The sequence below is a fragment of the Arthrobacter sp. SD76 genome (assembly GCF_049726125.1).
In the GTDB taxonomy this organism is placed as follows: Bacteria; Actinomycetota; Actinomycetes; order Actinomycetales; family Micrococcaceae; genus Arthrobacter; species Arthrobacter nitrophenolicus.
In genome coordinates this window covers 3095579-3556951 of the sequence record NZ_JBNBLR010000001.1, presented here as the reverse complement: position 1 = coordinate 3556951, position 461373 = coordinate 3095579, and the positions used below count along the sequence as shown (strand labels likewise).

The following is a 461373-nucleotide window of genomic DNA, read 5'->3' as shown; positions in this document are numbered from 1 at the left end:
TTCGCCTTGTCCTCGATGGACTTCCGGGACTTTTACGTGAACCTCAAATGCGAGCCGTCCCTGGCCGTTCAACTGCGTGCTGCCCACCCGGAGATCACCGGGGCGTGGCATATGAACAAGACGCACTGGAACGGCGTGCGCCTGGACGGGGCGCTGCCCGACGACATGGTCCGGGACATGGTGGAAGACTCCTACGACCTGGTGGTGGCGGGCCTCAACCGGAAGCAGCAGGAACAGCTCGGGTGGGCGCGGCTGTCGGGCGCCGGCGGGGCACAGCCGTGACCGGGAATCCCCTGGTGAAGGGCACCCTGAACTATCCGGGCGTGGGGAGCACGGAACGGGGTGCGGCTCCTGCGGGATTCACCGGCGTCGTGGAAGAAGCCCGGCTGGGCACCGGCATGGACGCCTACCGGCGGGTGGCGCAAGGCATCCTGGCGTGGGAGCTGCACAGGCGGGCAGGGCTGCGGGTCCGGGCTGATTCGCCCACAGCTGCGCCCGGAGCCCGGGTAGTAAGCGGGTTCGGTGCGGGACCTTTCCGCCTCAATGCGCCGTGCGAGGTGGTCTGGGTCCATCAGCCCGCCCCGGACGGCGTGCCGCAGTCGGCCGGTTTCGGCTACGGGACGCTGCCGGGGCACCCGGCCCGCGGCGAGGAGTCCTTTGAGGTGGAGATCAACGAGGCCGGCGAGGTGCTCCTTCGGATCCGGGCCTTCAGCAAGCCGGGGAACTGGTTCTACGCCGCGGGCGGACTGGTGACCAGGGCCGCGCAGCGCTACGTGACTTCCCGGTACATTGAAGGGGCACGAACACTCGCCGCGGAAGGAACGCACCCGTGATCTTTATCGTCGTCAAATTCAAGGTGAAGCCGGAATGGTCGGAGCGCTGGCTGGGCCTGGTGGATGGCTTCACCAAGGCCACCAGGGAGGAACCGGGGAACCTCTGGTTTGACTGGTCCCGCAGCGTGGACGATCCGAACGAGTTCGTCCTGGTGGAAGCCTTCAAGGACGATGCCGCAGGCGACCACGTCAACAGCGTCCATTTCAAGCAGGCCATGGCTGACATGCCCCAGGCGCTCGCCGAGACCCCCAGGATCATCAGCCGCCAGCTCGACGGCGATGGCTGGGACCGGATGGGCGAGCTCACCATCGAGTAGGAAGGTCCGGGCCCGTGTGGATCGGCTGGATTGAGTTCGACATCCTCCTGGGCGACGTCCACAGCCTGAAGGGGAAGCGGTCCGTCGTCAGGCCCCTGCTCGCCGAACTCAAGCGCCGCTTCGATGTCTCGGTGGCAGAAGTGGGCGACCACGACCAGTACCGGCGCTCAAGGGTGGGCGTTGGCCTCGTGGCCGCGGACCGGGCGCACCTCGTGGAAGTGCTCGACGCCGTCGACCGCTTCGTTGCCGGGCGCCCGGAAATCGAACTGCTCAGCGCCCGGCAGCGGGAGATCCACAGCGAGGACTGACCAATCGTTACCAAGCAGCCTTCCAGGTGACCTCCGCCAGGTTCGCCTGGCCCTGGAGGCTCGGGTGGAAGTAGTCGAGACGGCTCACGTCATTTGCATTGAAGGCGTAGCCGAACACCGCCCCACCGTCGGTGCGGCAGGACTTGTACTGAACGCAGGTCTGCTCGAGCACGGCGTTGAAGGCAATCTCCCGGTCCAGTACCTGCTGCCGCATTTCAGGAGTATTGGTGGAGGCAAGCATGGACTGGCAGATTTGGGCAGCGGACCAGACCAACCGTGCCACCTCGTTGTCCTTCAGCACACTCCACAGCTGATAGATGTTCGGGATGCTGCTGACAAACACCTGCGGCCGCGGGCGCATCCGGTCCAGCGTTTGCAGTGCGTTATTGACGTGCTCTCTAAAGGTTTCCACCTCGGTCATCCCGCTAATCGATGAGGTGCACACATCATTCGCGCCGATCAGGATGGTGACGTACTCCGCTCCCTGGCTGACGGCTGCCTGAGCCTGCCTGGGAAGGTCCGATGCCTTTGCACCGCTGCGGGAGTTGTTGAAGTTTTTACCGGCTATGTCGGGCTGCAGCTGGAGCAGCCGCTCGTAGTGGCTGGTGATGCCGTCGAACCGTCCGTTGCCCGTGGACCACGACTGGGCCGGATGGTTGCCGTACCAGCAGCAGACGTCGGTAGCCTGGGTGATCGAATCTCCAAGTGCAGCCATGCTCGTGGGGTATCGGGCCGCTGTTGCAGGCTGGACGCCGGCAACGATAAAGAAGAACAACAGTGGGAGCAGCAGGAACCTCGCGACTTTGCGCATAACAGCCTCCTCGGGCCGGCCGTCGCATCCTTGCCGCGGCAGCCGCTGACATGTGGATAGAAAACGCTACGCCAGCTGTCCCTGGCTGTCGACGGGCCGGACGCTGGTTCCAGGACTTAAAAAAGGTAGAGCCTGGTGGGAACGGATTCATCCGTTCCCACCAGGCTCTACCCAGGCGGCTGGACCCACGCCCTCAGGGTGTGATCCTAGCCGAAGTACTTCGGCAGGGTCCCTTCGTGGGCCTCGCGGAGGGCGTCCAAGGACAGGCTCTCCACGCCGTTGATGTCCAGGGTTCCGCTGGCTGCGTCCACCACGCCGATGCGGGTGTGGGCAAAGCCGCGGGCCTTGCACATGTCGGTGAAGCGGACTTCCTCCGAACGGGGAACGCCAACGATCGCGCGGCCCTGGGACTCGGAGAACAGCGCCGTGAACAGGTCCACGCCGTCCCGGTCCAGGACGTCCTGCAGTGCGATCCGGGCACCCACGCCGTAGCGCAGCGAGGATTCCACCAGGGCGGCCGCGAGGCCGCCCTCGGAGAGGTCGTGCGCCGAGTCGATCATGCCGTCACGGGACGCGTTGATCAGGATCTCGCCCAGGGCACGCTCGGCGTCGAGGTCCACCTTCGGCGGCTGCCCGCCCAGGTGCCCGCGCATGTTGGCCCATTCGGAACCGTCCAGCTCTGCAGCGGTGGTGCCGAGCAGGTAGATCGCCTGGCCATCCTCGCGCCAGCCCGACGGCGTGCGGCGGGCGACGTCGTCAAGCTTGCCCAGGACTGCCACCACGGGGGAGGGATGGATGGGCGTGGTGCCCGTCTGGTTGTACAGCGAGACGTTGCCGCCGGTGACCGGGATGCCCAGCACCATGCAGGCGTCCGACAGGCCGCGGATGGCCTCGGCCAGCTGCCACATGACGTCCGGGTCCTCGGGGGAGCCGAAGTTCAGGCAGTCACTGACGGCCATGGGCACGGCGCCGGAAGTGGCGACGTTGCGGTAGGCCTCGGCCAGCGCCAGTTGTGCGCCGTGGTACGGGTCCAGGTAGGTGTAGCGGCCGTTGGCGTCGGTGGCCAGGGCAACGCCCAGGCCCGTTTCCTCGTCCACGCGCACCACGCCGGCGTCGTCCGGGAACGCCATGGCGGTGTTGCCGCCCACGTATCGGTCGTACTGGTTGGTGATCCAGGATTTGGAGCACATGTTCGGCGATGCCACGAGTTCGGTCACGGCGGCAGCCAGGGAAACCGGGGAAGACGGGCGGCCGGCGTCCTGCACGGAACCGGTGAAGGTGTCAGCCTGCACGCGGTCCTGCCATTCGGGGCGGGCGTACGGGCGGTCGTAGACCGGTCCGTCGTGTGCCACGGTGCGGGGGTCGACGTCGACGATCACCTCGCCTTCCCAGGTGATGATGAGGCGGCCGGTGTCGGTCACTTCGCCCAGCCAGGAGTACTCCACGGCCCACTTGTCCATGACGGCCTCGAACGCTTCCACGTTCTCCGGGGTCACCACGGCCATCATGCGTTCCTGCGACTCGGACATCAGGATCTCGCCCGGGGTCAGGGTGGGGTCGCGCAGCAGGACGGAGGTCAGCTCAACCTGCATGCCGCCGTCGCCGTTGGAGGCAAGCTCCGACGTCGCGCAGGAGATGCCTGCGGCGCCGAGGTCCTGGATGCCCTCCACGAGGGAGCCCTTGAACAGTTCAAGGCAGCACTCGATCAGGACCTTCTCGGCGAAGGGGTCGCCCACCTGGACGGCGGGACGCTTGGACGGCTTGGTGTCGTCGAAGGACTCGGAGGCCAGCACTGAAGCGCCGCCGATGCCGTCACCGCCGGTGCGTGCACCGAACAGGACCACCTTGTTGCCCTTGCCGGAGGCGTTGGCGAGGCGGATGTCCTCGTGGCGCATGACGCCCACCGCGAGGGCGTTGACCAGCGGGTTGCCCTGGTAGACGGAGTCGAACACCATCTCGCCGCCGATGTTCGGCAGGCCCAGGGAGTTGCCGTACCCGCCGATGCCGGCAACGGCACCGTGCATCACGCGTGCGGTGTCCGGGTGGTCGATGGCGCCGAAGCGCAGCGGGTCCATCACGGCAACGGGGCGGGCGCCCATGGAGATGATGTCGCGGACGATGCCGCCGATGCCGGTCGCGGCACCCTGGTAGGGCTCAACGAACGACGGCGAGTTGTGCGATTCGATCTTGAAGGTCACGGCCCAGCCGTCCCCAAGGTTGGTGACGCCGGCGTTCTCGCCGATGCCCACCAGCATGTCCTTCTTCATTTCCTCGGTGACCTTCTGGCCGAACTGGCGCAGGTGGTTCTTGGAGGACTTGTAGGAGCAGTGCTCGCTCCACATGACGGAGTACATGGCCAGTTCCGCGCCGGTGGGGCGGCGGCCCAGGACCTTGACGATTTCGTCGAATTCGTTCCGCTTGAGGCCAAGCTCAGCCCAGGGCAGTTCGGTGTCCGGGGTCTTGGCGGCGTTCTCGACCGTGTCGATGTTGAACTTCTTGGTGGTGTCGATGCTCACTTGTCGCCTCCCACAATCTTGGTCAGTACGGAGGTGAAGAAGCCCAGTCCGTCGGTGTCGGAACCGCCGATGCCGTCCAGGGACTCCGGACCGAAGCCCTGTTCGGTGGCGTGCTCCGGGTGCGGCATGAGGCCCACCACGTTGCCGGCGGCGTTGGAGATGCCGGCGATGTCGCGGCGGGAACCGTTGGGGTTGAAGCCCACGTAGCGGAACACCACGCGGCCCTCCGCCTCCAGCGCGTCGAGGGTTTTCTCGTCCGCGATGTACTGGCCGTCCTGGTTCTTCAGCGGGATGGTGATTTCCTGGCCCGCCTGGTAGTCCAGGGTCCAGGCGGTGGTGTTGTTCTCCACGCGCAGGACCTGGTCCCGGCACAGGAATTTCAGGTGGTCGTTCTTGATCATCGAGCCGGGCAGCAGGTGCGATTCGGTGAGGATCTGGAAGCCGTTGCAGATTCCGAGGACGGGAAGCCGTGCGTCGCTGTTGGCGGCGTCGATGATCCGGGACATCAGCGGGGCGAATCGGGCGATGGCGCCGGCGCGCAGGTAGTCGCCGTAGGAGAAGCCGCCGGGGATGACGACGGCGTCCACGTCACCAAGTTCGGTATCGCCGTGCCAGAGTTCGACGGCGGTGCCGCCGGCGAGGCGCACGGCGCGGGCGGCGTCACGGTCATCAAGGGTTCCGGGGAAGGTGACAACGCCGATCTTCGCGCCCGCAAGCCGCGGGTTGGCGGCGACGGCCACAGCCTCGCCGATCAGGGGGAGTTCAGTCATCTCAGGCCTCGACGACCTCGACGTTGACGACGTCCTCGATCACGGGGTTGGAAAGGAGGGTCTCGGCAGCGTCGCGTGCCTGGGCCAGGATGGCCTCGGTCACCTCTCCGTCGACCGTCAGTTCAAAACGCTTGCCCTGGCGGACAGAGCTGAAGCTGGTGAAGCCCAGCCGGGGGAGAGCACCAACGATCGCCTTCCCCTGCGGGTCCAGAATCTCGGGCTTGGGCATGACGTCAACAACGATCCGGGGCATCCGGTAACTCCTGTGCGTGAGCTTGGGTAATGGCGCAGCGGAGTGGTGCCGTCTCACGCCGTGCCGGGGTGTTGAGGGGCATGGTGGTCCTGCCTTGGACAACGTTGAGGACGGGCGCTCCGCGAGCTTGCCCTATCATTCTACCGGCCGGAACCGGCCTGCCTGTATTCGGTGGTTTCGGAGCCCGGAAGCGGCCCTCAACCAGGTATCGCCGGGCTGTCCGCAGGAGGTTCTGGAGTTGCCGAACCGGCTTCACTAGGATTGCTGGATGGCAGAGAATTCGAAGTCCGTCCTGTTGCCGGTAGTCGCCGCGGCCGTGTTCGCCGGACTTGGCCGGATGGTCCTGCAGAAACTGAAAGCGGACCGCCTTGCCAGGGAAAACCGCGTGGCCGGGCCCGTTGACGAGAAGACCCGGCAGTGGATCAGCGAGGTGGTCAGGACGCCGCGGCAGTAGCCGGTCCCTTCCTGCCGCGGTGTATTGGGCGTCCTTCGGGATGCCCTTTTTTATGCCCCGGCGTACGCCGGGACGGCTTTGTGACAACCGCAAAATTTCCCTCTGTGGCCTATGTCATATTGGGCTCTCACTCTGTACTGTTTGAACCGGCTGGTCTCATCCATTACAAGATCTGTAAATCGATGTGCCATGCCAGTCGTTTCTGGCCCGCACCCATGGCTGGGCCGGTACATCGTGAAAGGGTTGCACGTGAGATCAACTGGAAGAAGCCCCATGCGGGGCGGGGGGCTCCGGAAGGCGGCGGCCCTGGCTGCCGGGTTGCCGCTTCTCCTGGCGTCGCTGGCCATACCTCCTGCCACCGCGGCGCCGGCCGGCATGGACAACGGGACTGCCACCAGCCCCGGAACCACGCAGTTCAAGGACGGTCCCTACATCGTGGTTCTGGCCGGTGCCGCAGCAGCAGCCTATGAGGGGGAAACTGCCGGCCTGGGCGCCACCCGGCCCGAGACGGGCAGGAAGCTGGATGCCGGTAGTCCAAACTACAAGGCTTATGACGCGTACCTGCGCCAACAACAGCGTGATGTGGCGGCGAGCCAGGGCGTCACTCCCGCAAAGCAGTACACGGCAGCCCTGAACGGCTTCAGCGCCCGGCTCACCGCTGCGCAAGCCACGGCACTCGCCAAGGACAGCCGGGTCCTGGCTGTGGCGCCGGATGTGGAGAACGCTCCTGACTACACCACCACGGATTTCCTCAAGCTCACCGGCCCGGACGGCGTGTGGGCCAAGCAGTTCGGCGGTGAAGCCAATGCGGGCAAGGGCGTGGTGGTGGGAGTCATCGATTCCGGTTATGCGCCGGACAACCCTTTCCTGCAGGGCGAGCCGGTGCAGCCGCTGCAGGGCCCCGCCCAGGCGGGCGTCCCCTACCGCACCGCCGACGGCAAGATCGCGATGCTTAAGCAGACGGCACCACCTTCGAAGGCGAATGCCAGAAGGGCCAGAAATCCGGAGCAACCTTCGACGGATCGCAATGCAACTCGAAGGTGATCGGCGCGAGGTACTTTGCGGATTCGTTCCTGCAATATGTCGCTCCGCAGGACCGTGCGCGCGAAGAGCTTATCTCACCGGTGGACGTCGGCAGCCATGGAACACACACGGCCACCACGGCAGCGGGAAATGCCGGCGTCCTGCAGGTCATCGACGGTGCTGACTTCGGCAGGAGTTCCGGCGTGGCGCCCGCAGCGAAAGTTTCCGTCTACAAGGTGTGCTGGGAGGACAACAACCCGGATACGGGCGGCTGCTATTCATCCGCGTCAGTGGAGGCAGTGGAAGCGGCGATCAAGGATGGGGTGGACGTCCTGAACTACTCCATCTCAGGAAACAACAACAGCACCGTCGATCCGGTGGCGCTTGCATTCCTGAACGCTGCTGCCGCCGGTGTCTTCGTCTCGGCCTCGGCCGGCAACTCCGGGCCTGCATCCTCCACGGTCAACCATGCCTCACCCTGGCTCACCACCGTCGCCGCCTCCACGTTCCCCAGCGACCTGGTGGGCACGGTCAAGGTCTCTGACGGCTCGCTCTACCGCGGCGCGTCCATCATGAAGACAGAAGTGGCGGACAAGCCAGTGATCATTGCGGCGGCAGCAGCCGCGGCCGGAGCAACGAACGCCAACCTCTGCGCTCCCGGGTCGCTTGATGCGGCGAAGGTGGCCGGGAAGGTGGTGGTTTGCGACCGGGGTGTTGTGGACCGGACAGCCAAGAGCCAGGAAGTCCAGGACAAGGGCGGAGTCGGCATGATCCTGGTCAACCTGACCAGCAGCTCCGAGGATGCGGACAACCACGTGCTCCCCACCGTGCATGTCAACGCCCCCAGGAGCCTGGAGCTGAAGTCCAAGCTGGAGGCAAACCCTTCCCTGACGGTCAGCCTGGTGAAGGGTGACCTCACCGGCCAGCCACCGGCCCCGGCGCCGCAGATTGCCGGGTTCTCCTCCCGCGGGCCTTCCCTTGCGTCCGGCGGGGACCTGCTCAAGCCGGACGTCGCAGCCCCCGGGGTTAACGTCCTGGCCGGCGTTTCCACCATCGGCAACGACGGCGACCAGTTCGGCTTCATGTCCGGCACCTCCATGGCTGCCCCGCATATTGCCGGCTTCGGCGCCCTGGTGCTCAGCAAGCAGCCCACTTGGAGCCCTGCCATGGTCAAATCCGCGATGATGACCACCGCCTACCCGCTGGTCACTCCGGACGGCTCCGCGAACACCGACCCCTTCCAGGGCGGCGCAGGCCACATCGACTCCACCCGCGTCCTGGACCCGGGACTCGTCTACAACTCCGGCGTCAGGGACTGGCTGGGCTTCCTCAACGGGCAGGGGGTGGACACCGGCGCGCCGCAGGCCGGAAGCATAGCTGCCCGCGACCTGAACCTGCCGTCCATCGCGCTGGGAAGCCTGGTGGGGGAAGTCCAGGTGAAACGCCAGCTGACGGCACTGGTGCCGGGAACGTACCGGTCCGAGGTCAGCATGCCGGGCTTCAATGTACAGGTGGAGCCGAAGGCCTTGAACTTCACCAAGGCAGGCCAGACCCGCGAAGTGACGCTCACTATCAGTAACGCCGGCGCGCCCACGGGCAAGTTCAGCACCGGAACCCTCACCTGGAAGGGGCCGCGCACCGTCAGTTCCCCCCTCGCGGTCCGCCCTGTCGATGCGCAGATTGCACCGTCGTTCTCCTTCAGTTCCACGGCCGGAAACGGCAGCGGAACCATGGAGCTGGTCTCGGGTTCGGACAATCCCATCACGGTGGGTGTGGAGGGGCTTGCCCCGCTGAGCCAGACCGCCATCACCAAGACACCCGGCGGGTTTGAACCCGTCAACAACGAGCACAATGCGCTGTTGCAGGTGGCTGTTCCTGAGGGGGCCTCCTTTGCCCGGATGGGAATCCAGGCCCAGTCCGAGGACGTCGACTGGGACATGGTGGTGTACGCACCGAACGGTTCCGGAGGACTCGACGGCCACCCAGGTGGCCACGGCCGCCGCCAGCGAGTTCCTGGACCTTGAGTCCCCGCGGGCAGGAACGTACTACATCGTGGCAAACCTTTACTCCACGCCGGACAACGGGCCCGCCAGCGCCTCCGTGCAGTCGGCGGCCTTCACCGGCGACGCCGGCAACCTGACGGTGGAGCCCAACCCGATCGTGGCGCGGAACGGCACTGCCACGTCCGCCACGCTGTCCTGGACCGGGTTGACCGCGGGCGCGCACGTGGCGCGCCTGAGCTTGGGGAAAACGGGATCCGTACGTGGGTGAATGTCCAGGTGGGTGCGCCGGGCGCTGCGGCACCGGCCGCAGGTCCCTCCATATCCCTGGCCCAGGCCGTTCCCGCAGCCTGACGGACATAGCCTGAGAAGACGTATGGCCCTGGCGGTTACCAGCCGCCAGGGCCATTTCGTCCTGGAGGGAGGTCAGGTGGCGCGGCCGCCGCCCAAGGGACCCCCGCCCAGGAGGGGTGCCATGGCATTCCACCGGGAAATTTCGCAGCCGTCCGTCCGGGTGAACACCGATTCCACCTGGCGGCCATGGAAGGTTCCGGTGACCACGGCGACCTGTGGTCCGCCGTACTGCTGGGTACACAGCCGCGGCGGTCCCGGCTGCGGAAGGAACACCTGCTCACCGAACTGCTCCACTGCGGCAAGGGCCGCCGTCGGGTCGGGCAGGGTGGAGTCACCGGACAAAACCCCGTCCCGGGCCCTCAGCTGGAACACGTACTCGACGCCGGCAGGGTCCTCCTTGAGCCTGATGGTCAGGTCAATCATTGTGGGACCTGAGCCGAGGCCGCGGCCAGTTCCAAGGCCAACCTGTCCCGCAGCACAGCTGCCTCGGCGGCGAAGGAGCGCTGGTGCTCCACATAGGCGGCCTTGCCGTGTGGCGTCTCGATGGGGATCGCGGGATAACCCCATGCCGCAAGGTCATACGGGGATGCCTGCATGTCCATGGCCCGGATCCGCCAGGACAGTTCAAAGCAGTCCATCACCAGTTCACTGGGAAGCAGCGGGAGCAGCTTGTAGGCCCACTTGTACAGGTCCATGTTGGCGTGCAGGCAGCCAGGCTGTTCCATGAGCCGCTGGGTCTCGCGGCTCGGCGAGACTTCGTTCAGGGGCACGGCATCGGGAGTGTAAAAGCGGAAGGCGTCGAAATGCGTGCAGCGGATCCGGTTGTCTTCCACCACCTTGTCCGTGCCCTCCGGACCAAGGCGGAGCCGGAGGTACTCGTGGCGCAGGTCGAACCTGTCCTGGTGGTAGACCATGGCCCATTCGTGCAGGCCGAAGCAGCCAAACTGCGCCGGCCGTGCCGCGGTGCCGCGCAAAATGATGCCGGCAAAATCCACTGCGTCCCGCCGGTCGTCAAGGAAGGCGGCCACATCGACGGTCACCGCGGTGCTGTCCGGCGGCAGCCCCAGGGAGGCGAGTTCGCCGTCGTCGAGCGTCCGGTAATGTTTCCAGTCGCTGCGGGCGGCCGCGTCCGCCCCCGTCAGGACCATCCCGGCGCCGGGATGCCAGCGCCGTAACTGTCCGGGTTTCTGGGTGTAGTACGTGAAGAGGAAGTCCTCAACGGGGTGCTTTTGGCCGGCGGAACGTCGTGCCAGGTAGGGGTCGGCGTAGCGGCTGACGCGCTGTTGGTGGGCTTCCTCCAGTGCCCGCCATTCGTCGGCCGCCAGCAGCCTAAGCTGCTCCACCGGCAGCACCCAGGACATCCTTCGCAGCGTCCCAGGCGCTGATTTTGCAGCCGTTGGTGCGGGAAAATTCGGCCTCCACGGGCACGCCGTCCACCACCCCGGTAACAATGGCTGTCTGCGGTCCGCCGTACTGCTCGGTGCACGCCTGGTCCGTCGCGCGGGGTTCGGGGCTCAGCAGCGCGGCGTTCTCCTTCAAGGCGGTGCAGGCAGCCTCGGCGGTCGGGTGGCTGCTCTCGGCGGCAGGGACGCCGGCCTGGCACACCAGGGTGTAGTTTACGGCGGGTTCGCCTTCAGCTGGAGTCACGGTGATGGCCAACTCCGCATTGCCCTCGCCTGGCCCGCCAGCCGGGCGGGAAGTTCCAGGCGACGGCGCGGGAACGGAAGTTTCAGTGTCCGGGGACGGCTCGACCGCCGCGCTGGTGGTCGGGGACTGGGACGTAGGCTCAACCGACGGCGTGGCCGGGCTGCCGCCGTCCGGCGTGGGGGAGCAGGAGGACATCAGCAGCGCAGCAATTGCCAGCCCTGCCATCTGCAGCCGTGTCCTGCGCACCGCCCTAGTCACCCTTCGATTCTAGCTCCACTATCGCGCCTTCCCGGTGGTTCCGTCCTTACAGTACCTGCCACCTCCGTCGGCTGCGGCGTCCCGCCGGAGGTGGCAGCAATGAGCCCCATCATGGAGGCATGCAGATCCATGACCTGGCTTCGGGTCAAGCCAAGCCGTTCCATCATGGTCCCGGGAACTTCCAAAGCCTGTTGCCTGAGCGCCGCCCCTGCAGGCGTAAGTTCGACGGCGAGTGCCCGCTCATTGCCGTCCGCCCGGCGGCGGGTGATGTATCCGGCGGCCTCGAGCCGGCGGAGCAGCGGCGAAATGGTGGCAGGCTCCTGGGCCAGGGCATCGCTGATGTTGCGGACGGTCCTGGGACTGGTTTCCCACAGGCTCAGCATCACCAGGTACTGGGGGTGGGTCAGGTTCAGCTTCTCCAGGACTGGCTTGTACGCGCCAACGACGCTGCGGGCGGCAACCGTCAGTGCGAAACAGAGCTGGTGTTCCAGGAGCAGGTCGTCATCCTGGCTGATATCTGCCGGAGCTGGGGCGTCCATAAGTCCTCCAATTATTAGTGCACTAACTATTAGCGTACACTTGCTGACAGAAGACCAGGGGAAAGGAAGGAGCCGGGCGTGGCCAAGGGCAAGCCGGACAACAAGGACAACGCGTCGCAGCGCTTCATGCGCGCCACCGGCAAGCTGAGGGCCATCTTCGGTCCCGCGAACCGCTCCTCCCTGGTCCACGACATGACGGAGGAGAACCGGAAGCTGCTGGCGCAGCGCCAGGCTGAAAGCCAGCAGTGGGAAACCATCACGCGGCCGGACGGCAGCACCTATGTGGTGCCCAGGAACCCGGAAGATAAGTCCCTGCGCTGACATGTCCCAACCCGCGTAGCGCCCTTGCCTCTGGCTCCACGGACTGCCTTTCGGCCCGCTCCTTTCCCGGCTTCGGGCGTAAAATGGGGGCACTGGCTCCCGCAGGAGGCAGCAGCTCTTTGCCCCGATCAGCGGGAAGGGGGTGGGAAACAATGGCACGCATTGTCAGCGGATTCATGGGCGCGACAGACAGGCTCCGCTTCTTCTTTGGACCTGCCACCCGGCTGGACCCTGATGCGCCGGTGGTGCACAAGCACGATGCATTTGAACAGGCTTCCGAGGAAGACCTCTCGCACTTTGTAGTGGAATCCGATTCGTCCGGCCATCACTACGCTGTCCGCCGCGAAGACCTTGAGCGGGAGAGGCCATGATGTAAGACCTGTCTGCCCGCGGGACAAGCGAAAAGCCGGGCCGGCCTCCGAATGAACGGAGGCCGGCCCGGCTTTGCTGCGGCGCGTTTCTGCGGGGGTCCGGTTTAGCGGCCGGTTCCGCCGTACACGGTGGCTTCGTTGTCCGCATCCAGGTCGAAGGCCTTGTGGATCACGCGCACGGCCTCGTCCAGCAGGTCGGCATGGGTGACCACGGAGATGCGGATTTCCGAGGTGGAGATCATGTTGATGTTGATGCCGGCGTCGGACAGCGCCTTGAAGAAGGTGGCGGAAACGCCGGGGTGGGAGCGCATGCCCGCACCGATGAGGGAGAGCTTGCCGATCTGCTCGTTGTATTCGATGCTCTCGAAGCCGATCTGGTCCTGCGCCGAGTGCAGTGCCGCCAAGGCGTCTGCCCCTTCCACGATGGGCAAGGTGAACGAGATGTCCGTCCGGCCCGTGCCATGCGTGGACACGTTCTGCACGATCATGTCGATGTTCGAGTGCGCGTCGGCGATGACTTGGAAAATGGCGGCGGCCTTGCCGGGGATGTCCGGGACGCCAACAACGGTGACCTTGGCTTCGGAACGGTCGTGCGCAACGCCGGAGATGATTGGCTGCTCCAAGGCAACTCCCTCTTGAGTGGTGATCTTGTCTTCGGCGCTGGGGATGACCCAGGTGCCTTCATGCTGGCTGAATGAGGAGCGGACGTGCAGCGGGACGCCGAACCGGCGGGCGTACTCCACGCAACGCAGGTGCAGGATCTTGGCGCCGGACGCGGCAAGTTCGAGCATCTCCTCGCTGGAAATGGTGTCGATCTTCTGGGCCGAGGGCACCACCCGGGGGTCTGCGGTGTACACGCCGTCCACGTCGGTGTAGATCTCGCAGACGTCGGCCTCGAGTGCCGCAGCCAGTGCCACGGCGGTGGTGTCGGAGCCGCCGCGTCCGAGCGTGGTGATCTCGTTGGTGGCGCGGCTCATGCCCTGGAAGCCTGCCACGATGGCGATGTTGCCTTTGTCGAGGGCAGTCCGGATGCGGTGCGGATCGACGTCGATGATCCGGGCCTTGCCGTGGATGCCATCGGTGATCATGCCGGCCTGGGAACCTGTGAAGGATTGGGCGGAGGCACCGAGCTTGTTGATCGCCATGGCCAGCAATGCCATGGAGATGCGCTCTCCGGCGGACAGCAGCATGTCCATCTCACGGGCGGAGCGGAATCGGTCACCTGCGCGGCGAGGTCCAGGAGCTCATCGGTGGTGTCACCCATGGCAGACACCACAACCACCACTTCATTGCCGGCTTCCTGCGCGTCAACCACGCGCTTGGCAACGCGTTTAATGCCGTCGGCGTCAGCCACGGAGGAGCCACCGAACTTCTGCACGATGAGCTGTTTGGTCACCGCCCTGCCGGCGGACAGCCCTTGCTGCTGTGTTGCGTTGTGCACTTCGGTAGTGGGCGTACTCATGCGCGTACCTTCGTTGGATTGGTTCTTGAGGCCAGGCAGCCTGACGCCGGAACGGCGCGACTTTCCCGGGACAGTTTATCGCCGCCTGATGCGAGGCGTTGAATTGTGACCGAATCTCAGCCCGCAGCAGGGCTTTCCCGCGGCGGGGCTGGGATCTGGACAGCCCTCCGTCGCTGGACCACCATTGAGGCAGTTGCAAATTCAGGTGGCCGGGTACCTCCCGGCCACAGCCGGGGCTGGGGCTGTCCTTGGAAAGGTGGCTCCCGTGGCCGATGAGCAGCAGTACGGCGCCAAATCCATACCGGAGCCCTACTTCGAGCCGATAGGGCCGAGGTCTGCCGAGTGGTTCCAGCCCGCAGATGATGACGACGGCGGAGCCCGGCGCGGGGGGCCCGGCCTCCGGGCAGAGGTACGTGCGGGTGCAGCCGACTGGGCCGCCAGCCTGGGGACCCTGCGCTTCTGGGCAGTCGCAGTGGGGTCCTATGCGCCACCTGGGTGGTAGTCGCGGGACTGGTCCTCCTGCCCGGACCTGGCGGGGACTCAGCTGAATGGATGCCCGTCCCGATGCTCACCTACGTGCTGGCGTCGTCGTTGCTTCCGGCCGCGGCGGCCCTGACGGCAGTTCATTGGGGCATGTCCGCCCAGGGAGGGGCGGCCGGCCACGAACGTGGCGGCAGGCTCCCCGCGGCAGTGCTCGCCCCGGCGCTGCGGAGCCTGGTGTTCGCCCTGCTTATCCTGCTGACGCTGCTGATGCAGGCGGCTGCCGCCGGCTTGCCCGGCGCCCTGGCGGCAACCTCGGCGGGCCTGGCAGCGGTGGAAGGTGCCATCTTCGCTGGCATGGGAGTCGCAGTTGCAGCGCTGGTGCGCCGCCGGTTCCTGCGCCTGCTCTTGGGGTGGTCGCTGGCTGTATTCATAGTTGCCGGGACGGTCGCGGCCGCGTCCTTCCTGGTCCCGGCCGTGCGGGCGGAGGAGCCGGTGACCGTGGCCCTCAACGTGGTGCGGGCAGCGGACGGAACCCCCGTGGCCTATGACTGCAGCAGTATTGCCCTCGGAACCGTCGAGCTGTACCGGACGGAACGGGTCACGTGGCTGGCTACCGCCAGCCCCACCGTGGTGTTCGTCGCGCTGGCCGGCGAGTCGGGCGCCGGCGCCGACCTGCTGGGCTGGCTTTCAGCGGCTCTGCAGCAAGCCGCGGACGGTACCGCGGTTCCCTGTATCAATGGTGAACCGCGTAGCCTGGATTCCCCGCGGTTGCCGTTGCCGGCGCTGGGCCTTCTCCTGCAGACAGGCGTTGCTGCCGCGCTTTTGGCCACCGCCGCGGCTGCAGCGCGCCGTCGGAACCCTATTCAAGGGGCATAACGGCCCTGGCCGGCCGGAACGGATCAGGTCAGTGCGTTGCGGCGGCCTTCGAAGGCACGTCCCAGGGTGACTTCATCCGCATACTCGAGATCCCCGCCCACGGGGAGGCCGGACGCCAGCCGCGTGACCGTGATGCCGATGGTCTTGAGCATGCGCGCCAGGTAGGTGGCGGTCGCCTCTCCCTCAAGGTTGGGGTCCGTGGCGATGATGACTTCCTGGATGGCGCCGTCGTTCAGCCGGGTCAGCAGTTCACGGATCCGGAGTTGCTCGGGTCCGATGCCGGCGATCGGGTTGATGGCCCCGCCCAGCACATGATACCGGCCGCGGAACGAACGCGTGCGTTCCACCGCCAGCACGTCCTTGGACTCCTCCACCACGCAAATGACGGCGGGATCCCGGCGGGGGTCGCGGCAGATATTGCAAAGTTCCTGCTCGGTGACGTTGCCGCAGACGGTGCAGAACTTGACCCGGTCCTTGACGGTGGTGATCGCGTCCACCAGCCGCTTCATGTCCTGGGGATCCGCTTCAAGGATGTGGAACGCCAGCCGCTGTGCGGACTTGGGCCCCACGCCTGGAAGGCGTCCAAGCTCATCGATCAGCTCCTGGACAGCACCTTCGTACACAGTTTCCTCTTTAGCTTGGAATGGACAGCGGGTCATGCAACAGCGGTTCAGGCCGGATGGCGGGGTCAGTACCGGGGCGGGAGGGGGCTTCCGTCCGCGGACCGCTCCTCGATCAGCTTTCCGCCCAGAATACGCTCCACCGCTGCACGGCCGAACACTCCGGATTCCTCGATGGTCTCATCGTCGGCGCTAGGAATGTCCTGCACGTAGGTGGACGCCGCCACGGACGCGCGTGCCGGGGCCTTGGCGCGGCCGGCCTCAGCCTCCGGGCTGTTGGACAGCCGCTGGTAGAGGCTTTGCCGGGTACCGGTTCCCGGTGACGGGGCGGCGGTTGGAGAGGCTGCGCCGGCCTTGGAAGGAACGGCGGCGGGAGCAGCCGCGGGAGCCTGTCGCACCGGGGCAAGCGTGGCCGGGCCGGCGCCGGGCGCAGCAGCCGCCATTGCGTACTCCGGGGCGCGGACGCCTTCCGGATCCGCTGCAGACGGCGCGGCAAATTCGCGCCCCTGCCGGATAGACGGTTCCTGGCCCGCATCCGGGTGGGCAGGAACCGTGGCCAGGCCCCAGTCGGGCTCCGTGGCTGCACCCGCCGAGGAGACCGGTATGGACGGGGAACCTGGGCCGTGGCCGGTTCGTAGCGGGGAGCGGGTGCGGGCGATGGGGTGTCCGCAGCGGTTGAGGCGGAGAAACGTCCTACGTTGCTTTCGTTTCCGACCACCCATACACCCGGTGCCTGCTCGACTGCCCGGGCCCAGGGGTCCTGGACGGCGGTATCCGCTGCCGGCTTTTGTGCGGCTGCCTGTGCAGCGGCGGCAGGGGCTGCGGCCGGTGCCGGTTCATATGCCGGTTCCGGCGTAACTGCAGAGGTGCGGCTGACCGTACGTGTAGCCGAAGGCTCCCAGTCTGCCGGAGGTTCTTCATCCAGCGGGGGAGCGTCCTCATCCCGGGGCGGGCCCCAGTCGTCATCCGAGTAGGAGTAGTCGCCCTCCAAGGCCGGGTAGGAATTCTGGCCGCCTGCGGCGCGGGCAGGGGTCTCCTGGGACGGCGCCGCCGTTTGGCGTCCTCCTGCCTGGTGCGCCGGGCTGCCCGGTCCGGGTCCGGGTGCGGGTGTGACAGGGGTCGGTGCCGTATTGCCGGCGCCCGTCACCGGCGTGGAAGGTGCGGGAGCCGGTGTCCGGGTGGACGCGGCTGAGGGCGCTCCCTGTTCGGCGGACGCCGGAGCAGAAGCGGGTGCAGGCGCGGAAGGGCCAGGCGATGCCGACGCCGGGGCCGATGCCGGGGCAGGCGCTGCCGGTGCTGGCGCAGGGCCAGGCCCCACGCCACATCAGCTGAAGTGGGGGCGGCCGCCGGACGGGCTGGTGCTTTTGGGTTTGGTTCAGAGCTCGCCTGGCTGGAGCCACCGGCAACTGCGTTGATCTGGCAGTCGATCCCCACCGTCTTGTGGATGGCCTGGCGCAGGTTGTCGGAATGGTCGGCCCGCCCGAAAGCGCCGGCGAGACCGGAAGTGGTGAATGACAGGGTCAGGACGGCGCCGTCAAAAGCGCTGACCTGGGCGTTGGGCTCCACAAGTGCCCAGGTGCTGCGTTTGATCCTGGACAGCGTCTGCAGCACGTCAGGCCAGGCGCGGCGGAGAACCTCCACGTCGCCCATGGCCGGGGGAGCGGCAGGCGGAGCTTTTTGGGGAGCAGTATCTGCTCCCGGAGCCGCCGTGGCAACTGCCGGAACCCGCCCCGGGGCGGGGCTTTCCGGTCCGCGCTGTTCCGGTCCCGGGCGTGCAGCAGCAGGTCGCTCGGGTGCAGCGCGTTCAGGCATGGGGCTGTGGGACGGCGGGCGTTCCGCGACCTGGCGTCCAGTCGACTGCTGGCCTGGTCCTTCAACCGGCCAGTCGTTGGTGCTCACGCGTGGAGGGGTCAGGGGAGACCTGGCACCTGGTTCGGGGGAACCGTGGCCGCCGGGTGATGGGACGGCGGGACGCGGTTCAACTGCAGTGGAATCCGGTCCGGCCGGCTGGACCGCGACGACCGGCTGGGGCTGCCCGCCCGGCGGCGCGGGTGTCCCGCTCCGCTCAGGGGCAGGGGCAGGGGCAGGGGCAGCAGGTGCGGCGGTGGATGCGGCCGTGGCCGCCGGCGCGGCTGCGGGGGCGGCAGTTGCGGCAGCGGCGGCGGGAGCATCGACGTCGTTCCCGGCATAGCTGAAGCGGCGCTCCACCCGGTCTATCCGGGCCGCCAGGCCGCGCTCGTTCTGGTCGGACGTGGGCAGCAGGATCCGGGCGCAGAGCAGCTCAAGGTGCAGCCGCGGGGACGTGGCCCCGGTCATCTCCGTGAGTGCCGTGTTGGTGACGTCCGCGGCCCGCGACAGCTCGGCCGAACCAAGGTTGTGCGCCTGGTTCTGCAGCCTGGCAATCTGGTCCGCCGGCATCCCCCGCAGGATGGTGTGGGCGCTCTCCGGCATGGCCTTGACGATGATCAGGTCGCGGAAGCGCTCCAGCAGGTCCTCAACAAAGCGGCGGGGATCGTGGCCGGTCTGGATGACCCGGTCCACCGCGCGGAAAACGGTGGCGGCATCGGAGGCGGCTACCGCCTCCACCACGTCATCCAGGAGTGATGCGTGGGTGTAGCCAAGCAACGCGACCGCGAGTTCGTAATCCAGCCCGTTGGGACCGGCCCCAGCCATCAGCTGGTCAAGGACGGACAGCGAGTCACGGACCGACCCGCCTCCGGCGCGGATCACCAGCGACAGGACGCCCGGGGCCACGGGGACGTTCTCCTGGTTGCACAGTAGTTCCAGGTACGCCATCAGGGGTTCGGGCGGTACCAGGCGGAAGGGATAGTGGTGCGTCCGGGAGCGGATGGTTCCGATAACCTTGTCCGGCTCGGTGGTGGCAAAGATGAATTTGATGTGTTCCGGCGGTTCTTCAACGATTTTCAGCAGCGCGTTGAACCCCGCGGACGTGACCATGTGGGCCTCGTCAATGATGAAGATCTTGTAGCGGTCCCGGACGGGGGCGAAGGTGGCCCGCTCGCGGAGGTCACGGGCATCGTCAACACCGCCGTGGCTGGCGGCGTCGATCTCGATGACATCCAGCGAGCCGGAGCCGCCGCGGGCCAGTTCGATGCAGCTGGGGCACTGGCCGCAAGGGGTGTCCGTGGGGCCCTGCGCGCAGTTAAGGCAACGGGCAAGGATGCGGGCGGAGGTGGTCTTGCCGCAGCCCCTGGGCCGGAAAAAAGGTAGGCGTGGTTGACGCGGTTTTTCCGCAAAGCCGTCATGAGCGGCTCGGTGACATGCTCCTGACCGATGACGTCGGCGAACGAGTCGGGACGGTATCTGCGGTAGAGGGCGGTAGTAACTGTCACAGAGAAAACCCTACCAATCCGGGCCGACATCCTGCCGCCCTGTGGGGGAATAGTAAAGACCCCCCATGCACCCGCCAGAGCCCGCCTACCCTTGCTACCTTCCGGTCCTGGGGAGTTCAACAGGATGACGCCACATGAGGGGCCGTCAGATACTTTACCCGATCATCCGGTACGGTTCGAATCGGGCCCCGGCCGCCAGCCCTCCACGCGCCAGCTCATGAAAGCCGGCTCTTCGTAGGGATGCGCGGCGCGCAAAGCGGCCACGACCCGTGGCAGGAGCGGCTCGTCGACCACGCACTCAATCCGGTCCTCCGCCACCTCTTCCGGCGTCCCCGTTGAGCCGAGGAAAGGGCGGGCGCCAGCTTCCGGCGTGAACCGGCCGGTTCCGGGAGTCGTGAAGGAACAGTGGGAGTAGTTCCCGATCCTTCCTGCACCGGCGTCACCGATGGCAGCCAGGACCTGTTCCGTGTGGGTTCGGGGTGAGTAGATCACGAGGGCATGCAGCTCGGTCATGATTCCACTGTGCGCCGAAGTTCCGCTGATTGCCCGCATTTCCATTGCTTATCCCTCCGGCACCCACGATCATGGGTATGTACACCGATTGGGGCAATCTCCAGATTGTGAGCTGTGTGGCCTGGCAGAACGGGGCCGGACCCGGCAGCTCAACGGCGTACCAGTGGAATGGGCGCGTTGGGGGCGTCCATTTCCGGTTAAGGCGGATTGCGGGAAACGGTGCGGGCAGTCCCGGGTGTATGCCGGGCGCCGAAGCCTTACGAACCCCAATTTGGGTGATGCGCGAAACGTCAGGTAGTCTAGTACCTGCTTTTGATTCAGAAGCAATTGGAGAATTCGCCTAGCGGCCTATGGCGCACGCCTGGAACGCGTGTTGGGTTAACGCCCTCGGGGGTTCAAATCCCCCATTCTCCGCCGGTCGAGAACCCGGTCCCGCAGCTGCGGGGCCGGGTTCTTGCGATTAATACATTTTGCCGGGCCTGACCACGTTGTTAGAGATCGGCTTCGGGACACCCCAGCCGCCGCAGCCTGGCACGTGCGGCCATTTCGCTGGGACCGCGCGGCCCCAAGGCAAGGCGGACGACGCCGAGCACGGCCTTGGTGGCAAGCTTCACCGGAAGCGGAAACGGGCCCAGCCGGGGTACCTCGAGCCCGAGCATCGCCCGGTACCGTGGCTCCAGGCTGTAGACCGCCCCCGCAAACAGGATGCGGTAGCCGGGGCGGAGCATCGGATGCAGCGGCGCATTGCGGATGAAGTCCACAGTCTCAGCCACCCGGGCGTCGACGCGCAGCTCGTTGCCCGAGTACCAGCGGTCCAGCTGCTGCCGCATCTCCGCTTCGGTCAGCGGCGGATTGTCCACGCCCATCAACCTGCCGGCCTGCGCCCACTCCCTGACATAGGCGTCAGGTCCGCCGGGGATGCTGCCGCCCCAGATTTTGTGGGCAGTCAGGAAGGCGTCGGTGAATGCGATATGGATCCATGCGGCCAACTCAGGATCGTTGGCACTGTAGCTGCGCAGGGTTCCCTGGTTGTCGCTGTAGCTGCCCTGCACAGGTTCATGCAGACGGCGGACCATGCGTGAGGCCTCCTCGGCAGCGGCCCTGGAACCGTACGTCACTGTGAAGATCCAGCGGATGGTGTGCGCCAGCCGGCCCAGCGGATCTTCCCGGAAGTTCGAGTGCTCGTGGACCCCTGCCAGCGCGCCGGGGTGCAGGGATTGCATCAGCAATGTGCGTATTCCAGCCACGATGGGGGACATGGAACCGTGCACCGCCCACACCGCAGAACCCGGCAGGTGGTAGCCGGGGTCGTCTCCCTCCGACAGCCGCACTGCCCAGTCCGGCGGCGCGTCCGACTTTCCCGTGAACGTCTTCTTGAGTTCGTCCTGCCATTTCCGGAGGAAATTCCGCATATCCCATTGTTGCCCCCGCGGGCCGCCGCGCGCCGACCTGGATGAGACTCCGAAGATATCGGCCAAAACCCCCTATTTCGTGATTCAGGGGTTCACAGGGCATCAGCCGTATGGTCCCATGGGTCTACCGTCAAGACAGCGTGCGGGTGGGACATCTCCGGGAGTCAATCCATGGGCAAGAATCGGGGATCCGGTGCGGGCACAAAACCCCCGGGTACACGCCGGCCCACTGTCCGCGTCCTGACGGCTGCCGGTGCTTTGGCCGTGTCCTTCTCCACCTTGAACCTGTCGGATGGCCGCGAGGCGCAGCTGTTGCCGGCGGTCTCCGGGACGCCCGCGGAAAGCCCTGCGGCTCCGGCAGGGAAACCTGCCCCCCCCGGTCCTGGAAGCCAGGCCGCCGAGCCAGCGGGAGTGGTGCTCCGGGGAGCGGAAGGCCCGGACCTGGACTCCCTCCCGCATTCCATACCCGCCAACCCGCAAGCCGTGGTGTCGTTCCCGCGGCCGGTGGTCACCGGTTCAGGTCCCGAGCGGCCTTTGCCAGTGGAAGTTGGCTACAAAGGGGTTGGAAGGCCCGCTGCCGGATACCTTATGGCGCCCTTGGAAGTCTTGAATCCCAGCTCACCCTTCGGGTTCCGGATAAGCCCACTGACCGGAACGGCCGGCGACTTCCATCTGGGACAGGACTATGCAGCCCCCTGCGGAACCGGGGTTTACGCTGCAGACTCCGGTGTGGTCCGGGCCGCGGGCTGGCATCCTTGGGGCGGTGGCAACCGGGTGGAGATCGACCACGGCAACGGCCTGGTGACCACGTACAACCACCTCGAATCGCTGGCGGTCCGCAGGGGCGATAGCGTGCAGGCAGGCCAAGTCGTTGGGCGGGTGGGCAGCACAGGCTGGTCAACCGGCTGCCATCTGCACTTCGAAACCATCTTGAACGGCTGGCATGTAAGCCCCTTGAAGTGGCAGTTCGTGGGCCTCACGGCGCTCGCTGGTGGTGGCCTCGAAGAGTCCTTGTCCTATGTCCCGGGCTCTGGTTCACCGGCTGATTGGCTTGACTGGACCCTGCCTGGAATCAAGGACACGGAGCCGACGGTGCAGCCAGCCGAGCCGGAGCTGCCGACGCACTCCGAGGCGGAAACCCCTTCAACTTCGCCTACCGAGCCTGCGCCGTCACCTACTGAACCGACGCCGGCCCCCACCGAGCCGACCCCGGCGCCCACTGAGCCGTCTGCCTCGCCGACCGAGCCGTCAGCGTCTCCCACCGAGCCGACCCCGGCGCCCACTGAGCCGTCTGCCTCACCGACCGAGCCGTCAGCGTCTCCCATCGAGCCGACGCCGGCCCCCACTGAGCCGACGCCGGCGCCCCCGGAGCCGTCTGCCTCGCCGATCGAGGCAGCACCGACCGAGCCAGTGCCGACGGAGCCAGTGCCGACGGAGCCTGTGCCGACTGAGCCGGTGCCGACGGAGCCTGTGCCGGCTCCGGTTGAGCCGGCACCGACCGAGCCTGTGCCGGCTCCGGTTGAGCCAGTGCCGACTGAGCCGGTGCCCACCGAACCCGCGCCGGCCCCCGTCGAACCGGCACCCACCGAACCGGCACCCACCGAACCGGAACCCACCGAACCGGCACCCACCGAACCGGCACCCACCGAGCCCGTAACGCTGGAACCAGCGACGCCGGAACAAACCGCGGCACCAGTCTCCTAGAAGAGGGCAGGTCCCGCGGAAAAGTCGGCAGGCCAACCCGTACAGGGGCTGACCTGCTCCGAATTACAGGTGTGAACAACTTTGTGCGGACCACATCCCCGGTGTCCCTGTACCCCATCCCGCTGACCCTGAATGACGGAACCGAGACGGAGTTCGGACGGTTCAAGGGGAAGGTGGTGTTGGTGGTCAACGTCGCCTCCAACTGCGGTTTCACTCCCCAGTACGCCGGGCTGGAAGCCCTTTATGGGAAGTTCCGCGACCGCGGCTTCGAGATCCTCGGCGTCCCGTGCAACCAGTTTGCCGGCCAGGAGCCGGGCAGCGACACCGAGATCGCCGAATTCTGCCAGCGGAACTTTGGCGTGACCTTTCCCCTGACGGAGAAGGCCAGGGTGCGCGGCAAGGGGCAGCACCCGCTGTACGCGGAGCTCACCAAGTTCAAGTCCGGGCTGCTGCCCGGGCTGGTGAAGTGGAACTTCGAGAAGTTCCTGGTGAACCGCGACGGCGAGGTGGTGGACCGCTTTGCCCCCACTACGGAGCCGGACTCGGCTGAAATTATCGACGCCATCGAGAAGGCCCTTGGCGATTGACCGGCCCTGAGGCGAATAAAATGCGCAGAAGCGCAGTTCTTTTATCTTTTTCCACATCGGCTACGGCGATTTGCCCAAAGTTTGCCAAATGTCTGATTGGATAAATATTACTGAAAGGTACCAGGGAAGAGCGGCTTCCCACCGACCACAGAGGTAGCAATGGAGCACATCGAGGCCGAACATCCCCGGCCACGCCACTTCCTACTCCACTTGAGTGATCCCCACCTGTTGGGGGGTCCGGACCCCCTGTACGGCGTTGTTGACAGCGAAGCCCGCCTCATCCAGCTCTTTGACGAGGTCAAAGCATCCGGGGCGCGCCCTGAGGCTGTCATCTTCACCGGCGATCTCGCAGACAAAGGCCATCCCGAGGCGTACCGGAAGCTGCGCGCCATCGTGGAGCCCGCGTGCGACGAGATGGGCTCGCAGGTTATCTGGGCCATGGGCAACCACGACAACCGGGCGAACTTCCGGAAGGGCCTGCTGGACCAGCCAGGGAATGACGCGCCCGTGGACCAGAGCTACTTCATCAACGGCCTGCGCGTCATCACCCTGGACACGTCGGTTCCCGGGTTCCACCACGGCGAGCTGAGCCAGTCCCAGCTGGAATGGCTGGCCCGCGAACTGGAGACCCCGGCTCCCGACGGCACCATCCTGGCACTGCACCATCCACCTGTCCCGTCGGTCCTGGACCTGTCGGTGCTGGTGGAACTGCGGGACCAGGCCTCGCTGGCCGCCGTGGTGCGCAACTCGGATGTCAGGACCATCCTGGCCGGCCACCTGCATTACTCCACCACCGGCACCTTCGCCGGAATCCCTGTCTCCGTGGCTTCGGCGAGCTGCTACACCCAGGACCTGAATGTCCCGGTGGGTGGCACCCGCGGGCAGGACGGCGGGCAGGCCTTCAACCTGGTGCACGTCTACGAGCACACCATCGTCCATTCGGTGGTTCCGCTGGGCAGTTCGACGACGGTGGGCGAGTACGTGACCCCCGAAGAGACCGCGCGGCGGCTGGAGGCCGCAGGGGTCCGGATTCCCGAGACCACCAAGCAACGCAGCGGAGCCCGGCTGGGCGCGTCCTCCAGCAGGTAAAACTCGGGCAGGTCGAAGAAGCAAAAAGATGGCCGGTCCCGTTGACGTCGGGACCGGCCATCTGTTTGTGCCGTGCAGGGAGTGCGCGTGCTACTTCTCCCAGGGCGCCTTAACGGGGAAGTACTTCTCCAGGAAGTCGGTGACTACTTCGGCCCGCTCGTCAGCGTCCACCTCGGGGAAGCTGCCGTCGTTGAGGCAGAAGAAGTCCATGTTCCGCTTGGCCAGCAGCTTGGGAAGGTAGTTCAGGCCGGCGCGCATGGTGGTATCCACGTAGCGGACCTTCGCGGCCGTCTGGGTGACCGCGCGGCCGGTCAGCAGCGCGTAGTAGTGGTAGAAGGAGTTCGTGACGGAGATGTTGTCCGCGGCGCGGAACCGGCTGGCCGCAGTCTTCCGGAACTCCTCGGGGAACTCGTGCTCCATGGTGGCCACGACGCTCCGGCGGAGCGGTGCGGCGCAGTGCTCGAGGTGCCGCGTGGTGATCCGGCCGAACCGGTTCCACAACAGCTTGCGGTTTACCCGGGCGGCGTTCTCGAAGCCGCTGCGCTCTGCCGCGTTCTCGCCCAGGCCGATCCGGGTTTCCGCCTCAATGAACTTGGTGATCCCGCCGGGGGTGAAGAACAAATCCGGGCTGACGGGCCGGCCAAAGAACATGTCGTCATTGGAGTAGAGGAAGTGCTCCGAGAGCCCCTCGATGTGGTGCAGCTGGCATTCCACAGCCTGCGAGTTGTGCGTGGGCAACACTGTCGGGTCGCTGAAGAACTCTTCGCTCCGGACGATCGTCACGGAGGGGTGGTCCGCCAGCCATGCAGGGGCAGGGGAGTCCGTGGCGATGAAGATGCGGCGGATCCAGGGCGCAACATGTAGACGGACCGCAGCGCGTACTTCAGTTCGTTGATCTGCCGGAAGCGTGCCTCGTGGTCGTCGCCCTCGCCGAGGACATGGCCTTTTTGCTGGGCGCGGCGGGCAGCAATGTACTCCGGGGAACTGCCGTCCACCCAGGAGAACACCAAATCGATGTCGAAGCTGATGTCGCTGGCGTGGTCCGCGAACATGTTCTCGATGGTGGGCCAGGTGTGGCCGTAGCGCTCCACCGTCCCGCGGACCGCGTCCTGCCGCAGCAGGGTCCGGCGCGTCAGGGAGTTCTCGATGGGAAGGATGATCTCCTCGCCCTCGAAGGACCAGAGCTCGATCTGCACGCCGGCAGAAGCGCCGAACTCGAAGCCGCCCCCGGGTTCCACCCGCGGCCGGTACAACCGGAAGATGCGTGCCTGGCGGCTGGTGGAAAGCTCGCCGTCGGCTACAAGGACGGCGGTCTTCTTCTTGGCATCCACCGTCATGGAGTAGAAGGGCTCGTCCCGGCAGGCCTCAACCAGGGCAGCGCGCAGCTTCTTCCTGTCCTTCCAGTCCAGGGCGATGACCGGGCGGTCATTGTTGCCGCGGACCAGCAGGTAGGCCAGGCCGGACTCCGCGAGGACGTTCCGCAGAAACAGCAGGTCCTCCACCATGGCCTGGTAGTGGGTCCTGTTGTAGTTGAGCAGGGCATAGCGGCCCTTGTGCCTGATGACGTCGGGGCGGTGCTTCAGGCGCCGTTCCGCAGCAGCGGAGGTCGCCTCCTCGTGGAATTGTTCCTCTACGGACGCCTGGCCACCGAAGTAGATTTCGTCCTGAACCGGTGCTTCTGTAATGGTTATCTCCGTGCTGGTGAAGTATGCGTTCCTACCTGCATGATAGCCCCGCCCGGGAAACGGCATGTTTCGGCCGGCCGGCGGCCACGGCCCTAGACGCCCAGCGCCTCCCGCCAGCTGCGCAGGAAAGCGCCGCCGGCGTCGTCGTGGATGACCGTGGCTTCGAGCCCCAGGTCTGCCGCGGTGAGGACTTCGTACGGTTTCGCCGGAACACCGTCCGCGGGACGGACATCCACGTGCTTCACGGCATGGTCGTTGTGGTGCAGCCAGTCCGCCATGGCGTAGTCCGTGCGGGAATCGCCCACCGTCCGCCAGGCCTCGGGGGTGATGCCCTGCGCTGCCAGCAGTTCCACGGCCCGGCTGGCACCGAGGTCCTTGCCGAGGCGGATGGACTCGATGTCGGTGGAGATGATGGTGGGGTCCACGCGGTAGTCCACCTCGTCGTCGGAATTCGGTGCATGGTGGTCCAGCCGGACCACGCCCAGCCCGTGCCGTGCCATCAGGTCCATGGCATCGGCGTCGAACAGCTTCTGCTCCGCGAGGTACTCGGCGCTGGGGACCTCGATGTGCTGCTCCACGGACACCATGGCCCGCTTGGTCTCGTCGAAGAACATGTGCGCGGCGTAGTCCTCGGCGACCAGCCGGCGGACGTCGTCCCCGTAGGCCGCAGGTACGGCGAGCTCACGGTCCACATGGATGGGGCCGGGGCCGGCGGAGGTGTAGCTGAACCAGACCGCGCCCTTTTCGCAGACGGCGTGGATGATGGTGCCACCGGGAATTCCGGCCTCGATCATCGGGGCCATGACCTGTTCCCGGATGAAGGCGTCCGAGCGGCCCGTGTTGAAGACGACGGGGATCCCGGCCGTGGCAAGGGCCACCAGGTCGCTGATGATCTCCGGTTTGACGTCCCGCGTGACCGGGCTCGCCACCGGACCGTCAACGTCCAGCAGGAGCGCCAGCGGCGGGGTGGAGGGCGTGCGGACGCCGGGCACGGGCATGGCAGGGGACTCGGATGCTGTCATGGGGCCTATTCTTTCAGCAGCGCCCGGCAGTTCCTGAACGGGCGACCGAAGATCACCGGTTGTGACATGGTCACTGTTTGGCCACAACCTGCCGGGGGCGCGGCCGGGCACTTTCGCTCCGGTTGGCGGGATGCCTAGGGTTGCAGGGTGATATTCAAAGCTGTGGGCGAGGGCCGCCCTTACCCCGACCATGGTTACAGCACGCCAAAGGAGTGGGCGTCGCTGCCGCCGCGGCCGGTGCGGCTGGACGAGCTGGTGACCACCAAGCGCACCCTTGACCTGGAGGCCCTGCTGGCAGAGGACTCCACCTTCTTCGGCGACCTCTTTCCGCATGTGGTTCAGTACCAGGGACCCTGTACCTGGAGGACGGCCTGCACCGGGCCGTCCGGACGGCACTGCACCAGCGCACCGCGATCCACGCCCGGGTCCTGGTGCTCGATGGCTAGGAAGAGGAAGGTGCAGGATGCCAGCATCCTGCACGGCCACCACGTGGTGAGCGGTCCGGAACTGCGGGCCACATTCGACGCGGCGGCCCTGGACGCCGACGATACCGCCAGGGTGCGCCGCAGGGTGCTCCACGGCATTGTGCTGGTGCTTCTCATCGGCGTGATCGCCGCGGGCATCATCACGGCCCTGGCGATCATCAACGGCCGGTTCTCCATTCCAACAGCCGAACCGGCCGAGGAAAAAGTCTCCACCTGCCCCGCGGCCACGTTTGACTACACGCCACCTGAGCAGATCAACCTCAATGTCTACAACTCCACCAGCAGGCCGGGCCTTGCCCGGTCCGTGGCGGACGAGTTCCTGGCGCGCAAGTTCGTGGTGGCGGACGTGGGCAACATCGATGCAGGCTACCGGGGCGTGGCGGCCGTGATCTCGGGTGCAGCCGGACGATCGGCCGCCTTCAGCGTGCAGCGGAACCTGCCGGGTTCGGACTACTTCCAGGACGGCAGGACAGACGGCAGCGTGGATGTGATCCTTTCCCAGGATTACCGGGCCCTGGCACCGCCCGACCTCGTGGACCAGACACCCGGCACGCTCAGCTGTCCGCGGGAAAGCCGCCGTGTTGCGGATGACGACAGGTGGCCGGTCATGCCGTCCGCGGCGCCGGTGTCCTGAAGTGCCGGCGTCCTGAAGCGCCGCTCCTGAAAGTTAGCCCGCCACGGCGGGAAGCTGGGCGATCCGCACGGGGTGGCCCTCGTCGTCGAACCTTGCCCCGGCGCCCAGCTGGATGAACCGCACAGTCCTGGCCACGCGCGCTTCCAGCTCAGCCGGCTCGTCGCTGCCCCTGGCGGCACTGGAGGAGAGCGTCCCCAGGATCAGCTGCGCCTGCTGCCCGATGTCCGCCACCGGGAGGTAGCCCTGGTCCATTCCGTCGCGCAGGATGCCCTGCAGCAGCACGCTCAGCTCGCCCACATGGTCGGCAAGTTTTGCAAAGGACGACGGCGACAACACGGCGCCCATGGCGGGTCCCGGAGGCAGGTGGCGGCGGCTGAGGTCCACCACCTGGGCGCGCACGTACAGCGCGAGCCGCTCCACCGGGTTGTCCAGCCGGTCCAGGGCCTCGCGCAGCTCCGTGAGGAACTTCTCCGTCTCGTCCAGGGCGTACGAGATCAGCAGTTCCTCGATGTCCGCGTAGTAGTTGTAGACGGCGGTCCGGCCCACACCGGCGTGCCGGGCCACGTCCGTCATGGTCAGGCCGGGAAGGCCGTGCGAGAAGAGGAGTTCACCGAAGGCCGTGAGGATGCGCCGCTGGGTGTCCGCCCGCTGCTCGGCGTTGCTGGCCGCTGAAATCCTTGGCATACAGACACTTTACCGCTGTGTGTCAGTAAACCAGTTGCGGGACGTGCCCGAATTCAGACCGTGCAGCCGTCGGGGCCGCAGGCGTCGCCCTCGCCCGAGTTCACCAGTACCAGCGGATTGGCATCCTGCCAGGCCTGGTCCAGCGCAGCAGTGAACGTCGCTGCGGGCTGGGCCCCGGAAAGTCCGAACTTCCGGTCGATGACGAAGAACGGGACGCCGCTGATGCCCAGGGACCGCGCCTCTTCAACATCGGAGCGGACATCGTCGGCGTATTTGTCCGTGGTGAACAGTTCCTCGAGCTCGCCGGAGGGAATGCCCAGGTCCTTGCCCAGCGAGGCCAGGTACTCCCGGCTGCCGATGTCCTTGCCGTGCTCGAAATGGTCGCTGAGCAGGCGCTCCTTGGCAGCGTCCTGCCGGCCGTGGGCGGCGGCGAGGTGGATCAGGCGGTGCGCCATGAAACTGTTCGCCACCACCACCTTGTCGAAGTGGTAGTCCAGGCCCTCGCCGCTGGCCTGCTGCGCGACATGGTCGAACATCTGCGAAACCTGCTGTAGCGGCATCCCCTTGCGCGTGCTCAAGTACTCCAGCTCCGTGCCGTCATAGTGGTCCGGAAGGGTGGGGTCCAGCTGGTAGCTCCGCCACGTGACCTCCACCGCGTCGCGATGGGGGAACTCGGCCAGCGCGGCCTCGAAACGGCGCTTGCCAATGAAACACCACGGGCAGGCCACATCTGACCAGATCTCAATCTTCATGGTGTGAACAACCGCCCGGCTGGAGCAGCCATTCCGGAAGGTGCGTGTTAGATACCCCACACTGGGTCTTGTGGCCGGGCCGATCCTGGGCAATAGTCTGATATAGGTCAAGCAGAGGCCATTGTTCTTCCAAACACCGCCGGATGGATTGCAATGCCCCCTGCGGTGTCACGTGTCTGGTTAGCTGGGGAGCCCGGCCACATCACCTGGAGGCCAGGAATGCGGATTGGACTTATTGCAGGACCGTGGATTCCCATTCCACCGGTCACCTACGGCGGAATTGAAAGGGTTGTGGACAGCCTTGCCCGGGGCTTCACGGCAGCCGGGCATGAGGTGCTGCTGGCGGCACCCGCGGAAAGCACCTGCCCCGTCCCGCTGGTCCCGGGAATGAGGCCGGCGCTCCGCGACGCGCTCGGTTCCACCATGTCAGAACTCAGCCATGTGATCCGGGCCTATGAGGGGCTGGGCGGCGTGGACATCATCCACGACCACACGCTGGCGGGGCCGCTCTACGCCCGCCGGGCCAAGGACATTCCCGTGGTGACCACCATCCACGGCCCGCTCAATGCCCTGGCTGTCGACCTTTACCGCGCCATGGCCAGGGACACCGCCATCATCGCCATCTCGCGTGACCAGTCATCCCATGCCCCGGACGTCCCGGTCACCCAGGTCATCCACCACGGCATGGACGTCTCCGCCGTTCCGGTCGGAAGCGGCAGCGGCGGCTACCTGTGCTTTGTGGGCAGGGCATGCCCGGACAAGGGCCTGCTGGAAGCCATCATGATCGCCCGGCAGGCAGGGCTGCCCCTGCGGATTGCCCTCAAGATGCATGAGCCTGACGAAATCCGCTACTTCCGCCAGGAAATCGAACCGCTCCTGGGACCCAACGAAGAGTTCGTGGGGGAAGTGGACGACGCAACCAAGTACCGGCTGATGGGCGAAGCCGTGGCCTTCCTCAACCCGATCCAGTGGTCGGAGCCGTTTGGCCTGGTGATGATCGAGGCGCTCGCCACCGGAACCCCCGTCATCGGCACTTCGATAGGATCGGCGCCCGAGATTGTGGAACACGGCAGGACCGGTTTCCTGGGCAGCACGGAAACCTTGGCCGGGTTCGTCGAGGCTGCCGCAGGGCTGGACAGGGGCCGCTGCAGGGCCTCGGTGGAACAGCGGTTCAGTGCCGGCCGGATGGTGGCGCAGCATTTGCGGCTCTTCGGTGAACTCCTTGGCGGCAGATCGCCGTCGGGGGTTCCGGATGCGGCGGGCCTGCACCAGAATCGTTAAGGGCGGGCGGGCAACCGGTCCCGGCAGCACCCGCCGCTGGAGATAGGGAGTCCGTCCATGACCGCCTGGAACGAAGACAACGAGGCATCCGTCTCCGACTCCGGTTCCGTGACCATCCTTGAAGGCTCGTCGTTCTGCATCTCGTCCGGAAGCGGTGACATCAGTCCCGACGGCAGCGCGAACGGCGTGTTCTTCCAGGACACCCGCATTATTTCCGGCTGGGTCCTGCGCATCAACGGCGCCCTGCGGGAACCCCTGGTGGCTCAGCGGCCGCATCCTTTCGAGGCAACGTTCGTGGGCAGGGCAACCTGGCCTGGGGGACGGTTTGACAGCCCCTTGGTGGTCCGGCAGGTCCGGCATATCGGGCCGGGACTCCAGGACGACATCACGCTGGAGAACTTTGCCGCCGAACCGGTGGAATGCGATATCGAGCTCCTCGTGGATGCGGACCAGGCCGACCTCTTCGACGTGAAGGGCGCCCGGACCAGCGGTGTTGACGACGCGACCCGTGAGGTGGTGGACGGCAGGCTCGTCATCGAAGCCAGCCGGCACGGCCAGCAGCGCGGAACGGTGGTCAGTGCCAAAGGCGCGGCCGTCAGCACGGACGGGCTCCGTTTCCGTGCCACCGTCCCGGCCCGGGGCAAGTGGGCCGTCAGCATCATCGTCGTGCCGCTGGTGAACGGGCAGCCGCCCGAGAAACCGTTCCGTGACGGGCAGTTGCCCCACCACCGTGAGGGCGTCCGCCGGCACCTGGACTGGGAAGAAGGCGTACCGCGGCTCAGCATCGAGGACGTCAAGCTGCAGGAACTGCTGAACCGGAGCCAGCGGGACCTGGGTGCGCTGCGCATCTTTGACGCCCACCATCCGGAACGCGCGGCAGTTGCCGCCGGCGCCCCGTGGTTCATGGCCTTGTTCGGCCGGGACTCCCTGCTCTCGTCCTACATGAGCCTGCTGGTCAACCCCACCTGGCCGCAGGTACGCTCCAGACCCTGGCGGGGATCCAGGGGAAGAAGGTTGACCCGGACTCCGAGGAGGAACCCGGCCGCATCCCGCACGAGGTCAGGCTGGGCGTCACCGCCGGACTGTCCCTGGGCGGTACCGCCTACTACGGAACGGCTGATGCCACGCCGCTCTTCGTTGCCCTTTTGGGCGAACTGAGCCGCTGGGGGCTTTCCCGCGACGTGATCCGGCCGCTGCTGCCGCACGCGGACCGGGCACTGGACTGGATTGAACAGTACGGCGACCGGGACGGCGACGGGTTTGTGGAGTACTGCCGGCCCAACGCCCACGGCCTGGTCAACCAGGGCTGGAAGGACTCCTGGGACGGCATCAACTTTGCCGACGGCACCATGGCCGAAGCCCCCATCGCCCTGTGCGAAGTCCAGGCCTACGTCTACGCCGCCTACATCGGCAGGTCACTGCTGGCCCGCTGGGACGGCGACGTGGCGCTGGAGAACCACTGGGCGGACCGTGCAGCCGAACTGAAATCTGCCTTCAACGAGAAGTTCTGGCTGCCTGACAAGGGGTACTTCGCCGTCGCGCTGGACAAGGACAAGCGCCAGGTGGATGCCTGCACCTCCAACATGGGCCACTGCCTCTGGACCGGGATCGTGGACGAGGACAAGGCGGCGTCCGTTGCCGAACACCTGATGTCACCGCAAATGTTCACCGGCTGGGGGATCCGGACGCTGGCCTCCGACATGGGGGCCTACAACCCCGTTAGCTACCACAACGGCTCCGTCTGGCCCCACGACACCGCCCTGGCGGCCACCGGCCTGATGCGCTACGGCTTTGTGGACGAAGCCAAGCGGGTGGCCAAGGGGATCTTCGACGCCGCCGAGCATTTCGACGGCCGGCTGCCCGAGCTCTTCTGCGGCTTCGACCGGGGCGAGTTCCCCGGGCCGGTGCCCTATCCCACTGCCTGCTCGCCGCAGGCCTGGGCGGCGGCCGCGCCGGTCCAGCTGGCCCGCGTGCTGCTCCGCTTCGATCCCGTCTACACCCGTGGTGTGGTGCACTTGTCACCGATCCTGCCGGAATCCGTGGGCGAGTTCCGGGCCGAGAACGTGCTGCTGGACACGTCCCGGATCACCATCAAAGCCCGCGGGGCTGAGGGCAGCATCGACGGGCTGCCGCCGGGCGTAAAGCTGCTGCCGGTTCCGCGCCCGCCCTTGGCTTACCCGCCCGAAGGCTACTGAGGAACTACGGGACTTCACGCTCCAGCACGAAGTCGTGTTCCACGGTCCTGCCCAGCTGGAAGGACTTGGTGCCCACCTTGCGGAACCCTGACTTCTCATAGAAGCGGATGGCCCGGGCGTTCTGGCTGTTGACGCCAAGCCACGCCCCGGCGCCGCCGGCGTCGGCGGCTGCCTGGAGGCTGGCGTGCATCAGCTCGGCCGCCGCACCCAGGCCGTGGTGCTCGGGGTGCACGTAGCACTTGCTGACCTCTACGGACGGCAGCAGGGTGAGCGCGGAGGCCACGTCCGGGTCAGCAGCCGGGCGGTTGACCAGCAGGCTGTACCCGTTGAGCCGGTGGCCGGAGTCCAGCACCAGGATGGTGACGTCCGGGTCGGCGAGGTAGCCGCTGAAATGCCGCTCGGTGAGCGTGTTGGCCAGGTGGGCGGAGATGTCTTCGGGTGACGACGACGGCGGGCAGGCCAGCGGGAAGGTGACGGCCGCCAGCGCGGCCAGCGCCCCGGCGTCGTCCGGTGTTGCCTTGCGGATGGTGTGGCTCATGGTGCCCTCCATCCTAAGGGTGCCCTCCATCCTAAGGCTGCCTGTCGGCGTCGTAGGTGAGCCCGATCTGGCGCCGGACCTCGTCCAGGGCGGCCATGATGGCCACGCTCTCGCCGGGCGGCAGCATGGTGCCCGCGGTCAGCCCTTCGCGGACCAGCCGTTCGAGTTCCGCGGCCTGGTACTGCATGCCCCGGCCCTGCACGGGCTCGTTGAACTGCTCCAGGATGTTTCCCGATACGTCATACCGGGTGAACGGGGTGGGGGTGTACCAAACGGATTCGATCTCCACCCAGCCGCCGGTGCCGATGATGGCTGCCCGGTTGTTCCCCGCAGTATCCAGCGCGCAGTCCACGAGGGCCTGCTGCCCGTCCGCATACTCAAAGATGGCCGCCGTCTGCCGGTCCACCCCGGTTGCGGTCATCGCAGCGCTCGCAAGTATCCGGTGCGGGGCACCGAAGACGTCGAAGGAAAACGACACCGGATAGACGCCCAGGTCCAGGAGGGCGCCGCCGCCCAGTGCAGGATCATTGAGCCGGTGCGCGGGGTCTTTGGGAAGGTCCTGGTTGTGGCTTGCCACCACCTTGCGGACCTCGCCAAGGACCCCGCCGGCCACGATCTCGCGCAGCCGTGCCATATGCGGCAGGAAACGGGTCCACATCGCCTCCAGCGCAACCAGGCCCTTCCCGGCGGCAAGGTCCACGATCTCCTGCGCCTGCCGGGCGTTGATGGTGAAGGCCTTCTCCACCAGCACATGCTTTCCCGCGTTCAGCGCCAGCAGGGCGTTTTCGTGGTGGAACACGTGGGGAGTGGCAACGTACACGACGTCGACATCCGGGTCGGCCGCCAGGTCCTCGTAGCTGCCGTGGGCTGTGGGAATGCCGAACCGTGACGCGAATGCCTGGCTCGTTTCCAGGGAACGGGAGCCCACCGCCTGGACCGCGAACCCGTTGTCCACGAGGTCCCGTACCTGCAGGTCGGCGATGAAGCCGGTGCCGAGGATTCCCCAGCGGAGCCGGCCGTCGGAGGTGCCGCCGCTGTGGTTCGGCACGGCCTAGTCCTTGCTGCTGAAGGCGGCGTCGAAGGATGCGGTGGAGGCGGGGAAGTCGTATTTTTTGAGGTTGGCGAGGGCTTCGGGGGCGCCGTGGAGGCGGTCCATTCCGGCGTCTTCCCATTCGACGCTGATGGGGCCGTTGTAGCCGATTGCGGCGAGGGCGCGGAAGGATGCTTCCCATGGGACGTCGCCGCGGCCGGCGGAGACGAAGTCCCAGCCGCGCCGGGGGTCGCCCCAGGCGAGGTGGGAGCCCATGACGGTGTTCCGGCCGGTCTGTCGGACCTTGGTGTCCTTGCAGTCCACGTGGTAGATCCGGTCCTTGAAGTCCCAGATGAAGGAGACGGGGTCGATGCCCTGCCACGTCATGTGGGAGGGGTCCCAGTTCAGGCCGAATGCTTCGCGGTGGTTGATCGCTTCGAGGGTGCGGACGGTGGTCCAGTAGTCGTAGGCGATCTCGGACGGGTGGACTTCGTGGGCGAAGCGGACGCCGCATTCGTCGAAGACGTCCAGGATGGGGTTCCAGCGGTCGGCGAAGTCCTGGTAGCCGGCGTCGATGACTTTTTGCGGGACGGGCGGGAACATGGCCACGTACTGCCAGATGGCGGAGCCGGTGAAGCCGACGACGGTGTCCACGCCGAGGGCTTTGGCGAGCCGGGCGGTGTGTTTCATTTCCTCGGCGGCGCGGGTGCGGACGCCTTCGGGTTCGCCGTCGCCCCATACTTTGGAGCGGACGATGCCCTGGTGCCGGAAGTCGATGGGGTCATCGCAGACGGCCTGTCCGGTGAGGTGGTTGGAGATGGCCCAGACCTTGAGGTTGTATTTGTCCAGGACCTCAAGCTTGGATTCGACGTAGCCGGGTTCGTCCCAGCGCCAGGCGTCCAGGTGGTCGCCGGAGACGGCGATCTCGAGGCCGTCGTAGCCCCAGCCGGAGGCGAGTTTTGCGACTTCCTCGAAGGGCAGGTCGGCCCACTGGCCGGTGAACAGGGTGAACGGGCGGGGCATGTCAGGCTCCTTTGGAGGTTCTGTCGGCAACAGGGACGAGGGCACTCTTCGTGGCGGCGGATTCCTCCACGGCGTTGAGGATGTACTGGACGTTCAGTCCCTCCTCGAACGACGGCGAGGGCTGGCTTCCAGCCTGGATGGCGGTGAGGAAATCGCGGATCTGGTGGGTGAAGGTGTGTTCCCAGCCGATGATGTGGCCCTGCGGCCACCACGCGTCCAGGTAGGGATGGTCCGGTTCGGTGACCAGGATCCGCCGGAGGCCCTGTTCGCGGGCCGGGGCGGTGGCGTCCTGGAAGCCGAGTTCGTTCAGGTTTTCCAGGTCGAAGTGGATGCTGCCCTTGTCCCCGTAGATCTCGAGTCTCAGGCTGTTCTTCTGTCCCGTGGCCACCCGGGAGGCCTCCACCGAGGCGATGGCTCCGGAGGCGAGGGTCAACGTGGCCCAGGCGGCGTCGTCGACCGTCACGTCCTCGGGGCCGTCCGGGCCGGGGCGGCGGTTCACGAAGGTCTGAAGCCGGCCGGTGACCTCGGTGACTTGGCCGCCGAGCAGGAACAGGACCTGGTCCACCGCGTGGGAGGCGATGTCCCCGAGGGCCCCGGACCCTGCGGTCTCTTTGCGGAGCCGCCAGGTCATGGGTGCCTGCTCGTCGGCGAGCCAGTCCTGCAGGTAGGCGGCGCGGACGTGCCGGACCGTTCCCACCCGGCCTTCGGTGATGAGTTCCCTGGCCAGGGCCAGGGCGGGCACGCGGCGGTAGTTGAAGCCGACCATCGACTGGACACCCCGGGTGCGGGCGGCTGCCGCGGCGGCGGTCATGGCCTCGGCCTCGGCGAGGGTGTTGGCCAAGGGCTTTTCCACCAGGACGTGCTTGCCCGCCTCGAGCGCGGCGATGGCGATCTCGGCGTGCATCCAGCCGGGGGCGCAGATGTCAACGATGTGGATGTCGTCCCGGGCAATCACCTCGCGCCAGTCCGTGGCGGACTCTGCCCAGCCGTACTTCGCTGCGGCCTCCGCCACCTGCCCTGCATCCCGGCCAACCAGGACCTTCTGCTCGATCGCCGGGACGTCGAAGAAGCTGGCAACGTTCCGCCATGCGTTCGAATGGGCCTTCCCCATGAACGCATAACCGATGGCGGCGACGCCCAGCGGACCGTTGGTGCCCGGACCGTTGGTGCCTGTTCCCTTGGCGCCTGGTTTCATGGTCCCTGATGCCTGGCTCATGCGGTGCCGCCCAGGGTCGAGGTCTCCGGTGCCCAGTCTTCGGGCAGGGGAGCGGAGGCCGGGGCGGAGCTTTCGACGTCGACGAAGGTCCCGGATTCGATGGACTCGGAGATGGAGACCATGCTGTCCAGCACGTGGTAGGCCAGGTGGCCGGTGGCGCGGTGGGGGACACCGGCGCGGAGGGAGCGGGCCAAGTCCAGGACCCCCATGCCGCGGCCGTTGGCCGGGCCGGTGGCCGGAATGGTGGTCCAGTCCTCGTCACCGGCGCGCCAGAGCCTGATGTCGCCGTCGAAGTTGTTGGGGTCCGGCAGGGAGATGGTGGCCTCTGTGCCGGTGATTTCAACGAAGCCCATCCGGACCCGGGGGGACTCGAAGGAGAAGACGCTGTGCGAGGAGGCGCCGGACTCGAACTGGGCCATGGCCGAGACGTGGGTAGGAACTTCCACGGTGAACTCCTCGCCGGCCTTGGGGCCGGAGCCGATGACGCGGACCTCCTTGGCCTTGGAGCCGACGGCGGCAACCTTGCGGATGGAGCCGAAGGCCTGGACCAGCGTGGTGAGGTAGTGGGGCCCATGTCGAACAGCGGGCCTGCCCCGGACTGGAAGAGGAAGGCCGGGTTGGGTGCCATGATTCCGGGCCCGGGTCTGGAACGTGGTCATCGCGGTCAGCGGCGTGCCGATGTCGCCGCGCTGGATGAGCCGGAGGGCGGTCTGCAGGCCGGCGCCCAGGAACGTGTCCGGTGCGCAGCCGAGCCGGATCCCGGCAGCGTCGGCGGCCTTGAGCAGGCCCAGCCCGGATTCCCGGTCCAGGCTGATGGGCTTTTCGGTCCAGACGTGCTTGCCCGCGTTCACGGCTGCCGTTGCCACCTCGACGTGGGCCGCCGGGATGGTGAGGTTGACGATGATTTCGACGTCGGGGTGGTTCAGCGCCTTCTCCACGCCGCCCCACTCGGGGATCCCGTATTCGGCGGCCCGGGCTTCCGCGGCCTCCTCGAACAGGTCCGCGATGACGTGGACTTTCAGGTCGGGGAAAACCGTGAGGTTGTCCAGGTACTGCTTGCTGATGTTGCCGGCGCCGATGACGCCGACACCCACCGGACCCCGGCGGGAAGAGGCTGCGGGGCTGCTCATGCCTTGATCCCTTCGCCGGAAGCGGTCAGGAAGGACAGGCTTTCGGTGATGCCCTCGAAGATATCGCCGGCGTAGTCGTCGAACTCCACCACGCCCACCTCCAGGGATTTTGCCGCGGCGATCACGTCCATGACCGGGACTTTCCCCTGCCCGGCGGGCTGCTGGGCCTTGGTGTCGGCGGTGAGGGGGCCGTCCTTGATGTGGATGAACTTCACCCGGTCGCCGAGCCTGGCAAGGATGTCCACCGGGTCCTGGCCGCCGACCGCCACCCAGTAGGTGTCCACCTCCAGGACGAGTTCCGGATCGAGCAGTTCCGTGAAGTATTCCAGTGCGGTCCTGCCGTCGATGATGGACTCCAGCTCCCAGGCGTGGTTGTGGTAGCCCACCCGGACACCGTATTCCGCGCCTTTCCGGGCCGCTGCGTTGAGCGCGGCGGCCGTGGCCTTGATGGATTCGGCATCCTGCCACCGCTCCGCCGGAATGTAGGGTTCGATGACCGTCCGGATGCCCAGTTCCCTGGCCGCGGCGAAGATCCCGTCCTGGTCCTGGCTCAGCAACGGGGCGTGGCCGGAAGGCGCGGTGAGCCCGTTTTCCCTCAGCGCGGCGCCCAGTTCCTTGGCGGTGGCAACGAAGTTGTAGGGCTCCACCTGGGAGAAACCGATCCCGGCGACCCTCCTGATGGTGCCCGGCAGGTCCCTCGAGATTGCGTCGCGGACGGTGTACAGCTGAAGTGCGTAGGACATGGTGCTCCTGGCTTCGGTGGCGGGCATCGGCATAAAAAGTGGCCTGGCGGTCTAGTGCAAAGCTAGAAGGACTTTTGACGGACGTCAAGCAAAAGTTGTTGAAGTGACAGGAAGAAGTCCCCGTGTTATCTATGGTTGATGACCAAAAGCCACGGAGAAGGAGCTTCCCTCCTCGAGTACCCGGCGTCCCAGGGGCGGGCCGGAGACCTTTTCCAGCTTTTGCGGGACGGGAAGGCGCGCACGAGGGCCGAGCTGGCCGGAAGCACCGGCCTCGCGCGTTCCACCGTGGCCTCGCGGATCGAAGCGCTGATGCTGTCCGGCCTGGTGGGGCCCGCCGGTGAGGCCACCTCCAGTGGCGGCAGGCCGCCGTCGCGCTTTGCCTTCAACCCCTCGTCGCGGGTGGTCCTGGCCGTCGACGTCGGGGCAAGCCACGTGATCGTGGCCGTCACCGACCTGGGCGGGAAGATCCTGGCCGAACAACGGCTGGCCCGGCAGGTGTCGGACGGCCCGGAAGCGGTACTGGACCAGGTGGTGGCACAGGGCAGGAAACTGCTCGCCACGGCGGGGCGGAAGGCCGGCGAGCTGGCAGGCGTGGGCATCGGCCTGCCCGGCCCGGTGGAGCACGACTCCGGAAAGCCGGTGAAGCCTCCCATCATGCCCGGCTGGGACGGCTTCGACGTGGTTGGCTACGTGCAGCAGTCCCTCCGCGTCCCCGTGCTGGTGGACAACGATGTGAACATCATGGCCCTGGGGGAGCGGACCGCCCATTGGCCGGAGCACGGCAACTTCTTTTTCGTGAAGGTGGCCACCGGCATCGGTTCCGGCATCATCAGCAGCGGCGAACTGCAGCGCGGCGCCAACGGCACAGCCGGAGACCTGGGGCATGTCCAGCTGGCGAGGGGCGCGGACGTGCAGTGCGCGTGCGGGAATTACGGCTGCCTCGAAGCCCTGGCGTCAGGTCCCGCCATCGCCCGCGCTTTGCGGGAACAGGGGCTGGACGCGGCAAAGGGCTCTGATGTCCTTCGGCTCGCCTCGGACGGAAACCTCCAGGCCATCCAGGCCCTGCGCCAGGCAGGCCGGGATATCGGCGAGGTGCTGGCCACCGTGGTGAACCTCCTCAATCCGTCCGTGATTGTGGTGGGCGGCAGCATCGGTGTGTCCGGCGAACACCTGGTGGCCGGCATCCGGGAAGTGGTGTACCGGCGGTCGCAGCCACTGGCCACCTCGCATTTGCGGATCGCCGTCTCCATTGCCGGGACCAGGCGGCGATATTGGGTGCCAGCCGGATGGTCACGCAGTACGTTCTCTCGCCGGCGGTCATCGAGGCAACACTGGCGGGAACAACCGCGGCAGGATGAGCAGCGGCTAGGGCGCCATCAGCACGTCGATGAACTGTGACAGGCCGTCTGCCACGTCCACTTCCTTGTCGTAGAGCCACTGCAGCTGCAGGCCGTCCGAGATGGCGACGACCAGCCGGGCAAGGTCCTTTGCCGGCAGGTCCGTGCGGGCCTGGCCGGCGGCCTGGCGCCGCTCAATGTCCACTGTCAGGACGTCCACCACTTCCGCGAAGCGGTCCTTGAAGTAGCCATGGGAGTCATGTCCGGGTCGTTCGCGGTGGCGGAGGCAACCGCATACAGCGTGGTCAAGCCCGGTTCCGCCCGGTTGCGCTCTGCGGAGCGCACCATCAGCGGCAGCCCGGCGTCTGTATCCATGGCCGCCATGCTCCGCCGGTCGCGCTCGGCCAGGACGGCGGTGAGCAGCTCCTGCTTGCCGCGGAAGTAGTGGAACAGCGTGGCTTCCTTCACGCCCACCAGTTCAGCCACGCGCTTCAGGGCCGTGCGTTCGAAGCCTTCTGTTGCAAAAACGTCGGTTGCTGTCTGGATGATCTGCTCGCGGCGTTCGGCTCCCTTGGCGTACTGTCCGCGCGGCTTTGATGAAGGCACCAAGACAGTGTATTTCACGCTTCGGCGCGAAAGCCTAGTCAGACTCGGTTTTTGTGGGTACCATTTTCTGCAGGACCCAACGGAGGGTCAATTTCTGTCAGGAGGCACCGTGGCCGTCACGACCAACACCGGGGATTCCGCAGGGCTGACAGTGCCCGCAACCCCGTCCAGCACTACAACTTCATCCGTTCCCGCTCCGGGAAGCCCCGTCAAAACACCCCGCGCCTACGTCATCGGCATGCCCATCGCCAGCGCAGGCCTGTGGATGGCCGTCCTGGCGCCGGCCCTGGTGGTGCTGGCCATCAAGGTTTCGGAAATCACCACGCCGGAAACCCGGGCCGGAGCCCTCAGCCTCGTTGCCGGCGTCGGCGCCCTGATCGCGCTGCTGGCCAACCCCTTCTTCGGACGGTTGAGCGACCGGACCACCTCCCGCTTTGGCATGCGCAAGCCGTGGATTGTCGGCGGCTCCATCGTGGGCATGGGTCGCTGGTCCTGCTCGGGTCCGCCACCGACGTCGCCGGCGTGCTGGTGGCCTGGGTCCTCGCCCAGCTGAGCTTCAACGCTGCGCTGGCCGCGCTGGTGGCCACCCTTCCGGACCAGGCGGCGCCGGCCGAGCGCGGTCGCCTGTCCGGCCTCATTGGGATGACCCTGCCCATCGGCCTGGTGGCAGCTGCGTACTTCGCCCAGCTCTTCGACAACGCCTTCCAGATGGCGGTGGTCCCGGGAGCTGTGGGAACAGTCATTGCCCTTGCCTTCGCCTTTACCTTCAAGGACCGTGTCCTCACCGAAAAGCCGGCACCGCTGAATCTCAAGGAGATCGCGGGATCCTTCTACTTCAACCCGCGCACCTATCCCGGCCTGGGCTGGGCCTGGTTCACCAAGTTCCTGGTCTACATCGGCTACTGCGCCGGGCTGCTCTACCTGCCGTACTTCTTCGCCGACCACCTCCGCGTTGCCGAAACCGAAGTGGCGTCGCTGGTCTTCCAGGCCACCCTCGTCAGCTCCCTGGGAACGGTCGTCACCAGCCTCGCCGGCGGCTGGATCAGCGACAAGATCGGCAAGCGCAAAGGCATGGTCATCGCCTCCGCCATCATCATGATGGCCGGCCTGGTGGTCATCGCCACCAGCACCACCACGGACCAGGTCCTGGTGGGACAGGCCATCGCCGGCCTGGGCCTGGGCTGCTTCGGCGCTGTTGACGTCGCCCTCATTACCGACCTGCTGCCCGGCAGCCAGACCGAAAACGCCAAGACGTTCGGTGTCTTCAACATTGCCCAGGCTCTGCCCCAGTCGCTCGTCCCCGCCCTGGCATTCCCGGTTATCACCCTCGGCGGCTACCCCGCCCTCTTCATCGGCGGGGCCGTCGTCGGCATCATCGGCGCCGTCCTCGTTACCCGCATCAAAGGAGTCAAGTAAATGAATCCCACCCTTTCCCAGGCCGTGACGGCACCCGCCGCCGGGTCCCCGGACGCAGAAGCCCGTATCCGGGAGCTGGCCGAAGGCCTTTCCCTGGAACAGCAGATCCAGCTCCTCACGGGCGCGGACGTGTGGGCCACCCACGCGCTGCCCTCGATCGGGCTCTCCCGGGTGGTCCTCTCGGATGGTCCGTCGGGCGTCCGCGGCGAAGACTTCGATGAACGCCACGACTCGGTTTCGCTGCCGTCGTCGTCCGCCCTGTCCGCAACCTGGAGCGTGGAAACGGCACACCGCTACGGCCAGGTCCTCGGCCAGGAGGCCCGCCGCAAGGGTGTCCACGCGGTCCTCGGCCCCACCATCAACCTGCACCGCTCCCCGCTGGGCGGCCGGCACTTCGAATGCATGAGCGAGGACCCGCGCCTTACCGCCACGCTGGCGGCGGGCTACGTGGCCGGTGTCCAGTCGATGGGCGTCGGTGCGACCCCCAAGCACTACCTCGCCAACGAGTCCGAAACCGAGCGTTTCACGTCCGACTCCGTGGTGGATGAGCGCCCCCTCCGCGAGCTGTACCTGGCCGCCTTCGAGGACGCCATCACCGAGGCGCGTGCCTGGCTGGTGATGAGCTCCTACAACTCCATCAACGGCACCACGGCCAGCGAAAACGAGCTGCTCAAGACCCCCCTGTCCACCGAATGGGGCTTCGACGGCGTGGTTGTTTCGGACTGGACCGGTGTCCGCTCGGTGGAGTCGGCCAGCGCCTCCCAGGACCTGGAGATGCCCGGGCCCGTCGGCCACTGGGGCCCCAAGCTGCTGGCAGCCGTTGAGGACGGCCGGGTCAGCCGGGCCGCCATCCTCGAAAAGGTCATCCGCATCCTCCGGCTGGCTGCCCGCGTCGGTTCGCTGGACTCCGTCGCCCCGGCCGTGACCGAGCTTCCGGAACAACTCAATGCCGCCGCCGTCGCACGCGAAGTGGCAGTCCGCGGCGCCGTGCTGGTCCGCAACAAGGACGGCCTGCTGCCCCTCGACCCGTCGGCATTGCAGAGCATCGCGGTCAGCGGCCACAACGCCGAGGAGGCCCGGACCCAGGGTGGTGGCAGTGCCACCGTCATGCCCAAGTACACCGTCTCGCCGCTGGACGGACTCCGGGACGCGCTGCCGTCCGGCGTCAGCGTCAGCTACACCCGCGGCGCCAAGGTGGCCGAGGGCCTGCAGGCCTTCCCGCGCACCTCGCTGCACAACCCGGTCTCCAATGTCCCCGGCATGCGGGTGACCTTCCTGGACGCGGACGGCGCGGACATCTCGGGTGAGGACCGGCTGGCATCGCACCTGATCTGGTTCGGCGTCGGGATCCCGGAAGGGTCTGCGGCCATCCGGATGGAAGCGGACTGGACGGCCCCGACGGCGGGCATCCACCACCTCGGCGTCGGAACCGTGGGACGGATCCGGCTCTCGCTCAAGGGAGACGAAGTGTTCAACGGCGAGATCGAGGACGACACCGACGTCCTCGGCGCCGCCCTCTTCGACCCGCCCAAGACGGTTCACGCCGTCGAAACCGCAGCAGGCGAGCGGGTCCGGATCGAGGCTGTCTACGAGCTGCCCAAGCAGCAGGTCATCCCCTTCACCGCCATCCTGCTGGGCGAGGAGACCGTGGTGGAGGACCCGCAGGCCGAGATCGAGGCAGCGGTGGAAGCCGCGAAGGCTGCGGACGTGGCCGTGGTGGTGGTGGGCACCAGCGCCGCTATCGAGTCCGAAGGCTTCGACCGCAAGGACCTGGACCTGCCCGGCTACCAGGACCAGCTGGTGGAGGCCGTGGCCGCCGTCAACCCCCGCACCGTCGTGGTGGTGAACTCCGGCTCGCCCGTCCTGATGCCCTGGCTCGATAAGGTGGGAGCGGTCCTGCTCGGCTGGTTCGGCGGCCAGGAGTTCGGCCGGGCCATCGCGGACATCCTGCTGGGTGCGGAGGAGCCGGGCGGCCGCCTGCCCACCACCTGGCCGGCCGCGCTCGGGGACGTTCCGGTGCTCAACACCGCGCCCGTGGACGGCAAGGTGGTCTACTCAGAGGGCATCCACGTGGGCTACCGGGCCTGGCTGAAGCAGCAGGCTGAAGGCGGCGCGGCCCCGGCCCTGCCCTTCGGCTATGGCCTGGGCTACACCACGTTCGAGCTGTCCGCCCCGCATGCACCGCAGTCCGTCCCCGCCGGCAACGACGTGGTGGTCCACGTCCCCGTCCGCAACACCGGCAGCCGCTCCGGCCGCGAAGTGGTCCAGGTGTACCTGGAGCGTGCGGAGTCCGCCGTTGAGCGGCCCGTCCGCTGGCTGGCAGGGTACGCCGGAACCCACCTGGCCCCCGGAGGGACCGGCAGCGTCGAGGTGCGGATCCCCGCCCGTTCCTTCGCACATTACGACGGCGGCTGGCAGTTTGAGCGCGGAACGTTCCGGATCCTGGTGGGCCGGCACGCGGCCGACGACTTCCAGGCACTGGACATCGAGGTGCGCTAAAGCGCTAAAGACGACGGCGGCCGGGCGGTTCCCTTTCCGGGGAGCCGCCCGGCCGCCGTCGTCCCCTGTACTTCGGCGTCAGCCGCTGATGGTGCGGATGGGGGAACCGGCCAGCCAGGCCGTCACGTCCTCGAACGCCCCGCCGTAAAACTCCCGGTAGCTCTCCTGCGTCACGTAGCCAAGATGCGGCGAGAGGACGGTGTTGGGGGCGGCCAGGAGCGGATGCCCGGCGGGCAGCGGTTCCTCGTCGAACACATCCAGGGCGGCGCCGCGGATCCACCCCTGGCTGAGCGCCCGGATCAATGCGTCCTGGTCCACCAGCGGACTCCGGGCGGTGTTCACCAGGATCCCCTCGGGGCCCAGCAGCCGCAGTTCCGCTTCCCCCACCGTTTTCTCGGAGCGCGGGGACAACCTGAGGTGGAGCGTCACCACGTCCGAGGCCCGGAACAGCTCTTCCTTGGACACCAGCCGCGCCCCGGCCTCTTCCGCCGCCGCGGCAGTGAGGTTCTGGCTCCACGCGAGCACCTCCATCCCGAAGGCCCGCCCGTACCCGGCAACCCGCCGCCCGATCTTCCCCAGGCCCACGATGCCCAGGGTCTTGCCGGCCAACTCAAAGCCCACCGTTGACTGCCAGGTGCCGGCCCGCAGCGAGTTCTCCTCCGCCGGCAGGTGCCGCGCGGCGGCGAGCAGCAGGGCCCAGGTCAGTTCGGGGGCGGCGGTGGGCGAGCCGGGCGTGCCGCAAACCGTGACCCCGTGGTCCGTGGCGGCGGCAACGTCAATGGATGCGTTGGCCATCCCCGTGGTCACCAGGAGCTGGAGTGCCGGAAGCTTCTCGAACACCTCGCGCGGGAAGGCCGTCCGCTCACGCATGGCTATCACAATGCTGACGTCGGCCAGCGCCGAGACCAGGGCGTCCCGCGAGGCAAAGGGTTCCCGGAACGTGGTGACCTTGACTCCCTCGGCTTCGAGCGCTGCCCAGTCCGCGAAGCCGTGCGCCACGTCCTGGTAGTCGTCAAGAATGGCAAGGCGGTGCTGCATGGAGGTGTCCTTAATCCCGGAGTTCCTGGCGTGATGTTCATCGTATGGCAGGGCGCCCTCCGGAACGGCGGAAACGGCGCGCGGGTGGGGCGTGATAGCAATGGGAGTGATGAAACCCCCCCGTTACCCAGCACGCCGCCGCATGAGCGGCCGGTCCCTCGCCCGTCTCCCCGCCAGCTGGATTCTGCTCGCCTGTATCGGCCTGCTGGCCCTGAATCTGCGGGGCCCGTTCGTGGCGGTCGCCCCGGTGGTCGGGCTGATGCAGGCGGAGCTTTCGTTTTCACCGGTCATGCTGGGGCTCCTGACCAGCATCCCCGTCCTCTGTTTCTCGCTGGCCGCGCCGCTGGCTTCCCTCGCGGCGAGGAAGTTCGGTGCCGAGTTCGCGGTGACCCTGACCATCCTCGGGGTCCTGGCAGGCGTCCTGGTCCGCTCGTCCGGCGGCCCGGCGCTGGTGGTGGCTGGAACGGTGCTGATCGGCGCCGCCATCACCGTGGGCAACATTGCGGCGCCCCTCATCATCCGGCGGGACTTTGCTCCCGCCCGGCAGGGAACGGCGATGGGGATCTACACCGCGGCGCTGAACATCGGCTCGTTCCTGACGTCCGTGGTGACGGCGCCGCTCGCGGACCTGGCCGGGTGGCGGTTCGCCCTGGGCTCGGTGGCCGTCCTGGCCGTGGCGGCGATCGTCGTCTGGACCCTGGCGGTGGGGCCCCGCAACGCCTTCCTGGTTTCCGGCGGGGACGGCGCGGACACCAAGCGGCCGCCCGTTACCGGCCTGGGCTGGATAACTGCCGGACTGACGGCCGGGTTCGGCGGCCAGGCCTTCTCGTACTACGGCGTCACCGCATGGCTGCCCAGCTACCTGCACGACGAGCTTGGCATGTCCGTGGCCGAGGCCGGCGCAGCTTCCTCCATCTTCCAGATCCTCGCCATCGTGGGCGGGCTGGGCGTCCCGTTTGCCGCCAAGTATTGGGGCCCGACGGCGGTTGCGGTCGCCGTGGGTGCGCTGTGGCTGACCGTTCCGGTGGGGCTGCTGCTGGCGCCGCAGCTCTGGTGGCTCTGGTCCGTCTTAGGAGGCGTCGCCCAGGGCGGCGGCATCACGGTCATCTTCATCGCCATCATCCGGCTGGCACGCGACCAGGCTTCCGCGGGCAAGATGTCCGCCACGGTCCAGGGCCTGGGCTACGCCCTCGCCGCCGTGGCGCCGCCCCTGGTGGGCCTCGTCCACGATGCCTCGGGTTCCTGGACGCCCGCGCTGCTGGTCATCCTGGCCTCCGTGCTGACGTTCTTCGCCGGTACTACCCTCTCAGTGCGGAAGGTGCCCAAGGGACGCTGACGTGCCAAGGCATGTCCCGCCGTCGTTAGTTCCCTGTCCCCTGTGGACGCTCTCTCACTCAATGCGGTTAACGACCGACGCTCTCTGACTTTCTTGAGCAAAGTGAGAGAGCGTCTTTGGTTTTTCCGTATCAAGTGAGAGAGCGTCACAAGGGTGTTCCGCCGCCGGGTCCGGCCCTCCGGATTTCGGAGGTGCCTGTTGCGATAGAGCGTGCCGGCCCGGCGGACGGAAACTTGTCAGGCGGCGGCGAGTTCCTCGACCGTGGCTTTCTCGCGGGCCTCGGTCAGGTACCGCGCATAGGCGGGCAGGGTGAGGAAGGACGGGAAGTCCTGGGCGAGGGTGACTTCCTCGAAGATGTCGCGGGCGTCTTCGAAGCGGTCGCCGTCGAAGCGCTCCAGCCGGGCGAACTCCTCGTCCAGGAGCTCTTCGACCCAGTGGTGGGTGATGATCTCGCCATGGTCGGTGATGGCCCGGGCGTAGATCCACTGCCAGAGCTGGGAACGGGAGATTTCGGCGGTGGCGGCGTCTTCCATGAGGTTGTGGATGGCCACTGCGCCGTTGCCGCGGAGCCAGGATTCGATGTAGCGGATCCCGACTTCGATGTTGTTCCGGATGCCCTGTTCGGTGATGGTGCCGTGGAGTGAGGCGATGTTGATCAGGGCGCGGTCGTCCGGGGTGACGTCCTCGCGGAGCTTGCCGAGCTGGTTGGGCTTCTCGCCGAGGATGCTGTCGAACACCTCTCGGGCGACGGGCACAAGGTCGGGGTGGGCCACCCAGGAGCCGTCGAAGCCGTCGTTGGCCTCGCGGGTCTTGTCCGCGCGGACCTTGTCGAAGGCGTTGGCGTTCGCTTCCGGATCCTTGCGGTTGGGCACGGCTGCGGCCATGCCGCCGATGGCCATGGCGCCGCGCTTGTGGCAGGCCCGGACGAGCTGTTCGGTGTAGGCGCGCATGAAGGGGGCGGTCATGGTCACCTGGCCGCGGTCCGGGAGGACAAACCGGGGGCCGCGGGTGCGGAAGTTCTTGATGATGGAGAAGATGTAGTCCCAGCGGCCGGCGTTCAGGCCTGCGGCGTGGTCACGCAGTTCGTAGAGGATTTCCTCCATTTCGAACGCGGCGGTGATGGTCTCGATCAGCACCGTGGCGCGGATGGTGCCCTGGTTGATGCCGAGCAGGTCCTGGGCGAGGATGAAGATGTCGTTCCAGAGCCGGGCCTCGAGGTGGTTTTCGATTTTCGGCAGGTAGAAGTACGGGCCCTTGCCCTGGGCCAGGAGGCGGCGGGCGTTGTGGAAGAAGAACAGGCCGAAGTCAACAATGCCGCCGGCGACGGGTTCGCCGTCGATGAGCATGTGCTTTTCGGGCAGGTGCCAGCCGCGGGGGCGGACCACGATGGTGGGCAGGTCGCCGGCGGGGCGGAGCTTGTATTCCTTGCCTTCTTCCGTGGTGAAGTCGATCCGGCGTTCCAGGGCGTCGGTGAGGTTCAGCTGGCCCTTGATGACGTTGCGCCAGGTGGGGGTGGAGGAGTCCTCCATGTCCGCGAGCCAGACCTTGGCGCCGGAGTTCAGGGCGTTGATGGTCATCTTCTTGTCCACCGGACCGGTGATTTCCACCCGGCGGTCCTCCAGGCCGGGGGCCGGGGGAGCGACCCGCCAGGACGGGTCGTTGCGGATGTGCTCGGTCTCCCGCAGAAAGCGGGGATCCGCGCCGGCCGCGATCTCCGCCCGCCGGGCCCGCCGTGCCTGCAGCAGTTCCTTGCGCCGGTCAGCCGTGGCCCGGTGCAGCTTGGCAATGAACTCCAAAGCGTCGGGAGTGAGAACCTCGCTTTGCCGGCAAATCGGCTGCGCAGTGAGTGTGATTCCGTTGATCGTAAAGCTGTCAGTAAAGCTGTTCATTTCAGTCTCCTTAAAGACGAAAGGGAATTTCGACGGCGGGTGGCGGCACGTCGGGCGAGGAACGCCCAAAGCCGAAGGATCGGTGATGCGGCAGCCTGCGTAAAGGGGCCCTACTGCCCGCCCCCGACCGAGTTCTACGAGGTCTTGGGGCGGGCATGGGGATAGCAGGCAGAGCATTGCCGCTCCGAAGGCGGGGGTGACCGGTCCGAAGTCCGGGGTTTCGACAAGCTCAACCACCGCCGCCGTCGAGGGTTGGAAGTTAGTGGAACTGGCCCTCTTCGGTGGATCCCACGAGGGCGAGGGTGGACGCGTTCGGGTTGAGCGCGGTGGAGATGGTGTCGAAGTAGCCGGTGCCGACTTCGCGCTGGTGCTTGGTTGCGGTGTAGCCGCGGGATTCGGAGGCGAATTCCTTTTCCTGGAGTTCGACGTAGGCGCTCATGCCTTCGCGGGCGTAGCCGTGGGCGAGGTCGAACATCGAGTAGTTCAGGGCGTGGAAGCCGGCCAGGGTGATGAACTGGAACGTGAAGCCCATGGCGCCGAGTTCGCGCTGGAACTTGGCGATGGTGGCGTCGTCCAGGTGCTTGCGCCAGTTGAACGACGGCGAGCAGTTGTAGGAGAGCATCTGGTCCGGGAACTCGGCCTTGACGGCTTCGGCGAACTTGCGGGCCAGCTCCAGGTCCGGGTGCCGGTCTCCATCCAGATCAGGTCCGAGTAGGGGCGTAGGCCTTGGCGCGGGCGATGCAGGGTTCGATGCCGTTGCGGACCTTGTAGAAGCCCTCTGCAGTGCGCTCACCGGTAATGAACTCGCGGTCGCGTTCGTCGACGTCGGAGGTGATGAGGGTTGCTGCTTCGGCGTCGGTGCGGGCGATGACGACGGTGGGGGTGCCGGCGACGTCAGCTGCCAGGCGGGCTGCGTTCAGGGTCCGCACGTGCTGCTGGGTGGGGATCAGGACCTTGCCGCCGAGGTGGCCGCACTTCTTTTCCGAGGCAAGCTGGTCCTCCCAGTGCACCCCTGAGGCGCCGGCCTGGATCATGGATTTCATGAGTTCGTAGGCGTTGAGCGGGCCGCCGAAGCCGGCCTCGGCGTCGGCGACGATCGGGACCAGCCAGTCCTCAACAGTCTGGACGCCTTCGGCGAATTCGATCTGGTCGGCGCGGAGCAGGGCGTTGTTGATGCGGCGGACCACGGTCGGGACCGAGTTGGCCGGGTAGAGGGACTGGTCCGGGTAGGTGTGGCCCGAGTTGTTGGCGTCAGCGGCGACCTGCCAGCCGGAAAGGTAGATGGCGCGCAGGCCGGCCTTGACCTGCTGCACAGCCTGTTGCCGGTCAGGGCGCCCAGGGCGTTGGTGTAGCCGCCGGTCTTGTGCTCTTCGGTGAGCTGGCTCCACAGCTTCTCGGCGCCGCGGCGGGCCAGGGTGTGCTCTTCGGAGACGCGGCCGCGGAGGCGGACGACGTCGGAACCTGAGTAGTCACGGGTCACACCTTCCCAGCGCGGGTTGGCGGCCCACTCGAGCTCCAGTGCGGCGGCCTGCTCTTCGGGCGTCTGCGAGGTGGGCTCAAATGCTGCAGTCATCGTTGATCTCCTTGATTGAGCTCCGGAGTTGGTGGGTGGGAACCGCGTCGTTGAGGTTCCCACCGGCTTTCCGGTGCGGTGTTCTTTCCGTGTGAACTACTTTTCAGCACTTTCAACCCCCTTTCTAGAGAAAAAGGGTGGAAAGAAATGCAGTTCTTCGCGTATTCTGCAGAAATGTCGCCTTCAAGCTGGAACAGGGATGTTTCCCAGCCATCCTCCGCCGCCACGACTGACCTTGACGTCATCTCGCTGGGCCGCCGCGTCCGCCATCTGCGCAAACAGGCCGGGCTGACGCTCGATGACCTGAGCGCCGCCGTCGGGACCGCGCCCAGCCAGCTGAGCCTGATCGAGAACGGCAAGCGCGAACCCAAACTCAGCCTGCTCCAGCACCTTGCCGGCGCCCTTGGCGTGAGCATCGACCAGCTGCTCGGAGCGGAGCCCCCGAGCCGCCGCGCGGCGCTGGAAATCGAGCTGGAACGGTACCAGCGCGGTCCCCTTTATGAATCCCTGAACCTGCCCAAAATCCGCATCAGTTCGCGGCTGCCGCTGGATGTCCTGGAAGCCCAGGTGGGCCTGTTGCAGGAGCTCGAGCGCAAGATGAATGAGCAGGTGGCAACCCCGGAGGAAGCGCGCCGTGCGAACGGGGAGCTGAGGGCGATGATGCGGGAGCGCGGCAACTACTTTCCGGAGTATGAAGCTGAAGCGCAGAAGGTCCTCAAGGAGGTGGGCTACACCACCGGTCCGCTCAGCCAGCACGTCATTGCCGACATCGCCGCGCACCTTGGTTTTACCCTGCACCACGTCAGCGACCTGCCCCATTCCACGCGCTCCGTGACCGATTTGAAGAACCGCAAAATTTACCTGACGCAGAGCCAGCGGCAGGACCACGATCCGCGCTCGGTCCTGCTCCAGGCCCTGGGCCACTACGTTCTCGGCCATGAAACGCCCCGCAACTACGGGGATTTCCTGGCCCAGCGGGTGGCGACCAACTATTTCGCCGCCGCCCTGCTCCTGCCCGAGCAGGCAACGGTGGAATTTTTGCAAAAAGCCAAGGCCGCCAAGGAAATCGCCGTGGAGGACATCCGTGACGCCTTCGCCGTCTCTTATGAGACAGCTGCCCACCGCTTCACCAACCTCGCCACAAAACACTTGGGCATCACCACGCATTTCCAGAAGACGCACCAGAGCGGCATCATCTACAAGGCCTACGAGAACGACGGCGTGAACTTTCCGCAGGACCACACCGGCGCCATCGAGGGTCAGCCGTCCTGCAAGGCCTGGACCTCGCGCGCCGTGTTCGACGTGCCGGACAAGTTCAGCGCCTACAGCCAGTACACCGACACTCCCTCCGGCACGTACTGGTGCACCGCCCGCACCGAGCGCTCAGCCTCCGGTGAGTTCTCGCTCAGCATCGGGGTGCCCTACCAGCACGTGAAGTGGTTCCGCGGGCGCGAAACCACGGCCCGCGCCACCTCCAACTGCCCCGACCCCACCTGCTGCAAGCGTCCGCCGGAGGCCCTGACCGCCGAGTGGGCCGGAAACGCCTGGCCCTCGGCCCGCGCGCATTCGCACCTCCTGGCCGCCATGCCTCCCGGAGCTTTCCCCGGCGTGGACGAGACAGAGGTCTACAGCTTCCTGCAGGCCCACTCGGGCAACTGACCTAGTTGGCAGGGGCAGCCGTGACCATGGCAGCCGTCTCTGTGCCGCCGCTGACTCGCGCGCGCATGTCCAGGCAGATGATGTCGGTTAGGACGCCGGTCACTGCCCGGTACGACTCCGGGTTGCCGGACCACAGGCCGGAATCCTCAAGGAAGCGCATAAATTGCATAAGCGAGTAGGTGGCCAGGACGCCTTCGTGGACGGTATGGATGATGAGGGACGCCAGTCCTGCTGCCACCTCGGCCGGGTCGAGGGCAGCGATGGAACGGTTTTCACCAATCTCCGGGTAGAAGCGGAAGAAGAGCTTCAGGCCCGCCAGCACCTCGTCCGCATCGGTGCTGAATGGGTGCTGGACATACCAGCTCATGAAGGCCGGAGTTAGCGCCTCCAACTCGCGAACGTTTGCGGATGAGGGGATAGCCACTCTTGGGATGGCGGCTATGGAAGAGCCTCCATGCCGGTTCCGCATGGACTCCGTTCGTGCCGCCCGTCGGCGTTGGTTCCTTCCCACCTTGCTCCTCGCTTTGCTCGCTGTTCGGGATAACCAAACAGTAGGGAGAAGTGTCCCGGCCTGCGAGGCCGGAAGCACGTATGTGGATAAGACCCCTGACTCTGAGCCGAACGCCTGCGCAAATCTGGCGGAAAGCCCGGGAACGCCCGCTCGCTATCCTGAAGAAAGTGAGCGGGCGTCCGCGCCGGAGCCGCCGTAGGTGAGAGGGGCGTTCGGGTCAGAGCGAGCATACGTGAGCGGGCGTTTGAGGGAGACCAGCCATAGGTGATGGGGCGTTTGGTTCAGCCGTGCAGCTTCCGGTAGGCGTCGGCCGCGGCCGGATGGAGCGGGATGCCGGCCGTGTTGATCAGGGTTTCCGGGCTGAGGAACTGGACGCCCAGGCTGGATTGCGGAATCAGTTCACCGGCGTGGTGCACCAGCAGCTGGACGGTCCGTTCCACCGTGCCGGCGTCCAGGTCCGCCCGGCACAGCAGCAGGTTCGCGGCGCCGACCGTCCAGACCGCGGGCACGCCGGGATAGCTGCTCTCAGGAATGAGGACGCGGTCATATTGCGCTCCGTGCCGCTTGCGCAGCTCCGGCAGCAGCGCCGACAGGTCCAGCAGTGCCAGCGGCACCTCCTGCTGGGCGGCGGCGACGGCGGCGGTGGGCACGCCGCCGGACCAGAACAGGGCATCCACCGTGCCAGCCTTCAGGGCGGCAAGGCCGTCGTTCAGGCCAAGGCTTACGACGGCGACCGTCCCGTCCGCGGTTGCGCCACCCGCGGTCCGGGCATTCAGGCCTGCTGCCGCAAGGATCCGCGGGGTGGTCAGGGACGTTCCGGATCCCGGCTGGCCGACAGCCACGGTCCGGCCGGCCAACTGGGACAGATCCACGATTCCGCTGTCCCGGCGCACCACACAGTGGACGTAGTTCTCGTAGACCTTGCCCAGGGCCGCCAGCGGTACCGCCTCCGTGCCGGGTTCCGGGGCTGCGGCTGCCGCATCGGCAAGGGCGACCGCGAACGTGGCCCTGCCGCCACGGAGCTCGGCCAGGTTGTCCAGGCTGCCACCGGTGGACACCGCCTCGGCCCTGTCCGCGACCCCGTGGCGCTCCAGGGACGCCGCCAGGAGGGTGGAGAACTCAAGGTAGAACCCGCCCGGCTCGCCGCCGGCCACGGTCAGCTGCCCGGGACGCTGCCCGGTGCAGGCGGTCAGGGCTGCCGGCAGTCCGGCGGCCGCCGCCGCTGCCAGGGCGATCCTAAAGAGCGCCCGCCGGGTAGGAACCAGCGCGTGAGAGCGGTCATCCATCGGCCAGCCCTCTTTCCGCGCCGGAAGCCGGTCGGGCACCGGAAAGAGCAGCAGGGAATTCCAGCCGGGCGGACAGGCCGTGGGGCGCAGCCTCGGCCAGCACCAGCCGGCCGCCGTTGGCTGCGGCGAGTTCGCCCACAATGGTCATCCCCAATCCCGTCCCGGGCACCGGGGCATGGCGTGGCGCGCGCCAGAACCTCGTCGCGGCATTGGTTCGTTCCTGCTCCGAAAGGCCCGGCCCGTCGTCGGAAATTTCGACCAGGACCCTGTCCTGATGCCGGCGGACAGCTGCGGTAACAGTGGCCCCGGGGGCGTATTTGATGGCGTTGGCAAGGAGTTCCCCACCATCTGGCCCAGTTCCGCAGGGTTGCAGGCAACCTCCGCCGGCGGCGCGGGCGCCTCGGCCAGGACCAGCCGGCAGCCGGCACGCCCTGCCGCAGGAGCGGCACGCTCCACTTCCCCCTGCAGGACCGGGAACGGGTCGGCCGGCTGTGCGGCGGGCCGGGAACCACCGCTGAAGGGCCGCGCCGAATCCTCGGAAGCCCGGTGTTCCGCGGCCGCCAGCTTCAGCACCCCGTCCAGGATGTCCTCCACCCGCTCCAGCTCCGCCATCACATTCTCCGCGGCTTCGCGCTCGCGGGTGGTCTGGAGCTCGAGCTGCAGCACATCCAGCCGCAGCCGCAGCGCCCCGATGGGATTCCGCAACTGATGCGAAGTGTCCGCAATCAGCTGGCGTTGCGACTCGATGCTGGCGCCCACCGTGCGCGCCATGGCGCCGAAGGACCGGCTCAGTTCCCGCAGTTCGGGCGGACCATCCTCCGGCAGGCGGCCCGCACGTCCCGTCCGTGCCAGCTCGGTCACGGCCGAGTTCAACCGGAGGACAGGCCGCAGCACCCAGGTGGTGACCCGGGCGGCGGCCAGCAGGAGGACCGCAGCCAGCGCGACGGCGGCAGCCCCCACGAGGAGCCAGCGCTCGCGAAGCTTCTGGCGCGCCGTCTCCAGGTGGACGTCCAGGACCACCCCGCCGAGGACCTGGCTGGCGCTGCCGAACGGCCGGAAGATCAGTTCAGAGCCGGACCCGAAGGGCTGCAGCGGGGCAAGGGCAGTGTCCGTGACGTTGAGTCCGGCCCGGGACAGCGCGTCCCGCACATCGGGCCGGTCGCCCTCCAGGCCGCCCGACGCCAGGATTCCCTGCTGCAGCCGCACCACAACCCCCTCCCCGTAAAGGCCGGAGTAGGTGTCCATCTCGCGCTGCAGCCGCACCGTGTCCCCGTCGGCTGCAGCATCGAAAGCCACCTGGGCCAGCCGGTTCAGGGATGCGGCCCTGTTGATCTGGACTTCCTGCGTGAGTTCGCGGGCGGCGGATCCCAGGATGGTGCCGGAGACCAGGAAGACCACCAGCAGGCACAGCACGCTGAGGACGCCGAGGACCCGCAGCCTCACCGGCCCTCCGCTTCCACCCGGTAACCGACGCCGCGGACGTTGATGATGAATCCGGGTTTCTGCAGCTTGGCGCGGAGCCCGGTGAGGTGGACATCGAGAGACCGCGAGGAAGCCAGGAACGCGTCACCCCACAGGGCATCCAGGATCTGCTCCCGGGTGACCACCGATCCAGCATTTCGGGCGAGGAGGGCCAGCAGGCCGAATTCGGTGGCGGTCAGCGGCAGCAGGGACCCGTCCTTGGCCGCGGTCCGCCGGTCCAGGTCGATCTCCAGGTCATCCAGGACGATGGTGTGCGGGGTGCTTCCGCTGCCGCGCCGCATGCGCCTGGTCACCGCTTCGATCCGTGCCAGCAGTTCCACGAGTTTGACCGGTTTGACCAGGTAGTCGTCAGCGCCTGAGCGAAGGCCCAGCACCACGCTGCGTTCGTCGTCGCGCGCTGTCAGGATCAGGATGGGGCAGTCGGTGACCTGGCGGAGCTTCCGCAGCACCTCCAGCCCGTCCATGTCCGGAAGGCCCAGGTCCAGGAGGATCACGTGGAAGTCCCGGTGGGCCAGCAGGGCGTCCGCGCCACGCGACACCCTGGTCGCCTTCAGGCCCGCCGTCGCCACACCGGCCGTGAGGGCGCCGGCCATGGCGTCGTCGTCCTCGACGATCAGCACGTCCATTGCCATCTTCCTTTTCCTTTGCCGGGGTTGAGCCGTCCCCCGCCTTTGGAGACTACCTTCTGGCGGACATTTTTTCCCCGGCGGGCCTGAATCCTAAGGAAGTGTTAGGAAAGCGCCCGCGGCGTTGGTTGTGCCGTGCGTCACCCATAGTTTGGTGGGGGTCCTCCGCGCTTTCGGATGACTGTTCACGCAAGGAAGGTTCACTGATGAGCACCGAACAAGCAGCGCCGCCGGACAGTGCGGCCCACCCCGGGGCACCCCTCACCGAAGCAGCCCAGACCCGCCGGGCCGTTGGCAACATCCTCAAAGGCTCCGCCGGCAACCTGGTGGAGTGGTACGACCTCTACGTCTACACCGTCTTCGCAGCCTACTTCCAGGCCCACTTCTTCAACTCCAAGGACGATCTGCAGGCAGGGCTGGAGGCAATGGCTGTCTTCTCGACGTCGTTCCTCATGCGGCCCATCGGCGCCTGGTTCTTCGGCCGGTACGCCGACCGCAACGGCCGCAAGGCAGCCCTGACCCTCAGCGTGACACTGATGTCCGCGGGCTCGTTCGCCATCGCCGTGCTGCCCACCCAGGACGTGATCGGCATCTGGGCCATGGTGCTGCTGGTGCTGGTCCGCCTGCTGCAGGGCTTCTCCGTGGGCGGCGAGTACGGCACCAGTGCCACCTACATGTCCGAGGCCGCCACATCGCGCCGCCGCGGCTTCTTCTCCAGCTTCCAGTACGTGACCCTGGTGGGCGGCCAGATGCTGGCCCTGCTGGTCCTGGTGATCCTGCAAAACACCCTGGGCGGCGACGCGCTCAACGAGTGGGCCTGGCGCATCCCGTTCGCACTCGGGGGCGTGGCGGCCCTGGTGGTTCTCTGGCTCCGCCGGTCCATGGAGGAAACCGTCTCCGCGGACCAGATCCGTGCGGCCCACGTCCAGGCTGCGGGCGAAGCCCAGCCGGGAACCCTGAAGCTGCTGTTCATCAGCCACTGGCGGCCGCTGCTGGTCTGCATCGGGGTCACCCTGGGCGGCACCGTGGCGTTCTACACGTACACCAACTTCATCCTGAAGTTCATGAACGATACGTCCGGCATCGCCAAGACCGACACCTCGGTGATCAACTTCTGGGCACTGTTCATCTTCATGCTGCTGCAGCCCGTCTACGGCCTGATCTCGGACAAGATCGGACGCAAGCCGCTGCTCGTCTGGTTCGGCGTCACCGGCGTCCTGTTCACCTGGCCGCTGCTCTCCACACTGTCCGGCACCAAGGACCCCTTCACGGCGTTCCTGCTGATGATGGGTGGACTGCTGATCGTGGGAGGCTACACCTCCATCAACGCCCTGGTGAAGGCAGAACTGTTCCCGGCCTCCATCCGTGCGTTGGGCGTGGGCCTGGGCTACGCGATCGCCAACTCGCTCTTTGGCGGCACCGTCCCGCTGATTGGCGCGGCGTTGCAGAAGGCGGGCCAGGTGGAGCTCTTCTTCACCTATGTCACCGCCGCCATCGCCATTTCGCTGGTCGTCTACATCTTCGCGCTCAAGAACAAGAAGGCCACGCACCTGGACAGGGAACAGGGCGACGCCTGGGGAGCCACCAGGACGGACGACGCCGGCACCCTGGCAGGTGCCAACCGCTAGGCCAGGTGCCAACCGCTAGGCAAGGTGCCAAGCGCCAGGCAGGGCGGCGGCGCCGGTGGGGTTCGACGCCGGCGCCGCGTGCCGCCGTCGGCGGTGTGACCGAAAGGACCGCAAACCGTAACCCTTCCGGCATCGCCCGGCGGCCGGCCCTCTGCTTCACTGGAACCATCCGGTCCTTGGATGGCGGTACGGCGGCGGCCCTGCCTGCCGGGGAATCACAGGGGAAGAGATGAACGTTCCACGGCGCGCGGTGCTGGCAATGCTCGGCCTTGTGGCAGTGCTTCCCGCCTGTGCGGCCGCGCCCCCGGAGCTGGTGACGGCGCCGGGGGTGGAGCGGGTCTCGCTGGATGCGGACGCCTATCCGGCTGAAATCGATGCCCTGCGCAGCTCCGCATACACGCTGGGTGCGGCCCTCCTCGCCGACGGCGGGGACGGCGCCGCCGGCAACGTCGTCGCATCACCCGGAAGCCTGCTGACAGCGCTGCTGATGCTGCGGTCCGGAGCGGGCGGCGGGGCGGCCGCGGAACTTGACCGCGTCCTCGCCCTTCCTGGAACCGCCCGCGATGAGGCGGCGAACGCACTGCTCGCCGCCGTCGAAAAGTACGACGGCGACCCCGGCGCCGTCGACGAGGACAACCCGCCACGGAAGCCCGTGATTCACCTGGCCAACGGACTCTTCCTGGACAGGAACACCCCGGTGGGCGAGGGCTACCTGGCCGGCCTGGCACGGCACTACGGCACAGGCGTCCACCTGGTGGATTTCCGTGACCGGGCCGCGGCGGAACCCGCCATCGACGCGTGGGTGGACCGGAACACGGGCGGGCGCATCACGAAAGCCCCGGCCAAGTTCGATACCAGGAACACCTTCAGCCTCCTCAATGCCCTCTATTTCGCCGCCGCCTGGAACACCCCCTTCGACCCTGCCGACACCACGGACCGGCCGTTCACCACCGGAAACGGTGATGTGGCGAGTGTCCCGACCATGAGCCAGGCAGGGGGAGCGAAGTACGCCGAGGGGGAGGGGTGGCGGGCGGTGGACCTTCCCTATGCGGAAGGAGCCGTGATGCGCCTGGTACTGCCGGCGCCCGGCGCCCCCGCCACACTGTCCGCGGATCAGCTGGCCCGGATCGGCGCGGCGCTGGAGTCCGCCCCGGTCCAGCCGGTCCGCATCACGCTGCCCCGCTGGGACCACAAGAGCAGCTTCGACCTTCGGAAGGTCATGGAGGCTATGGGCCTGTCCCGCACGCTCACGACTGAGACGGACTTCGACGCGATCCAGCCGGGGCTGAAGCTTACCCAGGCCGCCCAGGCCGCAAACATCACCGTGGCGGAGAAGGGGACCGTGGCGGCGGCCGTCACGCAGCTGAACGGGCGGGCGGTCAGTGCGCCGCCCGAGCCCGCCATCTCCATCGCCTTCGACCGGCCGTTCCAGTACCAGATCGTCCACAGCGGGACAGGGCTGCCGCTCTTCATGGGCAAGGTGGCGGACCCGCGTTCGTGACCGGGCGTGCCCCGGGCCCGGTGTGCGGTGGTTAGCGCGGGCCGCCCTGCCAGAGGGCGTCAAACGGCGCCCCGGACGCCACGCGGTTCCGGATTCCGGCGGTCACGAATTCCTTCGCGGCGCGGGCGGCTTCCAGCGGGGTTGAGCCCTTGGCCAGTTCTGCGGTGACAGCGGCGGCAAGCGAGCAGCCGGCACCGGATACGGCCACATCGCCTACCTTCGGTGCGCTCAGGACCTCCAGCGTGTGGCCGTCATAGAAGACGTCGACGGCGTCAGGACCGTCCAGCCGCACCCCGCCCTTGGCCAGCACTGCCGCGCCGCTGAGCTCGTGGATGCGGACGGCGGCTGCCTTGAGGGATTCGACGTCGGTGATCTCCAGCCCGGACAGCGACTCCGCCTCGAAGTGGTTCGGCGTCACGAACGTGGCGAGCGGCAGGATCTGCGCCTTCAGGGCCTGGTCCGTGTCCAGGGCGTGGCCTGGCTCCTGGCCCTTGCAGATCAGGACGGGTCCAGGACCACATTCCCGAAGTTGTTGTCCTGCAGGGCACCGGCAACGGTGGAGATGGTGGCGGGGCTGCCGAGCATCCCGATCTTCACCGTGTCCAGGACGGACGGCGCGCCCGAGGCCGGTCCGTAGGCTGCGGTGGTTGCCTCCAGCTGGTCGGCGATCACCTGCTGTTCCACCGGCACAAAGCGGTGGTTCCAGCTGTCGTTCGGGTTGAACGAGACGATGCAGGTCAGGTTGGCGATGCCGAAGACGCCCAGTTCCTGGAAGGTCTTCAGGTCGGCCTGGGCCCCGGCACCGCCGGTTGCTTCGGAGCCGGCGATGGTGAGCACCACGGCCGGGCTGGTGACGTGCGGCATTGCATCAGCGGAAACGGAAGTCATGCACCCATCCTGCCATCCGGCGTCGGGCATTTTCCTTGTGTGGAAGTACAGCGGAGGCTGACAGGGGGTGTTCAGGGCCACAAGGCGTGCCCGCTGGGCAAGCCGAGGTGGGAGAATGGGGCGACAGTGCTAATACAGCCGGTGTCCCCTGCAGTTCCGGACCCGAGCGAACCACTATGAAACGGACTTCCCCATGCCATCTGCTTCCGGCCAGAATGCCCTGCCCGAAACCTCCGCCGCTTCAGGCGCCGCACGCTTCGCCTCCATCGGGTCCCCGTACTTTGGCGTCATGCTGGCCGTCATGGCGGTGGTGCTGATCCTTTCCAACATCGGCGCCTCCAAAGGGGTGGTCCTGGGCCGATCATCACCGACGGCGGCTTCTTCCTCTTCCCGCTGGCGTACATCCTGGGCGATGTCATCAGCGAGGTCTACGGCTTCCGGGTGGCACGGAAAGCCATCCTCACCACATTTGCGCTCTCGGTGTTCGCCTCGCTCTGCTACTGGGTGATCATCGCCCTTCCCGGATTCGACGACGAGTTCGGCGCCTCCAAGCAGGCCGCCCTTGAGGGTGCCCTGGGCCCGGTGCCGCAGATCGTGTTGGCCTCGCTGCTGGCGTTCCTTGCCGGCCAGACCATCAACTCCTGGATCCTGGTGCGGATGAAGGCCCGTACGGGGGAGAAGTCCCTGTGGGCCCGGATCATGGGCTCCTCGGTGGCGGGCGAGTTCGTGGACACCCTGATCTTCTGCAGCATCGCAGCGTCCGTCATCGGGATCACCGACTTCGGGATGTTCGTGAACTACGTGGTGGCGGGCTTCGTGTACAAGACCCTGGTGGAGTTCATCCTGGTCCCGGTCACATCGCTGGTGATCGGCTGGATCAAGAAGCGCGAACCCAGCTACGGGGCTGGCACGCTGGCCGCCTGATTCGGCGGGGGCTTCCCCATTCGACGGTTCCCAGCACACTCGACGTTCGCACGGTATACATCAAGCTGTTTGTGACAGCTGGGTGGGTTTTTTGTGGTTGATCCCTGCGACGGGAGGGATTCCCGGTGCGGTGGGCTTACGACGGTATCGGTGTGGGTTGCGGGCGTAGCAGGCATCGAGAGTTTGTTGTCGTTGCCTGCGCGCCTGCTCGACAAGTTCGTGATGGACGGTATCGGGCGTGTAGTAGTTCAGGCCACTATGCCGATGATGGCTGTTATAGCCTGCGAAAAACTCGCCCATGTATTCCCTGGCATGATGCAGGTCTTGGAACCGTCGCGGGAAATCCAGGTCATATTTCACGGTCTTGAACAGTGACTCTGAGTACGGATTGTCATCAGAAACCCTCGGGCGCGAGTAGGACAGTGTGATGCCCAGAGCCCGGGCGAGGTCCAGCGTTGTGCCGGCCCGCATTGGTGCGCCGTTATCGGCATGCAGCACCGCTGGGCACTGTTTGTTCCTGGCCACGGCCTCGCGGATCAGGGCCGAGGCAAAGGCCGCGGTTTCGGTGGCTTCGACGCGATGCCCGACGACCTTGCGGGAGAAGACATCGAGGATGGTGTAGAGCCGGTAGGTGTGTTTGCCGGGCCCGTGGAGCATCGTGATGTCCCAGCTCCAGAGCTGGTTAGGGGCTGTGGCTTCCAGGACGGGTTTGATCCTTTTAGGGCCGGAGCTGCTGCGTTGCGCGCGGCGGTCTCCGTTCTGTCCCTGGCTGGCCACGATACGGTGGGCGGCGGCGATCGAGAACGAGCAGAGACCCGCGTCCAGCATCCGGTAATAGGCCTGGGTGACGGACAGATTCCCGTACTCCTCGGAGTTCAGTATCGCCATGAACTCCCCGGCTTCGGCCTGGGTGATCCGGTTCGGGTAGGCCCGCTGGGCGTGGGGCACGGTGATCCCTGCCGCGGTGGGCGGGCTCAGATGCCGGTACCAGGCGGTGCGGTGAATACCTACCAATGCGCAGGCTTTCACCGCTGACCAGCCGGCCGTAACCATCTTCCCGACGAAGGTCAGGGCGATGTCTTTCCAGACTTTGGGGTCAACCACTCCGGCCGCTGCGGCTCCGGTTCCTTCAGTTCGGGGTCTGTCGCCGCCGCGCTCTTGGCCATGGCATCCAAGAGCGCGGAAGCTTTTCCCAGAATGTCCACCGCAGCCTCGGACCTGGCCAGCTTGGCCTTGAGGATCTCGTTCTCCTTCAAGACCTGTTTGAGCAGCCTCTTATCGCTCTCCCGCAATCGATGGTCCTCGTTTCCTTGTCTGATGCTGGATCTCAGCTCGCCCGATTCGCGCTGCTGGACCCAAAGGCGCATCGTGCCTTCGGCGATGCCCACAGCCCTGCAGAACGCGATCTTGGAACCACGCTCGAGGCACTTGTCGTACTCATCAAGAATCTCGTGCTTCTGCGCGAGAGTGAAGTGGCTCCGCTTCGATCGGCGGGAAGGGAGAACAAAATCCATGACGGACCTTTCCCCACTCCACGCGTCAGGCCACGACGGACAACAAACTGTCACACAACAGCCTGACACACAGGGCGTGGTCATCGAGTGCGAAGGGAACCGTCGAAACGGCGCGGCAGGCGAGGGTCAGGAGTAGTAGCGGGCCAGGGTTTCGGCCTTGAAGTCGAAGAATGTGCCGGCCTCGATCGCGAGCCGGGCGTCGTCCACCATCTTCACCACGAACCGTTCGTTGTGGATGGAGATCAGGGTGGCGGACAGCATTTCCTTGGCCTTGAACAGGTGGTGGATGTACGCCCGGGAGTAGTGGGTGCACGCGTAGCAGTCGCAGCCCTCCTGCAGCGGCCCGAAGTCGCGCTTGTACTTCGCTCCGGACAGGTTGAACCGCCCGTGCGGCGTGTAGAAAGCGGAGTTCCGGGCCACCCGGGTGGGGGAGACGCAGTCGAAGGTGTCGGCACCGTTCTCGATGGCGGTGAAGATGTCGTCCGGCTCGGAAATGCCCAGCAGGTGGCGCGGCTTGTCCTCCGGCAGTTCCTCGTTGCACCACCGGACGATGGTGCCCAGGTTCTCCTTCTCCAGGGCGCCGCCGATCCCGTACCCGTCAAACGGCATGGCGCCCAGGTCCCGGCAGGCCTTGCGGCGGAGGTCCTCGTACTGGGCGCCCTGGATGACGCCGAACAGGGCCTGGTACGGCTTCCCAACCCGTTCGGTGGTGAGCCGGAAGTGCTCGTCGAGGCACCGCAGCGCCCACAGCCGGGTCCGTTCCAGGGACTCCTCCTGGTAGCCGCGGGAGTTCTGCAGCGTTGTCAGCTCGTCGAACGCGAACATGATGTCCGCGCCGATCTGGTGCTGGACCTGCATGGAGATTTCGGGGGAGAACCGGTGCCGGTCCCCGTTCAGGTGTGACTTGAACCAGACGCCGTCGTCGTCAATATGGGCCAGCCGCTCCTTGCCGGGCGCCACCGCGTCGTCGGGGCCGGGCGCGCCCGCGGCGGCAACAGTCTTCATGTCGATGACCTTCTTGAACCCCGAGCCGAGGCTCATCACCTGGAACCCGCCGGAGTCCGTGAAGGTGGGTCCGGGCCAGTTCATGAAGGCGCCCAGCCCCCCGGCCTCGTCCAGGATGTCAGCGCCGGGCTGCAGGTAGAGGTGGTAGGCGTTGGCAAGCACAGCCTGCGCCCCGAGGTCCGCCACCGCTTCGGGCAGCACCGCCTTGACCGTGGCTTTGGTTCCGACGGCGATGAAGGCCGGCGTCTGGATCTCACCGTGGGGGGTGGTGATGGTGCCGGTGCGGCCCAGGAATTCGCCGCCGTTCTCCGCCATCTGCGCGGCAGTGGGCGGGCAGGAGTCAGCCAGCCGGCTGCCCACGGTGAAGGAAAACCCGGACTGGTCCGGCAGGTCAACAACGGGCTCCGCGGAGGCAGGAGACGGAACGGAAGCGGGTTTGGCTGGCACCGTACCAGTGTGCCAGCAATCGTTACAGTGCCAGCAATCGGTACGGGGCCAGAAAACCAGGCAGCCCCGGTCAGCTCACCGGCTCGGACGTGGAGTAGTTCTCGGCCCGCCAGGAGTCCCAGGACGAACGGATGGAGTCAAGCTTCGCAGCCCCAAGGTCGTAGGTGGAGGCTATGACCAGCGACCCGTCCCCCTCCTCGCGAACGTCCTTGATGGCGGGATGGTCGGCCACCACCAGGAGCCCCTCGCCGTGTTCGGCGTAGTCGTGGACCGTGAGGCCCACCTGGTGGCTGGTCCGGTACCAGACCTTGCCGCTGATTTCCTCACCGGTGCCCAGGCGCAGCTGGTAGGGCTCGCCGGGCGCCGGCAGGTCCGCCAGGCCGAGCTTTTCGATTGCCGACCCCTGGCCCTCGGTCAGGTGCAGGAAGAGGGTGTGGCGCTTGCCGTGCGGGTGGCGTTCCAGGGCGAACCGGAGCTGCTGGAGGAACGTCAGCCAGCCCTGGGTGATGTCCTCGTCCCAGGCCGCCCATTCCGAGTCGTGGTCCAGCGCCCCGCGCGTCACGCTGACCCGCGTGCCGCCCGGAACGGGGTGCAGTTCGAAGGTGTCGCCGCCGTGCACGGTCAGGCTGGTGTGGTCCGGGGCTTCCTCGACGTCGCCGGAAAAGTAGATCTCCTTGATCTCGGCATCCAGGTCCTCGGCCTGCCAGCCGTGCCATTGGGCCACCTTGGACGGTTCACGCAGCATGGTCCAGACCTGCGGTGCGTCGGCGTTAATCACTACGCTGAGATTGTTCGTCATAGCCCCGAATGTACAACTCCGGCCCGGCCCCGGGTAGGGGCAATTTGCTCAGGAGCGGACGGCCTCAAGCTCGTTGCTGATCCGTCGCTCCAGCTCGCCCATCCCGATGGTCTCGGACCCGCCATGCGCCCGCAGGAACAGCAGGGATTCGAGCCGCAGCAGCCGCCATTCCCGTTCGGCGTCGTGGTTCGAGTTGTCGATGGAGCGGAAGATTTCCTTGTCGTACAGGTTGGGCTCGTTGAGCGAGCGCTGCCGGACCTTGGCGGCCATCCGTGCCTTAACGGGTCGGTCTCATGGCTTTCGGGCGTCCTGATCAGCTTTTCGTAGACCGCAGCCCGTTCGTGCTGGCCGTCCTGCCGGCAGATATAGCTGGCCAGGGCCAGGGAGGCCTCCACCGATGCCCAGCGCCCGGGGTTTCCGTCGTAGGGGAGGACGGTGAGGAGGTCGGCAACCGCCAGGGCGCCCTCGGCATCCTTGAGCGTGACGAACAGTTCGTGCGCCAGGTCGCTGAGGTCCTTCAGGCAGCTGCCGGACTTGAAATTGACGCCTTTGGACAGCCTGTCGGTCAGCAGCTGGACACCGGTGGCGTCGGGATGCGCCTGCGCAGCAGCTTCCACCACGGACTCCGGTGTGCCGTCCGGGGCCGGGATCAGTGCGAGTTCCTCCTCGCTGGGAACGTTGGCGGCAGGCGGAACCGGCGGCAAGGGAGGTACGACGACGGCGGGCGCCGCAGCGGCCGATGCCGCCTCGCCGCCGGGCTGCTGCTGCCCGTGCCCCTGCCCGGCTGCTTCAGCCGGCGCGGTTTCAACCGACGCGTCCTCCGCCGGCACGGAAGCCAGCGAAAGGTGCGTGACGGCGTCGGACGCTGCTGCGGAACCTGGCTCGATGGTGGTGACGGTGGCGCCCACGGCGATCCGCAGCGTGCCGCCGCCGGCCAGGCTGGCGAGCACCAGCGCGGGAGACCCGAAATCGTCCCGTTCCAGCTCAACCGCCTGGATTTCCGCCGTCCGTTCACCGTCCGGGAGGAGGATGAGGCTGCCCGTGGTCAGGGATCCAGCCTGCAGCTCACTATGGTTCCGGGCGGCTGGTGTTTCGGTCATGGGAGTCCTTAAGTTCTCTTGCGGTCCGCCGTCCAGTCTACAAAGACGGGCAGCTTATTCCGGGGACCCCAGGTTCCGGCGGGGTGGTCAGGAGCCGACGCCGGCGAATGCCAGGGCCTGGCGGATCAGCCCGCCGCGGCCGCCGGAGAACTCCATCTGGACGCCCGGACTGAGGACTTCCGCCGGGGTCATCCAGGTCAGTTCCAGGGCGTCCTGGCGCGGTTCGCATTCGCCGGTAACGGGGATGACGTAGGCCAGGGAAACGGCGTGTTGCCGGTCATCGGTGAAGCCGGTCTGGGACGGGGCCGGGAAGTATTCGGCCACCGTGAAGGGGACCGGGCTGATGGGCAGCTGCGGGAACGCCAGCGGTCCCAGGTCCTTTTCCATGTGCCGGAGGAGGGCGGCGCGGATGGTTTCGCGGTAGATGACGCGGCCGGACACCAGGGAGCGGACCATGGTCCCGTCCTCGTCGGCCTGCAGCAGGGTGCCCACTTCATTCACGTAGCCAAGCGGATCCAGCCTGACCGGTACGGCCTCCACGTACACCATGGGCAGCCGCCCGCGCGCCTCAAAGAGGTCTTCTTCGGAAAGCCAGCCGGGATTCGGGTCAGGTGTGCGCACGTTCATGGTCTATTTCTACCCCATGGGACGGTGCTGCGAGATCCAGACCGTGGCGGGCACGGAGGGCGCGCCGGGCCCGGCCGCGTCCGGGTTGGCCACGTGGAGGGTGCTTCCGAAAGCCTCTTCGGTCAGGGTTGCCTCGAGTCCTGCGGCGGTGAGCCGGTCCCGGAGCGGTGCCAGGCCGCCGTCGTACTCGAATCCCAGGCCGGACCGCGGAGGACCGGACGCCGGGCGCACCAGGAGGACGCCGCCGTTCTTGGCGGTGAAGTCCGCGGTTTCGTCGTTGTCCGGCACCGGACGCGGCCGGGCGCCAATGTGCCGCAGGGTGCGGGCGGCGGCGTCGGCGTCCTCCGTGAACCAGACCCCGACGACGGCGAGCGCCGGGTCCGCGCCGGTGTCACCATCGACGGTGGCGGCTTTGTCCGCAAGAAAGGTGAATCCGTCAGGTCCTGTAATCCGGCAGGCTTCGCCGTGGGATTCGGTGACCAGCTCCGCGGGCGTTGTGCCCTCGTCCTGGGCTGCGAGGTTGGTGCGGCGGCCGAACTCGGCCAGGTCGCCCACCTCGACTGCCAGTGCCGTTGTCCCGTCCTCCGCAGCCCCTGCCGGTACCTCGTGCAGGGCCAGCCTGCCGGCCCCGGCGTCGTAGACGCGGAAGCCGCCGTCGCCCTCGGCGAGGACCAGGCCCAAGGCGGTCAGCAGCCGCTCCCAGGACCCGATGTTGGACGTGTAATGCAGGGGACGGACGCGGAGCATCGGTTTGTCCTTCATCTCGGCAACTGGAGCTTTAGGCCATGATGCCACGGGGCGGGCCGGAGGGGGATAGCGCTTGTGCACCCGGGTTGCAGGGGCAGAATAGGCGCATGGCCGTCGAACTCGAGGAACTGCTGGTGCCCGATGCCGCCGCCTGGCGCAGGTGGCTGGAGGCCAACCACGGCACGGCCCGGGGTGTGTGGCTGGTCCTGCATAAAAAGGGCGGGCAGGTCACCGGCCTGGATTATGCGGCGGCCCTGGACGAGGCGCTCTGTTTCGGCTGGATCGACGGACAGGCCCGGCGCCGGGACGGCGGGAGCACTTTCGTCCGCATGACGCCCCGAGGGCCGCGGAGCGCCTGGTCGGCCCGGAACGTGGCCCATGTTGCCCGCCTGGAAGCTGCCGGAAAGATGACCGGCGCGGGCCGGGCCGCCGTCGACGCCGCGAAGGCCGACGGCCGCTGGGAGGCAGCCTACGGCGGGCAGGCGACGGCGGAAGTTCCCGAGGATCTGGCGGCCGCCATCGCTGCCGTTCCTGCGGCCCAGGCCATGTTTGACGTCCTGACCAAAACCAACCGGTTCGCCCTGATTTACCGGACCATTACGGCCAAGCAGCCCGCCACCAGACAGCGTCGGATCGAGGGCTTCGTGGACATGCTGGCACGCGGCGAAGCCCTGTACCCGCAGAAGAAGCGCCCGGTTGAGGGGCCGTAAGGACACCTTGGCCGCAGAAGTGTCCGGCGCAACATAATTGGGGTTCCTGATAACGAACCGGTAACATTGATGGCTCACTTGCACTGGTGCCGTTCCCCGATCCGGGGGACGGCACTTGCGCGTTCAGCGACGGATTGAATTCAATGCCCCGACATACCCCCGGAACTGTACTTCCCGCCCTCAGACGCTTCGCCGCCGGCCGCCGCCTCCTCGTGTGGACGGTGGCCGGCGCGGCTGTCCTCGTCCTGGCAGTCTCACTGGTGCTCGCCGGTAACGCCCGGTCCGGCCCTGCCGCCACCGCCGGGGCGGTGCTGGACGATGTGGCAGCCGCGCAGGCCGCGGCCATGGACCGCACCGGCGGCTACGCCTCGCTGTGGCTCAAGGGCAACGATTCGACTCTGGCTGAACGCGGCACGGCCGTTCCGGCAGACGGCGCGGAGGACGTCCGCAGCATCGAATGCGGCACGGGGTGGCTGGCGGGCGTCCGGGTGGAGGGCAAGGTCTTCCTCCGGAGCAGCACCGCCCCTGACGCGGTGGAAGAGGACGCTGATGCAGTCCGGCTTCCGGAATGCATCAGCCCGGAAGCCCGCGATGCCCTGCTCACGGACCTGGGCGCCGGCAAGTCCTGGCCGAACAGGACTCTGCGGCCCTGGCGGCGCCGGCGGAGGACCCCGGCTTCCGTCCCGCCTACCACCTGACCCCGGACCAGCGCTGGATGAACGACCCCCAGCGGCCGTTCTTCCTGGACGGGCTTTGGCACTACTACTACCTCTACAACGTGGACTACCCCGAAGGGAACGGCACCGAGTGGTTCCATGCCACCAGCACCGACCTGGTGCACTGGAACAACGAGGGCGTGGCCATCGAGAAGTTCCGCAACGGCCTGGGCGACATTGAGACCGGGTCCGCCGTGGTGGACACGGAGGGCACCGCCGGCTTCGGCAAAGGGGCCGTGATCGCGGTCCTCACCCAGCAGCACGACGGCGTCCAACGCCAGTCGCTGTTCTACTCCACGGACAACGGCTACAGCTTCCAGAACTACGAGCAGAACCCGGTCATGGAGAACCCCGGCGCCGAGCACTGGCGGGACCCGCGGATCGTGCGGGATGAGGCAAACAACCAGTGGCTGATGCTGCTCGCCGAGGGCCACAAGGTCGGCTTCTACACGTCCAAGGACCTCAAGGACTGGATCTACGTTTCAGCTTTTGAGCGGGACGGCCTCGGCATCCTTGAATGCCCGGACTTCTTCCAGATGGACGTGGATGGCGACCCCGCCAAGCGCACCTGGGTGCTGGCTGCCAGCGCCAACGGTGCGGACGAGGGCCGCACCACCGGCCTGGCGTACTGGACCGGCAGCTTTGACGGAAAGGGCTTCACTCCGGACGGCGGGCACCAGTGGCTCGACGGCGGATCGGACTTCTACGCGGCCGTCACCTGGGACGACCCACGCCTGACGGACGGGCAGCGCAAGTCCTCACGGCATGCCATTGGCTGGATGAACAACTGGGCCTACGCCCGTAACCTCCCCACGGACAACTGGTTCGGGGCGGCCTCCGTGGTGCGGGACCTCCGGCTGGAGTCCGACGGCGGACGCCCGGCCCTGGTGTCCACGCCCACCCCCGCGCTGCAGTCGCTGGAGGGCGACACGGCGCAGGTGCCGGCCGGGCCGCTGGGGGAGGAATCCGTGCTGGCCGTCCCGGAGAGCGGCGTCTACAAGGCCGAGCTCGAGTTCGAGCGGCCCGACCCCAACACGGGAGAGGCGCGGATGCTCCTGCAAAGCGGAGGCCGGACCTACGCCACCGTGGGCTACGACTTTGCCGGCGGCAAGGCCTTCGTGGTCCGGGACGACGCCGTGTCCGAAACCGTCAAAGACCGCGGCGCCGCATCGAAGGGCGCGGTGGATCCCGTGTACCGGGACGTGCAGGCGGTTGAGGGTCCTTCCAGCGGCGACACTGTCCGCCTCACGGTCTACGTTGACCGGTCCTCCGTGGAAGTGTTCGTGGACGGCGGCCGGCAGACCCTGACCTCGCTGGTGTTCCCGCCCGACGGCGCGAAGGAAGCGCGGCTGGCAGCCGGAGGCGGGCAGGTATCACTGAAGAACGGCGCCGTGACGCCGCTGGCGGGGATCCGCGAGGAACCGGTGATGGCCGCGGCCGCCTCCAGGGTCATCCAGGCCTGCAGCTGGGTGGAAAGCTCGACGGCGGCGCCCGGCGGATACGTGTGGTCCGCCGGCTGTGCGGCGTGGATGGAGAAGACGCTGCGGCCCGGGTGGCTGCCGGCAGGTGTTCCGGCGTCCAGCGTGCGCCGTCCGTCCCAGAACGCCTGGGCGGTATCCGTCACCAGGCGCGCCGCTGTTGTGCGGGCCGGCTCCGGAAGCCGGCCGTCGGTGGCGGCCAGGGCCAGGTAGCGGCAGAGGATCCCGGTGAAGAGGCCGCCGTCGCCCGTCCCGTCGCAGCGGAGCACCGTGGGTCCGGTGTCGCCCGCACCCACGGCAGGCACGGTCAGGTGCCGGTCCACGGCGTCCACCAGTTCCGCCGCCCGGGCAAGGTTGGCCTCGCCGCCCAGTTCCAGGAGGGCGCCCAGCACGGGCCCCTGGTTGTAGGTGTAGACAGCCCGGTCCACCGTCACGTTCCCGGCGGCATCAAGCCGGGCCCCGTCCAGGTACAGGCGCTGCTCCAGGTCGAAGAGCGTGCGGTCCAGCCAGTCCAGCAGCAACTGCGCCTTCGCGCGCTGCCCGGTGCGGGCGTAGAAAAGCGCCACCGGAGCCGTGGCGGGCGTGTTCTTGAAGTCCCGTTTCTTGCTCCAGAACACCCCGCCGCCCAGGTCATCGGTGCTGGCGGCATCGAACTGCAGCACCAGGGTTTCGCGGACCCGTGCATTGCGGCGGCGGCCCGGCTTCCGTGTCTCCTCTGCCAGAGCATCCAGGCGGAGCGTGGCCAGGGCCAGCCAGGCCATGTCGTCGTAGTAGTTGTTGACGAAGGTGAACGCGTTGCGCAGCCGGATTCCGGTCACCAGCCTGGACGCGAGCTGCCCTGCACTGGGGTTGCCCGGGCCGTTGAACCGCGCCGCCGGTGTGGCCCCGCTGCCCAGTTCCCGCCGGCCGGTGTCCACCAGGCAGTCCACGTAGTGGGCCTGCCACCAGTAATGCCACGGGTGGGCCAGGGCAGAACCGGAGGCCAGCCGCCGCAGCGCATGCAGCCAGGCGGGACCGGGCTGGACCGGCTCTTCGGGATTCCACGCCACCGCGGCCAGGTGCGTGCCCGGCAGGAACAGCAGCTTCCGGCCGAAGAGCGCGGTGACGGACCGGGCGGCGTGGGAGGCACGGCCGTGCCAGACGGAACCGGCGGCGGGGCGGGAGGTCATGGCTTCCACCCTAGCGCGGCGTACATGAACCGGGCGGAAGCGGCACGTGGTGCACACCGCCCGCTCTTCAGTTAACATTCACTAACTGATACGCTGCGGCTGCACCCGCGGTTGACGGGCCACATCAAGGAGGATGGATGGACATTGCAGGCAGCGTCGCGCTCGTCACCGGAGGTGCGTCCGGCCTTGGTGCCGCCACCGTCCGTACCCTGTTCGACGCCGGCGCCTCCGTCGTGATCCTTGACCTTCCGTCCTCCTCCGGGTCCGCCCTTGCGGATGAACTGAACGAGACTGCGGCCACGGCGGACTCGAGCCAGGCCGGACCAGCCTCCGGCGGTACGGGCGGCACCCGGAAGTCCGCCGTCTTCGCCCCCGCGGACGTGACCAATGAGGCTGAGGTGCAGGACGCCGTCGACGCCGCCGTCCGGCTCGGGCCGCTGCGGATCGTGGTGAACTGCGCAGGAATCGCCACCCCCGGCAAGGTGCTGGGGCGGGAGGGAATCCTGCCGCTGGAGGCGTTCAACCGCGTTGTCCAGGTCAACCTGCTGGGCACCTTCAACGTCCTGCGCCTGGCCGCCGCCGCCATGGTGGCCACCGAGCCCGCCATCACCGAACTGGGCGGTCCCGAGCGCGGCGTCATCATCAACACCGCCTCGGTGGCGGCATTCGAAGGCCAGATCGGCCAGCCGGCCTACGCTGCCTCCAAGGGCGCGGTGGCCGCGATGACCCTGCCCATCGCCCGGGAACTGGCGCGCTCGCTGGTGCGGGTGGTCACCATCGCACCCGGAATCTTCGAAACCCCGATGATGGCCGGCCTGCCGCAGGAGGCGCAGGACTCGCTGGGGGCGCAGGTACCGCATCCTTCCCGGCTTGGCCGTCCGCAGGAGTACGCCCGGCTGGTGGCGCACATCGTGGACAACGCCATGCTCAACGGCGAGACCATCCGCCTGGACGGTGCCATCCGGATGGGGCCAAAATGACCGCCCCCGCAGGACGCAAGGTGGAGCTCCCCGCAGCCGACTTCTTCGACGTCGAATCCCTGCTCAGCCGGCCGGAACGGAACAAGCTGGCTGAATTGCGGGCGTTCCTGGCCGCCGAAGTCGCTCCCTACGCGGTGGACTGGTGGAACAGGGCGGAATTCCCGCCCACATCCTGCCCAAGCTGGCCGCCCTTGAACTGAGCACCCCGGCCCAGCGCGGCTACAGCAACCTCTTCGCCGGGCTGGTCATCGCCGAGATCACCCGCGTGGACACGTCCATCGCCACGTTCTTCCTGGTCCACCACGACCTCTTCGTCGAGTCCCTCTATGCGTTCGGCAGCCCGCAACAGCAGCAGCGCCTGCTCGCCGACGCATCAAACCTGCGGATCACCGGGGCCTTCGCCCTCACCGAACCGGACCACGGCTCGGACGTCGCGGGCGGGATGGAGACCCGGGCCCGGCGGATCTCGTCGGCAACCGGCAAACCCGACGGCGGCGGGGACACCTGGGTGCTGAACGGCGCCAAACGCTGGATCGGCAACGGGACGTTCTGCGACTACATGCTCGTGTGGGCGCGGGACGAAGCGGACGGGGCCGTCCGCGGCTTCATCGTGGACGCCACCCTGCCCGGAATCAGCCGGACCAGGATCGAGAACAAGATTGCCCTGCGGACGGTGCAGAACGCGGACATCGTGTTTAAGGACGTCAGGGTGGCCGAGGCGGACCGGTTCGCCGCCATCAGCAGCTTCGACGACACCAAGGAGCTCCTCCGCAGCTCCCGGATCATGGTGGCGTGGCAGACCGTGGGGCAGCAGCTGGCCGCGTTCGACGTCGCCCGGCAGTACGCCGTCGAACGCCACCAGTTCGGCCGCCCGCTGGCGCGGTTCCAGCTCATCCAGCAGCAGCTGGTCACCATGCTCGGCAACACCGTCGCCAGCATGGGGATGATGGCGGGGCTCGCCCGGCTGCAGGACCAAGGTGCCGCGGACATGCCCCAGGTTGCCCTGGCGAAGTCCTACCTCAGCGCCCGGATGCGCGAAACCGTGGCGCTGGGCCGGTCCATCCTGGGCGGCAACGGCATCGTCACGGACTACCGGATGGCGAAGATCTTCTCCGACGCCGAGGCCATCTACACGTATGAGGGCTCGTTCGAAATCAACACCCTGATCGCCGGCCGCGCGGTCACCGGGGTGTCCGCCATCGCCTAGGACCCCGGCGGATACGGCAGCTGCTCGCCTGCCTCCACCCGGATGTCCAGGCTGTTGTTCCTCACCGGCATGGGGCAGGTGCCGTAGGGGGTGAAGGCACTGGGGTAGTTGATGGCCCGGTTGAAGTCGAGCACCACGGAACCGTCGGGCCGCGGCCGGGGTGTGGAGAGCTTGCGCCAGTCGTCGGTGGTATCCCCGTTGGTCTCGTCATGGAACGTGACCGTCAGCGCGCCGAGCTTTTCCTCCTCAGCGTGCAGCCGGAACTCGTGCGGGCTCCCGGGGAGCCGGAACACCACCTCACCCACACTCCGGTGGACGCCGTCCACCAGGGGATTGGCGGTGGCGATGGGCACGTCCACCGGCTCCGGATAGGGCTCAAACTGGCCCGTCACTTCCCAGTCCGGGTTGTAGGCATAGGTGGGCACGCCGTCGAATCCGGTGAGCGCGGGGGAGCCCGAGTCCCTGGTCCGGATAGCGTACCGCCCGGCCCGCATGGCCAGCTCCACCACCACCTGGTCACCGTCCGGTCCGCCGAACTGGACCCACATCAGCGATTCCTCGTCGGCGAGCGCCGCCGTGACGGTGCCGTCCACCGGCTCTCCGGTCTCCACGAGCGTCAGGCCGTCGTCCGGCACCGCGGTAAGTGACGCCGTCGTACCGTTTGTTGACCACAGGCCGGGGGCACGTTCGACGGCGGCCGGCACGTCCTCCAGCCACTGGAAGGAGGTGAGCGTCAGCCAGCCGTGGCGGGCTGCCAGGGCTTTGTTGCGGTTGGCGCGGAAGCGCTGCCAGCGCTCGATGGAGGCGGTGGGGATGTCCATGGTTCCTTCCGGTTGTCCTGCCCCGGCTACAACTGCGGCACGTGCGCGTTCATTCCGGGCAGGGGCACATTCCTGCTTGCCGCGGGCAGCGGGCGGAGTAGCCTCGGAACCAGCAGGCTCCGGCAGCATATGCCGGGCCGCCTGGTCGGCTGAACCAACGGAGGGGATTGACATGCGGATTGCTGTCTTTGGCACCGGAACGGTGGGGCGCGCCCTGGCTGGCGCCCTGGCTGAACGGGGGCATGAGGTAACGGTGGGAACCCGGGACCCGGGCGCAACTGCCGCCCGCACCGGGCCGGACGGGATGGGCAGGCCCCCTTTCAGCGAGTGGCAGGCCCGGCACGCAGATGTTGGCCTGGCGGATTTTGCCGGTGCCGCAGCGGCCGCCGAACTGGTGGTGAATGCCACCAGCGGGGCCGGGTCCCTCCCGGCGCTGGGTGCGGCCGGAGCCGCGCGGCTGGCCGGCAAGGTCCTGGTGGACGTGTCCAATCCGCTCGATTCCTCCCAGGGGATGCCCCCGGTCCTGAACCCGGTCAACACGGACAGCCTTGCCGAGCGGATCCAGCGGGGTTTTCCGGAAGCGCGGGTGGTGAAAACGCTCAACACCATGAATGCTGCCCTGATGGTGGACCCCGGCCACCTTGCCGGCGGCGACCACTCGGTCTTCCTGTCCGGCGATGATGCCGCGGCCAAAGACACCGTCCGGGAGTTGCTGGAGTCCTTTGGACACCGGGACATCATCGACCTCGGCGACATCACCAGCGCCCGGGGAGCGGAAATGTGGCTCCCGCTGTGGCTGCGGCTGTATGGCGTCCTGGGCACGGCGGACTTCAACATCAAGGTGGTCCGCGGGGTTGAATAGGCTGCGTGGACATTCTTGCCGGAATTAACAGTGAGTGGCTCAAAGCGCTGACCTGGATCGCCGCGCTGGCGTGCGGTGTGGCGGTGCTGCTGTGGCGGCCGCGCCGGCCGGACCTGGCCGCGCTCGCCGCCGTCGTCGCGTTCCTGGCCGCCAGCACGGGCGCCGGCATCTATGTGCTGAACCATCTGGGTGACGGCCGCTGGGGCGGCGACCAGGAAGCCCGGCTTGACCCGCCGGCACTCTCCGGGGCCCCGCTGGTGGGGACTTCCTGGGCCCGCTGGACGGAACCTTGAACGCAATGGCCGATGGCGTGAATGACTTCGTGGACTTCCGGGCCGCGCTTCCCGTGGCGCTGGAGTATTTCGCCGCGGCCGGCTGGGCGCTGGCCCTCCTGGTCCCGGTGGGCGGGGCCGTGCTCGCCGTCAACGCGGCGGTGTCCCGCCGTCGTAATGCGCAGGCCGCTGCTGCCGGCTCGGAATTGGCGGATCTGCGCGCCGAACTGGAGCGCGTCAAACGCCACGTAGGTTACCCGGCGGATGACATTATCTGAGACGGATTCCCCGGTGGGCGCACCCTGCGGGTACCATCTTTAGCTAGTAACGTGGCTCACAGTATCCAGCGCAGTGTACGAGCCAAGTCCGAAACCCTCGAGAGATTGCTTCCATGGCTCACACTGCAACAAATCCCGAAACCGACCTTGCCGCCGAACTGAGGGCGGACGTCCGGCGTGTGTCAACGCTGCTGGGTGAATCCCTGGTCCGCCAGCACGGGCCCGAACTCCTGGACCTCGTGGAGCAGGTCCGGCTCCTCACCAAGGAGTCCAAGGAGGCCGCCCGCGGCGGTGCCGACGCCACCGGGCCCTGGAGCGCGCACGACGTCGTTGCCCAGGTCCGCGAGCTCCTCGGCTCCCTGCCCATCGAGCAGGCCACCGACCTGGTCCGCGCCTTCGCGTTCTACTTCCACCTCGCCAATGCCGCCGAGCAGGTCCACCGCGTCCGCGGCCTCCGGACCCGCGCGGAGAAGGACGGCTGGCTGGCCAAGACCGTTGCCGAGATCGCCAGCCAGGCCGGGCCCGCCGTGCTGCAGGAAGTGGTCAACGGCCTGGACGTCCGGCCCATCTTCACCGCCCACCCCACCGAAGCGTCCCGCCGCTCCGTGCTGGACAAGATCCGCAAGCTCTCCGACGTCCTGGCCCAGCCCACCGCCGAAGGCACCACCGCGCGCCGCCGCCAGGACCGCCAGCTGGCCGAAATCATCGACCAGATGTGGCAGACCGACGAGCTGCGCCAGGTGCGGCCCACCCCCGTGGACGAAGCCCGCAACGCCATCTACTACCTGGGCGGCATCCTCACCGACGCCATGCCGGAGATGCTCACCGAACTGTCCGAGCTGCTGGGGGACCACGGCGTCACCCTCGCGTCCAAGGACGCGCCCATCCGCTTCGGTTCCTGGATCGGCGGTGACCGCGACGGCAATCCCAACGTCACCGCGGCCGTCACCCGGGAGATCCTGCAGATCCAGAACCAGCACGCCATCCGCATCAGCATCGGCATGATCGACGAGCTGATCTCCATCCTGTCCAACTCGACGGCCCTTGCCGGGCGGACCGGGAACTGCTGGAGTCCATCGACGCGGACCTGAAGAAGCTGCCCGGCCTGGACAAACGGGTCCTGGAGCTGAACGCGCAGGAGCCGTACCGGCTGAAGCTGACCTGCATCAAGGCCAAGCTCATCAACACCGGCAAGCGGGTGGCCGCCAACTCCAACCACGAGCACGGCCGCGACTACAGCGGCACCGGTGAACTGCTGGCCGACCTTGAGCTGGTGGAACTCTCGCTCCGCAACCACTCGGCCTCCCTGGCCGCGGACGGCGCGCTGGCCCGGGTCCGCCGTGCCATCGCCTCCTTCGGCCTGCACCTGGCAACCCTGGACATCCGCGAGCACGCCGACCACCACCACGACGCCGTCGGCCAGCTGATGGACCGGATCGGCGGGCCCGGGCTCCGCTACGCCGAGCTCAGCCGCAAGGAACGCTTCGAGGTGCTGGGCTCCGAGCTCGCCTCCCGCCGGCCGCTGTCCGGCCACCCCATCAAGCTCGACGGCGCTGCGGACGGCACGTACGACGTCTTCCGTGAGATCCGGCGTGCCCTGCGCATGTACGGCCCGGACGTCATCGAGACCTACATCATCTCCATGACCCGCGGCGCGGACGATGTCCTGGCCGCCGCTGTCATCGCCCGCGAAGCCGGCCTGGTCAACCTTTTCGGCGACAAGCCCTACGCAAAGATCGGGTTTGCGCCGCTGCTCGAGACCGTGGAGGAGCTGCGCGCCTCGGCAGAAATCATCGACCAGCTGCTCTCGGACCCTTCCTACCGCGAACTGGTGCGGCTGCGCGGCGACATCCAGGAAGTGATGCTGGGCTACTCGGACTCCAATAAGGAATCGGGCGTGCTGACCAGCCAGTGGGAGATCCACAAGACCCAGCGCAAGCTCCGCGACGTTGCTGCCAAGCACGGTGTCCGGGTGCGCCTGTTCCACGGCCGCGGCGGCTCCGTGGGCCGCGGTGGCGGGCCCACCTATGATGCCATCCTGGCCCAGCCCAACGGCGTCCTGGAGGGTGAGATCAAGTTCACCGAGCAGGGCGAGGTCATCTCGGACAAGTACTCCCTGCCCGAGCTTGCCCGGGAAAACCTGGAGCTCTCCCTGGCCGCGGTGCTGCAGGGCTCGGCCCTGCACCGGGACCCGCGCACGTCCGAGGACCAGCGGGAACGGTACGCGCATGTCATGGAGACCATCTCCGACGCCGCGTTCGACCGGTACCGGAGCCTCATTGACCACCCGGACCTGCCTGCCTACTTCATGGCCTCCACCCCGGTGGAGCAGCTCGGTTCCCTGAACATCGGCTCCCGCCCGTCCAAGCGCCCCGACTCCGGTGCCGGCCTGGGTGGCCTGCGTGCCATCCCGTGGGTCTTCGGCTGGACCCAGTCCCGCCAGATCGTTCCGGGCTGGTTCGGCGTCGGTTCAGGCCTGAAGGCCGCCCGGGAAGCCGGCAACGCGGCGCAGCTCGCGGAGATGATGGAGCACTGGCACTTCTTCCGCTCCGTGCTGTCCAACGTGGAGATGACCCTCGCCAAGACGGACCTGGACATCGCCGGCTACTACGTGGACACCCTGGTTCCCAAGGAGCTGCACCACATCTTCCGCACCATCCGGGAGGAGTACGAGCTGACGGTGGTCGAGGTCCAGCACCTGACCGGCGAGCACGTCCTGCTGGATGCCCAGCCCACGCTCAAGCGTTCCCTTGAGGTCCGCGACCAGTACCTGGACCCCATCAGCTACCTGCAGGTGGAGCTGCTGCGCCGCGTCCGGGCCGAGAGCGGAAGCATCAGCGGGGCGGAGATCGACGAACGGCTCCAGCGCGCCATGCTCATCACGGTCAACGGGGTGGCCGCCGGCCTGCGCAACACCGGCTAAACCCAGTTGCTCTATCACTTATGGTCCCTAAACAGCAGGAATAGGGACCATAAGTGATAGAGCAACAGGTTGGATAGGCTGGAGGGCATGCCTTCGTTCCAGACCCGCCTCAAGATCACCGGGCTCCGGCCCGGCAACCCGCCGGAATCGGTCATGGAAGCCGCGGTTGAGGCGCTGGGCACGCGCCACCATGTCGAGTCCCACCAGCTGCAGATCTCCGGCGGGGTGCCGCAGCTGAACCTGCGGTTCCTCGTGGAGGCCACCGAGGACAGGGGCGAGAACCAGCAGGCGCGGGAATCGGCAGCGATGATGCGCGACGCCGTCGAACGCGTCGCCCTCACCGGCGCGCTCAGCGTGCTTCGCCGCAACCGCGGGAAGTGGCTGCCGGTCTAGGCTCTGCCGGCGGGCACCAGCGTCAGGCCAGCGGTCCGGGTTCCTCCACGGGGGACCGGTTGCCGCGGCGGCGGGTCACGATTATTCCGACGACGGCGCCGATCACCAGGCCCAGCACCACGCCGATCAGCGAGCTCGCCCAGAACGGCAGCCTGTTGCGGACCCCGTGAAGTACCCAGGCCCACCAGCCAGCACGCCCACAGCAGGGCGCCGAGTCCCGCGCAGAGGCTGAAGCCCCGGACCGAAACGTCAGCGATCCCGGCTGCCGCCGAGGTGGCCAGGCGCCCGCCGGGAATGAACCTGGCGCCGATGATGGTGCCGTAGGTCGACGACCGCCCCGCCTTGGCCAGGGCGTCGTGGATGCCCTTATGCACGCGCCGGCCCCACCGCCAGCGGTCAAGGACATGGCTGAGCCTGCGCCGGAAAAGCTGGAACACCACCATGTCGCCGATCCAGGAGGCCAGAGCGGAGAGCCCGCCAACCAGGAACACGTTGGCCCGGCCGTCGGCGGACAGCGCGCCGCCGGTGATGACCACCATTTCGGAGGGGACCGGCGGAAAGATTGCATCGCCAAGGACTACGGGGATGATCCAGAAATAGATCGCAGCCCCCCAGCTGTCAGCGCTGCCGAAGTCCATGGCCACAACGTACCGCACTCCGGGCCGCTGCCGAAGGGGAGCTTCCGAAGAGGGTGCAGCGAACGGGAGGTGCCGACGAGGGCGCAGCTTATAGGACCCGGCCGGTGGGGCCTCAACTCAGCCCGTGGGCCGCAGGGGACGGAACCGCCGCGTCCGCTTTCCGGCCGGGACGTGGCTCAAATGCCTGCCCGCCAGGAAGTACCAGTACGGCCAGGCGGTCCAGGCAACAGCCACCACAGTCACACCGGCACCGCCAACCCCGCGGCGGAGCCAGGCCGGAAGCTGCTCCGCGAAGGCAAGGCCTGCCACGGGCAGTGCCCCCAGAGGCCGGCCCCGATGGCGGTTCCCAGCCTGGCGAGGTCCTCGGGGTAGCCTTTCGACGAAAGCAGGGCACGGTTCGCGAGCAGGAGCCAGCCGCCCTGCACCGTCATCGCCGCCAGCGATATTGCTGTGGAGGGCTTGTACTCCAGTTTCCTGGCGATGAGGAGGAATGAGCTCGCGGAGCCGGCGGCGCAGGCTGCCGGCACCAGCCACTTGCCCGCGTCCGCGGCGCGGCCGGGCGGTATCCTGCGGTGGATCTGGAGGATGACGGGGATCACCGCCAGGCTGAAGACTCCGCCCACGGCGTCGTTGATGGTTCCGAAGACGAAGGGGCCGCCCTTGGGCACCTCCACGGCGTACATCGCCCCAAGGCTGGCGACGCCCATCACGCCGAGGCCGGCGGCGGCATACGCGAATTTGGCGGCCGTGCGGTCGCCCGGAATCTCGGTCATTCTGTCCATGATCGCCACGCTCCTTCACGGACTGGTCTACCCCTCATGGGACGCGGACGCCAGCTCCCGGACTGCCGTTCCCGCCCGGGGCAGCAAGTGGCGTGCCAGCAGTCAGGAGCGTGCCCGGACGGCCTCGCTGAGTTCCAGCCCGCTGCGGTACTCCACGGGCTTCCCGGAGACGGGGTCCACGAATTGGATGACACGGGCCAGGAGCTGGAGGGGCCTGGCGTAGTCGTCCGGGGCCTTGTCCAGCAGGTCCGGGTAGAAGGCGTCGTTGACGATTCCCAGTCCCAGGGACGCCATGTGCACCCGCAGCTGGTGCGTCTTGCCGGTGTGCGGTTCCAGCCGGTACCTGGCGAGCCGGCCGCCGCCCGTGGTGCCCGGAGCACCCGCCGCAGGGCCGCCGTCGAACGTTTCCAACCGCTCAATCCGCGTCTCGGCGTTGGGTTCGCCCTCAATAACCTCCGCGAGGAGGTAGCTGCGGGACTTGGTCATGCGGTTGCGGACCACCACTGGAAAGTCGACGGCGGGATGCCCGGGAGCAGGCTCGGCGGCGGACACGCACTCGTATTCCTTCTGGACCTGCCGCTTCTCGAAGAGCACCTGGTACCTGCCGCGGGTCTGCGGATTGGTGGAGAACAGCAGCACCCCGGCGGTCATCCGGTCCAGCCGGTGCATGGGAATGAGGTCCGGCAGGCCAAGCTGGTTGCGCAGCCGCACCAGGGCCGACTCCTGGATGTAGGTGCCGCCGGGGGTGGTGGGCAGGAAGTGGGGCTTGTCCACCACCAGCAGGTGCTCGTCCTGGTACAGGATGCCGATGTCCACGGGAATCCGGGTCTCCGGCGGGAGCGTGCGGTAGTACCAGATGAAGGTGTGGTCCTGCAAGGGGGTGCCGCGGTGCAGCGGAACACCTCCCTCGCCGACAATCTCGCCGGCGTCGAACCGGTTCTCGATGCCCTGCGGGTCGATGTGGCCCCACCGGTGCATCATGTAGTCCATTGCGGTCTCCCAGGGACCCTCCTCGGGGAGACGCAGGCGGGTGGCGTTGACGCCGTCGCGCACGGGGAGGGGGGATTGCATCACCGGTCCATTCTACTTTGCGGGGCCAGGCCCTGGCGCTTCCGACGACAAAAAAAATTCTTGACAATAAAATTTGTCGGTTGCAGGATGGAACCATGTTGGACATCGAAGTGATTGAGGACCCCGCGGCGGCCGAGGCGTCACTCGATCCCATCCGGACCCGGATCCTCCGGGAGCTGGGTACGCCCGGATCCGCCACGCAGCTGGCCGTGAAGGTGGGGCTGCCCCGGCAGAAGGTCAACTACCACCTCAAGGCCCTCGAGCGGCACGGACTCGTGGAGCTGGTGGAGGAGCGGCGCAAGGGCAACGTGACCGAGCGCGTCCTCCAGGCCACGGCCGCGTCCTACCTCATTTCACCCTCGGCGCTCGCCTCCGTTTCCCCGGACCCCCGCCGCTTCGCGGACCGGTTCTCGGCCTTCTGGCTGCTCGCCCTCGCCGGGCGGATGGTCCAGGAAGTGGGAAAGCTCATCGCCGGGGCCGCGGCCGCCCGCCAAAAGCTGGCAACGTTCGCCATCGACGGCGAGATCACCTTCCGCAGCGCGGCTGACCGTGCCGCCTTTGCCGAGGAGCTCGGCGTGGCGGTCACGCAGCTGGTGGACAAGTACCACGACGGCGGCGCCTCCTCCCGCGGCCGGCGGCACCGGCTGGTGGTGGCCCTGCACCCGGCACTCAAGACAACCAACCAGACCCCCTCAGGCAAGGAGCAGGACAATGACTGACAACCGCAACTTCGAGATCGTCTACGACACCGAACTGCCCGGCACACCGGAGCGGGTGTGGGAGGCCGTCACCACGGGAACCCCGGCATGGATGTTTCCCACGGACCAGTGGCCGGACGTCAAGACGGTGAACGAATACCCCGCCCATCTCGTGTCCCGGATGGACGGCCCCGACGGCTGGTTCAACCAGCTGGAGCACGTCCTGGAACCGCTCGAGGGCGGGCGCGCCCGGCTGCACTATGTCCACAGCGGCATCTTCGCGGACAACTGGGACGAGCAGTACGACGGCGCCAGCCGCCACACGGAGTTCTATCTGCACACCCTGGGCCAGTACCTGCAGCACTTCGACGGCAAGCCGGTGGTCTTCACCGATATCCAGGGGCCGGCCGCGTCCCAGGTCCCGGACGGGTTCGAGCGGCTCCGGAAGGCGCTGGGTGTGGAATCCGCACGGCAGGGTTCCGCCGTGGATGTGGAGCTCGACGGCGTGGGGCGGCTCACGGGCGAAGTGGACTTCGAGAACGAGCACTTCCTGGGCCTCCGCACCGCCGACGCGATGTACCGGTTCTTCGGCCGCAATGCCTGGGGCGCCCCCGTGGGGATGACCGTCCACGACTTCAGCGGAGCGGGGGACCCGGAGACCACCGCCAAGGCATGGAGCGGCTTCCTGGAGCGCGTGTACGCCTGAGTTGTCCTCGCTGGCCGACGCGCTAAACCGTGTTCGACGCGCACATTACCTGACGCGCCAATATTTGGCCTGCATCAGGTAATGTGCGCAGCGCGGGCGGATTTCCGGGTCGAAAAGTGGGTCGGTCAGGCGGCCCAGCCGCGGCCAATGGCGTCGAGGGCCAGGCGGTAGACGTCCTCCACGGAGCGTCCGGCGGGCCCATCTGGTCCAGTTCCAGGCTCATCAGCCCGTGGACCTGTGCCCAGATGGCCACGGCCACCAGCTCCGCCGGCGCCGCACGCAACGCGCCCGCGGCCTGCGCTGCGGAGACTGCCCCGATCAGCGGGTCCATCGCCCCGGCCGCGGCTTCCGGACTGGGCTTGCAGTCGGCGTAGGCAGCCATGGCTCCGCCGAACATCAGCCGGTACAGCGCGGGATGTTCCAGTGCCCAGGTCCGGTAGGCGATGCCAAGCCCCTGGAGGCCTCCGTGCGCCGCCTGCTCCTGGGACTCGCGGAAGGACCGGAATCCGTAGTCCATGACAGCGGTCAGCAGCTGGGACTTCCCGCCGAACAGCGCGTACACCGCGGTGGTGGACGTGCCCGCGGCGGCCGCCACGTCGCGGAGGGTTATCCGTGCCGGGCCCTCACGGTCCACGAGGCCGGCAGTCACTTCCAGCAGTTGCTGTTTGAGGGAATCGTCATGCATCACGGGCCTTGCCATGGAACCGATTGTCTCATAACGTTGTTACATAACAGTGTTATGAAACGTGGCCGGGCGTGAAATGCCCTGCGTTTCCCCACGAAGGAGCCCCCATGGCACAGGAAGTCTTCCCGGGCCGGTATACCGCCGACCCCGCCCGTGATTCCGTCACCGTGTTCCTGATCGGCATGCGGGCCAACCGCTGGTGGAAGATCCGGGCCGTGGCAAAGGTCGCCTCGGCGATGCCGCCGATGCTCCGGCACCTGGCGTCGGACCCGGGGTCCGGGATGCTTGGTTTTGAGCAGTGGCTGGGGCGGACCACGGTACTGCTCAGCTACTGGGAGAGCCCGGAGCATCTACGGAAGTTCGCGGCTGACCGGGAGGCCCCGCACCTGGAACCCTGGCGGCGTTTTATGAAGGAGATGGCTGGACGCGGCGACGTGGGCGTCTGGCACGAAACCTACCAGGTGCCCGCCGACGGGATCGAAGCGGTCTACAGCGGCATGCCGCTGTTGGGGCTGGCCAAAGCCACCAGCCATGTTCCCATCGGGCCCGGAACCAATACCGCAAAGCAGCGGATGGGCCGGGCTGCCGTGCGGGATGGCAAGGCGTTTGACCGGGCGGCAGCAGGAGCCTAACCGCTGCGTGCCCCCCGGATGGCACCAACTGTCGCTATGGGCGCCCACAACGGCGGTTGACGCTGCCTGGTTGTGTGGCGCTCAGGCAATCGCCGCCGCGGGGGCAGTGGTGAGGGTGCGCCGGAGCTGGGGAGCGGCGTTGAGCTTGTCCTGGGCGGCGCGCAATGCCAGCACCGCGGTTTCCAGCTGCTCAGGCGGCAGGGTGAAGGGCACCCGCAGGAACCGCTCGAACGCTCCGCCGATCCCGAACCGCGGCCCGGCGGCCAGCCGGATGCCGAACTCCGGCGCCAGGACCGTCAGCGCGGTGCTGGACGGTGCCGGCAGCCGACACCAGACGGACAGCCCGCCGGCGGGCGCGGGGGTCTCCCAGTCGGGCAGATGCCCGCGCAGCAGTTCAAGCAGGGCCGCCCTGTTGGTCCGCAGCGCCGCCAGCCGGGCGGGGAGCGGTTCGTCCAGGGCGCGGACCAGGTGCGCGGCCGCGAGCTGCTCCATGATCGGTCCGCCCAGGTCAATGGTGGTGCGCGCAGCCGCCAGCCGCCCGATCATCGGTTCCGAAGCACGGATCCAGCCGGTCCGCAGGCCGCCCCAGTGCGACTTGCTGAGTGAACCGATGCTGACCACGTGGGGGCTGAAGCCTGCCAGCGGGGTGGTGCTCACGCCGTCGAGGTTCAATTCGCGCAGCGTCTCATCCGCCACCAGGACCGTTCCGGCGGCAGCAGCTGCGCGGACCAGCCTCCGGCGCTGGGAATCGGGCATGGCCATGCCGGTGGGGTTGTGGAAGTCCGGCACCAGGTACGCGAGCTTGGGACGCTGCTGGGCGAGGGCAGTTTCCAGTGCCGGCAGGTCCCAGCCGCCGTGCGCAAAGGCAACGGGAACAGGCCGGCACCGGGCGGCCCGGATTGCATCCAGGGCGTTGGGGTAACTGGGGTGTTCCACCAGGACCCGGTCCTGGCGGTCCGCCAGGGTGCGGAGCACTATGGTCAGTGCGTGCTGGGCGCCCGACGTCACCATCACCTGCCCCGCATGCGTGGGCACGCCGGCGGCCGTGTACCTGTCAGCGATCGCCTGGCGGAGCGGAAGCAGGCCGATGGCGTCGTAGCCGAAGCCCGGCAGTAGGGCCGGAAGTTCGGTGAGTGCGGCGGCGAAGGCGCGGTGCACGAGTTCGCCGCTGGCCGGAAGGGCCGAGTACGCCAAATCCAGGACTCCCTCGGGCGCTGCCAGGCCCGGGGCGGACATGACCCCGGCCCCTGTCCCGCCCTGCCTTGTCCTGACTTGCCCTGTCCCGCCAGCTGCTGGTCCACCGACACCTGCTCCGCCGGCGCCTGCCCCGCTGGCTGCCTTGAGGTTGGCGGGGCCGAAATCGCCGGCCCGAACGGGTTCAGGTCGGGGATACGGGTCCTGCCGCGGCTGCCCTGCCCGCTGCTCAGGAACCCTTGTTCCCGGAGGCTCGTATAGGCGGCCGTGACGGTGGTGCGGCTGACGCCCAGCGCCGCGGACAGGGCGCGCTCGCTGGGCAGGGCAGTGTCCAGGGGCACCCGGCCGTCCAGGATGAGCAGCCGGAGCACATCTGCAAGTTCCCGGTACGCCGGCCCGGCCCCGCGGTTCCAAGGGCCCAAAAGGCGGGAGAGCGCTGCAGCATTCAGGGAAGGGGCCATAAAGCCAGTGTCTCAAACTGGCTATGTAATCAAAAGCCAGTTGCGTGGGAGGGTTGTTCCCATGATGACCCGCAGACTGATCCAGCTCTTCACCGGCCTCGCCATGTACGGCATTTCCCTCGCCATGTTCATCCGGGCCGGGCTTGGCCTGGACCCGTGGGACGTCTTCCACCAGGGCCTGGCGAACCGGACCGGGATGAGCATCGGCCTGGTGGTCATCATCGTGAGTTTCCTGGTGCTCCTGCTGTGGATCCCCCTGCGGCAGTGGCCCGGCTTCGGAACCCTGTGCAACGCCGTCCTGGTGGGCGTCTTCGCTGATATCGGACTGGCACTGATTCCCGCCGTGTCCCAGCTCCTCGGCCAGGTGGCGATGCTTGCCGGCGCTGTCCTGCTCAACGGCATCGCCTCCGCCTGCTACATCGGTGCCCGCTTTGGCCCCGGGGCCCGGGACGGGCTGATGACCGGACTTGCCAGGCGCACCGGCTGGTCCGTCCGCCTGTCCCGCACACTGATCGAGGTGACTGTCCTGGCCATCGGTTGGCTGCTGGGCGGTTCGGTGGGCGTGGGAACCGTTGTTTACGCGCTGGCCATCGGACCCCCTGGTGCAGCTGCTGCTGCCGCGGTTCATGGTTCCGGCTGCGCTGCCGCAGACTGCCGGTGCTGCTCCTGCCACCGTTTCCTGACCTCTTCCCGGGCGTGGATTACACCGGTTCCGGCTGGCACCGCGGGCAGAAGTAGATATCGCGTTCCTCGTCCCCGTTCGGCTTGCCCAGCAGTCCGCGCCGGACTGGGTCCCGCATTTCAGGCACGCCTGGTGCTCGCGGCGGTACACCCAGTAGCCCGGCCGGCCGGCCATCCGCCCCACGGGCATGCCGCGGGCGTTGAGGATGGTGACGCGGCGGCCGGGCCCGAGGTTTACCTCCAGCAGCTGCTTGGCGTCCGTCATCATGGTCCGTACGTCTGCCACCTCTGCTACGAGGGTGGCGGGGTGGACACCGGAGAGGAAGCAGGCCTCGCAGCGGTAGATGTTGCCGATGCCGGCGAGGTTCCGCTGGTCCAGGAGAGCAACCCCCACCGGAACATCAGGCGCCGAGCGGATCCGCCGCTCTGCCTCGTCCAGGTCCCAGTCCGGACCCAGGAGGTCCGGGCCGAGGAACCCCACAATGGAGTCCTCGTTGTCGGTGGCCACCACTTCCACGATGCCCAGGGAAAAGCCGACGGCGTCCGCGGCCGCCGTGCGCAGGACACACCGGGCCGTGTAGCCGGGTTTCCGCCACTTGCCGCCCGGAGGATAGATCTGCCAGGTGCCCTCCATCTTCAGGTGCGAATGGATGGTGAGCCGCTTGCCGTCGGGCCCCGCCACCCGCATCAGGAGGTGCTTGCCCCGGGGTACCACTTCGGCCACCGTCCACCCGGCAAGGTTGAGGGTGGCGAACCGGGGGACACGGAAGTCGGAGGCCAGAAGGGTCTGCCCGGCCAGGGCCTTGTGCAGCTGGTTCGGCTGCCCGCCAGACGGAATCACCCTCAGGCACGGATCCTCAGCCCCTTCGGGGTGGAGTAGGCTCCGGCGGAACTGAGGGCGGCCGCCACCGGGGTGTCCAGGATGCCGTGCCCGTTGACCTTTTCCATGATCAGCTTGTCCACCGCGCCACGGGTCACGACGCCCACCAAGGCGGCGCCGGCGGCGGACAGGACGGCGTCGTCGTCGCTGAAGGCCAGCAGGGTCTTGCCACCCCGTTCCACGTAGAGGACAAGTGCTCCGTCCACCAGGACCACCAGCGCCCCTGCCTTGCGGCCCGGGCGGTGGCCGGTTCCGGCGTCGTCCTGCAGGGCGGGCCAGGGAAGGGCCGCGCCGTAAGGGTTGGCGGGGTCCGTGGCGGCGAGTGCCAGGGCAACCGGATCCGGTGTGGCGAGCTGGGTGTCCTCGGCGTAGGAGCGCAGGCGGTCCACAGTGGCCGGCACGGCGAACTGGGCCGCCCCCAGATGCTCGATGAAGTAGCCCCGCCGGCAGCGCCCCGCTTCCTCCAGCCGTGCCAGCACCTTGTACATCAGGCCGAAACCCCCAGGATCTGCTCGGCCATAACCGAGCCCCTGGTGACAACGCCGTAGCGGTCCAGCAGGAGCTCGGCGGTGGCGCGGGCGTGGATGGTGGGATCGAGCTCCGGCTCCGGCAGCGCGGACCAGCGCCCGGCTGCCAGGGGTGGAGTTGCTGCGGCACCTGAGCCGCCGTAGCGCCCGCCGGCAAGGCCCGGCGACCCCATCAGCCCGGTGCCGTGTGAACGCCCCAGCCTGCTGAGCCGTGGCGCCCTTGCCCGCGGTGCGCGTGCCACCTGCCGGTGCGCCGTATGGCCGCCGGCGATCAGCGCACGGACGGGGGCGAAGGTGTCCCCGGTGATGCGGCCGGCCCACGCCAGCTCCCAGAGGGCTGTCACCACCTCCTGGTCACTGAGCACCGAATCCATGCCGCCCGCGATGTCCGTCAGCTGGCGGAAGAAATAGCCGCCGCCGTTGGCCCGGAGGTGGTCCAGCAGGCGTTGCCCGGCGTCACCCGGCTGGTACTCCGGAGCGGGGCTCAGGGTGAGCTCCGCCGAGTCCGCAAGGTGCAGGCTGATCCAGCCGTCATTTCCCGGCAGGGCTCCGGCCCCGGACCACAGGACCTCCCCGGTGGCCATCAGCTCGTCCAGCATCGCCGGCTGGTAGTTGGACACCCGGCTGGCAAGGATGAGCGGCTCCCACGCGGACGCGGGGACAGGCACCCCCGAAAGCTGGTCAATGGCGGTAACGATGCCGTCCAGGCCGCGGAGCGACGGCTGGCCACGACCGCCGCCCGGAACGCGGACGTGCTGCCAGGCAGGAAGGAACCGACCGTAGGCGGCGGCGTCCACCGGTTCCACTTCGGCCCGCAGCGCCGCCAGCGAACGGCGGCGGAGCTTGCGCAGCACCTCGGCGTCGCACCATTCGCTGACGGCGGCATGCGGGAGTTCCGGTGCTGCCTGCCCAACCGGCGGCAGGTGCGCTGCCTCGGCCGGCGACAGCTCCTCTTCCTCATCTTCGCCCGCAACATCAAGGTCGTCATCGCCTGCAAGAACATCAACGGCAAGCTCGTCGTCTGCAGCCTCGTCGGTGCCGGACCCAAGCGGTCCGCCGTCGAATTCTTCGGCGCCGGCACCCTCGATGCCCGCAGGCATGACGGCACTGCCCGGCTGGGCTGCACTGCCGGGCGGGGCCGCGTTCGGCCGGAACTCGCCCTCCACTACCCGTCCGTCCGCGGCGAGCCGCTTGAGGGCGGTTCCCACCACCGCCACGCCGAGTCCCAGCCGCGCTGCCGCTTCACCGGCCGTGAACGGGCCGTGGGTCCGGGCATAACGCGAGACGAGATCCCCGAGGGGATCGGCTACCGGCTCGATGAAGGCCAGGGGAACGCCCATGGGCAGCGGTACCCCGAGGGCATCCCGCAACCGGGCGGCGTCCTCGACGGCGGCGAACCGCTCCACCCCGCCGATGTTCACCTTGATGGCCCGGTTGGCGCGCTGCAGCGCTGCCAGGTGGGCTGTCGCGGATTCAATGCTGCCATGGGCTGCCTCGGGCGCAGGCCCGCCGCCGTCCAGTCCGGCCGCGAGCTCGGCGTCCGTCGGTTCAGCGTCACTATCCGCGGCAGCCGCGCCGGCGGCAACGTCCCCGGGTGCGTTGTCCTCGCCCTGAAGCCTGACCGCCACCTCGTCAGGCGTCAGCGGCCCGAGCAGCCGCAGCAGGTCCGCCACACCCTCGAGCCCCCGTGCCCTCCGGTCCGGGGCCAGCCGCTGAAGCTCCCGCTCCGTGGCTTCAATGACCCTTGCATCCAGCAGTTCCCGCAGTTCCACGCGGCCCAGCAGCTCGTTGAGGAGCGTGGAGTCCAGTGCCAGGGCCGCGGCCCGACGTTCCGCGAGGGGTGAATCGCCCTCATACAGGAACTGGGCCACATAACCGAACAGCAGGGACTTGGCGAACGGCGACGGCTGGGAGGTGGTGGTCTGCACGATCCGCAGTTCGCGCCGTTCCACGGAGGCGGCGATGTCTTTCAGGGCCGGGAGGTCGTAGACGTCCTGCAGGCACTCGCGCACCGTTTCCAGCACGATGGGGAACGTGGGGTATTTCCGGGCGACGTCCAGCAGCTGCGCCGAACGCTGCCTTTGCTGCCACAGCGGCTGCCGTTTCCCGGGCGTCTGGCGGGGGAGCAGGAGCGCCCGCGCAGCGCATTCCCGGAACCGCGACGCGAACAGTGCGCTGCCGCCCACCTCGGCCGTGACGATCTGTTCCAGCTCTTCGGGGTCGAAGAGGAACAGCTCGGCGCCCGGTGGCTCGTCCTCCATCATGGGCACGCGCAGCACAATGCCGTCGTCGGCCGCCATGGCGGAGCCGTCCAGCCCATACCGCTGGTGGAGCCGCTGCCCCACGGCGAGGGCCCAGGGTGCGTGCACGGGCATGCCGAACGGGCTGTGCAGGATGACCCGCCAGTCGCCCAGCTCGTCATGGAAGCGCTCCACCACCAGTGTGGTGTCGCTCGGCACCACCTCGGTGGCCTGCTTCTGCTCCGTGAGGTACTGGATCAGGTTGTTGGCGGCGAACTCGTCCAGCCCGCTTGCCTTGCAGCGCTCGGCGGCGGGCCCGGCGTCGGACGCTGACAACTCGCGGACGAACGCGCCCAGCGCACGGCCCAGGTCCACCGGCCGGCCCAGCGAATCACCCTTCCAGAACGGCAGCTTGCCCGGCTGGCCGAAAGCCGGCGATACCAGCACACGGTCGTGGGTGATGTCCTCGATCTTCCAGCTGGTGGCGCCCAGCGCGAAGACGTCTCCCACCCGGGACTCGTACACCATTTCCTCGTCCAGCTCGCCCACGCGCCGGCCGCCCTTGGGCGCCGGAGCGGGTTTGCCGTCACCGGCGGGGGAGGCGGAGCCTTCCACCTCGGTGCCGATGATGTACACGCCGAACAGGCCGCGGTCCGGGATGGTGCCGCCGGAAGTCACGGCCAGGCGCTGGGCGCCGGGCCTGCCCTCGATGGTCCCGGCGTTGCGGTCCCAGACAATCCGGGGCCTGAGCTCGGCGAATTCATCCGACGGGTAGCGCCCGGCCAGCAGGTCGAGGGTGGCCTCGAATGCCGAACGGGGGAGCGAAGCGAAGGGGGCGGAGCGTCGGACGGTGGCGAACCACTCCTCGACGTCGATGCTGCCCAGCGCGGCGGCCGCCACCGTCTGTTGGGCCAGGATGTCCAGGGGGTTGGCAGGGATGCTGAGGCGCTCGATCTTTCCGCCAAGCATCCGTTCCACGGTAATGGCTGTGTGGACGAGGTCTGCCCGGTGCTTGGGGAACAGGACAGCCCTGGGACACCTCGCCCACCTGGTGGCCGGCCCGCCCCACGCGCTGCAGGCCGCTGGCCACCGACGGCGGCGACTCCACCTGCACCACGAGGTCCACGGCTCCCATGTCGATGCCGAGTTCCAGGGACGAGGTGGCCACCACGCAGCGCAGCCGGCCGGACTTCAGGTCGTCCTCAATGAGGGCCCGCTGGTCCTTGGAAACCGAACCATGGTGCGCCCGCGCGAGCACGGGATCCGCACCAGCCGAGCTGCCCGCCTGCGCCATCATGTGCGCGGGCGTCGCAGTGGACGCGGGAACGCCCGACGCCGGAACGCCCGACGCCGGAACGCCCGACGGCGGGACCGCCGCCCCGGAGCCGGCAGCTTCCAGCCCTTCCGCCCCGGGATCGTCCCACCCGCCGCCGGCCGCCACCAGTTGCCGTTCGGCGTAGATCTCGTTGAGGCGGGCCGTCAGCCGCTCGGACAGGCGGCGGGAGTTGGCGAACACGATGGTTGATTGGTTGGCCAGCACCAGGTCAACAATCTTCTCCTCCACGTGCGGCCAGATGGAAGCCTGCGGCTGGAGCCCGGAAGCCGGGCCTGAATCGAAAGCCCCGGCGGCGCCCTGCAGATCGGACATGTCCTCTACCGGCACGGACACCGTGAGGTCCCAGTTCTTCTTCGCGGGCGGGGCAACGATTTCCACCGGCGCCGAACCCGCCAGGAACTGGGCCACCAGTTCCCGAGGCTCAACCGTGGCCGAGAGCCCGATCCGCTGGGCCGGCTTGGGCAGCAGGGCATCGAGCCGTTCGAGCGATACGGCAAGGTGCGCGCCGCGTTTGGTTCCGGCCACGGCATGGACCTCGTCAATGATGATGGTGTCCACCTCGGTGAGCGTCTCGCGGGCCCTGGAGGTAAGCATCAGGAACAGCGATTCCGGGGTGGTGATAAGGATGTCCGGCGGGTTGCTCAGCAGCGCACGGCGGTCCGCCGCGGTGGTGTCCCCGGACCTGACGCCCACCGTGATAAGGGGCGCCGGAAGGTCCAGGCGCTTGGCGGTCTGGGTGATGCCGATCAGCGGGGAACGCAGGTTGCGCTCGACGTCGACACCCAGGGCTTTCAGCGGCGAGATGTAGAGGACGCGGGTCTTGCGCTTCGGGGCCCGCGGCTTCCTGCCCTTCGCCGGGCGTGTGGACGCAGCCGCATCCTCGAAGCCCGGCAGCTCCGGGGCCGCCGCGGCGGAGCCCAGCAGCCTGTCCAGGGCCCACAGGAAAGCGGCGAGCGTCTTGCCGGAACCGGTGGGCGCCACCACCAGTGCGTGCGAACCGGAGGAGATGGCGTTCCAGGCCCCGGCCTGGGCAGGGGTGGGTTCGGAAAAAGCGCCCAGGAACCAGTCGCGGGTCGGCCTGCTGAACTGGGCCATGGGCGCAGCATCCGCCGGACGCCTGCCGCCCGGGGAGGGCTTTTCCTGGGTCATGCCTCCATCATGCCCAGGCCACCGACAGGACCGCCGGCGTCCCCGGAACCCGGGCTCAAGCCTTCCGGTCCTGCGGCAGGTCCCTGGTGGCCGGACCTTCCAGCAGCGTGCCGTCACTGCTGAAGCGGGAGCCGTGCAGGGGGCAGTCCCAGGTCCTTTCGTTGTCGTTCCAGTGCACGATGCCGCCCAGATGGGTGCAGACGGCCGACAGCTTGCAGGTGGTCCCGTCAACGGTGGAGACGGCCACGGGGCGGGTCCCTTCGCGGTACACCTTGCCCTCGCCCTCGGCGGGAACAACGGGCGCGGCCGCAGGAACATCCTTGCCCCGTTTCAGCGCCCTGGTGCCTTCCGTTTTCAGGCCTTTCGCCGCCAGTTGCCCCCATCCGGAGGCAAGCTTGGCTGCCACACCCGCGTTCAGGGCGACGGCGGAGAACGCTCCGGTGGGTGAGGTGACCCGGTGGTGGATGGTGTCCGCCCAGGGCACATTGCCGCCCAGGATGTCGGCGGAGATCGCCAGTGCTGCAGCGACGGCATTGGTCATGCCCCACTTGTTGTATCCGGTGCCGAAGTAGACATGCCCCCGGCCGCGGGGAAGCTTGCCGAAGAACGGCATCAGGTTGGTGGCCATATAGTCCTGCGCGGACCAGGCGTGCGTGGTCCTTGCCCCCGGATAGTGCTGGCGCGTCCAGTCGAGCAGCCCTTGCAGATGCGCCTTCTCGGACTCCGACCGGCCCACATGGTGGCCATGGCCGCCCACCAGCAGGAGCCTGCGGCCGTCGTGCTCGTAATCGCGCAGCGAGTGCGTGGGCTGTTCCACCGAGATGTACATCCCGGCCGGCGGCTCCTGCCCCTCCTGCAGCTCAAGGGCCGCGGCGTAGGACCGGCTGGGCTTCAGCTTGGCGAAGTACAGGCCGCGGTCCAGGACCGGGATGCCGGTGGCAAGCACCACCCGGTCCGCGCGCACGCTGCCCCGGCTGGTCCGCACCACCGACGGCTGGTCACCGGCGACGTCCCGCAGCCGCACGCCGCCCACTACCGTGCCGCCCCGGCCGCGGATGTCCGCCACCAGTGTGTCCACCACCTCCATGGGATGGATCTGCGCCTGGTCGGGGAGGCGGACGGCGCCGTGCACCGCGAACGGCAGGCCGGCGTCGCGCACGTATTCCATGGCCAGCCCCGCGGTGGTTCCGGCGCTCACCTCCTCGCGCAGCTTTTCCGTGCCCTGGGCCGTCGCCGCATAGGTGTAGGCGTCGCGGCGCTGGTACGCGACGCCGTGGTCGTCGAGGTAGCGCAGCAGCCAGGACTGGCCTTCGCGGTTGCCGTCAACGTAGGCCTGGACCTGCTTCGGGGAGTACTGGCGGGCGAGCTGGGACAGGAAGGTGCCCTGCAGCAGGGTCACCTTGGCCGTGGTGTTGCCGGTAGTGACGGCGCCCGGATGCCGCGCCTCAAGAACAGGACCTTCTGGCCGGAGCGGGCCAGCAGCAGCGCGGTGACCAGGCCGGTCAGCCCTGCGCCGGCCACCACAGTGTCGTACGTGGTGTCGGGTTCAAACGGATCGGAAGTGAAGGCCGCGCTGCGGTCCAACCAAATCGACGTCATGCCAACTCAACCTGCCTCCGGTCTCAGTGGCCTGGTGGGGCCAGTTTGTAATGGGTCCGTTATAGACCTGACCTATCAGTTCCGCAGTTGCTAAGTATACTTACTTTGTCGGGGTAGTCTATGGTCAGGCGCAGCCCGGCAGCCATGGAAACGAAAACGACAAACAGCAGGAGAAATCATGACAAGCATGAGTTCCGACGGTCGTACCGTAGGCCGGACCAACATTCAAAAAGCAGCCCTCGCCGTGGGAGCGGTCTTCCTCCTGGTGGGTGTGCTGGGCTTCATTCCTGGCATCACCACCAACTACGAGACCATGGGCTTCGCCGGACATGAATCCGGAGCCCTGCTGCTGGGCATCTTCCAGGTGTCTGTGCTGCACAACATCGTCCACCTGCTGTTCGGCGTGGCCGGCGTCGCCATGGCCCGCACCGCCGCGCAGTCAAAGAACTACCTGGTGATTGGCGGTGCCATCTACCTGGTCCTGTGGCTTTACGGTCTGCTGATCGGCCTGGACACCCCAGCCAACTTCGTCCCCGTCAACATGGCGGACAATTCGGCTGCACTTCATCCTGGGCGTTGCAATGCTTGGCCTGGGATTCGCGCTGTCCCGCGGCACTGCCCGCGCCGGCCGCCCCACAACGGCCCACTAACAGGTACCGAAACACCAGCCGCGCAGCCATAGGTTCGCGGCACAGATAAGAAACTGCAGGCGGTCCGGCACAAACCGGACCGCCTGCAGTCGTCAGTAGGGAAGCCCCAGGGGAGCCTACGCGGGCTGGAAGGCCCCGATGCTGAGCAGCGTGATGCCGGCGTTGCTGCATGCCTTGGTGGGCTGCGGCAGGAACAGCGAGGCAGTGTCCTCCGGCGGGTAGATACGGTAGCCGGCTGCGTCCACCATGGCGCAGTCCATGTAGTTTCCAGCCTGGGTGTAGCGCAGGACGGCGGTGCCGGTTTGGCCGGGTGCCAGGAGGACGTCCGTGACGGGCGTGGATTCGTCACGGGAGGCGGGCGCTCCGATGGGGGCGCCGGCGTTGTCTGCCGCCAGCGAGACCCCGGCGAAGCCCTTGAGCAGGCAGGGCTCCGTGCCGCTGTTGGTGAGGCTGAGCTTCATGTAAACACTGCCTGCAGCGCCGCCGCCGGATGCGTCGGTGGCCGCGGTCAGTCCTGCGGCCTTGCACAAGCCGAGGGCTGCAGGAGTGGACGTTGCCGGCGCGGTGGACGACGGCGGAGCGGACGACGGCGGCGCAGACGTTGCGCTCGGGCTGGGCGTGCCGGTACCCGGCGCCGTCGTGGTCGCCTGGGTCTGCGGCTGGCTTGGACCGCAGGCGGTGAGCAGAAGGGCAGCCGCTGCGGCCGCCGTCGACATGGCTATCCCCTGGAAGATTCTCTGAGACCTCATGGCACAACCTTCGCGGCAGCGCCTGCCGGCGTCAACGATGCCGCCGGTCTGGCGACTGTTTTGATGCCCGGATCGTGATGATCCGGGCATCAAACCCTGGCTACCTGCTGGCCGCGCCGTCCGTGGCCTTGCGCCGCGCGCCGCTCCGCAGCAGGGCTGCACCGCCCAGGACCAGCCCGCCCACGCCGGCAGCGAGGCCTGCCCAGCTGCGGGCTTCGGCTCCGCTGTCCGTGACCGCTGCGGCCTGCTCGGTTTCTCCGGCCCCCTCCTGCGTTGAGTGCGCCGCGACTTCCGTCCCGTGGCCGCCACCCTCAGCCGCCGTCACGGTGATGGACGGGGCCGGTGCCTCCAGGGAATGCGGATCCTCGCCGTCCTTCGCGATCTGGGACCAGTCGGTCTGGCCCGTCTCGCAGGTCTGGAGCGTGGGGAAGTGCAGCGTGCTGCCGGCCGCATCCGGGAGCTTCACGGACAGGACCAGTGCGTCACGGAGGTCGTGCGGCAGGGGTTCCTTGGCCGTGTAGACGATCCGGCTGGTCCGCTTGGTGATGGACGATCCGTCCGCGAGCTTTTTGGGCTCGGGGAGCGTCTCGGTCACCTTTTCCACCGTCCAGTTGGGGTTGACGGTGGGCTGGGCGTCGTTGAGTTCGGCGGGCAGCGTGATGGCCACTTTGGTGGTGCCCGATTCGTCACAGCCGTGGGGAATCCCGAAGGTCAGGAGGGCGTAGGAGTTGGCGTCGGTTTTGTCGGGCGTGACGCCGACATGTGCCGCGGCGCCGCCCGCCGCTGCGAGCATCAAGGCTGCCGCGCCGCCCGTGGCGGCGGCGGTGGTCAGGGTACGGCGAAAAATGGACGTGGTCATGGGGTTGCCTTTCTGGCGCACGCCCGGTCAGGGCGTGCAGAAGTTTGAAATGCCCCGCCGGCAGTGGATGCGGCGGCGTGGGTTTAGGAATAAAGCGCGACGGCGGAAGGCGGGCCGCGTCGGCTGTCCTGCCGCAGGTTCCGCCAGGGACGGCGGGGACGGCGGCAGGCGGGAAGACTGCGAAAACCGGGGAACGGCGTCGGGCGCCTCTGCACGGGGAAGCCCCGCGAGCGGACGAAGCCAGGCAGCCAGGGCCCACCACGCATCCTCGCCCTTGGCCAGCAACAGCGCGCAGCCCAGGGTGGCCAGAGCGTGTGCGGCCAGCATCAGCGGTGCCGAACCGGGATCGCCGGCGGGTGCGTGCCCGGCGACGGTGACCAGTTCGGGCAGCACCGGAGTGCCTCCGCCGTGCTGATGGCCGCAATGCAGGCTGGCCGGACCCAGTGCGAGGGCCGGGGCGCTGAATGCAGTGAACGCTTCATGCAGAGCCAGCTGCCCAGCACCAAGGAGCGCCCCCACAGCGGGAAAGGTGAGCCGCAGCCGGGTGGCGGCCGTGCTGGCGAGTCCGGTCAGGGCCAGGACCGCCAGCAGGATGCCGGGGGCCGGGAGGTGGCCGCCGCCCACCACGTGGGCTCCCGCCGCCAGGGTGAGGATCGCAGCGGCGAGGGCCGAGGAGCGGAGGAAGTGGAAGGGCGCGCGCGGCTTGTGTGACGGCACGGCTCCTCCTCTCCCCGTAGCGGTTGCCGGCGGTATCCCGGGCATGGTTCCGCCGGTCCAGATTCTATCGGTGATTGGCGCGCCGGCAGGTGCCGCTGCCTGCCGCCCGTCCTGCTATCCGACGCCTGCCAGCAGTTCAGCGAGGACATCCGCGGCGGTGTCGTGCCGGATCAGGGGAGCGGCCTGGCCGGCCCAGAGGGACATGAGTCCAATGTTCCCGCGGGAGGCGGCCTCCGGCCGGAAACGCCCTGTCAGCCAGTTCTGGATGGGGAACGGCGCGATGGACCGGGCATCGGCCAGGTCGGTGGTAACGCGGTTGGGGATGCCGCGGGCCAGCCTGCCGCTGAGGGCCCTGGTGAGGACCGTCCGGCCGGCCGACGGGCTGAAAAGCAGCGAACGGTAGGCGGGGACCGCCGCCGACTCGCGGGTGGCCAGGAACGCTGTCCCCACCTGCACGGCTTCCGCACCGAGGGCAAACGCAGCAGCAACCCCGCGCCGGTCGGCGATTCCGCCGGCAGCTATCACCGGGATCCGCACGGCGTCGGCAACCTGCGGGACCAGGGCAAAGGTCCCCACGAGCGATTCGTCTGCCGGCCGCAGGAAGGACACGCGGTGCCCGCCGGACTCCATGCCGCTGGCCACCACGGCGTCCACGCCGCCGGCCTCCAGCGCCACGGCCTCCTCCACGGTAGTGGCGGTGCCGAGCACCTTGATACCGCGCCGGTGGGCGTCCTCCACTACCTGGGGTGCGGGGACACCGAACACAAAGCTGACGACGGCGGGAGACGCTTCCAGCGTGGCCTCCACCTGTTCGCCGTAGTCAGGCAGGTACCGCGAGGGCATCTCCGGCAGCGGGATCCCGAGTTCCTCGAAGTACGGCTTCAGCAGACCTGTGAAACGGTCAAAATCGGCCTGGTCCACCGCCTCGGCTTCATCGCCCGTGGGGATCCACAGGTTGAGGGCGAACGGCCTGTCCGTTGCCTCGCGAAGGTCCGCCGCTGTCCTGCGGATGGCACCGCCGTCGTAGCCGTAGAAGCCGTAGGAACCCAGGCCGCCGCCGTCGCTCACTGCTGCCGTGAGCTGCACGGAGGAGACGCCGCCGAAGGGTCCAAGGACCACGGGCGCGTCGATGCCGAGAAGTTCGGTGATGGGGGTGCTGCGGAAAGCGGTGAAGTCCGGCGGGGTCATGGCTGTCTCCTGGCTGGTTGCCGTTGGCGGGTCCGTCCCTAGTCTTGCAAAACCTGGGTCTTGCAAAGCTGGGTCTTGCAAAACCAAGCTGCCGTTCCGGCCTTTTTATCGCGGCCCTACTGCGGTGCCGGTGACTCCACCAGGTCGTAGCCGTCCGAAATGTGGAACAGGCGGCGGCCACCGGCGGGGGCGATCACCCACACCACGTCGCCGTCTGCGGTGCGGGCATCCACGAGTCCCGCATGGATGCGGGCGCCGTTGCGCCGGAGTTCCACGGTGTCGCCAATTTCAACTTCGTCCCAGCGGGTGGGGCTCTTGACGCGGTTCGCCATTGAAGTCACGGGATTTTCCTTAGGTGGTTGGGCGGCTGTCCAGCCGTTCCTGCTATCAAACAGGCGCGGACCCGGTGGCTTCAATGGAGGACTGACCACGCCGGCCGCCGGCCGCTTGTGCAGCCCTCCAGCACAAGCGCTGGCCCTGGCCACGGTTCCGCCTTCCGGCCCGGGGCCTAAGCCGGGCACTGGGGGCGCAGCTGCGCGCGGCGTTAGACTGCGTTCGTAAGTGCCAGACGATCCAAGGAGATGTTCATGGACTACACCGGAAGCCAGTCGGAAAAGGTTGTTCCCGCTGGTGAGCTTGGCCGCAACCACATCGGCCAGACCATCAGCTTCCAGCCCAACGAATTCACAGTCGTCTTTGGGAAACTCGCCGGCGTCGCCCGGACGGAAGCGATGGTCTACCTTTCCCTGCAGGGGGTTGGAAACGGCACGCACCTGAAGGATGAATACGACCTGCCGCTCACCCATGACGTCTACGTGCCGGTGGACGTCATCACCAACGCCGAATCCACCATCAAGGACCTGTTCGGCAAGGTCCAGGAAAACCTCCGGGGCGCAGGCCACAAGGGCGAGGACCGCACAGACAAGCTGTAGCGACCCCCCCGAGCGTTGCGGACGGCGGCGGGATCTTCCCGCCGCCGTCCAGCCTGCCCGGCACTAGTTTCCTCAGTACGCCTTGACCCGCTGCTCCACCACCAGGTGGATCAGGGCGAAGGCGTTGTCCTGGTCGATGGCCTCCAGCGCAGCGTCCAGCGCCGCCGGAATATCCCCGTCCTCCGTAACCGTGATGCCAAAACCCCCGAATGCCCTGGCCATCAGCCCAAAGTCGGGGTTCTGCAGCTGGGTGCCGGAAATTCGGGCGGGGTAGTGGCGTTCCTGGTGCGTACGGATGGTGCCGTATTCCTGGTTGTCCATCACGATCACCAGCGGTGTTGCACCGTACTGCGCTGCGGTGGCTAGTTCCTGCCCGTTCATGAGGAACTCGCCGTCGCCCGCGATGGTGACAACCCGCCGTCGCGGATCAGCCAGGGAAGCCGCGATGGCTGACGGCACGGAGTAGCCCATGGAGCCGTTGCGGGCGCTGATCATGGACGCGTACCGGCGGGTGGGGAAGTAGCGGTGCGCCCAGTTGGTGTGCTCGCCCGCCCCGAAGGTGACCATGGCATCGGCCGGCAGCCTGGGGACGAGGTTCGCCATCAGTGTGTCCATCCGGGCCTGGCCGGCTGCCGGAGCAGCCTGGGGCAGCGCAGCGAACCGTTCCTGCTCCCCCCGCATCCTGCCTGTCCAGGCCTTCCACTCATCCTTCACCGGCAGGTGGATGTCCTGAAGATCGCGCACAAAGGCTTCCGGCTTGGCCAAAACTTGGCGGGACACCGGGCCGGAACGGCCGCGCAGTGACGGATCTGCAGTCACCAGGAAGTTCTTCTTGTTCCAGTCCTGCCGGCAGACAAAGCCGTCCGTGATCACGTCCCCCGGCACGGTTCCAACGAACACCAGCAGGTCGGTTTCCTCGAGCAGGTCGTACGTGGGACGCGGCCGGCCGTACCCGATGGGCCCCGCGTACGAGGGGGAATCGAACGGCACTGTTCCCTGCGTCCGCCATTCCGCCGCTGCTGGAATCCGGTGCTCCTCCAGCCAGGCGGTGAGCTGGTCTGCCGCCTCCTGGGTCCAGTCATTGCCGCCCGTCACGAAGAGCGGCTTGCTCGATTCCGCCAGGGCTGCCTCGAGGGCCTCCGCGTCCGTCCTGGCCATGCCGCCGCCAGCAACCGGGATGGCAGGGTGCAGCACCGGGCTGATCTCCTGCCGGATGATGTCCTCCGGCAGCCCCACTACCACCGGCCCCGGCCGTCCGCTCATGGCGGCGAACATTGCCTCCGCCACGATTTCGGATGCCCGCTCAGGATGGTCCAGGGTCATGACCCGCTTGGCGCCGGTATCGAACAGGCTTTGATGTCGAACTCCTGGAACGCCTCCCGGTCCCGGTGCGCGAAGGGGATCAGGCCCACGAAGAGCAGCATGGGGGTGGAGTCCTGCCACGCCGTGTGCAGCCCCACGTGCGCGTTCGCCGCGCCGGGGCCCCGGGTCACCATGGCAACACCCGGGCGCTGGTGCATCTTCCCGTCCGCCTCGGCCATGTAGGCGGCCCCGCCCTCGTGCCGGCAGACGATGGTCTGGATGTCGGAACTGTGCAGGCCGTCCAGCACGTCCAGGAAGCTCTCGCCGGGAACCGACATATGTGCGTTCCACGCCGTGGGCGACGAGGGAATCAACAATCACGTGCCCGGCGGATTTCAGGGCCGGGGCGGGCGCGTCCGGACGCGGTTGCTCCTCCGTCCGGGCGTTGACGACGGCGGCAGGCGCTTCTGCGGCGGGCGTAGTGGGAGAGGTGGCCAGGGTGGATTGTGGCTCTGGTGTCATGTTCTTTTTCAGCTAGGTGTTCTGGCGGTGGATTTGCGGCTGCGGCCCGTGTGGCGTGGGGCTACCGGATCGGGGTCCGGTTGGCGATGACGGGGGATAGTCCGGTGTGGCCGTCGCGGGTTGCGGCGATTTCGTGGATGCGGGTGCGGCAGGCGTACCAGCCGATGACCATGAGGATGGATGCGATGGCGGTGACGAGCATGGTGAGGGGGGATTCGATGAAGACCATGACCAGGACGCCCACCAGGAAGAGCAGGGACAGGTAGCCGGTGTAGGGGGCGCCGAACATGCGGAAGGAGGGGCGTTGCAGCCAGCCTTTGTCCGCCCAGCGTTTGAGCTGGATCTGGCACAGGACGATGGTGGCCCAGGTCATGATGATGCCCACGGAAGCGACGTTGAGGACGATTTCGAAGGCTTGGGCGGGGACGAGGTAGTTCAGGGGGACGCCGAGGAGGGAGACGGCGGCGGTGATGGCGATGCCGCCGTAGGGGACGCCTGCTTTGTTCATGCGGGAGGCGAATTGGGGGGCGGAGCCGTTGACGGACATGGAGCGCAGGATCCGGCCGGTGGAGTAGAGGCCGGCGTTGAGGGAGGACAGGGCGGCGGTGAGGACGACGAGGTTCATGATGACGTCCACGCCCTGGATGCCGATGGAGCCCAAGAAAGTGACGAAGGGGCTGACGCCTTTTTCGTAGGAGGTGTAGGGCAGCAGCAGGGCCAGGAGGATGACGGAGCCGACGTAGAACACGGCGATGCGGAAGACGACGGAGTTGATGGCCTTGGGCATGATTTTTTTCGGGGTTTTCGGTTTCGCCGGCGGCGGTGCCGACGAGTTCGATGGAGGCGTAGGCGAACAGGACGCCTTGCATGAGGATGATCATGGGGAGCAGGCCGTTGGGGAAGATGCCGCCGTTGTCGGTGATGAGGCTGATGCCGACTTGTTGGCCGTCGACGGGGGTGCCGAAGATGACGAAGTAGGTGCCGACGATGAGGAAGATGACCAGGGCTGCGACTTTGATCAGGGCGAACCAGAATTCCATTTCGCCGAAGACCTTGACGGAGACGAGGTTCAGGGCGAGGACGACGATGAGGGCGATCAGGGCCCAGGCCCATTGCGGGACGGCTGCCATCCAGGGGATGTAGTTGCCGAAGAAGTTCATGTAGAGGGCCGCGGCGGTGATGTCCACGATGGTGGTGGTGGCCCAGTTGATCCAGTAGAACCAGCCGGAGACGAAGGCCGCTTTTTCGCCGAAGAATTCGCGGGCGTAGGAGACGAAGGAGCCCGAGGAGGGCCGGTGCAGGACCAGTTCGCCCAGGGCGCGCAGGATCAGGAACGCGAAGAACCCGCACACGGCGTAGGCGATGACCAGGGACGGGCCGGCCGCGTTGAGCCGGCCGCCGGCGCCCAGGAACAGGCCGGTCCCGATCGCACCGCCGATCGCGATCATCTGGATCTGCCGCGGCTTCAAATTCTTGTGGTAACCCTTATCCTCCGCATGCAGCGCCTGCTCCGATGCATGGGCGTGCCCGCCGTCGGCCTGGGAAATGCCAACCTCGTCATTGGGGTTTTTGGGCATGGTTGATCCTTTCGATCCGGGGAAGATCTGGCTGGGTGGGGATTAAGTTGGGAGGCTGGGCCTAGAAGACGGACCAGCCGGTGAGGTCGGAGAGTTCGGCGAGGGCTGCAGTGCCGGCCAGCGAGTTGCCTTTGGCGTCCAGGCGTGGGCTCCAGACGCAGATGGTGCATTTGCCTGGAACGATCACCAGGATTCCGCCGCCCACCCCGCTTTTGCCCGGAAGGCCCACGCGGTAGGCGAATTCGCCGGCGGCGTCGTACATCCCGCAGGTCAGCATGATGGAACCGATCCGCTTGGCTTCGCTGGGGGACAGGACCGGTCCCCGGGCGCGCTGGCCGTCCCGGGCCAGGAAAAGCCCGGCCGTGGCGAGTTCAACGCACGACATCATGATCGAACACTGGCGGACATAGCTTTCCACCACCGCTTCGGCGGGCCGCCGGAGGTTGCCGAAGTCCTTCAGGAAATGGGCTAGTGCCAGGTTGCGGCTGCTGCGGGCCAGCTCGCTGGCGGCCGCGGCCTCGTCGATGAAGGGCCCGGGCCCGGTGTTCTCCGGCCTGTTCCCCGCCTGTTCGGTGACGAACCGCAGAAGCTGCGTGGCGGCGTCGGGCGTTTCCTCCATCAGGTGGTCCGTGACCACCAGGGCGCCGGCGTTGATGAACGGGTTGCGTGGAATGCCGTGTTCCACCTCCAGCTGCACCAGCGAATTGAAGGACGTTCCGGACGGTTCGCGCAGCACCCGCTGCCAGAGCGCACCGGCCTTGCCGCCCTGCAGTGCCATGGCCAGCGTGAAGACCTTGGAAATGCTCTGGATGGAAAACGGGACGTGTGCGTCCCCGGAGCTGAAGACTTCCCCGGAGGTGGTGGCCACCGCGATCCCGAACCTGTCGAAAGGGACCTCCGCGAGGAACGGAATGTTGCCGGGGACGGATCCCGCTTCCCGGCGGGGACGGTGCTTGCCGACGATGTCGTCGAGGAGGCCACCCAAAGGTGGTGCCTGGAGTGTTGCGGTCATTTCCTGCCTGGCAGATCGTGGTGGTTGGCCGCCCACTCCTGGATGTGGAGCAGGGCGACAAGGGAATCGCGGGGGTTGCCGAAGTCCAGGCGGGTTACCCGCGCGGCCTTGCTGACCCGGTAGTAGACGGTGTTCTTGTGGAGGTTCATGCGCTTGGCGCACTCGGCGACGTCGAAAGACGCGTCGAAATACGCGCGCAGGGTTCCGGCGAGCTCGGCATCCTGCTGGAGCAGCGCCGCCAGGCTGCGGTGACGGAAGGGGGACGACGTGAAATTGCGGACCGCCTCGCGGAAGAGGATCTCCTCCTCGAAGTCGTCCACCGTGGCAACGGCACCCGCGTCCGCACTCCCCACGCAGGCCAGCAGGGCTTCCGTGATGCGGGTGGCCGTATGGATGGACAACAGGTCCGGGACCACGGGACCGACGGCGGCAAAGGGGGCAAGGCCAAGGTGCTTGCGGGCATCCCGGACAATGGCCTCCGCCAGGGTGCGCAGCCCCGGCTCGGAGGCGGTGGACTGCAGCCCGGGGATGATGATGGCGGTATCGCCGTTGAACTGCCCGACGACGGCGGAGGCCTTGTACGCGGCGGCATGGATGGATGCGAGGTTGGCCAGTTCGCCGTGCTTGAGTGCCGCGTCGTCGGCCTGGGAGTTCGCGGCGGACATGCCGAGCAGGACCAGGGCGGCTGGCCGGTCCGCCGGGATCTTCTCGCTGTGGGCGCTGGCCGCGGCTTCAGCCGGACCGGACAGGAGCCGCACGATGCGGTCCTCCCGCATGTGCACGGACTGCTGGTTGCGGTAGCGGATCAGCTCGGCGGAAACCCGCGCGGCGGATCCTGTCAGGATGTTATCGACGTCCGGGCCAAAGCCTTCCCCGGTTTCCTGGAGCCAGATGTAGCCCATGATCCTGTCGCCGGCGAACAGGGTGATGGCTACCCGTTCACGCAGCCCGTCCTGCGGCCTGGCCGGGACGCGCACCGGCAGCCGGGTGCGGTGGAGTTCACGGTAGGCGCCCAGGTCCTTGAGCAGCAGTTCGTATTTCCGCGGACCGCGCCGGGCCAGGATGGAGGCTTTCCGCAGTTCGTCGATGTCGTTGGTGACCGTGGAGTAGGCGAGGACCTTGTTGGCGGCGTCCTCGATGACCACGTGGCTGGAGGTCAGCCGGGCCGTGGTCTGGGCGATGGCAAACAGGTCCTCCTCGAGGAGGGTCAGCACCTCGCTCTGGTAGCTGCGCGGCTGGATCCTGTCCTTCGCAATGGACAGCAGGCGGTCCCAGTCAGCTCCGGGATCCATCAGGAGCAGCCCTGCCCCGGCAGTGTGCAGGAGTTCCTCCGCCTCGGCAACGTCTTCCCGGTTGCCCTTGATCGCCACCACCGGCGGGGGATTCTGCAGGAGCCGGCGCAGGGCAGGCAGGGCAGAACGGCCGCGCACGCCGATCAGCAGGACAAATGCCCCTGCTGCATCCGCCGTCCCGTCATCGGCGTCCAGGATGAGGAGCCGCTCGATGGCCGACCGGTCGGGGCGGGCCGGAGGATGAGGCTGGCGGAACCCAGGGGGAGATCCGAGAGGATGTCGTCCACCGTAACCGCGGCCATGGGTTTCCTTTTGCGTTGATTCCGCCGGACGGCTCTGTCCGGTCACCTCATCGTAACCAGCGCAGCGGGCCCCAATTATGGAATGCGAACCAAGCCTGCAGTCCCCTTTTTGGATTCCGGCCCATGGAAGGGGCAGTACCGAAAGTCCCCGCCACGGCGTGCTGTTTCGAAAAAGTTGTTCAACAATACCTTGCCAAGATTGTTGAACAACCTGTATTGTCACTGGGGACGATAATTGTGACTCCAGTCACCTTAGGCAATGGATGGAAACCATGGCAGAACCCGGCATCAAACTGAACCTGAGCACTTCCGCCCGGCGCACCGCGCTCCTTGGCGCCATGTTCCTCATGGCCACCAGCGCCATCGGACCGGGCTTCATCACCCAGACCACGGTGTTCACAGCCCAGATCGGGGCCGCATTCGCCTTCGCGATCCTGGCCTCGATCCTGATCGACATCGCAGTCCAAATGAACGTCTGGCGGGTCATCGGCGTCACCGGGCTCCGGGCGCAGGAACTTGGCAACAAGGTCCTTCCCGGCGTCGGCTGGTTCCTCTCCGGCCTGGTGTTCCTTGGCGGCGTGGTCTTCAACATCGGCAACATCGCCGGTACCGGCCTCGGCGCCAACGCCATGATGGGTGTGGACCCCAAGATCGGCGGTGCGGTCTCGGCCGCCGTCGCCATCCTGATCTTCATCAGCAAGAAGGCCGGCATGGCGCTGGACCGGATCGTGGTGCTGCTGGGTGCCGTCATGATCCTGCTGATGATCTACGTGGCCATCGTTGCCGCCCCGCCGCTGGGAGAGGCCCTGAAGAACACGTTCCTCCCCGAAACCGTGGACTTCCTCATCATCACCACCCTGGTGGGCGGCACCGTGGGCGGCTACATCACCTACGCCGGTGCCCACCGCATGCTCGACTCCGGCGCCACCGGCATCCGGCACGTCAAGGAGATCACCCGCAGCTCCGTCCTGGGTATCCTGGTGACCGGTCTGATGCGCGTGCTGCTCTTCCTGGCCATCCTCGGCGTCGTTGCCGGCGGGACGGTCCTCAGCAGCAACAACATGGCGGCCGAGGCCTTCGGCGCGGCCGCCGGTGAAATCGGCATGCGGATGTTTGGCGTGGTTCTTTGGGCCGCTGCCATCACCTCGGTCATCGGCGCAGCCTTCACCTCTGTCTCCTTCATCACCTCCTCCCGCACTCCCGAGCGCAAGCGGAACCTCATCACCGTCGCGTTCATCGCCGGCTGCGCCATCGTGTACATCTTCCTCGGCCAGGCGCCCCAGCAGCTGCTGATTTTTGCCGGCGCCTTCAACGGCCTGATCCTGCCGGTGGGCTTTGCGGTCCTGCTCTGGGTGGCATGGCGCCGCCGCGACCTGATGCACGGCTACGCCTACCCGAAGTGGCTGCTGCTGGTTGGTGCCGCAGCCTGGATCCTCACCGTGTTCCTCGGCTGGAATTCGGTCATGGGGCTGGCGAAGCTGTGGGCATGATGGACCGCTCCAGCATTACCCCTGCCGCGGCGCGCGAAGCGTTCCGCGGCGGGCTGGTGGAACCGACGTCGGGCTGGTCCCGCGGGTACGCGCAGGCGAATGTGCTTGCCATCCCCCGGGAGCACGCTTTCGATTTCCTGCTGTTCGCCCAGCGCAATCCCAAGCCGTGCCCCATCCTGGGCATCCTCGAACCGGGCGAAACCAGCGGTCCGCTGCTGGCCGGCGGTGACATTCGAACCGATGTGCCCAAGTACACGGTGTACCGCGACGGGGAGAAGGTGGACGAGCCCACGGACATCACCGGCCACTGGCGTGATGACCTGGTGACGTTCCTGATCGGCTGTTCCTTCACGTTCGAGGCCGCCCTGCAGGACGGCGGCATCGGCATAGCCCACATCGAGCAGGGCGCGAATGTGCCGATGTACCGTACCAGCCGCCAGTGCGCCCCCGCCGGCACCATGTCCGGTCCAATGGTGGTCTCGATGCGCCCCGTCCCCGCCTCGCAGGTGGCCGACGCGGTCCGCATCACCTCCCGCTACCCGGCCGTGCACGGTGCACCAGTCCACGTGGGCAATCCCCACGAACTGGGCATCAGCGATCTTGCCCGGCCGGACTTCGGCGACGCCGTGACCATTCCCGTTGGCCATATTCCGGTGTTCTGGGCGTGTGGCGTCACGCCGCAGGCCGCCGTGATGCAGTCCCGGCCCCCGCTTGCCATCGGCCACGCGCCCGGCCACATGCTCATCACCGACGCGAGAGACAGCGACTATCTGGTTCCCTGAACCTGGCGCCTTTGAAACGGAGAGGGCCTGCACCGGTTGGTGCAGGCCCTCTCCGTTTAACAGTTGCCGGTCAGTGTCCCGTGCCGGTCAGTGCCCTTTGGTGATCAGCGTCCCGTGCCGGCCAGGTGGCCCAGCAGCTCGGCTTCGGCGGCATCGAGGTAGGCGCGCAGCCCGGCCGCCGCCTCCTCCCGTTCACCCGCGCGGAGCCGTTTCACAAGCTCCACGTTGCGCTCCACGTAGTGGCTGTGGAAGTCGGGGGCGGAGGCCATGGCATGGAAGACCAGCCGCATTTCGGCGAGCACGCGGTCCATCAGCTCCTGCAGAGTGGCGCTCCCTGTCAGGCCCACCACCGCACGGTGCAGGGCCTGGTTGGCATCCGCCATGTCCGTGACGGAGCCGGCGTTCCGGGCAGCCTGGGCGCGCTGGACAATGGCTTCCATCTCGTCCAGCGTCTGCGGAGTGAGCTCACCCCAGAGCACGGCGGCAGGTTCGATGGTCCTGCGGATGCGGTAGATCTCGCGCACCTCCTCCTCGCCCGGCGACGCCACGAAGACGCCCCGGTTGGGGATGTGCGTGACGATCGACTCGCCGGCAAGGATGGTGAACGCCTGCCGCAGGGTATTGCGGGAAACGCCCAGCGAGGCGGACAGTGATTGTTCGGACAGCTTTGACCCGGGGGTCAGTTCGCCGGCCGCGATGCGGTTCCGCAGCACGGAAGCGATCCATGCCGTCGTGTGTGCGTGTTCTGCTGCGCCGTGTGTCCCGGTATCCATGTCCGCGCCCCCAATCTCCAAGTCAACATCCGATGTTAGCCGACCGTGCCCAGCACTTCGCCGCGCACGACGACGGCCCCCGGCTCCTGCGCACCGCGGCGGAAGGTGCCGGCACCGGACGCGGCCACCACGGTTTCCATCTTCATCGCTTCCACGACGGCGAGGGGCTGGTCGGCGGCCACCTCGGCGCCGTCCTCGGCCAGCCATTTGACCAGGTTGCCGCCCATCGGCGCGGTGACCCGGCCGTCGTCGGCGGCGTCTCCGCTGTGGGTGCCGGCACCGGCAGAACCTGCACCGGCCGAAACACCGCCACCGCCGTTCATCAGGGCCGCATAAACCTGTGCCGGGAGTCCCAGCTGGACGGCCTTCCCGTCGATTTCCACGGTGAGGGTTTCGCGCCGCGCCACGGGCCCGGCAATTCCGCTCTTTAGCGAGGCCGCGAGCCGGCCGGAGAACTCGGACTCAATCCACGTGGTGTAGACGCCCAGTCGGTCCGTCGCCGTGAAGTCCGGGTCTCGCACCACGGCCCGGTGGAACGGGACCACCGTGGGCACGCCTTCGATCCGCAGTTCGTCCAGCGCGGCACGCGCGCGGCGCAGCGCCTGCGCGCGGTCCTCGCCGCGGACGATCAGCTTGGCCATCAGGGAGTCGTATTCGGCCGGGATGACGGAGCCGGAACGGACCCCGGAGTCCACGCGGATGCCGGGGCCGGTGGGTGCCTCAAAGACGTCCACGGGGCCGGGGGAGGGCAGGAAGCCGCGGCCGGCGTCTTCGGCGTTCAGCCGGAACTCGATGGCGTGGCCGGTGGGCTGGGGGTCCTCGGTGATGGAGAGCGGCAGGCCTGCGGCGATCCGGAACTGTTCGCGCACCAGGTCGATGCCGGAGGTTTCCTCGGTGACCGGGTGCTCCACCTGCAGCCGGGTGTTGACTTCGAGGAAGGAGATGACGCCGTCGGGTGCCACCAGGTACTCCACGGTGCCCGCCCCGGTGTAACCGGCTTCCCGGCAGATGGCGCGGGCGGACTCGTGGATGCGGCTGCGCTGCTCCGGCGTGAGGAACGGCGCCGGTGCTTCCTCCACGAGCTTCTGGTTGCGGCGCTGGAGGGAGCAGTCACGGGTGCCCACCACCACCACGTTTCCGTGCGTATCGGCGATGACCTGGGCCTCGACGTGGCGGGGCCGGTCCAGGAAGCGTTCCACGAAGCATTCGCCACGGCCGAAGGCTACGGTTGCCTCACGCACCGCGGAGTCGAAGGCGTCGTCGATGTCCTCCATCCGGTAGGCGATCTTCAGCCCGCGGCCGCCGCCGCCGAAGGCCGCCTTGATGGCCACTGGAACGCCGTACTGCGCGGCGAACGCCCGCACCTCGTCGGCGTTTGCGGCGGGTCCGTCCGACCCGGGGACCAGCGGGGCGCCGGCGCGGACGGCGATTTCCCGGGCGGTGACCTTGTTGCCCAGGCTGCGGATGGCTTCCGGTGACGGGCCCACCCACGCGAGTCCGGCGTCGAGCACCGCCTGCGCAAAGTCGGCGTTCTCGGACAGGAAGCCGTAGCCGGGATGCACGGCGTCGGCACCGGCGCGGGCTGCCACGGCCAGGAGCTTCCCGATGTTCAGGTAGGTTTCCGCGCTGGCGGACCCCTCCAAGGCGTAGGCCTCGTCGCTGAGGCGCACGTGCAGGGCGTCGGCATCGGGATCCGAGTAGACGGCGACGGACGCCAGGCCTGCATCGGCGCAGGCGCGGACGATCCGGACGGCGATTTCGCCACGGTTGGCGATCAGGACTTTTTTCATGGCTGCTTCTTTCACAGGCTGTTCGTGGCAGGCGTGGGGGCGGTGGGTTCCGGCTGCTGCAGGGCGCCGGGCCGGAGCGGCTCCATGGTCCCTGGGTCCACGGCCTGGAACCGGACGGTGGTTCCGGGCGGGAGCTGCGCCGCCACCGGCAGGTCTTCGGGAACGACGACGGCGATCACGGGGTAACCGCCGGTCACTGGGTGGTCGGCGAGGAAGAGGACGGGAAGGCCCGACGGCGGCACCTGCAGTGAGCCGGCAACCACTCCTTCGCTGGGCAGTTCCTCAGTCCGCGAGCGTTCCAGCGGTGTCCCGCCGGCTGAAGTATCCAGCCGCACGCCGATCCGGTTGGACTCGGCAGTGACCGCCCAGTCCTGCCCGGTCAACGCGGCGAGGGATTGCGGTGTGAACCAGTCGTCGCGGGGACCGGGGGTCACCCGAAGCACCACCGGGGCGCCGTCGGTCCCGCCCTGGCTGAGGGCCGGATGCAGGGTTGGCGGTTCCGGCTGGCCCACCACACGGCCGCGGTCTGCCGCGCCTACGGGCAGCACCGTTCCGGCGTCCAGCGGAGACGGTCCAATCCCGGACATCAGGTCCGTGGACCGGCTGCCCAGCACCGGGGGAACGTCGATGCCGCCCCGGACGGCAAGGTAAGTGCGCAGGCCGGCCTCCGGCGTGCCAAGGTGGAGGCTCTCGCCGTCGTGCAGCGGGAAGGGGGCGTACAGCGGGGCCGGGCGGCTGGCGCTGCCTGACCGGATCTCCGCGTCCGCGGGAGCGCCGGTGAGCGCGGCGGTCAGTTCGCCGCGGGCGCGGACGGACAGTCCGCCCAGGACGGTTTCAAGTACGGCATCACCCGGTGGGTTTCCCACCAGGCGGTTCGCCTGGCGGGCACCGGCGGCGTCGGCAGCGCCCGCGGGGGAGACGCCCAGGTCTCCGAAGCCGGGACGGCCAAGGTCCTGGATGAGGGACTGCGGGCCGGGGGTGATGATCTCCAGGGCGGGAACCCCGGCAGCCTGGACCCGGCAGGGGTGTCCGGCTGTGCGGCGGGTCCACCCTGTCCGGCGGATTCACGCTGTCCGGCGGGTTCCGCGACCGTCACGACTTCCACGACTTCCCGCACTGCGACATACCGGACGGTGCTGCCGGGCCGGAGCAAGGCAGGCTGTTCGCGGTCCAGGTCCCACATCCGCGCAGCGGTGCGTCCGATCAGCTGCCAGCCGCCGGGGGAGCGCCGCGGGTACACGGCGGAGAAATTGCCGGCCAGGGCCACGGAACCTGCGGGAACGGCGGTGCGCGGTGAGCTGCGCCGTGGAACATTCAGTGCGTCATGCTCGCCTACCAGGTAGGCGAAGCCGGGGGCGAACCCGCCGAACGCGGCCGTCCACAGCTGCCCGGTGTGCGCGGCGATTACGCCGTCGGCACCCAGCCCGGTCAGCCGGCCCACTTCGGCGAGGTCGTCGCCGTCGTACACCACCTCGATCCGGACCGGTTCGGCGCTGCCGGCGTTCACCGCGGCCGCGTCCCTGTCCAGCGTGGCGACGGCGGCACGGGCCGCCTGCGCCGAGGCGCGGGAATCGAAGACCGCCAGGACGGTCCGTGCGGCGGCCAGGACATCAACCTGCCCCGGCAAGGGCGTCTCCTGCAGCCGGGCGTGGACGGCCAGGACGGTTTCCAGGGAGTCGAGTTCGAGAAGGAGGGCGCGGGGCCCGGCCCAGCGGATGTGGGGGAGCTCACACGAAGCTCCGGATTTCCACGCCGGCGGCTTCAAGTTCACGACGCACCGCCGCGGCCATGGAAACGGCGCCGGCGGTGTCGCCGTGCAGGCAGATGCTCTCCGCTTCCGCCTTGATGGCGGACCCGTCGCGGGCAATGATGGTTCCCTCGGTGGCCAGCCGGACCATGTTGGCGGCCACGGCGTCCTCGTCGTGGAGGACAGCCCCGGCTTCGCGCCGGGAGACCAGGGTTCCGTCAGGGTTGTAGGCACGGTCCGCGAAGGCTTCGGCCACGCCCCGGAGGCCGGCGGCCTCGGCACGGGCCAGGGCTACGGAGCCGGGGAGCAGGAGCAGCGGCAGGTCGCCGCCGAAGGCCTTGACCGCGTCCACGACGGCCTGGGCATGCGTTTCGTGCGTGACGATGGTGTTGTAGAGGGCACCGTGCGGCTTGACGTACTGGATGCGGCCGCCCGCGGCCGTGGCCAGCGCGCTGAGGGCACCCATCTGGTAGAGGACGTCATCCGCGAGTTCCGTGGCGGAGCAGTCCAGGAAGCGCCGGCCGAAGCCGGCGAGGTCGCGGTAGCCCACGTGCGCGCCGATGACGACGCCGGCCGCAACGGCGTCGCGGCAGGTACGGGCGATGGTGGACGGGTCTCCGGCATGGAAGCCACAGGCGACGTTGGCGCTGGACACCGAGCGGAAGATTGCTGCGTCATCGCCCATGGTCCAGTTGCCGAAGGATTCCCCGACGTCGCTGTTGAGGTCAATGAAGGCCATAGTGATTCTCGTCTCGTTGAAGTGGTCTCTCTAGGATGCACGAGAATCTAAGATTGTTCAACAATCCTGGGGTATTTTTTACCGCGCCCGAGTGCTGCGGAACATGCAACGAGCCCGGCGTCCCGGCTGAAACGGCGCGGGAGTCCCCGCCAGGGCCTAACGGACCTCTGCACTGAGGAAGGGCGGACGACGGCGGGTGCTTCCCGCCGTCGCCCGCCCTTCCTGTGTTCGGGTCGGAACCTCACGGGCTCAATCAGGTGCAGGCCCGGTGGATTGGCGGATTGTGAGATGAGTGGGCATAACAGCAAGCTTCCGGCTTGCTCCGCCGGGTACCGGATTGAGCTGGGACAGCAACATGGCCACTGCAACGCGTCCAGCCTGCTCGATGGGACTTGAAATTGTTGTTAGAGGGGGGTTGCAGAAGTCCGCCCCGAAAATGTCGTCTGATCCGACAATGCTCATGTCTTCCGGTACGCGAATGCCCCGCGCCTGGAGTCGCTGCAGCATTCCAATAGCCAGCAGGTCATTGAAGACAACGCACGCTGTTGCCCCTGTTCTCAGCGCTGCATCGGCCGCTGCTGCCCCTGACGTTGTCTTGGGGATGAAAGGACCAATGCGGTGGGTCTCCATGCCACGCCTCCTGGAGTCCTCCTCAAAGACTTTCCAGCGCATTTCGTTCGACCACGATGTGGGCGGACCTCCCACGTAGCAAACTCTGTTATGGCCCAGTGAAGCCAAGTGGTCCAAGGCCTGGATGATGGCGGACGGGGTGTCGATTACTACTGACGGTGCATCAGCGGATGCCCGGTTGATGGTCACCAAGGGCTGGGACCCGGCCACCTCCGCAAGTTGCGCATCGGTGAGGCGTGAGGCTGCAAGGACGAAGCCGTCGGCCGAGCGCCGCATCTTGTGGAGTGCATCCAATTCCATCTCACTGGACTCTTCTGTATCCACCAGCAGTTGGGTAAGGCCGGCGGCTTTGAGCTGGTGCTGTGTTCCTCTGATGATGTCGAAGTAGAAGGGATTGGTGATATCCGGCACCAGGACCGCAACCGTGCCCGTCCGGCCCGAACTGAGGCCCTTTGCTTGTGAGCTGGGAACATAGTTCAACTGGGCGGCAGCTTCCTGGATGCGTTGCCGGGTGTGCTGGTTCACCCGGTCAGGCTTGGAGAGGGCCCGTGACACGGTGGACGTTGCCACCCCCGCGAGTTCTGCAACGTCTTTGATTGTTGGCATCCGGTCCGCAGGCGCGGGACCTTTGCGGGCTTCTTCATGTGCCGGGCCAGTAGCAGGAGTGGTCATGGGGCGTTCCTTTCGCGCTGACGCGTCGGATCCCGTTACCACTGCGGAAAACGCCAACAGAAATATTTCATCAGTTTTGGCAACTTATGGCAATCGCTTGCCGCAACATTGCTGCGCTCCTAAGCTGGTCGATGAATCGCCTGCAGTGACGTGCGCCACTTGTCCTTGTGGCCGTGTGGGCGTCCCAGAGGAGAGAACAATGAGGTTTAGATCGTCTACAGGGGTCGCAGCAATCGTTACGGCGGCAGCCTTGGCACTGACTGGCTGCGCCGCTGGTTCAGAATCATCCGGCACTTCAACGAACGCGGACGGGAAGGTGGACGGCACCGGCAAGACCCTGAATGTCCTGGTCGGGTCCTTCCCCAGTACCCGGAACAGCAGAAACAGTGGCAGAGCGAGATCGCCGAGAAGTTCAAGGCTGAGACCGGGGCTGAAGTGAAGTTTGAGACCTTCGCCTCGGCGAATGATGAACTCACCCGCATCCAGACATCAGTGGTGTCCGGCCAGGGCCCGGACGTGTACGGCCTCGGGACGACGTTCACACCTACCGCTTATGCCACAAATGCGTTCGTCAAGCTGTCAGATGAGGACTGGGACAAGGTGGGTGGCAAGGACCGTTTCAATCAGGCCACCCTCGGCATTTCAGGCCCTGATGAGGAGAACCAGGTAGGCATCCCCTTCGTGAGCCGCCCCTTCGTGATGGCCTACAACAAGGACCTGCTGGCTGCGGCCGGCATCGAAAAGCCCGCCACCAGCTGGGACGAACTCGCGGAGCAGGCAAAGAAGATGACCAAGGACGGCACCTACGGGATCGCCACCGGATACAAGGACAACTTCGACCCCTGGAAGTTCATCTGGGCCATGTCGGTGCAGGCCGGAAACCCGCTGGTGGACGGCGACACATTCAAAATGGATGATCCCGCCGTCAAGAAGGCCTACGAGACGTACTTCGGCTGGCTGACGGAGGACAAGGTTGTGGACCCCGCATCAGTCGGGTGGAGCAACAGCAACGCTGTGGCCGCTTTTGCCAGCGGAAAGGCCGGTTACCTGATGATGACCACGTCCAGCTCGATCCCGACTCTCGAGAAATCGGAAGTCGCCGGAAAGTACGAGTATGCCCTGATGCCCACCGTCGCCCCGGGGAGACGGAGTCCAAGTCCGAGGATGACGCCGCGAGTATCCTCTCCGGCGACAACCTGGTGGTGGCTGACTACTCCAAGCAGAAGGATCTCGCCTTCGCCTATATCAAGCTGGTCACCTCCAAGGAAGAGCAACTGAACTACCAGAAGATCTTCGGTGACCTCCCGGCCAACGCCGAGGCTCTTGCCAGCCTTAGCGACCCTAAGCTCAAGCCTCTCGCCGAGGCAGCCGAGAAGTCACAGGCAACGCCTTTCACCGGCGCATGGGGTGACATGCAGCTCGGCCTCCTCAACGTTACTGTCCAGTCGATTCCCGACCTTGCCGCCGGCAAGGTGGACAGCTCCGCCCTCGAAGCAAGGATCAAGGAGGCCCAGGAGAAGGGCCAGGCATCCCTGGACCGGGCCTCCAAGGGATAAGTTCTGATGTCAACCGACGCCTCCAACGAAATCCGGCTTGCGGCGGAGTCCGCCGCAAGCCGGGCGGCAGAGACTGCCGCTGATGTCCCCGGCCAGGAGCCGGGCAACCAGAGCAGCCCGCGCCGCAAAGGCCTGAGCGAACGGGACCGGCCGCTGTGGATGCTTATCCCGGGCGGGTTCCTGATGATCATCATCATCGTGGTACCGCTCGTCCTGGGCATCTACATGTCCGCCCTCGACCTGGACCAGTACACCCTGCGGAAGTGGATCAGTTCCCCGTTCATCGGCGTGGAGAACTTTGTCGAAGCCGTGACTGCTTCGCCGCTGCTGAACGCAGTCTGGCTCAGCGTGAGCTACTCGCTGATAGCAATGGTCGTGACACTGCCGCTGGGCATAGCCGCTGCAGTTGCAACCCAGAACGCGTTCAAGGGCCGTGCAGTCATCCGCTCGGTTTTCCTGATTCCGTACGTCCTGCCCTCCTTCGTTGTGGCAACAGTCTGGCGGACGATGTTCCAGCCCGAGGGAATTATCGACAGGGCGTTGGGCACTTTCGGAATCGACGCGGGACTGTGGCTGAACGGTCCCGAATCGTTCTGGACCCTGGTACTCGTCCAGATCTGGGCGTCCTGGCCATTCATCTACCTGCTGGCGCTCTCCGGGCTGCAGGCCGTGGACCACGAAGTGCACGAGGCCTCAGCCCTTGACGGGGCGCTCTGGTGGAACAAGCTCCGGTATGTCGTGTTTCCCTACCTAAAGGGCCCGCTGGCGCTGGCGTTCCTGATCGGAATGCTGCACCACATCAACAACTTCACGCTTCCCTTCGTGCTCTTCGGTGTACCGGCGCCCGCTGATGTGGAGGTTCTCCCCATCCTTACCTACGTCACGAGTTTCCAGAGCTTCCGCTTCGGCCTGAGCGCGGCCATGGCTTTCATCTCCCTGGTCCTCATTGCCATTCCGCTGTTCATTTACCTCCGCGCCGTTAAGCTTGACGACGCCGAATCACCAGGAGCCAAGAAGTGAGCACCTCGACCGCCAGCCGGCATTCGGCAGTACACCACGACATCCCCCGACCGGGTTCGAAACGACAGCACGAAGTGCTGCGACTCCTGCCGGCGCCCCTGCTGATCATCATCCTGGTATTCCTGGGCGCAGTGGTCCTGATTCCTGTGCTGTACATCTTCCTTGCGTCAGTGAACTCCGATATCGGCGTGGCCAACGGGGAGTTCTGGCCTTCATCGGTCACTTTTGAGAACTACGCCAAAATCTGGACCAGCGTGGGCCTCGCCACCGGCCTCACCAACAGCGTGCTGGTAGCGGGGGCCACGGCGGTAGTCTCTGCCGCCTTGTCCGTCTCCACCGCGTTTGTCCTGGTCCGTTACAGCTTCCGTGGCAGGCTGACCATCCTCCGGGGCCTGTTGGCGCTGCAGTCCGTCCCCGGAACGCTCATGGTGCTGCCGGTCTTCGTGCTGTTTTCCTCGGCTGCAACCTATCTTGGCATCCAGGTCATCGGAACGCAGTGGGGTCTTTTTGTCACCTACCTGACCTTCGCGATGCCGTTCTCCACCTGGGTGATGGTCACCTACCTCCGCGGGCTTCCCAAGGAACTGGAAGAAGCCGCACGGATCGACGGCGCATCCAACCTGGGAGTTCTTTTCCGGATCATCCTGCCCCTCAGCTGGCCCGGCATCGTTGTTTCCGGCATCTTCGCTTTCCTGCTCGGATGGAACGACGTGCTGTTCGCATCGGTCATGACCCGGCCGGAGAGCCAGACAGCTGCCGTGGCACTCCAAATTTTCGGGGCATCGCAGGAGGGCGGTGCCATCCCGTCCTACGGCCAGATGATGGCCGCAGCCCTGGTGTGTGCCGCGCCAGTGGTCATTCTTTACCTGATTTTCCAGCGCTACCTAGTAGGCGGGCTGACCGCCGGAGGAGTTAAATAACCATGGTTTCCAGCACTCAGGTCACCTGGCAGCTGTCAGGCTTCGGAGACGAAATCGACGACGACCCCGCAGTCCAGATTGCGGTGTTGCAGGCCCTCGGCGCCAACCACATCGAAGTCCGCAGCGCGTGGGGCACCAACATCGTGGACCTGAGCGATAAACAGCTCCAGTCCCTTGCGACGCTGCTGGCGGAGAAAGGCATGAAGGTCTCGGCTATCGCTTCCCCCATCGGCAAGGTGGACGTCACCCTCCCGGTGCAGCACGAAGTGGAGCGGCTGCGGCGGGCAGTGAATGCCGCCACGGTCCTGGGCGCCAAATACATCCGCATCTTCTCCTTCTACTACGGCGGTTCGGTGCAGGTGGAAAGCATCCGAGACGCCGTGATGGAGCGGATGCGGGTACTGGCCGATGTGGCGGAGGAAGCCGGCGTCGTACTACTGCACGAGAACGAAAAGGACATCTTCGGCGACGTCCCCGACAGGGTCCTTGACATCATCCAAACCGTCAATTCGCCGGCCCTGAAGGTGGCCTGGGATGCCGCGAACTTCGTCCAGGTGGGGGTCAAGCCCTTCGACGAGGGGTATGCGAAACTGCGCCCGCACCTTGAGTACCTGCAGGTCAAGGATGCTTTGTTCGAGAACGGGCATGTGGTTCCGGCCGGGGAAGGGGACGGGGATGTGCTCCGCACCGTAGAGGCACTCAAAGACGACGGGTACGAGGGCTTCGCCTCCCTGGAGCCGCATCTTGCCGGCGCCCACGGGCTCGGCGGATTCTCGGGTCCCACAGCCTTCGGTATCGCAGCACGCGCGTTTGCAAAAATCACCGCAGAAGCAGGAGTCCAGACGGCATGAGCACCCTGAACGTAGCCATCACCGGATGCGGAGTCATCGGGCGGACCCACGCCGTAGCCCTCAGGGAGTTCCCAGAGGTGCGCATTGCCGCGCTCGTTGACGCCATCCCGGCGGCGGCAGAATCCCTCGCGGACTTCATTGAAAAGAACGGCGGCGAGCGGCCGCCGCAATACCCCACGCTGGCGGAGGCATTTGCCGCCGAAGACATCGACCTCGTGGCCCTGGCAACCCCCAGCGGCCTCCACATCCAGCAGGGCCTGGAGGTCCTGGCTGCCGGCAAGCACGTGGTGATCGAAAAGCCCCTTGACGTTGACCTTACCCGGGCCCAGGAGATAGAAGCCGCGGCCAAGGAGGCCGCGGCTCAAGGGATCGTCGCTTCAGTCATCAGCCAGCACCGGTTCGACCAGTCAAGCGTCGCGGTCGCCGACGCCGTCACCAAAGGACGCTTCGGCCGGCTCACGTCCGCCATCGCCTCCGTTGCCTGGTGGCGCAGCCAGGGCTATCACGATTCCGGCGACTGGCGCGGCACGTGGTCCATGGACGGCGGAGGTGCGCTGATGAACCAGGGCGTCCACACCGTGGACCTGCTCCTGTGGTTCATGGGACGTCCCGTGGAGATCCACGCACACACCGCCCGGCTTGCCCACGAACGGATCGAGGTGGAAGACACAGCGGTTGCCACCGTCACCTTTGAAAACGGCGGACTGGCAGTCCTGCACGCCACCACGGCGGCCTACCCGGGCCTGACAGTCCGCGTCCAGCTGATGGGATCCGAAGGATCCGCCGTGGTGGACAACGACCGGCTGGAGTACTTCCACAGCAAAGACGCCGGCGGTGAATCGGCGGACATGGGCCTCCAAGGTGGTGGCAACAGGCGGAACAGGAACTGGCCAGGTATCCGGAGGAAGACTACAAAGCGGCGGACCCCACCGTCTACCCTGCCGGGCATGTCCGGCAGTACCGCGATATCCTGTCCGCCATTGCCGACGGAAGGCAGGCCGGCATCACCGTTAGTGACGCCGTCAATGCCCTCGCGGCGGTGCGCTCAGTCTACGTTTCAGCAACCCTCGGCCAGCCCGTCCTCTTCGACGACGTCCTGGCCGGCAAGTACAACGACCTTGAAGTCCGCACCGGCAGCTCCGCGGCAGAAAGCGCCTAAAGCCATGAAGTTTTCCGTGTTTACCGCATCCACCCCGCAATGGACCCCCGAAGAAGCAGTGCAGCACCTGGCCGACCAGGGCTGGGACGGCATTGAGTGGCGCATCACGGACCAGGCAGACGCCGCAGAGCCAGGCTTCTGGGCCGGCAACAAAGCCACCGTCCCGCTTACCGGAATGGAAGAACAGCTGGAAAGGATCGCCGCACTCACCTCCGGTGCCGGGCTGGAATTCTCCGGAATAGGGGGGTACGCACGCTGTGACAACCACGCGGACGTAGACCGTATGCTGGCCGCTACCGCCACGCTGGGCGCCGAAAAAGTCCGGGTGACCACACCTGCGCTGGGAACCGCGGCATGGGGCGGCGAACCGGCCAGTGGCACGCCCTACCCCGAGCTCTTTGATGGAGCCCGCCGCGATTTCGAATGGATCGCCCAACGGGCAGCGCACCATGGCGTCAAGGCTCTCGTGGAACTGCACCACCGGACCATCACCGCCTCGGCGTCGTCAGCACTCCGGCTGCTGGACGGCCTGGATCCGCGGCACGTGGGAGTCATCCACGACCTGGGCAACCTGCTCATCGAAGGCCAGGAGGACTACCTCCCGGCCTTCGAGCTCCTGGGCGACTATCTGGCCCACGTGCACGTGAAGAACGCGGTATGGGTCAACACCGGTGAAACCGACGAGTCCGGCGCAGCTGTCTACCGGAACGAGTGGGCGCCCCTGCGTTCGGGCCAAGGCAGCGTGTTGCAGTACTTCAAGGCGCTCGCCGCCCATGGCTATGACGGGTGGGTGACCGTAGAGGACTTTTCCACCGAACGACCGTTGGCCGAGCGGACGGCGGACAACCTTGACTACCTCCGTTCCGTAGCGGAACTGGCAGGGCTTTCCGTCCCGGCAGGGAGGCGCTGAACCATGGGCCAATTCATAGCGGACCATCCGGATCGGCTGCTGCCGGCCGATCCCGGTGTCCGGGACATCGCACGGTCACTGTACAAAGAGGTGGAGGGGCTGCCGATCATCTCCCCCCACGGTCACGTGGACGCGGCCGTCATCGAACAGAACAGCCCATTCCCGGACCCCGCCGCCCTCTTGGTCACTCCGGATCACTACGTCACCCGGCTGATCCATGCCGCCGGGGTGCCGATGGACCAGTTGGGCCTCGGCAGCCAACCGGCCGGCTCCCGGCAGGTTTGGCGGCACTTCTGCGAAGCCTGGCCAGCCTTTGAGGGGACCGCGTCCGGGTACTGGATCCGGCAGGAGTTCGCCCACGTGTTCGGGTTGCAGGAGGAGCCGACCGCGGACAACGCGGACCGTCTATACGACGCCCTGCAGGCCAAGCTTTCCGAGCCCGGTTTCCGCCCGCGTGAGCTGTTCAAGGAGTTCAACATCGAGGTGCTGGCTACCACGGATGACCCACTGGACTCCCTGGACAGCCATGCAGCCCTGCAGGCGGACCCTGCCTTTGCGGGCCGGGTGCTGCCCACCTTCCGGCCGGACCAGTACCTGAACATGGCGCACCCGGCGTGGCAGGACAACGTGGAGCGCCTCATCAGCGCCGCGGGGGAGGGCGCCACCGGTTACGCCGGGTATATCAAGGCGCTGGAGGCGCGGCGGCGGCACTTCGTGGAGCGCGGGGCGGTGTCCGCTGACCATGGCGTGTTCACGCCTGCCACGCTGAAGCTGGACGACGGCGAGGCGGAGCGGCTTTTCGAGCTCGGCCGCTCCGGCAAGGCAGGGCCCCGGGAACGGGATGCCTTCGAGGCGCACATGCTGTACCAGATGGCCAGGATGTCGGTGGAGGACGGCCTGGTGATGACCATCCATCCAGGCTCGTTCCGCAACCACCACACGCCCACGTTTGAGGCCTTCGGGGCCGATACCGGGCATGACATTCCGGTTGCGGTCAATTACACGGAGGCCATCCGGCCGCTGCTGCAGGACTTCGGGACGGCCAAGGACTTCCACCTGGTGCTGTTCACCCTGGACGAGACGGTGTTCTCCCGGGAGTTGGCGCCGCTGGCCGGGTTCTACCCGGCGGTGTACCTGGGGGCACCATGGTGGTTCCTGGATGCGCCCGACGCAATGCTGCGCTTCCGGTCGGCGGTAACGGAGACGGCGGGTTTCTCGCGCTCCTCGGGCTTCATCGACGACACCCGGGCGTTCTGCTCCATTCCTGCCCGGCATGATACGTCCCGGCGGATCGAGGCATCATTCCTGGCGCGCCTGGTGGCCGAGCACCGGATCAGCGAAGAACGGGCCCAGGAACTGATCATGGACATCGTGGATGCTTCTCCCCGGCGGGTGTTCAAGCTGTGAGTGCCGCGCCGCCTGTATTGAATCGCAGCTTAAAGCCGCTGCCTAAGGCGCCGGTGCGGATCGTGCACCTTGGGTTGGGTGCGTTCCACCGCTCGCACCAGGCCTGGTATACCCAGCATGCATCGGACGCGGCGGATTGGGGAATCGCAGCGTTCACCGGTCGCCGCCCTGATGCGGCGACGGCGCTTTCCACGCAGGACTGCCTCTATACCCTGGTTGAGCGGTCAGCAGGTGGTGACAGCTTCGAAGTCATCGGAAGCATCGTCGAAGCCGTGGACGGCGCCAATGTGGACAGGCTTTGCGAGCTGATTGCGGCCAGTGAGACGGCAGTCGTCATGTTGACCATCACCGAGGCGGCCTACGGGCTGGCAGCGGATGGGACGTTCGACGCCGACTCGCCGGCTGCCGCGGATGATCTCCGTGCGCTGTCGGCAATCGCAGCCGGGGGGACAGGAGTGCCTGGGTCGCCGTTGGGACGATTGGTGCTGGCCCTTGCAGGCCGGAGGGACAGCGGCGGGGGACCACTCGCCGTCGTCAGCTGCGACAACCTATCGGCCAATGGCGACGTTGCCCGCCGCGCCGTCCTGGGACTGGCAGCCGCCTTGGGCACGGGCCTCGGGGAGTGGATCGGGGCGAACGTCAGCTTCGTCAGCACCTCCGTGGACAGGATCACCCCACGAACCACGGCTGAGGATATTGAAGAAGTGGCAGAGCAATGCGGCTACAGCGACAGCTCGCCGGTGGTGGCCGAACCCTTCCGGAACTGGGTCCTCAGCGGCGATTTTCCTGCCGGACGCCCGCGCTGGGAGGAGGCTGGCGCCATCGTCGTTGACGATATAGAGCCGTATGAAAACCGCAAACTGTGGCTCCTGTAACGGTTCGCACTCGATCCTGGCGTACGCCGGGCAGCTCCGCGGTCACAGCACAGTTGCCCAGGCCTTGGCCGACCCGGTGTGCCGCAAACGCGTTGAGGATTTCTGGGACGAGGCGGCAAACCATTTGAACGCTGATGGCCTGGCCATCCCGCAGTACCGGCAGGCCCTGCTGGAGCGGTTCGGCAACGCCCGTATCGCCCATCGGCTGGCCCAGATCGCGGCAGATGCCACCAACAAGCTGCGGATGCGTGCCGTGCCAGTCCTGATGGCCGAACGGGCTGCGGGCCGCACCGGCGCGGCGAGCGCCCTGATGCTAGCCGCCTGGATGGACTATGTAGCCGGAACCCAGGACTTCCAGGATCCGCTGGCTTCAGAAATCCAGGCGGCCAACACGCTGGAGGGCGGCGAAAGGGTCCGGGCCCTGCTCCGCCTGGTCAGCGCCAGCATCGGCAATGATGCCGCGATAGTTGATCTGGTGCAGGGGCTCTGCGGATCCCTTACAGGCAACAAGGCGGCTGCCGCCGTTCCCACACGTCCCTAGACCCCCGCTTTCACTTCCGGAAGGAACAGTTGATTCCCATGAAAATCGTTGCCGCCGATGTCTTCGTGACCAGTCCGTCCCGTAACTTCGTTACCCTGCGGATCACCACTGAGGATGGTGTGACCGGTATTGGTGACGCCACCCTTAATGGTCGGGAGCTCGCCGTCGCCGCATACCTGAAGGAGCACGTTGCGCAGCTGCTGATCGGCAAGGACCCGCACCGGATCGAGGACACCTGGCAGTTCCTGTACCGGTCCTCGTACTGGCGCCGCGGCCCGGTGACCATGGCGGCGATCGCGGCGGTGGACATGGCGTTGTGGGACATCAAGGGCAAGCTCGCCGGGATGCCCGTCTACCAGCTGCTGGGCGGTGCGTCGCGCACCGGGCTGCGCGCCTATGGGCACGCCTCGGGCGCGGACATCCCGTCGCTGTTCGATTCGGTGCGGGAGCACCTGGAACTGGGCTACAAGTCCATCCGGATCCAGACCGCCGTGCCGGGCATCAAGGCCCTCTACGGTGTTGCGGCGCAGGCCCAGGCCTCGGGGGAGCGGTACGACTATGAGCCTGCCGGCCGGGGCGCGTTCCCGGTGGAGGAGGACTGGGACACCCGCGCGTACCTGCGGCACCTGCCCACCGTATTCGAAGCGGTCAGGAACGAGTTCGGGCCGGAAATCCCTTTGCTGCACGACGGGCACCACCGGATGACCCCGATCCAGGCCGCAAAGCTGGGCAAAGCACTGGAACCGTACGACCTGTTCTGGCTCGAGGACTGCACCCCGGCCGAGAATCAGGAGGGCCTGCGCCTGGTCCGCCAGCACACCACCACCCCGCTGGCCATCGGCGAGATCTTCAACACCGTGTGGGACTACCAGACCCTGATCAAGGAACAGCTGATCGACTACGTCCGGGCAGCGTCCACCCACTTCGGCGGGATCTCCCCGTTGAAGAAGGTCATGGACTTCGCCGCGCAGTACCAGATCAAGTCCGGCTTCCACGGCCCCACCGATATTTCCCCGGTCGGCTTCGCCGCACAGCTGCACGTGGGCTTGGCCATCCACAACTACGGCATCCAGGAATACATGCAGCACTCCGACAAGACCAACGAGGTCTTCGAGCAGTCCATGACCTTCAAGGACGGCTACCTGCACCCCGGCGACAACCCCGGCATCGGCGTCGAATTCAACGAAGAAGCCGCAGCAGCGTACCCGTACCAGCAGGCCTACCTGCCCTACAACCGCCTCATCGACGGAACGGTCCACGACTGGTGAACACGATCAAACCTGCCACACCCGGCAAGCTCCGTGTGGTGGTGATGGGCGTGTCCGGCTGCGGCAAGACCACCATCGGCGACCTCGTCGCCCGCGAACTCGGCGTCCCGTTCCTGGACGGCGATTCGCTGCATCCGGTGGAGAACGTGGCCAAAATGGCTGCCGGCACTCCGCTGACCGATGATGACCGCTGGCCCTGGCTCGCCACCGTCGGCGCGGAACTCGCCAAAGCCGGTGACGGCGGGTTGGTGCTCGCCTGCTCGGCGCTGCGCCGCAGCTACCGCGACGCAATCCGCGAACAGGCCCCGGACACCGTCTTCCTGCACCTGCACGGAACCAAGGAAGTCCTGAAAGCCCGCACCGAAGGGCGGACGGGGCACTTCATGCCGCCCGCACTCCTGGACTCCCAGCTCGCCACGCTGGAACCGCTCGAAGCCGACGAAGCCGGATTCGTCGTCGACATCGCTGCCCCCGTCGCGGACGTTGTGGCCGCGGCACTGACAAACCTCGCCGCCGTCGTACGCCCTGCCCCTGATCGGGCAGGCACCAAGCCGCGGCAGCCCGGCGTCCACCTGGCTGCTCCGCCGTTCAATCTCGACGGCGACGCCATCGCCTGGGTGGAAGGCACCATCGGTGCCATGACGCTTGAGGAGAAGATCGGGCAGCTTTTCATCAACCACAACAACAGCTACGCGCCGGAGTACCTCGACGGCGTGCTGGACACCTACCACGTGGGCGGCATGCGCTACCGGCCGGGTCCGTCCGCGGCCGTGCAGGAACACATCCGGTACGCCCAGTCGAGGTCGCGCATTCCGCTGCTGGTGGCTTCCAACCCGGAGATGGGCGGGGCCGGAAGCTGCGACGACGGCACGTTCGTGTCCACGCACCTGCAGGCGGGGTCGCACCCGGACAAGGGTATTGCCCGGCAGATGGGCCAGGTGGCCGGCGTCGAAACCGCGGCTTTGGGCTGCAACTGGGCGTTCTCGCCCATCGTGGACATCCACTACAACTGGCGGAATACGGTCATCTCCACGCGATCCTTCGGCAATACGCCGGAGATCGTGGTGGAGCGGGCAAAGAGTACTTCGACGGCATCAGCGAGTCGCCCACCGTCTGCGCCATGAAGCACTTTCCCGGCGACGGTGTTGATGAGCGTGACCAGCATGTGGTGACGTCCTACAACACGTTCAGTTATGAGGAGTGGAACCGGACCTACGGCCACGTGTACCGCGAGATGATCGCGCACGGGGTGCAGTCCATCATGGTGGGGCACATCGGGGCGCCGGAGCTGTCCCGGCACTTCCGGCCGGGGCTGCCGGATTCCGAAATCCTGCCCGCCACGCTCGCACCCGAGCTGCTGCAGGACCTGCTCCGCGGCGAGCTGGGTTTCAACGGGTTGGTCCTTACCGACGCGTCGCTGATGGTAGGCCTGACGCAGGCGATGAAGCGCAAGGACCTGGTGCCTGCCACCATTGCCGCGGGCTGCGACATGTTCCTGTTCTTCCGCAACCCTGCGGAGGACTTTGGCTCCATGACGGACGGGTACAAGTCCGGCGTTATCAGCGAGGAACGGCTGCACGATGCCCTGCGGCGGATCCTTGGGCTGAAGGCTTCGCTGGGGCTGCACCGGAAGCCTTTGGACGAGCTGGTGCCGCCTGTTGAGGCGCTGTCCGTCATTGGTTCCGAGGCGCACCGGGCCATTGCGGCCGACGTCGCGGACAAGACGGTCACCCTGGTCAAGGACACTGCGGGAAACCTGCCCATCACCGCCGAAACCCATCCGCGGATCCGGCTGTACGGCATCTCCGGCGGTGCTGACTTCACCCGGGCCGATCCGCTGGCCTACCTGGACACCGTCAAGGAGGAACTCGAGGCGGCCGGTTTCGAAGTCCATGTCTTCCGGACCGCCGAGCAGCGTGAAGCTGCGGGGGAGGCGGACGTGAACTTCATGACCGTCCTGGCAGAGGAAGCCACGGGGGACTACCCGGAAAAGTACGACGCCGCTTTCGTGTTTGCCAATGTCAAAGGCTTCGCGCAGGAGGCGGCCATCCGGATCAAGTGGTCCTCACCGATGGCGGCCGAGATCCCGTGGTATGCCACGGAGGTCCCCACGGTGTTCGTGTCGCTGAACCAGCCAAACCATTTGATCGACGTGCCCATGGTCCGTACGGCGATCCACGCGCACGCCGGTTCACGGGAGGCCATCCGGGCAGCCATCGAAAAGATCCAGGGCAAGTCTGCGTTCCAGGGGACGTTCAACGACAACGTGTTCTGCGGGTCCTTCGACACCCGGCTCTAGATATCGCGCTGGCGGCCGGGACGCCGGGCGCGGGGATGAATCCCTGTGTCCGGCGTTCTTGCGTTGTGTCACAGGGGACGTTCGTCAGGCGCGGCCGGAGGCGTCACGGGCGGCCTTCTCGCTGGCGGCCAGCATGTCGGTGAAGGTGGCTTTCAGCATCCTGTCGATCAGTGGCCCGGTGAATCGGCCGATGGGGCCGCCGCGGGGGACGTAGCGGTAATCGAAGGTCGCCAAGGTCCCGTCGTCCACGGCTGCAAGTGAGAGTGAGGACTTGGCACTTTTGAACGGAACCAGCGCGTTCGGATGATTCTCTGTGTCCATCCTGCGGCCTTTATCCCAGACAGTGACGGTTTCATCCATGGTGCCCATGGGCTTGAGCTCGACGCGCCGGCGGGCACCCACTCCGCTGGACTGGTCGCCAATGGCACAGGTTGCCCTGAGGCCGTGCCAGTGCTCGGCGAGATGCGGGAAATCGGAGTCAGACTCCCACACTGAATCGGCGGGAACGGGCATTCGACGCTGCACGGTGATATGGCGTTCCGGCATGTGAACCACTTCGAATCTGCGCCTGGCGGGAGGGTGTGCAGTTCCATGATCCCGCTGGCAGAAGCAGCCCGCAATCCTTGTCGAAGCCTCTCTTCGGTAGCCAGAATCGCGACACCTGCGGCCTGGAACCCAGGAAAGCAAGAAGGTCCCGGTTCCTTTGTCTCAAAGGAACCGGGACCTTCTCATCTGGCGGTGACGGTGGGATTTGAACCCACGTTGGCTTTTACACCAAACAACATTTCGAGTGTTGCACCTTCGGCCGCTCGGACACGTCACCAACCTCAATAGGGTACCGGAGCGGGCGCACATCCCCAAAACGGGCGACCATCCCCGGTGGTAGGACTCGCTGCCACCGCGACCTTTGGGGGCGGCTGGCGGGGGTGAGCAACCGTGCAGAGGTGCCTGCCAAAATGTCATACCCCCATTAGAGGATGTCTTTATGGGAACCGGCACACGCACGGCGTCAGCGATGGAGGGCATTCGTTCCACCATGGCTGCCCTCGAGGCGCTGTTCCTCGAAGAGGAGGAACTGGAGGCTGCGACCGCAGACGGGAATGCCGACGGATCCGTAGTGGATGTCATGGGGCGGTTGTATCGGCTTCGGTTGACGCGACTGGAGCTGGAGTCGACACTGGAGGCCCAGAACGCTGCACTCAAAGCCCGGGACTCGGCCGAGGCCTTCGACCTGCAGCAGGCCATGACAGCACCCGATGCCTCCGCCCACGACCGCACGTATGCGGAAATATCGGCAGTGGAAGAAATTGCCGGGATCCTGACCGTCAGCGCCGGGGCAGCCTCCGCGTTCCTGTCCCAGGCCCGGCGGGTCTGTTCCCTCCCCTCGGTCTACGGGGCTCTGTCTTCAGGGGCATTGTCGTGGCAGGGCGCCAGGATCATCGCTGATGAAACAGAGGCCCTGGACCATCCCGCCGCCGTCGCTTTGGCGGACCACTTCCTGGACCCGGACGCACCGAACCCGGCCAGGGGATGCCCCGCCACAAACCTTGTACCGTCCCGGCTGCGGGCCAAGGTCCGCGCCTGGCGCGAACGCCACCACCCCGAATCCATCGAAAAACGCCACACCAAATCCGCAGCCGATCGGCGGGTCGAATTCACCCCCGACCGCGACGGCATGGCCTGGTTCGCGATCTATATGCGGGCAGACTGCGCGTTGGCGGCCTGGAACAAAACTACAGCCATCGCCCGCGGCCTCCAGGGCCCCAACGAAACCCGAACCCTCACCCAGATCAGGGCCGATGAAGTCGCCCGCCGCCTCCTCGCCCCCGCCCAAGCCACAACTACCACCACAGACGCCAGCACCGGCACCAGCACCGGGCCGAGCATGGCTACCTCGGCCGGCGGCGGGGAAGGAGCAAGTCCTTCTGAGCCTGGTAGGACCGGTGAGCTGATCCCGAACAATTTCATTGGGCTCGCCACCCTCGTCGGGTCCGACGAACCAGTAGCGGACCTCGGCATCCCCGACAACACTCACCTCGGAACGAACGATCACATCGACGCAACCAACAGCCCCGGCACCAAAGACAACAGCACCGGCGACACCTGCAGCCAAGCGGGAACCAGCATCACCACCGCGTTCCCTGACGCAACCAGCCCCGGAGCCGGGAAAGTCCCCACACCCCGCACCGACGTCCTCGTCACCGTCCCCGTGTTCGCCCTGCTCGGCCTAACTGATGAACCGGCCATCCTCGACGGCTACGGCCCGATCCCCGCGTCGATGGCCCGCAAACTCCTCGCCGACGGAGCAGAGTCCTTCACCCGCGTCCTCATCGACCCGCGCGACGGAGCACCCCTGGAAATCGGCCGCACCAGCTACCGGCTCACCAAAGCCATGAAACAAGCCCTGACCCTCCGCGACGGCAAATGCACCTTCCCCGGCTGCAACAACAACGCCTTGGACAACGAAGCAGACCACCTCCAGGCCTGGCAACACGGCGGAACAACCGGACTCAGCAACCTGGCACAACTCTGCCCAAAACACCACCGGCTCAAACACAACAGCGGCTGGACACCCACCCAAGCAACGAGATCCGAACCACCCGGCTGGAAATCACCACCGGCCGCACATATCCCGCCGAGCAACCCGACCGGGAACCACCGTGTCTGCCCGAGGGAATCCTGCCGCCCGGAATTTTGCCACCGGGAGTCCTCCCGATGAAACGAAGCCTCCTTGAGGATGCCGTTGTCGCATATCTGTCAGGCTGACAACAACTGAGCACGTGCACCCGCCGGCCGTACCACGTCGTGCCTGGGCAGATGCACACCGCCACGAACCGCCGCCAACCAGCGCACAACGCCGCCAACCGCCGTCGGACTTTCCCCGCCCGCTCCTGTCCGGCTAGATTCATCAGCACGATGACCAATGCGAATAACCCCGTCCACGCCACCGCCTACTGGACCACGGCCCGGGAACACGGGGAGCTCCTGCCGGAGGAACTGCGTGCCCCGGCCCCGGCGAAGCCCTGGTGTGTGCCCTCTATTCCGGCATCAGCAAAGGCACGGAGATGGTGGTCCACAACGGCGCTGTCCCGCCAAGGGTGGCCCAGGAGATGCGGGCACCCCACCAGGAAGGGCAGTTCCCGGGGCCGGTGAAGTACGGTTACCTGTCGGTGGGCGTGGTGGAGGAGGGCCCGGAGGAATGGAAAGGCCAGCGGGTCTTCTGCCTTAACCCCCACCAGGACCGCTACGTGGTGCCGGTCTCCGAGCTGACCCGGATCCCGGATGACGTGCCCACCCGGCGCGCAGTCCTCACTGGAACCGTGGAGACTGCTGTCAACGCGCTGTGGGAGGCCGGGCCGCGGCTGGGGGACCGGGTGGCGGTGGTCGGCGCCGGGCTGGTGGGCGGCATGGTGGCCACCCTCCTGCGCACCTTCCCACTGTCCCGCCTCCAGCTGGTGGACCTGGACCCAGGCCGGAAAAACCTGGCGGACGCACTGGGTGTCGACTTCGCCCACCCGGATGACGCGCTGGCCGACTGTGACATCGTCTTCCACTGTTCAGCCTCGCAGGAAGGCCTGGAGAGAAGCCTGCAGCTGGCTGGCGATGAAGGGGACGTCATCGAGATGTCCTGGTACGCCAACCGCGAAGTTACCCTGCCGCTCGGCGAAGACTTCCACGCGAGGCGCCTGTCCATCAGGGCCAGCCAGGTGGGCGTCGTGGCCCGTGCCCGCCGCCACCGCCGCACCAACGCGGAGCGCCTGGAGCTTGCGGTGTCCCTCTTGAAAGATCCGGTGTTCGATGCGTTCCTCACCGGGTCGTCGCCATTCCAGGACCTGCCCGAGGTGGTGCAGGGCCTCGCCCACGGCAAAATCGACGCCCTGTGCCACGTCATTGAGTACTCGCAACACAACGCAGAACCGCAGCAGACAGCCCCCAGCCATCCCACAGACCAGAGGTAACGCATGTTCAGCCTGACCGTACGCCGCCACTTCATGATCGCCCACAGCCTGCCGCGCGAGGCTTTTGGCCCGGCCCAGGCCCTGCACGGGGCCACCTTCGTCGCTGAGGTTTCGTTCCGCCGGCACACGTTGAACGACGACGAAATTGTCCTGGACATCGGCGCCGCCGGAACCGTCATCGAGGAGGTGCTGGCGGGGCTCAACTACCGCAACCTGGACGAGCACCCGGACTTTGCGGGCAGGCTCAGCACCACCGAGGCCCTGGCGCAGTACATCGCCCAGGAAGTCGCGGGGAAGATTGAAAACCACGACGACGGCCGGCACCTGCAAGGGATCGACGTCACCCTGCGCGAAAACCCGGACGCCTGGGCCACCTACTCGCTGGACTTGTCCGCCTAGGCCCATGCGCCGCATCCGCCTGCTGGTTCCCGGCAACATCCACCACCACTCCGGCGGCAATGCCTATAACGCCAAGCTGGTCCGCGGGATGACGCAGCTCGGGGCCGACGTCGAGGTGGTGCCTGTCGACGGCGCGTGGCCGGAACCCTCAGCCAAGGACCGGCGCCGGTTCGGTGGCCTTATCGGCGCCTGGGGTCCGGAAGCGGAGCAGGAGCCTGCCGTGGACATCGTGGACGGACTCGTCGCCGTCGGCGTCCCGGACGAATTGGAGTACGCGGCCAAGGCCGGGCAGCATGCCTGGGTGCTGGCGCACATGACAGTCGATGTGACGGAGGATCCCGGTCCGGTGAAGCGGGAGGCGCGGGCCATGCGGGCAGCTTCCGGAATCATCTCCACCAGCACCAGCACGGCGGCCATCCTGCGGGAGCGCCATGAGCTGGCCGGCATCCGTGTCGCCCTCCCCGGCGTTGATCCCGCACCGGTGGCGTCCGGGTCCCGGCCGCCCCACCTGATTGTCGTGGCGGCCCACCTGCCCAACAAGGACCAGCTGCTGACCGTGGAAGCACTCGCCTTGCTCAAGGATCTTGAATGGAGCGCCGCCATGGTGGGGTCTGACCAGGCGGACCCGGAGTACGCGGCGGAGGTGCGGGCCGCCGTCGCCTCCAACGGGCTGGACCACCGGCTCCGGATCACCGGCGAACTCCTGGGCGACGCCCTGGAAAGGGCGTGGGACGCCGCGGACCTGAGCCTGCTGGTGTCCCGGGTGGAGGCCTTCGGCATGGTGGTCACGGAGTCGCTGGCACGGGGAATCCCGGTGGTGGTGCGGCAGGGGACAGGCGCCGAGGAAGCGCTGGGGCTGGCAGGGTTGATGAACGACGACGGCGACGCCCGGCTTCCCGGCGCGGCCGTACCGCTTGTGCCGGGAGACCGGGAGAACCCCGCGAGGCTCGCCGGCGTCCTGCGCCGCTGGCTTCAGGACCAGGCCGCGAAGGACGAATGGCAAGCGGCGGCACTGGCTGCCCGGGACCTGCTGCCCGGGTGGGACCAGACGGCACGAACCGTCCTCGACGCGGTGGAGCCAGGGTGGTCAGCCGGCTAGGACCGCCAGGACGTCCTTCTACAAAGGGCTCCGGTGCCCGGCGAAGAAATCGCGGAGCAGTTCCGCGCATTCGGCTTCCCGCACCCCGGGGTAGACCTCTACCCAGTGGTTGAGGCGGCGCTCGCGCAGGACATCGAACACCGATCCCGCGGCGCCGGCTTTCTCATCCCAGGCACCGAAGACAACCCGGGGAATCCGGGCGAGGACGATTGCGCCGGCGCACATGGCGCACGGTTCAAGGGTGACCACAAGCGTGCAGTCGGACAGCCGCCAGCCGTCTGCCTTCCCGCCGCTGCGGGCGGCGACCTCGCGCAGCTGCTCCGCTGCCTGGCGGATTGCTACCACCTCGGCGTGTGCCGTCGGATCCCCAAGCTCCTCCCGCTGGTTGCGTCCGGAACCCAGCACGGCGCCGTCGGGCCCGAGCACCACGGCGCCGATCGGCACGTCCTCTGTCGCAAGGGCGCGGCGGGCTTCCGCAAGGGCAAGACCCATCCACGTGTCGTGTTTTCCAGCGGAGACCATGGCTCAATGATAGTTTCGAAGGATACCCTGAGCCCGTGACGACCAGCGCCGGGAGGCACAATGAGCACCGTCCGTGACCGTGTGGACAAATGGTTCAAACCCTACGCCGCCCTGTGGCTGACCCTGATCATCGGTGGAGCCCTGGTGCTCTCCATGGCACTGCTGGGCGCCGAGGTGTACTCGGACGTGGTGGATGAGGAAGGCCTGGCAAGCCTCGACATTCCCGCCCTCGAGTATTCGCAGTCACTGCGGAACCCGGAAACGGACGCCTTCGTCACCGCCTTCACCAACATCGGTGGCGGGGTCGGGATGCCCATCCTCGCGAGCATCCTGACCGCCTGGCTCACGTTCCTGAGCCGGTCCTGGCGGCCCCTGATCCTGGTTGGCGGTGCGGCCGCGGTCTCCACCACTGCCACCACCATCGGCAAGCGCCTGGTGGGCCGGACCCGTCCGGACCATACGGAGGCCGTGCCACCGTATGAAACAACGCCGTCCTTCCCCAGCGGCCATACCCTGAACACCACCGTGGTGATCGGCGTGCTGCTCTACATCCTGTGCCTGCATTTCTTCCAGCTCTGGGTGCGCATCACCGCCATCACAACGGGCGTGATTTTCATCATCGCGATGGGGTTGAGCCGGGTATTCCTGGGGCACCACTGGCTCACTGACGTGATGGCCGGCTGGCTGCTGGGCCTCGCGTGGGTGCTGATGGTGATACTGGCCCACCGGCTGTTCCACCTGATCAGGCGGCGGGAGCATGTGGGACCGGCACCCGATTTCGAGCATCCGGTGGTGCGGGATGTGGTGGTCGAGGCCATGCATCACGACGGCCCCGGCGGGCACGGGAAGGACAACGCCGGGTGATAGTTTTGACCCATGCGAACTCTCGTTGTGGACCACCCGCTCGTCGCCCATAAGCTCACCGTCCTGAGGGACAAAAACACCCCGTCCCCGGTGTTCCGGCAGCTGACCGAAGAGCTGGTGACCCTCCTCGCTTATGAGGCAACCCGCGAAGTCCGCACCGAACCCGTCACCATTGAAACGCCCGTCAGCACCACCGTGGGAACCGCATTCACCAAGCCCACCCCGCTGGTGGTTCCCATCCTGCGCGCAGGCCTGGGCATGCTCGAGGGCATGACCAAGCTGGTCCCCACCGCCGAAGTAGGCTTCCTTGGCATGGCCCGGGATGAGGAAACCCTGGACATCATCACCTACGCCGAGCGGCTTCCCGAGGACCTCACCGGCCGCCAGATCTTCGTCCTGGACCCGATGCTCGCCACCGGCGGAACCCTGCGCGAGGCCATCAAGTTCCTGTTCAAGCGCGGCGCCTCGGACGTCACGTGCATCTGCCTGCTGGCCGCACCCGAGGGCCTCGCCAAGCTGGAAGAGGAGCTTTCGGACGCTAATGTCACCATCGTCCTGGCCTCCATTGACGAAAAGCTGAACGACAAGTCCTACATTGTTCCCGGCCTCGGGGACGCGGGCGACCGCCTGTACGGCATCGCCGGCTGAGGTTCAAGCCTTCCAAGACAAGGAGCGCAGCCGTAGCCTGTGCCCATGGACTGGAAACTTGAACTCGTGTTTGTCCCTGTGTCCGACGTGGACCGCGCCAAGGATTTTTACGTCAACAAGGTGGGCTTCAACGCCGATTTCGACCAGCGGCCCACTGAGTCCATCCGCTTCGTCCAGCTGACGCCGCCGGGCTCGGCCTGCTCCATCTGCATCGGGGAAGGACTCACGGACGCCCCTCCGGGGACCGGCTCCAACCTCCAGCTGGTGGTCAACGACATCGATGCCGCGCACCGCCACCTCAAGGAGAACGGCGTGGACGTCAGCGACGTGGACGTTCAGGACTGGGGCCACTTCGTCTACTTCGCCGATCCGGACGGCAACAGGTGGGCGGTGCAGTACATCCCCGGACGGGATTCTTAACACAAACGGTGGTTGAGCCTGTCGAAACCCGCCCGGGTTTCGACAGGCTCAACCACCGTTCTGTACCTCAGCTGCGGTTTAGTACCAGTTGTTGGCGTAGTGGAAGTTCAGCGCGCCACAGGGGGACTGGTAGCGCTCCTTGATGTAGTTCAGGCCCCAGTTGATCTGCGTGCGGTAGTTGGTGAGGTAGTCCGCACCGGCGCTTGCCATCTTCTCGGCGGGCAGGGACTGGACGATGCCGTAGGCACCGCTGCTGGGGTTGGTTGCCGTGGTGGTCCAGTCGGATTCCTTGGTCCACAGCGTCACCAGGCACTGCATCTGGTCCTGGGCCCAGCCGTAGGAACCGAGCTGGCCGGCCGCGTAGGCCTGGGCGCCTGCCGGGTCATTGACCGCGACGACCGGAGCAGGCTCCGGTGCAGGAGCGGGCTCGGGTGCCGGAGCCGGTTCTGCGGCGGGGGCGGGCTCCGGTGCGGGTGCCGGGGCGGGCTCGGCGGCCTGCGGAACAACGTTGATTTCGGCGGGGGCGGGGACTCGGCAGGGTTGGACCGGATCTCGCTCTTTTCGATGCTCATCTGCGCATCGGAGGACGCCGCCGAGGTGCTGGTGGTGGTTGCGGCCGGAATCAAAGCATTCGTCGCCTGGCCGGCGGCGCCGATACCTACCAGCAGCGCACCGGACGTTGCGAGGACCGCGGCGCGCTTGCCGAGGGTGAACTTCTTGCCTTCCGGACGCTGGGAATCGCTGCCTGAGCCCTTTTTTGGGCGCGGTTTAGCCGGGAATGTAAACATGATGAATCGCCTCTCACACCTGCGGAGTTAGCTGTCGGGTTCGGATGAGGGCATCCGGCCGCACGGAAAAATCACGTGCTGGCTTAACCCCAAGGGCAATCAGTGCCCGGGACGGTGGGTCCCCCGCCTCTGCCTTCGATCAAGCGGAATCCGGGAAGTGGCAGAGCTTGGCGTCATCCGGATATACGGCCCGAACGGGAACCGTACCTAATCGACGGTACAGGAGATGGGCGCATAAGTCACATTTAGGTAACGGACATCACGGCATCGGCGCGTCGAGTTGTGCAATCTAGCGCATCAGAGGCAGTTGGAGGGCGAACTCTGTCCTCCCGGGCTGTGACGTCACCGTGACCTTGCCGCCATGCGCCTCGATGATGGATTGCACGATGGACAAGCCGAGTCCGCTGGTTCCCTCAGCGGCCGAGGCCCCCGTCTGGTCACCCGCACCCTTCCGCGCTGCGTCTGCGCGGGCGAACCGGGAAAACACGTGGTCCACGAACTCCTCGGGGATGCCGCCGCCGTCGTCCGTTACGGTCACCACCGCAGCGCCCTCGGATGTGGTGCCGACGCCGGTGACCACCGTGGTTCCCGCCGGCGTGTGCTTGCGTGCATTCGACAGCAGGTTCATCAGGACCTGCCGCAACTGAGCGGCGTCCCCGTTGACCAGGACCGGTTCGTCGGGCAGTTCCAGCCGCCAGGTGTGGGCAGGGGCCATGACCTTTTCGTCACTCACGCTCTCCACCACGAGTTGCGTGAGGTCCACCTCGCTGAGCTTCAGGGGCTGCCCCTCGTCCAGCCTTGCCAGCAGCAGCAGGTCTTCCACCAGTGCCGTCATCCGCTCGGACTGGCTCTGCACCCTGGACAGCGACTTCTGCCCGTCCGGTGTGAAGTCCTCGGTCATCCGCATCAGCTCGGTGTACCCGCGGATCGCCGTCAGCGGCGTCCGCAGCTCGTGCGAGGCGTCGGCAACGAACTGCCGCACCTTGGTCTCGCTCTTCTGCCGGGCCTGCAGCGCATTCGCCACGTTGTCCAGCATGAGGTTCAGCGCGTGCCCCACACTGCCCACTTCTGTTCCGGGGTTGGAGTTCGACGGCGGCACGCGGACTGCCAGCGCCACCTCGCCGGCGTCGAGGGGCAGTTGCGACACCCGCGTGGCAACCTCGGACAGCTGCTCCAGGGGCTTCATGGTGCGCCGGATCAGGACGGTTCCCACCAGCCCGATCATCAGCAGCCCCGCCAGGGACACGAACACGAAGGTCCAGACCAGGGAGGCGAGGGTGCTTTCCTTGCCGGCGAGCGGCAGGCCGGTCACCAGGACATCGCCAAAGTTGGTCTGCACGGCAACCAGGCGGTATCCGCCGTTGGACAGTGTCCGGTCCACGGGGCGGCCATCGGCGGGCAGTTCCAGCAGGATCTCCTTATCCTCTGTGGACAGTGGGGCCCGCGTGGTGTCGGAGGCAAGAAAGCCGCCACTGTTCACCTGGCCACTGACGATTCTTGCGTTGACGGTCCCCACGCTCTGCCCGCGTGCATCCAGCGGATCCCTGCCGTTGAAGCCGCCCATGGGAGGGCGGCCGGGATCGTTGGCCCGGTCCGCGGCCTGGTTGAGCTGGTCGTCCAGCTGGCGGGTAAGGAAGGCATCCATGGAGGCATAACTGGCCACGCCCACGGCTCCGCAGATGGCGATCAGCAGCGCCATGGCCAACGCGATAAGGCGGGTGCGCAGGTGCCAGGTGGCGGGCTTGAACCAGCTCCGGGGGTGGGCTGCCGGAGCTTGAGGGGTGGCCATGGCTTCCTACTCCGCCGGCTTGATGACGTAGCCAGCACCGCGCACGGTGTGGATCATCGGCGGGTGGGCGGCGTCGATCTTCTTGCGGAGGTACGAGATGTAGAGCTCCACGATGTTGGCCTGGCCGCCGAAGTCGTAGTCCCAGACCCGGTCCAGGATCTGCGCTTTGCTGATGACGCGCTTGGGGTTCTCCATCAAATAGCGGAGGAGTTCAAACTGGGTGGCGGTGAGCTGGACGTCTTGGCCCGCCCGTGTCACCTCCCGGGTGTCCACGTTGAGCACCAGGTCGCCCACCACCAGTTCGGAGGTGTCCATGGCGGCCACGCCGGAACGCTGCACCAGCCGGTGGAGCCGGAGCAGGACCTCTTCCATGCTGAAAGGCTTGGTGACGTAATCGTCGCCGCCCGCTGCCAGTCCTACGATGCGGTCCTGGATGGCGTCCTTCGCGGTGAGGAAGAGCGCCGGGACCTCGGGTGCGAATGCACGGATCCTGCCCAGCAGCTCCACGCCGTCGAATCCGGGGAGCATGACATCCAGCACCAGGACGTCCGGCGGAAGTCCTTGGCGAGCTTCACTGCCTCGGGGCCGTCAGCGGCAACAGCAACGGACCAGCCCGCCATGCGCAGTCCCATGCTCATCAGTTCAGAGAGGCTGGGCTCGTCGTCCACCACCAGGGCGCGGATAGGGGAGCCGTCCGGGTGTGAGAGCTTGGGCAGGTTGTTCGTGGTGGAGTGCGGTGTGGCCATGGAACAACTCTCCGATCCTTCGGTATGGCCCGGCTAAGGGATTCCTGTGACCGGGCTGTGAATCCCAGCCTAGCCAGCTGGATACCGCGACGGCCCCGGAACGGGCGGCATGGAGCAGTAACGCTGAACCAACTTGAGGCATTTGAGGTGATTCCAGGCGTCTCCCGGCCGATTCAGGTGGGTCCGTCGGAAAATTTTCTTCCCTTGCTCCGCGCGCCGCTGGACACGTGCCCGGGGAGTAAGGGGCAATTTTGGCATTTCGCACTCAGTTGAATAAAAATGGCCAGGAAGCCCCGATGGGCGAAGGAAATTCTGTGGGCAGCGCTGTGCGGGTCGCAGAATCGGATAACGAATGTTATTCTTTGGCGTCCGCCAGAATCGTGATCTGCGCCACAATAGAGCATTTCGTCTCACAATGCGGACGATCTGGTCCATTGTTACTTGCAAGTTGCCATTGTTACGCTGCACACTTCCAATGTGAACAAGAACTCAACAGCACCTGCAGCCGCAGAAGATTGGCCCAGCACATCAGCTGCTGCCGACATGCGCTGTTGTCGAATGCACGCCTGACCTTCTCCACCCCTCGAAGTTCTTAGGCATTCGCCCCCAAGCCCAGCGTCGGGCGCCCCTCCCCAGTTCGCATTGCGGGGAAACCCAGCATTCGAGCCGCGATGGCGGCCATTCACATTGAGGTAAGCAATCCATGTCAGTTGCATCCGGATACGTCCACATCTCTGTCCGTAACGCCGCCAAGGCGGGCCAGCCCTCCGGCCTCCGCCCCGGCTTTGGCCCCCGCCCGTCAGTCTCGCCGTCTTCCGGAAGCAGCTTTCCCGCCCAGGGCTACGCGCCGCAGGGCTACAACCCCAACTCCTACGGGCAGCTCCGCGCCGTTCCCGCGGCTGAGTCTGCTCCTGTCACGGCACCCACGCCGGTGGTGGCAGGACCCAATGCCGTCCGCCCGGTGGCCAACGACAATGTTGCCCGCGGGTTCGTCCTGTACATGGGCATCGACGAGGAAACGGCCGCGGCGGCCGGCACCTCCATCGCCAAGCTTGCGCAGGAAATCCGCGCCTACGCCCAGTCCCTGGTAACCGGCGCCGAAAGCTACGCGGCGGTTGCCGTAGCCCCCGCCGGCACCCCCGGTTCCGCGCTCGACGTCGTCCGGTCCACCTTTGGCGACCCCACCGTAAACTCCCGCCAGCGCACCGAGACGCCCCGTCCGCAGCAGCCGCAGGAGCCGCGCCCGTCCGGTGTCCTGATCGACCTTGCCCGGCGCGAAGTCCACCTCGACGGCGAATCGCTCAACCTGACGTTCAAGGAGTTCGAACTCCTGAACTACCTGGTGGAGAATGGCACCCGCACCGTGGGCCGCGACGAACTGCTCGAAGGCCTGTGGCGGAACGCCGAGGAAGTGCCCAACGAGCGCACCATCGACGTCCACATCCGCCGCCTCCGCTCCAAGCTGGGCCGGCTCGCCAACACGGTCCGCACCGTCCGCGGCCAGGGCTACCGGTTCTACGAGCACCCGGAGGTCGTGGTCTGGGCCGCTCCGGAATACTCGATCTGATCTTTCAACGTCCGCCAACGGCGGCACGATCCCTCTGCGCCTGCGCTCGTACCTCACGCAACAACGGCGCTTTCGGGATGTGCCGCCTTTGGCATACGGGGTCAGCCGGCATGTGCCTCCGCGGCTGGGGGTTTGGCTAGGCTTGGGCATGAGTGAGCACCATCTTCGCCGCCTTGTGATCATGCGTCACGCCAAGGCTGACTGGCCCGGCGGTGTGCCCGACCATGAGCGGCCGCTGGAGGAGCGCGGGCACCGGGAAGCGCCGCTGGCCGGGCGCTGGCTGCTCAAGCACAACATCATCCCTGACTTCATCCTCTGCTCCAGCGCACTGCGCACGCGCCAGACCTGCACCTGGGTGTGCTCTGAGCTGGGGGACAAGGCACCCACGCCGAAGCTCGAGGACGGCCTGTATGCCGCTTCCGCCCTCCGCATGCTCTCAGTCATAAACCACGTGCCGGACACCGTGACAACGCTCATGCTGATCTCCCACCTGCCGGGCGTGCAGGACCTTGCGATGCACCTGGCTTCCCGCGATTCCGACCATGACGCGTACATGGACGCTGCCACCCGTTTCCCCACCAGCGCCCTGACCGTGCTGGAGACGGAAAAGCCCTGGGCGGAGCTGGACGGGCAGGACGCCAGGATCACCAGGTTCAAGGTGCCCCGCGCCCACTAGCCAGGGTTCCGGCAGAGCGGTTCTGGCATAGCGGTTCTGGCAGAGTAGGGAGCGTGAATCTCCGGGACTCCCTGCTTGCCGTGCTGGTTGCCGTGCTGTGGGGCCTGAACTTCGTGGCGATCGACATCGGCCTGCACCCGGGCGGCGGTGATGTGCCCCCGCTCCTGTTCGTGGCCATGCGGTTCGTCCTGGTGGTCCTGCCCTGGATCTTCTTCATCAGGAAGCCGGACGTAGGCTGGACGGCGGTCCTCGGCGTCGGGCTCTTTATGAGTGCGGGCCAGTTCGGCCTGCTCTACCTGTCCATGGCGCTGGGCATGCCGGCCGGCCTTGCGTCACTCGTCCTGCAGGCACAGGTGCTGCTGACCGTCCTCCTCGCCGCCGCGTTCCTCGGTGAGCGGCCGAACCGGAGGCAGCTGGCCGGCGTCGTCCTGGGCGTGGCAGGCCTCGCCGTCGTCGCCGTGGGCCGGAGTGCCGTTGCGCCCCTGCTGCCGTTCCTGATTGTGCTCGCCGCTGCCCTGTCCTGGGCGACGGGAAACGTCATCGCCCGGAAAGCGAAAGCAGCCTCGGGGCTGGGCCTGGTGGTCTGGTCCGGGGCCGTGGTTCCGGTACCCCTCACCGCCCTCTCGCTGCTGGTGGACGGCCCGGACGCGGTCCTCGCCACGCTCGCCAACCTTCAGGCGCCCACCGTCCTCACCGCGCTCTACACCGCCGTTTTTGCATCACTGGTGGGCTACGGCATCTGGAACCGGCTCCTGGCCAGCCACCCGTCGTCGGCCGTTGTCCCGTTTACGCTGCTGGTCCCCGTGGTGGGGATGACGGCCGCCTGGCTTGTGCTGGGGGAGGTGCCGACGCCCACCGAGCTCGCCGGCGGCCTCCTGCTCCTGGGCGGAGTGGCGACGGCGGTGCTGACCCTGGGCAGGCGGCGTCAGCGCCGCGGGGTGGAACCGGGGCCGGGCTTGGCCGCAGGCCTGCGGGCGGGAGCAACGGGCGACGACGGCCGCTTGGCTGCCGGGGGTACGCGCGACGTGGTCCCCGGCCCGGAAACGCGCTGAACCGCCCCGCTTCGTGCTGTCCCGCTTTTTGCAGCGCTGCCCTTTGCTGCGCTGACCCGTGCTGCGCTGCCTTTTGCTGCACCCGCTTTCGGTCCGGCGCCTCTGGATGCGGCTCCTTGGGCCGCCGGCCGGGAAGGTGCCGGCCGCCGCTTCGCCGGGGGCCGCCGGGCCGGCGCAATCCGCCTGCCCGCAGGCCAGGCGGCACCGATGAACAGGACCAGGAACGTTGCCACATAGGACACCGCCGCACCGACGAAATAGTTGTCCGGATCATCCGTGGGCAGGGGCGTGCCCAGGAACGAGGACTGGCCGTCAAAGGCCAGTTCCCAGGTGCTCAGGAATGCCAGGGCAAAGCCGACGGTGAGGCTGGTGCCGGCCCCGACGCAGAGCAACACCAACCGCCGGCCACGCACCAGGACCTCGCCGATGGCGGACAGATACGCCAGGGCAAGCACGCCAAGGAACGCGACGAATACCGGCTCGGCGAGGGTCATCCCCGTGAGCACGAGCAGCAACGCGGCAACGATGCCGGCGACAACCGCAAACTTTCCGCTGTTCCCCATGTGGCGCATGTGCACCATCATTCCCGAGGAGCGGGCAGCTTCAGGACGTAGCCGCGCATGATGGCCATGATTGCCGCAACGCTTTGGTCACGGCTGCGCTCCGGGTTGTAGGTCTGCCGGTCGAGCCCCACCACAAAGCAGGCACCGAAGATTGCCGTCTCCAGGCTTCCCCGGGACACGGACTCGTCCACCGGGTAGGCCTTCGCCACATCGTCCACGGCCTGGGCAATGACAGCCAGCAGCTCGCCGCGGAGCACCGCGAAGGTGCCCTGCCATTCGCTGGGCGTCCGCCAGTTCTCGCTGACCCAGAGCCGGGCGAAGGACGGGTACTCAGCCATGAAGTCCATGGCCTGGCCGATCATGGCTTCCATGGCCGGCAGCGGATCCTTGGCCGGCTCTGTCCGGGCCTCGAGCAGCCGGGACTTCAGGATGTCCACGCCGTGCCGCAGCAGCTGCGCGATGAGTTCGGACTTGCTGCCGAAGTTGTAGTAGACGGTGCCTTTTGACACTCCCGCGGCGTGGGCGATCTCGTCCACGGTGACGTTGGCGGCCCCGCGCTGGCCGATAAGCTCCATGGACGCGTCGAAGAGCTTCTGCCGGGTAGCAGTGGTCCGTCCTGGCCGCTGCCCCTTTGCTGCCGCCGGCGGCCCGGAGATCATGCTGCAATCTCCGGTTTGAGGGTTTTCAACGTCCAGTACTTGTTCCTGCGCACGGCCAGCGTGGACAGGACGGCGCCCAGCAGGGTGTAGCCCAGGAGCCCGAGGACGGTGGGGACGATCATGGACAGGTCGGCACCGTAGATCAGGTGCCGCATGCCGGTGACCACGTATCCCATTGGCAGGACCTGGTGCACCACGTGGAGGGGCTCCGGAGTGGTCTGCCATGGGAACGTGCCCCCGGAGGACACGAGTTGCAGCACCAGCAGGATCAGCACCACCAGTTTGCCCGGCGAACCCAGCAGCGCCACGATGCCCTGGATGAGGGCGCTGAATGCCGTGGCCGCCGCCAGCATGAAGAGCCACATGAGGACCGGGTGCACCGGGTTCAGCCCCAGTGCGAGGTTCACCACGAGGGTGAGCAGGGTGGCCTGGACCGCGGACACCGCCAGGAACGGCAGCCAGCCGCCGACGGCGATTTTCCAGGACGGCGCGTTGGATGCCAGGGCCCGCTGCGTAATGGGCCGCATGACCTGCACCAGCATGAAGATGCCGATCCACAGCGCCAGGGTGAGGAAGAACGGCGCAAGCCCCGCCCCGTAGGAATCGGCCTTCGCCTGGGACACGTTGCTGACTGCAACAGGATCAGCCATCACCCGCGACAGGTTGCTCTTCTGCGCGTCATCCGGGTTGGGCACCTGTCCCGCACCCTTGCCCAGCTCGTCCGCCAGCGAACGTGAGCCATCGGCAGCGGTGGCAGCCCCCGACGCAAGCTGTGCCGCGCCGGCATCCAGCTTCCGTGCGCCTTCCGCAAGGCCGGCAGTGCCGTCCAGCGCTGCCTGTCCTCCAGTTGCCAGTGTGGCGGCACCGGTGTGCAGCTGCTCCGCGCCGCTGGACGCCTGCTGGACGGCGTCCTTGAGTTCCGGCGTTCCGGCGGCGAGCTGAGCTGCGCCGACGCTGACGGACTCGGCACCGTCAGCCAGTTGCTGGATCTGGGCGGCGTCCGTCTGGACCTTGGCCTTCGCCGCCGCCACCGGGCTGGACGCCGCCGTCGCGTCGAAGTCGGCCAGGACACTGTCGGCCTGTTCCTGGGTCAGCACGCCGGCGGCGACCAGCCGGGTGTTCGATTCAATGACACGGGTACGGAGTCCCTGGTCCGCCGTTTCCAGCTGGACGGCCACATCCTGGAACTTCGCGTTCAGCTGGGCGTTGCCGGCTGCCACCTGCGCAGCCCCCGTGGCGAGGGTCTGTGTGTCGGTGGGCAGGGACGCGGTCTTGTCCTTGAGGACGGACAGGCCGCTGCTGAGTTGTCCGGCGCCGTCGGTCAGCTGGTTGGCGCCGTCCCGCAGCTTCAGTTGGCCTGCGTAAAGGTCGTCAGCGCCGGCGCTGAGGCTGGACGTTCCCTCCTGGAGCCCGGTGGCACCGTCCCGAAGCTGCACCACGCCGTCGGCCAGCCGGCCGGCGCCGTCAGCGGCCTGCACCATCCGCGTATGGATGGTACCGAAGCCGGTCAACAGCTGGTTGGCCGTTTCCTCGCCCACCTCCGTGGCTACGGTGCTGTGCACGGACGTGGTCAGCTTGTCCACGATGGTGCTCAGGAGATAGTTGTTCGCGTCGTTCGTGGTGACGTTCAGCATCGCCTGGCTGGCCGAATCAAAGCTGCCCGGCGATACTAGGTTCGCGGAAAAGTCCTTCGGGATCTTCAGGGCGAACGCATACTCACCGTCGCTGACCCCCTGGTCGGCTTCCTCGGTGCTTGCCACCGGAACCCAGTGGAAGACGTTGCCCTCCACCAGGCTGTCTGCCACTTTGGTCCCGGCGGCAAGCCGGGTGCCGTCGCTGGCGGTGGCGCCGGTGTCCTCCACAACCAGCGCCGCATCCAGGTGGTCCAGGTTCCCGTACGGGTCCCAGTTGGCATAGAGATAAACGGCGCCGTACAGCAGGGGAACCATCGTCAGCGCCAGGATGGTCAGCTTGGGCAGCAGGCCGCCCGTCATGCGCTTGAGTTCGGAGCGGGCCAGCCGCAGTACGGTCACTTGGCAACCTCTGTTTCAAAGTGGGTGTGCTGGTGGTCCGGGCGGCGGTCCGCGTCGCCTCGCGCCCCTGCTTCCTCCTGGGGCCCTGCTTCCTCCCGGGACCCTGCATCGCCCCCAAGATCCGCCGCTTCCCGTGGCAGTGCGCGGCCCCCGGTTTCGCGGGCCGCCTCGGCGTTTCCGATCTCCACGGCTGGACCGGTCCATGACGGCGGGAGGGCGCTGACCGTGGCTACTACGGCGAGCGGCCGCCCGGCGTCGGACGCCAACTGCCGGAGCTGCGGCAGCCAGTCGCCCTCATCCACGCTGTGCCGGTCCGGTGAGTCCACTACCAGCAGGTCGGTGCGCGGGTTGGCGAGGGCCAGGGAGGCGAGGAGCCTAAGCCGGCGGCGCGGCTCCAGCTGCTCGGTCCAGAGGCCGGCAATATCCTCAAAGCCGTTGACCTTGAGCCAGGGCCCGCTCAGCAGCGCTCCCCGGTAACGGCGCGGGACCAGGGCCAGGTCCTCCGTCACGAGGTCGCGGACGCTCAGGTGCTGCTCGGGTTCGTTGACGCCGGGGGAGTCCACCAACGCGCTGGCAAGCCGAAGCTGGCGGATGCGCTGGTGGCTGTCCCAGCTGAGCATCCCGCTACTGGGCTTCATCCTGCCGCTCAGGACCAGGGCAAGGGCTGTCCTGTGGTCCTGGCGCCTGCCGGCGGCGAGAAGCAGTTCGCCACGGCTGACGCTGAGCGAAGTGGGTGGAAGCAGGGAATCGCGGCGGCCTTTGACGTGGAGCTGGTGCGCTGAAAGCAAGTATCGCCTTTCACGGGGAATGCGGCTGCTTCCAGCTTAACAAAACTGACCGGTCAGTTCAAAAATCTTGTCACAGGCCGTACTTCTCCAAAAGACGCAACCACACCTCGCTGATGGTCGGATAGGACGGCACGGCATGCCACAGGCGGTCCAACGGAACTTCGCCCACGACGGCGATGGTTGCGGCGTGCAGCAGTTCGGCTACGTCCGGTCCGGCGAACGTGGCCCCGAGGAGGACCTTGCGGTCCTCGTCCACCACCAGTTGCGCCCAGCCCTCGTAGTTTTCGGAATGGAGTGAGGACCCGGCCACCTGGATGGGAAGCTCCACCGAGGAGGCGTTATATCCTTCCTCCCTCGCCTTCTCCAGGGTGCGCCCCACGGAGGCCAGTTCAGGGTCGGTAAAGACCACGCCCGGCACTGCATGCCGGTTGGCGGTCTGGGCGTAACGGCTCCATTCGGCCGGCGCGCCTTTCAGTTCCCCTTTTGCACGGGCGGCGATGGCGTCGCCCGTGGCGCGGGCCTCGTACTTTCCCTGGTGCGTGTAGAGGTTGTTGCCGGCGGCGTCACCCACCGCATACAGCCACGGCTCGTCTCCCGGCGTTCCCACTACCAGGCCGGTGGCGTCGGTAGCCAGGACGAGGTGGCCGTCCTTGTCCGGCTCGAAGCCAAGGCTTTCCAGGCCGAGCCCCTCCAGTGCGGGGTGCCGTCCGGTGGAGACCAGGACCTTGTTGGCCGTTACGGTGGACCCGTCGGACAGCGCCAGGCCGAACGTGCCGTCGTCGTTTTCGCTGATGCGCTCGGTAGCCGTGTTGAGGCGGAGTTCGACGCCGTCCGCGCGCAGCCCCGCGGCCACAAGCCGTGCGGCCTCCTCCGGAAAGTTCCGCAGCAGGCCGCTGCGCGCCACGAGTGTTACATCGGATCCCAGGCGGGCGAATGCCTGGGCAAGTTCGGTGCCCGCCACGCCGCCGCCAAGGACAGCCAGCCGCTCCGGGACCTCTTTCGCCGACGTCGCTTCGCGGGTGCCCCACACCTGGAGGTCCTGCAGTCCCTCGATGGGGGGAGTGTTGGGCATGGAGCCGGTTGCCAGGACTACCGCCTGCCGCGCCCGGAGCCGGTGCGAGGTTCCGTCCAGTCCGGCCACCTCCACGGACTTGGCCGCCGTCAGCCATGCGTGGCCGCGGACCAGTTCGATGCCCGCCTCCTTGACCCATGACACCTGGCCGTCGTCCTGCCAGTTGGCGGTCATGTAATCCCGGCGCTTCAGCACGGCTGCAGCGTCCAGCGTGCGCGTGACGGCCTCTTTTGCGCCCGGCGTTGTCTGTGCGCCATGCAGTGCAGTGCCCGGCCGGAGCAGTGCCTTGGACGGCATGCAGGCCCAGTAGGAGCACTCGCCGCCTACCAGTTCTGCCTCCACCAGGACTGCCGTCAATCCTCCCTGGACCACCCGGTCCGCCACGTTTTCCCCTACGGCGCCTGCGCCGATCACCACTACGTCAAATTCGCGCTCAACAGCGTCCGGCATCATGGGGAAAGCCTACGCCCGGGCGGTGACAGGACGGGGCGCCGGCAGGTGGGGTACCGGCCGGATGGATGCTCGCCGGACGGGGCGCTGGATAATGTAAGGCGCTGGTTAACGCAAAAGGTCCGCACCGGCGAACCGGTGCGGACCTCATCTGTGCGCCCAAAGGGATTCGAACCCCTGACCTTCTGTTCCGTAGACAGACGCTCTATCCAGCTGAGCTATGGGCGCATCTCGTGTCCCTGGAGAAGAACCGCTCTCCCTGAACCTCGAATTACTTTACGCGAGGTTGGCCGCCGTGCCAAATCGAAAGCGGTGTAATCTGCACGACTAGACCGGTATAGGTGACCTTAGTCACTTAATCCTCGATTTTCGCGCTGCTTTTCCTTGAATTCTCGCGGAATCCGGTTTTTCCAGGGTCATTTGCCCGACATCCCGCTCGAAACCGCCGGTGGTCCGGACCATAGCATTTAGTCCACACCGATGAACCCGAGGAAGGGAACCGAAATGGGCGATCTGGCGCAGAAGCCGCTGCTTGAGAAAGCACCCACCACACATGCCGGTCTGCTGGCATGGGTCGAAGAGGTTGCTGAGCTTACGCAGCCGGACCGCATCTACTGGGTTGACGGATCCGAAGAGGAAAACACCCGTCTCACCGATGAGCTTGTTGCAGCCGGAACCCTGACCCGGCTGAAGCAGGAGCTGTTCCCCAACTCCTTCGCCGCTTTCTCGGACCCGGCTGACGTGGCCCGCGTGGAGGAGCAGACCTTTATCTGCTCCGAGAACAAGCGCGACGCCGGCTTCACCAACAACTGGATGGCCCCGGCCGAGATGAAGGAAAAGCTGCGCGGCCTGTTTGCCGGTTCCATGCGCGGACGCACCATGTACGTCATCCCGTTCGTGATGGGCCACCTGGATGCCGAGGACCCGAAGTTTGGCGTGGAGATCACGGACAGCGCCTACGTTGTTGCCTCCATGCGCATCATGGCCAACATCGGTACTGCCGTACTGGACAAGATCACGGCAACGAACGCATTCTTTGTGCCGGCCCTGCACTCCCTGGGCGCTCCGCTGGAGCCAGGCCAGGAAGATGTGCCCTGGCCCTGCAACCCCGACAAGTGGATTGTCCACTTCCCGGAGGAGCGCTCCATCTGGTCCTTCGGCTCCGGTTACGGCGGAAACGCGCTGCTGGGCAAGAAGTGCTACGCCCTGCGCATCGCCTCAGTCATGGCGCGCGACGAGGGCTGGCTGGCCGAGCACATGCTCATCCTCAAGCTGACCTCGCCGGAGAAGAAGAACTACTACGTCTCCGCGGCCTTCCCGTCAGCCTGCGGCAAGACCAACCTTGCCCTGCTCGATCCCACCATTGAAGGCTGGGAGGTGGAGACCCTCGGCGATGACATCACCTGGATGCGGATCGGCAAGGAGGGTGAGCTGCGCGCCACCAACCCTGAGGCCGGCCTGTTTGGCGTGGCCCCCGGCACCGGCTGGGGCACCAACCCGAACGCCATGCGTGCCATCGCCAAGGGCCACAGCATCTTCACCAACGTGGCATTGACCGACGACGGCGGTGTCTGGTGGGAGGGCATGACCGACGAGGTGCCTGCGCACCTGACCGACTGGCAGGGCAACTCCTGGACGCCTGACTCCGACAAGCCGGCCGCACACCCGAACTCCCGGTTCTGCACCCCGATCTCGCAGATCGACATGCTGGCCGAGGAGTACTACAGCCCGGAGGGTGTGGAGCTCTCCGCCATCCTCTTCGGCGGCCGCCGCAAGACCACTGTTCCCCTGGTCACCCAGGCGCGCAGCTGGACCAACGGCATCTTTATGGGCTCCACGCTCTCGTCAGAGACAACTGCCGCCGCTGCCGGGCAGGTCGGCGTGCTGCGCCGCGACCCCATGGCCATGCTTCCCTTCATCGGATACGACGCAGGTGACTACCTGAAGCACTGGATCAGCGTGTCCGGTAAAGCCAACCCTGCGCGGCTGCCGCACATCTTCCTGGTCAACTGGTTCCGCCGCACAGCCGACGGCGGCTTCGCCTGGCCCGGTTTCGGCGACAACGCCCGCGTCCTGAAGTGGGCCATTGAACGCATCGAAGGCAAAGCTGACGCCATCGAGACCCCCATCGGGTTCGTCCCGACCGGGGACTCGCTGGACCTCACCGGCCTGGACCTGACCCACGCCCACGTGGAGGACGCAGTCCGCGTCGACCGCGAGGAATGGGATGCCGAACTGGCCTCCATCGAGGAATGGTACGCAAAGTTCGGTGATTCGCTCCCTGAGGCGCTGCGCGCTGAACTCGAGTCGCTCAAGGAGCGGATGTCGAAGCACTAGCATTCGGTTGTACCAACGACGGCGGCCCCGCACCTTTGAATGTAAAGGTGCGGGGCCGCCGTCGTTACTGTATCGATTGCTCCGCAGGCGCCCCTTTCACCCTTCACAAGGGCCGCTGCGGAGCAATCGATGAACAGGCCTAGCTGGCCAGCCAGATGTCCGGGCCGAAGACTTCGTAGTGGATGCTGGTGGCCGGGACGCCGGCGTCGATGGCCTCGTTGCGGATCTTCTGCATGAAGGGCAGCGGACCGCACAGGTACAGCGAGGCATTGGCAGGGAGATCCACCTCCCGCAGCGACATAAAGCCCTCGCGGGCACCCGCCTCGGGCTGTTCCAGCCACAGCTGCAGTTCGGCACTGTCCAGGCGCTCGACGTCGTCCGTCATCTGGCCGCGCAGCGCCCAGCTGTCCAGGGTGCTTTCCGCATGCAGCACCAGGACCTGCCGGTCGGTTCCGGCCTCGGCCAGCGAACGCAGGATGGAGGCAGTGGGGGTGCAGCCGATGCCGGCAGATGCGAGGACAACCGGACCGTCACCCTCCTTGAGCGTAATCTCGCCATACGGGTTGGAGATTTCCAGGATGTCGCCCACCTGCACGTCACGGTGCAGGACCGGGAAACTTCCCCGCCGTCGTCAAGCTTGGTGGTGAAGGTGCGGCTGGTCCCGGCGTCTGCCGACAGGGAGTACTGGCGGACCTGGCGGAGCCCTTCCGGGAGGACCACCTTGACGCTGATGTACTGGCCGGGAAGAGCCGGCGTGACCGGGGTGTCGTCCGCAGGCTCCAGGGTGAAGGTCATGGCACCGGTGCCGGCCGGGGTCTTCGCAGCCACGCGCCAAGGCATCCACATCCGGTCGTTCGCCTGGCTGGCGTACAGCCCCTTCTCGAGCTTGATCAGGGCGTCCGCCATCAGCCAGTAGACCTCGGTCCAGGCTTCGGCGATCTCGGCGTGATGACCCCGGCGAGGTCCTCGGCGATGGCAGCGAACAGGTGCTCGTAGACCACCTGGTACTGCGGCTCCGTGATGCCCAGGGAAGCGTGCTTGTGGGCGATCCGGGACAGGACCGCCTCCGGAAGCGTGCCCGGGTTGTTCACCAGGTGGGTGGCGAACGCCGCGATGCTGCCCGCCAGGGCCTGCTGCTGGTTGCCCGAACGCTGGTTGGAGCGGCTGAACAGCCCGTCCAGCAGTTCGGGGTGGGCGGCGAAAAGGCGGGAGTAGAACTTGGGCGTGATCGCGCCGATCCGTGACCCGACCAGCGGCAGGGTGGCTTCGATGACGGGGCGGGACTTTTCCGAGAGCATGCGGACTCCTGAGATAGCGGCCGGGGCCTTCGTCCGGCCAGATGCGAATACATGCATTTCAAATGCATGTTTTCATACCTCAAGTTCTACAGCTCGTAGAAGATGAAATCAAATTGTGCGCAGATGTTGCGGGCGCACGCCAGGAATGCTGTCCGGTAACCCGTTTACAGTCCGGGCCGGAGGCCGATCATCTCGAAAACCGGGGCCATCTGCCGCGACCCGGGCAGGTCCGCGATCACCACGGAATCCAGCTCCCGGTAGAACGCCTCCCGGGCCCTCGCCAGGGCTGCCCGCAGCTTGCACTCATTGATGAGCGGGCAGTTGCCTGTTGTCGCCATGCACTCGGCAGGGTCCGTGCGGGTATCGAGCTCGCGCAGGATCTGGCCGACCGTTGCCGTGCGGCCGGCATGGCTCAGCCGTGAACCGCCGGTCCGGCCCCGCACCACTTCGATCAGCCCAAGGCTCCGCAGCTTTGCCATTGCCTTGCTGACGTGGTTGTAGGGCGTCCCCACCGAATCCGCGATGTTCTGCGTGGTCAGGAGCTCGCCACCGGGAACGGCGGCGAGCACCATCAGTGCACGCAGGCTGACGTCGGCGAAAGCGTTGATCTTCATGGCCGGCGCGGTCTAGTCCACCCAGATTGCAGGTTCGTTGGTATCGGCACCCAGTTCACCGAATTCCCACGTCCGGGTGGCTGTGTTGGCCGCGTAGGGCAGAACCGCGGCGAAGACTGAACCGTCGCGGTGTTCGGCGGCCACATGGATGGCGTCCGAGTCTTCCTCCACCAGCATGATGTCGCATACGATGGCGGCCGCGCGGAAGTCATCCCGGTTCTGCCGCAGCAGGGTGTGCAGGTCGCTGATCATCGCATCGGCGTCGAAGTCCGCATCCGGATCATCCGCCGCATCGGCGGGGAGACGGCAACAAGCCGCACCTCGCCGTCGTTCTGGACCGTGAGGGCGAAGGGCAGGAAGCCGCCGTTGCGCTGCAGCTGCTCCTGGGCGGCGCTGACGCCCGTCCCCAGGAGATTCTCCAGGTCGGTTGCAGTGCTGTCCGGCACAGAATCGCGCCACGCGCCCTGTCCTTCAGCTCCCGGCAGCGTCCCGTCAGCCATCGCGCCCTAGGCCCGGACGATCGACAGGACGCGGTCGCGGATGCGTTCCATGGTGCCGCGGTCCGTGGCCTCTGCGTTGAGCCGGAGGAACGGTTCGGTGTTGGAGGGGCGCAGGTTGAACCAGTAGCTGCCGTCGTTGGCGGTGAACGTGCTGCCGTCCAGGTTGTCGATGGTGAGGTCCTCGCCGGCGAAGGCGGCGCGTACGCGTTCAACGGCGGCGGGCTTGTCTTCGACTTCCGAGTTGATCTCGCCCGAACTGACGTAGGGCTCGTACTCGCGGGCAAGCTCGGACAGCGGGCCGTCCTGCTCGCCCAGGGCAGCCAGGACGTGCATGGCGGCCAGCATGCCGGTGTCCGCGTTCCAGAAATCCCGGAAGTAGAAGTGGGCAGAGTGCTCGCCGCCGAACACTGCGCCTTCCTCTGCCATGACGGCCTTGATAAAGGAGTGGCCCACGCGCGTGCGGACGGCACGGCCGCCGTCCTGCTCCACAAGTTCGGCCACGGCGCGGGAGCAGAGGAGGTTGTGGATGATCGTTGGTGTGGCCTCGCCCTGCGCCTTCGCGCGGGCGATCTCCCGCCGGGCCACCATGCCGGTAATGGCCGACGGCGACACCGGCTCGCCCTTCTCGTCCACCACGAAGCACCGGTCGGCGTCGCCGTCGAAGGCCAGGCCGATGTCCGCGCCGTGCTCGACCACTGCGGCCTGCAGGTCGCGGAGGTTCTCCGGCTCCAGCGGGTTGGCGGGGTGGTTGGGGAAGGAACCATCCAGCTCGAAGTACAGCGGAATGATGTCGAACGGCAGCTTGGGAAGCAGGGTGTCGCCCAGGACCGCAGGCGTGGTGAGGCCGGCCATGCCGTTACCGGCGTCGACAACGACCTTGAGGGGGCGGGAACCGGACAGGTCCACCAGCTTGCGGAGGTACTCGGCGTAGTCCTTGAGCACGTCGCGGACACTGATCTGGCCACGGGTGCCGGCGGCGGGGATGGAACCGGTGTTGAGGTGCTGCTCGGCGAGGGTCTGGATGTCCTTGAGGCCGGTTTCGGAGGAGATGGGAACGGCGCCGGCCTTGGACATCTTGATGCCGTTGTAGCCGGCGGGGTTGTGGCTGGCGGTGAAGGTGGCGCCGGCACGGTCAAGGAAACCGCACGCGAAGTACAGCTCATCGGTGGAAATCAGGTCCAGCAGCTCGACGTTGGCGCCGCGGGTTGCTGCACCGTCTGCGAAGGCCTTGCTGAATTCGGGGGAGGAGGGGCGCATATCCCCGCCCACCAGGATGGTCTGGCCTTCGAGCTGCAGGACGTCCACGAACGCGGCCCCCACGGCTTCGACGATTTCGGCGGTGATGGACTCGCCCACAATGCCACGGACGTCGTAGGCCTTGAAGGATGCCGAGAGATCAAAAGTCGTTGTCTGTTCGCTAGTCACGGGCTTTATCTTACGATGGCGCGGAAGGTGCCTGTGGAGGAGGGGCGGCGGCAGCCCAATGTGACGGGGCTGGTGTTGGCCCGCTTTCCACATACAGTCCCCGCATGTGCCGGCTGTCGGAGGTGGCTGGGATACTGAATCAATGGTCGATAACCAGCATGCCGCCGCACTGATAGACACGCCCCCGACACCTGCCACAGCAACCGACGGGTCCGGCCCTGCCTCCGCCACCCACCAGCAGGCGCTGGAGGTCCTCCGGGAACTGGTGGGCCACCCCGAAGCCGGTTTTCACGAGGGGCAGTTCGAAGCCATTGAGGCGCTGGTCGACGGCGGGCGGCGGGCCCTGGTGGTCCAGCGCACCGGCTGGGGAAAGTCCGCGGTGTACTTCGTGGCGTCCCTGCTTCTCCGGCGCCGGGGTGCAGGACCCACGCTCATCGTCTCGCCGCTGCTTGCCCTGATGCGGGACCAGGTGGCCGCCGCGGCAAGGGCAGGCGTCCGCGCCGTCGCCATCAATTCAGCCAACCAGCTGGAGTGGGACGCGGTCCGCGAGCAGCTGGCCGCGGACCAGGTTGACGTCCTGCTCGTCTCCCCGGAGCGCCTCACCAACCCGTCCTTCCGCGAGAACCAGCTGCCGGAACTGATCCGGCGCACCGGCCTGCTGGTCATTGACGAAGCACACTGCATCTCCGACTGGGGGCATGATTCCGCCCGGACTACCGCAGGATTGCGGACCTGATCACCCGGCTGCCCGAGTCGGTCCCCGTGCTGGCCACCACCGCCACCGCAAACTCCCGCGTGGTGCACGATATCGAGGAACAGCTCGGGGCCGGCGTCCTGACCATCCGCGGTGCGCTGGGCCGGGACTCGCTCCGGCTCGGCGTCCTGTCCCTGCCGGACTCGAAACAGCGCCTGGGCTGGCTCCTGACCCACCTGTCCGATCTTCCCGGCAGCGGCATCATCTACACGCTGACGGTCTCCGCCGCCGAGGACACCGCCCGGCTCCTGAAGGAGGCGGGGCACGAGGTCCTGGCCTATACGGGCCGCACCGATCCCGCGGACCGGGAACGCGCCGAGCAACTGCTCAAGGACAACCAGGTCAAAGCCCTGGTGGCCACATCCGCGCTGGGCATGGGCTTCGACAAACCGGACCTGGGCTTCGTGGTCCACCTGGGCGCGCCCTCCTCGCCGGTTGCGTACTACCAGCAGGTGGGACGTGCCGGCCGTGGCGCCGCGAACGCCGATGTCCTCCTGCTTCCAGGCTCCGAGGACCGGGAAATCTGGCAGTACTTTGCCACCGCCTCCATGCCCTCCGAGGAAAAGGCGGCCGCTGTCCTCACCGCGCTCGCGGAGGCCGGGACTGCGCTGTCCACGGTGGCCCTCGAAGCGCGGGTGGACCTGCGCCGCACCCCGCTGGAGCTGCTGCTGAAAGTCCTGTCCGTGGACGGCGCCGTCGAGCGGGTAGGGGGAGGCTGGCGGTCCACGGGGCAGCCCTGGGTCTACGACGCGGAGCGGTACCAGCGGATCGCCGAGGCCCGGGTGGACGAGCAGGACTCCATGGTGATCTACCAGGACACCGCGGGCTGCCGGATGGAGTACATCACCTCCGTCCTGGACGACGAAACGGCGCACCCCTGCGGCCGGTGCGACAACTGCGCCGGACGCTGGTTCCCGGCAGAGGTAGCGGAGGATGCCACCGCTGCCGCAGGCCAGACCCTGAGCAGGGCGGGCGGTGTCCTTGAAGCGCGCCTGCAGTGGCCCAGCGGCATGGACCGCCTGGGTGTTCCGGTGAAGGGAAAGTTGAAGCCTGGCGAAGGACTGGCAGAGGGACGCGTCCTGGCGCGCCTGACGGACCTTGGATGGGGCGGTGCGCTGCGGGAGCTGTTCGCTGCCGGTGCCCAGGACCGGCCCGTGGATCCCGGGATGCTGCAGGCCTGCGTGCAGGTCCTGCGGGAATGGGGCGCCGGCGATGCCCGCACCCCGGGCTGGAGCGGTGCCGGCAGGCCGGCCGCCATCGTGAGCATCCCGTCACGGAGCAAGCCGCAGCTGGTGGGCTCCCTCGCCAGGGGAATCTCGGAGATCGGCCGGATTCCCTACCTCGGCGAGCTGCAGCTGGCCCACGGCGGCCCTACCGGCAGCCGGGGCGGCAACAGCGCCTACCGGCTGGCCGGGGTGTGGACCGCCTGGCAACCGGGCCCGAGCTTGAGGCGGCGCTGGCAGCAGTCCACGGGCAGAGCGTGATGCTCGTCGATGACCTCGCGGACAGCAGGTGGACGCTTACGGTCGCGTGCCGCGCTCTTCGGCAGGCCGGGGCCGGCGCGGTTCTTCCACTGGTGCTTGCCCAGGCCGGCTGACTTCCGCGCCGGCGTGCCGGGGCAGCAGGAGGCTGTCGATGGTGCTGGCGAGCATCAGGGCGGCCATGGCCAGGAACGCGCCGCGGAATGGTCCCGCGGCGTCCTGGAAACCTGCGGGATAGCCGTCGAAGATCCGGATCAGCAGTGCCGCCACGGCGATGCCCGCTCCGGTGGCGAGCTGCACAAGGGTGGCGGAGACGGTGTTCGCCGATGTCAGCTGGGCCGGCATGATGTCTGCGTACTGGACCGAGGCGTAGGCCGAGAAGCCGATCGACCGGAACGCTCCGCTGCAGACCAGCAGGGCGAACGTCAGCGCCTGCGGTGTTTCGGGCGTGAGGAAGGCGCAGGCGGTGAAGGTCGCCGCGGACGCAAGGGACGCGAAGACCAGCATTGCCTTGAAGCCGAAGCGGCGGATCAGCGGGGTGGTGGCCGGCTTGATGCCGATGTTGCCGATGAAGACCGCGGCCACCATGATGCCGGCGTGGATGGGGGACCAGCCGAATCCTGTCTGGAACATCAGGGGCAGCAGGAACGGTACCGAGCTGATGGTCAGGCGGTAGACGAAACCGCCGGTGGCCATGGCGCGGAACGTTCGGGTACGGAAGACGTCCAGGTCGAACAGCGGGTTCCTGGCCTTGCGCATCCACAGCACGGCGGCCGCGAGGCAGAGCGCTCCGGCGGCTGCGCTGACCGCCGCCCAGGGGGTGTCGGGGTGGGCGCTGGCCAGTTCGAGGCCGGTCACCAGTGCGCCGACGCCCAGGGTGGTGAGGAACAGCCCGGGCCAGTCCAGGCGCCGGCCCGGGTCTCCGGCTGTGCCGGGTACCAGCCGCAGCGCCGCGATCAGGGCGGCCACGCCGAGCGGAAGGTTGATCAGGAAGATCCAGTGCCAGGACAGGTAGGTGGTGAGTGCGCCGCCCACCAGGGGAGCGAGGACAGGGGCCAGGAGCCCGGGCCACACCAGGAAGGCGGTGGCGCGCAACAGTTCGGATTTGGGGGTTCCGCGCAGCACCACCAGGGTTCCGACCGGCACCATCATGGCACCGCCGGCGCCCTGGACGATGCGGCTCACAGTCAGGGTGGTCAGGTCCTGGCTCAGCGCGCAGGCGAGCGAGGCGGCCGTGAAGACGGCGATGGCGAGGCAGAACACCCGGCGGGCTCCGAAGCGCTCGGCCAGCCAGCCGCTGATCGGGATGCCCACGGCCACTGTCAGGAGGTAGGCCGTCATCGTGATGTTCACGTCGGCCGCCGGAACACCGAAATCGGCGGAAATGTTGGGGATGGCGGTGGTCAGGACCGTGCCGTCCAGGAATTCCATAAAGAACGTTGCCGCCACCAGGAGCGCCAGGTGCGGGTTCCACACCTGCCCGGTGCTGCCGCTTCCGTCCACCTGAGTACTTGCTGCCATCCGTTTATGGTGCCATCGGGAGGGGCCCGCCGCAGTGCGGTGTCCGGTCCCCGGACGAGTACCCACAGGCGCGGTCGCTGGCCGTCCGGACCCCACTCCTTCAGAAGTTTGTTCGCGGATCCGTACCCAAAAGGCTCCGATCTGCGAACAAGCCCGGAAAAGTCCCGGGAACGCAAAAGGCCCCGGTCCTCAGACCGGGGCCAAACGCGGAGACGGGGGGATTTGAACCCCCGGTCGAGTTTAACCCCGACCCTTCATTAGCAGTGAAGTCCATTCGGCCGCTCTGGCACGTCTCCAATTGCTATTCCTAGCCCACCAAGGATACGCAGATCCGGGCACCCAGTGCAAAACGCCGGCGTGAGCCTTGTACAGCGCAGCAGGCACGGCGCACCAGGGAACTCAGGCGGCGCGCTGTGCGGGGCGCACCATCCGGATCTCGCGGAGGCTCTCCCATTCGGCCAGGACGTCCTCGGCGCCGTCAGGTTCAAAGCCGAACCGGCGGTAGAAACCGATGGCACGGCTGTTGTCGGCCGCTACCCACAGGCTCGCCGCTTCATTCCCAAGCGCCGCTTCCAGCAGCCGCCGCCCCAGGCCCAGCCCCTGGTGCGAGGCCAGCAGGTAGAGTCCCCACAGCTGGAAGTCTCCGGAGACCGGCGGCGGATGCCCTTCCGGGGCGCCGGGGGCAGGATCCCGCCGCACGCCCGCGAACCCAACCACTGTCCCGCCGTCGCAGGCCACCCATGCCTCGGCAGGCTCGGGACGGTCCAGCAGCATCCGCCACAAGTCCACCCGGCTGGCAGGGTCGACGCCGGACAGGAAGGCGTCGGAGAGCATGCCGCGGTACGTTTCCCGCCAGCAGCGGATATGCACCTCAGCCAGTGCCTCCACGTCAGCCGCGACTGCCCGCCGCACCGACAACCCTGGCGTCACGACAATCCGCCCGCCAGTGCCTTCCACAGGAAATGCTGGCTTCGGGCCTGCAGCGCGGCGGCCTGCCGGTTGTCGGACGCACCGGCGTGGCCGCCCTCCAGGGCTTCGTGGAACCAGACGTTCGGGATGCCCATGGCCAGCATGCGGGCTGCCATCTTCCGGGCCTGGACCGGTCCCACCCGATCATCGGAGGTGGCGGTCCAGATGAACGTTTCGGGGTACTCCACGCCGTCCCGGAGCAGGTGGTAGGGGGAGAAGGTCCTGATGTATTCCCACTGCTCCGGCACATCCGGGTCGCCATACTCCGCGATCCAGGAGTGGCCGGCGGACAGCCTGGTGTAGCGCCGCATGTCCAGCAGGGGCACGCCGCAGGAGACGGCCCCGAACAGGTCCGGGTACCGGGTGAGCATGTTCCCCACCAGCAGCCCGCCGTTGGAGCCGCCCACGCACCCGAGCCGCTCGCGGGACGTGACGCCGCGGCTGATGAGGTCCCGGGCAACGGCCGCGAAGTCCTGGAACGCCTTGTGCCGGTTTTCCTTGAGTGCGGCCCGGTGCCAGGACGGACCGTATTCGCCGCCGCCGCGGATGTTGGCCACCACGTAGACCCCGCCGCGCGAATGTCCGTCGCTGCCGCCGGCGGTGCCCGCGGTCCTGCGCTCCAGCCACGCCCTGCCCACGGTGCCGCTGTAGGCAGGCGTCCGGGAGATCTCGAACCCGCCATATCCGGACAACTGGGTGGGGTTCTGGCCGTCCAGCGGCAGGTTCCGGGCGGACACCTGGAAATAGGGGACGCGTGTTCCATCCTCGGACACGGCGAAATGCTGCTGCACCTCGTATTCGCTGTCCGCAAAGAACGACGGCGACGCCTTCACCACGGCGTGCCGGCTCGCCACGCCGGGCTGCGCGCCGTCGTCGTGGTTGCGTTCCAGGGTTCCGCGCATCAGGGTGCTGGGGGTGGTGAATCCGGTGGCGACGAGCCAGAAATCGTCGCCCGCACCGCCGTCGACCGCGGTTTCGTCCTCGTCGTCCACGGCGTAGGCGTTGACGTCGTGCAGGGGCGGGCAGGCGTCCAGGGGCGTGGACGCCCAGGCGCCTTCAGCGCTGTCTGCGCCTGCCACGGGGCGGGACGGGTCGAGGACCCGGATCTCGGACGAGACGTCCCGAAGGAGGTTCAGCAGCAGGAAGTTGCGCGTCCAGCTCCAGGACTGCAGGGAAGTGCGGGCATCCGGGGTGAACAGGACGGACAGGCTGCGGCCGCCGGCCAGGTAGTCCTCGAACCCGGCGGCGAGCAGCGAGCCGGCCGGGTACGTGGTGCCGTCCAGGACCCAGTCCTGCTGCGGGCGGAACAGCAGCCACTCGCGGGTGCGCGCTGACGTTGACGTCGGTGGGGACGTCGATCGCCACCCACTCCCCGCCGCGGAGCACCAGGTTGGTGCGGTTGAAAAAGTCGATGTAGTCCACGGCAAAGGTGCGTTCGAAGCCGGGCGTGGAGTCGTGGGCCACCACTGCCATCATGTGGTCTTCGGGGACCTCAAAGAGCCGGGGAGCGGACGCGAGGCTGGTGCCGCGCGTGAGGGTGACCGCCGTCCGGGCGTAGGAGGACGCCGTCCTGGGCAGCCCGTCAGCGGTGGAGGAAACGAGCAGAGTGTCCGCATCCAGCCATGACACGTTGCCCTTCGCGGTGGGCAGGTCGAAGCCGCCCGCGGCGCGGTCCACGAAGGACCGGGTTTCGACGTCGAATTCGCGGTAGCGGTTGGCGTCGCCGCCGTCGGGGGAGAGCGCCAGGAGGGCCAGGCGGTAAGGGTCGCCGGGTGCCGGCCGGAGGAACGTGGCGCCGTGGAACACCCACTCCTCACCCTCGGTGGCGGACAGCGCGTCCACATCCAGCAGGACGTCCCACTCGGGGGAGTCGGTGCAGTAGCTCTCCCACGTGGTGCGGCGCCACAGGCCCTTGGGGTTCTGCTGGTCCTTCCAGAAGTTGTAGTACCAGTCGCCGCGCTTACCCACCATGGCGATGCGGTCCGTGGAGTCCAGGACCTCCAGGATGCTGCCCTCAAGCGCCGCATAGTCCGCATCCTCGAGCAGGTCCTCGGTGCGGGAGTTCTGCTCCTTGACCCAGGCAAGCTGCTCTTCGCCGTAGATGTCCTCAAGCCACACGTTTTCGTCGGTGGGCTCGGGTGCGGTGCCCGCAGGCGCGCCCCCCGGGCTGGCCTCGGAACCCGGAACGGACGCGGAATCAGCTTCAGTGGTGGTCATCCGCCCATCCAAACAACATCGGTGCCCGCGGGCAAGGCGTTCAGCTGGCAGCGGATAGTCTGGATGCCGTGGAAAATACGCAGAGCATCCGGGCCGCCATCATTGGTGCCGGCCCCCGCGGCACCAGCGTGCTGGAACGCCTGCTCGCGCGCTCCGCCGCATACCGCGCCGGCTCAGCCGGGGCTCTCAAGGTCCACATCGACGTCGTCGATCCCTACCCGGCCGGGCCGGGGCACGTCTGGCAGCCGCAGCAGTCGCGGCTGTTCCTGATGAACACGCAGTCTTTCTACCCCACCCTCATCCCGGAGGACCCGTCGCTTCCGGCGCCGCTGGCGGGAACCTCCTTCGACAAGTGGCGGAGCGGCAGCAGCGCGACCCGCTGCCGTCCCTGACTGCGGACGAGCGCGCGGAACTCGCGGTGCTGGAATCCAACGACTTTCCCAGCCGCGCCCTGTACGGCAGGTACCTGCGCTCCACCCTGGAAGACCTGCTGGACAAGGCGGCCGACGGCGTCACCGTCCAGTTCCACGAAACGTCCGCCGTGTCGGTGCGCCCCGCAGGGGACGGAACGTTCGACGTCGGCCTGGCCACCGGGGAGACGCTCCGCACCGGATCGGTGGTGCTGGCGCTGGGCCACATCCCGTCCAGGCTCAACCCCGAACAGCGCGAGCTGCAGGCCGCGGCGGAGCACTTGGGGCTGCAGTACTTTCCGCCGGCGGCACCTGCCGATGTGGACTGGTCCCGGATCCCTGCCGGTGAACCCGTCCTGGTCCGCGGCATGGGGCTGAACTTTTTCGACACCATGGTGCAGCTCACCGAGGGCCGCGGCGGAAGCTCGTCACCGGCGGCGGACGGCTGGAGTATGAACCGTCCGGCCAGGAGCCGCTGATCATCGCGGCGTCCCGGCGCGGAACCCCCTACCGGGCCAAGGCGGCGCTGGACGGCTACTATCCGGCGTCGGTCACCCTCCGCTACCTCACCGAGGCGGCGCTGGAGCGGTTCCGGAGAGCCGGCATCCGGCCCGGGTTCGACCACGACCTGTGGCCGCTGCTGCACCGCGACACCCTGTGGGCCTACTACTCCACGCTGGTCCGCGCGCAGCCCGCCGCCGTCCCGGACAGGGCTGCCTTCCTCGCCGCCCTTGAGGAGGCGCTGCACCCGCACGCCCATTCGGCGGCCAACTGGGAGGACAGCGTGGAGAGCGTGCTGGCTGTCCATGTGGGACCGCGGCACCGGCTGGACCTTCCCGCGCTCGCGGCACCACTGGCAGGCAGGACGTTTGGTTCCCGGACGGAACTCGACGCCGCAGTGGTGGAGTACCTGCTGGACGATGCCCGCCGTTCAGCCCTGGGCGAGGACGACCCCGTCAAGATGGCCATCGGCGCCCTGCACCACGGTCGCGCCGTCCTCAAGACCGCAGTGGCCGACGGCGGTATCACCGACGCGTCCTGGGTGGCCGGACTGCGTGGCTGGTTCGAGTCCTTCGTGGAGGGCCTGGCCAGCGGGCCGCCGGCCCTGCGCTCCGAGCAGTTGGCCGCACTGGCCCGGGCGGGGGTGGTCAGCTTTGTGGGCCCGGACCCGAAGTTCGGCGTTGACCGCCGGACCCGGATGTTCACCGCGTCCTCGCCGTGGGTGGACGGTCCGCCGGCTGCCGCGCGCACCATGGTCGAAGCCCTGGCACCAGGCAACCGGGTCTCGGCCAACGATTCACCGCTCCTGGGCAGCTGCTTGCGGATGGCGCGGTCCGGCCACGCCTGATGATGACCGCCGAGGGTGCGCCCGTCCAGTCCACCGGCCTGGACGTGGTGCCCCACCCGTACCGGCCTGTGGCGGCAAACGGCGCCGTCACCGAGGGCATGTACGTCCTGGGCCTCCAGCTCTCCTCCAACCAGTGGGGACGGCCATTGCTGCCGAGGCCGTCCACCCCGGATACCCGGCGTACCGGAGCGGCCAGCGGACCCTCCGCGACGCCGACGAAATAGCGGCCGCCATCCTCGCTGGTTAGTTTCCGGTGCGGAAACTCCTTATCGACGCGCATATTCCCTGACGCCGCGATATTTGGTCCGCGTCCGGCAATCCGCGCGTCGAAATCCAGTAGCGCAATCGGTGGGCGTGGGGAGGTGCCCCGTAACAAGGCGCCGGTCCAGGGAGAAATATTTGCCGCTTGTTTCGTGCCCAGGGGCTCCCGGCCGGGACATGACTTGACGGCGTAGCCCGAAGGAACCTGGAAACGGGAGGTTTGGGCGCGGAAATCGGCTCCCGGAACCAGCCGAACACTTCGCCATACTGCTCCCGGTGACCAACGGTGACGGCTACACCGTGGTGTCGGGCAGGAACGTGACGTCGGGCGTCGGTATCGGTCGCCCGGCGACGCCGGCAGACCCTGCATGACCCCGGAAAACCTGAAATTTCCTGCCGTTTCTCGCCGTTTCCCGCCGTGAAGATGCCCCTTCTGCTTCGGATTCCGCTCTGTTCTAGTGGTTGCCACGAGCCAGCCGGCCCGGACCCAACTGACTGCAGAAAGACCCTCCGATGAGAAACCGACTCCTGCCCGCAAGAAGAATCACCGCCGCAGGCAAGGCAGCCGCAGTGGCCGCCGCTGCGGCACTCGCGCTGGTGCTGTCCGGGTGCGGCGGCAGCGCCACCGCCGAATCGGCGGGAGGCGGCGGCACCGAATCGGCGGGAAGCGGCGGCACCGAAGTGAAAACCGTCCGGTACCAGGGCTCACCCAACACTGTCTCCCTGCTGGAGGTGGCCGAGGACCTGGGGTACCTCGGCGACGTCAAGCTGGAGTGGGTCAGCAACACCACCAGCGGCCCGCAGAGCATCCAGTCCGTTGCCACGGACCAGACGGACATCGGCGGCGCCTTCACCGGAGCGGTCATCAAACTGATCGAAGCCGGCGCCCCCGTCCAGGCCGTCATCAACTACTACGGCGAGGACAAGGACACGTTCACCGGCTACTACGTGGAGGAGGGCAGCCCCATCACCAGCGCCCGGGACCTGATCGGCAAGAAGATCGCGGTGAACACCCTGGGCGCCCACCATGAGGCAGTCATCACCACGCACCTGAAGAACAGCGGGCTGACGCCCGAAGAAATCAAGCAGGTCCAGCTGGTGGTGGTGCCGCCCAACGAGACCGAGGTGGCCCTGCGCAAGAAGCAGGTGGACGTGGGCACCCTGGGCGGCGTGCTCCAGGACCGCGCGCTCGCCGAGGGCGGCATCCGGGCCCTGTTTACCGACGTCGGGGTCATCGGGGGACCGTTCGACGCCGGCCAGTACGTCCTGCGCAAGGACTTCCTGGCGAAGAACCCGGAAACCAGCCGCACCCTGGTGACCGGCGTGGCCAAGGCCATCGAGTGGGAACGCACCACACCCCGTGAAGAGGTGATTGCCAAGTTCGAGGAAATCATCGCAAAGCGCGGGCGGAACGAAAGCACCGAGGCGCTCAAGTACTGGAAGAGCGTGGGCGTGGCCTCACCCGGCGGGCGCATCTCGGATAACGACTTCACCCGCTGGTCCGATTACCTGAAGTCCGCCGGCATCATCAACGGCGATCTGGACACGGAAAAGCTCTACACCAATGAATTCAACCAGCTGGAAACAACCACTCCTGCCGCAGAGTCCAAGGGATAACCGATGACCGCCAAAATCAGCCTTCAGCACGTCACCAAGGAATTTCCCGTCCGGCAGGGAAGGAATAGCCGCAGCCAGCCGGAGGCCGCCGTCCTGACCGCCCTGGATGCCCTCAGCCTTGACGTGGCAGCCGGTGAATTCCTCGACCCTGGTGGGGCCCAGCGGTTCCGGCAAGACCACCCTCCTGGACCTGCTGGCCGGCCTGTCCCGCCCCACGTCCGGAAAGGTCCTGGTGGACGGGAAGGAAGTCAGCGGGCCGGGCCAGGACCGGGCCGTCGTGTTCCAGCAGTACGCCCTCTTTCCCTGGCGGACAGCGTCAGCGAACGTCTCGATCGGCCTTGAAAACCGCGGGCTGTCGCGGAAGGACCGGGCGGCGACCGCCAGCAAGTACCTGGACCTGGTGGGCCTGGCCGGGTTCGAGGACCGGTATCCGCATGAACTGTCCGGCGGTATGAAGCAGCGCGTGGCCATCGCCAGGAGCCTCGCCTATGAGCCGGATGTCCTCCTGATGGACGAGCCGTTCGCGGCGCTGGACGCCCAGACCCGCGAGCAGCTCCAGGACGAACTCCTGCGGATCTGGCAGGCGACGGGAAAAACCATCGTCTTCATCACCCACGGGATTGACGAGGCGGTGTACCTCGGCCAGCGGGTGGCGGTGCTGAGCGCCAGGCCCGGCAGGCTCAAGGAGATCGTGGACATCAACATTCCGGACCGCGGCGGCGAGGCGGATATCCGCTCCCATCCCGCGTTCGTGGAGCACCGCCACCAGGTCTGGTCCCTGCTGCATGACGAAGTCCGGCTGGCCCGGGACTCGGGCCACCGCAAGATCCTCCCGGACGGCACAGCCCCGGATGAACACCCCCACGAAAGGAACGCCGCCTGATGAGCACCGTCCTGAGCCGGCCCCCGCAGGGGAGCGCCGCCGTCGAACCCGCACCGCATCCCGCCGGACCACCGGCGGCACACCCGGGTCCCGCCCGGAGGGAACGCCCGACGCCGGCAGGAAGGCTGGGTGCCGCAGCGAACGCCGCCGCGCGCGCGGCCTGGAAGTCGCTGGCGGTCCTGCTGTTCCTGGCGCTGTGGGAGTTTGGTCCGCAGTACTTTGCCGGCCCATCCACCCGGGTGTTCCTCCCGCCGCTGCACGAAGTCCTCGCGGCGGGCGCCAGGCTGGTGGAAACCGGGCAGCTGCAGAACCACCTGCAGGCCAGCCTCACCCGGTCCGTTTCCGGGTTCGGGCTCGCCGTGGTCTCCGCCGTTGCCCTGGGCCTCCTGATCGCCTGGTACGGGTGGCTGAACTCGTTCCTGAACCCGCTCCTGGAACTCTTCCGCAACACTGCAACCCTCGCCCTGCTGCCGGTCTTCACACTCCTGCTGGGCATCGGGGAGGAATCCAAGATCACCATCGTGGCCTACGCCGCCTTCTTCCCGGTGCTGCTCAATACCATCGCCGGCGTCCGCACGGTGGACCCGCTGCTGGTCCGGGCGGCCAGGTCCCTGGGCCTGAACAGCTTCCGGCTCTTCCAGAAAGTCATCCTTCCATCGGCGGTGCCCACCATCTTCACCGGGATCCGGATGGCCGGCACCTCCTCGATCCTGGTGCTGATCGCCGCGGAAATGGTGGGTGCCAAGGCCGGGCTCGGCTACCTGATCGTCAATTCCCAGATGAGTTTCCTCATTCCGGACATGTACGCAGGCATCCTCACCGTCTCCGTGCTGGGCCTCCTCGTCAACATCCTGCTGGTGGCACTGGAACGCCACTTCTCCCGCTGGCGCACCGCCGTCGGCGCCGGCAACTGACCCGCAATTCCACTACCCGGCAAGAACCCCGAAAGGACACCACCCATGACCACCATCACCGAAACGAAGCTCGAATTCACCAAGCTCGGCTCCCGCATTGGAGCTGAAATCCGCGGCCTTGACCTGGGCGCGGAGCTCAGCCCGGATACCATCGCCCAGATCCGCGAGGCCCTCAACGTCCACAAGGCCCTGGTCTTCCGCGAGGCGAACGTCCGCAGCGACGAGGACCAGGTCCGGTTCGCCGGCTACTTCGGCCCGCTCACCAAGGCGCACCCCACCGTTGCCTCGGTGGATGGCAAACCCGCCGTCCTGCCGGTGGATAGCGAAAACGGCAGCGCCAACAACTGGCACACGGACGTCACGTTCGTGGTCAACCCGCCCCAGGCATCAACTCTGCGCAGCATCACGCTGCCGGCATACGGCGGTGAAACGCTCATCGCCTCCTCGGCCGGGGCCTACCGCGACCTGCCCGACGAGCTGCGGAACTTCGCCGACACCCTCTGGGCCATCCACACCAACGATTACGACTACTCCGTCCCGAAGAACCTGGAGCACGCCAACGCGGAGGAGCGGCGCAAGGAGTTCACCAGGATCCACTTCGAAACCGCCCATCCCGTGGTTCGCGTCCACCCGCTGACCGGGGAGCGCGGGCTCTTCATCGGCGGCTTCGCGCAGCGCCTGCGGATCGTTGGGCTGTCCAACACCGAGTCCAGGGACATCCTGCGCCTGCTGCAGGCCTACGTCACCCGGCCTGAAAATGTGGTCCGGGTGGACTGGGAACCGGACCAGCTGGTGCTTTTCGACAACCGGATCACCCAGCACTATGCCCCGGACAACTACGACGGCCAGCCGCGGAAGCTGAACCGGGTGACCATTGCAGGGGATGTCCCGGTGGGTGTGGACGGCCGCAGCAGCACCGCCATCACGGGCGATTCCTCCACCTACTCGGAAACTGTGGTCCTCCCCTAAATTCCCAGCGAAAAGCGCCCCACGTTCAGGTGCCGGAAGTCCGGGACCAACGTGGGGCGCTTTCGTGTTCAGCCAGGCATCAGCCGCGCAGGCACTGCTGGTACTGCAGCCAGGCGATGCCGTACCGGATCCAGCCCAGGATGTCGTACCACTGGGCGGGCTTGGCCGGGGCGGTGCACACCGGCGGGACAGGACCCTCAGCGGCCACCTGCACGCCAACCGTCACAACGGTGCCGGACTCTGCGGCGGTCAGCACCAGGGATCCGGTGCCGGCCGCCGCACCTGCCGGGACGGCCAGGTTTACTCCGGCGGACCCGGATGAGACCGGTACGGCGCCCAGGTCTGTCACCACACCGGCGGCATCGGTGAAAACGGCCGCCAAGGCGGTGTTGACCGGGCTGCCCAGCGACGTCAGGTCCAGCTTGGAGACGGTCAACGTGACGGCTTCGCCCGGCTTGACCTCTGCGGGAGTGCTGTTGGTGACGGCTGCGGAGCGGCGGGCGAAGTCCGGCGCTACCGGGCTGCTCTCCTGCAGGTAGCTGATCCACGCGTCCCGGTCCACCAGCCCGGAGTCACGGGTGTTGGCGCCCTCGGTGAAGACACGGAAGTTGTCCCCGCCCGTGGCCAGGAAGCTGAACGTGCCCACCCGGTAGGACTTCGCCGGATCCAGCAGTTCGCCGTTGACCCGGACCGACGTGATGCGGTCACCGGCAGCGCGGGCGGCGTCGTAGGTGTAGTTCACGTTCTTGGACAGGCCCAGCTGGATGTAGGCGCGGCTGGGAACCGTGCCGTCCGCGTTGGTCTGCCACTGCTGTTCCAGGAGCGTCTTGAACTGGGCGCCCGTGAGCGAGGTGGTCCAGAGGTTGTTCACGAACGGCAGTACCGCGTTCGCCTCGGCGTACGTGATGGTGCCGTCCGGGGCGTAGTCGAGCTCGTTCCGCAGTCCGCCGGCGTTGACGACGCCGATTTCCGCGCCGCCCAGTTCGGCAGGCCGCAGCGAAGCGAGCAGCGAGTCGGCCACGAGGTTGCCGAGGGTGGACTCGCTGGAGCGGTCGTCGCGCTTCGGCGCACCGGTGGCGTCGGTGGTGAACGCGGTGGTGATATCGGCGGTGACGGAACCGATCGGCTGGTTTCCGACGACGGCGGCGTCCGCGAGTGCCTTCTGGACGATGGCGTCGACGGCGGCGACCCGCGGGTAGGCGGCGATCAGGCCGGCGGCGGGATCGGTGGTGCGCTTGACGTTGCTGCCCTTTGACGCCGTGACCTCTTTGGTGGCGGTGTCCACCGTCAGCTGGATGAGTCCTACGTTCTCGCCGTAGTTGCCGGTCTGCACGATGGGACGGGTCTTGCCCTCGACGCCCGGAACAGGGGCGTCCCAGGCGTATTCCTTGTGCGTGTGGCCGGTGAAGATGGCGTCCACGTCGGCGGATGTTTCGGTGACCAGTTTGGCGAAGGGGCCGCCCGCTGCCACTTCCTCCGCCAGGGTTGAGCCTTCCACCACGCCCGAGCCGGCGCCGTCGTGGTTTTCCACGATGATGACGTCGGCCAGGTTCCCTGCGGTGATCCTTGCGGCTGCCCGGTTGATGGCATCGACGGGGTCCCCGAACTCAAGGTCGGCGATGCCGGCCGGGTCACCAGGGAGGGGACCTCCTGGGTGACCGTGCCGATGACCGCCACCTTGATGCCGTTCATGTCCAGCACGGTGAACTCGGGCAGCACCGGCTCCGTGGTTCCCTTGCGGTAGACGTTCGCGCCAAGGTAGGGGAACTTCGCGTTGGCACCGCCGGCGATGACCCGGTCGCGCAGGTCCGCCCAGCCGCCGTCGAACTCGTGGTTGCCCACGGCCGATGCTTGCAGCTCCAGGGCGTTCAGCACGTCGATGGTGGGCTGGTCCTTGGCCACAGCGGACGCGAACAGCGACGCGCCGATGTTGTCGCCGGCGGAGAGGAATGCCGTGGCGCCGGGGGCGGCAGCGGCACGGAGCTTCTCGATGGTTCCGGCGAACTGGACGGTGTTGGCGTCGATCCTGCCGTGGAAGTCGTTGATGCCCAGGAAGTTCAGGTCAACGGTGGCAGGAACGGAGCCAAGGTCCAGGCCCACCACCACGGGGTCGTGGTCGCTGGCACGGAACTGGTCCGGGGCGTAGTAGTTGGTGATGTTGTAGTTGTGGCGGCTGTATTCCAGGGCCACGGACTCCACCGAGTTGATGTTCCAGATGTCGGCGCCGGACACCACGGCATCGGCGGCGGGGGAAGCCAGGATGTGGTCCAGGGAGCCCACCATCCCGCCGAAGAGGTAGGAATGCTTGGCCGAGCCGTCGGCGTTCCGGGCCTTCTCGTCCTGGTTGACGTAGCCGGCGGACGTGAGGACGTTGAGCGGGTCTTCCTTGGCGTAGGCGTTGAAATCACCGATCAGGAACACCTTGTCCGTGCCCTTGCTGGCCTGCAGCGACGTGGCAAAATCCAGCAGCGACCTGGCCTGGGCAGTGCGCGCCAGGTTGGAGGCGCCCTGGCCCTGGTCCGTGTCCTCCGGTGTTGCTGCCGAACCCTTGGACTTGAAATGGTTGGCGATGGCGATGAACTCGGTGCCGGCGGCACCGCCGGCGGGCTTGAACATCTGCGCCAGCGGCTTGCGGGCAGAGGCGAAGGCAACGGTGTCATTGTGGATGATGGACTCGCCCACCGGCTCGGCCGCGGCCTTCTTGAAGATGAAGGCGGTGCGGATCATGTCCTCGTCGGTCAACGGCGGGGCGTTGGCCGGCGAACGGACGTAGTCCCAGACTCCGGGTGTGGCGACGTTCAGCGCGTCCACCAGCCGGGCCAGGGCGTCGTCGCGGTTCTTGCCGAACTGCGCGGAGTTCTCGATCTCCATCAGGGTGACCACGTCGGCGCCGGCCTTGGTGATGGCGGACACGAGCTTGTCCTGCTGCCGCTGGAAGTTTTCGGCATTGGCTGCGCCGCGGGCGTTGCAGCCGCCCCGGACGGTGACGGGGTTCCCGTCCCGGTCCGTGTAGTAGGTGCAGCCGGTGAGCTGGTCGCCTGTGGTGGGGAAGTAGTTGAGGACATTGAACGAGGCAATCTTCAGGTTGCCGCCCACCGGCCGGGGCGCCTCCGTGCGCGTGGCGCCGAACGTGGCCGGCTGGACCGTGGCCGCATTCGCGGGCGTCAGGTGGGTGAGCGGCTGGAATTTCCAGGCGTTGTTGGCGTAGCCCAGGACCACATTCGTGGTGAACGCCGCCGGGGAGCCCACCCGGACCGGATCCGTGCCTGTGAGGTACGGCAGGGGGAGGGCCTTGGTGGCGCTGCTGCCGAGGAAGTTGGTGGTTGCGCCGTCGTCGAGCTTGATGCCCCGTGCGGCGTTTTCCTGGACGACGGCGGCATGTTCGGCGGTGCCGTACGGAGCCACCCGCGGTGGGCTGGACCAGGGGAGTGGTGCCGCCGGCCAGGCCGATCTCGCCGTATTGGTTCAGGCTGTAGTTGTCCGTGACAGTCAGCGGTCCCTGGGGTGCCAGGAGCATTCCTTCGAGCGACTCGCGGAAGGCCTCGTTGGCGGGCAAGGTGAAAGCGGTGGGCTTGACCTCCGGGGCGGCCTCGGCCAGCTTGGTGAGCCCGGCGGCTGCGCCGACGTTGAGCTGGGTCATCCCGTAGTACTCGGCCACGGTGCCTGTCAGGCGCACGAAGTCGCCCGGCTGCACGGAACCCGCGGTGGCAGGGGAATAGACGAAGATCCCGTCCGATGCGGCGTGGTTGGTGGCCGTGAGGTCCCCGCCGGTGCCGGCCGTCTGGATGTAGTAGCCGTTCAGGCCGCCGGTCGGGAACACGGCGGTGACCTTGCCCGTGGTGGTCACCGTGGCGCCCGCCAGCGGGCTCTCGGGACCCGTGCCCTGGATTTCGGCAATGGTGGCCAGGGCAGGGTTTGGCGTGGGCTCCGGGTCAGGTGCGGGATCCGGGTCCTGGGATGCGCCGCCAGAGGAGGTGGGCGTGATCGTGGCGCTGAGGGTGAAGTCCGCGGCGTTGCTGTTGCTGTCCGCTCCGGCTGTCCTGTTCAGGCTCTTGACGTCGGTGTTGCCCGAGGGGGCGGTGGCAGCCAGCGTTTCAAAGGTGTTGGACGTGCCGTAGCCAAGGAGATCGGCCACCCCGCCGGGCTCCACCTGGGACCCGGTGGAAAGCGCGACGGCGGTGGGCTGCTTGGCGAGCACCACCGTACCGGCGGTGCCGCTCGGGTTGAGGACGCCTGCCACCAGGTCCGGGGCGGGAAGGTCGGCGCCGTTGGAGCCGTTGCTGCCGCCCTGAACGAGGTAGTGCCCCTTGGCCGGGATGGACCCGGACAAGGCCGCCACGCCCGAAGGCGCAGCGGTTCCGGTGGCAGAGCGGTACTGCAGGGACCAGCCGTCCAGCGGAACCGGGGCGTCTGATGTGTTGTAGAGCTCCACGAACTTGTTCTTATAAGCAGCGCCGCTGCTGCCGCCGCTGAGGTAGGCCTCGTTGATCACAACGGGCGAGCTCCCGGCCGCGGCTGAGACCTCCGCGGCCGGATCGTCTGCGACGGCGGGAAGGACTGCCAGGGGTGCTGCGATGAGCCCCGCGGACAGAGCTGTTCCCAGCGCCAGTTTCCAAGGTGTCTGATGCATCCGCTCTTACTTTCATAAGGATGTCCCCGGTAGGGGACCCGATGGGAAGTGTCCGGGTTGTACCAACGGACAAGTGGCCCGGACCCTGCTCCTGGTCAAGTGGGTGTTCCGGCACATCACAGCAGCGCTGAATGAACGCAAAGTGGCTAGAGCGTGCATTCGGCGGGACGTCCCCCAGCGGAACGGACCGCCCACCGGCCTGGAGCCCCGTAGCCTGGTTCCGGTGATGCTGCTGGTGGTTTTATGGCCGGCCCGTACCCCCACATGTGCCGGCCATCACCAAAGAATACCGGCCGGTAGCTTTGCTGGAAGGGCGCGGCCGCGGATTTGTCCAAAGAATTTACATGCGCTCCACCAGATGCCGGGAAGCCGCAGGCGAAACCCGGCGTGCGGAGCTGCTGGGCAAAACGAAAGGCCCCTGCCGGCCAGCGGACTGGCGGGCAGGGGCCCTCTTTGCGGAAGGTAAGAGATTCGAACTCTTGGTACGGGGTTACCGCACACTGGTTTTCAAGACCAGCTCCTTCGGCCGCTCGGACAACCTTCCTCAGCTAGTAGTGTTTCATAGGCGCTTGCCTGCAACAAAACAGAGCCCGGAAGGTGTCCGGTGCACACTGGTTGCAGCCACTATTGAGTCAGAAACGGAAGTGGTCCATGAAAGCCGTCTATATTTCGGAGCCGGGCGGCCCGGAGGTCCTGGAGGTCCGCGAGGCCGATGCCCCCGTGCCCGGCCCCGGCGAGGTACTCATCGACGTCGTTGCCGCGGGCCTGAACCGTGCCGACGTGCAGCAGCGGCGGGGTTTCTACCCGCCGCCCCCGGGCGCGTCCGAGATTCCCGGGCTTGAGGTGTCCGGCAGGATCGCCGGGTTCGGGCCGGGGGTCACCAAGGCTTTCTCCGTGGGCGACAAGGTGGTGGCGCTGCTCGCGGGAGGCGGCTACGCCCAGCAGGTGGCAGTGCGGGCCGAGCAGGTCCTGCGGGTGCCCGAAGGGGTGGACCTGGTGACGGCGGCCTCGCTGCCGGAGGTTTCGGCCACGGTCTACTCCAACCTGGTCATGACGGCCCAGCTGCAGCCGGGTGAGACGGTACTCATCCACGGTGCCACGGGCGGGATCGGCACCATGGCCATCCAGCTGGCGAAGGCCTTCGGTGCCCGGGTGGCCACGACGGCCGGCACCGACGAAAAGGTCAGCACGGCGAAGGCCTTCCTGGGCGCGGATATCGCAATCAACTACGCGGAGGAGGATTTCCCCGAAAGCCTGCGCCGGCAAAACGGCGGAAAAGGCGCGGATGTCATCCTCGACGTCGTTGGGGCCAAGTACCTGCCGCAGAACGTGGACGCGCTCGCGGACTACGGGCGCCTGGTGGTCATCGGGCTCCAGGGCGGCACCAAGGGCGAGCTCGACCTGGGCCAGCTGCTCAAGAAGCGCGCCGCCGTGGTGGCCACGGCCCTCCGGCCCCGCCCCGTGGAGGAAAAGGGCGCCATCATGAATGCGGTCCGGGACGCGGTGTGGCCGCTCATCAGCGACGGCAGGATCAGGCCGCTGGTGGCCAGGACGTTCCCGCTGGACCAGGTCCAGGCGGCCCACCGGTACTTCGACAGCGGCGACCATGTAGGCAAAGTCCTGCTGCTCATGTAGCCGTAAATACTCAGTATTGTGTAATCCCGGGACTGCGGATAGGCTGTCGGTATACGCGGTATGCACGGGTCTTGGGGGTCCGTGCATACCGCTGCTACCAGCGAAGGAGCAGCATGTCCATCCGTCACAGCCTCCTCGCCCTGCTGCAGGACCGGCCGCGCTACGGCTACCAGCTCAGGGTCGAGTTCGAGAACCGGACCGGGTCCACCTGGCCCCTCAATATCGGGCAGGTCTACACCACCCTGGACCGGCTGGAGCGGGACGGCCTGGTGGCGAAAGACGGCGACGACGGCGAGGGCCACGTGGTGTACAGCATCACCGCTGAGGGCGCGGCGGAGGTGCGGAGCTGGTTCGCCGCCCCCGTGGAGCGCACCAACCCGCCGCGGAACGAACTGGCCATCAAGCTGGCGCTTGCCGTAACGCTGCCGGGAGTGGACGTCCAGGCCATCATCCAGGCGCAGCGGGTGGCTTCCATCCGTGCCCTGCAGGATTACACCAAGGCCCGCCGGGACACGGCGTCCAACCAGCGCAGTGGCGACACCGCCTGGCTCCTGGTCCTCGATTCCCTCATCTTCCAGACGGAAGCGGAGGTCCGCTGGCTGGACCTCTGCGAAGCAAGGATGGTGCAGCTGGCCGCCGCCACTGCCGCGCGCAAGACGTCCAACGGGGTCACGGAAGACGCCGCCCCGCTCAACGCGGACAGCCGCCGGTGAGCGTCCGGGGGGCCGCAGCAGGTCCTGAGCTTGCCAAGGTCAGCAGGACCTTCGGGGAGGGCGCGACGGCGGTTGCCGCACTTCGGGACGTTGACCTCACCATCGGCGCGGGGGAGTTCGTTGCCGTCATGGGGCCGTCGGGGTCCGGAAAGTCATCCCTGCTTGCGCTGGCCGGCGGACTGGACCGGCCGACGTCGGGCGGCGTCTTTGTGGAATCAACCCCCCTTGCCGGGCTGGGGCTGAACGAACTGGCCCGGCTGCGGCGGCGGGCCGTGGGGTACGTCTTCCAGGACTTCAACCTCGTCCCCACCCTTACCGCGGCGGAAAATGTCGCCCTGCCGCTGGAGCTGGACGGCACCGCGACGAAGAAGGCCCGCCGGCAGGCGGCTGACGCCCTCCGCCAGGTGGGGATCCCCGAGCTGGCAGACCGGTTTATGGACCAGATGTCCGGCGGACAGCAGCAGCGGGTGGCCATTGCACGCGCGGTGGTGGGGCAGCGGCGCCTGATCCTCGCTGACGAGCCAACCGGCGCCCTTGACTCGACCACTGGCCAGGGCGTCATGGAGGTGCTGCGCTCGCGGGCGGACGCGGGGGCGGCCGTCATGCTGGTCACCCACGAGGCCCGGCACGCGGCCTGGGCGGACCGGGTGGTGTTCCTCCGCGACGGGCGGATCGTGGACCAGGCCACCGCCATGCATGATCCCACCATGCTCCTGGCGCAGGCCGGCCTCTGATGCCGCTTGACCTTACTCCGGCCCCGGGCGGGCGCCGGAGCAGCTTCCGTGTTGCCCTGCGGATGGCCCGCCGGGACATCCGCCGCCACCGGCGCCGGTCGTTCCTGATCGTCCTGCTGATCATGCTGCCAGTCGCGGGGATGACCGGAGCGGCCACCCTCTACCAGAGCTCGCTGCGGACACCGGAGGAAATTGTCCGGTACGAACTGGGCAACGCCCAGGCACGGTTCGTCGCCCTGCCGGTGGTGAACGGGAAGTCGCTCCAGGACCCGCTGAACGATGCCGTGACGGCTTCCAGTCCGGGAAACGTGGATCCCGCATTCGTTGCGACGCCGCCTGAAGAAGTGCTTCCGGACGGCTACGAGGTGCTGCCGCTGCGCCAGCTACAGCTCACCACGCGCGTCGGGGAAGCGCTGGTTTCGCTGAACGGGGTGCAGGTGGACGCGCTGCACCCCGCCTTCGCCGGCAAGTTCACGCTGCTGGATGGCAGGGCTCCCGAATCGGGCAGGGAAGTCCTCGTGTCGCGGGGCATGCTGGAACGCTTCGGCCTGGACTTCGGCGAGGAATTTACGACGTCGGCAGGAACGTTCGTGCCGGTGGGCACCCTCCGTGACGCCGACGCCTCCGACAACAACAGCTTCGTCTACTTCCAGTCCGGGCAGGTGCCGGCGACGGCCCTTGCAGGTGAACGGCCACACTCGGTGTCCTACTACCTGGTGGGACCGGAACCGATCGGCTGGCAACAGGTCCGGGAAGCCAACAGCCGGGGCGTCGGAGTGCTCTCACGGAGCGTAGTGCTGGACCCGCCGCCAATGGAGCAGCGGGTGGTGCCGGGGGCCCAGACCTGGGACACGTCCGCCGAGACCTGGACCCTCTACGGCACCTTCGGCCTCCTGGGAGCCCTGGCCCTGCTGGAAGTGGGCCTGCTCGCCGGTGCGGCCTTCGCCGTGGGAGCCAAAAGGCAGGTGCGGGAGCTGGCGCTTTTGGCTGCCTCCGGTGCGGAAGCTCCCACTGTACGGTCGGTGGTCACGGCGGGAGGCCTGTGGCTGGGTTCCATTGCCGTTGTGGCAGGAGCTGCCCTGGGCTTCGCTGGCGCGGCTGCGGCCGTGCTCTGGGTGCGGGCCGCAGGGTCGGCCCGGCTGGCAGGAGTGCACCCGGACCCGTTGCTGACGTCGGTTGCCATGGTGATGGGGCTTTGCGCGTGCATCCTGGCGGCGCTGGCCCCGGCGAACCTGGTTGCCCGGCAGGCGCTGCTGGGCGCCCTCAAGTCCGGCCGCGCACCTGCCGGAAGCGGACGGCGGGCCAGCCTGGTGGGCGCCGTGCTCCTGGCTGCGGCGGCCGGACTGCTGGCCGCCGGCTGGCTGCTGGGGCAGTCGGCGAAGGACCCTGACCGCCAGGCGGAGCAGCTGCCCCTGGTGGCAGGGCTGCTGATCGGCGGGGCGGTGCTGGCTGTTGCGGGACTCGTGCTGCTGACCGGCTGGCTGGTGGGCCTGCTCACCTCGCGGACACACTGGCTTTCCCTGCCCCTGAGGATGGCTGCCCGTGACTCCGCCCGGAACCGTGGCCGGACCGTGCCGGCGGTAGCTGCGGTGCTTGCTGCCGCAACGCTGGCAAGCGCCGGCCTGGTCCTGGCCGCCAGCCAGCAGGCGGCCATGCGGGAGAACCACTGGTGGAGCGCGCTGGAAAACCAGGTCCGCCTGCCCCTGGAGGTGGACGCCCCCTTCCTCGCCGGCGGCGGCCGCCAACCGTCGGTGGCAGTGGATCCTGCTGAACTTTCCTCCCGCGTGGGGCAGGCGGTGGACGCCGTTGCCTGGACGGCAACCATCACGGCGCCGGCATCGATTGACTGCCATTTTGGCCCTGACGTGGATATGTCGGTTCCCGTCCGGACAGAGGATTCGAACTGCTTGATGTATTCCCTCGCGGTGCCGAAGGAGCATCAGTGTCCGATGACGCCGCAGCGAAGGGTGGTGGACCCGAAGGACTGGCGCTGCCGCGGGTCGATGATCCGTGAATCCGCTTCGCCGCGTGGAATCGTGGTGGGAGGCGACGAGGAAATCCGGCGTCTGCTGGGCACTGACCCCGGAGCCGACGCCTTTGAGGTGCTGGACGCCGGCGGCATGGTGGTGACCAACCCGGTGTTCGTCCGGGACGGAAAAACCACGCTGCTGGGACAAGACGTCCGCACGCAGCTGCGGTCGCCGTCGGACGGTTCCATGGTCCACGAAACGGTCACCAGCACCGCACTGCCCGCCGTTGCGGTCGAACCGCTGGAAGCGGTGCCCTACTACGGCTTCATATCCCCGCAGACTGCGGAACGGCTGGACCTGCGTGCGGAACCGGCCGAACTCCTGGTCCAGCTGGACCGGCGCCCGACAGCGGCTGAGGCCGATGCAGCGGCGGCGGCAGTGGCAGGTGTCTATCAACAGCCCGGTGCCGGATTCTGGGTGGAACCGGGGATCTCCCGGGACAACCAGTGGATATTCTGGCTGATCGTTGCGGCCAGCGCGCTCCTGACACTGAGTGCCGCCGGCATCACCACCGGCCTGGCACTGGCTGACGCACGGAATGACCACATGACCCTGGCCGGCGTCGGTGCCTCGCCCCGTCTCCGCAAAGCGCTCGCGGCGGCGCAGGCACTTTTCACCTCCGGCCTCGGCGCCGCGCTCGGAACCATCGCCGGAGCCGTGCCTGCCGTCCTCATCGCAGCCTCGACGGAAATGCGGACAGCGGTGGAGATCCCCTGGCCGCAGCTGCTGGCACTGATGCTCGCCGTTCCCGCAATGGGATCGGCGCTGGCATGGATGTTCACCCGGGCTGCCCTGCCGGCGTCCCGGCGGGCCTTGGGGGCATCGAGCAACCGGGCGGGCGGCGGCAGAACGTTCGGCGCCCCGGGGATGCCGCTCACCGCACCGTCCTGTCCGCGCACGCGCTACCCATCCCCATCGCCGACCGGCGTTGGTAAGGTGCCTTAGTAAGGGGAGGCTCGCACCCATCTCAAGGAGGAGACATGGCCGGAACGCCTGACGACCGGAACGGTTCAGCGCGGAAGGAAGGTGCGGTCACCACCGATGCCGCCCTTCCCCCCGCCGCCGTGGACGAGAACGTCCGCGAGGCGGAAGAGCGGAAGTGGACGCCGCGCAAGATAGCGCTGTGGGCCGCGGTTGCCCTGCTGGGCGGCGTGGCCTGGTTTATGCTCGCCATCATCCGCGGGGAGACGGTCAACGCCATCTGGTTCGTGTTCGCTTCGGTGTGCACGTACCTGATTGCCTACCGCTTCTACTCGAAGGTGATCGAACGCTACATCACCAAACCCGATGACCGCAGGGCCACCCCCCGCCGAGTACAAGGCGGACGGCAAGGACTACGTCCGGACGGACCGCAACGTCCTGTTCGGCCACCACTTCGCAGCAATCGCCGGCGCCGGCCCGCTGGTGGGTCCCGTACTGGCAGCCCAGATGGGGTACCTGCCGGGCACCATCTGGATCATCATCGGCGTCGTGCTGGCCGGCGCGGTCCAGGACTACCTGGTCATGTTCTTCTCCATGCGCCGCGGCGGACGTTCCCTGGGCCAGATGGCCCGCGAGGAGCTCGGCGTGGTCGGCGGCACTGCCGCCCTGATCGCCACGCTCCTGATCATGGTGATCATCGTCGCCATCCTGGCGCTCGTCGTCGTCAATGCCCTGGGTGAAAGCCCGTGGGCGTATTCTCCGTGGGCATGACCATCCCGATCGCCCTGTTCATGGGCGTCTACCTCCGCTACCTGCGGCCGGGAAAGATCATGGAAGTCTCCATCATCGGCTTCGTGCTGCTGATGGCCGCCATCATCGGCGGCGGCATCGTGGCCGAAACCTCCTGGGGAGCGGAGATCTTCACCCTGGACCGGGTGACCATCGCCTGGGGCATCATCATCTACGGTTTCATCGCCGCGATCCTGCCCGTGTGGCTTCTGCTGGCACCCCGCGACTACCTGTCGACCTTCATGAAGATCGGCGTGATCGTGATGCTGGCGGTGGCAATCATCGCGGTCCGTCCGGAAATCACCGTGCCAGCCTTCAGCGAGTTCGCCAGCCGGGACAACGGTCCCGTGTTCCCGGGGGCGCTGTTCCCGTTCCTGTTCGTCACCATCGCCTGCGGTGCGCTGTCCGGCTTCCACGCCCTGATCTCCTCCGGCACCACGCCGAAGCTGGTGGAGAAGGAGCGGCAGACCCGCTTCATCGGGTACGGCGGCATGCTGATGGAGTCCTTCGTGGCCATCATGGCCCTGGTCGCCGCCATCTCCATCGACCGCGGCCTGTACTTCGCCATGAACTCCCCGGCGGCGCTGACCGGCGGGACGGTGGAAACCGCGGCCACGTGGGTGAACAGTCTCGGCCTGACCGGCGTGAACATCAGCCCGGAGCTGCTGTCCCAGACAGCCGCCAACGTGGGTGAGGAAAGCATCGTCTCCCGCACCGGCGGCGCGCCCACGCTGGCTTTGGGCCTGGCGCACATCATGCAGCAGTTCATCGGCGGGACGGCCATGATGGCGTTCTGGTACCACTTCGCCATCATGTTCGAGGCCCTATTCATCCTCACCGCCGTGGACGCCGGCACCCGGGTTGCCCGGTTCATGCTCCAGGACTCCATCGGCAACTTTATCCCCAAGTTCAAGGAACACGCCTGGCGGCCCGGCGCCTGGCTCTGCACCGCCATCATGGTCGGCGCCTGGGGCGCGGTACTGCTGATGGGCGTCACGGACCCGCTGGGCGGCATCAACACGCTGTTCCCGCTGTTCGGCATCGCCAACCAATTGCTGGCGGCCATTGCCCTGTCCGTGTGCCTGGCCATCGCCGCCAAACGCGGCACGTTCAAGTGGTTGTGGATCGTTGCCCTGCCGCTGGCGTTCGCAGCGGTTGTCACCATCACCGCGAGCTACCAGAAGATCTTCTCGCCGACGCCGGCCGTGGGCTACTTCGCCAACAACGCCGCGTTCAGCAAGGCCCTTGCCGAAGGCAAGACCGAATTTGGGACGGCCAAGACCGTGGCGGCCATGGAGGCCGTGGTCCGCAACACCGCCATCCAGGGCTGGCTGTCGGTGATCTTCGTGGTCCTGAGCATCATCGTGATTGCCACCGCGGTGCTGGCCACCATCAGGGCATTCCGCAGCCACGCGGCCGGCACACCCGTCACGGACACCGAGGATCCTGCCCGGCCGTCGCGGGTCTTCGCTCCCGCCGGGCTCGATTCCGACCCCCGCGGAACGCCAGCTGCTGGCCGAGTGGGAGAAGGTCCCGGCCGAACTCCGCTTCGAACGGGCAGGGCACCACTGATGAGCGCGGGACTTACGGCGCTGTCCACCGGATTCCAGGGGTTCGCCCGGTACCTGGGCGGCCTCCTGGGCGCCGATGCGTACACGAAATACCTGGAACATCACCGCGCCTCCGGCACCAGGAACCGCCGCTTACCGAGCGGGAGTTCTGGCGCGACCGGACCGACCGGCAGGACGCCAACCCGCAGGGCAGGTGCTGCTGATTGAGCCTGCAGCGTACAAGCGTGTCAGGTGGGTTCATCGAGTGGACCCCGGGCGGATCGCTCGTGAGAGTATGAACGCATGAGCGATCCGAACGACACCCAGGCAGCTGAGGACCTCCCGGTAGAAGGCACGCCCGTTGATGACACCCCGGCGCCTCTGCCGACGCCCGGGGCGCCAACGAACGGTGCCAAGAAGGGCAGCAACCTGCAGGACCTGGTGGACGAGCCGGCCAAGGTGATGCGGATCGGCACCATGATCCGGCAGCTTCTCGAAGAGGTGAAGTCCGCCCCGCTCGACGACGCCGCCCGCGGCAGGCTCGCCGAGATCCACGAACGCTCTATCAAGGAACTCGAGGACGGCCTGGCTCCCGAACTCGTGGAGGAACTGGACCGGATCAGCCTCCCGTTTTCGGACGAGGCGACCCCCTCCGACGCCGAGCTCCGGATCGCGCAGGCCCAGCTGGTGGGCTGGCTCGAAGGGCTGTTCCATGGCATCCAGACCGCCATCGCGGCGCAGCATGCTGCCCGCGAGCACGCTGCAGCGCAACTTCAGCTGCGCCAGCTCCCGCCGGGGACCATGATCGCGCCCGGCGTTGTGATCGGCGAGAACGGCGAGCCGCAGCGGGCCTCAGCCGGGCAGCGGCCCGGAACCCCCGCACCGCAGGGCAAGCGCGAAGACCCGGACCACGGTCCCGGACAGTACCTGTAGGGTGCGCTTGGGCTTTCTCAGCGCCGCCAGGCAGGGGCGCAAGGACGATGCGGAACTGGGGAAGGGGTTGTGGCGCCGCGCGCACGACCGCTTCCATCGGGGACTGGACCGCTTCCACCAGGTGCTGGAAGGCGTGGAGGACGACCAGCTGTACGGGGAGCTCGTGGAGATCGCCAACGAGCTCGCGGCCCTCCTGGAAAGGGTGCGGGCCGTCTGCGTGGAAGCGCAGCGGCGCTCACCCAGCGAGGGCCTGGACATCCCGGTGGCCCTGTCCGGCGTGCACCGCGCCCTGTCCAAGGCTGGAAACTCACTTGCCACCACTGCCGAGGCAGCCGCGATGCTGCGGCTCGCCGTCGGGCCTGTGCCCGTGGGGGCGGCGTCAGTGCGGCGCCGTGCGGAAGCCGTCTTCCAGCAGGTGGCCGACGCCGAGCGGCACCTCCACGAGGCAGCCTCCTAGCCGCAGGGGCCGGGATATTCCTGGTTAAGCGCGTGGCTTAGTCCGGCCCACAACGGCCAGTTGGCCGGCAGGGATTTGGCAGGATGAAGGAATGACTCTTTCACCTACCTTGACTTTCAATGACGGAAACACGATCCCCCAGCTTGGCTACGGCGTGTGGCAGGTTGAGGACGGCGTGGCGGAGAAAGTAGTCCGCCAGGCGTTCGAGGCGGGCTTCCGCCACATCGACACCGCAAAGATCTACGGCAACGAGGCAGGCGTGGGCCGGGCGATCGCCAGCTCCGGGCTGTCCCCGAACAGATCTTCATCACCACCAAGTTGTGGAACTCAGACCAGGGCTACGAGTCCACTCTGGCAGCCTTCGAGGAGTCGATGGACCGGCTGGGCCTGGAGACGCTGGACCTGTACCTCATCCACTGGATGCAGCCCAAGCAGGACAAGTACGTGGACACCTGGAAGGCGCTGATCGAGCTCCAGAAGCGCGGCCGCGTCAAGTCCATCGGCGTATCCAACTTCACGGCAGAAGGCCTGCAGCGGCTGATTGACGAGACCGGTGTGGTCCCTGCCATCCACCAGATCGAACTGCACCCCTACTTCAGCCAGCGTGAGCTGCGTGAGTTTGGTGCGTCCAAGGGCATCGTGACCCAGGCCTGGTCTCCGCTGGGCCAGGGCGGCGAGCTGCTTGAGGATGCAACCGTGGCGGCCATCGCTGCGAAGCATCAGGCGACCCCCGCGCAGGTTGTCATTGCCTGGCACCTTGCCATCGGCAACGTGGTGATTCCCAAGTCCGTCACGGAATCCCGGATCCGCGAGAACTTCGCGGCCCTCGAGGTTTCCCTGGATGCGGAGGATGTCGAGGCCATCAACGCCCTGGACCGCACTGCCAGCGGCGAAGGCCGGATCGGGCCGGACCCGGCAGTGTCCGACTTCGCCTAACGCTGATTTCGCCTAAGCCGTACCCTGACGGCGGTACCGGACCCGCGCTGCCCTGCATTGAGGGCAGTGCGGGTTCCGCCTTAAGGCGGGTACCGGATCAGGCGGCGAGGCGGACGTGCTCGACGGTGACCTCGTCGATCACAGCCCAGCCGTCTTCACCGCTGCAGTACTTGTTGGCGAAGCGCTGGGCCTCGGCGTAGGTGTCGAAGATTTCGGCCCGCGACCGGCCGCAGTCAGCGTCGAAGTACGTGACGTGAAATTCCTGAATGGTGTGGTTTTCCATGAATCCAGTCTGCAACCGGGGTCCGACAATTCCTGGAAACAGCCCCGCGTGTTGTGGATTGGAGGAGCCGGCGGCGGCTGGGGGAGGCGTACGCGGTCTCAGACGGACGCCCTCGTCGCCGGCTCCGCTCACTACGGTACGGTCCGGGCGCGCCCGGCACCCGAGTAATCGGTACGTGATTCTGCCAGGGGGGTGCACCTGCCCGCAGGGCGGTGCCAGCCGGCAGGTTACGAGCCAGGTTCTGGATGCACGCGCCCTGGCGTGTACCTCCGGTTGCCGACGCCGGCTTCCCGGGGAAGCATGAAGGCCAGGACCGAAATGATGATTCCGATGGCCCCCACGAGCGGGTGCATCACAGGGTGGAAGACCTGCATCCAAACCAGCTGCACGAGGATCCACGCCACCAATCCGAGCCCGGAGAAAATCGCCGCCGCGCGGGCGTAGCGCCACCGGACCAGTACAGCGGTGGCGGCGAGCAGCTCTCCTGCCCCGGGCAGGAGGAGCAGTGCGATGCCGGGCACTGTCCAGTTAGTGAAGGGGGTGTGCTGCAGCCAGTCCTGCTGCAGCTCCATGGCGCCGGCCAGCATGAACCAGCCTCCCGCGACAGCGAAACATCCCACAAGAAACTGCAGGGCGACCAGCGGTGCCTTTATTTTCATGGTCCCTCCAAGAGTGCTGTGTCCAAGCGGGCACCCTTCCACACTCGCAGCTGACGGCACGCAGTGGCAGGGGCATAGGTCCCCAGGGATTTGGACGCCGCCGATGCACGACAGTCCCGCCGCGAAACCTGCTAGCTGCTGAGCCGGAGGACACGTTCCCGGGCGAGCATCACGGTCCGGCCTGCCTTGTCCGCCTCCCGCAGGGCTTGTTTCGCTTCCGCCGCGGTGGCCGCAAGCTGCTTGCGGGCACGGTCCAATTGCTCCTCCGCAGCCTTCAACCTTTCGCGGAGTTCGGCAGCCTCTTGCACCAGGGCGTCAATTTCGGAGCGGGTTTCCTCCACCTGCTCCTGCAGCTCCTCCGCCAGGCCGTTCGTCCTTGCTTCTTCCGCCTGCGCTTCGGCGAGGGCGGCCTTTGCCTTTTCCAGCGCAGGCGGCGAGGCGGGCCGGGGAGTCTGCCGGACCGCCTCAAGCCGGGGTTTGGTGGCCTTTGGCCGGGAGGTGCGCTCCGGCGTCGGACGTTCCTTCCTGGCCGGTACGGACGCCAGTGCAGGCCGGCGAGGCGGGGAAGCCGATGGCGCAGGCAGGGCATCGGGTACGGCCACCGTGCCCTCCAGCTCCGCGGCGCTCACCCCGTCCGCCGAGAGTGTCTTCAGGAGCCGCCCGCTGCGGACGGCCTCCGCTGCACCTTCGTCCGCGGTCAGGGCACGGAGCGTTTCCTCCACGTCGGCGGCAATGGTGTCGCTGATCACCCGGCCCTGCTGCTGGACGACGGACCGGGCAGTGTCGACGGCGGAGGCGAGCATGGTGCGGCGTTCGCGTCCCAGTTCCCGGAGGGACTGTGCGTCGAGTGACGCCTGTGCGTCCCGCATCCGGGACCCGAGGTCGGCCAGTTCCGCCAGGACGTCCGGCTCGTGCTGGGCAAGCATGTTGACCGCCCAGGCAGCGACGGAAGGTTTGGGCAATCCTTTGACGGCTGCAGCCAGCTCCTTGTCGGCCCCGGCAGCCTCTTTTGCCGCGGCCGTGCGTGCCGCCACGAATTCCTCGAGCGGCACGGCGTAGAGCTCGTTCGCGATGTCCGCCAGGGCCTGCTCATCCATGTCCGCCATCATAGGCGGCGGCCCCGGCAGTCCGGACACAAACGGGATGTACAACCCTCAGTCGGGAGGGGAAGCGGTGGAGGAGCCGACGGCGGCTGGGGGAGGCATACGCGGTCTCAGACGTACACCCTCGTCGCCGGCTCCGCTCACCACTTTAGGTCCGCGCACCCGGCCGGCGCCCGAGTATCCAGTACCTGATTCAGCGCGGGGCAATACGTGCCGGCTGCCACGCGCCGGGGCGGCCTTGCACAACCCCGCTGGCGGATGTGGCGTGCTTGACTGGGGGCGTGATCAGAAAAGCCCGGCTGGAGGACGTTGAGCGGCTGCGGAACATCGAGACCGCCGCCGGTGAGGCCTTCCGTACCCTCGGGATGCACGCCATCGCAGATGACGACCCGCCCAGTGTGCAGGAGCTCAGCCGGTATGTAGCCGCCGGGACGTGCTGGGTCAGTACAGCTGCGGAGCAACAGCCTGTCGCCTACATTCTGGTGGACCAGGTTGACGGCAATGCCCACATCGCACAGGTCACGGTGCACCCGCTGTACGCGCGCCACGGCATTGGCAGTGCCCTCATTGATGAGGTTGCCTCATGGGCCGCGCCGCAAGGGTTCGAGGCACTGACCCTGACAACGTTCCGGGACGTCCCCTGGAACCGGCCCTATTACGAACGGCTGGGCTTCACCGTTGTGCCGGAGCGGTTGTGGGCGGCGGGGATTCGGCGGTTGGTTCTGGTGGAAGCTGCGGACGGCCTGTCTGCATGGCCGCGCGTGGTGATGAGGAGAGCCCTGGGGGAGTAGGGCTGGCCTGGGCTGGCCGTGACGGATACCATCGTGCGATTTGACCGGCACCCTATCTGGACCAAGGCCTGACGTGCTTCAGGCGGCATCTGCTATGTCTGAGAGTGCTCCTTCATCCGAGCTTTGGCTCTCCCGGCTCTGGCCTTCATCCGTCTGTCGGCGGGCCCTGGCCAACGCGATCAACAGAGTCAGGACGGTCACCGTCCAGGCAAGTCCGGTGAGGAACACCAGGCCGATCGCCGCTAAGGGGTGCATGGCCAAAGTCTAGGACTGCAGCACCGGGAGGCCCGGGTGAAACTCCGCACCGTCAGCGCCGGAATTTTGCAGAAGATGAAATCTTCAGGCGGTGCCCAGAGACGCGGAAAGGGTGCGCCCGTTCGCAAGGCGCACCCTTTCCGACTCCCCTCACAGCCAAATCCCCATTCGACTGAAACCATAATAAGCATGCTTAGCAATGTGTACAAGCCGCTCACGTATTTATGGGCAGAGGTCATCGCCTGAGGCCTGGAAGTCGTCCATGGATTCCAGGCAGTATCTGCTGCTTAACCAGCGAAAAACCCCGGAAACCCCTGTATTTAGGGGCTGTCCGGGGTTTATCCCGAGCTTCCTATCAGAATCGAACTGATGACCTTTTCATTACGAGTGAAACGCTCTACCGACTGAGCTAAGGAAGCACACATGAAGCTTCCGGCGGAACCGGGTCCCTCATGCAAGAGTCAACTGTAATAGAGTCCCCGCGCCCGGGTCAAAATGGCGCGGGGGCCGCAGCTGAGGTGTTCAGCACACGGTGTTGTCGGCGGGTACCTCTCCGCTCACCAGGTACCTGTCGACAGGATCCTCCAGGCAGCTGTTGGCCCTGCCATAGGCAGTGTGCCCCTCACCCTCCCAGGTCATGAGCGTGGCATTTCCCAGCTGCTTCCGCAGCGACGACGCCCATTCAACGGGGGTGGCGGGGTCGCCGGTGGTGCCGATCACCACAATGGGCGATTCGCCGGTGTACTCAACCGGGGCGGGCGTCCGGACGTTCTTGTGCGGCCAGTCCTGGCAGCTGGTCCCGCCGTAGGCGAAGAAGTAACCAAGCGTGGGTGACTCCTGCATCAGGCGCTGCTGTTCGGCGCGCATGGCTGCCGGGTCGGACTCCATGGGGTAGTCAAGGCAGTTGATCGCGTTGAAGGCGAACGTCGAGTTGGATGTGTACGAGCCGTTGGACGACCGGTCGGCGCCGAGGTCCGCGAGGCGCAGCATCAGGCTCACATCGCCTGTCATCGCCGCTTCAAGTGCCTGTGTCAGGGCCGGCCAGCTCTGGTCATTGTAGAGCGGGGTGATCAGGCCGCTCACGAACATGGTGGCGTTAACAACGCGGCCGTCCTTGGCGGTCCGCGGCGTCTCCTTGACTGCGGCGATGAGATCTCGGATCTGCTCCACGCCGGAGTCCACGTCACCGCTCAGCGGGCAGCCGTCCTGCTGCTGGCAGCTGGCAACGTAGGCCCGGATGGCCTTTTCGAAGGCGCGGGCCTGTCCGCTGGTCAGCTCCTCGTTGCTGATGGAGGGATCCAGGGCACCGTCCAGGACCATGCGCCCCACGTTGTCCGGGAAAGGGAGGCGTAAGTGGAACCCAGGAATGTGCCGTAGGAGTAGCCCAGGTAGTTCAGCTTGGTGTCATTGACCACGGCGCGGAGGATGTCCAGGTCCTTCGCTGCGCTCTGGGTGTCGATATGTGCCAGGACTTCGCCGGTCTTCTCGGCGCACTGGTCCGCGATCGCCTTGTTGTCGGCCCGGGCAGCTGCCAGTCCCTCATCCGTTTCCAGGTCGTAGATCTTGGCCCGTGCGGCATCCCGCTCGGCATCGGTCAGGCAGGTGACGGGCGCGGAGCGCTTCACGCCGCGGGGATCGAAGCCCACCAGGTCATACGCATCCCGGACTGGTTGCGAGAAGTGGGTTGTGGCTGCGTCCTTGACGAAGTCGTAGCCGGATGCCCCGGGCCCTCCAGGGTTGACCAGCAGGCTGCCGGTCTTCTTGCCGGTGCTCGCAGCCTTCAGGGCGGCTATCTGGATGGTCTCGCCGTCGGGATCCCCATAGTTCATGGGAACGGTGACCTTGGCGCACTGGAACTCGTTCTCGCAGGGCTCCCACACCACTTCCTGCGAGTAGAAGCGCTCCAGCCCGGAAGGGGCGGAGGCCACGATGGAAGGATCGGCCTTGGCGGTTGCCGTCTCCTGGGTGCGGTCTCCGCCGTTGAGCAGGCTGCACGAAGCCAGCACCATGGCAAGAACCAGGGCGCCGGCGGCACGGAGCCCGGTCGCCAGGGACCGGGGGCGTGCGGGCAGGGGGCGGGCAGTCATCGGGTCTCCTTGGAGGGCTAGATCAGGCTGGCTGCCATGGATTCAATGGTCAACAGCGGGGCAACGTTCGTGGTGGTGATGCGTTCACGGGCTTTGTTGATTGCGTCCATCCGCGCCAGGGTGGTTTCCGGCGTTGAGCGGCTGGCGAACTCCTCCAATTCGCTCCTCAGCTCAACGTTTACCAGCTCCACAGCATTCCCGAGCTGGATAATCAGCACGTCGCGGTAGAACGACAGCAGATCGGTGAGGGTCCGGTCCAGGGAGTCGGTGATGGACCGTTTCGCCCGGCGTTTCTGGTCGTCCTCAAGCTGTTTCACCTGGCTTCGCATGGCCGGGGAAGGGTTCCGGACTCCGGTGCGCCCAGCGTGGCTAGCAGCGCGGCCTTCTCCGCGGCGTCGCGCTCCTCATTGGAGCTGGCGGCTTCCGCGGTGGCGATTTTCACGAGCTTGTCCGCCATCATCACGGCCGCCGTGACGCCCCGCAGTCCGAGCGGGAACCGGACGGTTTCGAGGCGGCGTTCCCGGGCCGCCTCATCCCTGGCCAGGCGGCGGGCAATGCCGACATGGCTTTGCGCGGCGCGGGCCGCCCGTTCGGCAAGGGCAGGATCGACGCCGTCGCGCTTCACCAGGAGGGCGGCAACATCCGAGGCGGGCGGCAACCGCAGCGCCACGCTCCGGCAGCGGGAACGGATGGTGACCAGCACGTCCGCGGGGGAGGGTGCGCAGAGCATCCACACGGTGCGCGGCGTGGGCTCCTCAATCGCCTTGAGGAGCACGTTGGTGGTCCGCTCCGCCATCCGGTCCGCGTCCTCCACCACGATGATCCGCCACCGGCCGGACGACGGCCGGTTCCCGGCGGCGGCCACCAGTTCACGCGCCTCGTCGATGGTGATGGTGACCTTTTCGGTCCGCACGAAGGTTACATCGGAATGCGTTTCGCCCAGGATGGTGTGGCAGGCCTGGCAGGTGCCGCAGCCGCGCAGGTTCACATCCTCCTGGTCGCAGTTGAGCGCAGCGGCAAACGCCTTGGCCGCATTCGAGCGTCCCGATCCCGGAGGGCCGGTGAACAGCCAGGCATGGGTCAGGCTGTCACCGCTGGAGGCCTGGCGCAGCTGTTCGACGACGGCGGGCTGGCCCTGGAGGTCGTCCCACACGGTCATGGGTTACCGCCGCCACGGGCGCCAAGGGAGGGAACCGCACCTGCCGGGGCGACTGGGCGGACTGTCAGCAGGGCGTCCACCCGCTCCAGGATTTGTGCCGCCAGATCCCCGACCGGGAGCCGGGCGGGCAGCACCAGGTAGGCGTCCGGGCGGCTGCGGGCAAGTCCGAGGAATGCCTCGCGGATGCGGCTGTGGAATTCGTCCGCCTCGGACTCGAGCCGGTCTTCAGCGGCGTCACCGGCGGTGCGGCGCTGCCGCCCCACTGCCGGGTCCACGTCCAGCAGGATGGTGAGGTGCGGTTGCAGCCCGGACGTGGCCCACTCGTTCAAGGACCGGACGGCGTCCGTGCCGAGATTCCGCCCGGCGCCCTGGTAGGCGACGGAGGAATCGATATAACGGTCCGTCAGGACGATCTCGCCGCGTTCCAGTGCCGGCCGGATCACCTGGGTGGCATGCGCCGCCCGCGAGGCGGCGAAAATCAGCGCTTCGGTGTGGGCATCAATGTGGCCGTGGCCATGGTCCAGGACCAGGGAACGCAACTTTTCACCGATGGCGGTGCCGCCCGGCTCCCGGGTCCGGAGTACCGTCAGCCCCCGGGATTCAAGCGTTTCCGCGAGCCGGACCGCCTGCGTCGATTTGCCGGCACCGTCGCCGCCTTCAAACGCGATGAAAAGTCCGGACCCTTGTGTGCTCACACCTCAAGACTACCGACCGCCAGGGCCAATCAACGATTGCGGAACCGCGCATGTGGACAGGCCTGCCGGCCCTGCCATGCCCTTCCGGGAACATGGCTGCCGGGCCAGTACGCTTTTGACCATGAGTCTTTCCGAACAGCACGCGGCCGACCTGTCAGCAGAGACAGTGGTGGTTGCGGCCGGACGTCCCCCGCGGGAACGGGACATGCCCGTGAACCCGCCCCTGGTCCTTTCATCCACCTACTTCGGCACGGGTTCGCTCGATACCGGCGACCGCGGCTACGGGCGCTACTCCAACCCCACGTGGGATCCCTTCGAAGAGGCACTCGCCCGGCTCGAAGGAGCCGAACTGCCCGGGCTGCTGTACTCCTCGGGCCTCGCCGCCGTCAGCTCCGCGCTGTCACTCATTCCGGCCGGCGGGGCGCTGGTCATGCCCAGCCATAGCTATTCGGGGACCCTTGTGATGGCCTCGGAGCTGGCCCAAAAGGGTTTTCTCGAGCTCCGCACCGTGGACATCGCCGATACCGACGTCGTGAAGGCTGCGCTGGCACCGGGCGGTCCCGGAGCACGCGCCGCGGCGATGCTGTGGCTGGAAAGCCCCACCAACCCGATGCTCGGCATCGCTGACGTCGCGGCACTCACGGAGGCGGCGCACGCGGCAGGTGCCATCGTGGTCACCGACAATACTTTCTCCACGCCGCTGGTGCAGCAACCGCTGGCCCTCGGCTCCGACGTCGTCCTGCATTCGGTGACCAAGTACCTGGGGGGCCATTCCGACGTCGTCCTGGGCGCCCTGGTGACGTCAAACCCTGACATCCGCTCGGCCCTGCTGCACAACAGGACCATCCATGGCGGGATTGCCGGCCCCTTCGAAGCATGGCTGGCCCTGCGGGGCCTGCGGACGCTCGCGCTCCGGGTGGAACGGTCACAGCAGTCCGCAATGATCCTCGCGGAGCGGCTCAGCAACCACCCCCGGGTAGAGTCCATCCGGTTCCCCGGGCTGCCAGCCGACCCGGGGCATGAGCGGGCGAAAGCCCAGATGAAGGGATTCGGATCCATCGTCTGCATCCAGGTGGCCCCTGCCGGGGACTGGACGGCGCCGGGGCAGCGGACAAGCTTGTCCAGGCCCTGGAGCTGTGGCTGCCGGCCACGTCCCTCGGCGGCGTCGAATCCCTGATCGAACGCCGCCGCCGGCATGCTGCCGAGCCGACGAGCGTCCCGGAGAACCTGGTCCGACTGAGCGTGGGCATCGAGAACGTCGAAGACCTTTGGGCCGACCTGGAGCAGGCGCTGGACACGTTGGGAGGCTAGGCTTGGGTTGTGGACGGTGAACTGATTATTCGGCCTGTTGAAACGGCAGTGTTCTTTATCCTTGCCCTGGTGGCACTGGGCCTTGAGCTCTGGGCCGTGGTGGACTGCGCGCGGCACCGCGCCAACGCCTTCGAGGCAACCGGCAAGCGGACCAAGACCTTTTGGCTGGCACTGACCGGCGGCGCGGCCTTTGTTGGCGTCATTTCACTGTTCGGCAGCGGCGGCGGCATCTTCGGCACCCTCGGCCTCTTCGGGCTTGCCGCTGTGGTGGCCGCCTCTGTGTACCTTGCAGACGTGCGGCCGGCGGTCAAGGACGCAGGCCGTGGCGGCAGCCGCAACATGGGCCCCTACGGTCCCTGGTAATCCCCGCAGGCCCCCAGGCTCGCAAGCTCGCCCAGGGACCCCTGCCGGCGTGGGCCCACCACCGGCTCCTGGGCCCGCAAGCCTGGCACGGATTCCTGCCGGCGTGAACCCATCCGGCTAAGGCCGCGGAGCCACCGCTTCCCAGTCCACCGTCAGTTCGCCAAGACGCCACCGGGCCGGCCCGTCCTGCACCGGCCAGCCGGCGTCGCGCAACGACCGGCACATGCCCTGCCAGCGCTGCCGGTTGCCGAACGACGCCAGGGGAGCGGCTTCCAGCCAGGCACGGTCCATCGCCTGCAGCAGCCCGTGCACCCGCTCGCCGGGAACGTTGCGGTGGATGAGCGCCTTCGGCAGGCGTTCGGCCACGTCCGAGGGCAGGTCGAAGCTGCCGAAGCGGACTGAAATGCTCAGTGACAGGGGCCGTTCGGCGTCCAGCGCCACCCACGTCACCCGCCGCCCGATCTCATCGCAGGTCCCGTCAATGAACAGGCCGTTGTCCGGGAGGCGGTCCTGGACCAGCCGCCAGATGCCCGCCACGTCCGCCTCCTCGTACTGCCGCAGCACATTGAATGCCCGCACCAGGACGGGGCGGCCGGGGACGGGAAGTTCGAAGCCTCCCACGTGGAAGCTCAGGCCCGGCCGCTGAAGGGGCAGGGCGGCCTGGACGCGTGAGGGTTCGATCTCGATGCCGCGGACCTGGACGTCCGGCCGGACCGCGGCCAGCCGTTCATAGAGTTCGACGGCGGTGGCCGGCGTGGCCCCGTAGCCCAGGTCCACCACCAGCGGGTCAGCCGCGGACCGCAGGCGCCAGGCCTGGGGTCCGGTCAGCCAGCGGTCGAGGCGGCGCATGCGGTTCGGATTGGTGGTGCCGCGGGTAACGTTGCCCACCGGCCGGCCCTGCCGGCCCGCGGTGTTCCTGCCGGTGATCTGCGGGGCGGCCACCCGTTCAGCCTTTTGAACCACCGCCCCACCTTACCGTTGCCACGGCAGCGGAGGCTCCTCCGCCGTCGGGTTGTAACGCTGGGCGGGCGGCAACGGCGCTCGGCTAGGATGAAAATCATGACTTACAAGCTGATTCTGCTGCGCCACGGCCACAGCGAATGGAACGCCAAGAACCTGTTCACCGGCTGGGTGGACGTTGACCTGAACGACCAGGGCCGCCAGGAAGCAGCACGGGGCGGTGAGCTCCTGGTGGAGAACAACGTACTCCCGGACGTGCTCTACACCTCCCTGCTGAAGAGGGCCATCAACACGGCCAACATCGCCCTGGACAAGGCTGACCGCGGCTGGATCCCGGTGAAGCGCGACTGGCGCCTGAACGAGCGCCACTATGGCGCCCTGCAGGGCAAGGACAAGGCCCAGACCCTGGCCGAGTACGGCGAGGAGCAGTTCATGGAATGGCGCCGGTCCTACGACACCCCGCCGCCGCCCCTGGACGACAACTCCGAATTCTCCCAGGCCCACGACCCGCGCTACGCGGACCTCGGTGACGCGCTTCCCCGCACCGAGTGCCTGAAGGACGTGCTGGTCCGCCTGCTCCCGTACTGGGAATCGGACATCAAAGAAGACCTGAAGGCCGGCAAGACCGTCCTGGTCACCGCGCACGGCAACTCCCTCCGCGCACTGGTCAAGCACCTCGACGGCATCAGCGACGAAGCCATCGCCGGCCTGAACATCCCCACCGGCATCCCGCTCGTGTACGACCTGGACGAGAACTTCCAGCCCATCAAGCGGGGCGGCACCTACCTCGATCCCGAAGCTGCCGAGGAAGCCATCCTGGCGGTCGCCAACCAGGGCAAGAAATAGGGCAGTAAACAACGACGGCGGGCTGGTCACCCTTGGTGGCCAGCCCGCCGTCGCTCTTAAGGACGTGGCGGTCAGCTGTGCTCGATGCCGTTCGGCTGCCATGCGCCGGTCACCAGATAGGTAACCTTCTGGGCGACCGAAACGCCGTGGTCCGCGAACCGCTCGAAGTAGCGGCTGGCAAGGGCCACGTCCACAGTGGTGGCGGGCGACTCTTTCCACTCCGGCGCGGCGATCGCCTTGAAGACGCTCAGGTGCAGGTCGTTGATGACCGTGTTGGCCTTCAGGATGTCCCGGGCCACTTCGAGGTCGCGGGTCTCCAGCAGGACGGTGAGCTTGGCAGCGATTTCCTTGTCCAGCTCGGCCATCTGCTTGAACGTCTCCGTCATGGACGCCGGAATCACCGTGGACGGGAACCGGAGGCGGGCCAGCTGCGCGACGTGGCGGGCGAGATCGCCCATCCGCTCCAGCGATGCACTCATACGCAGGGAGCCCACGATCATCCGCAGGTCGCTGGCCACCGGGCCCTGCAGCGCCAGGATGTCGATGGCCCGCTCATCCAGGCTGTTCTGCAGGAAGTCAATGCGCGCGTCGGCGGCAATGACATCCTGGGCGAGGTCCACATCCGCCACTTCGAAGGAGGTGGTGGCTTTGTCCATCGCTTCGCTGACCAGGCGGGAGATCTCCACCAGCTGGTCACCGACCGCGGTGAGTTCTTCCTGAAAAACCTTACGCACGTAGGCGTCCTTTCCTTGAAACCCCTGCCGGGCCCGCTTCCGGGCAGCAGGAATCGTGTGGCCGTTCGGCACTCCAACTGGTTACTCTGCCAGTATCCGGTAAACGGTTGGGCCCTTGAAGGTGAACGTTAGTTGAACCGTGGTCGCAGGGGTCCGGACGCGCCGGATGGGCCCCGGCAAGCGCATAAGGTGGACCTGTGGATCCTATGCTCATCGGCCTGGTTGCAGGCCTCGTCGGCCTGGCGCTCGGCACCTTTGGCGTGCTCGCCTTCCGGGTCAGCGAGAAGCAGCGCCAGCTGCTGGACATCGACGCAGAGGAGCTGGCACTGCCTGCCGGAGCCGCGGAAGTACTCGCCATCATCGGGCGGGCCTTCGTGGTGGTTGACACGGTGGACGGCGTGGTCCGTGCCAGCCCCGCAGCCTACGCCTACGGCCTGGTGCGCGGACATACCGTGGTCCACAAGGAGCTGCTGGACATGACGGCCGGTGTCCGGCGCGACGGCGTCATCCTGGAGAAACAGCTGGAACTGCCCCGCGGGCCGCTGGGACAGGGAACCATCATCGTGCAGGTGCGGGCAGCCATGCTCGGCGAGGAATACATTCTCCTGCTCGCAGACGACCGCACCGAGATCACCCGCACGGAGGAGATCCGCAACGACTTCGTCGCCAACGTCTCCCACGAACTTAAGACGCCGGTGGGCGCCATCTCGCTGCTCGCCGAGGCCCTTGAATCCTCCGCCGACGACGAGCAGGCCGTCCGCCGCTTCGCCAAGCGGATGCACAAGGAATCCGGCCGGCTTGCCGCGCTGGTGCAGGACATCATCGAACTCTCGCGCCTGCAGGAGCCAGCGTCATCCAGCAGGGCGGCCCCGTGGACGTCAACACAGTGATCGCGGAGGCGGTGGACCGGTCCCAGCTGCCCGCGGAAAGCAAGAACATCAGGATCGTGGTGGGCGGCCGGACCGAGGGCAAGGTGTTCGGCGACCAGGACCTGCTGGTCACCGCCCTGCGCAACCTCATCGACAACGCCATCCGGTACTCGCCGGCCAACACCCGGGTGGGCATTGGTGTCCGGTCCCGGGACGGGCTCGTCTCCATCTCCGTCACGGACCAGGGCGAGGGCCTCACCCCGGAAGAACAGGAACGCGTCTTCGAACGCTTCTACCGTGTGGACGCGGCGCGGTCCCGCCACACCGGCGGTACCGGCCTGGGCCTGAGCATCGTCAAGCACGTCGCCTCCAACCATGGCGGCGAGGTGACCGTCTGGTCCCAGCCTGGCCAGGGATCCACCTTCACCCTCCGCCTGCCCGAGATGGAAGGGCACGACGGCGGTGACGACGTTCCGTCCGCGGCCGCCCCTGGGCAGGAGCAGCCAGGACAGCGGACCGACCAGCCAACACTTACCCAGGTACCCCGCGCCGCCGGCGCAAAAGAACGAGGAGCTAGCGCTTGAGCAGGATCTTGATTGTGGAGGACGAGGAGTCGTTCAGCGATCCCTTGTCCTATTTGCTGGGCAAAGAGGGTTTCGAAGTGGAGGTGGTGGACAACGGCCTGGACGCCATCACCGAATTCGACCGCAATGGCGCCGACCTGGTGCTCCTGGACCTGCAGCTCCCGGGCCTGTCCGGGACAGAGGTCTGCCGCCAGCTCCGGCAGCGATCCAGCGTCCCGGTGATCATGCTGACGGCCAAGGACTCGGAAATCGACAAAGTGGTGGGGCTGGAACTGGGGGCTGACGACTACGTCACCAAGCCCTATTCGTCCCGCGAGCTGGTGGCCCGGGTCCGGGCGGTGCTGCGCCGCCAGGGCGAGCCCGAAGAACTGATCTCCTCCACGGTGCAGGCCGGCCCGGTCCGGATGGACATCGAGCGTCACGTGGTGAGCGTGGACGGCGAGCAGGTCCTGCTTCCGCTGAAGGAATTCGAGCTGCTTGAGATGCTCCTGCGCAACTCCGGCCGGGTGCTGACCCGCGGCCAGCTTATAGACCGGGTGTGGGGCTCGGATTATGTGGGCGACACCAAGACCCTGGACGTCCACGTGAAGCGGCTGCGCGGCAAGATCGAACCCGATCCTTCCGCACCGCGGTACCTGGTGACTGTGCGCGGGCTCGGCTACAAGTTCGAGCCGTAGGGGCGCCGCGGGTCCGGGACCGTATCACAGGACATACAAAAGGGAGGGGCCGGCAGGCCCCTCCCTTTTGCATGTGGCTTGCTGCGCGGCCTAGTGGCCGGTGCCGCCGCCAAGCTCGGAGGCCGTGGGTGACGGCGTGGGGGAAGGCGACGGGGTGCTTCCGGCCGGCAGGTATTCCTTGTACTCCGGCAAGGTGGTGTCCAGGACCGGAACCTTGACGGTGTTGCTGACGTTGGTGCCGCTTTCGGTGATCTTGATATCCACCAGCGAGCCCGGGATGCCGCCGGTGGTGCTCAGGACCGCTTCATCGGTTTCGTTGTTCAGCAGGACGTAGGAGTTCGCCTTGACCGGAATCTCGGTCTGTGAGCCCTCGGCGCCGTTGACCGTGAGCTTCACGTCCTGGGACGAAGAGTTGTACACGGCACCGATGACCCGGCCCGGCTCGTCCTCGCCGTTGGAAACGATCAAGAAGTTGCTCAGCTTGAGGGGGCCGAGGTCGGTGACAATGCCGTCCGACGCCTGGTACTGCTCGTTTGTCTGCTGGGAATTGATGTACCCGCAGCCCGACGTCAGCAGCCCGATGCCAAGGGCGGCAGCCGTCAGTGCCAGTTTGCCGCGCTGGGCCCGGTTCGTCGCAGTGAAACGCACGTCACGTACTCCTCGAGAGTCTTGAAACAGATTTAGGCATAGCCTATCCGGAAAGCCGCCGAAACGAGGATTCGGCGGCGTCACATCGCCCTTGGCAGCGCACCGGCGATGCACTATTATCCGCATCCGTCAAGGGGTCCAAGGGGGTAGATTTGGGCCAATTTCCGCGTATTTTCGCGGTTCCAGGGCCTCTCCGCGGCCGGGCATATGCCTGAATCGTGATAAACTGGTCTGCGGGAAAGGGGAAATGTCCACATGGTATTTGAGGTCGGCGAGACAGTAGTTTACCCTCACCACGGTGCTGCGAAGATTGAAGAAATCAAGATGCGCACCATCAAGGGCGAAGAGAAAATGTATCTCAAGCTCAAGGTGGCTCAGGGTGATCTGACCATTGAAGTTCCAGCAGAAAACGTTGACCTTGTTGGGGTCCGGGACGTAGTGGGCAAGGATGGCCTGGAGCACGTGTTTGATGTGCTCCGTGCCGAGTTCACCGAAGAGCCCACCAACTGGTCACGCAGGTACAAGGCAAATCTGGAGAAGCTTGCTTCCGGTGACGTCATCAAGGTAGCAGAGGTCGTCCGCGACCTGTGGCGCCGTGATCACGACCGGGGCCTTTCCGCAGGCGAGAAGCGAATGCTGGCCAAGGCCCGGCAGATTCTGATCTCAGAACTGGCGCTGGCCGAAAAGACCGACGAAGAGAAGGCGGCAAGCGTTCTCGACGAGGTTTTGGCTTCCTGAGCATTAAGCCCCGGCGGCACGAAAGTGCGCCGGGGCTTCTTTTTTGCTCCGCACCTTCACAGCCAACACACGGCAGGGACCGCGCCGGGCACTGCGGCCCGCGGCGACGTAGGCTAGTCCGCATGAGCGAAACACCTAACCGCCTGGTCACCGCGGTGATCCTGGTGGCCGCAGGTTCGGGGCAACGCCTTGGTTATGGCATGCCCAAAGCTGCAGTGCCGCTGGGTGGAGAACCCATCCTGATGCATGCCCTGCGCGGCATCGTCGCGTCCGGAATCAGCAGCCAGGTATGCATTGCGCTGCCCGCCGGCAATGACGGGCTGCGCCGGCTGTGCGAAGACTTCCGCGAAGAGCTTGCCGACGGCGGTCCGCTCCTGACGATCGTTGACGGCGGAGCCACCCGCGCAGACTCCGTCCGGGCCGGACTGGACGCACTGATGGACGGGACGGACGCCGTCATGGTCCACGATGCTGCCCGCGCCCTGACGCCGGACTCCGTCTTCCACCGCATCGCCGACGCCCTCGCTGCCGGTGCCGAGGCGGTCATCCCCGCCATCGCCGTCGTGGACACCGTCAAGACAGTGAAAGCCACCGCGGGCGGCGGTTCGCCTGCACCGGAGGTCGTGACCGGAACGGCGCCCCGTGAGGACCTGCGCGCGGTCCAGACGCCCCAGGGGTTCCGCTTGCCCACGCTCCAGCGTGCCCACGAGGCCGCCCGGTCACTCGACCCGCAACAGTCGGCAGCCGTCACCGATGACGCCATGCTGGTGGAAATGACCGGCACCCCGGTCCACGTGGTCCGCGGTTCCACCCAGTCGCTGAAAATCACCACGCCGCTGGACCTGATCCTGGCCGAAGGGCTGCTCGAAGGCCCGCTTGGTGCCCGCTGGGTGGAAGGCTAGGAATGAAAGACCCGCAAATGATCATTCCCCGGACCGGCATCGGCCTGGACGTCCACGCCTATGCCGCAGAGGATTCCCCGCGCCCCCTGTGGCTCGGCGGACTGTTGTGGCCGGGTGAACGTGGCCTGGCCGGACACTCCGACGGGGATCCCGTTGCGCACGCGGCGGCGGATGCGCTGTTCTCGGCGGCCGGCATCGGGGACCTCGGCACCCACTTCGGCACTGACCGGCCGGAATTCGCCGGCGCCTCGGGAGTGACACTCCTGGCCGAAGCCGCGCGGATCGTCCGGGCCGCCGGCTTCGAAATAGGAAACGTGGCAGTCCAGTTCGTGGCCAACCGGCCCAAATTCGGGCCCCGCCGGGAAGAATCGCAGCAGGTCCTCAGTGACGCCGCGGACGCCCCCATCAGCGTCACCGCCACCACCAGCGACAGGCTCGGATTCACCGGACGCGGTGAGGGCATCACCGCCGTGGCAACCGCCCTGGTCTACCCGCGGCCGGCCGGCGCCATCGGCTAGTCTGGAGCGGTGACCCTGCGCTTCTATGACACTGCCTCCGCTGAAGTCCGGAACTCGTCCCCCTGGTCGAAGGAAAGGCCAGCCTGTACTACTGCGGGGCAACGGTGCAGGGCATGCCCCACGTGGGCCACATCCGGTCCGCGATCGCCTTCGACCAGCTCACGCGCTGGCTGGCGTTCCGGGGGTTCCGGGTAACGGTGGTCCGGAACGTGACGGACATTGACGACAAAATCCTGGCGAAGTCGGAGGCGTCTTTCGCCCCGGACTTCGTGCCGGAGCCCGGGGACGTGGCACAGGAAGAGTGGTGGGCGCTGGCGTACCGCTACGAGCAGGAGTTCCTGCGGGCCTACGACACCCTCGGCGTTTCCCGGCCCACCTACGAGCCGCGGGCCACCGGCCACATCCCGGAGATGCACGCCCTGATCCAGCAGCTGATCGACCGGGGCCACGCCTACCCGGCACTGGATGACTCGGGTGACGTGTACTTCGACGTGCGCTCGTGGAGCAAGTACGGCGCACTGACCCGGCAGAACATCGACGACATGCAGGCTGCCCCGGACGCCGACCCGCGCGGCAAGAAGGACCCCCGCGACTTCGCCCTGTGGAAAGGCTCCAAGGAGGGCGAACCCGCCACGGCGTCCTGGGCTTCGCCGTGGGGCGCGGGCCGTCCCGGCTGGCACCTGGAGTGCTCCGCGATGGTCACCAAGTACCTTGGCACGGAGTTTGACTTCCACGGCGGCGGGCTGGACCTGCGCTTCCCGCACCACGAGAACGAGATGGCGCAGTCGCAGGCGGCAGGGCATCCCTTCGCCAGCTTCTGGATGCACAACGGCATGGTGACCTACGAGGGCGAGAAGATGTCCAAGTCCATCGGCAACACCATCAGCCCCACCGAAATGCTGGAACTCGCCCCGCCCCGGGTGGTGCGCTACTACCTCGGCCAGGCCCACTACCGCTCCGTCCTCGACTACCGTCCCACGTCGCTGCAGGAGGCGGCGGCCGCCGTCGAACGCATTGACGGGTTCCTGGGCAAGGCCGCGGCACGCCTGGGCCAGGATGCCGGGCCTGGTGCGGACGGCGGCCGCACGCCCGGAAGCCTGGAAGCATTTTCCGAGGCCATGGACGACGACCTGAACGTGCCGCGCGCGCTGGCTGCCCTGCACGAGGCCGTCCGGACGGGCAATACAGCCCTGGCGGAGGGCGACGACGACGCCGCCCGGGAGGCGATGCGCGCCGTCACCGTCATGACGGGCGTGCTGGGGCTCGACGCCGTTGCCGGTACCGACGCCCGGAACAGCCGGGAATCGGATGCGCTCGGCGTCCTGGTGGAGGCGCAGCTCGTTGCCCGGGCCGCGGCACGGGCCAACAAGGACTGGGCCGCCTCGGACTCCATCCGCGACATGCTCAACGAGGCCGGCGTGGTGGTCGAGGACGGCCCGGACGGCGCCACCTGGAGGCTGAAGCGCGACTGACCCGAAGGATTCCCGCCGCGGTCCGGCGATTTTTCTTCGGTCAGTAGACTGGTATGCAGACTCAGTCAGCACAATCAAGGGTGGAACATCATGGCCAACAATGGTCGCCGATCGGTTAAGCGAAGAAGGGCCCAACCATCGGAACCGGTGGCCATGGCCGAAAGGCCCTGGAAGGCAAGGGGCCAACGCCCAAGGCGGAGGACAGGCCGTACCACAAGGCCCACAAGGCCAAGCAGCTTGCCGAGCGGTCCGCCGCGAAGCGCGGCACCGGTGCCCGCAGCGCGGGCGCGGCGAAGTCCGGACCCAGGGGACGCGCCACCGAGGAAGTCGTCACCGGCCGCAACTCGGTGGTGGAGGCGCTCCGCGCCGGCATCCCCGCCAAGGCGCTGCACGTCGCCATCCGGATCGAAATGGATGACCGCGTCAAGGAGTCCCTGAAGCTCGCGGCCGAGCGCGGCATCCCGCTCCTGGAAACGGGCAAGCCGGAGCTGGACCGGATGACGGATGACGCGGTCCACCAGGGGCTGGTCCTGCAGATCCCGCCGTACGACTATGCGGACGCCTATGAGCTGGCCGAAGAAACGGTGGACAAGTGGAAGAAGGGGCACGTCGCCAACGCCCCGCTCTTTGTGGCCCTTGACGGCATCACCGATCCCCGCAACCTCGGCGCCATCATCCGCTCCGTGTCAGCATTCAGCGGCCACGGCGTCATCGTTCCCGAACGCCGCTCGGTCGGAGTCACCGCCTCCGCCTGGAAGACCAGCGCCGGCGCCGCAGTCCGCGTGCCCGTGGCTCGCGCCTCCAACCTCAACAATGCCCTTAAGCAGTTCAAGAACATGGGCATCTTCGTCCTGGGCCTGGACGGCGACGGCGACGTCTCGCTGCCGGACCTGACGCTCGCAACGGAACCGGTGTGCATCGTGGTGGGCTCGGAAGGGAAGGGACTCAGCCGGCTGGTCCGGGAGAACTGCGACCAGATCGTGTCCATCCCCATCGATTCGGCGATGGAATCGCTGAATGCCTCCATGGCAGTGGGGATCTCGCTGTACGAGGTCTCGCGCCAGCGGGCAACAAAGTAGGAAACGCTCAAAAAGTTAGAAATGTGAAGGGACGGAGCCCGCGTTCTGCGGGCCCTTCCCTCCCCGGCGCCATGTCCGGCGCCGGGGCAGGTCAAATGCCCGTGGCGGCTACTATTTAGGTGATGGTCATGCCGCTTTTCGACACCGCTTCCACCATGGACTCCTCCACGGCAGTTCCCCTCGGTGTCAGCGTTCCGCGTGGAGATTCCGGCGGCACGCGGCACCGCGCCGGGGGCCGGGCCAACGTGGCCTGCTACGCCCCGGGAGTTCCCAGCCTGGAAATCGTCTACATCGCACCCGGCGGGGACTGGCGTGTCCAGGCGCTCCCCAACGTTACCGACGGCGTCCACCACGGCATCGTGGAGGACCTGCCCTATGGCGCGCGGTACGGGTTCCGTCCCGCCTCCCATGAGCAGTCGCTGCCGCTTGCCATGCCCACCAGGGAGGTTGAGGACGACGGCGGCCAGCCCCTGCTGCTCGATCCGTACGGCCGTGCGGTGGACCAGCGGGACGGGGTGCTCACCAGCGTCCGGATGGCCGGCGACTTCAGCTGGGACGGCGACGAACGGCTGCGCCTGAAGTGGCGCGACACCATCATTTACGAAGCCCATGTCCGCGGGCAGACCATGCTCCACCCGGATGTTCCCCGGGAGCTGCGCGGCACCTACGCCGGCATGGCACACCCCGCCGTGGTGGAGCACCTCACCAGCCTGGGAATCACTTCGGTGCAGCTGCTCCCGGTGCATTTCCACCTCGACGAACCGCACCTGCAGGACCTGGGCCTGACCAACTACTGGGGCTACAACACTGCGGCCTTCTTTGCCCCGCACCCGGCGTATGCCACAAAGGCAGCACAGGAAGCCGGGCCGAAGGCTGTCCAGGACGAATTCAAGGAAATGGTCAAGGCGCTCCACGCGGCCGGCCTCGAGGTCATCCTGGACGTCGTGTACAACCACACGGCCGAGGGCGGACCCGAAGGCCAGACGGTCAGCTTCCGGGGCCTGGGGGAGGACAAGTACTACCGCACGGACGGGCACGGCAAGTACGTGGATACAACCGGCTGCGGGAACAGCCTGAACTTCGGCGAGCCCCGGGTGGTCCAGCTGGTGGTGGACTCGCTCCGGTACTGGGTGGACGAGTTCCACATTGACGGCTTCCGTTTCGACCTCGCGGTCACTCTTTGCCGCAACGCTGCCAACGAATTCGACCCACGGCATCCGTTCCTGCTGGCCGTCGCGGCGGACCCGTCCTGTCGGACGTAAAGCTGATCGCCGAACCGTGGGACGTGGGCTACGGGGGTTGGCAGACCGGACGGTTCCCGGTGGGCTGGGTGGACTGGAACGACCACTTCCGGGATTCCCTGCGCTCCTTCTGGCTTGCGGACCGGGCAGCCCTCGAAAACGGCGGCCACGGCGGATCAGTCGCCAGGCTCGCCGACTCGCTGTCAGGCTCGGCTGCCCTCTTCCAGGCCTCCGGACGTTCCCGCCTGGCGTCGGTGAACTACATCACCGCCCACGACGGTTTCACCCTGAACGACCTCGTTTCCTTCGACCGGAAGCACAACGAGGACAACGGTGAGCAGAACCGGGACGGCCACGGGGACAACCGCAGCTACAACCACGGCGTGGAGGGCCCCACCGAGAACGGCGAGATCCTCGCCAAGCGGGCACAGTCCCGGCGCAACCTGATGGCCTCGCTGCTCATTTCGCTCGGCGTGCCCATGATCACTGCCGGCGACGAACTGGCGCGGACCCAGCTGGGCAACAACAACGCCTATTGCCAGGACAACGCCATCACCTGGGTGGACTGGACCCGCACGCCGGAATCCCACGAAATGCTCCGCAGCACCAAGCGCTACATCCGGCTGCGCAAGGAGTTCCTCGCCGCCCAGCCGCACGACTTCCCCGTCCGCGACGAGCAGTCCTACCTTTACTGGTTCGACCAGGACGGCCGGCCCATGTCCACCGAGCGGTGGAATGATCCGCACCACCGGGTGGTCCAGCTCCTGCTCGGCACCGACGACGGGGAGTTCGCAGGGCTGATCGTGGTCAACGGCGGAACCTCGGACGTGCAGATCACGCTCCCGGAGGTTGCCGCCGAACAGGCCGCCCCGCGCAGGTTCGAGCTCCGCCTGACCACATCGCCGCTGCACGAGCAGCGGCAGGGCGGTGTGGTGGCTGCCGGGGGGACGGACGTGGCCGAGGCCAACTCCATCAGCATTTACCGCACGTAGCCGGGATCCAGGAATGCGCAACCGTACCCTCCTGCCCCTGCTGCTGGGCGCCCTGGCAGTGCTCGCCCTGGTCATGTTCGGCGGCCCCGGACTGCTGGATCAACCGTCGCAAACCACGACGGCGGGAGCCACCACGACGGCGGAGGCCACTTCCGGCGTGACGGCACCCGGTCCCGGATCACCGTCCGGCCCGGTGGCGCCGGCCCCGGCCGAGAACCCGTCGGGGCTGGCATCCATCCGGGAATCGGAGCTGCCGCCTGAGGGACGCAGGGTCCTGGCACTCATCCGCGCAGGCGGCCCGTACCAGTACAGCCAGGATGACCAGCCCTTCGGCAACTTCGAACGCCTCCTGCCCCGCCGGGACCGCGGATACTACCGCGAGTACACGGTGCCCACACCCGGGGAACCAGACCGGGGTGCCCGGCGGATCGTGGCCGGCAGCGGCGGAGACAAGTACTACACCGAAGACCATTACGAGTCGTTCACATTCATAGCGGAAGGCAGCTAAGCAAGCCATGAAGATCTACTCCGGCGATACCTGGACCCTGGAGGAACTGCAGGAACAGGTGGCCGATGCCGGACGCCGAAGCCTGGTTGTCCCGCCGGCTGACAGCAAGCGTGCCGTCCTGGAAACGTTCGGCGAAGTCCTCAGTTTCCCGGAACACTACGGCGTCAACCTCGACGCCCTGAACGATTCCCTGCACGACTTCGCGGACTCCATCACGGACAACGGCAATGCCCCGGTCACGGTCCTCTGGCAGGTGGCCGCGCCGTTCCGGAGCGACAGGTCCTTTGGGATCATCTGTGAGATCCTCCAGGACGCGGAAAGCTACGCCGGCAAGGACCTGGCCGTCACCGCCGTCCTGCTCTAGCAGCAGTCAGCCGCCGGCAGGTTCCTCCTGCGACAGGTAGGTGTCGAGCAGTTCGGAGGCCCGGCCGCCGTCGTCCTCCGCAGCCAGCCCCTTGCGCATGCTCTCCGCCTTTTCCCTGCCGGCGGGGAACGGTGGCAGCAGCGGAACTTCGGGGTCCGTCAGCACCTCGATCACCACGGGCCGGTCCGCGGCAAAGGCCTGCTCCCAGGCATCTCCAAGGAGCTCCGGGTCCTCCACCCGGATGCCCCCAAGGCCCAGCAGCTCGGCGTATCCGGCGAACGGGAAATCCGGGAGCTCCTGGCTGGCAGCGAACCGCGGCTCGCCTTCCGACTCGCGTTGTTCCCAGGTGACCTCCGTCAGCTCCCGGTTGTTGAAGACGCACACCACGAACCGCGGGTCCTCCCAGTCCTGCCACCGGTGGGCCACCGTGGCCAGCTCGGCGACGCCCGCCATCTGCATGGCACCGTCCCCGGCCAGGGCCACCAGCGGCCGGTCGGGGTGGGCCAGTTTGGCGGCAATCCCGTACGGAATGGAGCACCCCATGCTGGCGAGGGTTCCGGAAAGATGCGCCGGGACCCCGGGCGGCAGCACCAGCTGGCGGGCGTACCAGTACACGCAGCTTCCGACGTCGACGCTCACCTGCGCGTTCGCCGGGAGCCTGCCGTTAAGCTCGCGGACCACGCGTTCCGGATTGACGGGAAGGGCAGGCACGGCGGCACGGTCCGCGGCGAGGATGCGCCAGCGGCTGACCTCATGTTCCACGTCCGAACGCCACTGCCCGCGCGGGCGGTGCTCGAGCCTCCGGCCCAGGGCGGTGAGGGCGGATGCCGCGTCACCGGCCAGGCCCACCTCCACCGGGTAGCGGTTGCCGATCTTCTTCTCATCGATGTCGATCTGCACGGCGCGCGCTGCCCCGGGCGGCGGATAGAACTCGGTCCACGGATCATTGGAGCCCACAATCAGCAGGGCATCGCAGTTGCCCAGCAGGTGGGCGCTGGCAGTGGTGCCCAGGTGGCCCATGGTCCCGACGGCGAAGGGAAGGGTCTCATCCACGTACGGCTTGCCCAGCAGGCTGGTGGCAATGCCGGCACCCAGCTTCTCCGCCACCGCCACCACCTCGTCGAAGGCATGCCGGGCACCCTGGCCGACGAGCAGGGCCACCCGTTCCGAGGAGTTCAGGAGGGCGGCCGCGGCGTCCAGGTCCTCATCCCGCGGCGTTTTGGCGGCGGAACTCCATGAGGGGCTGGTGACCACGATGCCGTGTTGCTGCCCAAGCTGCGGTGCCGGCGCGGACTGGATGTCATGCGGGACGATGACGACGCAGGGTGAGGACGTGGCCTTCGCCGTGCGGAACGCCCGGTCCAGGACCATGGGCACCTGTTCCGGGGCGCTGACCAGCTGCACGAACTGGGATGCAACGTCCTTGAACAGGGAGCCCAGGTCAATCTCCTGCATGTAGGCCGAACCCAGCACGGTACGGCTCTGCTGCCCCACGATCGCAACGACCGGTACGCCGTCGAGCTTGGCGTCGTAGAGTCCGTTGAGGAGGTGTACAGCGCCCGGACCCTGTGTTGACGTCACCACCCCCACGCCGCCCGTGTACTTCGCGTGGCCCACGGCCATGAACGCCGCCGTTTCCTCATGCCGGGCCTGGATAAACTCCACGCGCCCGCCGGACCGGCGCAGCGCTCCCATGAACCCGTTGATCCCGTCACCGCTGTACCCGAAAACCCGGCTTACGCCCAGGTGCTGAGCCGGTCCACGATCACGTCGGCCACGGTTTGTTCGGTCATGGGTCCTCCTGCGTCGGTTCAGGCCGGTTGGCGAACGGGTCAGGCGTTGACGATCAGGCCCAGCTCCGCCTTGGATGCCAGGGCTTCATGCCGTGGCAGGACCCTGACCGTGTAGCCGAAGGAGCCCGAGCGGTCGATCACCAGCGAGCCGCTGAAAAGGTGGCGGCCGTTGCCCAGGTCCTCCTTCACCTGCAGCTCCATCAGGGTGATGTCCGCCAGGGTGTCGCTTTCCTCGGCCCGGCCATAGGCCACTTCCACGCACACGTCATCCGGGGTGAGGCTGTTCAGGGCCACATACGCGTTGACCTGCAGGGTGTCGCCGATCTGCGGATCCTCGGAGACGCCCACCGAGTCCACGTGCTCCACGTGGACCTGCGACCAGTTGGAACGCACCTTGGCCGACCACGATGCGAGCGAACGTGCCTGCGAGTACGAGTTGGCGATGGCCCTGCGTCCGGCCTCTGCGGCGGGGCGGTAGAGGATGTTCACATAGTCGCGCAGCATGCGCTCGGCGGAGACGGCCGGGCCCAAGTGCGACAAGGTGTGCTTGATCATGGACACCCAGTGCGTGGGCACCTTCTCGGCCGCCGACGTCGACGGCCCGGCCGCGCCCGCCGCTTCCGAGACGGTGCTGCCGTAGAACCTCGGGGCCACCTGGGTTTCGAGCAGCTCGTACAGGGCTGCGGCCTCGATGTCGTCGCGTTCTTCCGGTGATGCGCCGTTATTGGCGGTGGGAATCGCCCAGCCGTTCTCGCCGTCGTACATCTCGTCCCACCAGCCGTCCAGGACGGACAGGTTCAGCGAACCGTTCAGCGCCGCCTTCATGCCGGATGTCCCGCAGGCTTCCAGCGGACGCAGCGGGTTGTTCAGCCACACGTCGCAGCCCGGGAACAGGGTCCGCGCCATGGCGATGTCGTAGTTGGGCAGGAACGCGATCCGGTGCCGGACCTCGGGGTCGTCGGTGAACCGGACCAGGTCCTGGATCATCTTCTTGCCGGCGTCGTCGGCAGGGTGGGACTTGCCGGCGATGACCAGCTGGATGGGATGTTCCTTGTGCAGGAGCAGTGCCTTCAGCCGTTCCGGTTCACGCAGCATGAGCGTCAGCCGCTTGTAGGTGGGGACGCGGCGGGCGAAGCCGATGGTCAGCACGTCCGGGTCCAGGACGTTGTCCGTCCAGCCCAGCTCGGCGTCGGCGGCGCCGCGCTTCTTCCAGGCGGCACGCAGCCGTTTGCGGACGTCGTCCACCAGCGCGGAGCGCATCTCCCGGCGCAGCGCCCACACATCGGCGTCGCTGACGTTGTAGGCCAGGTCCCAGCGGCCGTTGGCCTCGGCCTCGCTGCCGAACTGGTCGCGGGCCAGCTTGGCGATCCGGCTGTCCACCCAGGTGGGCACGTGCACGCCGTTGGTGACCGAGGTGATCGGTACCTCGGAGGGGTCGAAGCCGGGCCACAGCGCGGAGAACATGCCCCGCGATACTTCGCCGTGCAGCTTGGCCACACCGTTGGCGCGCTGTGCCAGGCGCAAACCCATCACCGCCATGTTGAACACAGCCGGGTTGCCGTCGGCGTAGTTCTCGCGGCCCAGTTCCAGGATCCGGTCCACCGGCACGGCGGGCGCCAGGCCGGCCTGGAAGAAGTGGCTGATCTGTGAGATTTCGAACCTGTCGATGCCGGCCGGAACAGGCGTGTGGGTGGTGAACACGGTGGAGGCGCGGCCGGCCGCCAGGGCCTCGTCGAAGGTGAGCGCCTGGTCCCCGGACATGAGCTCCTGGATGCGTTCGATGCCCAGGAAGCCGGCGTGGCCCTCGTTGGTGTGGAACACTTCCGGTGCCGGGCAGCCGGTGAGCTGCTGGAAGGCGCGCAGCGCCTTGACCCCGCCCATGCCGAGCAGCAGTTCCTGCTGCAGCCTGTGGTCACCGCCGCCGCCGTACAGCCGGTCCGTGATGCTGCGTGCCGCGTCATCGTTGCCGGGCACATTGGAGTCAAGGAGCAGCAGGGGGACACGTCCGACGTCGGCCCGCCAGATGTGTGCCAGCAGCCGGCGGCCGTTGGGCAGCGGCAGGGTGATCTGCAGGGGCTTGCCGTTGCCGTCGGGGGAGGGCTCGCGAAGCAGGGTGAGGGGCAGGCCGTCCGGGTCCAGGACGGGTAGGTCTCCTGCTGCCAGGCGTCCCGGGAAAGGGACTGCTTGAAGTAGCCGGCCTGGTAGAGCAGGCCCACGCCGACCAGCGGCACGCCGAGGTCCGACGCGGCCTTCAGGTGGTCGCCGGCCAGGATCCCCAGGCCGCCGGAATACTGCGGCAGGACCTCGGTGATGCCGAACTCGGGGGAGAAGTAGGCGATGGACGCCGGTGCTTCCGGTCCCAGGCCCTGGTACCAGCGCGGTTCCTCAAGGTACCGGTCAAGGTCTTCCTCCGCTGCCCGCACCCGCTCCACCACCGACCGGTCTGCGGCCAGTCGCTGGAATTCTTCCCTGCTGACCATGCCCAGGAAGCCAACGGGGTCCTGCTCGCTTTCCTCCCAGATGCGCGGATTCAACCCGGCAAAGAGTTCCCGGGTGGGGCGGTGCCAGGACCAGCGCAAATTGCTCGCGAGCCGTGCCAGCGGACGGATGGGTTCGGGAGGACTGTACGGACCGTAAACCTGCGGATTGCCTTCACCTGCGTCACACTAACGGACAACATGGGCGGCCGGAACCAGCTTTGGGTTTCTTTTGGGTAAATGACAAGGGCGTGGAGGAAATGACGTACGGCACGACGAAAATAGTGAGCAGCCTTAGCAATCTCGGACTTTTCTCGCTAACGTCGAGCCTGTGACGACTAACTCAGGAACCAGTGCCGTAACAGAGAAAATGCCAAGGGGATCCATCACGGAGGGACTGCGGTTCGGACGTTTTCCGATCACGGCCGTGCAGCCCGTCGTCGAGGGTGGAAAGTTCCCGGCCAAGGCCTTGCCGGGCGAAGGAATCGTTGTGGGTGCCACCTGTTTCAGGGAAGGCCACGACCAGCTCGGCGTAAGCGCAGTCCTGCTGGACCCGTCGGGCGCTGAGCGCCAGCGCGTCCGGCTCGCGCCGCCGCGCGGGGAACGCGGCATGGGAACCGACCGCTGGGAGGGCATCCTCACGCCGTCGGAAACCGGGCACTGGTCCTTTGTGATTGAAGCCTGGCATGACCGCTATGGCACCTGGCACCACAACGCCGAGGTCAAGATCGCTGCCGGGATCGATGTTGAACTGATGCTCGCCGAAGGCGCTGCGCTGCTGTCCGAAGCGTCCGACGACGACTCGCGGAACGAGGCGGACAGGGCCACGTTGCGCTGGGTGGCCGAGAGGCTGGCGGACCAGTCGCTGAGCCCGGAGGACCGCCTCGCCGCCGGCTTCAGTCAAGGAGTGGCTGACATTGTCGCCCGCCAGCCCATCCGTGAGCTGGTGACCGTTTCGGAGAAGTTCCCGCTCAACGTTGAGCGTGACCGTGCCGGCCGCGGTGCCTGGTACGAGTTCTTCCCCCGTTCTGAAGGCGCGGTCAAGGACCACTCCACCGGCATCTGGACCTCCGGAAACTTCCGGACTGCAGCGAGGCGGCTGGACGCCGTTGCGGCCATGGGCTTCGACGTCCTGTACATGCCGCCCATCCATCCCATCGGCGTGAAGCACCGCAAGGGGCCCAACAACACCCTGTTGCCGGCCCCCATGACCCCGGTTCGCCTTGGGCCATTGGTTCCGAGGAAGGCGGGCACGACGCCATCCACCCCGACCTCGGCACCTTCGAGGACTTTGACGCTTTCGTGGCCAGGGCCAATGAGCTGGGCCTGGAAGTTGCCCTGGACCTTGCCCTGCAGGCCGCCCCGGACCACCCCTGGGTGACGTCGCACCCGGAATGGTTCACCACCCGCGTTGACGGCAGTATTGCCTACGCCGAAAATCCGCCCAAGAAGTATCAGGACATTTATCCGCTGAATTTCGATAATGATCCTGAGGGTCTTTCCAATGAAATTCTGCGGATTGTCCTGCTCTGGGTCAGCCACGGCGTAAAGATTTTCCGGGTAGATAACCCGCACACCAAACCTGTTTGGTTCTGGGAGTGGCTCATTGCCGAAGTCAATAAAGCAGTGCCGGGAGTGGTGTTCCTCGCCGAGGCGTTCACCCGGCCCGCGATGATGCACGCCCTGGGCCGGGCCGGCTTCCAGCAGTCCTACACCTACTTCACCTGGCGCAACACCAAGAAGGAGATCGAGGACTACTTCCAGGAGGTGAGCCACGAGTCGCCGGCGTTCTTCCGGCCCAACTTCTTCGTCAACACCCCGGACATCCTCACCCCCTACCTCCAGTTCGGTGGCCCGCCGGCATTCCGGATCAGGGCAGTGCTGGCCGCAACGGCCAGCCCGCTGTGGGGAGTCTACGCCGGCTACGAGCTGTATGAGCACGTTGCCCGGCCGGGTGCCGAGGAGTACATCGACAACGAGAAGTTCGAATACAAGGCACGCGACTGGAATGCGGCAGCCGAATCCGGGCGCACCCTGGCACCGTTCATCACCCGGCTGAACCACCTGCGCCGGGACCATCCTGCGCTCCAGGACCTGCAGAACCTTACGGTCCACCAGAGCACGGACGCTTCCACGGTGGTGTACTCCAAGCACAAGACCTTGCCTGACGGTTCCAAGGACACCCTCATCGTGGTGGTCAACGTGGACCCGCACGTCACCAAGGAATGCACCGTGACCCTGGACCTCGCCGCACTTGAACTGGACCCGCAGGACCTGACCGCCAACGGCGGGTTCTACGTGGACGACCTCATCTCCGGCGAAAGCTGGGAGTGGGGCGAGTACAACTACGTGCGCCTGGACCCGCACGTTGAGCCCGCACACATCCTCAGCGTGAGGAGAATGCATCAGTGAGTTTTACTCCGCAAAGTTCGGGCCAGCACTTCACCCCCAAGAGCACATTCGAGCTCAACGCCCCGGGCCTCCAGCATGATCCGCTGTGGTACCGGAAGGCCGTGTTCTACGAAGTACTGGTCCGGGCTTTCGCGGATGCCAACGGCGACGGGTCCGGAGACTTCTCCGGCCTGATCGACCGGTTGGACTACCTGCAGTGGCTTGGCGTGGACTGCCTCTGGCTGCCGCCCTTCTTCCAGTCGCCGCTGCGGGACGGCGGCTACGACATCTCCGACTACAACTCCGTGCTGGACGAGTTCGGCACCATCAGCGACTTCAAGCGCCTGGTGGCCGAGGCGCATGCCCGGGGCGTGCGCGTGATCATCGACCTGCCGCTGAACCACACCTCGGACCAGCACCCCTGTTCCAGGAATCCCGCAAGGACCCTGACGGGCCCTATGGTGACTTCTACGTCTGGAGCGACACGGACGAGAAGTACCAGGACGCCCGCATCATCTTCGTGGACACCGAGGAGTCGAACTGGACGTTCGACCCCATCAGGCGGCAGTTCTTCTGGCACCGGTTCTTCAGCCACCAGCCGGACCTGAACTTCGAAAACCCCAAGGTGATCGAAGCGCTCTTCGATGTGGTGCGGTTCTGGCTGGACCAGGGCATCGACGGTTTCCGGGCCGACGCCATCCCGTACCTGTACGAGGAGGAAGGGACAAACTGCGAGAACCTGCCGGCCACCCACGAGTTCCTCCGCAAACTGCGGGCCATGGTGGACGAAAGCTACCCCGGCCGGGTGATTATCGCCGAGGCCAACCAGCCGCCCAACGAAGTGGTGGAGTACTTTGGCACGGAAGCGGAACCGGAGTGCCACATGGCCTTCCACTTCCCGATCATGCCGCGGCTCTACTACGCGCTCCGGGACCAGAAGGCAGCGCCCATCATTGAGACCATGAAGGACACCCCGGACATTCCGGAGGGCGCGCAGTGGGGCACCTTCCTTCGCAACCATGACGAGTTGACCCTCGAAATGGTCACCGCGGACGAACGCGCGGCCATGCTCGGCTGGTACGCCCCCGATCCGCGGATGCGGGCCAACATCGGCATCCGGCGCCGGCTGGCGCCGCTGCTGGACAACTCGCGTGCCGAGATCGAACTGATCAACGCGCTGCTCCTGTCCCTGCCAGGCAGCCCGTTCCTGTACTACGGCGACGAAATCGGCATGGGCGACAACATCTGGCTCGAAGACCGGGACGCCGTGCGCACCCCCATGCAGTGGAACCCCGACCGGAACGCCGGTTTCTCCCATGCGGACCCGGGCAAGCTCTACCTGCCTCCCATCCAGTCGCTGGTGTACAACTACAGCATGGCGAACGTGGAGGCCGAGGCCGCCCACTCCGGCTCCCTGCTCCGGTGGACCCGGCAGATCCTGAGCGTCCGCAAGAACCATCCCGCGTTCGGACTGGGCGGCTACAAACACCTGGAGGCCGACCACGACGCCGTCCTTGCCTACCTGCGTGAACTGCCCTACGGCAACCCCGCGGGTATGGACGGCGAAACCATCCTGTGCGCCTTCAATCTTTCGCAGCACCCCGTGGCAGCCCGGCTGCGGGTACCGGAGTACGCCGGCCGCGGACTGCGGGATGTCTTCGGGGGACAGGTGTTCCCCGGAATCAATGACGACGGCACGCTGACGCTGACCCTGGGCAGCCACGATTTCTTCTGGCTGCGCGTCCGGTCGGCGGCATCCAACCCGTCGTCGCCGTACACCCAGGCCATGCCCATCCTGTCGATAGAGGAGTGACATGAACCAGCCTATTCTCACGCCCGCCCTGACCGCGCTGCTCCAGGAATGGCTCCCGAAGCAACGCTGGTTTCCCATCAAGTCGCCGGACTTCGAAATGTCCCAGGCCGGGAGCCTGGGGCTTGAAGACCCGGCCAGGCACGCAGCTCTGTCCGTGTTCCTGCTGAATGTCAGCACGCAGGGGCCCGACGGCGCCAGGCGGACTGCCGTGGTCCAGGTTCCGCTGAGCTTCCGGCCGGCACCCGCGGCAGGAATGGAACGCGCGCTCGTCGGCGAAGCCGCCGGGACGGATCCGTCCCGGCCCTGGGTCTACGACGCCGTCCATGATCCCGACTTCGTGGGCAGCTGGCTGGAGCTGATCCGGAATGAGGAGAAGGCTGCCAGCGGCACGGCAGCGGGCTTCAAGGTCCCCGGGAGCTACCGGCTGCCCACCGCGCGCGGTGTGGTGAAGGTCCTGTCCGGCGAGCAGTCCAACAGTTCAGTCATTGTGGACGACGGCGAATCGGCCGCGATCGTGAAGTTCTTCCGCGTGTTGTCCGAGGGCGCGAACCCCGAAGTTGAGGTGGGGTCGGCCCTGACCTCGGCCGGGACGTCCGAAGTGCCCGCCACCCTCGGTTGGGTGCGGGGCGAGTGGCTGGCCTCGGGCAGGACCGCGCCCAACGGCAAGGGGAACCGCCAGGTCCAGGGCGAGTTGGCCGTGGCACACGAATTCCTGGCCGGCGGCAGGGATGCATGGCGCCTCGCCGTGGATGCCGCCCGTTCCGGAGCCGATTTCACGGCAGAAGCGCGGGCCCTCGGCGCCGCCACCGCAACAGTGCACCGGCGCCTTGCCGAAGCGCTGGGACAGTCCGCCGAAAGCGAACCGGGCAAGGTGATCGGACCGGGAGTAGCCCAGCGCGTCCGGCAGGCATGGGCGGAAGCCGGTCCCGCCGTCGGGCCCTGATGACAAAGAACTGGAAGCGCTGCTGCAAGGCCTCGACGGCGTGCCCACCGGGCCGCTGCAGCGGATCCACGGCGACCTCCACCTGGGCCAGATCCTGCAGGTCCCGGCGCAGGACGGCCCTGCCCGCTGGGCAATCCTCGATTTTGAAGGTGAGCCCCTCCGGCCCATCGCCGAACGGAACGTTCCCGATGTTCCGCTGCGCGACGTCGTCGGAATGCTCCGGTCCTTCGACTACGCGGCGGGTGCCGCCCAGCGCGAACAGGAAGGCGCCCAGGTGCCCGCCACGTGGGTGGACGACTGCGCAGACGCTTTCCTGGAAGGCTACGCCAGTGTCACGCCGGGAACCGTGGACCGGAAGGCGCCCCTCTTTGTGGCATTGTGGCTGGACAAGGCACTGTACGAAGTAGTTTATGAAATGCGTAACAGGCCCGACTGGCTGGCGATCCCGGTGAACGCCTCCAGGCGGCTCCTTAGCGGTAACAGCGCCGGCGACCATGCCGGGGCAGCATCGGAAGGTAACGAAATGACAGGCTCAGCACGAACTGACCGCCCGGGCGCACCGCTGCAGGTGGACGACGGCACCTTGGGCAGGATCGCAAACGGTGAACACCACGCCCCGCACTCGGTCCTGGGCGCGCACCTGGACGACTACGGGCACGTCACTATCCGCACGGTGAAGCACCTCGCCGAAGCCGTCAGCGTCATCACCTCCGCAGGCGAAACTCCCATGCAGCACGAGTCGCACGGCGTTTGGGTTGCCGTCCTGGAACCGCTGCAGCACGGACATGTGCCCGATTACCGGCTGTCGGTCACCTACCCCGGGGCTGAGCCGGTAACGGTGGACGAACCGTACCGGTACCTGCCCACCGTCGGCGAGGTGGACCTGCACCTGATCGGCGAGGGCCGGCACGAAAAGCTCTGGGAGGTGCTGGGCGCCCACGCCCAGCACTACAAGTCCCCGCTGGGTGACGTGGACGGCGTTTCCTTCGCCGTCTGGGCTCCCAACGCGCAGGCTGTGCGGGTCAAGGGTGATTTCAATGCCTGGGACGGACGCGAACACTCCCTCCGCTCCCTTGGCTCCTCCGGGGTGTGGGAACTCTTCATCCCCGGCGTCCCGGCAGGCGCGTGCTACAAGTTCGAAATCCGGACCAAGGCTGGTCACTGGGTGGAGAAGGCCGATCCCCTTGCGTTCGGTACCGAGGTGCCGCCGCTGACGGCTTCGAGGGTGGTGGAATCCTCCTACGCCTTCAAGGACGACGAGTGGATGGAAGCCCGCGCCCAGCGGGACCCGCACAATTCCCCGATGAGCGTCTACGAAGTACACCTCGGCTCCTGGCGGCTGGGACTGGGCTACCGCGAGCTCGCCAAGGAACTGGTGGACTACGTCAAGTGGCTGGGGTTCACCCACGTGGAGTTCATGCCGGTGGCGGAGCACCCGTTCGGCGGCTCCTGGGGCTACCAGGTCACCTCCTACTTCGCACCGACGTCCCGCTTTGGGCACCCCGATGAATTCCGGTACCTGGTGGACACCCTCCACCAGGCCGGCATCGGTGTGCTGCTGGACTGGGTCCCTGCCCACTTCCCAAAGGATGCCTGGGCCCTTGCCCAGTTCGACGGCGAGCCGCTCTACGAACACGCAGACCCCAACCTTGGCGAGCACCCGGACTGGGGCACCCTGATCTTCGACTTTGGCCGCACCGAGGTACGCAACTTCCTTGTGGCCAACGCCCTCTACTGGCTCGACGAGTTCCACATCGACGGCCTGCGCGTGGATGCGGTTGCCTCCATGCTCTACCTGGACTACTCCCGTCAGGACGGCCAGTGGCAGCCCAACCGCTTCGGCGGACGGGAAAACCTGGAGGCCATCTCCTTCCTGCAGGAAGTCAACGCCACCGTCTACAAGACGCACCCGGGTGCGGTGATGATCGCGGAGGAATCAACAGCGTTCCCGGGGGTAACCGCCCCCACCAGTCACGGCGGGCTGGGCTTCGGACTCAAATGGAACATGGGCTGGATGCACGACTCCCTCAAGTACGCCTCCGAAGATCCCATCAACCGCAAATGGCACCACGGCACCGTCACGTTCTCCATGGTGTACGCGTTCACGGAAAACTTCCTGCTGCCCATCAGCCACGATGAGGTTGTGCACGGCAAGGGATCCATGCTGCGCAAGATGCCGGGCGACCGCTGGCAGCAGCTCGCCAACCTGCGCGCTTTCCTGGGCTACCAGTGGGCGCACCCCGGCAAGCAGCTGATCTTCATGGGCACCGAATTCGGCCAGGAAGCGGAATGGTCCGAGCAGCACGGGCTCGACTGGTGGCTCGCCGACATCCCCGCGCACAAGGGCCTGCAGCTTCTTACCAAGGACTTGAACGAGCTGTACAAGACCACACCGGCGCTCTACACCCGGGACAACGAGCCTGGCGGTTTCCAGTGGATCAACGGCGGCGACGCAGACCACAATGTCCTGTCCTTCATCCGCTGGGACAAGGACGGCAACCCGCTGGTGTGCGCCATCAACTTCTCCGGCGGTCCGCATGTCGGCTACACGCTGGGCGTACCGACGGCGGGGCCGTGGACGGAAGTCCTCAACACGGACCACGAGACCTATGGCGGTTCCGGTGTCCTGAACAAGGAAGGACTCAAGGCCATTGACGAAGGCCAGGACGGCCAGCCCGCCGCGTTGACGGTCACCCTGCCTCCGCTCGGCGCCGCCTACTTCAAGCCTGGTGCGGCTGCACCGAAGGTAACGGGAAGTGGGGCCACCGCCTAGCCTGCGGTGTGACCCGCATGGAACGGCCCGGGATCCTTGTGATTCCGGGCTTTTCCATGCCGCCACGCGTCCGTGGTGGGAACCGGCTCCCGGGGGAGTTGGCCATCGCGGCCGAGTGGTGGTAGAGTTTATTTCCGCGCTGGTCCACAGAGTCAGCCGGAAAACCCGACCAAAAAGCTTCACGCTGATGAAGGTCGCGGCCGCCGGTTTGACAAGAGTGAAGCCAGCCGGTAAGTTTGAAAAGTTGCTCCGGAGCGATCCTGAATGTTGGTTTGGGTGGTGTCGGGTGTGTCTGTTGTTTGAGAACTCAATAGTGTGCCAAGTTTGTTGATACCGATTATGTAATGTGATTGGTTGAATTGCCGGATCGTGCCGCCCCTGTGGCATTGGTTTGGTTTTACAGCTGGTTTCAAATTTTGTGCAGCCTTTGCTGGTGTTATTTCCACTGGTTTTGGTTGTGTCTGTTTTTGTTTTTCTTCAACGGAGAGTTTGATCCTGGCTCAGGATGAACGCTGGCGGCGTGCTTAACACATGCAAGTCGAACGATGATCCGGTGCTTGCACCGGTGATTAGTGGCGAACGGGTGAGTAACACGTGAGTAACCTGCCCTTGACTCTGGGATAAGCCTGGGAAACTGGGTCTAATACCGGATATGACCTTCCATCGCATGGTGGTTGGTGGAAAGCTTTTGTGGTTTTGGATGGACTCGCGGCCTATCAGCTTGTTGGTGAGGTAATGGCTTACCAAGGCGACGACGGGTAGCCGGCCTGAGAGGGTGACCGGCCACACTGGGACTGAGACACGGCCCAGACTCCTACGGGAGGCAGCAGTGGGGAATATTGCACAATGGGCGCAAGCCTGATGCAGCGACGCCGCGTGAGGGATGACGGCCTTCGGGTTGTAAACCTCTTTCAGTAGGGAAGAAGCGAAAGTGACGGTACCTGCAGAAGAAGCGCCGGCTAACTACGTGCCAGCAGCCGCGGTAATACGTAGGGCGCAAGCGTTATCCGGAATTATTGGGCGTAAAGAGCTCGTAGGCGGTTTGTCGCGTCTGCCGTGAAAGTCCGGGGCTCAACTCCGGATCTGCGGTGGGTACGGGCAGACTAGAGTGATGTAGGGGAGACTGGAATTCCTGGTGTAGCGGTGAAATGCGCAGATATCAGGAGGAACACCGATGGCGAAGGCAGGTCTCTGGGCATTAACTGACGCTGAGGAGCGAAAGCATGGGGAGCGAACAGGATTAGATACCCTGGTAGTCCATGCCGTAAACGTTGGGCACTAGGTGTGGGGGACATTCCACGTTTTCCGCGCCGTAGCTAACGCATTAAGTGCCCCGCCTGGGGAGTACGGCCGCAAGGCTAAAACTCAAAGGAATTGACGGGGGCCCGCACAAGCGGCGGAGCATGCGGATTAATTCGATGCAACGCGAAGAACCTTACCAAGGCTTGACATGGACCGGACCGCCGCAGAAATGTGGTTTCCCCTTTGGGGCTGGTTTACAGGTGGTGCATGGTTGTCGTCAGCTCGTGTCGTGAGATGTTGGGTTAAGTCCCGCAACGAGCGCAACCCTCGTTCTATGTTGCCAGCACGTGATGGTGGGGACTCATAGGAGACTGCCGGGGTCAACTCGGAGGAAGGTGGGGACGACGTCAAATCATCATGCCCCTTATGTCTTGGGCTTCACGCATGCTACAATGGCCGGTACAAAGGGTTGCGATACTGTGAGGTGGAGCTAATCCCAAAAAGCCGGTCTCAGTTCGGATTGGGGTCTGCAACTCGACCCCATGAAGTCGGAGTCGCTAGTAATCGCAGATCAGCAACGCTGCGGTGAATACGTTCCCGGGCCTTGTACACACCGCCCGTCAAGTCACGAAAGTTGGTAACACCCGAAGCCGGTGGCCTAACCCCTTGTGGGAGGGAGCCGTCGAAGGTGGGACTGGCGATTGGGACTAAGTCGTAACAAGGTAGCCGTACCGGAAGGTGCGGCTGGATCACCTCCTTTCTAAGGAGCGCCTCACAATTATCATTCTCTGCTGTATGGCGGGGTGTGGTGTTGTCAGGAGTACGCCCGTTGCGCAGACGCTAGTTCTGCGGCGGGTGCTCATGGGTGGAATATCAACGAATAGGTGCCTGGTGGCACGGACCGTTTTGCTAGTACGGACGCACTCCTCCTTTTGGGGTGTGTGTCCTGGAACGCTGGTGGTCTGGTTGCTGGCGGGTAGTGTTTGGCACACTGTTGGGTCCTGAGGCAACAGGGCCGGGGGGTTTGGTTCCCCGGGGTTTGTTTGTTTCTGGTTTCCCTGCCACGTCGTTTCATGCGCTGTTGGCCTCTCTTTTTGTGGGGGGTTGGTGTGTGGGGTGTGTGGTGTGGGGTTGTTGTTTGAGAACTACATAGTGGACGCGAGCATCTTCCATGAGGAGCCCTTTGGGGTTTTTCGTGGATAAGCAATTTCCAAGAATTGGAACCTGGATCTGGCCGCATTGTTTGAGACTCTTTCGGGGGTTGATGGGGTGTGGACGGTTTCTGTGGTTCTCTCGAGTGTTTTTGTTGTTGATCTTTTGTGGTCAAGTTTTTAAGAGCACACGGTGGATGCCTTGGCATTAGGAGCCGAAGAAGGACGTAGGAATCTGCGATAAGCCTGGGGGAGTCGATAACCGGACTGTGATCCCAGGGTGTCCGAATGGGGAAACCCCGCCAAGCGCGCGAGTGACTTGGTGACCCGTACCTGAACACATAGGGTGCGTGGAGGGAACGCGGGGAAGTGAAACATCTCAGTACCCGCAGGAAGAGAAAACAATAGTGATTCCGTTAGTAGTGGCGAGCGAACGCGGATCAGGCTAAACCGTTCCATGTGTGATAGCCGGCGGGCGTTGCATGGTCGGGGTTGTGGGACTTTCCATACCAGTTCTGCCGGGCTGGTGGGGTGTGATGTGCGCGCATAGGTGAACGGTTTTGAAAGGCCGGCCAGAGAGGGTGTTAGTCCCGTAACCGTAATGCGTTTGTGCCGCCTGTGAGAGTATCCCAAGTAGTACGGGGCCCGAGAAATCCCGTGCGAATCTGTCAGGACCACCTGATAAGCCTAAATACTCCCTAATGACCGATAGCGGACCAGTACCGTGAGGGAAAGGTGAAAAGTACCCCGGGAGGGGAGTGAAACAGTACCTGAAACCGTGTGCTTACAATCCGTCGGAGCAGTCGCGAGTAATCGCATAGTAACTGTGACGGCGTGCCTTTTGAAGAATGAGCCTGCGAGTTAGTGTTACGTCGCGAGGTTAACCCGTGTGGGGCAGCCGTAGCGAAAGCGAGTCTGAATAGGGCGTGTGAGTGGCGTGATCTAGACCCGAAGCGAAGTGATCTACCCATGGCCAGGTTGAAGCGACGGTAAGACGTCGTGGAGGACCGAACCCACTTCAGTTGAAAATGGAGGGGATGAGCTGTGGGTAGGGGTGAAAGGCCAATCAAACTTCGTGATAGCTGGTTCTCCCCGAAATGCATTTAGGTGCAGCGTTGCGTGTTTCTTGCTGGAGGTAGAGCTACTGGATGGCTAATGGGCCTACAAGGTTACTGACGTCAGCCAAACTCCGAATGCCGGTAAGTGAGAGCGCAGCAGTGAGACTGTGGGGGATAAGCTTCATAGTCGAGAGGGAAACAGCCCAGACCACCAACTAAGGCCCCTAAGCGTGTGCTAAGTGGGAAAGGATGTGGAGTTGCTCAGACAACCAGGAGGTTGGCTTAGAAGCAGCCATCCTTAAAGAGTGCGTAATAGCTCACTGGTCAAGTGATTCCGCGCCGACAATGTAGCGGGGCTCAAGTACACCGCCGAAGTTGTGGCATTCACACGTGTTCTAAGCCTTTGTGGTTCAGGAGTGTGGATGGGTAGGGGAGCGTCGTGTGGGCAGTGAAGTCGCGGTGGAAACCAGCGGTGGAGCCTACACGAGTGAGAATGCAGGCATGAGTAGCGAAAGACGGGTGAGAAACCCGTCCGCCGGATGATCAAGGGTTCCAGGGTCAAGCTAATCTGCCCTGGGTAAGTCGGGACCTAAGGCGAGGCCGACAGGCGTAGTCGATGGACAACGGGTTGATATTCCCGTACCGGCGAAAAACCGCCCATGTTGAACAGGGGATACTAACTGCCCGAGACCTGCCCGACACCCCTTGTGGGTGAAGGGTTTTGGTGGAGCGCAGGACCTGATCCTGGGAGGCAAGCGTATTAACAGGTGTGACGCAGGAAGGTAGCCGAGCCGGGCGATGGTTGTCCCGGTCTAAGGATGTAGGGCGAGTGGTAGGCAAATCCGCCACTCATAGTGCCTGAGATCTGATGGGACCCCCGTTTGGGGGGATTTGGTGATCCTATGCTGCCGAGAAAAGCATCGACGCGAGGTTTTAGCCGCCCGTACCCCAAACCGACACAGGTGATCAGGTAGAGAATACTAAGGCGATCGAGAGAATTATGGTTAGGAACTCGGCAAAATGCCCCCGTAACTTCGGGAGAAGGGGGGCCCCAACCTTGAACGGACCATGCGTCCGGGAGGGGATCGGGGCCGCAGAGACCAGGGGGAAGCGACTGTTTACTAAAAACACAGGTCCGTGCGAAGTCGCAAGACGATGTATACGGACTGACTCCTGCCCGGTGCTGGAAGGTTAAACAGGACCGGTTAGCCGCAAGGCGAAGCTGAGAATTTAAGCCCCAGTAAACGGCGGTGGTAACTATAACCATCCTAAGGTAGCGAAATTCCTTGTCGGGTAAGTTCCGACCTGCACGAATGGAGTAACGACTTCCCCGCTGTCTCAACCATAAACTCGGCGAAATTGCAGTACGAGTAAAGATGCTCGTTACGCGCAGCAGGACGGAAAGACCCCGAGACCTTTACTATAGTTTGGTATTGGTGTTCGGAGTGGCTTGTGTAGGATAGGTGGGAGACGTTGAAGCCCGGACGCCAGTTCGGGTGGAGTCATCGTTGAAATACCACTCTGGTCACTTTGGACATCTAACTTCGGCCCGTAATCCGGGTCAGGGACAGTGCCTGATGGGTAGTTTAACTGGGGCGGTTGCCTCCTAAAAAGTAACGGAGGCGCCCAAAGGTTCCCTCAGCCTGGTTGGCAATCAGGTGTCGAGTGTAAGTGCACAAGGGAGCTTGACTGTGAGAGAGACATCTCGAGCAGGGACGAAAGTCGGGACTAGTGATCCGGCGGTACATTGTGGAATGGCCGTCGCTCAACGGATAAAAGGTACCTCGGGGATAACAGGCTGATCTTGCCCAAGAGTCCATATCGACGGCATGGTTTGGCACCTCGATGTCGGCTCGTCGCATCCTGGGGCTGGAGTAGGTCCCAAGGGTTGGGCTGTTCGCCCATTAAAGCGGTACGCGAGCTGGGTTTAGAACGTCGTGAGACAGTTCGGTCCCTATCCGCTGCGCGCGCAGGAAATTTGAGAAGGGCTGTCCTTAGTACGAGAGGACCGGGACGGACGAACCTCTGGTGTGTCAGTTGTACTGCCAAGTGCACCGCTGATTAGCTACGTTCGGATGGGATAACCGCTGAAAGCATCTAAGCGGGAAGCTCGCTTCAAGATGAGATTTCCATACACCCTCGGGTGTGAGAGGCCCCCAGCCAGACCACTGGGTTGATAGGCCGGATGTGGAAGCGAGGACTAACGACTCGTGAAGCTGACCGGTACTAATAGGCCAACAACTTACACCACAAACAAAACACTGCTTGCGTCCACTATGTGGTTCCCAACCAACAACCCCTCACAGGGTTACAGGTTGAAGGAACCAACCAATAATTGAATACAACACCACAGCTCCCTAACCGGAGCACGTTGTAACCACAAAAGATTTCCCACACCACCGTCACCGGTGGTGACGGGTCAAAGGGTTACGGCGGTCATAGCGTGGGGGAAACGCCCGGTCCCATTCCGAACCCGGAAGCTAAGACCCACAGCGCCGATGGTACTGCACCCGGGAGGGTGTGGGAGAGTAGGACACCGCCGGACATAACATTAGTAGGGCCCTGACAGCGAATGTCAGGGCCCTACGACTTAACCACCACACACCCCGGCACCGACACCCAGGGCCACCCCGGTAGAGTTGATCACCATGAACAGCCTCTTCAGCCATGGCCAGGATTCCTGGGAAGCCGACCCGCAGCCCGCATCGGATCCGCTCGAGCCCGTCGTGAACACCGTCGTGGTACCGGGGACCATAGCCCACGCCTTTGCCGGCTTCACGGACCATACACACTTGTGGTGGCCGCTTGAAGCCCATGGTGTTTATGGGGCTGACTCGTACGTTGAGTTTGAAGAGAACCTCATCCTCGAGACGGCTGACGACGGCCGAACAAGCATCTGGGGAACACTTGATGACTGGCAGCCGCCATTTTCCTTTCATGCCTCCTGGCATCCAGGCACCACTGCCCTGTGGTCCACAGAGCTCCTCGTTGTGTTCAAAACGGTGGAACAGGGAACGGAGGTACGCGTATTCCACGACGGCTGGGAAGGCGCTGAGGACCCTGCTGCAGTCCGTGCTGAAAACGCGGACGCCTGGCCGGAAATCCTGACGAGGTATGCACGCTTCATGGGCGCTGAATGACCAAAATCCGTCGACTGGAACAAGGGGACTGGGCGCACTACCGGGATATTCGCCTGGAAATGCTCGCAGACACACCTACGGCATATGTTGAGCCGCTCGAATCGGCGTCACGCCAGACCGACGGGCAGTGGCAGGCACGCACCGCCAACATGGTCAGCCCGGGAAACGTTACCTTCGTTGCCGGAGACGCTCCGGGCAGTGGCCGCCTTGAGGCGCTGATGTGGGTGGCACTAAGGAAACCCCAGGACCTGCAACGGCCCCGCCAGGCGATACTGCTTAGCGTCTTCGTGGCAGGCCGGCAGCGAGGCACCGGACTGGCTGACTCAATGCTGCGCCGGTGCATTGCCGCAGCCAGGGATGAACTGCAGGCGGACTTGCTGGAGCTTGGAGTGCATGAGGACAACGTGCGTGCCCAGCGCTTCTACCTGCGCCATGGCTTCAGGGACACAGGAAGGCGGGAGCCCTACCCTTTGGATCCGGCAGCCCGGGAACTGGTGATGGAACTGCAGCTCAAGCCGGCAGCTGATGGCGGCGCAGCTAAGCCGTACGGGTAGAGGCCTGCACAGGCGGGACAGCTGTGCTCGTCCTGATGATGAAGTCCGTCGGGTATTCGTGGTCGGTGGCACTGTGGGTAGCACCGCCGTCGGACTTCCCCCTGCCGTCGCCCAGCAAGCCAAGAGCGGTACGGGCGGCCAGGCGGCCCTGCCCCCGCGGGTCCTGGCTGATGGTGGTTAGCCCGAACGTCTCACCAAGCTCGTGCCCGTCCATGCCCAGCACGGAAAGATCGTGCGGAACCTGCAGGCCAAAGTCGCGTGCAGCGAGGATGATGCCAACAGCCATCTCATCCGAAGCAGCGAAAACGGCAGTGGGCCGCTCCGCTGCTGTCCCCAGCAGGCGGCGGGCACCCGCGTAGGCTCCCTGGATGGTGAAATCGGCCGGTACCAGCCATTCCTGGCGCAGCGGCAGGCCGGCAGCTGCCATCGCCTTCTCAAAGCCGCTGCGGCGGATTCCGGGCAGCTTGAAGTCGCGGTCGAGTTCGGCGTCGCCTGTCATGTGCGCTATCCGGGTGTGGCCAAGCCGGATAAGGTGGTCCGTCGCCTCCCGTGCCAGCCGCTCATCGTCGATGCGGATGGTGGAAGCACCCGGCAGCGCACCACCGATGCCCACAATCGGCCGGTGAACGGCCAGCAGTTGCCGGATCTCCTCTTCGCTGAGCACCAATGCAACCGCAATTACAGCGTCCAGTCGCTTCCGCAGGAGGAAGTCGTTGAGCACGCTGCTGCGCCGTTCAGGCTGCTCGCCCACGTTGTACAGCGTCAGGTCGTAACCGGCGTCCAGCAGTGTCTCAGAGACGCCTTCCAATACCGAGGAGAAGTACCACCGGTGCACGTGCGGCACCACAAGCCCGATGTTGTGGTTGCGCCCCGAAGCGAGGCTGGAAGCGTGGTAAGAGGGGACAAAGCCCAGCTCCTGCGCAGCCTCCTGGGCGAGCCGGCGGGCCCGCGCCGACACGTTGGTCTTCCCGCTCAACGCCCGGGACACGGTGGCCACGGACAGGCCCGCCTTGGCTGCTACCTCCTTGATGCCCGCCATGCTCAGTTTGCTGAGGGGCCGGGTCCAAGCTGGATCCAGGCAGTCTCGCCCGAGGCGAGGTGCGTGCCGGACTGCGAGGGAAGGCTGCGGACGATGACCTGCCCGGCGGGCATTTCCAGGGGCTCGTGGTTGAGGTTCATAAGCACCAGCGTAGTGCCGTTCACGTACGCCAATGAGGAGCCGGTGCACCAGTCCTCCGCCCAGGCGAGTGAGCCCCGGCCCAGGTTCAGGTCGCGGCGGATCCGAAGGATGTTCCGGTACAGCGAGAGGTGCGACGACGGCGAAGCGGCCTGGACGTCCCGCGCCAAGGCCGGGAACGACGGCGGAAACGGCAGCCAAGGGGTGTCTCCGGCACCAAAGCCGAGATGCTTGTCCGCAGCACGCCAGGGGAGTGGAACGCGGCATCCGTCACGGCCCAGGCGCTCCCCGCCGGTCCGCGCGAACGTGGGGTCCTGCCGTTGGTGCTCGGGGATGTCGACGCCGTCGGGCAGCCCAAGCTCCTCCCCCTGGTACAGGTAGGCGGCGCCGGGCAGGCCCAGCATGAACAGCGAAGCGGCGGCTGCACGGCGCCTGCCGAGGTCATGGTCCGGCTGGGGGTCCGCCGGGCCAATGCCGTCGCCGTCACGCGGGCCAAGCCCGTTATAGCCAAAGCGGGTGGCGTGCCGGACGACGTCGTGGTTGGACAGCACCCACGTGCTGGGTGCGCCCACCCCGTCCAGGACCGTCAGGGAATCCGTGACCACCGAGCGCAGCCGGTATGGGTCCAGGCCTGCGTGGAGGTACGGAAAGTTGAATGCCTGGTGCATTTCGTCCGGGCGGACCCAGTGGGCCAACCGGTGCAGGTCCACGCTGGCCTCGGCGCACAGGATCCGGTCCGGTCCGTACTCGTCCAGGATCCGCCGCCAGTAGCGGTAGATGTCATGGACAGCGGGCTGGCCGAACATGGGTGCCTCGTGGCCTGGGAACCCGTCGCTGCTCCCGCCGTCCGCACGTCCGCCCAGGCCGGCAGCCCGGGAGCCTTGACGAGCGCGTGGGCAACGTCAACGCGGAAACCGGAGACGCCACGGTCCAGCCAGAACCGGAGGACTCGTTCGAACTCGGCGTGCACCGCGGGGTTGTCCCAGTTGAAGTCCGGCTGGGACGAATCGAAGAGGTGAAGGTACCACTGGTCCGGCTGGCCGTCCGGTCCGGCAACCCGGGTCCAGGCCGGCCCGCCGAAATGGGAATGCCAGTTGTTGGGCGGCTCGTGGCCGCCGGGGCCGGTGCCGTCGCGGAAAATGAACATCTCGCGCTCCGGGCTGCCGGCGGGCGCCGCCAGGGCAGCCTGGAAAGCGGCGTGCTGGTCGGAGCAATGGTTGGGAACAGGTCCACGATGACCCGCAGTCCCAGCCGGTGGGACTCGGCCATCATGACGTCAAAGTCGCCGAGGGTGCCGAAAATCGGATCCACGTCGCAATAGTCGCTGACGTCGTAGCCGGCATCGCGCTGCGGAGAGCGGTAGAAGGGCGAGAGCCAGACCGCGTCCACGCCGAGGTCCGCCAGGTGCGGGAGCTCCTCAGTGATACCGGCAAGGTCGCCTATGCCATCGCCGTTGTAGTCCCGGAACGATCGCGGGTACACCTGGTAGATCACGGCAGAGCGCCACCAGCCCGGCACGGCGTCCGGAGCGTGGATCAGCGTCAGCGGGCCCGCATCGAGTGAAGTGCCGGGGGTCACAGTTTCGACAGACATGATTGACAGCTTAGACAGGTGAAAGCAAAAAATGAAAACGCTTCCATACGGTGACGTATGGAACCAGCTCCCATAATCTTGTTTCTGCAGGTCACAAGTGGAAGCGCTTGCAAGTGCGGGGGGGAAGGTTACGAAGTGCGTGCCCTGCTGCCCCTAGACTGAGGAGACGGATCCGACGCCGGATGGAGGCTTTTGTGGGCAGCGTGGTTGATGAACTCGAGGGCATGCTCGCCCCCGGGCAGGTTGACGTCAGGGAAGCCGCGCTTCGCCGGTACGCCGTGGACCAGGCGCCCGTCATCGACTTCCACCTGCCACTCGCCGTCGTATTCCCGCAGTCCGTTGCAGACGTCCAGGCCGTGGTGCGCAGCTGTGCGGCCAGGGGCGTGGCGGTGGTGGCCCGGGGAGCTGGGACCGGCGTATCCGGAGGCGCCCACGCCACGCGCAACTGCATTGTCATGTCGCTGGAGCGGATGGACCACATCCTTGCGCTGAACCCGGATGACGAAACGGCCGTCGTGGAACCCGGAGTGGTCAACGCAGTACTCAATGAGGCCGCCGCCGTACATGGCCTCATGTACGCACCGGATCCTGCGAGCTTCCGCACGTCCACGATCGGCGGCAATGTGGCCACGAACGCCGGCGGGCTGCGCTGCGCAAAGTACGGGGTCACCAGGGATTCGGTGCTGGCCCTCGATGTGGTGCTTGCCGACGGTTCCCTTCTCCATACCGGCCACCAGACCTTCAAGGGCGTGGCGGGCTATGACCTGACGGGCCTGTTTGTCGGCTCGGAAGGGACGCTTGGCATTGTCGTCGGCATCACCGTGCGCCTAAAGTACCTGCCCCACAAGGTGCATACGGTGGCAGCCTTCTACCCCGACTTCCGGATGGCCGCCGCAGGGGTCCTGGCGGTCGGCAAGGCGCGGGTCCAGCCCGCCATCATGGAACTGCTCGACGGCGGCACGCTGGCCCAGCTGGACGACATCCACGGGTCGAACCTCACCGCCCGGGGCGGCTCCTCCTCCTGGTCCAGACGGACGGGTTCGGCGCCGAAGCCGAGGCGGAGGTGGTGCGCAGAGTCCTTCGGTCAGGCGGTGCAGTGGTGACTGCGGAAGCCAACGCCGAGGCTGAACGGCTGGTGGAGCTCCGGCGGCACAGCAGGGGCGCCGAGGTTGACGATGAGTACCGGGTAGGCGAGGACGTGGCCGTGCCGCGTTCGCGCCTGGTGGATTATGTCGGCGAGCTGGAGAACATGGCCGCACGCCACAACGTGAACCTCAAGGTGGTGGCCCATGCCGGGGACGGCAACCTGCACCCCACCTTCTGGATTGAGCGGGACGGCCAGGGCGTGGATGCCGGGGCAATGGAGCGGCTCCAGCGGGCCCTGGACGAGTCCATTACGGCAGCATTGGACATGGGCGGCACCATTACGGGCGAACACGGCGTGGGCCAGTACAAGCTGCGGTGGCTGGGGCAGGAGCAGCCGGAGCCGCTGCGGCAGCTTCAGCGCAGGATCAAGGACCTGTTCGACCCTGAGGGCATCCTGAACCCGGGCAAAGCGATCCTGCCTTAGTCGTCCGCGTCCGGGTATTCGTCGATGGACTCCTCGTCGCCATACCGGGACTCCTCGGTCTCCACCTCAAGGATCTTCAGCAGCCCGGTGTCCGGATTCAGCATGATAGCTGCTTCATCCCGGCGGTGGCGGAGGATGGAGTCGATGTAGGACTGGACCGCCTCGGCCAGGGGAATGTGGCGTTCCTGCTTCTCGGACATGTACCAGCGGTGCTCCAGGACTTCGTGGACCACCTCCGCCTGCTCCAGCTTGCCGGACATGTCGCGCGGAATGGAACGGACGATCGGCTCGAAAACCTGGCTGACCCACAGGTGGGCACTGTATTCCTCATCCATGTCCGGGTTGTTGTCGGCCCGGAAGGAGTCCATGTCATTCAGGAGGCGGCGCGCCTGGTTTTCCTGTGCGTCCAGGCCGGTGAGGCGGAGCAGGCGCCGCTGGTGGTGCCCGGCGTCCACCACCTTCGGCTGCAGCTGGATGGTGGACCCGTTCTGCGTGGTCTTGATGGCGTATTCCTCGACGTCGAAGCCGAGTTCGTTGAGCCGGCGGATGCGGGCACCCACACGCCAGCGCTCGCCGAGTTCGAAGGACTCCTTCTCGGTCAGCTCCGCCCAGAGGCGGCGGTAGCTGTCCATGATGAGTTCGCTGGTGGCCACGGGGTCCACCTTTTCCTCGATCAGGCCGCCGTCCAGGAGGTCCATGAGTTCGCCGGCGATGTTGACGCGCGCGATTTCAAGATCGTATTCGCGCTGGCCGGTGGAGAGGTCCGGGTACAGCTCACCGGTTTCCGCGTCCACCAGGTAGGCGGCAAAGGCGCCGGCGTCGCGGCGGAACAGGGTGTTGGAGAGGGACACGTCGCCCCAGTAGAACCCGATCAGGTGCAGCCGCACCAGGAGCAGCGCCTGCGCGTCGATGAGGCGCGTCAGGGTGTCCTTGCGGAGCATCTGGGAGAACAGCGCGCGGTACGGCATGGAGAACTTGAGGTGCCGGGTGACCAGGACCGGGTTGAGCGGCCGGCCGTCCGGGGTTGCACGGCCTGTAATGACCGCCACCGGCTCAACGCAGGGCACGTCCAGCCGGGCGAGCTTGCGGAGCATGTGGTATTCGTGCCGTGCCACGTGCTCGGAGGTTTCCTTGATGGCGATGACGGAGCCGCCGAGGTGCGCGAAGCGGACGATATGCCGGGAGATACCGCGGGGCAGCGCCGCCAGGTATTCAGCCGGCCAGTCCTCCAAAGCGATGTGCCACGGCAGGTCCAGCAACTCGGGGTCCGCGGCAGCGGCGGTGATGTTGAGCGACGAGACCGAGGCGGCTTTCCCGTCATCGGCACTGGCCGCCACGAACCGCGGCAGTTTTCCGATCTGCGCGTAGTCGGTGGGTTCGTCGTGCCACTGGGCGCTGTATTCCTCGGTCATGGTTCAATTCTTCCGTACTTGGCGGTGGGCGCCTAAATCGCCGGCAGGCGCAGTTAAAGGCCGACGGCGGCCCACACCGTTTCCTAAAAGGGTGTGGGCCGCCGTCGGTTAGGACGCGATTTAGTCGCCGAGGCGCAGGCCGGTCTTGGTGTCGAACAGGTGCACGTGGCCCGACTGCGGGCGAACGTAGATGGCCTCGCCCTTCATCGGGGGACGGCGGCCGTCGACGCGTGCCACGATGTCGTGGTCCTTGCCGTCCAGCGTGGTGTGGCCGTAGACGTAGGCGTCGGCGCCGAGCTCTTCGACGACGTCCACCTCAACCTTCAGGCCCTCGCCGTGCGGCGCGGTTTCCAGGTCTTCGGGACGGCTGCCAAGCGTCACGGTGGAGCCGTGAGCCTCTTCGAGAACGTCGCGCGGCACGGGGTAGACGGTGCCGCCGAACTGGACGCCGCCGTCGACGACGGGCAGTTCCAGCAGGTTCATGGCGGGGGAGCCGATGAAGCCGGCAACGAAGACGTTCTTGGGACGGTCGTAGAGGTTGCGCGGGGTGTCAACCTGCTGCAGCAGGCCGTCCTTGAGCACAGCCACGCGGTCACCCATGGTCATGGCCTCGACCTGGTCGTGGGTCACGTAGACCGTGGTGACGCCGAGGCGCCGGGTCAGGGACGCGATCTGCGTACGGGTCTGGACGCGCAGCTTGGCGTCCAGGTTGGAGAGCGGTTCGTCCATGAGGAAGACCTGCGGGTTACGCACGATGGCGCGGCCCATGGCAACACGCTGGCGCTGACCGCCGGAGAGTGCCTTCGGCTTGCGGTCCAGGTACTGCTCGAGGTCGAGGAGCTTGGCTGCTTCGCGAACGCGCTCAGCGCGCTCTTCCTTGGAGACGCCGGCGATCTTGAGGGCGAAGCCCATGTTGTCGGCCACAGTCATGTGCGGGTACAGCGCGTAGTTCTGGAACACCATCGCGATGTCGCGGTCCTTCGGCGGAACATCGGTGACGTCGCGGTCACCGATCAGGATGCGGCCGGCGTTGACGTCCTCGAGGCCCGCGAGCATGCGCAGGGAGGTGGACTTACCGCAACCGGAGGGTCCCACGAGGACCAGGAATTCGCCATCGGCGATGTCGATGTTGAGCTTATCGACGGCGGGCTTTTCTGTGCCCGGGTACAGACGCGTAGCGTTATCAAAAGTAACTGTAGCCACAGTTATCAATCCCTTCACCGGCAGGTACGTGCCGGACGATCCGTTGTGAATGGTTCATGTTTGTTCAGTTTTGTGTTGCAAGGTGAACTGCGGACTGGCCGCAACGCACCGAGTGACGCCGCACGGTGTCTGTGCGCCACATCACAAGCAAGAGTATGTCAGACGCCTTGTTTATTGTTGCAAATGTTACGGACGTCACATGTCGTCCTGGACACCTTTTACCCCTGCGCCTCTTGCGGATCCTCTTCCGCCACGGCAAGGCTCCGCTCCTGGAGCAGCGCCTCAAGCAGCTCCGCCACATGTACCGGCGCCTCCACGCGGTACTGGGCCTGGGTGAAGTCCAGGCCCACTTTCACGCCCACATCGCCGGGCTCCAGCCGTGCCAGCGCGTCCTCGTCAGTGGTGTCGTCGCCCGCGAACAGGACTGCCGTGGCTCCTGTGACCTGCCGCAGGAATGTGACGCCTTCGCCTTTTGAAGCGTTGACGACGGAGGTCTCCAGGACCCGCTTGCCGTCCTTCAGGAACACGCCCTTGCGGTCCTGCAGCAGTGAGCGCGCGGCAGCCACGGCGTCGGCGGCAACGTCGTCCGCTGCCTGGCGCGTGTGCAGCACCACCCCTGCCGGCTTGTCCTCGAGCATGGTTCCGGGGGCGTTGGCCACAATTTCAGCAAGGATGGCGCGGACCTCGGCCAGCAGTTCCTTTTGCTGAACATCAAGCGTGAGCCCGGTGGAGCCGGGCCCCGGCCAGGCTTCCGCCCCGTGGCTGCCAATGAGCAGTGACTCCACCGGCGGCGAAGCGACGGCGCGCAGGCTGGCGAGGGCGCGGCCTGAGATGAGGGCCGTCGTCGTCCGCGGCAGCGCGGCCAGCCCCGCGAACGCTGCGGCCGCACGGGGAAGGGGGCGTGCGTCGTCGGCGTGTGCCACGATGGGCGCCATGGTCCCGTCGAAGTCCATGGCCACCAGCAGATGATCGGTGCCGGCCACGCGCCGGACGGCCTGCCGGAGCTCCGGGGAGAGCGCCAGGAAAGTTCCGGTGCTGCCGTCAGGAGTCATCCCGGACCACCTTTTCGTTCAGGGCCCGGAGGAAATCGGCGGACCAGGCGTCCACGTCGTGTTCAAGAATCTGCTTCCGCATGGCGCGCATCCTCCTGGCGGCGTCGCGGGGCGGCAACTCCACGGCACGCATGATGGTGCTCTTGAGGCCGTCGATATCGTGCGGGTTCATCAGTAGGGCCTGCTTGAGCTGGTCGGCAGCACCCGCAAATTCGCTGAGGACCAGGGCGCCGTCGTTATTGGTCCGGGCGGTCACGTATTCCTTTGCCACGAGGTTCATGCCGTCCCGCAGGGCGGTGACCAGCATGACATCGGCGGCCAGGTACAGGGCCACCATTTCCTCCACCGGGTAGCTGTGGTGCAGGTAGCGGACGGCGGTGTTTTCGATGGTGTCGTAGGTGCCGTTGATGTGCCCCACCGTGCCCTCCACCTCTTCGCGCAGCAGGCGGTACTGTTCCACGCGTTCACGGCTGGGGGAAGCCACCTGGATCAGGGTCGCGTCGCCCACCTTGAGCTTGCCGTCGGCCAGGAGTTCCTCGAATGCCTTGAGCCGGTGCCGGATGCCCTTGGTGTAGTCCAGCCGGTCCACGCCGAGCAGGATGGTCTTGGGATTTCCCAGGTCCTGGCGGATCTGCCGTGCCCGCTCGATGATTTCAGGCTTGGCCGCAAGTTCGCTGATCTGCTGGACGTCGATGGAGATGGGAAACGCCTGTGCCCGGGCGATGTGGGTGATCTCGCCGTCCTGGCCTTTGACATGCACCTGCTGCTGCTTGACGCTGGCCCCCAGGAAGCGCCGTGCCGAGCGCATGAAGTTCCCCGCGTCGCTGACCCGCTGGAAGCCAACCAGGTCGGCGCCGAGGAGGCCGTCAATGATCGCGTGCCGCCAGGGCAACTGCGCGAAAATCTCCGGTGGCGGGAAGGGGATGTGGTTGAAGAACCCGATCCGCAGGTCCGGCCGGGCCCGGCGCAGCATCCGGGGGACCAGTTGCAACTGGTAGTCCTGCACCCACACGGTGGCGCCGTGGTCCGCATGGCGGGCGACGGCGTCGGCGAACCTCTGGTTGACCTTCCGGTAGGTGTCCCACCAGGTGCGGTGGAATTCCGGCGGGGCGATGACGTCGTGGTAGAGCGGCCAGAGGGTGGCGTTGGAGAAGCCCTCGTAATACAGCTCCACATCGTCGGTGCTGAGCTGGACGGGCACCAGGTCCATGCCGCCGTGGCTGAAGGGCTCTACCGTTTCATCGGGTGCACCGTGCCAGCCCACCCATGCGCCGTCGGTCTTTGTCATCATCGGGGCCAGCGCGGTCACCAGGCCGCCCGGCGAGCGGCGCCAGCCTGAACCGTCATCCCCGCTTTCGCCGGCGGCGCAGCGGTCAACGGGCAGCCTGTTGGAGACCACCATGAAGTCGTATTTCGTCACCCTGCCATGGCTCCTGCCGGCGGCGCCGGCCTCAGCTTTAGCGGCGGGTTTTTCCTGGACGGGTGTTTGCATTGCGGCCCCTGGGGTTGCTTGTGCCTCTTTCCCCACCCTAACGGGACGGAATCATCGGTGCTATTCGTCCGTTGGTCAAGCCGTAGGAATACTTGAAGGGGCAAGCTCTCAGGTTTCTCCCCTAAAATGGGGGTGTGCCACGAAGTGGACCCCCTACGTCGATCGACCCAAGGAACACATGAGCCCTGCAAACGAAGTACGCAAGTCCAAGGCTGAGCGAACCGCGGAGGCGCGCGAGAAAGCGCGCCTGATCCGGGAGGCGCAGCTCAAGAAGGACAAGCGCAACAAGCTGCTGATCGGCTGGGGCATCGTGGCGGCGGTGGTGGCCATCCTGGCGGTCGTGGCCCTGGTGGTTACCACCAGCATCCGGCAGAACACGCCCATCGCAGACCAGGGCCCGGTGCCGGCAAACGGCAACGTCAACGGCGGTGTGACGCTGCTGGCCAACACCGAGGTGAAGTCCACGGATGCGGCCACGGTGGACATTGCCAACGTTCCGGCCAAGCAGGACGCCCCCAACCCGGTGGTGGCCCTTGGTGCCGAGGCCGAAGAAGGCCAGCCGGTGAAGATCGTTGCCTACATCGACTTCATCTGCCCCGTCTGCAAGCGCTTCGAGGACACCTACAACGACTCGCTCACCGGGCTCCGCAACGAGGGCAAGATCTCCCTTGAATACCGGCCGCTGGGCTTCCTGGACCGCCAGTCCAGCACCAATTACTCTTCCCGCGCAGCGAACGCCGCCGCGTGCGTGGCTGACCAGGCGCCCGACAAGTATGCCGAATACGTCGACGTCCTGTTCACCAACCAGCCTGCCGAAGGCGGTGAGGGCCTCTCGGACGACAAGCTCAAGTCACTGGCCAGTGACATTGGTGCGGACATCAACAGCTGCGTTGATGACAAGACCTTCCGTCCCTACGTGAAGTACTCCACCCAGCTGGCGTCCAACACGGGCATCACCGGCACGCCCACCATCTTCATTGACGGCAAGCAGTGGGACGGCACCACCGACCTCAACGCCGACATCCAGGCTGCGATCGACGCGAAGGCGTAGCACCGCCGGACTGTTGCACGCCGTCGGACTGTTGCACGCCGTCGGACTGTTACAGAAGGGGCCCGTTCCCGGAACATCAAACTGTTCCGGGAACGGGCCCCTTGTTGTCCGCTTCGGTGCGGCCTGCCCCGGCCGCCGGCGTTTTTACCACCGGCGGGAGTTGGGCTAACCTTATCTAGCGCCGTCACGGCGCCCGCCCGCCAGGGCATGCCTCCTTAGCTCAGTTGGCCAGAGCACCGCTCTTGTAAAGCGGGGGTCGTCGGTTCGAATCCGACAGGGGGCTCCACGAGAACCCGCCGAGGGGCCAACTCCTAGCTCCCGGACACCCGGGGGTTGTCAGCCTCCTGAAGTTCCACCTCGGCCGTCGCCTGGATCAGTGCCAGGAGTTCAGGGTCCAGCCCCGGGGAGAACTCCTCCCGGCGTTCAGGCGAAATGGTCATCGGGGCGCCCTCCGGCATGACATCGGTCCGCAGTTCCGTTCCGTCATTGGACGGGGACGCGCCCCGGAAGAGCTTGCCGGCCTCGCTGAGGTTGTCCGCACTGAACGTGTACTGGATGCTCTGGAGGCCCTGGTCCAGCAGCTTCTTCACCTCCGGGAATTGTTCAGCCTTGGTCTTGGGGATGGGCAGGACCTTGCCCCAGTTCACGCCGAGGCTTTCGAGGGCCTTGGCGAAGGCGTTTTCATGGGCCTGGTCCCGGACGATGAGGTAGGCGATGGTGGACCGGGCGGTCTTGTTGTCCGTCATTTCGTAGATCCGGCACTTCTGCAGCCGGCCGGTGGATTCAAGCATCAGGTTGTACAGCAGGTCCAGGACCAGGTTTCCGCTGTTGTACACGTAGGAACCGCTCCAGGGGTTGCCGACGGAGTCGACCGGCAGCGCACCCTGGGCCCCCACGAGGTAGTGGTGGATGTTGCCTGTGTCGAGGGCGATCTTCAGCGGGGTGGCTCCCTTTGCGCCCGGCTCGTCCACGGGGTCGGTCTTCTTGCCCTGGTATCTCGGGGAACCGTCCAGCAACTGGGAAATCGTGGTTCCAATCAGCTCGACGTGGCTGATCTCCTCCGTTCCAACGCCCTGGAGGAGGTCCTTGTAGGGCTTTGCCGCCGCGTCGCCGCGGAAATTCATGCTCTGGAACAGGTACTGCATCATGGTGCGCATTTCGCCGAATTGCCCGCCAAGGCCCTCCTGGAGGGCGTTCGCTGCGGCGGGGTCCGGCTCATCGGCGGCGATTTCATTGATCAGGAGTTGGGTGTGCAGGTACATGGGGCCGTTTCCTCACTGTTGCTCTGATACTGAATGCTGCAGTTCATCGGTTCAACGGCCCTTGGTTCCACGGCCGCAGTAACTCCCGGAGCGCTGTGGCCGTCCGCCCATGGACCCGATGGACAACCAGTGCCCCCATACCATAAGCATGCTTAGTATCTGGCTGGCAAGGGTTCCGGGAAAAGTTGGGGGCATGCTCCTCGGCCGGGCTTAAGCTGGTGTCATCTTCAAATGATCAGCCTGCTGATAAAAGGAGGATGGGTGCCATGCCCAAGACCGGAAAAAACCAGCACGCACGCAAGGACGAGCTTCCGTCCACGCTGCAGCGCTCGGAGCAAAAAGCCCAGGACACGTTCGCCAAGACCTACGATTCGGCGTTGGAGTCCTACAGCAACGATGAGAGCCGCGCCGCCCGCGCCGCCTACGCGTCCCTGAAGCACAGCTACGAGAAGGTGGGGGACCACTGGGAACCCAAGGGCAAGAAGGGCCCTTCTGACAAACGGGCCGAGGAGGGCGTCAAATCCTCCAAGCCCACCGCCGGCGGAGTGGATGCCAATGCCTCCAAGGAGCACCTGCTCCGGCTCGCCAGGAAGCTGGATGTCAAAGGCCGCTCAAAGATGGACAAGGGCGAACTGGTCAAGGCGCTGCGGAAGGCCAATGACGCAGCCACCCGCAAGGCCAGGGAGTAGCCTCTGTACGCATTCATGCCGTAACAGGGCACATTGCGGGTTCCGGGCCGCCGGCGCTCTTGCCGTAACGCGTCCCAGGGTGTCGAATCAGAGGACACGCTAGGACGGGTTGCAGGGCAAAGACGCCAGGAGGATCCCATGTCGGTGAAAGGCACGAAGGACACAGCGAGGACATCCGGCGGCAGGACCGGCCCGGAAACACGCCGCTTGGACGGCTCCGCGGGAATTGCGGCCGAGGATCCGGCCAGGATCCGCAACATTGCGCTGGTCGGCCATTCCGGTGCCGGCAAAACTATGCTCATTGAAGCCCTGCTTGCCGCCAACGGCATGATCACGCGGAAAGGATCCATCGCCGACGGCACAACCGTAAGTGACTCCGATCCTGCCGCCGTCCACCAGCAGCGCTCCGTCACGCTCTCGCTGGTGCCCCTGCTCGTGGACGGCATCAAGGTCAACCTGCTGGACACTCCCGGCTACCCGGACTTCATCGGCGAGATGCGCGCCGGGCTGCGGGCCGCGGATGCCGCACTCTTCGTCGTCTCGGCCGTCGACGGGATCGACGCCACCACCACTGCCCTGTGGGCGGAGTGCGAGCAGGCGAGGCTGCCACGCGCCGTCGTGATTACCCGGACGGACCATCCGCGGGCTGATTACGACGGCGCCCTCGCCGAGTGCCAAAAGGCGTTCGGCGAGGGCGTCCTTCCGCTCTACGTCCCGGTCCGGACGGGCGGCGACGTTACCGGGCTCTTAGGGCTCTTGTCCCGTACCGTCACCGATTATTCGGCAGGGGAGACTCCCGGCAACCGCGAGGCGGACGACGGCGAACTGGCAGGCGTGGAGGCGGCCAGGGGCGAGCTGATCGAGGGAATCATCGCCGAGAGCGAGGATGAGTCCTTGATGGACCGCTATTTGGGCGGCGAGGACATCGACACCGGAGTGTTGATCGATGACCTGGAAACCGCTGTGGCCCGGGGCTCCTTCTTCCGGTCCTTCCGGCGTCGGCGCTGACCGGCCTGGGAACGGCCGAACTGCTGGAAGTGCTGGTCCGCGCTTTTCCGCCGCCAACGGAGCGCGGCCTGCCGGGGGTGACCGACCTGGCGGGACAACCGGAGGGGTCGCTGGCCTGCGACCCCGCCGGACCGCTGGCCGCCGAGGTGGTCCGGACATCCATCGACCCGTTCCTGGGGCGGATCTGCCTTGTCCGGGTCTTTTCCGGGACGCTGCGTGAAGACTCACCAGTGCATGTTGGCGGGCACGGGCTTGCGGACCGCGGCCACCAGGACCACGACACCGACGAGCGCGTCACCCACATCTACTCGCCTCTCGGTGCAACCCTGCGGCCCGTGCCGTACTGCGTTGCGGGGGACATGTGCGCACTGGCCAAACTGGGAAGCGCCGAAACAGGGGACACCATCTCCTCCCGGGACAAGCCCCTGATCCTCGCCACCTGGGAGATGCCGGAGCCGCTGCTTCCGGTGGCGGTGGAACCGGATTCCCGGAGCGACGAGGACGCGCTGGCGCGGAGCCTGGGCAAGATCGCGGCCGGCGACCCCACCCTTCGGGTGGAACGGAATGCCGAAACCCACCAGCTGGTCCTGTGGGTGATGGGCGAGGCACACGCCGAGGTGGTGCTGGACCGGCTGCGCGAGCAGGGCGTGAAGCTGCACACGGTGGACGTGGTGACCCCGCTTCGGGAAACATTCGCGGCACCCTCCGCCGGGCACGGCCGCCACGTGAAGCAGTCAGGCGGCCACGGGCAGTATGCCGTCTGCGATATCGAGGTGGAACCGCTCGACCGCGGCGGAGGGTTTGAGTTCCTGGACAAGACAGTTGGCGGGGTGATCCCCGGGACCTTCATCCCGTCCGTGGAGAAGGGTGTCCGGGCACAGATGGAGAAGGGAGTATCGGCAGGATTCCCGGTGGTGGATGTGCGGGTAACGCTGGTGGGTGGCAAGGCGCACAGCGTTGACTCCTCCGACGCCGCATTCCAGGCCGCCGGCGCGCTGGCGCTGAGGGAGGCGGCTGCAGCCGGAAAAATCCAGCTCCTGGAGCCAGTGTCATCCGTGGGCATCACCGTTTCGGACGAGCACGTCGGTTCCGTCATGAGCGATCTGTCCGGCCGGCGGGGAAGGCTCACCGGCACCACCTCCACCGGGGACGGGCTGACCGAAATCAGCGCGGAGGTGCCGGACCAGGAACTGCTGCGCTACGCCGTCGAACTCAGGGCGCTGACCGCCGGAACCGGCCGGTTCACCCGCCGCTACCTGCGGCACGATCCCGTTCCCGCCAGTTTCAGCCCCTCCTAAGCCTTTCCTCCCGATGAACGCGGCCGCACGGAAGATCCAGCGGGTCTACCTGACCCTGACACTCGGCAACACCCTTGCGACGTCCTTCATCTGGGGGATCAACACCCTGTTCCTGCTCGACGCCGGGCTCAGCAACCTCGAAGCCTTTGCCGCCAACGCCTTCTTCACGGCCGGCATGGTGCTCTTCGAAGTGCCTACCGGCGTTGTGGCGGACAGCTGGGGCCGGCGGGTGTCATTCCTGCTCGGCACCATCACCCTTGCCTCGTCCACATTCCTGTACTACCTGCTCTGGCAGTGGTCAGCGCCGTTCTTGTGGTGGGCTGTTGTCTCCGTGCTGCTGGGCCTGGGCTTCACCTTCTTTTCCGGCGCGGTGGAAGCCTGGCTGGTGGATGCCCTGCATTATTCCGGCTACGACGGCGGCCTGGAAGCGGTGCTCGGGCGCGGACAGATGGTGTCCGGGGTGGCAATGCTGGGCGGTTCCGTGGCAGGCGGCGTGATCGCCCAGGCCACCGACCTCGGTGTGCCGTTCCTGATCCGCGTGGGCGTCCTGGTGGCCATGTTTGCCGTGGCGTTCCTGCTGATGCGCGACGTCGGCTTCACGCCGGAGCGGTCGGCGCACCCCCTGCGGGCCACCCGGTCCGTCCTCAAGGCTTCGATCGACGGCGGCTTCAAGCACCCGCCGGTGCGGTACATCATGCTGGCAGCCCCATTCACCGAAGGCGTGGGCTTCTATGTGTTCTATGCCCTGCAGCCCTACCTGCTCCAGCTGTTCGGTGACCCCCGGGCCTACGCCGTTGCAGGGCTGGCGGCTGCCATCGTGGCGGGGGCGGACATCGTGGGCGGCTGGATGGCGCCCCGCGTGCGGCAACGGGTGCGCAGGCGCACCACCGTGCTGATCGTGAGCAACGTGGTCAGCTCAGTGATCCTGGTGGTGCTGCTGTTCACCACTACTTTCTGGCTGGCCCTGGTCCTGCTGGCACTGTGGGCAGTGGTGGGCGCGGCAGGCACGCCGGTGCGCCAGGCGTACCTGAACGACATGATTGCGTCCAAGCAGCGCGCCACTGTCCTCAGCTTCGATTCCCTGATGGGTTCCAGCGGCGGCGTGGTGGTGCAGCCCCTGCTCGGCCGGAGCGCAGACCTTTACGGCTACCCGGCATCACTGGCAGTCAGCGGCGCCGTGCAGCTGCTGGCCGCGCCGTTCATCCTGCTCAGCCGCCGGCAGCGCTCGCAGGCGGATACGGCGTCGGACCTCACCGCAGCCACCTAGCCGCACACCGCTCTCTGGCCAGCCCGGAACCGCCGCAGCCTCAGTCCCCGTCCATCAGTTCCAGCAGCTTCCGCGCCGCATCGCGGATGTCGTCGTGGCCGTACTGGGCGGCCCTTCCCTCCAGCGAGATGACCGCGCACCGGTGCACCTTGCTGAAGTCCCCGTAGGGAAAGCTGACGCTCCCCTTGGTACCCTCCGACTTTTCGTCGTCGCGGCCCAGGTGCCACGCTGCGAAGTCCTTGAAGCCGTGCTTGTCGATGAACGAATTTTCCTGGTCCGTGGACGGGGCGTGCTCGCTCCAGTCATCCCGGATGTCCCGCTCCACCTTTCCTTCCTTGATCAGCTGGCGGGCCTGGGCAAGTGCCGTGCGGTTGAGCTTCGCTGCCATGATGCCTCCTTCAACGCTGTACTCCGGCTGATGGGGCCGGCGCGCTTTCAGCGTAGGACCACGCCCGGTAAACCGCCACGGATTAACGGCTGCGAGACCGGCGGGAAACGTGCCCACAACAATCGCCGCATAGGTTGCAGGCATGACAGCTGACCTTCTCCTGCGGCTTCGCACCTGGCTGACCGGCACTTTCACCTACGAGTCGCCGGACGAGGCCGCCGGCGCCATGGCCGATGCCACCCGCTGGGGCTGGCTCCCCGCGCTCAGCGGCGTGGCTGTTGGAGCAGGCCAGGCCCGCGCCGCGCACGGCGAATCCGTGGCGGATGCTGCGCCGGCGTCCGAATGAACACACTATTGCGCTGGTGACGGGATCATGCCCTAAACTGCTTCACTGAGGTGCCGGAAATGGCGCTGCGCAGCAACGAAAGTGAAGGCTATGGCTACCGATTACGATGCTCCACGCAAGCAGGAAGAAGAGTCTCCGGCTGACTCGCTCGAGGCCCTCCAGGCGTCACGGGGCGGCAATGCGCAGACCGCGGTCATAGACCTCGATGAGAACGACACCGCCGAAGGTATCGACCTGCCCGGCGCCGACCTTTCGAATGAGGAACTGACCGTCATCGTCGTTCCCGAGCAGCAGGACGAGTTCACCTGTTCATCGTGCTTCCTGGTCCGCCACCGGTCCCAGGTGGCGCTTGAGAAGAACGGCCTGAAGTACTGCATTGAATGTGAAGGCTGACCGCCGTTACCGCCGGTAACGGCCTGATGCAGAAACGGCACCGGAAGGGTCAAGAAAGGCCAGGAATGGGTGCCGCTTTTATGGCCTCTTAATGCTGGCCGCCGGAGGCTAACGGTTGCGCGCCGAAGCGGCCACAGGCCTCGTTTCGCGCGCCCGGGGCTCCTACGTCTTGAGCTATCCAATCGCTCCTTCCCTGGGTGGCTCCACAATGAAAAAACTCTCCATTTGGCTCACGGCTATCCTCATGGCCGTCGGGCTGGGAATCCTGGTTCCGGGGCCCGCCTCGGCAACCACCTCGTATTGCGGGCTGGTGTGGGGGTCACTGGCCAAAGCTGAAGACTCGTTCGGCAAAGCATCCGTCACCAACGTCCGGACCGGGCAGCACTACTGCTTCGACCGCTTGGTGGTGGACCTCAACGGCCCGGAAACGGGCTACAACGTGCGTTACGTCGCGAACGTGGTCCAGGACGGTTCCGGCTTCACGGTCCCCGTCCGGGGCGGCGCCCGGCTGCAGGTCACGGTCAATGCCCCCGCCTATGATCCGGAAACCGGGCAGCCCACGTACAACCCCGCCAATCAGGCTGAACTCACCAACGTTGCCAATTACCAGACCTTCCGCCAGGTGGCTTGGGCCGGCAGCTACGAGGGGTACACCAACCTCGGACTCGGCGTCCGTGCCCGCCTTCCGTTCCGGGTGTTCACCCTGGATGGCCCGGGTTCCGGTTCCCGCCTGGTGGTTGATGTGGCGCACTTCTGGTGACACGTCCGCCGTCGCAAGGCAAAAAGGTGCCGTACTCCCGGATCCGGGGGTACGGCACCTTCTTTAGTGCTGGATGCGGATTCCTACTCGGGGACCACCAGGGCGGGGGTGTCCCGTTTCAGGGTTTCGCCCCGGAAGAAGCCGGGCCGCACCTTGGACATCACCAGCATGAATACCGCGCCCATGGCCAGGATCCCGACGCCCAGCACGAAGACCAGGCCGACGCCGAAGACCTCCGAACCGCTGCCGAACTCGGGTGCGAGGCTGTCCACGGCGGTCTGGAGGAACACCACGTACAGGCCCACCCCGCCAAGAACGGGGCACAGCAGCCGCAGGATGAAGTTGCGTGCGCTGCTGAAGTCGCTGTGCCGGAAGTACCAGGCGCAGGCCAGGGCAGTCAGGCCGTAGTAGAAGCAGATCATCAGGCCCAGTGACACGATGGTGTCGTTCAGGACGTTCTCGCTGACCACGTGCATGACGGCATAGAACCCGGCAGAAACAACGCCCGCGATAACGGTGGCGAAGCCCGGCGTCGCGAACTTCCTGCTGACCTTGCCGAACCGCTCCGGCAGGGCCCCGTAGTGGCCCATGGCCAACAGGCCGCGCGCCGGGGACATAAAGGTGGACTGCAGGGAGGCGGCTGAGCTGGACAGCACGGCAAGGGACATCAGGATGGCGAACGGGCCCATGATGGGCGAGGCGAGGGCCGTGAAAATGTTCTCGTGGTTGTCTTCATTGTTCAGCCCGTTGCCCGTATCTCCGAGGCCGGCGAACATCATGGTGGCGATGCTGACCAGGAGGTAGATGGCCAGGACGATGATGGCGGTCAGGGTACCGGCCACACCGGCTGTTTTCTTGGCGTTGGCCGTTTCCTCGTTGAGGGTCAGGCAGACGTCCCATCCCCAGTACACGAAGATGGACAGCGAGATCCCGGCGGCTATCTGGCTGAAGGTTTCGACCTTGGTGATGTCGAACCAGTCCCAGCTGAAGGGGATGGCCGTTTCTGAGGCGGACCAGTTGGCGAATGCCATGGCCACGAATAGGCCAAGGACCAGCAGCTGGAACCCCACAAGGCCGTACTGCACCAGCTTGGTGGCGTGCAGGCCGCGGTAGCTGACCCAGACGGCCAGGGCCACGAACACGAAGCAGGTCAGGACGTTGATTGCCTTGTTGTCGGCAAGGTCGGCCAGTTCGGCGGAGCCTGTGAGCTGGGAGAGGAAGAGGTAGAAGAAATCGACGGCCACGCCCGCGAGGTTGGACAGGACGATGATGCTGGCGGCGAGCAGGCCCCAGCCGCCCATCCAGCCGACCCACGGGCCAAAGGCCTTGGTAACCCACGTGAAGGTGGTGCCGCTGTCAGGGGAGTCGGCGTTGAGTTCCCGGTAGGCGAGCGAGACCAGGATCATGGGGATGAACCCGATCAGGAAGATGACAGGCAGCTGGAGTCCGACTTCATTGACGGTGGGTCCCAGTGCGCTGGTGAGGGTGTAGGCGGGGGCAATGGTGGAAATGCCGAGGACGACGACGGCGAGGAGCCCCAGCTGGCCGCCTTTCAGTCCTTTGGCGGTGATTCCGCCGCTGCCGGGAGTGTGTTTGCCGGAGCCGGCCGGGGACGTGCTGGTGCGGAGTGTCTCTGTCATGGCACCACTTTCTGGAAGACTTTATGACCGCGGTCACTATATGAATGACGTTCATTTAGTGGGGGCACCGGCGTGGAAGCGCAAGGGGAAATATGAATCACATTCGTTTATGACCGCTGGCGGCACATTAGTAAGCTCACTGAGAAATCTTCCTTCGGCCCTGCTCCAGCCTCCGGCGGGACTGGTACCGTCGCAACTACTGGACCAATCGAGGAGGACCCATGAAAGCTTCACCGACACTGACCAATAACCTGCAGGCTGTGCTCGCCGACTTGATCGAGCTGCACATCCAGGGCAAGCAGGCGCACTGGAACATTGTGGGCACCAACTTCCGTGACCTCCACCTCCAGCTTGACGAGATTGTCGACGCCGCGCGCCAGTTCGCCGACGATACGGCCGAGCGCATGCGAGCCCTTCACGCCCTTCCGGACGGCCGCAGTTCGACGGTTTCGGCCTCCACCAGCCTGGCGCAGTTCCCCGACGGCCTGATCAGCACCAAGGATGCGATCGAACGGATCGTCGCCGCCTTGGAAGCTGCCGTGGGCACCATGCGCAAGGTCCATGATGAGGTGGACGAGGAGGATCCCACTACGGCCGACCTGCTGCACGAGTTCATCCTCAAGCTGGAGCAGTTCGCCTGGATGGTGAACGCCGAAACCATGAAGCCCACGGCCAGCGTGACCGCTCCGGATTCCAAGTAGCCCGTCGGCGCGGAGCGCCGGCCCGCAGCAGGCGCCCGGCGCTGGAGGTCCATCTCCGGCGCCGGGCGCTTTTTTGTGCCCTCCAGGCCTTCCGCCTTAGGCGGCTGTTGGGACTTTGCGAAGTACGACGGCGGCGAGGACCGCCGCCGCGGCCATCAGTACCAGCCCGATTGCCGCGGTGACGTGGACACCGGAGTCGAAGGCGGCCGCCGCGGCCTGCCGCACCGCGTCCGCCAGGGGTGCAGGCAGGGCGGCGGCCACATCCATGGCACCGGCGAGGGTTTCGCCGGCGTTGTGGATGGCGCCCACGGATGCCGACTCCGCCAGGGCGTCCGGCAGCCGGAGGTTGTGCTGGTAGGAAGCCGTCAGGATCGAGCCCAGTACCGCGGTGCCCAGGAGTGCGCCCACTTCGTAGCCGGTCTCCGAGATGGCAGCGGCGGCACCGGACTTCTCCGGCGGCGCGGCCCCCAAAATGAGGTCATTGGAAATGGTCTCGGCCGTGCCTACTCCCAGGGCAAGCACCAGCAGGGCTGCCAGCAGCAGTGAAGGGCCGCCGTCGTGGTTTCCGAAGCTGACCATGCTGTATCCCGCGGCGCTGAAGGCCAGCCCGGCGGCCACCACGAACCCCGGCCGTACGCGCCGCACGAGCGGAACTACGGCCAGCCCGGCCACCACCGTGGCCACGAGGGCCGGGATCATCGCGATGCCCGCTGCCGAAGGGGACATGCCCTCAAGCAGCTGCAGGTGCTGGGCCAGGAAGAGGATGAACCCGTTGAAGGAAAAGAGGGCCAGGACGTTGGCCGTAATGGCCATGCTGAACACCCTGTTCCGGAACAGGGACATATCCAGGAGTGGATTGGCAAGCCGCAGCTGCCGGCGCACGAAGACTGCGCCCATGGCCAGGCCGAAGGCGATGCCCGCGATGGCCGCCGGGCCGGCGCCTTCCGTGGCCAGTTCCTTGATGCCGTAGACCAGGGGAACCATCACCAGCAGGGACAGCAGGATGCTGGGCACGTCCACGCGGCCCGGGGCAGGATCCTTTGACTCCGGAATGAAGGCAGGGCCGAAGGCCAGGAGGGGGCAGCATGAGCGGCACGGCCACCAGGAACACTGCGCCCCACCAGAACTGCTCCACCAGCCAGCCGCCGAAGATCGGTCCCAGGGCCGCGCCGCCGGAGAAACCGGCGGCCCAAATGGCTACCGCCAGCCTGCGGCGGCTGGGCTGCGGAAAGATGTTGCGGATCAGGGAGAGCGTGGATGGCATCAGCATCGCGCCAAAGAATCCCAGGGATGCCCGGCCGGCGATCAGCCAGGCGGGGCTTGGGGCGAAAGCCGTGGCCGCGGACAGGGCGGCAAAGCCGATGCTGCCGATAATCAGCAGCTTCCGCCGGCCGATGCGATCACCGAGGCTGCCCATGGACACCAGCAGGCCGGCGAGCACCAGCGGGTAGGCGTCCACGATCCAGAGGAGCTGGACGCCGGTGGGTTCCAGGGCGCGGGCGATGGCGGGCAGGGCAAAGGTGAGGGCGGTGTTGTCCACGGCAACCAACAGGACCGGGAACATCAGTAAGCCCAGGGCCAGCCAGTCGCGCCAGGGCGCCCGGACGGCCGGGCCTCCGGCGGGTGCCGTCGGGGTCCTGGTGGTTGCTGCGGAAGTTGTCATGCGATAACTATACCGTCCAGACGGTATAGTTACGAATCCGGTCCGGTTGGAGGGGCCACCGTTCCAACGGGCATGATTAGACGCATGCCCCGAAAGCCCGTAGCCCGTGAAGCGGTCCTTGACGCCTTTGAAGCCCTCCTGATTGAGGTGGGGGAGCGCGCGGCAACCCTGGACGCCGTCGCGGCGAAGGCCGGAGTGTCCAAAGGCGGGCTGCTGTACCACTTCCCGAACAAGGAAGCCCTGATCCAGGTGCTGCTGGACCGGCTGGACGGGCTGGCGGGAGCCGACGCCGATGCGATGGCAGCCGCCGGGGAGGGGGCTGCGGCCTACTTCATCCGTACATCCGTCTGGGCCGACACCCCGCTGGACCGCGCGATCGTCGCGGCAACCCGCCTGGCGGAGGTGGCGCACGAGGAAACGCGCCGCCGGTTTGCAGCGATCCAGCAGCGCTGGCTCGACGAGATCGCGGCCGATGTCGGCCCGGCCCTGGCCAAAGCAGTGCTGTACATGGGGGATGGGCTCTACTTCAACGCCATGCTGTCTGTGGGGCCGGTACCGCCGGGCGGTGCGGCCGCGGATGTGGACGAATTGCTGGCAGCCTTGGAACGCCTGCGGCGGTAGCCGGCCATTTGCCCCAGCCGCGGTGGCGTAGGACAATTGGGAGCTGTGGGAGCTGTCACCGGCCCCCGCAGCAACCCAAATGAATAGCCTTTGATCTGCGGCGGGAGAGTTCTGCCGGATAGTACAGCAGGCGCCGTAGGAGCAAACCCTCCCCAGGAATCTCACAGGCCCATGTACCGCCGCGGCGAGGCGCCTCTGGAAAGCAGCAGGCAGTCCGCCTGGGTGACCCGCAGTGCGGGAAACCCGGGGCTGTTGTGTTCACCGACGGTGCAAGCGGGGCCATGCGCAAGCTGGCAACGCGGAAACTCTCAGGTCCAATACAGAGCGGGGAGGAACCCGAATCGCTGCGGCGTACCCTGCGCCGCCTGACTCATGGAGTTCCCCGTGACCGTTTCCCCGGCCCCTGCCACCGCCACTTTCGTTGACCGGCACATTGGTGCCCGCCGCCAGGCCGATGTCAGCGCCATGCTCAAGGCCGTCGGTTACGACACCGTGGATGCCCTGGTTGACCGGGCCGTGCCCAAGGATATCCGGCAGGATACGCCGCTGAAACTGTCCCCGGCACTGAGCGAGGTGGAGGCGCTCGCCGAGCTGCGCAAGCTTGCGGCCAAGAACAGGACTGCTGTCCAGATGATCGGGCAGGGTTACTACGACACCGTGACGCCGCCGGTGATCCGCCGCAACATCCTTGAATCCCCGGCCTGGTACACCGCCTACACCCCGTACCAGCCCGAGATTTCGCAGGGCCGGCTTGAGGCGCTCCTGAATTTCCAGACCATGGTCCAGGACCTGGTTGGACTGCCCATCGCCAACGCGTCCCTGCTGGATGAAGCCACCGCCGTGGCCGAGGCCGTCCTCATGATGCGCCGGGCCAACAAGAACAAGGATGCCCGGGACGGCAAGACGGTCCTGGACGCCGATTGCCTGCCCCAGACCATCGCCATTGTGAAGGGCCGCGCGGAAGCCCTGGGCTTCGAGGTGGAAATCGCCGACCTGTCTGCAGGCCTGCCGGACGGTGCCATCAACGGTGTGGTCCTGCAGCAGCCTGGTGCCTCGGGCCGGGTGTTCGACCACTCGGCAGTGATCGCGCAGGCCAAGGAGCGCGGCGCGCTCGTGACCGTCGCGGCTGACCTGCTGGCGCTGACCCTGATCACCCCTCCCGGTGAGCAGGGTGCGGATATCGCCGTCGGCTCCGCCCAGCGCTTCGGCGTCCCGCTGTTCTATGGCGGCCCGCACGCCGCGTACATGGCAGTCCAGAAGGGCCTGGAGCGTTCCATGCCCGGCCGCCTGGTGGGGGTGTCCAAGGACGACGCCGGTGTCCCCGCCTACCGCCTGGCCCTGCAGACCCGCGAGCAGCACATCCGCCGCGAGAAGGCCACGTCCAACATCTGCACCGCCCAGGCACTGCTGGCCATCGTCGCTTCGATGTACGCCGTTTACCACGGTCCCGAGGGACTGAAAGCCATCGCGCAGACCGCGCACCGCCACGCCCGCACGCTGGCAGCTTCCCTGAAGGCTTCCGGCGCGGAGGTCCTGCACGGTTCCTTCTTCGACACCGTCACGGTCCGTGTCCCCGGCAGGGGAGCGGAGGTTGTCGCTGCCGCGGAGGCCAAGGGCATCAACCTGCGTTTCATCGACGCCGATACCGTGGGTATTTCCGTGGACGAAACCACGACGACGTCGACCGTCGCCGCCGTCGCGTCCGTTTTCGGCGGCGAGGCAGTGGGCTCCACCGGAGCCTTTGCACTCGACTCCGCCGTCGAACGCACCTCCTCCTTCCTGCAGCATCCGGTGTTCAATACGCACCGGTCGGAGACCCAGTTGCTGCGGTATATCCGGAAGTTGTCGGACCGGGACCTGGCGTTGGACCGAACCATGATCCCGCTGGGCTCGTGCACGATGAAGCTGAACGCTACGGCCGAGATGGAGGCCATTTCGTGGCCGGAGTTCGCTTCGATCCATCCGTTCGCCCCGGATTCGCAGACCGAGGGCTGGCGTGAGCTGATCACTGGCCTGGAGGCTGATTTGGCCGAGATCACCGGGTATGACCAGGTGTCCATCCAGCCCAACGCGGGGTCCCAGGGCGAGCTCGCGGGCCTGCTGGCGATCCGCGGCTACCACCGCTCCCGTGGTGAGGGTCAGCGCAACGTGTGCCTGATCCCCGCGTCGGCGCACGGCACCAACGCCGCGTCGGCGGTGCTGGCCGGGATGAAGGTCGTCGTGGTGGCCACGGCGGCCGACGGCACGATCGACCATGCTGACCTGTACGCGAAGATCGAGGCGCATAAGGATGCCCTGTCGGCGATCATGATCACCTACCCGTCCACGCACGGGGTGTACGACGGGGATGTCCGTGAGGTCTGCGATGCCGTGCACGCCGCGGGCGGGCAGGTGTATATCGACGGCGCGAACCTGAACGCCCTGGTGGGCCTGGCGCAGCCGGGCAAGTTCGGCGGGGACGTCTCGCACCTGAACCTGCACAAGACATTCTGCATCCCGCACGGCGGCGGCGGGCCCGGCGTCGGACCCGTCGCAGCGAAGGCACACCTCGCACCCTTCATGCCCGGCAACGCGGCCACCTGGACCGAAGGGAACGATGTCCCCATCTCGGCGTCGAAGTTCGGTTCCGCGGGCGTGCTGCCCATCTCCTGGGCGTATGTGAAGCTGATGGGCGGTCAGGGCCTGACCGAGGCCACCAAGTCGGCGCTGCTGGCGGCGAACTATGTGGCGTCCCGGCTGAACGAGTACTTCCCCGTGCTGTACACCGGCGAGGGCGGGCTCGTGGCGCACGAGTGCATCCTGGACCTGCGCGAGCTCACCGCGAAGACCGGGGTCACCGCGGAGGATGTGGCCAAGCGGCTGATCGACTTCGGCTTCCACGCCCCCACGCTGTCCTTCCCCGTGGCCGGGACGCTGATGGTGGAACCCACCGAGTCCGAGGACCTGGCCGAGATCGACCGGTTCATCGAGGCGATGATCACCATCCGCAAGGAAATCGACCAGGTGGCCGCCGGTGACTTCGCCGTGGCCGATTCCCCGCTGCGCCGGGCACCGCACACGGCAGCCGCCGTCGTGTCCTCCGACTGGGACCGCGCCTACCCGCGCGAGCAGGCCGCGTTCCCGGTCCACCACCTCCGGCAGGACAAGTACTTCCCGCCCGTCGGCCGGATCGACGGCGCCGCAGGCGACCGCAACCTCATCTGCTCCTGCCCGCCGCTCTCCGAGTTCGAAAACTGATTTCGGTGGTTGAGCCTGTCGAAACCCGGGTTTCGACAAGCTCAACCTCCGGCCCGAAAGGATCCCCATGACCGAGAAGTACACAGCTCTCTACGAGCAGCACAAGAAAGCCGGCGCGTCCTTCACCGACTTCGGCGGCTGGCAGATGCCCCTCAAATACAACTCCGAACTGGCCGAACACCACGCCGTCCGCACCGCAGCCGGCCTGTTCGACCTCTCCCACATGGGCGAAGTCTGGGTCACCGGCCCCCAAGCCGCAGCATTCCTGGACTACGCGCTAGTGGGCAAGATTTCGGCCATGCCGGTAGGCAAGGCCAAGTACTCGCTGATCTGCAACGAGGACGGCGGCATCATCGACGACCTCATCACATACCGGCGGCCCGCTGCCGCGGACGGGACCGACGTCTTCCTGGTGGTCCCCAACGCCGGCAACGCCACCGTGGTTGCCGAGGCGCTGGCCGACCGCGCGGCATCCTTCGACGTCCAGGTGCGGGACGCATCAGCGGAAACCTCGCTGATCGCAGTGCAAGGGCCCAAAGCTGAGGAACTGCTGCTCCGCCTGGTCCCCGCCGCCAGCCACAACGAGGTCACGGACCTGAAGTACTACGCCGCAGTGGAGGTCCCGCTCCTGGTGGGCGGTGCAGGGCAGGAACTCCTGGTGGCCCGCACCGGCTACACCGGGGAGGACGGGTTCGAGATTTTCGTGCCCAGTGATGCCGCACCCGCCTTGTGGCAGGCCCTCATCGCCATCGCCGACGAAGGGGAGCTCACTCCTGCCGGCCTGGCATCCCGCGACTCACTGCGCCTTGAAGCCGGCATGCCCCTCTACGGTAACGAACTCTCCCTGCAGGGCGACCCGTTCGCCGCCGGCCTGGGACCCGTCGTCGCGCTGTCCAAGGAGGGTGACTTCGTGGGCAAGGCCGCGCTGGCCGCCAAGAAGGAAGCCGGTGCCGGAACGACCTCCGGCCGCCGCCTCGTCGGACTAAAGGGACTCGGCCGCCGTGCCGGCCGTGCCCACTACCCGGTCCTTAAGGACGGCGTTCCCGTCGGCGAGGTCACCTCCGGGCAGCCCTCACCCACCCTCGGCTACCCGGTGGCCATGGCGTATGTCGACGTCGAACACACCGCCCCCGGTACGGCACTGGATGTGGACCTCCGCGGTAAGGCAGAGCCGTTCGAAGTAGTCGAGCTCCCGTTCTACAAGCGCTCAAAGTAACACCGAAAGCCGGTGGTTGAGCTTGTCGAAACCCCTTGGCTGGCTCCGGGGCGGCCGGCCCGGCACTGCCATGCGCTCCGTGGTTGCCTTTGGCCCGGTGGGACCGGCATCCTCCGCGTGCTCGGTCGCGTAGACGCCCGCTGGGCGGACGTGACGCTCCCTTAGACGCACGCTTCCGGATGCCGGTCCCACAGGGGCGGCGCGTATCTTACGTTCCACGGCCTCCGGGCGGCGATTGGCAGCAGAGGTGACGGCCCATGGTGGGTGACCGGATTCCGGAAGCGTGCGTCAAAGCGACGAAGGAGCAGCACGCGGAGGAATTCGGTCACCCACCACCCAAACCCCGACCACGTACTTTTTTGTGAGGAAGACCCGTCATGGCTGTTGGCGTTTTTGATCTCTTTTCGATCGGGATCGGTCCGTCGTCGTCCCATACTGTGGGGCCGATGCGGGCTGCTGCGGTGTTCGCGGAGGAGTTGAAGGCTTCGGGCAGGCTGGGGTCCGTGGCGGGGTTGCGGGTTGATTTGTATGGGTCGTTGGCGGCGACCGGGCACGGGCACGGGACGATGACCGCGATTCTGCTGGGGTTGGAGGGGTTCCATCCGGAGTTGATCCTGCCCGGTGAGGTGGAGGAGCGGCTGGCCTCGATTGCGGAGACCGGGGTGTTGAACCTCGCCGGGGCCGGCGGGCAGGGTGTGCCGTTGCCGTACGGGGTGAAGGACATGGTGCTGCGGCCGTTGACGGTGCTGCCGCGGCACACGAACGGGATGACGTTTACGGTCACGGACGCGGCCGGGGAGGTGCTGCATGCGGCGACGTTCTTCTCGGTCGGTGGCGGGTTCATCGTCCGGGAAGGCGAAGAGGACGCCGCGCAGCAGGAACTGGAGGCCTCCAAGCAGGAACTGCCGTTGCCGTTCCGGACCGCTGCGGAACTGTTGGTGCACTGCCGGGACACCGGGCTGGGCATCGCCGACGTGATGCTGGTCAACGAGAAAGCCTCCCGGACCGGGGAGGAGATCCGGGCCGGGCTGTTGCAGATCTGGTCCGTGATGGAGAACTGCGTCGCGACCAGTCTGAAGCGGTCCGGGGTGTTGCCGGGCGGGTTGAACGTGCGCCGCCGCGCCCCGGACTGGTACGAACGGCTCAAGAAGGAAAGCGCAAACCCCGGCGGCGGCAGCCAGGACCGGGATGTTGCGTGGGATGCGGGCCCGTTCGATGCCAGGTACTGGCAGGAGTGGGTGAACCTGGTGGCGCTGGCGGTGAACGAGGAGAACGCGACCGGCGGGCGGGTGGTCACGGCGCCGACGAACGGGGCGGCCGGGATCATCCCGGCGGCGCTGTTCTACGCGCTGCATTTCGCGCCGGGCATGGACAAAGCCACCCGGCAGGACCGGGACGGTGTGGTGGTCAGGTTTTTGCTGGCCGCGGGTGCGGTGGGGGTGCTGTACAAGGAGCAGGCCTCGATTTCCGGGGCGGAGGTCGGCTGCCAGGGCGAGGTGGGGTCGGCGTCGTCGATGGCCGCGGCGGGCCTGGCCGAGGTGATGGGCGGGTCCCCGGCGCAGGTGGAGAACGCGGCGGAGATCGCGATGGAACACAACCTGGGCCTGACCTGTGACCCGATCGGCGGGCTGGTCCAGGTGCCCTGCATCGAACGGAACGCGATCGCTGCCGCGAAAGCGATCAACGCCGCGAAAATGGCGCTCTGGGGCGACGGCACCCACCGCGTCTCCCTCGACGAAGTCATCATCACCATGCGCGAAACCGGCAAGGACATGAGCGACAAATACAAAGAAACCGCCATGGGCGGCCTCGCCGTCAACGTCGTCGAATGCTGACCGGGGACGTCTCGATCCCGCCGGCCGCCCGCAGCTAGTTGTGGACGGCGGCCCACCAGTTCAAGGTGGCGGCGAACACCAGCCACGCCACGTAGGGCAGCAGGAGCAGGCCGGCAGTCCTGCTGATCGGGCCGAACTGCAGGACAGTAATGGTGACCGCGGCAATCAGCGCCAGGATGATGGCCAGCGCCAGCCACAAGGCAGCGGTGCCCAGCGTGGGATACAGGCCGAAGAACACCGGCGTCCAGACGAGGTTGAGTACGAGCTGGATGGCGTAGGCGGTCAGCGCGGGCCTGGTCTTCGCTGTCCTCTTCCGCCACACAAGCCATGCCGCAACGGCCATGGCCGTGTACAGCACGGTCCACACCGGTCCGAACACGAAGTTCGGCGGCGACCAGGGTGCTTTATCCGCCGTGGAGTACCACCCCTCCACGTTGTTGATGGTGGCCAGCCCGCCCAGCGCCGCAACCAGGAAGGACGCTGCCAGCAAGCCGGCCAGCACGGCCGCCTGGACCCCGCCGCGATACGGCACCGCGTTTTCTTCCGGCGGCGGCTTCAACTGTTCCCGGTCTTGCTGCATCCTTCCACCCTTGCGAGCCCCGGTGCCGGAGTCAAGGCGGAAGGCCGGTCCTGCCGCAGGCTTTAGACTTGAGGCTGCATGTCCGCACACATCCACGAGTACCGAAACCGCGCATCAACCCGATTGGACACGGCCCCCTTGCGAGAATTCACCGCACGTTTTGCCACCGCCGAGGAAATTGAAAACTGGGACAAGCACGTCACAGCCAACCCGAACGGCGGCAATATGTTGCAGTCGGCCGCTTATGCCACGGTGAAGAACGGCAGCGGCTGGAGGGTCCGTTTCCTGGTGCTGGAAAACCCGGAAACAGCAAGCTACAACCTGGTACTGGAAAAGAAGTTCCCCGTGCTCGGCCGGCTGTGGTACCTGATCAAAGGCCCGGACCTTGCCGCGGCGGAAGATCTGAAGGCCGCGCTGGAAGCCTGCGCCGCGTTTGCCCGCGGGCGCAAACTCAACGTCTTCACCATCAAGATCGAACCGGACATTATCGACTCCGCTGATGCCCGGGCGCAGCTGGCCGCCGCCGGACTGGTCAAGGCGCCGAACATCCAGTCCAACGACTCCACCGCCCTGCTGGACATCTCCGGATCCGAAGAAACAGTCTTCAAGAACATCTCCTCCCGCGCCCGCAATGCGATCCGGCGGGCCGAACGGGAAGGCTGCGAAGTTGTGCGCATGGAACAGGGGCCCGAAACGTACCGCGCCCTGTACGACCTCATGGCGGACACGGTCAAGGCGAAGGGCTCGATGCCGCTGCGCAGCTATGAGTACTACGCCGCCTTCTGGGACGAATTCTGCAACCGGGGCCAGGGGAACTTCTTCTTTGCCTACGAGGACGGCAAGCCCAGTGTGGGCGCCTTCGTGATCAATTACGGGGCCAAAGCGACCTATAAGGACGGCGGCTCCATCCAGAACCGCAAACAATACGGCGACTCGCACCTGGTGCAGTGGGCAGCAATCCGGCGCATGCAGGAACTCGGCTGCATCGAGTACGACTTCTGCGGCACGCCACCGGCCTCGAGGATCAAGGACAAGAGCCACAACCTTTACGGCATGGGCATGTTCAAAACCAGCTTCACCAAAACGGTTACGGACTTCGTGGGCTGCCACGACTACGTGCTCTCGCCACTGCGGCACCGTCTCTGGGTCAAGGGCGCAGAAGGGTGTTCCGCCGGATTGAAACGGCGCGGACCGGCCAGCAGTTCTACTGACCCCCACCTGTCCCTCGGCGCCGGCACCGGCACTGCGCCCCACCAAGCCCCTCCCGCACCGCGGCGCACTGCCACGCCGCGAGAACACTGAAGAAGGTAACCCTTGAATCCAGTTCCCACCGCCACCGGCCTTGAGTTCGCGGTCCTCAGCGATGCCGAGTTCGAGGCCTTCGCCCTGAAGCATCCGCAGAACAGCTTCCTGCAGTCGGTCGACTTTGCCCGTTTCCAGCGTGCCCGCGGCCAGGAGGTGGAGCTCTTCGGGGTGCGCAGTGGCGGCGAACTCGTGGCAGCCGGCAAGCTGAACTACACCACGACGCGCCTCGGCTACACGGTCTGCGAATGCGCGAACGGGCCCCTGATGGACTACGCGGACCCGGAACTGGTGCGCGCCGTCGTCGGACTCCTGCGGAAGCGAGCCGCCGAACGCAAGGCCGCCGAGCTGCGCATCTTCCCGAACGTCCACTACATTGCCCGGGACGAGGACGGTGCAGAACACCCCGAAGTGCTGGACAACCGTCCCCTCGTGGCGCAGTTGGAAGGGCTGGGGTTCCGGCACCAGGGCCTGGACATGGACTTCGTGAACGTGAACTGGATGTTCATCAAGAGCCTCGAAGGCATCCGGGACGCGGAAGAGCTGATCATGAGCACCAGCTACCGCACCCGGAAGGCAATCCGGAAGGCAGAGAAGAACGGTGTGTTCCTCGAACAGGCCACGCTGGAAACGCTGGACGAGTTCTACGCCGCCCTGAGCCGGGCCGGGGACGAAAAGGGCTTCGTATACCGCGAGCGGGCCTACTACGAGCACCTGCTCCGCACCACGTCCCCCGAGTTCACCAAGCTCATGATGGCCAAGATCGACATCCCGGCCTACCGCAAGTCCATCACCGACCGCCTGGCCACCGAGTCCGCCACTGCCGCCGACCTCCGGCGCGAAGTGGAAGAGACGGGCAGCAAGAAAAAAGCCAACCGGCTCAAGGTAGTCCAGGACCTGGTGGACAGCTACGAGCGCAGCCTTAAGGACATCGAGCGGTTCCCGGACTCCGTGGGCGTTGCCACGGTGGCCGCCATCCACTTCGTCTGCTACGGCGACGAGGTGGTCTGCGTGATCGGTGGCACCGTCCAGGACTACATCTACTTCAACGGCGCCACGTCACTGTACTGGGGCATGATGCTGCACGCCCTGGAAAAGGGCTACCCGCGCTACAACTTCTACGGAACGTTCGGCATCTCCGGCCAGGACAGGAGGGCCACGGCGGCTACGAGTTCAAGAAGGGCTTCGGCGGCGAAGTGGTCCAGCTGGTGGGTGGCTTCGCGATGCCCGTCCGGCCTGCCGTGTTCCATGCCAACCGGCTTGCGCGGGCGGCCGTCGCGGCGGCCCGCACCGTGCTGGGCAGGCTGCCCGGCAAGGGCACATCCTGACCGGCAGTCCGCACCGTATCCACACCGCCCCGGGAGGAGGGAACCCATGACCGACCGACCCGAGCGTCCCGCGGCAGACCGCCCGCAGCGGGCAAAACCTGAACCCGCAAAGCCTGAACCGGCCACCACAGGACCGGCCACCACCGGACCGGAACGCGCCGGAGCCGGACGTTCCGGCGCCGGATATCCCGGGGTCCGGCCGCACACCGACGGGCTGCCAAAGACGCAGCCGCTGACGGCTGCCCAGATGAGGCAGAACGCTGCGGCCAAGAAGATGCTGCGCCGGCTGGTCCAGGGCGAAAACCCGCCGACGGCGCCGCTCAGCATCGTGGACCGTCTGGCCGGCAGTCCCTACGCAAACCCCACCATCCAGGTGGGTGGCGTGGACACCTCGGCGCGCAAGACGCTCGACTTCGCCCTGCACCTGGCCGAGACCATGTTCCGCTACGGCGCCGGCGCGCTGGAGGTGGAAACCAGCATCATCGCGGTCACCGCGGCACTGGGGCTGAAGAACATCGAGGTGGACATCACCAACCAGTCCGTGGGCATCAATTACGCCCCCAAGGACCAGACGCCCATTGCGCTGCTGCGGGTGGTGCGGTCCTGGACCAACAACTATGCGGGCCTGGCCAAAGTGCACCAGCTGGTGACGGACATTGTGGCCGGGGGAGTGGGCCGTGACGAGGCCATCCGTCGGCTGAACGAGGCAATCACCAGCCCCAAGCCCTTTCCGCGCTGGATGGTCACGGTGGCCTTCGGAATTTTCGCTGCGGCGTTCGTGGGCGTGCTGGGCGGCGGCCCGGTGTCCTCGGCCATCGCCTTCGTTGCCAACATCGGCATCAGCCTGCTGGCGCGCCAGCTGGGACGGTGGCGCGTGCCGGACTTCTTTATTACCGCCAGCTGCTCCTTCGTGGTGACCCAGCTGGCCCTCCTGCTCTGGCAATTCGGCCTAACCAACTCGCCGGCGATCGTGGTGGTGGGCGGCATCCTCCTGCTGCTGCCGACAGGACGCCTGGTCTCGTCCGTGCAGGACGCCATCAACGGGTTCCCCGTCACGGCGGCCGGGCGGTTCCTGTCAACGCTGCTGACCTTCGGCGCCATCGTTGCGGGCATCGCCGTCGCATTCGTGGTGGGTGAACTGACGGGGATGCAGCGCATCGACGTCACCCAGACGTTCCCGCCGGCCTATGACCTGTGGGTCCTGGTGATCCTTGTGGCGGTGGCTGTGATGGCCATCGGCATCACGGAACAAACCACCTGGCAGCTCCTGCTGCCCACCGCGGCTGTGGGCGTCGCCGGCTACTTCGTCCTGCTGGGCGGCGGGCTGCTCGGCATCGGTGACCGCTTCTCGCCCGCCCTCGCCGCAGTGGTGATCGGTCTGCTGGCGCGCGTGGTCGCCCTCCGCCTGGGGGCGCCGCAGCTGGTGGTGGCAGTCCCCGCGGCGCTGATCCTGCTTCCGGGCCTCACCATCTTCCGATCGATGTACGTGCTCACCATCGAGGAGGCCGAGATCCTGCTGGGCGCCGGCGGCATGCTGAGCGCGGGCGCCATTGTGCTGGGAACGGCCGGGGGAATTGTCCTGGGCGACACCCTTGCGCGGCCGCTGACCCGGAGCCTGGCGAGCAACGAGCGGCGCCGCGCCCGCCGCCGGTAGCCCCGCACGCGGGCGGTTCCGGGCTGCGTGGCCGCGGGTCAGATCTGGCCGACCGGCAGCTTCTTTTCGGCCTGGAACACGTCCTCCACGCGTCCCTGCGCCCAGTAGCCGGACAGCGACACCTGCCTGCGTTCCAGGCCGCGCTGGGCGAAGAAGATCTCCCGGAGAGCCTTCATATAGCCCCGCTCGCCGTGTGCAAAAACGTCCACCGTCCCGGCCGGCCACTCCGCGCCGGCCACAGCGCTGACCAGCTGGTCGCTGGACCCGGCGGGTACGCCGTGACGGAACAGCCAGGTGATCTTCACGCCGGCGGGTGCGGAGAGCGGCTGCACGTCGGCGTCGGAATCCACCTCGAGGAAGGCCAGGCCCTTCGCCTCCGAAGGCAGCGCCTCCAGGCTTGCCGCGATGGCAGGCAGTGCTGCCTCGTCGCCGGCAAACAGGTACCAGTCAGCCTCCGGGTTTGGGTTGTAGGCGCCACCCGGACCGGTGAAGGTCAGCGGATCGCCGGGCTCGGCCTTGGCCGCCCAAGGGCCGGCCAGCCCCTCATCGCCGTGCACCACGAAATCGATGGCCAGTTCCCGGGCAGCGGGATCAACCCAGCGCAGAGTGTACGTGCGGGTGTAGGGCCACTGCTCGCGCGGCATGGTTTCCCGGATGCTCCACAGGTCAAGGGGAGCGGGGTATTCGACGCCGGGCTGCGGAAAGACAATCTTCACGTACCGGTCCGCGAAGCCGTTGTTGACGAAGTCGGGAAAGCCCGGACCGCCGGCCACGATGCGCACCATGTGCGGCGAGAGCTGTTCCCGGCGGAGCACCTCAAGGCTGATCTGGGGACGGCTCTTTTTGGTGGCGGTGGTGGCGGCGGGAACAGTGCTCATAAGGCAAGCCTAACCTTAAGGAACCGGTGGAAGCTCCCAGGTTACGTCCCCGGCACCCTGCTCCCGCAGGAGCCGGTTCACCTGGCTGAAAGGCCGGGAACCGAAGAAACCGCGCGACGCGGACAACGGGCTCGGATGGGCGCTGGACACCACCGGCGTATCGCCCAGCAGCGGCCGGACGGACTCGGCCTCCTTGCCCCACAACAGCGCCACCAGCGGCATCGGTGCGCTGTCCGGGGACTGCCGGGCGGCAACTGCGGCGACGGCCGCCGTCGTGATTTTCTCCCAGCCCTTGCCGCGGTGCGAGCCGGCGGCGCCGGCGCGCACCGACATCACCCGGTTCAGCAGCAGCACCCCCTGCTCCGCCCAGGCGGAAAGGTCCCCATGGACGCGGGCCGGAATGCCGAGGTCCGCTTCCAGTTCACGGTAGATGTTGGCAAGGCTGCGGGGGATGGGACGGGTGCGCTTGTCAACGGAGAATGAAAGGCCGACGGCGTGACCCGGCGTGGGGTAGGGGTCCTGGCCCACCACCAGGACCTTCACGCCGGCAAGGGGCTGGCGGAACGCGCGCAGGACGTTTGACGGCGACGGCAGCACCTGGTGCCCCGCCGCCACCTCCTCTGCCAGGAAGCCGAGGACGGCACGAAGCTCGGGTTCCACTTCCGCCAGCGCCCCGGCCCAGTCCGGAGCCACGAGGTCCGACAGCGGACGCCGCGCGAGTTCGGCGAACCCGTCCGTTCCGGCAGGGTCCTGGTCCAGTTCGAACAAGGCGTCTGATTCAAGCACCGTCCCATTCTTGCAGGGGAGTGGGGTCGCCGGGCCACGGACAGGACTCCCTGGCGCAGCCGGCGCAAATGACAAGGCTGTTATTCGTCCGTAGCATGGGGGTAGGACATTTTCCCCTAGACCTCGAAGGAGTGTGCCGTGGCGGAACCGGCCCGGGAACATCTGCCCGAGGAATTGCCGGAGCAGGAACCACGGAACACCCTGCTGGCGGACTTCACGCTGCGCGAGTCCCCGCTCAGCGAACGCGAGCAGCAGATGCTGGCGCTTGAGCGCCAGTGGTGGAAGTACGCCGGGGCCAAGGAACAGGCCATCCGGGAGCTCTTCGACCTCTCTGCCACCCACTATTACCAGCTGCTGAACGCCCTGATCGACCGCGAGGATGCACTCGCCCACGATCCCATGCTGGTCAAGAGACTGCGTAGACTACGTACGTCCCGCCACCGGGCCCGGACTGCCCGGCGCCTGGGCTCCGACGCCTAGGACCCCCGCGTCTCCAGCAGCAATTTCCCAAGGAAGTCAGCCATGACCAGATACGCCCGTGACGAATTCGACAAGGTCCCGGAAAACCCGCAGCGGCAAGGTGTGCACCGCACTGCTTCTGCACCCTCGCGGGTACGCCTCTGGCCCATCCTGGCAGTAGGGGTGGCGGCGCTGGCCATCGGGCTGGTGTCGTTCCTGATCCTTCCCAAACTTGGTTTCAGCGGCACGGGTGCGCAGGTATCCTCCAGCCAGGAAGCGGCCCCCCCTTGCGGAAACGGGCACAACGCCCTTCGCCAGTCCCGAGAGCACCCCGAAGCCCACCACGGATGCCGTGCCCTCGGCGTCAACCGGGCCGTCGCCCAGCCCCGAGGCAGTACCGGAGGCCACCACGGCGGCGCAGGCGCAGGTGGTCCTTGACCGGACCCAGCCCGTTGCCGTCTACAACGCCACCGGAACGGCAGGCCTGGCTGGCCGGGTGGGTGGAACCGTCCAGGCGGACGGCTGGACCCTGGGCAGGTTGGCAACTGGGCCGGAGCGCCGCAGCAGGGTTCCACTATCTTCTACGCCGGGCCTGAACAACTGGCCAACGCCCAGGCCCTTGCGCGGCTGGTGGGCGTCAGCACGCTGGTCAGCAGCACGGACTTCCAGGTCCCCCTGGTTGTGGTGCTGGGTCCCGGATACCGGTAGGCATCCCCGTCCGGCCGGTTACGCGTGAATAACTATTCCCGGCCCCGCTCCGGGACACCTGCAGGGCAAACCCGGCATTGGCTAGAGTGAAGTCCAGGGTCCGGTCCGGGGCAGGCAAGCACAATTCGGGCTCCTGGGTCCCCGGTCTCAACGGAAAGAGTTGGTCAGCATGGCACAGGGAACCGTGAAATGGTTCAACGCGGAAAAGGGCTACGGCTTCATCACCGTTGACGGATCCGGAGACGACATCTTTGTCCACTGGTCCGCCATCCAGGGTGAGGGCTACCGCGCGCTGGATGAGGGGCAGCGCGTTGAGCTTGAAGTCGGCGAAGGCGAGAAGGGCCCGCAGGCCGAAAGCGTCCGGCCCGCCGAGTGAAGCTTTTCCCCCTTTCCGCCGTCCATGTCCGTCCGGCGCTCGCCCTCTCCACGTGCGCCCTCCTGGCTGCTACCGCGTGTTCCGGTGTCACCGGCAACGCCCGGGTGGAGTCAGTCGAGGCGTCCGGCGACGGCATCCTGCGGGTTGGCCTGGTCCTGGACAGCACCGGTGGCAGCAGTTTCCTCAATGACTCCCAGCTTGCCGCGGCGAAGCTCGCGGTCAAGGAGATCAACGCGACCGGCGGGCACAAGGGCAGGCCAGTGGAACTGCTGCCGGTCGAGGCGGGCCAGGATGCAGCGGCCCAGGCGCATGCACTGGTGGCCGGCAAAGCAGACGTTGTCATTGGGCCCACCGATTCGAGCCACGCCCCCGCCGTCATTGATGTGCTCTCCCGTGCCAGGACGCCGCTGATCTCGCCGGCCAACACCGCAGCAGGCCTTACCGGAACGGACTCCGGCGGCTACTACTTCCGCACGGCCGCCGCGGACGTCGCCCAGGCACCCGTCCTGGTGAAGCTTGCGAAGAACGCCGGCGCGGCCTCCGTTTCCGTCGTCTACCAGGAAGGCGCCTACGGCAAGGACGTTGCCGATGCCATTTCCGAGGCGGCGGCCCAGGCCGGACTGGACGTGGCGGCAAGCGAGGAGTTCCCGCCGGGGGAGGCGGGCAAAGCCGCCGGCGCGGCAGGGGAAGCCGACGCCGATGCCGTCATCCTGGTGGCCCGCGAAGGAGCCCAGGGTGCACTCGCGGAACTGGACAATGCCGGGATCGCCGGGCCCCGCATCATCCTCAGCGACGGAGCCTTCGCCCGCTACGGGTCCAAGCTGGGCGCCAAAGCACTGGAAGGCGCCCGCGCCGTGGTCCCCGGCCAGCTTCCCTCCGCCGGATTCCAGGAACGGCTGCTCGCCGTCGACGGCCAATTGAAGGATGTTTCCTTCGCCGCAGAGACCTACGACGCCGTCACCCTCGCGGCCCTGGCCGCGGCCAGGGCCCAGGACGACGCCGGCCGTTCCATCGCCGCCAACCTTCTCAGCGTGTCCGGCGGCAGCGCCGGCAGGTCCGCCGAGGCCCCCGCCTGCTCCACCTACAAGGACTGCGTCACCGGGCTGGCGACGGGCGCGGAGATCAATTACGACGGCGAATCCGGCCCCGTCGCGTTCGACGCCAACGGAGACATCACCACGGCGAACTTCTCGGTCTTCACCTATGGTGCGGACAACCTGCCGGCCCCCAGCGGCAGCGAGACAGCGGGCCGCCCCGGGAACTGACGCGCTGATCGCCGTCAGCGAATAGACCCCGCCGGCCCGCCGCTTCCGGCGCCTTTCGCTTGCACTCTCACGTAGGGAGTGCTAATTATTGACTTAGCACTCTGACGTACCGACTGCTAACGCAAAGCCTGCTTCAAGCCGGCGGCGCGCGGCACCGGGCAAAGAGCGAAGAAACACCTGACTGGAGTGAGGTCCGCACCCGGAGGCATACAGAGGCCGCCGGTAAAGGACCGTCCGTCGCGGGCACTGCAGCGAAGGTTCATTCTTAACGACCGTCCCGAAAGGACCACTGCCGTTATGGCCAAGATCATTGCATTTGATGAAGAGGCACGCCGCGGCCTTGAGCGGGACTGAACACCCTCGCCGACGCCGTTAAGGTCACCCTCGGCCCGCGTGGACGCAACGTCGTCCTCGAAAAGAAGTGGGGCGCCCCCACGATCACCAACGATGGTGTTTCCATCGCCAAGGAGATCGAGCTGGATGATCCCTACGAGAAGATCGGCGCCGAGCTGGTCAAGGAAGTTGCCAAGAAGACGGACGACGTCGCCGGCGACGGCACCACCACCGCCACCGTGCTGGCCCAGGCCCTGGTCAAGGAAGGCCTGCGCAACGTTGCCGCCGGCGCCGACCCGCTGTCCCTGAAGCGCGGCATCGAAAAGGCCGTTGACGCCGTCACCGCCGAGCTGCTGAACTCCGCCAAGGAAATCGAAACCAAGGAAGAGATCGCCGCCACCGCCTCGATCTCCGCCGGTGACGACGAAATCGGTGCCCTGATTGCCGAAGCCCTGGACAAGGTTGGCAAGGAAGGCGTCATCACGGTCGAGGAATCCAACACCTTCGGCCTGGAGCTCGAACTCACCGAAGGCATGCGCTTCGACAAGGGTTACATCTCCGCTTACTTCGTCACCGACGCAGAGCGCCAGGAAACGGTCCTCGAGGACCCGTACATCCTGATCGTCAACTCCAAGATCTCCAACGTCAAGGAACTGGTTGCTGTCCTGGAAAAGGTCATGCAGTCCAACAAGCCGCTGCTGATCATCGCCGAGGACATCGAGGGCGAGGCCCTGGCCACGCTGATCGTCAACAAGATCCGCGGCACCTTCAAGTCCGTTGCCGTCAAGGCTCCGGGCTTCGGCGACCGCCGCAAGGCGCAGCTGGCCGACATCGCCGTCCTCACCGGCGGCCAGGTCATCTCCGAAGAGGTTGGCCTCAAGCTGGAGAACGCCGGCCTGGAACTGCTGGGCAAGGCACGCAAGGTTGTTGTCACCAAGGACGAGACCACCATCGTTGAAGGTGCCGGCGACGCCGACCAGATCGCCGGCCGCGTGTCCCAGATCCGTGCCGAGATCGAGAACTCCGACTCCGACTACGACCGCGAGAAGCTGCAGGAGCGCCTGGCCAAGCTGGCCGGCGGTGTTGCAGTCATCAAGGCCGGTGCCGCAACCGAAGTTGAGCTGAAGGAGCGCAAGCACCGCATCGAGGACGCCGTGCGCAACGCAAAGGCTGCCGTTGAAGAAGGCATCGTCGCCGGTGGCGGCGTGGCCCTCATCCAGGCCGGCGCAAAGGCATTCGCCAACCTGCAGCTCTCCGGCGACGAAGCAACCGGCGCCAACATCGTCCGTGTTGCCATCGACGCCCCGCTGAAGCAGATTGCCTTCAACGCAGGCATGGAGCCCGGCGTTGTGGTGGACAAGGTCCGCGGCCTGCCCGCAGGCCACGGCCTGAACGCCGCCACCGGCGAGTACGTCGACCTGCTGGCTGCCGGCGTGAACGACCCCGTCAAGGTGACCCGCTCTGCCCTGCAGAACGCGGCCTCCATCGCCGGCCTGTTCCTCACCACTGAGGCAGTCGTGGCTGACAAGCCGGAGAAGAACCCCGCTCCTGTCGGCGGCGGCGACGACATGGGCGGCATGGGCGGCTTCTAGCCTTCCTGCCGGGCCAGTCCCGCAGCTACAAGAAATGCGGCCCCTCTTTCGAGGGGCCGCATTTTTGTTGTCGGGTGATGCGAGGGGGAGGTTACTTCCGTGCGCTCGAGAGCATCCCTTCCACTTCCTTCTTGAAGGCTTCGGCGGCAGCCTGGGGAGTGAGCCGGTCGTAGAGCACTTCGTCCGTGTACCGCTTGATGACGTTCTGCACGCTGCCGGCACCGACCGGGGGGACCGGCGGTGCGTCCTTCATGTCCGGGGCAATGTCCTTGAGGAAGGACACCACGGTGGTGTCTGTGGGCTTCAGGTCAGGCGTGATGCTTTCGACAATTTCCGGGTTGGTGGGCACGCCCCGGTCCGTCATCAGGATAGCGCCGGCCTCGGGACTGTTGGTCAGGTAGTTGATGAAGGTGGCGGCCTCGTCGGGGTGCTTGGAGCGGGACGAGGCGGACCAGAACATGGTGGGCTTGTAGTACATCCCGTTGTCCGCGGCGGATCCGTCAACGCTGGGAGCGCGGAGCATCTTGATGCTGCTGCCCGTGGTGGACTCCAGCGAACCGAGCTGGTTGGTCCACCACCAGGCCATGCCGACCCTGTTGGTGCCGAACAGGCTTTCCTCCAGGCCGGCGCCCGAATCCTCGGTGGCCACTGTTGCCGGCGGGCTGGCCTTGGAATCGCGCTGCTCCTTCAGCCGCTCCCAGAAGGACGCAGCTGTTGCCGTGTCGAAGTCCAGCTTGCCGTCGGCGGAGTAGAGGTTCTCGCCGTGCTGGCGCAGCCAGATGATCAGGTCCGCCTCGTTGCTGCCGTACGCGGCCCCGTAGTTCTTCCCGTCACCAGCCGCGCTGATCTTCGAAGCCGTCTCCATGAAGTCGTCCCAGGTCCAGGTGGTGTCGTCCGGGAGGGGCACGCCCGCCGCCTCGAAGACCTTGGTGTTGGCCATGATGACATAGGCATTCTGGCCGGTGCTCAGGCCGTACTGCGCACCGTCGTACTGGCCTGACGCCAGCGCTTCCTTGTCCAGCTTTGAGGTGTCGATCCCGTCCTGCTTTCCCAGGTCCAGGAGGGCACCCCGCCCGCCGTACTCGGCGATGTACTTCTGGTCCATCTGGATGACGTCGGGAGCATCATTCGCGGCAGTCTTGGTGGCGAGCTTGTCCCAGTAGCTGGACCATTCGCCCGGTTCTGATTCGATGTTGATGTTGGGATGCTCCGCCTCAAAAGCGGTGATGACCTTTTCGGTCTGGGCATTGAGGTATTCGTTGCCCCACCAGGCGAAGCGCAGGGTGACCTGCTCGTTGCCGCCGGAGCCGCCGGGCGCACCGCAGCCGGTAGCAAGGATGGAGAGGGCCAGGGCCGCCGCGCCGAGCTGGAATTTCCGCCGGCTCACAGTCCGAATCGTCATTGATGTGCCTTCCTGAATGCCGCCTTCCTCCTCTGAAGCACCCATGCCCAGGAATAAGAAAGCGTTTTCTCGAGTAGTACTGCGATTGTTTCCCGAATGGCTCACGCCCGTCAAGAACTTTCGGTAAACGTTTTCCCACTTGTCTTGGCTCCGCGCTGCGCAGGGGAAGCTGGCACGTGCCGCCATTGTCGCGCCGGTCTGGCAGGATGGACCGGTGACGATTACTGCAGCGGCTGACGGTTCGGCCTTGGGAAATCCCGGCCCGGCCGGCTGGGCCTGGTACGTGAATGACGACTGCTGGCGCGCTGGTGGCTGGCCCCACGGGACCAACAACCAGGGTGAACTGATGGCGGTGCTGGACCTTCTGCGCGCCACAGCCCACCTTCCGGGGGAGGACCTGCGGATCCTCTGCGACAGCCAATACGTCATCAACTCGATTACCAAGTGGATGCCGGGATGGAAGCGCAAAGGCTGGCGCAAGGCCGACGGCAAGCCCGTCCTGAACGTCGAGCTCCTGAAGGAGCTGGACCGGGAGCTTTCCGGCCGAAAGTACACGTTCGAATGGGTCAAGGGGCACGCCGGGCACGAGCTGAATGAGGCGGCTGATGAACGCGCCCGTGCTGCGGCCACGGCCTATCAGCAAGGCGTTGCCGCGCGCTCAGGTCCGGGTTTCCCCGGCGGACACCACCCCTCTTCCGGAGCTGCCGCTGCGGGATCCCGGCCCGCACCGCAATCCCGGCCCGCAGAGGCAGCTCCGGAAGCGCGGCAGGGTGCGGGGAAGCAGCCGGTTGCCACCACTCCCGGCGCCGCCGGAGCTTCCGGGACACCGGGCTCCCTTCCTCCGGGAAGCGTGGACGAACCTGACCTGTTCAGCCAGCTCGAAAGCGACGCTTTCGACGTCGCTGAAGCCAAGCGTCAGGCCTCGCCGCCCGAAGCCCTCGTCGAGGAGCTGGAGCGTGAGCTGCTGGGACCGCTGGTGCGCGGTGACATCGGCCGCACGGCCGTCCTGCTGCACCCTGAATTTATGGAGATCGGCAGCTCGGGGCGGGTGTGGACGCGCGATGCCATGATGATGGCGCTCGAGGAGGATCCCGGGGAGCGGACCGATATCGAGATCCTGGGCGCTGACCGGATCGGGACCGGCGCCGTCCTGCTGACCTACCGGAGCTTCACCCGCTCCGGAACCGTCCTTCGGAGTTCGCTGTGGGTCCTGGACGGAGACCGCTGGCGCCTGCGGTTCCACCAGGGAACACCGGAAGCCTAAACGCACGCCGCGGAGGCAGGGCCGGCCGCCAGCCTGGCTAGCTGAAACGCTGGGTGTTGCCCTGTTCCGCCTGTGCGTAGGTGGCGGCAGCGGATGCCAGGGCTGCGTTGATGGAAGCCAGGGCGGCCTCAACCCGGCCCTGGGTCATCGTCCACTCGGCGATCAGGGCCTGGAAATTGGTCGCGGCAGAGCCGCGCCAGGACCCCTGGAGTTCGTCCAGTCCGTACTTCATGGCCTGGACGTCAGCGCTGATCCTGTCCACCGTTGCCTGCACGTTGGCGGACTTCAGCTGCAGCAGTTCGGTATCGACGGAAATGATGCTCATGGTAGTGCCTTTCACGATGGTGAGGCAGCAGAAGCTTCCCCGCCCGGCCTTTCCGGGTGCTGCAATGAGCCTAGGGACGCGCGTGCGTCCCGCGCCAAGGGCGAACGCTATATGTGGATAACCTCGCCGTCGCTGCCTTGGGCGTCGGCCTGCTGCGGGTGGTCCTCACGGCAGGGCAGGCTGACCACCAGGGTGGCACCGCCGCCGTCGGTCTGCGCCACCCGGACTGAACCGCCGTGGGAGCCCACGATCGCGGCCACGATGGCCAGGCCCAGGCCGCTGCCGCCTGTTTCGCGGGTCCGGGAAGTGTCCGCCCGGTAGAACCGTTCAAACACCTTGGAGGCGTCCTCGTCCGATATCCCGGGCCCGTGGTCGCGGACCTCGATGACGGACAGGGATTCACCGTTCGCGCTCCGGACGCCCACGGCGAGTTCGATGGGGCTGCCCTCGGGGGTGTAGCGGAGGGCGTTGCCCACCAGATTGCCCACCACCTGGCGAAGCTTGGCTTCGTCACCGAGCGCTGGCGCGGGGGAGGCGGGGCCGCCGTCGAGCCCGGTCAATGAAATGACGCGCGAGCGGTCGCTGGCCTGGGTGTCCACTACGGCGTCGTGCGCAATCAGCTGCAGGTCCACCGGCTTTTGCTGCAGCGGACGCTGTTCATCCAGCCGGGCCAGCAGCAGCAGGTCCTCCACCATGGATCCCATCCGCTTGGCTTCGCTTTCGATCCGGCCCATGGCGGTGGCCACGTCCTCGTCGGTGGCCAGGGCACCATGCCGGTACAGCTCCGAAAAACCGCGGATGGTCACCAACGGCGTCCGCAGCTCGTGGGAAGCATCGGCGGCGAACCGCCGCATCCTCGCTTCCGAGGCTGTGCGGGCCGCGAACGCTGTTTCAATGTGCGCAAGCATGGCATTCAGCGAACTGCTGAGCCTGCCGAGTTCCGTGGCTGGATTCTCCACCTCCACGCGCCGGGACAGGTCGCCGGCGGCAATCGCTGCCGCCGTCTTTTCCACCCTGGCCAGGGCCGGAAGGCCCGGGACACGGTCCAGGAGGCTATCAGGGAAGCCAGGAGCAGGGTAAGCAGGCCAACGCCCGTGACCACCAGGCTGGCATGTTTGAGGACGTCGTCCACGCTCTGCAGCGGCAGGCCAATGACCACGACGCCGGCGCCCTGGTTGGTCTGGACCGGAACGGCGACGACCCGCCAGTTTTCGCCGTCCGTTCCGCGGACCTGGTACGGCACCACGCCCCGTGCCTGTGCCGCCACCACTGACATGGACTTGATGTCGGGGTGGATATTGGGGTCGCCGCCGAACGGTATGGGGTCCTCGCCGGGGCAAACAGGAGCAGGGAGTAATCCGTGGGCACCGGATTGGGTGCCTGCAGCTGGCTGAACGAGCCCTGGTTCCGGGCCACGCCGACGGCCGCGTTCAGCTTCTCGTCCACCTGGCCCTGCAGGTAGCTGTGCAGCAGCGCGAGGGTGCCGGCCCCGGTCACCGTCAAGGCCACAATCAGCAGGGCCATGATCATGGCCACCAGCTGCGTCCTCAGGGAGGAGGACTTCCACCGATCCAGCAAGGTCAGCGCTTTTCTGCCGTCCGGAGCACGTAGCCCACGCCGCGTTTTGTCTGGATCAGGGCCGGCGCCTCGGGATCGATGTCCACCTTCCGGCGGAGGTAGGAGATGTAGGACTCAACGATCGACGCATCGCCGTTGAAGTCGTACTCCCAGACGTGATCGAGGATCTGTGACTTGGACAGCACGCGGTTGGGGTTGAGCATGAGGTAGCGGAGCAGCTTGAACTCGGTGGGGGAGAGTTCAATAACGGTGCCGCCGCGGCGTACCTCGTGGGCGTCGTCGTCGAGCTCAAGGTCTCCTACCCGGATGACGGCGTCGTCGTCCAGCAGCGGCTGCGTGCGGCGCAGCACGGCGCGGATCCGGGCCACCACCTCGTCCAGGCTGAAGGGTTTGGTGACGTAGTCGTCGCCACCCACCGTTAGTCCCGTGACCTTGTCCTCGGTGTCGTCCTTGGCCGTGAGGAAGAGGACAGGGAAGTGCTTCCCGGAGGCGCGGAGCTTCCGGGTCACCGTGAACCCGTCCATGTCCGGCAGCATGACGTCCAGCACGGCCAGGTCGGGCGCGTGCGTATCCGCGGCGGCCAGCGCGTCCCGGCCGTTGGCGGCGGAGACAACCTCGAACCCGGCGAAACGCAGCGAGGTGGAGAGCAGCTCACGGATGTTGGGTTCATCGTCGACAACGAGGAGCTTGGCTTCGGGGCCGGTCTTGTTCATGCTCCCATCATGCTCCCAGTCTCTGGGAGTTGTCTGGACGTTGACTGGAAAGTGGCTACCAGCCCATGGTGCCCGGGCCGCCCTTGAACGGGCCCGCCACGCGGTGCGTGATCCACCCGCCGTAAAAGCCGCCCGCCTGCGGGCGCACGCGCTCGCCGTCCACGTCGCAGTAGTCCATCTTCCCCGGATACACAGCCACCCGGTCCGCCAGCTCCTCGTAGCCGGCCATGGGCTCCGGATAGACCAGGCTGCTCGTTCCGCAGCAATTCCGCCGCCGACGACGGTCAGGTAGCTGGCAGGCCCCTTGAACTCGCAGAAACTGCTGCCGTCGGCAGGGATGAGGGACCCGGCCGGAAGTCTTGCCGGCGGAAGTAGTAGACAGGCGGGTGGCTGGTTTCAAGAACCCGGAGAGAGTCCGTGGTGTCCAGGACCAGCTCCCCGCCCAGGACGATCCGGACCCGTTCGTTGCTGGGTTCAACCCTGGGCGGCCGTGGATAGTCCCAGACCGATTCCTGGCCGGGAAGGGGAACCTCAGGGGTTTTGCGTGGGTGCATGCCTCCAGTTTCCACCCTGGATGGGCGGAATGGAGGTGGCCTGCACGAGAGGGCGGGGTCCCCGACATCCGCCGGAAACCCCGCCACTAGGGTCGCGGGTTAGGGGACGCTGTTGTCGATGGTGAACTGCTCAACACCACAAGCAGACGTTGCCGGGTCGTTGAAGGCATCGCCGCTGTAGCTGGATGCCCAGCGCCAGGTTCCCTCTGCGGTGGCATGGAACGTGGTGTTCGTGGTGGCTGCGGTCCCGTTGGAGACATTGACCGTTTGCGTGTACGCCGGGGTACCCGCGCAGGTCGCATCACTCGGGGAGTAGAGGTTGAACGTTACGGTTCCCGTTGGTGTGCCGATTCCTCCGGATAGTGTCAGGTTGTCGTTCGGGATCAAGTCTTGGGCGGTGGTGATGGTTGGCTGGCCTTTGGTGAACTTATTGGTGTAGGTGCAAGTGACGTTCTGGCCAGGGCCGAGCACGATCGATACCTGCTGTCCTGTGATAGTCACGCCGGTGGCCGTGCTGCAAACTAGGGACACAAAGCTCCACGGTGCAGTCTGGGCACCCTCCGTGACGGAGTACGTTCCTGCAGCAAGTCCGTTGTAAGCCTGGGAGCCACCGTTGACCAAGGAGAAGCTGGCAGGCGTCAGGTTGGTCGTTGTGTAGTCGAAGGACTTCGTTCCGGGCACGGGCTCGTCTTGAGTCACCTTATTGATGGTGATGCTTCCGCAGTTGCTGATGTTGACCGGAACTGGCGCAATGAAGTCCTTCAGCTCCGCGGGGAACGACGAGGAGGACCGGCTTTTAACAAATGCGCTGCCGAATGCCTCACATTCGCCTTCCTCGAACACGCCGGCGTCGGTCAGGTTGATGGCGGCTTCACCAAACAAGCCGATGCCGAGAGTACCGCCCGCGATTGGTTCAGTGACTGAGACTGTGTTTACGGCAGCTTCAGCAACTGGAGGTACGCCGGCCGGTGGGTTTGTCAGGTTTTTGTTTTCGCCCCAACAAGGCAGAGTATTGGCGGCAAAGCAGTCGTCCGCAGAATCGCCGTTACCCGCCGTGAGCCAGGTATTGAGTCCAATCGTCGGTGTGCCGCTGCCAGCGAAATCATAGGTGACCAATAGATCGCCCGCGGTACGGTTGAGGTCTACGTCTCCCGTGGACGCCGAAGTAAAGCCCGCTGTGGGATTCTTGCTGATCTCGAAGTCCAGGTTGGCGTTGCCGATGTTGACCAGTCGCTCCCAAGCCAGGTAGAGGAAGATATCCCCGTTCGCTGCTTGCTCAGACGCCTCGTAGAAGCGGGTGAGGTCGTTCTTGTTCGGAGGAATGGAACCGGTGACTACCGTAGTGGCTGGATCATCCTCTTTGGTGCCCTGGCCGAACGAATTATCAGTCCGCCCGGGTCCCGGTCTACACCTGTGCTGCGGCCGGGTACGTTGGCCCAGTCAATATTCCCTGCGGTATTTACAACAAGGTTTCCGTCATTGCCTTCGAAGGTGCTGTCCGGAAGCACAGCCTGTGCCCCGGTCATTCCAGCAAGGACAAACCCTAGACAGGCGAGTCCAGCGCCCCAGCGGGCGCGCGTGATGTTTTTCATGGGTGACGCTCACTATCTAAGTGGCCGATGAAAACCAGGCGTGACCCGGTGGTCCGCCCGTTGATCCCCCAGCAACTCTCCCCAATATTGGATCGGCCGTCGCCCCTGGAAGGGGTGACGGCCGGACTACTCCGGTCGTCGCTTCTTCGCGGCGGATCGAAGTCGGCTGGGCAGCACGGAGCCAGCCGTCATTGCTGGAGGTGCGCCGTGGATAAAGCTGGGCAGTGCGTGCATGAGTGCAACGTTCTGTGAGGCGGACCAGGCAGCGGAAGCCAAGCCCTGGTCCTGATCTGAGCTCAGGACCTGTTACCGATATGTAACCCAGCGCTTTGAGTGTACGCCCGGGACCATACCGTGACAACGACGTCCCGCTGGAAATGTGGGTCACCGCAGAAGGATGTTTTGGGACACCTAAATACTGGGTTCACTTCGACTGATACCCACCATGGTCACCGGTAGCTAGCCCGGCTGGCCGACGTCCTTGGCATCCATGATCCGGTACGCGTAGCCCTGTTCTGCCAGGAACCGCTGGCGCTTCGCTGCAAAATCCTGGTCCAGGGTGTCCCGCGCCACCAGCGAATAGAAGCGTGCTGCCCGGCCGTCCTTCTTCGGCCGCAGCAGCCTTCCCAGCCGCTGCGCCTCCTCCTGCCGGGACCCGAAGGAGCCGGACACCTGGATGGCCACGGAGGCCTCGGGCAGGTCGATGGAGAAGTTGGCGACCTTGGACACCACCAGCGTCTGGATGTCGCCGGCGCGGAATTCGTCAAAAAGCCGCTGGCGTACCTTCACGGAGGTGTCGCCCTTGATGACGGGAGCCCCCAGGCGCCCGCCGAGGTCATCCAGCTGGTCGATGTACTGCCCGATCACGAGCAGTTGCTCCCCGGCATGTCTGGCCACGAGTTCCTCCACCACCTGGGTCTTGGATTCGGAGGTGGAGCACAGCCGGTACTTGTCGGCGTCGTCGGCCATGGCGTAGGCCACCCGCTCATCCTTGGGCAGGTCCACGCGGACCTCCACGCAGTCCGCGGGGGCGATGTACCCTTGGGACTCGATGTCCTTCCACGGGGCGTCGTAGCGCTTGGGCCCGATCAGGCTGAACACCTCGCCTTCCCGGCCGTCCTCCCGGACCAGCGTGGCGGTCAGCCCAAGGCGGCGCCTTGCCTGCAGGTCGGCCGTCATCCGGAAGATCGGGGCCGGCAGCAGGTGCACCTCGTCGTAGATGATCAGGCCCCAGTCGTGGCCGTCCACCAGTTCCAGGTGCGGATACAGGCCGCCCCGCCGGGTGGTGAGGACCTGGTAGGTGGCGATGGTGACCGGCCGGACTTCCTTGACTGCACCGGAGTACTCGCCGATCTCGTCCGCGGTCAGGGATGTGCGCTTCAGCAGCTCGTCCTTCCACTGCCGGGCGGCAACGGTGTTCGTCACCAGGATCAGGGTTGTGGTGGAACCGGTGGCCATGGCTGCCGCCCCCACCAGGGTCTTGCCCGCACCGCAGGGCAGCACCACCACGCCGCTGCCGCCGGCCCAGAAGTTTTCGCTGGCCAGCCGCTGGTATGGCCGCAGCTGCCAGCCGTCCTCGTTCAGCGCGATCAGGTGCGGGGTCCCGTCCACATATCCCGCCAGGTCCTCCGCCGGCCAGCCGATCTTAAGCAGGAGCTGCTTCAGCTGCCCCCGCTGGGACGCGTGCACAACCACCGTTTCGCCGTCGATCCGGGGCCCCAGCAGGGGCTGGATTTTCTTTGCCCGGATCACTTCCTCGAGGACCGGGTAGTCGTCCGTCCGCATCACCAGGCCGTGCTGGGGATCCTTTTCCAGGCGGAGCCGGCCGTACCGCGACATCGTCTCCTCGATATCGATCAGCAGCGAATGTGGCACGGGGAACCGGGAGTACTTCAGCAGCGTGTCCAGCACCTTTTCCGCGTCGAGCCCCGCGGCCCGGGCGTTCCACAGGCCCAGCGGCGTGAGCCGGTAGCTGTGCATGTGCTCGGGTGCCCGTTCCAGCTCTGCGAACGGGGCGATGGCATGCCGCGCCTCGGTGGCCAGCTCGTGGTCCACCTCGAGCAGGATGGTTTTGTCGCTTTGGACGATCAGGGGTCCGTCGTTCACGCGGGGGAGTCCTTCACTGGCGCAGTTCCTCTGCGGCCTCAACATCGATGATCCGGTGGATGGACAGGACGCGCTCCGTCTCCTTTGCGGGGTCAAACACCCGGACGCGTCCGCCACTTACGGAGAGGGGAACAACAACTTCAAGGTTGGCATTCCCCAGGCTGTCCACCACGTTCATGCTGATCCGCTGCTTCAGCCTGATGGCCCGCTGCAGTACCTCCAGCCCCAGCTGGGTGGCCACTTCGCCGGCGTGGTCACCGCCGGGCTGGCGTACGACGGCGGCGCCCGCCTGGCGCAGTACCGCCAGCTGGGCAGCCACGTCCTCGTCCGCCGGAGCCGAGCGGGGAGGCGTGTAGACGGGACGGAGGTTTTCCTGCGGAACGGGGTTCCGCCGGAGCCTGATGGCAGGGTCCTCAGTCCCTTCCACGGCAGGCGACAGTCCCAGGCTTCGCAGGACCTGGGCCGCCTGACGCGGTGGTGCCGTGGAGATGAGGACCGTGGGCGCAATCCTGACCAGCCCCAGCCCGGCCGCCTTGGGCCCGGACAGGAGCTCGAGCAGGACCGCCTCGTCCTCGCTCTGGATAAAGCTGGCCGCCTGCCCCACCCGCACGCGGCCGTGCCGGGAGGCGGTGTCCTCCACCAGATATTGCAGCGGCTGGGGCACCGCGGTGGCGGAGTGCTCCCGCAGGAACTCCAGCAGCCCCGGGGCGTCATAGCCGGAATCAAGCGCGCGGCGGACGGAGCTGTCCGTGAACCTGTAGATGGTGGCCGGCCCCTGGCCTTCGGCGTCGGCCATGACCAGGAGCTTTTCGGTCAGTTCAGGGGCAAGGTAGCCGGGAGCGACGGCCGTGAGGTCCGCCTGCAGGAGCACGTGGTTCAAGGCAGCAGGAAGGTGTTCACCCAGGATCGCCAGTGCCGCGTCCGGGCGGTCCTCCGCGAAGGCGCTGCCCAATTGCGTCAGCGCCCCGGACCCCACCAGCCCGAGCAGTTCGGCCTCCGCCAGAACCCCGCGGATCAGCGAACTGAACCGCCGCGCCATCCGGGGCTGGGCCCACTCAGCGCGCTGGAGGACGGCGGCGGCGTCCAGCACGGGAGCCGCGCCGTCCTGCGCCACGGCTTCAGTGGTGAGTTCGTGCAGGATCTCCAGGATGCGCTTGCGGATTACCGGGGCGTCGGGGCGCTGCGGCTCGGCGGACAGCGGCACAATGGTGCTGCCGGCAGCGGTGCGGTGTCCAGCGGGCAGTCCCTGCGCGCCGTTGACAGGCTGGCCCACCATGGAGGGGACCCTTTCGCTGGCCAGCCAGGCGTTCACCAGCCACAGCCATTGTTCCTGCCGCGGCAAGCCAAGCCACTCGAGCTCCGGCGGCTGGACCCAGGACGACGAGTCCACGTCCAGCCGGATCAGGCCCGCCAGCCCGCACAGTTCCAGCAGCAGCCCAACCCGGGCCTGCTCAACACGGAGCAGCTCGGCAAGCCGGCGGGTTTCCCGGACCCCCACCCCGCCGCTGCGCAGCGTCACCAGGGGCTGCTCCCGTACTGCATGCAGGAGTTCACCCACCAGCCTCAGCGTCTCGGAGATGGCGCTCATCGCCGCGTTCCTCCGCAGCACGGCAGTGGTCCAGCCCAGTTCCGGGACAGGCGGTGAAAGGGCGAAGTCATCGATGATCACGCCACCACGCAGGGACAGTCCCACGCTGTGCGGCAGCTCCACGTGTGCCGCATCGAGCGGCACCAGCAGGCCGCGGGCCAGGAGCCAGTCAATCGGCCCGACGTCGGAGCCTTCCGTCGTGACGGACGCCTTGCGTTGCGCCTGGGGACGGCACCCATGGCCCAGTTCCGGAACCTGCCGAGCAACGCCGTCGTCCGTTCCGGCGCACCGGCGAGGATGCCTTTCAGCGCCTCGGGAGAGGACGTCCAGTGCTGCAGTGCGAGGGCTGCCTCCATGGGGGTGGTGGCGTCCTGGATGGCGGCGCCGCTGTGGTGCAGCTCGGAAACCAGTTGGACGGCGCGCTGGGCGAACGCCGGCTGGAGGCGCACCAGTTCCGTGTAGCTCCGGCCCAGGCCCGCCGGGTAAAGCCCCACAACGTCCTTGAGGCACCCGACCGGCAGGTAATAGTGCTGCCGCGAGGCGGAGGCGGGCGTCCCGTGCGGAGGTGCCGCCGGGTGCACCAGTGCCATTTCCTGCAGCCCGGCCAGGATCTGCTCGACGGTGGCCACGGTGGCACCCGAGATCATCTTGCGCAGCCCAGCGGCAGAAGCACTGTGCTCGGTATCCGTGTTGGTGCACAGGTGAAGGGTTTCCAGCACCTGCATCTGTGGCCGGTTGAGCCGTTCAAGGGCCCGCTGGACGCTGACCCGGGAACTTGCCCGGGCAGCGAGGGCGGAGAAATCGGGAACAGCGGGGGAGAGCAGGTCCGGCCGCGCGGCGAACAGCGCACGCAACGAGTCGTCGCTGCGTGACTCAAGATCCTTGCCGAGCGCGCGTATGAGGGACATCAGTCCCAACGTTACCGCTGGTCCGGCTTTCCTGCCCGGCGCCGCCCGGCAACACTGTCGAGGACGAGGAAGAGCATGAGGAGGAACGCCACCGGCAGGCCGTACAGCGCCGCGTAGGTCACCCATGACGGCGCCACCGAGCCGGCAAAAGCGAGGGCCATCACTGCTCCCACTGCCGCCAGGGAAAGCACTGCAATGACTGCGGCCGCGATCATGATGGGCCGCCGGTAGCGCGAGGGTGTCATGGACGTAACGCTACAGCGCCCCGGGCGCCCGGCGTGAACGCTGTTACCCGGCCCCTGTTGAAAGCGTGAATAGGGCACCGGGCAGGATAACCTTGAAGGATACAGACCAACACGGTTAGAGCGGCCATACCTTGAACCCGCACAACAATGCGGATGCGGTGGCGGCTGGCTGTGTCTCATGACAGTAGAAGAAGAAGGTTGATTACGTGCCTACCGGCAAGGTCAAGTGGTATGACAAGGACAAGGGCTTCGGGTTCCTCGCAGGCGAGGACGGCCAGGAGGTTTTCCTGCCCAAATCGTCGCTGCCTGAGGGCGTGACGGAGCTCAAGGCCGGCACCCGCGTGGAGTTCGGAGTGGCCGACGGCCGCAAGGGCGCCCAGGCCCTGGGCCTGCGGGTGCTGGACAAGACGCCGTCCATCGCCAAGGCCAAGCGGCCCTCCGCCCGGGACCTCGCGCCGCTGGTCCAGGACCTGGTGAGCGTGCTGGACAACCTGTCCGGCACGCTGTCCAAAGGAAAATACCCGGAAGGCAACAAGGGCAAGGCCATCGCGGCTGCCCTGCGTAAGGTTGCCGACGAGCTGGACGTTTAGCAGCCGATGAGTCCGGAAGCTGAACAGCCGCAGACGCAGGTGCAGGACACTGCAGGCGCCGCGACCGCTCCTGCCGCGGGAACAGCCCCGGCGGTGGCCAGGAACGCGCCCAAGCGCCGGGCCGGCGTGCCAGTATGGCGGACCGGCAAGCCGGACGCCTTCCTCGCCGGTGCCGTGGAGACGGCCCGCACCGCGCTGGAAGGCATCACCGCCGCCGCGGACATCGGACGGCACCTCGCAGCCAAGAGCGAAGGCGACCGCCTGGTCACGCACCTGTTCGAGTCCAAGCTGGCGGGCTACGTGGGCTGGCAGTGGTACGCGGTGGTGACGCGCAACTCCCGTTCCAAGGTGGTCACCGTCAGCGAGCTGGGCCTGCTGCCGTCCGAGGACTCGATCCTCGCTCCGGAGTGGGTGCCGTGGGCTGAGCGTGTCCGGCCGGAGGACGAGCAGCAGCAGGAGCCGGAAGCCACCGAAGCTGACAGCGAACCGGCGTCCGGCGCAGCGGTTGCGGAACCTGACGCTGATGCCGGGTTCACCGGATCCGACGCCTCCGATGCCGATTACACGGATGAACCTGCCCCGCAGCCTTCGGCGAACGACGCCGGCAGGGAGTAACTGCTGGACGTCCCCTTGACGGGAAACACAGACGGCGCCGTCCGGGCGAAACCCGGGCGGCGCCGTCCGACTTAAGGAAAGGCTACTTGCGGAGTTCGCCCACCACGTAGTCGATGCTGGCCAGCAGTGCGGAGACGTCATCCGGCTCGATGGCAACGAACGTCGCAATCCGGAGCTGGTTGCGGCCAAGCTTCCGGTACGGCTCAGTGTCCACGATGCCGTTGGCGCGCAGGACCTTGGCTACAACGGCGGCATCCACGGATTCATCGAAGTCGATGGTGGCAATGACGTTGGAGCGCTCATCCGGGTTGGCCACGAAGGGCGTGGCGAACTCGGCGGCGTCGGCCCAGCTGTAGATGCGTCCTGCCGAGTCGGCCGTCCGGGCGGCAGCGAAGTCCAGCCCGCCGTTTGAGTTCAGCCACTGCACCTGGGCGTCCAGGGTCACCAGGGTGGACAGGGACGGGGTGTTGTACGTCTGGTTGAGGCGCGAGTTGTCAATGGCCGTCTGCAGGTCCAGGAAGTCGGGAATCCAGCGGCCGCTTGCCTTGATCCGCGCGGCGCGCTCCAGGGCAGCGGGGGAGAACAGCCCAAGCCACAGGCCGCCGTCGGAGGCAAAGTTCTTCTGCGGGGCAAAGTAGTAGACGTCGCTCTCCGCCACATCGACGTCCAGGCCGCCGGCCGCGGAGGTGGCATCCACCAGCACCAGGGAACCCTCATCCGCACCTGCCACCCGCTTGACCGGAGCGGCTACGCCCGTGGAGGTCTCGTTCTGCGGCCAGGCATACACGTCAACGCCGGCTTCTGCCTGCGCCGCGGGCCGGGTGCCGGGCTCGGACTTGATGATGGAGGAGGCGTCCAGGAACGGCGCCTTGTTGGTGGCGGCCGCAAACTTGGAACCGAACTCACCGAAGGACAGGTGCTGTGCCTTCTTCTCCACCAGGCCGAAGCTGGCAACATCCCAGAACGCAGTGGAACCGCCCACGCCCAGGACAACCTCGTATCCTTCCGGGGCGCGGAAGAACTGGCTGAGGCCCTCGCGGACTGAACCGACAAGGTTCTTGACCGGTGCCTGCCGGTGGGAGGTGCCCAGGATGTTCTTCGATGCGGCGGACAGCGCATCAATCTGCTCCTGGCGGACTTTGGAAGGTCCGGCGCCCGAACCGCCCGTCCTTGGGAAGGAGGTCGGCAGGAATAGTGATGCTTGGTTCGCTCACGGGGGCTCCAATTTCGGCGTGGACGCGGCTGAGGTCCGGACGGGTGGATGGTCGCTGGCGCGCAGTCGGCGATGACTGCATCGAAGGCCTTTCCCATTCTGCCTGAACAGCTGTTTGGGCGGGAACCGGAACCGTCATAGTCCAGCCACTGAGACGGCCTCGCGGGCGGCTTCCAACTATTCGGACTAAGTCAAAATAGGCTAAGCTAGCCAACGGACTACGTCGCGGTGAACAGCGATACGGTGGGACAACGCAAGGTACTGCGCTCGAGGAGCTGAGCTGGATGACGGATCTGATCGACACTACGGAGATGTACCTTCGGACCATTCTGGAGCTGGAAGAAGAGAACATCGTCGCCCTGCGGGCCCGTATCGCGGAACGCCTGCGCCACTCGGGTCCCACGGTGTCCCAGACCATCGGCAGGATGGAGCGTGACGGGCTGGTGGTGGTCTCCGGCGACCGCCACCTGGAGCTCACCGAAATCGGCCGCAAGCGCGCCACCGAGGTCATGCGGAAGCACCGCCTGGCGGAGCGGCTCCTGGCCGACGTGATCGGGCTGGACTGGGCCTATGTGCATGACGAAGCCTGCCGCTGGGAGCATGTGATGAGCGAACGGGTGGAGCGGCGCATCTACGAGATGCTGGACCATCCCACCGAATCGCCATACGGCAACCCGATTCCGGGCCTTGCCGCGCTTGGTGGCCAGCCCTCCCTTGCCTCCACCGATACGGTGACCAGCCTCCTGGAAGCCATGAAGTCCTACGGGCCTGCGTCGGAGGTCACGGTCAGCCGGCTGGCGGAGCCCATCCAGGTAGAGCCGGAACTGCTGTCCCAGCTTGATGAGGGCGGCATCCGCCCGGGCGCCGCGGTAACCCTGGAGCGCGTGGGGACTACATCTCGGTCCGGGTGCCGGGCATTGAAGGCGCCCTGGAACTTCCGCCTGAAGTTGCCGCGCACGTGTTCGTTCACGTCCGCTAGGAAGTCTTTCCGCCGCAGCGTGACGTCGGTAACGCCAAGATAACGGAATTGTTACCAAGGGCCTTAAGCCCCTATAGTTGAACCGAGCGTTGATACAAAAGCGTTACCTGATCCGGAGCCGAGCTCTGCCAGCGGATCGGGAGCACGAGTCAATAACTGGCAGAGGCGGGGGAACCACAAGCGGCAGCGGGGGACTGCCTTGGGGTGAAGTCCGTCAGCAGCAAGCCTCTTCCAGTGAAGGAATCCCTCAGCGGGATATCTCTGTGCCGAAGCTTGCTTACGGCGGACCGGGTCTTTGAACTCTCTGACCCGAATCCGACAGCTAACTTCGCAGGCTTTCCAGAGAGGAATCCTTCTTGTCCATGCAGACCTCCAGGGGCGCCGCCGCGCGGCAGGCCCCGCTTCGGCGCCGCGTGTCGTCGAAGTCATCCACACGGAGCGCCCCCGCGATCTCCACCGTGATGCGCGCCGCCGTCGGGGTCCGTTCCGGCAGATCACCGAGTTTGCCTCGGCGAGCGGTATTGGCCAGAAGGCCGGCGTGGCCCTGGCTGCCACCGGCCTGGTGCTCACCGTCACTGTCCCGGCCACCAGCCCGGTCATGGCCACCGATGAGGCGGGCATAGCTCCAGTTGCAGCCTCGGCCGTCACCCCGCAGCCCGCGATTTCTGCCGAGGCCGGGGCCCAGATCGACTTCAGCCGCTCGGCCGTCGTGACCCAGGCAGACCCGGACGGCAAGCTCAAGCAGCTCCTGAGCGCACAGTCCGCCGGCGCCGTTTCCCGGGCCGCTTCCGCAGGAAGCCTGGGCGCCCCGCTGGCGTCGATGAGCACAGCCTCCCCCTTCGGTTACCGCGTCAGCCCCATCACCGGCGGATCCGGCGACTTCCACCGCGGTCAGGACTATGTTGCCCAGTGCGGCACCTCTGTCCTCGCGGCCGCCACCGGCACCGTAACGTTCGTCGGCTGGCACCAGTTCGGTGGCGGCAACCGTGTGGTGATCGACCACGGTAACGGCCTGGAGACCACTTACAACCACCTCTCGTCGTTCAATGTGTCCGAAGGCCAGACGGTCTCGCGCGGCGACGTTGTGGCACTGAGCGGCACCACCGGAGCCTCCACCGGCTGCCACCTGCACTTCGAAGTGCAGGTCAACGGCGAAGTCGTGGATCCGACAGGCTGGCTCTAGTCAAATGATGGCTGACTCTCGAATTAGCGTGACCAGTCGTGACCTGAATGTGACATTCGCTCGAAACTCCTGTACCGTCTAACTCGCGTCAACTTTTCCGAAGTTGACGCTCTTGTGCGGATTGCCTAACTCTGCCACCGCTCAAGGTCCGTTCGCATTTCATCGTCTGGCAGGGGCGGGGGAACCAATTTTGGCCTTCTTCACGGAAGGCCTTGGGGTTAAGTCGCAAAGCTTCCTTGAAGCGGCGCGGCCGGGTGACTCCCATCCGAATCCGACAGCTCACCTCGCAGGCATTGGGAGAGGCTACCTTCGTGTCTTCACGCCAGAATTCTGCGCGCCACCGTGCGCAACCGGTTCGTACCAACCCTTTGGACGCAGTGTCCAAGGCCGTTAGTGCCAACGCCGGGACAGTGGGTCGCCAGGCTGCTGTAGTTGCAGCCGCGTCCGGCCTTGTCCTTGGCATGGGACTGCCGGCCACCGCCGCGGACACCACCGCCGGCATCTCCGCTTCCACCGAGTCCGGTTCCGCGCAGACCGCCCTTGCAGTCACCGCAGCACCCACCGCCACCGTGTCCTTCGAGCGGCCGGTGGTCACCACCGTCGCCGCTCCCGTTGTCGAACGGGTGACCCCGCAGTCCACCTCTGACGACGAGGACGAGGCCGCCGCTTCCACCGCATCGACCGTGGCGGAAAAGGCTGTTGCTGCCACCGCTTCTGCGGCAACTTCCGGCCTCGCCGCCATCGCCTACACCGGCATCGGCAGCCCCTACGTCTGGGGAGGCACCAGCCCCACCTCCGGTTGGGACTGCTCGGGCTTCACCCAGTGGGTTTACGCCCAGGCCGGCATCAGCATCCCCCGCGTGAACGCATGGACCGCCATGACCCCCACCTCCACCCCCCAGCCGGGTGACCTGGTGATGCAGAACGGCGGCGCGCACGTCGGCATCTACGTCGGCAACGGCATGATGATCAGCGCCCTCAACCCTTCCCAGGGGACGCTTCTGCACTCCGTAGCCGCCACCGGCTCCTCCTCCTTCTACACCCTCGCAGGCTAATAGTTCTTGGGGCTTCGGCCCCGGGAACTATTTCTTTGCCCGCAATTTTTCGCTAGATCACCATCCCCGTTCGGGGCGCGCCGACGTACCCCCAAGATGCCGGCGCGTCCAAACTCTCGGTTGCCCACAGGCCCGAGGAAATCGAAAGAGAGAACTGATGACTACTCGTGCTACCGCACGGCACCGCGCCGAGGTCACTAAAACCAGCTCGATCGCCATCATTGCCAAGGCTGTGGGCGACAACGCCGGCGGCGTAGGACGCCAGGCCGCCGTGATCGCCGCGGCTTCCGGTCTCGTCCTGACCAGCGGCATCGCGGCCAACGCTGCCGACGCCAACTTCCAGCGCGACTCGGCCCCGGCGTCCGCCCTGGAAGTTGAATCCGCTATCGAAGCGCCCATTTCCGCGGCTTCCACCATCGCCATCACCTACGAGAAGCCGGCCGTGACCACCACGCCTGCTCCCGTGGTTGTGGAAGAACCCGAGGTTGAGGTGGAGGAAGCCGCGCCGGCCCCTGCCCCCGCTGCCCAGCCGGCTGCCGCTCCCAAGGTCACCGCCACCGTTTCCGCTGCGTCGGCCCCCGCCGCACCGGCTTCCGCCAGCGGCAAGGGCGCAGCCATCCTGTCCGCCGCGTACGCCCAGCTTGGTGTCATGCAGGACTGCACGATGCTGGTTACCAACTCCCTGGCCGCGGTCGGCATCAACTTCCACGACTGGCCCGCAGGTTACCTGTCCCTGGGTCGCACCGTGAGCGCGGCCGAGGCCCAGCCCGGCGACCTGATCTACTACGCTGACGGCGGCGCCGGCATGGCACACATCGCTGTTTACGCAGGCAACGGCCAGGCAGTCCACGGCGGCTACAACGGCAACCAGACTGTTGTCTTCAGCGCCAACGTTGGCTCCGGCCCGGTGTTCATCCGCGTCGACTAGAACCCTCCGTTTCCGGCCGAAGCCCCCGACGGCCGGCGATGGAGCAAGGACCCCTGCCCGCAAGACAGGGGTCCTTCCCCTTTAAACTGCAGCGGCAGCCGCCTCGGGCAGGCGCGTGCTTGCGCCGTTGGCGGTGGCCTGCTGGCGGGTCCGGGACAATTCTTCCGGGACGGCGATTACCTGATAATGCGCTTCTGTGTTTACTCTTGTGATGTCGATCCATAGCCCGGACATGCCGAGGGCAGCCGGCCCTCGTGCCCCTGACGGGTGCGGCCGTGAAGAGGTACGTGCATGCGCACTCTCGTTCTGAATGCTGGATATGAACCGCTGGCGGTTGTGACTTTCCGCCGGGCGCTGGTGCTTGTGCTCACGGGCAAAGCGAGCGTGGTGGCCGAAGGGGACGACCCCGTGGTGGGTCCACAGGAAATACTGGGCCGCCCCTCGGTAATCCTCCTCAACCGCTACATCCGCCCGCGCTACAACCAGGCCACCGCCGTCAGCCGCCGGGGTGTGCTGAGACGCGACGGGCACAAGTGCGCGTACTGCGGCAAGGCTGCGCACACGATCGACCACGTCCACCCAAAATCACGCGGCGGAGCCGACTCCTGGGAGAACCTCGTGGCAGCCTGCCTCCGCTGCAACAATGCCAAGGGTGACCACACTCCCGCGGAAATGGGCTGGAAGCTCCGGTTCGTTCCGGAACCTCCGCGCGGCACCATCTGGCAGATCAAGGAACTGGAGAAGCCCACCCCCCGCGTGGGACCCGTTCCTGCTGCCGGAGCGCGCTGCCTGACGGGTCCTTTCCTGTTTATGCGTCCCTGCCTGCGCTGGCTAGGCTGGAACCGTGCAAGATCCGCTGCCGCATTTTGATGCCCTGATCCTCGCCGGAGGCCGGTCCTCCCGGCTGGGCGGAGTACCCAAACAGCACCTGCTTTTCCGTGGCGCCACCTTGCTGGAACGTTCCCTCGATGCGGCGTCCGGTGCCCGCCGGACTGTGGTGGTCGGACCGGATCCGGGGCGCCTGCCGGAAACCGTCCTATCCTGCCGGGAGCAGCCCGAATTTTCCGGTCCCGCCGCCGCCATCGCTGCGGGGCTGGAGGTACTGTCCCGGGGCGGGGAGAAGCCGAGTACACGTTGGTGCTTGCCTGCGACATGCCACTGGTGGCCGACGCCGTGGTCCGGCTCTCCTCCGCACTGTCAGCGGAACCGGCTGATGGCCCCGGCAAGCCGGACGTGGTCATGGCCGCAACCGACGACGGCACGCCCCATGGCAGGGCCCAGCCGCTCGCCGGTTTTTATCGCACGGCTGGGCTAAAAAACGCCGTGGAGGATCTCGCTGCCCGGGGAGCCTTAATCAACGGCTCCGTCCGCTCGCTCCTTGCTAGTCTGGACGTGCAGCTTGTCACCGTACCCGCCGCGGCCACAGCCGATGTGGACACATGGGACGATGCCGCCGCGCTAGGGATTGCCGCCGGCCACCAGGACGATGACCAGGGCCGGCGCAGCCGCAGTTAACTTGGGAGGCAGTTCATGAAAAGCCAGGAAGAGACGCTGGAGGAATGGTGCAGGTCACTGCTCCAGGCCTATGAACTCGAAGACGTCCAGGTGGATGTCAATGCCATTCTCTCGCTTGCCGGAGTGGCCGCCCATTCTGTAGTGCGCCCGGCCGCGCCGCTGACCACCTTCATTGCAGGCTACGCCGCCGGCCTCGCCTCCGGGGCAGGCCATGCAACAGACGCCGCCTCCATGGACTCGGCCCTTGCCGTGGCCCGCTCCCTGGCCGCCGACTACGATGCTGAAGCCGCCGGGACCCCCGGCGAATGACCGAGGACGCCCCCTCAGGAGCTGGCGAATCCGAAGGGCAGGAAGCGCACCACCATCTGGCCCACACCTGGGAAGAAGCCCGGCAGGCAGCCTTTGATGCCGCCACGCCGATCCCTGCCGGGCCTGTAGCACTCGGGCTGGCCCTGGGACGCAGGCTGGACCAGGACATTGTGGCACTGCAGGACATGCCGCACTATGCCTCCTCCGCGATGGACGGGTGGGTCGTCAACGGGACAGGGCCCTGGATTCCCGCCGAGCCCGGGACCAGGCTGGCGCCGCACCAGGCCAGCCCCATCGTGACCGGCGGCCTCATACCACCCGGAGGGAAGGCCGTCCTCCGCAGCGAGAATGCCGTACTCGCCGAGGACGATGACGGGCTGCCCATCCTGACAACGGGCGGCAGTGCCCGCCCGGGTGAGCCCCGAACAGGCCAGCACATCCGGAAGGCAGGCGAGGAAGCCTTGGAAGGCGACCTCCTGGTGGCTGCCGGCGTGGAGTTGAACCCGGCCCATCTGGCCCTTGCGGCCCTCGGCGGATACGACGAGCTGCGTGTCCAGGGCAAACCGCTGGTGCGGCTCCTGCTGACAGGCTCCGAAGTGGTGGCGCAGGGGCTTCCCGTTCCGGGCCAGGTGCGGGACACGTTCGGTCCGCAGCTTCCCGCAGTGGTCACGATGCTGGGCGGCATCCCCGGCGGCCAGCAAAAAATCGGTGACTCCTATCCCGAATGGCTCGCGGCCCTGGAGGACGTGGTTCCGGAGGTGCCGGGCGTGCCGGACCTGCCTGCCGACGTCGTGATTACGACCGGCGGGACCGGACCTTCCGGCACCGACCACCTGCGCAGGGCGGTGGCCGAGCTGGGCGGGCGGCTCCTGGTCGACGGCGTGGCCATGCGGCCAGGCCACCCCGCCGTGCTGGCCGAGCTGCCGGACGGCCGGTTCGTGCTGGGGCTGCCGGGCAATCCGCTGGCCGCGATGATGGCGCTGTGCACGGTAGGTGCTCCGCTGCTCGCTGCACTGGGTCACGGGACCATGCCGGCCGTGCAGCAGGTACCCTCCGGCACAGTAATCGAACCGGATCCCGGCCGCACGCGGCTGATGCCGTTCCGCCTCCTGTACGGCATGGCGTCGCCTGCCCAGCACACGGGGCCGGGGATGATGCGTGGGCTGGCCTCGGCTGACGGGGTAATGGTGGTGCCGCCGCACGGCGTGCAGCTGGGCGAACCCGTGCCGGCCTTTGCGCTGCCCTGGGCCCGCCCATTCCCGCGCCTGAGGCAACCCCCGCCAAAGCGAAGCCGAAAAGCGGCCGGGCTGCAGCCAAGCCGCCTGCGGGTCCGGTGGACTGGAGTGCCCTGCTTGGGTAGGCAGGATGTCCCCGCCCCGCAGGAGTCCCGAGCGTTCCGGGCAGCCGCCCGCTTCGGTTGAGCGGGGGCACTGCGGTTGCCATGATGGAGCTATGAACAGGCAGGAAGCATGGGACGCGTAACCCAGCGCCGCAAGGTGCACAAGTATTTGCTGGACGGCTCGCCAAAGGCCCTCGAGTTTCCGGTCCGGCACCGGGAGGACGTCCTGGCGGTGGAGGAACCGCTGGAGATCCGGCTGGGACGGATGTCCTTCTCCGTCACCATGCGTACTCCGGGCGACGACTTTGACCTGGTGGCTGGATTCCTGGTGTCCGAGGGCGTCATCTGGAGCGCCGACCAGCTGGTGTCCCTGCGGTTCTGCGCCGGCGAGGACGAAAACGGCATGCAGACCTTCAACGTGGTGGAAGCCCAGCTGCGGCCCGACGTCCCCCTTCCGGACACGGGACGCAACGTCTATACCTCCAGTTCCTGCGGCATCTGCGGTACGGACTCCATAGACTCGGTCCGGAAATCCTCGCACTACAGCCCCCAGGACGATCCCGTCACGATGGACGCGCACGTGCTTGCGTCGCTGCCGGCGCTGTTGCGGGAATCCCAGCGCGTCTTTGAGGAGACCGGGGGAGTGCACGCGGCCGGGCTGTTCAGGATCAATGACGACGGCGGCGCCCAGCTTCTCTGCCTCCGTGAGGACGTGGGGCGGCACAATGCCGTGGATAAGGTGGTGGGCTGGGCCCTGCGCGAAGGCCTCCTTCCACTGCGCGGCACGGTGCTGCAGGTCTCCGGGCGGGCATCCTTTGAACTGGTGCAGAAAGCCGCCCTGGCCGGATTCCCGTGCTCTCCGCGGTCAGCGCGCCGTCCAGCCTGGCGGTGGAACTCGCGGAGGCGAGCGGCTTGACGCTGGCGGGCTTCAGCAGGGGAACCAGCCTCAACGTGTACGCCGGCGACGCACGGGTGCTCAGGCCGGTGGCTGAGGTTCCGGCGTCCTGAGGCGGTTGCAGATGCCCACGGATGATCCTGGAGGGGTTGGATAAGAGGCTACTCAGCGGGTAGATTTGTCCATCGAATGGACACCATGGTCCACTTCCACACTCTAAAAGAGGGCACACATTGCATGATGACCGCCGGATAACGGAAGTCCGCCTCCACAGGTTTGTGCGTGAGCGCATCACCCCTTCCGTCTACGGCCGGATCCTCCCCCTTGCCTTGAGCAGCTGGGATGTGCCGGACGAACCGGTCCCTGCACTGGAGGCCATGCGGCAGGAATTCCACCCGCAGGAGCATGGCGCCGCCTGGGGCAAACCGTGGGGCACCAAGTGGCTTCGACTCCAGGGTGAGGTCCCCGAATCCTGGGGCACAGAACCGGACACCACGGTGGAAGTGCTGGTGGACCTGGGATTCACCATCGAGACGCCGGGATTCCAGTGCGAGGGCATCGCCTGGCGGCCGGACGGAACCATCATCAAGGCCGTCTCGCCGCGGAACCAGTACATCCCGTTGAAACTGCTGGGCGGCGGCATGGCGGTGGACTTCTATGTGGAAGCTGCGGCAAATCCCGACGTTGCCCAGGGCTGGACCTTTGCCGCAACCCCCTACGGGGACAAGTCCACTGCCGGAACGGCGCCGCAGTACAGGCTGGGGACCATTGCGATCGCTGAACTGAACCAGACCGTATGGGAGCTCCAGCAGGACGTCTGGACCCTGGCAGGACTAATGGAGCAACTGCCGCTGGAGCTTCCCCCGCCGGCACGAAATCCTCCGCGCCCTTGAACGCATGATGGACGTCATGGACCCGGACGACGTTGCCGGAACGGCAGCTGCCGGCCGCGAAGCCCTTGCCGGCGTCCTGGCCAGGCCTGCCTATGCATCCGCCCACCAGCTGGTTGCCACCGGCCATGCCCATATCGATTCCGCCTGGCTGTGGCCGGTCAGGGAAACCATGCGCAAATGCGCGCGGACGTTTTCCAACGTTGTGTCACTGATGGACGACAACCCGGACTTCGTCTTCTCCTGCTCATCCGCGCAGCAGCTGGCATGGATCAAGGAGTTCTACCCTGAGCTCTTCAGCAGGATCCGGGAAAAGGTATGTTCCGGCCAGTTCGTGCCCGTAGGGGGCATGTGGGTGGAATCGGATACCAACATGCCCGGCGGCGAGGCCATGGCCCGCCAGTTCGTGGAGGGCAAGAGCTTCTTCTTGTCGGAGTTCGGCATCGAATGCCGTGAAGCGTGGCTGCCGGATTCGTTCGGATACTCCGCAGCACTTCCGCAGATCGTGAAGTCCGCAGGCAGCCGCTGGTTCCTGACCCAGAAGATCTCCTGGAACCAGACCAACCGGATGCCGCACCACACCTTCAACTGGGAGGGCATTGACGGTACCCGCCTCTTCACGCACTTCCCCCCGGTGGACACCTACAACTCCGAACTCAGCGGCCGGGAGTTGGCCCACGCCGAACGGAACTACCGGGACCACGGGCGGGGAACAGTGTCACTGGTTCCCTTCGGCTTCGGCGACGGCGGCGGCGGACCTACCCGGGAAATGCTCGCCGCTGCGGCCCGCACCGCCGACCTGGAGGGATCGCCGAAGGTCCGGATCGGGTCCGCGGAGAGTTTCTTCCGGCAGGCCGAACAGGACTACACCTCGCTGCCCGTCTGGGTGGGGGAGATGTACCTTGAGCTGCACCGCGGAACGTACACCAGCCAGGCCCGTACCAAGAAGGGCAACCGGCGCAGTGAGCACCTGTTGCGGGAAGCCGAACTGTGGTGCGCCACGGCAGCGGTCCGGACCGACGGCGCCTACGCCTACCCGGCCGCTGAGCTGAAGCGCCTCTGGCGGCTGGTGCTGCTGCAGCAGTTCCACGACATTCTGCCCGGCAGTTCCATCGCCTGGGTCCACCAGGATGCCGAGCGCAACTACCAGGCGATCGAGGCCGGACTGGAAGCGCTGATCGGCCAGGCCGCTGCTGCGGTGCTCGGCTCGGGGGAGCGGGAGTTCCTCCTCAATGCCGCGCCGCATGCCAGGGATGGCGTGCCCGCCCTGGCGGCGGGAGAACCGGCCTTTTCTTCCGAAGCCGTCAGCGCAACGGCCGAAGCAGGCGGATACGTTCTGGACAACGGCGTCATCCGCGCGGTGCTGGACGCGAACGGCCTCCTGACATCCCTGCGTGATTACGCCAGCGGCCGGGAGGCCATCGCCCCTGACCAGTACGGCAACCTGCTGGAACTGCACCGCGACACGCCCAATGAATGGGATGCCTGGGACATCGACGAGTTCTACCGGCGCAACGTCACTGCGCTGACCGGTGCGGAATCTGTCCGGCTGGAAGGCGAAGGCGGGGCCGCCGTCGTGGTGGTGGAACGGCTGGCCGGAGCCTCTTCGATCACGCAGCGGATCACGCTGGCGCCCGAGAGTCCGTCGCTGTCGATCACCACCTCGGTGGACTGGCAGGAACGGGAGAAGCTTCTGAAGCTAGGGTTCGCCCTGGACATCCGGGCCGACCGCTCGGCTGCCGAGACGCAGTTCGGGCACGTCTTCCGGCCCACCCACATCAACACGTCCTGGGAGGCGGCGAAGTTCGAGATCTGCGCGCACCGCTGGATCCACGTTGCCGAACCCGGCTACGGGGTGGCGGTCTCCAACGCGTCCACCTATGGCCATGACGTGGCCAGGAACGTCAGGGAGTCCGACGGCGGCACCACCACCACCGTGCGCCTGTCCCTGCTGCGCGCTCCCAAGTTCCCGGACCCGGAGGCCGACCGCGGGCTTCATGACCTGACCGTCACCATTCGTCCCGGCGCCGGCATTGCCGAGGCTGTCCAGGAGGGCTACCGCACCAACCTCGCACCCCGGATGGTCCGCGGGGCCGCGCCCGTTGAACCGCTGTTCTCGGTAACCAACCCAGCCTTGGTGATTGAAGCGGTCAAGCTGGCTGAGGACGGGTCGGGCGATGTGATCGCCAGGCTCTACGAGTCACTGGGGGAGCGCTCCACCGGGAGGGTCACTGCCAACTTTGCGTCAGCGGCTGTCCGCGCCGTCGATCTGCTGGAGCGGGACGTCCAGTCACCAGGGGTAGAGGCCGGGGCCGGTGGTGCCACCCTGCAGCTGCGCCCGTTCCAGCTGGTCACGCTGAGGTTCACCCGCGCATAAGTTCCACAGAATTTCTGGGCTGATATGGCGACTTCAAGGCCCCTGAAGTCGCCATATCTGGCCGAAAACTCAAGCGAAATGGGCCTTCAATAGGCTGAGTGGGGGCGGTCCCCAACGGCCGCCACCACTCATCCCCCAATGTGTGCAAAGGCCCCCGGGACAGGGAGCGTTCAAGAATTTATCCCCGTTCGTAAACGCCCCTCGGTCCCACCTTCACACATTCATGATTGTTTCACATTCTAATGATTTTGTGAAAGCCGCTTGGTTACTTTTCGGTAGATGTCCTTTGCCTGCCCATGCTCTTGCCGTTTTGCACCCTTGCGGCCCAGATCAGCGCAAGCCCGATCACAAAGCACAGCACCGCCGTGTAGTTCACCACGAACTCCACGGCGTCCCAGGACCGGGGAATGAACGGGAACAGCAGTGAGAGGGCGATGGCGACTCCGCCCAGCGCCAGGAGCCCGGCCGCTATCCGCACGAGGACGGGCAGGCGGCTCCGCACTGCACGGACCATGGCAGGCAGGAGCACCAGCGAAATATAGGACGGGTAGGCCCGGCCGGCTGCCCCGTAGTACTCCACCAGGACGGCGTTGCGGGCGTCCCGCCGGGCCGGTCCCACGAGCCCTGCCGACGATCCTGCGGTGTCCATGAGGAAGAACACGGCCACCATCGCCACGGAGATGGCCAGCAGTACGATCATCCCCGCCCTTCCGGTGATGAGCCGGTAGGCGCCCTCGGCACCGAACCCCTTGGTGACGCGGATGCCCAGGAAGAAGATGGTGGCGAAGATGACGAACCGCAGGAGGAGGTTTGCCAGATTGATCCCGCCTAGCGCCTGGTCGATCACCACGTAGGGCGCCTCGATGCTCAGCAGGATGGCGAGGGTCATCAGGGCGAAGATATAGAAGGGCGACCGGTTCTCACCCCGCAGCAGGCTGGGTACCCGCGCTATGGCGGTCAGGCCGCAGACGGCCAGCGTGGCCCATTGAAGGATTTCAATCATCCCAGGTTCTCCCAGATCTTTTCTGTCTGTGCTTGGTCCTGCTCTTGGCGCCGCAGTACTTTCCCCAGCGCCTGGAGCCGGTCCCCGGCAAGGGTGGTGAGGTCGCCGTCGGACATGCTGTCCAGGGCCGCCTGGCGCGCACCCGGCGGCCAGCCTGCCTCTTCCTCCGTGATCAGCCCGGTGGCCACCAGGCCCCCTGTGGGCCCCACCCCGGCTGCCCGCGAGGTTGCGAGGGCAAGTTCCGGGGAGAGCCGGTTGGCAGTCAGCTGGGCGGAGTAGTTCTGGGGCGCCACCCCGGTGGCAGCCGAGACGCGGTGCCGCACCTCGCCGTCGTCAATGGCGTCCACCCAGTTCTTCACGGAGGTTGCATGCGGGGCGGGGCTGAGGGCGGGCGGCTGTGGTCGTGGCCTCCCCGCGGGGTCCATGGCGGGGCGCGCAAGCGCTGCCTGCAGCAGGTCCGGGGTCGAAATCTGGCTGATCAGCTCGCAGCGGGTAGGCGGCGGGAGCGGGCCGGCCAGTTCGCGGTAGTCATCGAAATACGCCAGTGCGGCGACCGGATTGACGCTGTAGGCCCGGGCGATGCTGACCACGGTGGTAACGGAGACCTTGCCCCTGACCAGCTGCTGGGCGAGCGTTGTCCTCTTTATCCCGGAGACCCTGCAGACGTCTGCTGTGCTGGCATCGGGGGCGATGCCTTGCAGCCAGCGCTGGAACGCCTTGGCGGGAAGGATCATGGGGTGCTCTCTGCAGAACGGACGGTGAATCAATTTTAGCGTGCCGCCAAACCTCGCCGATTTTACCGCCGGTGCTGTTTCGACTATGCTTGATGGTCGAGCCCGTTGGTCCGTACACCCCCCAAGTCCGGACCAGCGGGTTCTTTCATGCCCTGCGCCGGGATCCCCGGGATCCGTACGGCGGCGCCGGCCCTGCTCCGGCAGGAAACCGGGCTGGACCGGTGAAAGGATGGACCAATGACTGCAACCCTTGTTGCCAAGGACATCGCGGGCGGACATGACCACCGCCAGCTCTTTGCAGGACTTTCCCTGACCGTCGCTCCCGGCGATGTTGTGGGCGTGGTTGGCGCCAACGGCGCTGGCAAGACAACCCTGCTGCGGATCCTCGCCGGTGCGGACCAGCCGCAGGCCGGGACTGTCAGCATGGCTCCGGCCGACGCGTTTGTGGGCTGGCTTCCCCAGGAGCACGAGCGGGTGCCGGGGAGAACGTGGCAGCCTACATTGCCCGCCGCACGGGCTGCGCCCAAGCTACCGCCGACATGGAATCCACTGCGGAGGCACTGGGCGGCGGCGCACCGGGCGCCGACGATGCCTACGCCAGGGCCTTCGACCGGTGGATGGCCTCCGGCGCCGCCGACCTCGACGACCGCATCCCGGCCGTCCTCGCCGATCTCGGCCTGGAAGCGGGCGCCGACGCCCCCATGACCGGCCTCTCCGGCGGCCAGGCCGCCCGGGTGGCGCTGGCTGCCCTGCTGCTGAGCCGGTTCGACGTGGTGCTCCTGGACGAGCCCACCAACGATCTGGACCTGGCCGGGCTCGCCAGGCTGGAGGACTTCGTAAAGGGGCTGCGCGGCGGCGTGGTCCTGGTCAGCCACGACCGCGAGTTCCTGGCCCGGTGCGTCACCACCGTGGTGGAGCTGGACCAGGCACAGAACGCCGTCTCGGTGTACGACGGCGGGTATGACGCCTACCTGGAGGAACGTGCAGTCGCTCGCCGCCACGCCAGGGAGAAGTACGAGGAGTTCGCCGCCACGAAGGCCGACCTGGTGTCCCGTGCCCGGACCCAGCGGGAGTGGAGCTCCCAGGGTGTCCGCAACGCCATGCGGAAAAGCCCGGACAACGACAAGATCCGCCGCGCGGCCAGCACCGAGTCCTCGGAAAAGCAGGCGCAGAAGGTCCGGCAGATGGAATCCCGGATCGCGCGGCTGGATGCGGTGGAAGAACCGCGGAAGGAATGGCAGCTGCAGTTCTCCATCGGCCAGGCCCCGCGGTCCAGTTCCGTGGTAGCCACCCTCCGCGACGCCGAGGTCCGCCAGGGCGGGTTTACCCTGGGACCGGTCAACCTGCAGCTCAACGCGGGGGAGCGGATCGGCATCACCGGTCCCAACGGTGCAGGCAAGTCCACGCTGCTCCGCCTCCTCCTCGGCGCCGTTGAGCCCGACGCCGGCAGCGCGTCCATGGGCGCCTCCGTTGCCATCGGCGAAATTGACCAGGCACGCGGGCTGCTGCAGGGGCACCTGGCCTTAGCTGACGCCGTCGGGGAAGTCCTTGGCGACATGACCCCGGCGGAGGTCCGCACCCTGCTGGCCAAGTTCGGCCTAAAGGCCGACCACACCGGGCGGCCCGTTGATTCCCTCTCGCCAGGGGAACGCACCCGGGCCGCGCTGGCCTTGCTCCAGGCGCGCGGCGTGAACCTGCTGGTCCTGGATGAACCCACGAACCACCTCGACCTGCCGGCCATCGAGCAGCTCGAAGAGGCACTGGACAGCTACGAGGGTGCCCTGCTGCTGGTGACCCACGACCGCAGGCTGCTCGAGAACGTCCGGCTGGATGTACGTTGGGAACTGGACAACGGCACGGTCACCAAGCAGCACATCTCAAGCAGCATGAGGACCGACAGTTAGGGAACTACTTTGACCGCGGAGCAGTATCGATGAGCATGGAACAGGTGGCCCGGGGTTCCCTTTACAACCTCGTCAGGGCCAAGAGCGGATCCAAACCGTTCTCCAAGGAAACCCTCAAGCGGGTCCTGGCCTTTGCCCGGCCGCACCGCGGCAAACTGCTGGCCTTCGTGGCCATGTCCGTTGCGATGGCCTTCCTTGCCGTGGCAACCCCGGTCCTGGCCGGCCAGGTGGTGGACGCCATCGTGGCACGCGCCAGCGAGGGCGAGGTCATCCGGCTGGCCCTGCTGATCGCCGTCGTCGCTGTGGCCGAGGCGGGCCTGGGCCTGGTCAACCGCTGGCTGTCCTCCACCATCGGCGAAGGCGTGATCCTCGACCTGCGCACCCGCGTCTTTGACCATGTCCAGAAAATGCCCATCGCCTTCTTCACCCGCACCCGCACGGGCGCCCTGGTCAGCCGCCTGAACAATGACGTCATCGGCGCCCAGTCCGCATTCGCGGGGACCCTGTCCGGTGTGGTCAGCAACGTGGTGGCCCTGGTCCTGACCCTGGCGGTCATGCTGGGCACCTCGTGGCAGGTGACGGTCCTGGCCATGGTCCTGCTGCCGGTGTTCCTGGTCCCCGCCCGGCGGATGGGATCGAAGCTGGCGGACCTGCGCCGCGAGGCGGCCGAACACAACGCGGCCATGGGCACGCAGATGACCGAACGCTTCTCCGCCCCGGGCGCCACCCTGGTCAAGCTGTTCGGCCGGCCGGCCGACGAATCCCGGGAGTTCGCCGTCCGCGCCGGCCGGGTCCGTGACATCGGCATCCGGACGGCCATGCTGCAGTTCACCTTCGTGACGGCACTGACGCTGGTTTCCGCCCTTGCCCTGGCACTTGTCTACGGCCTGGGCGGCTGGTATGCCATCACCGGCCAGCTGGCCGCGGGCGACGTGGTGGTCCTGGCTCTGCTGCTCACCCGGCTGTACGCTCCGCTGACGGCGCTTTCCAACGCGCGGGTGGAGATCATGAGCGCCCTTGTCAGTTTTGAGCGCGTGTTCGAGATCCTGGACCTCAAACCGCTGATCCAGCAGAAGCCCGGCGCCGTTCCGGTACCGCCGGGTCCCGTGTCCGTGGAATTCGACGACGTCCGCTTCGCCTACCCGTCCGCGGACAAGGTGTCACTGGCCTCACTGGAGGAAGTGTCCACCCTGGACACCCGCGGCGGCGAGGAAGTGCTGCACGGTATCAGCTTCCGGGTGGAACCCGGGCAGACGGTGGCGCTGGTCGGGTCCTCCGGCGCCGGCAAATCCACCATCGCCCAGCTGCTGGCCCGGCTGTACGACGTCGATTCCGGCGCCGTCCGGCTGGGCGGCAGCTTGCCGGGTTCCGGCCTGGACCTGCGGGACGCCACCTTCGACTCCCTCCGGGACACGCTGGGCATGGTCACCCAGGACGGCCACCTCTTCCACGAGACCATCGCCTCCAACCTGCGCCTGGCCCGGCCCGACGCCACCGAGAAGGACATGTGGGACGTCATCCGGCAGGCACGGCTGGAGACGATGATCCGGTCCCTGCCGGATGGGCTGGAGACCGTGGTGGGGGAGCGCGGCTACCGGCTCTCGGGCGGTGAGCGCCAGCGCCTCACCATTGCCCGGCTGCTGATCGCCCAGCCCCGGGTGGTCATCCTGGACGAAGCCACCGCGGCGCTGGACTCCACCAACGAGGCAGCCGTGCAGGCAGCCCTGGGTGCCGCACTCGAGGGGCGCACCGCCGTCGTGATTGCCCACCGGCTGTCCACCATCCGCGCCGCCGACGCCATCCTGGTGGTGGAGGACGGGCGGATCGTGGAGCGGGGCACCCACACCGAGCTGCTCGCCGCCGACGGCCGCTACGCGGAGCTGTACCGCACCCAGTTTGCCGAGGCGACAGCCGTGGCGCAGGAGGCAGTCCCCGAGCTGTAGGGGTTCCGCCGGCGGCGCGGACTATGCGCCGGCTACGCGCCTGCGTCCCGCGCCGCCGCCAGTTCCGGAAGGATATGGTCCGTCAGCAGCGGGGCCAGGTTCGCCGGCAGCGTGGCGCCGTTGTCGAGGGCAGCCAGGTCCAGCCAGCGGATCTCGGCGATTTCGGCGGACGGGTGCGCCTGCCAGGTGCCGGGTGCCCGGAACACGGTGGCCTCGATATCCGTCGCGGCCTCGTTCGCGGCGTCCGCGATCCAGACGCCCATCAGCTCCAGGTCCTGCGGATCGATGACGATGCCCACTTCCTCGGCGAGCTCACGGGCTGCCGCCTGGACAGCTGATTCGCCGGCCTCCGGTTTGCCGCCGGGATGCATGAACATTTCCGTGCCGCGCTTGCGGACGGTCAGGAGCCGGCCGGAGGGGTCGAAGACGCAGACGGCGGACACCACGATGCGGGCTTTCATGCGGCCCCGCCCCGGACCAGGTGCGATGTCAGCAGCAGGTCCTTGCGCGGTCCGGTCACGTCCCAGCTGTAGCTGAAGCGGTCAGGGCCATTAAAGGTGTAGGCCACGCGGTAGGTGTCGGGATCGCACCAGTGGTTGTCCAGGTTGGCTTGCGGGGTGAAGCTCATCCGGTGGAAGGGCCGCCCGTCGGGAAAGAACACGTCCAGGGCGTCGGGCCGCCCGGCGGGCCGCAGCAGGTATTCCCGGAAGGCGGGGCCGGTGAAGGAGGGCCAGCGCATGGTGCCTTCTTCGCGGAAGGCCAGGCCGCCGTCGTCGTCGGGGACGAAGCGTACGACGCCGGTGAAGGTTCCGCGGGTGCCGTTGGCCCGGTCCAGCATGTCGCGTTCGACCGTCCACAGGCCTGCTTTCTGGGCAGTACCCGCAGCGGGCCCCAGCAGGTAGGCGCGGAGTTCGAACTCCGGGGGAGGAACGTTCAAGTGCCCTCGATTGGAATCGAACCAACGACACCGGCTTTAGGAGAGCCGTGCTCTATCCACTGAGCTACGAGGGCTTGCATCCGACAGGACCGGCAGGGCCGTCCGAACGGACACGCATACCAGCATACAAGGTGCCAGGCCGTACTACGCTCAAGGCATGACTCCAGCACCGTCCACGGCGCCCGCGGCGGCGTTCATTCCGGATACCGCGTCCACCCGGCAGTACATCGGTGCGTGGTCGGTGTTGAGCGTGCTGCAGTATTTCGCCGCCGAAGCTGCGGTGATCGCGGCATGGGCCGGCCCCCGTCCCTATGACCTGCGGACCGGCTACATCAGCGACCTGGGTGCCCTGAACTGTGGCATCTTCGACGGGCGGGAGGTCTGCTCCCCGCTGAATTGGCTCATGAACGCGTCGTTCGTGGTCCAGGGCCTGGGAATGCTGCTGGGTGCCATCCTGCTGAGCTCGGGCCTGCTGTGCGTGGCGGCGCGGGCGGGGGCGCGGGTACAGCCTGGCCGCAGCAAGCCGTGGCTCGCAGCGGTCTGGGTGCGGATCCTGACCGGAACAGCCGGGGCGGGCACCGTCATTGTGGGTCTGGTTCCCGAGGACGCCGGCTCCGGCTGGCACTTCACCGGTGCCATCATGTACTTCCTGGCCGGTGCCGCGGCATTGCTGGTGCTTGGCATCCTCTGGCTGCGGAAGTCGGCCATGGCCTGGTTCATCCTGGCCTGCGGCGGCGTGTCCCTGGCCGCGCTGGTGACCGGCGGCCTGACCAGGATGGACATTCCCGAGCCCGGAACACTCGAGCGCATCATGGGCTACCCCGTCACCGTGGGCATGGCGACGGCGGGCCTGGTGATTGCGCAGCGGGTGCACCGGCACCGGAAGCAGGCCCGGGCGGCAGCAGCCGTCAGCTAGCAGCCTTCTTGCTCCGCGCCTTCAGCAGCACGGCCGCGCCGCCTGCCACCAGGCTCAGGACCAAAAGCACCCACCCGGCAATGGTGAGGCCGGACGCCAAGGCAACCTGGCCGGCGTCGGGCGCTTCGGCAGCCAGGACGCCGTCAATGGCAACGTTGCCCCAGAGCCGGACCACCACGAACAGCAGCGGCAGCGCCCACAGCGCCCAGCGGAACGCCTTGCGGGCGACGTTGGTGCCGATCAGCAGCAGCCACGTGAAGCCGAAGATCAGCGGGAACAGCGTGCCGGCGGTCTTGTGAACGTAGTTGAGCTGGCCGAGCGCGTCAGCGTCCATCACCGCCTGAAGCTGGCCGATGTAGGCAGGGTCAAAGCCGCCGATGAGCGAGTCCGGCATTGCCAGCCCGCCGGTCAGCTGCCGGAGCTGGTCCAGGGTCAGCAGGTGCAGGTACCAGAACAGGAACAGGCTGGCCACGACGCCGGCGATCAGGATCAGGTTGCTGTTGCTCTGGGCTTTTTCCGGTGTCCGGCTGGTGGTCGGGTTGATCACCGGCGGCAGGTGGTGCTGCGGCACCGCCGCCTTGGCGCCGTGCTTCTTGATCCGCTGGGCAGGGGTCTTGGCCATGGCACCATTATTCCGCCCCATACACTGAAGCCATGACCATTGGCCGGCACAGCGCTGTTGAACTTGACCCTTCGTTGGACGACCACCAGCTGGCGGCAGCCCTGGTGCGGGAGGCCGGGCAGCTGGCACTCCTGATGCGGATGGCCGGGCTGCAGTCCCAGCAGAAGACATCCATTTCCGACGTTGTGACGGCCGCGGACCACGCCGCCGAGGCCTACGTGCTGGAGCAGCTGCAGCGCTGCCGGCCGGAGGACGGAATCCTGGGTGAAGAGGGCGCATCCGTGCAGGGCAGCAGCGGGCGGACCTGGGTCATCGACCCCGTGGACGGCACCTACAACTTCCTGCACGGCTCCACGTACTGGTGCTCCGCCATTGCCCTGAAGGACGAAACCGACGTGCTGCTCGGGGCCATCTACCAGCCGGAGGAGGACAAGCTCTGGCTGGGCGGGCGCTCGCACCCGGCCACCCTCAACGGGGAACCGCTCACGGTCTTCCACGACAACCGCGGCCAACGCAACGGAACTGCCGTCGCCGAACTGGGCGCCGCCACCTACATCCATCCCCGCTGGCTGATGGACCCGATGTGCGCCATGCCGTGGCACGCCGCCGCAACCTCCGCGGCAACCCTGCGCATGCTGGGTTCGGGCTCCTGCGACCTGGGCAGGGTGGCGGACGGGCAGCTGGGCTGCTGGTTCCAGCACAGCTGCCCGGAATGGGACTGGCTGCCGGGCAAGGCCATCGTCCGCGCCGCCGGTGGCGCCGTGGACACCGTCCGGGTCAACGGCCTGGAATGGTTCATGGCAGGAGGCACGACGGCGGTGCGGGAGTTGCGTGCGGCCCTCGAGTCGGCCTCGGTGGCCTAAGCCGGGGAGACGGGGCAATGCCGGCAGATTCCGTGGCGTAATCCACAGGCCGGAAGTGGGTGTCGGTCCCACCGCCTAGACTTGTAGGCACCATGGATATGTTGTTTGACCCGTACTCTGACGGACCGTTCAAGGCCGCTCCCGCAGCTGCTGCCCGCACCAAGGCGCACCCGGACGGCCTCGCCACGGCGGCCGGTCCAGGTGGCAGCGTTCCCGCCGGGGACCCTGCCGGAATCCATGAAGCAGGCGGCGGGCACCCGGGTGCCGGGCCGGACCGGCAGCACCATGGCAGGCCCCGGCTCGATGCCGCCAAGCTCCTGGAAGGGCTCAATCCGCAGCAGGAGGAAGCGGTCAAGCACGCCGGTTCCGCGCTGCTGATCGTGGCCGGTGCGGGTTCCGGCAAGACCCGCGTCCTCAGCAACCGGATTGCCTACCTGATTGCCACGGGCCGTGCCCACCATGGCGAAATCCTGGCCATCACCTTCACCAACAAGGCCGCCGCGGAAATGCGGGAGCGCATCGAGGCGCTGGTGGGTGGCCGCGCCAAGATCATGTGGATTTCGACCTTCCACTCGTCCTGTGTGCGGATCCTGCGCCAGGAGGCTGCCAATGTGGGCCTGAAATCAAACTTCTCCATCTACGATTCAGCGGATTCCCTGCGGCTGGTCACCCAGGTGTCCAAGGCCCTGGACCTGGACCCCAAGAAGTTCGCCCCCAAAGCCATCCAGCACAAGATCTCGGCGCTGAAGAACGAGCTCATCGACGCCGATTCCTACGCCTCGGCCGCGAACTACAACGATCCCTTCGAGCAGGCCGTTGCCGAGGTCTACAAGGGCTACACGCAGCGGCTCCGCCAGGCCAACGCCATGGACTTTGACGACCTCATCGCCGAGACCGTCTTCATGTTCCGCGCGTTCCCGGCGCTCGCCGAGTCCTACCGCCGCCGGTTCCGGCACGTCCTGGTGGACGAGTACCAGGACACCAACCATGCTCAGTACGCGCTGGTGCGCGAGATCGTGGGGGAGGGGCCCGGGGCGTCGGAGCTCACCGTGGTGGGCGACTCGGACCAATCCATCTACGCCTTCCGTGGTGCGGACATCCGCAACATCGTCGAATTCGAGAAGGACTATCCCGAGGCCCGCACCATCAAACTGGAGCAGAACTACCGCTCCACGCAGAACATCCTCAGTGCGGCCAACTCGGTCATCTCCCGCAACCCCAACCGCCCCGAGAAGCGGCTGTGGACCGCGGAAGGGGAAGGCCACAAAATCATCGGGTATGTGGGCGAGAACGAGCACGACGAAGCCCAGTTCATCGCCAAGGAGATCGACCGGCTCCAGGACGAGGACAACCTGCGCCCGGGCGACGTCGCCATCTTCTACCGGACCAATGCACAGTCCCGGTCCATCGAGGACGTCCTGGTCCGGGTGGGCCTGCCCTACAAGGTAGTGGGCGGCACGCGCTTCTACGAGCGGAAGGAAATCAAGGACGCCCTCGCGTACCTCCGGGTCCTGGTCAACCCCGACGACGACGTCAACCTCCGCAGGGTCCTCAACGAACCCAAGCGGGGGATCGGCGACCGCGCCGAAGGCGCCGTCGCCGCCCTTGCCCAGCGTGAGCGGATTTCGTTCATGGCCGCAGCCCGCCGTGCCGAACAGGCCCCGGCCATGGCCACCCGCTCCGTCAACGCCGTCCTTGGCTTCGTGAAGCTGCTGGACGACCTCGCCGAGGTGGCTTCCGGGTCCGGCGCGGCCGCCGCACTTGAAGCGGTCCTGGAGCAGACCGGCTACCTGGCGGCACTGCGGGCAAGCACCGATCCCCAGGACGAGTCCCGGGTGGAGAACCTGGCCGAACTCGTCGCCGTCGTCCGTGAATATGAGCGTGACAACCCGGAAGGGACGCTGGAGGCGTTCCTGGAGCAGGTGTCCCTGGTGGCCGACGCGGACCAGATCCCGGACGCCCCGGGCGCCGACATCGACTCCGCGGTGGCCGAAGCCAAGCGGCTGGGCGTCGTCACCCTGATGACTCTCCACACTGCCAAGGGCCTCGAATTCCCCGTGGTGTTCCTGACCGGCATGGAGCACGGGCTGTTCCCGCACCAGCGCTCCGCCACGGACCCCAAGGAACTGGCCGAAGAACGCCGGCTGGCCTACGTGGGGCTCACCCGCGCCAGGAAACGGCTCTACGTCACCCGGTCCGAGGTCCGGAGTATGTGGGGACAGAGCCAGTACAACCCCGCCAGCCAGTTCCTCGAGGAAATCCCCGCCGAGCTTCTGGAGTGGAAGCGGGAAGGCACCAGCAGGCAAGCGGCCTGGAGCGGCGGCGGGTCTATCGGCTCGGGCAAGTACAGCGGATCGTTCTGGGGTGCGGGCACCTCCCGCGGAGCCAATGCCGACCCCTCGGCCGGGTTCAACGCCGACGTCCCCGCAGTCATCGCCCGGAACCGGGTGCAGCCGCAAAAGGAAATCATCGCCGTCAGCGTGGGGGACAAAGTCAACCACACAAGCTTCGGCAACGGGACCGTCCTGGCCCTGGAGGGGGCCGGGGACAAGACCGTGGCCAAGGTGAAATTCGACGGCGGCGAGAAGCGCCTCCTGCTTCGCTACGCGCCGCTGACCAAACTGGACGCCTAAGAGCCCTGCCAAAACCTGATGCAAGCTCGGTGCTTAGGCGCGCCAGAAAAGACCTTCCGACTTAAGGTGGCCCCGCCGTCGTGGGCCACTTTGGGCGGCGAAATTCGCAAAACGGGCCCGGACTGCGGCGTGTCCGTGTCGAAGTGCCCCAGTAGGGCGCGGGCTGGGGAAGATGACTTCGGGCAGCGCCACTGGCGGGCATAATGGAGCGCATGCGACGGACTGTTTGGGGGATGCTCGCCGCCCTTTTCCTGGCCACTGCCACCGGGTGCACTGTCACCACTGAGGATCCCGGCTACGTGCCGCCGCCCCCGCCCGCGCCGATGGACCAGCTGGAACAGGCCGCCCTGGCCAGCCCCCAGGATTTCTCGAACGGTGAGGACACCCTCTCGTTCATCACCGAAGACCGCACTGTGGCCTGCTCCCTCACGTCCGCCCGCGGGGAGCACATCAACCTCCCGTACGAAACAAACGGCTACAGCGATTCAGCAAACAACAGGCTTGCCATCGTCCCGGTTGCGCACTGCGAACTGGCAACCTACCCCAAGCCCGACGCGGACGACGTCAGGGACGACTGTGCCGGAACCGGGCTGGGCTACCTGGGCGGGGTCGCGCTGCTCACTCCGGACAAGGCCTGGTACGGGGAGTGCCGGTCCGGCGTCACACAAATGGAGGCAACCTACGGGCCCAACGGTAGCCGCACAGGTCCGCTGGCCCAGCTGCCGGTCCTGGCCGAGGGGCAGAACCTGGAACGCAACGGGCTGCGGTGTTCGGCCTACAACGGCGGCGTGGCATGCGGAAACGTCTCTGCCGGCGTCGGATTCTTCGTGTCAACCGAGCGTTACGAACTGATTCCCGGACCCGGTGAAGAGGCCTCCCCGGCGCCTTCCGAGGGCTCAAAAACCCCGTAAATCCGCGGTTTTTCTACGCCTCATAGAATAGTGTCCTTACTCACATAAGCGGTAGTCTGGGACGGGCCGGTCCCCATAAAGGACTAGAGTTCCCAGAGGAGCATTACGCCGCGTGGCTCGTTTCCAGACAGGCCGCCGGTGCGTGCAATCCGCAGCCCGGTCATCGTCTATCGATGGTGTCCGGCTGTATAGAAACTACTTCGACGTAGAAGGACACTAAACCGTGGACCTGTTTGAATACCAGGCGCGCGATATGTTCGAGGCGCACGGTGTACCCGTGCTGGCCGGCATCGTGGCGTACACCCCAGAAGAAGCAAAGGCAGCTGCCGAAAAGATTGGCGGCGTCACCGTCGTCAAGGCACAGGTCAAGATCGGCGGCCGCGGCAAGGCCGGCGGCGTGAAGGTCGCAAAGTCCGCTGACGAGGCACTTGAGCACGCCACCAACATCCTGGGCATGGACATCAAGGGCCACACCGTCAAAAAGGTGATGATTGCCCAGGGTGCGGACATCGCCGAAGAGTTCTACTTCTCCGTCCTGCTGGACCGGGCCAACCGCAACTACCTGGCCATGTGCTCGGTTGAAGGCGGCATGGAAATCGAGCAGCTCGCCGTCGAACGCCCGGAGGCGCTGGCCAAGGTCGCCATCGACCCCGCCGTCGGCATCGACCAGGCCAAGGCGGACGAGATCGTCGCCACGGCAGGCTTCGCTGAGGAACTGCGCGGCAAGGTGGCCGACGTCATCCTCAAGCTCTGGGACGTCTTCAAGAAGGAAGACGCAACCCTGGTGGAGGTCAACCCGCTCGTCCGCACCGGCGCCGGCGAGATCATCGCCCTTGACGGCAAGGTCTCCCTCGACGAAAACGCGGAGTTCCGCCACGCCAAGCACGCGCTGCTTGAGGACAAAGACGCTGCCGATCCCCTTGAGGCCAAGGCAAAGGCGCAGGACCTCAACTACGTCAAGCTCGACGGCGAAGTCGGCATCATCGGCAACGGCGCCGGCCTTGTAATGTCCACCCTTGACGTCGTTGCCTACGCCGGTGAAAACCACGGCAACGTCAAGCCCGCAAACTTCCTGGACATCGGCGGTGGAGCCTCCGCCGAGGTCATGGCTGCCGGCCTGGACGTCATCCTCGGTGACGAGCAGGTCAAGTCCGTGTTCGTTAACGTCTTCGGCGGCATCACCGCCTGCGACGCCGTCGCCAAGGGCATTGTCGGTGCACTGGCCGAGCTGGGCCACACCGCGAACAAGCCGCTGGTAGTCCGCCTTGACGGCAACAACGTCGAGGAAGGCCGCCGCATCCTGAACGAGGCCAACCACCCGCTGGTTACCCTGGCCGCCACCATGGACGAGGGCGCCGACAAGGCCGCCGAGCTCGCCAACGCAGCTAAGTAAAGGGACGCACCATGTCTATCTATCTGAACAAGGACTCCAAGGTCATCGTCCAGGGCATCACCGGCGGCGAAGGCACCAAGCACACCGCCCTGATGCTGAAGGCCGGAACCAACATTGTTGGCGGCGTCAACGCCCGCAAGGCCGGCACCACGGTCCTGCACGGCGACCAGGAAATCAACGTCTACGGCACCGTCAAGGAAGCCATGGCGGAAACCGGCGCCGACGTCTCCATCGTCTTCGTTCCGCCGGCATTCACCAAGAACGCTGTTGTTGAAGCTATCGAAGCAGGCATCGGCCTGGTAGTGGTCATCACCGAAGGCGTGCCGGTCCAGGACTCCGCCGAATTCTGGGCCCTGGCCCAGTCCAAGGTGGACGCCGACGGCAACCAGGTCACCCGCATCATCGGACCGAACTGCCCCGGCATCATCACCCCGGGCGAGGCGCTGGTGGGCATCACCCCCGCCAACATCACGGGCAAGGGCCCCATCGGACTGGTTTCCAAGTCCGGCACCCTGACCTACCAGATGATGTACGAACTGCGCGACCTCGGCTTCTCCACCGCCATCGGCATCGGGGGCGACCCCATCATCGGCACCACGCACATCGATGCGCTGGCCGCATTCGAGGCTGACCCCGAGACCAAGGCAATCGTCATGATCGGCGAGATCGGTGGCGACGCCGAAGAGCGTGCCGCCGACTTCATCAAGGCCAACGTCACCAAGCCGGTTGTCGGCTACGTGGCAGGCTTCACCGCGCCGGAAGGCAAGACCATGGGCCACGCCGGTGCCATCGTCTCCGGTTCCGCCGGTACCGCCCAGGCCAAGAAGGAAGCCCTGGAGGCCGCAGGCGTGAAGGTCGGCAAGACGCCGTCCGAGACCGCCAAGCTGCTGCGCGAGGTTTACGCAGCCCTCTAATAGATCCAGATATCGACGCGGGGTCACTCCCGGCCCAATATTCTCCTTGGGATGGGCCGGAAGTGACCCCGCGTTTGTTTTAAGTACGACGACGTCCGGCGCCTTGGCGGTTTCAAGGGGTCGTTGCAACACCTGCTGGTTAGGTGGTTAGTAGTAAATCACGTAAACGCTCGGCTGGAGTTTTCCAGCCGAGCGTTTTGCGTGGGCGGCCGTTGAGTTCCTGGGCGACGTGTTCGAGGTCCTCGGGTCCGAAGACAGACAGATCGGTGCCTTTGGGGAAGTACTGGCGCAGCAGGCCGTTGGTGTTCTCGTTCGAGCCGCGTTGCCACGGGCTTGCGGGGTCGCAGAAGTAGACCTGCATGTCGGTGGCGAGAGTGAAGGATTTGTGGGCAGCCATTTCCGATCCCTGGTCCAGGTCAGGGATCCCCGAAGGTGCGCCGGAAGGGTGGCCATGGTTTTGATGAGGCCGTCACGGACGGTTGAGGCAGAGTGGTCCTTTGGCAGGTGGACGAGCATTAGGTAACGGGTGGTGCGCTCGACCAGGGTCGCGATCGCGGACTGGTTGTGGGCGCCAGTGATGAGGTCCCCCTCCCAATGCCCCGGTATGGCGCGGTCCTCGATCTCGGGCGGACGTTCGGAAATCATGATCATGGGGTCGGTGAACCTGGGAGTGCGCTGATCAGCGGTGGCATGGGGTTTTCGCCGGGTCCGGCCGGTCCGCAGAGCTGCTTGCACCTCACGTTTAAGTCCGCCTCTGGCTTGGAGGTAGAGGGCCTGGTAAATCGTCTCTGGGCTCACGCGCATCTCCGGGTTGTCGGGGAACTCTTCGACCAGCGTGTGGCTGATCTGTTCCGGAGACCAGCGTAGGAGCAGCTTGTCCTTCACGTACTTACGCAGGTCCGACTCGCCCGCGAGTTTGGCTGTCTTGGGCCGGGCCCGCCGGGCAGTTGCCTTCCGATGTGCACCGTGGGGAAGGTAGCCCATCCGCGGATCGGTGTTTCGGGCCAACTCGCGGCTGACTGTTGAGGGCGATCTGCCGAGGGCGTGGGCGATCGCCCGCACCGAGGATCCGGCGGCCTGCAGGTCCCGGATAAGTTCCCGTTCCTTGACGTTGAGGTACCGCGGGTGGATAGGTTTCTCCAGCGCGGCCACCGGGACCTGGACCGTTTCTGTTGTGCCGGCGGCAGAGGTCATAGTGATCACACCACGTTTGTAGTCGACCACCCGGCCATCCGGATAAATGCGTCGTCCGCCGGACTTCCGGATTCCCTGGTCCCACTCCTCAGCGGTCCGTAAATGAATACCAACTGCCGCGGCAGCTTTCCGTCGGCTCACGCCGGCGTTGCGCAGCCGGGAGAACTCGTCCCTTCCAGGGTGTGGACCTGTCCCCGGCTTTCCCTGACCCTTCAGCCCGGCTTTCCGCACCCACGCGGCGCACGTATTGGGATTCAGCCCGAGTTCCTTTGCAGCCTCCGTGGTGCTCTTAAGACGGTCGAACACGGCGAAGAACTGCTCTTTCTGCCTAGCCGTGTACTTCCGGTGCACCGACTGCTTCCGTACTTTGCCCCGGGGCAAACCAGCCTTGCGGATCCATTGGTGACAGGTCATCACATTGAAACCGAGTTCCCTCGCGGCGGCACTGACATTTTGAACCCGATCGAGGGCCGCAAAGAACTGATCCTTCTGCTCCTGCGAATATCTCCGCCGCCCAGCGGGCTTCTCCCTAAAGACGACACGGTCGTTGCAACTCCCAAAAATTCTGGGTGTTGCAACGACCGCTAGAACCCGCCCTTCTCCACGGAAGGCGCCGGACGTCGTCGTACTTCTGCTTGCTAAACCTTGGCGCTGCTCAGCAGTTCGTCGAGCCGCTCGTAGCCCTCGCTCAGGCCGCCCTCCATGCCGGACTGGGCCATCCCGTCCCGGGCTTCCTGGCTGGGGTAGACCGAGTGTCCGCGCAGCCGCGTCCGGCCGTTGCCCAGGTCCTCGAACGTCATGAATTCCAGGCTCACGACGTCTGGGTAGCCGCCGAACTCGAAGGTCTGGATGGCGAATTCGTTCTCGCGCACCGTATGGAAGATGCCCTTGAACTCGTAGGGCACACCTTCCGGTCCCGTGTGCAGGTAGCTGTAGCTGCCTCCGGTCCGGAAGTCGTAGTGGTCGATGTCCATCTTGTAGCCCCGCGGGCCGAGCCACTGCACAATCAGGTCCGGCTCCTTGTGGGCCCGGAACACGTCCGCGACGGGGAAATCGAACTCGCGCTCGTAGTCGATGAAGGGGACGCCTTCGGGGACGGAGAGCTTCAGTGCGTTGGTCATTTCTTGTCCTTTGCCTTGGCGCCGTCATGCCCGGCGCTGGATTGAAGCACGGCATCCAGGCTGCGGAACTGCCCCTCGCGGACCAGCCTGTACTGGTCGATCCAGGCGGTGAGCGCCTCCAGCCGTGCGGGATTCAGGTGGACGGGCCTGCGCTGGGCGTCCCTGGTGCGGGTGACAAGCTGCGCCTGCTCGAGGACCTGGATGTGCTTCGAAACTGCCTGTTTGGAAATTTCGAATGGTTCCGCCAGTTCATTCACGGTGGCCGGGCCCCGGCTGAGCCGGGCAATGATGCTCCGCCGGACAGGATCGGCCAGGGCCATAAAGGCCGAGTCCAATGCCATGTTGTCGGAGTCCATAGCGGCTTTCTAATCAACTAACTGCTTTATCAACCTATTGGTTGTTTAAGACTACGCCTGGCGGTTCGTGGATTCAATACCCAACCCGTCGATTTCTGGGGGATCCTTGTTCCATCTTCCACAGCTTTGTTAGTATGTCAGGACAAATAAATGAAGGAGATCAACGTGCCTCTTGTCCGCATTGACGTCAATGAAGGGCGCACCGCCGCGGAACTGCAGACGCTCAGTCGCGGAATCCACGACGCCATCCTGGCAGAGTATGGAATTCCGGAGCGGGACTACTTTCACATCCTGACCGAGCATCCGCAGGGGCAGATCTTCGCCCAGGATGCCGGCCTCGGGTTCGAGCGCACCAGGGGAGTGGTCATGATCCAGATCTTCACCCAAGGCGGCCGCTCCCAGGAGGCCAAGCAGCGGCTCTTCGCGGCGGTGGCAGAAAAGCTGGCCGGCGTGGGCGTTTCCGGCGAGGACGTCTTTATCGGGTATGTCGAAAATACTGCCGGCGACTGGTCGTTCGGCTTCGGGCGGGCGCAATACGTCACGGGCGAGCTGGCGGTTCCGAAGAAATGCGGCCCCGCCGGAAGAACCAAATAACGCTTGTTGTAAGTATGTCAGTACAAACTTTTGACAGGACATTGGTTTTGGGGCAAAGTATTGCCATGTGGTCTCCACCACGGCATCCCAGCCCCGGAGTTCGTGTCCTGTCGAGGACAAGAGTTCCACACCAGAAAGGTCCGCGATTACCGTGACCCACGAGCTTCTCACGATCGGGCGCATCAGCGTTGATATCTACCCGAACGATATCGGGGTGGACCTGGAGGACGTCACGTCCTTCGGGAAATACCTTGGCGGTTCACCGGCGAACGTGGCTGTCGCCGCTGCCCGGCACGGCCGCCGCACCGGAGTCATCACCCGCACGGGTGATGATCCCTTCGGCACGTACCTGCACCGTGAACTTGCAAAGTTCGGCGTGGACGATTCGTTTGTCTCCCCGGTGCAGGCACTCCAGACGGCGGTCACGTTCTGCGCAATCAAACCCGCTACGGACGAGTTCCCGCTGTACTTTTATGGCCGTTTCCCAACAGCTCCGGACCTGCAGATCAAGGCCGAGGAGTTGGACCTGGACGCCATCCGCGAAGCCGGAATTTTCTGGTCCACAGTGACGGGCCTCTGCCAGGAACCCAGCCGCAGCGCGCATATTGCCGCGCACGAGGCGCGCCCGCGGACCGGCCTGGCTGAAGGCCAGTTCACCGTCCTGGACCTGGACTACCGGCCGATGTTCTGGGCGTCAGAGGAAGAGGCCCGCGCCGAGGTCGCCAACGTCCTGCCGCACGTCACGGTGGCCATCGGCAACGATAAGGAATGCGCGGTTGCCGTTGGTGAGGGCACTCCGGACGAGCAGGCGGACCGCTTGTTGGCCGCCGGCGTCGAGATCGCTGTCGTCAAACTCGGAGCCGAGGGCGTGATGGCAAAGACACGCAGCGAACGGGTGGTGTCCGCCCCGGTTCCGGTAGAAACCGTCAACGGGCTGGGCGCCGGTGACTCCTTCGGCGGCGCGTTCTGCCACGGTCTCCTGTCCGGCTGGCCGCTGGCCCAGGTCCTGGACTACGCCAACGCCTCGGGTGCCATCGTCGCATCCCGGCTGTCCTGCGCTGATGCCATGCCGACGCCGGACGAGGTCACCTCGCTGCTGGCCGAACGCGGCCGCGCTGTCCCGGGCACGGTTCCCGGTGTTGCCATTCCTGAAGGAGCTTCCCTGTGACCCTCACCCCGATCGCCTCGAACAATGCCGTGGATGATGACCCGCGCCGTTATGAGCACCTGAGCACCATCCGCCTTGAGGATCCGGAAGCCATCGCCCGGGCTGCCACGTCCCGCCGCCGCCACCCCGGGCTGAAGTCCGGCCGGCAGAACTTCATCGTCGCCGCTGACCATCCGGCCCGCGGTGCCCTCGCGGTAGGAAATGATCCGGTAGCGATGGCGGACCGCCGCCAGTTGCTGGACCGCCTGCAGATTGCGCTGGCCAACCCCGCCGTGAACGGTGTCCTGGCGTCCCCGGACATCATGGACGACCTGCTCCTGCTGGGCGCCCTGGACGGAAAACTGGTGTTCGGCTCGATGAACCGGGGTGGCCTCGCCGGCCTGGTCAACGAGTTCGATGACCGCTTCACCGGCCACACAGCGGCCGCCCTGGAAGCGCTTGGTGCTGACGGCGGAAAGATGCTGACCCGTATCTGCCTGGGAGATCCGGACACCGTGGTGACGCTGGAGGCTACCGCCAAGGCCATCGACTCCTTGGCCGAGCGTAAGCTGATCGCCATGGTGGAACCCTTCCTGTCGGTCCGGGAAAACGGCCGCGTCCGCAATGACCTGTCCACCAACGCGGTCATCAAGTCGATCGCCATCGCCGAAGGCCTCGGTTCCACCAGCGCCTACACGTGGATGAAGCTGCCGGTGGTCGCTGACATGGAACGCGTCATGGCCGCCACCACCATGCCCACCGTGCTGCTGGGCGGCGACCCGGAAGGAACCCAGGACCAGGTCTTCTCCAGCTGGCAGGCTGCCCTGGCGCTGCCGGGTGTCCAGGGCCTGACCGTCGGACGCACCCTGCTTTACCCCCAGGACGGGGACGTCGCCGGCGCCGTCGCCACGGCTGCCTCGTTGCTGCACCACACCACAGAAATCCCGGAGAACTAGCCATGGGAACAAAAACAGGAACCCGCAGAATAACGGTGGCCCAGGCCGTCGTCGAATACCTCTCCAAGCAGTACACCGTGGACACGGTCAACGGCGTTGACTACCGGGAGCGGCTGATCCCGGGAACGTTCGGCATCTTCGGGCACGGCAACGTGGCCGGTGTGGGCCAGGCGCTGAAGCAGTACCAGCAGCTTGACCCGACGATCATGCCGTACTACCAGGGCCGGAACGAACAAGCCCAGGTCCACCAGGCCGTCGGGTACGCCCGGCACACGCGCCGCCGGCAGACCTTCGCGATCAGCACCTCGATCGGCCCGGGTTCGTCCAACCTGCTGACCGGTGCTGCGCTGGCCACCACCAACCGGCTGCCGGTGCTGCTGCTGCCCTCCGACACGTTCGCCACCCGCGCCGCTGACCCTGTGCTGCAGCAACTGGAGCAGCCCTACGCGTACGACATCACCGTCAACGACGCGTTCCGTCCGCTGTCGAAGTTCTTCGACCGGGTCAACCGGCCGGAGCAGCTGTTTTCCGCGTTCCACCACGGCCTGCGCGTCCTGACCGACCCGGCCGAAACCGGCGCCGTGACCATCTCGCTGCCGCAGGACGTCCAGGCCGAGGCGTTCGATGTGCCCGATGAGTTCCTGGCCGAGCGGGAATGGCGGATCCGCCGGCCCGACGCCGACGATCAGGATATTGCCCGCGCCGCAGCAGCCATCAGGGCTGCGAAGCGGCCCCTGGTCATCGCGGGCGGCGGCGTCCTGTACGCCTACGCCGCGGATGAGCTTGCCAGGTTCGTGGAGCTGACCGGGATCCCGGTAGGCAACACCCAGGCAGGCGTCGGCGTCCTGCCCTGGGACCACGCCCAGTCCCTCGGCGCGATCGGCTCCACCGGCACGACGGCGGCGAACGCCATCGCCGCCGAAGCGGACCTGGTCATCGGCATCGGCACCCGCTACGAGGACTTCACCACCGCGTCCCGGACCGCGTTCCAGAACCCGGACGTGAAGTTCATCAACATCAACGTCGCCGCGATCGACGCGTACAAGCACGGCACCACGCTGCCGATCGTCGCCGACGCCCGCAAGGCCCTGGCCAAGCTCAACGCAGCCCTGGGCGGCTACCGGGTCGGCGCCGACCTGGAGCAGAAGGTCGCGGCGGAGAAGCAGCGGTGGAACACCACCGTGGACGAGGTGTTCGACACCCGCCACACCCCGCTGCCGGCGCAGAACGAGATCATCGGCGCCACTTCCCGCGCCATGGACGCGAAGGATGTGGTGATCTGTGCAGCGGGGTCACTGCCTGGCGACCTGCACAAGATGTGGCGGGTCCGTGACCCGTTCGGCTACCACGTGGAATACGCATACTCCTGCATGGGCTACGAAATCCCCGGCGGCCTGGGCGTCAAGCGCGCGGCGCTGGCTGAAGCCGCCAACGGCGGAACCCAGCGCGACGTCGTCGTTATGGTGGGGGACGGCTCCTATCTGATGATGCACACCGAACTGGTCACCGCCGTCGCCGAACGGATCAAGCTGATCGTGGTCCTGATCCAGAACCACGGCTACGCCTCCATCGGATCCCTCTCCGAATCCCTGGGATCGCAGCGGTTCGGCACCCAGTACCGCGCGCTGAACCAGGAACAGCACAGCTTCGACGAAGGCGACACCCTGCCGGTGGACCTGGCCCTGAACGCCGAGTCCCTGGGTGTGAAGGTCATCCGCGTGGAGCCGGGGGAGAAGGTCATCGCCGAACTCGAACAGGCGATCCGCGATGCCAAGGCCGCACCCGAGGGCACCGGGCCCATCCTGATCCACGTCGAATCCGACCCGCTGCTGGACGCCCCGTCCTCCGAGTCCTGGTGGGATGTTCCCGTCTCCCAGGTCTCCGAACTGGACTCCACGAAACAGGCCTTCCAGACCTACACCGACCACAAAGCCCGCCAGCGCAAACTGCTCGGCTGACCTCCTTTCCATCACTCAAGGAAGAGCCCCATGACTGCCACCACCACCGAAACCACTGTCATCAACCACTTCATCAACGGCGCCGAAACCGCCGGCGAGGGCGACCGCACTACGAACGTGTACAACCCGGCCACCGGCCAGGTCAGCGCAGAGCTGCGGCTGGCCAACCGTGCCGACCTCGAAACTACGGTCGCTGCTGCCCGCAAGGCCGCCGACATCTGGGGTGATATCTCCCTGGCCAAGCGCACCGCCGTGCTGTTCAAGTTCCGCGAACTCGTCGCCGCCCACGTCGACGACCTCGCCGCGCTGATCACCGCAGAGCACGGCAAGGTCCTCTCCGACGCCAAGGGCGAGATCGGCCGTGGCCTGGAAGTCATCGAGTACGCCTGCGGCATCCCCACCCTGCTCAAGGGCGACTACTCGGACCAGGTCTCCACCGGCATCGACGTCTTCAACTTCCGCGAGCCGCTCGGCGTCGTCGCGGGCATCACGCCGTTCAACTTCCCCGTCATGGTGCCCTTGTGGATGGCCCCGATGGCCATCGCCACCGGCAACGCCTTCATCCTCAAACCCTCCGAACGCGACCCCTCCCCGTCGCTGCTGCTCGCCAGGCTCTGGAAGGAAGCCGGCCTGCCCGACGGCGTGTTCCAGGTCCTGCACGGCGACAAGGAAACCGTCGACGGGCTCCTGACCCACCCGGACGTGGACGGCATCTCCTTCGTCGGCTCCACCCCCATCGCCCAGTACGTCCACGAGACCGCCACCAAGCACGGCAAGCGCGTCCAGGCCCTGGGCGGGGCGAAGAACCACGCCATCGTCCTGCCCGACGCCGACCTGGACAACGCCGCCGACCACCTCGCCGCCGCCGCCTTCGGCTCCGCCGGCGAACGCTGCATGGCCATCTCCGTCGCCGTCGCCGTCGGGGACGCAGCGGACCTGATCGTCAAGAAGGTCGAAGAACGCGCCCTGGCCGTGAAGGTCAACAACGGCACCGCCCCCGACGCCGAAATGGGCCCGGTCATCACCCCCGCCTCCAAGGAGCGCATCGTCCGGATCGTCACCGAAGCCGAAGCCGCCGGCGCGGCCATGGTCGTGGACGGCCGCGACCTCGTGGTCCCCGGCCACGAAGATGGCTTCTGGGTGGGCCCCACCGTCCTCGACCACGTCAAAACCGAAATGACCGCATACACCGAGGAAATCTTCGGCCCCGTCCTGGTCGTCGTCCGCGTCGACACCCTCGAGGACGGCATCGCACTGATCAACGCCAACCCCTACGGCAACGGCACCGCCATCTTCACCTCCTCCGGCGCCGCAGCCCGGAAATTCCAGCGCTCCGTGACCGTGGGAATGATCGGCATCAATGTGCCCCTGCCCGTCCCGGTGGCCTACCACTCCTTCGGCGGCTGGAAAGCCTCCCTCTTCGGCGACAAGCACATCTACGGCCCCGAAGGCGTCTCCTTCTACACCCGCGGCAAGGTCATCACCTCCCGCTGGCCCGAAACCCACCACGCCTCCGGCGCCTCCTACAACTTCCCCTCCAACTAACGGCTTCCGGTGGTTGAGCCTGTCGAAACCCTCCTAAGGAACTGACAATGACTGAGAACAAGCTGATAATCGGTACCGCTCCGGACTCCTGGGGTGTCTGGTTCCCGGACGATCCCAAGCAGACGCCGTGGGAGCGGTTCCTCGACGAGGTGGCCGAATCCGGCTACAAGTGGATCGAGCTCGGCCCCTACGGCTACCTCCCGACAGACCCCACCCGCCTGGCCGAAGAGCTGAAGCAGCGCGACCTCAAGGTCACGGCAGGTACAGTCTTCACCGCCTTCCACCGCGGCCTGGACCAGTGGGAAACCGCCTGGGAACCAGCCCGCAAGGTCGCCGAACTCACCGCGGCCATGGGCGGTGAACATATGGTGGTCATTCCGGCGATGTGGCGGGACGACGTCACCGGCGAAGCAGTGGAAAGCGGCACACTGAGCGACAAGGCCTGGAGCGACCTGTTCGCAGGCCACAACCGCCTTGGCAAGACCCTGCTGGAAGACTTCGGCCTGAATCAGCAGTTCCACTCCCACGCCGACTCCCACGTCGGCGCCCAGGCCGACATCGAGACGCTGCTGGGCGCCACCGATCCGCAGTACCTGAACCTCTGCCTCGACACCGGACACGCCGAATACTGCGGAGCGTCCAGCCTGGACCTGATAAAGAACTACCCGGACCGGATCGGCTACCTGCACCTGAAGCAGATCAACCCGGAGATCCTCAAGAAGGTCAACGAGGAGAACATGACCTGGGCGGCAGCGAACCTGGCCGGCGTCATGACCGAACCCCCGAACGGGCTGCCGGACCTGCGCGCCGTCATTGAAGCGGTGGAGGCGCTGAACCGGCCCATCTTCGGCATCGTGGAGCAGGACATGTACCCCGTCGCGTTCGATGTGCCCATGCCCATCGCCAAGCGGACCCGGAACTACCTGCTCTCCTGCGGATCCCGTACTGCGGTCAACTGACCTCACCCACCACAGACATCGAAGGACAGAACAATGACTGAAACCCTCCGCGTAGCCGTCATCGGTGCCGGACGCATGGGCGCCGACCACATCCAGCGCCTCAACAAGCGCATCCACGGCGCCGAAGTTGCCGCCGTCGTCGACGTCGACCTGGCGCGTGCGCAGGCCGCCGTCGAAGGCATCCCGGCGCCGTCGCCCTGGCCGACGCCGAGGAAGCGCTCAACAACGGCGACGTCAACGCCGTCCTGATCGCAACCCCCGGATTCCTGCACGAGGACATCCTGCTCAAGGCCATCGCCAAGGACATCCCCATCCTTTGCGAAAAGCCCCTGACCCCGGACGCCGAATCGGCCTGGAAGATTGTCCAGGCCGAGGTTGAGCTCGGCCGCAAGCGCATCCAGGTCGGCTTTATGCGCCGCTTCGACGCCGAATACGCCTCGCTGGGCAAGATCATCCGTGACCACGAACTCGGTGAGCTGCTCATGCTGCACCACCAGCACCGCAACCCCTCCACGCCAGAGGGCTTCACCAACGAAATGCTGATCAACGACTCCGTGGTGCACGAGTTCGACGCCATCCGCTTCTTCACCGGCGAGGAAATCACCAGCGTCCAGGTCCGCCTTGGCAAGGCCAGCAGGAACGCCCCCTCCGGCCAGCACGATCCCCAGCACGTCCTGCTTGAAACCGAATCAGGTGTCCTGGCCGACGTCGAAATCTTCGTCAACGCCAAGTTCGGCTACGAGGTGGCCACCCAGGCGTCCTTCGAGGACGGCATTGTCAGCATCGGCGGGGACCAGGGTCCTTACACGCGCAGCGCCGGCCACTGGGGCGGCAACGTCACCCCCGGCTTCGAAGAACGCTTCGGTGCCGCATACGACGTCGAAATCCAGTCCTGGGTGGACGCGGCACTGAACGGTGAAATCGGCGGACCCTCGGCCTGGGATGGCTACGCCACCGCCGCCTGCTGCGAAGCCGGCGTTGAAGCGCAGAAGAACGGCGAAAAGGTGGCCGTGAAGCTGGCTGCCAAGCCGGACCTGTACAAGTAGCCGCCGCTGGGAGTTTTTGTCCAGATAAAGCGACTTCAGGGCGTTGCAGCCCGCCGTATCCGGACAAAAACTCCTTCAGTCTTACTGTTCCACGATGGAGTGTTTTACGTGAAAATAGCCCTTGACCCCACACCCTTCCACCACTCGCACAGCCTGCTCGAGTTTCCCAAGGTGGTAGCGGATCTCGGCTACAAATACATGCAGATGACGCCGCATGCGGACTTCATCCCCTTCTACAACCACCCCAAAGCGGACGATGAACTGGTGGGCCAGTTGAACAAGGCCTGCAGGAACGCGGGGATTGAAATCGCTTCCGTACTCCCGGTGCTCCGCTGGTCCGGCCCGGACGAGGGCGCCCGCGAGGCGGCGGTCCGTTACTGGAAGCGCGCCATCCAGATCACGGTTGACCTTGGCGTCAGCACCATGAACACCGAGTTCAGCGGCCGCCCGGAAAAGGCCGAGGAATCAGAACGCGCCTTCTACCGCTCCATGGAGGAACTGCTGCCCATCATCGAGCGGGAAGGCATCGACCTGCTCATCGACCCGCACCCTGACGACTTCGTGGAGGAAGGCCTGGCCGCCATCCGCGTGATCCGTGGTGTGAACTCCAAGAACGTGGGCATGGTGTACGTCGCCTCGCACAGCTTCCATATGCGGAACTCGCCGCTGGATATCATGCGCGCCGCAGGGGACAAACTGCGCCTGGTCCACGTGGCGGACACCATGGACCACCATGCCTCCCACGGCCTTCGCTACATCACCAACCCGCCGGGCAACCCGGTCCGGGTACACCAGCACCTGAAGATCGGCGACGGCGACGTCAACTGGGATGAGTTCTTCGGCGGTTTGAACGAGATCGGTTTCCTGGACCGGGACGACACCGTTATGGTCTCCAGCGTTTTCGCCGAGGACGAGAACGCCGAAGAGGTGTCCCGCTACCAGCTGGAGACCATGAAGCAGTACGTCCAGAAGGTCACTGCATGAGTGAGGCGCACCCCTTATCCGCGGCGCCAAAAGCAGGGAAGCAGCCCGGCAACCACAAAAAGGCGCTCCGGACCGTCACCATCATTTCCACGTTCGGCGGCCTGCTGTTCGGCTATGACACCGGCGTCATCAACGGAGCCCTGCCGTATATGCAGGAGGACCTGGGCCTGACGCCGCTGACCGAGGGCCTGGTGACGTCGTCGCTGCTGTTCGGTGCAGCCTTCGGCGCATTGTTCGGCGGCCGTCTCGCTGACCGGAATGGCCGGCGCAAGATGATCATGGTCCTGGCCATCATCTTCCTGGTGGGCACCCTTGCCTGCACGTTCTCACCCAGCACCGAGGTGATGATCGCCGCCCGGTTCGTGCTGGGCCTCGCCGTCGGCGGTGCCTCGGTGACCGTCCCCGTGTACCTCGCGGAGGTTTCCCCCAGCGCACGCCGCGGACGGATCGTCACCCAGAACGAGCTGATGATCGTCACCGGCCAGCTGCTCGCCTTCATCTTCAACGCCTACCTGGGCAACACCTTCGGAGAGTCCGGCGGCATCTGGCGCTGGATGCTCGTCATCGCCACCCTGCCGGCCATTGCCTTGTGGATCGGCATGAACTTCATGCCGGAGAGCCCGCGGTGGCTGGCCTCGATGGGCAGCTTCGGCGAGACCCTCAGCGTGCTGCAGCGCATCCGCTCGCAGGAGGACGCGCGCGCGGAGTTCGAAGAGGTCAAGGCGATGGCCGTGGAGGACTACAAGTCCAAGATGGGCACGTGGAAGGACCTGGGCATCCCGTGGCTTCGCAGGATTTTCTTCGTGGGCCTGGGCCTGGCGGTCATCCAGCAAATCACCGGCGTGAACTCCATCATGTACTACGGCACCCAGATCCTGGCCGAGTCCGGGTTCGGCCGGGAGGCGGCGCTGACGGCCAACATCGCCAACGGCGTGATCTCTGTCCTCGCCACCTTCGTGGGCATCTGGCTGCTGGGCAGGGTGGGGCGCAGGCGGATGCTCATCACCGGGCAGGTGGGAACGACGTCGGCCCTGCTGTTGATTGGCCTTTTCTCACTGATCCTGCCAGAGGGCGCTGCCCGCGGCTTCGTCATCCTGTCGCTGACAGTGACGTTCCTTGCCTTCCAGCAGGGCGCCATCTCTCCGGTGACCTGGCTTATGTTGTCTGAGATCTTCCCGCTAAAGATCCGCGGATTGGGCATGGGAGCGTCCGCCTTTGTCCTGTGGATCGTGAACTTCCTGGTGGGCTTCGGTTTCCCCCAGCTCCTCGCCGCGATAGGGCTGTCCAACACCTTCTTCGTGTTCGCAGTCCTGGGCGTGGGGGCCATTGCCTTTGCGGCGAAGTACGTTCCGGAGACCAAGGACAAGAGCCTTGAGGACCTGGAACACTACTTCAAGAACCTGGCAGGTGCCCCAGCGGAAGTCCCCGCAGGTGGACGCGAGTAGCGGACAGACTCCTGTCCCACCACGCCCCGCAATGCCCCGTTGAGAACTCTCTCAGCGGGGCATTGCGTGTTAAGACACAAGGCTTTTCCTACGTAAGAACATGCTAATGACAGGACAAAGTCTTGACTTTTGTGAACCGGGTCACCATGATCGAGGGGAAGGCAAAAGAATGCACGTAAGGAAGCGTGCGTGAGGGCCTGAATCAAAGGAGATTTATCGTGAAGAAGTTTTCCTGGCGGAAAGCGGCCCTGGTGGCAGCGGTTGCACCCATGATGGCTTTGAGCGCCTGCTCCAGCACCGGCGGCAGGACTGAGCAAGCCGGCACCACGGGCGGCGGCCAGGTTGCCACCACTGAACGCATGAAGATCGCCCTGATCACCCACGCCGCTCCGGGGGACACCTTCTGGGACATCGTCCGGAAGGGCGCGGAGGAAGCCTCCGCGAAGGACAATGTGGAGTTGCTGTACACCTCGGACCCTGAAGGCGGACGCCAGGCACAGCTGATCCAGCAGGCAATCGACCAGAAGGTCGACGGCATCGCAGTAACACTGGCAAAGCCGGACGCCCTCAAGGACGCCCTGCAAAAGGCGACCGACGCTGGCATCCCGGTTGTCAGCCTGAATGCCGGCGAATCTGTCTCCGCCCAGCTTGGCGCCTTCACCCACTTCGGCTCCAACGAGAAACTCGCCGGTGCCGCCGTCGGATCCAAGCTCAGCGAACTGGGGCTCGACCACCCCATCTGCGTCATCCAGGAACAGGGGCATGTGGGCCTCGAAGCCCGATGCGCCGGTGTCAAGGAAAAAGTGGCCGGAACAGAAATCCTCTACGTGCCCGGCACCGACATGGCCCAGGTTTCCTCAACGGTCACCGCCAAACTCCAGGCAACCGCCGACGCTGACGCCATTATCGGTCTCGGCGCACCCTACACACTCACCATCCTGAAAGCCGTGACCAGCGCCGGGAGCAAAGCAAAAGTCGCCTCCTTCGACATGAATGCCGAACTCGCCCAAAAAATTGTTGACGGCGAGATCGCTTTCACGGTGGACCAGCAGCCGTGGCTGCAGGGCTACGGCGCCATTGATGCGCTCTGGCAGGCCAAGCGCGGCGGCTTCCAGGTCGGCGGCGGCCAGCCTGTGTTGACCGGTCCCTCGATCGTTGATCAGGAAACCGCTCCCGCCGTCCTCGAATTCGCCAAGGAGGGTGTCCGCTAGGGACACCCCTCCCGCCGGGTCCGCGGCCCCGGGCCACGGACCCGGCCCTAGGTAGGAGAACCATCATGACCATCACCCAGAGCGTGACAAAGCCCCCCGGCGCTGCGCGACGAGCGACTCATCAAGCGCAACCCTTTCCAGAAGCTCCTGGCACGTCCCGAAGTGGGCGCCCTCGTCGGCGCCATCGTCCTCTTCGTCTTTTTCGCCTCCGTCTCACAGACGTTCATCCAGCCGAACGCCTTTGCCACCGTCCTGTACGGCAGCTCCACCATCGGCATCATGGCAGTTGGGGTGTCACTGCTGATGATCGGCGGGGAGTTCGATCTCTCCACCGGCGTCGCCGTCATCAGCTCCGCCCTCACCGCCTCCATGTTCAGCTGGTACTTCAGCATGAACGTGTGGGTGGGCGTGGTCCTGGCGCTGGTCGTGTCCCTGGGCATCGGCTTCATCAACGGCTGGATCCTGATGAAGACCAAATTGCCGAGCTTTATCGTCACCCTCGCCACATTCCTGATGCTGACGGGCCTCAACCTCGGACTGACCCGCATGATCGGCGGGGGCGTGTCCTCCCCGTCGATTTCCGACATGGACGGCTACCAGGCAGCCCGGGCGGTCTTCGCCTCCTCGGTCAAAATCGGCGGCGTGGACGTCAACAACACTGTCTTCATCTGGATCGCGCTTGTCGCCGTGGCATCCTGGGTGCTGCTGCGGACCAAGGTGGGCAACTGGATATTCGCCGTAGGCGGCGACGCGAACGCCGCACGTGCCGTGGGCGTGCCGGTCAAGGCAACCAAGATCGGCCTCTTCATGGCCGTCGGTTTCTGCGGCTGGGTCCTTGGCATGCACAACCTGTTCGCCTTCGACGCCGTGCAGTCCGGAGAAGGCGTGGGCAACGAGTTCCTTTACATCATCGCCGCAGTCATCGGCGGCTGCCTCCTCACGGGCGGCTACGGCTCGGCAGTGGGTGGCGCGATCGGCGCCTTCATCTTCGGCATGGCCAACAAAGGTATCGTCTACGCCCAGTGGAACCCCGACTGGTTCAAGTTCTTCCTGGGCCTGATGCTGCTCCTGGCCACCATCGTGAACCTGATCGTCAAGCGGCGCGCAGACGCAAGTAAGGGCTGATAACCATGAGTGCCAATCAAATCGACCAGCAGCAGCTCCTCAAGGATGAGAAGGACCCGCTGACCCACACCCCCGTCCACCTGCTTTCCCTGGAGAGCGTGGGCAAGCACTACGGCAGCATCGTCGCCCTCACCGACGTCACGATGGCCGTGGACAACGGCCGGGTCACCTGCGTCCTTGGCGACAACGGTGCCGGCAAATCCACCCTGATCAAGATCATCGCCGGGCTGCACCAGCACGACGAAGGCGTCCTGAAGGTCATGGGGGAGGAGCGCAAGTTCAGTTCGCCGCGGGACGCCCTGGATGTCGGCATCGCAACCGTCTACCAGGACCTAGCCGTGGTTCCCCTGATGCCCATCTGGCGCAACTTCTTCCTGGGCTCGGAGCTGACCACCGGCTTCGGGCCCTTCAAGAAGCTGGACGTCCAGACGATGAAGGACGTCACCAAGAAGGAACTCGCCGACATGGGCATCGACCTGCGCGACGTCGAGCAGCCCATTGGCCAGCTCTCCGGCGGTGAGCGGCAGTGCGTCGCCATTGCCCGGGCGGTGTACTTCGGCGCCAAGGTCCTGATCCTGGACGAGCCGACGGCGGCCCTCGGCGTGAAGCAGTCAGGCGTGGTCCTGCGCTACATCCTCCAGGCGCGGGACCGCGGCCTTGGAGTCATCTTCATTACCCACAACCCCCACCATGCCTTCCCTGTCGGGGACCGCTTCCTGCTGCTCAAGCGCGGAAAGTCGATCGGCTACTACGACAAGAAGGACATCACCCTGGACGAGCTCACCGCCCAGATGGCCGGTGGCGCCGAACTCGCCGAACTCGCCCACGAGCTTGAACAGCTGGGCGGACACGGCGACGTGGTCAAGGAGGTCCAGGCCGAGGTTGCCCACACCTCCGAGTCGCTGAAGGAAGACAGCCCGCGGCACGTGTAGCAGGACACCTGCGCCGGGCCCGCCGGAGAATCCGGACGGGCCCGGCCGCCTGCGGGTGTCCTCCGTTCTGGATTCCCGGGACGCTCACCCGACTGAACTTCCACCTGTTCTGACTACTTGAAAGGACGAGCCAATGGCTTACATCATCCAGGATCCACCACAAGGCGCGGCCCCGGTCCGGATCGGGCTCATCGGCTCCGGCTGGATGGGCGCCTTCCATGCGGAAAGCATCGCCCGCCGTGTCCCGGGCACCATTCTGGCCGCCATCGCAGACCCCAACGTCGAATCCGCCCGTGCACTGGCCGGGGAACTTGGCACCTCAAAGGTCACGGCCAGCGCAGACGACCTCCTGGCCGACCCGGACATCGACGCCGTCGTCATTGCCAGCCCTGCACGCTTCCATGCCCCGTTGATTGCGCAGGCAGCTGCTGCGGGGAAACACGTCTTCTGCGAAAAGCCGGGCGGGCAGGGACTGGAGGAGCTCGACGCCGCACTCACCGCGGTAGAGGAAGCGGGCGTGCACTTCCAGATCGGTTTCAACCGCCGGTACGCGGACGATTTCCGGGCCGCCAAGAAAGACCTGGCGGACGGTGTTGCCGGGACACCGCAGCTCCTGCGCTCGCTGACACGGGATCCCGGCAACGGAAGCATCCCCAATGCAGCAAGGGTGCCCGCCTGGACCATCTTCCTGGAGACCCTCATCCACGACTTTGACACCCTCAACTGGCTCAATGAGGGTGCCGAGCCCGTGGAAGTCTACGCTGTGGCCGATGCGCTCGTGGAGCCGTCCCTGCGTGACCAAGGTTTCCTGGACACCGCCGTGGTGACCATCCGGTACAGCAACGGCGCCATCGCAGTGGCCGAGGCCAACTTCAGCGCACTTTACGGGTATGACATCCGCGGCGAGGTCTTCGGCTCGAAAGGCATGGTGCAGGCCGGACGTTCCACGGAAACAGCAGCACGCCGCTACACCGCGGACGGGCTTTCCGCAGATACCCCGCGGCTCAACATCGAGCTCTTCCGCCAGGCATACACGGACGAACTCGCCGATTTCGCCGCGGCAGTGCGGGCAAAGCGCGACGGCGGGCCCGTACCGTCGTCGGGTGTCACCCTCACCCCGGGGGCTGCCGACGCCCGCCGGGCGCTGGCCATGGCGCTCGCCTGCATCGAGTCCGTCAAGAGCGGTGCCCCGGTTCCCGTCGCTGAGAAGGCAGCCGTCTGATGCGCCTCGCGGTCTGCGCGGAAATGGTCTTCACCGACCTTCCGTTTGTTGAGCGGGTCAAGAGGATCCACGAGGCCGGATTCGACGTCGAGATCTGGGATTCGCGTGGCAAGGACCTCCAGGCACTGAAGGCCACCGGTGCCGTCTTTTCCTCCATGACGGGCTACTCGGCCGGCAGCCTGGTGGACCCGGACACTGCCGACGACGTGGTCCGCACCGCCGAAGCGTTGATTCCCACTGCCCTGGAACTCGGGGTCAGCCGCATGGTGGTGCACCCCGGCGAACTGGTGGACGGCCGGGCCGCCCGCCCCGTGTACCGTTCCACCGGCCGCATGTGGGCCACGGGTGCGCGGACCCTGGAACGGCTCGGGAGGTTGGGCGAAAGGCACGGCGTAACCTTTTGCCTGGAAAACCTCAATACGATCCTGGACCACCCCGGGATCCCCCTGGCGCGGGCCAAGGACACGCTGGCGCTGGTGGAAGCGGCCGCCCATCCGCATGCCAGGATGATGCTGGACCTGTACCACGCCCAGTTGGGGGAGGGAAACCTGATCGAACTGGTGCGGTCCGCCCTGCCGTACATCGGTGAGATCCAGGTGGCGGACGTGCCCGGCCGCTGTGAACCCGGCACCGGGGAGATCAATTACGGGGCAGTGGCCCGGGCGCTCGCAGACGCCGGCTATGAGGGAACCGTTGGCATGGAAGCCTGGGCGAAGGATGACAGCACCGCGGCCCTTGACGCCTTCCGGGCCGCCTTCAGCGTCTACGCAGAGGAAAAGCCATGAGAAGCGTAGTGCTTGGCCTGGTCGGTGTGGGCCGGATCGGGGTGATGCATACCAACAACATCGCAGCGCTCAATGGACTCCTCCACGGAATCGACGTCCGGCTCCGGCTGACGGACGTCGCGGAGGAGCACGCGCGCAACGTGGCGGCCGAACTTGATGCCGAGTTCCTGCCGTCCGTGGAGGCGCTGCTCGCCTCGGGGGTCCAGGGGCTCGTGATCGCGACCGGGACCGGGACCCACCCCGAGCTGATCCGCGCCGGGGTGGATGCGGGGATTCCCGTCTTTTGCGAGAAGCCGGTCGCCATGAACGTGGAGGACGCCCTGCCCGTGCTGGACTACATCCGCAGCAACAACGGAGTGGTCCAGGTCGGCCACCAGCGGCGCTTTGATGCCGGCTATCTTGAGGCCAGGCGCGCCTTCCGGGCCGGGGAGCTGGGCTGGATCCATTCGCTCCGGGCCGTCACCTGCGACGTGGCGCCGCCGCCTGTCGAGTTCCTGGCCACGTCCGGGGGTTTGTTCCGTGACTGTTCGGTCCACGACTTCGATATCCTCCGCTGGCTGACCGGCCGCGAGATCGTGGAGGTGTACGCCAAGGGTTCGAACAACGGTGACGCGGCCATCGGGTCCGTGGGAGATGTGGACACCGCGCTGGCTTTGGTGACGTTCGACGACGGCACGGTAGGGACCGTCTCCGCCAGCCGCTACAACGGGGCGGGCCACGATGTCCGGCTGGAGATCCAGGGCTCGGCCGCATCGCTGGTGGTGGGGCTGGACGACAGGTCGGCGATGGTTTCCGCCGAACCCGGTGTCGCCTTTCCGGCGGGGAAGCCACACAGAACGTTCGCGGAGCGCTTCGACCAGGCGTACAGATCGGAAATGCAGGCATTCGTGGAGCTGATTTTGGGGCGCAGGAAAAACCCCTGCACCCCCGAGGACGCCGTGGCAGCATCGCGGGTTGCCGACGCCGCCCAGGAGTCGCTGGCGAGCGGCTTGCCGGTAAGGGTGGCAAGCGCGGTGCCGAGCCGGATGCCCTGATACGCAGGGAAAGCCGGTCAGCTCACTGCGTGCAGTTTGGGAGGGCGTCCACGAGGGGTGCCAGTTCGGGGATGTCCTGCGCTTCGTTAAGTGCCTGTTCCAGCGTTGCGTCATGCACGGGACGGGCCTCCGCCAGGAGGCTGCTGCCGTTTGCCGTCAGCTCGGTGTATATGCCACGCCGGTCATCGTCGCACAGGATCCGGGTGAGGAGCCCCCGGTCCTCGAGCCGGTTGACCAGGCGGGTGGTGGCACTGGGGCTCAGGGCTGTGGCGCGGGCCAACTGCTGCATCCGCATGTGCCAGCCGTCCTGGCGGCTCAGTGCGTCCAGGACCGTGTACTCCACGACTGAGAGCTTCGATCCGGCCTGGAGGGCACGCTCAAGTTCGCCTTCAATCAGGCCGTGAAGTGCCGCCAGGGTCCGCCATCCTTGCGCGCGGACCTCGACGGCGTCGTCCTTGATGCCCATGGTGTTTACTCCTTTTGGCTGGGAGCCGGGAGGCGGCCGCCAGCGGATACGGAAATAGTTGCTTGCGCGGGATATTTGCATGTGCAACAATAAATCCCGCGCCTGCAACTATTCTAGGCGCGTTCCCCCGACACGTACAGCTCAAAGGAGCGTCCGCATGCCTCTCGGCCTTCTAGCCCTAGCCCTCGGCGGCTTTGGGATCGGTCTCACCGAATTCGTCATCATGGGCCTGCTGCCCGAGGTGGCAGCAGATTTCGGCGTCAGCGAAGCTTCCGCCGGCTGGTTTATTTCCGGCTATGCGCTGGCTGTGGTTGTGGGAGCCCTCGGGCTGACCGCCGCTGTGACGCGCCTCGACCGCAAGCCCGTGCTCGCCGCCCTGCTGGTCCTGTTCATTGCCGGCAACCTGCTGTCCGCCACTGCCGCCGACTACTGGCCCATGATGCTTGGCCGGGTCATCGCGGCACTCGCGCACGGAGCCTTCTTCGGCATCGGAGCCGTGGTGGCGGCCGATATGGTGGTTCCCAGCAAGAAGGCAGGCGCCATCGCCCTCATGTTCACCGGCCTGACGCCGCCAATGTCCTGGGTGTGCCCTTCGGAACCCTGCTGGGACAGGCTGCTGGGTGGCGCGCCACGTTCTGGGCCATCGCCGTCATAGGACTGGCGGCACTGGCCGGAATCCTGTTCCTGGTGCCGAAGGCTGCCGGAGCCGAGGCCGAGGCGGGCGGGCTGCGCCGCGAGCTGGCGGCTTTCCGCTCCCGCCAGGTCTGGCTCTCCATCATCGTGACCATCCTCGGCTTCGGCGGCATGTTCGGTGCCTTCACCTACATCGCCTATACGCTCACGGAAGTATCCGGCTTCGCCGCCACTGCCGTTCCCTGGCTTCTGATCCTCTTCGGCGTCGGGCTGTTCGCCGGCAACACCCTTGGCGGCAAAGCTGCAGACCGTAATGTGGACCGCACCCTGCTGGTGGTGCTCGCAGCCCTCTTCGTGGTCCTGGTGGTCTTCGCGCTGACGGCGGGCAGCCAGGCGCTGACCATCGCCTCACTGCTGCTGATGGGCGGCTTCGGATTCGCCACGGTGCCCGGCCTGCAGATGCGCGTGATGAAGTACGCCAGCAACGCTCCCACCCTGGCCTCCGGCGCCAACATCGGTGCCTTCAACGTGGGCAACGCCCTGGGCGCATGGCTCGGCGGCGTCACCATCACGGCAGGACTGGGCTACACGTCACCGATCTGGGCGGGTGCCGGCATCACCCTACTGGGCCTGGGCCTGGCAGTCATGGCCTGCGCGGCGGCAGCCGCGAAGCAGACCCAGGCTCGTGCCGAGGTCCCCGCACCCGTACCCGTGAAGGAAGCGGAGCCCTCCCCGGTCTGAGTTTTTGGCCAGAGGGATGTCAGCGCCCGGCCTATCCCGGCGGCGGCAGGTGTGTCAGCCGCCGAACGGCAGGCGCGGGTCGATGTCCTGGTTGTCCCAGCTTTGGCGGACCCAGCCGTGGTGCGGGTCGTCGCTGATCAGCCACTCGCGCACCGGGCCAGGCCCCGCCATGACGTTGAGGTAGTACAGGTCGTAGCCGGGTGCAGCCATCGCGGGGCCGTGCCAGCCGTAGGGGACCAGGACCACGTCGCCGGTGCGGACTTCTGCCGAAACGTCGATGGGCCGTTCATCCGAGGCGTAGACGCGCTGGTAGCCGATGGCATCGGCGTCCTCCGGTGCTGCAGCTCCGGCAGCCACCTGGGTCTCGAAGTAGTAGATCTCCTCGAGGCGCGTCTCGCCCTCTTTCTCCTCGTCATGCTTGTGCGGCGGGTAGGAGGACCAGTTGCCGGCAGGGGTGAGGACCTCGCACACGATGAAACGGTCCGCCTCCAGCGCGGCGGGCGTGCCGAAGTTGTGGACCTGGCGGGAGCAATTTCCTGCACCGCGCAGCTCTACGGGAGTCTCGGCGGCCGTCACCAGGCGGGTGGGGTAGGAGTTCCTGGCGGGCGCGGTGGCAACGGCCACACGCCCGCCGGCGGCGGAACTGATGGACACTGCCCTGCCGGTTCCCGAGTACAGGACGTCGCTGGGGCCGGAAAAGACGGAGGCGCGGCCGCCAAGTTCATAGCCGGTTCCGTCGACCGTTACGGTGAAGGATCCCTGAAGCGGCACTACGATGCGTTCCTCATCCGCGGCGGGAAGGACGACGTCGGACCCTGCGGCGAGGGTGGCGACCTTCAGTCCCGTGTGTGCCCAGCCGTCCACGGTGAGGGAGGAATCGGAGGTGCCGATCGAGACGTCCCACTTGCCGTCGGCGGCGGTGCCAAGGGGGTAGACCCAGTTGGTCATGGAGTGTGCTCCTTGCGGGTTAGCGCTGTACGAGTGTCATTTCAAAGCTGTAGGAATCGGCGCGGTACACGTGCTGGCCCGTTTCCACCCGGCGTCCGGTGTCGTCAACCGCTGTGCGCTCCATGGTCACGAGGGCCGATCCTTCCACGGTTTCGAGCATGGAGGCCTGGTATTCGTTGGCGGTCATGGCCCCGATCCGCTGCGTGGCTAGCCGGAAGTTGACGCCGCCGCGGCGGAGGATGGAGTAAAGGCCTTCGGAGGAGAGCATGGCCTGGTCCATCTCCGCGATGTCATCACGGACCCAGTTCTCCATCAGGGCCAGGGGTTTGCCGCCAACCTTCCGCAGCCGGGTGAAGTGGTAGACCTTCGATCCTTCCGGAAGCTGGAGTGTTGCGAGGATGGCGTCGTCCGCCTCGATGTGGGAAAAACTCAGGACGTCTGTGGTGGGTTTCTTGCCGTTGTTGGTGAGGTCGTCATACAGGCTGGACAGCTCCAGTGGACGGCGCACCTGGCTGGATACCACCTGGGTTCCCACTCCGCGCTTGCGGACCAGCAGGCCGGAGCGGACAAGCTCATCCATGGCTTTGCGCATGGTGGGGCGGGACAGGTTCAGCTGGGCCGCGAGGTCGATCTCATTGTCCAGCCGGCTTCCCGGCTCAAGGACACCGCTGTAGATCGCGGCCTCGATGCCCTGCACCACCTGGTGGTAGAGGGGTACGGGGGAGGATCGGTCGATATTGAGACCCAGCTTGTTCGCCACGTTTCGTTCCTGTTCTACAGTGCGGTTCCAGCCTGCCCCGTAAGGTGTTTCGGCCGCTTTGCCGCCATATGTTCTCTTGATAGGACATACTTTCTTCCCTGATCGTAGCAGGCGCGATAGCAGGGTCAAGGGTGGCAGCGGCCGGGGCAGCGGTCTCGGGCGCTGCTTTGTGGGTGGCCTACGCTGTGGGGATAAGCAGTGGAAGGTGGCGGTGCGCATGAATCTGTCCGGGAACCTTGGACCCAATCCCCACAGCCTGGAGGTGGAGGACCTCGAAAGCTTTGACCGGCTGGTGTCCGCCGGCGCGGTGCACCTGCAGGGCTGGCATGCGCAGTCCCTGGACCTGCGGGGCAGGTCCGCTGTCCTGGACGGGCTGGATGTGGCGGGCGCCCTGTTTATGGGCTGCACATTTGACGACGGCGTGGAGGACGGCCTGCGGCGGCGCGGGGCGCTGATCTTTCCCCGTCTTGCGGGGGTGCCTTTCAATCCGTACCGTTCCACGCTGTACACGCCCGGGGAGCTCTATGCGGGCCTCGCGGAAGCGCGCTACGAGGACCTGCCCGATGCCCGGATCTACCAGTGGAGCATCCAGCCCGGGCTGCGGCACCGGGTGGACGCGACGCTTGCCTCTGCCTTGCACGACCATGCCATTGGCGACGCGCTGGAAGAACTGGCAGCATCCCCTCCCTGGTCAGGGCGCCGCATGGTGGGCGTCATGGGCGGGCACGCGGCACAGCGTGGCAGCGAGGACTACGCGGCGGCGGCAAGGCTCGGCAGGCTGTTGGCACAGAACGGATTCTCCGTTGCCACCGGCGGGGGACCGGGCGCCATGGAGGCGGCCAACCTTGGCGCCTACCTCAGCCAGGCGGACGACGGCGCGCTCCCGGCTGCGCTGGACATGCTCGCCGCCGTTCCCGGTTTCCGTCCCTCGGTCTCGGCGTGGGCACGCGCGGCGGCGGCCGTCGTCGAACGCTATCCGGGCGGAACGCCGTCACTGGGAATCCCCACCTGGTTCTACGGCCATGAGCCGCCCAACTATTTCGCCACCGCCATTGCCAAGTACTTTGCCAACGCCATCCGCGAAGCAATCCTGCTGGAACTGTGCCAGGGCGGCATCGTCTTCCTGCCGGAGCGGCAGGCACCATCCAGGAGATTTTCCAGGACGCATGCGAGAACTACTACGGGGCCAGGGAAAAGGTCACGCCGATGGTCCTGGTGGGCAGGCGCCATTGGGAACACGAGTATCCGGCGTGGCCCCTGTTGCGGACCATGGCGGCAGGCCGGGCGATGGAGGAGCGGATATTCCTGGTGGACACGGTGGACGACGCCGTGGCGCTCCTGCGGGGCTAGCCGCGCCAAGTCCCGCTGCTCAGAGGTCCTTCCGGCACTGCGCCTTGCCTAACTCGTAAAGGCCGTTGAGGTCACCGGCGGACAGCCCCTCCGGTGTGCCGATTTCCGGGTACATCAGCTGCCGGGGATCCTCCACATGGTCAAGGCCCATGACATGGCTCAGCTCGTGCAGGATCACGGCGGTTGCGTAGAGGTGGCCGTCCGGATTCAGCAGTTCGTTGGCCATCTGCGGCGCATCCAGGTCCAGCCCGCCGGTGACGAACGTCTTGGGTCCGCCGTCGTAGCTGAAATGGGTGCTGCCGCCGGTGCCGATCACCTTTCCCGCGAGCTGCGGGGCCACCTCGGGCGTGGTCCAGGCGATGAGCAGCGGCGCCCAGCGCTCGCCGTAGGCGTCAGGCTGGTAGGGCGGCCGCTGCGGCGAGGGCTGCTCTCCCGTGGTGCCGTCATAGATGAATGAAATCCCGGTTGCTGCCGAGATGGTGGCGATGGCGTCAGGGACAAGCTGCTCCGAGCCGGCCGGGGCAAGATCCGCATTGACCACGTAGTGGAGCGGACGGCAGGGTGAATACCCCACGGGGCTGCCGTCTCCGTTGACGGCCAGGAAACGGTAGGAGTCGCTGCCGACGGCGGGCGGGACGGGGGTACCCAGCGGGGAATCTGCTTCCTCATGGCCCGGGGGAGGAGTGCCAACGCGGGCTTCGGCAGGTTGTGGCGCACCGGCGTCGCCGGACGGGTTGCCGCCTTCCCTCGGCTTGGCTTGCTGATTGCCGGGGCCGATCCGGACGTCCAGGAGATGCTTGACCCGGGGATCGTCCAGCGCCAGCGCGCCGCCGAACACTGCCGCCAGCAGGAGTGCCCCGGCCAGCACGGACCGGTATCCCAGCCCCGTGCGGGGTGCGTCGCCGGCGTGGCGCGGCGGACGGGACTCTGTCATAGGGTCCGCGCCCAGGCCGCGATGCCTGCCATCAACCCACCACGGTGCCGAAGACAAGCCCCAGCAGGTAGGTGATGGCGGCTGCTCCCAGCCCGATGCCGAGCTGGCGCAGTCCCCGGGTCAGGGGGGACGTGCCGGAGAGCAGGCCCACGATGCCGCCGGTGCCCAGCAGGGCGAGGCCCACCAGGACGCCGGCCACCACCAGGGCCGCCACCCCGGTCAGGCCGAAGATGAACGGCAGGATGGGGACGATCGCGCCGGAGGCGAAGAAGCAGAAGCTGGACAGCGCGGCGCCCCACGCGGTGCCGACGGCCTCGTGCTGGTCCTCGTCCTCGGGCAGTTCCGGCTGCAGCGACAGGCTCGGATCGCAGTCGCAGGACAACAGCCCCATGCGTTCCTGGACGCGGTGCTCGGCCGCTTCATGGGACATACCCCGGGCCAGGTAGACCAGGAGGAGTTCGTTGTGCTCGATATCCAGTTTGGGGGCGGCGGCCAGGGTGACCTGGGTGGGCCGGGTGGCAGCCAGCAGCTCGCGCTGGGAACGGACCGAGATGAATTCCCCGGCGCCCATGGACATGGCTCCCGCGAGCAGGCCTGCGATGCCGCTGAGCAGCACCACGCTGCTGGCAACCCCGGAGGCGGCCATACCCATCACCAGGGAGAGGTTGCTGACCAGTCCGTCATTGGCGCCGAAAACGGCGGCGCGGAAACTTCCGGCGAGGCGGTTGCGCCCGCGCGTCGCCAGGCCGCGGACCACTTCCTCGTGGATCTGCTCGTCGGCGGCCATGGCATCGGTGGCGTTGGGATCCTTTGCGTACGGGGATCGGCCCTCGGCCCGCTGGGCAAGTGCCAGCACGAACACCGAGCCGAAATGCCGGGCCAGGAAGCCGACGAACCGGCTGCGGAACGAGGCCTGCGTGGCCTTGCCCGCCTGGTCGCCCAGCAGTGCCAGCCAGTGGGCCTCATGCCGGCCCTCGGCCTCGGCCAGTGCCAGGAGGATCTCGCGTTCCTCGCCCTCCCGGTTCTGCGCCAGGTCGCGGTAGACGGCCGCTTCGGCGCGTTCGTCAGCAAGGTACTGGCGCCACCGTTTGATGTCCGCAGCCGAGGGTTCCCTCTGGGCACCCTGCTGCCGTGCCGGGCCCGACCCGGAGGCCGGCATGGCGGCAGCGGAGGGTACGGGGGAGGGGCGGGGTGGGTTCGGCTGGGCGTGCTGTGACACGGAAACTCCTGGGCTGGACAGGGCATGGTGCGGCCCCATTGCAGAGCCCAGCTTACTGCGAATATCCGGGGTTTTTTGGCCGGTAAACCTCGCTGGAAGGTTTCGGTCCGCCTCAATCCGAACCGGTTCCGCAGGCCCGCGAAGGGCTCCGCAGGACTATTGACCCGCCTGCCGCGCGGTGTTGTGATGAAGGTGTGGCGCAGCCAGCGCCCTCACGAAAAGAGCACGTCAGGCGAACAAACGGAGGTTGGATTATGAGCACCACCGGACAGCACCCGGACATGCCGCACCTGGACGCCGTCGAAGCGGACCCCGCCTACGACTACGCCGAGGATGCACCGGTAGATGAGGACGACTGGGATGCAGAGGACGAATTCCTGGACGAGGAGGAGCCGGTGGTCCAGGCGCCTCCGGTCATCATCGACGCCGAGGATCGGCCCGTTCCGTTGGACGACCCTGACGAGGTCCGCGAAACCGAATAACGACTGACGACGGCGGCGCCTCCCTTCGCTGGATTGCGAAAGGAGGCGCCGCCGTCGTGCGTGGCTAATGGGTCAGGGGGCGGTGACAGCCTCGGCCGGGGCTTCCTCCGACTCCTGCCCGGAGACCCGGCGCTGCCAGTTGCGCATCACCTGCGGGTCGGTGGGCGGGGTGGCGAGCGAGACAGCGATGTAGACAACGGCGGAGGCGATCAGGCCGTAGTAGATGGGCTCGTTGGCGTAGATGCCGTCCAGCGGTGCCTTGGCATTGATTTCCAGGATGATCATGGTGCCCAGCGTCACCACAGAGCCGGCTGCCATGGAGGCGGCTGCGGCGATGCCGGTGCCGCGCTTCCAGACCAGGCCGCCGAGGATCGCCACGAGAAGGCCGCCCACCAGGATGTCGTAGGCGATGGTCAGGGCTGCCACAACGTCCTTGGTGATGATGGCAATGACAATCGCGATGATGCCCAGCGTAAGGACCCAGATGCGGTTGGCCTTGACGTCGTGTTCCGGGTTGTCCGTGTCCTCGGTGTTGATGTCCTTGCCGAACCAGCTGGCCACGAACGGCAGGACGTCGGCCCGGGCCACGGTGGCGGCGGCGATCAGTGCACCGGAGGCGGTGGACATCATGGCGGCAACCGCGGCGGCCAGGACCAGGCCGCCGATGCCGACGGGCAGCAGGTTCTGGGCCACTTCCGCGTAGACGTCGTCCTTGGCAGCGATCTCGATGTTGGACAGGGCAACGCTGGCGGCCATGCCGATGAGGGCGCCGGCAACGCCATAGAGGATGCAGTAGATGCCGGCGGTTGCTCCGCCCCAGCGCGCCACGCCGGGGGTCTTGGCGGTGAAGACGCGCTGCCAGATGTCCTGGCCGATGAGCAGGCCCAGGGTGTAGACCACGAAGTAGGTGATGATCGTCTGCAGGCCGATGCCGTCGATCTGGAAGAAGCTCTCGTCCACGCGGCTGCGGATCCCGTCAAGGCCTCCGGCGGCATTCATCGTGAAGGGCAGCATCAGGAAGAAGATGCCCACGGTCTTGATGACGAACTGCACCTGGTCAGCCAGCGTGATGGACCACATGCCGCCCACCGTGGAGTAGACCAGGACGATGGCGCCGCCGATGGCAATGGCGAGTGCCCGGTCCAGGCCGAACAGCACCACGAAAATGGTGGCGTAGGCACCGGTGGAGGTGGCGCACAGCATCAGCGTGTAGGCGAGCATGACGATGCCGGAGGCTTCCGTCGCCCGGCTGCCGTACCGCAGCGTGAGCATCTGGGAGACCGTGTAGATCTTCAGCTTCTGGATGGTTCCGGCGAACAGGAGGCTCAGGAGCAGAACGCCCGCGCCGATGGCGACCACCAGCCACATGCCGGAGATGCCGAACTTGTAGCCCAGCCCCACACCGCCCACCGTTGAGGCTCCGCCCAGGACGACGGCGGCCATGGTGCCTGTGTAGAGGAACGGTCCGAGGCGGCGGCCTGCCACCAGGAAGTCGCTGTTGTTCTTGGTGCGGGACTTGCCCCACCAGCCGAAGGCCAGCATTGCGAGCAGGTACACCACCACGATGGCGATGTTGATGACACTTACGTCCATGTTGGGTTCCTTGGAGCTGTTCGGCAGCCGTGGCTGTATCCGGAAGGGGACGGCCGGAGCCGCTGCTGAAAATTGGCGGGAGGGGTTCCCGTAATTGCCTGAGAGGCAACGAATGTTTTCCAAAGGTTAGGCTGTGACGGCAGTAACAGTCAAGGGCGGAGCCTTGGGCCGACGGCTGGCGCGCCTTGGAGGCGTCACAGTGGAGACCGGCCATTAGTATTGCTCCAGAGTGGGCCGGGGCTGCCGGCAATGAAAGGTTCGTACATGAAGGCACTGCCAGTTGAGCCGAGCAACGTTCCCGTTGCCATCGGGTCCAGGATCCGGGCCGCCCGGCAGTCCCAGCGGCTAACCATCGAGCAGGTTGCCGACGCGACGGGGCTGACCAAGGGGTTCCTCAGCCGCGTTGAGCGTGACCTTACGTCCCCGTCCGTTGCCTCCCTGGTCACCCTGTGCCAGGTGCTGTCCATCTCCATCGGGGACCTTTTCGCCGCACCGGAAACCCATTTGACCAAGCGCAATGACGGCCCGCGGATTTCCTTGGGCGGCCAGGGCATCGTGGAGCGCCTGCTGACCGCCCGCTCGGAACGGCGCCTGCAGATCATCCAGGCCTGCATTGAGCCGCACGGCCGCGGCGAGTCGGAGCTTTACGCCGTGGACTGCGACGTGGATGTGCTTCACGTGATCAAAGGCAGCATCCGGCTGATCCTCACGAACGAACAGTATGACCTTGAGGCCGGAGATACGGTGACTTTCCCGGGCCGTGAACCGCACACCTGGATCAACCCCACCGACAAGCCGGTTGAGGTGCTCTGGGTGCTGGTTCCGGCGGCGAGCCGCTAGCCCCTTCCGCGCGTTCCTTCCCGTAGCCACGCGGGCCCGCCGCGTCACGTGAGGCAGCCTTTTGCCGCAAGCCTCCCTGCGGATTCCTGAAATCACGCGCTTCGGCCTGTCTGTGGCTACCAAAAGCATGCCGCGCGTGACGTTGCCCCCCTTTGTTGCGCGTGCCGTCCTGGAGTGCGTCGCGTCAAAGGCCGCTTCGGTAAACACTTGATGCGCATAGGAAAACCGAGGTGTATGATGGCAGTCACATCAGTTACACGACTCCTTGAAGGAGAGGCCTCCCATGGAAGAGCTGCGCATCGAAGCCAACGGCAACCTTGGACCCATCGACTCATCCCGCATTCCCCGTTACGCCGGCGCCGCCACCTATGCACGCCTTCCCCGGCTGGACCAGGTAGCCAAAGCCGACGTGACGGTGGTGGGCGTCCCCTTCGACTCCGGCGTCTCCTACCGGCCGGGCGCGCGCTTCGGCGCCAACCATATCCGCGAGGCAAGCCGCCTGCTCCGTCCGTACAACCCGGCCTGGGACGTCAGCCCCTTCGAAAATGTCCAGGTGGCAGACGCCGGCGACATGGCGGTCAACCCCTTCAACATCAACGAGGCCATCGAGACCGTCCAGCAGAATGCGCTGGACCTCACGGCGACCGGCAGCAAGCTGGTAACCCTCGGCGGTGACCACACCATCGCGCTGCCCCTGCTCCGCGCCGCGGCTGAGCGGGCCGGCGAACCCATTGCCATGCTGCACTTCGACGCCCACCTGGACACCTGGGACACCTACTTCGGCGCCGAGTACACCCACGGCACGCCGTTCCGCCGCGCCGTCGAGGAGGGCATCCTGGACACCGAGGCCATCAGCCACATCGGCACCCGCGGCCCGCTTTACGGCAAGAAGGACCTCGACGACGACCACCGCTTCGGTTTCGGCATCGTCACCTCCGCGGACGTCTACTACCAGGGTGTCCTGGAGACCGTGGCCAAGGTGCGGGACAGGATCGGCAGCCGCCCCCTGTACATCTCAGTGGACATTGACGTCCTTGATCCCGCGCACGCGCCGGGCACGGGCACCCCCGAGGCCGGCGGCATCACCAGCCGGGAACTGCTGGAGATCATCCGCGGCTTCCGCGGCATGAACCTGGTGGGCGCCGATGTTGTGGAGGTGGCCCCCGCCTACGACCACGCGGAGATCACCGGCGTCGCCGCCAGCCACGTCGCCTACGAACTGGTGACCCTGATGGCAGACAAGGCGGTGCCCGGCGACCGGTTCGGCGCGGCCACCGGCTATGCTGCCCAGGCGCTGGGACAGGACATCCGCCGGCCGGCGGGCTTCGCGGCCGCCGGCAAGGAGTAGGGCCATGATCGATTTCGACCCGGGAACAACAGCCCCCACCAAGGGAACCGGTGCCCGCAACGGAGGGGACCTCGTCGTCGAGACGCTGGAGGCGCTGGGCGCGAAGACCGTCTTCGGCATTCCCGGCCAGCATGCGCTTGGCCTCTTCGACGCCATGGGCCGGGGCAACCTGCAGTTCGTCTCCTCCCGGGTGGAGAACAACAGCGCCTTCGCGGCGGACGGGTATTCCCGTGCGACCGGTGAGGTGGGGGTCCTGTTCCTCTCCACCGGGCCCGGTGCGCTGACCTCGCTGGCCGGCCTGCAGGAGGCCTATGCAACGGGCGTCCCGATGGTGGTGGTGGCGAGCCAGATCCCGCTCGAAGGGCTGGGTGCCCGCCGCAAGGGCATGCTGCACCAGCTCGATGACCAGAAGGCCTCGGCGGCGAACGTCACCAAGAGCCAGCGGCTGATCCAGCATGCTTCCGGCATCCCGTCCGCCATCCAGGACGCCTGGACCGAGGCGATCTCCTCGCCGCAGGGGCCGGTCTGGATCGAGATCCCGCAGAACGTGCTGCTGGACCCGATCATGGTCCCGCCGGTGGAAGACGCCCTGGCTGAAGCCGCGGACAACCCTCCCCGGGTGGAGCTGGTCCGCGAGGCGGTGAAGTGGCTGGAAGCGGCCGAACGTCCGGCGATCATCGCAGGCGGCGGAACCCGCCGTGGACGTGCCGAAAAATCGCTGCTGTCCATCGCGGAGAAACTGCGCGCGCCGGTGATCTGCACCCCCGGCGGGAACGGCGCATTCCCGTGGAACCACGAGCTGTCCCTGCAGTCCTGGATCGAGGACCGCCACATGACGGACCTGCTTGAGGATGCGGACGTGCTGGTGGTCATCGGCTCGTCGCTGGGCGAGGTCACGTCCAACTACTTCACCTTCGAACCGCGCGGCAGGATCATCCAGATCGACGCCGAACCCCGCGTGCTGGAGTCCAACCGCCCCGGCCTGGGCATCCGTGCCGACGCCGGCCAGGCGCTCGCCGCCCTGGACGAAGCGCTGAGTCCGGAGAGGGCAGTGGAACCGGGCTGGCACGGGGTGCCGCCTGAGGAGCTGGTCAAGGAATCACTGGCTAAGGTCAAAGCCCGGCTGGAGTCGCAGGACCTGGGCAAAGAGCTGAAATTCATGGCCGATATCCGCGAGGCGGTGCCGGCGGACATGCAGACGTTCTGGGACATGACCATCGCGGCGTACTGGGCCTGGTCCTGCTGGGATGCGCGGGAAGGGCAGTTCCATTCCGCGCAGGGTGCCGGCGGCCTGGGCTACGGTTTTCCCGCGGCAATCGGCGCGGCGGTGGGACTGGAAACGCTCGGCAAGCCGGGGCGGGTCCTGGCCGTGTCCGGCGACGGGTCCTCGATGTACTCCATCTCCGAGCTCGCCACGGCCCGGCAGCACAACGTGCCGGTCACCTGGCTGATAGTGGACGACGGCGGCTACGGCATCCTGCGCGAATACATGGTGGGCGCCTTTGGCAAGGCCACCGCCACTGAGCTGGCCCGCCCCGACTTCGTCAAGCTCGCCGAAGCCTTCGGCGTACCAGCAATCAGGGTGGCCCCCGAGGATGTGGGGGACGCGCTCAGGGCGGGCTTTGCCGCCGACGGGCCGAACGTCGTCGTGGTTGAAACCCTCCTCAAGATGTTCGCGCCCACCCACCTGGACGGCTGACCAGAAACAGAACCGGCACCACACCCGGCTCCATCACGGAGCCGGGGTTTTCTTGTCTCAGAAGCAGATAGTTTCCTAAAGCAATCAATTTCGTATATAGTTGCTTCAGGCAAACAAGTAAGGAGTGCCTGGGTCATGGCAGTAGCACCGGACACGGCAGCAGACCTCGTCTACCAGATCTTCGACCTGCAACGCGCCGTCCGCTGCATCGCCGCGGCCGGTGTCCGCGGCCAGGACACGGGAGTGGCCCTCCAGGGCGTCCTGCGCTTCGTGGGGGAGGGGGAGTCCCGGGCCACGAAGCTCGCGGAACGGCTGGGCGTCAGTGCCCCCGTGCTCAGCCGCCACATCGCCGACCTCGAGGAGCAGGGCCTGGTGGTCCGGCGGCAGGATCCGGAGGACGGCCGCGCCCAGCTGGTGGCCCTCACACCGGCCGGAAAGGACAAGCTGCGGCAGATCGAGGAGCAGCGGACCGCAATCCTGCAGGACTACCTGCGTGACTGGAGCGAGGCGGACGCCGGCAACACGGCGAAAACCCTGCACAAGCTCACCGAATCACTCAAGAAATCAGCCCGGGCAACGGCGGCCGGCATCCCATCAACTCCAGAGGAGCAGAAACATGGTTAGCCAAGCCGCAGCCCCCGCCCACACCGCCGCCACGCCACCTGTGGCAGCGCCGGAGATGTCACACCGCCAGATCATGGAGGCCCTCACCGGGCTCCTGGCAGCCTTCTTCACCGCCATCCTCAGCAGCACCATCGTGGCCAACGCGCTGCCCACCATCATGTCCGACCTGCACGGCACCCAGACCGACTTCGCCTGGGTGATCACCGCCGCCCTGCTGGCCAACGCCGCCACCACACCCATCTGGGCAAGCTCGCCGACCTGTTCAACAAGAAGGTCCTGGTCCAGCTCAGCATCGTCATCTTCGTCGCAGGGTCGGTCATGGCCGGACTCTCCGAAACCATCCCGCTGCTGCTGGGTGCCCGGGTGATCCAGGGTATTGCCATGGGCGGCCTCACGGCCCTGGCCGGCAGGCCATTATCGGCACCATGATTCCGCCCCGGAACAGGGGCAAGTACTCCGGCTACATGGGAGCCGTCATGGCCGTGGGAACCGCGGGCGGTCCTCTCCTGGGCGGCTTCATCGTGGACAGCCCGCTGGGCTGGCGCTGGACATTCTTCGTGTGCGTGCCGCTCGCCGTCGTCGCCCTCATCCTGCTGCAGGTCACCCTCAAGATCCAGCACGTCCGGCGCCCGGCGAAGATCGACTGGCTGGGATCGATCCTGCTGACCACGGGCGTGAGCCTGCTCCTGATCTGGGTGTCCTTCGCGGGCAACCCCGACTACTACGACTGGATCTCCTGGCAGTCCGCCCTGATGGTGGGAGGCGGCGTCCTCCTCCTGGCGCTGCTGGTGCTGGTGGAGTCCAAGGTGGAACAGCCCATCATTCCGCTGAAGATCATCTCCGAACGCACAACGGCGCTGGCCATCCTGGCCTCCGTGGCAGTGGGCGTGGCCATGTTCGGATCCTCCACCTTCCTGGGCCAGTACTTCCAGGTGGCCCGCGGCGCCACGCCCACCGAGGCAGGCCTGCTCACCCTGCCCATGATTGCCGGCAACCTTGCCGGCTCCGTGGCCTCGGGGCTCCTGATCACCCGGACGGGAAAGTGGAAGGGCTACCTGATTGCCGGTTCCGTCCTGCTGATCGGCGGGCTGGGGCTGTCCGGCACCATGGACCACACCACCGAACTGTGGCACGCAGGCGTCTTCACCGCAGTCCTGGGCCTCGGCCTGGGGATGCTGATGCAGAACCTCGTCCTGGCTGTGCAGAACACCGTCCGAGCCTCCGACATCGGAAGCGCCAGCGCCTCGGTGGCCTTCTTCCGCTCGGTGGGCGGCGCCATCGGCGTCTCGGTCCTGGGTGCCGTCCTCGCCAACAGGGTCAGCGAACTGGCCACCCGGGGAATGGCCGCCGCCGGAATCCCCGTCCAGGGCGGCAGCGCCGGCAGCAGCCTGGACCTGGCACACATGCCCGAACCGGTCCGCGAGATCATGCGTGCCGCGTACGGTGATGCCACGGCAGAGGTGTTCCTGATTTCCGCCGCGGTTGCCGCGGTGGCACTGGTAGCAGTCCTCTTCATCAAGGAAAAGCCGCTGCGCCGCACCGTGGACATCCAGCCTGCAGTGGAGGCGGAAAGTACGACGCCGGAACTTGCCCCAGCGGCCAGGTAACCTGCCGCGGTACTCCCCGCGGATGATCTTCTGTACGGTTTGTTCCCCGCCGGGGAGGAGTTTCGTAGAGTGAGAAGGCTAAGGATGTCAGCCCCGGCTGCTACTACTTAACCCCTCTTCTTACCGAACTTTATCCCTAAGGATCCGCGGGCATGCTCCTCACCCTCATACGGAGGTTTTCCAGGCCGTACACGCCCTACCTGGTGGCGGTCATCGCCTTCCAGCTTGCCTCCACCATTGCCGCGCTCTATCTTCCCAGCCTCAACGCGCAGATCATTGACGAAGGGGTGTCCCGCGGGGACACGGACTTCATCTGGCGCACCGGCATGGTGATGCTGCTGGTGGCGTTCGTCCAGGTGGGGACCGCCATCGCCGGCGTGTACTTCGGCTCCAAGACAGCCATGGCCCTGGGCCGGGACCTGCGCCGCGCCGTGTTCCGAAAGGTCACCAGCTTCTCGGCCAAGGACGTTAACGCCTTCGGCGCACCCACGCTGATCACCCGCGGCACCAATGACGTCCAGCAGGTGCAGATGCTGATGCTGATGGCCCTGAACTTCATGGTGGCCACGCCCATCATGTGCATTGGCGGCATCATCATGGCCCTGCGCGAGGACCTCAACCTGTCCTGGCTGGTGTGGGTTTCGGTGCCGCTCCTCACTGTGGTGGTGGGGTACCTGGTGGTCCGGCTGATGCCGCTGTTCCGTTCGATGCAGAAGAAAATCGACCGCATCAACGCGGTCCTCCGCGAGCAGATCATCGGCATCCGGGTGGTGCGGGCCTTTGTCCGGGAACCGTACGAGACGGAGAGGTTCGGCGAGGCCAACCGGGAGCTCACCGATGTGTCGCTGAAGATCGGCGCCCTGTTCGTGCTGATGTTTCCTGCCATCAGCATGATCCTGCACCTGTCCACCGCCGCGGTGCTGTGGTTCGGGGGCCAGCGGGTGGACTCCGGCGACATGCAGGTGGGTGCGCTGACTGCCTTCCTGCAGTACCTGCTGCAGATCCTGGTAGCCGTCATGATGGGCACCTTCATGGCCATGATGATCCCGCGCGCCTCGGTCTGCGCCGACCGCATCGGCGAGGTCCTCGCCGTCGAACCTTCCATCCATGATCCCGAACAGCCAAAGGCTCCGGCCGCGCTGGCCGGGGTGGTGGAATACCGCAACGTCACTTTCGCCTACCCGGGCGCCGAGTCGCCGGTCCTGAGCAACATCAGCTTCACCGCGAGGCCCGGCCAGACCGTGGCCATCATCGGATCCACGGGTGCGGGCAAAACCTCTCTGCTCTCGCTCCTGCCCCGCCTCTACGACCCCGTCGAGGGCGAGGTGCTCCTGGACGGTGTCCCGGTCAGCAGGCTGGACCGGGCGGAAATCACCAAGCGGGTGGCCCTGGTGCCGCAGCGGCCCTACCTCTTCTCCGGCACCATCGAGCACAACCTGCGGTTCGGGAAGTCAGAGGCCACGGACCGGGAACTCTGGGACGCGCTGCGGGTAGCCCAGGGCGAATCGTTCGTCCGGGACAAGAAGAACGGCCTGGACGCCAGGATCGCCCAGGGCGGAACCAACGTTTCCGGCGGCCAGCGGCAGCGGCTCTGCATCGCCCGGGCACTGGTCACCAAGCCGCGGGTATACCTGTTTGACGACTCGTTCTCCGCCCTCGACGTCGCCACCGACGCCCGCCTGCGCGCCGCCTTGAAGCAGACCACCGCGGACGCCACGGTCATCATCGTGGCCCAGCGGGTGTCCACCATCACCGAGGCAGACCAGATCCTGGTGCTGGACAATGGCCGGATCGTGGACCGTGGAACCCATGAGGAACTGCTGGAAACATCACCCACCTACCAGGAAATTGTTGAATCGCAGCTGAGCGTGGAGGAAATGGCATGAGCCCCCGCAAGAAGGACTCCACGTCCATCAAAGAAACGCCAGGACCGGCTGCATCCGCCCCCGGTGCGGGGGTGCTGCAGGACGACGACTTCGTGGAGGAGGAGTACAAGCCCTCCGAGGCCGACGGCGACATGTTCGGCGGGATGCCCGCCAAGAAGGCAGAGCACTTCTGGCCGTCAGCAAAGCGGCTGATGGGGTTGCTGAAACCCGAGGCGCTGGGCATCTACGTGGTGGTGGGCATGGTGATCGTCGCCGTCGTGCTCAACGTCATCGCCCCCAAGATCCTGGGCCAGGCGATGGACGTCATCTTCGCCGGCGTGGTGGGCAAGCAGCTTCCCGCCGGCGTCAGCAAGGAACAGTTCGTGGACGGGCTGCGCCAGCAGGGCCAGGACAATTTCGCGGACATGGTCGCCCGGATGGAACTGGTGCCCGGTGCCGGCATCGACTTCGACAAGCTGACCATGCTCATCGCCGTCGTCCTGCTGATGTACTTCGTGGCGAACATCTTCCTTTGGCTGCAGGGCTACGTGCTGAACCGCATCGTCATGAAGGTGATCCGCCGGCTTCGCGACGACACCGAAAAGAAGCTCAACCGCCTGCCGCTGAACTATTTCGACACCCGCCAGCGCGGCGACGTCCTGTCCCGGGTAACCAACGACATCGACAACATCCAGCAGGCGCTCCAGCAGGCCTTCGCCCAGCTGATCAATTCCGTCCTCACCGTGCTGGGCATCGTGATCATGATGTTCATCGTGTCCTGGCAGCTGGCCCTGATCGCGCTCATCGCACTGCCCCTCTCCGGCGTTGCCGCCGGCATGATCGGGGTGCGCAGCCAGAAGCTGTTCGCTGCGCAGTGGAAGAACACCGGCACGCTCAACGGCCAGATCGAGGAGTCGTTCTCCGGGCACGACCTGGTGCGGGTCTTCGGCCGGGACGCGGACATGCTGGAGCGGTTCGAGGAACGCAACGAGGCCCTGTACAAGGCCAGCTTCGGCGCCCAGTTCGTGTCCGGCATCATCTTCCCGGTGATGCAGTTCGTTTCCTACCTCAGCTACGTGGGCATCGCGGTGGTGGGTGGCCTGCGGGTTGCCTCCGGGTCGATGTCGCTGGGCGACGCCACCGCGTTCATCCAGTACTCCCGAGAGTTCACCCAGCCGCTGGGCCAGATGGCCGGGATGGCCAACATGCTCCAGTCCGGCGTGGCCTCCGCGGAACGAGCATTCGAATTCCTGGACGCGGACGAGCAGGACCCGGAGACCCCCACCGAACACCTGCCCGCCAAGACCGACGGGCACGTGGAATTCCGGAACGTCACGTTCAGCTACACCGAGGACCGGAAGCTCATCGAGAACCTGTCCTTCACCGCGGAGCCCGGAAACACGGTGGCCATCGTGGGGCCAACCGGTGCCGGAAGACCACCCTGGTCAACCTGGTGATGCGGTTCTATGAGCTGAACTCCGGCTCCATCACCCTGGACGGAGTGGACATCACCCACCTCAGCCGTTCCGAGCTGCGCTCCAAGGTGGGCATGGTGCTGCAGGACGCGTGGCTGTTCGGCGGGTCCATCTACGACAACATCCGCTACGGCAACCTGGACGCCACGGAGGAAGAGATCATGGCCGCTGCCAGGGCCACGTTCGTGGACCGCTTTGTGCGTGCCCTGCCCGAGGGCTACAACACCGTCATCGACGAGGAAGGCAACAACGTCAGCGCCGGCGAGAAGCAGCTGATCACCATTGCCAGGGCGTTCGTGGCCAACCCCTCCCTGCTCATCCTCGATGAAGCCACGAGCTCCGTGGACACCCGTACCGAGCTCCTGGTGCAGAAGGCCATGGCGGCCCTCCGTTCGGACCGGACCAGCTTCGTCATCGCGCACCGGCTTTCCACCATCCGGGATGCCGATACCATCCTGGTGATGGAAGACGGCAAGATCGTGGAGCAGGGGAACCACAAGGTGCTCCTTGCCGCCGAAGGCGCCTACCACCGGCTGTACATGTCCCAGTTCGCTGGGGCGGACGCCGGCGAGGTGCCGGAAGACGATTCGACGGCGGTACACAGCTGAGCGCGCAGGAAGGCCACGTGGGGCAGGACAACAGCAGGAACGGTAATGAGCGGATCGAGGTCCTGGTACCGATGCGCTGGGGCGACATGGATGCCTACGGGCACATCAACAACGTGCAGATCGTCCGGATGCTGGAGGAAGCCAGGATCGGTGCCTTCGGCCCGCCGAAGGGTGCGGGGCTGCCGGGCATCGAGCCCAAGGTTTCGCTGTTCAACGCCGTCCCGGACGGCACCATGGCCCTGGTGGTGGACCACAAGATCCGCTACGTGCGGACCCTCGAGTACCGGAACGTCCCCGCAGTGGTGCAGGTGTGGATCGGCTCCGTCAAGGGTGCCAGCTTCGACATCCACTACCTCATCCAGGACCCCGTCACGGGGGAGGACTGCGTGAAGGCCAGCAGCCACCTGGCGTTTGTGGATGAGGCCACCGGCAGGGTGCAGCGGCTGACGCCCGAGCAAAAGGACAGAACGGCCCCCTACAGGCACTAAGCCTCTGGACAACACTCCAGCGGGCAGACTGGACTGGAACCACCCGAGCGAAAGGAAACCCAGATGGCCAAGAACAAGACCAGCCCCGCCAGGAAGAAGAAGACCTGGAAGGAGATGTCCCCGTCGGCAAAGGCGGGCACCATCATTGTGGGCATCGCCCAGATGTCGCTGCTGGTGGCAGCGCAGCGGGACATCTCTCGGCGGCCCGCCGCCCAGATCAACGGACCGAAAGCCGCATGGCGGGCCGCGTCCTTCATCAATTTCATCGGGCCCATGGGCTACTTCATCTTTGGCCGCAAGCGGCTGCCCGGGGCCAAGTAGCCAAGCGGCAGGAGGCGGGGTGCCGGTGGTTCCGGCCAGCAGTATTGCGTAGGCGTGGAGCGGCCGTCCAGCTTCACCCTGTAAATTTGGATCCATGACCCCCGCCTCCACTGCTGCCATGACCCGCGCCCCCGGCATCTCCCGGGAAATCGAGGACGCGGCCTGGTTCGTCCTCGGCCCCGGGCTGCAGGGCAAGCCGTCGGCGCTGGACGGGCGGACCCTGACCTGGACCTCGGAGGCGGCGGCGGAGCTGGCGGAGAGGCTGGAGCGGCGCGCGCCGGACCCCAAGGCGCCCATGATGACCAACCTCCGGCAAAACCTCGACGGCGCGTCCCGGGAAGCCAAGCAGCTGGCAGTCGAACTGCTCTTCCTGCAGTCCCTGCCGCTGGCCCACGAGGTGAAGTCGCTGAAGGTCAAGCGCGCCCGCGTGGCAGAGGCTGCGTCATGGCTGGAGCCTCCCCTTGAGCTGCCCGAAGAGCTCTACCAGGGCATGACGGACCACGGCGTCATCAGGGACCGGACAGCGGAGTTCAACTGGACCATCTGGGACCACCTGAAATGGCTGTGCCGTTTCGTGCAGCACGTGGACCAGCAGCCGCCCACCAGCATCACCGCGGCGCTGCTGGACCCGCTGAAGTTCCATGCCCTGGCGGCCGGCACCCCGGACGACCAGCCCGCCATCCGCCGCAGCATCGAATTCCTGGCCTGGCCCAGCTACTTCGAGCCCGTGGTGGCCGACGTCGAGCGGCAGGAAATCCGGGATGCTTTCGCTTCGCTGGTGGGCGGGGCAAAGGGCGACAGCGAAGAGGACATCACCGCCGATATCCACCGCATCCGCCTGCACCTCGACGAGCAGGCAGGACAGCGCATCGACTGGTACGCCCGGCAGCTGGTCAGCCAATGGCGCAAGGTGGGCGACCCCGGGCACCGGGCCTGGCTGCTGCGGACCCACGGCGACAACACCGAACTGCTCACCGCCTGGCAGGGCGAGGAGAAGGTGACGCTCGACGTCGAACACCTCCGGCTGCTGGACCCGGCGTCACCGCCGGAGTGGTGCAGCACGCGGTGGACGAGGATTACAAACACCTTGGCTATGTGGAACGCGAGGACACCAAGACGGCCGTCTTCGCCTTCCTGACCGTCATGAAACCGGGCGACCTGGTCCTGTACCAGCACGCCGGCGCCGTGCGGCTGGGCGGCGTGCTGGGCGAACCCGACTACAACGACGACAACCGGCGGCTGCGCCGCAAGGTCCGCTGGTTTGACGAGGGGCACGCTACGGCGAGCCTGCCCCGCCACGTCCAGCGCCAGCTGGCCACCGCGGGCATCGTGGTCGACGTGACCCGCGTGATGCCGGCCCTGCAGGCCCTCCTGCCGCCGGAAGCCGAAACGGAACCGGACAGCGACACGGAAGGCGCCGCCGTCGTACCTCCGGTCCAGGAAGGCTTCCGCCGGCTGACCCCCGAATTCGCCGACTCGCTGCACATGGGGCTGGAACCCCTGCAGGAGATCGCGGACCTGCTGGAGGAGAACCGGCAGCTGGTCCTGTACGGCCCGCCCGGCACCGGAAAAACGTACCTGGCCAAGCACCTCGCCGCGGAGCTGGCCGACGACACCACCGACGAACGGGTCAAACTGGTGCAGTTCCACCCGTCCTACGCCTACGAGGACTTCTTCGAGGGCTACCGGCCGGACAAGACAGACGACGGCCAGGTGTCCTTCAAGCTGGTGGCCGGACCGCTGCGGCGCCTCGCGGAGGAGGCCGCCAAGCCCGGCAACGAAAAGAAGCCCTACTTCCTGATCATCGATGAGATGAACCGGGCCAACCTGGCCAAGGTGTTCGGCGAGCTGTACTTCCTGCTGGAGTACCGGGACGACCGCATCTACCTGCAGTACAGCCCCAACGAGCCGTTCACGCTGCCGGACAACCTCTACATCATCGGCACCATGAACACCGCGGACCGTTCCATCGCGATGATGGACGCAGCCATCCGCCGTCGGTTCTCCTTCATCGAACTGCACCCGCAGACCGAACCGGTCAAGGGCTCGCTGCTCCGGTTCCTGCAGGCCCGGCAGCTGGATACCACCCCGGCGCTGCTGCTGGATGCCCTGAACAGTGCCATCGACGAGTGGGACCGTGACCTGATGATCGGCCCGTCCTACTTCATGAAGCCGGCGGCCCAGACTCCCGCCGGGCTGCGCCGGATCTGGAAGTACGAGCTGATGCCGCTGCTGGAGGAGCACTACCACGGCCAGCTCACCCGGGCGCAGCTGGAAGAGCGCTTCGGGCTGGACCAGCTGCTGGGACGCCTTGCAGCAGGGTAGCCGCGCAGCATCACGGCGGCATCTGGTCCTGGACGAACTGTCCCGGGGCATCGTGGAACGTCTGGACCCTGCCAGCGCCTCGTTCGTGAATTCGAGCGGCCTGGCGAAGGCCTCTCCCATGGGCATGGGCCTGTACCGGATCGAACCGGTGGGCAAGGTGGGCTCGGTCCGCACGCCCACGGTCCAGCTGGATGTGCGGCCCAAGGACCGGCTGGGGCTCAGCCGGCTCCTGTTCCTGCTCAGCTACGCGGCTGACCAGGGTTTCCGGCCTGACACCGTTGCCGCCGCCGAGGAGGGCGGGCTGTGGAGCGCGTTGGCCGAGTCGCTCGCACAGCTGGCGGAGCGAGCCCTGGGCCGCGGCGTGCTGCAGGGCTACCTGACAGTGGACGAGTCGCTGCGGACCGTCAAGGGCCGGATCCGGATTTCGGACCAGATCTCGCGGCGGCCGGGCATGCTGGTGCCCCTTGAAGTTTCCTATGACGAGTTCACCGAGGACATCGCCGAGAACCGGATCCTGCGCGCCGCACTTGAGCGGATGGGGCAGGTTCCGGGGGTCCGCCCGGAGGTGCTGAGCCGGCTCCGCCAGCTGAAGGGAAAGCTCGACGACGTCACACGGCTTGCCGCCGGCGCCCCGCTGCCGCCGTGGAAACCCACCCGGATGAACCTGCGCTACCACGCGGTGCTCCGGCTCGCCGAAGTGATCCTGCGCAACGCATCGGCAGAAGCGGGCGAGGGCGGGCAGCAGACGGCCTCGTTCGTGGTGGACATGGCCCGGGTGTTCGAGGACTTCGTCGGCGCAGCCCTGCGGGCGGCCATGGCGGAATACCCGGGGGAGCTGCGGCTGCGGTACAACGCGCTGCTGAGCGAGGCCGTGCGGGACACGGACAGGCTGCAGGTCCGTCCGGACGCCGTGCACCTGCTGGGCGGACGGCCGGTGGTGGTCTACAACGCCAAGTACAAGGCGGCTTCGGATGCCGGCGCCTCGCTGACGGCCGACCACTACCAGATGCTTGCACACTGCACCGCCCTGGCCGTGCCCACCGCCTGGCTGGTCTACGCGGGTGCGGGGGAGATGAAGCTCCGCCGGATCCTCAACACGGACATCGACATCGTGGAGTTTCCGCTGGACCTTTCCCTGCCACCGTCGGACATCCTGGCCTCCGTCCGGGAGCTGGCCCGGCAGTCCTGGGGAGAAGTGGTCCGGCAGCATTCGGCGGTTGAGCCTGTCGAAACCACCACGGGTTTCGACAAGCTCAACCAACGGTGATTGAGCCTGTCGAAATCTAGACCGGGACCCGGAACGTGAAGGTGGTGCCCTTGCCCAGCTGGCTGTCCACCTCGATCGTCCCGCCGTGCGCTTCGACGATTGCCTTGCTGATGGGCAGGCCCAGGCCGACGCCGGGAATGGCGGTGCGGCGCACGTTGCTGGTGCGGAAGAACTTGGCGAACACTTCGGACGTGTCCTCCGCGGTCATCCCCATGCCGGTGTCCGAGACGCTGCAGGCCAGGTGGCCGTCCTCCTGTGCCAGGCTGACCAGGACGTTCCCGCCGTCGGGGGAGTACTTGATGGCGTTGGACACCAGGTTGTCCAGGACCTGGGAGATGCGGGCGCCGTCCACATGGGCTTCCAGCTTGTCCGGCGTCTCGGCCGCCAGGACCACTCCGGCCACTGCGGCCTTGGGCAGCGCGGAGGACACGCTGGCACGGACCAGCTCGGCAACATCCACTGTGTGCGGAGTGACAATCAGCTGGCCGTTGCGGCTCGCCAGCAGGTCGGACACCAGGGTCAGGAGACGCTCGGAGTTCCGCCGGATGATCTCCAGCATCTCCCGGTCTGACTCCGCCTGGTCGTCGGCCAGCAGGATCTCCACGTAGCCCAGGATGGAGGTCAGCGGGGTGCGGAACTCATGGGAGACGCTGGAGACAAAGTCGTCTTTCGCGGACAGGGCGTTCACCAGGTCCGTCACGTCGCTGAAGGCGATCACCGAGCCGGCAAACTTGCCGTCCGGATCCTTCATGGCACGCGCCGTCGTTACGAAGGCGCGCTGCTCCTTGCCGTCACCCAGCCACACGAGGTAGTCCGTGAAGGTTTCGCCCAGCACGGCGCGGCGGACCGGGCGGTCTTCCACGGGAACCAGGGTTTTGCGGTCTGGTCCGAACACCAGGAGCTGGGATTCGTTCGGGTCCGGGTTGTCCTTGGGACTGGCCAGGACGTGGTTGGCACGCTGTTTCCGGTTCATGAGGACGTCATGGCCGTCGGCATCCACGGCGAGGACGCCCAGATGCACGGTGTCCAGGACTGTATTGAGGAGCGATTCCTGCCGCTGGCTGGTGCGGAGGTTGGCCTGGAGCTGGGCGTCTTTTTCCTCCAGCTCACGCTGCTGCCGCATCATGCTCAGCGTCAGCACGCTCACGGACACACCGATTCCGAGCGTGATGACGGGAAGGAGCAGGGTCCGCGCAAAGTCCTGCGCGGTGAAGGTCCCCTTGATGAGCAGGGGCGCCCACAGGATGGCCAGCGGGGCGAGGAACGCCAGCCACAGGGCCAGCCTGGGTAGTAGCCGGAGGCGCACAGCCAGATCACCGGGAGCACTGCGAGCAGGCCGATGCTGGTCAGGCTCTCCAGGCCGCCTTCCCGCCCAGACCGATGGAGACGAAATCAAGCACGGGAATGGCCAGGAAACTCGTGTACGGCAGCCGCTCCCACGGAACGAGGTAGCAGGAAGCCATCAGCACGAGCTGGGAGACCAGGAACGCGACGAAAAAGGGGTTGCCCATGCCCTGGGGAAAGAACACCCACACCAGGAAAGCCGTCAGGCACGTTGTCACGAAGAGCGGCATCTGGCTCAGTGCTACGCGGTCCCGCAGCCGGTACTCGTGGAAGGGACGCCGGAAGAATCGCAGCCGTCCCGAGGACCAGGCGACGGGATCAGTCATTGCGTGGCGACTTTCGCGCGAGGGTGTAAAGGGCCATAGCAGCAGGATATCCGCAGGCAGCTATACTTCTGACGTTGGCTGCTGAGGGGGCACTATGAGTGATGCACGCGTTGGGCTGGTCATCGAGGATGACCATGATATCCGGGAACTGGTCCGCACGGTCCTGACCCAGGCCGGTTTCGAAGTGACAGTGGCAAGCAGCGGCGCGGAGGGCGTCCTCATCGCGAAGACCCTGAACCCGGACGTCATCACCCTGGACCTCGGCCTGCCGGACATCGACGGCTTTGAGGTATCGCGGCAGATCCGCGAGTTTTCCGACGCCTATATCGTGATGCTCACGGCCCGCACCGAAGAACTGGACACCCTGATCGGGCTGGAGTCCGGCGCGGACGACTACCTCACCAAGCCGTTCCGTCCGCGCGAGCTGCGTGCCCGTATCGCCGCCATGATGCGCCGGCCCCGGTCAGGTGCGGATACCGAGGCGTCCACGGTGGAGGCTGCGGAGGGCAACGGGCACTCCGAACGCGGGAACTACAGCCACAACGGCCTGGAACTCAGCTACGCTTCCCGCACCGTCGTGGTGGACGGCAAGGAAATGAACCTCACCCGCACCGAGTTCGAACTGCTCCATGCCCTGCTCGAGGCCGGCCGGACGGTCCGCACCAAGGCGGACCTGGTGCGCAGGCTGCGGGACGAGGATTACGACGTCGGCAGCTACATCAGCGAGGCCGACGAACGCTCAGTGGAAGTCCACATGGGCAACCTCCGCAAGAAGCTTGGCGATTCCCCCCAGCAGCCGCGCTGGCTGCAAACCGTCCGCGGCGTGGGCTACCGGCTGGCTCCAAGCGAGCACTGAGCCTGCAGCCGGTGCGTCGTCAGTTCGCTGCACAGGTTGATGGGGCGGAGGAACGTGGCGGCCAGCCGGGGAAGGACGACGGCGGCATCGGACGTGCGTGCGTCGGTGCGGATTGCGCCCTCGAGGTCCAAGGCAAGGCCGGCGAGCCGCTCGGCTCCCACCATTTGGCTTGACGTCTTCAGGCTGAGGACTGCATCCACCGAGCCGTCCAGGTCCCCGGTGGTCAGGGCCAGCCGAAGGCGGTCGATGCGCTCCGGCAGGCACTCGATGAAGTTGTCCACGAAGACCCTGCAGTACCCCTCGTCCTCCTCCAGTTCCTCCAGGAGCCGGTCGAGTACGGACTGGTCCACCAACGGCCGGGGGGCATCATCTGAGGCGCTCACGACGCTCCTTTCAGCTGGGAAGAACCATTGACGGAAACGTCGCGGGTTGGTGGTGCTGTGCCCTTTCAGGTTAGGTCTGCGGCCATTTTGCGGCGGGCTTTCCGGGGAGAATTGTGGGTTTCTTGATGGGAGGGCGGGACCTGCGCCCAATACTTGAGCCAGTGCTTCCTGCACGAAAACATCGCGGCTCCGGCCGCCCGTCAGCTGGGGATGGGTGCCTTGTTTCGAATGCTCAGGACGTTAGTTGTCGCTGTCTTCCTTGGGACCGGGCTCGCTCTGTCCGGCGTGCAGCCGGCCGCAGCCGGCGCTCCTGCCGCACAGGTGGCAGTCAACCCGGGGACCGGTCCGGCGGGATCCGCCGTCACGGTTTCCGGTACGGGGTTCAAGGCCTCCACCACGGGAACGGTGATCGTCGGTTCTGCCACGTTCCAGTTCCGCACCACGGCGACCGGTGCCTTCAGCGCCGGCATCACCATTCCCGCTGGCGCCGCCGGGAGCACCACCATCACGGCCAAGACCTCTTCCATCAAGGCCTCCACCGTTTTCGTCGTGCAGGCAGCGCCTGTACCCGCGCCCCAGCCACCCGCCGTCAGCACTGACCCGCTGCGTTTCGGCGTTGGCACTGCCGGGGGAGCCATGGCAGCGGCGGAGTTGGATGAGGTGGCCAATCTCGCCGGGGAGAGTCCCTCGCTGGTCCTGATCTACAAGGACTTCCGGCAGGCCCCGCCCCTGGCAGAGCTGGACGCGGTTCACGCACGGGGAGCCCTGCCGCTTGTGACCTGGGAGCCGTGGGCCTGGGGCGGCGGCGTCAACCAGCCGGCATACTCGCTGGACCGGATTGCGGCAGGGGATTTCGATGCCCGGATCACCGAGTGGGGCCAGGCCCTCGCTGCCTGGGCAAGCCCGTGATGCTGCGCTTCGCCCACGAGATGAACGGCAATTGGTACCCCTGGTCCAAGGGGTCAACGGAAACCAGACCGGCGACTACATTCCGGCCTGGCAGCACGTGCACGATCTTGTGGCGGCTGCCGGAGCAGGCAACGTGCAATGGGTGTGGTCGCCGAACGTTCCCTACTGGGGATCCACAGACCTTGCCGGCCTTTACCCGGGCGCTGCCTATGTGGACGTGGTTGCCCTGGACGGCTACAACTGGGGCACGTCCCAGACGTGGAGCAGCTGGATCATGCCGCAGGACCTGTTCGGCCCCGGCATCGCCCAGCTCCGGACGCTGTCTCCGGGCAAGCCCATCCTCATCGCGGAGACGGCTTCCACCGAGCTGGGCGGTTCCAAGGCCGCCTGGAACACCGAACTCGTGTCCTACCTGGCAGCCCAGCCTGACGTGGTGGGCTTCGTCTGGTTCCACCTGCAGAAGGAGGCCGACTGGCGCATCAACAGCAGTGACTCATCCGCGTCCGCACTTCGAAACGCCTTGCTGGCGCGGCGCAGCTGAATACCGTCAAGAAGCCGGCCGATCAGTGCCGCTTTCCAGGAAGCGCACCAGATGGTCCTCCAGCGCTGAACCGTCCTTGAGCTCGCACTCCCAGACGGTGAGGACCTCCCACCCGGCGTCCTCAAGCTGGCGGCGCTGGCCGGCGTCGCGCTCCCTCGTCCTGGAGCGCTTCGCCGCCCAGAATTCCGCGTTGGCCTTTGGGGCGTGCTGCCCAACCCGGCAATCGTGGAAATGCCAGAAACAGCCGTTCACGAAGATGACTTTGCGGCGGCCTGCGAACACCAGGTCCGGGTTGCCGGGCAGCCGCGACGTACCGGACCTGCCGTGCAGGCGGTAGCGGTAGCCCTTGGCATGGAGCAGCCTGCGCACTAGCAATTCGGGCTTGGTGTTCTTGCCTCGGATCCGGGACATGTTCCAGCTGCGCCGCTCCGGAGTCAGCTTGTCCGCCATACTCCAAGTCTAGGAGTGCTCAGATCTCCCGCTCGGGCTGTTCGCCGAACACGAAGTGCCGGCCGCTGACCGACTTTGGCTCGATCTCCACGTAGAAGTCCTTGAGCGTGGGCACCCAGGTCTTCAGGCCCAGCGCCTCCACGGCCTCCAGCTCTGCCGATTTGTTCAGCACGCGCGCGGTTCCGCGCAGCACCACTGACCAGGCCTCGTCCGAGACGATGCCGTCCGCCTCGAAGAGCACCGTGGAATTGATGGTCAGCTGTGCCAGTTTGTTGCCCGGCGCCGTCCGGAGGTAGATCTTCCGCTCCGCCGTGACGTAGTTGACCGGGAAGATATCCGGTTCGCCCGCAACCGAGACCACCAGCCTGCCGTGCTTGGTGTTCTCCAGAAGGTGCCATGACTGCTCGTCGGTGAGTTCGAGTACGGGTTGGCCGTCTGCGTGTTCAAACATCATGAAGCCATTCTTCTACTCATTGTAGAAACGCGCCAGAGGGTTGCCGGTTTTGCTTCAGCCGCTTTCAGCGGGAGCGGACGTTTGGCCGTGGCGCGAGCAGTGGGCCCACCAGCCCAAAGGGGAAACCTGTACCTTGAGCCGCCGCCCGCACCGGACGCAAAAGCGCGGGGGCTCCAGCTCCAGCCTCACCGCGCACGCCGGGTGAGGGTACGACGGCGGTGTGCTGCCGCCGTCGTACGCTTCCTTCTCGGCGGGGAGGCCGCAGTGCCCGCAGAAGGTGCGGAAGGCTGGGCCCGGTGTAGCGCCGGTGGTTGAGCCCGTCGAAGCCCGGTTCATAGTGTCTTCTGGAGTTCCTTGATGGGCATATTGAGGTCCACCAGGAGGTTGAGGTCGGCGTTGGCGGGCCGGCCGAGGGTGGTGAGGTAGTTGCCGACGATGACGGCGTTGACTCCGCCCAGCAGCCCGTCGCGGGTGCCGAGGTCGCCGAGGGTGAGCTCCCGGCCGCCGGCGTAGCGCAGGACGGTGCGGGGCATGGCGAGGCGGAAGGCGGCGATGGCGCGGAGGGCGTCCTTGCCGTCCATGACCTGCTGGTTCTCCAGCGGGGTGCCCGGCCGGGGGTCGAGGAAGTTCAGCGGGACCTCGTGCGGGTCCAGGGCGGCCAGCTGCGCCGCGAGTTCAGCACGCTGCTCGAGTGTTTCGCCCATGCCGATGAGGGCCCCGCAGCACAGTTCCATGCCGGCGTCCTTGACCATGGCGCAGGTTTCCAGCCGCTCCTCATAGGTGTGGGTGGTGACCACCTGGGGAAAGTCGCTGCGCGCCGTTTCGAGGTTGTGGTTGTAGCGGTGGACGCCCCAGCTGGCCAGTTGGTCCACCTGTCGGCGGGTCAGCATGCCCAGGGAACAGGCGATGTTGATCTCCACTTCCTCGTTGATCCGGTCGATGGCGAACTTGATCTGGTTCATGAGTTTGATGTCCGGCCCGCGGACGGCGGCGACGATGCAGAATTCGGTGGCGCCGGTGGCGGCCGTCTCCTTGGCGGCCTTGACCAGTTCCGGGATGTCTAGCCAGACGCCGCGGACGGGGGAGTCGAAGAGGCCTGACTGGCTGCAGAAGTGGCAGTCCTCGGGGCAGCCGCCGGTCTTGATGGAGATGATGCCCTCCACTTCCACGTCCTCGCCGCAGTGCTTCAGGCGCACCTGGTGGGCGAGGTCAAGGGCAGCAGGAAGAGCCTCGTCCGGCAGGCGCAGGACTTCCACCAGCTGGGCTTCGGACAGGCCGCGGCCCTGTTCCAGGACCTGCTCGCGGGCGGTCTCAAGGATTGGATGCTTGAGGAGTTGCGGTTGAATCGTCATAGGTGGTCCTCCGGCTGGCTTGGATAGCTTCCCTGCCGACGCTAGTTCTGCACTGCCCGCGTGTTTTTGTGGGATGGCCACAACGGCTGGCCGCCGGTTTTGTTGACAGCTTTGGTCAAGACTTAACACAGCGGAAACAGGTCCGTGACTGGACTGTCTTTCCGGCTGGATAGCGTCGCACCGGACCCCCTCCCCGGACGAAAGCGACCCTGACAGATGAGCAACGACCAACGGACACCGCAGCTTCTGGAGGCGCCGGCACCGCCTGGCGCCGCCGTCGTCGGAAGCGCCCCGCCAAACACCGCGGGTGGCAACACCGCGGCACTCAACGCCACGAAGGAAAGCCTGGAGGACTACACGCTGAGGTTTGCTCCGCGGTCCTACCGGAAGTGGAGCGCGGGCGTGGTGGCCACCAGCGCCCTGGGCGGGATCGCCTACCTCGCCGACTTCTCGATCGGCGCGAACATCGGAATCGCCTACGGCACTGTCAACGCGATCCTTGGCATCCTGGTGGCCGCGGTGATCATCTTTGCCACCGGATTCCCGCTGGCGTACTACGCGGCGCGCTACAACATCGACCTCGACCTGATCACGCGCGGCTCCGGCTTCGGCTACTACGGATCCGTGGTCACCAACGTCATTTTTGCCACGTTCACCTTCATCTTCTTCGCGCTTGAAGGCTCCATCATGGCGCAGGGACTCGAGGTTGGCCTGGGGATCCCGCAGTGGCTGGGATATTTTGCGTCCACGGTGATCATCATTCCGCTGGTGATCTACGGGATGAACACGCTGGCCAAGCTGCAGGTGTGGACCACTCCGCTGTGGCTGCTCCTGATGGTGGTGCCCGTGGGGTATCTCCTGGTGTCCCACCCGGAGAGCATCGACACCTTCTTCGCCTACACGGGTGAATCGGGCGACGGCGGGCCCAACCTTGCCTCGGTGATGTTGGCTGCCGGCGTCTGCCTGTCCCTCATGGCGCAGATCGCCGAGCAGATCGACTACCTCCGCTTCATGCCGCCGCGGACCGACGCCAACCGTGGCGCGTGGTGGCGGGCGGTGATCCTGGCCGGGCCCGGCTGGGTGATCTTCGGGGCCATCAAGCAGATCGTTGGCCTGTTCATTGCCATCTACCTGATCGCCACCCTCGATCCTGCCGCGTCCGCGACGGCCAACGAACCTGTCCACCAGTTCCTGGGCGTCTACCGGGAGATGATGCCGGCCTGGCTGGCCATGGCCCTCGCGGTGGTGCTGGTGGTCATTTCGCAGATCAAGATCAACGTGACCAACGCCTACTCCGGTTCGCTGGCCTGGACCAACAGCTTCACCCGCATTACCAAGACGTACCCCGGGCGGATGGTGTTCGTGGTGGTGAACCTGGCCATCGCACTTGTCCTGATGGAAGCCAACATGTTCGACTTCCTCAACACCATCCTCGGCTTCTACGCCAACTGCGCCATGGCCTGGGTTGTGACGGTGGCGTCCGATATCGCCATCAACAAGTACCTTCTGAAAATCTCCCCGAAGGTGCCCGAGTTCCGCCGGGGGATGCTCTACGCCGTGAACCCGGTGGGCTTCGTGTCCATGCTCCTGTCCGCCGGGATTTCCATCGCTGTGTTCTTTGGCGCGTTCGGGGCAGCCATCCAGCCGTACTCGCCCATCTTCGCGGTGGGCCTGGCGCTGGTTCTTCCGCCGCTGCTGGCCGCGCTGACCCGCGGCCGCTACTACCTGCGGCGCACGGACGACGGCATCGACCTGCCCATGTTCGACGCAGACGGGAACCCCAGCGACACCAAGCTCCTTTGCCACGTGACGGGGATCGAGTTCGAGCGTCCGGACATGGTCCGGTCCGGCCAGGACGCGCCCGACGGCGGCCCGCAGTACGTCTCGTCGCTCGCCCTGTCCACGGACAAGACTGGGAAGCTGGTCCTGCCTGCCCAGCGGTGACGGTCCAATCCGCTGGCGGACGTTCGCCCATAAAGAAAGCCGGTGCCTGGCGGCACCGGCTTTCTTTATTGGTTTTGCCTGTGGATAAGTTTGGTCGACTAATTGTGACGTGGGCTACCCTTAAGGCACTGTCCGGAGCACGCCGTCTTATAACTACTGGGGGAATAGCGGCCCATGGCTTTACACAACGTTGTTACGTCACGTGGTTTCCGGGCTGGAGCGCTCGGCCTGGCAGTTGCTCTTTCCCTTGGACTCGCCGGCTGCAATTCCGGGGAGTCGCCCGGACAGGGCGGGACCACCACTCCTGCGTCGACCAGCCTGGCCACCACCAGCGTCTCGCCAACGCCTACCCCGTCACCCACCGCCGCTTACAAGCCCGCCGACGCCTCCGGCCCAGCCCAGAACGTCCCGGTTCCCGTCATGCCCGGGGTGGCCAAGACTGAGACGAAGGAGGGTCTGGAGGCGTTTACTAAGTACTGGTTCAGCGTCCTTAGCTATTCCTACGAAACAGGTGACACCACTTTGTTTGATGGGCTTGCTCCTAACCCCTGCGAAGCGTGTCAGCAAGCCAGAAAAGTGATTTCGGACTGGCATTCTGAAGGTCGCTGGCTGGTAGGAGGCAAATTATCGACGCCCGTAACGAGTACGACCTTCAACAAGGACGAAAACGAGACATATCAGGTCGCTGTCCAGGTGCACCAAGAGCCTTTGTCCTACATGCGAGCTGATGGGACGTTGGCACGAACGGATCCTCAGGCCCCAGATCAAGGGAACTTGCTCATCGCCGTATTTGGGGACGGCGCATGGTCCGTTGTCGAAGTCGGAAGCATCGTCGGCTAGCCATGGCGTGTTTCCGAGCCCTCTGCCTCCTTTTCGCGGCAATAGCGTTTATCGGGCTGGGAGCTTTACCTGCGCACGCCACGGAGAGCGACGACCCGGAATTCGGCGGCGGATGGAACCCAGGTCTCGGAGTAACCGGTCATAAATGGGATAAGGATCGAAACAAATTTGTTCGTGTTGAACCCGGCGCCGTCTCCACCGATCCCAACGAGTACAAATACGAACTTCAGTGCCATCTTGGCGGGGGAGACTTCGATACCCCCTGCCTGGGCCGGCAGTTGGAGTGCAAGGACGGCCCCGACGGTGAAGACGGGATCCCGGTCATGTGGTTGTCCCGGCCCAGGGGAGTACCGGGTGGCGTCTGGGCGCACCACTCCGGACCCACCTGCCTCTACGACGCGGCGCCGGAGGACCTGCTGCCGCGCATAGCCGCTGACATCCAGCGGGAATTCCAGAACCTGCCCATCAACGCGGGAACCGTAACAGCGCAACCAAGCCCGCACACGCTCCGCGGTGCTGAGACCAACTTCTACGCCGAGGCAGTTGAGCAGCAGTTCGACATCACCATGTTCGGCCAGGCCGTCCATGTGGTCGCCACCCCGGTCCAGTACACCTGGAACTACGGCGACGGCACGGTGTTCGGTCCCCAGCCCTCCATGGGAGGCCCGCTGCCGCAGGACCGCTGGGGTGAAAAGACCCGAACCAGCCATGCTTATGGACAGACCGGCGACTTCCAGGTTGTCCTGACCACTTCCTTCCAGGGCACCTACTCCGTCAACGCCGGCCCGCCGCTGCCCATCCCCGGCCAAGGCCAGTTCAGTGCACCGCCCCAGACCGTCAGCGTCTGGCGTTCGCTGACGCGCAACTACGCCGACGACTGCAACGCCAACCCTCAGGGCCAGGGCTGTCCCGGCGCGGCTGCATCCCGTTAGCCCGTTCCGCAGCATCCAACAGGTTGTGATTCCGGTCGCATCCGGAATAGTTGCACGCGCGCCCCAGTTGGCATGGGCAGTACGTCTTTAGCCTTCGAAAGGAACTGCGCATGCTGTTTTCCCCTCTCACCCTCGGCGAGCTTGAACTCCCCAACCGCCTGGTCATGGCGCCCCTGACCCGGCTCCGCTCCGGTGAGGAAGGCGTCCCCGGTCCGCTCGTCGCCGAACACTACCGCCAGCGCGCCTCCCTGGGCCTCATCGTCAGCGAAGGCACCTACCCCAGCCCCGCGGGCCGCTCCTACCCGGGCCAGCCCGGTATCTTCACCCAGGAACAGATCGCCGGCTGGAAGAAGGTCACCGACGCCGTGCACGCCGAGGGCGGCCGGATGTTCGCGCAGATCATGCATGGCGGGCGGGTTTCGCACCCGGACGTCACCGGCGGCGTCCCCCTGGTCGCGCCGAGCGCCGTCGCCATCGAGGGTGAAGTCCGGACACCTTCCGGAAAGCAGCCGTACCCCGTCCCGCACGCCCTCACCACCGACGAACTGCCCCTGCTGATCCAGGAGATCGTCGACGCCTCGGTGAACGCCATCGAGGCCGGTTTCGACGGCGTGGAGCTGCACTCTGCCAACGGCTACCTACTCCATGAATTCCTGGCCCCCAACTCGAACGTCCGCAATGACAGCTACGGCGGCTCGCCGGAAAACCGGGCCCGCTTCGTCATCGAGACGGTCAACGCCGTGGTGGCAGCGCTGGGCGCCAACCGCGTGGGCATCCGGATTTCCCCGGAGCATAACGTGCAGGGTATCGCCGAGACCGACCCGGCCGATGTGCGCGCCACCTACGAAGTCCTGGTGGACAGCATCGCCCCGCTCAACCTCGCCTACCTGAGCATCCTGCACCACGAACCCACGGGTGAACTCGTGCAGGACCTCCGCGCCCGCTTTGGCGGCACGTTCCTGGTCAATACGGGTTTCGGTGTGGTCACCACGCGGGAAGAGGCAGTGAACCTCGTTGCCGACGGCCACGCGGACGCTGTGGTGGTTGGCCGGCCCGCGATTGCCAACCCTGACCTGGCCCGGCGCTGGAAGGAAGCCCTTCCCCTCAACGAGCCGGATCCGTCCACGTTCTATGCAGATGGCGCTAAGGGGTACATCGACTACCCCGCCTACCAGGGCTAGTCAGCCCGGACACATGGCGACGGCGGCACCTGCAGTGGGTGCCGCCGTCGTTGCTGCGCGGTGTGCTGTCCCGGCAGCGGAGCCGGAAGCCATCCGACGACTTCCGACTTACGTTTTTGATGTGGCCCGCCGGACCCCTCTGGAAGCCGGCGGTGATCAGATGCTACTCCATCGAATTTACTTTTACCAGACCCCCGCCACGGGCAGTTGCCGCACCGGCTGAACAGGCCTACAAAACGGCTTCCCGGCCGGTTCCTTCCTTCATCACCAGCTTGCCGTCCTCGATCGATACGAGCACGCTTTTCGGCTTGCCGGTCACCTTCGTGATCGCCTTGAGCCCGCGGTTGGTCACCTCCACGCCCACCTGGGCGCCCTTCGCCGGCAGCTCCACGGAGACCTCGGACGCTATGCCAAGGATCGGATTGGTGGACACGCCAAGGTCACGCCGCGCCTGTTTACCGTTCACCGTCACGGTGATATTGGCTTCCTCGAACCCCTCCTGAAACACAATCAGCAGTTCCCGCATGGCGGCCTCTTCCTCGAGCTTTGTCCCAGTGACGGCACCTCCACTACAGCACTTTGCGGGCCTGATCGGAATACCCGCGCCGGGCCCGAACCAGCCAGGTCCCGGGCGCTGCGCCGGCAGCAGTGGAGCGGCGCAGGCGGGTAAGGCAAGATGTTCTGGTGACTCAACTGCCGCAAGCACCCTCTTCCGTTCCCTCTGCAGTGCCCACGGGCGACGATGCCATTTACGCCCAAATCGCCACCGAGCTGGGCGTCAAAGCTTGGCAGGTCAGGGCCGCGGTGGAACTGCTCGACGGCGGATCCACCGTCCCGTTCATCGCCCGGTACCGCAAGGAGGCCACCGGCACCCTGGACGACACCCAGCTCCGCGACCTTGAGGAGCGCCTGCGCTACCTTCGTGAACTCGCGGACCGCCGTCGTGCCGTCCTGGAAGCGGTGGAGGCCCAGGGCCAGCTGACCCCGGAGCTGAAGAATGCGATCCTGGCCGCGGACACCAAGTCCCGGCTGGAGGACATCTACCTTCCGTTCAAGTCCAAGCGGCGCACCAAAGCACAGATCGCCCGGGAAGCAGGCCTGGAACCGCTGGCCGAGGCCCTCCTCAAGCGGCCCGACCTCCAGCCCGAGCAGGAGGCGGCGAAATACCTCAACACCGAGCACGCGATCGGCGACGCCGCCGCCGCGCTCGCGGGTGCCCGCGCCATCCTGGTGGAGCGCGCGGCGCAGGATCCCGACCTGGCCGCAACCCTGCGCGAGCGGCTCTGGACGCAGGGCCGCATGGTGTCCCGCGTGAAGAAGGGCAAGGAAGCGGACGGCCAGAAGTTCGCGGACTATTTCGAGTTCGCGCAGGCCCCCGCCGGGATGCCGTCGCACCGGGTCCTTGCGCTGCTGCGCGGCGAGAAGGACGGCATCCTCGAGCTCGACCTCGCCGAGGCGGATCCCGCGGACGACGACGCCCTCGCCGCCGCCCGTTCCCGGTACGAGTCTGCGGTGGCCAGGTGCCTCGGGGTCGCCGACCGCGGCCGGCCCGCCGACGCGTGGCTGATGCAGACCGCCCAGGTGGCGTGGCGGTCCCGCGTGCTGGCCCGTCTCACAGCGGACCTCCGCGGCAGGATGTTTGCCGAAGCGGAGGACGAAGCTGTCCGCGTTTTCGCCGCCAACCTGCGCGACGTGCTCCTGGCAGCCCCCGCCGGCAACCGTGCCACGCTCGGCCTAGACCCGGGCCTGCGCACAGGCGTGAAAGTCGCAGTGGTGGATGGCACCGGCAAAGTGGTGGCCACCGACACCGTGTACCCGCATGCCCCCGCGAAAAAGTGGGACGAAGCCCTGGCCACCCTGGTGAAGCTGGCGCGCCAGCACGCCGTCGAACTCGTGGCCATCGGCAACGGCACCGCATCCCGGGAAACGGACAAGCTCGCCGCCGAGCTGATCAAGCTGCTGCCGGACGTGGACCGGAGACCGCAGAAGCTGGTGGTGTCCGAAGCCGGCGCATCAGTGTACTCGGCATCCGCGCTCGCAGCCGCCGAGCTGCCGGGCATGGACGTTTCGCTGCGCGGCGCGGTGTCCATCGCGCGCCGGCTCCAGGATCCGCTCGCGGAACTGGTGAAGATCGACCCCAAATCTATCGGTGTGGGGCAGTACCAGCATGACGTGACGGCGTCGAAGCTGGACCGCAGCCTGGACGCCGTGGTGGAGGACTGCGTGAACGCCGTGGGAGTGGACGTCAACACCGCTTCGCCCGCGCTCCTCAGCCGGGTGGCCGGCGTCGGGCCCCTGCTGAGCGAAAACATCGTAGCGTACCGGAACGAGCATGGCCCGTTCGCCCGGCGTACCGACCTGAAGAAGGTCCCCCGGCTGGGAGCCAAAGCCTTCGAGCAGTGCGCGGGCTTCCTGCGGATCACCGGGGGAGCGGAGCCACTGGACGCGTCGAGCGTCCACCCGGAGTCCTACGCGGTGGCGCGGAAGATTCTGGTGGCCGCCGGATCTGCGCCCGCTTCCTCGCTGGATGCCAGGGACTTTGTGGATGACACCTTCGGCCTGCCCACCGTCACGGACATCCTGGCCGAACTGGACAAGCCCGGCCGGGACCCGCGCCCTGCCTTTGCTGCCGCCACCTTCTCCGAGGGCATCGAGAAAATTTCCGACCTGAAGCCGGGGATGGTGCTGGAGGGCACTGTGACCAACGTGGCGGCGTTCGGGGCCTTCGTGGATATTGGCGTCCACCAGGACGGCCTGGTCCACGTGTCCGCCCTGGCCAACCGGTTCGTGTCTGATCCCCGCGAGGTAGTGAAGTCCGGCCAGGTGGTCCGGGTGAAGGTTCTGGAGGCGGATCCGGAGCGGAAGCGGATCTCCCTGACGTTGAGGCTCGACGACGAACCCGCCACAGGCGGGAAGGGCACCCGGGGTGCCGGTGCGGGAAAGCCCGCTGCGGAGAGGTCAGGCGGACGGCCGCAGCCTGCCGAGCGCGGGGCGCGGCAGGACGCCGGGCGCAGGCGGCAGGACCACCCGCAAAAGACCGGTGGCCGGAACACCTCCGGCGGCGGCCGTGGATCGTCTCCCAGGCCGGAACCGGCGAACACGGCCATGGCAGAAGCGCTCCGCAGGGCGGGACTGGGGAAATAGTCCGGTAGGGCCTAGGCCAAGGACAGGGTGAAGGCCAGGACGAACCCGGCTGCCGTGCTGAGGGCCACCGCCGGGCCGCCGTGTTCGTAGGCCTCCGGCATGAGGGTATCTGCCAGGGATGCGATGACGGCGCCGGCGGCGAACGCCAGCGGTATCGAGATGGCCTGAGGATCCGTCCCGGACAGCGGCCCTGCGCCGACAACAACGGCGATGACCAGCAGGGCCGCGCACCCCAACCAGAGAGCCAGGATGCTGCCGGTCGAGCGTCCTTGGCTCCGCATGGAGGCTGAACCCACCAAGGCTTCGGGGGAAGTTGGAGACAAAGATCGCGGCGAGCAGGGCCAGCCCGCCGGTGCCTTCACCCAGCGCGATTCCCAGGGCAACGTTCTCCGGCACCCCATCCAGGGTGACCGCGGCCAGCAATGCCAGCCCTGCCGCTCCTCGTGTTGAGGCAGAAGTGGCACGCTTATCGGACGCGGCAGCATCCGTATCGAGCTTGGCGCTGCCTTGGAACTCGTCCGCAGGTGTCGCCTGCTCCGGCTTTCCGGGCTGTGCCCACCGGTCCAGAAGTGCGCTGAGGACCGTGAACACCACCGCGCCACCGATAAGCCCGATGGCCGCGCGGATGATCCCGCCATGTTCATAGGCATCTTCGAACAGTTCGAAGGCCAGTGCAGTGATCAGCGCCCCGGCGGCGAACGCGAGCAGCATAGCCAGGAGCCGCTTGGGCAGCTCAAAACGGACACCGATAAAGGCACCCAGAACCAGTGCACTGGATGCTATGACGCCGAACCACAGCGACATCAACATGCGGCAAGTATAGGAGGGCCTTGTTGACGTGGGAATACGTTGTGCTTGGGGCGCGCGCGGCGGACTTTCGGCAGCGCAGGCTTTCTGCAATGGTGGATCATGACCTATTTCCTGGAGTACACCATCCCCGCCGCGTCCGATGATGCCGAGTTTGAGTTTCCCCATGATGAGATCAACTCGGGTACCACCGTTCCGCTGACCCAGACCGGTGCCGAGGTGGTACACACCACCGAGCTCCCCGCCCGCACCGGCATCATCGGTGCCACTGTGCCGGAGGCCAAGCTGGAAGCGGAACAGCTGATCTCGCACAGCCGGGCCGCCGAGGCATCCTTGTACTTCGATCCCTCCAACTCACTGCAGCCGGGCGTTGGCACGCTGGTGGCGACCTTCAGTGAGGGGCAGGGCTGGCGCGGCGCCTGACCTGCCAAGGGCCCGAAAACTGCCGCGGGCCCGAGGTTACCGCCGGCCCAGGGTACGCATGCCGTTACTGCCGCTTCCCCGTAACGACTCGCGGCCGCCCGAACCGGCTGCGCACCCCCGAAGAATAGAGGACTGACTCCGGCGGGCCGCTCACTCTGATCCCGGCAGCTTCCACGAGGCCGTCGTCCAGATCATGCAGTTCCGCCGCGTACAGCGGCCACGGTTCGTGGGAGTTCGGAATGTAAATGGTCCGGCCCCTGAAAGTGCCGTGCATGCCGAAACGCGCCGTGAGATGGACCGATAAGGGATCGTCCACCGCCGCATTGAAGTGCGGCACCACACTGAACCTGCTCCGCGCGCCCCGCCTGAAGCGGCGGACGGTGTAGCCTTGGGCGCCGTTGCCCGTGGTCCCTGGCGCACTCCAGCGGTGGTGGCGTATCCGCGACCAGACGTAGGGGATTTCCGCCGCCCTTGCCGCCAGGACCACCGGCAACCGGTCTGCGTCCAGGCTGAGGAACACTACGCCGCGCGTGCCGTCCGCTTCCCGGGAGTAGAGGCGGACGTTGACCTCGTTGAAGGTGCCCAGGTACGGAATCGCCGGGCCCCGTCCGATGCCCGCTTTCCGCATGCGGAATCCAATGAGGCCCACCCATGACGACCCGTCGAACACGTCCGGCCGGGTTCCCGCCGGCATGAAGCGGGCAGCCTCTGGTTCCGGGATACGCCAGTGGAGGAAGATTGCGTCTGTCCAGCGCTGGTCCATAATGGTGGGCAGTGGCAGTTCTGGCGGGCTGGGCCAGAGGGATCCGGCGTTCGAGTGTTCGTCCACAGCAAGATCCCTTCACATGGCCCACCCTCGCCTCAGCGGCGGGGTACCCACCCTACCTAACGTGCTCATGGGACGGGTTACCCAACGTACCGCATGGATCAAACAGCCTTGCCCCCGCCCTCCTAGCTTCTTGAAGAGGCATTTCCCTCCAGTAGGACGCGACTAAAAAGGCGAGTACTCATTACTGGTGAATACTCGGGTTGGCCGACTCTATGCTCGACCTACCCCGGGCCAAGGAACTGCCAAGGCCCAACAAGCGCTGACTCAGCAGTGCTTCCCCATTGGCCAGAGTTTTCCACACGCCAAGAAGAGGTGAGGCATATGTCTATCTCCACTCAGCCCCCCATTTCGCTCTCTAAGCTCGCAGCAGCGCCGGTGCGGGCGTCGATCAGCGTGGTCATCCCGACCTTGAACGAGGCCCAGAACATTCCCTGGGTCCTTCGGCGTATGCCTCTGTACGTCGATGAGGTGGTAATCGTCGACGGCCGGTCCACTGACAACACCGTCGGAGTGGCGCGGGCAGTGCGCCAGGACATCAAGGTGGTGGACGAAAAGCGCAAGGGCAAAGGTGTGGCGCTCAGGTCCGGATTCGCTGCCGCGACCGGTGACATCATCGTCATGCTGGACGCCGACGGAAGCATGGATCCGCAGGAAATCGGCTGGTTCGTTTCTCCACTGCAGCACGACTATGACTTCGTCAAGGGTTCCCGCTATGTCACCGGTGGGGGGTCGGAGGACCTGACATGGCTGCGGCGCACCGGAAACCGGGCGCTGACCGGGCTGGCCAACGCGGTTTTGCACAGCAACTATTCCGACCTTTGCTACGGCTACATCGCCTTCCGGCGGGAATGCCTGGATGTCCTGCAGCTCGAGTCCGACGGGTTCGAAATCGAGACGGAGCTGATCGTCCGGGCCGCCAGGGCGGGCCTTCGAATCGCCGAGGTCCCCAGCTTCGAACTGGACCGCATCTCCGGAGTGTCCAACCTCCAGACCTTCCGGGACGGCTGGCGGGTCCTGGGGACGATGGCGCACGAATGTCTCCTGTGGGATTCACCCACCGCCGGTGCACGGCCGGAGGCCCTGCGCCGCGTGAAGTACGCCTACGCCAGTGTGAGTTTCCCGCGGACACCCACGGATCCGCAGAGCGTTCTTCCTGTTGTGAGCGTGGCCTGACATGGAGTACCTACCTTCCCCAACCGTCTCAGTGATCATCTGCGCTTACACCGCAGAGCGCTGGGACTGGCTGCTGGATGTCATCGAGTCGCTCCGGGGGCAAACCCTTGCACCGAAGGAAGTCATAGTGGTCATCGACCACAACGAGGAACTTTACGAGCGGCTGGCAAAGACGGCCGACGATATCACCGTAGCGAGGAACACCGGCCCGCGTGGGCTCTCCGGGGCCCGCAACACCGGTGTGGGCCTGGCGGACTCGGACGTCGTCGCCTTCCTCGATGACGACGCCGTGGCGGCGCCGGACTGGCTTGAACGCCTGATGGCCCTTTATGACGATCCCGAGGTGCTGGGCGTGGGCGGCCGGGTGGAACCTCTCTGGGAAGCGGGGCGGCCTGTTTCTTTGGCGAAGAGCTCGACTGGATTGTCGGCTGCAGCCACCGGGGCCTGCCACGGGTGGCATCCGAAGTTCGAAACGTCATCGGTGCCAACATGTCCTTCCGGCTTAATGTGATCAGAACGGTGGGCGGTTTCAACCACTCCCTCGGCCGGCGGGGCTCGACGCCTTTGGGGTGCGAGGAGACGGAGATCTGCATCCGGTCGACCATGGGCTCCCCCGGGAGCCGGATCGTCTACGAACCGGCGGCGCTGGTGCGCCACCATGTTCCGGCAAGCCGGGGAACCATTCGCTACATGCTTTCACGGTCCTGGTCGGAGGGGATCTCGAAGGCCCAGGGTCAGCCAGGTCGTTGGGCATAAGCGGGCCCTCGGCCCGGAACGCAGATACGTCCGCAGCATCCTTCCCCGGGCGTTCTTTGCAGGGATTTACGACTGGACCCGCGGAGATCCCTCGGGACTGGGCCGCGCGGCTGCTTTCGTTGCGGTAGTGGCCTATACATCGGCAGGCTACCTCCGCGGACGCCAGCTTGGCCGTGTGCCTGGTCGCCCCCTGAACAAGCCGGTCCTGGCCGGAGTGAGTCCATGGCGGGACGTGCAGTGAACGGCGTCGGCAAGGCTCGGGGGCCGACACCGTCCAGTCCAGCAACACCATCCGACCAACACATCATCTAGACAGGGGACGAACATGCGCACTAGACAGACCAAAGCACTCAACTTTGACATCCACGGCCGCATCAACATCAGCGTTGATGCACAGGCGCCGGCAGCCCACCAGCTCAAGACCATGTTGGCGTGTTTCGCCACCGACTCCGAACGGCCAGCCCACATCGTGGTGGATGACCGGCCGGAGCCGATGCCGGATGCGGGCCACCTTGAGCACGAGCTCGCGTACACCGAGAACGCCGTGCGCTTCAATGCCGACCGGGTCCAGGTGGTCCGGGACGCGGAGCAGTGGCGCATCCACGGCGCAGGCGAACTGCTCACGTCCGTAGTGCCCGTCCTCGATGCCGCCATGGTTGAGCGCGGAGCCGCGATGATCCATGCTGCAACGATGGCTTACCGGGGCCACGCGATCGCGCTTCCTGCCGCCGGAGGCACCGGCAAGACGAGCACCGCCGCGAAGCTGATGCGGCGCGAAGGATGGTCGTTCATGGGGGACGACTGGGCCTTCCTCGCCGAGGACGCCACCCTGCTCGGCTACGCCAAGCCGATGTTCATCAAGCCGCACCACCGGAACATCTACCCGCACCTGTTTGAAGGTGTCCGGAAACCCCTCGTCCCGTCGTCGCTCTCGCAGAGCGTTGGCCGCCTGACCACGCTGGTGCACCCTTACGTCATCCGCTATCCGCGGCTCGCGGACTTCTCCCGCAAATGGTCCCCCGAGCACCGCATGGTTGACGCCGGAGCAGCCTTTCCCGGACGGCAAGTGACCACCTCGGCACCACTCGCGGCCTCCATCTACATCGAGCGGTACGAAGGCAGCCATACACAGGTTCTGGAGAAGAGCACCGACTGGATGGTTGACCGGATGATGGGCAACTTCCACATCGAAATGGCAAGCTTCTCGCAGCGGGTGGTGACCGGCCTGGCCGCCACGTCCGTCGTTCCCTGGCGCGAGCACTTCGCGGCCAAGGGGCTCGTGCTGAGCAAGGCGCTCGACGGACGTCCCTGCCACCTGCTGCAGGTGCCTGCCGCGTGGTCGGCCGACCAGGCATCCGATGACATTGTCCGCCATCTTGAGGAGCTGCTGCCGGCGGTCCTCGACGAGCAGGCATAAGGGGTGGGGGCCGTGGGTCACAGCACTGCCGACGTCACCGCTGTAGTTCCGGCGCGCAACGCAGAACACCTGCTCCCGCGCTGCCTGGAGGCCCTGCGCCAGTCAGGGGTCGCCGAAATCATCGTGGTGGACGGACTCTCCACCGACCGCACCGTCGAGATCGCCCGGGCGGCAGGAGCCCGGGTGGTGAGCGACGAGGGGCGGGGCCTGCCTTGGGCCCGCACGCTTGGTGTCCGAAGCAGCAACACGCCCTGGGTCCTGCTCGTCGACGCGGACGTCGTCTTTGGACCAAACGGCGTGGTCGACCTGCTCGATGAACTGGTGGAGGACAGGTACGACGCCCTCCAGGCAGGACTGGAAAGCGTCGCCGGACCGGGCTACTGGGGGCAGGCGCTGGCCCACCACCACCGCACTGGCCGCAGCCGCAACTGGTTCGGCCTTGTGGCGACAATCGTCGACCGGGAACTGATGATGGGCGTGGGCTTCGACGACTCCTTCAAGTCCGGCGAGGACATCGAACTGCGCTGGCGGATGCGGCAGTCGGGGCTGCGGACGGGTGTGTCACGCAAAGTCGTCGTCGAGCACCGTTTTGCCGCCGACGACTTCGACTTCGCGCTGGACCAGTTCCTCATGGACGGAACGGGGCTGGGAAAGATGATCCGCAAGCACGGCTGGCGCGGTGCCAGGCTGGCCCTGCTGCCCGCTGCCGCGGCGGTCCGCGGCAGCGCCCTCAGCCTCGCCGCCGGCCAGCCGCGCTGGCTGCGGTACTACGCCGCCTTCTGCTGGTACAACTACGCGGGATTGGTAAAGGGTTTCGCATCGTGAGGGGCGAGCGGGGGGCTGCTGCAACGGACATCTCGACCCTGGTCCGGCACTCCGCGCTGCGCAGCTCGCTCGGCCTCATCCTGGCCAAGGCCGCCCAAACCGGCTCGGGCTTCGCGTTCTGGATCGTGGCCGCGCACGCGGCCGCCGAGCGTGAGGTCGGGCTCACCACGGCAGCCGTGTCCGCGGTGCTGATCTGCGCGCAGTTGGCGATCCTGGGCGCCGGGTCTGCCGTGATCGTCTCGGTGGGGCGGGGTGAACCGCCTGCCCGGGTGCTGGATGCGGCGTTCGGCATCGTGGCGGTGGCCAGCACCGTGCTGGCCCTTGGCTACCTCGTGCTGGAGGCGACCGTGGCGCCGGAGACTGCCTCGGTCTCTGTTCTCTTCTGGCTCATGTTCCTCCTGGCTGCCATCACGGGGACAATGGGCACGGTCATGGACCAGGCCCTCGTGGCGCTGGGGCGGGGCGCCAGCGCCACCCTGCGGTACACCGTGGGCGGGTTGGTCTCGCTCGCGGCCATTGCCCTCGTGGCCTGGCAGGCGCATCCCGCCCCGGTGGACATGCTGATGGCCTGCTGGACCCTCGGGACCGCCGTGACAGCGGTCATCGGGGCGGTACAGCTGAGGAGGCTTATCGGCTACAAGCCCCGGCCAACGCTGCGTCTTGTACATGGCCGCTCAGTGCTGATGCTGGGCATTCCGAACCAGCTTCTTACCCTTAGCGAGCGCGCACCTGGACTGCTGCTGCCGCTCCTGCTCGCCCACATGGTGGCACCGGAGGCCGCCGCGTACTGGTATCCCGCATGGATGATGGCGTGGGCCGCCTACACCGCTCCGATGCTGATGGGCATCGTCCAGTTTTCGGAGGGCGTGCGGGAACCTGACCGCCTGGTGGCGACCACCTGGGCCACTCTGCGGTGGTCGCTCGCCGTGGGCGGACTGGCCGCCGTCGTCCTTGTCCTCTTCGCACGCCCGCTGCTCCACCTGCTGGGGGAGCAATACGCGGACGCATCAGCCGACGCCCTCCGGCTCTTGGCGGCCGGCGTGGTCGCGTATGCAGTGCTGCAGGCCTACAACGCTGTCTGCCGGGCACGTGGCCGGTACATGGAGGGAATAGCGGTGGGGGTGACGCTGGCTGTCGCGCTCTGCACCGCCGCGCTGTGGGCCGCTGAAAAAGGCTCGACCGCGATGGCCCTCGCCTGGCTCGTGGTACTGACCGTTGGGGCCGCAGCCGTGGGCCTTCGGCTCCTCGCGATCCTGCGGGGCGTGACGAGAGAGGTGCGATGATCAGCACGCTCGAGCTGCCCGAAGAGACCAAGCAACGCTGGAAGCCGCGAGACATCTGGTGCGCACTGGCAGGCCTCGTGTCGCTGGCCCTCGCCGTGGGGGCCGCCTCAGCGGTGACCTTGCCCGTCACCAGCGACTTGGGGCTCGTGGCGATGCTGCCCTGGCCGTTCTGGGTGGGTGTCGTGCTGCTGAACGTTGCCTTCGCCGCGGCGCTTCGGGGGGACGCCGTGGGTCCGGCGCACCGCGTGGTCATGCTCTGGCTGGTGGTGGTGCTCGTCCTCGTCCTCTTCGGGACGGCCCTGTTCGTGACCGACGTACCGCGGGGAGAGGTGGCATTCCGCCACCTTGGCATCGCCGACGCGCTGTCCGATATGCAGCGGGTTGATCCGGGCATCGACGCGTACTTCAACTGGCCGGGCTTCTTCGCGCTTCTGGCCACACTGCTGGCGGCGACCGGCCTTGATCCGGTAAGCGTTGCCCTGTGGGCGCCGGTGCTCAACGTCTTTCTGTGGCTTGCCGCCGTCGGCGTAGTCATGCGCTACCTCACGAATGACCCGAGGCGTCGCTGGCTGGTGCTCTGGATCTTTTGCCTCGGCAACTGGCAGGACCAGGACTACCTGTCTCCGCAGGCCTTCGGTGTTTTCCTGTACCTTGTGATCGTCGCGCTGCTCGTCGGCCCGTTGGCCGCGCTGCCGCCCAGGTTCCGCGGTTTCAGGCGCGCCGACCTGGCGGCCTGGTGGCAGGAGCGGCGGCCCGCTGATTCCCGGCCGGGACACCGGGTGGCTGCCCTCGCGATGGTCCTCTTGCTCGTTGTCGTGATCTTCGCGAGCCACCAGTTGACTCCGTTCATGGTGCTGTTCGCCATCACCACCCTCACCCTGAGCGGCCGTGTCTGGCCCAGCCAGTTGCCCCTGATCACCGCGGTGGTGCTGGTGCTGTGGTTCGTCTATCCCGCGAGTGCCTACCTCGCTGGCCACCCTCCGATAGAGGACGCAGGCTTCCAGGGCGCGGTGGCGACGAACGTCGTCGAACGTGTGGGCGGTACCCCCGGACACCTGCTGGTGGTGCAGCTCCGGGTGGGTCTCACGGTCGTGTTGTGGCTGCTTGCTGCGGCCGGGGCGGTGCGCGAATGGCGCAGAAGGCGGCTGGACATCCGGGTGGCCATCCTCGCGGCTGCGCCGTTGATGCTCTTTCCCGTGCAGTCCTATGGCGGGGAAATGCTGATCCGCGTCTCGTTGTTCGCCTTGCCCTTCATTGCCCTGCTGGCCTGCTCAGCCCTGCTGCCGCCCGACGGCAGCCTTCGCCTCTCCATCCGCAGGGCGGCGGCCTTGGTGCTCACCTTCGTGGTCCTGGCCGTGCTCAATGTGACGGGCCGGTTCGGCAATGCAGAGTATGACCTCTTCAGTGACAGTGAAATGGCGGCCGTCACCGCCGTGCAGAGCCTGGCCCCGCCAGGCTCGGTGATCATTTCGGCTGCGCACCCAACACCTTGGCGGGACCAGACATATCTGGAGCACCAGTACCGGACCATCGACGACCTGTGCTCTCCCGACTTGTCGGCGGCGACGTGCGGGCCGATCGTCTACAACTTTGTGCGGCATAATGCCCAAGGCGGCTTCCTGATGTTCCTGCGCTCGTCGGAGGCCAGTATCGTGCTCCAGGGCGAGAGCACCACGGAGGGCTTCGCCGAGCTGGAGGAGTGGCTGGATGCCCAGAACGGCGTGAGGCTCGCATTCAGCAATGCGGAGGCACGCGTCTACCGGATGACACCATGAACGGCGGAATCAGCCGGCCCACCCTGGCGCTTGGCCTCGCTGCCGTCGCACTGTCAGTGGTGACCCTCGTGGGGCTGCCCGGACCGCTCCAGGCGCTGGTGGCTCTTACCGTCCTCGTCCTGCTCCCGGGGCAGGCACTGGTTCGGCTTACGCCGGTGACCGACGCCGCGCTTGCAGCGCTGCTGGTCGTGGCGCTTGGCATCGCCACGCTGACAGCCGTCTCCACGGCGATGTTCTACCTCACCGTGTGGTCGTGGCAGGGGTGCGTGGTCGCGATGGGTGCCATCACTGTCCTCGCCTGCTTGGCCCGGGAACGCAAGGAGGCCCCGGCATGATCGATTTCCCCGGAGTGCTTGCTGCGGCCGCCCTGCTCACCACCCTGATAACGCTTGAGGTGCGCCATACCGGACAGGATCCGGAGCAATCCGCAGGCCCGCGGCACGCGAACCGGACCGTCAGCCGGATCGCGGTCGCCGCCGTCTGGACGGTCTTCCTGCTTCTTTTCGTTCCGCGCGTATGGGAGCTGATCACGTGAGCCGCGCGGCGCGGTGGTGGCTCCTCAGCGACCTTCACCTGGATGACTCCGACGACGATCCCCGCCACCCCGGCAGGGAGTTGCCCGGGTTCCTCCGGCGCGAGGTGCTGGCGGCCCGGGGGCGGGAGCGGCACGTGGTCTTCGTCGGTGACACGTTCGAACTGACCGGGTTCAGCGAGGACGAGAGCCTGGCCCGGCTCAAGTCCATCCTGGACCAGCACGTGGACACGTTCCGGACGCTGCAGGAGTGCGCGGCCCTCGGCGTGCAGCTGCATTTCGTCTGCGGCAACCATGACGTGGAGCTGGCCCGGCCCTCCGTGGCGGCCAGCCTGGCGGAACTGCTGTCACCCGTGGAGCCCGGGCGGGTCCGTGTCCACCCGTGGTTCCTGCATGTTCCTGGCGTGCTCGTCGCGGAGCACGGCCACCAGCACCATGCCCTGCACCGCATCCCGGAATTGCTCCGCACGGCGGTCAACGGCACCGACGGGCTGGATTTGCCTCCGCTTGCGGCCTGGCACGCCCAACCATCGGGGTCACGCCTGAGCCGTGCCGGCGCCGTTGCCCGTGCCTGCCTGGCGTCCGAGCGGGCAGAACGGCGCGTCCGGTCGGACGCCTACGACGTACTGCTGCAGTCTGAGTCCCGGCGCCTTGCCCTCGACGAGGACGTCGTTCGGGAACTGGCGCGCCTGTCCAGGTTCCGGACGGTGTCGGCTGTCCCGCGCACCGCCACCCGCATGGTCCTTGCGGCCGCCGGACGCAGCATCGCCAGCGAGCAAGCCCCTGCCGCTGCCGGCCGGTTCGCCCGTACCCTCGAGGCTTCGCGCTCCGGGGTCGCCTGGTACATTTCAGCCCACACCCACAGGGCGCTGGAGTCCCCGCTGGAGGACTGCTCCACCCGGTACATCAACACCGGTACGTGGTGTTCGGACGTCCGCGGCCGCGGACCTGACCAGTCGGACCGCCGGGCGTTCCCGTATGCCATGGTTGACGTCACGCCTGCCGGAGAAACCAGCGGCGGCCTGCGGTACTGGCACCCGACCGCGGGATCCTAGCGCGGCCGTCGGCTAACCCCGGGGCGGGGGAGCCGCCGTCATTTACGGATGACGGACGCCGTTGCCGGCCAGGATGTCCCGGTAGCCCTCGCGGAATGACGGGAACGCGTACGTGAAGCCGGTGCCCCGCAGCAGGCCGTTGCTGCAGCGCTTGTTGCCGCCGCGCGCCGGTCCGGCATCACCCACGGGCGGCTGCGGCAGGTCCATGGCGGCAGCCAGGAACCGCAGCACACTGCCCAGGTCGGCGGGATCGTCGTCCACGCCGATGTAGACCGGCGCAGGGTCGGCCGGCACGGACACCAGGTGGACAATGGCTGCGGCAGCGTCGTCGCGGTGGATCCGGTTGGTGTAGCGGACATCTTCCGGGATTACGGCTGAACCGCTGCGCACCTGGTCGATCAGCCGCGTCCTGCCCGGGCCGTAGATGCCGCCGAGCCGAAGGGACACAGCCGCAGTTCCGGTTCCCGCCAGCCGCGCCCGCAGCGCATCTTCGGCTTCAACCAGCACACGCCCGGAGAACCCACCGGGGGCCGGGACCGTGTCCTCATCCACCCAGCCCCCGCTGGCATCGCCGTAGACCGCCGTGGAGGAGACAAAAAGCACCCGCGCCGGCCGCACGCCGTCGCGCTCCAGGGCGTCCAGCACGTGCGTGACGCCACCCAGGTAGGCCGCGCGGTAGGCGTCTTCCGTGGGAGCATCGGCGGCAACGGCAATCACGACGGCGGTGGTGTCCTTGGGGACGGCGGGAAGGTCCGGAGCGCCCAGGTCAGCCGCAACGCCTTCGATGGCGGCAGGCAGTTTCCCGGGGGAGCGGCGCCAGCCCACCACCCGGTGCCCCAGCGCTGCGAACCGAAGGCCCGCTTCCGTACCAAGGTCGCCGCAGCCGGCCAGCAGGATGGTCATGGCTAGGGAGCCTCCACGGCGAAGAAAACGCGCGGATCCTGGAGGAGGGCCGGGTACGCGAACGCGGAGCGGTCAATAATCTCCGTGACCTCGAAGTGCCGGCCGAACCGGCCGTCCTCGAGCGTGATGGGCCGCCCCACCACCTGGCCCACCGCAAACTTCTGTCCGTGTTCGAACGGGACGGCCACCGGCGTCTTGCCCGGAAGGGTGGAGAAAGCCTCCTCCTGCGCCATCCGTTTGCGGGTGGGCTTCTTCGCCTGCGGCTTGGCCGGGGCCTTCCGCGGCTGCCTGGACGGGCGGCGCGAAGACTCCTCAAGGTAGACGGGGGAGTAGTCGTCCGCGCCGGCTGCTGCGGCGATGCTGCCGCTCACGGGCGGAAGCGCCACCGTGTCCAGCGACTGGGGATCGACGTCGTCGTGGGGATCGCGGAGGATCCACAGAATCTCGCCCTCGGGTTCCCGGGGCAAGAACTCATGCCGGGGTTCCGGCCACACGTAATCCATGTCCGGCACCGCGTCGGCGAAGACCGGGCTGTAGAACTTGGGTTCCTTGTGGACCAGCTTGGAGCGGTGGCTGAGGTGGACGTCAGGATCGCCCAGCCACGGGGGCATCGGAATCTTGCCGGCGTAGTCCGGATGTGCAGCCTGCGGTGCGAACTCGGTGATGTTCGCGCGGGTGTTGTCCGGGTGGCCGCGCCGGGTCCATTCATCCACCATTGCCAGCCCGTACATGGTCAGCGCCGGCACGTAGCCCATCCACATGCGGATGGCAGGGTGGGTCTGCCAGCCGTATCCGGGAATAACCAGGGCGCGGAGCGTCTGGAGCGCCTCAACCCGTTGTTTGCCGAGCCGGGCGGTGTCCAGTGCTGCGGCGCTCTGCCGGAAGTCAGGGTACGGGAGGAAGGTTTGCATTCATTCAGTCTGACGGCACCCGGCGGATGTTCCAATTGCAGTGCCGCCGGCCACAGGGGAAGCCTTCCGGGTGTCCAGATAGTGGACTGATGCATGCGTGGGGAGGTTAAAACCACTAAGATCTCCGCAACCACCCCCGCGTTTTGGAAGCTCCCTCATGACACTAACACCTGAAAAGACCACCGGACACGCCCACCCCAGCATGCCCCGTTTCGGGCAGATGCTGGCTCCGGAAGCAAAGGGCATCCTTGTCCTCGATGAGTTCACCATCGATCCCCACGCCGCCCGCAAGGAGCAGCACCGCTTCCGCGACGGCATCGCCGCCGTCGCCAAGACGATGCGCCGCATCGCGGCGCTCCGCGTGGTGATAGCCATTGTGGCCATCGGCAACCTGCCGCTGTTCCTGCTCTCCAGCGGCTGGTGGATCTACGTGGTTTCACTTGCCCTCGTGGTGGGGGTCCACACCGCGGTCACCCTGCTCAACCGGCACGAACCCCGCATCAAGCAGAAGTCTGCCCTGGAACTGCACATGCACCGGGAACGCAGCGCCAACTACCGCAAGGTCCGGGACGCCGTGAAGTACATGATCGATACCCCCAGCCGCATGAACGAGCACCTGTACCTGGAGCTGCTCGCCGTCAAGCGGGTGGCGCTGAACCTGGCCCACGGCACCGTTGCCCTGCTGGACACGAGCGATGACTCCGCCTGGAAGGTCCGGATCGTCCGCGAGCTGCCCGCCAGCTAAGCCCCGCTTACCGGATTAAAGGAACGACGCCGGCACTCCCCTCGTGGGGGCGTGCCGGCGTCGTCTTTTGGTCAACGGAATTTGTCTATCGCCGACCTGCTTGGGGAGCCCCGGAGGGCTGGGCAGCATGGGCTGCCGGGCAGCTCCTACGCGGGAAGCTGCAGGACCTGGCCTTCAAAGACGAGGTTCGGGTCCGAGATGGTGTCCAGGTTGGCGTCCGCAAGCTGCTGCCAGCCGCCCTGGATGCCCAGCTTGTCCGCCACGATACTCAACGTGTCCCCGGCTTCCAGCGTGTAGGTCTCTCCGCTGAGGGCCACTGAGGTGGCGTGCTTGGCGGCGGGAACCTGTGTTGCCGCCGCCTGGACGGGGCAGCCTGGACCGGCACCTGCTGCACCGGTGCCTGCTGGATTGGTGCCTGCTGGACAGGTGCGGTCCCGGTGGCGCCGCCGCTCAGGCCGAGCTGCGCTGAACAGGACGGCCATGCGCCCCAGCCCTGCGAGGCCTGGACCTGCTCCGCCACAGCGATCTGCTGCTCGCGGCTGGCGTCCGCCGGCGAGCCCGTGCCGCCGTACGCTGACCAAGTGCTGGCGCTGAATTGCAGGCCGCCCGAGTAGCCGTTCCCGGTGTCGGTGGCCCAGTTGCCGCCGCTTTCACACTGCGCCAGAGCATCCCAGGTGGAGGTGCTGGTGGTCGCATTGGCTGCCGTGGCCGAAAGTGCCAGGCCGGCGGCGGAAATGGCCGCCACGGTGGCTCCACGGCGCGCGACAGTACGGAAAGTGGTGTTTTTCATGTGGTGATGCTCCTGAAGGCCACCGGCGCTGGTTCCGTCCCCGGAGATCGTCGCGCCACTGCCCGCCCCTGACGAATAGAGGTCAACTTCGGTGGCTGCCGCTGGGCAGTTCTGGTGGAGGCAGCACCGGGCATTCATGCACCCGCTGGACGGGTATGCATTTCACGCTAGGACATGGCCGTGGGGTTATCAAATCGAGATCTTGCCGGGAGTGTCGAAAGCTCCGGTGTTCCGCCGGTGGGCGGGAAATCTCCCGGGGCACTATCCTGACCGGATGGAAAACATTGCCGGCGCCACCGCCGCGCCCGGAACCGAAGCCGACGAATCAGAAGGCGGCGCCCCGGCCCGGGTCCTCCCGGTAGCCGAACTGCACCTGCACATCGAGGGAACCCTGCAGCCGGAGCTGATCTTCGCCCTGGCCGAACGCAACGGCATCACGCTGCCGTACTCCGGGCTGGACGAGCTGCGGCAAAAATACGAATTCACCGACCTGCAGTCCTTCCTGGACCTGTACTACGCCAACATGGCCGTGCTGCAGACCGAAGAGGACTTTGCGGCCATGACCCACGCCTACCTTGAGCGCGCAGCAGCCGCCGGCGTCCGCCACGCCGAGATCATGATGGATCCGCAGGCGCACCTCTCCCGCGGCATTTCCCTGGAAACCTGCGTCAACGGCGTGGCATCGGTGCTGGCCACTTCCCAGGAGGACTTCGGCATCTCCACCATGCTGATCGCAGCCTTCCTGCGCGACCTCCCCGAGGACTCGGCCCTGGAGGTCCTGGACGGACTGCTCGCCATGGAGGCGCCCATCGGGGCGATCGGCCTGGACTCCGCCGAGGTCGGCAATCCTCCCGCCAAATTCGAACGGCTCTACGCCAAGGCCCGCGAAGCAGGCCTGCGGCTGACCGCACACGCAGGGGAGGAGGGACCGGCGTCGTACATCATCGAAGCCCTTGATGTCCTGGGTGTGGAACGCATTGACCACGGCATCCGCTGCATGGACGATCCCGACCTGGTGGAACGGCTCGTTGCCGCGCGGACCCCGCTCACGGTCTGCCCGCTGTCCAACGTCCGGCTCCGTGCCGTGGACACGCTCGCCGACCACCCGCTTCCGGCGATGCTCGCCGCGGGGCTGAATGTCTCGGTCAATTCGGATGACCCGGCGTACTTCGGCGGCTACGTGGACGACAACTTTGCCCAGCTCAAGGCGGTCTTCGATCTGTCCGATTTTGACAAGGCCCGCCTGGCCGCGAACTCCATCCACTCGTCCTTTGCCTCCGAGGAGCGCAAGGCCGAACTGCTGGAGGAACTGAACAGCGGGGAAGTCGCGCCCTGACGCTGCTGTGTCCCAGGCAACAACTGCAGGGCGGTGCCGCTAAACTGGGTGCCGCAGGCGTGTCCGGGGATTGCAGGGCGGCACCCATGCCGGCGCTATGAGGGTTATGCAACAGCCCTTACCCGAGACCTTCGCCTCACTTTGATGCGGGATCCGCTTCATAGTCGGTCACGACACGCAGAGTTAACCAATTAAAGTCGCGCGATTTTACGGGCAGTTGGCAAGATGCCTATGACCGATCGCTTTCATAAAAGGGGAATCATGGCCAAGTCCACCGCAGAAAACACTTACCTTCGTCTCAAGACCGTCCTGGATGTCCTGACCGAAGGCGTGTGGTCAGGCGATGCACTGAACGCGGGCCAGGTCCTCGCCGAGGCGACCGCGCGCGTGCCGTTCAACGAGCACGAAGCCGAACTGCTCAGCGGCGGAATTCCCCGCGGCCACAAGACGCTCACCACCGCCACCGCCAAACTGGTCAAGGCCGGCTGGCTGGTGAAGGGCCGCTCCGGCTGGACCATCACCGAGGACGGCATGCGTGCCACCGTGGCGTACCCCGATGCGGTTTCATTCGCCACCGCGCTCGACGCCGGCACGCCGGTTCCTGCCGACACCCCGGTTCCCACCGCTCCCGAAGGATTCGTCCGGAAGGTGACCGCGGCTCCCGTTGAGCCCGTGGCCAAGGAAGCGCCGGCCAAGAAGACCACCGCCAGGAAGACCCCGGCCAAGAAGGCCGCCGCTGCCGTGGGCAAGGCGGCGAAGGCACTTGAAGAAGCCGTTGAGCCGGTAGTGAAGGCAGTCAAGGGCAAGACGGCGGCCAAGCAGCCTGTTGCCGCCGGTTCCGTTGCGTCCGAGGGGTTCGAGGGACCGGACGTTGAGACCCACCCGCAGCCCGAAGCCGTGGCCGTTGCCGGTGACTTCAACACCATCCTGGGCGCACCGGAGAACTGGGCTCCCCAGTACGACGAAGCACAGATGGAGTTCGATTTCCTGGACCAGCTCTGGAAGAAGAGCGCCGAGCTGCCGGCCGGCTTCTACACCTTCAAGATCGCCCTGAACCGTTCGTGGGACGAGAACTACGGCGCATTTGGCACGTTCGATGGTCCCAACCACGAACTGCACCACCCCGGTGGCACGGTCACCATCCGCTACAACCACGCCACCCGCGACATCACCATCAACTAAGCGGTCCGCTCCGCCCAACTGGGTCGCAGCAGCTGTCGTTTTGGCCGCCCATAACGACACCTACTGCTACCCAGATGGGGTGGGGCGACGCTCCTGAGGAGGCTCTCCATGGCCGGCCACGACGGTTCACCGGCGGGTTCAGCGCCGGGTGGTTCCCCGACCGGAACGGTCCGGCTCAGCGCACGCGTGTTCGGCGTGGTGCAGGGGGTTGGCTTCCGTTTCTGGACGATGGGCAAGGCCGAGGAACTGGGCCTGACCGGCGAGGTGCGAAACGTCAGCGACGGCTCGGTGGCCGTGGTTGCGGAGGGGCCTGAGCCGCAGGTCGCTGCGCTCCTCGACTGGCTGAAATCAGACCGGACCCCGGGCAGGGTGGAACGCGTGGAGGAATCCCTCACCGCGGCCGAGGGAGGCTTCAACAGCTTCCGGGCACGCTGACCGGCGGCTTCCTCCACTTGCCGTCTTCCTCCACGTGCCGCCTGCCTCCAGGCCCTCCCGCCGCTACTCCGCGCGCGGGCTGAGCCCAATGAAGGCGCCAAGTTCCTCCAGTGCAGCGGGCCGGTGCGGCATGTAGCTGGTGAGCTCGGGGGAGCGGATGACGACCGCCCGCCACTGGCCGCGGGATACGGCTACGTTGATCCGGTTCCGGTTCAGCAGGAACTCTGCCCCGCGGGGAGCCTCCGCCACGGCACTGCACGCCATCGAAACAAAGACCACCGGCGCCTCCTGGCCCTGGAATTCGTCCACCGTTCCGACACGGACCGCGGGCAGGCCGGCCTCTTCCAGATATTTCCGGACCAGGTGGACCTGTGCGTTGTAGGCAGCAACCACCAGGAGGTCCTGCTGGTCCAGCGGCCGCGCTTCACTCTCCGGACCCGCCGTCCATTTCAGGCCCAGGTGGCGCTGTGCCTGCCGGACCACTTCGGCTGCCTCCTCCCTGGAGCTGGTGGTGTTGCCGGTGTGGTCCACGAACACAGTTTCGACGCCGGGCGGAAGCCCTTCGAGCTCACGCAGCGACGCCGCAGGGGCCGACTGCAGTTTCCCCTCGTAACTGAGCTGCGACACCGCCCGGCACAGTTCGGGGTGCATCCGCCAGCTGTCCGCCAGGAAGTAGCCCAACCAACCGGGCAGGGTTGCGTGGCCGGCGGCGAGCCAACCCAAAGCGGACTCGTCCACAGGCTCCGGATGTGCACCCTGGGTCACCTGCGGCAACTGCTGGGGGTCGCCGAGCAGGAGCAGCCGGCGGGCGGCACGGGACACCGCAAGGGTGTTGGCCAGCGAGAACTGTCCCGCCTCGTCAATCACCAGCAGATCCAGGGAGCCGGCGGGAACTTCCTTTCCGGTCATGGTCCACGCTGTCCCGCCCACCAGGCACCCGCCGGACGCTGACAGCAGGCGTGATACGTCGCCGTCGGACGTTAATGTCCACGGAACGTCATGCGGTGCAGCCAGCTTCTTGCCGACCACCGCCGGGTCAACGCCGCCAACCTCGACGGCCCGGCACAGCAGGTTTTCCACCACGTTGTGGGATTGCGCCACCACGCCCACCTTCCAGCCTTCGGCCACAAGCCGGCCGATCACGTGGGCGCCGACGAAGGTCTTACCCGTACCCGGAGGTCCCTGGACGGCAAGGTAGGACCGGTCCAGGTCCCGGAGCGATGCTGTGATGGCGGCGGCGTAATCGGCAGAACCGTCCGGGCCGTGCCGGACTTCAGCGGGGCCGGGCAGCGAGCGGAACCGGGGCGGCTGCTTCCGCAGGATGTCCAGTCCCGGCTGGGCGGGCAGGGACGGGAGGGACGATCCCACGGACCGGGCGATGTCGGCGATGGCTGCCTCGATGCTGGCAGTAGCCAGGGGCTGGTCTTCCGTGAGTGCAACGGGGAGGTGCGGGTAGGCTGCCACCTTCTTCGATTCCCGCTCCGCGATGGTGATCAGGGTATGTTCCGGGTTGTCCGGCGCCGGGGAGAGCTCATTGATCATGGTGCCGAACGTGTAGGCCCTGGCCCCGGGAGCGGCATCCGGCGCCGACATGCCGTCCGGCGGTGGAGCATCGTAGAGCCGGCACCAGGTGGAATCCACACGGAAATCCGAGCCTTCCGTCATGGTGCCGCGCAGCCGCAGAACCCGGGTGCGCATCCGCTCCCGGGGCTTGGCCAAGGCCCAGTCTGATGACACCTCGGCGGACTGCACCACGAACACGTTCCGCTGCTCGGACCAGTTTTCGAGTGGCGCCTCCACCCGGTCGAAATGCTGCCACCAGAATTGCTTGCGCTCCCGGCGGTGGTAGCCGGTGGCCGCTGCCACCATGGCCAGGGCCCGCTCGTCGTCGGTCCAGGGCCGGTTGTCCGGCAGGCCTGCCAGGTACTCGCGGAGTGCGGCCTCCTCGGGTGCCTCGTCCACGGCGTCGCGGCGTTCCCGCCCGGCCAGCGGCTGCGCGGGTTCGGTTCCCGGCCGGTCTTCCGTGGCCCGGGCCCCGGCTTCCCCGGCCGCGTCCCCCGCCCGTGCCCCGATTTCCAGCAGCCAGTCCCGGAGCCGGAGGGTGGACAGGCAGTCGTACTGGTTGTAGTCGGAAATGGAGGCAAGGATCCTGTCCGCCTCCTCCTGGTGGCCAGCGTCCCGGGCCGCGCAGTAGGCGGCGTAGGCGACGACGGAGGCGCCGGCATCCTTGACGTCGCCGGAGCGCAGGTTGTCACCCATGTACAGCGGTTCGAGCTTCTTGATGGAGTATGACGCCTCGGAGATCCGCAGCGAATGCCGGACCGTGGCGTACAGGTCCACCAGGAGGCCGTGCCGGAGCCAGTCGTCCACCGTCTCTTCGCCGGCCTGGTGGGCCAGGGAGAGGTTCCGGAGCGCCGTCTTTTCGTAGGGGGCGTAGTGGTAGACGTGCATGTCCGGGTAGCGGGCCCGGCGTTCCTCCACGTAGGCAAGGAAATCGAGGAAGGCACGGCGTTCCCCGGACCGGGAATGGGCCCAGAACGGGCGGAAGACGGGGGTCCCGGCGGCACCGGGCTCGGGGGCCTCGATGACGCCGAAGAGGTATTCGATGCCCCACACGCCGGTGGCGGGGTCCTGCCAGAGGGGGTCACCCTCAAAATCGAAGAAGATGTCGCCCGGGCTGGGGCGGGGAGCGACGTGATGGTGTGGTCCGGCAGGACCGTGTAGGACACGGTGTGCGGGTGCCCGTCCTTGGTGAAGGTCCGTGACCCGGCAACCTGGTCCAGTCCCAGCTGCATGCGGGCCTGCCGCCGCAGCCTTCCCACGGAATCAGAGGCTTGTTCGGGCGGTATGGCGGCGAGCTGGTCGATGGTGGTGATGCCTTCGGCGTGCAGCTTCCGGCGCCGCACCACTGACATCCCGGCAACCATCAGCAGGTCACGGTGAACCTGAACCTGCTCGGCACAGTAGTCGCACCGGCCGCAGTGCACAACGCCGGGCTGCTGCCACTCCACGGGGACCGCGGCAGCCCGGTGGGCGGCCGTCAGCTGGCGGAAACGCCGGCGCCGTTCGCGGAAAACGGGAAGCAGGTCCGGGAGGGAATGGCTGCTGCGAAGCCAGTCCTCGCCCACCCTGGTTCCCAGCACCAGCGTGACGACGGGGGAGGGATCCAGTCCCATGCCGATGAGCTGGTCACCGTATGCGGCGAGCTGCAGCAGGGCGCCCACCTTGGCATGCCGGGCGAGCTTCGTATCCCAGACTTCGTAGCGCCCGGGGTTCCCGGTTCCTGCGGCCTCGTTCACCAGGAAGTCGGCGTAGCCGAGGAACTCGCCGTCGAAGAACGTGGCCTGGAAAACGACGTCGGCTCCGGACCGGAGCGCCAGTTCGGTCTCCGCATGCTTGGCCTGCAGTTCGCCGCGCAGGTTATCCCCGCGGTCCAGGGAGTACACCCCGGCACCCCGGCTGGCGTCCCACTCGCCGTATTTCCGGATCAGGCTGGCCAGGACCGCCCGCTCGTGCCGGTCGCCCAGTTCACCGGCCCGGACGCGCATCTCATCCGTGGGGAAGTCGGCTTTCGGGACGCGGCCCAGCTTTTCGTCCAGGATGCGGAGCGCGCGGTACTCACACTCGCTTGCGGCCACCAGATCGCTGGCGGAAAACACCAGGTCCGGCGCCGTGCCGGCGCTGGCAGCTTCGAGCAGAAACATGGGGCCTCCCCATTGACAGCCGGGCCGGAGGACGGTTCCTGGGGCCCTGGTTTACACCTGCACCAAACGTAGCAAGAGGGGCCGACAATACAGCCCTAGGAGAGCCGGGCGACGTTCCTGCGGACGGGGCGGCGGGCGGTGCCGTCGGAAAAGAGGTCGGGGGAGGAGGCCTGGATCCGTTTAACATCCTCGAACACGCCGCGCAGGTGCAGCCGCAGCGAACTGTCCGCCTCGGCAACATTCCTGGCTTCCAAGGCATCCACCACCGCGGTGTGCTGCTCGATGAGGGTGGACACCGGACGCGTGTCGATCAGGCTGAGCCGTCGTGCCCTGTCGAGGTGCGCTTTTGCCGAGTTGACCGCCGTCCAGGCCGATTCATGACCGGCCAGGCGCAGCAGTTCGCGGTGGAAATCCTCGTCCAGCCGGAAGAACTCCTCGATGTCCCCCTTGGCTTCGGCATCGCGCTGGCTGGCCAGGATGTCGCGGAGGCCGGAAATTCCCGCGGCGTCGGCTGCAAAGTCGTGCAGGGAAGCACATTCGATGGCTTCGCGGACGAACTGGGCCTCCGCAACCCTGGAAAGGTCCACGAGGGACACAAAGGAACCAATTTGCGGAAAAACCTGCACCAGGCCTTCCTCGCGCAGGAGGATCAGGCTTTCGCGGACGGGTGTACGGCTGACGCCCATCTCCTGGGCCAGCTCATTTTCGGACAGGGGTTCGCCGGGAGGAAGCTCCAGTGAAATGATGCGGCGCCGCAGCGCCTCGAGTGTCTGGTCGCGAACGGACAGCCGTGGAATCTGTCCTCTATCGCTCTTGCCGGTAGCCATGGGACCAGTCTAGCCATCGTTGACAAACTAGAATGGTAGTGCTTGTATGGTAGTCGGAAAGCCGCGGAACAGCAGACCGGACGGCCCTGCCCGGAATACTCTGGGAGGCACAGGCCGGAAGGACGGACACCTCGTACCCTGCTCCCTACTTCAAGGGCGGCGACTTCGCACCTCTCCCCAACCCCCCTTTCATCGCCTGCAAAGGAGCACCAGATGACCGAGAGCATCTCGCCACCCATTACCAAGCCGAAGGCAAAGCCCACCAAGGAACTGGCGAAAGTCGCCGTCTCCGGGTGGCTGGGGACGGCCATGGAGTTCATGGACTTCCAGCTGTATTCGCTGGCAGCAGCCATCGTCTTCAACAAGCTCTTCTTCCCCGACGTCAGCCCCGTTATCGGCCTCATCGCCGCCATGGCAACCTACGGCGTGGGCTATGTTGCCCGCCTTGCCGGTGCCGTCTACTTCGGCCGCATGGGCGACCGGATCGGCCGCAAGAAGGTCCTCTTCATCACCATCGCCCTCATGGGTGCCTCCACAACGCTGATCGGTGCTCTCCCGACCTACGCGATGATCGGCATCTGGGCGCCCATCCTGCTGGTGGCGCTGCGCCTGGCGCAGGGCTTTGGTGCCGGCGCCGAGATCGCCGGCGCAACCGTGATGCTGGCTGAGTTCGCTCCCGCCCGCCGCCGCGGCCTCATCTCGTCCCTTGTGTGCCTGGGAACCAACTCGGGAACCCTCGCCGCCTCCGCCATCTGGGCAATCCTTGTGTCCACCCTGTCTGAAGAAGACCTGCTCAGCTGGGGCTGGCGCATCCCGTTCCTGTTCAGCTTCGTGCTCATGATTTTCGCCGTCTGGGTCCGCCGCTCGGTCAAGGAAAGCCCCGTCTTTGAAGAGCGTGCTGACGTGGTGGACGGCGTTGCACTGTCCAAGCGCGAAATCGCCGCTGCGGACGAGTTGGCCAAAACCAGCACCATCGAAGCAGCACTGCACCAGCGCAAGGGCAAGGCGTTCCTGATCGCCCTCGGCCTGCGCTTCGGGCAGGCAGGCAACTCGGGCCTGATCCAGACCTTCATCATCGGTTACCTCGCCACCGTCCTCCTCGTCGACAAGAGCGTGGGCACCACCGCCATCATGTACGGCTCGCTGCTCGGGTTCGTGACCATCCCCGTTATGGGCATCCTCGGTGACCGCTTCGGACGCCGGCCGCTCTACCTTGCACTGAGCTCCCTCACCGCGCTGTTCGCGATCCCCATGCTGCTGATGGTCACCAGCGGAAACACCGTCCTCATCACCGTCGCCATGATCATCGGCCTGAACCTGGGCGTCCTGAGCCTCTTCGCCATGGAGAGCGTCACCATGGCCGAGTTCTTCGGAGCCCGGACCCGCTTCACCCAGCTCGCCCTGGCCAAGGAAATCGGCGGCATCCTGGCCACGGCCATCGGCCCGCTGCTGGCCGCAACGCTCACGGCGATCACCGGCCACTGGTGGCCCCTGGCCGCGATGCTCATCGCGTACTCACTGATCACCCTCGTCTCCGCCGCCGTCGGCCCCGAGGTCCGCGGCCGCGACATGGTCCGCCTGGAAGACGCAGTATGAAAGCCGTTGTAGTCCATGGCGCCAACGACCTCCGGATCGACGAACGGCCCGAGCCTGTAGCCGGCCCCGGCGAGGTAGTGCTCGACGTCGAGTGGGGCGGCATCTGCGGATCGGACCTTTCGTACTGGCGCCACGGCGGCTCGGGGACGGCTGTCCTGAAGTCCCCGCTGGTCCTGGGCCACGAGGTAGCCGGCCGGATTGCCCAGCTCGGTGCCGGCGTCACGGACCTCGAGGTGGGGCAGCCGGTGACGGTGCACCCCGCGGAACTGGTGGGCGACGGCACCATGCCGGAGCGCCTGGCCAGCCGGACCAACCTCTACCCGCAAATCCGGTACTTCGGCTCTGCCGCCTTCGACCCCCACACCGACGGCGGGTTCAGCGAACGCAAGCTCGCCCGCGCCTCGCAGATCCGCCCGCTTCCGGAGGGTGTGGACACGTTACACGGCGCCTTGGCGGAACCCCTCGCCGTCGCCCTGCACGCAGTTGGCCGGGCAGGCAGCCTCACCGGCCGGGACGTCCTGGTCAACGGTGCCGGCCCCATCGGCTCCCTGGTGGTCGCGGCGGCCAAGCATGCCGGCGCGAGAAACGTGGTTGCCACGGACATCAGCGAAGCATCACTGGCTATCGCGAAGGCGATGGGCGCCGATGAGGTGCTGAACGTCTCCAACGGCGGCAGCCTCCCCGCGGACATGGAGCTCGTGTTCGAAGCCACCGGCATTCCGGCGGTGCTCGGCGGGGTCCTGCGCGCCACCGCCCGCGGCGGAACCATCGTCCAGGTGGGCAACCTGCCCGGCGCCCCCGCCCCTGCGGCACTCGGCGACCTTGTCACGCGGGAAATCACCTGGATTGGTTCCTACCGGTTCGTTGATGAAATCACGGACGCCCTCCGTGCCATGGCCGAAGGACTCGACGTGTCGCCGGTCATCACCCACAAGTTCAGCCTTGACCAGGCCGAGGACGCCATGCGCGTTTCCGCGGACCCGGCCGCCGGCAGCAGCAAGGTCATGCTCCGGTTCACGTCCACCTGACCCCCTCCACCCTACTGAGTAGCAGTAAGTGCCGTTATGGCGGCTCATAACGGCACTTACTGCGACCTGACTGCCTCTCTCCAAAACACCTGAAGGACCAACCAGTGAAGATCACCGACGCACGGGTAGTGGTTTCGTCGCCCGGACGGAACTATGTCACGCTCGTAATTGAGACCGAGGACGGCATTACCGGCATCGGCGACGCCACCCTCAACGGCCGGGAGCTGGCCGTGGCCTCCTACCTTGCCGACCACCTGTGCCCGCTGCTGATCGGCCGCGACGCCCGCCGCATCGAGGACGCCTGGCAGTACTTCTACAAGGGGGCCTACTGGCGCCGCGGACCGGTGACCATGACCGCGATCGCCGCGATCGACGTCGCCCTGTGGGACATCAAGGGCAAGGCCGCCGGCATGCCGGTGTACGAACTTCTCGGTGGCGCCGCCCGGGAGGGCGTGATGGTCTACGGCCACGCCAGCGGCTCCACCCTGGAGGACCTCAGCGAGGATTTCCAGCACCACCTGGACCTCGGCTACAAGGCCATCCGGGCCCAGGCCGCCGTCCCGGCCTGGACAAGACCTACGGCATCGCCCCGGTGGACGGAAAGCTCTACGAACCCGCCAGCAGCAACGTTCCGCAGGAAGACACCTGGGAAACCACCGCGTACCTTGACTTCGCGCCGAAGATGATGGCGCACGTCCGGGAGCAGTTCGGCTACGGCATCCACGTCCTGCACGACGTCCATCACCGGCTCACCCCCATCGAGGCCGGCCGGCTGGGCGCCTCCCTGGAGCAGTACCGCCCGTTCTGGATCGAGGACCCGACCCCTGCGGAGGACCAGTCGGCGTTCCGGCTGATCCGCCAGCACACCACCACTCCCATCGCGGTGGGCGAGGTGTTCAACTCGATCTGGGACTGCCAGCAGCTCATCACCGAACGCCTGATCGACTACATCCGCACCTCGGTGTCCCACGCCGGCGGCATCACCCACCTGCGGCGGATCTTCTCGCTCGCGGACCTCTACGGCGTGCGCTCCGGCTCGCACGGAGCCGGTGACCTTTCACCGGCGTCGTTCGCCGCGGCGCTGCACGTGGACATGAGCATCCCCAACTTCGGCATCCAGGAATACATGGGCCACCGGGAGCCGGCGAACGAGGTTTTCAAGACCTCCTACACCTTCAACGACGGCTACATGCACCCGGGTGATGCTCCCGGCATCGGCGTAGAGTTCGACGAGGCAGCCGCCGCGCGCTTCCCCTTCGACCCCAAATACCTGCCGGTCAACCGCCGGCTCGACGGATCGGTGCACGACTGGTGAACGCAGCAGCAACCCGGGATGACTTTGATGTGGTGGCCATGGGGGAGATCCTCGTGGAAGTCGCCACCGACCAGGCCTTCGGCCACGGGGTTCCTGCGCAGCTGGGTATCTCCGGCGACGCCCTCAACGTGGCGGCGGCCGCAGCGGCCGCCGGCGCACGGGTGGGGCTTCTCGCGGTCCTGACCGACGACGACCTGGGCAAGGCGATCGCCGCCAGGATCGCGGAACTTGGCATCTCCACGGATCTGCTGAAGTTCCGGTCCGGGCAGCAGGGCGTCTACCTGGTGCACTGCGACCCCGACGGCCAGCGTGAGTTCTCCTATGCCCGCAGCGGCAGCGTCGGCTCCACCCTGGGCCCGGACGACGTCGACCCCAGCGTGTTCGAGTCGGCGGGGGCCGTCGTCGCGGGCGGCATCGCCTGCGCGGTTTCGGCAACGTCACGCGCCGCCGTCGTCAAGGCCGCGGGCCTGGCCACGCGTTTTGTCTTCGACCCCAACTTCCGTCCCCGCCTCACCACTGCGGAAGAGGCGACGGCGGTACTCGCCGAACTCGCGCCCCGGGCCTTCCTGGTCACGCCCAGCTTCCCCGGCGAAACAAGCATCCTTTTGGGGGCTTCGTCGCCCCGGGAAGCGGCCGGCAAGCTGCTGGCGCAGGGCACGGATCTTGTTGCCGTCACGTGCGGGGCCGAGGGCGTCCAGCTCGAGTCCGCGGACGGCTCCGTGTGGGTCCCTGCGATCCCTGCCCCGGCCGTGGTGGACCAAACAGGCGCTGGGGACTCGTTCGTGGGAACGCTGACCGCCCGGCTGGTGCTGGGGGACAGTTTCCCGACGGCGGCCCGCTACGGTGCCGCGGCATCGTCACTGGTGGTGGGCGGCAAGGGCGGAACAGGATTCATCCCCTCCTTTGACCAGACGCGGGCGCATGCCGCCGCGGGGGTCTCCGCGGCCGCCCATGACTCCGTGAAGGGAGAGCTGCCATCGCACGCCTAAGCCTTGAAACCCTGGCCGGACACGGCCGGCAGGCGGCACTGGAACGCGGAAAGCTGCAGCCGGGCATCGTGCACCTGGGCCTGGGCGCATTCGCCCGCGCCCATACGGCGGTGTTCACCGAAGACGCCATGCTCGCTGCCGGCGACTACGAATGGGGCATCATCGGCGTCACCCAGCGCTCGGACACCGTGGCCAGGCAGCTAGCCCCGCAGGACGGGCTCTTCACCGTGGCCGAACGCGGCGACGGCGCAGCCCCGGCGCGCGTCGTTTCCAGTATCGTCGAAGCCATCTCCGGCCGGGACACCCCGGAACTGGTGGTGGAACGGATCGCCGCTGCAGCCACCAAGGTGGTCACGCTCACCATCACGGAAAAGGGCTACCGCTTCGATCCCCGGACCCACACCCTGGACCTGGACGACCCCGAGATCCAGGCTGATCTTGCCGGTCAACCGCCACGGACCGCCATCGGCCAGATCACCCGCGGACTGCAGCAACGCGCCCTGAACGGGGCAGGTCCGGTCACTGTATTGTCCTGCGACAACCTGCCGGGCAACGGCGAACTGACGGGGACACTGGTCCGCGGCTTCGCTGCTTCCCTTCCCACGTCGGAAAGCGGGTCGCTGCTGGCCTGGCTCCAGGACAACGTGACCTTCCCCAGCACCATGGTCGACCGGATGGTGCCGGCCAGCACGGAAGGCGATCTGGCCGCCGTCGAACAGGAACTGGGACTGCGGGATGAAGCGGCCGTGGTGGCCGAGCCCTTCAAACAGTGGGTCATCGAGGACAACTTTGCCGCCGGCCGCCCGCGCTGGGAGGACGCCGGTGCCTTCTTCAGCGCCGACGTGCCGGCCTGGGAAGCTGCCAAGCTGCGGCTGCTCAACGCCAGCCACTCGATGCTGGCCTACCTCGGCCTCGCAGCGGGGAAGGAAACCATCAGCGACGCCGTGGCCGACCCCGCCTTCCGCACCGCGTGCCGCCGGATGATGCTTGAGGAAGCGCTCCCCACCATTGCCTTGCCTGCCGGGCTGGACGGCGGGCAGTACTGTGCCGAGGTGCTCCGCCGCTTCGCCAACCCCGCACTCGGGCACACCACAGCGAAAGTGGGCAGCGACGGGTCGCAGAAAATCGGGCTGCGCCTGATCCCCACCATCCGGGGAACTTTCGACGCCGGGCGGGAACCTCGCTGGGCCGCCTTGGCCATTGCGGCCTGGATGCGGCATGTGGCAATCACCCCGGCGGCGGATCTCAACGATCCGCTTGCCGCCGGACTCCATGCCGTCCTGCCAGCCACCCGGATGCCGGAGGACGTGGTGCCGGCACTGCTGGGCTTCCGGCCCGCCTTCGACCAGGACCTGGCACAGCACGAGGGCTTCACCGGACTGCTGCTGCACTGGTACCGCATTCTGGAAAACAACGGGCCGGAAGGCCTGGGAAACGAGATCAACCATGGCTGATGCCTCCGCCGTCCTGAACGTCTCACCGGTGATTCCGGTGGTCACCATCGACGAACCCCAGGACGCCGTCCCTCTGGCCCGGGCGCTGGCCGACGGCGGCGTGAAGATCATCGAGCTGACGCTGCGGACCGAATCAGCCCTGACATCGCTGAAGCTCATCGCCACTGAAGTCCCGGAGATCCTGGTGGGAGCCGGCACCATCCTCACGCCGGCGCAGGCCGATGCCGCCGTGGCGGCGGGCGCCCGGTTCCTGGTCAGCCCCGGCGTCACCCCCGCCCTGCTCAGCTCGATGCTCGCCCTGGACGTCCCGGTGCTGCCGGGCGTGGCCACGGTGGGCGAAGTGATGGCGGTCCTGGAACAGGGCCTGGACACCATGAAGTTCTTCCCGGCCGGTCCTGCCGGCGGCCCCGGCTACCTGTCAGCCATCGGGGCACCCATCCCGCACGTCCGGTTCTGCCCCACGGGCGGCATCAGCCTGGCCACCGCGCCTGACTACCTGAAGCTGCCGAATGTTGCCTGCGTGGGCGGCAGCTGGCTGACTCCGGCAGCCGCCGTCGCCGCCAAGGACTGGGCCAGGATCACGGCACTGGCCAGCGAGGCGGCCCTGCTCGGGCGGTAGCTTAACCGCAGCTGGATACGCCCGTCCCGGCCCGCCGGGGCGGGCAAAAACCCGTGGACGCCGGCCGGCAGCAGCAGTACTCTTCTCACGGGCGCGCATTGGTCGGCACGCCCGCAGTGGTAGCCGAAGGCGTTCCCGTCGCGGGACGCCGCGTCTGGTCCGCGCCCTGGGGGCAACGAAGGTCCGTCTGGTTGTTCCGCCGGACTGCCGGCGGCGGCCGCAGACAATGCCAGCCTTTGATGGGGATCCCCATCGTTGTGAAGAGGTCAAGTCATGAACACCCACGTCCGCCGTTTCACCCTGCTCTGCGCAGCAGGGCTCTTCGCTTTCACCGCCGGGGCCGCCCCGGCCCAGGCAGCAAATAATCGCGCAAGTTGTGTAGGCATCATCGTCTCCACCGAGGCGACGGCGGGCACGCTGGACGTGAACTACTACAAGGGTGTGGCCGAGGCCTTTGAGTACGACACCTTCGGGCACTTCGTCGCGGGCGGAGCCCGCCAGCACGCCGGATCGCTGAAGGCATGCGAGCCGCAGTAGACCCGCTCAAGGTGCAGCGGACGACGGCGGGACCTCCCGCCGTCGTCCGCTGCCCCTGCTGTGCCGGGCGGGTCAGCCCTTGGCGTCCGCGCGGACCTGGGCCTTGTCGTGTTCGTCATGGGCGCTCCGGAGCAGTTCCAGGAACTCGGTCTCGTTGCGGATCAGCCGCTTGTACTTCTCCGGAAGCTTGCGGATCTGGTCCTCCTCGCGGCACATCCGGGCGAAGATCTTGTCCCGCTCCACCATGTCCGTCTCGTAGTTGAGGTCCAGATACTCCACGGCATGCCGCTTGGCTCCGGACACGGCGTTCTTGGCCTTGCCCTTGGGGCTGAAGATGGAGGCCACCACCGTGACCACCAGGACCCCCAGGATGACGGACAGCGAAACGCCGGTGCTCACCTCCACGACGTTCACGTGCTCGCCGTCGTTGATAAACGGCAGCGTGTTCTCGTGGAGCGCGTGCAGGATGAGCTTGACGCCGATGAAGCCCAGGATGGCGGCAAGGCCGTAGGAGAGGAAGATCAGCCGGTCCAGCAGCCCGTCGATCAGGAAGAACAGCTGCCGCAGGCCCATCAGGGAGAAGGCCGTGGCGGTGAACACGATGAACACGTTCTGGGTCAGGCCGAAGATTGCCGGAATGGAATCCAGGGCGAACAGGATGTCCGTGCCGCCGATCGCCACCATCACCAGCAGCATCGGGGTGAGGACCCGTTTGCCGTTCTCCATGGTGAAGAGCTTGTCGCCGTCGTAGTGGGCCGACGCCGGGAGGTACTTCTTGGCGAGCCGGACCACCAGGCCTTCGGACTCGTCGTCGTCGTGGCTGCCCGGCTTGAGCAGGTTGCCGGCGGTGATCAGCAAAATCAGGCCGAAGATGTAGAACACCCACGCGAAGCTGTTGATCAGCGCGGCGCCCAGGAGGATCGAACCCCGTGCGGGCGATCAGGGAGAAGACGATGCCGAACAGCAGTACCTTCTGCTGGTCGGCGCGCGGCACCCGGAAGCTGGCCATAATGATGAGGAAGACGAAAAGGTTGTCCACGGACAGCGCCTTCTCCGTGATGTACCCCGCGAAATACTCCGCGCCCATGGTGGTGCCGCCCAGGATGAGCACCCCAAGCCCGAAGAGCACCGCGATGCCCACATAGATGGCGGACCAGACGGCTGCTTCCTTAAGGGACGGCGTGTGGGCCTTCCGGACATGGAAGAAGAAGTCGAAGGCCAGCAGGCCAACGATTCCTGCGATGGTCAAGATCCAGACTATGGCGGGTACTTCCACGCGGCAGGCCTTTCGTCGTCAGTGTCCTTCAAGCCTACGCGGGCTTGAGCAGTTCATGCTTCACGACGGCCGAACGCGACAAGGTCTTGTATCCCTCCTGTTCGAACAGGACGGTAATGACGTCATCCTCGTGCCGCATGACCAGGCCGGGACCCCATTCCTTGTGCACCACCGTGGACTGCAGCGGGAACGGATCGTCCGCGCGCTTCTTCGCCCCCTGCTTCTTGGCAGCCTGCTCCTTCTTCCCTGACGGTCCCTTCTTCTTTGCCGTGCTTTTCTTGTCCGACGGCTTCTCGCTGTCCGGTCCGCCGCCATCGTGCGCCGCTTGTGCCGCCTCCTGCCGGCCGGCCGCCGCGGCGCAGCCATCGCAGTTGCCGCACGGGTCGGGCAGGTCCTCACCGAAGTAGCCCAGCAGGAACTGCCGCCGGCAGCCGTCCGTCTCCGCGTAGGCCCGCATCATGGTGAGGCGGGACTGCTCCACCCGCTGCCGGGCCTCGGCAAGTTCGACGGCGTCCTCCACCAGGGCGGGCAGCTTGGCCTTGGAGGCGAGCCGGACGCCCCGTCTGCCGATGGCGACGGCGCCCGCCTCCTCAAGCTGGTTGAGCAGCCCGGTGACCCGGCGGGCAGGGAACCCTGTCAATTCAGCCAGGGAGGACTTGGGGGTGGGTGCGTGCGCGGCCTTGAGGACCTTCAGCACCGCCAGGAGGCGGTCGGGTCCGGGGAACTGGTGGTGAAGAACTTCCGCAGGCCAAGGTCCTCGGACCGGTAGTGCAGCACCGCCGCGGCGGGCTTCCCGTCCCGCCCTGCCCGGCCGATCTCCTGATAGTAGGCATCCAGCGACTCCGGAATGTCCGCGTGGACCACAAAGCGGACGTTGGGTTTGTCGATGCCCATCCCGAAGGCGGTGGTGGCCACCACCACATCCAGCCCGTCGTGGAGGAACTCCTCGTGGATCCGTTCCCGGTCCCCGGCCGACCTGCCCGCGTGGTACGCCTCGCTGCGCAGCCCCAGCCCGGCAAGCTTGGCGGCGTACTTCTCCGTGTCCTTCCGGGTGGCGGCATCGAGCAGCCCGTGCCCGTCCCGCGCGAACTCCGCGACCTGCTCAAGCACAGCCTTGCGCTTGCCCTTGTCCTCATGGTAGCGGACCACATCCAGGGAAATGTTGGGCCGGTCAAAACCGTGCACCAGCACCAGCGGGTTCCGCATGTCCAGCCGTGCCACGATCTCGTCCCGCACGGGCGGTGCCGCGGTGGCGGTGAGCGCCGCCACGGGCGGGTTGCCCAGCCGTTCCCGGACGCTGCCCAGGCCAAGGTAGTCGGGCCGGAAGTCGTGGCCCCAGGAGGAAACGCAGTGTGCCTCGTCCACCACGAACAGGGAGATGTCCAGGGCGGCCAGACGGTCCACCGTCTCCTTCTTGGCCAGCTGTTCGGGGGCCAGGAACACGAAGGTGGCTTCCCCGGACTCGACAGCCTGCCAGGCGGCCTCCACCTCGGAATCGCTGTGCGAGGAATTAATGACGACGGCGGCCCCCGGCCCAGGTCCCCGGCCAGGGCATCCTGCTGGTCCTCCTGCAGGGCGATGAGGGGTGACACCACAACGGCGGGGCGTCCGGTCGTCTTGTGCAGGTGCTGGGCGGCCACCTGGTAGATGGCGGATTTGCCGTACCCGGTGGGCATCACGGCCAGGACGTCGCGGCCGGCCGCCAGGGCGCTCATGCCGGCCAGCTGGCCGTCCCGCAATGAGGGCAGGGAAAGGAAGATGCCGCCAGGGCGGCGAGGGCAAGATCGTCGGACATGTAGAGGCAGCTCCGCGCAGTGGGTCCCGCAGCCGCTTGCTTCAGCCGCGGGAACCAGCCTACGCCAGGCAGGAGCCGCCGTCGTGCATCCCTTGACTTCCATGACCCGCTGAACAACTGTGGAAGAAGCTGGTCCGCCGGCGGATGCCGTGGGTAATGGGGACCAGGGATCAGCCGAGGAGTGTGCAGCGTGACGCGCAAGAACCCGAAGGTCGACGAAGCCGACGAGTCCGAACTGGAAGTGACCGGCCATCCTAAAACCTGGGCTGCCGGGGTGCCCGGCGTCTACTACTCCATGAAGCCGGCGCTGGAGCACATGGGGGTGGAGCGGTCGCGGAAGACCCTGCTGGCGCTGAACCAGAAGGACGGCTTCGACTGCATGAGCTGCGCCTGGCCGGACCCGGGCCACCGCAAGACGTTCGAGTTCTGCGAAAACGGGGCCAAGGCGGTGACCTGGGAGGCAACGCCGGTGGTCATCGGCTCGGAGTTCTGGGCCGAACACCCTGTCAGCGAGCTGCGGGACCGCTCGGAATACTGGCTGGGCATGCAGGGCCGCCTCACCGAACCGGTGTACAAACCGGCGGGGGAGGACCACTACCGTCCGGTCAGCTGGGACCAGGCGTTCGGCATCATCGGCGACAAGCTGGCGTCGCTCCCTGACCCCAACCAGGCCGCGTTCTACACCAGCGGCCGGACCTCCAACGAGGCCGCCTTCCTCTACCAGCTGTTCATCCGCGCCTACGGCACCAACAACCTGCCGGACTGCTCCAACATGTGCCACGAGTCCTCCGGCTGGGCCATGGGCCAGACCATCGGCGTGGGCAAGGCAACGGTGTCCTACGACGACTTCGCCAAAGCTGACCTCATCATCGTCATGGGACAAAACCCGGGCACCAACCATCCGCGGATGCTCACCGCCCTGGAGGAAGCCAAAGAAGCCGGCTGCAGGATCGTGGCCGTCAACCCGCTGCCGGAGGCCGGGCTGATGCGGTACAAGAACCCGCAGAAGGTGAAGGGCATCATCGGGCGCGGCACGGACCTGGCCGACCAGTTCCTGCAGGTGCGGATCGGTGGGGACATGGCGCTGCTGCAGGCCATCTCCAAGCGCGTCCTCGAAGCCGAAGACGCCCATCCCGGGACCGTGCTGGACCACAAATTCCTCGAGGAGCACTGCGACGGGCTGGCGGAGCTGCGGGCCCACCTTGCCCGGCTGGACGACGCCACCGTGCTGGAAGCCACCGGGCTCCGCCTGGAGGAGATCGAGGAACTGGCGGCCCGCTACATCGCAGCGGACCGGGTGATCATCACCTGGGCGATGGGCATCACGCAGCAGAAAAAGGGCGTGGCCACCATCAAGGAGATGATCAACCTGCTCCTGCTCCGCGGCAACATGGGCAAGCCGGGCGCCGGCGCTTCACCCATCCGCGGGCACAGCAATGTCCAGGGCGACAGGACCATGGGGATCTGGGAACAGATGCCCCCGCCTTCCTGGACGCCCTGGGGCGGGAGTTCGGTTTTGAACCGCCCCGCGAGCACGGCCTGGACGCCGTCCAGACCGTGCGGGCCATGCGCGACGGCGGCATCAAGGTCTTCATCGCGCTCGGCGGCAATTTCGTGGGCGCCATCTCGGACACGCACGCCGCGGAGGAGGCGATGGAGAAGACGGAGCTGTCCGTCCAGATCTCCACCAAGCTCAACCACTCGCACGCGGTCACCGGCGCCGAGGCGCTCGATCCTGCCCACCCTGGGCCGGACGGAGATCGACCGGCAGGAATCCGGGCCGCAGTTTGTCTCCGTGGAGGACACCGTCTGCGCCGTGCACGCCTCGCACGGGACGGTGGAGCCGGTGGCCCCGGGCCTGCTCTCCGAAGTGGCCATCGTCTGCCGCCTCGCCGCCGCCACCGTGGGCGGGCGGACCTCCGCGGACTGGGCAGGATTTGAAAAGGACTATGACCTGATCCGGGACCACATCTCCCATGTGGTGAACGGCTGCGACGACTACAACCGGAAGGTCCGGCAGGACGGCGGGTTCATCCTGCCCAACGGCCCCCGCGACTCAAGGACGTTCAACACGCCCACCGGCAAGGCCGTCCTCACGGTCAATGAACTGGAGCATGTGGAACGCCCCGCCGGGACCCTGATCCTGCAGACCATGCGCTCGCACGACCAGTTCAACACCACCATCTACGGCCACAACGACCGGTACCGCGGCATCAGGAAGGGCCGCGAGGTGGTGTTCGTGAACCCCGCAGACCTCACGGAACTGGGGCTGTCCGACGGGCAGCACGTGGACATCCACGGCGTGTACTCCGACGGGGTGGACCGGGTGCTGCGGAACTATCGGGTGGTCTCCTACCCCTCGGCCCGCGGCTGCGCGGCGGCGTACTACCCGGAGGCGAACGTGCTGGTGCCGCTGGAAAGCGTGGCGGAGGGAAGCCAGACGCCGGCGTCAAAAGCCGTCATTGTCCGGCTCGAAGCCGTGCCCGTGCTGGAGGAGGAGCCCACCGCCTGGGGGTAACCGGTGGGTTGAGCCCGTATCCGGTGGTTGAGCTTGTCGAAACCCTGTTTCGACAGGCTCAATCACCGGCTGTTACTGCCCGGTGTCCGCCCAGCCCCGGCTGGCCGGACCGCCGTCGGGCCCGTCCTCACACAGCTGGAAAGCGACCCCGGCGGCCTTCTCCACGGCAGCCGACGACGCCTCCCGCGTTCCGGCGCTGCCCGTCCCCGCGTCCAGCCCGGCAGCGTAGCCCACCAGGAACGTGGTGACCGGCGCTGCCGCGTGGATGACGTTGCCCGCGGACTTGCGGGCCAGGTCCAGGAGCAGCTCGTGGTCCACTTTCAGGTCCAGGATCTGCAGGGCCTGCGCCAGCCGGTTGCTCCACTGGTCCAGTACCTGTGCTTCGTCGTCGTTGACTGCCATGGTCCGCTCCTTGCCATCGAAATCGCCGGGTTTTGCCGTCCGCTGCCGACACTACAAGGCTTGCGGACGGAAGTCACCAGCGATGGTCAGGAGAGCCGGGCGTTCACCGCTGCAGGCGAAAACACCTGGTTGACCAGGAGCGAGGACATGCCCCGGATGCCTGCATCCTCGCCCAGGGCCGCCAGCCGGACGTCCAGGTGCCGGGTGGCCCGGGGGAGGGACATGGGGTACAGCGTCTCGCGGATGCCGCCGATCAGCGACGACGAGGCAAGGTCCCCGGCGATCAGCAGCACGGCCGGGTTGAGCAGGCACACCACGGTGGCCATCACCTCGCCCAGCCGCTGGCCGGCCTCATGGGTCAGCCGCATCGTGTCGAGGTTTCCGGCGAGGAGTTGCTGGCGCACGTCCTTGCCCGACGACGCCGGGATCCCCAGCTCCGTGAGCTGCCGGGCAATCGCGCCGCCGCTGGCGCCGGCCGCCAGGCAGCCGAAGGAGCCGCACTGGCACTGCAATGCCGAGAATGCAGGGTGGCGGACATGCCCGATGTCGCCCGCGCCGCCGTCGACGCCCTGGTAGATCTCGCCGTTGATCACCAGCCCGGTGCCGATGCCGGTGGACGCCTTCACCAGGCAGAGCGACGGCGTGCCCTTGAAACCGGCGGTGTACTCGCCGACGGCCATGGCGTCGGCGTCGTTCTCCACCAGTACCGGAACGTCGAAGGTGTCCTGGATGAGTTCCACGACGGGGTAGGCGTCCCAGCCAGGCATAATGGGCGGCTGGCTGGGACGCAGGGTATGCGGATCCACGGGACCGGGAATGGACAGGCCCACGCCGGAAACCTTGGACACGGGGGTCCTGGTCTGTTTCAGCAGCCGCTGCGCCGCGTCCATGATGGCGCGCAGGACCTTTTCCGGCCCGTCGTCGACGGCGGTGTCCACGTGTTCGTCGGCGATGACGGTGCCGTCGAGGTCCGTCAGTGCCACCCGGCTGGACGTTGTTTCCACCGTTGCCGAAATGGTGAAGGAATGCTGCAGGTTGAAGGCAAGGTGGGTGGGCCGCCGTCCGCCGGAAGGCCTGGCAGCACCGGCCTCGCGGATCAGCTCGGCCTTCAGGAGGGCGTCTACGCGCTGTGCCACCGTCATCCGGGACATGCCGGTCTCTTCCTGGATGTCGCCGCGGGTGACTGCTTTTCCGGACCTGACCAAGTGAAGGACATCCCCGGGTCCCACGTACATTTGCTGCTCCTACGGTCGAAAAGGCACTTTCGCAATCCTATTGGCCGGGCAGCCAATAGGGCACAACTCGTGCATCAACATGTCGAATGAGTCTGCAGCTAATGCTAGACAGCTAGACAACATCTGGATAGCCTTTAGGCACAAGTTCGGTGCCTGTGACTGTGCTCACAGCCCGCGGCGGGTAAGCAGCACCCGCTGTGCCGGACAGCCAAAGTCGGCGGTCCCGGCAGGAACAGGCGCCGAATGCGCGAGGACGCGGCATCAAAAGCGCCGCCTAGGACAGGAGCATCGAAGTGATGAGAACCAGAGGCAGATCCACGGTGGCCGCCGTTGCCACAGCAGCGCTGGCCGTGGCAATGCTGGCGGGCTGTACGCAGGACGAGGGTTCGGACACCGGGCCCACAGGGGGAACCGGCGGGGAACCCATCACCGTCTGGACCGCCGACACCCTGCCCGACCGCGTGGCCAAGACCGAGGCCATTATCGAGAAATTCACCGCGGCCACCGGCGTGCAGGTTGACCTGGTGGGCGTCCCCGAGGACCAGTTCAACCAGGTCCTCACCTCGTCGGCAGCAGCAGGCGACCTTCCCGACGTCATCGGCTCCATCTCGCTGGCGCAGGTCCGCACGCTTGCCGCCAATGACCTGGTGGACAGCGACACGAACAAGGCGATCGTGGAGAGCCTCGGCGAAGGCACCTTCTCCGAGCGTGCCCTTGAGCTGACGCGCGACGGCGACGAGCAGCTGTCAGTGCCGGACTCCTCGTGGCAGCAGCTCCTGTACTACCGCAAGGACCTGTTCGAGAAGGCCGGCCTCACGGCGCCCAAGACCTACGACGACATCAAGGCGGCAGCACAAAAGCTGGATACGCCTGAGCTGGCGGGCATCGCCGCGGCCAACAAGCCGGGCGAGGCCTTCACGCAGCAGACCTTCGAGCACATCGCGCAGGGCAACGGCTGCGAAATGGTCAACGACCAGGGCGACATCACCTTCGACAGCCCCGAATGCGTGGGAGCCCTCACCTTCTACCGCGACATGCTGAAGGACTACTCGGTGCCGGGCGCCCAGGACGTGGACACCGTCCGAGCCTCCTACTTCGCCGGGCAGGCAGCGATGGCCATCTGGTCCACTTTCCTGCTGGATGAAATGGCCGGCCTCCGCAACGACGCCGCCCCCACCTGCCCCGAATGCGCCGCGGACCCCGCCTTCCTGGCCAAGAACACCGGCGTCGTGACCGGCATCCAGGGCCCCGACGGCGACCAGCCCGCCCAGTTCGGCGAAGTGGTCTCGTGGACGGTCACCAAGGACTCGGCCAGCGACTCCGCCCGGAAATTCGTGGAGTACTTCATGACCGAGGGCTACGTTGACTGGCTCTCCATCGCTCCGGAAGGACGCCTTCCGGTCCGTGCCGGCACCGCCGACAACCCCACCGAATACGCGGACAAGTGGAAGACGATGCCCGCCGGCGTGGACAAGAAGGAACCGCTGGGCAACTTCTACTCCGAGGACGTCCTCTCCGTGCTGGAGCAGGGTCCCGATGAGCTGAAGCGCTGGGGCATCACGCAGGGCCAGGGCGACCTGGTGGGCGCTGCCCTGGGTGAGCTGCCCATCGCCAAGGCCGTCAGCGACGTCACCTCCGGCGGCGTTGATCCCGAGACCGCAGCCAAGCAGGCGGCCGATTCCCTCAAGTCCATCAAGGATTCGCTGCAGTGAGTTCCACCCAAAAGGACGCTCCGGCAGGACCGGCGGCATCAGCCGCCGGCCTGCGGGGGCGCCGCAAGCTTTCCCCGATGGCCCGCGAGGAGCAGCGCGCCGGCCTCACCCTGCTGTCCCCAACGCTGGTGCTGGTCCTGGTCATGGTGGTGTTGCCCATCCTCTGGACCCTGGTGCTGGCGTTCCAGCGCGTGCGGATCCTCAACATCCGCACGGCAGGGATCTTCGGCCCGTACACCGTGGCCAACTTCGACAACGTCTTCTCCAGCAGCTTCTTCCAGTCGCTGGCAACCACCCTGGCGTACTCCATCCTGGGCACGGCCGGGGCCATCATCCTGGGCCTGATAGCCGCCCTCGCCCTGCGCAAGCCGTTCAAGGGCAGGACGCTGATCCGGGCCTCCATGCTCATCCCGTACGTCGCCCCGATCGTGGCCGTCACCTTCACCTGGACCACCATGCTCGATCCCCAATTCGGGCTGGTCAACTACTGGGGGAAGCGGCTGTTCGGCTGGGAGGAAGCCATTCCGTTCCTCAGCGAGCGGGTCAGGGACGTCTCCCTCCTGGGCCTGGAGTTCCAGATCCCCACAGCCCTGATCACGGTCATCGTGTTCGAGTGGTGGCGGTCCTTCCCGTTCGCCTTCCTGTTCCTCACCGCCCGGCTCAACGCAGTGCCGGACAGCCTGGAGGAGGCGGCCCGGGTGGATGGCGCCACGCCCATCCAGCGGTTCTTCCACATCATCCTGCCGCAGCTGCTGCCCACCATGGCCATGCTGTCCGTCCTGCGCTTCATCTGGACGTTCAACAGCTTCGATGACATCTACCTGCTCACCGGCGGTGGCGGCGGCACCGAAGTGGTGGCCGTTACCGTGTTCAACTACCTCACCGCCCGCGGCGACATTGGCGCGGCATCCGCCCAGGCACTGGTCCTGGCCCTCATCCTGGGCCTGTTCGTGGGCGTCTACATCAAGTTCTTCGCGAAGAAAGAGGAGGTCTCCTGATGGCGGTTCCCGTCGAAACACGGCGCCCGGCCTCTTCGCCCCGGCCCCCTGAAGGGTCCCGCTGGACGCGGGACGTGATCGAAACAGGATCTTCGGCGTGCTGCGCTGGGTGGTGATCGTCGGCCTGGTGCTGGTGACGCTTTTCCCGTTCTACTACATGTTCATCCTGTCCATCCGGCCCCTGGACTCGCTCCTGCGGGACCCGGGCTCACTGGTCATTCCGCTCGCCGAACTGGACTGGGGCTCCTACGTGAGCATCATGACGCCGCAGGAGGACGGCGGCCAGGGCTTCCTGAGGTTCATGGGCAACAGTGCCCTGGTGGCGCTGGGCACGGTGCTGATTTCGCTGCTGGTGGCCATCCCGGGCTCCTACGCCATCAGCCGGCTGAACTTCTTCGGCCGCCGCCAGGTCAGCGCCCTGTTCCTGGCCGTGTACCTGTTCCCCAGCATCCTGCTGGCCATCCCCCTGTTCACCTTCTTCACCCGCCTGGGCCTGCGCGGCCAGCTGGTGGCGCTGCTGATTGTCTACGTGGCGCAGGTGATCCCGGTGACCATCTACATGCTGCGGAACTACTTCGACACCATCCCCACCAGCCTGGAGGAAGCCGCCGCCCTGGACGGCGCCAGCAGGCTCGGCGTCCTGCGCCGGATCAGCCTGCCGCTGGCCATGCCCGCCATCATCTCCAACGGCCTGTTCGTGTTCATGATCGCGTGGAACGAGTTCCTCTTCGCGCTGCTGTTCCTGGTCAACACCCGGCCCAGCTGGACGGTCTCGCTGGGCCTGTCCCAGCTGGCAGGAAGCATCGAGGTGCCCACCACCGTGCTGATGGCGGGCTCGGTGATCCTGACCCTGCCCATCATCATCATCTTCTTCGCCGCGGAGCGGCTCCTCACCGAGGGCCTCACCGCAGGCGCGGAGAAAGGCTGATGGCGTCCGCAACAGGGGCAGGTACCAGCGGCCTCCGGGAGACCGTCCGTGGTCTCCTGCGGCGCACTGGCGCGCGGAGCACGGCTACTCGGTGCCCAACCCCGGAACCTATCCGCACCTGTGGCTGTGGGACTCCTGCTTCCATGCAGTCCTCTGGGCGAAGCTGGGTGACGGCAGGGCGGCCGCCCAGGAACTGGACGCCGTCCTTGCCGGCCAGCTTGCCGGCGGGATGGTGCCGCACATGCGCTACGGCGGAGCGGGGCCGGACACCTGGCTGGGTCCCCTTCCCGGGACGTCCTCGCTGACCCAGCCGCCCATGTTCGGGCACGCCGCAAGGGTGATGTCCGACGCCGGCATCCAGCTGTCAGCCGCCACCCTTGCCAGGGCGCGGGCGGGGCTGGACTGGCTGTGGGAGAACCGGCGCACACCCGAGGGCCTCATCTATGTTGTCCATCCGTGGGAAGCCGGAAACGACCATTCCCCGCGCTGGGATGACTGGGGCGCCCCGGGCAGGACCAGTGACGGCTACAGCCGGTCCGCACGGACAGCCTGGAACAAGGAACGCATGGCGGAGGTGTCCTTCTCGGCGGACGGCGCCGCGTGCTGGTCCACGAGCTTCGTCGCCTGCCCGGCGGCCTTCAACGCCTACACCGCCTTCAACCTCCGCGAGCTCGCCGCCATCACCGGCGACCCGGAACTCGAAGCACGGGCGGCGGCGCTCGCGGAGGCCATGGACGAACAGCTGTGGGATGACAGCGAACAGCTTTGGTCAGACCTTGCGGTGGTGGGCGGCGGCCCGTCCGTCAGCATCCCCATCAGCGACGGCGTGATGGGAGCCCTGGTCACCGCAGACCGTGCCAAAGCCAGGGCCGCCCTCGCGCAGCTGGCAGACCCCGCCCGGTTCGGGGCACCCTACGGTCCCGCAAATGTGGCCAGGTCCCACCCCGCGTACGACCCGGACACCTACTGGCGCGGCCCGGCGTGGCCGCCGCTGAACTACCTGTTCCAGCAGGCCTTCCGGCGCCAGGGCATGGACGATGAAGCGGCGTCGCTGGCGAAGCTTACGGAAGCCGGCGCTGTTGCCAGCGGCTGGGCCGAGTACTGGAACCCGGACAACGGACGCGGCCTGGGTGCCGTGCCCCAGACGTGGGCGGGCCTCGTCATTGCCATGCAGCAGTAGCGGCCGCCACAACGGCGCGGGCCAGGCATTCGTGGCCCGCGTCGTTGGCGTGCACGGTGTCCTCCGCCAGCATGGTGCCCGCGTCCCAGCCGTCGGCCTCCGCAACCACCACGCCGGGGAACCTTTCCGCCACCCGCCGCAGTTGGTCGTTGTACACATTCACCAGGCCGTTCGAGCCCCGGTTGTGGGGAGCGTGGAGGCTGAAGTCCAGCAGCGGAGGCTGCGCCACGGCAACCACCAGCGCCCCCGGGGCCGCCCGCCGGAAGGCGGCCAGGATGGTCCGCAGCGCGCCGGCATAGTTTTCAAGGGACGACGGCGACTCGCCGCCCAGGCGAAGATCGTTCAGTCCCGTCATGAGCAGGTAGAGGGCGGCCGGCGGGGGAGCGGCGTCCCGGACCAGCGCGGCTGTTCCGGTGCTGCTGCTGCCGCCGACGCCCCGGTTGTCCAGCTCCAGTCCCAGCCCTGCTGCTGCCCGGGCGGCCAGGCGCAACGACGGCGCGGACGCGCCATCCCCGTCAATCCACGAGTGACCGTACGAAACCATCCGCCGCATCCCGGCTCCTGCCCTCCGCCAGCTACGCAGCCCCGGGTGGGCCGCCGACGTGCCGGCAACGTTATCAAGACCGCTTTCCCGATCGGAAGTCCATGAGCCCCTTTCCCGCCAGCAGCTACGACAAATTTCCCACCGTCACCGTTCCAGGGCACCATCAGGCCTGGACCGGACACGCAGCCTGGCAGGAAGCGGCCCGTGCGGATAAGCCGGTGGTGGTGGACACCTACCCGGGCGTCCGGCTGGATGAACTGAAAGCCTCTATTGCGGAAGCGCTGCCCGGCCACCGGATCCTGGATGTCGAGGACCTTGCCGCCCTGCCCATCGCGGACATCGACGCCCTGATCGCCGCCAACCTCACGGACGACCGCGTCTTTGGCGTCCTGAGCCATCACACCCTTGCCGACTTCTACGACGCCGGAAGGCTTGCCGGCCTGGCAACCCGGGTGTCGGCGTCGGACGTTCCCGTGGTCCTGGTGGGCTGGGAGCCGCCCTGGTGCCGCTGCCCGAGCGCACGCTGGTCCTCGCGGACATGGCGCGCTGGGAACTTCAGCAGCGCCAGCGAGCCGGGGCCCCGAACTGGCGCTGCCACAACACCAACGAGGACAACCTGCGCAAGTACAAGCGCAGCTTTTTCGTGGAATGGCGGGTGGCGGACCGGCACAAGCGGCAGATGTTCCCCGCCGTCGACTACGTCCTGGACACCAACCGCAGCATCGCCGGGGCCACGCTGATCACGGGGGAGACGTTCCACCGCGGGATGGCCGCGGCCGCCGCGGCACCGTTCCGCGTGGTGCCGTTCTTCGATCCCGGCGTGTGGGGCGGGCAGTGGATGAAGAAGGTCATCGGACTGGACGCGGAGGCGGACAACTACGCCTGGTGCTTCGACTGCGTTCCGGAGGAGAACAGCATCCTGCTGGACGTGGGCGGACAGGTGGTGGAACTGCCATCCCTGAACGTGGTGTTCACCCAGCCCGCTGCGCTGCTGGGACCGCAGACCTTCGCCCGGTTCGGCGCTGAATTCCCCATCCGCTTCGACTTCCTGGACACCATGGGCGGCGGCAACCTCTCGCTGCAGGTCCATCCGCTCACGGACTACATCCAGGACCGGTTCGGCATGCATTACACGCAGGACGAGAGCTACTACCTCCTGGACGCCGGCCCTGACGCGGTGGTGTACCTGGGGCTCAAATCCGGGACGGACCCGGCGGCCATGGTCAGGGCGCTGAAGGAAGCGTCCGACGGCGGCACGCACTTCCCGGCGGAGGATTACGTCAACGCCTTTCCGGCGCGCAAGCACGACCACTTCTCCATCCCGGCCGGCACGGTGCATGCGTCCGGCGCCAACTCGATGGTGCTGGAGATCTCGGCGACGCCCTACATCTTTACCTTCAAAATGTGGGACTGGGACCGGGTGGGACTGGACGGCAGGCCCCGGCCCATCCACGTGGACCACGCCAGCCGGAATATCCAGTGGGACCGCGACACGGTATGGGTGAAGGAGCAACTGCTGGACCAGGTGGAGGAGCTGGGCTCGGGCCCGGGCTGGACCGAGGAGCGGACAGGCCTGCACGAACTCGAGTTCATCGAGGTGCGGCGGCACTGGTTCACCGGCACCGTGGAACACCACACCCGCGGCACCGTCAATGTCCTCAACCTGGTGGAAGGCCCCGAAGCCGTGGTGGAGAGCCCGGATGGCCGCTTCGAGCCGTTCGTGGTGAACTACGCCGAAACCTTCATCATTCCCGCCGCCGTGGGTGCCTACACCATCCGCCCCCACGGTGCCGGGACAGGCCAGAAGCTGGCCACGGTGAAGGCCTACGTCCGCGGCACCGAAACGGACCTGCCCGCCAGGGTTGTCGGCCGGCCCGCCTGAGGGCTGTGCCTAAGGTTCGGCCCGGACTTCCCTCCGAGCTGCCTGCCTCCGGCCGAACTCCCGGGTCCACGCCCACCAGGCGGCCCCCACCAGCCCGGCTTCCTCGGACCGCGCAGCCTTCCGGAGCGGCAGCGCAGCCAGTTGCGGATGTACCGCCACCAGCCCCTGACGGACCGCCGGTTCCACGATGTCCCAGGAGCCGGCCATGGAGCCTCCTACGATGAGGACCTCCGCACCGAACCGCAACAGAAACGGGCCCACGGCCTCGCCAAGGGCAGCAAAGGCGCGCCCAAGGACTGCCACGGCCACGGCGTCGCCGGCCCGGCACGCCTCCGCTATGGCTCGCACGTCCGGGGCGCCGGCGTCGGGCATCTCCGCAGCGTAGGCGCGGCGGATCGCCCGGCGGGAGACGGTCTCCTCAAGCGGGCGGCCCCGGTACTGCAGCAGGTAACAGCTGCCGTCCGGCGGCACGTCCGGCCCGGCCTTCACCGGAACACCGTCGGCAAGGAACGCCGAACCCACACCTGTTCCCAGCGTGAGGCACACGGCCCGGCGGCTGTCCCCGGCAGCACCCAGGGCCACCTCGCCGATGCCGAACGCGTCGGCGTCGTTAAGGACCAGGCGCTCCTCATCGCGTCCTGCAGCCGTGACCGCAGCCCGGCCCTGATATCCACGCCGCGGAGTTGGTCGAACTTGCCCACATGCTCATACAGGGCCACCCCGTTCGCATAGTCGAAGGGGCCGGGCAGCGCGACACCCCAGCAGCCGTCATGGCGAGCGCCGATGTCCCGTGCCGCGGCCGCCAGGCCATCCAGGAGGGTGTCCGCGGAAGCGTTCGCGTCAAGGCCGCGCCGCACCACGCTGTCCGGGACCACGGCCCACTGCTGTTCCCTATTGCCAGGGCTGCTCACCAGGGCCGCCGTTACATGCGTGCCGCCGATCTCCAGTACCGGCGTTGGCTTGCCGCCGTTGTCCACCTGTCTCCCTCCAAACCCTGCTGTCCGGCGTTTGGTAACAGCTGACGGTCCGCCGCAACCTCGGCCGCCAGGTGCACGGCCGGCTGTGCTGCGGGACCGAAAGCACGGGATAAACATACTGCAGTTTTTGTATAACAACTAGGCACAAGTGGGCTAGTGCTTATGCTAATGTCAGATAGGTCACAGGATGACAGCCTCCACGAACCGAAGGACAAAACTGAAAGTGTCCCGCTTTCTCCGCATCGCCGCGCCCCGCAGCGTGGCTGTTGTTGACCAGCCGTCCGTCCCCCTCGAACCCGGCCAGGCGAGGGTAAGCACCATCTACTCCGGCATCTCGGCCGGGACCGAGCTCACTGCCTACCGCGGCACCAATCCGTACCTCACCTCCGTGTGGGATCCGGCGTCGCGCCTCTTCCAGCCGGGCCGGGAAGCGCTGAACTATCCGCTGGATGGCTGGGGTATTCCGAAGTAGGCGAGGTGGTGGAAGTTGCGCCACCGGCAGCGCCGGTGTCGGATGCCGCCGAATCGGACCCGCCCGTGAAGCCGGGCGATATCGTCTGGGGGATCTGGGGGCACCGGGATGAGGGCATCCTCGCCTCGGAGACCCTGCGCGGCCACGTCCTGCCGGATGGGATGGACCCCCTGGCCGGCGCGTTCGTCCGCGTGGGTGCCATCGCCCTGAGCGCCGTGCTCGCCGCGGACCTTGGCCCGGGTTCCACGGTGGCGATTTTCGGCCAGGGCGTCATCGGGCTGCTGGCCACCCGCTTTGCCGTCCTGAACGGGGCGGCCGTGATCGCCGTCGACGGCATCGAGAACCGGCGCGCGCACGCGCTGCAGTGGGGTGCCGGCCATGCCCTCAGCCCGTCACCGGAGCTCGCCGGGGACATCAGGCGGATCACCAGCGGAGCCGGCGTGGACGTGGCCATCGAGCTGAGCGGCAATTACCGCGCGCTGCACGAGGCAACCCGCACCGTGGGCGCGGACGGCACCGTCATCGCGGCCGGATTCTACCAGGGCGAGGCCACAGGCGTCCGCTTCGGCGAGGAGTTCCACCACAACCGTGTCCAACTGCTGGCCTCGCAGATCGGTTCCGTGCCCAACCGGCTCCGTTCCCGCTGGACCGTTCCGCGGCTGCAGCAGACGGTGGTGGACCACCTGGCCAAGGGGCTGGTGGACGCACCCTCCCTCGTCACCCATACCTTTCCCCTGGCGGACGCCGCCAAAGCCTACGAACTACTGGACACGGACCCCCAGTCCGCGCTCCAGGTTGTATTGGAGTTCTCATGACCGTCATCACCGTCCAGGAACAACACCTTCCAGGCGCCAGCCTTGAGGAGAAGTTCGACCACGCGCTGGAATGGGGTTTCGGCGGAATCGAGCTCCGCTCAGCCGGCAACCTCGAGTTCGAGGCGAGGCTCCCGGAGCTGCGCCGCGCCCGGGCTGCGGGTGTCGTGATGCCCACGGCCTGCGTGGAGATGTCCCACTTCATCGGCGCGTTCGACGACGAACTCCGGAAGGACGCTGTCGTGCAGCTGAAATCCCAGCTCAGCGTCATGGCCGAGATCGGCGGCCGCGGCGTCATGACCCCGGCCTCGTACGGCATGTTCTCCAGGCGGCTGCCCCCGTTCGTGCCGCCCAGGACCGAGGAGCAGGACACCGCCGTGCTGGTCGAGGCCCTGGCACACCTGGGCGGGCACGCGGCGTCGGAAGGCGTGGAGCTCTACCTGGAACCCCTCAACCGCTACGAGGACCACATGGTCAACCGGCTCGCTGACGGCGTCCGGCTCCTGAAGTTCGCCGGCCAGGACGCGGTGAAGCTGGCACCGGACACCTACCACATGAACATCGAGGAAAGTGATCCGGCGGAGGCGCTGCAGGAAGCGGCGGACTATATCGGCCATGTCCAGGCCAGCGACTCCAACCGGCTGGAACCCGGGGCGGGCCACATCGACTGGGCACTGTTCGGGGCCACGCTGAAATCCATCGGCTACCAGGGGACGGTGGCACTGGAGTCCAGGCTGTCCGGTCCCGCGGCCGAAGTCCTTCCCCGCGTTCCCTCGCTGCTGGGACGGTACCTGTGAGCGGCGGCCACACCCGGGATGCCCGGATGGCTGCCCCGGACGGGCGCGGCGCGGACCCCCGCCGGATTGCCGCCCTCGGCACCGCCGTCCTGGAAGCCAACTGGCGCACCACCCACACGGTTCCGGCGCCGGGACTGTATCCGCACCAGTGGAGCTGGGACTCCTCCTTCATCGCGGTAGGGCTGCGGCGCGTCTCGCCCCGCCGCGCAGGGCAGGAAATGGACGCGTTGTTTGCCGGGCAGTGGGACGACGGCCGCCTGCCCCAGATCGTCTTCGATCCGCACCGGGACCAGGATTACGCGCCGGGCGCGTCCTTCTGGCAGTCCACCAGCATCCCCGGCGCACCCAGGCACGCCGAGACGGCGGGCCTGGTCCAGCCGCCCAACCACGCCTGGGCGGTCTGGAAGATCCACCAGGCGGACCCCGCCGAATCACGCCGCCGGTCCTTCCTCGAACGGAGCTACCCCAAGCTGGTGCGCTGGCACGGCTACCTCACCGGCCGCCGGGACCGCCGCGGATCCGGGCTGGCCTGCATCGTCCACCCGTGGGAGTCGGGCACGGACAACTCCCCACTGTGGGACGACGTGATGGCACGAATCCCCGATGACTGCCGCACACCACTGAACCGGCCGGACCTGCAGCACGCCGACGCCGGAGAGCGCCCCAGCCAGAAGGAGTACGGCAAATACTTCTGGATGGCTGAACGCTACCGGGACCACAGCTGCGACGACGAGGACCGGGACTACCCCTTCCTGATGGAGGACCCGCTCTTCAACACCCTCCTGGCGGTGTCAGAGCTGGCGCTCGCGGATATTGCCGCGGAACTGGGGCTGCCCGCAGGAGTCCACCGCGAGCGCGCGCAGCGGACGGCGGAGGCGCTGGAGCAGCTGTATGTTCCGGAGCTCGGCTGCTACTCCGCGCGGGACGCCATCACCGGAGCCGTGGTGCGGAAGGCCACCGTCAACGGGCTGATGCCGCTGCTGCTTCCCGGCCAGGCCCATGCCGACGAACTAATTGCCACCCTGAACGGACCGCGCTTCCTGGGCGGCGGCGCCCTGATGGTGCCCAGCTACGACGCCACCGCGGAGGACCACAATCCGGCGCTGTACTGGCGCGGACCGGCGTGGTTCAACATGACCTGGCTGGTGGCCGAGGCCCTGGACCGGCTGGGACGGACCGGCCAGGCGGACTTCCTGCGCGGCAACATCGGCAAGCTCGCGGCGGAGCACGACTTTCCCGAATACGTCGACCCCTGGACGGGTGCGGCGCACGGCACCCGGAGCTTCAGCTGGACCGCGGCGCTGGCACTGGAAACCACCTATCAAAGGAGCGCCCTGTGACCGCCACCGCACCTCCGTCCGCCGTCTCCGTCCTGGTGGCGCACGGCGCCATGATGCGCGGCGCCCCTGATGGCAGCATCGGGCGCGCGCAGGCCGCCGCCCTCGGCACCGAGGGCCTCTACGTGGCGGACACCCGGCTGCTCTCACGCTGGATCCTGGAGATCGACCGGTCTGCCTTCTGGGAGGTCGGCAGCGTCTCGGAACCGGGCCGTCGGCGCATCGCCATGAGCCCCGCGGGCCGGCGGAACCAGACGCATGACCTCTTCGTCGTCCGGACCCAGGAGCTGGACGCGGGCGGCCTCACCGAGACCCTGGCCATCCGGAACCTCGGCCGGGAGCCCGTCACCGCACACCTGGTCCTGGGCGCCGGCACCGACTTCGCGGACCAGTTCACGGTCCGCACGGACGGCAGGACCTTCGACCTTTCCGCGGCTGCCAGCAGCCTCACCGTGATCGACGACGGTTCCCTGACTTTCGACTACACGCACACCCTCGCGGGCCGCACCTTTGAGGCAGGGGTCAGGGTCACGGCCAGCATTGCACCGTCGGTCCGCCGTGAGCCGGTGGCCGGGCGTTTCGTGGCTGCAACCTTGACCTGGGACCTTCCCCTGGAAGCCGGCGGGGAACAGGCGCTGACCATCACCGCCCTCGCCACCGCGCCGCTGCGGCCGAAGCCGGCAGCGCCGGAGCCCCGCGTGCCACGCCCCGGTTCGTCCGGAAAGCACGTCCCGCAGGGGAAGTCCGCGCAGCCCAAGGAGGACAGCGCGCTCAGGCGCCAAAGCCTCCGGGACCTGGATTCGCTGCTGATGCCCTGCCCGCTGCGGCCGGACCTGACCATCCCGGCCGCCGGCCTGCCCTGGTTCCTCACGTTCTTTGGCCGGGACTCGGTCCTGGCCTCGCTGCTGGCGCGGCAGGACCGCCCTGACCTGCTTCCGGACGTCCTCCGCGCCCTGGCCGCCACGCAGGGGACCGTCCATGACCCCGCCAGGGTGGAGCAGCCCGGCAAAATGGTGCACGAGCTGCGGGTCAGCGAGCTGGCGCAGCTGGGCGCCGTACCGTATGGCCGCTACTACGGGACGGTGGATTCCACCCCGCTGTTCCTGATGGCGCTGGGCCGGGTGGACGATCCGCAGCTTCTCCGGGACATGGAACAGCCGGCGCGCGCGGCGGTGGAGTGGATGCTGGGTGACGGCGGCCTGCGGGACACCGGGTTCCTCCGCTACACCCCCGATCCCGGCGGGCTCCTGCACCAGGGCTGGAAGGACTCGCACGACGCCGTGGCCGGGCGGACGGCCGCGAACCTGTGGGTGCAATCGCCCTGGCCGAGGTGCAGGGGTACGCCTGGCGCGGCCTGCGGGAATGCTCCCGCCTCGCGGCCGAGGTCTGGGGCGACCCCGCCTGGGCAGGGCAGCTCCGGAGCCTCGCGGACAAGCTAAAGGTCCGTTTCCGGGTGGACTTCTGGATGCCGGAGCATGACTTCCCGGCACTGGCGGTGGACGGCGAAGGCCGGCAGGTGGATGCGCTGGCGTCCAACGCCGGGCACCTGCTGTGGGCCGGGATCCTGTATCCGGAGGACGCCCGCGCAGTGGCGCTTCGGCTCCTGCGGCCCGACTTCTTTACCGGCTGGGGCATCCGGACCCTTGCCGAAGGGCAGCACAATTACCACCCGCTGTCCTACCACAACGGCTCCGTCTGGCCGCATGACACCATGCTGGCCGCCGAGGGCATGGCGTCCTACGGCCTGCGCGACCAGGCCGCCACCGTGGCGCGCGGCCTCCGCGACGCCGCAGCCTACTTCGGCAACACACTGCCGGAGCTGTTTGGCGGCTTCTCCAGGCAGGACTTTCCGGTTCCAGTGCAGTACCACCACGCCGGGTCCCCGCAGGCGTGGGCCGCCGCCGCGGGCCTGTCCGCGTGCCGGCTGGCGGGGGAGGGGACTCCGCGGACGGGCCAGCAGGCCGGGGAGAAGCGCGACGGCGGTGCGGCACCCGCCGCGGAAGCCGCCGTCGTGCCCGGCATGGGGGCCGCCCGTGGCTAGGCCGGCCCGGGCGGGATCCATGCCCGCCGCGGAGCCAGCAAAGGAAACGCGGTGCACGGGCATGGTGGAAGTCCGGGTACGGGAGCCGCAGGAGGCCTCCGCGGCGCTGGCCGATGCGGTCCGGATGGTGGAGGAAGCCGCCAACCGGTATGGCACCGGCATCATGGTCACGGAGGTCGGCGAGGGAAGCTACGTGGTGCGGGCCCACCCGGCCGTTCCCCACGGGCTGGTGCGCCAGCAGGGCAAAGGAGCCGCGCCTTGAAATAGCGGGGGCAACTCCGGCGTTAGGCTGTGCAGAGGCCACACCGCATCGAAGGAGATCCCCTTGAGTGACATCACCATCCGCCACAACGCCGAACGCGAGCGTTTCGAAATACTCGACGCCGGCAACGTGATCGGGAAGGCCACGTACAAGGCGTACGACGGCGGCGGGTCGCCGCAGCGGATTTCTACCACACGGTGGTCAACGAGGAATACGGGGGACAGGGACTGGCCGGCCGGCTGGCCACGGTGGCCCTGGACGAGACCGTGGCCGCCGGAACGGGCATTGTCCCCGTGTGCCCGTTCATCAAGAAGTTCCTTGCCAAGCACCCCGAATATGCCGGCAGCGTGGCTGCGGTGAAGCCGGCGCACCTGGAGTTCCTGGACACGGCGCTCGCAGCCCGGACAAGGGCGTAGCTGCAGGCCTGCGACGCGCATCCTGGGTTTCGACGCGCACATCCTCTTTCGACGCAGACTCTGCTTTTCGACGCGCAGATTCCCTGGCGCCCCTGAAATTTGGGCCGCGACAGGGAACCTGCGGGTCGAAAGTGAATTGCCGTGTCGGAATCGACCCGGGCAACACTCCGGCGGGCTATCAGCCGGCTCCCAACAACTGGTGATCTAATCGGCATCACATCGCGTGCTGGGACGTGATGCCCAGATTGTTGAGTTGTGACAGGAGCCCCTATGCCGGTGCACCCAGTAGAGCCGCGGGTAGAGCAGGAAGTTCGTCCCGTCCGCCACGGCCGGAAGAAGGTGGCGCTCCTGCTGTGCGCCGTCGCGCTGGTCATCGTGGCCACCACCGCCCTGGCCGTGGTCCGGTCCGAGCCGTTCGGCGGCACCGCAGCCCCCACGGCCGCCGCCCCCGTCCCGGCCGAACCGGTGGCTGCCGCGCCCGACTCGCTGCAGGACAAGGTTGAGTCCATCCTCGATGAAGCCGGCGACTACCGGATCGGCGTCGCGCTGGCGGACGTCTCGGGCGACGCCGCTCTGACGTTCGGTGACACAGACGTGTTCACGGCCGCCAGCACCGCCAAGCTGATCACCGCGGCAGCCTTCTACCACCTGGTCGAAACCGGGGAAGCCAGCCTCGATGACCCGATGGGGGACTACGACGCCGCCTTCCAGATGGAAGCCATGGTGAACCAGAGCAACAATGATTCGTGGCTGCTGCTGATGGACGCCGTGGGCTATCCCCGGCTGATTAATTATGCGGCCTCGATGGGCGTCACCTACGATCCGGAACAGAACCTGCTGACCGCCGCAGACATGGCACTGGTCCTCAAGAAGCTGCATGCCGGGGAGTTGCTCAACGAAGCCAACACGGCCGAGCTGCTGGGCTACATGCAGGACACCAACAACGATGACCTCATCCCCGCCGGGTCCCGCGCCGGCATAGACGTGCAGCACAAATACGGGGAGATGGACGGGACCTCCACGACGCCGCGCTCCTGACCTACCGCGGCTCCACCTTCGCGCTGGTGATCTACACCGAAAACCCCGAGGGCTTCGAGGAACCGGAACAGGCGGAGCTCATCCGGGAGCTGACCGGCACGGTTGAGGACGCCCTGTTCCCGCTGACCCCGGCCGGGAAGTAACAGCCCAGCGGCCGGGTGACGCTCCGGACCGCGAAAGTCGCGTCCCGGCCGCACCTTGCACCAGACTGTTACCGTGAGCAACAACCCCCGGACTGCCCTGGCCGTCGCCGGCCTCAGCCTGGGCACGGCACTGAACCCCCTCAACTCCTCCATGATCGCCGTGGCCCTGGTGGTGCTCCGCGCCGATTTCGGGCTCGACGTCGCCGCCGTCACCTGGGTGGTCACCTCCTTCTACCTGGCCTCCGCGGCGGGCCAGCCGGTGATGGGGAGGCTGGCGGACCGGTTCGGGCCGCGCCGGATGTTCATGCTGGGCATGGCCCTGGTGGCCGTCACCTGTGCGCTGGCGCCGTTCGCCCCGAACTTCGTCCTCCTCTGCGTTGCCCGGGCGGTGATGGCGCTCGGCACGGCCACCGCCTACCCAAGCGCGGTGGTGATGGTGGGTGCCATCGCGCACCGCGCCGGGATGGAGCCGGCCCGCCCGCTGGGACGGCTGCAGATGGCAAACACGTCCGCGGCCGCCGTCGGGCCCGTTGTCGGCGGACTGCTGGTCAGCCTGGTGGGGTGGGAAGCATTGTTCCTGGTCAACGTTCCGCTCGCGCTGGCCGCGCTGCTGATCGTGCGGCGGGCGGCGCCGCCAGACGAGGCCCGGGAGCGGGGGAGCGTGGTGGAGCTGCTGCGGGACTCCGACATTCCCGGGATCCTGGCGTTCGTGGCCGCGCTGATGCTGGTGATGATGGCCGCGCTCAATGTGCTGCCAGGGTACCGCTGGTGGATGCTGGGCGCCGGAACAGCGATCGGCGCCCTCTTCGCCTGGCGCGAGCTCCGCTTCAACCGGCCGTTCCTGGACCTCCGCCTGCTCGGCCGGAACCGGCCGCTGATGCTGGTGTACCTGGCCTTCGCGGTGTTCAGCAGCGTCTACTACTTCGTCTTCTTCGGCCTGCCGCAGCTGCTGCAGGAAGCCGGCGGCTATGATCCCGGCGTCGTAGGCCTGCTGATGCTGCCGCTCGCCGCGATGTCCGTGGCTGCCACGCCGTGGGCGGTCAAGGCGATGGGAAGGTTCGGGGTACGGCGCGTGCTGCTGGCCGGCGTCGTCCTGCTAACCGCTGTGGCAGGCCTGATGTGGCTGCTGACCGGGACACTCGTCATCCCGCTGGTGGTGGTGCTGACCGCGCTGATGGGCGTGCCCTACGGAACGGTGGGGATTGCCTCCAACCAGGGCATGTTCGTGTCCGTCCGGCCCAGGAGCGGGGCGTGGCGGCGGGCATTTACCAGACCTGCCGGTACGTGGGGGCCATTACCGCCACGGTGATGATCGGCGTCTTCGCAGCCGGCGGCGTGGACCAGGAAAGCTGGGGGCGGATGGTGCTGGCCATGCTGGTCCTGTGCGTGGTGACGTTCGGCGTGAGCCTGCTGTGGCGGCAGCGGGAAGCGTAGGAACCCCTAGGAAGCGGTTGGACGGCGTGCCATGCTGGCCCCATGGGAAACATGATGACTCTGGGAAACGCAGCAACGTCGGTGCAGGCCTATGTCAGCGAACCCCCAGGCCAGCCCAAGGCCGGCCTGCTGCTGATCCACGAAATCTGGGGCCTGGTGGACCACATCAAGGACGTCGCGGACCGGTACGCCGCCGAAGGCTACCTGGTGTTGGTGCCCGATGTCATGACGGACATCGGCATGACGCCCGAGGTGGCCGGGGAGGTGCTGCGGGCCCTCGCAGATCCTGACCCCGAACAGCGCAGCAAGGTCCAGCCGAGGCTCCGGAAGCTGACGTCCCCGCTGGACTCGCCGGAATTCGCCGAACGGACCCTTGAGGCGTTGCAGGTGTGCTTCAACCACCTGGAAGGAATACCGGGCCTGGCCGGACGGGTGGCAGTCACAGGGTTCTGCTTCGGTGGCGGCTACAGTTTTGCGCTGGCCACCCGCGAGCCCCGGCTCCGTGCGGCGGTGCCGTTTTACGGCAGCGCCGACTTCACCGGGGAAGAGCTGCGCCGAATCACTTGTCCCGTCCTCGCTTTCTACGGCGAACAGGACAGGGCGCTGGTGGACAAACTGCCGGAGCTCAAGAAGACAATGTCCGCCGCGGGCGTGGATTTCGAAGCAGTCGTCTATCCCCGGACCGGGCACGCTTTCTTCAATGACAGCACCCCCGCCAGGTACAACGCCCATGCCGCGAAGGACGCCTGGACCCGGACCCTGGCGTTCCTGGACAGAAGCCTCAGGGACTAGCCCGCCGGGATTATCGTGGACGTATGGACTCCCCGAAGGTTCAGCTGTACCTGGATATCGCCGCCAAGGGACTGGGCATGATCGGTGTTGCGCTGATGGTCTTCACCCGGGGCGGCTGGTTCTACGTGGGCGTGGCCGCAGTGGTCCTGGGCGTGCTGTTCATGGGCGGCTCCCTGTTGCCAGCCGGAAGCTGCGCCAGCGCAGGTGGGACGGCACGCGGCGGACCTAGATCTGGAACCGTTCCCTGCAGGTGGGCTGCCTCGTGGATTCAGCGGGGCCATAAGTGCTACTGCTGGTGTGCCTACGATGCGGCGGGACGGGGCCGCAAGCGCAATGCCTGCATGCCGCCGTCCACTGCGAGATCGACGCCGGTGGTGGAACCCGCCAGGGGACTGGCCAGATAGACGATCGCGGCCGCAATCTCCTCCGGCGTGACCAGCCGGCCATGGGGTTGCCGCGCCTCCAGCGCCGCACGCTCCGCTGCCGGGTCCGGGGCTGTGGACAGGAGCCGGCCGATCCACGGTGTGTCCGCGGTGCCCGGGTTCACGCAATTGACCCTGATGCCTTCGGGCAGGTGGTCCGCTGCCATGCTCAATGTAAGCGAAAGCACCGCCCCCTTGGTGGCACTGTAGAGGGCACGCTGGGGGAGTCCGGCCGTCGCGGCCACCGAACAGGTGTTGACGATGGCAGCATGGCTGGACTCGCGCAGGTACGGGAGGGCGGCCCGTGAAACGCGGACCATCCCCATCACGTTGATGTCGAAGACCCGATGCCATTCGTCGTCGTCGTTCGATTCAATGGTGCCCTGGGCACCCACACCGGCGTTGTTGGCCACAATGTCGATGCCGCCCATCCTGTCCGCCGCCTCCTTGACGGCGCGGCGGACAGAGCCGTCGTCGGAAACATCGCAGTGAATGGCGATAAGGCCGTGGCCCGCCTGCTCCGGTTGCAGGTCCAGTACCGCTACAGCGGCGCCGCGCTCCTTGAGCAGCGCGGCGGTGGCGGCGCCAATGCCGGACGCCCCTCCGGTGACGATCGCCTTAAGTCCCGCAAACTCCATTGTTTGTTCCTTTCGTGTCCCTGGCGGCTAGCCCTGGAAGAATTCCTGCCGCTGGCGTCCGAGCCCGGCGACTTCGATTTCGACGACGTCCCCCGGTTTGAGGTAGGGGAACCTGCCGGACAGGGCAACGCCTTCGGGGGTGCCTGTGCAGATGAGGTCGCCGGGTTCAAGGACCAGGAACTGGCTGAGGTCGTAGATGATCTGCTCCACGCCGAAAATGAGGTCCCGGGTGGAGGAGTCCTGGCGGATTTCGCCGTTCACCCAGCTGCGCAGCGTTAGGTCGGAGGGATCGACTTCGTCGGGGGTCACCAGGAAGGGGCCGGTGGGGCAGAAGCCGGCGCAGCTCTTGCCTTTGGACCACTGGCCGCCCGATACCTCGAGCTGGAAGGTGCGTTCGGAGAGGTCGTTGACGGTGACGTAGCCTGCAACGTGGTCCCGTGCCTGCCGTGGCGACTCCAGGTAGGAGGCCCGGCGGCCGATGACGACGCCCAGCTCGACTTCCCAGTCGGTCTTGGTGGAGCCGCGGGGGATGGCCACGGCATCGTAGGGCCCCGCCACGGTGTTGGGTGCTTTGTGGAAAATGATGGGCACCGTCGGGGGTGCGGACCCTGATTCGGCGGCGTGCGCTGCATAGTTCATGCCTACGCAGATGACGGACGAGGGCCGGGCGATGGGTGCCCCGATCCTGGCGCCGTCAACGCTGAGCTCATCCAGCTCCCCCGCGGCGAGGGCAGCGGCGGCACGCCCCGGTCCGTCCGATTCCCAGAAGTCGGTGTCGATATCCTTCGCCACCGGTTCCAGCGAATAGTACTTGTTCTGGTGCAGCAGGGCGGGGACTTCCTTGCCCGGCTCACCTATGCGCGCAAATTGCATTGGTCCTTCTTTCCTTGGTGCTTGTTCGGCTACTGCCGAGGTCAGCCGGGTGTCCCGGTCAGGTGATCAGGCCGCGGTCCCGGAGTTCGTCCCAGAGGGACTCAGGGACGGACTGTGCCGCCAGGTCCAGGTTTTGCTTCACCTGGTCCGGCGTCCGCATGCCCAGGACCACACCCGTTACGGCGGGATGGCGGTAGGGGAACTGAAGGGCTGCGGCCGGCAGCGTGGTCCCGTGCGATTCACAGATGTCCGCCAGCAGGTTCGCCCTGTCCAGGAGTTCCGGCGGGGCGGGGCGTAGTTGTAGGTGGCATCGCTGGCGGGCCGCTCCTTGGAAAGCAGGCCTGAATTGAAGACGCCAACATTCACCACGCCCACCTGGCGTTCAAGGCAGGCCGGGAGCAGGTCCGCTGCCGCGCCCTGCTCAAGCAGTGTGTACCGGCCGGCGAGCATCACCACGTCTATGTCTGTTTCGGTGACGAAGCGGTGGAGCATGCCGGCCTGGTTCATGCCTGCACCCCAGGCACGGATCACGCCCTCATCCCGCAGGGCTGATAGGGCAGGCGCCGCACCTTCCACCGCCTCGGTCCAGTAATCGTCAGGGTCGTGGATGTAGACGATGTCTATGCGGTCGGTTCGCAGCCGCTTGAGGCTTTCCTCGATGGAGCGCAGCACACCGTCGCGGGAATAGTCGCGGACCCGGATGAGATCGTCAGGGACGTCGAAGCCCTCGGTGTCCTTGCCGTGCGGGAACGGATTTGGCCGCAGTAAGCGTCCGATTTTGGTGCTGAGCACGTAGGTGCCGCGGTCCTGGCCGGCCAGGACCGCCCCAAGGCGGCGCTCCGAAAGGCCGAGCCCGTAGTGCGGTGCGGTGTCGAAGTAGCGGATGCCGCCTTCCCAGGCGGCGGCAACGGCGTCGGCCGCCTCCTGTTCCGGCACCTGCCGGTACAGGTTGCCAATGGGCGCTGCCCCGAAGCCGAGCACCGGCAGGGAAATGCCGGTACCGGGGATGGTGCGGGTTTCTGCCTGCATTCTCAGTCCTTCTCCTGTTTCCTGGCTTCCGTAATGGCCTGTTCTGTTCCCTCCGCCAACCGGTACACCCTGGCCGCGGTCCCGGAGGAGACACTTTCGCGCTCGCTTTCGGACGCACCGGCCAGCGCTGTTTCTGCCGTGGTGATCCACTCCTGGTAGGCGGCCGCTCCTGTCAGTGAGACGGGCCAGTCACTCCCAAGCATGCAGCGGTCGGCACCGAAAAGGTGCAGCGTTTCCCTGATGTACGGCAGTGCCTGTGGCCCGGTTGGCCGGGTCCGGTCGGATTCTGCGCCGGCTCCGGAAATCTTGACGACGACGTTGGGCCGGCGGGCAAGTTCACGCATCCCGCGGCTCCACTCCGTGAAGGCGCCGCTGGCGATGGGTGGCTTTCCCATATGGTCCAGCACGATCTGAAGCGCGGGCGCACGGTCGGCGAACGCGGTCAGAGCGGCAAGCTGGCCGGTGCGGATGCAGGCGTCGAAGGCAAGGCCCGCTTCGGCCACCCGCCGCGCGCCGGCAAGCATGTCCGGATGCAGCACGAAGGATTCGTCCCGGTCCTGCAGGAGCTGCCGCACTCCGCGGACCAAAGGGCGCTGCAGCAGGTGGTCAAGGTCCTCGGCCACGCTGTCCCCGCTGCTGACCGGGGCAAAGGCCACGATTGCGGCCAGAGTGGGCCAGCTGCTGCCCAGGCCGGATACCCAGTCCACTTCTTTCAGCGCCTGGTCGTCCCGGCAGTCTGCCTGCACAAATACGGCCGCCAGGGTGTTGGCTGGAGTGTGCGGAAGGTCCTGCGGAAGAAAGGGCCGGTTCAGGGCAGGGTTGTTGGCCAGCCAGTCGTAGGCGAGTACTGCCGGGTCCCAAACGTGGACGTGCGAATCTATGACCTTCATGCAGGGGCCTCCACTATGCCGTGGCTTCGGGCCGGACACCGATTGTCAGCAGCAGGTTGGCATAGTGCCGGGTATCGCCGCTGGCGATGACGACAGCCACATTCGGTGAACGCGCCGCATCATAAAAATCGAAACGCTGGTACGAGGTGACGGGGACAGCGCCGCCCAGGGACTGACCGTAACCCTTGATCGCCTCCGTCCAGCTCCCGTCGGGCGGCGTCATCACGGCTGCCGCCTCGATGGGGACGGCGTCGATCAGGACGTCAAGGATCTGGTCGATTGTCAGCAGGCCCGGCCGCAGGTTCAAGGCTATCCGTCGTGCCGACGCTGGCGCACCTGTGTTGTGGGGGTAGTTGGCATCAGCAATAAGGATCTGCGAACCGTGGCCGGATTCGGCGAGTGCAGCCAGCAGGCCCGGGTGGGTCAGGGTGTAGTTGATCATGCCTCAGCCTTAGCCCGTGCACCCGCGAACGCAATGCCGCGGCCAGCGCTGCCGGTCCGCCATTCCTGTTCCGCACGTCCTGCGTCCGTTCCGGCCCAATAGTCGCCCCAGGGAAAGGCATAGTCCTGCAGTGTCTGTGCCTTGAGCTCCGCCGAATAGCCGGGGTTTGCCGGCATGACGTAGGCACCGTCCCGGACGATGCACGGATCAACAAAATGTTCGTGGAGATGGTCCACGAATTCAGTGACCCGGCCTGTGAGGTCGCCGGAGATGGCGATGAAGTCAAAGATCGAGAGGTGCTGGACAAGTTCGCACAGGCCCACGCCGCCGGCGTGCGGGCAGACCGGGATACCGAACTTGGCTGCCATCAGCTGGACGGCAAGCACTTCGTTCACACTGGCCAGCCGGCAGGCGTCCAGCTGGCAGTAGTCCACTGCCCCGGCCTGGAAAAGTTGCTTGAAGAGCACGCGGTTCATGCCGTGCTCCCCGGTGGCCACCCCGATCGGCTGGACGGCCCTGCGGATTTCCGCGTGGCCAAGGACATCGTCTGGGCTGGTGGGCTCCTCGATCCAGAGCGGATTGAATTCCGCCAGCTGCTTGACCCAGTCGATGGCCTGTGGGACGTCCCATACCTGGTTGGCGTCGATCATGAGGTTGCCCTGCGGTCCAATTACCTCGCGCGCGATTCCGAGGCGGCGGATGTCGTCCTCCAGTGATGCGCCAACTTTGAGCTTGATGTGCCGGTACCCCTGGTCCACGGCCTCCTGGCAAAGCCGCCGGAGCTTTTCGTCAGAGTAGCCGAGCCAGCCTGCAGACGTTGTGTAGCACGGGTAGCCGCTTTCGGTCAGCTGCTGGATGCGTTCACCCCGGGTGGGAGCCAGCCGGGCCAGGATCTCCAAGGCCTCCTCCCGGGTCAGCGCATCCGAGAGGTACGTAAGGTCTGCGGCGTCGACGATGTCCTCGGCCGGCATATCCGCCAGGAGTCGCCACAGCGGTTTTCCTGCCCGCCGTGCCGCCAGGTCCCATACCGCGTTCATTACGGCGCCCAGGGCAAGGTGTTCCACGCCTTTGTCCGGACCGAGCCAGCGGAGCTGCGAATCCTGTTTCAGGCTGCGGTAGGTCCCTCCAAGGCTTCCACAGACTGCGTCGATATCCCGTCCCAGGAGGGGGCGGGCCCGAAGCTCCATGGCCGCAGCGCAGACTTCGTTGCCTCGTCCGATGGTGAAGGTGAAACCACAGCCGTAAACGGCAGGATCATCCGTGGTGAGGACTATATAGGCTGCAGAGTAGTCGGCGTCGTGGTTCATGGCGTCCGAGCCGTCGGCAGTCAGCGAAGTCGGAAAACGCACGTCGAACACGTCATATCCGGTGATGTGTGGCAAGGTGAGCCCTCCAGGTTCAGGCTATGAAGAAGATGGTCCAGCAACGTTGCGAGCATCATCTGATGTATTTGGAAGTATTTGATGAGAATATAGGACCATCATCCTTTTTTCCAAGCAATACATCTGATGAAGAAGAAATGGGGCGAAGCCCCCTGAAAGTGCACCCAGAAAGGCGGCTGCCATGACCAGTGGTACATCCAACGGTTCGATGTCGCAGACAGACGTTGTGATCTCCGGCGTCAAGCGGATGTTGTCCTCCCGCCGGCTCCGGCCCGGAGACAGGCTGCCCATCGAGAAAGACCTGGCTGCCGAACTGCAGGTCTCCCGCGGCTCGCTTCGGGAAGGTGTCCGTGCACTGTCCACCATGGGCATCCTGGAAACCCGGCAGGGGGCAGGCACCTTCGTGACCCGGCTTGAGCCCGCTGCACTGCTTTCGGCGATGGAGTTCTGGGTGGGACTGCAGGATGGCGAGCGGGCCAACCAGGTGCACACCGTCCGGCGGGCGCTGGAGACCGAGGCCGCGGCGGCGGCTGCCATCCGGATCGGCGAGGAGCAGCTCGATGCAGCTGAACGCATCCTGGAGCGGGCCCACGCCGCAATCCACGCCGCACCGATCGACCATGCCGCTGCCATGCAATGCGACGTGGAGTTCCACCGGCTGGTTGCGGAGGCGTCGGCCAACCATGTGCTCTCCGCGCTGATCGAAACCGTGTCCACCAACACCATCCGGGGACGCATGTGGCGTTCCATCCATGACAATGAGGGGTTGCTCGCCACGCACCGTGAGCACCTTGGCATTCTGGAGGCGCTGCGCCGGCACGACGTGGACCGGGCCAGGACGCGGATGGCAAACCACCTGTACGCCGTCGAGGACTACGTGACCGCCATTCCGGAGTCCGGGCTTGAAGGGCGCGAGGCGGATCCGCTGGGGGCTTTGGCTGACAGTGAGGCTGTTCGATAACCTGCTATTCGTCTGACCTTGTTTACCAAATGCGGATCAAACTGCGACTATTCGACGCGGCAATTGGTTTTGATGCAAAGAAAGATCAGATGATTCCTTGACTTCCGTTGCGGGTGCGGGTCATTCTGTTGGTTATACAAAGGTTGCGGGGATCACATCAGCCAGGCAACGAGGACGTCGCCGGGCAGCCTTTGTCCCCAGCTACGAAAGGACATTCACCGTGTTGAACAAACGCGTTACCGGCCGTCTTCTCGGTGCAGCAGCGGCGGCCGCGGTTGCTGCCACCGCGCTCACTGCCTGTGGTTCTTCAAGTGCAGGGTCATCGGGGGAGAGCAAGGAAGCCTCCTCGATGTACACCTGGATCACCAACGAAAACGACCGGGCGCAGTGGCAGGCGTTTATCGACGCCGCCAAGGAGAAGGATCCCGACTTCAATCTGACCCTCGAGGGGCCGAGCTTCAACGACTACTGGACGAAGGTCAAGACCCGGCTGTCGAGTTCCGGCGCCCCATGCATTATCACCACGCAGGCAGCCCGGCCCAGGAACTCAAGGACCTGACCGTTCCTCTGGACGACCTGGTCAAGAGCAACAACATTGACGTTTCCATGTACAACAAGGCGATGATTGACGGCCTGACGGTAGAGGGGACCCTCCGGGGCATCCCCTACGACGCGGAGCCCGTGGTCCTTTATTACAACAAGGACCTCCTGGCCGCGGCGGGCGTCAAGGAACCGACACTGAATTACACCACCAGCCAGTTCGTCGCAGACCTGAAGGCGCTGACCAAGGACGGTGTGGCGGGTCTCGCCGTTCCGCCCGGCTTCGGCTCCGGGCCGGGACTGCCAATTGCGTTCGCGAACGGCAACGAGCCTGTCAAGGACGGGCAGCTGGACCTGACCAATGAAGGCCTGGTGAAGGACCAGCAATTCGCCTTCGACCTTGCCGCCAAGGAGAAGGTAGCCAACGCTCCGCAGGCATCCGACGGCACTGACGTCCCGGAGCAGCAGTTCATGAGTGGCAAGGCGGCCATGATCATTGATGGACCCTGGATGTATGACATGCTCACGACCAAGACCCAGGGCAAGGTAGGGATCGCCGTGGTCCCTTCGGAGTCGGGTAAAAGCATCGGCATGATCCAGGGCTCCGCGTTCGCCATTGCCGCATCCTGCAAGGACAAGGAAGCAGCCTTCCAGAACATCATGAAGATCACCACGCCTGAGGTGGTCGGCGCCGTGGGTGCAGCCCGCGGAACAGTGCCGTCCGTGGAATCGGCGGTCAAGGACTGGGCCGGCAACAAGCCGGAAGCTGATGTGGCGGTGGTGGAAGCCCTGCTGGAGAGCGGCCGCCCGCTGGTCACCACGCCCAACTGGAACCAGGTGGAAACAACCTTCACGCAATACTCCGGGGAGGGCTTCCGCGGCAGCAAGACCGCAGAGGAACTTCTCGCCACGATCATGAACTCCGCCAAGTAAATTTCCCCGGGGGCGGGCTTCCTCCGGGAGTCTGCCCCTTCACGGAAAAGGTCAATGATGACTGCTCTACCGACGCTTGCTGTCAAAAACGGAAGGAAGCCGGCCGGTACTCCCGGGCATGGACGGCTGGCCGCAGCCTACCTCGCCCCCGGGATGCTCGGTTTCCTGGTCTTTATCGTGCTGCCGCTCGTCGCCTCCCTGGTGATCAGCCTGTTCGACTGGCCGCTGTTCGGCGCGCCTGAATTCGTGGGGCTGGACAATTACGCCCGCATGCTCACCGGGGACCCGGTGTTCTGGACAGTCCTGGGCAACACCTTGTTCTTTGCCGTCAGCTACACCGTACTCAACCTCGTCCTGGCGCTGGCCGTCTCCACCTGGCTGCACCACCTCGGCAGCTGGGGACCCTTCTTCCGGGTCCTGTTCTTCATCCCGGTGGTGACCCCCATGGTGGCCAACGCACTGGTGTGGCGCCTGATGCTGACCGATGACGGCGTGGTGAACAGCTTCCTCGCCAACTTCGGCATCGACGGCCCGTCCTGGCTGAGTGACAGCCAACTGGCCATGGGATCCCTGATCGCCATGTCCGTATGGCAGGGCATCGGGTACAACATCATCGTCCTGGGCGCCGGGCTGAACGGCATCTCGCCCAACCTGCTGGAAGCGGCACGCATCGACGGCGCAGGTGCGTGGCAGCGGTTCTTCCGGGTGGTGCTTCCCATGCTCTCGCCGTCGCTCTTTTTTCTGCACGGTGATGACGATCATCGGGTCGTTCAAGGTGTTCACCCAGCCCTACCTGCTCACACTCGGTGGACCGGGCGAATCCACCAACACGATCGTGCTCTACCTGTACCGCAACGGTTTTTCCTTCGACAAACTCGGATACGCCTCGGCGCTCGCCTGGGCGCTGTTCGTGATCGTCATGCTCATCACCGCCCTGCAGTTCTCCCAGCAGAAGAGGCTGGTCAACTATGACAACTGAAACGCTGGCCAAGCCGGCCACGGACAAGCCCACCACCCATCGCTGGCACAGCCCAGGTATGCGGAAAAAGAAGCACCCGGGGCACTACATCAGCCGTGCCGGCGCCATCCTCGTGGGGCTGGTCTTCTTCTTCCCGTTCCTTTGGATGCTTGCCACGTCCCTCAAGCCCACCTCGGAAATTTTCTCCACCGGGGCAAGCTTCCTGGCCTCAAGGGTGGAATGGTCCAACTATGTCACCGCCTGGACGGCCATCCCCTTTGGCCGGGTCATCATCAACAGCTTCCTGGTGGCTATTGCCGGCGCAGCCCTGACCACGGTGGTATCCCTGCTGTCCGCATACGCTTTCGCAAGGATGCAGTTCAAGCACCGGGACAAGCTGTTCCTGGTTTTCCTGGGAACACTGGTGCTGCCCCAGGAAGTCCTGGTTATCCCCTTGTACATCATGATGAACAAGCTGGAGCTGGTGAATTCGCCGACGGCCCTCATTGTCCCCTTCGCGTTTGGGGCCTTCGGGGCATTCCTGATCCGCCAGTTCCTGCTCTCCCTGCCGGAGGAATTTGAGGAAGCAGCCCGGATTGACGGGGCAGGCTCGATCCGCATCCTGTGGAGCGTCATCCTGCCGCTCGTTCGCGCGCCACTTGCAGTGGTGGCAGTCTTCAGCTTCATCGACTACTGGAGCAGCTTCCTCTGGCCGTTGATTGTGATCAACGACGTCTCGCAGGCGACCATCCCGCTGGGCCTGTCCATGTTTTCGGGTGAGAGGGGGACCGACTGGGAACCCTTATGGCCGCAGCAACATTGGCAGTGCTTCCCAGCCTGCTGGTGGTCATCCTCCTGCAGCGTCAGCTTGTCAAAGGCGTCAGTATGGGCGGTTTCGGCGGACGCTGACCCGCCCCGTCCACTAACCCTGCTTCCCGTTTCCACGACTTTTCCACCTCAAGAATGGAGTTCAGAATGACCAATGAATCGGCCAGCCCTGAAGAATGGCAGCAGCTGTCCCGCCCCACGCCGGAGTGGTTCCAGAACTCTCCGTTCGGCATCTTCATCCACTGGGGTGCCTATTCAGTCCCGGCTTGGGCGGAACCCATCGGAGCCTTGGGCACCATCGACGATGACAGGAAATGGTTCACCCATAATCCTTACGCGGAGTGGTACTACAACACCATCCGCATTGACGGCAGTCCTGCCCAGCAGTACCACAAGGAGACCTACGGCGGCGGGGACTACGACGACTTCCTGGACCAGTGGAAAGCGGAACAGTTCGATCCCGCGGACTGGGTGGAGCTGTTCAAGTTTGCGGGCGCGGACTACGTGGTGCCCACCACCAAGCACCACGACGGCATCGCCCTCTGGGATGCTCCCGGAACGGGGGAGCGGAACACCGTCCGGCGCGGTCCCCGGAAGGACCTGATCGGCGAGATCGCAAGCGCTGTCGAGGCCAAGGGCCTGAAGCTGGGCCTGTACTACTCGGGCGGGCTGGACTGGCACGTGCGGCCCTTCCCGCCGCACATCACCAGCGAAAGCGTCCATGACACCGCCAGGCCCAAAGACGCCGGCTATGCCGAGTACGCATACAACCACGTCGTGGACCTGGTGGACAAATACCGTCCCCATGTCCTGTGGAACGACATCGAATGGCCCGACGCCGGCAAGCACTTTGGCGGGCATGGGCTTGGCACGCTTTTCCAGCACTTCTACTCCACCAACCCGGAGGGCGTGGTCAACGACCGCTGGGGCGCCACCCACAAGGACTACGCAACAAGTGAGTATGAGCATTCCTCCCAGTCGGAGTCCGAATCCCAGTGGGAAAACTGCCGTGGCATCGGCTTCTCGTTCGGCTACAACCAGGTGGAAGGCCCGGAGCAGTCACTCACGGGAAAGCAGCTGGCACGCCACCTGACGGATGTCGTCTCCCGCGGTGGTCACTTCCTCCTGAACGTGGGCCCACGGGCCGACGGCACCATCCCCGAGATCCAGCGCCAGGCGCTCACCGACCTTGGACGCTGGATGGCAAACGCCAAACAGTACCTGGTGGGCGGACGGCCGCTCGAGGACGCTCCGGCAGAAAGCCAGAGTGATCCCTGGATCCGCTGGGTGGACCGGGGGACGGAGGTTGTGGCTTTTGTTGACTCACAAGGCGAGCGAGCTGAGGCCGCACTCGAACTGGGGCCGGACCGGTTCGCCCTGGCGAAGGCCTCACTGGCAGGGCCCGGCGGATCCCTGGATTTCGACGGCCAGGTACTGAAGGTGACGCTGACCGCGGACCGACTCGGACCGGTCATCGTCCGCATCCCCCGGGGATAGCCTCGGACAGATGATTACCTCCGCGACGGCGGCCGTCCCTGCAAAGGGGAGGGCCGCCGTCGTGGGCACTAGGTGTACATCAGCGAGCCGGGCGAGGTGAGCTCTGCCCGGTGCGCTTACCTTCTCCGCGCTGCCCAGCGGATGCTAGGGGGCAGCGGACGGCTGGCGTGGCTGGATGTTGTGGTTGCGGCTGAAGAGGTTGCCGGGGTCGAACCGTTGCTTGAGGTCAATAAGGTCCTCGTACTTGTCCGCCCCGTAGGTCAGGCGTGCGGCGTGCGGGTCCTGGCGGGTCTCGCCGCCGAGGAAGTTCAGGTATTCACCCTGTTCGGCGAAGGGCTGCATCCGTGCGTGTGCCTGCCGCGCAAACTCGGTGAGGCGCTCGTCGTCGTCCGCGTCGGACCAGAAACCGTAGACGTTCATCAGGAACCTTGAGGACCGGTTGGGGTAGGCGGTGGACTCCTCCGGGACCCGGCTGAAGGCCCCGCCCAGGAGGTGGATGTCGATGCCGGTGCCCTGCCACTGCACCTCGGAGGCAATGCCTGCCACCACGTCGATGACCTCCCCGTCCAGGCGGGAGAAGGAGACGTTCTTCCAGTAGCCCCGCGCCCCCGGAGGGAAGAGGCTGTCCATGGCGCTTTGCCACTCGAGCCAGGAAACCGGGCCCACCTCCTCCTGGTCCGGCGGCGCGAGCTTCCGCAGCCTGCCGATCAGGTCCAGTCCGGGCTGATGGTCCGCGCCCGCCCAGGCGCACCCGATGACCATCCACACGGCGTCGCCCAGCCCGAATTCCGCAGGAAAGGCAATAAAGCTGACAATCGGGTTCATCTCGTCCGGCAGGTCCCGGCTCCAGGTCTCGAAGCCGGCCAGCGCGTCCTTCCAGTGCTCCGGAGCGTAGAAGAGGTTCCCGCCCAGGACAGGCTGGAGGAGCGGCCGTGCGCGGAACGTGAAGGCCGAAACCACGCCGAAGTTGCCGCCGCCGCCCCGCACGCCCCAGAACAGGTCCGCGTTCTCATGCTCGCTGGCGCGCAGGTGGTCACCCGCGGCGGTGACGATGTGCACGGAGTTCAGGTTGTCGAGCGCCAGCCCATCGCTTCGGGTGAGCCAGCCGACGCCGCCGCCGAGCGTCAGCCCGGCGATGCCCGTGGCGCTGATGACGCCGATGGGGACCGCCAGGCCGTGCTCCACGGTCGCCCTGTCCACGTCCGCCAGGGTTGCACCCGGCTCCACGGTGACCAGGCGGGTGACCGGATCCACCGCAACCTCGCGCAGCCTGCCCAGATCCAGGACCAGGCCGCCTTCCACGCTCCCGTGGCCGGCCACATTGTGTCCGCCTCCCCGCACCGCCAGGACCAGTCCTGTGGTGCGGGCTGCTGCCAGGACGGGTCGATGTCCGCCACAGAACCTGCCAGTGCGATGGCCCGGGGATGCAGGTCATGCATGCCGTTCCAGACCCGGCGCGCGTCCTCGTATCCTGCATCGCCCGGTTGGAGCAGGCTGCCGCTGAGCTGGCCGCGCAACTCCGACAGCGCCTCGTTGATCCGGTCTCCTGAATGGCCTTGTTCCATGGTCTGACCTCGCCAGATAGGGTGCCGGGTCCTCGTTGATCCGGCTGGGTTGGATGTGGAGAGCACGCCTTCAACAGGCACGATTGGCAACGGCACTCCAAGTATCTGGCGGGCTACAAGGGCGGTCAATAGCGTGTGTCAGGAACGCACGAGCACCAGGCGCGGCGGATAACCGGCGTCCGCGCTACCGCGCCGGGTCCGGGTTGCGTGGTGGAAGGGGCGGCTGGACGTCAGGGCCCGGCTTGCCAGGATCCTGCGTGTCCGCCGTGGCCCCGCCGTTCTGGCCCGGTGCCTCCGTGGCGGCCGGCGGCTGCCCTTCGTGTTTGGCGGCTGACCCCGGGTTTCCGGGTCCAGGGTGCTGGTTGGGAATCTCCGGCCGGTTGCCTGCAGGATCGGGAAGGGCGGCGGGTGGCTCCGAACGGAACTCCGGCGGTCCGGCCGGAACGGGATGGGCGGGCACGGCTTCCGGTCCCGCGGCGGGCAGTTCGCCCGACTGGACGGGGCCGTCGTCGGGGACAAGACCGGCAGGAAAGCTTCCCGGCGGAGGCGTCGGAACAGGAGCGGGTACGACGGCGGCGCCTGTGCCGGGTGCCTCCGGGGGCACTGCGGGTGGCGGCTCCGCGGGGGCCGGGGCCAGGGCCACCCCACGATGCTGCTGATGGTTCCCTCCGCGCCGTGCCGCAGGGTCTCGTTTCCCGCCGCTGCACCGCCGGCGATACCGAGCGAAGCGGCTACCGCCAGCGACGTGAAGACAGCCCGGTTCCGTTTCCGGGCAGCGGTAGCAAGCGGCCGGACCACGTCCCCCGGTGATGCGTCCTGATCCATAAGCGCAGCAAGTCCGGCCGACGGCGGCGGAACGTCGAGTGTCCGGAGACCACGGATCTGCAGCAACACGTCCCGCAGTTCCGCGTCGTCCTGGAATCCGGTTTCGGCCAGCAGCGCGTCCACGCTGTGCTCGTCGTCGAGCCCGCGCTGGTGGCGGTGGTCCTGGCTGGTCATGGCGTGCCTTCTCTCAAGGTGGGAGGAAGTTTCCTCAGCCGGCACAGTGCCCGCCGCTGCAGCTGCTTAATTGCTCCCGGCGTCTTCCCCATGATTTCCGCCGTGGTTTCCACGGAGAGGTCCGCCACCACGCGGAGCGCAATGACTTCCTGCTGGTCGTGCTCCAGCGTTCCGAGCATCGCCTTCACGGTGTCTGAGCCTTCCGCCGCCAGCAGCTGGTCCTCCGCCGAGGTGCTGCAGCGGGGGTCGGATTCGGGGTCGTACCCGGTGGTCCAGGGCGCTTTCACCCGGCGCCGGTGCTCATCCACGTAGCGGGCGTGGGCGATGGAAAACACCAGGGACTTGAGTCCCTTGGTCCCGCCGTGCAGGTCGCCAAGCCTGGCATAGACAGCCAGGAAGACCTCCTGGGTCATTGCTTCCGGGTCCTCAACGTCGCGCGAGCGGAGATAGCTCAGGACCGCGGGCGAAAACTCCTGGTAGACAGCACAAAAGGTGCCCTCGTCGGCGTGACCGGGCGTCGCTGCCTCATCCTTGAGCTTGTGCATCCATCCCCCTGCGGCGGCTGCCCGGGCGGGCACCTGCCGGTGGTGCCGCCCCGGGAGCAAATCCCGGAGCGGCACCGTCCCTGCTGACAGGCTACCGCTGGCCGCGGCCGCCCTGGCCACCGGAGTTGCCGCTGGCGTTATCGGACTTGGATCCGTTGTTCGCGTCCTGGCCCTGCCCGGCGCCCTGGCGCTGGTCCTGGACCTGCTGCTCCTGGACCTGCTGTTCGGCCGGTTCCTGTTCCTCCGGAGCGTCGACGGTCTCATCCGCGTCGTCCTCGGGAGCAGCTACGGTGGCGCAGTAGGACTCAATGCCGCTTCGCCACCCGCAGCCTCCGCCAGTGCCGCGAAGGCGGTGGAGGTCTCGTTCAGGCCGCCGTTGCTGAATGCGTTGCACAGTCCGTACGCAGCCGGGCCGGTGGCGTCAGGTCCGCCGCCATCAGAGGTGGGTTCCGGGTCCGGCTCCTCCGTTTCAGTGGGCGACGGGCTTGGCGAGGCCGTCTCTGTTTCGGTTGGGGTTGGTTCAGGGGATTCGGTTTCCGTTGCCGTGGGGCTCGGTTCCGGAGATTCGGTTTCGGTTGCCGTGGGGCTGGGCTCCGGGGACTCCGTTTCAGTGGCAGTGGGTGTGGGCGACGGCGACTCAGCCGTCACCGAGGGGGCGTCCGGGAGCGAGTCGGCGATGGCCGCTACCCCCGTCCCGCCGACCACCAGCACACCCGCGGCTAGCACGGTGGCGGCCAGCTTGTTGCCGGAATACGTGAAGAAAGACATGAGACCCTCCGTTGTCGAAATTTTCATGGATTGCGATCAACTGCGGTTTTCCCCGCTACTGTATGAATCGAAATCCGGGTCACGGAGGTTACGGGTCAGCATGAATTTCTTGACTGATTTGTCATTTCCCTAGTCATAGTGGAGTTAGTCACGCAGCGGTGTGCGTACGTGCTCCGCCACCGGCCGGGGCTCCAGCCACACCTGTTCCCGGGGGCCCGGCGGGTAGGCATGCCGCTTACCCCCAAGGGTGATGGCCAGCGCGGCCACCACCGGTAGCGCTGCCGCAATCGGAACCAGCAGCGGACCGCCGGCAACCAACGCGCCGGAGCCATACAGGGCGCCGACTGTGATGCCCAGCTGGATGGTGAGCACGGTGAGGCCGTTCGCCGCCTCCTGGTACTCGCCGCCGGCGCGTAGGATGGCCGCCTGGTTGTAAATGCCGATGGCCCCCAGCCCCGCACCCCAGACCGTCATCAGCGCCAGGGCCAGCGGAAGGTTCCCCGAAGCCAGCGGCAACAGGAACATCGACGCGGCGATAGCCGCCGTCGTGATGATCAGCGAACGCCGCGGATGCGAGTCCACGGTGAGGCCCGCCACCCAGATTCCCAGCAGGCCCGAGGCGCCCAGGACGGTCAGGGAAAGGCTGATGGCATAGTCCGGCAGGCCGGCTTCGCGGACGAACGGGGCGATGTAGGTGAAAAGCGCAAAGTGCGCCAGGACCAGCAGCGGCCAGGCGGTGGCCACCGCCTTCACCCCGGGCTGGGCGACGGCACGGCGCATGGAGGGCCGGACGGCGTCGGAAATCCGCCGGACCCGCGGCAGGAGGAAGAAGGCCAGGACCGCCAGGACCAGGCCGAAGCCCGCCAGCACCAGGAAAGCGGCCCGCCAGCCGAGGAACCCGCCCAGTGCGGTGCCCAGCGGCGCACCGATGGCCAGCCCCAGGCTGTTGCCGCTGAAGACGATGGCCAGGGCCTTGCCCACCTTGTCCGCCGGAACCACCCGGGTGACGAACGGCGCCATGGTGGTCCAGAGCAGGCCGTGCGCCAGGCCGCCCACCATCCTGGCGATCATCGCCGTCGTAAAGTCCGGGGCGAGGCCCACCCAGGCGTTGCTGGCCGCGAACGTGACCACCAGGCCCACCAGCAGGGCATGCCGGGGGATCCCCGCCAGCAGCCGCGCGGCCGGAACCACCGTGACCACGATGACGGCGGCGTACGCGGCGGCAAGGTAGCCGGCCACGGGCTCGGACACGTTCAACCCGCTGCTGATCTGCGGCAGCAGGCCGGACGGCAGCAGCTCTGTGGTGATGGCGGTGAAGGCGATGGTGGCCAGGACCGCCATCGCGGCATAGGGGAATCGGGCAGGGGCGGGCGCGGGCATCGCGGAAGGCATGCGAAAGGGATCCATTCAAGGGGGAGGGGGCGGAACGCGGCGTTGTTGGCCGGACAAATTCCTCCCTTAAATTTACAGGATCGGGGCCGCTGTCACGTACATGACAAGGCCCCTCCGCGCGCCTTCCCGGCTATGTCCCGGCTGTGCCTGCCAGCCCGTTACCTGCCCGCCCCCGGAGCACTAATCCGGGCGTCCAGCAGGCCTACCGCCACGGCCGGGGCGAGCCCGGGCGCCAGCGGAAGGCGCGGGACCACCAGGCAGTGCCAGAGGTGGTAGATGTCCGCCTTTCCGGACCAGACGGTGGAGGTGACGTTGCCCTTCTCGTCCAGTTCCTGCTTCCAGGATCCGTGCTCGTAGTCGATGAACCAGTCGCGGGCGTGGTCCCAGATCCGCTCATACCAGTCCGCATACTGCTGTTCGCCGGTGGCGATGTAGAGGGCGGCCGCTCCGCCGATTGCCTCGGCGGGCACCCAGCGGATGCGGGTGGTGACCACCGGCTTGCCTTCCCAGTCCACCGTGTAGACGAAGCCGGGGTTCCCGTCCGGCTGCCAGGCGTCACGGATGGCGGCGTCGAACAGGCCGCGGGCGTCTTCCAGCAGCCAGTCCGGGACCGCCAGTCCGCGGGCTTCGAGCCCGGCACGGAGGTGGAGGAGCAGCCGCGCCCACTCAACCCAGTGGCCGGGGGTGCCGCCGTACGCACGGAACTGGCTGGCCCGGTCATCGGTGTTGTACTCCGGCATCGGGTTCCACTCCGGGTCGAAGTGCTCGAACACCCGGTAGTTGTTGTTGCGCGCGAACTGGTGGATGAGCACCTCGGCGATGTGCAGGGCCCGTTCCAGCCAGCGGTTCTCCCCGGTCACGTCGGCGACGATCAGGTACGCCTCCACCGAATGCATGCTCGCGTTCCCGCCGCGGTACGCCTCGGTTTCGGTGAAGTCCCGGTTCCAGGAGTCGAAGCACATGTTGGCCTCGTGGTCCCAGAACTTCGTGTCGGCGATGTGCAGCGCCTTGTCCAGCAGTTCCTGTGCGCCGGGGCGCCCTGCGGAAACGGCGCTGGCGGCGGCGAGGAGCACGAAGGAGTGCTGGTAGCCGGACTTGGTGTCGTTCACCGGTCCGTTGTCGTTGACCTCGGCATACCAGCCGCCGAACTCGTCATCATGGAAGACGCCGTTGAGCGCCGCGATGCCGTGGTCCACGAGGGTCCCGGCACCGGGCCGTCCCAGCAGGGCGGCGACGGAAAAACTGTGGACCATCCGCGCGGTAATCCAGAGATGGGTCGGCTTGTCGGCAAACACCTTGCCGTAGTTGTCGAGCCAGCCGAATCCCGTGGGCACCTTGGATGCCGCGGCGAAATTGATCAGCCGGTCCGTCTCGGCCTCGAGCCATCGTGCGTGAGCGGCGCTGTTCAGCCACGTCATGTTGTTTCCTCTCTCTGGTGCAGGTGCGAAGTGGTTGTGTCGGTGGGAGGGGCTACCCGATGGCGTCGAGCACGCCGCGGATGATGGTGGCGGCCGCGCCCAGGTAGGCCAGGATGATCAGCAGGATCTGCGCTGCGCGGGCGGGGACGAACTTTGCGGCCACGTCGCCCAGGACCAGCCCGGCCAGGCAGGCGGCGGCGACGGCCACCCACATGCCCCAGGGCAGGACGGGGAAGGTGGCCGGGGCGGTGACCGCCTTGGAGATCAGGGACAGCGCGCCGATGGTGAAGAAGTAGGGCTGCATGGTGGCAGCGAAGGACTTATGCTGCCACCGGGTGGCGATGGAGTACATGCTGACCGCCGGGCCGCCCACGCCGGCGGCCGTGTTCATGAAGCCGCTCAGGCCGCCGGCGGTGAGCAGGTAGCGCCGCCGCGGCGGAAGGGTGGCGGACTTGAGGACCAGCAGGACGGTCAGCCCGACGGCGAGGATCACCCCGATGGAGATCTCCAGGACCGCTGCCGGGATGAGCCGGATCAGGAACGCCGCCGGGATGATGCCGAGCAGGGCCGAGGCCGCCAGCCACAGGTACCGGTGCCAGTCGACGTCCCGGACCACACGGAAGATGATGGCGCCGGCCGTCACGGCCCCGCACACGTTCACCAGCACCACCCCTTCCACCGGGCCCAGCAGCAGGACCAGGAACGGGGCGGCCACCAGGGCAAAGCCCATGCCGGTGATCCGCTGCATCCCGGCCCCCACCACCACGGCGCCCAGCACCAGCCCGGTCGTCAGCACCTTACGGCCTCCAGGCCACGTACTGGACCTCCTCGAATTCCTCCAGGCCCAGGCTTGATCCTTCCCGGCCCAGGCCGGACTGCTTGGCGCCGCCCATGGGCGCGAATGCCACGGACGGCAGGGGGTCGTTGACGCCCACGATGCCGGCATCGAGCCGTTCCGGGATTTCCCAGCCGCGCTTCGGGCTGCCGCTCCACACGTAGGCGGCGAGGCCCATTTCGGTGGCGTTGGCCTTTCGGATTGCCTCGTCCTCCGTGGCGAAGGTGACGACGCCGGCAGCCGGGCCGAACACTTCCTCGCCAACCAGCGGGGCGTCGTCGGGAACATCCGCCAGCAGCGTGGGCGCCAGGAAGGACCCCGTGCCGGGCACGTCGGTCCGCTGCGTGACGCGGCGCGCGCCGCGGTTCAGGGCGTCGTCCACCAGCGCCTGCACGGCGGACACCCGGTCCGCGTCGATGACGGGGCCCAGGTCCGGGACCGGTGCGCCGCCGTCGGGAACGCCGTGCCCGATGCTCATGGCATCAAAGCGCGCGCCCAGCTTTGCGGCGAACTCGTCGGCGATGCTGTCCTGGACCAGGAAGCGGTTGGCCGCGACGCAGGACTGGCCGGTGTTGCGGAGCCGGCCCAGCACTGCACCCTCGACGGCGGCGTCCAGGTCCGCGTCCTCGAAGACGATGAACGGGGCATTGCCGCCCAGTTCCAGCAGCGGCCGGACCACGCGTTCGGCGGCGGAGGCCATGATTTGCCGGCCCACGCCGGTGGAACCGGTGAAGCTGACGGCCCGCACGGCGGGGTGGGACAGCAGGGCGGCGGTGATCTCGCGGGAGGGTCCGTGGACCAGGTTGACCACGCCGGCCGGGAACCCGGCGTCGTGCAGGACCTCGAACAGGCCGGTGGCGGCGAGGGGCGCTTTCTCGGACACCCGGCCCACCACGGTGCAGCCGGCGGCGAGCATGGCGGCGAGCTTGCGGGCCTGGATGGACACCGGGAAGTTCCACGGCGTCAGGCTGAGGGCCACGCCGATGGGCTTGCGGCTGCTGAGGTGGCGGCGGCCCTGCAGTTCGGGCGGGCTGATGGTGCCCGTGGCGCGGCGGACTTCCTCGGCGAACCAGCGGAAGTATTCCACGGAGAAGTCCACTTCGCCCTGGGCTTCGGGGAGCCGTTTGCCGGCTTCCAGCGCCAGGGTGTGCGCGAGTTCGTCGCGGCGTTCGGCCAGCAGGTCTGCGGCGTTGCGCAGCAGGTCGGCCCGGGCCCGGGCCGTGGTGCGGGACCAGGACCCGAACGCCTGCGCCGCGGCGTCCGCGGCCCGGGTTGCGTCCTCGCCGGTGCCCCAGGCCACCTCGCCCACGGTGCTGCCGTTGCCGGGGTCCGTCACGTCCTTGGTGCTGCCGGCGGAGTGCCAGGAGCCGTTCACCAGGTGGCCGGCTGATTTCAAATTCACGGATGGTGCCTTTCGTTGGGCGGGCAGGGGGCCGGGGTGCTCAGCCCTTGCTGGCGCCGGCGGTGATACCTGCAACGAAGTACCGCTGCAGGAAGACGTACGCCACCACCACGGGCAGGGAGGCCAGGATGACGCCGGCGAAAAGCAGCGGGTAGTCGGTCTGGAACTCGCCCTGGAAGCTCAGCAGTGCCAGCGGCAGGGTGCGGTTGCCCGGGGACTGGATGAACAGCAGCGGGTAGAGCAGCTCGTTCCAGTGGATGACGAACAGGAAGATGGCGGCGGCGGCGATGGACGGCGCGGACAGCGGCAGGGCGATGGAGGCGTAGGTCTTCCACGGCCCGCTCCCGTCAATGGAGGAGGCTTCGTAGAGCTCCTTGGGCAGGGTCCGCATGAACCCGCCCAGGATGAAGACGGCGATGGGCAGGGTGGACACCACGTTCGCCAGGACCAAACCCGACAGGTTGTCCAGCAGGCCGAGCCGGCCGAACAGCACATAGAGGGGCACCATGTTGGCTTGCGCCGGGATAGCCATGCCGAGGACCAGGAAGCCGAAGATGGCCCAGGACACGAACCCCTTCAGGCGGGCCACGGCGTAGCCGGCCAGGCTGGCCAGGAACAGGGTGAGCGGCACGGAGATGGCGGTGACGATGACGCTGTTCCAGAACGACGTGCCGAGGTCCTGGCCGCCGATGACCTCTGCGTAGTTGGCGGGGACAGGGACTGCGGCAGGCTGAAGGGTCCGGCGAACAGTTCCTGCGTGGACTTGAAGCTGCCGAAGCCGACCACCGTCAGCGGAACGATGATGATGATGGCGTAGATGCCCAGGATGGCACGGCGGCTGATTGAGGCGAGCATGCTGTCATTCCCCCTTCGGGGTCAGCCGGAGCAGCCGGCGCTGGAGCCAGGTGACCAGGGCGATCATCGCCATGAAGATGATCGACTGGGCCGCGGCGTAGCCGAACTCCGAGTTGGCAAAGGTGCTGTAGATACGCGTGGAGAGGATGTCCAGGGACTGTTTGGGCGGGTTGCCCGCGATGCCCAGGATCAGGTCGAAGGCCTTGAACGACTGGACCGTGGTGTAGGCCACCACGATGGCCGTTGCCGGGGCCACGAACGGCCAGGTGATGGACTTGAACTGCTGCCACCGGCCGGCGCCGTCCATTTCGGCGGCCTCGTAGAGTTCACGCGGGATGGACTGCAGGCCGGCGATGTACACCACCATCATCTGCCCGGCGTGGAACCACACCTGGGTGACGGCCACCCAGTACAGGGCCTGGGCGTTGTTGCCCAGGTAGGAGCCCTGCAGGGCCTCCAGGCCCACTGAGCCCAGGACCGAGTTGGCCAGGCCGAAGTTGGGGTCGTAGATGAACTTCCAGATGAAGGCCACGGACACGGAGGACAGGATGGTGGGGAAGAAGAACAGGGCGCGGAGCAGGATGCTGCCGCGGGAGTTCTTCGTCAGGAGCAGGGCGAGGATCAGCGAGAACGCCGTCTGCGCGATGACCACCAGCAGCATGAACTTCAGGTTGTTGGTCATTGCGTTGATGAACAGCGAGTCGCTGGTGAACGCCCGGACGAAGTTGTCCAGCCCCACGTACTTGAAGGCCGCGGAGAAGCCGTTCCAGTCCGTGATGGCGTACTGGAAGGCCTGCAGCGTGGGCATCACCAGGAAGAAGGCAATGACGGCGACGGCGGGCAGCGGGAAGAGGTACAGCGCCGGATTCACCCGGGTGGGGGAGCGGCGGCGCACCTTGGCCTCGTCGGCGCCGGTATGGCGGTGCGGCGTCTTCCGCTTGGCCGCCGTTCCGGTGGGGGTGCTCATAGCCGCTCGTCAACAATCTTCTGGGCGGCTTCGGCTGCCTGCTCCGGGCTGGTGCCGGAGATGACGGCCGTGGCGCTGGCCTCCACCGCGTTGCGGACATCCAGGTTCAGGAACTGGAACCGGGCGGCCAGGGCGGTCTTCTTCTCCAGCCACGGGCTCAGGCGCTTCAGGTCCGGGTTGGTGTACTCCACGTCCTTCACGGACACGTGCTGCGCCGTCTCGTTGGCGTAGTAGGCGGCGTTCTCCGGCTCCGACAGGAAGTCGATCCACGCCGCCGCGGCGGCCTGGTTCTTGCTCGCGGAGTTGACGCCCAGGATGAAGGTGGCGTTGTAGACGCCTTCGTACTTGGCGTTGCCGTCCGAGGTGTTGGGGAACACCAGCTCGATGGGGAACTGGGCGCCCAGGCCGCGGACCGCGGCGATGTGGTAGGAACCGGTGGCCAGCATGGCGGCCTTGCCCTGCGAGAACAGGTTCTGCGCCGGCTCCACGGCGGTGCCGGTGGCGTTGGGCTGCAGGAACGGAACCAGGTCCTTGTACTGGTTGAGCATCTTGATGAACCAGTCGTCGGTGGCTTTGAGCTTGCCCTGTTCGATCTGGGCGCAGGCGTCGTCCACAGGCGCGTTGTTGGCGACCATGCAGTTGAACAGCTGCCCGCCGTTGCCCACGTCGCCGCCCGGCCAGGAGATGGGTACGACGCCGGAGGACGCCAGCTTCTCGCACATGGCCAGGAAGGAGTCCCAGTCCTTGGGGGCGAGGTCGGCGCCGGCCTTGTCGAACAGGTCCACGTTGGCCATGGGCATCGGGAACACCACCTGGTAGGGCAGGCCGAGCACGTTATCGCCCGACTTGCCTGCGGAGAGCAGGCTGTCCTCGTAGTTGGAGACGGCCTTGCTGCCCTTGAGGTCGGTGTAGATGCCGGCTTCGGTGAAGTTCTTGAACTGTGCGCCGCGGAAGGTGGCGAACGCGTCGCCGATAGAGCCGCCGCGCAGCTTCTGCAGCGCCTGGGCGTTGTAGTCGTTGGAGGTGGAAATGTCCTGGGCCACCTCCACGCCGTCGTGCATCGCCGCGAACCGCTTGATCAGTTCGTCGAACACTGCCTTGTCCTCGCCGCGCCAGTGGGCGAAGGACACTTTGCCCGTGATGTCGCCGGTGGCCGGGGCAGCCGGGCCGGTGGCACCGCCGGGGGTGGTGGAGCCGCCGGGTCCGGCGCACGCTGCCGCGGTGGCGCCGAATCCCAGGGCTCCAAGGACGGCCATGGCCTGCCTGCGTGAAATCTGACTCACAATAATCTCCTCGTTGAGTGTTGCTGTGCCTTATTTGCTGGCTGGATGGGGGGTCACCGGGCGGTGACGGGAATCCCCGGGAGGTTGAAGGCTGGGCTCATGCATTCGTCCGCTGGCTGGAGACGACGTCGTCAACCACCGCGCAGAGGCGCTGCAGCCGGCGGACGGCGTCGGTGGACAGGGACTCGACGACGTCGGGGGCGCCGATGCAGGACGCCCAGACAGCGCGTCCGGAGAGGAAGCCGCTGGCGCCTTCCAGGCAGGCCCACCGCACGGCGTCCGGGAACACGTCCTCGGGGACCCCGGAGGACAGGACCACCCAGGGGCCGTCGATGGCTTTGGTGAGCTCGGCGCAGGCGGCGCGGACCTCGGCTTCGGAGGCCTGGCCCTTGTAGGGGACCTCGGCCTTGTACAGGTCGGCGCCCAGGCTGCCCAGTTCCTTGGCGGCGGCCAGGATGCCGGCGTTCCAGTCGAAGTCACCGCCGGCCAGGGGCTTGCGGGAGACCGGTTCGATGATGCTGATCAGCCCGGCGGACTTGCACCGCTCCACAAACTCGCGCACCATCTCCACCCGGCCTTCGGCGGGCTCGTCCGGACGGTACAGCACCAGCAGCTTCAGCGCCTTCACGCCCAGGGCCGCGTACTTCTGCGGATCCACCAGCCGGTCGATGGTCACCTCACCCACGAGTTCGTCGTGTGCGGATTCGAAGTGGTCGGCGGAGGCGATGAGGCCGCAGTTGGGGTCCACCACGCCGGCCTCGATGGCCTGGTCCAGGGCGAACTGCCGGTCGATCAGGATGCCGGAGGCGTAGGGGGTGAGGATTCGGGCGGCTTCGAGCTTGAAGTTCCGCAGGTCCTCGTCCGTGACGGGCTGGTCCGTGTGCTCGGCGAACATGTTGCGCATGGCTTCGCGCTGGTCCACGGCGAGCATGGCGAACGCGCCGGACGGGCGTTGCAGCGGGGAAAGGTCTGTGGGGCTCATGGGCTGCTTCTTTCAGCTAGGCGTTGTGGTGGGAACGATGGTCAGGCAGGGACAGGACTGATGGTCTGGCGGGGGATCATGGAACGGCCGTCCAGCCCCGCGCAGGATGCGGCGGCGGTACGCCCGGCGAAAGCGGCGGCGTCCACCAGGGGCAGGCCCGCCGCGACGGCGGCGAGGAGGGCGCCGTGGTACACGTCGCCGGCGCCCAGGGTTGACACGATGGTGGCCGGTGTGGCGGGAACGTGGACCGGCTCGCCGCCGCGTTCCAGGACCCAGGCGCCCTCGGAGCCGGCGGTGGCGACGACGGCGGAGGCGCCGTCGTCCACAGCCTTCCCCAGGAGGTCCCCGGGGGAGAGGTCCTCGCCGTACTCGGCGCGGAGCCTTTCGATGGTGGGGACGTACAGTGCCACGCCCCGCGGGCTGAAGGACGGGATGGGGTTTCCGGCGTCCACGCTGATCTTCAGGCCGTCCGCGCCAGCGCCGGCCACGGCGTTCCAGCCCAGGTGGTCCACGTGGACCCAGGCTGCGGACGCCAGCAGTTCGGCGAAGCGGCTGCCGGCGGGGAAACTGACGGGCGGGACAGGCCGGGTGACGATGGCGCGGCTCTCGGTGGCCCGGCTGACCACGATCACGCTGGCGCCGGTCTTGACGCCGGCGTCGCGGATGACGGCGGAGGTGTCCACGCCCTCGGCCTCGAGGCCGGCCACGATCCGGTCGCCTTCCTCGTCGGTGCCCAGGACCCCCGCGAAGGCGGTCCGGGCTCCGGCCCGCGCCGCCGCAACGGCGGCCGTTGCCGCCGGGCCGCCGCCCGCCGTCGCGAAGTCGGATGCGACCGTACGGCTGTCCGCCGCGGGGTAGTCCTGCACCAGGGCGATGGAGTCCAGGGTGGCGCAGCCTACGAAGAGCAGGGTTCCAGTTGACGGTTGGGGCACGTTCCACCTCGTTGTAGTTCCGGCTGGTACTGAAGAAATATACACACGCTATGTTGGAATAACAACACTTTCTGTATAGTTCTGTTTGGGATGCAACGCCGCGGTCCCGCCCACTCAACGTAGAGAAACGGAGCAGCTCATGTCATTGCCTTCTGCGGAAACGGTCCGGACCATCCGTTATGGCCTCATCGGGGCCGGCCACATGGCCCGCGAACATGTCCGGAACCTCGCACTGATCCCGGGAAGCCGGATCACCGCAGTCTCCGACCCCACGCCGTCCTCCCTGGAAGAGACCGCGAAGGAGATCGGCTATGAGGTGCAGACCTTCGCCTCCCACCAGGACCTGCTTGCCTCGGGCCTCGTGGATGCGCTGGTGATCGCCAGCCCCAATGACACCCACCTGGGCATCCTCAAGGACATCTTCGCCAGCGGGACCAACCTGCCCGTCCTGGTGGAAAAGCCCGTGTGCACCAGCGCCGCCCAGGCGGACGAACTCGAACAGCTGGCTGCCGACTACACCGCACCTGTGTGGGTGGCGATGGAATACCGCTACATGCCGCCGGTGCAGGAGGTCATCCAGGCCGCGCACAACGGCAAGCTCGGCAACATCTACATGCTGTCCATCGTGGAGCACCGCTTCCCGTTCCTGCACAAGGTGGACGCCTGGAACCGCTTCGCCGAGCGGACCGGCGGCACCCTGGTGGAAAAGTGCTGCCACTTCTTCGACCTGATGCGCCTGATCCTGCAGGACGAACCCACCCGCGTCTACGCCAGCGGCGGGCACGACGTGAACCACATGGACGAGGTGTACGACGGCCGGGTCTCGGACATGGTGGACAACGCCTACGTGATCGTCGATTTCAAGGGCGGCAAGCGGGCCATGCTGGAACTGTCCATGTTCGCCGAAGGGTCCAAGTTCCAGGAGCGCATCTCCATCGTGGGTGACGCTGCAAAGATCGAGACCCTGATCCCGGTGGCCGGGAGCCACTGGATCCCCGGTGACGAAGCCGAAGCCACCGTGGAATTCAGCCCGCGCTCGCCGCTGGGCCCGGAAAAGCACGAGGTTCCGGTGGACGAGGCCGTCCTGGCCGCCGGCGCACACCACGGCTCCACCTACTACGAGCACCTGGGGTTCCGGAAGGCCATCCTGGGCGAAGGCCCGGTGGAAGTCACGGTTGCCGACGGCCTGCAGTCGGTCCGGATGGGCCTGGCGGCCGAGCGCTCCATCGTGGAAGGCCGCCCCGTTGAGCTTACGAATGCCGGTGCCGGGTAGGTCATTAAGTAGGTTTGGTGTTGGAATTGCAACACCGGGCCGGGCAGGTGTCCGGGATCTAGGCAGGAAAGAAGGGGCCATGAGCATCGCACGCGAAGAGGCGCCGCTGACGTCCCGTCAGCGCAGCATCTTGGACGAGCTCGGCCGGCGGGGGTTCATTTCCACCACTGACCTGGCAGAGAGGTTCGCCGTCTCGGACATGACGGTGCGCCGGGACACCCGGGTGCTGTCCAAGCTGGGGCTGGTCCGGGTGGTCCACGGTGGTGTCAGCGCCGTGCAGGGGCACGGGCAGAACGCGGACTTCGCCGCCCGGGTCCGGGAGGATGCCGACGCCAAGCTGCGGGTGGCCCGGGCGTGCCTGTCCATGATCGGTGAGCGTGACGCCATCATCCTGGACGCCGGCACCACCACGTACCAGATTGCCCACGAGCTGCCCGCGTCCTTCACCGGCACCATCATCACCCACTCGGCACCTGCCATCCAGCGCTGCCTGCAGCTCACCTCCGCCCGGACCATCTGCCTTGGCGGGGAGCTGCTGCTGGACAGCCAGGCGTTCAACGGCCCCATGACGGTCACGGCCGCCGCCGGGCTGCGTGCCAAGACGGCGTTCATCGGCGTCAGCGGCATCCATGACGAGGCGTTCTACATCGAACGGGACGTGGAGCGCGCCACTAAGATCGCCCTTATGAATTCGGCAGAACAGGTGGTGGTGGTGGCTACCCACCAGAAGATGCTCCGGTACGCGCTGGCCCGGCTGGCGGGTTTCGATGCGGTGGACGTGCTGGTGACCGATGCGCCGCCGCCGCGGGAAATCGAAACGGCGCTGACCGCTGCAGGCGTGAAGCTGATGGTTGCCGCGTGACCGCGCGGCTCCGGGTGTGCCTGCCCGACCAGAAGCTGCTGGACGCTCTCGAGCCGACGGACGGCGTCGACTTTGTCCTCTGGGACCTGGCCGGTCCTGCCCCGGAGGGCCGGCTGGACCTGCTGGTCCCCGGCTATATGGGCAAGCCGGCGGCGCTGGCCGCGCTGGAGGGCGTGGACGTCGGGCTGGTGCAAAGCCAGTCCATCGGGTACGACGGCGTCGCGGACGTCCTGCCCGCCGGCTGCGTTTTCGCCAACGCGGCAGGCGTCCATGAGACGTCGACGGCGGAGCTCGCCGTGGGCATGATGATCGCCAGCCAGCGCGGGATCCCGGACTTCGTGCGGAACCAGGCGTCCGGCACCTGGGACAACACCCAGCGCGCCAGCCTGGCGGACCGGCGCGTGCTGCTGGTGGGCTACGGGGGAGTGGGCAAGGCCATCGAGGCCCGGCTGCTGCCGTTCGAGGCCGAGGTCACCCGGATGGGAAGCCGTGCCCGGGAGGACGGCCGCGGAACGGTGTACGGCATCGACTCGCTGTACGAGCAGCTGCCGCTGCACGAGATCGTGGTGGTCAGCGTCCCGTTGAGCGAGCAGACCGCGCAGCTGGTGGACGCGAAGTTCCTGGCGGCCATGCCGGACGGCGCGCTGCTGGTGAACGTGGCCCGTGGCCCGGTGGCCGATACAGACGCGCTGCTGGCGGAAACCTCGTCCGGGCGGCTGCGGGCGGCGCTGGACGTCACGGACCCGAACCGTTGCCGGCCGGCCACCCGTTGTGGACCACGCCCGGCGTGCTGATCACACCGCACGTGGGCGGCGCCAGCTCGGCAATGTTCCCCCGGATGGTCCGGCTGATCAGGAAACAGATCGGGCTGCTGCTGGACGGCAAGGAACCCGTCAACGTAGTTCTCCGCTGATCTATCCAGGCATGGCCCCGGCTCCTAAGCTGGGGCCATGTCCTCATATGAAGTCCGGCGCAGCGCCGTCATACCCGCAGCCCCCGAAGAAATCTTCCCGCTGGTCAACAACTTCCATGAATGGACCGCCTGGTCCCCCTGGGAGACCGTGGACCCCGGCATGAGCAGGCGCTACTTCGGCCCGGACTCGGGCGTGGGCGCCGGCTACGAGTGGAGCGGCAACCGCAAGGCCGGCAGCGGGAGCATGCAGATCGTCGAGTCGGTGCCGTCCAACCGCATCAACGTCAGGCTGGAATTCACCAAACCCTTCAAGGCGCTGAACCCCACCACCTTCACGTTCACGCCAGCGCCGGGCGGCACTGAGGTCCGCTGGGTGATGACCGGGGAGAACAAGGGACTCCCGGCCAAGCTATTCGCCCTCTTCGTCAACATGGACAAGATGGTGGGGTCCGACTTCGAACGCGGGCTGGCATCGCTGGCCGCCGCCGTCGCCGCAAAGAAGAAGAGCTAGGGCCGTGGGCGTCATCGACGATGCAATGGCGGAGCTGCCGGAAGCGGACCGCGAGTGCCTGCAGCACGTCATTGACATTGCCCGGCAGCTGGTGCCGGAGGCCACCGAAGGCATGAGCTACGGCATGCCCGCCCTCAAACTGGACGGAAAGCCCCTGCTGGGAGTGGTGGCCGCCGCGAAACACCTCTCGGTATTTCCGTTCTCGCCCGAGGTGGTGGAAGCAGTGGCCGGCAAGCTGGCGGGCTTTTCGCTGTCCAAGGGAACCATCCGCTTCACCGCAGAGCATCCCCTTCCGGACGACGTGGTGGAGGACGTCGTCCGGCTGCGGCAGGCGGAAATCAGGAAGTAGGGACCCATGGGAAAGATCATCCTGTCCAACGCCGTGTCCGTGGACGGGTTCTTCGAAGGCCCGGACCGGGACATCAGCTGGCACCGGGTGGACGAGGAACTGCACCGGCACTTCAATGACGAGATTGGTGCGATGGGTGGGATCATCGAGGGCAGGGTCACGTACCAGCTGATGGAGGAATTCTGGCCGACGGCGGACCAGGATCCGGACAGCACCCCGGCCATGGACGAGTTCGCGGGCATCTGGCGCCGCCTGCCCAAGTTCGTGTTCTCCCGCACCCTCGCCACGGCGGGCCCGAACGCGAAGGTGTTTGCCGGCGTCGTTCCCGAGGAAATCCGGGCATTGAAGGCGGAAGCCGGCGGCGACCTCATTATGAGCGGCGCCGACCTTGCCGGAACGTTCATGCGCCACGGCCTGGTGGACGAGTTCCGGATCTACGTCAATCCGGTGGTGGTGGGCCAGGGCCGGCGGGTGTTCCAGTCGCCCGACTTCACCGCGGACCTGGACCTGGTGGAAAGCCGCCGTTTCGGCAACGGGGTGGTCCTGCTGCGGTACCTGAACCGCGGCTGACGCTACGTAGGCAGCAGGGATGCCGGCAGTAGCGGAGCCGGTGCGGGTTCCCCGGCTGCAAGTGCGGCGCCAATAATTCCTGCCTCATTCTGCAAGCGGGCGGCCACGATCGGACTCCGCAGGTTTAGCAACGGGAGGTACTGGTCTGCGCATGCCGATATCCCGCCGCCCACCACGAACAGTTCAGGGGAGAAGATGAACTCCAGGTGGGAGAAGTAGCGCTGCAGCCTGACGCTGTACTCCGCCCATGTGATGCCGTCGCGCTCGCGGGCCACGGCCGAGGCAGCAATTTCCGCCGCGAAGCCGTCAATGGCGAGGTGGCCCAATTCCGCGTTCGGCACCAGTTTGCCGTCGAACACCAGGGCGGAGCCGATCCCCGTCCCAAGGGTGATGACCAGCACTGTTCCCGGGATTCCCCGGCCCGCACCGCACGTGGCTTCGGCAAGCCCTGCGGCATCGGCATCGTTTAACACCACGACGTCCCGCTGGAGTACGGCGGAAAAGACTGCAGCCGCGTCGACTCCTATCCATGAGCTGTCCACGTTGGCCGCCGAGCGGGCGATGCCGTTCTGGATGATACCGGGGAAGGTGATTCCCACCGGCTGGCTGCTGCGGGACAGCCAGGCATGTCCTCGAGTGCGGCAACAAGGATGGACACCACGGCGGCCACAGCGGAGGGGGTCGCGGGCCTGGGTGTCTCCATCCGGATTGAAGGTCCAGTAAGGGTGCCGGAGGCGACGTTGACAATGCCGCCTTTGATGCCGGTTCCGCCTACGTCGATGCCAATGAGATGGCCGGCCGTGCCGGGCTTGAAGGTCATGGTGGTCCTTTCCGTAGGGAGGCTTGAGCGGAGATCAAAGGGGGGGCGGTCAGCCGTTTGTTCGGCTAACCGCCCCCGAGACGCTGTTGGAACCAGACCGTTAGGGCGTGGACTTAGAGGCGTTCCAGCTGTCCCAGTTCTCGCCGTCGAAGCCGAGCCGGCCCAGCTGGTAGTCGGCCCAGTTGCCTGCAGATTTCTCGATTACTTCGCCGCCTATCGAGTAGTTCTCCAGGGCAAGGCCGTTGCCGGCAGGAACCTCGTTGCCGATGGTGACCTTTTCACCGGCGGGGTTGGTGTAGCGCTTGAGGTGGCTGACCTGGGAGGTCCAGTCGAGTCCGTTCCAGCTATCGATCTTGAGATTCTTGATGTTGATGTTCTCGGTGTTGGACAGGGCGTAGACGCGGATGGCGCAGTTGGCCATGCCCTCAACCGTGAAGTTTTCGAACGACATGTTCTTGACCGTGGTGGTGGGGTCCGCCTTGGTGGTGGATCCCATGTCCTCCCAGTGAGAGGAGGAATTGAAGATGCAGGTGTTGTACTTGACGTCCTTCCAGTACATCCGGTTGTGGATGACTGAGGTGTTGGTGACGTTCACGTTGTCGATGTTCCGCGGCGTCCAGCCCCACTGGACCACGGGTCCGTTCTCGTTTTTCCAGATCACGGTGTTATCGATGGTGACGTCGCTGTGGTACATCTTCAGTACGTCGTCGTTGGAGTTGAAGAACGTGTTCTTCATGCTGCTGCCCTTGTACAGCTCGATGCCGTCCGTTTGCCAGTACCAGCTGCCCACCTGCTTGTAGTTCTCCACGTTCATGTGGAAGGTCTGCTCGTTCCCGTAGACCACAAAGGAGTGGTAGGGCGGTTCATTGATGGTGACGCCCTGCAGGTCCAGCTTCTGCTCGGCGTCGGCTGACGCGAACTGCAGCATCTTCACGCACGATGAGTGGCAGTTGGACGCCCCGCTGAGATGGTTGTAATTGTTGTTCGTGTCCGCCTCGTACACGTATTGCTCGCCGGAGAGGACGCCATAGCCGGTGACTTTGTACTGGCTTTGGTTGTCGTGCAAGAACCGGAAGGCTCCCTTCACATAGGCGCCTGGGGCCAGATACACCCACTTGACGTTGGGCGGCAGGACGGCATGGTAGTCCGAGCCCATGCTGTAGGTGCCGGGCTTGAAGTAAATGATGTCGTCGGTAACGGTGTTGAGGTTGGTTACCTCACCTTCAGCCGGGTAGTGGATGCTGCCTGACTCCTCCGTGGGAATCAGCCGCTCCTTCTGCTCGCCCCGGAGCTTGGGCTCGGCGAAGATCATCATCGAGTTGCGGGGCTCGGTGTGGATGGCGCGGTTGCCCTCGGCTTCGGTGGTGAGCTTGCCGCTGTCGCCGCTCATGTCGTTGTACGCCGTGTACAGCTGCGGCTCGAACTCCACCGAGAACCGGTATCCGGCGTCGGAGTATGGCACCTTGATCTTTACGGTGTCCGCGTCCACGAGCTGCTTTTCGAAGTTGTAGCTGCTGGGCCGGATCTGGACCTGGTCGGCCGACGTGATGGTCTGGCCGGTCTTGAGATTGACGTCCACCCAGACGTCCTTGGCATATTCGAAGCTGGACCAGCTCATGGACAGGCCGGCCTGGGAGGAGAACTCGGCGCCGTCTTCCTTGGTATAGCCGACCTTGTCCTTTCCGCTGCGGGGGATGCTCATGTAGGTGAACGCGTCGTAGGCCTTCTCCGGTTGGTTGGCCGAGGCTACCTGGACGTCGTAGATGGAAGACTGGCGCACCTCGTTGTCCCCGGTGGGACCTTCGGTGTTGAAGACCCCGTTGTCATGCCACCAGGTGTGCAGGTTGCCGTTGTCCGCTGTCTCGATTGGCCGCTCGGCGGATGGCGCTGCTGGTGCCTGCGAGGCCGGATTGGTGCGTGCCTGAGCCGGCATCGCGGTGGACGTGCTGGTGATGACGACGGCGGTTGCCGCAGCAATGCAGTATGCCAGTCGTCCGAGCCCTGTTCCGGGCATGATGGTTCCTCTCGTTGGATGGGACCGGTAGAAGGTGGTGCCTTTAGGAAAGGCGGCGGAGCACAACGGCCTCCCAGGGCAGCAGTTCCTGCCTGTTCCAGTCGTGGCCGGGCCGGTTGTGAAGGAGAACCTCTGCCTGTGCCCATGCCGTGGCGATATCCCTGGCAAGGGTGAAGTCCAGGGCCAGCGGTTCACTGGAGCAGTTGGCCAGGACTAGCAGGGTGGCGTCCGGGCCGGTGCGGGTGTAGGCGAAGAGTTGCGGGTCCTGCAGGTAGAGCAACGTGAACAGCCCGTCGATGACGGCGGGTTCCTCATGGCGCAGGCGGACCAGGCTCTGGTACCAGGCGAAGACGGAGTCCGGATCGGTGCGCTGGGCGGCGGCGTTGAGCCAGGCGTGGTTGGGGTTCACGGGGATCCAGGGCTCGCCCGTGGTGAAGCCGGCGTTCCTGCTGTTGTCCCACTGAACCGGGGTCCGGGCATTGTCCCGGCCGCCCGCGGCGAGGCCGGCCAGGATGTCGCTTGCCCGGCTGCCGCCGCTGCGGGCAATGGCCTCGCGGTAGTAGTTCAGGCTTTCAAGGTCGCGGAAGTCGCCGATGCCGGAAAACTGCATATTGGTCATGCCCAGCTCTTCACCCTGGTAGATGTAGGGCGTGCCGCGCATCAGGTGCAGGACCGTGGCCAGGGCGGTGGCGGACTCGTACCAGTACGCGGAGTCGTTGCCGAAGCGCGAGACGGCCCGCGGCTGGTCATGGTTGTTCCAGTAGAGGCTGTTCCAGCCCACGTCCGCCAGGGCATCCTGCCACTTCGCCAGCGATTGCTTGAGCGCCACCAGGTCCAGCTGCTTGCGGGTGAACTTTCCGCCCGGACCGTGGTCCAGGCCCACATGCTCGAACTGGAACACCATATCCAGTTCCTTCCGGTTCGGGTCCGTGTACAGCCTTGCCAGTTCGGGGGTGGCGTCCACCATCTCGCCCACGGTCATCAGGTCCGCGTCCCGGCCGGCGAATACCTCCCGGTGCATTTCCTGCAGGTACTCGTGGACCCGGGGGCCGGAGCCGTAGAACGGGATCCCGTCGCCCAGGCCTGGCCGTCGCCCACCGGCCCGTCCGGCAGGCCGGGGTGTTTGGAGATGAAGCTGATGACATCCATCCGGAACCCGTCCACGCCGCGGTCCAGCCACCAGTTCATCATCCGGTACACTGCGTTGCGGACGTCCGGGTTGTCCCAGTTCAGGTCCGGCTGCTTGCGGGAGAACAGGTGCAGGAAGTACTGCCCGGTGGTTTCGTCCAGATCCCACGCGGGGCCGGAGAAGAACGAGCCCCAGTTGTTGGGCTCCGCCCCGGGACCCGGCACCGCACCGTCGCGGGGGTCGCGCCAGATGTACCAGTCGCGCTTGGCGCTTATCCTGCTGGAACGGGAATCCTGGAACAGGCGTGCTCGTCGGAGGTGTGGTTGACCACAAGGTCCATCACCAGCTTCATGCCGCGGGCGTGCAGGCCGGCGATCAGTTCGTCCAGGTCCTCCATGGTGCCGAATGCCGGGTCCACGGCGTAGTAGTCGCTGATGTCGTAGCCGTTGTCGTCCTGCGGCGAGGCGTACACAGGGGACAGCCAGACAACGTCGACGCCCAGTTCCTCAAGGTGATCCAGGCGGCCGATGACGCCGCGGAGGTCGCCGATGCCGTCGCCGTTGGAATCGGCGAAGCTGCGCGGATAGACCTGGTAGACGACGGCGGCCTTCCACCACTCGTCGTTCGGACGGAGGCTGGGATGCCGCAGTGCGGGCTGGAGGGTCACTTGATGGCTCCGATGTTGACGCCGCGCATGAGGGTGCGCTGGAAGAGAAGGAAGAAGATCAGTGCGGGCAGGATGCCGGCCATGGACGCGGCCGCCAGGGCCGTGGGGTCGGAGGTGTACTGGCCGCTGAGCGCGCCCAGGGATACCGAGACAGTCTGGTTGGCGGCCGAGGGCAGCAGGACCAGGGGAAGGAAGAAGTCGTTCCAGGTCCAGATGAAGAAGAACGTCACCAGCACGGCCAGGGTGGAGCGGGTGAGAGGCAGGACGATGAGCCGCAGGATCTGGAACCGGGTGGCACCGTCCAGGCGTGCCGCTTCGAGGACCTCCAGCGGGAAGGAGCCCAGCACTGAGGCGAGCATGTAGGTGCCGAAGGCGCTCTGGAGGACGGCCAGGATGATGGTGACGCCGAGCAGGGAGTCGTAGAGGTTAAGTTCCCGGGAGAGTACGAAGAGCGGGTAGACCAGCGCCTCCTGCGGGATGGTGAACGCGAGCATGAACACGGCCAGGATCCACACCCTGCCGCGGATCCTGCCGATGCCGATGGCGAAGGCGCTCAGCAGGCTCAGGGTTGCGGCGATCAGGGCCACGCTGCCGGAGAGGATGACGCTGTTCAGCAGCTTCTGGTTGAAGTTGACGCCCGCCCAGAAGTCGATGATCGCAGTGAAGTCCAACTGCGTGGGGATCCCGATCGGGCCGCCGTCGATGTATTCGCCTGAGGGTTTGAACGCGTTGACGAGGGCCAGCCAGAAGGGGAAGACCATCAGGAGGGCGGCAACGGCGAGCAGGGCCAGGATGATCCAGCCGTTGACGCCGCGCCGGTTCCTGGCGCTCCGGGTGCTGTGAGCCGGTTTTTGTTGCGGGGTTGAGGCGGCGGGTGCCGTGTCTGGGGCGGGGGCTGTGGTGGTCACTTGTCGAATCCCTCGGCGTTGCGGGTCTGGTAGCGCAGCAGCACGATCGCGATGATGGTGACCAGCAGCGCCAGGAGGGAGGCGACGGCGGCGCCGTAGCCCACCTGGGTGGTGGTGAAGAAGTTTGAGTACGAGAAATAGGCCGGAACGATGGTGCTGGTCCCGGGCCCGCCTCTGGTGAGGACGTAGATGGGGGCGAAGACCTTCAGTGCTGCCACGGAGGTGGTGATCAGCACCACGGCGATTTCCGGGCGCAGCTGCGGGATGGTGATGCTCCAAAAGCGCTGGAACCAGCCGGCGCCGTCGATCTCGGCTGCCTCGTAGAGGGCAGGGTCAACACGGGAGAGCCCGGCCATGAACACCACCACGGTGTAGCCGATCTGCAGCCAGATCAGGACATTCATCACCGCGAGCATGCTGGTGTCCGCGTCGCCGAGCCAGTTCTGCTTCAGCCAGCCCAGGCCCACCCCGTCCAGGACTGTATTGAGGATGCCGTACTGCGGCTGGTACAGCCACTTCCAGAGGACACCGGCCACCGCGATGGGCAGGATCTGGGGCAGGTAGAACGTGGCCCGAAGGATGCTCGCCGTCCTGGCGCCGAACTTCGGGGCGATGTAGTCGAACAGGACAGCCGCGACGAAGACGCCCAGCGCCGTCGGCACCACCGCCATCGCCACGATGAAGGCGGTGCTGTGCAGGAAGGACGCCCAGAACGCCGGGTCGGCCACCAGGCGCGCATAGTTGTCCAGGCCCACGAACTTCGGGGTGCCCACGCCGCGCCAGTTGGTGAGGCTGTAGTACAGGTTCATGCCGAAGGGGATGGCCACGATGGCGATGAAGCCGATGGCCCCGGGCAGGAGGTAAATCCAGTAGCCGCGCGGGTTCTCCTGCGCGGATCTGCGCCGGGGGACGCGGAGGGGCAGCTGTCGCGGCGCTTGCCGGGTTCGGGCGGCCGGGGCCGGGGGAAGTGCTGTCATGATGTTTCCTTTGCGGTGGCGGCGCACCTGGGTGCGCCGCCACGTGCTGGTGCGGTCGTGCTTGCGGGTGCCGGGCTACTTGCTGGGCTTGCCCTGCTCGTAAGCCGCCTTGATGTTCTCCACGGCCTTCTGCGGGGTCACGTTGCCCTGGACCAGGTCGCTGGTCTGGGCGACCAGGACGTCGTTGAGGCCCGCGACCGGCCAGTCGGGGTACCAGCCCAGGCCGCCGTCGTCGTCATTCAAAAGTTCGTTGAATCGCGGCGTGGTGAGCTTGCCGATCGGGCTGGTGATGGCGTCCGCTTCGGCGGCCACGGGGACCGCGCCCTCGTTGCCCAGCAGGTTCTGGATCTCCGGGCTCATGGTGATTTCCATGAAGTCGTAGGCCAGTTCCTTGTTCTTGGCCTTCTCGGGAACAACCCAGAGATTGCCGCCGGAGCCGGGGTGCAGGTCGGTGCCCGGGAACAGGAACTGGTCGAACTCGAAGTCCTTGATCTCGTCCGCGAAGCTGCCGGCCCACCAAGTGCCGGAGACGAAGATTGGGTACTGGCCGGCCACGAACGCGTTTCCGGCGTCCTGGGCGGCGATGCCGGTGGAGTCCTTGCTGATGTAGCCACGGGCGGTCCAGTCCTGCACGGTCTGCGCGGCCTTCTCCCACGCGGTCCAGTCCACGTCGCCCTCGAACTGCTGGTAGGCGGACCAGGAGTCCTTGTCCATGTTGGCCAGCGCCAGTTCATAGAGCAGGTGCGTGCCGGGGTAGTCCTGGGAACCCAAAGCCAGGGGAGTGATGCCCACCCCGGCGAACTTGTCCATCGCCTGCTCCAGTTCCTGCACGGAGGAGGGGACCTGGATGTTCTGCTGGGCGAAGAGGTCCTTGTTGTACCAGACCGACACGTACTCGCCGTAGTTGGTGATGCCGTACCGCTGGCCGGAGCCCATCACGCCGTCCTGATACAGGCCCACGTCCTGGGCGGTGCTGTCCAGGTCCCAGTTGCGTTCCTTGGCGACGTCGGTGAGGTCGGTCAGGAGCCCGGCCTGGGAGACGACGCCTGCGGTGGCATTGCCCTTCAGGTATTCCAGGACGTCCGGTGCGTCGTTGGAGTCGAGCAGGAGCTGGCCGGACTGCTGCATCTGCTCATAGGTCTTGAGTTCAAACTCCACGGTGACGTCCGGGTGCTTTTCCTCGAAGATCTCGATGGCCCGGTTCCAGCCGGTGGCCAGGGCACTGTCGTCGTTCTCCCACCACCAGACCTTGAGGGTCTTTCCGTCGGGCTCGTTTGCGGGTGCCGAGCACCCCGAGATTCCCATTGTCGCGATGGCCGCCGCCGCGAGAATCGCCGACGCCGCCTTCCACTGCTTGTTCATGCTGACTGACCTCCATTGGTCCACGTTTCAGTTCCCGCCTCCGGGCTGGCATTTATTCTGTTCCAAAACTATTAGGGCCGTCAAGAGGGGCCCGAGTAACAAATATTGAGCAGTATTAGTTGTGTAACAAAACTAAAATGGCATGCCAAGATGGAGGAGTGAAAAGTCCATCAGCGTGGTCGGTGCCGCCCACAGACGCGTCCCTTCCGGTAGCCATTGAGGTGTTGCGCCGGGTACCGATTTCCCGGGCGGCCGTGGCCCGCCGGCTAAAGCTCTCACCCGGGTCGCTGAGCCGGCTGAGCGCGCCGCTGCTGGAGGGCGGATTGCTGCGCGAGGTGGGCGAACACAACGACGGCCGGGTCGGCAGGCCCACCCGGCTCCTGGACGTCGACATCGACGCGAAGCACTTCGTGGGCATGAAGCTGCGCGAGAACGAGATCATCGCGGCCCGCACCAACCTGCGGGGGGAAATCCAGAACCACCGTACCCTTGCCATCACGGACCGGAGCCCCGAGGTCGTCGTCGGGCAGATTGCCGGCCTGGCGGCAGACCTGGGCGAGGGCCTGCAGATAGACGGCATCGGCCTCGGCATCGGCGGCCTGATCCGTGACCGGCAGTACGTGGTGGACGCAAAATTCCTTGGCTGGACCGAGTTGCCCCTGGCGAAGCTGGTGGGCGCGGCCACCGGGATTCCCACGCTGGTGGACAACGACCTGGTGGCCTTCACCGAGTACGAACACTGGTTTGGTGAGGGCCGCGAGGACGACCGTTTCGCCGTTGTCACCCTTGGCGTGGGAACCGGCTTCGGGCTGGTGGCCAACGGCGCAATCGTCACCGGGAAGGACTACGGCATCGGGCTCGTGGGGCACTGGCCGCTCGACCCCGCCGGACCCGTCTGCTACGCCGGGCACCGCGGCTGCGCCACGAGCGTGCTGAACTCCGATTCGATTGCCCGGCACGTGTCCGCGGCGCTGGGCCGGACGGTGGGGTACGAGGAAGCCCTGGATCTTGCCGAGGCAGGAGACCCGGCGGCCAGGCGCGTGGCGGACGACGGCGGGCGGGGCCTGGGCAGGCTCCTCGCCGCCATCTGTAACCTGACGCTTCCCGAACGGATCATCATTGCGGGGGAGGGCGTACGGCTCGCCTCGGTGGCCGAGGACGCCGTGCGCGAGGGCCTTGCCCTGGACCGCGATCCGCGCGCCAGCACCCCGCCCATCGTGCTGGGCACCAAGGACAACGTGGACTGGTGCCGGGGCGCAGCCGTCCTGGCCATCCAGGCGTTCGTGCACGGCAAGTTGCCCGCGGTGGCGGCCGCGGGCAGCTGATCCCCTTATCTACCAGGCATTCCAGTTGTCCCAGTTCTCGCCGTCGAAGGCGATCCTGCCGGGCTGCGTATCGCTCCAGTTGGACGTGGTTTTGTCGATGACGGTGCCGCCCACGCTGTAGTTCTCCAGCTTGATGCCGCGGCTGTCCACGGTCTCGTTGCCCAGCGCCACCTTGGCGCTGGATGTGTCCGAGTACCGCTTGAGGTGGCTGGCCTGGGAGGTGTAGTCCAGTCCGTTCCAGCCGTCGATCTTCAGGTTCTTGATGTGGATGTTCTCGGTATTGGCCAACGCATAGATCCTGACGGCGCAGTTGGTGGTGCCCTCGACGTTGATGTTCTCCAACCGGAAATTCTTGACCGTCTTGGCGGTGTCCGCCGTGTTGGTGGCGCCCATGTTTCCCCAGTACGAGGACGAATTGATGATGCAGGTGTTGTACTTGGCGTCCTTCCAGTACATCCGGTTGTGGATCACGTCCGTGTCCGTGACCACCACATTCTCGATGGTGTGCGGCTCCCAGCCCCACTGGATCACAGGGCCGTTCTCGTTCTTCCAGATCACCGTGTTATCCACCGTCACGTTGCTGTGGTACAGCTTCAGGACGTCGTCATTGGCATGGAAGAAGGTGTTGTTCATCCGGCTGCCCTCGTAGAGCTCCAGGCCGTCCGTCTGCCAGTACCAGCTGCCCACCTGCTTGTAGTTGTCCACCCGCATTTCCATGTCGTAGGCGTTCGGTGGCCCGTAGATCACGAAGGAGTGGTAGGGCGGCTCGCTGATGGTGATGCCTTCGACGTCCAGGTACTGCTGCATGCTGGACGAGGACGAGAACTGCAGCATTTTGACGCAGGTGTTGTGGCAGTTTACGCCGCTGCTGTGGTTGAAGCCGTTGGCGGTGTCCGCCTCGTAGACGTACTGCTCGCCGGAGAGCACGCCGCGCCCCGTGACCTTGTAGACGCCTTGAGTGGAGTTGCCGAAGTAGAAGGCACCCTTGACGTAGGCTCCCGGCGCGAGGTAGATCCACTTGACGTTGGCCGGAAGTTCGGCCCGGTATCCCGAGCCCATGTAGTAGGTTCCGGGGCGGAAGTAGATGATGTCTTCGGTGACCTGCTCCAGGTTGTTGACCAGGCCTTCCTCCGGGTACTTGACGGTGCCCGAGGCGGCGGTGGGAATCACCCGCTCCGCCTCGGCGCCGGTCAGGACCGGCTCGGCGAAGATCATCATCGAATTCCGCGGTTCGGTGTGGATGGCGCGGTTGTCCCCGCCGGGGTCTTCCGTCAGGACCCCGCTGGTGCCGGACATATCGTTGTAGGCGGTGAAGTTTTGCGGGGCAAACTCGACCGAGAAGCGGTATCCCGACGCCGCGTAGGGCACCTTCACGCGCACCGTGCTGCTGTCCACAAGCTGCTTTTCGAAGGCGTACTTGCTGGGCGGATGGTTACCTGCTCCGTGGAGGTGATGGCCTGGCCGGTGAGGAGCTTTACGTCCACCCAGACATCGGTTGCGTATTCGAAACTTGACCAGCTCATGGAAAGGCGGGCGGACGAGGAGAACTCGGCCCCGTCCGGTTCCGTGTAATTGATCTTGCCCTTCCCGCTGCGGGGGATGCTCATGTACGTGAAGGAGTCGTAGCGGGTGGTGGGTGCGGCGGCTGTGGCCACCTGCACCTCATAGGAAGACGACCGGCGGACTGCACCGTTCGAGGTGGGCGAGGTGGTGTTGTATTCGTCGTTGCTGTGCCACCAGGTCCGCAGGTCGGCGCCGGTGGCGGTAAAGCCGGTCTGTTCTGTCGCGGCGGCAGGCTCCTGGCCCGCTGCCGGCAGCAGGAGCAGCAGCGCGAAGGCTGCCGCCACAAGACGGAGGTAATGCTTCATTGCTTTTCCCCTGTTCTAAATCATTCCGGTTACAACTGGTCGGATTTCTCCGTCGAATTTCTGTGTCTGGTTTTTCCTTCCGGTATTTATGCGGGCATGGCAAGAAAAGGCGGGGCCGGATATTTCCGGCCCCGCCTTGGGGATCATGCCTAGGGTGTGAGCCCCACCATCGGGACCACCACAGGTGAGCCCGCCAGCCAGTCCAGCACGTTGGCCTGGCTTTGGCCCTCACGGACGATTACGTCCAGTGCATTGGGATCGCTGGTGTCCGTGTCCCGGGAGGCGATGCCGCCGTCGAAGACGCCGGCGCCGCCGCCGAAACGCCACTCCTTGATCCAAGACGGGTTCCCGGCTGCCCAGTAGGCGCCGTCGTAGACAGGCCGGACGTTGCCGATGCCTTCGCCGGATTCGGCGTTGCCGAACATGGCCACCGCGAACTTCGCCGACGCCGGATCGAGGGTTCCCAGCGCCTCCTTGGGCACCATGGTGACGATCTGCTTCGCTTCCGGCACCGCCAGCAGGCTGACAGCCGAGGTGCGGGTCCCGTCTGGGCCGTAGACGCCGGCGCCGTCGAACCGCCCATCGGTGACGACGACGGAGTCCCAGGCGTGCTCGACGTTGACGTTGGTGCCGGGCAGCGCCGGGGTGGCCGTTGCATCGCCGTTGCTGAGGTAGACGTTGATCCGCTGGTGCGAGATCCCCTGGCCGCCCCACGGGTTGGTGACGTTGCCTGCGATGGTGCTGACGAACGCGTACTTGTCGCCGGCGTCGTATACGTCGACGGCGGTGAGGTCGAACGCGCCGGGCACGTAGACCGGGTTGGTCGGGTACGTGTAGGTGCCCGGGCCGTTGTCATCGCCGGCCGGGTCCTGCAGCCCTCCGATGCGGGTGCCGTAGTGCAGCACGGTCCGTTCCTCGACGGCGGTGCCTCCGTCGGCGCCCACCGCGGCTACCGTCACGTTGTTCTTGGTGCCGGGCAGGGCGACGTCCACGGAGAAGGTGGAGCTGCCTCCGGCGGCCGGGGTCAGCGGGGCTTCCACCACCTGGCCGTTGACGGAGATGTACACCTTGGCTGCGGAGGTGGTGCCGGAGACCGTGGTGCTGTCCGAATCCGAGGTGCTCAGCTGCGCCGGGGACGCGATCTCCAGGGCCGGTTCGGCGATGGCGCCGTTGGCGTAGCGGCTGGCGACGTTCTGCGGCGTTTCCACCGGGGCGCCGTGCTTCACGCCGGCGGCGAGCCGGACGTACTGGGCCATAGCCCAGGACAGCGGGGAGGCCGAGCCGGTGCTGCGGCCCAGTTCGTGGCCGTAGGAGGTGGGCTCGTCCTGGTCCCAGACCTGTTCGGGGATCATGAAGCCGTCGTTGGCCGCCGAGTGCATGGTGGCCAGGTAGGGCAGCGCATCCTCACCGTTCGCCAGGGCATACTCGCCGCGTTCACCCGTCAGTAGGGGCCACAGCCGGCCGATGCCGGTGCCGTCCCAGGGTGAACCGTCGGCCTTTTCGCCATAGCCGTCATAGGTGTAGCGGTGCCACATGCGGCCGCCGGGGGTGTCCTGCGAGATGGAGGCGTCGGTTTCGGCGAGCGAGTCTGCCACGTGCGGGTCGGCCGGCGGCTTCACGCCGAGCCGGACGAACTCCAGGAATCCGGCGTCCAGGACGGCGTTCTCGGGATGGACCCCGCACCGTTGCCCCAGTCGCGGACGGCGCCGTCGTTCGGGTTGCCGCTGGCGCTGATGCGGAGGTAGTAGTTGCCGTCACCCACCGGGCCGTTGGTGGTGAACATCCACTTTTCGGTGCTGCGCTGCCATTCGTCGGCGGTTGCCCGGTAGATGGCGGCGGAACCGGCGTCGCCGTTCTTCTCGGCGATGTCGCCGGCCGCGGCGAGGGCGGCGATCTGGGAGGCCAGAGTGGATGTGGAGTACCCGCCGGTCTCCTCCCAGCGTTCCTGCGGGGTCTTGGGCCCGGCGGCAACGAGGTAGTCTGCGGCGGGCTTGAGTTCGTTGGCGTAGAAGTCGGCGTCGGTGCGGCCGATCTGGTTGGCCAGCAGGATGGGGAACGCCGTCTCGTCCAGCTGGATGCCGTTCTGGCCCACGGTGCCGTCCACCTTGGATGTCTGCGGGAAATGCCCATCGGGCAGCTGCTGGTACTTGAACAGCCACTCGACACCGCGCCGGGCCGCGTCCTCGTCGCCGGCGGCGAGCAGGGCTGTCACGGACTGGTACATGTCCCGCGCCCACACGGCGTGGTAACCCTCGCGGTGCTGTTCGGCACTCGCGGCCTGGCCCCACGGCGTGGTCAGCGAGGCGATGAACGCGCCGGGGAAGGTCTTGTCCTCGTGGGACTTGACGGTCATCAGGGAGACGTCGTACTGCGTCCGCAGGTCACCCTCCAGTGTCTTGGCGGGCTTGTCCAGGGAACCCAGGTACTGCTTCCACTCCTTGGTGTAGTCCTTGGACACCTTGGCGTAGCCGCGCTTGACCGTGGCGTTGGCGGTATGCAGCGCTTCGTCGGTTGTGGCGCCGAAGCCGAGGGCCAGGGAGAACTCCGTTTTCGCGCCGGTCAGCTGGATCTGGCCGGTCTGGGCGATGTTTCCGGTGCCCGCGGCGGGGTAGGTGGCATCAAGCCTGCCGTCGGCGGCCAGGTCCGTGCCGCCGTCGCTCGTCCCGACGTATCCGGTGCTGGTGGCGCTGAAGCCGGCACTGGACACCAGGGCCGAGGCCACGGGGGTGTCAGGGATGGACAGGTCCTCGGCCACCAGGGCGCCGCCTGTGGTGCTGCCGGTATCCCCGCCGGACGTGCCGGCCAGCGACGGGTCGAACAGGGTGAAGAGCTGGTACTCGCCGCCGTCGAGCACTTCGAAGGTGACGCCGAGCATGACGGACGAGCGCTCCGGGTCCGTCACGTAGGTCTTGGTGAGCCGCCAGCGGCCCGCGCTGTCCTCAGTGATCTGCCGGTAGGTCAGTGCCTGCGGGTCGGCCAGTTCCACGCGGCGGGTGGTGCCTTCATTTTCCAGCTGCCGGTGCGAACCGTCGCTGATGGCGAACTGGAGCTCGCGGGTGTTCGGGGTATCGGCGCGGGGGTAGTAGACCTCGCTGAGGGTCCCCTCGGTCAGAGTGTACCAGACCTTTGAGGCTGTGCTGACGGACGTGCCGACGCCTTCCTTATCGCCCTTCGTCCACGTGGCGGAGGCTCCCGGTGCCCCTGGTGGCTGCTCCACGTCCGCAGTGGCGGGGGCGAGGGCGACGGCCGACGCCGCTACCGCGAGGGCTGCGGCGGCGCAGCTTGTTTTGAGGTGACGCTTCATTGCTCTCCTGGTGATGTGGCTGGGGTGTGCATTCGCCGGAACTAAATTTATAAGGGCCTTTAATAATTCCATGACTAGTATTGGTACCGGCGGTGCATCGGTCAAGGGGTGGGGCATGGGAAGCGGGACAAAAAAAGACGGAAGCCACGGTTCCCGTGCTGCGGAAGATTTCCGCGTCCGCTGTGCTTGACGCCCTGATTGCCGGGCCCCTGCTGGATGCCTCCGGCCTGATGGAGGCAACCGGTCTTTCCCGGCCGACGGTTCTGGCCGTCTGCGACGAGCTGCTCGCCCTCGGCTGGCTGGAAGAAGTGGAAGGAACCGGCTCCACGCGGGCCGGACGACCGTCGCGGCGCTTCGGTCTGAAGGCCTCCGCCGGGTACGTCGTGGGAATCGACCTTGGCGCAACCAAGCTGCACATCTGCTTATCCGACCTTGCCGGAACGGTGATTGCCGAGCACCTGGAAAGCTGGCGCGATGAGCATGTCGCCGCCCCCGAGCGGCTTTTGACCGTCCGGCAGCGGATACACAGCATCCTTGATGAGTCCGGCGTGG

General features: G+C 66.6%; 319 protein-coding genes, 8 tRNA genes, 3 rRNA genes, 1 other RNA gene, 99 pseudogenes and 4 riboswitches (2 of these 434 only partly in view). Of the genes and pseudogenes, 239 read left to right on the top strand and 191 right to left on the bottom strand.

Going from position 1 to position 461373, the window contains the following annotated elements:
* From ACPEE0_RS17130 to ACPEE0_RS17115, 4 genes and pseudogenes are all read left to right on the top strand, one after another.
* Positions 1 to 282: pseudogene (locus tag ACPEE0_RS17130) on the top strand (MmcQ/YjbR family DNA-binding protein) (it extends 134 nt beyond the left edge of the window).
* A complete protein-coding gene (locus ACPEE0_RS17125) occupies positions 279 to 833 on the top strand; it encodes a DUF1990 family protein (RefSeq protein WP_424574934.1) in 555 nt (184 codons plus the stop codon). The pseudogene ACPEE0_RS17130 and the gene ACPEE0_RS17125 overlap by 4 nt, the downstream one beginning before the upstream one ends.
* Complete coding sequence (locus tag ACPEE0_RS17120; protein WP_009359053.1) at positions 830 to 1150, top strand: putative quinol monooxygenase; 321 nt, start codon at positions 830 to 832, stop codon at positions 1148 to 1150. The genes ACPEE0_RS17125 and ACPEE0_RS17120 overlap by 4 nt, the downstream gene beginning before the upstream one ends.
* Positions 1151 to 1164: 14 nt before the next feature.
* Positions 1165 to 1458: a DUF503 domain-containing protein gene (locus ACPEE0_RS17115; protein ID WP_009359054.1), complete on the top strand. Its 294-nt coding sequence runs from the start codon at positions 1165 to 1167 to the stop codon at positions 1456 to 1458.
* A gap of 7 nt (positions 1459 to 1465) precedes the next feature.
* On the opposite strand, the gene ACPEE0_RS17110 is transcribed toward ACPEE0_RS17115, so the two are convergent.
* The 4 genes from ACPEE0_RS17110 to purS form a co-directional block, all read right to left on the bottom strand.
* Entirely contained in the window at positions 1466 to 2269 is an 804-nt protein-coding gene (locus tag ACPEE0_RS17110; RefSeq protein WP_424574933.1) for an SGNH/GDSL hydrolase family protein, read from the bottom strand.
* A 206-nt stretch (positions 2270 to 2475) separates the two neighbouring features.
* Complete coding sequence (purL, locus tag ACPEE0_RS17105) at positions 2476 to 4785, bottom strand: phosphoribosylformylglycinamidine synthase subunit PurL (RefSeq protein ID WP_424574932.1); 2310 nt, start codon at positions 4783 to 4785, stop codon at positions 2476 to 2478.
* The gene (gene purQ / locus ACPEE0_RS17100; protein ID WP_009359058.1) at positions 4782 to 5555 is read right to left on the bottom strand and encodes a phosphoribosylformylglycinamidine synthase subunit PurQ; all 774 of its coding nucleotides are present in this window, start codon (positions 5553 to 5555) and stop codon (positions 4782 to 4784) included. Before purQ ends, purL begins: the two co-directional genes overlap by 4 nt.
* A 1-nt stretch (position 5556) precedes the next feature.
* Positions 5557 to 5808 carry a phosphoribosylformylglycinamidine synthase subunit PurS gene (gene purS / locus ACPEE0_RS17095; RefSeq protein WP_009359059.1) on the bottom strand — a complete coding sequence of 84 codons (252 nt, stop codon included), beginning with the start codon at positions 5806 to 5808 and terminating at the stop codon, positions 5557 to 5559.
* A 268-nt stretch (positions 5809 to 6076) separates the two neighbouring features.
* Here purS and ACPEE0_RS17090 point away from each other — a divergent pair, with 268 nt between their 5' ends.
* The 4 genes from ACPEE0_RS17090 (at position 6077) to ACPEE0_RS17075 (ending at position 9556) form a co-directional block, all read left to right on the top strand.
* Positions 6077 to 6262 carry a hypothetical protein gene (locus tag ACPEE0_RS17090; RefSeq protein ID WP_009359060.1) on the top strand — a complete coding sequence of 62 codons (186 nt, stop codon included), beginning with the start codon at positions 6077 to 6079 and terminating at the stop codon, positions 6260 to 6262.
* A 273-nt stretch (positions 6263 to 6535) separates the two neighbouring features.
* Positions 6536 to 7306 (top strand): protease inhibitor I9 family protein, encoded by a 771-nt coding sequence (locus ACPEE0_RS17085; protein WP_424574931.1) that lies wholly within the window; start codon positions 6536 to 6538, stop codon positions 7304 to 7306.
* Positions 7303 to 9309 (top strand): S8 family serine peptidase, encoded by a 2007-nt coding sequence (locus ACPEE0_RS17080; RefSeq protein WP_424574930.1) that lies wholly within the window; start codon positions 7303 to 7305, stop codon positions 9307 to 9309. The genes ACPEE0_RS17085 and ACPEE0_RS17080 overlap by 4 nt, the downstream gene beginning before the upstream one ends.
* Complete coding sequence (locus ACPEE0_RS17075) at positions 9272 to 9556, top strand: hypothetical protein (RefSeq protein ID WP_424574929.1); 285 nt, start codon at positions 9272 to 9274, stop codon at positions 9554 to 9556. Before ACPEE0_RS17080 ends, ACPEE0_RS17075 begins: the two co-directional genes overlap by 38 nt.
* Before the next feature lie 155 nt (positions 9557 to 9711).
* Here the strand turns inward: ACPEE0_RS17075 and ACPEE0_RS17070 are convergent, their stop codons facing one another.
* Genes ACPEE0_RS17070 through ACPEE0_RS17055 form a run of 4 tightly spaced genes read right to left on the bottom strand, consistent with a single transcriptional unit; the run spans position 9712 to position 12083 of the window.
* Positions 9712 to 10062, bottom strand: coding sequence for a serine protease inhibitor (locus ACPEE0_RS17070; RefSeq protein ID WP_424574928.1), 351 nt, complete (start codon positions 10060 to 10062; stop codon positions 9712 to 9714).
* Positions 10059 to 11000 (bottom strand): hypothetical protein, encoded by a 942-nt coding sequence (locus ACPEE0_RS17065; protein WP_052014164.1) that lies wholly within the window; start codon positions 10998 to 11000, stop codon positions 10059 to 10061. Before ACPEE0_RS17065 ends, ACPEE0_RS17070 begins: the two co-directional genes overlap by 4 nt.
* Positions 10969 to 11511, bottom strand: coding sequence for an SSI family serine proteinase inhibitor (locus ACPEE0_RS17060; RefSeq protein ID WP_424575298.1), 543 nt, complete (start codon positions 11509 to 11511; stop codon positions 10969 to 10971). The genes ACPEE0_RS17065 and ACPEE0_RS17060 overlap by 32 nt, the downstream gene beginning before the upstream one ends.
* A 29-nt stretch (positions 11512 to 11540) precedes the next feature.
* Entirely contained in the window at positions 11541 to 12083 is a 543-nt protein-coding gene (locus tag ACPEE0_RS17055) for a MarR family winged helix-turn-helix transcriptional regulator (RefSeq protein WP_009359064.1), read from the bottom strand.
* A gap of 126 nt (positions 12084 to 12209) precedes the next feature.
* On the opposite strand from ACPEE0_RS17055, the gene ACPEE0_RS17050 reads away from it, so the two are divergent.
* Together ACPEE0_RS17050 and ACPEE0_RS17045 are read left to right on the top strand one after the other, a co-directional pair.
* Positions 12210 to 12404: a hypothetical protein gene (locus tag ACPEE0_RS17050; protein WP_035753574.1), complete on the top strand. Its 195-nt coding sequence runs from the start codon at positions 12210 to 12212 to the stop codon at positions 12402 to 12404.
* Between the two features lie 152 nt (positions 12405 to 12556).
* Complete coding sequence (locus tag ACPEE0_RS17045; protein WP_009359066.1) at positions 12557 to 12775, top strand: hypothetical protein; 219 nt, start codon at positions 12557 to 12559, stop codon at positions 12773 to 12775.
* 104 nt (positions 12776 to 12879) lie between these two features.
* Here ACPEE0_RS17045 and ACPEE0_RS17040 read toward each other — a convergent pair.
* Positions 12880 to 14237, bottom strand: a pseudogene (locus ACPEE0_RS17040) (aspartate kinase).
* A 265-nt stretch (positions 14238 to 14502) separates the two neighbouring features.
* On the opposite strand from ACPEE0_RS17040, the gene ACPEE0_RS17035 reads away from it, so the two are divergent.
* Both ACPEE0_RS17035 and ACPEE0_RS17030 read left to right on the top strand, forming a co-directional pair.
* Complete coding sequence (locus ACPEE0_RS17035; protein WP_424574927.1) at positions 14503 to 14739, top strand: hypothetical protein; 237 nt, start codon at positions 14503 to 14505, stop codon at positions 14737 to 14739.
* Positions 14740 to 14801: 62 nt separating this feature from the next.
* A complete protein-coding gene (locus ACPEE0_RS17030) occupies positions 14802 to 15596 on the top strand; it encodes a hypothetical protein (RefSeq protein ID WP_009359068.1) in 795 nt (264 codons plus the stop codon).
* Positions 15597 to 15619: 23 nt separating this feature from the next.
* Here the strand turns inward: ACPEE0_RS17030 and recR are convergent, their stop codons facing one another.
* The 5 genes and pseudogenes from recR to ACPEE0_RS17005 all read right to left on the bottom strand — a co-directional run bounded on the left by recR (position 15620) and on the right by ACPEE0_RS17005 (position 20082).
* Positions 15620 to 16219, bottom strand: a complete 600-nt coding sequence (gene recR / locus ACPEE0_RS17025; protein WP_009359069.1) for a recombination mediator RecR — start codon at positions 16217 to 16219, stop codon at positions 15620 to 15622.
* A 65-nt stretch (positions 16220 to 16284) separates the two neighbouring features.
* Complete coding sequence (locus tag ACPEE0_RS17020) at positions 16285 to 16659, bottom strand: hypothetical protein (protein ID WP_424574926.1); 375 nt, start codon at positions 16657 to 16659, stop codon at positions 16285 to 16287.
* A 970-nt stretch (positions 16660 to 17629) separates the two neighbouring features.
* Positions 17630 to 19599 (bottom strand): annotated as a pseudogene (locus ACPEE0_RS17015) (DNA polymerase III subunit gamma and tau); the annotation flags it as partial.
* Positions 19600 to 19620: 21 nt separating this feature from the next.
* Positions 19621 to 19716: signal recognition particle sRNA small type (ffs, locus tag ACPEE0_RS17010), an RNA gene on the bottom strand.
* Positions 19717 to 19731: 15 nt separating this feature from the next.
* The gene (locus tag ACPEE0_RS17005) at positions 19732 to 20082 is read right to left on the bottom strand and encodes a hypothetical protein (protein WP_035753075.1); all 351 of its coding nucleotides are present in this window, start codon (positions 20080 to 20082) and stop codon (positions 19732 to 19734) included.
* 329 nt (positions 20083 to 20411) lie between these two features.
* Here ACPEE0_RS17005 and ACPEE0_RS17000 point away from each other — a divergent pair.
* Positions 20412 to 20496: transfer RNA gene (locus ACPEE0_RS17000), tRNA-Ser, on the top strand.
* A 77-nt stretch (positions 20497 to 20573) separates the two neighbouring features.
* On the opposite strand, the gene ACPEE0_RS16995 is transcribed toward ACPEE0_RS17000, so the two are convergent.
* Positions 20574 to 21494, bottom strand: a complete 921-nt coding sequence (locus tag ACPEE0_RS16995) for an oxygenase MpaB family protein (RefSeq protein ID WP_424574925.1) — start codon at positions 21492 to 21494, stop codon at positions 20574 to 20576.
* Between the two features lie 171 nt (positions 21495 to 21665).
* Between ACPEE0_RS16995 and ACPEE0_RS16990 the strand changes: the two are divergent.
* Positions 21666 to 22436: pseudogene (locus ACPEE0_RS16990) on the top strand (M23 family metallopeptidase); the annotation flags it as partial.
* Positions 22437 to 22510: 74 nt separating this feature from the next.
* Here the strand turns inward: ACPEE0_RS16990 and ACPEE0_RS16985 are convergent.
* Positions 22511 to 23140: a hypothetical protein gene (locus tag ACPEE0_RS16985; RefSeq protein ID WP_424575341.1), complete on the bottom strand. Its 630-nt coding sequence runs from the start codon at positions 23138 to 23140 to the stop codon at positions 22511 to 22513.
* A gap of 129 nt (positions 23141 to 23269) precedes the next feature.
* On the opposite strand from ACPEE0_RS16985, the gene ACPEE0_RS16980 reads away from it, so the two are divergent.
* Both ACPEE0_RS16980 and ACPEE0_RS16975 read left to right on the top strand, forming a co-directional pair.
* A complete protein-coding gene (locus ACPEE0_RS16980; RefSeq protein ID WP_424574924.1) occupies positions 23270 to 23785 on the top strand; it encodes a glutathione peroxidase in 516 nt (171 codons plus the stop codon).
* Between the two features lie 159 nt (positions 23786 to 23944).
* Positions 23945 to 24874 (top strand): phosphodiesterase, encoded by a 930-nt coding sequence (locus tag ACPEE0_RS16975; protein ID WP_009358461.1) that lies wholly within the window; start codon positions 23945 to 23947, stop codon positions 24872 to 24874.
* A 90-nt stretch (positions 24875 to 24964) separates the two neighbouring features.
* Here the strand turns inward: ACPEE0_RS16975 and ACPEE0_RS16970 are convergent.
* Positions 24965 to 26625, bottom strand: a pseudogene (locus tag ACPEE0_RS16970) (stealth family protein).
* A 26-nt stretch (positions 26626 to 26651) separates the two neighbouring features.
* Entirely contained in the window at positions 26652 to 27581 is a 930-nt protein-coding gene (locus ACPEE0_RS16965; protein WP_424574922.1) for a hypothetical protein, read from the bottom strand.
* A gap of 147 nt (positions 27582 to 27728) precedes the next feature.
* Here ACPEE0_RS16965 and ACPEE0_RS16960 point away from each other — a divergent pair.
* Positions 27729 to 28027 (top strand): annotated as a pseudogene (locus ACPEE0_RS16960) (type II toxin-antitoxin system VapB family antitoxin).
* Positions 28020 to 28700: a LytR C-terminal domain-containing protein gene (locus ACPEE0_RS16955; protein ID WP_424574921.1), complete on the top strand. Its 681-nt coding sequence runs from the start codon at positions 28020 to 28022 to the stop codon at positions 28698 to 28700. Before ACPEE0_RS16960 ends, ACPEE0_RS16955 begins: the two are co-directional and overlap by 8 nt.
* Before the next feature lie 33 nt (positions 28701 to 28733).
* Here ACPEE0_RS16955 and ACPEE0_RS16950 read toward each other — a convergent pair whose 3' ends face one another.
* Complete coding sequence (locus ACPEE0_RS16950; RefSeq protein ID WP_009358466.1) at positions 28734 to 29384, bottom strand: TetR/AcrR family transcriptional regulator; 651 nt, start codon at positions 29382 to 29384, stop codon at positions 28734 to 28736.
* A 53-nt stretch (positions 29385 to 29437) separates the two neighbouring features.
* Positions 29438 to 30136, bottom strand: a complete 699-nt coding sequence (locus tag ACPEE0_RS16945) for a DsbA family oxidoreductase (protein ID WP_424574920.1) — start codon at positions 30134 to 30136, stop codon at positions 29438 to 29440.
* A 219-nt stretch (positions 30137 to 30355) separates the two neighbouring features.
* Between ACPEE0_RS16945 and ACPEE0_RS16940 the strand changes: the two genes are divergently transcribed.
* The gene (locus ACPEE0_RS16940; protein ID WP_354177245.1) at positions 30356 to 31417 is read left to right on the top strand and encodes a glycosyltransferase family 4 protein; all 1062 of its coding nucleotides are present in this window, start codon (positions 30356 to 30358) and stop codon (positions 31415 to 31417) included.
* 57 nt (positions 31418 to 31474) lie between these two features.
* Positions 31475 to 33612: pseudogene (locus tag ACPEE0_RS16935) on the top strand (glycogen debranching N-terminal domain-containing protein).
* A 4-nt stretch (positions 33613 to 33616) separates the two neighbouring features.
* Here the strand turns inward: ACPEE0_RS16935 and ACPEE0_RS16930 are convergent.
* Genes ACPEE0_RS16930 through ACPEE0_RS16905 form a run of 6 tightly spaced genes read right to left on the bottom strand, consistent with a single transcriptional unit; the run spans position 33617 to position 39292 of the window.
* The gene (locus ACPEE0_RS16930) at positions 33617 to 34150 is read right to left on the bottom strand and encodes a GNAT family N-acetyltransferase (protein ID WP_407708925.1); all 534 of its coding nucleotides are present in this window, start codon (positions 34148 to 34150) and stop codon (positions 33617 to 33619) included.
* Between the two features lie 31 nt (positions 34151 to 34181).
* Entirely contained in the window at positions 34182 to 35198 is a 1017-nt protein-coding gene (locus tag ACPEE0_RS16925) for a Gfo/Idh/MocA family protein (protein ID WP_407708926.1), read from the bottom strand.
* 3 nt (positions 35199 to 35201) lie between these two features.
* Positions 35202 to 36203, bottom strand: a complete 1002-nt coding sequence (locus ACPEE0_RS16920; RefSeq protein ID WP_424574919.1) for a sugar phosphate isomerase/epimerase family protein — start codon at positions 36201 to 36203, stop codon at positions 35202 to 35204.
* 1 nt (position 36204) lies between these two features.
* Positions 36205 to 37398 carry a Gfo/Idh/MocA family protein gene (locus ACPEE0_RS16915; protein WP_424575297.1) on the bottom strand — a complete coding sequence of 398 codons (1194 nt, stop codon included), beginning with the start codon at positions 37396 to 37398 and terminating at the stop codon, positions 36205 to 36207.
* A gap of 17 nt (positions 37399 to 37415) precedes the next feature.
* Entirely contained in the window at positions 37416 to 38549 is a 1134-nt protein-coding gene (locus ACPEE0_RS16910) for a Gfo/Idh/MocA family protein (RefSeq protein ID WP_424574918.1), read from the bottom strand.
* Positions 38546 to 39292, bottom strand: a complete 747-nt coding sequence (locus ACPEE0_RS16905; protein ID WP_424574917.1) for a sugar phosphate isomerase/epimerase family protein — start codon at positions 39290 to 39292, stop codon at positions 38546 to 38548. The genes ACPEE0_RS16910 and ACPEE0_RS16905 overlap by 4 nt, the downstream gene beginning before the upstream one ends.
* Before the next feature lie 138 nt (positions 39293 to 39430).
* On the opposite strand from ACPEE0_RS16905, the pseudogene ACPEE0_RS16900 reads away from it, so the two are divergent.
* A pseudogene (locus ACPEE0_RS16900) lies at positions 39431 to 40650 on the top strand (ROK family transcriptional regulator).
* Between the two features lie 7 nt (positions 40651 to 40657).
* Here ACPEE0_RS16900 and ACPEE0_RS16895 read toward each other — a convergent pair.
* A pseudogene (locus ACPEE0_RS16895) lies at positions 40658 to 41235 on the bottom strand (TetR/AcrR family transcriptional regulator).
* A 109-nt stretch (positions 41236 to 41344) separates the two neighbouring features.
* On the opposite strand from ACPEE0_RS16895, the gene ACPEE0_RS16890 reads away from it, so the two are divergent.
* From ACPEE0_RS16890 to ACPEE0_RS16880, 3 genes are read left to right on the top strand one after another with little or no spacing between them, the layout of a single operon-like run.
* Positions 41345 to 41788 carry a hypothetical protein gene (locus tag ACPEE0_RS16890; RefSeq protein WP_424574916.1) on the top strand — a complete coding sequence of 148 codons (444 nt, stop codon included), beginning with the start codon at positions 41345 to 41347 and terminating at the stop codon, positions 41786 to 41788.
* Complete coding sequence (locus ACPEE0_RS16885) at positions 41686 to 42651, top strand: MFS transporter (protein WP_424574915.1); 966 nt, start codon at positions 41686 to 41688, stop codon at positions 42649 to 42651. The genes ACPEE0_RS16890 and ACPEE0_RS16885 overlap by 103 nt, the downstream gene beginning before the upstream one ends.
* Entirely contained in the window at positions 42652 to 45150 is a 2499-nt protein-coding gene (locus tag ACPEE0_RS16880; RefSeq protein WP_424574914.1) for a beta-glucosidase family protein, read from the top strand.
* A 78-nt stretch (positions 45151 to 45228) separates the two neighbouring features.
* Here ACPEE0_RS16880 and ACPEE0_RS16875 read toward each other — a convergent pair whose 3' ends face one another.
* Positions 45229 to 46188 (bottom strand): D-2-hydroxyacid dehydrogenase family protein, encoded by a 960-nt coding sequence (locus tag ACPEE0_RS16875; RefSeq protein WP_424574913.1) that lies wholly within the window; start codon positions 46186 to 46188, stop codon positions 45229 to 45231.
* A gap of 142 nt (positions 46189 to 46330) precedes the next feature.
* Here ACPEE0_RS16875 and ACPEE0_RS16870 point away from each other — a divergent pair, with 142 nt between their 5' ends.
* Positions 46331 to 47524 (top strand): CynX/NimT family MFS transporter, encoded by a 1194-nt coding sequence (locus ACPEE0_RS16870; protein WP_424574912.1) that lies wholly within the window; start codon positions 46331 to 46333, stop codon positions 47522 to 47524.
* Between the two features lie 236 nt (positions 47525 to 47760).
* Here ACPEE0_RS16870 and aceB read toward each other — a convergent pair whose 3' ends face one another.
* Together aceB and aceA are read right to left on the bottom strand one after the other, a co-directional pair.
* The gene (aceB, locus tag ACPEE0_RS16865; RefSeq protein ID WP_424574911.1) at positions 47761 to 49413 is read right to left on the bottom strand and encodes a malate synthase A; all 1653 of its coding nucleotides are present in this window, start codon (positions 49411 to 49413) and stop codon (positions 47761 to 47763) included.
* A 259-nt stretch (positions 49414 to 49672) separates the two neighbouring features.
* Positions 49673 to 50986: pseudogene (aceA, locus tag ACPEE0_RS16860) on the bottom strand (isocitrate lyase).
* Positions 50987 to 51133: 147 nt separating this feature from the next.
* Here aceA and ACPEE0_RS16855 point away from each other — a divergent pair.
* Positions 51134 to 52645 (top strand): helix-turn-helix domain-containing protein, encoded by a 1512-nt coding sequence (locus ACPEE0_RS16855; protein ID WP_354177253.1) that lies wholly within the window; start codon positions 51134 to 51136, stop codon positions 52643 to 52645.
* A 1-nt stretch (position 52646) separates the two neighbouring features.
* On the opposite strand, the gene ACPEE0_RS16850 is transcribed toward ACPEE0_RS16855, so the two are convergent.
* The 4 genes and pseudogenes from ACPEE0_RS16850 to ACPEE0_RS16835 all read right to left on the bottom strand — a co-directional run bounded on the left by ACPEE0_RS16850 (position 52647) and on the right by ACPEE0_RS16835 (position 56550).
* On the bottom strand, positions 52647 to 53036 hold the full coding sequence (locus tag ACPEE0_RS16850) for a hypothetical protein (protein ID WP_424574910.1): 390 nt from the start codon (positions 53034 to 53036) through the stop codon (positions 52647 to 52649).
* Between the two features lie 401 nt (positions 53037 to 53437).
* On the bottom strand, positions 53438 to 54442 hold the full coding sequence (locus ACPEE0_RS16845) for a TAXI family TRAP transporter solute-binding subunit (RefSeq protein WP_424574909.1): 1005 nt from the start codon (positions 54440 to 54442) through the stop codon (positions 53438 to 53440).
* A pseudogene (locus ACPEE0_RS16840) lies at positions 54435 to 55885 on the bottom strand (sensor histidine kinase). Before ACPEE0_RS16840 ends, ACPEE0_RS16845 begins: the two are co-directional and overlap by 8 nt.
* Entirely contained in the window at positions 55882 to 56550 is a 669-nt protein-coding gene (locus tag ACPEE0_RS16835) for a response regulator transcription factor (protein WP_424575296.1), read from the bottom strand. Before ACPEE0_RS16835 ends, ACPEE0_RS16840 begins: the two are co-directional and overlap by 4 nt.
* A gap of 206 nt (positions 56551 to 56756) precedes the next feature.
* On the opposite strand from ACPEE0_RS16835, the gene ACPEE0_RS16830 reads away from it, so the two are divergent.
* Together ACPEE0_RS16830 and ACPEE0_RS16825 are read left to right on the top strand one after the other, a co-directional pair.
* The gene (locus ACPEE0_RS16830) at positions 56757 to 58178 is read left to right on the top strand and encodes an MFS transporter (RefSeq protein WP_424574908.1); all 1422 of its coding nucleotides are present in this window, start codon (positions 56757 to 56759) and stop codon (positions 58176 to 58178) included.
* A gap of 229 nt (positions 58179 to 58407) precedes the next feature.
* The gene (locus ACPEE0_RS16825) at positions 58408 to 59679 is read left to right on the top strand and encodes a serpin family protein (protein ID WP_424574907.1); all 1272 of its coding nucleotides are present in this window, start codon (positions 58408 to 58410) and stop codon (positions 59677 to 59679) included.
* Positions 59680 to 59710: 31 nt separating this feature from the next.
* Here ACPEE0_RS16825 and ACPEE0_RS16820 read toward each other — a convergent pair.
* Positions 59711 to 60567: pseudogene (locus ACPEE0_RS16820) on the bottom strand (hydroxymethylpyrimidine/phosphomethylpyrimidine kinase).
* A 193-nt stretch (positions 60568 to 60760) separates the two neighbouring features.
* Here ACPEE0_RS16820 and ACPEE0_RS16815 point away from each other — a divergent pair.
* Positions 60761 to 61491 (top strand): annotated as a pseudogene (locus tag ACPEE0_RS16815) (queuosine precursor transporter).
* A gap of 60 nt (positions 61492 to 61551) precedes the next feature.
* On the opposite strand, the gene ACPEE0_RS16810 reads toward ACPEE0_RS16815, so the two are convergent.
* The 7 genes and pseudogenes from ACPEE0_RS16810 to ACPEE0_RS16780 all read right to left on the bottom strand — a co-directional run bounded on the left by ACPEE0_RS16810 (position 61552) and on the right by ACPEE0_RS16780 (position 67730).
* Positions 61552 to 62544 (bottom strand): IS3 family transposase, encoded by a 993-nt coding sequence (locus ACPEE0_RS16810; protein ID WP_424574906.1) that lies wholly within the window; start codon positions 62542 to 62544, stop codon positions 61552 to 61554.
* A gap of 14 nt (positions 62545 to 62558) precedes the next feature.
* Positions 62559 to 63005, bottom strand: coding sequence for a transposase (locus tag ACPEE0_RS16805; protein ID WP_009359685.1), 447 nt, complete (start codon positions 63003 to 63005; stop codon positions 62559 to 62561).
* A 126-nt stretch (positions 63006 to 63131) separates the two neighbouring features.
* On the bottom strand, positions 63132 to 64457 hold the full coding sequence (tgt, locus tag ACPEE0_RS16800; protein ID WP_009358660.1) for a tRNA guanosine(34) transglycosylase Tgt: 1326 nt from the start codon (positions 64455 to 64457) through the stop codon (positions 63132 to 63134).
* Positions 64458 to 64527: 70 nt separating this feature from the next.
* Positions 64528 to 65256, bottom strand: coding sequence for an SRPBCC family protein (locus tag ACPEE0_RS16795; protein ID WP_035753232.1), 729 nt, complete (start codon positions 65254 to 65256; stop codon positions 64528 to 64530).
* A gap of 48 nt (positions 65257 to 65304) precedes the next feature.
* Positions 65305 to 66356: pseudogene (locus ACPEE0_RS16790) on the bottom strand (DUF6707 family protein).
* Positions 66357 to 66443: 87 nt separating this feature from the next.
* Positions 66444 to 66983, bottom strand: coding sequence for an NUDIX hydrolase family protein (locus ACPEE0_RS16785; RefSeq protein ID WP_009358663.1), 540 nt, complete (start codon positions 66981 to 66983; stop codon positions 66444 to 66446).
* 9 nt (positions 66984 to 66992) lie between these two features.
* On the bottom strand, positions 66993 to 67730 hold the full coding sequence (locus ACPEE0_RS16780) for a VOC family protein (protein ID WP_354176503.1): 738 nt from the start codon (positions 67728 to 67730) through the stop codon (positions 66993 to 66995).
* A gap of 107 nt (positions 67731 to 67837) precedes the next feature.
* Here ACPEE0_RS16780 and ACPEE0_RS16775 point away from each other — a divergent pair, with 107 nt between their 5' ends.
* The 3 genes and pseudogenes from ACPEE0_RS16775 to ACPEE0_RS16765 form a co-directional block, all read left to right on the top strand.
* Positions 67838 to 68440, top strand: coding sequence for a YdeI/OmpD-associated family protein (locus tag ACPEE0_RS16775; protein ID WP_009358665.1), 603 nt, complete (start codon positions 67838 to 67840; stop codon positions 68438 to 68440).
* 143 nt (positions 68441 to 68583) lie between these two features.
* The gene (locus tag ACPEE0_RS16770) at positions 68584 to 69138 is read left to right on the top strand and encodes a hypothetical protein (protein ID WP_424574905.1); all 555 of its coding nucleotides are present in this window, start codon (positions 68584 to 68586) and stop codon (positions 69136 to 69138) included.
* Positions 69139 to 69155: 17 nt separating this feature from the next.
* Positions 69156 to 70487, top strand: a pseudogene (locus ACPEE0_RS16765) (glycoside hydrolase family 32 protein); the annotation flags it as partial.
* On the opposite strand, the gene ACPEE0_RS16760 reads toward ACPEE0_RS16765, so the two are convergent.
* The gene (locus tag ACPEE0_RS16760; protein WP_424574904.1) at positions 70409 to 71803 is read right to left on the bottom strand and encodes a glycoside hydrolase family 76 protein; all 1395 of its coding nucleotides are present in this window, start codon (positions 71801 to 71803) and stop codon (positions 70409 to 70411) included. The pseudogene ACPEE0_RS16765 and the gene ACPEE0_RS16760 sit on opposite strands and share 79 nt — an antisense overlap.
* Before the next feature lie 137 nt (positions 71804 to 71940).
* Here ACPEE0_RS16760 and ACPEE0_RS16755 point away from each other — a divergent pair, with 137 nt between their 5' ends.
* Together ACPEE0_RS16755 and ACPEE0_RS16750 are read left to right on the top strand one after the other, a co-directional pair.
* Positions 71941 to 72783 (top strand): SDR family NAD(P)-dependent oxidoreductase, encoded by an 843-nt coding sequence (locus ACPEE0_RS16755; protein ID WP_424574903.1) that lies wholly within the window; start codon positions 71941 to 71943, stop codon positions 72781 to 72783.
* Positions 72780 to 73990 (top strand): annotated as a pseudogene (locus tag ACPEE0_RS16750) (acyl-CoA dehydrogenase family protein). Before ACPEE0_RS16755 ends, ACPEE0_RS16750 begins: the two are co-directional and overlap by 4 nt.
* Here ACPEE0_RS16750 and ACPEE0_RS16745 read toward each other — a convergent pair.
* Positions 73987 to 74811, bottom strand: a complete 825-nt coding sequence (locus ACPEE0_RS16745) for a DUF1684 domain-containing protein (RefSeq protein WP_424574902.1) — start codon at positions 74809 to 74811, stop codon at positions 73987 to 73989. The pseudogene ACPEE0_RS16750 and the gene ACPEE0_RS16745 sit on opposite strands and share 4 nt — an antisense overlap.
* A gap of 172 nt (positions 74812 to 74983) precedes the next feature.
* Here ACPEE0_RS16745 and ACPEE0_RS16740 point away from each other — a divergent pair, with 172 nt between their 5' ends.
* From ACPEE0_RS16740 to ACPEE0_RS16720, 5 genes and pseudogenes are all read left to right on the top strand, one after another.
* Positions 74984 to 75673 (top strand): NADPH-dependent F420 reductase, encoded by a 690-nt coding sequence (locus tag ACPEE0_RS16740; RefSeq protein WP_424574901.1) that lies wholly within the window; start codon positions 74984 to 74986, stop codon positions 75671 to 75673.
* A gap of 5 nt (positions 75674 to 75678) precedes the next feature.
* The gene (locus ACPEE0_RS16735) at positions 75679 to 75966 is read left to right on the top strand and encodes a hypothetical protein (RefSeq protein WP_424574900.1); all 288 of its coding nucleotides are present in this window, start codon (positions 75679 to 75681) and stop codon (positions 75964 to 75966) included.
* Positions 75963 to 76223: a hypothetical protein gene (locus ACPEE0_RS16730; RefSeq protein ID WP_424574899.1), complete on the top strand. Its 261-nt coding sequence runs from the start codon at positions 75963 to 75965 to the stop codon at positions 76221 to 76223. Before ACPEE0_RS16735 ends, ACPEE0_RS16730 begins: the two co-directional genes overlap by 4 nt.
* A 113-nt stretch (positions 76224 to 76336) precedes the next feature.
* Positions 76337 to 79146 (top strand): annotated as a pseudogene (gene ppc, locus ACPEE0_RS16725) (phosphoenolpyruvate carboxylase).
* An 87-nt stretch (positions 79147 to 79233) separates the two neighbouring features.
* The gene (locus tag ACPEE0_RS16720; RefSeq protein WP_009358672.1) at positions 79234 to 79539 is read left to right on the top strand and encodes a hypothetical protein; all 306 of its coding nucleotides are present in this window, start codon (positions 79234 to 79236) and stop codon (positions 79537 to 79539) included.
* Between the two features lie 22 nt (positions 79540 to 79561).
* Here the strand turns inward: ACPEE0_RS16720 and ACPEE0_RS16715 are convergent.
* The 3 genes and pseudogenes from ACPEE0_RS16715 to ACPEE0_RS16705 all read right to left on the bottom strand — a co-directional run bounded on the left by ACPEE0_RS16715 (position 79562) and on the right by ACPEE0_RS16705 (position 82030).
* Positions 79562 to 80177 (bottom strand): annotated as a pseudogene (locus ACPEE0_RS16715) (DedA family protein).
* A 239-nt stretch (positions 80178 to 80416) separates the two neighbouring features.
* On the bottom strand, positions 80417 to 80959 hold the full coding sequence (locus ACPEE0_RS16710) for a hypothetical protein (protein WP_424574898.1): 543 nt from the start codon (positions 80957 to 80959) through the stop codon (positions 80417 to 80419).
* A gap of 102 nt (positions 80960 to 81061) precedes the next feature.
* The gene (locus tag ACPEE0_RS16705) at positions 81062 to 82030 is read right to left on the bottom strand and encodes an RluA family pseudouridine synthase (protein WP_354176505.1); all 969 of its coding nucleotides are present in this window, start codon (positions 82028 to 82030) and stop codon (positions 81062 to 81064) included.
* Positions 82031 to 82125: 95 nt separating this feature from the next.
* On the opposite strand from ACPEE0_RS16705, the gene ACPEE0_RS16700 reads away from it, so the two are divergent.
* Entirely contained in the window at positions 82126 to 82749 is a 624-nt protein-coding gene (locus ACPEE0_RS16700) for a winged helix-turn-helix domain-containing protein (protein WP_009358676.1), read from the top strand.
* Positions 82742 to 83434 (top strand): SRPBCC family protein, encoded by a 693-nt coding sequence (locus ACPEE0_RS16695; protein WP_424574897.1) that lies wholly within the window; start codon positions 82742 to 82744, stop codon positions 83432 to 83434. Before ACPEE0_RS16700 ends, ACPEE0_RS16695 begins: the two co-directional genes overlap by 8 nt.
* A gap of 22 nt (positions 83435 to 83456) precedes the next feature.
* On the opposite strand, the gene ACPEE0_RS16690 is transcribed toward ACPEE0_RS16695, so the two are convergent.
* Positions 83457 to 84119: a TetR-like C-terminal domain-containing protein gene (locus tag ACPEE0_RS16690; RefSeq protein ID WP_424575295.1), complete on the bottom strand. Its 663-nt coding sequence runs from the start codon at positions 84117 to 84119 to the stop codon at positions 83457 to 83459.
* A 107-nt stretch (positions 84120 to 84226) separates the two neighbouring features.
* On the opposite strand from ACPEE0_RS16690, the gene ACPEE0_RS16685 reads away from it, so the two are divergent.
* Positions 84227 to 84751, top strand: coding sequence for a DUF4188 domain-containing protein (locus ACPEE0_RS16685; protein ID WP_424574896.1), 525 nt, complete (start codon positions 84227 to 84229; stop codon positions 84749 to 84751).
* Between the two features lie 81 nt (positions 84752 to 84832).
* Here ACPEE0_RS16685 and ACPEE0_RS16680 read toward each other — a convergent pair.
* Positions 84833 to 86406: pseudogene (locus ACPEE0_RS16680) on the bottom strand (PLP-dependent aminotransferase family protein).
* Between the two features lie 61 nt (positions 86407 to 86467).
* Here ACPEE0_RS16680 and ACPEE0_RS16675 point away from each other — a divergent pair.
* Positions 86468 to 87089 (top strand): annotated as a pseudogene (locus tag ACPEE0_RS16675) (YczE/YyaS/YitT family protein).
* A gap of 18 nt (positions 87090 to 87107) precedes the next feature.
* On the opposite strand, the pseudogene ACPEE0_RS16670 reads toward ACPEE0_RS16675, so the two are convergent.
* The 4 pseudogenes from ACPEE0_RS16670 to ACPEE0_RS16655 form a co-directional block, all read right to left on the bottom strand.
* Positions 87108 to 87938 (bottom strand): annotated as a pseudogene (locus ACPEE0_RS16670) (DNA-formamidopyrimidine glycosylase family protein).
* A pseudogene (locus tag ACPEE0_RS16665) lies at positions 87931 to 88505 on the bottom strand (Lhr family helicase); the annotation flags it as partial. The pseudogenes ACPEE0_RS16670 and ACPEE0_RS16665, both read right to left, overlap by 8 nt.
* A gap of 531 nt (positions 88506 to 89036) precedes the next feature.
* Positions 89037 to 93165: pseudogene (locus tag ACPEE0_RS16660) on the bottom strand (DEAD/DEAH box helicase); the annotation flags it as partial.
* 109 nt (positions 93166 to 93274) lie between these two features.
* Positions 93275 to 94818 (bottom strand): annotated as a pseudogene (locus tag ACPEE0_RS16655) (FAD-dependent oxidoreductase).
* Positions 94819 to 95005: 187 nt separating this feature from the next.
* Here ACPEE0_RS16655 and ACPEE0_RS16650 point away from each other — a divergent pair.
* Positions 95006 to 95468: pseudogene (locus ACPEE0_RS16650) on the top strand (DUF4383 domain-containing protein).
* A 116-nt stretch (positions 95469 to 95584) separates the two neighbouring features.
* Here ACPEE0_RS16650 and ACPEE0_RS16645 read toward each other — a convergent pair.
* The 5 genes from ACPEE0_RS16645 to ACPEE0_RS16625 all read right to left on the bottom strand — a co-directional run bounded on the left by ACPEE0_RS16645 (position 95585) and on the right by ACPEE0_RS16625 (position 99313).
* Positions 95585 to 96217 (bottom strand): DUF4232 domain-containing protein, encoded by a 633-nt coding sequence (locus ACPEE0_RS16645; RefSeq protein WP_424574895.1) that lies wholly within the window; start codon positions 96215 to 96217, stop codon positions 95585 to 95587.
* A gap of 100 nt (positions 96218 to 96317) precedes the next feature.
* Positions 96318 to 97076, bottom strand: coding sequence for a YcnI family protein (locus ACPEE0_RS16640; protein ID WP_424574894.1), 759 nt, complete (start codon positions 97074 to 97076; stop codon positions 96318 to 96320).
* A 27-nt stretch (positions 97077 to 97103) separates the two neighbouring features.
* The gene (locus ACPEE0_RS16635; RefSeq protein WP_424574893.1) at positions 97104 to 97793 is read right to left on the bottom strand and encodes a hypothetical protein; all 690 of its coding nucleotides are present in this window, start codon (positions 97791 to 97793) and stop codon (positions 97104 to 97106) included.
* A 114-nt stretch (positions 97794 to 97907) separates the two neighbouring features.
* Positions 97908 to 98981 carry an NAD(P)H-dependent flavin oxidoreductase gene (locus tag ACPEE0_RS16630; protein ID WP_424574892.1) on the bottom strand — a complete coding sequence of 358 codons (1074 nt, stop codon included), beginning with the start codon at positions 98979 to 98981 and terminating at the stop codon, positions 97908 to 97910.
* A gap of 116 nt (positions 98982 to 99097) precedes the next feature.
* Positions 99098 to 99313, bottom strand: coding sequence for a hypothetical protein (locus ACPEE0_RS16625; protein WP_424575294.1), 216 nt, complete (start codon positions 99311 to 99313; stop codon positions 99098 to 99100).
* Between the two features lie 255 nt (positions 99314 to 99568).
* Here ACPEE0_RS16625 and ACPEE0_RS16620 point away from each other — a divergent pair, with 255 nt between their 5' ends.
* Positions 99569 to 99913 (top strand): hypothetical protein, encoded by a 345-nt coding sequence (locus ACPEE0_RS16620; RefSeq protein WP_009358690.1) that lies wholly within the window; start codon positions 99569 to 99571, stop codon positions 99911 to 99913.
* A 72-nt stretch (positions 99914 to 99985) separates the two neighbouring features.
* Here ACPEE0_RS16620 and ACPEE0_RS16615 read toward each other — a convergent pair.
* The 4 genes and pseudogenes from ACPEE0_RS16615 to ACPEE0_RS16600 form a co-directional block, all read right to left on the bottom strand.
* Positions 99986 to 101737: pseudogene (locus ACPEE0_RS16615) on the bottom strand (thiamine pyrophosphate-dependent enzyme).
* A gap of 61 nt (positions 101738 to 101798) precedes the next feature.
* A pseudogene (locus ACPEE0_RS16610) lies at positions 101799 to 103314 on the bottom strand (amino acid permease).
* A gap of 61 nt (positions 103315 to 103375) precedes the next feature.
* Positions 103376 to 104326 (bottom strand): glutaminase, encoded by a 951-nt coding sequence (locus ACPEE0_RS16605; protein WP_424574891.1) that lies wholly within the window; start codon positions 104324 to 104326, stop codon positions 103376 to 103378.
* Entirely contained in the window at positions 104323 to 105966 is a 1644-nt protein-coding gene (locus ACPEE0_RS16600) for a PucR family transcriptional regulator (RefSeq protein WP_424574890.1), read from the bottom strand. Before ACPEE0_RS16600 ends, ACPEE0_RS16605 begins: the two co-directional genes overlap by 4 nt.
* A 226-nt stretch (positions 105967 to 106192) precedes the next feature.
* Between ACPEE0_RS16600 and ACPEE0_RS16595 the strand changes: the two genes are divergently transcribed.
* Both ACPEE0_RS16595 and ACPEE0_RS16590 read left to right on the top strand, forming a co-directional pair.
* Positions 106193 to 107410, top strand: coding sequence for an NRAMP family divalent metal transporter (locus ACPEE0_RS16595; RefSeq protein WP_009359072.1), 1218 nt, complete (start codon positions 106193 to 106195; stop codon positions 107408 to 107410).
* A complete protein-coding gene (locus tag ACPEE0_RS16590) occupies positions 107410 to 108192 on the top strand; it encodes a putative hydro-lyase (protein ID WP_424575293.1) in 783 nt (260 codons plus the stop codon). The genes ACPEE0_RS16595 and ACPEE0_RS16590 overlap by 1 nt, the downstream gene beginning before the upstream one ends.
* A 104-nt stretch (positions 108193 to 108296) precedes the next feature.
* Here the strand turns inward: ACPEE0_RS16590 and ACPEE0_RS16585 are convergent, their stop codons facing one another.
* From ACPEE0_RS16585 to ACPEE0_RS16565, 5 genes and pseudogenes are all read right to left on the bottom strand, one after another.
* Positions 108297 to 108965 (bottom strand): GntR family transcriptional regulator, encoded by a 669-nt coding sequence (locus tag ACPEE0_RS16585; protein WP_424575292.1) that lies wholly within the window; start codon positions 108963 to 108965, stop codon positions 108297 to 108299.
* Positions 108966 to 109000: 35 nt separating this feature from the next.
* A complete protein-coding gene (locus ACPEE0_RS16580) occupies positions 109001 to 110755 on the bottom strand; it encodes an acetyl/propionyl/methylcrotonyl-CoA carboxylase subunit alpha (protein ID WP_424574889.1) in 1755 nt (584 codons plus the stop codon).
* An 11-nt stretch (positions 110756 to 110766) separates the two neighbouring features.
* Positions 110767 to 112520: pseudogene (locus tag ACPEE0_RS16575) on the bottom strand (5-oxoprolinase/urea amidolyase family protein).
* Positions 112483 to 113241, bottom strand: a complete 759-nt coding sequence (locus ACPEE0_RS16570) for a LamB/YcsF family protein (protein WP_407708969.1) — start codon at positions 113239 to 113241, stop codon at positions 112483 to 112485. The pseudogene ACPEE0_RS16575 and the gene ACPEE0_RS16570 overlap by 38 nt, the downstream one beginning before the upstream one ends.
* 249 nt (positions 113242 to 113490) lie before the next feature.
* Positions 113491 to 114543 (bottom strand): LacI family DNA-binding transcriptional regulator, encoded by a 1053-nt coding sequence (locus tag ACPEE0_RS16565; protein ID WP_424574888.1) that lies wholly within the window; start codon positions 114541 to 114543, stop codon positions 113491 to 113493.
* 199 nt (positions 114544 to 114742) lie between these two features.
* Here ACPEE0_RS16565 and ACPEE0_RS16560 point away from each other — a divergent pair.
* The 10 genes and pseudogenes from ACPEE0_RS16560 (at position 114743) to ACPEE0_RS16515 (ending at position 127349) form a co-directional block, all read left to right on the top strand.
* Positions 114743 to 116099: pseudogene (locus ACPEE0_RS16560) on the top strand (ABC transporter substrate-binding protein).
* Positions 116100 to 116105: 6 nt separating this feature from the next.
* A complete protein-coding gene (locus ACPEE0_RS16555; protein ID WP_424574887.1) occupies positions 116106 to 117119 on the top strand; it encodes a carbohydrate ABC transporter permease in 1014 nt (337 codons plus the stop codon).
* Complete coding sequence (locus ACPEE0_RS16550; protein ID WP_133348622.1) at positions 117116 to 118039, top strand: carbohydrate ABC transporter permease; 924 nt, start codon at positions 117116 to 117118, stop codon at positions 118037 to 118039. The genes ACPEE0_RS16555 and ACPEE0_RS16550 overlap by 4 nt, the downstream gene beginning before the upstream one ends.
* A gap of 2 nt (positions 118040 to 118041) precedes the next feature.
* Positions 118042 to 118890: a sugar phosphate isomerase/epimerase family protein gene (locus ACPEE0_RS16545; RefSeq protein WP_424574886.1), complete on the top strand. Its 849-nt coding sequence runs from the start codon at positions 118042 to 118044 to the stop codon at positions 118888 to 118890.
* Positions 118887 to 120049 (top strand): annotated as a pseudogene (locus ACPEE0_RS16540) (Gfo/Idh/MocA family protein). Before ACPEE0_RS16545 ends, ACPEE0_RS16540 begins: the two are co-directional and overlap by 4 nt.
* A 4-nt stretch (positions 120050 to 120053) precedes the next feature.
* Entirely contained in the window at positions 120054 to 120959 is a 906-nt protein-coding gene (locus ACPEE0_RS16535) for a sugar phosphate isomerase/epimerase family protein (protein WP_424574885.1), read from the top strand.
* A 3-nt stretch (positions 120960 to 120962) separates the two neighbouring features.
* Positions 120963 to 122366, top strand: a complete 1404-nt coding sequence (uxaC, locus tag ACPEE0_RS16530; protein ID WP_424574884.1) for a glucuronate isomerase — start codon at positions 120963 to 120965, stop codon at positions 122364 to 122366.
* Positions 122363 to 123782 (top strand): annotated as a pseudogene (locus ACPEE0_RS16525) (mannitol dehydrogenase family protein). The gene uxaC and the pseudogene ACPEE0_RS16525 overlap by 4 nt, the downstream one beginning before the upstream one ends.
* 38 nt (positions 123783 to 123820) lie before the next feature.
* The gene (gene manD, locus ACPEE0_RS16520; RefSeq protein WP_424574883.1) at positions 123821 to 125050 is read left to right on the top strand and encodes a D-mannonate dehydratase ManD; all 1230 of its coding nucleotides are present in this window, start codon (positions 123821 to 123823) and stop codon (positions 125048 to 125050) included.
* A 44-nt stretch (positions 125051 to 125094) separates the two neighbouring features.
* Positions 125095 to 127349: pseudogene (locus ACPEE0_RS16515) on the top strand (gluconokinase, GntK/IdnK-type).
* Positions 127350 to 127433: 84 nt separating this feature from the next.
* Here ACPEE0_RS16515 and ACPEE0_RS16510 read toward each other — a convergent pair.
* Both ACPEE0_RS16510 and ACPEE0_RS16505 read right to left on the bottom strand, forming a co-directional pair.
* Positions 127434 to 127895: an SRPBCC family protein gene (locus ACPEE0_RS16510; RefSeq protein WP_424574882.1), complete on the bottom strand. Its 462-nt coding sequence runs from the start codon at positions 127893 to 127895 to the stop codon at positions 127434 to 127436.
* Between the two features lie 187 nt (positions 127896 to 128082).
* A tRNA-Ser gene (locus tag ACPEE0_RS16505) sits at positions 128083 to 128172 on the bottom strand.
* Between the two features lie 162 nt (positions 128173 to 128334).
* Between ACPEE0_RS16505 and ACPEE0_RS16500 the strand changes: the two are divergent.
* The 4 genes and pseudogenes from ACPEE0_RS16500 to ACPEE0_RS16485 all read left to right on the top strand — a co-directional run bounded on the left by ACPEE0_RS16500 (position 128335) and on the right by ACPEE0_RS16485 (position 132806).
* Positions 128335 to 130115: pseudogene (locus ACPEE0_RS16500) on the top strand (HNH endonuclease).
* Between the two features lie 150 nt (positions 130116 to 130265).
* Positions 130266 to 131308 (top strand): annotated as a pseudogene (locus ACPEE0_RS16495) (zinc-dependent alcohol dehydrogenase).
* A 3-nt stretch (positions 131309 to 131311) separates the two neighbouring features.
* Entirely contained in the window at positions 131312 to 131707 is a 396-nt protein-coding gene (locus tag ACPEE0_RS16490; protein ID WP_009357337.1) for a 6-pyruvoyl trahydropterin synthase family protein, read from the top strand.
* A 4-nt stretch (positions 131708 to 131711) separates the two neighbouring features.
* Positions 131712 to 132806, top strand: coding sequence for a glycosyltransferase family 4 protein (locus tag ACPEE0_RS16485; protein ID WP_424574881.1), 1095 nt, complete (start codon positions 131712 to 131714; stop codon positions 132804 to 132806).
* Positions 132807 to 132824: 18 nt separating this feature from the next.
* Here ACPEE0_RS16485 and ACPEE0_RS16480 read toward each other — a convergent pair whose 3' ends face one another.
* Positions 132825 to 133328 carry a nucleoside deaminase gene (locus ACPEE0_RS16480; RefSeq protein WP_424574880.1) on the bottom strand — a complete coding sequence of 168 codons (504 nt, stop codon included), beginning with the start codon at positions 133326 to 133328 and terminating at the stop codon, positions 132825 to 132827.
* 60 nt (positions 133329 to 133388) lie between these two features.
* Between ACPEE0_RS16480 and ACPEE0_RS16475 the strand changes: the two genes are divergently transcribed.
* The 3 genes from ACPEE0_RS16475 to ACPEE0_RS16465 are packed head-to-tail and all read left to right on the top strand — an operon-like array spanning position 133389 to position 135260.
* Positions 133389 to 134192 (top strand): phosphatase PAP2 family protein, encoded by an 804-nt coding sequence (locus tag ACPEE0_RS16475; protein WP_354176464.1) that lies wholly within the window; start codon positions 133389 to 133391, stop codon positions 134190 to 134192.
* 12 nt (positions 134193 to 134204) lie between these two features.
* Complete coding sequence (gene upp / locus ACPEE0_RS16470; RefSeq protein ID WP_407708982.1) at positions 134205 to 134840, top strand: uracil phosphoribosyltransferase; 636 nt, start codon at positions 134205 to 134207, stop codon at positions 134838 to 134840.
* Between the two features lie 45 nt (positions 134841 to 134885).
* A complete protein-coding gene (locus ACPEE0_RS16465) occupies positions 134886 to 135260 on the top strand; it encodes a glyoxalase superfamily protein (protein WP_407708983.1) in 375 nt (124 codons plus the stop codon).
* Between the two features lie 78 nt (positions 135261 to 135338).
* Here the strand turns inward: ACPEE0_RS16465 and ACPEE0_RS16460 are convergent, their stop codons facing one another.
* The 4 genes and pseudogenes from ACPEE0_RS16460 to ACPEE0_RS16445 all read right to left on the bottom strand — a co-directional run bounded on the left by ACPEE0_RS16460 (position 135339) and on the right by ACPEE0_RS16445 (position 138583).
* Entirely contained in the window at positions 135339 to 135566 is a 228-nt protein-coding gene (locus tag ACPEE0_RS16460; protein ID WP_152419544.1) for a transglycosylase SLT domain-containing protein, read from the bottom strand.
* Entirely contained in the window at positions 135563 to 136048 is a 486-nt protein-coding gene (locus ACPEE0_RS16455; protein ID WP_424574879.1) for a hypothetical protein, read from the bottom strand. Before ACPEE0_RS16455 ends, ACPEE0_RS16460 begins: the two co-directional genes overlap by 4 nt.
* 5 nt (positions 136049 to 136053) lie before the next feature.
* A riboswitch (cyclic di-AMP (ydaO/yuaA leader) is annotated at positions 136054 to 136212 on the bottom strand.
* Positions 136213 to 136337: 125 nt separating this feature from the next.
* Entirely contained in the window at positions 136338 to 137837 is a 1500-nt protein-coding gene (locus tag ACPEE0_RS16450; protein ID WP_424574878.1) for a sensor histidine kinase, read from the bottom strand.
* Positions 137838 to 137843: 6 nt separating this feature from the next.
* Positions 137844 to 138583: pseudogene (locus ACPEE0_RS16445) on the bottom strand (response regulator transcription factor).
* 703 nt (positions 138584 to 139286) lie between these two features.
* Here ACPEE0_RS16445 and ACPEE0_RS16440 point away from each other — a divergent pair.
* The 3 genes from ACPEE0_RS16440 (at position 139287) to ACPEE0_RS16430 (ending at position 141878) form a co-directional block, all read left to right on the top strand.
* Complete coding sequence (locus ACPEE0_RS16440; protein ID WP_009357329.1) at positions 139287 to 140150, top strand: winged helix-turn-helix domain-containing protein; 864 nt, start codon at positions 139287 to 139289, stop codon at positions 140148 to 140150.
* Between the two features lie 148 nt (positions 140151 to 140298).
* Positions 140299 to 140826, top strand: a complete 528-nt coding sequence (locus ACPEE0_RS16435) for a SixA phosphatase family protein (protein WP_133348655.1) — start codon at positions 140299 to 140301, stop codon at positions 140824 to 140826.
* A gap of 53 nt (positions 140827 to 140879) precedes the next feature.
* Complete coding sequence (locus tag ACPEE0_RS16430; RefSeq protein WP_407708986.1) at positions 140880 to 141878, top strand: EamA family transporter; 999 nt, start codon at positions 140880 to 140882, stop codon at positions 141876 to 141878.
* 580 nt (positions 141879 to 142458) lie between these two features.
* On the opposite strand, the gene ACPEE0_RS16425 is transcribed toward ACPEE0_RS16430, so the two are convergent.
* The 5 genes from ACPEE0_RS16425 to ACPEE0_RS16405 form a co-directional block, all read right to left on the bottom strand.
* Positions 142459 to 143100, bottom strand: coding sequence for a TetR/AcrR family transcriptional regulator (locus ACPEE0_RS16425; RefSeq protein ID WP_424574877.1), 642 nt, complete (start codon positions 143098 to 143100; stop codon positions 142459 to 142461).
* A complete protein-coding gene (locus tag ACPEE0_RS16420) occupies positions 143097 to 145133 on the bottom strand; it encodes a YhgE/Pip family protein (RefSeq protein WP_424574876.1) in 2037 nt (678 codons plus the stop codon). Before ACPEE0_RS16420 ends, ACPEE0_RS16425 begins: the two co-directional genes overlap by 4 nt.
* Positions 145130 to 145921 carry an ABC transporter ATP-binding protein gene (locus ACPEE0_RS16415; protein ID WP_424574875.1) on the bottom strand — a complete coding sequence of 264 codons (792 nt, stop codon included), beginning with the start codon at positions 145919 to 145921 and terminating at the stop codon, positions 145130 to 145132. The genes ACPEE0_RS16420 and ACPEE0_RS16415 overlap by 4 nt, the downstream gene beginning before the upstream one ends.
* Positions 145922 to 145991: 70 nt before the next feature.
* Positions 145992 to 147446 (bottom strand): dihydrolipoyl dehydrogenase family protein, encoded by a 1455-nt coding sequence (locus tag ACPEE0_RS16410; RefSeq protein WP_009357322.1) that lies wholly within the window; start codon positions 147444 to 147446, stop codon positions 145992 to 145994.
* Positions 147447 to 147597: 151 nt separating this feature from the next.
* Positions 147598 to 147671 (bottom strand) — tRNA-Arg (locus tag ACPEE0_RS16405).
* Between the two features lie 276 nt (positions 147672 to 147947).
* Here ACPEE0_RS16405 and ACPEE0_RS16400 point away from each other — a divergent pair.
* On the top strand, positions 147948 to 149780 hold the full coding sequence (locus tag ACPEE0_RS16400; RefSeq protein WP_424574874.1) for a phosphoenolpyruvate carboxykinase (GTP): 1833 nt from the start codon (positions 147948 to 147950) through the stop codon (positions 149778 to 149780).
* A gap of 139 nt (positions 149781 to 149919) precedes the next feature.
* On the opposite strand, the pseudogene ACPEE0_RS16395 reads toward ACPEE0_RS16400, so the two are convergent.
* The 4 genes and pseudogenes from ACPEE0_RS16395 to ACPEE0_RS16380 form a co-directional block, all read right to left on the bottom strand.
* Positions 149920 to 151078: pseudogene (locus ACPEE0_RS16395) on the bottom strand (globin domain-containing protein).
* 164 nt (positions 151079 to 151242) lie between these two features.
* Positions 151243 to 151692, bottom strand: a complete 450-nt coding sequence (locus ACPEE0_RS16390) for an RrF2 family transcriptional regulator (RefSeq protein WP_354176475.1) — start codon at positions 151690 to 151692, stop codon at positions 151243 to 151245.
* Between the two features lie 12 nt (positions 151693 to 151704).
* A pseudogene (locus ACPEE0_RS16385) lies at positions 151705 to 152192 on the bottom strand (hypothetical protein).
* 6 nt (positions 152193 to 152198) lie between these two features.
* Positions 152199 to 153617: a phosphomannomutase/phosphoglucomutase gene (locus ACPEE0_RS16380; protein ID WP_009357318.1), complete on the bottom strand. Its 1419-nt coding sequence runs from the start codon at positions 153615 to 153617 to the stop codon at positions 152199 to 152201.
* Between the two features lie 142 nt (positions 153618 to 153759).
* Here ACPEE0_RS16380 and ACPEE0_RS16375 point away from each other — a divergent pair.
* Positions 153760 to 155968: pseudogene (locus tag ACPEE0_RS16375) on the top strand (DEAD/DEAH box helicase).
* Here the strand turns inward: ACPEE0_RS16375 and ACPEE0_RS16370 are convergent.
* The 4 genes and pseudogenes from ACPEE0_RS16370 to ACPEE0_RS16355 form a co-directional block, all read right to left on the bottom strand.
* Positions 155892 to 157373 carry an MFS transporter gene (locus ACPEE0_RS16370; RefSeq protein WP_052014060.1) on the bottom strand — a complete coding sequence of 494 codons (1482 nt, stop codon included), beginning with the start codon at positions 157371 to 157373 and terminating at the stop codon, positions 155892 to 155894. The pseudogene ACPEE0_RS16375 and the gene ACPEE0_RS16370 overlap by 77 nt on opposite strands.
* A 207-nt stretch (positions 157374 to 157580) precedes the next feature.
* A tRNA-Ser gene (locus ACPEE0_RS16365) sits at positions 157581 to 157669 on the bottom strand.
* Between the two features lie 103 nt (positions 157670 to 157772).
* Positions 157773 to 158285 (bottom strand): N-acetyltransferase family protein, encoded by a 513-nt coding sequence (locus ACPEE0_RS16360; protein ID WP_424574873.1) that lies wholly within the window; start codon positions 158283 to 158285, stop codon positions 157773 to 157775.
* A gap of 14 nt (positions 158286 to 158299) precedes the next feature.
* Positions 158300 to 160559: pseudogene (locus ACPEE0_RS16355) on the bottom strand (prolyl oligopeptidase family serine peptidase).
* 68 nt (positions 160560 to 160627) lie between these two features.
* On the opposite strand from ACPEE0_RS16355, the pseudogene ACPEE0_RS16350 reads away from it, so the two are divergent.
* From ACPEE0_RS16350 to ACPEE0_RS16330, 5 genes and pseudogenes are all read left to right on the top strand, one after another.
* Positions 160628 to 162564: pseudogene (locus ACPEE0_RS16350) on the top strand (FAD/NAD(P)-binding protein).
* 527 nt (positions 162565 to 163091) lie between these two features.
* Positions 163092 to 164195 carry an ABC transporter substrate-binding protein gene (locus ACPEE0_RS16345; RefSeq protein WP_424574872.1) on the top strand — a complete coding sequence of 368 codons (1104 nt, stop codon included), beginning with the start codon at positions 163092 to 163094 and terminating at the stop codon, positions 164193 to 164195.
* Between the two features lie 3 nt (positions 164196 to 164198).
* Positions 164199 to 165078 (top strand): annotated as a pseudogene (locus tag ACPEE0_RS16340) (ABC transporter ATP-binding protein).
* Positions 165078 to 165992, top strand: coding sequence for an ABC transporter permease (locus tag ACPEE0_RS16335; protein WP_424574871.1), 915 nt, complete (start codon positions 165078 to 165080; stop codon positions 165990 to 165992). Before ACPEE0_RS16340 ends, ACPEE0_RS16335 begins: the two are co-directional and overlap by 1 nt.
* Before the next feature lie 45 nt (positions 165993 to 166037).
* The gene (locus ACPEE0_RS16330; RefSeq protein ID WP_424574870.1) at positions 166038 to 166961 is read left to right on the top strand and encodes a TauD/TfdA dioxygenase family protein; all 924 of its coding nucleotides are present in this window, start codon (positions 166038 to 166040) and stop codon (positions 166959 to 166961) included.
* A gap of 79 nt (positions 166962 to 167040) precedes the next feature.
* On the opposite strand, the pseudogene ACPEE0_RS16325 reads toward ACPEE0_RS16330, so the two are convergent.
* Positions 167041 to 171591 (bottom strand): annotated as a pseudogene (locus ACPEE0_RS16325) (ExeM/NucH family extracellular endonuclease).
* Positions 171592 to 172047: 456 nt separating this feature from the next.
* Positions 172048 to 172135, bottom strand: a tRNA-Ser gene (locus ACPEE0_RS16320).
* A 107-nt stretch (positions 172136 to 172242) separates the two neighbouring features.
* On the opposite strand from ACPEE0_RS16320, the gene ACPEE0_RS16315 reads away from it, so the two are divergent.
* The 9 genes and pseudogenes from ACPEE0_RS16315 (at position 172243) to ACPEE0_RS16275 (ending at position 182289) form a co-directional block, all read left to right on the top strand.
* Positions 172243 to 173226 (top strand): NAD(P)H-quinone oxidoreductase, encoded by a 984-nt coding sequence (locus ACPEE0_RS16315; RefSeq protein WP_424574869.1) that lies wholly within the window; start codon positions 172243 to 172245, stop codon positions 173224 to 173226.
* 113 nt (positions 173227 to 173339) lie between these two features.
* Positions 173340 to 173939, top strand: coding sequence for a PadR family transcriptional regulator (locus ACPEE0_RS16310; RefSeq protein ID WP_009357307.1), 600 nt, complete (start codon positions 173340 to 173342; stop codon positions 173937 to 173939).
* Entirely contained in the window at positions 173936 to 174673 is a 738-nt protein-coding gene (locus ACPEE0_RS16305; RefSeq protein WP_424574868.1) for an ABC transporter ATP-binding protein, read from the top strand. The genes ACPEE0_RS16310 and ACPEE0_RS16305 overlap by 4 nt, the downstream gene beginning before the upstream one ends.
* Positions 174673 to 177648 (top strand): hypothetical protein, encoded by a 2976-nt coding sequence (locus ACPEE0_RS16300; RefSeq protein ID WP_424574867.1) that lies wholly within the window; start codon positions 174673 to 174675, stop codon positions 177646 to 177648. Before ACPEE0_RS16305 ends, ACPEE0_RS16300 begins: the two co-directional genes overlap by 1 nt.
* A gap of 35 nt (positions 177649 to 177683) precedes the next feature.
* Positions 177684 to 179985, top strand: a pseudogene (locus ACPEE0_RS16295) (carbon starvation CstA family protein).
* Positions 179985 to 180187, top strand: a pseudogene (locus tag ACPEE0_RS16290) (YbdD/YjiX family protein). Before ACPEE0_RS16295 ends, ACPEE0_RS16290 begins: the two co-directional pseudogenes overlap by 1 nt.
* Positions 180188 to 180266: 79 nt before the next feature.
* On the top strand, positions 180267 to 180896 hold the full coding sequence (locus ACPEE0_RS16285) for a bacterial proteasome activator family protein (RefSeq protein WP_424574866.1): 630 nt from the start codon (positions 180267 to 180269) through the stop codon (positions 180894 to 180896).
* Positions 180897 to 180903: 7 nt separating this feature from the next.
* Entirely contained in the window at positions 180904 to 181353 is a 450-nt protein-coding gene (locus ACPEE0_RS16280; RefSeq protein WP_424574865.1) for a hypothetical protein, read from the top strand.
* 91 nt (positions 181354 to 181444) lie between these two features.
* Positions 181445 to 182289 (top strand): annotated as a pseudogene (locus ACPEE0_RS16275) (aldo/keto reductase).
* A gap of 97 nt (positions 182290 to 182386) precedes the next feature.
* Here the strand turns inward: ACPEE0_RS16275 and ACPEE0_RS16270 are convergent.
* From ACPEE0_RS16270 to ACPEE0_RS16260, 3 genes are all read right to left on the bottom strand, one after another.
* Complete coding sequence (locus tag ACPEE0_RS16270; RefSeq protein ID WP_424574864.1) at positions 182387 to 182572, bottom strand: hypothetical protein; 186 nt, start codon at positions 182570 to 182572, stop codon at positions 182387 to 182389.
* Positions 182573 to 182799: 227 nt separating this feature from the next.
* Positions 182800 to 183231: a hypothetical protein gene (locus ACPEE0_RS16265; protein ID WP_424574863.1), complete on the bottom strand. Its 432-nt coding sequence runs from the start codon at positions 183229 to 183231 to the stop codon at positions 182800 to 182802.
* Positions 183232 to 183362: 131 nt separating this feature from the next.
* Positions 183363 to 184328 carry a hypothetical protein gene (locus tag ACPEE0_RS16260; protein WP_354176490.1) on the bottom strand — a complete coding sequence of 322 codons (966 nt, stop codon included), beginning with the start codon at positions 184326 to 184328 and terminating at the stop codon, positions 183363 to 183365.
* Between the two features lie 287 nt (positions 184329 to 184615).
* Between ACPEE0_RS16260 and ACPEE0_RS16255 the strand changes: the two genes are divergently transcribed.
* Entirely contained in the window at positions 184616 to 185125 is a 510-nt protein-coding gene (locus tag ACPEE0_RS16255) for a GNAT family N-acetyltransferase (RefSeq protein WP_424574861.1), read from the top strand.
* A gap of 601 nt (positions 185126 to 185726) precedes the next feature.
* Here the strand turns inward: ACPEE0_RS16255 and ACPEE0_RS16250 are convergent.
* The 4 genes and pseudogenes from ACPEE0_RS16250 to tmk all read right to left on the bottom strand — a co-directional run bounded on the left by ACPEE0_RS16250 (position 185727) and on the right by tmk (position 189321).
* Positions 185727 to 185799 (bottom strand) — tRNA-Thr (locus tag ACPEE0_RS16250).
* Between the two features lie 103 nt (positions 185800 to 185902).
* Positions 185903 to 187467: pseudogene (locus tag ACPEE0_RS16245) on the bottom strand (alpha/beta hydrolase).
* A gap of 17 nt (positions 187468 to 187484) precedes the next feature.
* Positions 187485 to 188626: pseudogene (locus ACPEE0_RS16240) on the bottom strand (DNA polymerase III subunit delta').
* The gene (gene tmk / locus ACPEE0_RS16235; protein WP_424574860.1) at positions 188623 to 189321 is read right to left on the bottom strand and encodes a dTMP kinase; all 699 of its coding nucleotides are present in this window, start codon (positions 189319 to 189321) and stop codon (positions 188623 to 188625) included. The pseudogene ACPEE0_RS16240 and the gene tmk overlap by 4 nt, the downstream one beginning before the upstream one ends.
* Before the next feature lie 121 nt (positions 189322 to 189442).
* Here tmk and ACPEE0_RS16230 point away from each other — a divergent pair.
* Both ACPEE0_RS16230 and ACPEE0_RS16225 read left to right on the top strand, forming a co-directional pair.
* Positions 189443 to 190632, top strand: a pseudogene (locus tag ACPEE0_RS16230) (trans-sulfuration enzyme family protein).
* Between the two features lie 9 nt (positions 190633 to 190641).
* The gene (locus ACPEE0_RS16225; RefSeq protein ID WP_009357295.1) at positions 190642 to 190995 is read left to right on the top strand and encodes a DUF2516 family protein; all 354 of its coding nucleotides are present in this window, start codon (positions 190642 to 190644) and stop codon (positions 190993 to 190995) included.
* A 117-nt stretch (positions 190996 to 191112) separates the two neighbouring features.
* Here the strand turns inward: ACPEE0_RS16225 and ACPEE0_RS16220 are convergent, their stop codons facing one another.
* Positions 191113 to 191958: a class I SAM-dependent methyltransferase gene (locus ACPEE0_RS16220; RefSeq protein WP_424574859.1), complete on the bottom strand. Its 846-nt coding sequence runs from the start codon at positions 191956 to 191958 to the stop codon at positions 191113 to 191115.
* A gap of 96 nt (positions 191959 to 192054) precedes the next feature.
* Between ACPEE0_RS16220 and ACPEE0_RS16215 the strand changes: the two genes are divergently transcribed.
* On the top strand, positions 192055 to 192801 hold the full coding sequence (locus ACPEE0_RS16215) for a phosphoglyceromutase (RefSeq protein WP_424574858.1): 747 nt from the start codon (positions 192055 to 192057) through the stop codon (positions 192799 to 192801).
* A 71-nt stretch (positions 192802 to 192872) separates the two neighbouring features.
* Here ACPEE0_RS16215 and phoU read toward each other — a convergent pair whose 3' ends face one another.
* Positions 192873 to 193535: a phosphate signaling complex protein PhoU gene (phoU, locus tag ACPEE0_RS16210; protein ID WP_009357292.1), complete on the bottom strand. Its 663-nt coding sequence runs from the start codon at positions 193533 to 193535 to the stop codon at positions 192873 to 192875.
* A gap of 206 nt (positions 193536 to 193741) precedes the next feature.
* On the opposite strand from phoU, the pseudogene ACPEE0_RS16205 reads away from it, so the two are divergent.
* Both ACPEE0_RS16205 and ACPEE0_RS16200 read left to right on the top strand, forming a co-directional pair.
* Positions 193742 to 194988: pseudogene (locus tag ACPEE0_RS16205) on the top strand (sensor histidine kinase).
* Positions 194985 to 195665 (top strand): response regulator transcription factor, encoded by a 681-nt coding sequence (locus ACPEE0_RS16200; protein WP_079598280.1) that lies wholly within the window; start codon positions 194985 to 194987, stop codon positions 195663 to 195665. Before ACPEE0_RS16205 ends, ACPEE0_RS16200 begins: the two are co-directional and overlap by 4 nt.
* Positions 195666 to 195755: 90 nt before the next feature.
* On the opposite strand, the gene ACPEE0_RS16195 is transcribed toward ACPEE0_RS16200, so the two are convergent.
* Complete coding sequence (locus tag ACPEE0_RS16195) at positions 195756 to 196313, bottom strand: hypothetical protein (RefSeq protein WP_009357289.1); 558 nt, start codon at positions 196311 to 196313, stop codon at positions 195756 to 195758.
* A gap of 255 nt (positions 196314 to 196568) precedes the next feature.
* Between ACPEE0_RS16195 and ACPEE0_RS16190 the strand changes: the two genes are divergently transcribed.
* The 8 genes and pseudogenes from ACPEE0_RS16190 to ACPEE0_RS16155 all read left to right on the top strand — a co-directional run bounded on the left by ACPEE0_RS16190 (position 196569) and on the right by ACPEE0_RS16155 (position 204127).
* Positions 196569 to 197051, top strand: coding sequence for a CarD family transcriptional regulator (locus ACPEE0_RS16190; protein WP_009357288.1), 483 nt, complete (start codon positions 196569 to 196571; stop codon positions 197049 to 197051).
* Between the two features lie 122 nt (positions 197052 to 197173).
* On the top strand, positions 197174 to 197953 hold the full coding sequence (gene ispD, locus ACPEE0_RS16185; protein ID WP_009357287.1) for a 2-C-methyl-D-erythritol 4-phosphate cytidylyltransferase: 780 nt from the start codon (positions 197174 to 197176) through the stop codon (positions 197951 to 197953).
* A gap of 17 nt (positions 197954 to 197970) precedes the next feature.
* A complete protein-coding gene (gene ispF / locus ACPEE0_RS16180) occupies positions 197971 to 198471 on the top strand; it encodes a 2-C-methyl-D-erythritol 2,4-cyclodiphosphate synthase (protein ID WP_009357286.1) in 501 nt (166 codons plus the stop codon).
* 9 nt (positions 198472 to 198480) lie between these two features.
* A pseudogene (cysS, locus tag ACPEE0_RS16175) lies at positions 198481 to 199943 on the top strand (cysteine--tRNA ligase).
* A gap of 90 nt (positions 199944 to 200033) precedes the next feature.
* Positions 200034 to 201022, top strand: a pseudogene (gene rlmB, locus ACPEE0_RS16170) (23S rRNA (guanosine(2251)-2'-O)-methyltransferase RlmB).
* Between the two features lie 122 nt (positions 201023 to 201144).
* Positions 201145 to 203255 (top strand): annotated as a pseudogene (gene glgX, locus ACPEE0_RS16165) (glycogen debranching protein GlgX).
* A gap of 13 nt (positions 203256 to 203268) precedes the next feature.
* Complete coding sequence (locus tag ACPEE0_RS16160) at positions 203269 to 203763, top strand: ribonuclease domain-containing protein (protein WP_424574857.1); 495 nt, start codon at positions 203269 to 203271, stop codon at positions 203761 to 203763.
* 7 nt (positions 203764 to 203770) lie between these two features.
* Positions 203771 to 204127, top strand: coding sequence for a barstar family protein (locus ACPEE0_RS16155; protein ID WP_009357281.1), 357 nt, complete (start codon positions 203771 to 203773; stop codon positions 204125 to 204127).
* A 6-nt stretch (positions 204128 to 204133) separates the two neighbouring features.
* Here the strand turns inward: ACPEE0_RS16155 and ACPEE0_RS16150 are convergent.
* Both ACPEE0_RS16150 and glgP read right to left on the bottom strand, forming a co-directional pair.
* Positions 204134 to 205920: pseudogene (locus tag ACPEE0_RS16150) on the bottom strand (thiamine pyrophosphate-requiring protein).
* Positions 205921 to 205959: 39 nt separating this feature from the next.
* A pseudogene (glgP, locus tag ACPEE0_RS16145) lies at positions 205960 to 208576 on the bottom strand (alpha-glucan family phosphorylase).
* Positions 208577 to 208767: 191 nt separating this feature from the next.
* Here glgP and ACPEE0_RS16140 point away from each other — a divergent pair.
* From ACPEE0_RS16140 to ACPEE0_RS16105, 8 genes and pseudogenes are all read left to right on the top strand, one after another.
* Positions 208768 to 210809: pseudogene (locus ACPEE0_RS16140) on the top strand (alpha-1,4-glucan--maltose-1-phosphate maltosyltransferase).
* A pseudogene (treS, locus tag ACPEE0_RS16135) lies at positions 210806 to 212601 on the top strand (maltose alpha-D-glucosyltransferase). Before ACPEE0_RS16140 ends, treS begins: the two co-directional pseudogenes overlap by 4 nt.
* Before the next feature lies 1 nt (position 212602).
* Positions 212603 to 216317 (top strand): annotated as a pseudogene (locus ACPEE0_RS16130) (1,4-alpha-glucan branching enzyme).
* Between the two features lie 477 nt (positions 216318 to 216794).
* Positions 216795 to 218319 (top strand): 16S ribosomal RNA (locus ACPEE0_RS16125).
* A 561-nt stretch (positions 218320 to 218880) separates the two neighbouring features.
* Positions 218881 to 222019, top strand: a 23S ribosomal RNA gene (locus ACPEE0_RS16120).
* 177 nt (positions 222020 to 222196) lie between these two features.
* Positions 222197 to 222313 (top strand): 5S ribosomal RNA (gene rrf / locus ACPEE0_RS16115).
* The 16S, 23S and 5S rRNA genes sit together here, the layout of an rRNA operon.
* 103 nt (positions 222314 to 222416) lie before the next feature.
* The gene (locus tag ACPEE0_RS16110) at positions 222417 to 222908 is read left to right on the top strand and encodes a hypothetical protein (protein WP_424574856.1); all 492 of its coding nucleotides are present in this window, start codon (positions 222417 to 222419) and stop codon (positions 222906 to 222908) included.
* Positions 222905 to 223462, top strand: coding sequence for a GNAT family N-acetyltransferase (locus ACPEE0_RS16105; protein ID WP_424574855.1), 558 nt, complete (start codon positions 222905 to 222907; stop codon positions 223460 to 223462). Before ACPEE0_RS16110 ends, ACPEE0_RS16105 begins: the two co-directional genes overlap by 4 nt.
* Here the strand turns inward: ACPEE0_RS16105 and ACPEE0_RS16100 are convergent.
* Together ACPEE0_RS16100 and ACPEE0_RS16095 are read right to left on the bottom strand one after the other, a co-directional pair.
* Positions 223446 to 224501 (bottom strand): LacI family DNA-binding transcriptional regulator, encoded by a 1056-nt coding sequence (locus ACPEE0_RS16100; RefSeq protein WP_424574854.1) that lies wholly within the window; start codon positions 224499 to 224501, stop codon positions 223446 to 223448. The two genes, ACPEE0_RS16105 and ACPEE0_RS16100, sit on opposite strands and share 17 nt — an antisense overlap.
* A 2-nt stretch (positions 224502 to 224503) precedes the next feature.
* Positions 224504 to 226232 (bottom strand): annotated as a pseudogene (locus ACPEE0_RS16095) (glycoside hydrolase family 13 protein).
* 182 nt (positions 226233 to 226414) lie between these two features.
* On the opposite strand from ACPEE0_RS16095, the pseudogene ACPEE0_RS16090 reads away from it, so the two are divergent.
* A pseudogene (locus ACPEE0_RS16090) lies at positions 226415 to 227802 on the top strand (FAD-binding oxidoreductase).
* On the opposite strand, the gene ACPEE0_RS16085 reads toward ACPEE0_RS16090, so the two are convergent.
* The 4 genes from ACPEE0_RS16085 to ACPEE0_RS16070 form a co-directional block, all read right to left on the bottom strand.
* Complete coding sequence (locus ACPEE0_RS16085; RefSeq protein ID WP_009359149.1) at positions 227799 to 229214, bottom strand: DUF4032 domain-containing protein; 1416 nt, start codon at positions 229212 to 229214, stop codon at positions 227799 to 227801. The pseudogene ACPEE0_RS16090 and the gene ACPEE0_RS16085 sit on opposite strands and share 4 nt — an antisense overlap.
* Positions 229215 to 229334: 120 nt before the next feature.
* Positions 229335 to 230417, bottom strand: a complete 1083-nt coding sequence (locus ACPEE0_RS16080; RefSeq protein WP_009359150.1) for an ABC transporter ATP-binding protein — start codon at positions 230415 to 230417, stop codon at positions 229335 to 229337.
* A 218-nt stretch (positions 230418 to 230635) separates the two neighbouring features.
* Positions 230636 to 231469: a trehalose-phosphatase gene (otsB, locus tag ACPEE0_RS16075; protein WP_424574853.1), complete on the bottom strand. Its 834-nt coding sequence runs from the start codon at positions 231467 to 231469 to the stop codon at positions 230636 to 230638.
* On the bottom strand, positions 231459 to 232961 hold the full coding sequence (locus ACPEE0_RS16070) for an alpha,alpha-trehalose-phosphate synthase (UDP-forming) (RefSeq protein ID WP_354177359.1): 1503 nt from the start codon (positions 232959 to 232961) through the stop codon (positions 231459 to 231461). Before ACPEE0_RS16070 ends, otsB begins: the two co-directional genes overlap by 11 nt.
* A gap of 178 nt (positions 232962 to 233139) precedes the next feature.
* Here ACPEE0_RS16070 and ACPEE0_RS16065 point away from each other — a divergent pair, with 178 nt between their 5' ends.
* Both ACPEE0_RS16065 and ACPEE0_RS16060 read left to right on the top strand, forming a co-directional pair.
* Positions 233140 to 234012, top strand: coding sequence for a DsbA family protein (locus ACPEE0_RS16065; protein ID WP_424574852.1), 873 nt, complete (start codon positions 233140 to 233142; stop codon positions 234010 to 234012).
* Between the two features lie 209 nt (positions 234013 to 234221).
* Positions 234222 to 234298 (top strand) — tRNA-Thr (locus ACPEE0_RS16060).
* Positions 234299 to 234323: 25 nt separating this feature from the next.
* Here the strand turns inward: ACPEE0_RS16060 and ACPEE0_RS16055 are convergent.
* Positions 234324 to 235274, bottom strand: coding sequence for a manganese catalase family protein (locus ACPEE0_RS16055; RefSeq protein WP_009359154.1), 951 nt, complete (start codon positions 235272 to 235274; stop codon positions 234324 to 234326).
* A 266-nt stretch (positions 235275 to 235540) separates the two neighbouring features.
* Between ACPEE0_RS16055 and ACPEE0_RS16050 the strand changes: the two genes are divergently transcribed.
* From ACPEE0_RS16050 to ACPEE0_RS16040, 3 genes and pseudogenes are all read left to right on the top strand, one after another.
* The gene (locus ACPEE0_RS16050) at positions 235541 to 235963 is read left to right on the top strand and encodes a ChaB family protein (RefSeq protein WP_424574851.1); all 423 of its coding nucleotides are present in this window, start codon (positions 235541 to 235543) and stop codon (positions 235961 to 235963) included.
* 138 nt (positions 235964 to 236101) lie between these two features.
* Positions 236102 to 238269, top strand: a pseudogene (locus ACPEE0_RS16045) (elongation factor G-like protein EF-G2).
* Positions 238270 to 238282: 13 nt separating this feature from the next.
* Positions 238283 to 239536 (top strand): MFS transporter, encoded by a 1254-nt coding sequence (locus tag ACPEE0_RS16040; RefSeq protein WP_009359157.1) that lies wholly within the window; start codon positions 238283 to 238285, stop codon positions 239534 to 239536.
* Between the two features lie 40 nt (positions 239537 to 239576).
* On the opposite strand, the gene ACPEE0_RS16035 is transcribed toward ACPEE0_RS16040, so the two are convergent.
* Positions 239577 to 239924 carry a hypothetical protein gene (locus tag ACPEE0_RS16035; RefSeq protein ID WP_354177357.1) on the bottom strand — a complete coding sequence of 116 codons (348 nt, stop codon included), beginning with the start codon at positions 239922 to 239924 and terminating at the stop codon, positions 239577 to 239579.
* A gap of 142 nt (positions 239925 to 240066) precedes the next feature.
* Here ACPEE0_RS16035 and ACPEE0_RS16030 point away from each other — a divergent pair, with 142 nt between their 5' ends.
* The 3 genes from ACPEE0_RS16030 to ACPEE0_RS16020 all read left to right on the top strand — a co-directional run bounded on the left by ACPEE0_RS16030 (position 240067) and on the right by ACPEE0_RS16020 (position 241423).
* Positions 240067 to 240270, top strand: coding sequence for a hypothetical protein (locus tag ACPEE0_RS16030; protein ID WP_009359160.1), 204 nt, complete (start codon positions 240067 to 240069; stop codon positions 240268 to 240270).
* A 90-nt stretch (positions 240271 to 240360) separates the two neighbouring features.
* Positions 240361 to 240663, top strand: coding sequence for a DUF4193 domain-containing protein (locus ACPEE0_RS16025; protein ID WP_009359161.1), 303 nt, complete (start codon positions 240361 to 240363; stop codon positions 240661 to 240663).
* 208 nt (positions 240664 to 240871) lie between these two features.
* Positions 240872 to 241423, top strand: coding sequence for an AMIN-like domain-containing (lipo)protein (locus ACPEE0_RS16020; RefSeq protein WP_035753640.1), 552 nt, complete (start codon positions 240872 to 240874; stop codon positions 241421 to 241423).
* A gap of 83 nt (positions 241424 to 241506) precedes the next feature.
* On the opposite strand, the gene ACPEE0_RS16015 is transcribed toward ACPEE0_RS16020, so the two are convergent.
* Complete coding sequence (locus ACPEE0_RS16015) at positions 241507 to 243063, bottom strand: APC family permease (RefSeq protein ID WP_424574850.1); 1557 nt, start codon at positions 243061 to 243063, stop codon at positions 241507 to 241509.
* 221 nt (positions 243064 to 243284) lie between these two features.
* Here ACPEE0_RS16015 and ACPEE0_RS16010 point away from each other — a divergent pair, with 221 nt between their 5' ends.
* Positions 243285 to 243764, top strand: coding sequence for a Dps family protein (locus ACPEE0_RS16010; protein ID WP_133352414.1), 480 nt, complete (start codon positions 243285 to 243287; stop codon positions 243762 to 243764).
* A 96-nt stretch (positions 243765 to 243860) separates the two neighbouring features.
* Here the strand turns inward: ACPEE0_RS16010 and ACPEE0_RS16005 are convergent.
* Positions 243861 to 245427: pseudogene (locus ACPEE0_RS16005) on the bottom strand (MFS transporter).
* 84 nt (positions 245428 to 245511) lie between these two features.
* On the opposite strand from ACPEE0_RS16005, the gene ACPEE0_RS16000 reads away from it, so the two are divergent.
* From ACPEE0_RS16000 to ACPEE0_RS15985, 4 genes are all read left to right on the top strand, one after another.
* Complete coding sequence (locus ACPEE0_RS16000; protein WP_009359166.1) at positions 245512 to 246048, top strand: TetR/AcrR family transcriptional regulator; 537 nt, start codon at positions 245512 to 245514, stop codon at positions 246046 to 246048.
* Positions 246049 to 246139: 91 nt separating this feature from the next.
* A riboswitch (glycine riboswitch) is annotated at positions 246140 to 246237 on the top strand.
* 183 nt (positions 246238 to 246420) lie between these two features.
* Positions 246421 to 249285 carry an aminomethyl-transferring glycine dehydrogenase gene (gcvP, locus tag ACPEE0_RS15995; protein WP_424574849.1) on the top strand — a complete coding sequence of 955 codons (2865 nt, stop codon included), beginning with the start codon at positions 246421 to 246423 and terminating at the stop codon, positions 249283 to 249285.
* Positions 249286 to 249352: 67 nt separating this feature from the next.
* The gene (gene gcvT, locus ACPEE0_RS15990) at positions 249353 to 250501 is read left to right on the top strand and encodes a glycine cleavage system aminomethyltransferase GcvT (protein WP_424574848.1); all 1149 of its coding nucleotides are present in this window, start codon (positions 249353 to 249355) and stop codon (positions 250499 to 250501) included.
* A 377-nt stretch (positions 250502 to 250878) separates the two neighbouring features.
* Positions 250879 to 252336, top strand: a complete 1458-nt coding sequence (locus ACPEE0_RS15985) for an L-serine ammonia-lyase (protein ID WP_424574847.1) — start codon at positions 250879 to 250881, stop codon at positions 252334 to 252336.
* Positions 252337 to 252370: 34 nt separating this feature from the next.
* Here the strand turns inward: ACPEE0_RS15985 and ACPEE0_RS15980 are convergent, their stop codons facing one another.
* Complete coding sequence (locus tag ACPEE0_RS15980) at positions 252371 to 252916, bottom strand: TspO/MBR family protein (protein ID WP_133352133.1); 546 nt, start codon at positions 252914 to 252916, stop codon at positions 252371 to 252373.
* A gap of 78 nt (positions 252917 to 252994) precedes the next feature.
* Here ACPEE0_RS15980 and ACPEE0_RS15975 point away from each other — a divergent pair.
* The 3 genes and pseudogenes from ACPEE0_RS15975 to ACPEE0_RS15965 all read left to right on the top strand — a co-directional run bounded on the left by ACPEE0_RS15975 (position 252995) and on the right by ACPEE0_RS15965 (position 257200).
* Positions 252995 to 254127, top strand: a pseudogene (locus ACPEE0_RS15975) (lipid II:glycine glycyltransferase FemX).
* Positions 254128 to 254230: 103 nt separating this feature from the next.
* Positions 254231 to 255546 (top strand): annotated as a pseudogene (locus ACPEE0_RS15970) (peptidoglycan bridge formation glycyltransferase FemA/FemB family protein).
* A 247-nt stretch (positions 255547 to 255793) separates the two neighbouring features.
* Positions 255794 to 257200, top strand: a complete 1407-nt coding sequence (locus tag ACPEE0_RS15965; RefSeq protein WP_424575291.1) for a threonine/serine ThrE exporter family protein — start codon at positions 255794 to 255796, stop codon at positions 257198 to 257200.
* 38 nt (positions 257201 to 257238) lie between these two features.
* Here the strand turns inward: ACPEE0_RS15965 and ACPEE0_RS15960 are convergent, their stop codons facing one another.
* Positions 257239 to 258078, bottom strand: a complete 840-nt coding sequence (locus tag ACPEE0_RS15960; protein ID WP_424574846.1) for a siderophore-interacting protein — start codon at positions 258076 to 258078, stop codon at positions 257239 to 257241.
* A 15-nt stretch (positions 258079 to 258093) separates the two neighbouring features.
* Complete coding sequence (locus tag ACPEE0_RS15955) at positions 258094 to 258864, bottom strand: uracil-DNA glycosylase (RefSeq protein ID WP_424574845.1); 771 nt, start codon at positions 258862 to 258864, stop codon at positions 258094 to 258096.
* Positions 258865 to 259002: 138 nt separating this feature from the next.
* On the opposite strand from ACPEE0_RS15955, the gene ACPEE0_RS15950 reads away from it, so the two are divergent.
* From ACPEE0_RS15950 to groL, 5 genes and pseudogenes are all read left to right on the top strand, one after another.
* Entirely contained in the window at positions 259003 to 259344 is a 342-nt protein-coding gene (locus ACPEE0_RS15950) for a DUF3263 domain-containing protein (protein ID WP_133352125.1), read from the top strand.
* A 42-nt stretch (positions 259345 to 259386) separates the two neighbouring features.
* Positions 259387 to 260031 (top strand): annotated as a pseudogene (locus ACPEE0_RS15945) (LytR C-terminal domain-containing protein).
* A gap of 169 nt (positions 260032 to 260200) precedes the next feature.
* Positions 260201 to 260407 carry a cold-shock protein gene (locus ACPEE0_RS15940; RefSeq protein ID WP_009358138.1) on the top strand — a complete coding sequence of 69 codons (207 nt, stop codon included), beginning with the start codon at positions 260201 to 260203 and terminating at the stop codon, positions 260405 to 260407.
* A complete protein-coding gene (locus ACPEE0_RS15935; protein ID WP_424574844.1) occupies positions 260404 to 261672 on the top strand; it encodes an ABC transporter substrate-binding protein in 1269 nt (422 codons plus the stop codon). Before ACPEE0_RS15940 ends, ACPEE0_RS15935 begins: the two co-directional genes overlap by 4 nt.
* A 297-nt stretch (positions 261673 to 261969) precedes the next feature.
* Positions 261970 to 263597, top strand: a pseudogene (gene groL, locus ACPEE0_RS15930) (chaperonin GroEL).
* A gap of 91 nt (positions 263598 to 263688) precedes the next feature.
* Here groL and ACPEE0_RS15925 read toward each other — a convergent pair.
* Positions 263689 to 264999 (bottom strand): ABC transporter substrate-binding protein, encoded by a 1311-nt coding sequence (locus ACPEE0_RS15925; RefSeq protein WP_424574843.1) that lies wholly within the window; start codon positions 264997 to 264999, stop codon positions 263689 to 263691.
* A 214-nt stretch (positions 265000 to 265213) separates the two neighbouring features.
* On the opposite strand from ACPEE0_RS15925, the gene ACPEE0_RS15920 reads away from it, so the two are divergent.
* Positions 265214 to 266263 carry an RNase H family protein gene (locus ACPEE0_RS15920; RefSeq protein ID WP_424574842.1) on the top strand — a complete coding sequence of 350 codons (1050 nt, stop codon included), beginning with the start codon at positions 265214 to 265216 and terminating at the stop codon, positions 266261 to 266263.
* Between the two features lie 37 nt (positions 266264 to 266300).
* Here ACPEE0_RS15920 and ACPEE0_RS15915 read toward each other — a convergent pair whose 3' ends face one another.
* The 10 genes and pseudogenes from ACPEE0_RS15915 to ACPEE0_RS15870 form a co-directional block, all read right to left on the bottom strand.
* On the bottom strand, positions 266301 to 266588 hold the full coding sequence (locus ACPEE0_RS15915; RefSeq protein ID WP_424574841.1) for a WXG100 family type VII secretion target: 288 nt from the start codon (positions 266586 to 266588) through the stop codon (positions 266301 to 266303).
* 107 nt (positions 266589 to 266695) lie between these two features.
* Complete coding sequence (locus ACPEE0_RS15910) at positions 266696 to 267553, bottom strand: sensor histidine kinase (RefSeq protein ID WP_424575290.1); 858 nt, start codon at positions 267551 to 267553, stop codon at positions 266696 to 266698.
* A gap of 91 nt (positions 267554 to 267644) precedes the next feature.
* Positions 267645 to 268166 (bottom strand): hypothetical protein, encoded by a 522-nt coding sequence (locus tag ACPEE0_RS15905; protein WP_424574840.1) that lies wholly within the window; start codon positions 268164 to 268166, stop codon positions 267645 to 267647.
* A gap of 2 nt (positions 268167 to 268168) precedes the next feature.
* Complete coding sequence (locus ACPEE0_RS15900; RefSeq protein ID WP_009358145.1) at positions 268169 to 268879, bottom strand: response regulator transcription factor; 711 nt, start codon at positions 268877 to 268879, stop codon at positions 268169 to 268171.
* 55 nt (positions 268880 to 268934) lie between these two features.
* A complete protein-coding gene (locus ACPEE0_RS15895) occupies positions 268935 to 269108 on the bottom strand; it encodes a hypothetical protein (RefSeq protein ID WP_424575340.1) in 174 nt (57 codons plus the stop codon).
* Positions 269109 to 269152: 44 nt separating this feature from the next.
* Positions 269153 to 269433 (bottom strand): annotated as a pseudogene (locus tag ACPEE0_RS15890) (DUF427 domain-containing protein); the annotation flags it as partial.
* A gap of 99 nt (positions 269434 to 269532) precedes the next feature.
* Positions 269533 to 270549 (bottom strand): hypothetical protein, encoded by a 1017-nt coding sequence (locus ACPEE0_RS15885; protein WP_424574839.1) that lies wholly within the window; start codon positions 270547 to 270549, stop codon positions 269533 to 269535.
* Between the two features lie 935 nt (positions 270550 to 271484).
* Positions 271485 to 273131: a DNA repair helicase XPB gene (locus ACPEE0_RS15880; RefSeq protein ID WP_133352107.1), complete on the bottom strand. Its 1647-nt coding sequence runs from the start codon at positions 273129 to 273131 to the stop codon at positions 271485 to 271487.
* Positions 273132 to 273144: 13 nt separating this feature from the next.
* Positions 273145 to 275627: pseudogene (locus ACPEE0_RS15875) on the bottom strand (helicase-associated domain-containing protein).
* Between the two features lie 11 nt (positions 275628 to 275638).
* Positions 275639 to 275872 (bottom strand): hypothetical protein, encoded by a 234-nt coding sequence (locus ACPEE0_RS15870; protein WP_009358150.1) that lies wholly within the window; start codon positions 275870 to 275872, stop codon positions 275639 to 275641.
* Positions 275873 to 276078: 206 nt separating this feature from the next.
* Between ACPEE0_RS15870 and ACPEE0_RS15865 the strand changes: the two genes are divergently transcribed.
* A complete protein-coding gene (locus ACPEE0_RS15865) occupies positions 276079 to 276462 on the top strand; it encodes a cold-shock protein (protein ID WP_009358151.1) in 384 nt (127 codons plus the stop codon).
* A 6-nt stretch (positions 276463 to 276468) separates the two neighbouring features.
* Positions 276469 to 277077 carry a DUF3027 domain-containing protein gene (locus ACPEE0_RS15860; protein WP_009358152.1) on the top strand — a complete coding sequence of 203 codons (609 nt, stop codon included), beginning with the start codon at positions 276469 to 276471 and terminating at the stop codon, positions 277075 to 277077.
* Positions 277078 to 277159: 82 nt separating this feature from the next.
* Here the strand turns inward: ACPEE0_RS15860 and serC are convergent.
* Positions 277160 to 278291 (bottom strand): annotated as a pseudogene (gene serC, locus ACPEE0_RS15855) (phosphoserine transaminase).
* A gap of 283 nt (positions 278292 to 278574) precedes the next feature.
* Between serC and ACPEE0_RS15850 the strand changes: the two are divergent.
* The 11 genes and pseudogenes from ACPEE0_RS15850 (at position 278575) to ACPEE0_RS15800 (ending at position 289760) form a co-directional block, all read left to right on the top strand.
* A pseudogene (locus tag ACPEE0_RS15850) lies at positions 278575 to 279269 on the top strand (metal-dependent transcriptional regulator).
* A 137-nt stretch (positions 279270 to 279406) separates the two neighbouring features.
* Positions 279407 to 279621, top strand: a riboswitch (cyclic di-AMP (ydaO/yuaA leader).
* On the top strand, positions 279619 to 280452 hold the full coding sequence (locus ACPEE0_RS15845; protein ID WP_424575289.1) for a M23 family metallopeptidase: 834 nt from the start codon (positions 279619 to 279621) through the stop codon (positions 280450 to 280452). It overlaps the preceding riboswitch by 3 nt.
* Positions 280453 to 280580: 128 nt before the next feature.
* Positions 280581 to 280759, top strand: a riboswitch (cyclic di-AMP (ydaO/yuaA leader).
* A gap of 70 nt (positions 280760 to 280829) precedes the next feature.
* A complete protein-coding gene (locus ACPEE0_RS15840; RefSeq protein ID WP_009358156.1) occupies positions 280830 to 281507 on the top strand; it encodes a C40 family peptidase in 678 nt (225 codons plus the stop codon).
* Positions 281508 to 281664: 157 nt separating this feature from the next.
* Positions 281665 to 282435 (top strand): NlpC/P60 family protein, encoded by a 771-nt coding sequence (locus ACPEE0_RS15835; RefSeq protein WP_009358157.1) that lies wholly within the window; start codon positions 281665 to 281667, stop codon positions 282433 to 282435.
* 291 nt (positions 282436 to 282726) lie between these two features.
* Positions 282727 to 283228: pseudogene (locus ACPEE0_RS15830) on the top strand (HNH endonuclease).
* 51 nt (positions 283229 to 283279) lie between these two features.
* Positions 283280 to 283483 (top strand): annotated as a pseudogene (mobA, locus tag ACPEE0_RS15825) (molybdenum cofactor guanylyltransferase); the annotation flags it as partial.
* Positions 283484 to 283587: 104 nt separating this feature from the next.
* Entirely contained in the window at positions 283588 to 283950 is a 363-nt protein-coding gene (gene mobA / locus ACPEE0_RS15820) for a molybdenum cofactor guanylyltransferase (RefSeq protein WP_424575339.1), read from the top strand.
* A gap of 15 nt (positions 283951 to 283965) precedes the next feature.
* On the top strand, positions 283966 to 284259 hold the full coding sequence (locus ACPEE0_RS15815) for a DUF6457 domain-containing protein (protein WP_354177284.1): 294 nt from the start codon (positions 283966 to 283968) through the stop codon (positions 284257 to 284259).
* Positions 284256 to 285619, top strand: a pseudogene (locus ACPEE0_RS15810) (molybdopterin molybdotransferase MoeA). Before ACPEE0_RS15815 ends, ACPEE0_RS15810 begins: the two are co-directional and overlap by 4 nt.
* Before the next feature lie 109 nt (positions 285620 to 285728).
* Positions 285729 to 286606 (top strand): annotated as a pseudogene (fdhD, locus tag ACPEE0_RS15805) (formate dehydrogenase accessory sulfurtransferase FdhD).
* A 120-nt stretch (positions 286607 to 286726) separates the two neighbouring features.
* Positions 286727 to 289760: pseudogene (locus ACPEE0_RS15800) on the top strand (alpha-mannosidase).
* A gap of 265 nt (positions 289761 to 290025) precedes the next feature.
* Here the strand turns inward: ACPEE0_RS15800 and ACPEE0_RS15795 are convergent.
* Positions 290026 to 290763: a hypothetical protein gene (locus ACPEE0_RS15795; protein WP_009358161.1), complete on the bottom strand. Its 738-nt coding sequence runs from the start codon at positions 290761 to 290763 to the stop codon at positions 290026 to 290028.
* Positions 290760 to 291497: a hypothetical protein gene (locus ACPEE0_RS15790; protein WP_009358162.1), complete on the bottom strand. Its 738-nt coding sequence runs from the start codon at positions 291495 to 291497 to the stop codon at positions 290760 to 290762. The genes ACPEE0_RS15795 and ACPEE0_RS15790 overlap by 4 nt, the downstream gene beginning before the upstream one ends.
* 237 nt (positions 291498 to 291734) lie before the next feature.
* On the opposite strand from ACPEE0_RS15790, the pseudogene abc-f reads away from it, so the two are divergent.
* Together abc-f and ACPEE0_RS15780 are read left to right on the top strand one after the other, a co-directional pair.
* A pseudogene (gene abc-f, locus ACPEE0_RS15785) lies at positions 291735 to 293401 on the top strand (ribosomal protection-like ABC-F family protein).
* A gap of 29 nt (positions 293402 to 293430) precedes the next feature.
* Complete coding sequence (locus ACPEE0_RS15780; protein WP_133352080.1) at positions 293431 to 295344, top strand: ABC transporter ATP-binding protein; 1914 nt, start codon at positions 293431 to 293433, stop codon at positions 295342 to 295344.
* Between the two features lie 32 nt (positions 295345 to 295376).
* Here ACPEE0_RS15780 and ACPEE0_RS15775 read toward each other — a convergent pair whose 3' ends face one another.
* The 3 genes from ACPEE0_RS15775 to ACPEE0_RS15765 form a co-directional block, all read right to left on the bottom strand.
* A complete protein-coding gene (locus ACPEE0_RS15775) occupies positions 295377 to 295805 on the bottom strand; it encodes an NUDIX hydrolase (RefSeq protein WP_009358163.1) in 429 nt (142 codons plus the stop codon).
* A complete protein-coding gene (locus ACPEE0_RS15770) occupies positions 295802 to 296281 on the bottom strand; it encodes a DUF6314 family protein (protein ID WP_009358164.1) in 480 nt (159 codons plus the stop codon). The genes ACPEE0_RS15775 and ACPEE0_RS15770 overlap by 4 nt, the downstream gene beginning before the upstream one ends.
* Before the next feature lies 1 nt (position 296282).
* A tRNA-Arg gene (locus ACPEE0_RS15765) sits at positions 296283 to 296355 on the bottom strand.
* A gap of 83 nt (positions 296356 to 296438) precedes the next feature.
* Between ACPEE0_RS15765 and ACPEE0_RS15760 the strand changes: the two genes are divergently transcribed.
* Entirely contained in the window at positions 296439 to 297197 is a 759-nt protein-coding gene (locus ACPEE0_RS15760; protein ID WP_354177291.1) for a DUF998 domain-containing protein, read from the top strand.
* Here the strand turns inward: ACPEE0_RS15760 and ACPEE0_RS15755 are convergent.
* On the bottom strand, positions 297190 to 297819 hold the full coding sequence (locus ACPEE0_RS15755) for a hypothetical protein (protein WP_354177292.1): 630 nt from the start codon (positions 297817 to 297819) through the stop codon (positions 297190 to 297192). The genes ACPEE0_RS15760 and ACPEE0_RS15755 overlap by 8 nt on opposite strands.
* A 32-nt stretch (positions 297820 to 297851) precedes the next feature.
* Here ACPEE0_RS15755 and ACPEE0_RS15750 point away from each other — a divergent pair, with 32 nt between their 5' ends.
* The 5 genes from ACPEE0_RS15750 (at position 297852) to sucD (ending at position 304533) form a co-directional block, all read left to right on the top strand.
* Positions 297852 to 298682, top strand: a complete 831-nt coding sequence (locus tag ACPEE0_RS15750) for an inositol monophosphatase family protein (RefSeq protein WP_354177294.1) — start codon at positions 297852 to 297854, stop codon at positions 298680 to 298682.
* Positions 298683 to 298774: 92 nt separating this feature from the next.
* Positions 298775 to 301315: a DNA helicase PcrA gene (pcrA, locus tag ACPEE0_RS15745; RefSeq protein ID WP_035752865.1), complete on the top strand. Its 2541-nt coding sequence runs from the start codon at positions 298775 to 298777 to the stop codon at positions 301313 to 301315.
* A 203-nt stretch (positions 301316 to 301518) separates the two neighbouring features.
* A complete protein-coding gene (locus ACPEE0_RS15740; RefSeq protein ID WP_235046899.1) occupies positions 301519 to 302226 on the top strand; it encodes a hypothetical protein in 708 nt (235 codons plus the stop codon).
* Between the two features lie 223 nt (positions 302227 to 302449).
* Positions 302450 to 303619, top strand: a complete 1170-nt coding sequence (sucC, locus tag ACPEE0_RS15735) for an ADP-forming succinate--CoA ligase subunit beta (protein WP_009358168.1) — start codon at positions 302450 to 302452, stop codon at positions 303617 to 303619.
* An 11-nt stretch (positions 303620 to 303630) separates the two neighbouring features.
* Complete coding sequence (gene sucD / locus ACPEE0_RS15730) at positions 303631 to 304533, top strand: succinate--CoA ligase subunit alpha (RefSeq protein WP_133352068.1); 903 nt, start codon at positions 303631 to 303633, stop codon at positions 304531 to 304533.
* Between the two features lie 139 nt (positions 304534 to 304672).
* On the opposite strand, the pseudogene ACPEE0_RS15725 reads toward sucD, so the two are convergent.
* The 3 genes and pseudogenes from ACPEE0_RS15725 to ACPEE0_RS15715 all read right to left on the bottom strand — a co-directional run bounded on the left by ACPEE0_RS15725 (position 304673) and on the right by ACPEE0_RS15715 (position 307204).
* Positions 304673 to 305868 (bottom strand): annotated as a pseudogene (locus tag ACPEE0_RS15725) (IS30 family transposase).
* Between the two features lie 497 nt (positions 305869 to 306365).
* The gene (locus ACPEE0_RS15720) at positions 306366 to 306848 is read right to left on the bottom strand and encodes an SRPBCC family protein (RefSeq protein WP_009356895.1); all 483 of its coding nucleotides are present in this window, start codon (positions 306846 to 306848) and stop codon (positions 306366 to 306368) included.
* Entirely contained in the window at positions 306845 to 307204 is a 360-nt protein-coding gene (locus ACPEE0_RS15715; RefSeq protein WP_009356896.1) for an ArsR/SmtB family transcription factor, read from the bottom strand. Before ACPEE0_RS15715 ends, ACPEE0_RS15720 begins: the two co-directional genes overlap by 4 nt.
* A 165-nt stretch (positions 307205 to 307369) precedes the next feature.
* Here ACPEE0_RS15715 and ACPEE0_RS15710 point away from each other — a divergent pair, with 165 nt between their 5' ends.
* From ACPEE0_RS15710 to ACPEE0_RS15640, 15 genes and pseudogenes are all read left to right on the top strand, one after another.
* A complete protein-coding gene (locus ACPEE0_RS15710; protein ID WP_035752050.1) occupies positions 307370 to 307798 on the top strand; it encodes a tautomerase family protein in 429 nt (142 codons plus the stop codon).
* Between the two features lie 151 nt (positions 307799 to 307949).
* Entirely contained in the window at positions 307950 to 308966 is a 1017-nt protein-coding gene (gene iolC / locus ACPEE0_RS15705; RefSeq protein WP_009356898.1) for a 5-dehydro-2-deoxygluconokinase, read from the top strand.
* Positions 308963 to 309901, top strand: coding sequence for a Cgl0159 family (beta/alpha)8-fold protein (locus ACPEE0_RS15700; protein ID WP_424574838.1), 939 nt, complete (start codon positions 308963 to 308965; stop codon positions 309899 to 309901). Before iolC ends, ACPEE0_RS15700 begins: the two co-directional genes overlap by 4 nt.
* A 2-nt stretch (positions 309902 to 309903) precedes the next feature.
* Positions 309904 to 311859, top strand: coding sequence for a 3D-(3,5/4)-trihydroxycyclohexane-1,2-dione acylhydrolase (decyclizing) (iolD, locus tag ACPEE0_RS15695; protein WP_200859130.1), 1956 nt, complete (start codon positions 309904 to 309906; stop codon positions 311857 to 311859).
* A 30-nt stretch (positions 311860 to 311889) separates the two neighbouring features.
* On the top strand, positions 311890 to 313404 hold the full coding sequence (locus tag ACPEE0_RS15690; protein ID WP_354176418.1) for a CoA-acylating methylmalonate-semialdehyde dehydrogenase: 1515 nt from the start codon (positions 311890 to 311892) through the stop codon (positions 313402 to 313404).
* A 47-nt stretch (positions 313405 to 313451) separates the two neighbouring features.
* Entirely contained in the window at positions 313452 to 314363 is a 912-nt protein-coding gene (locus ACPEE0_RS15685; RefSeq protein WP_354176416.1) for a sugar phosphate isomerase/epimerase family protein, read from the top strand.
* A 33-nt stretch (positions 314364 to 314396) separates the two neighbouring features.
* A pseudogene (locus tag ACPEE0_RS15680) lies at positions 314397 to 315409 on the top strand (Gfo/Idh/MocA family protein).
* A 108-nt stretch (positions 315410 to 315517) separates the two neighbouring features.
* Complete coding sequence (locus ACPEE0_RS15675; RefSeq protein ID WP_354176414.1) at positions 315518 to 316393, top strand: sugar phosphate isomerase/epimerase family protein; 876 nt, start codon at positions 315518 to 315520, stop codon at positions 316391 to 316393.
* Positions 316390 to 317838 (top strand): sugar porter family MFS transporter, encoded by a 1449-nt coding sequence (locus ACPEE0_RS15670; RefSeq protein ID WP_424574837.1) that lies wholly within the window; start codon positions 316390 to 316392, stop codon positions 317836 to 317838. Before ACPEE0_RS15675 ends, ACPEE0_RS15670 begins: the two co-directional genes overlap by 4 nt.
* 218 nt (positions 317839 to 318056) lie before the next feature.
* Complete coding sequence (locus tag ACPEE0_RS15665) at positions 318057 to 319049, top strand: substrate-binding domain-containing protein (RefSeq protein WP_133352048.1); 993 nt, start codon at positions 318057 to 318059, stop codon at positions 319047 to 319049.
* Between the two features lie 65 nt (positions 319050 to 319114).
* A pseudogene (locus ACPEE0_RS15660) lies at positions 319115 to 320174 on the top strand (ABC transporter permease).
* A gap of 5 nt (positions 320175 to 320179) precedes the next feature.
* Entirely contained in the window at positions 320180 to 321106 is a 927-nt protein-coding gene (locus ACPEE0_RS15655) for an ATP-binding cassette domain-containing protein (RefSeq protein ID WP_009356903.1), read from the top strand.
* Positions 321107 to 321239: 133 nt separating this feature from the next.
* Positions 321240 to 322328, top strand: a complete 1089-nt coding sequence (locus tag ACPEE0_RS15650) for a Gfo/Idh/MocA family oxidoreductase (protein WP_354176412.1) — start codon at positions 321240 to 321242, stop codon at positions 322326 to 322328.
* Complete coding sequence (locus tag ACPEE0_RS15645; RefSeq protein ID WP_354176410.1) at positions 322328 to 323113, top strand: TIM barrel protein; 786 nt, start codon at positions 322328 to 322330, stop codon at positions 323111 to 323113. Before ACPEE0_RS15650 ends, ACPEE0_RS15645 begins: the two co-directional genes overlap by 1 nt.
* Positions 323110 to 324147, top strand: coding sequence for a Gfo/Idh/MocA family oxidoreductase (locus tag ACPEE0_RS15640; RefSeq protein ID WP_354176409.1), 1038 nt, complete (start codon positions 323110 to 323112; stop codon positions 324145 to 324147). Before ACPEE0_RS15645 ends, ACPEE0_RS15640 begins: the two co-directional genes overlap by 4 nt.
* Positions 324148 to 324169: 22 nt before the next feature.
* Here the strand turns inward: ACPEE0_RS15640 and ACPEE0_RS15635 are convergent, their stop codons facing one another.
* The gene (locus tag ACPEE0_RS15635) at positions 324170 to 324613 is read right to left on the bottom strand and encodes a MarR family winged helix-turn-helix transcriptional regulator (protein ID WP_424574836.1); all 444 of its coding nucleotides are present in this window, start codon (positions 324611 to 324613) and stop codon (positions 324170 to 324172) included.
* A gap of 157 nt (positions 324614 to 324770) precedes the next feature.
* Here ACPEE0_RS15635 and ACPEE0_RS15630 point away from each other — a divergent pair.
* Positions 324771 to 325987, top strand: a pseudogene (locus tag ACPEE0_RS15630) (MFS transporter).
* 54 nt (positions 325988 to 326041) lie between these two features.
* Here ACPEE0_RS15630 and iolB read toward each other — a convergent pair.
* Together iolB and ACPEE0_RS15620 are read right to left on the bottom strand one after the other, a co-directional pair.
* Positions 326042 to 326935: a 5-deoxy-glucuronate isomerase gene (gene iolB, locus ACPEE0_RS15625; protein WP_009356908.1), complete on the bottom strand. Its 894-nt coding sequence runs from the start codon at positions 326933 to 326935 to the stop codon at positions 326042 to 326044.
* Positions 326936 to 326954: 19 nt separating this feature from the next.
* Complete coding sequence (locus ACPEE0_RS15620) at positions 326955 to 327695, bottom strand: GntR family transcriptional regulator (protein ID WP_354176406.1); 741 nt, start codon at positions 327693 to 327695, stop codon at positions 326955 to 326957.
* Between the two features lie 217 nt (positions 327696 to 327912).
* Between ACPEE0_RS15620 and ACPEE0_RS15615 the strand changes: the two are divergent.
* Positions 327913 to 329045, top strand: a pseudogene (locus ACPEE0_RS15615) (LOG family protein).
* A 19-nt stretch (positions 329046 to 329064) separates the two neighbouring features.
* On the opposite strand, the gene ACPEE0_RS15610 reads toward ACPEE0_RS15615, so the two are convergent.
* Together ACPEE0_RS15610 and ACPEE0_RS15605 are read right to left on the bottom strand one after the other, a co-directional pair.
* Positions 329065 to 329979, bottom strand: coding sequence for a matrixin family metalloprotease (locus tag ACPEE0_RS15610; protein WP_009356910.1), 915 nt, complete (start codon positions 329977 to 329979; stop codon positions 329065 to 329067).
* A gap of 31 nt (positions 329980 to 330010) precedes the next feature.
* Positions 330011 to 331198 (bottom strand): VIT1/CCC1 transporter family protein, encoded by a 1188-nt coding sequence (locus ACPEE0_RS15605; protein ID WP_009356911.1) that lies wholly within the window; start codon positions 331196 to 331198, stop codon positions 330011 to 330013.
* Positions 331199 to 331452: 254 nt separating this feature from the next.
* On the opposite strand from ACPEE0_RS15605, the gene ACPEE0_RS15600 reads away from it, so the two are divergent.
* A complete protein-coding gene (locus tag ACPEE0_RS15600) occupies positions 331453 to 331680 on the top strand; it encodes a hypothetical protein (RefSeq protein WP_009356912.1) in 228 nt (75 codons plus the stop codon).
* 72 nt (positions 331681 to 331752) lie between these two features.
* Here the strand turns inward: ACPEE0_RS15600 and ACPEE0_RS15595 are convergent, their stop codons facing one another.
* Complete coding sequence (locus tag ACPEE0_RS15595; protein WP_354176403.1) at positions 331753 to 333273, bottom strand: sodium:solute symporter; 1521 nt, start codon at positions 333271 to 333273, stop codon at positions 331753 to 331755.
* A 264-nt stretch (positions 333274 to 333537) separates the two neighbouring features.
* Here ACPEE0_RS15595 and ACPEE0_RS15590 point away from each other — a divergent pair, with 264 nt between their 5' ends.
* The 11 genes and pseudogenes from ACPEE0_RS15590 to ACPEE0_RS15540 all read left to right on the top strand — a co-directional run bounded on the left by ACPEE0_RS15590 (position 333538) and on the right by ACPEE0_RS15540 (position 347740).
* Positions 333538 to 334113 carry a cupin domain-containing protein gene (locus tag ACPEE0_RS15590; RefSeq protein ID WP_354176402.1) on the top strand — a complete coding sequence of 192 codons (576 nt, stop codon included), beginning with the start codon at positions 333538 to 333540 and terminating at the stop codon, positions 334111 to 334113.
* Between the two features lie 283 nt (positions 334114 to 334396).
* Positions 334397 to 335461: an agmatinase gene (gene speB, locus ACPEE0_RS15585; protein ID WP_009356914.1), complete on the top strand. Its 1065-nt coding sequence runs from the start codon at positions 334397 to 334399 to the stop codon at positions 335459 to 335461.
* Between the two features lie 4 nt (positions 335462 to 335465).
* The gene (locus tag ACPEE0_RS15580) at positions 335466 to 337160 is read left to right on the top strand and encodes a thiamine pyrophosphate-binding protein (RefSeq protein WP_009356915.1); all 1695 of its coding nucleotides are present in this window, start codon (positions 335466 to 335468) and stop codon (positions 337158 to 337160) included.
* A 135-nt stretch (positions 337161 to 337295) separates the two neighbouring features.
* Positions 337296 to 337784, top strand: coding sequence for a MarR family winged helix-turn-helix transcriptional regulator (locus ACPEE0_RS15575; protein WP_009356916.1), 489 nt, complete (start codon positions 337296 to 337298; stop codon positions 337782 to 337784).
* Positions 337777 to 339361: pseudogene (locus tag ACPEE0_RS15570) on the top strand (MFS transporter); the annotation flags it as partial. The gene ACPEE0_RS15575 and the pseudogene ACPEE0_RS15570, both read left to right, overlap by 8 nt.
* 182 nt (positions 339362 to 339543) lie before the next feature.
* The gene (locus ACPEE0_RS15565) at positions 339544 to 341277 is read left to right on the top strand and encodes an ABC transporter ATP-binding protein (RefSeq protein WP_354176400.1); all 1734 of its coding nucleotides are present in this window, start codon (positions 339544 to 339546) and stop codon (positions 341275 to 341277) included.
* A pseudogene (locus ACPEE0_RS15560) lies at positions 341274 to 343339 on the top strand (ABC transporter ATP-binding protein). Before ACPEE0_RS15565 ends, ACPEE0_RS15560 begins: the two are co-directional and overlap by 4 nt.
* 71 nt (positions 343340 to 343410) lie before the next feature.
* Complete coding sequence (locus ACPEE0_RS15555) at positions 343411 to 343827, top strand: acyl-CoA thioesterase (protein ID WP_424575288.1); 417 nt, start codon at positions 343411 to 343413, stop codon at positions 343825 to 343827.
* A 63-nt stretch (positions 343828 to 343890) separates the two neighbouring features.
* Positions 343891 to 344148 (top strand): PLDc N-terminal domain-containing protein, encoded by a 258-nt coding sequence (locus tag ACPEE0_RS15550; protein ID WP_009356919.1) that lies wholly within the window; start codon positions 343891 to 343893, stop codon positions 344146 to 344148.
* Between the two features lie 94 nt (positions 344149 to 344242).
* Positions 344243 to 346473: pseudogene (locus ACPEE0_RS15545) on the top strand (McrB family protein).
* Positions 346460 to 347740 carry a 5-methylcytosine restriction system specificity protein McrC gene (locus ACPEE0_RS15540; RefSeq protein WP_009356920.1) on the top strand — a complete coding sequence of 427 codons (1281 nt, stop codon included), beginning with the start codon at positions 346460 to 346462 and terminating at the stop codon, positions 347738 to 347740. Before ACPEE0_RS15545 ends, ACPEE0_RS15540 begins: the two are co-directional and overlap by 14 nt.
* 16 nt (positions 347741 to 347756) lie before the next feature.
* Here the strand turns inward: ACPEE0_RS15540 and ACPEE0_RS15535 are convergent.
* Positions 347757 to 349410, bottom strand: a pseudogene (locus ACPEE0_RS15535) (sensor histidine kinase).
* A 94-nt stretch (positions 349411 to 349504) separates the two neighbouring features.
* On the opposite strand from ACPEE0_RS15535, the gene ACPEE0_RS15530 reads away from it, so the two are divergent.
* The gene (locus tag ACPEE0_RS15530; RefSeq protein WP_009356922.1) at positions 349505 to 350266 is read left to right on the top strand and encodes a response regulator transcription factor; all 762 of its coding nucleotides are present in this window, start codon (positions 349505 to 349507) and stop codon (positions 350264 to 350266) included.
* Here ACPEE0_RS15530 and ACPEE0_RS15525 read toward each other — a convergent pair.
* Positions 350239 to 350649, bottom strand: coding sequence for an Hpt domain-containing protein (locus ACPEE0_RS15525; RefSeq protein ID WP_009356923.1), 411 nt, complete (start codon positions 350647 to 350649; stop codon positions 350239 to 350241). The genes ACPEE0_RS15530 and ACPEE0_RS15525 overlap by 28 nt on opposite strands.
* Before the next feature lie 228 nt (positions 350650 to 350877).
* On the opposite strand from ACPEE0_RS15525, the pseudogene ACPEE0_RS15520 reads away from it, so the two are divergent.
* A pseudogene (locus ACPEE0_RS15520) lies at positions 350878 to 352099 on the top strand (glycosyl hydrolase).
* Positions 352100 to 352105: 6 nt separating this feature from the next.
* Here ACPEE0_RS15520 and ACPEE0_RS15515 read toward each other — a convergent pair.
* The 3 genes from ACPEE0_RS15515 to bioB form a co-directional block, all read right to left on the bottom strand.
* Positions 352106 to 352549 (bottom strand): very short patch repair endonuclease, encoded by a 444-nt coding sequence (locus tag ACPEE0_RS15515; protein WP_009356925.1) that lies wholly within the window; start codon positions 352547 to 352549, stop codon positions 352106 to 352108.
* Between the two features lie 19 nt (positions 352550 to 352568).
* Entirely contained in the window at positions 352569 to 353003 is a 435-nt protein-coding gene (locus tag ACPEE0_RS15510; RefSeq protein WP_009356926.1) for a pyridoxamine 5'-phosphate oxidase family protein, read from the bottom strand.
* Positions 353004 to 353335: 332 nt separating this feature from the next.
* Complete coding sequence (gene bioB, locus ACPEE0_RS15505; protein ID WP_424574835.1) at positions 353336 to 354355, bottom strand: biotin synthase BioB; 1020 nt, start codon at positions 354353 to 354355, stop codon at positions 353336 to 353338.
* Between the two features lie 216 nt (positions 354356 to 354571).
* Between bioB and ACPEE0_RS15500 the strand changes: the two genes are divergently transcribed.
* The 4 genes from ACPEE0_RS15500 (at position 354572) to ACPEE0_RS15485 (ending at position 359252) form a co-directional block, all read left to right on the top strand.
* The gene (locus ACPEE0_RS15500) at positions 354572 to 356299 is read left to right on the top strand and encodes a purine-cytosine permease family protein (RefSeq protein ID WP_424574834.1); all 1728 of its coding nucleotides are present in this window, start codon (positions 354572 to 354574) and stop codon (positions 356297 to 356299) included.
* 174 nt (positions 356300 to 356473) lie between these two features.
* The gene (locus tag ACPEE0_RS15495) at positions 356474 to 357139 is read left to right on the top strand and encodes a DUF6318 family protein (RefSeq protein ID WP_424574833.1); all 666 of its coding nucleotides are present in this window, start codon (positions 356474 to 356476) and stop codon (positions 357137 to 357139) included.
* A gap of 2 nt (positions 357140 to 357141) precedes the next feature.
* Complete coding sequence (locus tag ACPEE0_RS15490; protein WP_424574832.1) at positions 357142 to 358071, top strand: hypothetical protein; 930 nt, start codon at positions 357142 to 357144, stop codon at positions 358069 to 358071.
* Positions 358072 to 358181: 110 nt separating this feature from the next.
* On the top strand, positions 358182 to 359252 hold the full coding sequence (locus ACPEE0_RS15485; RefSeq protein WP_424574831.1) for an alkene reductase: 1071 nt from the start codon (positions 358182 to 358184) through the stop codon (positions 359250 to 359252).
* A 229-nt stretch (positions 359253 to 359481) separates the two neighbouring features.
* On the opposite strand, the gene ACPEE0_RS15480 is transcribed toward ACPEE0_RS15485, so the two are convergent.
* The gene (locus ACPEE0_RS15480; protein WP_354176387.1) at positions 359482 to 359778 is read right to left on the bottom strand and encodes a hypothetical protein; all 297 of its coding nucleotides are present in this window, start codon (positions 359776 to 359778) and stop codon (positions 359482 to 359484) included.
* Between the two features lie 158 nt (positions 359779 to 359936).
* Here ACPEE0_RS15480 and ACPEE0_RS15475 point away from each other — a divergent pair, with 158 nt between their 5' ends.
* Positions 359937 to 362396 (top strand): Tex family protein, encoded by a 2460-nt coding sequence (locus ACPEE0_RS15475; protein ID WP_424574830.1) that lies wholly within the window; start codon positions 359937 to 359939, stop codon positions 362394 to 362396.
* Between the two features lie 11 nt (positions 362397 to 362407).
* Here ACPEE0_RS15475 and ACPEE0_RS15470 read toward each other — a convergent pair.
* A pseudogene (locus tag ACPEE0_RS15470) lies at positions 362408 to 363206 on the bottom strand (ZIP family metal transporter).
* Positions 363207 to 363305: 99 nt separating this feature from the next.
* Between ACPEE0_RS15470 and ACPEE0_RS15465 the strand changes: the two are divergent.
* Positions 363306 to 363626 (top strand): hypothetical protein, encoded by a 321-nt coding sequence (locus ACPEE0_RS15465; protein ID WP_424574829.1) that lies wholly within the window; start codon positions 363306 to 363308, stop codon positions 363624 to 363626.
* A gap of 64 nt (positions 363627 to 363690) precedes the next feature.
* Here the strand turns inward: ACPEE0_RS15465 and ACPEE0_RS15460 are convergent, their stop codons facing one another.
* Positions 363691 to 364389: a YqjF family protein gene (locus tag ACPEE0_RS15460; protein WP_424575287.1), complete on the bottom strand. Its 699-nt coding sequence runs from the start codon at positions 364387 to 364389 to the stop codon at positions 363691 to 363693.
* A gap of 387 nt (positions 364390 to 364776) precedes the next feature.
* On the opposite strand from ACPEE0_RS15460, the gene ACPEE0_RS15455 reads away from it, so the two are divergent.
* The 9 genes from ACPEE0_RS15455 to ACPEE0_RS15415 all read left to right on the top strand — a co-directional run bounded on the left by ACPEE0_RS15455 (position 364777) and on the right by ACPEE0_RS15415 (position 373271).
* A complete protein-coding gene (locus ACPEE0_RS15455; RefSeq protein ID WP_424574828.1) occupies positions 364777 to 365628 on the top strand; it encodes a glycosyltransferase family 2 protein in 852 nt (283 codons plus the stop codon).
* A 1-nt stretch (position 365629) separates the two neighbouring features.
* On the top strand, positions 365630 to 366139 hold the full coding sequence (locus ACPEE0_RS15450; protein WP_424574827.1) for a glycosyltransferase family 2 protein: 510 nt from the start codon (positions 365630 to 365632) through the stop codon (positions 366137 to 366139).
* 570 nt (positions 366140 to 366709) lie between these two features.
* Positions 366710 to 367801, top strand: a complete 1092-nt coding sequence (locus ACPEE0_RS15445; RefSeq protein WP_424574826.1) for a hypothetical protein — start codon at positions 366710 to 366712, stop codon at positions 367799 to 367801.
* Between the two features lie 12 nt (positions 367802 to 367813).
* Positions 367814 to 368626 (top strand): glycosyltransferase, encoded by an 813-nt coding sequence (locus ACPEE0_RS15440; protein WP_424574825.1) that lies wholly within the window; start codon positions 367814 to 367816, stop codon positions 368624 to 368626.
* Complete coding sequence (locus ACPEE0_RS15435; RefSeq protein ID WP_407709020.1) at positions 368623 to 369909, top strand: lipopolysaccharide biosynthesis protein; 1287 nt, start codon at positions 368623 to 368625, stop codon at positions 369907 to 369909. The genes ACPEE0_RS15440 and ACPEE0_RS15435 overlap by 4 nt, the downstream gene beginning before the upstream one ends.
* A complete protein-coding gene (locus ACPEE0_RS15430) occupies positions 369906 to 371684 on the top strand; it encodes a glycosyltransferase (protein WP_424574824.1) in 1779 nt (592 codons plus the stop codon). The genes ACPEE0_RS15435 and ACPEE0_RS15430 overlap by 4 nt, the downstream gene beginning before the upstream one ends.
* Positions 371681 to 372019 carry a hypothetical protein gene (locus tag ACPEE0_RS15425; RefSeq protein WP_009356941.1) on the top strand — a complete coding sequence of 113 codons (339 nt, stop codon included), beginning with the start codon at positions 371681 to 371683 and terminating at the stop codon, positions 372017 to 372019. The genes ACPEE0_RS15430 and ACPEE0_RS15425 overlap by 4 nt, the downstream gene beginning before the upstream one ends.
* A complete protein-coding gene (locus ACPEE0_RS15420) occupies positions 372016 to 372219 on the top strand; it encodes a hypothetical protein (RefSeq protein WP_407709023.1) in 204 nt (67 codons plus the stop codon). Before ACPEE0_RS15425 ends, ACPEE0_RS15420 begins: the two co-directional genes overlap by 4 nt.
* Positions 372216 to 373271, top strand: a complete 1056-nt coding sequence (locus tag ACPEE0_RS15415) for a hypothetical protein (protein WP_424574823.1) — start codon at positions 372216 to 372218, stop codon at positions 373269 to 373271. Before ACPEE0_RS15420 ends, ACPEE0_RS15415 begins: the two co-directional genes overlap by 4 nt.
* A 42-nt stretch (positions 373272 to 373313) precedes the next feature.
* Here the strand turns inward: ACPEE0_RS15415 and ACPEE0_RS15410 are convergent, their stop codons facing one another.
* The gene (locus tag ACPEE0_RS15410) at positions 373314 to 374174 is read right to left on the bottom strand and encodes an NAD-dependent epimerase/dehydratase family protein (RefSeq protein WP_424574822.1); all 861 of its coding nucleotides are present in this window, start codon (positions 374172 to 374174) and stop codon (positions 373314 to 373316) included.
* Between the two features lie 2 nt (positions 374175 to 374176).
* On the bottom strand, positions 374177 to 375085 hold the full coding sequence (locus ACPEE0_RS15405; protein ID WP_424574821.1) for an MSMEG_6728 family protein: 909 nt from the start codon (positions 375083 to 375085) through the stop codon (positions 374177 to 374179).
* 157 nt (positions 375086 to 375242) lie between these two features.
* Here ACPEE0_RS15405 and ACPEE0_RS15400 point away from each other — a divergent pair, with 157 nt between their 5' ends.
* On the top strand, positions 375243 to 375830 hold the full coding sequence (locus tag ACPEE0_RS15400) for a hypothetical protein (RefSeq protein WP_035752044.1): 588 nt from the start codon (positions 375243 to 375245) through the stop codon (positions 375828 to 375830).
* Positions 375831 to 375976: 146 nt separating this feature from the next.
* Here the strand turns inward: ACPEE0_RS15400 and ACPEE0_RS15395 are convergent.
* A pseudogene (locus tag ACPEE0_RS15395) lies at positions 375977 to 376620 on the bottom strand (transglycosylase family protein).
* 274 nt (positions 376621 to 376894) lie between these two features.
* On the opposite strand from ACPEE0_RS15395, the gene ACPEE0_RS15390 reads away from it, so the two are divergent.
* From ACPEE0_RS15390 to ACPEE0_RS15380, 3 genes are all read left to right on the top strand, one after another.
* Entirely contained in the window at positions 376895 to 377956 is a 1062-nt protein-coding gene (locus tag ACPEE0_RS15390) for an adenosine deaminase (RefSeq protein WP_133351631.1), read from the top strand.
* A 261-nt stretch (positions 377957 to 378217) separates the two neighbouring features.
* Positions 378218 to 379138 (top strand): hypothetical protein, encoded by a 921-nt coding sequence (locus tag ACPEE0_RS15385; protein ID WP_009356949.1) that lies wholly within the window; start codon positions 378218 to 378220, stop codon positions 379136 to 379138.
* A 108-nt stretch (positions 379139 to 379246) separates the two neighbouring features.
* A complete protein-coding gene (locus tag ACPEE0_RS15380) occupies positions 379247 to 379573 on the top strand; it encodes an acylphosphatase (protein WP_424574820.1) in 327 nt (108 codons plus the stop codon).
* Positions 379574 to 379636: 63 nt separating this feature from the next.
* On the opposite strand, the pseudogene ACPEE0_RS15375 reads toward ACPEE0_RS15380, so the two are convergent.
* A pseudogene (locus ACPEE0_RS15375) lies at positions 379637 to 383277 on the bottom strand (TM0106 family RecB-like putative nuclease).
* Between the two features lie 95 nt (positions 383278 to 383372).
* Complete coding sequence (locus tag ACPEE0_RS15370; RefSeq protein WP_424574819.1) at positions 383373 to 384104, bottom strand: GntR family transcriptional regulator; 732 nt, start codon at positions 384102 to 384104, stop codon at positions 383373 to 383375.
* A gap of 213 nt (positions 384105 to 384317) precedes the next feature.
* Here ACPEE0_RS15370 and ACPEE0_RS15365 point away from each other — a divergent pair, with 213 nt between their 5' ends.
* From ACPEE0_RS15365 to ACPEE0_RS15335, 7 genes and pseudogenes are all read left to right on the top strand, one after another.
* A complete protein-coding gene (locus tag ACPEE0_RS15365; protein ID WP_424574818.1) occupies positions 384318 to 385700 on the top strand; it encodes an MFS transporter in 1383 nt (460 codons plus the stop codon).
* Complete coding sequence (locus ACPEE0_RS15360; RefSeq protein WP_424574817.1) at positions 385697 to 386728, top strand: L-idonate 5-dehydrogenase; 1032 nt, start codon at positions 385697 to 385699, stop codon at positions 386726 to 386728. Before ACPEE0_RS15365 ends, ACPEE0_RS15360 begins: the two co-directional genes overlap by 4 nt.
* A 104-nt stretch (positions 386729 to 386832) precedes the next feature.
* Positions 386833 to 388043: pseudogene (gene manD, locus ACPEE0_RS15355) on the top strand (D-mannonate dehydratase ManD).
* Positions 388044 to 388081: 38 nt separating this feature from the next.
* A complete protein-coding gene (locus tag ACPEE0_RS15350; protein WP_052014040.1) occupies positions 388082 to 389032 on the top strand; it encodes a sugar kinase in 951 nt (316 codons plus the stop codon).
* 68 nt (positions 389033 to 389100) lie between these two features.
* Entirely contained in the window at positions 389101 to 390486 is a 1386-nt protein-coding gene (locus ACPEE0_RS15345; protein ID WP_009356955.1) for a mannitol dehydrogenase family protein, read from the top strand.
* Positions 390479 to 391105, top strand: coding sequence for a bifunctional 4-hydroxy-2-oxoglutarate aldolase/2-dehydro-3-deoxy-phosphogluconate aldolase (gene eda, locus ACPEE0_RS15340; RefSeq protein WP_424574816.1), 627 nt, complete (start codon positions 390479 to 390481; stop codon positions 391103 to 391105). Before ACPEE0_RS15345 ends, eda begins: the two co-directional genes overlap by 8 nt.
* 273 nt (positions 391106 to 391378) lie before the next feature.
* A complete protein-coding gene (locus ACPEE0_RS15335; protein ID WP_424574815.1) occupies positions 391379 to 391642 on the top strand; it encodes a hypothetical protein in 264 nt (87 codons plus the stop codon).
* A 72-nt stretch (positions 391643 to 391714) separates the two neighbouring features.
* Here ACPEE0_RS15335 and ACPEE0_RS15330 read toward each other — a convergent pair.
* Both ACPEE0_RS15330 and ACPEE0_RS15325 read right to left on the bottom strand, forming a co-directional pair.
* Positions 391715 to 392918: pseudogene (locus ACPEE0_RS15330) on the bottom strand (TerC family protein).
* A 34-nt stretch (positions 392919 to 392952) separates the two neighbouring features.
* Positions 392953 to 394713: pseudogene (locus ACPEE0_RS15325) on the bottom strand (RecQ family ATP-dependent DNA helicase).
* Between the two features lie 190 nt (positions 394714 to 394903).
* Between ACPEE0_RS15325 and ACPEE0_RS15320 the strand changes: the two are divergent.
* Positions 394904 to 397231: pseudogene (locus ACPEE0_RS15320) on the top strand (FdhF/YdeP family oxidoreductase).
* Between the two features lie 72 nt (positions 397232 to 397303).
* On the opposite strand, the gene ACPEE0_RS15315 reads toward ACPEE0_RS15320, so the two are convergent.
* Positions 397304 to 397633: a DUF6457 domain-containing protein gene (locus ACPEE0_RS15315; RefSeq protein ID WP_009356959.1), complete on the bottom strand. Its 330-nt coding sequence runs from the start codon at positions 397631 to 397633 to the stop codon at positions 397304 to 397306.
* Positions 397634 to 397719: 86 nt separating this feature from the next.
* Positions 397720 to 398868, bottom strand: coding sequence for an ROK family protein (locus ACPEE0_RS15310; RefSeq protein ID WP_009356960.1), 1149 nt, complete (start codon positions 398866 to 398868; stop codon positions 397720 to 397722).
* A 296-nt stretch (positions 398869 to 399164) separates the two neighbouring features.
* Between ACPEE0_RS15310 and ACPEE0_RS15305 the strand changes: the two genes are divergently transcribed.
* The 4 genes from ACPEE0_RS15305 to ACPEE0_RS15290 all read left to right on the top strand — a co-directional run bounded on the left by ACPEE0_RS15305 (position 399165) and on the right by ACPEE0_RS15290 (position 403686).
* Positions 399165 to 400580 carry an ABC transporter substrate-binding protein gene (locus ACPEE0_RS15305; RefSeq protein ID WP_354176423.1) on the top strand — a complete coding sequence of 472 codons (1416 nt, stop codon included), beginning with the start codon at positions 399165 to 399167 and terminating at the stop codon, positions 400578 to 400580.
* Positions 400577 to 401578, top strand: a complete 1002-nt coding sequence (locus ACPEE0_RS15300) for a carbohydrate ABC transporter permease (protein WP_009356961.1) — start codon at positions 400577 to 400579, stop codon at positions 401576 to 401578. Before ACPEE0_RS15305 ends, ACPEE0_RS15300 begins: the two co-directional genes overlap by 4 nt.
* 97 nt (positions 401579 to 401675) lie before the next feature.
* Positions 401676 to 402506: a carbohydrate ABC transporter permease gene (locus ACPEE0_RS15295; RefSeq protein WP_424574814.1), complete on the top strand. Its 831-nt coding sequence runs from the start codon at positions 401676 to 401678 to the stop codon at positions 402504 to 402506.
* 91 nt (positions 402507 to 402597) lie between these two features.
* A complete protein-coding gene (locus tag ACPEE0_RS15290) occupies positions 402598 to 403686 on the top strand; it encodes an MGH1-like glycoside hydrolase domain-containing protein (RefSeq protein ID WP_424574813.1) in 1089 nt (362 codons plus the stop codon).
* On the opposite strand, the gene ACPEE0_RS15285 is transcribed toward ACPEE0_RS15290, so the two are convergent.
* A complete protein-coding gene (locus ACPEE0_RS15285) occupies positions 403667 to 404230 on the bottom strand; it encodes an SGNH/GDSL hydrolase family protein (protein ID WP_160166596.1) in 564 nt (187 codons plus the stop codon). The genes ACPEE0_RS15290 and ACPEE0_RS15285 overlap by 20 nt on opposite strands.
* A gap of 101 nt (positions 404231 to 404331) precedes the next feature.
* Between ACPEE0_RS15285 and ACPEE0_RS15280 the strand changes: the two genes are divergently transcribed.
* A complete protein-coding gene (locus ACPEE0_RS15280; RefSeq protein ID WP_424574812.1) occupies positions 404332 to 404970 on the top strand; it encodes a hypothetical protein in 639 nt (212 codons plus the stop codon).
* Positions 404886 to 406112 carry a class I mannose-6-phosphate isomerase gene (locus ACPEE0_RS15275; protein WP_424574811.1) on the top strand — a complete coding sequence of 409 codons (1227 nt, stop codon included), beginning with the start codon at positions 404886 to 404888 and terminating at the stop codon, positions 406110 to 406112. The genes ACPEE0_RS15280 and ACPEE0_RS15275 overlap by 85 nt, the downstream gene beginning before the upstream one ends.
* Before the next feature lie 9 nt (positions 406113 to 406121).
* Here ACPEE0_RS15275 and ACPEE0_RS15270 read toward each other — a convergent pair whose 3' ends face one another.
* Together ACPEE0_RS15270 and ACPEE0_RS15265 are read right to left on the bottom strand one after the other, a co-directional pair.
* A complete protein-coding gene (locus ACPEE0_RS15270; RefSeq protein ID WP_424574810.1) occupies positions 406122 to 406694 on the bottom strand; it encodes an ROK family protein in 573 nt (190 codons plus the stop codon).
* On the bottom strand, positions 406598 to 407089 hold the full coding sequence (locus tag ACPEE0_RS15265) for a hypothetical protein (RefSeq protein WP_424574809.1): 492 nt from the start codon (positions 407087 to 407089) through the stop codon (positions 406598 to 406600). The genes ACPEE0_RS15270 and ACPEE0_RS15265 overlap by 97 nt, the downstream gene beginning before the upstream one ends.
* Before the next feature lie 223 nt (positions 407090 to 407312).
* Between ACPEE0_RS15265 and ACPEE0_RS15260 the strand changes: the two genes are divergently transcribed.
* The 11 genes and pseudogenes from ACPEE0_RS15260 (at position 407313) to ACPEE0_RS15210 (ending at position 416633) form a co-directional block, all read left to right on the top strand.
* Positions 407313 to 407561, top strand: a complete 249-nt coding sequence (locus ACPEE0_RS15260; RefSeq protein WP_424574808.1) for a hypothetical protein — start codon at positions 407313 to 407315, stop codon at positions 407559 to 407561.
* 8 nt (positions 407562 to 407569) lie between these two features.
* The gene (locus ACPEE0_RS15255) at positions 407570 to 408376 is read left to right on the top strand and encodes a zinc-dependent alcohol dehydrogenase (RefSeq protein WP_424574807.1); all 807 of its coding nucleotides are present in this window, start codon (positions 407570 to 407572) and stop codon (positions 408374 to 408376) included.
* Entirely contained in the window at positions 408373 to 409170 is a 798-nt protein-coding gene (locus ACPEE0_RS15250; RefSeq protein WP_009356968.1) for a sugar phosphate isomerase/epimerase family protein, read from the top strand. The genes ACPEE0_RS15255 and ACPEE0_RS15250 overlap by 4 nt, the downstream gene beginning before the upstream one ends.
* Complete coding sequence (locus tag ACPEE0_RS15245; protein WP_354176368.1) at positions 409167 to 410510, top strand: MGH1-like glycoside hydrolase domain-containing protein; 1344 nt, start codon at positions 409167 to 409169, stop codon at positions 410508 to 410510. The genes ACPEE0_RS15250 and ACPEE0_RS15245 overlap by 4 nt, the downstream gene beginning before the upstream one ends.
* Positions 410507 to 411946, top strand: a complete 1440-nt coding sequence (locus ACPEE0_RS15240; RefSeq protein WP_424574806.1) for a glycogen debranching N-terminal domain-containing protein — start codon at positions 410507 to 410509, stop codon at positions 411944 to 411946. The genes ACPEE0_RS15245 and ACPEE0_RS15240 overlap by 4 nt, the downstream gene beginning before the upstream one ends.
* Entirely contained in the window at positions 411838 to 412548 is a 711-nt protein-coding gene (locus ACPEE0_RS15235; RefSeq protein ID WP_424575286.1) for an amylo-alpha-1,6-glucosidase, read from the top strand. The genes ACPEE0_RS15240 and ACPEE0_RS15235 overlap by 109 nt, the downstream gene beginning before the upstream one ends.
* Complete coding sequence (locus ACPEE0_RS15230; protein ID WP_424574805.1) at positions 412541 to 412810, top strand: hypothetical protein; 270 nt, start codon at positions 412541 to 412543, stop codon at positions 412808 to 412810. Before ACPEE0_RS15235 ends, ACPEE0_RS15230 begins: the two co-directional genes overlap by 8 nt.
* 63 nt (positions 412811 to 412873) lie before the next feature.
* A pseudogene (locus tag ACPEE0_RS15225) lies at positions 412874 to 413226 on the top strand (GNAT family N-acetyltransferase).
* Between the two features lie 270 nt (positions 413227 to 413496).
* Positions 413497 to 414264 carry a serine hydrolase gene (locus tag ACPEE0_RS15220; RefSeq protein WP_424574804.1) on the top strand — a complete coding sequence of 256 codons (768 nt, stop codon included), beginning with the start codon at positions 413497 to 413499 and terminating at the stop codon, positions 414262 to 414264.
* Between the two features lie 216 nt (positions 414265 to 414480).
* Positions 414481 to 415841, top strand: a pseudogene (locus ACPEE0_RS15215) (MFS transporter).
* A 51-nt stretch (positions 415842 to 415892) separates the two neighbouring features.
* Positions 415893 to 416633: a dienelactone hydrolase family protein gene (locus ACPEE0_RS15210; protein ID WP_424574803.1), complete on the top strand. Its 741-nt coding sequence runs from the start codon at positions 415893 to 415895 to the stop codon at positions 416631 to 416633.
* A gap of 301 nt (positions 416634 to 416934) precedes the next feature.
* Here the strand turns inward: ACPEE0_RS15210 and ACPEE0_RS15205 are convergent, their stop codons facing one another.
* From ACPEE0_RS15205 to ACPEE0_RS15180, 6 genes and pseudogenes are all read right to left on the bottom strand, one after another.
* Positions 416935 to 417693, bottom strand: coding sequence for an SDR family NAD(P)-dependent oxidoreductase (locus ACPEE0_RS15205; protein ID WP_009358887.1), 759 nt, complete (start codon positions 417691 to 417693; stop codon positions 416935 to 416937).
* Positions 417694 to 417720: 27 nt separating this feature from the next.
* Positions 417721 to 418566 carry a fumarylacetoacetate hydrolase family protein gene (locus ACPEE0_RS15200; RefSeq protein ID WP_424574802.1) on the bottom strand — a complete coding sequence of 282 codons (846 nt, stop codon included), beginning with the start codon at positions 418564 to 418566 and terminating at the stop codon, positions 417721 to 417723.
* A 58-nt stretch (positions 418567 to 418624) separates the two neighbouring features.
* A pseudogene (locus tag ACPEE0_RS15195) lies at positions 418625 to 419595 on the bottom strand (aldo/keto reductase).
* A 2-nt stretch (positions 419596 to 419597) separates the two neighbouring features.
* A complete protein-coding gene (locus tag ACPEE0_RS15190; RefSeq protein ID WP_424574801.1) occupies positions 419598 to 420485 on the bottom strand; it encodes an amidohydrolase family protein in 888 nt (295 codons plus the stop codon).
* Positions 420486 to 420498: 13 nt separating this feature from the next.
* Positions 420499 to 420927, bottom strand: a complete 429-nt coding sequence (locus tag ACPEE0_RS15185) for an RbsD/FucU domain-containing protein (protein WP_009358891.1) — start codon at positions 420925 to 420927, stop codon at positions 420499 to 420501.
* Positions 420924 to 422309, bottom strand: a complete 1386-nt coding sequence (locus ACPEE0_RS15180) for an L-fuconate dehydratase (RefSeq protein WP_009358892.1) — start codon at positions 422307 to 422309, stop codon at positions 420924 to 420926. The genes ACPEE0_RS15185 and ACPEE0_RS15180 overlap by 4 nt, the downstream gene beginning before the upstream one ends.
* Positions 422310 to 422332: 23 nt before the next feature.
* Between ACPEE0_RS15180 and ACPEE0_RS15175 the strand changes: the two genes are divergently transcribed.
* The 7 genes from ACPEE0_RS15175 (at position 422333) to ACPEE0_RS15145 (ending at position 428026) form a co-directional block, all read left to right on the top strand.
* On the top strand, positions 422333 to 422494 hold the full coding sequence (locus tag ACPEE0_RS15175; RefSeq protein ID WP_424574800.1) for a hypothetical protein: 162 nt from the start codon (positions 422333 to 422335) through the stop codon (positions 422492 to 422494).
* A complete protein-coding gene (locus ACPEE0_RS15170) occupies positions 422491 to 423270 on the top strand; it encodes a FadR/GntR family transcriptional regulator (RefSeq protein ID WP_009358893.1) in 780 nt (259 codons plus the stop codon). Before ACPEE0_RS15175 ends, ACPEE0_RS15170 begins: the two co-directional genes overlap by 4 nt.
* A gap of 220 nt (positions 423271 to 423490) precedes the next feature.
* Positions 423491 to 423829, top strand: coding sequence for a hypothetical protein (locus ACPEE0_RS15165; RefSeq protein WP_424574799.1), 339 nt, complete (start codon positions 423491 to 423493; stop codon positions 423827 to 423829).
* On the top strand, positions 423781 to 424743 hold the full coding sequence (locus ACPEE0_RS15160; RefSeq protein ID WP_424574798.1) for an extracellular solute-binding protein: 963 nt from the start codon (positions 423781 to 423783) through the stop codon (positions 424741 to 424743). The genes ACPEE0_RS15165 and ACPEE0_RS15160 overlap by 49 nt, the downstream gene beginning before the upstream one ends.
* Positions 424744 to 424896: 153 nt before the next feature.
* Positions 424897 to 425715 (top strand): carbohydrate ABC transporter permease, encoded by an 819-nt coding sequence (locus tag ACPEE0_RS15155; RefSeq protein ID WP_424574797.1) that lies wholly within the window; start codon positions 424897 to 424899, stop codon positions 425713 to 425715.
* On the top strand, positions 425712 to 426680 hold the full coding sequence (locus ACPEE0_RS15150) for a carbohydrate ABC transporter permease (RefSeq protein ID WP_424574796.1): 969 nt from the start codon (positions 425712 to 425714) through the stop codon (positions 426678 to 426680). Before ACPEE0_RS15155 ends, ACPEE0_RS15150 begins: the two co-directional genes overlap by 4 nt.
* Entirely contained in the window at positions 426677 to 428026 is a 1350-nt protein-coding gene (locus ACPEE0_RS15145; protein ID WP_424574795.1) for an alpha-L-fucosidase, read from the top strand. Before ACPEE0_RS15150 ends, ACPEE0_RS15145 begins: the two co-directional genes overlap by 4 nt.
* Positions 428027 to 428170: 144 nt before the next feature.
* Here ACPEE0_RS15145 and ACPEE0_RS15140 read toward each other — a convergent pair whose 3' ends face one another.
* The 14 genes from ACPEE0_RS15140 to ACPEE0_RS15075 all read right to left on the bottom strand — a co-directional run bounded on the left by ACPEE0_RS15140 (position 428171) and on the right by ACPEE0_RS15075 (position 441969).
* Positions 428171 to 429346, bottom strand: coding sequence for an FAD-binding oxidoreductase (locus tag ACPEE0_RS15140; RefSeq protein ID WP_424574794.1), 1176 nt, complete (start codon positions 429344 to 429346; stop codon positions 428171 to 428173).
* A gap of 383 nt (positions 429347 to 429729) precedes the next feature.
* The gene (locus ACPEE0_RS15135) at positions 429730 to 430590 is read right to left on the bottom strand and encodes a hypothetical protein (RefSeq protein WP_424574793.1); all 861 of its coding nucleotides are present in this window, start codon (positions 430588 to 430590) and stop codon (positions 429730 to 429732) included.
* On the bottom strand, positions 430587 to 431135 hold the full coding sequence (locus ACPEE0_RS15130; RefSeq protein WP_133351690.1) for an RNA polymerase sigma factor: 549 nt from the start codon (positions 431133 to 431135) through the stop codon (positions 430587 to 430589). Before ACPEE0_RS15130 ends, ACPEE0_RS15135 begins: the two co-directional genes overlap by 4 nt.
* A 285-nt stretch (positions 431136 to 431420) precedes the next feature.
* The gene (locus ACPEE0_RS15125) at positions 431421 to 431903 is read right to left on the bottom strand and encodes a hypothetical protein (RefSeq protein ID WP_424574792.1); all 483 of its coding nucleotides are present in this window, start codon (positions 431901 to 431903) and stop codon (positions 431421 to 431423) included.
* Between the two features lie 144 nt (positions 431904 to 432047).
* Positions 432048 to 433295: an MFS transporter gene (locus ACPEE0_RS15120; protein ID WP_424574791.1), complete on the bottom strand. Its 1248-nt coding sequence runs from the start codon at positions 433293 to 433295 to the stop codon at positions 432048 to 432050.
* Positions 433296 to 433453: 158 nt separating this feature from the next.
* Positions 433454 to 434713 carry an AGE family epimerase/isomerase gene (locus ACPEE0_RS15115; RefSeq protein WP_424574790.1) on the bottom strand — a complete coding sequence of 420 codons (1260 nt, stop codon included), beginning with the start codon at positions 434711 to 434713 and terminating at the stop codon, positions 433454 to 433456.
* Between the two features lie 52 nt (positions 434714 to 434765).
* On the bottom strand, positions 434766 to 435509 hold the full coding sequence (locus tag ACPEE0_RS15110; protein WP_009358902.1) for a sulfite exporter TauE/SafE family protein: 744 nt from the start codon (positions 435507 to 435509) through the stop codon (positions 434766 to 434768).
* 1 nt (position 435510) lies between these two features.
* The gene (locus ACPEE0_RS15105; RefSeq protein ID WP_424574789.1) at positions 435511 to 436950 is read right to left on the bottom strand and encodes an NAD-dependent succinate-semialdehyde dehydrogenase; all 1440 of its coding nucleotides are present in this window, start codon (positions 436948 to 436950) and stop codon (positions 435511 to 435513) included.
* A 40-nt stretch (positions 436951 to 436990) separates the two neighbouring features.
* Positions 436991 to 437581 (bottom strand): carbohydrate ABC transporter permease, encoded by a 591-nt coding sequence (locus tag ACPEE0_RS15100; protein WP_424574788.1) that lies wholly within the window; start codon positions 437579 to 437581, stop codon positions 436991 to 436993.
* Positions 437527 to 437805 (bottom strand): hypothetical protein, encoded by a 279-nt coding sequence (locus ACPEE0_RS15095; RefSeq protein ID WP_424574787.1) that lies wholly within the window; start codon positions 437803 to 437805, stop codon positions 437527 to 437529. The genes ACPEE0_RS15100 and ACPEE0_RS15095 overlap by 55 nt, the downstream gene beginning before the upstream one ends.
* Before the next feature lie 4 nt (positions 437806 to 437809).
* Positions 437810 to 438772, bottom strand: coding sequence for a carbohydrate ABC transporter permease (locus ACPEE0_RS15090; protein WP_424574786.1), 963 nt, complete (start codon positions 438770 to 438772; stop codon positions 437810 to 437812).
* Positions 438769 to 440055, bottom strand: coding sequence for an ABC transporter substrate-binding protein (locus ACPEE0_RS15085; protein ID WP_407709054.1), 1287 nt, complete (start codon positions 440053 to 440055; stop codon positions 438769 to 438771). The genes ACPEE0_RS15090 and ACPEE0_RS15085 overlap by 4 nt, the downstream gene beginning before the upstream one ends.
* 97 nt (positions 440056 to 440152) lie before the next feature.
* A complete protein-coding gene (locus ACPEE0_RS15080) occupies positions 440153 to 441037 on the bottom strand; it encodes an aldolase (RefSeq protein WP_407709055.1) in 885 nt (294 codons plus the stop codon).
* 41 nt (positions 441038 to 441078) lie between these two features.
* Positions 441079 to 441969: a carbohydrate kinase family protein gene (locus ACPEE0_RS15075; protein ID WP_424574785.1), complete on the bottom strand. Its 891-nt coding sequence runs from the start codon at positions 441967 to 441969 to the stop codon at positions 441079 to 441081.
* Between the two features lie 139 nt (positions 441970 to 442108).
* Between ACPEE0_RS15075 and ACPEE0_RS15070 the strand changes: the two genes are divergently transcribed.
* From ACPEE0_RS15070 to ACPEE0_RS15045, 6 genes and pseudogenes are all read left to right on the top strand, one after another.
* Complete coding sequence (locus ACPEE0_RS15070) at positions 442109 to 443242, top strand: Gfo/Idh/MocA family protein (protein ID WP_424574784.1); 1134 nt, start codon at positions 442109 to 442111, stop codon at positions 443240 to 443242.
* A gap of 79 nt (positions 443243 to 443321) precedes the next feature.
* The gene (locus ACPEE0_RS15065) at positions 443322 to 444104 is read left to right on the top strand and encodes a DeoR/GlpR family DNA-binding transcription regulator (RefSeq protein ID WP_407709058.1); all 783 of its coding nucleotides are present in this window, start codon (positions 443322 to 443324) and stop codon (positions 444102 to 444104) included.
* A pseudogene (locus tag ACPEE0_RS15060) lies at positions 444101 to 445017 on the top strand (2-hydroxyacid dehydrogenase). The gene ACPEE0_RS15065 and the pseudogene ACPEE0_RS15060 overlap by 4 nt, the downstream one beginning before the upstream one ends.
* 37 nt (positions 445018 to 445054) lie before the next feature.
* Positions 445055 to 445528 (top strand): SRPBCC family protein, encoded by a 474-nt coding sequence (locus ACPEE0_RS15055; RefSeq protein ID WP_407709060.1) that lies wholly within the window; start codon positions 445055 to 445057, stop codon positions 445526 to 445528.
* A 4-nt stretch (positions 445529 to 445532) separates the two neighbouring features.
* Positions 445533 to 445877: an iron chaperone gene (locus tag ACPEE0_RS15050; RefSeq protein WP_407709061.1), complete on the top strand. Its 345-nt coding sequence runs from the start codon at positions 445533 to 445535 to the stop codon at positions 445875 to 445877.
* A 6-nt stretch (positions 445878 to 445883) separates the two neighbouring features.
* The gene (locus tag ACPEE0_RS15045) at positions 445884 to 446447 is read left to right on the top strand and encodes a dihydrofolate reductase family protein (protein ID WP_407709062.1); all 564 of its coding nucleotides are present in this window, start codon (positions 445884 to 445886) and stop codon (positions 446445 to 446447) included.
* Between the two features lie 2 nt (positions 446448 to 446449).
* Here ACPEE0_RS15045 and ppgK read toward each other — a convergent pair.
* The 6 genes and pseudogenes from ppgK to ACPEE0_RS15015 all read right to left on the bottom strand — a co-directional run bounded on the left by ppgK (position 446450) and on the right by ACPEE0_RS15015 (position 454324).
* Positions 446450 to 447267, bottom strand: a pseudogene (gene ppgK, locus ACPEE0_RS15040) (polyphosphate--glucose phosphotransferase).
* Positions 447268 to 447367: 100 nt separating this feature from the next.
* Positions 447368 to 449281, bottom strand: coding sequence for a family 49 glycosyl hydrolase (locus ACPEE0_RS15035; protein WP_424574783.1), 1914 nt, complete (start codon positions 449279 to 449281; stop codon positions 447368 to 447370).
* A 43-nt stretch (positions 449282 to 449324) separates the two neighbouring features.
* A pseudogene (locus ACPEE0_RS15030) lies at positions 449325 to 451077 on the bottom strand (alpha-glucosidase).
* Positions 451074 to 451985, bottom strand: a complete 912-nt coding sequence (locus tag ACPEE0_RS15025) for a carbohydrate ABC transporter permease (protein WP_407709066.1) — start codon at positions 451983 to 451985, stop codon at positions 451074 to 451076. The pseudogene ACPEE0_RS15030 and the gene ACPEE0_RS15025 overlap by 4 nt, the downstream one beginning before the upstream one ends.
* Positions 451982 to 452962, bottom strand: coding sequence for a carbohydrate ABC transporter permease (locus ACPEE0_RS15020; RefSeq protein ID WP_407709067.1), 981 nt, complete (start codon positions 452960 to 452962; stop codon positions 451982 to 451984). Before ACPEE0_RS15020 ends, ACPEE0_RS15025 begins: the two co-directional genes overlap by 4 nt.
* Before the next feature lie 75 nt (positions 452963 to 453037).
* Positions 453038 to 454324, bottom strand: a complete 1287-nt coding sequence (locus ACPEE0_RS15015) for an ABC transporter substrate-binding protein (RefSeq protein WP_407709068.1) — start codon at positions 454322 to 454324, stop codon at positions 453038 to 453040.
* Between the two features lie 158 nt (positions 454325 to 454482).
* On the opposite strand from ACPEE0_RS15015, the gene ACPEE0_RS15010 reads away from it, so the two are divergent.
* Entirely contained in the window at positions 454483 to 455649 is a 1167-nt protein-coding gene (locus ACPEE0_RS15010) for an ROK family protein (RefSeq protein ID WP_424574782.1), read from the top strand.
* A gap of 9 nt (positions 455650 to 455658) precedes the next feature.
* Here the strand turns inward: ACPEE0_RS15010 and ACPEE0_RS15005 are convergent, their stop codons facing one another.
* The 4 genes and pseudogenes from ACPEE0_RS15005 to ACPEE0_RS14990 all read right to left on the bottom strand — a co-directional run bounded on the left by ACPEE0_RS15005 (position 455659) and on the right by ACPEE0_RS14990 (position 460821).
* Positions 455659 to 456042: a family 49 glycosyl hydrolase gene (locus tag ACPEE0_RS15005; protein WP_424575285.1), complete on the bottom strand. Its 384-nt coding sequence runs from the start codon at positions 456040 to 456042 to the stop codon at positions 455659 to 455661.
* 75 nt (positions 456043 to 456117) lie between these two features.
* Positions 456118 to 457517: pseudogene (locus ACPEE0_RS15000) on the bottom strand (dextranase); the annotation flags it as partial.
* A 149-nt stretch (positions 457518 to 457666) separates the two neighbouring features.
* The gene (locus ACPEE0_RS14995) at positions 457667 to 459136 is read right to left on the bottom strand and encodes a glucodextranase DOMON-like domain-containing protein (protein ID WP_424574781.1); all 1470 of its coding nucleotides are present in this window, start codon (positions 459134 to 459136) and stop codon (positions 457667 to 457669) included.
* On the bottom strand, positions 459133 to 460821 hold the full coding sequence (locus ACPEE0_RS14990; RefSeq protein WP_424574780.1) for a glycoside hydrolase family 15 protein: 1689 nt from the start codon (positions 460819 to 460821) through the stop codon (positions 459133 to 459135). The genes ACPEE0_RS14995 and ACPEE0_RS14990 overlap by 4 nt, the downstream gene beginning before the upstream one ends.
* Positions 460822 to 460976: 155 nt before the next feature.
* On the opposite strand from ACPEE0_RS14990, the gene ACPEE0_RS14985 reads away from it, so the two are divergent.
* Positions 460977 to 461373, top strand: the beginning of a protein-coding gene (locus ACPEE0_RS14985) for an ROK family transcriptional regulator (RefSeq protein ID WP_424574779.1). It continues 779 nt past the right edge of the window; the window shows 397 of its 1176 coding nt (coding positions 1-397); its start codon is at positions 460977 to 460979; the stop codon falls past the right edge of the window.

Bases quoted from the DNA above. Each gene is read 5' to 3' on its own strand.
- ACPEE0_RS15390 (WP_133351631.1), top strand. From the start codon at position 376,895: ATGGAAAACATTGCCGGCGCCACCGCCGCGCCCGGAACCGAAGCCGAC.
- ACPEE0_RS16805 (WP_009359685.1), bottom strand. From the start codon at position 63,005: ATGGATTTTGTTCTCCCTTCCCGCCGATCGAAGCGGAGCCACTTCACT.
- ACPEE0_RS15380 (WP_424574820.1), top strand. From the start codon at position 379,247: ATGGCCGGCCACGACGGTTCACCGGCGGGTTCAGCGCCGGGTGGTTCC.
- ACPEE0_RS15170 (WP_009358893.1), top strand. From the start codon at position 422,491: ATGACCAGTGGTACATCCAACGGTTCGATGTCGCAGACAGACGTTGTG.
- purQ (WP_009359058.1), bottom strand. From the start codon at position 5,555: ATGACTGAACTCCCCCTGATCGGCGAGGCTGTGGCCGTCGCCGCCAAC.
- ACPEE0_RS15065 (WP_407709058.1), top strand. From the start codon at position 443,322: ATGAGCATCGCACGCGAAGAGGCGCCGCTGACGTCCCGTCAGCGCAGC.
- ACPEE0_RS15650 (WP_354176412.1), top strand. From the start codon at position 321,240: ATGGCTTACATCATCCAGGATCCACCACAAGGCGCGGCCCCGGTCCGG.
- ACPEE0_RS15980 (WP_133352133.1), bottom strand. From the start codon at position 252,916: ATGCAGCAAGACCGGGAACAGTTGAAGCCGCCGCCGGAAGAAAACGCG.
- ACPEE0_RS16465 (WP_407708983.1), top strand. From the start codon at position 134,886: ATGGACTGGAAACTTGAACTCGTGTTTGTCCCTGTGTCCGACGTGGAC.
- ACPEE0_RS15410 (WP_424574822.1), bottom strand. From the start codon at position 374,174: ATGACCATCCTGCTGGCCGGCTGCGGCGACCTTGGTACGGAAGCGGGC.
- ACPEE0_RS16810 (WP_424574906.1), bottom strand. From the start codon at position 62,544: ATGGTTACGGCCGGCTGGTCAGCGGTGAAAGCCTGCGCATTGGTAGGT.
- ACPEE0_RS15495 (WP_424574833.1), top strand. From the start codon at position 356,474: ATGGCTTTACACAACGTTGTTACGTCACGTGGTTTCCGGGCTGGAGCG.
- ACPEE0_RS16640 (WP_424574894.1), bottom strand. From the start codon at position 97,076: ATGACCACGTCCATTTTTCGCCGTACCCTGACCACCGCCGCCGCCACG.
- ACPEE0_RS16310 (WP_009357307.1), top strand. From the start codon at position 173,340: ATGTCCATCCGTCACAGCCTCCTCGCCCTGCTGCAGGACCGGCCGCGC.
- ACPEE0_RS16485 (WP_424574881.1), top strand. From the start codon at position 131,712: ATGCGCCGCATCCGCCTGCTGGTTCCCGGCAACATCCACCACCACTCC.
- pcrA (WP_035752865.1), top strand. From the start codon at position 298,775: ATGGATATGTTGTTTGACCCGTACTCTGACGGACCGTTCAAGGCCGCT.
- ACPEE0_RS16595 (WP_009359072.1), top strand. From the start codon at position 106,193: ATGGCAGAACCCGGCATCAAACTGAACCTGAGCACTTCCGCCCGGCGC.
- ACPEE0_RS16920 (WP_424574919.1), bottom strand. From the start codon at position 36,203: ATGCCCCGCCCGTTCACCCTGTTCACCGGCCAGTGGGCCGACCTGCCC.
- ACPEE0_RS16700 (WP_009358676.1), top strand. From the start codon at position 82,126: ATGTTGGACATCGAAGTGATTGAGGACCCCGCGGCGGCCGAGGCGTCA.
- ACPEE0_RS15750 (WP_354177294.1), top strand. From the start codon at position 297,852: ATGACCATTGGCCGGCACAGCGCTGTTGAACTTGACCCTTCGTTGGAC.
- ispD (WP_009357287.1), top strand. From the start codon at position 197,174: ATGAGCGAAACACCTAACCGCCTGGTCACCGCGGTGATCCTGGTGGCC.
- ACPEE0_RS16975 (WP_009358461.1), top strand. From the start codon at position 23,945: ATGGAGCACATCGAGGCCGAACATCCCCGGCCACGCCACTTCCTACTC.
- ACPEE0_RS16645 (WP_424574895.1), bottom strand. From the start codon at position 96,217: ATGAGGTCTCAGAGAATCTTCCAGGGGATAGCCATGTCGACGGCGGCC.
- ACPEE0_RS16450 (WP_424574878.1), bottom strand. From the start codon at position 137,837: ATGGCCACCCCTCAAGCTCCGGCAGCCCACCCCCGGAGCTGGTTCAAG.
- ACPEE0_RS15895 (WP_424575340.1), bottom strand. From the start codon at position 269,108: ATGGCCGGCTACGAGGAGCTGGCGGACCGGGTGGCTGTGTATCCGGGG.
- ACPEE0_RS15090 (WP_424574786.1), bottom strand. From the start codon at position 438,772: ATGAGCACCCCCACCGGAACGGCGGCCAAGCGGAAGACGCCGCACCGC.
- uxaC (WP_424574884.1), top strand. From the start codon at position 120,963: ATGGGCCAATTCATAGCGGACCATCCGGATCGGCTGCTGCCGGCCGAT.
- ACPEE0_RS16025 (WP_009359161.1), top strand. From the start codon at position 240,361: ATGGCTACCGATTACGATGCTCCACGCAAGCAGGAAGAAGAGTCTCCG.
- ACPEE0_RS17020 (WP_424574926.1), bottom strand. From the start codon at position 16,659: ATGGCGGCTGCTGCGCCCGGCGCCGGCCCGGCCACGCTTGCCCCGGTG.
- ACPEE0_RS15080 (WP_407709055.1), bottom strand. From the start codon at position 441,037: ATGAGCCCCACAGACCTTTCCCCGCTGCAACGCCCGTCCGGCGCGTTC.
- ACPEE0_RS15460 (WP_424575287.1), bottom strand. From the start codon at position 364,389: ATGGACCAGCGCTGGACAGACGCAATCTTCCTCCACTGGCGTATCCCG.
- gcvT (WP_424574848.1), top strand. From the start codon at position 249,353: ATGACCGAGAAGTACACAGCTCTCTACGAGCAGCACAAGAAAGCCGGC.
- ACPEE0_RS15220 (WP_424574804.1), top strand. From the start codon at position 413,497: ATGCCGGTGCACCCAGTAGAGCCGCGGGTAGAGCAGGAAGTTCGTCCC.
- ACPEE0_RS16955 (WP_424574921.1), top strand. From the start codon at position 28,020: ATGGCTAGGAAGAGGAAGGTGCAGGATGCCAGCATCCTGCACGGCCAC.
- ACPEE0_RS15940 (WP_009358138.1), top strand. From the start codon at position 260,201: ATGGCACAGGGAACCGTGAAATGGTTCAACGCGGAAAAGGGCTACGGC.
- ACPEE0_RS17005 (WP_035753075.1), bottom strand. From the start codon at position 20,082: ATGACCGAGCTGCATGCCCTCGTGATCTACTCACCCCGAACCCACACG.
- ACPEE0_RS15500 (WP_424574834.1), top strand. From the start codon at position 354,572: ATGAGCAACGACCAACGGACACCGCAGCTTCTGGAGGCGCCGGCACCG.
- ACPEE0_RS15815 (WP_354177284.1), top strand. From the start codon at position 283,966: ATGAAAAGCCAGGAAGAGACGCTGGAGGAATGGTGCAGGTCACTGCTC.
- ACPEE0_RS16605 (WP_424574891.1), bottom strand. From the start codon at position 104,326: ATGACCGCAACACTCCAGGCACCACCTTTGGGTGGCCTCCTCGACGAC.
- ACPEE0_RS15210 (WP_424574803.1), top strand. From the start codon at position 415,893: ATGATGACTCTGGGAAACGCAGCAACGTCGGTGCAGGCCTATGTCAGC.
- ACPEE0_RS15070 (WP_424574784.1), top strand. From the start codon at position 442,109: ATGTCATTGCCTTCTGCGGAAACGGTCCGGACCATCCGTTATGGCCTC.
- ACPEE0_RS15155 (WP_424574797.1), top strand. From the start codon at position 424,897: ATGCTCGGTTTCCTGGTCTTTATCGTGCTGCCGCTCGTCGCCTCCCTG.
- ACPEE0_RS15370 (WP_424574819.1), bottom strand. From the start codon at position 384,104: ATGGCTACCGGCAAGAGCGATAGAGGACAGATTCCACGGCTGTCCGTT.
- ACPEE0_RS15430 (WP_424574824.1), top strand. From the start codon at position 369,906: ATGATCAGCACGCTCGAGCTGCCCGAAGAGACCAAGCAACGCTGGAAG.
- ACPEE0_RS17060 (WP_424575298.1), bottom strand. From the start codon at position 11,511: ATGGCAGGGCTGGCAATTGCTGCGCTGCTGATGTCCTCCTGCTCCCCC.
- ACPEE0_RS16435 (WP_133348655.1), top strand. From the start codon at position 140,299: ATGAGTGAGCACCATCTTCGCCGCCTTGTGATCATGCGTCACGCCAAG.
- ACPEE0_RS15835 (WP_009358157.1), top strand. From the start codon at position 281,665: ATGACTACTCGTGCTACCGCACGGCACCGCGCCGAGGTCACTAAAACC.
- ACPEE0_RS15860 (WP_009358152.1), top strand. From the start codon at position 276,469: ATGAGTCCGGAAGCTGAACAGCCGCAGACGCAGGTGCAGGACACTGCA.
- purS (WP_009359059.1), bottom strand. From the start codon at position 5,808: ATGCCCCGGATCGTTGTTGACGTCATGCCCAAGCCCGAGATTCTGGAC.
- ACPEE0_RS15985 (WP_424574847.1), top strand. From the start codon at position 250,879: ATGGCTGTTGGCGTTTTTGATCTCTTTTCGATCGGGATCGGTCCGTCG.
- ACPEE0_RS15755 (WP_354177292.1), bottom strand. From the start codon at position 297,819: ATGGCCAAGACCCCTGCCCAGCGGATCAAGAAGCACGGCGCCAAGGCG.
- ACPEE0_RS15135 (WP_424574793.1), bottom strand. From the start codon at position 430,590: ATGACCAGCCAGGACCACCGCCACCAGCGCGGGCTCGACGACGAGCAC.
- ACPEE0_RS16260 (WP_354176490.1), bottom strand. From the start codon at position 184,328: ATGGATGAGCAGGCCCTGGCGGACATCGCGAACGAGCTCTACGCCGTG.
- ACPEE0_RS16910 (WP_424574918.1), bottom strand. From the start codon at position 38,549: ATGAGCAGCCCCGCAGCCTCTTCCCGCCGGGGTCCGGTGGGTGTCGGC.
- ACPEE0_RS15740 (WP_235046899.1), top strand. From the start codon at position 301,519: ATGGAGCGCATGCGACGGACTGTTTGGGGGATGCTCGCCGCCCTTTTC.
- ACPEE0_RS15655 (WP_009356903.1), top strand. From the start codon at position 320,180: ATGAGTGCCAATCAAATCGACCAGCAGCAGCTCCTCAAGGATGAGAAG.
- ACPEE0_RS16780 (WP_354176503.1), bottom strand. From the start codon at position 67,730: ATGCTCCGCGTCCGTCCCCTGCATTACACGTCCAACATCGGGTCCTGG.
- ACPEE0_RS15185 (WP_009358891.1), bottom strand. From the start codon at position 420,927: ATGATCAACTACACCCTGACCCACCCGGGCCTGCTGGCTGCACTCGCC.
- ACPEE0_RS15590 (WP_354176402.1), top strand. From the start codon at position 333,538: ATGAAGGCACTGCCAGTTGAGCCGAGCAACGTTCCCGTTGCCATCGGG.
- ACPEE0_RS16785 (WP_009358663.1), bottom strand. From the start codon at position 66,983: ATGAACGTGCGCACACCTGACCCGAATCCCGGCTGGCTTTCCGAAGAA.
- ACPEE0_RS15120 (WP_424574791.1), bottom strand. From the start codon at position 433,295: ATGCCTTCCGCGATGCCCGCGCCCGCCCCTGCCCGATTCCCCTATGCC.
- ACPEE0_RS15405 (WP_424574821.1), bottom strand. From the start codon at position 375,085: ATGCAAACCTTCCTCCCGTACCCTGACTTCCGGCAGAGCGCCGCAGCA.
- ACPEE0_RS16100 (WP_424574854.1), bottom strand. From the start codon at position 224,501: ATGGCGGGCATCAAGGAGGTAGCAGCCAAGGCGGGCCTGTCCGTGGCC.
- ACPEE0_RS16555 (WP_424574887.1), top strand. From the start codon at position 116,106: ATGTCAACCGACGCCTCCAACGAAATCCGGCTTGCGGCGGAGTCCGCC.
- ACPEE0_RS17085 (WP_424574931.1), top strand. From the start codon at position 6,536: ATGCGGGGCGGGGGGCTCCGGAAGGCGGCGGCCCTGGCTGCCGGGTTG.
- ACPEE0_RS16760 (WP_424574904.1), bottom strand. From the start codon at position 71,803: ATGACCTCCCGCCCCGCCGCCGGTTCCGTCTGGCACGGCCGTGCCTCC.
- ACPEE0_RS15925 (WP_424574843.1), bottom strand. From the start codon at position 264,999: ATGACGATTCGGACTGTGAGCCGGCGGAAATTCCAGCTCGGCGCGGCG.
- ACPEE0_RS15045 (WP_407709062.1), top strand. From the start codon at position 445,884: ATGGGAAAGATCATCCTGTCCAACGCCGTGTCCGTGGACGGGTTCTTC.
- ACPEE0_RS16155 (WP_009357281.1), top strand. From the start codon at position 203,771: ATGAAGATCTACTCCGGCGATACCTGGACCCTGGAGGAACTGCAGGAA.
- ACPEE0_RS15780 (WP_133352080.1), top strand. From the start codon at position 293,431: ATGAGCATGGAACAGGTGGCCCGGGGTTCCCTTTACAACCTCGTCAGG.
- ACPEE0_RS15305 (WP_354176423.1), top strand. From the start codon at position 399,165: ATGAGAACCAGAGGCAGATCCACGGTGGCCGCCGTTGCCACAGCAGCG.
- ACPEE0_RS15015 (WP_407709068.1), bottom strand. From the start codon at position 454,324: ATGAACAAGCAGTGGAAGGCGGCGTCGGCGATTCTCGCGGCGGCGGCC.
- ACPEE0_RS15515 (WP_009356925.1), bottom strand. From the start codon at position 352,549: ATGGCGGACAAGCTGACTCCGGAGCGGCGCAGCTGGAACATGTCCCGG.
- ACPEE0_RS16490 (WP_009357337.1), top strand. From the start codon at position 131,312: ATGTTCAGCCTGACCGTACGCCGCCACTTCATGATCGCCCACAGCCTG.
- ACPEE0_RS16965 (WP_424574922.1), bottom strand. From the start codon at position 27,581: ATGACAGCATCCGAGTCCCCTGCCATGCCCGTGCCCGGCGTCCGCACG.
- ACPEE0_RS16040 (WP_009359157.1), top strand. From the start codon at position 238,283: ATGAACGCGGCCGCACGGAAGATCCAGCGGGTCTACCTGACCCTGACA.
- ACPEE0_RS15055 (WP_407709060.1), top strand. From the start codon at position 445,055: ATGTCCTCATATGAAGTCCGGCGCAGCGCCGTCATACCCGCAGCCCCC.
- ACPEE0_RS16770 (WP_424574905.1), top strand. From the start codon at position 68,584: ATGCCCCGACATACCCCCGGAACTGTACTTCCCGCCCTCAGACGCTTC.
- ACPEE0_RS16265 (WP_424574863.1), bottom strand. From the start codon at position 183,231: ATGAAAATAAAGGCACCGCTGGTCGCCCTGCAGTTTCTTGTGGGATGT.
- ACPEE0_RS15565 (WP_354176400.1), top strand. From the start codon at position 339,544: ATGCTCCTCACCCTCATACGGAGGTTTTCCAGGCCGTACACGCCCTAC.
- otsB (WP_424574853.1), bottom strand. From the start codon at position 231,469: ATGACTCCTGACGGCAGCACCGGAACTTTCCTGGCGCTCTCCCCGGAG.
- eda (WP_424574816.1), top strand. From the start codon at position 390,479: ATGGCTGATGCCTCCGCCGTCCTGAACGTCTCACCGGTGATTCCGGTG.
- ACPEE0_RS15870 (WP_009358150.1), bottom strand. From the start codon at position 275,872: ATGACACCCTCGCGCTACCGGCGGCCCATCATGATCGCGGCCGCAGTC.
- ACPEE0_RS15775 (WP_009358163.1), bottom strand. From the start codon at position 295,805: ATGAAAGCCCGCATCGTGGTGTCCGCCGTCTGCGTCTTCGACCCCTCC.
- ACPEE0_RS16570 (WP_407708969.1), bottom strand. From the start codon at position 113,241: ATGGCCTTCATTGACCTCAACAGCGACGTCGGGGAATCCTTCGGCAAC.
- ACPEE0_RS15555 (WP_424575288.1), top strand. From the start codon at position 343,411: ATGCGCTGGGGCGACATGGATGCCTACGGGCACATCAACAACGTGCAG.
- ACPEE0_RS16745 (WP_424574902.1), bottom strand. From the start codon at position 74,811: ATGGACATCCCCACCGCCTCCATCGAGCGCTGGCAGCGCTTCCGCGCC.
- ACPEE0_RS16480 (WP_424574880.1), bottom strand. From the start codon at position 133,328: ATGGTCTCCGCTGGAAAACACGACACGTGGATGGGTCTTGCCCTTGCG.
- ACPEE0_RS15645 (WP_354176410.1), top strand. From the start codon at position 322,328: ATGCGCCTCGCGGTCTGCGCGGAAATGGTCTTCACCGACCTTCCGTTT.
- ACPEE0_RS16795 (WP_035753232.1), bottom strand. From the start codon at position 65,256: ATGACGAACAATCTCAGCGTAGTGATTAACGCCGACGCACCGCAGGTC.
- mobA (WP_424575339.1), top strand. From the start codon at position 283,588: ATGCCACTGGTGGCCGACGCCGTGGTCCGGCTCTCCTCCGCACTGTCA.
- ACPEE0_RS15130 (WP_133351690.1), bottom strand. From the start codon at position 431,135: ATGCACAAGCTCAAGGATGAGGCAGCGACGCCCGGTCACGCCGACGAG.
- ACPEE0_RS15310 (WP_009356960.1), bottom strand. From the start codon at position 398,868: ATGTACGTGGGACCCGGGGATGTCCTTCACTTGGTCAGGTCCGGAAAA.
- ACPEE0_RS15600 (WP_009356912.1), top strand. From the start codon at position 331,453: ATGAGCACCACCGGACAGCACCCGGACATGCCGCACCTGGACGCCGTC.
- ACPEE0_RS16390 (WP_354176475.1), bottom strand. From the start codon at position 151,692: ATGAAGATCAACGCTTTCGCCGACGTCAGCCTGCGTGCACTGATGGTG.
- ACPEE0_RS15455 (WP_424574828.1), top strand. From the start codon at position 364,777: ATGTCTATCTCCACTCAGCCCCCCATTTCGCTCTCTAAGCTCGCAGCA.
- ACPEE0_RS16085 (WP_009359149.1), bottom strand. From the start codon at position 229,214: ATGACCGAGGAATACAGCGCCCAGTGGCACGACGAACCCACCGACTAC.
- ACPEE0_RS17070 (WP_424574928.1), bottom strand. From the start codon at position 10,062: ATGATTGACCTGACCATCAGGCTCAAGGAGGACCCTGCCGGCGTCGAG.
- ACPEE0_RS16870 (WP_424574912.1), top strand. From the start codon at position 46,331: ATGAGCGGCCGGTCCCTCGCCCGTCTCCCCGCCAGCTGGATTCTGCTC.
- ACPEE0_RS16510 (WP_424574882.1), bottom strand. From the start codon at position 127,895: ATGCCGGAACGCCATATCACCGTGCAGCGTCGAATGCCCGTTCCCGCC.
- ACPEE0_RS15095 (WP_424574787.1), bottom strand. From the start codon at position 437,805: ATGCTCGCCTCAATCAGCCGCCGTGCCATCCTGGGCATCTACGCCATC.
- ACPEE0_RS16835 (WP_424575296.1), bottom strand. From the start codon at position 56,550: ATGGACGTGCTGATCGTCGAGGACGACGACGCCATGGCCGGCGCCCTC.
- ACPEE0_RS16050 (WP_424574851.1), top strand. From the start codon at position 235,541: ATGCCCAAGACCGGAAAAAACCAGCACGCACGCAAGGACGAGCTTCCG.
- ACPEE0_RS16215 (WP_424574858.1), top strand. From the start codon at position 192,055: ATGACTTACAAGCTGATTCTGCTGCGCCACGGCCACAGCGAATGGAAC.
- ACPEE0_RS16705 (WP_354176505.1), bottom strand. From the start codon at position 82,030: ATGCAATCCCCCCTCCCCGTGCGCGACGGCGTCAACGCCACCCGCCTG.
- ACPEE0_RS16875 (WP_424574913.1), bottom strand. From the start codon at position 46,188: ATGCAGCACCGCCTTGCCATTCTTGACGACTACCAGGACGTGGCGCAC.
- ACPEE0_RS17030 (WP_009359068.1), top strand. From the start codon at position 14,802: ATGCTCACCTACGTGCTGGCGTCGTCGTTGCTTCCGGCCGCGGCGGCC.
- ACPEE0_RS15205 (WP_009358887.1), bottom strand. From the start codon at position 417,693: ATGGAGTTTGCGGGACTTAAGGCGATCGTCACCGGAGGGGCGTCCGGC.
- ACPEE0_RS16740 (WP_424574901.1), top strand. From the start codon at position 74,984: ATGCGGATTGCTGTCTTTGGCACCGGAACGGTGGGGCGCGCCCTGGCT.
- ACPEE0_RS16940 (WP_354177245.1), top strand. From the start codon at position 30,356: ATGCGGATTGGACTTATTGCAGGACCGTGGATTCCCATTCCACCGGTC.
- ACPEE0_RS15450 (WP_424574827.1), top strand. From the start codon at position 365,630: ATGGAGTACCTACCTTCCCCAACCGTCTCAGTGATCATCTGCGCTTAC.
- iolD (WP_200859130.1), top strand. From the start codon at position 309,904: ATGGGAACAAAAACAGGAACCCGCAGAATAACGGTGGCCCAGGCCGTC.
- ACPEE0_RS16690 (WP_424575295.1), bottom strand. From the start codon at position 84,119: ATGCATGACGATTCCCTCAAACAGCAACTGCTGGAAGTGACTGCCGGC.
- ACPEE0_RS15425 (WP_009356941.1), top strand. From the start codon at position 371,681: ATGAACGGCGGAATCAGCCGGCCCACCCTGGCGCTTGGCCTCGCTGCC.
- ACPEE0_RS16440 (WP_009357329.1), top strand. From the start codon at position 139,287: ATGTCAGTTGCATCCGGATACGTCCACATCTCTGTCCGTAACGCCGCC.
- ACPEE0_RS16880 (WP_424574914.1), top strand. From the start codon at position 42,652: ATGAATCCCACCCTTTCCCAGGCCGTGACGGCACCCGCCGCCGGGTCC.
- ACPEE0_RS15610 (WP_009356910.1), bottom strand. From the start codon at position 329,979: ATGACAGAGTCCCGTCCGCCGCGCCACGCCGGCGACGCACCCCGCACG.
- ACPEE0_RS15670 (WP_424574837.1), top strand. From the start codon at position 316,390: ATGAGTGAGGCGCACCCCTTATCCGCGGCGCCAAAAGCAGGGAAGCAG.
- ACPEE0_RS17065 (WP_052014164.1), bottom strand. From the start codon at position 11,000: ATGTCCTGGGTGCTGCCGGTGGAGCAGCTTAGGCTGCTGGCGGCCGAC.
- ACPEE0_RS15115 (WP_424574790.1), bottom strand. From the start codon at position 434,713: ATGACGTGGCTGAACAGCGCCGCTCACGCACGATGGCTCGAGGCCGAG.
- ACPEE0_RS15445 (WP_424574826.1), top strand. From the start codon at position 366,710: ATGCGCACTAGACAGACCAAAGCACTCAACTTTGACATCCACGGCCGC.
- ACPEE0_RS16580 (WP_424574889.1), bottom strand. From the start codon at position 110,755: ATGAAAAAAGTCCTGATCGCCAACCGTGGCGAAATCGCCGTCCGGATC.
- ACPEE0_RS16110 (WP_424574856.1), top strand. From the start codon at position 222,417: ATGAACAGCCTCTTCAGCCATGGCCAGGATTCCTGGGAAGCCGACCCG.
- bioB (WP_424574835.1), bottom strand. From the start codon at position 354,355: ATGACGATTCAACCGCAACTCCTCAAGCATCCAATCCTTGAGACCGCC.
- ACPEE0_RS15285 (WP_160166596.1), bottom strand. From the start codon at position 404,230: ATGGTTTCGTACGGTCACTCGTGGATTGACGGGGATGGCGCGTCCGCG.
- ACPEE0_RS16775 (WP_009358665.1), top strand. From the start codon at position 67,838: ATGGCCGTCGAACTCGAGGAACTGCTGGTGCCCGATGCCGCCGCCTGG.
- ACPEE0_RS16830 (WP_424574908.1), top strand. From the start codon at position 56,757: ATGAGCACCGAACAAGCAGCGCCGCCGGACAGTGCGGCCCACCCCGGG.
- ACPEE0_RS16945 (WP_424574920.1), bottom strand. From the start codon at position 30,136: ATGAAGATTGAGATCTGGTCAGATGTGGCCTGCCCGTGGTGTTTCATT.
- ACPEE0_RS16855 (WP_354177253.1), top strand. From the start codon at position 51,134: ATGCAGTTCTTCGCGTATTCTGCAGAAATGTCGCCTTCAAGCTGGAAC.
- ACPEE0_RS16345 (WP_424574872.1), top strand. From the start codon at position 163,092: ATGAGAAACCGACTCCTGCCCGCAAGAAGAATCACCGCCGCAGGCAAG.
- ACPEE0_RS16105 (WP_424574855.1), top strand. From the start codon at position 222,905: ATGACCAAAATCCGTCGACTGGAACAAGGGGACTGGGCGCACTACCGG.
- ACPEE0_RS15160 (WP_424574798.1), top strand. From the start codon at position 423,781: ATGCATTATCACCACGCAGGCAGCCCGGCCCAGGAACTCAAGGACCTG.
- ACPEE0_RS15720 (WP_009356895.1), bottom strand. From the start codon at position 306,848: ATGACCAACGCACTGAAGCTCTCCGTCCCCGAAGGCGTCCCCTTCATC.
- ACPEE0_RS16590 (WP_424575293.1), top strand. From the start codon at position 107,410: ATGGACCGCTCCAGCATTACCCCTGCCGCGGCGCGCGAAGCGTTCCGC.
- ACPEE0_RS15965 (WP_424575291.1), top strand. From the start codon at position 255,794: ATGAGGCAGAACGCTGCGGCCAAGAAGATGCTGCGCCGGCTGGTCCAG.
- ACPEE0_RS15960 (WP_424574846.1), bottom strand. From the start codon at position 258,078: ATGAGCACTGTTCCCGCCGCCACCACCGCCACCAAAAAGAGCCGTCCC.
- ACPEE0_RS16000 (WP_009359166.1), top strand. From the start codon at position 245,512: ATGCCCCGAAAGCCCGTAGCCCGTGAAGCGGTCCTTGACGCCTTTGAA.
- ACPEE0_RS15150 (WP_424574796.1), top strand. From the start codon at position 425,712: ATGACAACTGAAACGCTGGCCAAGCCGGCCACGGACAAGCCCACCACC.
- ACPEE0_RS16685 (WP_424574896.1), top strand. From the start codon at position 84,227: ATGGCACAGGAAGTCTTCCCGGGCCGGTATACCGCCGACCCCGCCCGT.
- ACPEE0_RS16695 (WP_424574897.1), top strand. From the start codon at position 82,742: ATGACTGACAACCGCAACTTCGAGATCGTCTACGACACCGAACTGCCC.
- ACPEE0_RS16070 (WP_354177359.1), bottom strand. From the start codon at position 232,961: ATGCAAACACCCGTCCAGGAAAAACCCGCCGCTAAAGCTGAGGCCGGC.
- ACPEE0_RS15175 (WP_424574800.1), top strand. From the start codon at position 422,333: ATGAAGAAGATGGTCCAGCAACGTTGCGAGCATCATCTGATGTATTTG.
- speB (WP_009356914.1), top strand. From the start codon at position 334,397: ATGGAAGAGCTGCGCATCGAAGCCAACGGCAACCTTGGACCCATCGAC.
- ACPEE0_RS15005 (WP_424575285.1), bottom strand. From the start codon at position 456,042: ATGGGCGCCACCAACACGGCGGACACCGCCAAGACGGTCAAGAATTTC.
- ACPEE0_RS14990 (WP_424574780.1), bottom strand. From the start codon at position 460,821: ATGAAGCGTCACCTCAAAACAAGCTGCGCCGCCGCAGCCCTCGCGGTA.
- aceB (WP_424574911.1), bottom strand. From the start codon at position 49,413: ATGAACAGCTTTACTGACAGCTTTACGATCAACGGAATCACACTCACT.
- ACPEE0_RS15530 (WP_009356922.1), top strand. From the start codon at position 349,505: ATGAGTGATGCACGCGTTGGGCTGGTCATCGAGGATGACCATGATATC.
- ACPEE0_RS15575 (WP_009356916.1), top strand. From the start codon at position 337,296: ATGGCAGTAGCACCGGACACGGCAGCAGACCTCGTCTACCAGATCTTC.
- ACPEE0_RS15580 (WP_009356915.1), top strand. From the start codon at position 335,466: ATGATCGATTTCGACCCGGGAACAACAGCCCCCACCAAGGGAACCGGT.
- ACPEE0_RS17090 (WP_009359060.1), top strand. From the start codon at position 6,077: ATGGCAGAGAATTCGAAGTCCGTCCTGTTGCCGGTAGTCGCCGCGGCC.
- ACPEE0_RS16010 (WP_133352414.1), top strand. From the start codon at position 243,285: ATGAAAGCTTCACCGACACTGACCAATAACCTGCAGGCTGTGCTCGCC.
- ACPEE0_RS16545 (WP_424574886.1), top strand. From the start codon at position 118,042: ATGGTTTCCAGCACTCAGGTCACCTGGCAGCTGTCAGGCTTCGGAGAC.
- ACPEE0_RS16410 (WP_009357322.1), bottom strand. From the start codon at position 147,446: ATGATGCCGGACGCTGTTGAGCGCGAATTTGACGTAGTGGTGATCGGC.
- ACPEE0_RS16300 (WP_424574867.1), top strand. From the start codon at position 174,673: ATGCCGCTTGACCTTACTCCGGCCCCGGGCGGGCGCCGGAGCAGCTTC.
- ACPEE0_RS16055 (WP_009359154.1), bottom strand. From the start codon at position 235,274: ATGTACCTGCACACCCAACTCCTGATCAATGAAATCGCCGCCGATGAG.
- ACPEE0_RS16270 (WP_424574864.1), bottom strand. From the start codon at position 182,572: ATGGAAAACCACACCATTCAGGAATTTCACGTCACGTACTTCGACGCT.
- ACPEE0_RS16825 (WP_424574907.1), top strand. From the start codon at position 58,408: ATGAACGTTCCACGGCGCGCGGTGCTGGCAATGCTCGGCCTTGTGGCA.
- ispF (WP_009357286.1), top strand. From the start codon at position 197,971: ATGATCATTCCCCGGACCGGCATCGGCCTGGACGTCCACGCCTATGCC.
- ACPEE0_RS15485 (WP_424574831.1), top strand. From the start codon at position 358,182: ATGCTGTTTTCCCCTCTCACCCTCGGCGAGCTTGAACTCCCCAACCGC.
- ACPEE0_RS15125 (WP_424574792.1), bottom strand. From the start codon at position 431,903: ATGTCTTTCTTCACGTATTCCGGCAACAAGCTGGCCGCCACCGTGCTA.
- ACPEE0_RS15635 (WP_424574836.1), bottom strand. From the start codon at position 324,613: ATGGGCATCAAGGACGACGCCGTCGAGGTCCGCGCGCAAGGATGGCGG.
- ACPEE0_RS16030 (WP_009359160.1), top strand. From the start codon at position 240,067: ATGACAGCTGACCTTCTCCTGCGGCTTCGCACCTGGCTGACCGGCACT.
- ACPEE0_RS15335 (WP_424574815.1), top strand. From the start codon at position 391,379: ATGAACACCCACGTCCGCCGTTTCACCCTGCTCTGCGCAGCAGGGCTC.
- ACPEE0_RS15640 (WP_354176409.1), top strand. From the start codon at position 323,110: ATGAGAAGCGTAGTGCTTGGCCTGGTCGGTGTGGGCCGGATCGGGGTG.
- ACPEE0_RS16455 (WP_424574879.1), bottom strand. From the start codon at position 136,048: ATGTTTACATTCCCGGCTAAACCGCGCCCAAAAAAGGGCTCAGGCAGC.
- ACPEE0_RS15280 (WP_424574812.1), top strand. From the start codon at position 404,332: ATGAGCCCCTTTCCCGCCAGCAGCTACGACAAATTTCCCACCGTCACC.
- ACPEE0_RS16535 (WP_424574885.1), top strand. From the start codon at position 120,054: ATGAAGTTTTCCGTGTTTACCGCATCCACCCCGCAATGGACCCCCGAA.
- ACPEE0_RS15760 (WP_354177291.1), top strand. From the start codon at position 296,439: ATGACTCCAGCACCGTCCACGGCGCCCGCGGCGGCGTTCATTCCGGAT.
- ACPEE0_RS16020 (WP_035753640.1), top strand. From the start codon at position 240,872: ATGAAAAAACTCTCCATTTGGCTCACGGCTATCCTCATGGCCGTCGGG.
- ACPEE0_RS15685 (WP_354176416.1), top strand. From the start codon at position 313,452: ATGACTGAGAACAAGCTGATAATCGGTACCGCTCCGGACTCCTGGGGT.
- manD (WP_424574883.1), top strand. From the start codon at position 123,821: ATGAAAATCGTTGCCGCCGATGTCTTCGTGACCAGTCCGTCCCGTAAC.
- ACPEE0_RS17050 (WP_035753574.1), top strand. From the start codon at position 12,210: ATGCGCGCCACCGGCAAGCTGAGGGCCATCTTCGGTCCCGCGAACCGC.
- ACPEE0_RS15915 (WP_424574841.1), bottom strand. From the start codon at position 266,588: ATGAGCATCATTTCCGTCGATACCGAACTGCTGCAGCTGAAGTCCGCC.
- ACPEE0_RS16620 (WP_009358690.1), top strand. From the start codon at position 99,569: ATGGACTACACCGGAAGCCAGTCGGAAAAGGTTGTTCCCGCTGGTGAG.
- ACPEE0_RS15900 (WP_009358145.1), bottom strand. From the start codon at position 268,879: ATGAACAAGACCGGCCCCGAAGCCAAGCTCCTCGTTGTCGACGATGAA.
- ACPEE0_RS16330 (WP_424574870.1), top strand. From the start codon at position 166,038: ATGACCACCATCACCGAAACGAAGCTCGAATTCACCAAGCTCGGCTCC.
- ACPEE0_RS17045 (WP_009359066.1), top strand. From the start codon at position 12,557: ATGGCACGCATTGTCAGCGGATTCATGGGCGCGACAGACAGGCTCCGC.
- ACPEE0_RS16015 (WP_424574850.1), bottom strand. From the start codon at position 243,063: ATGACAGAGACACTCCGCACCAGCACGTCCCCGGCCGGCTCCGGCAAA.
- ACPEE0_RS16400 (WP_424574874.1), top strand. From the start codon at position 147,948: ATGGGCGATCTGGCGCAGAAGCCGCTGCTTGAGAAAGCACCCACCACA.
- ACPEE0_RS15690 (WP_354176418.1), top strand. From the start codon at position 311,890: ATGACTGCCACCACCACCGAAACCACTGTCATCAACCACTTCATCAAC.
- ACPEE0_RS15350 (WP_052014040.1), top strand. From the start codon at position 388,082: ATGGGGGAGATCCTCGTGGAAGTCGCCACCGACCAGGCCTTCGGCCAC.
- ACPEE0_RS15020 (WP_407709067.1), bottom strand. From the start codon at position 452,962: ATGACAGCACTTCCCCCGGCCCCGGCCGCCCGAACCCGGCAAGCGCCG.
- ACPEE0_RS15360 (WP_424574817.1), top strand. From the start codon at position 385,697: ATGAAAGCCGTTGTAGTCCATGGCGCCAACGACCTCCGGATCGACGAA.
- ACPEE0_RS16585 (WP_424575292.1), bottom strand. From the start codon at position 108,965: ATGGATACCGGGACACACGGCGCAGCAGAACACGCACACACGACGGCA.
- upp (WP_407708982.1), top strand. From the start codon at position 134,205: ATGCGAACTCTCGTTGTGGACCACCCGCTCGTCGCCCATAAGCTCACC.
- ACPEE0_RS17055 (WP_009359064.1), bottom strand. From the start codon at position 12,083: ATGGACGCCCCAGCTCCGGCAGATATCAGCCAGGATGACGACCTGCTC.
- ACPEE0_RS15035 (WP_424574783.1), bottom strand. From the start codon at position 449,281: ATGCCCGGAACAGGGCTCGGACGACTGGCATACTGCATTGCTGCGGCA.
- ACPEE0_RS16370 (WP_052014060.1), bottom strand. From the start codon at position 157,373: ATGGCAGCAAGTACTCAGGTGGACGGAAGCGGCAGCACCGGGCAGGTG.
- ACPEE0_RS15200 (WP_424574802.1), bottom strand. From the start codon at position 418,566: ATGCAATTTGCGCGCATAGGTGAGCCGGGCAAGGAAGTCCCCGCCCTG.
- ACPEE0_RS16035 (WP_354177357.1), bottom strand. From the start codon at position 239,924: ATGGCAGCGAAGCTCAACCGCACGGCACTTGCCCAGGCCCGCCAGCTG.
- gcvP (WP_424574849.1), top strand. From the start codon at position 246,421: ATGGAGTTCCCCGTGACCGTTTCCCCGGCCCCTGCCACCGCCACTTTC.
- ACPEE0_RS15715 (WP_009356896.1), bottom strand. From the start codon at position 307,204: ATGGACTCCGACAACATGGCATTGGACTCGGCCTTTATGGCCCTGGCC.
- ACPEE0_RS16930 (WP_407708925.1), bottom strand. From the start codon at position 34,150: ATGAGCCACACCATCCGCAAGGCAACACCGGACGACGCCGGGGCGCTG.
- ACPEE0_RS15490 (WP_424574832.1), top strand. From the start codon at position 357,142: ATGGCGTGTTTCCGAGCCCTCTGCCTCCTTTTCGCGGCAATAGCGTTT.
- ACPEE0_RS16475 (WP_354176464.1), top strand. From the start codon at position 133,389: ATGAGCACCGTCCGTGACCGTGTGGACAAATGGTTCAAACCCTACGCC.
- ACPEE0_RS15365 (WP_424574818.1), top strand. From the start codon at position 384,318: ATGACCGAGAGCATCTCGCCACCCATTACCAAGCCGAAGGCAAAGCCC.
- ACPEE0_RS16425 (WP_424574877.1), bottom strand. From the start codon at position 143,100: ATGATCTCCGGGCCGCCGGCGGCAGCAAAGGGGCAGCGGCCAGGACGG.
- ACPEE0_RS16315 (WP_424574869.1), top strand. From the start codon at position 172,243: ATGAAAGCCGTCTATATTTCGGAGCCGGGCGGCCCGGAGGTCCTGGAG.
- ACPEE0_RS16160 (WP_424574857.1), top strand. From the start codon at position 203,269: ATGCGCAACCGTACCCTCCTGCCCCTGCTGCTGGGCGCCCTGGCAGTG.
- ACPEE0_RS15400 (WP_035752044.1), top strand. From the start codon at position 375,243: ATGACACTAACACCTGAAAAGACCACCGGACACGCCCACCCCAGCATG.
- ACPEE0_RS16565 (WP_424574888.1), bottom strand. From the start codon at position 114,543: ATGACCACTCCTGCTACTGGCCCGGCACATGAAGAAGCCCGCAAAGGT.
- ACPEE0_RS16335 (WP_424574871.1), top strand. From the start codon at position 165,078: ATGAGCACCGTCCTGAGCCGGCCCCCGCAGGGGAGCGCCGCCGTCGAA.
- ACPEE0_RS16905 (WP_424574917.1), bottom strand. From the start codon at position 39,292: ATGTCCTACGCACTTCAGCTGTACACCGTCCGCGACGCAATCTCGAGG.
- ACPEE0_RS15250 (WP_009356968.1), top strand. From the start codon at position 408,373: ATGACCGTCATCACCGTCCAGGAACAACACCTTCCAGGCGCCAGCCTT.
- ACPEE0_RS15510 (WP_009356926.1), bottom strand. From the start codon at position 353,003: ATGATGTTTGAACACGCAGACGGCCAACCCGTACTCGAACTCACCGAC.
- ACPEE0_RS16065 (WP_424574852.1), top strand. From the start codon at position 233,140: ATGAGCCCTGCAAACGAAGTACGCAAGTCCAAGGCTGAGCGAACCGCG.
- ACPEE0_RS16720 (WP_009358672.1), top strand. From the start codon at position 79,234: ATGCCTTCGTTCCAGACCCGCCTCAAGATCACCGGGCTCCGGCCCGGC.
- iolB (WP_009356908.1), bottom strand. From the start codon at position 326,935: ATGACCAACTGGGTCTACCCCCTTGGCACCGCCGCCGACGGCAAGTGG.
- ACPEE0_RS15420 (WP_407709023.1), top strand. From the start codon at position 372,016: ATGATCGATTTCCCCGGAGTGCTTGCTGCGGCCGCCCTGCTCACCACC.
- ACPEE0_RS16915 (WP_424575297.1), bottom strand. From the start codon at position 37,398: ATGAAACCAGGCGCCAAGGGAACAGGCACCAACGGTCCGGGCACCAAC.
- ACPEE0_RS15550 (WP_009356919.1), top strand. From the start codon at position 343,891: ATGGCCAAGAACAAGACCAGCCCCGCCAGGAAGAAGAAGACCTGGAAG.
- ACPEE0_RS16845 (WP_424574909.1), bottom strand. From the start codon at position 54,442: ATGGATGACCGCTCTCACGCGCTGGTTCCTACCCGGCGGGCGCTCTTT.
- ACPEE0_RS16630 (WP_424574892.1), bottom strand. From the start codon at position 98,981: ATGACCCCGCCGGACTTCACCGCTTTCCGCAGCACCCCCATCACCGAA.
- ACPEE0_RS16995 (WP_424574925.1), bottom strand. From the start codon at position 21,494: ATGCGGAATTTCCTCCGGAAATGGCAGGACGAACTCAAGAAGACGTTC.
- ACPEE0_RS16190 (WP_009357288.1), top strand. From the start codon at position 196,569: ATGGTATTTGAGGTCGGCGAGACAGTAGTTTACCCTCACCACGGTGCT.
- ACPEE0_RS17110 (WP_424574933.1), bottom strand. From the start codon at position 2,269: ATGCGCAAAGTCGCGAGGTTCCTGCTGCTCCCACTGTTGTTCTTCTTT.
- sucD (WP_133352068.1), top strand. From the start codon at position 303,631: ATGTCTATCTATCTGAACAAGGACTCCAAGGTCATCGTCCAGGGCATC.
- ACPEE0_RS15795 (WP_009358161.1), bottom strand. From the start codon at position 290,763: ATGATTGAAATCCTTCAATGGGCCACGCTGGCCGTCTGCGGCCTGACC.
- ACPEE0_RS15465 (WP_424574829.1), top strand. From the start codon at position 363,306: ATGACCTATTTCCTGGAGTACACCATCCCCGCCGCGTCCGATGATGCC.
- ACPEE0_RS15315 (WP_009356959.1), bottom strand. From the start codon at position 397,633: ATGGCAGTCAACGACGACGAAGCACAGGTACTGGACCAGTGGAGCAAC.
- ACPEE0_RS15480 (WP_354176387.1), bottom strand. From the start codon at position 359,778: ATGCGGGAACTGCTGATTGTGTTTCAGGAGGGGTTCGAGGAAGCCAAT.
- ACPEE0_RS16710 (WP_424574898.1), bottom strand. From the start codon at position 80,959: ATGGACAGAATGACCGAGATTCCGGGCGACCGCACGGCCGCCAAATTC.
- ACPEE0_RS15385 (WP_009356949.1), top strand. From the start codon at position 378,218: ATGGCCAAGTCCACCGCAGAAAACACTTACCTTCGTCTCAAGACCGTC.
- ACPEE0_RS16755 (WP_424574903.1), top strand. From the start codon at position 71,941: ATGGACATTGCAGGCAGCGTCGCGCTCGTCACCGGAGGTGCGTCCGGC.
- ACPEE0_RS16285 (WP_424574866.1), top strand. From the start codon at position 180,267: ATGAGCGATCCGAACGACACCCAGGCAGCTGAGGACCTCCCGGTAGAA.
- ACPEE0_RS16950 (WP_009358466.1), bottom strand. From the start codon at position 29,384: ATGCCAAGGATTTCAGCGGCCAGCAACGCCGAGCAGCGGGCGGACACC.
- ACPEE0_RS16625 (WP_424575294.1), bottom strand. From the start codon at position 99,313: ATGGCGAACCGCGTCAAGAGCCCCACCCGCTGGGACGAAGTTGAAATT.
- ACPEE0_RS15145 (WP_424574795.1), top strand. From the start codon at position 426,677: ATGACCAATGAATCGGCCAGCCCTGAAGAATGGCAGCAGCTGTCCCGC.
- ACPEE0_RS15595 (WP_354176403.1), bottom strand. From the start codon at position 333,273: ATGGACGTAAGTGTCATCAACATCGCCATCGTGGTGGTGTACCTGCTC.
- ACPEE0_RS15190 (WP_424574801.1), bottom strand. From the start codon at position 420,485: ATGAAGGTCATAGATTCGCACGTCCACGTTTGGGACCCGGCAGTACTC.
- ACPEE0_RS15790 (WP_009358162.1), bottom strand. From the start codon at position 291,497: ATGATCCTTCCCGCCAAGGCGTTCCAGCGCTGGCTGCAAGGCATCGCC.